Annotated in this window: 404 protein-coding genes, 3 tRNA genes, 3 rRNA genes and 8 pseudogenes (2 of these 418 only partly in view); 176 read left to right on the top strand and 242 right to left on the bottom strand. The window is 71.1% G+C overall.

The features are described from left to right. From mfd to OG338_RS10815, 3 genes are all read right to left on the bottom strand, one after another. Nucleotides 1-698, bottom strand: the 5' portion of a protein-coding gene (gene mfd / locus OG338_RS10805; protein ID WP_405937112.1) for a transcription-repair coupling factor. The gene continues 2833 nt to the left of window position 1, outside the view; 698 of the gene's 3531 nt are visible here — the first part of the coding sequence; it begins with the start codon at nt 696-698; its stop codon lies off the left edge, out of view. A 313-nt stretch (nt 699-1011) separates the two neighbouring features. Continuing rightward, on the bottom strand, nt 1012-3591 hold the full coding sequence (locus OG338_RS10810) for an ABC transporter permease (protein WP_405937113.1): 2580 nt from the start codon (nt 3589-3591) through the stop codon (nt 1012-1014). Beyond that, entirely contained in the window at nt 3588-4376 is a 789-nt protein-coding gene (locus OG338_RS10815) for an ABC transporter ATP-binding protein (RefSeq protein WP_405937114.1), read from the bottom strand. The genes OG338_RS10810 and OG338_RS10815 overlap by 4 nt, the downstream gene beginning before the upstream one ends. A gap of 470 nt (nt 4377-4846) precedes the next feature. On the opposite strand from OG338_RS10815, the gene OG338_RS10820 reads away from it, so the two are divergent. Further along, entirely contained in the window at nt 4847-5503 is a 657-nt protein-coding gene (locus tag OG338_RS10820; RefSeq protein ID WP_405937115.1) for a DUF433 domain-containing protein, read from the top strand. Beyond that, entirely contained in the window at nt 5493-5879 is a 387-nt protein-coding gene (locus OG338_RS10825; RefSeq protein WP_405937116.1) for a toxin-antitoxin system, toxin component, PIN family protein, read from the top strand. Before OG338_RS10820 ends, OG338_RS10825 begins: the two co-directional genes overlap by 11 nt. A gap of 71 nt (nt 5880-5950) precedes the next feature. Here the strand turns inward: OG338_RS10825 and OG338_RS10830 are convergent, their stop codons facing one another. Then, the gene (locus OG338_RS10830) at nt 5951-7408 is read right to left on the bottom strand and encodes an MFS transporter (protein WP_405937117.1); all 1458 of its coding nucleotides are present in this window, start codon (nt 7406-7408) and stop codon (nt 5951-5953) included. Between the two features lie 150 nt (nt 7409-7558). Between OG338_RS10830 and OG338_RS10835 the strand changes: the two genes are divergently transcribed. Continuing rightward, nucleotides 7559-8014 carry a MarR family winged helix-turn-helix transcriptional regulator gene (locus OG338_RS10835; protein WP_405937118.1) on the top strand — a complete coding sequence of 152 codons (456 nt, stop codon included), beginning with the start codon at nt 7559-7561 and terminating at the stop codon, nt 8012-8014. Between the two features lie 7 nt (nt 8015-8021). Here the strand turns inward: OG338_RS10835 and OG338_RS10840 are convergent, their stop codons facing one another. The 3 genes from OG338_RS10840 to OG338_RS10850 all read right to left on the bottom strand — a co-directional run bounded on the left by OG338_RS10840 (nt 8022) and on the right by OG338_RS10850 (nt 12620). Next, nucleotides 8022-8957: a cellulose-binding protein gene (locus tag OG338_RS10840; RefSeq protein WP_405937119.1), complete on the bottom strand. Its 936-nt coding sequence runs from the start codon at nt 8955-8957 to the stop codon at nt 8022-8024. Nucleotides 8958-9153: 196 nt separating this feature from the next. Then, nucleotides 9154-11637 carry an SUKH-4 family immunity protein gene (locus OG338_RS10845; protein ID WP_405937120.1) on the bottom strand — a complete coding sequence of 828 codons (2484 nt, stop codon included), beginning with the start codon at nt 11635-11637 and terminating at the stop codon, nt 9154-9156. A gap of 5 nt (nt 11638-11642) precedes the next feature. Then, complete coding sequence (locus OG338_RS10850) at nt 11643-12620, bottom strand: SMI1/KNR4 family protein (protein ID WP_405937121.1); 978 nt, start codon at nt 12618-12620, stop codon at nt 11643-11645. Nucleotides 12621-12924: 304 nt separating this feature from the next. On the opposite strand from OG338_RS10850, the gene OG338_RS10855 reads away from it, so the two are divergent. Both OG338_RS10855 and OG338_RS10860 read left to right on the top strand, forming a co-directional pair. Then, nucleotides 12925-13458: a YwqJ-related putative deaminase gene (locus tag OG338_RS10855; protein ID WP_405937122.1), complete on the top strand. Its 534-nt coding sequence runs from the start codon at nt 12925-12927 to the stop codon at nt 13456-13458. Nucleotides 13459-13466: 8 nt separating this feature from the next. Continuing rightward, the gene (locus tag OG338_RS10860) at nt 13467-13991 is read left to right on the top strand and encodes an SUKH-3 domain-containing protein (RefSeq protein WP_405937123.1); all 525 of its coding nucleotides are present in this window, start codon (nt 13467-13469) and stop codon (nt 13989-13991) included. A gap of 89 nt (nt 13992-14080) precedes the next feature. On the opposite strand, the gene OG338_RS10865 is transcribed toward OG338_RS10860, so the two are convergent. Continuing rightward, entirely contained in the window at nt 14081-15382 is a 1302-nt protein-coding gene (locus OG338_RS10865; RefSeq protein WP_405937124.1) for a sensor histidine kinase, read from the bottom strand. Between the two features lie 169 nt (nt 15383-15551). On the opposite strand from OG338_RS10865, the gene OG338_RS10870 reads away from it, so the two are divergent. The 6 genes from OG338_RS10870 to OG338_RS10895 all read left to right on the top strand — a co-directional run bounded on the left by OG338_RS10870 (nt 15552) and on the right by OG338_RS10895 (nt 20299). Then, nucleotides 15552-15623, top strand: a tRNA-Gln gene (locus OG338_RS10870). A gap of 109 nt (nt 15624-15732) precedes the next feature. Further along, complete coding sequence (glmU, locus tag OG338_RS10875) at nt 15733-17181, top strand: bifunctional UDP-N-acetylglucosamine diphosphorylase/glucosamine-1-phosphate N-acetyltransferase GlmU (protein ID WP_405937125.1); 1449 nt, start codon at nt 15733-15735, stop codon at nt 17179-17181. Nucleotides 17182-17301: 120 nt separating this feature from the next. Further along, nucleotides 17302-18276: a ribose-phosphate diphosphokinase gene (locus OG338_RS10880; RefSeq protein ID WP_073968578.1), complete on the top strand. Its 975-nt coding sequence runs from the start codon at nt 17302-17304 to the stop codon at nt 18274-18276. Between the two features lie 191 nt (nt 18277-18467). Beyond that, a complete protein-coding gene (locus OG338_RS10885) occupies nt 18468-19055 on the top strand; it encodes a 50S ribosomal protein L25/general stress protein Ctc (protein WP_405937126.1) in 588 nt (195 codons plus the stop codon). A gap of 125 nt (nt 19056-19180) precedes the next feature. After that, nucleotides 19181-19774, top strand: coding sequence for an aminoacyl-tRNA hydrolase (gene pth, locus OG338_RS10890; protein WP_405937127.1), 594 nt, complete (start codon nt 19181-19183; stop codon nt 19772-19774). A gap of 54 nt (nt 19775-19828) precedes the next feature. Continuing rightward, entirely contained in the window at nt 19829-20299 is a 471-nt protein-coding gene (locus OG338_RS10895) for a hypothetical protein (protein ID WP_405937128.1), read from the top strand. Between the two features lie 69 nt (nt 20300-20368). Here OG338_RS10895 and ppc read toward each other — a convergent pair whose 3' ends face one another. Then, entirely contained in the window at nt 20369-23098 is a 2730-nt protein-coding gene (ppc, locus tag OG338_RS10900) for a phosphoenolpyruvate carboxylase (protein ID WP_405937129.1), read from the bottom strand. Nucleotides 23099-23432: 334 nt separating this feature from the next. On the opposite strand from ppc, the gene OG338_RS10905 reads away from it, so the two are divergent. The 3 genes from OG338_RS10905 to OG338_RS10915 all read left to right on the top strand — a co-directional run bounded on the left by OG338_RS10905 (nt 23433) and on the right by OG338_RS10915 (nt 27072). Continuing rightward, nucleotides 23433-24413, top strand: coding sequence for an acyl-CoA desaturase (locus OG338_RS10905; RefSeq protein ID WP_405937130.1), 981 nt, complete (start codon nt 23433-23435; stop codon nt 24411-24413). Next, nucleotides 24410-25096 carry a TetR/AcrR family transcriptional regulator gene (locus tag OG338_RS10910; protein ID WP_018104118.1) on the top strand — a complete coding sequence of 229 codons (687 nt, stop codon included), beginning with the start codon at nt 24410-24412 and terminating at the stop codon, nt 25094-25096. The genes OG338_RS10905 and OG338_RS10910 overlap by 4 nt, the downstream gene beginning before the upstream one ends. 215 nt (nt 25097-25311) lie before the next feature. After that, a complete protein-coding gene (locus tag OG338_RS10915) occupies nt 25312-27072 on the top strand; it encodes an FG-GAP repeat domain-containing protein (RefSeq protein WP_405940382.1) in 1761 nt (586 codons plus the stop codon). A gap of 83 nt (nt 27073-27155) precedes the next feature. Here OG338_RS10915 and OG338_RS10920 read toward each other — a convergent pair whose 3' ends face one another. Further along, entirely contained in the window at nt 27156-27956 is an 801-nt protein-coding gene (locus tag OG338_RS10920; RefSeq protein ID WP_405937131.1) for a trans-aconitate 2-methyltransferase, read from the bottom strand. An 88-nt stretch (nt 27957-28044) separates the two neighbouring features. Between OG338_RS10920 and OG338_RS10925 the strand changes: the two genes are divergently transcribed. Next, nucleotides 28045-28542 carry a MarR family winged helix-turn-helix transcriptional regulator gene (locus tag OG338_RS10925; protein WP_405898191.1) on the top strand — a complete coding sequence of 166 codons (498 nt, stop codon included), beginning with the start codon at nt 28045-28047 and terminating at the stop codon, nt 28540-28542. On the opposite strand, the gene OG338_RS10930 is transcribed toward OG338_RS10925, so the two are convergent. Continuing rightward, complete coding sequence (locus OG338_RS10930; protein ID WP_405937132.1) at nt 28501-29286, bottom strand: LuxR C-terminal-related transcriptional regulator; 786 nt, start codon at nt 29284-29286, stop codon at nt 28501-28503. The genes OG338_RS10925 and OG338_RS10930 overlap by 42 nt on opposite strands. 122 nt (nt 29287-29408) lie before the next feature. Here OG338_RS10930 and OG338_RS10935 point away from each other — a divergent pair, with 122 nt between their 5' ends. Further along, on the top strand, nt 29409-29852 hold the full coding sequence (locus tag OG338_RS10935; protein ID WP_405937133.1) for a GNAT family N-acetyltransferase: 444 nt from the start codon (nt 29409-29411) through the stop codon (nt 29850-29852). 22 nt (nt 29853-29874) lie between these two features. On the opposite strand, the gene galK is transcribed toward OG338_RS10935, so the two are convergent. From galK to galT, 3 genes are read right to left on the bottom strand one after another with little or no spacing between them, the layout of a single operon-like run. Further along, complete coding sequence (gene galK / locus OG338_RS10940; RefSeq protein ID WP_405937134.1) at nt 29875-31044, bottom strand: galactokinase; 1170 nt, start codon at nt 31042-31044, stop codon at nt 29875-29877. Beyond that, nucleotides 31041-32021, bottom strand: coding sequence for a UDP-glucose 4-epimerase GalE (gene galE / locus OG338_RS10945; RefSeq protein WP_405937135.1), 981 nt, complete (start codon nt 32019-32021; stop codon nt 31041-31043). Before galE ends, galK begins: the two co-directional genes overlap by 4 nt. Continuing rightward, the gene (gene galT / locus OG338_RS10950; RefSeq protein ID WP_405937136.1) at nt 32018-33061 is read right to left on the bottom strand and encodes a galactose-1-phosphate uridylyltransferase; all 1044 of its coding nucleotides are present in this window, start codon (nt 33059-33061) and stop codon (nt 32018-32020) included. The genes galE and galT overlap by 4 nt, the downstream gene beginning before the upstream one ends. A gap of 59 nt (nt 33062-33120) precedes the next feature. Between galT and OG338_RS10955 the strand changes: the two are divergent. The 6 genes and pseudogenes from OG338_RS10955 to OG338_RS10980 all read left to right on the top strand — a co-directional run. Further along, nucleotides 33121-33327 (top strand): annotated as a pseudogene (locus tag OG338_RS10955) (hypothetical protein); the annotation flags it as partial. 303 nt (nt 33328-33630) lie between these two features. Then, entirely contained in the window at nt 33631-34611 is a 981-nt protein-coding gene (gene sbnA / locus OG338_RS10960) for a 2,3-diaminopropionate biosynthesis protein SbnA (protein WP_405937137.1), read from the top strand. An 8-nt stretch (nt 34612-34619) separates the two neighbouring features. Continuing rightward, on the top strand, nt 34620-35621 hold the full coding sequence (gene sbnB / locus OG338_RS10965; protein WP_405937138.1) for a 2,3-diaminopropionate biosynthesis protein SbnB: 1002 nt from the start codon (nt 34620-34622) through the stop codon (nt 35619-35621). Continuing rightward, on the top strand, nt 35615-37582 hold the full coding sequence (locus OG338_RS10970; protein WP_405937139.1) for an FAD/NAD(P)-binding protein: 1968 nt from the start codon (nt 35615-35617) through the stop codon (nt 37580-37582). Before sbnB (OG338_RS10965) ends, OG338_RS10970 begins: the two co-directional genes overlap by 7 nt. Continuing rightward, a complete protein-coding gene (locus OG338_RS10975) occupies nt 37579-38781 on the top strand; it encodes a trans-sulfuration enzyme family protein (RefSeq protein WP_405937140.1) in 1203 nt (400 codons plus the stop codon). The genes OG338_RS10970 and OG338_RS10975 overlap by 4 nt, the downstream gene beginning before the upstream one ends. Beyond that, nucleotides 38778-40037, top strand: a complete 1260-nt coding sequence (locus OG338_RS10980; protein WP_405937141.1) for a benzoate/H(+) symporter BenE family transporter — start codon at nt 38778-38780, stop codon at nt 40035-40037. Before OG338_RS10975 ends, OG338_RS10980 begins: the two co-directional genes overlap by 4 nt. A gap of 46 nt (nt 40038-40083) precedes the next feature. Here OG338_RS10980 and OG338_RS10985 read toward each other — a convergent pair whose 3' ends face one another. The 5 genes from OG338_RS10985 to OG338_RS11005 all read right to left on the bottom strand — a co-directional run bounded on the left by OG338_RS10985 (nt 40084) and on the right by OG338_RS11005 (nt 48402). After that, nucleotides 40084-40776 carry a LuxR C-terminal-related transcriptional regulator gene (locus tag OG338_RS10985; protein WP_405937142.1) on the bottom strand — a complete coding sequence of 231 codons (693 nt, stop codon included), beginning with the start codon at nt 40774-40776 and terminating at the stop codon, nt 40084-40086. Nucleotides 40777-40897: 121 nt separating this feature from the next. Then, the gene (locus OG338_RS10990; protein ID WP_405937143.1) at nt 40898-42757 is read right to left on the bottom strand and encodes a PQQ-binding-like beta-propeller repeat protein; all 1860 of its coding nucleotides are present in this window, start codon (nt 42755-42757) and stop codon (nt 40898-40900) included. A gap of 58 nt (nt 42758-42815) precedes the next feature. Next, nucleotides 42816-44690, bottom strand: coding sequence for a PQQ-binding-like beta-propeller repeat protein (locus OG338_RS10995; protein WP_405937144.1), 1875 nt, complete (start codon nt 44688-44690; stop codon nt 42816-42818). Nucleotides 44691-44931: 241 nt separating this feature from the next. Beyond that, a complete protein-coding gene (locus OG338_RS11000; protein WP_405937145.1) occupies nt 44932-46500 on the bottom strand; it encodes a PQQ-binding-like beta-propeller repeat protein in 1569 nt (522 codons plus the stop codon). Nucleotides 46501-46590: 90 nt separating this feature from the next. Further along, complete coding sequence (locus OG338_RS11005) at nt 46591-48402, bottom strand: ABC-F family ATP-binding cassette domain-containing protein (protein WP_405937146.1); 1812 nt, start codon at nt 48400-48402, stop codon at nt 46591-46593. Nucleotides 48403-48526: 124 nt separating this feature from the next. On the opposite strand from OG338_RS11005, the gene OG338_RS11010 reads away from it, so the two are divergent. Next, entirely contained in the window at nt 48527-49159 is a 633-nt protein-coding gene (locus OG338_RS11010; RefSeq protein ID WP_405937147.1) for a lipoprotein, read from the top strand. A gap of 4 nt (nt 49160-49163) precedes the next feature. On the opposite strand, the gene OG338_RS11015 is transcribed toward OG338_RS11010, so the two are convergent. From OG338_RS11015 to rsmI, 5 genes are all read right to left on the bottom strand, one after another. After that, the gene (locus OG338_RS11015; protein WP_405937148.1) at nt 49164-50057 is read right to left on the bottom strand and encodes a 4-(cytidine 5'-diphospho)-2-C-methyl-D-erythritol kinase; all 894 of its coding nucleotides are present in this window, start codon (nt 50055-50057) and stop codon (nt 49164-49166) included. Beyond that, the gene (gene rsmA / locus OG338_RS11020; RefSeq protein WP_405937149.1) at nt 50054-51028 is read right to left on the bottom strand and encodes a 16S rRNA (adenine(1518)-N(6)/adenine(1519)-N(6))-dimethyltransferase RsmA; all 975 of its coding nucleotides are present in this window, start codon (nt 51026-51028) and stop codon (nt 50054-50056) included. The genes OG338_RS11015 and rsmA overlap by 4 nt, the downstream gene beginning before the upstream one ends. A 36-nt stretch (nt 51029-51064) precedes the next feature. Continuing rightward, nucleotides 51065-51931, bottom strand: a complete 867-nt coding sequence (locus OG338_RS11025) for a TatD family hydrolase (RefSeq protein WP_405937150.1) — start codon at nt 51929-51931, stop codon at nt 51065-51067. A gap of 34 nt (nt 51932-51965) precedes the next feature. After that, complete coding sequence (locus tag OG338_RS11030; protein ID WP_405937151.1) at nt 51966-52355, bottom strand: hypothetical protein; 390 nt, start codon at nt 52353-52355, stop codon at nt 51966-51968. A 160-nt stretch (nt 52356-52515) separates the two neighbouring features. Further along, nucleotides 52516-53412 (bottom strand): 16S rRNA (cytidine(1402)-2'-O)-methyltransferase, encoded by an 897-nt coding sequence (gene rsmI, locus OG338_RS11035; RefSeq protein WP_405937152.1) that lies wholly within the window; start codon nt 53410-53412, stop codon nt 52516-52518. A gap of 52 nt (nt 53413-53464) precedes the next feature. Between rsmI and OG338_RS11040 the strand changes: the two genes are divergently transcribed. Then, on the top strand, nt 53465-55243 hold the full coding sequence (locus OG338_RS11040) for a dolichyl-phosphate-mannose--protein mannosyltransferase (protein ID WP_405937153.1): 1779 nt from the start codon (nt 53465-53467) through the stop codon (nt 55241-55243). 145 nt (nt 55244-55388) lie between these two features. Beyond that, on the top strand, nt 55389-57041 hold the full coding sequence (locus tag OG338_RS11045; RefSeq protein WP_405940383.1) for a penicillin-binding transpeptidase domain-containing protein: 1653 nt from the start codon (nt 55389-55391) through the stop codon (nt 57039-57041). A gap of 109 nt (nt 57042-57150) precedes the next feature. On the opposite strand, the gene OG338_RS11050 is transcribed toward OG338_RS11045, so the two are convergent. Both OG338_RS11050 and OG338_RS11055 read right to left on the bottom strand, forming a co-directional pair. Next, the gene (locus tag OG338_RS11050; protein WP_405937154.1) at nt 57151-57783 is read right to left on the bottom strand and encodes an NAD(P)-dependent oxidoreductase; all 633 of its coding nucleotides are present in this window, start codon (nt 57781-57783) and stop codon (nt 57151-57153) included. Then, nucleotides 57780-58697: an EamA family transporter gene (locus tag OG338_RS11055; RefSeq protein ID WP_405937155.1), complete on the bottom strand. Its 918-nt coding sequence runs from the start codon at nt 58695-58697 to the stop codon at nt 57780-57782. The genes OG338_RS11050 and OG338_RS11055 overlap by 4 nt, the downstream gene beginning before the upstream one ends. A gap of 91 nt (nt 58698-58788) precedes the next feature. Here OG338_RS11055 and OG338_RS11060 point away from each other — a divergent pair, with 91 nt between their 5' ends. From OG338_RS11060 to OG338_RS11075, 4 genes and pseudogenes are all read left to right on the top strand, one after another. Next, complete coding sequence (locus tag OG338_RS11060; RefSeq protein ID WP_405940384.1) at nt 58789-59679, top strand: LysR family transcriptional regulator; 891 nt, start codon at nt 58789-58791, stop codon at nt 59677-59679. 154 nt (nt 59680-59833) lie between these two features. Further along, nucleotides 59834-60934 carry a DUF1996 domain-containing protein gene (locus tag OG338_RS11065; protein WP_405937156.1) on the top strand — a complete coding sequence of 367 codons (1101 nt, stop codon included), beginning with the start codon at nt 59834-59836 and terminating at the stop codon, nt 60932-60934. A gap of 147 nt (nt 60935-61081) precedes the next feature. Further along, entirely contained in the window at nt 61082-62848 is a 1767-nt protein-coding gene (locus tag OG338_RS11070) for a discoidin domain-containing protein (protein ID WP_405937157.1), read from the top strand. A gap of 57 nt (nt 62849-62905) precedes the next feature. Continuing rightward, nucleotides 62906-63013, top strand: a pseudogene (locus OG338_RS11075) (DoxX family protein); the annotation flags it as partial. 424 nt (nt 63014-63437) lie between these two features. Here the strand turns inward: OG338_RS11075 and OG338_RS11080 are convergent. Then, complete coding sequence (locus OG338_RS11080; RefSeq protein ID WP_405937158.1) at nt 63438-63971, bottom strand: NUDIX hydrolase; 534 nt, start codon at nt 63969-63971, stop codon at nt 63438-63440. Between the two features lie 138 nt (nt 63972-64109). Here OG338_RS11080 and OG338_RS11085 point away from each other — a divergent pair, with 138 nt between their 5' ends. After that, the gene (locus OG338_RS11085; protein WP_405937159.1) at nt 64110-64919 is read left to right on the top strand and encodes a class I SAM-dependent methyltransferase; all 810 of its coding nucleotides are present in this window, start codon (nt 64110-64112) and stop codon (nt 64917-64919) included. Between the two features lie 2 nt (nt 64920-64921). On the opposite strand, the pseudogene OG338_RS11090 reads toward OG338_RS11085, so the two are convergent. The 4 genes and pseudogenes from OG338_RS11090 to OG338_RS11105 form a co-directional block, all read right to left on the bottom strand. Then, nucleotides 64922-65032, bottom strand: a pseudogene (locus tag OG338_RS11090) (NUDIX hydrolase); the annotation flags it as partial. 45 nt (nt 65033-65077) lie between these two features. Beyond that, nucleotides 65078-65503, bottom strand: a complete 426-nt coding sequence (locus OG338_RS11095) for a VOC family protein (protein ID WP_405937160.1) — start codon at nt 65501-65503, stop codon at nt 65078-65080. Between the two features lie 62 nt (nt 65504-65565). Then, nucleotides 65566-66300, bottom strand: coding sequence for a dienelactone hydrolase family protein (locus tag OG338_RS11100; protein ID WP_405937161.1), 735 nt, complete (start codon nt 66298-66300; stop codon nt 65566-65568). Nucleotides 66301-66580: 280 nt separating this feature from the next. Continuing rightward, a complete protein-coding gene (locus tag OG338_RS11105; RefSeq protein WP_405937162.1) occupies nt 66581-67429 on the bottom strand; it encodes a LysR family transcriptional regulator in 849 nt (282 codons plus the stop codon). 104 nt (nt 67430-67533) lie between these two features. Here OG338_RS11105 and OG338_RS11110 point away from each other — a divergent pair, with 104 nt between their 5' ends. Further along, complete coding sequence (locus OG338_RS11110; protein WP_405937163.1) at nt 67534-68277, top strand: SDR family oxidoreductase; 744 nt, start codon at nt 67534-67536, stop codon at nt 68275-68277. A gap of 28 nt (nt 68278-68305) precedes the next feature. On the opposite strand, the gene OG338_RS11115 is transcribed toward OG338_RS11110, so the two are convergent. The 5 genes from OG338_RS11115 to OG338_RS11135 all read right to left on the bottom strand — a co-directional run bounded on the left by OG338_RS11115 (nt 68306) and on the right by OG338_RS11135 (nt 72976). Further along, nucleotides 68306-69082, bottom strand: coding sequence for an SDR family NAD(P)-dependent oxidoreductase (locus tag OG338_RS11115; RefSeq protein ID WP_405937164.1), 777 nt, complete (start codon nt 69080-69082; stop codon nt 68306-68308). A gap of 75 nt (nt 69083-69157) precedes the next feature. Beyond that, nucleotides 69158-70318 (bottom strand): serine hydrolase domain-containing protein, encoded by a 1161-nt coding sequence (locus OG338_RS11120; RefSeq protein ID WP_405940385.1) that lies wholly within the window; start codon nt 70316-70318, stop codon nt 69158-69160. A 66-nt stretch (nt 70319-70384) separates the two neighbouring features. Beyond that, the gene (locus OG338_RS11125) at nt 70385-71158 is read right to left on the bottom strand and encodes an energy-coupling factor ABC transporter ATP-binding protein (RefSeq protein ID WP_405937165.1); all 774 of its coding nucleotides are present in this window, start codon (nt 71156-71158) and stop codon (nt 70385-70387) included. Further along, nucleotides 71155-71916 (bottom strand): cobalt ECF transporter T component CbiQ, encoded by a 762-nt coding sequence (gene cbiQ, locus OG338_RS11130; RefSeq protein WP_405937166.1) that lies wholly within the window; start codon nt 71914-71916, stop codon nt 71155-71157. The genes OG338_RS11125 and cbiQ overlap by 4 nt, the downstream gene beginning before the upstream one ends. Nucleotide 71917: 1 nt before the next feature. Next, nucleotides 71918-72976: an energy-coupling factor ABC transporter permease gene (locus OG338_RS11135; protein ID WP_405937167.1), complete on the bottom strand. Its 1059-nt coding sequence runs from the start codon at nt 72974-72976 to the stop codon at nt 71918-71920. Between the two features lie 199 nt (nt 72977-73175). Here OG338_RS11135 and OG338_RS11140 point away from each other — a divergent pair, with 199 nt between their 5' ends. Continuing rightward, nucleotides 73176-73562, top strand: a complete 387-nt coding sequence (locus tag OG338_RS11140) for an SsgA family sporulation/cell division regulator (RefSeq protein ID WP_405937168.1) — start codon at nt 73176-73178, stop codon at nt 73560-73562. 131 nt (nt 73563-73693) lie between these two features. Here the strand turns inward: OG338_RS11140 and OG338_RS11145 are convergent, their stop codons facing one another. Further along, nucleotides 73694-75922 carry an MMPL family transporter gene (locus OG338_RS11145; RefSeq protein ID WP_405937169.1) on the bottom strand — a complete coding sequence of 743 codons (2229 nt, stop codon included), beginning with the start codon at nt 75920-75922 and terminating at the stop codon, nt 73694-73696. Nucleotides 75923-76046: 124 nt separating this feature from the next. Then, nucleotides 76047-76619, bottom strand: a complete 573-nt coding sequence (locus OG338_RS11150; protein WP_405937170.1) for a TetR/AcrR family transcriptional regulator — start codon at nt 76617-76619, stop codon at nt 76047-76049. A gap of 169 nt (nt 76620-76788) precedes the next feature. Here OG338_RS11150 and OG338_RS11155 point away from each other — a divergent pair, with 169 nt between their 5' ends. Next, nucleotides 76789-80073, top strand: a complete 3285-nt coding sequence (locus OG338_RS11155) for a S41 family peptidase (protein WP_405937171.1) — start codon at nt 76789-76791, stop codon at nt 80071-80073. Between the two features lie 25 nt (nt 80074-80098). Here the strand turns inward: OG338_RS11155 and OG338_RS11160 are convergent, their stop codons facing one another. Then, a complete protein-coding gene (locus OG338_RS11160; protein ID WP_405937172.1) occupies nt 80099-80275 on the bottom strand; it encodes a hypothetical protein in 177 nt (58 codons plus the stop codon). An 89-nt stretch (nt 80276-80364) separates the two neighbouring features. Between OG338_RS11160 and OG338_RS11165 the strand changes: the two genes are divergently transcribed. The 3 genes from OG338_RS11165 (at nt 80365) to OG338_RS11175 (ending at nt 82547) form a co-directional block, all read left to right on the top strand. Next, a complete protein-coding gene (locus OG338_RS11165) occupies nt 80365-80937 on the top strand; it encodes a dihydrofolate reductase family protein (RefSeq protein WP_405937173.1) in 573 nt (190 codons plus the stop codon). Nucleotides 80938-80981: 44 nt separating this feature from the next. Beyond that, complete coding sequence (locus OG338_RS11170; RefSeq protein ID WP_405937174.1) at nt 80982-81587, top strand: dihydrofolate reductase family protein; 606 nt, start codon at nt 80982-80984, stop codon at nt 81585-81587. A 177-nt stretch (nt 81588-81764) separates the two neighbouring features. Then, entirely contained in the window at nt 81765-82547 is a 783-nt protein-coding gene (locus OG338_RS11175) for a polysaccharide deacetylase family protein (RefSeq protein WP_405937175.1), read from the top strand. Nucleotides 82548-82652: 105 nt separating this feature from the next. Here OG338_RS11175 and OG338_RS11180 read toward each other — a convergent pair. The 11 genes and pseudogenes from OG338_RS11180 to OG338_RS11230 form a co-directional block, all read right to left on the bottom strand. Next, a pseudogene (locus tag OG338_RS11180) lies at nt 82653-83048 on the bottom strand (GNAT family N-acetyltransferase; N-acetyltransferase); the annotation flags it as partial. Further along, nucleotides 83042-83926 carry a protein kinase domain-containing protein gene (locus tag OG338_RS11185; RefSeq protein WP_405937176.1) on the bottom strand — a complete coding sequence of 295 codons (885 nt, stop codon included), beginning with the start codon at nt 83924-83926 and terminating at the stop codon, nt 83042-83044. The gene OG338_RS11185 and the pseudogene OG338_RS11180, both read right to left, overlap by 7 nt. Then, the gene (locus OG338_RS11190) at nt 83842-84537 is read right to left on the bottom strand and encodes a DUF6875 domain-containing protein (protein ID WP_405937177.1); all 696 of its coding nucleotides are present in this window, start codon (nt 84535-84537) and stop codon (nt 83842-83844) included. The genes OG338_RS11185 and OG338_RS11190 overlap by 85 nt, the downstream gene beginning before the upstream one ends. Further along, complete coding sequence (locus OG338_RS11195) at nt 84534-84935, bottom strand: hypothetical protein (protein ID WP_405937178.1); 402 nt, start codon at nt 84933-84935, stop codon at nt 84534-84536. The genes OG338_RS11190 and OG338_RS11195 overlap by 4 nt, the downstream gene beginning before the upstream one ends. 107 nt (nt 84936-85042) lie before the next feature. Beyond that, nucleotides 85043-85891, bottom strand: a complete 849-nt coding sequence (locus OG338_RS11200; RefSeq protein ID WP_405937179.1) for a helix-turn-helix domain-containing protein — start codon at nt 85889-85891, stop codon at nt 85043-85045. An 8-nt stretch (nt 85892-85899) separates the two neighbouring features. Next, nucleotides 85900-86454, bottom strand: a complete 555-nt coding sequence (locus tag OG338_RS11205) for a DUF6879 family protein (RefSeq protein WP_405937180.1) — start codon at nt 86452-86454, stop codon at nt 85900-85902. Beyond that, complete coding sequence (locus OG338_RS11210) at nt 86411-86689, bottom strand: hypothetical protein (protein WP_405940386.1); 279 nt, start codon at nt 86687-86689, stop codon at nt 86411-86413. Before OG338_RS11210 ends, OG338_RS11205 begins: the two co-directional genes overlap by 44 nt. A gap of 224 nt (nt 86690-86913) precedes the next feature. Next, complete coding sequence (locus OG338_RS11215) at nt 86914-87282, bottom strand: helix-turn-helix domain-containing protein (protein ID WP_405937181.1); 369 nt, start codon at nt 87280-87282, stop codon at nt 86914-86916. Further along, a complete protein-coding gene (locus OG338_RS11220; RefSeq protein WP_405940387.1) occupies nt 87279-87605 on the bottom strand; it encodes a type II toxin-antitoxin system RelE/ParE family toxin in 327 nt (108 codons plus the stop codon). Before OG338_RS11220 ends, OG338_RS11215 begins: the two co-directional genes overlap by 4 nt. Further along, a complete protein-coding gene (locus tag OG338_RS11225; protein WP_405937182.1) occupies nt 87568-88002 on the bottom strand; it encodes an ATP-binding protein in 435 nt (144 codons plus the stop codon). Before OG338_RS11225 ends, OG338_RS11220 begins: the two co-directional genes overlap by 38 nt. Next, nucleotides 87999-88205 carry a hypothetical protein gene (locus tag OG338_RS11230; protein ID WP_405937183.1) on the bottom strand — a complete coding sequence of 69 codons (207 nt, stop codon included), beginning with the start codon at nt 88203-88205 and terminating at the stop codon, nt 87999-88001. The genes OG338_RS11225 and OG338_RS11230 overlap by 4 nt, the downstream gene beginning before the upstream one ends. 117 nt (nt 88206-88322) lie before the next feature. Here OG338_RS11230 and OG338_RS11235 point away from each other — a divergent pair, with 117 nt between their 5' ends. Further along, nucleotides 88323-89165 carry a DUF5753 domain-containing protein gene (locus OG338_RS11235; protein ID WP_405937184.1) on the top strand — a complete coding sequence of 281 codons (843 nt, stop codon included), beginning with the start codon at nt 88323-88325 and terminating at the stop codon, nt 89163-89165. Beyond that, nucleotides 89146-89418 (top strand): DUF397 domain-containing protein, encoded by a 273-nt coding sequence (locus OG338_RS11240; RefSeq protein ID WP_405937185.1) that lies wholly within the window; start codon nt 89146-89148, stop codon nt 89416-89418. The genes OG338_RS11235 and OG338_RS11240 overlap by 20 nt, the downstream gene beginning before the upstream one ends. 91 nt (nt 89419-89509) lie before the next feature. On the opposite strand, the gene OG338_RS11245 is transcribed toward OG338_RS11240, so the two are convergent. The 5 genes from OG338_RS11245 to OG338_RS11265 form a co-directional block, all read right to left on the bottom strand. Further along, nucleotides 89510-91126 carry a DUF4157 domain-containing protein gene (locus OG338_RS11245; RefSeq protein ID WP_405937186.1) on the bottom strand — a complete coding sequence of 539 codons (1617 nt, stop codon included), beginning with the start codon at nt 91124-91126 and terminating at the stop codon, nt 89510-89512. A gap of 241 nt (nt 91127-91367) precedes the next feature. Further along, a complete protein-coding gene (locus OG338_RS11250) occupies nt 91368-91559 on the bottom strand; it encodes a hypothetical protein (RefSeq protein ID WP_405937187.1) in 192 nt (63 codons plus the stop codon). An 86-nt stretch (nt 91560-91645) separates the two neighbouring features. Continuing rightward, nucleotides 91646-92539, bottom strand: a complete 894-nt coding sequence (locus OG338_RS11255; protein ID WP_405937188.1) for an SDR family oxidoreductase — start codon at nt 92537-92539, stop codon at nt 91646-91648. Beyond that, nucleotides 92536-93495 (bottom strand): alpha/beta fold hydrolase, encoded by a 960-nt coding sequence (locus OG338_RS11260; RefSeq protein ID WP_405937189.1) that lies wholly within the window; start codon nt 93493-93495, stop codon nt 92536-92538. Before OG338_RS11260 ends, OG338_RS11255 begins: the two co-directional genes overlap by 4 nt. Beyond that, nucleotides 93492-95033: a flavin-containing monooxygenase gene (locus tag OG338_RS11265; RefSeq protein ID WP_405937190.1), complete on the bottom strand. Its 1542-nt coding sequence runs from the start codon at nt 95031-95033 to the stop codon at nt 93492-93494. Before OG338_RS11265 ends, OG338_RS11260 begins: the two co-directional genes overlap by 4 nt. A gap of 205 nt (nt 95034-95238) precedes the next feature. Between OG338_RS11265 and OG338_RS11270 the strand changes: the two genes are divergently transcribed. Then, complete coding sequence (locus OG338_RS11270; protein ID WP_405940388.1) at nt 95239-95883, top strand: MerR family transcriptional regulator; 645 nt, start codon at nt 95239-95241, stop codon at nt 95881-95883. A 178-nt stretch (nt 95884-96061) separates the two neighbouring features. Beyond that, nucleotides 96062-96631, top strand: a complete 570-nt coding sequence (locus tag OG338_RS11275; RefSeq protein WP_405937191.1) for a hypothetical protein — start codon at nt 96062-96064, stop codon at nt 96629-96631. Nucleotides 96632-96659: 28 nt separating this feature from the next. Here OG338_RS11275 and OG338_RS11280 read toward each other — a convergent pair whose 3' ends face one another. After that, nucleotides 96660-97475 carry an exodeoxyribonuclease III gene (locus OG338_RS11280; protein ID WP_405937192.1) on the bottom strand — a complete coding sequence of 272 codons (816 nt, stop codon included), beginning with the start codon at nt 97473-97475 and terminating at the stop codon, nt 96660-96662. Between the two features lie 49 nt (nt 97476-97524). On the opposite strand from OG338_RS11280, the gene OG338_RS11285 reads away from it, so the two are divergent. The 4 genes and pseudogenes from OG338_RS11285 to OG338_RS11300 all read left to right on the top strand — a co-directional run bounded on the left by OG338_RS11285 (nt 97525) and on the right by OG338_RS11300 (nt 99555). Beyond that, nucleotides 97525-98019, top strand: a complete 495-nt coding sequence (locus tag OG338_RS11285; protein ID WP_405937193.1) for a GNAT family N-acetyltransferase — start codon at nt 97525-97527, stop codon at nt 98017-98019. 125 nt (nt 98020-98144) lie between these two features. After that, nucleotides 98145-98471, top strand: a complete 327-nt coding sequence (locus OG338_RS11290; RefSeq protein ID WP_405937194.1) for a hypothetical protein — start codon at nt 98145-98147, stop codon at nt 98469-98471. Between the two features lie 153 nt (nt 98472-98624). Further along, nucleotides 98625-98808, top strand: a pseudogene (locus OG338_RS11295) (DNA-binding response regulator); the annotation flags it as partial. Between the two features lie 462 nt (nt 98809-99270). Continuing rightward, nucleotides 99271-99555 carry a hypothetical protein gene (locus OG338_RS11300; RefSeq protein ID WP_405937195.1) on the top strand — a complete coding sequence of 95 codons (285 nt, stop codon included), beginning with the start codon at nt 99271-99273 and terminating at the stop codon, nt 99553-99555. An 82-nt stretch (nt 99556-99637) separates the two neighbouring features. On the opposite strand, the gene OG338_RS11305 is transcribed toward OG338_RS11300, so the two are convergent. After that, a complete protein-coding gene (locus OG338_RS11305) occupies nt 99638-103594 on the bottom strand; it encodes an SGNH/GDSL hydrolase family protein (RefSeq protein ID WP_405937196.1) in 3957 nt (1318 codons plus the stop codon). Nucleotides 103595-103627: 33 nt separating this feature from the next. Beyond that, nucleotides 103628-104197 carry a hypothetical protein gene (locus tag OG338_RS11310; protein WP_405937197.1) on the bottom strand — a complete coding sequence of 190 codons (570 nt, stop codon included), beginning with the start codon at nt 104195-104197 and terminating at the stop codon, nt 103628-103630. A gap of 537 nt (nt 104198-104734) precedes the next feature. Here OG338_RS11310 and OG338_RS11315 point away from each other — a divergent pair. Continuing rightward, complete coding sequence (locus OG338_RS11315) at nt 104735-105241, top strand: hypothetical protein (RefSeq protein WP_405937198.1); 507 nt, start codon at nt 104735-104737, stop codon at nt 105239-105241. Continuing rightward, nucleotides 105241-106200, top strand: coding sequence for a hypothetical protein (locus OG338_RS11320; protein WP_405937199.1), 960 nt, complete (start codon nt 105241-105243; stop codon nt 106198-106200). Before OG338_RS11315 ends, OG338_RS11320 begins: the two co-directional genes overlap by 1 nt. 92 nt (nt 106201-106292) lie before the next feature. Here the strand turns inward: OG338_RS11320 and OG338_RS11325 are convergent, their stop codons facing one another. Further along, nucleotides 106293-106910: a hypothetical protein gene (locus OG338_RS11325; RefSeq protein WP_405937200.1), complete on the bottom strand. Its 618-nt coding sequence runs from the start codon at nt 106908-106910 to the stop codon at nt 106293-106295. A gap of 277 nt (nt 106911-107187) precedes the next feature. On the opposite strand from OG338_RS11325, the gene OG338_RS11330 reads away from it, so the two are divergent. Continuing rightward, the gene (locus OG338_RS11330) at nt 107188-108327 is read left to right on the top strand and encodes a PP2C family protein-serine/threonine phosphatase (protein ID WP_405937201.1); all 1140 of its coding nucleotides are present in this window, start codon (nt 107188-107190) and stop codon (nt 108325-108327) included. A 193-nt stretch (nt 108328-108520) separates the two neighbouring features. Here the strand turns inward: OG338_RS11330 and OG338_RS11335 are convergent, their stop codons facing one another. Further along, nucleotides 108521-109282 carry a phosphotransferase gene (locus OG338_RS11335; RefSeq protein WP_405937202.1) on the bottom strand — a complete coding sequence of 254 codons (762 nt, stop codon included), beginning with the start codon at nt 109280-109282 and terminating at the stop codon, nt 108521-108523. A 337-nt stretch (nt 109283-109619) separates the two neighbouring features. Beyond that, nucleotides 109620-110207 carry a hypothetical protein gene (locus tag OG338_RS11340; RefSeq protein ID WP_405937203.1) on the bottom strand — a complete coding sequence of 196 codons (588 nt, stop codon included), beginning with the start codon at nt 110205-110207 and terminating at the stop codon, nt 109620-109622. Between the two features lie 140 nt (nt 110208-110347). Here OG338_RS11340 and OG338_RS11345 point away from each other — a divergent pair, with 140 nt between their 5' ends. The 3 genes from OG338_RS11345 to OG338_RS11355 are packed head-to-tail and all read left to right on the top strand — an operon-like array spanning nt 110348 to nt 112349. Beyond that, complete coding sequence (locus OG338_RS11345) at nt 110348-110944, top strand: TetR/AcrR family transcriptional regulator (RefSeq protein WP_405937204.1); 597 nt, start codon at nt 110348-110350, stop codon at nt 110942-110944. Between the two features lie 59 nt (nt 110945-111003). Further along, entirely contained in the window at nt 111004-111675 is a 672-nt protein-coding gene (locus OG338_RS11350) for a hypothetical protein (RefSeq protein WP_405937205.1), read from the top strand. Next, nucleotides 111672-112349 (top strand): Fic family protein, encoded by a 678-nt coding sequence (locus OG338_RS11355; RefSeq protein ID WP_405937206.1) that lies wholly within the window; start codon nt 111672-111674, stop codon nt 112347-112349. Before OG338_RS11350 ends, OG338_RS11355 begins: the two co-directional genes overlap by 4 nt. 19 nt (nt 112350-112368) lie before the next feature. Here OG338_RS11355 and OG338_RS11360 read toward each other — a convergent pair. The 7 genes from OG338_RS11360 to galU all read right to left on the bottom strand — a co-directional run bounded on the left by OG338_RS11360 (nt 112369) and on the right by galU (nt 117798). Beyond that, a tRNA-Ala gene (locus OG338_RS11360) sits at nt 112369-112442 on the bottom strand. Between the two features lie 97 nt (nt 112443-112539). Next, on the bottom strand, nt 112540-113670 hold the full coding sequence (glpR, locus tag OG338_RS11365) for a gephyrin-like molybdotransferase receptor GlpR (RefSeq protein WP_405937207.1): 1131 nt from the start codon (nt 113668-113670) through the stop codon (nt 112540-112542). 135 nt (nt 113671-113805) lie between these two features. Beyond that, complete coding sequence (locus tag OG338_RS11370) at nt 113806-114429, bottom strand: GNAT family N-acetyltransferase (RefSeq protein WP_405937208.1); 624 nt, start codon at nt 114427-114429, stop codon at nt 113806-113808. Nucleotides 114430-114446: 17 nt separating this feature from the next. After that, on the bottom strand, nt 114447-114962 hold the full coding sequence (locus OG338_RS11375) for a molybdenum cofactor biosynthesis protein B (RefSeq protein ID WP_405937209.1): 516 nt from the start codon (nt 114960-114962) through the stop codon (nt 114447-114449). Further along, nucleotides 114959-115459 (bottom strand): cyclic pyranopterin monophosphate synthase MoaC, encoded by a 501-nt coding sequence (gene moaC / locus OG338_RS11380; protein ID WP_405937210.1) that lies wholly within the window; start codon nt 115457-115459, stop codon nt 114959-114961. Before moaC ends, OG338_RS11375 begins: the two co-directional genes overlap by 4 nt. Nucleotides 115460-115580: 121 nt before the next feature. Next, nucleotides 115581-116891, bottom strand: a complete 1311-nt coding sequence (glp, locus tag OG338_RS11385; protein WP_405937211.1) for a gephyrin-like molybdotransferase Glp — start codon at nt 116889-116891, stop codon at nt 115581-115583. 4 nt (nt 116892-116895) lie between these two features. Next, nucleotides 116896-117798 (bottom strand): UTP--glucose-1-phosphate uridylyltransferase GalU, encoded by a 903-nt coding sequence (gene galU, locus OG338_RS11390; protein ID WP_405937212.1) that lies wholly within the window; start codon nt 117796-117798, stop codon nt 116896-116898. Nucleotides 117799-117904: 106 nt separating this feature from the next. On the opposite strand from galU, the gene OG338_RS11395 reads away from it, so the two are divergent. Then, the gene (locus tag OG338_RS11395) at nt 117905-118489 is read left to right on the top strand and encodes a 5-formyltetrahydrofolate cyclo-ligase (RefSeq protein ID WP_405937213.1); all 585 of its coding nucleotides are present in this window, start codon (nt 117905-117907) and stop codon (nt 118487-118489) included. A gap of 47 nt (nt 118490-118536) precedes the next feature. Here OG338_RS11395 and OG338_RS11400 read toward each other — a convergent pair whose 3' ends face one another. Continuing rightward, a complete protein-coding gene (locus OG338_RS11400; RefSeq protein WP_405937214.1) occupies nt 118537-121287 on the bottom strand; it encodes a penicillin acylase family protein in 2751 nt (916 codons plus the stop codon). A 242-nt stretch (nt 121288-121529) separates the two neighbouring features. On the opposite strand from OG338_RS11400, the gene OG338_RS11405 reads away from it, so the two are divergent. The 5 genes from OG338_RS11405 to OG338_RS11425 all read left to right on the top strand — a co-directional run bounded on the left by OG338_RS11405 (nt 121530) and on the right by OG338_RS11425 (nt 126866). Beyond that, complete coding sequence (locus tag OG338_RS11405; protein ID WP_405940389.1) at nt 121530-123113, top strand: potassium/proton antiporter; 1584 nt, start codon at nt 121530-121532, stop codon at nt 123111-123113. Nucleotides 123114-123428: 315 nt separating this feature from the next. Continuing rightward, entirely contained in the window at nt 123429-124712 is a 1284-nt protein-coding gene (locus OG338_RS11410; protein WP_405937215.1) for an MFS transporter, read from the top strand. A gap of 67 nt (nt 124713-124779) precedes the next feature. After that, nucleotides 124780-125136: an FmdB family zinc ribbon protein gene (locus tag OG338_RS11415; RefSeq protein ID WP_405937216.1), complete on the top strand. Its 357-nt coding sequence runs from the start codon at nt 124780-124782 to the stop codon at nt 125134-125136. Between the two features lie 109 nt (nt 125137-125245). Further along, nucleotides 125246-126079, top strand: a complete 834-nt coding sequence (locus tag OG338_RS11420) for an S-methyl-5'-thioadenosine phosphorylase (RefSeq protein WP_405937217.1) — start codon at nt 125246-125248, stop codon at nt 126077-126079. A gap of 334 nt (nt 126080-126413) precedes the next feature. Then, on the top strand, nt 126414-126866 hold the full coding sequence (locus tag OG338_RS11425) for a hypothetical protein (protein ID WP_405937218.1): 453 nt from the start codon (nt 126414-126416) through the stop codon (nt 126864-126866). Nucleotides 126867-126921: 55 nt separating this feature from the next. Here OG338_RS11425 and OG338_RS11430 read toward each other — a convergent pair whose 3' ends face one another. The 6 genes from OG338_RS11430 to OG338_RS11455 are packed head-to-tail and all read right to left on the bottom strand — an operon-like array spanning nt 126922 to nt 132488. Further along, a complete protein-coding gene (locus tag OG338_RS11430) occupies nt 126922-127125 on the bottom strand; it encodes a hypothetical protein (protein WP_405937219.1) in 204 nt (67 codons plus the stop codon). Between the two features lie 37 nt (nt 127126-127162). Continuing rightward, on the bottom strand, nt 127163-127603 hold the full coding sequence (locus OG338_RS11435) for a hypothetical protein (RefSeq protein WP_405937220.1): 441 nt from the start codon (nt 127601-127603) through the stop codon (nt 127163-127165). Then, on the bottom strand, nt 127600-128409 hold the full coding sequence (locus tag OG338_RS11440; RefSeq protein ID WP_405937221.1) for a ubiquinol-cytochrome c reductase iron-sulfur subunit: 810 nt from the start codon (nt 128407-128409) through the stop codon (nt 127600-127602). Before OG338_RS11440 ends, OG338_RS11435 begins: the two co-directional genes overlap by 4 nt. Next, complete coding sequence (locus OG338_RS11445) at nt 128406-129008, bottom strand: 4Fe-4S dicluster domain-containing protein (RefSeq protein WP_018104243.1); 603 nt, start codon at nt 129006-129008, stop codon at nt 128406-128408. The genes OG338_RS11440 and OG338_RS11445 overlap by 4 nt, the downstream gene beginning before the upstream one ends. A 7-nt stretch (nt 129009-129015) precedes the next feature. Then, nucleotides 129016-131340 carry a molybdopterin oxidoreductase family protein gene (locus tag OG338_RS11450; RefSeq protein WP_405937222.1) on the bottom strand — a complete coding sequence of 775 codons (2325 nt, stop codon included), beginning with the start codon at nt 131338-131340 and terminating at the stop codon, nt 129016-129018. Next, the gene (locus OG338_RS11455; RefSeq protein WP_405937223.1) at nt 131337-132488 is read right to left on the bottom strand and encodes an MFS transporter; all 1152 of its coding nucleotides are present in this window, start codon (nt 132486-132488) and stop codon (nt 131337-131339) included. The genes OG338_RS11450 and OG338_RS11455 overlap by 4 nt, the downstream gene beginning before the upstream one ends. 239 nt (nt 132489-132727) lie before the next feature. On the opposite strand from OG338_RS11455, the pseudogene OG338_RS11460 reads away from it, so the two are divergent. Both OG338_RS11460 and OG338_RS11465 read left to right on the top strand, forming a co-directional pair. After that, a pseudogene (locus OG338_RS11460) lies at nt 132728-133767 on the top strand (P1 family peptidase). Between the two features lie 159 nt (nt 133768-133926). After that, a complete protein-coding gene (locus OG338_RS11465; RefSeq protein WP_405937224.1) occupies nt 133927-134682 on the top strand; it encodes a DUF6227 family protein in 756 nt (251 codons plus the stop codon). An 87-nt stretch (nt 134683-134769) separates the two neighbouring features. Here OG338_RS11465 and OG338_RS11470 read toward each other — a convergent pair whose 3' ends face one another. Continuing rightward, complete coding sequence (locus OG338_RS11470) at nt 134770-136290, bottom strand: MFS transporter (protein ID WP_405937225.1); 1521 nt, start codon at nt 136288-136290, stop codon at nt 134770-134772. A 62-nt stretch (nt 136291-136352) separates the two neighbouring features. Here OG338_RS11470 and OG338_RS11475 point away from each other — a divergent pair, with 62 nt between their 5' ends. Beyond that, nucleotides 136353-137321 (top strand): helix-turn-helix transcriptional regulator, encoded by a 969-nt coding sequence (locus tag OG338_RS11475; RefSeq protein ID WP_405937226.1) that lies wholly within the window; start codon nt 136353-136355, stop codon nt 137319-137321. 110 nt (nt 137322-137431) lie between these two features. Here OG338_RS11475 and OG338_RS11480 read toward each other — a convergent pair whose 3' ends face one another. Next, on the bottom strand, nt 137432-138430 hold the full coding sequence (locus OG338_RS11480; protein WP_405937227.1) for an RNA polymerase sigma factor RpoD/SigA: 999 nt from the start codon (nt 138428-138430) through the stop codon (nt 137432-137434). Between the two features lie 378 nt (nt 138431-138808). Between OG338_RS11480 and OG338_RS11485 the strand changes: the two genes are divergently transcribed. Then, entirely contained in the window at nt 138809-139855 is a 1047-nt protein-coding gene (locus OG338_RS11485) for a questin oxidase family protein (protein ID WP_405937228.1), read from the top strand. Nucleotides 139856-139881: 26 nt separating this feature from the next. Here the strand turns inward: OG338_RS11485 and OG338_RS11490 are convergent, their stop codons facing one another. Next, on the bottom strand, nt 139882-140664 hold the full coding sequence (locus OG338_RS11490) for a dioxygenase (protein ID WP_405937229.1): 783 nt from the start codon (nt 140662-140664) through the stop codon (nt 139882-139884). Between the two features lie 135 nt (nt 140665-140799). Between OG338_RS11490 and OG338_RS11495 the strand changes: the two genes are divergently transcribed. Then, nucleotides 140800-141312 carry a MarR family transcriptional regulator gene (locus OG338_RS11495; protein WP_328900676.1) on the top strand — a complete coding sequence of 171 codons (513 nt, stop codon included), beginning with the start codon at nt 140800-140802 and terminating at the stop codon, nt 141310-141312. 99 nt (nt 141313-141411) lie between these two features. On the opposite strand, the gene OG338_RS11500 is transcribed toward OG338_RS11495, so the two are convergent. Together OG338_RS11500 and OG338_RS11505 are read right to left on the bottom strand one after the other, a co-directional pair. Then, on the bottom strand, nt 141412-142962 hold the full coding sequence (locus OG338_RS11500) for an MFS transporter (RefSeq protein ID WP_405937230.1): 1551 nt from the start codon (nt 142960-142962) through the stop codon (nt 141412-141414). A 143-nt stretch (nt 142963-143105) separates the two neighbouring features. Continuing rightward, the gene (locus tag OG338_RS11505; RefSeq protein ID WP_405937231.1) at nt 143106-143753 is read right to left on the bottom strand and encodes a TetR/AcrR family transcriptional regulator; all 648 of its coding nucleotides are present in this window, start codon (nt 143751-143753) and stop codon (nt 143106-143108) included. 343 nt (nt 143754-144096) lie between these two features. Between OG338_RS11505 and OG338_RS11510 the strand changes: the two genes are divergently transcribed. Next, a complete protein-coding gene (locus OG338_RS11510; protein ID WP_405937232.1) occupies nt 144097-145377 on the top strand; it encodes a M6 family metalloprotease domain-containing protein in 1281 nt (426 codons plus the stop codon). Here OG338_RS11510 and OG338_RS11515 read toward each other — a convergent pair. The 6 genes from OG338_RS11515 to OG338_RS11540 all read right to left on the bottom strand — a co-directional run bounded on the left by OG338_RS11515 (nt 145374) and on the right by OG338_RS11540 (nt 150705). Then, the gene (locus OG338_RS11515; RefSeq protein ID WP_405937233.1) at nt 145374-146066 is read right to left on the bottom strand and encodes a 4'-phosphopantetheinyl transferase family protein; all 693 of its coding nucleotides are present in this window, start codon (nt 146064-146066) and stop codon (nt 145374-145376) included. The genes OG338_RS11510 and OG338_RS11515 overlap by 4 nt on opposite strands. Beyond that, nucleotides 146056-146880, bottom strand: coding sequence for a hypothetical protein (locus tag OG338_RS11520; RefSeq protein ID WP_405937234.1), 825 nt, complete (start codon nt 146878-146880; stop codon nt 146056-146058). The genes OG338_RS11515 and OG338_RS11520 overlap by 11 nt, the downstream gene beginning before the upstream one ends. Beyond that, nucleotides 146877-147827 (bottom strand): SRPBCC family protein, encoded by a 951-nt coding sequence (locus OG338_RS11525; protein ID WP_405937235.1) that lies wholly within the window; start codon nt 147825-147827, stop codon nt 146877-146879. The genes OG338_RS11520 and OG338_RS11525 overlap by 4 nt, the downstream gene beginning before the upstream one ends. A gap of 87 nt (nt 147828-147914) precedes the next feature. Continuing rightward, a complete protein-coding gene (locus OG338_RS11530) occupies nt 147915-148172 on the bottom strand; it encodes an acyl carrier protein (protein ID WP_405937236.1) in 258 nt (85 codons plus the stop codon). Nucleotides 148173-148207: 35 nt separating this feature from the next. After that, nucleotides 148208-149440: a ketosynthase chain-length factor gene (locus OG338_RS11535; protein ID WP_405937237.1), complete on the bottom strand. Its 1233-nt coding sequence runs from the start codon at nt 149438-149440 to the stop codon at nt 148208-148210. Beyond that, on the bottom strand, nt 149437-150705 hold the full coding sequence (locus tag OG338_RS11540) for a beta-ketoacyl-[acyl-carrier-protein] synthase family protein (protein ID WP_405937238.1): 1269 nt from the start codon (nt 150703-150705) through the stop codon (nt 149437-149439). The genes OG338_RS11535 and OG338_RS11540 overlap by 4 nt, the downstream gene beginning before the upstream one ends. A 245-nt stretch (nt 150706-150950) precedes the next feature. Between OG338_RS11540 and OG338_RS11545 the strand changes: the two genes are divergently transcribed. The 15 genes and pseudogenes from OG338_RS11545 to OG338_RS11615 all read left to right on the top strand — a co-directional run bounded on the left by OG338_RS11545 (nt 150951) and on the right by OG338_RS11615 (nt 164909). Beyond that, complete coding sequence (locus tag OG338_RS11545) at nt 150951-151715, top strand: siderophore-interacting protein (protein ID WP_405937239.1); 765 nt, start codon at nt 150951-150953, stop codon at nt 151713-151715. Nucleotides 151716-152269: 554 nt separating this feature from the next. Beyond that, the gene (locus OG338_RS11550) at nt 152270-152929 is read left to right on the top strand and encodes a BTAD domain-containing putative transcriptional regulator (protein WP_405937240.1); all 660 of its coding nucleotides are present in this window, start codon (nt 152270-152272) and stop codon (nt 152927-152929) included. 100 nt (nt 152930-153029) lie between these two features. Further along, on the top strand, nt 153030-153638 hold the full coding sequence (locus OG338_RS11555; protein WP_405937241.1) for a malonic semialdehyde reductase: 609 nt from the start codon (nt 153030-153032) through the stop codon (nt 153636-153638). 121 nt (nt 153639-153759) lie between these two features. Further along, nucleotides 153760-153978, top strand: a pseudogene (locus OG338_RS11560) (acyl-CoA dehydrogenase family protein); the annotation flags it as partial. Between the two features lie 30 nt (nt 153979-154008). Beyond that, entirely contained in the window at nt 154009-154878 is an 870-nt protein-coding gene (locus OG338_RS11565; RefSeq protein WP_405940390.1) for an acyl-CoA dehydrogenase family protein, read from the top strand. Then, nucleotides 154862-156451, top strand: coding sequence for an FAD-dependent monooxygenase (locus OG338_RS11570; RefSeq protein ID WP_405937242.1), 1590 nt, complete (start codon nt 154862-154864; stop codon nt 156449-156451). Before OG338_RS11565 ends, OG338_RS11570 begins: the two co-directional genes overlap by 17 nt. 17 nt (nt 156452-156468) lie before the next feature. Then, complete coding sequence (locus OG338_RS11575) at nt 156469-157107, top strand: NAD(P)-dependent oxidoreductase (RefSeq protein ID WP_405937243.1); 639 nt, start codon at nt 156469-156471, stop codon at nt 157105-157107. Between the two features lie 39 nt (nt 157108-157146). Beyond that, the gene (locus tag OG338_RS11580; protein WP_405937244.1) at nt 157147-157917 is read left to right on the top strand and encodes an SDR family oxidoreductase; all 771 of its coding nucleotides are present in this window, start codon (nt 157147-157149) and stop codon (nt 157915-157917) included. A 36-nt stretch (nt 157918-157953) separates the two neighbouring features. Next, on the top strand, nt 157954-158793 hold the full coding sequence (locus OG338_RS11585; protein WP_405937245.1) for an aromatase/cyclase: 840 nt from the start codon (nt 157954-157956) through the stop codon (nt 158791-158793). Next, a complete protein-coding gene (locus tag OG338_RS11590; RefSeq protein WP_405937246.1) occupies nt 158790-159542 on the top strand; it encodes a cyclase family protein in 753 nt (250 codons plus the stop codon). Before OG338_RS11585 ends, OG338_RS11590 begins: the two co-directional genes overlap by 4 nt. Continuing rightward, nucleotides 159532-159912, top strand: a complete 381-nt coding sequence (locus tag OG338_RS11595; RefSeq protein ID WP_405937247.1) for a lipocalin-like domain-containing protein — start codon at nt 159532-159534, stop codon at nt 159910-159912. The genes OG338_RS11590 and OG338_RS11595 overlap by 11 nt, the downstream gene beginning before the upstream one ends. 277 nt (nt 159913-160189) lie before the next feature. Continuing rightward, a complete protein-coding gene (locus OG338_RS11600) occupies nt 160190-161707 on the top strand; it encodes an MFS transporter (protein ID WP_405940391.1) in 1518 nt (505 codons plus the stop codon). Nucleotides 161708-161779: 72 nt separating this feature from the next. Continuing rightward, entirely contained in the window at nt 161780-162685 is a 906-nt protein-coding gene (locus OG338_RS11605) for a PmoA family protein (protein WP_405937248.1), read from the top strand. Between the two features lie 127 nt (nt 162686-162812). Beyond that, entirely contained in the window at nt 162813-163307 is a 495-nt protein-coding gene (locus OG338_RS11610; protein ID WP_405937249.1) for a nuclear transport factor 2 family protein, read from the top strand. A gap of 30 nt (nt 163308-163337) precedes the next feature. Beyond that, on the top strand, nt 163338-164909 hold the full coding sequence (locus OG338_RS11615; RefSeq protein ID WP_405937250.1) for an FAD-dependent monooxygenase: 1572 nt from the start codon (nt 163338-163340) through the stop codon (nt 164907-164909). Between the two features lie 81 nt (nt 164910-164990). Here OG338_RS11615 and OG338_RS11620 read toward each other — a convergent pair whose 3' ends face one another. After that, nucleotides 164991-165650, bottom strand: coding sequence for a YitT family protein (locus OG338_RS11620; protein WP_405937251.1), 660 nt, complete (start codon nt 165648-165650; stop codon nt 164991-164993). A gap of 190 nt (nt 165651-165840) precedes the next feature. On the opposite strand from OG338_RS11620, the gene OG338_RS11625 reads away from it, so the two are divergent. Further along, entirely contained in the window at nt 165841-166821 is a 981-nt protein-coding gene (locus tag OG338_RS11625) for an Lrp/AsnC family transcriptional regulator (RefSeq protein WP_405937252.1), read from the top strand. 67 nt (nt 166822-166888) lie between these two features. Here the strand turns inward: OG338_RS11625 and OG338_RS11630 are convergent, their stop codons facing one another. From OG338_RS11630 to OG338_RS11660, 7 genes are all read right to left on the bottom strand, one after another. Next, nucleotides 166889-167347 (bottom strand): MarR family winged helix-turn-helix transcriptional regulator, encoded by a 459-nt coding sequence (locus OG338_RS11630; RefSeq protein WP_405937253.1) that lies wholly within the window; start codon nt 167345-167347, stop codon nt 166889-166891. Nucleotides 167348-167545: 198 nt separating this feature from the next. Then, a complete protein-coding gene (locus tag OG338_RS11635) occupies nt 167546-168580 on the bottom strand; it encodes an aldo/keto reductase (protein WP_405937254.1) in 1035 nt (344 codons plus the stop codon). An 84-nt stretch (nt 168581-168664) separates the two neighbouring features. After that, entirely contained in the window at nt 168665-168805 is a 141-nt protein-coding gene (locus OG338_RS11640) for a hypothetical protein (protein ID WP_405937255.1), read from the bottom strand. A gap of 78 nt (nt 168806-168883) precedes the next feature. Then, entirely contained in the window at nt 168884-169921 is a 1038-nt protein-coding gene (locus OG338_RS11645; protein ID WP_405937256.1) for a 3-oxoacyl-ACP synthase III family protein, read from the bottom strand. A gap of 85 nt (nt 169922-170006) precedes the next feature. Next, nucleotides 170007-170729: an HAD family hydrolase gene (locus OG338_RS11650; RefSeq protein ID WP_405937257.1), complete on the bottom strand. Its 723-nt coding sequence runs from the start codon at nt 170727-170729 to the stop codon at nt 170007-170009. Beyond that, nucleotides 170726-171784, bottom strand: a complete 1059-nt coding sequence (locus tag OG338_RS11655) for a ScbA/BarX family gamma-butyrolactone biosynthesis protein (RefSeq protein ID WP_405937258.1) — start codon at nt 171782-171784, stop codon at nt 170726-170728. The genes OG338_RS11650 and OG338_RS11655 overlap by 4 nt, the downstream gene beginning before the upstream one ends. Nucleotides 171785-171941: 157 nt before the next feature. Beyond that, a complete protein-coding gene (locus tag OG338_RS11660) occupies nt 171942-173009 on the bottom strand; it encodes an aldo/keto reductase (RefSeq protein WP_405937259.1) in 1068 nt (355 codons plus the stop codon). A 412-nt stretch (nt 173010-173421) separates the two neighbouring features. Between OG338_RS11660 and OG338_RS11665 the strand changes: the two genes are divergently transcribed. Further along, entirely contained in the window at nt 173422-174969 is a 1548-nt protein-coding gene (locus OG338_RS11665) for an FAD-dependent monooxygenase (RefSeq protein WP_405937260.1), read from the top strand. 52 nt (nt 174970-175021) lie between these two features. Here the strand turns inward: OG338_RS11665 and OG338_RS11670 are convergent, their stop codons facing one another. Together OG338_RS11670 and OG338_RS11675 are read right to left on the bottom strand one after the other, a co-directional pair. Then, entirely contained in the window at nt 175022-175852 is an 831-nt protein-coding gene (locus OG338_RS11670) for an alcohol dehydrogenase (protein WP_405937261.1), read from the bottom strand. 52 nt (nt 175853-175904) lie between these two features. Continuing rightward, complete coding sequence (locus OG338_RS11675) at nt 175905-177029, bottom strand: hypothetical protein (RefSeq protein ID WP_405937262.1); 1125 nt, start codon at nt 177027-177029, stop codon at nt 175905-175907. A gap of 512 nt (nt 177030-177541) precedes the next feature. Between OG338_RS11675 and OG338_RS11680 the strand changes: the two genes are divergently transcribed. From OG338_RS11680 to OG338_RS11735, 12 genes are all read left to right on the top strand, one after another. After that, on the top strand, nt 177542-181438 hold the full coding sequence (locus tag OG338_RS11680) for a type I polyketide synthase (protein WP_405937263.1): 3897 nt from the start codon (nt 177542-177544) through the stop codon (nt 181436-181438). Between the two features lie 198 nt (nt 181439-181636). Then, nucleotides 181637-182266, top strand: coding sequence for a TetR/AcrR family transcriptional regulator (locus tag OG338_RS11685; RefSeq protein WP_405937264.1), 630 nt, complete (start codon nt 181637-181639; stop codon nt 182264-182266). Between the two features lie 264 nt (nt 182267-182530). Then, on the top strand, nt 182531-183730 hold the full coding sequence (locus OG338_RS11690; protein ID WP_405937265.1) for an MFS transporter: 1200 nt from the start codon (nt 182531-182533) through the stop codon (nt 183728-183730). 28 nt (nt 183731-183758) lie between these two features. Further along, nucleotides 183759-184064 carry a putative quinol monooxygenase gene (locus tag OG338_RS11695; protein WP_405937266.1) on the top strand — a complete coding sequence of 102 codons (306 nt, stop codon included), beginning with the start codon at nt 183759-183761 and terminating at the stop codon, nt 184062-184064. A gap of 108 nt (nt 184065-184172) precedes the next feature. Next, nucleotides 184173-185000, top strand: coding sequence for a cyclase family protein (locus OG338_RS11700; protein ID WP_405937267.1), 828 nt, complete (start codon nt 184173-184175; stop codon nt 184998-185000). A gap of 117 nt (nt 185001-185117) precedes the next feature. Next, complete coding sequence (locus tag OG338_RS11705) at nt 185118-186158, top strand: hydrolase (protein WP_405937268.1); 1041 nt, start codon at nt 185118-185120, stop codon at nt 186156-186158. After that, entirely contained in the window at nt 186151-186876 is a 726-nt protein-coding gene (locus OG338_RS11710) for an SDR family oxidoreductase (RefSeq protein ID WP_405937269.1), read from the top strand. The genes OG338_RS11705 and OG338_RS11710 overlap by 8 nt, the downstream gene beginning before the upstream one ends. Then, on the top strand, nt 186873-187688 hold the full coding sequence (locus tag OG338_RS11715) for a class I SAM-dependent methyltransferase (RefSeq protein ID WP_405937270.1): 816 nt from the start codon (nt 186873-186875) through the stop codon (nt 187686-187688). The genes OG338_RS11710 and OG338_RS11715 overlap by 4 nt, the downstream gene beginning before the upstream one ends. Next, nucleotides 187685-188551 carry a menaquinone biosynthetic enzyme MqnA/MqnD family protein gene (locus OG338_RS11720; RefSeq protein WP_405937271.1) on the top strand — a complete coding sequence of 289 codons (867 nt, stop codon included), beginning with the start codon at nt 187685-187687 and terminating at the stop codon, nt 188549-188551. The genes OG338_RS11715 and OG338_RS11720 overlap by 4 nt, the downstream gene beginning before the upstream one ends. Before the next feature lie 200 nt (nt 188552-188751). Beyond that, nucleotides 188752-190455 carry a CoA transferase gene (locus OG338_RS11725; RefSeq protein WP_405937272.1) on the top strand — a complete coding sequence of 568 codons (1704 nt, stop codon included), beginning with the start codon at nt 188752-188754 and terminating at the stop codon, nt 190453-190455. Beyond that, the gene (locus OG338_RS11730; RefSeq protein ID WP_405937273.1) at nt 190452-192116 is read left to right on the top strand and encodes a class I adenylate-forming enzyme family protein; all 1665 of its coding nucleotides are present in this window, start codon (nt 190452-190454) and stop codon (nt 192114-192116) included. The genes OG338_RS11725 and OG338_RS11730 overlap by 4 nt, the downstream gene beginning before the upstream one ends. Next, on the top strand, nt 192100-193182 hold the full coding sequence (locus OG338_RS11735) for an NADH:flavin oxidoreductase/NADH oxidase (RefSeq protein ID WP_405937274.1): 1083 nt from the start codon (nt 192100-192102) through the stop codon (nt 193180-193182). The genes OG338_RS11730 and OG338_RS11735 overlap by 17 nt, the downstream gene beginning before the upstream one ends. A 1152-nt stretch (nt 193183-194334) precedes the next feature. Here the strand turns inward: OG338_RS11735 and OG338_RS11740 are convergent. Beyond that, nucleotides 194335-194736: a hypothetical protein gene (locus tag OG338_RS11740; protein ID WP_405937275.1), complete on the bottom strand. Its 402-nt coding sequence runs from the start codon at nt 194734-194736 to the stop codon at nt 194335-194337. Between the two features lie 284 nt (nt 194737-195020). Next, entirely contained in the window at nt 195021-195815 is a 795-nt protein-coding gene (gene dprA, locus OG338_RS11745; protein ID WP_405937276.1) for a DNA-processing protein DprA, read from the bottom strand. 1050 nt (nt 195816-196865) lie between these two features. On the opposite strand from dprA, the gene OG338_RS11750 reads away from it, so the two are divergent. From OG338_RS11750 to OG338_RS11760, 3 genes are read left to right on the top strand one after another with little or no spacing between them, the layout of a single operon-like run. Then, nucleotides 196866-197474 (top strand): hypothetical protein, encoded by a 609-nt coding sequence (locus OG338_RS11750; RefSeq protein WP_405937277.1) that lies wholly within the window; start codon nt 196866-196868, stop codon nt 197472-197474. Between the two features lie 7 nt (nt 197475-197481). After that, a complete protein-coding gene (locus tag OG338_RS11755) occupies nt 197482-198768 on the top strand; it encodes an MAB_1171c family putative transporter (RefSeq protein WP_405937278.1) in 1287 nt (428 codons plus the stop codon). Between the two features lie 23 nt (nt 198769-198791). After that, nucleotides 198792-199241, top strand: a complete 450-nt coding sequence (locus tag OG338_RS11760) for an NUDIX domain-containing protein (protein WP_405937279.1) — start codon at nt 198792-198794, stop codon at nt 199239-199241. Nucleotides 199242-199269: 28 nt separating this feature from the next. Here OG338_RS11760 and OG338_RS11765 read toward each other — a convergent pair whose 3' ends face one another. The 3 genes from OG338_RS11765 to OG338_RS11775 all read right to left on the bottom strand — a co-directional run bounded on the left by OG338_RS11765 (nt 199270) and on the right by OG338_RS11775 (nt 202514). Further along, entirely contained in the window at nt 199270-200145 is an 876-nt protein-coding gene (locus OG338_RS11765; protein WP_405937280.1) for a helix-turn-helix domain-containing protein, read from the bottom strand. A 465-nt stretch (nt 200146-200610) separates the two neighbouring features. Continuing rightward, nucleotides 200611-201243, bottom strand: coding sequence for a response regulator (locus tag OG338_RS11770; protein WP_405937281.1), 633 nt, complete (start codon nt 201241-201243; stop codon nt 200611-200613). Further along, nucleotides 201243-202514 (bottom strand): sensor histidine kinase, encoded by a 1272-nt coding sequence (locus tag OG338_RS11775; protein WP_405940392.1) that lies wholly within the window; start codon nt 202512-202514, stop codon nt 201243-201245. Before OG338_RS11775 ends, OG338_RS11770 begins: the two co-directional genes overlap by 1 nt. 297 nt (nt 202515-202811) lie before the next feature. On the opposite strand from OG338_RS11775, the gene OG338_RS11780 reads away from it, so the two are divergent. The 4 genes from OG338_RS11780 (at nt 202812) to OG338_RS11795 (ending at nt 208699) form a co-directional block, all read left to right on the top strand. Further along, a complete protein-coding gene (locus tag OG338_RS11780) occupies nt 202812-204659 on the top strand; it encodes a BTAD domain-containing putative transcriptional regulator (protein WP_405937282.1) in 1848 nt (615 codons plus the stop codon). Between the two features lie 172 nt (nt 204660-204831). Next, nucleotides 204832-205347 carry a DedA family protein gene (locus OG338_RS11785; protein WP_405937283.1) on the top strand — a complete coding sequence of 172 codons (516 nt, stop codon included), beginning with the start codon at nt 204832-204834 and terminating at the stop codon, nt 205345-205347. Nucleotides 205348-205511: 164 nt separating this feature from the next. Next, nucleotides 205512-206249 carry an ABC transporter ATP-binding protein gene (locus OG338_RS11790; protein WP_405937284.1) on the top strand — a complete coding sequence of 246 codons (738 nt, stop codon included), beginning with the start codon at nt 205512-205514 and terminating at the stop codon, nt 206247-206249. After that, nucleotides 206243-208699: an ABC transporter permease gene (locus OG338_RS11795; protein WP_405937285.1), complete on the top strand. Its 2457-nt coding sequence runs from the start codon at nt 206243-206245 to the stop codon at nt 208697-208699. The genes OG338_RS11790 and OG338_RS11795 overlap by 7 nt, the downstream gene beginning before the upstream one ends. 616 nt (nt 208700-209315) lie before the next feature. Here OG338_RS11795 and OG338_RS11800 read toward each other — a convergent pair. The 31 genes from OG338_RS11800 to OG338_RS11950 all read right to left on the bottom strand — a co-directional run bounded on the left by OG338_RS11800 (nt 209316) and on the right by OG338_RS11950 (nt 255046). Then, on the bottom strand, nt 209316-210239 hold the full coding sequence (locus OG338_RS11800; protein ID WP_405937286.1) for a TauD/TfdA family dioxygenase: 924 nt from the start codon (nt 210237-210239) through the stop codon (nt 209316-209318). Then, nucleotides 210236-211003 (bottom strand): 4'-phosphopantetheinyl transferase family protein, encoded by a 768-nt coding sequence (locus tag OG338_RS11805; RefSeq protein WP_405937287.1) that lies wholly within the window; start codon nt 211001-211003, stop codon nt 210236-210238. Before OG338_RS11805 ends, OG338_RS11800 begins: the two co-directional genes overlap by 4 nt. Nucleotides 211004-211051: 48 nt before the next feature. Continuing rightward, nucleotides 211052-211990 carry a TauD/TfdA family dioxygenase gene (locus tag OG338_RS11810; RefSeq protein WP_405937288.1) on the bottom strand — a complete coding sequence of 313 codons (939 nt, stop codon included), beginning with the start codon at nt 211988-211990 and terminating at the stop codon, nt 211052-211054. A gap of 4 nt (nt 211991-211994) precedes the next feature. Beyond that, the gene (locus tag OG338_RS11815) at nt 211995-212795 is read right to left on the bottom strand and encodes a thioesterase II family protein (RefSeq protein WP_405937289.1); all 801 of its coding nucleotides are present in this window, start codon (nt 212793-212795) and stop codon (nt 211995-211997) included. Beyond that, nucleotides 212752-214071, bottom strand: coding sequence for an MFS transporter (locus OG338_RS11820; RefSeq protein ID WP_405937290.1), 1320 nt, complete (start codon nt 214069-214071; stop codon nt 212752-212754). Before OG338_RS11820 ends, OG338_RS11815 begins: the two co-directional genes overlap by 44 nt. After that, the gene (locus tag OG338_RS11825) at nt 214068-214991 is read right to left on the bottom strand and encodes an ornithine carbamoyltransferase (RefSeq protein WP_405937291.1); all 924 of its coding nucleotides are present in this window, start codon (nt 214989-214991) and stop codon (nt 214068-214070) included. Before OG338_RS11825 ends, OG338_RS11820 begins: the two co-directional genes overlap by 4 nt. 85 nt (nt 214992-215076) lie before the next feature. After that, nucleotides 215077-225909, bottom strand: coding sequence for an amino acid adenylation domain-containing protein (locus OG338_RS11830; protein ID WP_405937292.1), 10833 nt, complete (start codon nt 225907-225909; stop codon nt 215077-215079). After that, nucleotides 225906-231017, bottom strand: coding sequence for an amino acid adenylation domain-containing protein (locus OG338_RS11835; protein ID WP_405937293.1), 5112 nt, complete (start codon nt 231015-231017; stop codon nt 225906-225908). Before OG338_RS11835 ends, OG338_RS11830 begins: the two co-directional genes overlap by 4 nt. Nucleotides 231018-231059: 42 nt before the next feature. Further along, nucleotides 231060-231278, bottom strand: coding sequence for an MbtH family protein (locus OG338_RS11840; RefSeq protein WP_405937294.1), 219 nt, complete (start codon nt 231276-231278; stop codon nt 231060-231062). Between the two features lie 77 nt (nt 231279-231355). Further along, the gene (gene sbnB / locus OG338_RS11845) at nt 231356-232354 is read right to left on the bottom strand and encodes a 2,3-diaminopropionate biosynthesis protein SbnB (protein WP_405937295.1); all 999 of its coding nucleotides are present in this window, start codon (nt 232352-232354) and stop codon (nt 231356-231358) included. Between the two features lie 166 nt (nt 232355-232520). After that, nucleotides 232521-233144, bottom strand: a complete 624-nt coding sequence (locus OG338_RS11850) for an FkbM family methyltransferase (RefSeq protein WP_405937296.1) — start codon at nt 233142-233144, stop codon at nt 232521-232523. A gap of 204 nt (nt 233145-233348) precedes the next feature. Further along, nucleotides 233349-234701, bottom strand: a complete 1353-nt coding sequence (locus OG338_RS11855; protein WP_405937297.1) for a condensation domain-containing protein — start codon at nt 234699-234701, stop codon at nt 233349-233351. A gap of 6 nt (nt 234702-234707) precedes the next feature. Further along, the gene (sbnA, locus tag OG338_RS11860) at nt 234708-235691 is read right to left on the bottom strand and encodes a 2,3-diaminopropionate biosynthesis protein SbnA (protein WP_405937298.1); all 984 of its coding nucleotides are present in this window, start codon (nt 235689-235691) and stop codon (nt 234708-234710) included. Nucleotides 235692-235928: 237 nt separating this feature from the next. Then, on the bottom strand, nt 235929-236234 hold the full coding sequence (locus tag OG338_RS11865) for an acyl carrier protein (RefSeq protein ID WP_405937299.1): 306 nt from the start codon (nt 236232-236234) through the stop codon (nt 235929-235931). Then, a complete protein-coding gene (locus tag OG338_RS11870) occupies nt 236231-238054 on the bottom strand; it encodes an acyl-CoA dehydrogenase (RefSeq protein WP_405937300.1) in 1824 nt (607 codons plus the stop codon). The genes OG338_RS11865 and OG338_RS11870 overlap by 4 nt, the downstream gene beginning before the upstream one ends. Continuing rightward, a complete protein-coding gene (locus OG338_RS11875) occupies nt 238051-241641 on the bottom strand; it encodes an AMP-binding protein (RefSeq protein WP_405937301.1) in 3591 nt (1196 codons plus the stop codon). The genes OG338_RS11870 and OG338_RS11875 overlap by 4 nt, the downstream gene beginning before the upstream one ends. A gap of 209 nt (nt 241642-241850) precedes the next feature. After that, complete coding sequence (locus OG338_RS11880; protein WP_405937302.1) at nt 241851-242585, bottom strand: 2-hydroxychromene-2-carboxylate isomerase; 735 nt, start codon at nt 242583-242585, stop codon at nt 241851-241853. Beyond that, the gene (gene fabG / locus OG338_RS11885) at nt 242582-243340 is read right to left on the bottom strand and encodes a 3-oxoacyl-[acyl-carrier-protein] reductase (RefSeq protein WP_405937303.1); all 759 of its coding nucleotides are present in this window, start codon (nt 243338-243340) and stop codon (nt 242582-242584) included. Before fabG ends, OG338_RS11880 begins: the two co-directional genes overlap by 4 nt. Nucleotides 243341-243352: 12 nt before the next feature. Continuing rightward, a complete protein-coding gene (locus OG338_RS11890; RefSeq protein ID WP_405937304.1) occupies nt 243353-243856 on the bottom strand; it encodes a 3-hydroxyacyl-ACP dehydratase FabZ family protein in 504 nt (167 codons plus the stop codon). Further along, a complete protein-coding gene (locus OG338_RS11895) occupies nt 243853-244287 on the bottom strand; it encodes a hypothetical protein (protein WP_405937305.1) in 435 nt (144 codons plus the stop codon). Before OG338_RS11895 ends, OG338_RS11890 begins: the two co-directional genes overlap by 4 nt. After that, nucleotides 244284-244550, bottom strand: a complete 267-nt coding sequence (locus OG338_RS11900) for an acyl carrier protein (protein WP_405937306.1) — start codon at nt 244548-244550, stop codon at nt 244284-244286. The genes OG338_RS11895 and OG338_RS11900 overlap by 4 nt, the downstream gene beginning before the upstream one ends. A gap of 143 nt (nt 244551-244693) precedes the next feature. Beyond that, nucleotides 244694-245812 (bottom strand): beta-ketoacyl synthase N-terminal-like domain-containing protein, encoded by a 1119-nt coding sequence (locus OG338_RS11905; RefSeq protein ID WP_405937307.1) that lies wholly within the window; start codon nt 245810-245812, stop codon nt 244694-244696. 61 nt (nt 245813-245873) lie between these two features. Then, nucleotides 245874-246689, bottom strand: a complete 816-nt coding sequence (locus OG338_RS11910; protein WP_405937308.1) for an SDR family NAD(P)-dependent oxidoreductase — start codon at nt 246687-246689, stop codon at nt 245874-245876. Next, nucleotides 246673-247782 carry a beta-ketoacyl synthase N-terminal-like domain-containing protein gene (locus tag OG338_RS11915; protein ID WP_405937309.1) on the bottom strand — a complete coding sequence of 370 codons (1110 nt, stop codon included), beginning with the start codon at nt 247780-247782 and terminating at the stop codon, nt 246673-246675. The genes OG338_RS11910 and OG338_RS11915 overlap by 17 nt, the downstream gene beginning before the upstream one ends. Beyond that, entirely contained in the window at nt 247779-248999 is a 1221-nt protein-coding gene (locus tag OG338_RS11920; RefSeq protein WP_405937310.1) for a beta-ketoacyl-[acyl-carrier-protein] synthase family protein, read from the bottom strand. Before OG338_RS11920 ends, OG338_RS11915 begins: the two co-directional genes overlap by 4 nt. Then, on the bottom strand, nt 248996-249976 hold the full coding sequence (locus OG338_RS11925) for a hypothetical protein (protein WP_405937311.1): 981 nt from the start codon (nt 249974-249976) through the stop codon (nt 248996-248998). Before OG338_RS11925 ends, OG338_RS11920 begins: the two co-directional genes overlap by 4 nt. Then, a complete protein-coding gene (locus OG338_RS11930; RefSeq protein ID WP_405937312.1) occupies nt 249973-250971 on the bottom strand; it encodes an alpha/beta fold hydrolase in 999 nt (332 codons plus the stop codon). The genes OG338_RS11925 and OG338_RS11930 overlap by 4 nt, the downstream gene beginning before the upstream one ends. Nucleotides 250972-251105: 134 nt before the next feature. Further along, complete coding sequence (locus OG338_RS11935) at nt 251106-252239, bottom strand: beta-ketoacyl synthase N-terminal-like domain-containing protein (RefSeq protein WP_405937313.1); 1134 nt, start codon at nt 252237-252239, stop codon at nt 251106-251108. Beyond that, complete coding sequence (locus OG338_RS11940; RefSeq protein ID WP_405937314.1) at nt 252236-253432, bottom strand: beta-ketoacyl synthase N-terminal-like domain-containing protein; 1197 nt, start codon at nt 253430-253432, stop codon at nt 252236-252238. The genes OG338_RS11935 and OG338_RS11940 overlap by 4 nt, the downstream gene beginning before the upstream one ends. Next, nucleotides 253429-254742: a beta-ketoacyl-[acyl-carrier-protein] synthase family protein gene (locus OG338_RS11945; protein WP_405937315.1), complete on the bottom strand. Its 1314-nt coding sequence runs from the start codon at nt 254740-254742 to the stop codon at nt 253429-253431. Before OG338_RS11945 ends, OG338_RS11940 begins: the two co-directional genes overlap by 4 nt. A gap of 34 nt (nt 254743-254776) precedes the next feature. Continuing rightward, nucleotides 254777-255046 carry an acyl carrier protein gene (locus OG338_RS11950; RefSeq protein WP_405937316.1) on the bottom strand — a complete coding sequence of 90 codons (270 nt, stop codon included), beginning with the start codon at nt 255044-255046 and terminating at the stop codon, nt 254777-254779. A gap of 732 nt (nt 255047-255778) precedes the next feature. On the opposite strand from OG338_RS11950, the gene OG338_RS11955 reads away from it, so the two are divergent. Continuing rightward, nucleotides 255779-255851, top strand: a tRNA-Arg gene (locus OG338_RS11955). Between the two features lie 148 nt (nt 255852-255999). Here OG338_RS11955 and OG338_RS11960 read toward each other — a convergent pair. Further along, complete coding sequence (locus OG338_RS11960; RefSeq protein ID WP_405937317.1) at nt 256000-256434, bottom strand: arsenate reductase ArsC; 435 nt, start codon at nt 256432-256434, stop codon at nt 256000-256002. 91 nt (nt 256435-256525) lie between these two features. On the opposite strand from OG338_RS11960, the gene OG338_RS11965 reads away from it, so the two are divergent. From OG338_RS11965 to OG338_RS11975, 3 genes are read left to right on the top strand one after another with little or no spacing between them, the layout of a single operon-like run. Beyond that, on the top strand, nt 256526-256834 hold the full coding sequence (locus OG338_RS11965) for an ArsR/SmtB family transcription factor (RefSeq protein ID WP_405937318.1): 309 nt from the start codon (nt 256526-256528) through the stop codon (nt 256832-256834). Further along, entirely contained in the window at nt 256831-257937 is a 1107-nt protein-coding gene (gene arsB / locus OG338_RS11970; protein WP_405937319.1) for an ACR3 family arsenite efflux transporter, read from the top strand. The genes OG338_RS11965 and arsB overlap by 4 nt, the downstream gene beginning before the upstream one ends. Beyond that, nucleotides 257934-258992, top strand: a complete 1059-nt coding sequence (locus OG338_RS11975) for an ArsO family NAD(P)H-dependent flavin-containing monooxygenase (protein ID WP_405937320.1) — start codon at nt 257934-257936, stop codon at nt 258990-258992. The genes arsB and OG338_RS11975 overlap by 4 nt, the downstream gene beginning before the upstream one ends. Nucleotides 258993-258996: 4 nt before the next feature. Here OG338_RS11975 and OG338_RS11980 read toward each other — a convergent pair whose 3' ends face one another. Continuing rightward, on the bottom strand, nt 258997-259500 hold the full coding sequence (locus OG338_RS11980; RefSeq protein ID WP_405937321.1) for a GNAT family N-acetyltransferase: 504 nt from the start codon (nt 259498-259500) through the stop codon (nt 258997-258999). Nucleotides 259501-259526: 26 nt separating this feature from the next. After that, nucleotides 259527-259898, bottom strand: coding sequence for an ArsR/SmtB family transcription factor (locus OG338_RS11985; RefSeq protein ID WP_405937322.1), 372 nt, complete (start codon nt 259896-259898; stop codon nt 259527-259529). 377 nt (nt 259899-260275) lie between these two features. On the opposite strand from OG338_RS11985, the gene OG338_RS11990 reads away from it, so the two are divergent. The 3 genes from OG338_RS11990 (at nt 260276) to OG338_RS12000 (ending at nt 265272) form a co-directional block, all read left to right on the top strand. After that, nucleotides 260276-261589, top strand: a complete 1314-nt coding sequence (locus OG338_RS11990; protein ID WP_405937323.1) for an NAD(P)-binding domain-containing protein — start codon at nt 260276-260278, stop codon at nt 261587-261589. A 471-nt stretch (nt 261590-262060) separates the two neighbouring features. Further along, a complete protein-coding gene (locus OG338_RS11995; protein WP_405937324.1) occupies nt 262061-262876 on the top strand; it encodes an SAM-dependent methyltransferase in 816 nt (271 codons plus the stop codon). 305 nt (nt 262877-263181) lie between these two features. Further along, nucleotides 263182-265272: a restriction endonuclease gene (locus OG338_RS12000; protein ID WP_405937325.1), complete on the top strand. Its 2091-nt coding sequence runs from the start codon at nt 263182-263184 to the stop codon at nt 265270-265272. Between the two features lie 216 nt (nt 265273-265488). On the opposite strand, the gene OG338_RS12005 is transcribed toward OG338_RS12000, so the two are convergent. Together OG338_RS12005 and OG338_RS12010 are read right to left on the bottom strand one after the other, a co-directional pair. Next, nucleotides 265489-267315: an MFS transporter gene (locus OG338_RS12005; RefSeq protein ID WP_405937326.1), complete on the bottom strand. Its 1827-nt coding sequence runs from the start codon at nt 267313-267315 to the stop codon at nt 265489-265491. A gap of 181 nt (nt 267316-267496) precedes the next feature. Next, the gene (locus OG338_RS12010) at nt 267497-269815 is read right to left on the bottom strand and encodes a D-alanyl-D-alanine carboxypeptidase (protein WP_405940393.1); all 2319 of its coding nucleotides are present in this window, start codon (nt 269813-269815) and stop codon (nt 267497-267499) included. Nucleotides 269816-270009: 194 nt separating this feature from the next. On the opposite strand from OG338_RS12010, the gene OG338_RS12015 reads away from it, so the two are divergent. From OG338_RS12015 to OG338_RS12030, 4 genes are all read left to right on the top strand, one after another. After that, nucleotides 270010-270732 (top strand): GPP34 family phosphoprotein, encoded by a 723-nt coding sequence (locus OG338_RS12015; RefSeq protein WP_405937327.1) that lies wholly within the window; start codon nt 270010-270012, stop codon nt 270730-270732. Nucleotides 270733-270946: 214 nt separating this feature from the next. Next, nucleotides 270947-271804 (top strand): helix-turn-helix domain-containing protein, encoded by an 858-nt coding sequence (locus OG338_RS12020; protein ID WP_405937328.1) that lies wholly within the window; start codon nt 270947-270949, stop codon nt 271802-271804. Nucleotides 271805-272012: 208 nt separating this feature from the next. Next, nucleotides 272013-272219, top strand: coding sequence for a DUF397 domain-containing protein (locus OG338_RS12025; RefSeq protein WP_405937329.1), 207 nt, complete (start codon nt 272013-272015; stop codon nt 272217-272219). A 460-nt stretch (nt 272220-272679) separates the two neighbouring features. Beyond that, the gene (locus OG338_RS12030; RefSeq protein WP_405937330.1) at nt 272680-274248 is read left to right on the top strand and encodes a sodium:solute symporter family protein; all 1569 of its coding nucleotides are present in this window, start codon (nt 272680-272682) and stop codon (nt 274246-274248) included. Here OG338_RS12030 and OG338_RS12035 read toward each other — a convergent pair. From OG338_RS12035 to OG338_RS12050, 4 genes are all read right to left on the bottom strand, one after another. After that, the gene (locus OG338_RS12035; protein WP_405937331.1) at nt 274236-275273 is read right to left on the bottom strand and encodes an ADP-ribosylglycohydrolase family protein; all 1038 of its coding nucleotides are present in this window, start codon (nt 275271-275273) and stop codon (nt 274236-274238) included. The two genes, OG338_RS12030 and OG338_RS12035, sit on opposite strands and share 13 nt — an antisense overlap. A 174-nt stretch (nt 275274-275447) precedes the next feature. Continuing rightward, a complete protein-coding gene (locus tag OG338_RS12040; protein ID WP_405937332.1) occupies nt 275448-276731 on the bottom strand; it encodes a S8 family serine peptidase in 1284 nt (427 codons plus the stop codon). A 5-nt stretch (nt 276732-276736) separates the two neighbouring features. Beyond that, on the bottom strand, nt 276737-279319 hold the full coding sequence (locus OG338_RS12045; RefSeq protein WP_405937333.1) for a bifunctional FO biosynthesis protein CofGH: 2583 nt from the start codon (nt 279317-279319) through the stop codon (nt 276737-276739). A gap of 36 nt (nt 279320-279355) precedes the next feature. Further along, the gene (locus tag OG338_RS12050; RefSeq protein ID WP_405937334.1) at nt 279356-280699 is read right to left on the bottom strand and encodes a protein kinase domain-containing protein; all 1344 of its coding nucleotides are present in this window, start codon (nt 280697-280699) and stop codon (nt 279356-279358) included. Between the two features lie 259 nt (nt 280700-280958). Between OG338_RS12050 and helR the strand changes: the two genes are divergently transcribed. Beyond that, complete coding sequence (gene helR / locus OG338_RS12055; protein WP_405940394.1) at nt 280959-283124, top strand: RNA polymerase recycling motor ATPase HelR; 2166 nt, start codon at nt 280959-280961, stop codon at nt 283122-283124. A 128-nt stretch (nt 283125-283252) separates the two neighbouring features. Beyond that, nucleotides 283253-284677 carry an ATP-binding protein gene (locus tag OG338_RS12060; protein WP_405937335.1) on the top strand — a complete coding sequence of 475 codons (1425 nt, stop codon included), beginning with the start codon at nt 283253-283255 and terminating at the stop codon, nt 284675-284677. Here the strand turns inward: OG338_RS12060 and OG338_RS12065 are convergent. Then, nucleotides 284674-285093, bottom strand: coding sequence for an ATP-binding protein (locus OG338_RS12065; RefSeq protein WP_405937336.1), 420 nt, complete (start codon nt 285091-285093; stop codon nt 284674-284676). The two genes, OG338_RS12060 and OG338_RS12065, sit on opposite strands and share 4 nt — an antisense overlap. A gap of 133 nt (nt 285094-285226) precedes the next feature. On the opposite strand from OG338_RS12065, the gene OG338_RS12070 reads away from it, so the two are divergent. Both OG338_RS12070 and OG338_RS12075 read left to right on the top strand, forming a co-directional pair. Continuing rightward, nucleotides 285227-286093, top strand: coding sequence for a Scr1 family TA system antitoxin-like transcriptional regulator (locus OG338_RS12070; RefSeq protein ID WP_405937337.1), 867 nt, complete (start codon nt 285227-285229; stop codon nt 286091-286093). Beyond that, nucleotides 286090-286335, top strand: coding sequence for a DUF397 domain-containing protein (locus tag OG338_RS12075; RefSeq protein WP_405937338.1), 246 nt, complete (start codon nt 286090-286092; stop codon nt 286333-286335). The genes OG338_RS12070 and OG338_RS12075 overlap by 4 nt, the downstream gene beginning before the upstream one ends. A gap of 147 nt (nt 286336-286482) precedes the next feature. Here OG338_RS12075 and OG338_RS12080 read toward each other — a convergent pair whose 3' ends face one another. Continuing rightward, nucleotides 286483-287106: a DUF4333 domain-containing protein gene (locus tag OG338_RS12080; RefSeq protein WP_405940395.1), complete on the bottom strand. Its 624-nt coding sequence runs from the start codon at nt 287104-287106 to the stop codon at nt 286483-286485. A gap of 179 nt (nt 287107-287285) precedes the next feature. Next, nucleotides 287286-287744, bottom strand: coding sequence for a hypothetical protein (locus tag OG338_RS12085; RefSeq protein WP_405937339.1), 459 nt, complete (start codon nt 287742-287744; stop codon nt 287286-287288). A 201-nt stretch (nt 287745-287945) separates the two neighbouring features. Between OG338_RS12085 and OG338_RS12090 the strand changes: the two genes are divergently transcribed. Beyond that, nucleotides 287946-288425, top strand: coding sequence for a hypothetical protein (locus OG338_RS12090; RefSeq protein WP_405937340.1), 480 nt, complete (start codon nt 287946-287948; stop codon nt 288423-288425). Nucleotides 288426-288449: 24 nt separating this feature from the next. On the opposite strand, the gene OG338_RS12095 is transcribed toward OG338_RS12090, so the two are convergent. The 4 genes from OG338_RS12095 to tgmA form a co-directional block, all read right to left on the bottom strand. After that, nucleotides 288450-289046, bottom strand: coding sequence for a hypothetical protein (locus OG338_RS12095; protein ID WP_405937341.1), 597 nt, complete (start codon nt 289044-289046; stop codon nt 288450-288452). An 87-nt stretch (nt 289047-289133) separates the two neighbouring features. After that, entirely contained in the window at nt 289134-290336 is a 1203-nt protein-coding gene (gene tgmC, locus OG338_RS12100) for an ATP-grasp peptide maturase system methyltransferase (RefSeq protein ID WP_405937342.1), read from the bottom strand. Further along, nucleotides 290317-291291 (bottom strand): ATP-grasp ribosomal peptide maturase, encoded by a 975-nt coding sequence (tgmB, locus tag OG338_RS12105; protein ID WP_405937343.1) that lies wholly within the window; start codon nt 291289-291291, stop codon nt 290317-290319. The genes tgmC and tgmB overlap by 20 nt, the downstream gene beginning before the upstream one ends. A 3-nt stretch (nt 291292-291294) precedes the next feature. Then, entirely contained in the window at nt 291295-291549 is a 255-nt protein-coding gene (gene tgmA, locus OG338_RS12110) for a putative ATP-grasp-modified RiPP (protein WP_405937344.1), read from the bottom strand. Between the two features lie 218 nt (nt 291550-291767). On the opposite strand from tgmA, the gene OG338_RS12115 reads away from it, so the two are divergent. Next, nucleotides 291768-292766 carry an XRE family transcriptional regulator gene (locus OG338_RS12115; RefSeq protein WP_405937345.1) on the top strand — a complete coding sequence of 333 codons (999 nt, stop codon included), beginning with the start codon at nt 291768-291770 and terminating at the stop codon, nt 292764-292766. A 20-nt stretch (nt 292767-292786) separates the two neighbouring features. Next, nucleotides 292787-293374 carry an HD family hydrolase gene (locus tag OG338_RS12120; protein ID WP_405937346.1) on the top strand — a complete coding sequence of 196 codons (588 nt, stop codon included), beginning with the start codon at nt 292787-292789 and terminating at the stop codon, nt 293372-293374. 114 nt (nt 293375-293488) lie between these two features. Here the strand turns inward: OG338_RS12120 and OG338_RS12125 are convergent, their stop codons facing one another. After that, nucleotides 293489-294319, bottom strand: coding sequence for a TIGR03619 family F420-dependent LLM class oxidoreductase (locus tag OG338_RS12125; RefSeq protein ID WP_405937347.1), 831 nt, complete (start codon nt 294317-294319; stop codon nt 293489-293491). A gap of 157 nt (nt 294320-294476) precedes the next feature. On the opposite strand from OG338_RS12125, the gene OG338_RS12130 reads away from it, so the two are divergent. Then, nucleotides 294477-295208: a siderophore-interacting protein gene (locus tag OG338_RS12130; RefSeq protein WP_405937348.1), complete on the top strand. Its 732-nt coding sequence runs from the start codon at nt 294477-294479 to the stop codon at nt 295206-295208. A gap of 3 nt (nt 295209-295211) precedes the next feature. On the opposite strand, the gene OG338_RS12135 is transcribed toward OG338_RS12130, so the two are convergent. Further along, a complete protein-coding gene (locus tag OG338_RS12135) occupies nt 295212-296042 on the bottom strand; it encodes a hypothetical protein (RefSeq protein WP_405937349.1) in 831 nt (276 codons plus the stop codon). A 115-nt stretch (nt 296043-296157) separates the two neighbouring features. Beyond that, nucleotides 296158-297357, bottom strand: a complete 1200-nt coding sequence (locus OG338_RS12140) for an MFS transporter (RefSeq protein ID WP_405937350.1) — start codon at nt 297355-297357, stop codon at nt 296158-296160. Nucleotides 297358-297629: 272 nt separating this feature from the next. Between OG338_RS12140 and OG338_RS12145 the strand changes: the two genes are divergently transcribed. The 3 genes from OG338_RS12145 (at nt 297630) to OG338_RS12155 (ending at nt 299114) form a co-directional block, all read left to right on the top strand. Continuing rightward, complete coding sequence (locus tag OG338_RS12145; protein ID WP_405937351.1) at nt 297630-298133, top strand: DUF3995 domain-containing protein; 504 nt, start codon at nt 297630-297632, stop codon at nt 298131-298133. 61 nt (nt 298134-298194) lie between these two features. Then, entirely contained in the window at nt 298195-298635 is a 441-nt protein-coding gene (locus OG338_RS12150) for an RNA polymerase sigma factor (RefSeq protein ID WP_405940396.1), read from the top strand. Then, a complete protein-coding gene (locus OG338_RS12155) occupies nt 298632-299114 on the top strand; it encodes a hypothetical protein (protein WP_405937352.1) in 483 nt (160 codons plus the stop codon). The genes OG338_RS12150 and OG338_RS12155 overlap by 4 nt, the downstream gene beginning before the upstream one ends. A gap of 81 nt (nt 299115-299195) precedes the next feature. On the opposite strand, the gene OG338_RS12160 is transcribed toward OG338_RS12155, so the two are convergent. Continuing rightward, nucleotides 299196-301109, bottom strand: coding sequence for an AMP-dependent synthetase/ligase (locus OG338_RS12160; RefSeq protein WP_405937353.1), 1914 nt, complete (start codon nt 301107-301109; stop codon nt 299196-299198). A 48-nt stretch (nt 301110-301157) separates the two neighbouring features. Beyond that, complete coding sequence (locus tag OG338_RS12165) at nt 301158-302435, bottom strand: acetyl-CoA C-acetyltransferase (RefSeq protein WP_405937354.1); 1278 nt, start codon at nt 302433-302435, stop codon at nt 301158-301160. Nucleotides 302436-302511: 76 nt separating this feature from the next. On the opposite strand from OG338_RS12165, the gene OG338_RS12170 reads away from it, so the two are divergent. Next, nucleotides 302512-303831: a 3-oxoacyl-ACP reductase gene (locus tag OG338_RS12170; protein ID WP_405937355.1), complete on the top strand. Its 1320-nt coding sequence runs from the start codon at nt 302512-302514 to the stop codon at nt 303829-303831. Between the two features lie 4 nt (nt 303832-303835). Next, nucleotides 303836-304660: a MaoC family dehydratase gene (locus OG338_RS12175; protein ID WP_405937356.1), complete on the top strand. Its 825-nt coding sequence runs from the start codon at nt 303836-303838 to the stop codon at nt 304658-304660. Here the strand turns inward: OG338_RS12175 and OG338_RS12180 are convergent. The 6 genes from OG338_RS12180 to OG338_RS12205 form a co-directional block, all read right to left on the bottom strand. Next, complete coding sequence (locus OG338_RS12180; RefSeq protein ID WP_405940397.1) at nt 304650-305270, bottom strand: TetR/AcrR family transcriptional regulator; 621 nt, start codon at nt 305268-305270, stop codon at nt 304650-304652. The two genes, OG338_RS12175 and OG338_RS12180, sit on opposite strands and share 11 nt — an antisense overlap. A gap of 157 nt (nt 305271-305427) precedes the next feature. Further along, entirely contained in the window at nt 305428-306774 is a 1347-nt protein-coding gene (locus OG338_RS12185; protein ID WP_405937357.1) for a dicarboxylate/amino acid:cation symporter, read from the bottom strand. Between the two features lie 431 nt (nt 306775-307205). Next, nucleotides 307206-307460: a DUF4229 domain-containing protein gene (locus tag OG338_RS12190; RefSeq protein ID WP_405937358.1), complete on the bottom strand. Its 255-nt coding sequence runs from the start codon at nt 307458-307460 to the stop codon at nt 307206-307208. 132 nt (nt 307461-307592) lie between these two features. Then, entirely contained in the window at nt 307593-308117 is a 525-nt protein-coding gene (locus OG338_RS12195) for a GNAT family N-acetyltransferase (protein WP_405937359.1), read from the bottom strand. 121 nt (nt 308118-308238) lie between these two features. Further along, the gene (gene mqnE, locus OG338_RS12200; RefSeq protein ID WP_018104321.1) at nt 308239-309402 is read right to left on the bottom strand and encodes an aminofutalosine synthase MqnE; all 1164 of its coding nucleotides are present in this window, start codon (nt 309400-309402) and stop codon (nt 308239-308241) included. Between the two features lie 46 nt (nt 309403-309448). Then, entirely contained in the window at nt 309449-309904 is a 456-nt protein-coding gene (locus tag OG338_RS12205) for an Lrp/AsnC family transcriptional regulator (RefSeq protein ID WP_405937360.1), read from the bottom strand. A gap of 133 nt (nt 309905-310037) precedes the next feature. On the opposite strand from OG338_RS12205, the gene OG338_RS12210 reads away from it, so the two are divergent. Then, nucleotides 310038-310175: a hypothetical protein gene (locus OG338_RS12210; protein ID WP_199879188.1), complete on the top strand. Its 138-nt coding sequence runs from the start codon at nt 310038-310040 to the stop codon at nt 310173-310175. A gap of 17 nt (nt 310176-310192) precedes the next feature. On the opposite strand, the gene OG338_RS12215 is transcribed toward OG338_RS12210, so the two are convergent. Further along, nucleotides 310193-310840: a UbiX family flavin prenyltransferase gene (locus tag OG338_RS12215; RefSeq protein WP_405937361.1), complete on the bottom strand. Its 648-nt coding sequence runs from the start codon at nt 310838-310840 to the stop codon at nt 310193-310195. A gap of 68 nt (nt 310841-310908) precedes the next feature. Between OG338_RS12215 and OG338_RS12220 the strand changes: the two are divergent. Next, a pseudogene (locus tag OG338_RS12220) lies at nt 310909-311239 on the top strand (rhomboid family intramembrane serine protease); the annotation flags it as partial. Here the strand turns inward: OG338_RS12220 and mqnP are convergent. The 3 genes from mqnP to OG338_RS12235 form a co-directional block, all read right to left on the bottom strand. Further along, a complete protein-coding gene (gene mqnP, locus OG338_RS12225) occupies nt 311229-312146 on the bottom strand; it encodes a menaquinone biosynthesis prenyltransferase MqnP (protein ID WP_405937362.1) in 918 nt (305 codons plus the stop codon). The pseudogene OG338_RS12220 and the gene mqnP overlap by 11 nt on opposite strands. Next, nucleotides 312143-313600, bottom strand: coding sequence for a menaquinone biosynthesis decarboxylase (locus tag OG338_RS12230; RefSeq protein ID WP_405937363.1), 1458 nt, complete (start codon nt 313598-313600; stop codon nt 312143-312145). The genes mqnP and OG338_RS12230 overlap by 4 nt, the downstream gene beginning before the upstream one ends. 77 nt (nt 313601-313677) lie before the next feature. Further along, nucleotides 313678-314442 carry an MHYT domain-containing protein gene (locus OG338_RS12235; RefSeq protein WP_405937364.1) on the bottom strand — a complete coding sequence of 255 codons (765 nt, stop codon included), beginning with the start codon at nt 314440-314442 and terminating at the stop codon, nt 313678-313680. A gap of 255 nt (nt 314443-314697) precedes the next feature. Between OG338_RS12235 and OG338_RS12240 the strand changes: the two genes are divergently transcribed. Then, complete coding sequence (locus OG338_RS12240; protein WP_405937365.1) at nt 314698-315084, top strand: PLD nuclease N-terminal domain-containing protein; 387 nt, start codon at nt 314698-314700, stop codon at nt 315082-315084. On the opposite strand, the gene OG338_RS12245 is transcribed toward OG338_RS12240, so the two are convergent. From OG338_RS12245 to hemL, 8 genes are all read right to left on the bottom strand, one after another. Further along, on the bottom strand, nt 315081-315983 hold the full coding sequence (locus tag OG338_RS12245; RefSeq protein ID WP_405937366.1) for an aminoglycoside phosphotransferase family protein: 903 nt from the start codon (nt 315981-315983) through the stop codon (nt 315081-315083). The two genes, OG338_RS12240 and OG338_RS12245, sit on opposite strands and share 4 nt — an antisense overlap. A gap of 91 nt (nt 315984-316074) precedes the next feature. Further along, nucleotides 316075-317157, bottom strand: a complete 1083-nt coding sequence (ccsB, locus tag OG338_RS12250) for a c-type cytochrome biogenesis protein CcsB (protein ID WP_405937367.1) — start codon at nt 317155-317157, stop codon at nt 316075-316077. Beyond that, nucleotides 317154-318875 carry a cytochrome c biogenesis protein ResB gene (locus OG338_RS12255; protein ID WP_405937368.1) on the bottom strand — a complete coding sequence of 574 codons (1722 nt, stop codon included), beginning with the start codon at nt 318873-318875 and terminating at the stop codon, nt 317154-317156. The genes ccsB and OG338_RS12255 overlap by 4 nt, the downstream gene beginning before the upstream one ends. Before the next feature lie 6 nt (nt 318876-318881). Then, on the bottom strand, nt 318882-319622 hold the full coding sequence (locus OG338_RS12260) for a cytochrome c biogenesis CcdA family protein (RefSeq protein ID WP_405940398.1): 741 nt from the start codon (nt 319620-319622) through the stop codon (nt 318882-318884). Between the two features lie 22 nt (nt 319623-319644). Beyond that, nucleotides 319645-320253: a TlpA family protein disulfide reductase gene (locus tag OG338_RS12265; protein WP_405937369.1), complete on the bottom strand. Its 609-nt coding sequence runs from the start codon at nt 320251-320253 to the stop codon at nt 319645-319647. A 67-nt stretch (nt 320254-320320) separates the two neighbouring features. Next, nucleotides 320321-321592, bottom strand: a complete 1272-nt coding sequence (locus OG338_RS12270; RefSeq protein WP_405937370.1) for a hypothetical protein — start codon at nt 321590-321592, stop codon at nt 320321-320323. A 163-nt stretch (nt 321593-321755) separates the two neighbouring features. Next, nucleotides 321756-322451 (bottom strand): histidine phosphatase family protein, encoded by a 696-nt coding sequence (locus tag OG338_RS12275; protein ID WP_405937371.1) that lies wholly within the window; start codon nt 322449-322451, stop codon nt 321756-321758. Then, nucleotides 322448-323764, bottom strand: coding sequence for a glutamate-1-semialdehyde 2,1-aminomutase (gene hemL / locus OG338_RS12280; protein WP_405937372.1), 1317 nt, complete (start codon nt 323762-323764; stop codon nt 322448-322450). Before hemL ends, OG338_RS12275 begins: the two co-directional genes overlap by 4 nt. 130 nt (nt 323765-323894) lie before the next feature. On the opposite strand from hemL, the gene OG338_RS12285 reads away from it, so the two are divergent. From OG338_RS12285 to OG338_RS12315, 7 genes are all read left to right on the top strand, one after another. Continuing rightward, nucleotides 323895-324491: a hypothetical protein gene (locus tag OG338_RS12285; protein ID WP_405937373.1), complete on the top strand. Its 597-nt coding sequence runs from the start codon at nt 323895-323897 to the stop codon at nt 324489-324491. Nucleotides 324492-324583: 92 nt separating this feature from the next. Further along, entirely contained in the window at nt 324584-329695 is a 5112-nt protein-coding gene (locus OG338_RS12290; RefSeq protein ID WP_405937374.1) for a caspase family protein, read from the top strand. Next, nucleotides 329692-330033 carry a hypothetical protein gene (locus OG338_RS12295; RefSeq protein ID WP_405937375.1) on the top strand — a complete coding sequence of 114 codons (342 nt, stop codon included), beginning with the start codon at nt 329692-329694 and terminating at the stop codon, nt 330031-330033. Before OG338_RS12290 ends, OG338_RS12295 begins: the two co-directional genes overlap by 4 nt. Continuing rightward, the gene (locus tag OG338_RS12300) at nt 330030-330683 is read left to right on the top strand and encodes a hypothetical protein (protein WP_405937376.1); all 654 of its coding nucleotides are present in this window, start codon (nt 330030-330032) and stop codon (nt 330681-330683) included. Before OG338_RS12295 ends, OG338_RS12300 begins: the two co-directional genes overlap by 4 nt. Before the next feature lie 157 nt (nt 330684-330840). Further along, the gene (locus OG338_RS12305) at nt 330841-331005 is read left to right on the top strand and encodes a hypothetical protein (RefSeq protein ID WP_405937377.1); all 165 of its coding nucleotides are present in this window, start codon (nt 330841-330843) and stop codon (nt 331003-331005) included. Nucleotides 331006-331065: 60 nt separating this feature from the next. Further along, complete coding sequence (locus tag OG338_RS12310) at nt 331066-331605, top strand: GNAT family N-acetyltransferase (protein WP_405937378.1); 540 nt, start codon at nt 331066-331068, stop codon at nt 331603-331605. 98 nt (nt 331606-331703) lie between these two features. Continuing rightward, the gene (locus OG338_RS12315; RefSeq protein ID WP_405937379.1) at nt 331704-332543 is read left to right on the top strand and encodes an NAD(P)H-binding protein; all 840 of its coding nucleotides are present in this window, start codon (nt 331704-331706) and stop codon (nt 332541-332543) included. A gap of 93 nt (nt 332544-332636) precedes the next feature. Here the strand turns inward: OG338_RS12315 and OG338_RS12320 are convergent, their stop codons facing one another. Further along, nucleotides 332637-333119, bottom strand: a complete 483-nt coding sequence (locus OG338_RS12320) for a MarR family winged helix-turn-helix transcriptional regulator (protein ID WP_405937380.1) — start codon at nt 333117-333119, stop codon at nt 332637-332639. Nucleotides 333120-333150: 31 nt separating this feature from the next. Next, nucleotides 333151-333660 (bottom strand): hypothetical protein, encoded by a 510-nt coding sequence (locus tag OG338_RS12325; protein WP_405937381.1) that lies wholly within the window; start codon nt 333658-333660, stop codon nt 333151-333153. Nucleotides 333661-333750: 90 nt separating this feature from the next. Between OG338_RS12325 and OG338_RS12330 the strand changes: the two genes are divergently transcribed. From OG338_RS12330 to OG338_RS12340, 3 genes are all read left to right on the top strand, one after another. Further along, the gene (locus OG338_RS12330) at nt 333751-334086 is read left to right on the top strand and encodes a YnfA family protein (protein WP_405937382.1); all 336 of its coding nucleotides are present in this window, start codon (nt 333751-333753) and stop codon (nt 334084-334086) included. A gap of 69 nt (nt 334087-334155) precedes the next feature. Then, nucleotides 334156-334914 carry an SDR family NAD(P)-dependent oxidoreductase gene (locus OG338_RS12335; RefSeq protein ID WP_405937383.1) on the top strand — a complete coding sequence of 253 codons (759 nt, stop codon included), beginning with the start codon at nt 334156-334158 and terminating at the stop codon, nt 334912-334914. A 160-nt stretch (nt 334915-335074) separates the two neighbouring features. Further along, entirely contained in the window at nt 335075-335935 is an 861-nt protein-coding gene (locus OG338_RS12340) for a hypothetical protein (protein ID WP_405937384.1), read from the top strand. A gap of 40 nt (nt 335936-335975) precedes the next feature. On the opposite strand, the gene OG338_RS12345 is transcribed toward OG338_RS12340, so the two are convergent. Continuing rightward, nucleotides 335976-337169, bottom strand: a complete 1194-nt coding sequence (locus OG338_RS12345; protein ID WP_405937385.1) for an RtcB family protein — start codon at nt 337167-337169, stop codon at nt 335976-335978. A 171-nt stretch (nt 337170-337340) separates the two neighbouring features. Here OG338_RS12345 and OG338_RS12350 point away from each other — a divergent pair, with 171 nt between their 5' ends. The 4 genes from OG338_RS12350 (at nt 337341) to OG338_RS12365 (ending at nt 342023) form a co-directional block, all read left to right on the top strand. Continuing rightward, nucleotides 337341-338204, top strand: coding sequence for a DUF3558 domain-containing protein (locus tag OG338_RS12350; RefSeq protein WP_405937386.1), 864 nt, complete (start codon nt 337341-337343; stop codon nt 338202-338204). A 144-nt stretch (nt 338205-338348) separates the two neighbouring features. Beyond that, entirely contained in the window at nt 338349-339203 is an 855-nt protein-coding gene (locus tag OG338_RS12355; RefSeq protein WP_405937387.1) for a DUF3558 domain-containing protein, read from the top strand. Nucleotides 339204-339340: 137 nt separating this feature from the next. Beyond that, nucleotides 339341-340705 carry a DUF2637 domain-containing protein gene (locus OG338_RS12360; RefSeq protein ID WP_405940399.1) on the top strand — a complete coding sequence of 455 codons (1365 nt, stop codon included), beginning with the start codon at nt 339341-339343 and terminating at the stop codon, nt 340703-340705. Nucleotides 340706-340871: 166 nt separating this feature from the next. Next, nucleotides 340872-342023: a serine hydrolase domain-containing protein gene (locus OG338_RS12365; protein WP_405937388.1), complete on the top strand. Its 1152-nt coding sequence runs from the start codon at nt 340872-340874 to the stop codon at nt 342021-342023. 92 nt (nt 342024-342115) lie between these two features. On the opposite strand, the gene lysS is transcribed toward OG338_RS12365, so the two are convergent. Continuing rightward, nucleotides 342116-343876, bottom strand: coding sequence for a lysine--tRNA ligase (gene lysS, locus OG338_RS12370; protein WP_405937389.1), 1761 nt, complete (start codon nt 343874-343876; stop codon nt 342116-342118). 133 nt (nt 343877-344009) lie between these two features. Between lysS and argS the strand changes: the two genes are divergently transcribed. The 3 genes from argS to OG338_RS12385 all read left to right on the top strand — a co-directional run bounded on the left by argS (nt 344010) and on the right by OG338_RS12385 (nt 348928). Further along, nucleotides 344010-345788 (top strand): arginine--tRNA ligase, encoded by a 1779-nt coding sequence (argS, locus tag OG338_RS12375; protein ID WP_405937390.1) that lies wholly within the window; start codon nt 344010-344012, stop codon nt 345786-345788. A gap of 227 nt (nt 345789-346015) precedes the next feature. Beyond that, nucleotides 346016-347545: a hypothetical protein gene (locus tag OG338_RS12380; protein ID WP_405937391.1), complete on the top strand. Its 1530-nt coding sequence runs from the start codon at nt 346016-346018 to the stop codon at nt 347543-347545. A gap of 120 nt (nt 347546-347665) precedes the next feature. Continuing rightward, nucleotides 347666-348928 (top strand): choice-of-anchor A family protein, encoded by a 1263-nt coding sequence (locus tag OG338_RS12385; protein WP_405937392.1) that lies wholly within the window; start codon nt 347666-347668, stop codon nt 348926-348928. Between the two features lie 45 nt (nt 348929-348973). Here OG338_RS12385 and OG338_RS12390 read toward each other — a convergent pair whose 3' ends face one another. Next, nucleotides 348974-350305: a helix-turn-helix domain-containing protein gene (locus OG338_RS12390; protein WP_405937393.1), complete on the bottom strand. Its 1332-nt coding sequence runs from the start codon at nt 350303-350305 to the stop codon at nt 348974-348976. 381 nt (nt 350306-350686) lie between these two features. Here OG338_RS12390 and OG338_RS12395 point away from each other — a divergent pair, with 381 nt between their 5' ends. Next, nucleotides 350687-351409: a DUF4232 domain-containing protein gene (locus OG338_RS12395; protein WP_405937394.1), complete on the top strand. Its 723-nt coding sequence runs from the start codon at nt 350687-350689 to the stop codon at nt 351407-351409. Here OG338_RS12395 and OG338_RS12400 read toward each other — a convergent pair. After that, nucleotides 351403-351816: a DUF3224 domain-containing protein gene (locus OG338_RS12400; protein ID WP_405937395.1), complete on the bottom strand. Its 414-nt coding sequence runs from the start codon at nt 351814-351816 to the stop codon at nt 351403-351405. The genes OG338_RS12395 and OG338_RS12400 overlap by 7 nt on opposite strands. 89 nt (nt 351817-351905) lie before the next feature. On the opposite strand from OG338_RS12400, the gene OG338_RS12405 reads away from it, so the two are divergent. Further along, nucleotides 351906-352253, top strand: a complete 348-nt coding sequence (locus OG338_RS12405; protein WP_405937396.1) for a hypothetical protein — start codon at nt 351906-351908, stop codon at nt 352251-352253. 8 nt (nt 352254-352261) lie between these two features. Here the strand turns inward: OG338_RS12405 and hemB are convergent, their stop codons facing one another. The 6 genes from hemB to OG338_RS12435 form a co-directional block, all read right to left on the bottom strand. Further along, entirely contained in the window at nt 352262-353257 is a 996-nt protein-coding gene (gene hemB, locus OG338_RS12410) for a porphobilinogen synthase (RefSeq protein ID WP_405937397.1), read from the bottom strand. Nucleotides 353258-353380: 123 nt separating this feature from the next. Then, nucleotides 353381-355048 carry a uroporphyrinogen-III synthase gene (locus tag OG338_RS12415; protein WP_405937398.1) on the bottom strand — a complete coding sequence of 556 codons (1668 nt, stop codon included), beginning with the start codon at nt 355046-355048 and terminating at the stop codon, nt 353381-353383. Next, entirely contained in the window at nt 355045-356007 is a 963-nt protein-coding gene (gene hemC / locus OG338_RS12420; RefSeq protein ID WP_405937399.1) for a hydroxymethylbilane synthase, read from the bottom strand. The genes OG338_RS12415 and hemC overlap by 4 nt, the downstream gene beginning before the upstream one ends. Next, entirely contained in the window at nt 356004-357398 is a 1395-nt protein-coding gene (locus tag OG338_RS12425; protein WP_405937400.1) for a glutamyl-tRNA reductase, read from the bottom strand. Before OG338_RS12425 ends, hemC begins: the two co-directional genes overlap by 4 nt. Further along, nucleotides 357395-358162 (bottom strand): redox-sensing transcriptional repressor Rex, encoded by a 768-nt coding sequence (locus tag OG338_RS12430; RefSeq protein ID WP_073968765.1) that lies wholly within the window; start codon nt 358160-358162, stop codon nt 357395-357397. Before OG338_RS12430 ends, OG338_RS12425 begins: the two co-directional genes overlap by 4 nt. 272 nt (nt 358163-358434) lie before the next feature. Beyond that, complete coding sequence (locus tag OG338_RS12435; protein WP_405937401.1) at nt 358435-358713, bottom strand: glutaredoxin family protein; 279 nt, start codon at nt 358711-358713, stop codon at nt 358435-358437. Between the two features lie 106 nt (nt 358714-358819). On the opposite strand from OG338_RS12435, the gene OG338_RS12440 reads away from it, so the two are divergent. The 3 genes from OG338_RS12440 to OG338_RS12450 all read left to right on the top strand — a co-directional run bounded on the left by OG338_RS12440 (nt 358820) and on the right by OG338_RS12450 (nt 362289). Continuing rightward, nucleotides 358820-359776, top strand: a complete 957-nt coding sequence (locus tag OG338_RS12440) for an HAD family hydrolase (protein WP_405937402.1) — start codon at nt 358820-358822, stop codon at nt 359774-359776. A 308-nt stretch (nt 359777-360084) separates the two neighbouring features. Further along, the gene (locus OG338_RS12445) at nt 360085-360864 is read left to right on the top strand and encodes an ECF subfamily RNA polymerase sigma factor, BldN family (RefSeq protein ID WP_405937403.1); all 780 of its coding nucleotides are present in this window, start codon (nt 360085-360087) and stop codon (nt 360862-360864) included. A 225-nt stretch (nt 360865-361089) separates the two neighbouring features. Beyond that, nucleotides 361090-362289 (top strand): DUF5667 domain-containing protein, encoded by a 1200-nt coding sequence (locus OG338_RS12450; RefSeq protein ID WP_405937404.1) that lies wholly within the window; start codon nt 361090-361092, stop codon nt 362287-362289. Nucleotides 362290-362317: 28 nt separating this feature from the next. Here the strand turns inward: OG338_RS12450 and OG338_RS12455 are convergent, their stop codons facing one another. The 12 genes from OG338_RS12455 to OG338_RS12510 all read right to left on the bottom strand — a co-directional run bounded on the left by OG338_RS12455 (nt 362318) and on the right by OG338_RS12510 (nt 376031). Then, on the bottom strand, nt 362318-363343 hold the full coding sequence (locus OG338_RS12455; protein ID WP_405937405.1) for a lysophospholipid acyltransferase family protein: 1026 nt from the start codon (nt 363341-363343) through the stop codon (nt 362318-362320). Nucleotides 363344-363358: 15 nt separating this feature from the next. Beyond that, nucleotides 363359-364477 carry an NAD-dependent epimerase/dehydratase family protein gene (locus tag OG338_RS12460; protein ID WP_405937406.1) on the bottom strand — a complete coding sequence of 373 codons (1119 nt, stop codon included), beginning with the start codon at nt 364475-364477 and terminating at the stop codon, nt 363359-363361. A 136-nt stretch (nt 364478-364613) separates the two neighbouring features. Beyond that, entirely contained in the window at nt 364614-364712 is a 99-nt protein-coding gene (locus tag OG338_RS12465) for a 30S ribosomal protein bS22 (protein WP_003948845.1), read from the bottom strand. Between the two features lie 109 nt (nt 364713-364821). Beyond that, nucleotides 364822-365034, bottom strand: a complete 213-nt coding sequence (locus tag OG338_RS12470; protein ID WP_018104376.1) for a helix-turn-helix domain-containing protein — start codon at nt 365032-365034, stop codon at nt 364822-364824. A gap of 127 nt (nt 365035-365161) precedes the next feature. Further along, a complete protein-coding gene (locus OG338_RS12475; protein ID WP_405937407.1) occupies nt 365162-365977 on the bottom strand; it encodes a phosphatase in 816 nt (271 codons plus the stop codon). 132 nt (nt 365978-366109) lie between these two features. Beyond that, nucleotides 366110-367282, bottom strand: a complete 1173-nt coding sequence (locus tag OG338_RS12480; RefSeq protein ID WP_405937408.1) for an acetoin utilization protein AcuC — start codon at nt 367280-367282, stop codon at nt 366110-366112. Next, on the bottom strand, nt 367251-368453 hold the full coding sequence (locus OG338_RS12485; protein ID WP_405937409.1) for an MFS transporter: 1203 nt from the start codon (nt 368451-368453) through the stop codon (nt 367251-367253). Before OG338_RS12485 ends, OG338_RS12480 begins: the two co-directional genes overlap by 32 nt. Before the next feature lie 42 nt (nt 368454-368495). Next, on the bottom strand, nt 368496-369140 hold the full coding sequence (locus tag OG338_RS12490) for an HAD family hydrolase (protein WP_405937410.1): 645 nt from the start codon (nt 369138-369140) through the stop codon (nt 368496-368498). 71 nt (nt 369141-369211) lie between these two features. Further along, nucleotides 369212-369328: ribosomal RNA gene (rrf, locus tag OG338_RS12495) — 5S ribosomal RNA — on the bottom strand. 77 nt (nt 369329-369405) lie between these two features. Next, nucleotides 369406-372530, bottom strand: a 23S ribosomal RNA gene (locus OG338_RS12500). Between the two features lie 305 nt (nt 372531-372835). After that, a 16S ribosomal RNA gene (locus OG338_RS12505) occupies nt 372836-374361 on the bottom strand. Together the 16S, 23S and 5S rRNA genes form the textbook arrangement of a ribosomal RNA operon. A gap of 647 nt (nt 374362-375008) precedes the next feature. Next, nucleotides 375009-376031 carry a GlxA family transcriptional regulator gene (locus tag OG338_RS12510; RefSeq protein ID WP_405937411.1) on the bottom strand — a complete coding sequence of 341 codons (1023 nt, stop codon included), beginning with the start codon at nt 376029-376031 and terminating at the stop codon, nt 375009-375011. A gap of 74 nt (nt 376032-376105) precedes the next feature. On the opposite strand from OG338_RS12510, the gene OG338_RS12515 reads away from it, so the two are divergent. Then, nucleotides 376106-376690 (top strand): cysteine hydrolase family protein, encoded by a 585-nt coding sequence (locus OG338_RS12515; RefSeq protein WP_405937412.1) that lies wholly within the window; start codon nt 376106-376108, stop codon nt 376688-376690. Between the two features lies 1 nt (nt 376691). Here the strand turns inward: OG338_RS12515 and proC are convergent, their stop codons facing one another. The 9 genes from proC to OG338_RS12560 all read right to left on the bottom strand — a co-directional run bounded on the left by proC (nt 376692) and on the right by OG338_RS12560 (nt 385164). After that, the gene (proC, locus tag OG338_RS12520; RefSeq protein ID WP_405937413.1) at nt 376692-377501 is read right to left on the bottom strand and encodes a pyrroline-5-carboxylate reductase; all 810 of its coding nucleotides are present in this window, start codon (nt 377499-377501) and stop codon (nt 376692-376694) included. 74 nt (nt 377502-377575) lie between these two features. Continuing rightward, the gene (locus OG338_RS12525; protein WP_405937414.1) at nt 377576-378352 is read right to left on the bottom strand and encodes an ABC transporter permease; all 777 of its coding nucleotides are present in this window, start codon (nt 378350-378352) and stop codon (nt 377576-377578) included. Continuing rightward, nucleotides 378349-379116 (bottom strand): ABC transporter ATP-binding protein, encoded by a 768-nt coding sequence (locus tag OG338_RS12530; RefSeq protein ID WP_405937415.1) that lies wholly within the window; start codon nt 379114-379116, stop codon nt 378349-378351. Before OG338_RS12530 ends, OG338_RS12525 begins: the two co-directional genes overlap by 4 nt. A gap of 61 nt (nt 379117-379177) precedes the next feature. Continuing rightward, nucleotides 379178-379969 (bottom strand): class I SAM-dependent methyltransferase, encoded by a 792-nt coding sequence (locus OG338_RS12535; protein WP_405937416.1) that lies wholly within the window; start codon nt 379967-379969, stop codon nt 379178-379180. A 30-nt stretch (nt 379970-379999) separates the two neighbouring features. Then, nucleotides 380000-380536, bottom strand: a complete 537-nt coding sequence (locus OG338_RS12540) for a hypothetical protein (RefSeq protein WP_405937417.1) — start codon at nt 380534-380536, stop codon at nt 380000-380002. Between the two features lie 184 nt (nt 380537-380720). After that, nucleotides 380721-382574 carry a dihydroxy-acid dehydratase gene (ilvD, locus tag OG338_RS12545; protein WP_405937418.1) on the bottom strand — a complete coding sequence of 618 codons (1854 nt, stop codon included), beginning with the start codon at nt 382572-382574 and terminating at the stop codon, nt 380721-380723. Nucleotides 382575-382692: 118 nt separating this feature from the next. After that, on the bottom strand, nt 382693-383316 hold the full coding sequence (locus OG338_RS12550; RefSeq protein WP_405937419.1) for a TetR family transcriptional regulator: 624 nt from the start codon (nt 383314-383316) through the stop codon (nt 382693-382695). Then, nucleotides 383313-384128, bottom strand: a complete 816-nt coding sequence (locus OG338_RS12555) for a sugar phosphate isomerase/epimerase family protein (RefSeq protein WP_405940400.1) — start codon at nt 384126-384128, stop codon at nt 383313-383315. The genes OG338_RS12550 and OG338_RS12555 overlap by 4 nt, the downstream gene beginning before the upstream one ends. Before the next feature lie 85 nt (nt 384129-384213). Next, the gene (locus tag OG338_RS12560; protein ID WP_405937420.1) at nt 384214-385164 is read right to left on the bottom strand and encodes a Ppx/GppA family phosphatase; all 951 of its coding nucleotides are present in this window, start codon (nt 385162-385164) and stop codon (nt 384214-384216) included. 41 nt (nt 385165-385205) lie between these two features. Here OG338_RS12560 and OG338_RS12565 point away from each other — a divergent pair, with 41 nt between their 5' ends. Next, the gene (locus OG338_RS12565) at nt 385206-386075 is read left to right on the top strand and encodes a hypothetical protein (RefSeq protein ID WP_405937421.1); all 870 of its coding nucleotides are present in this window, start codon (nt 385206-385208) and stop codon (nt 386073-386075) included. A gap of 14 nt (nt 386076-386089) precedes the next feature. Here OG338_RS12565 and OG338_RS12570 read toward each other — a convergent pair whose 3' ends face one another. Beyond that, a complete protein-coding gene (locus OG338_RS12570) occupies nt 386090-387988 on the bottom strand; it encodes a hypothetical protein (protein WP_405937422.1) in 1899 nt (632 codons plus the stop codon). 134 nt (nt 387989-388122) lie between these two features. Here OG338_RS12570 and radA point away from each other — a divergent pair, with 134 nt between their 5' ends. Continuing rightward, nucleotides 388123-389535, top strand: coding sequence for a DNA repair protein RadA (gene radA, locus OG338_RS12575; protein WP_405937423.1), 1413 nt, complete (start codon nt 388123-388125; stop codon nt 389533-389535). 146 nt (nt 389536-389681) lie between these two features. Further along, the gene (gene disA / locus OG338_RS12580) at nt 389682-390806 is read left to right on the top strand and encodes a DNA integrity scanning diadenylate cyclase DisA (protein WP_026171409.1); all 1125 of its coding nucleotides are present in this window, start codon (nt 389682-389684) and stop codon (nt 390804-390806) included. A gap of 51 nt (nt 390807-390857) precedes the next feature. On the opposite strand, the gene OG338_RS12585 is transcribed toward disA, so the two are convergent. Next, a complete protein-coding gene (locus tag OG338_RS12585; protein ID WP_405940401.1) occupies nt 390858-391625 on the bottom strand; it encodes a hypothetical protein in 768 nt (255 codons plus the stop codon). A 332-nt stretch (nt 391626-391957) separates the two neighbouring features. Here OG338_RS12585 and OG338_RS12590 point away from each other — a divergent pair, with 332 nt between their 5' ends. The 5 genes from OG338_RS12590 to cseC all read left to right on the top strand — a co-directional run bounded on the left by OG338_RS12590 (nt 391958) and on the right by cseC (nt 396531). Further along, nucleotides 391958-392860, top strand: a complete 903-nt coding sequence (locus tag OG338_RS12590; protein WP_405937424.1) for an A/G-specific adenine glycosylase — start codon at nt 391958-391960, stop codon at nt 392858-392860. 342 nt (nt 392861-393202) lie between these two features. After that, on the top strand, nt 393203-393751 hold the full coding sequence (locus OG338_RS12595; RefSeq protein ID WP_405940402.1) for a SigE family RNA polymerase sigma factor: 549 nt from the start codon (nt 393203-393205) through the stop codon (nt 393749-393751). After that, nucleotides 393739-394464, top strand: a complete 726-nt coding sequence (locus OG338_RS12600) for a hypothetical protein (RefSeq protein ID WP_405937425.1) — start codon at nt 393739-393741, stop codon at nt 394462-394464. The genes OG338_RS12595 and OG338_RS12600 overlap by 13 nt, the downstream gene beginning before the upstream one ends. A 10-nt stretch (nt 394465-394474) precedes the next feature. Next, nucleotides 394475-395179: a two-component system response regulator CseB gene (gene cseB / locus OG338_RS12605; protein ID WP_405937426.1), complete on the top strand. Its 705-nt coding sequence runs from the start codon at nt 394475-394477 to the stop codon at nt 395177-395179. Next, the gene (gene cseC, locus OG338_RS12610; protein WP_405937427.1) at nt 395176-396531 is read left to right on the top strand and encodes a two-component system sensor histidine kinase CseC; all 1356 of its coding nucleotides are present in this window, start codon (nt 395176-395178) and stop codon (nt 396529-396531) included. Before cseB ends, cseC begins: the two co-directional genes overlap by 4 nt. Nucleotides 396532-396610: 79 nt before the next feature. On the opposite strand, the gene OG338_RS12615 is transcribed toward cseC, so the two are convergent. Then, nucleotides 396611-398194: an MDR family MFS transporter gene (locus OG338_RS12615; protein ID WP_405937428.1), complete on the bottom strand. Its 1584-nt coding sequence runs from the start codon at nt 398192-398194 to the stop codon at nt 396611-396613. Nucleotides 398195-398318: 124 nt separating this feature from the next. Between OG338_RS12615 and OG338_RS12620 the strand changes: the two genes are divergently transcribed. Further along, nucleotides 398319-398903, top strand: coding sequence for a TetR/AcrR family transcriptional regulator (locus OG338_RS12620; protein ID WP_405937429.1), 585 nt, complete (start codon nt 398319-398321; stop codon nt 398901-398903). Nucleotides 398904-398948: 45 nt separating this feature from the next. Here the strand turns inward: OG338_RS12620 and OG338_RS12625 are convergent, their stop codons facing one another. The 3 genes from OG338_RS12625 to OG338_RS12635 form a co-directional block, all read right to left on the bottom strand. Continuing rightward, nucleotides 398949-399674, bottom strand: coding sequence for a M23 family metallopeptidase (locus tag OG338_RS12625; RefSeq protein WP_405937430.1), 726 nt, complete (start codon nt 399672-399674; stop codon nt 398949-398951). 420 nt (nt 399675-400094) lie between these two features. Beyond that, the gene (locus tag OG338_RS12630) at nt 400095-401339 is read right to left on the bottom strand and encodes a PQQ-binding-like beta-propeller repeat protein (RefSeq protein WP_405937431.1); all 1245 of its coding nucleotides are present in this window, start codon (nt 401337-401339) and stop codon (nt 400095-400097) included. Between the two features lie 232 nt (nt 401340-401571). Beyond that, nucleotides 401572-404097, bottom strand: a complete 2526-nt coding sequence (locus tag OG338_RS12635) for an ATP-dependent Clp protease ATP-binding subunit (RefSeq protein WP_405937432.1) — start codon at nt 404095-404097, stop codon at nt 401572-401574. Nucleotides 404098-404538: 441 nt separating this feature from the next. Between OG338_RS12635 and OG338_RS12640 the strand changes: the two genes are divergently transcribed. After that, nucleotides 404539-405159, top strand: coding sequence for an SCO3374 family protein (locus tag OG338_RS12640; RefSeq protein WP_405937433.1), 621 nt, complete (start codon nt 404539-404541; stop codon nt 405157-405159). On the opposite strand, the gene OG338_RS12645 is transcribed toward OG338_RS12640, so the two are convergent. The 10 genes from OG338_RS12645 to OG338_RS12690 all read right to left on the bottom strand — a co-directional run bounded on the left by OG338_RS12645 (nt 405138) and on the right by OG338_RS12690 (nt 413227). Then, nucleotides 405138-405473 carry an Lsr2 family protein gene (locus OG338_RS12645; protein ID WP_018102272.1) on the bottom strand — a complete coding sequence of 112 codons (336 nt, stop codon included), beginning with the start codon at nt 405471-405473 and terminating at the stop codon, nt 405138-405140. The two genes, OG338_RS12640 and OG338_RS12645, sit on opposite strands and share 22 nt — an antisense overlap. 155 nt (nt 405474-405628) lie before the next feature. Continuing rightward, nucleotides 405629-406186 carry an amino-acid N-acetyltransferase gene (locus OG338_RS12650; protein WP_405937434.1) on the bottom strand — a complete coding sequence of 186 codons (558 nt, stop codon included), beginning with the start codon at nt 406184-406186 and terminating at the stop codon, nt 405629-405631. A gap of 9 nt (nt 406187-406195) precedes the next feature. After that, nucleotides 406196-406648, bottom strand: coding sequence for a BlaI/MecI/CopY family transcriptional regulator (locus OG338_RS12655; protein WP_405937435.1), 453 nt, complete (start codon nt 406646-406648; stop codon nt 406196-406198). A gap of 121 nt (nt 406649-406769) precedes the next feature. Beyond that, entirely contained in the window at nt 406770-406949 is a 180-nt protein-coding gene (locus tag OG338_RS12660) for a hypothetical protein (protein WP_328900838.1), read from the bottom strand. A 43-nt stretch (nt 406950-406992) separates the two neighbouring features. Beyond that, the gene (locus OG338_RS12665) at nt 406993-407565 is read right to left on the bottom strand and encodes a hypothetical protein (protein ID WP_405940403.1); all 573 of its coding nucleotides are present in this window, start codon (nt 407563-407565) and stop codon (nt 406993-406995) included. 137 nt (nt 407566-407702) lie between these two features. Continuing rightward, entirely contained in the window at nt 407703-408500 is a 798-nt protein-coding gene (locus OG338_RS12670; RefSeq protein ID WP_405937436.1) for a type III pantothenate kinase, read from the bottom strand. Further along, complete coding sequence (nadC, locus tag OG338_RS12675) at nt 408500-409531, bottom strand: carboxylating nicotinate-nucleotide diphosphorylase (RefSeq protein ID WP_405937437.1); 1032 nt, start codon at nt 409529-409531, stop codon at nt 408500-408502. The genes OG338_RS12670 and nadC overlap by 1 nt, the downstream gene beginning before the upstream one ends. 2 nt (nt 409532-409533) lie before the next feature. Next, the gene (locus tag OG338_RS12680; protein WP_405937438.1) at nt 409534-411279 is read right to left on the bottom strand and encodes an L-aspartate oxidase; all 1746 of its coding nucleotides are present in this window, start codon (nt 411277-411279) and stop codon (nt 409534-409536) included. Next, on the bottom strand, nt 411276-412289 hold the full coding sequence (panC, locus tag OG338_RS12685; protein ID WP_405937439.1) for a pantoate--beta-alanine ligase: 1014 nt from the start codon (nt 412287-412289) through the stop codon (nt 411276-411278). The genes OG338_RS12680 and panC overlap by 4 nt, the downstream gene beginning before the upstream one ends. Next, complete coding sequence (locus tag OG338_RS12690; RefSeq protein WP_405937440.1) at nt 412286-413227, bottom strand: Rossmann-like and DUF2520 domain-containing protein; 942 nt, start codon at nt 413225-413227, stop codon at nt 412286-412288. Before OG338_RS12690 ends, panC begins: the two co-directional genes overlap by 4 nt. 166 nt (nt 413228-413393) lie before the next feature. On the opposite strand from OG338_RS12690, the gene OG338_RS12695 reads away from it, so the two are divergent. Together OG338_RS12695 and OG338_RS12700 are read left to right on the top strand one after the other, a co-directional pair. Beyond that, nucleotides 413394-414590 carry a threonine aldolase family protein gene (locus tag OG338_RS12695; protein WP_405937441.1) on the top strand — a complete coding sequence of 399 codons (1197 nt, stop codon included), beginning with the start codon at nt 413394-413396 and terminating at the stop codon, nt 414588-414590. Further along, complete coding sequence (locus tag OG338_RS12700; RefSeq protein ID WP_405937442.1) at nt 414587-415705, top strand: DUF5937 family protein; 1119 nt, start codon at nt 414587-414589, stop codon at nt 415703-415705. The genes OG338_RS12695 and OG338_RS12700 overlap by 4 nt, the downstream gene beginning before the upstream one ends. 21 nt (nt 415706-415726) lie before the next feature. Here the strand turns inward: OG338_RS12700 and OG338_RS12705 are convergent, their stop codons facing one another. Together OG338_RS12705 and OG338_RS12710 are read right to left on the bottom strand one after the other, a co-directional pair. Beyond that, a complete protein-coding gene (locus OG338_RS12705; RefSeq protein WP_405937443.1) occupies nt 415727-416401 on the bottom strand; it encodes a response regulator in 675 nt (224 codons plus the stop codon). Nucleotides 416402-416425: 24 nt separating this feature from the next. Continuing rightward, nucleotides 416426-417643, bottom strand: coding sequence for a sensor histidine kinase (locus tag OG338_RS12710; RefSeq protein ID WP_405937444.1), 1218 nt, complete (start codon nt 417641-417643; stop codon nt 416426-416428). Between the two features lie 94 nt (nt 417644-417737). Between OG338_RS12710 and OG338_RS12715 the strand changes: the two genes are divergently transcribed. Next, nucleotides 417738-418721, top strand: coding sequence for an SAM-dependent methyltransferase (locus tag OG338_RS12715; protein WP_405937445.1), 984 nt, complete (start codon nt 417738-417740; stop codon nt 418719-418721). 56 nt (nt 418722-418777) lie between these two features. Further along, nucleotides 418778-419920, top strand: a complete 1143-nt coding sequence (locus OG338_RS12720; protein ID WP_405937446.1) for an NADH-quinone oxidoreductase subunit D — start codon at nt 418778-418780, stop codon at nt 419918-419920. 43 nt (nt 419921-419963) lie between these two features. Here the strand turns inward: OG338_RS12720 and OG338_RS12725 are convergent, their stop codons facing one another. The 4 genes from OG338_RS12725 to OG338_RS12740 form a co-directional block, all read right to left on the bottom strand. Next, on the bottom strand, nt 419964-420938 hold the full coding sequence (locus OG338_RS12725) for a hypothetical protein (RefSeq protein WP_405937447.1): 975 nt from the start codon (nt 420936-420938) through the stop codon (nt 419964-419966). A 114-nt stretch (nt 420939-421052) separates the two neighbouring features. After that, nucleotides 421053-422030 (bottom strand): ABC transporter substrate-binding protein, encoded by a 978-nt coding sequence (locus OG338_RS12730; RefSeq protein ID WP_405937448.1) that lies wholly within the window; start codon nt 422028-422030, stop codon nt 421053-421055. Between the two features lie 83 nt (nt 422031-422113). Beyond that, entirely contained in the window at nt 422114-422788 is a 675-nt protein-coding gene (locus OG338_RS12735) for an ABC transporter permease (protein WP_405937449.1), read from the bottom strand. Between the two features lies 1 nt (nt 422789). After that, nucleotides 422790-423494: an ABC transporter permease gene (locus OG338_RS12740; protein ID WP_405937450.1), complete on the bottom strand. Its 705-nt coding sequence runs from the start codon at nt 423492-423494 to the stop codon at nt 422790-422792. A 131-nt stretch (nt 423495-423625) separates the two neighbouring features. Here OG338_RS12740 and OG338_RS12745 point away from each other — a divergent pair, with 131 nt between their 5' ends. Continuing rightward, the gene (locus OG338_RS12745; protein ID WP_405937451.1) at nt 423626-424804 is read left to right on the top strand and encodes a betaine/proline/choline family ABC transporter ATP-binding protein; all 1179 of its coding nucleotides are present in this window, start codon (nt 423626-423628) and stop codon (nt 424802-424804) included. A 19-nt stretch (nt 424805-424823) separates the two neighbouring features. On the opposite strand, the gene OG338_RS12750 is transcribed toward OG338_RS12745, so the two are convergent. Further along, entirely contained in the window at nt 424824-425945 is a 1122-nt protein-coding gene (locus OG338_RS12750; RefSeq protein ID WP_405937452.1) for an alpha/beta hydrolase, read from the bottom strand. Between the two features lie 139 nt (nt 425946-426084). Here OG338_RS12750 and OG338_RS12755 point away from each other — a divergent pair, with 139 nt between their 5' ends. From OG338_RS12755 to OG338_RS12780, 6 genes are all read left to right on the top strand, one after another. Beyond that, nucleotides 426085-427914, top strand: coding sequence for a phosphatidylglycerol lysyltransferase domain-containing protein (locus OG338_RS12755; RefSeq protein ID WP_405937453.1), 1830 nt, complete (start codon nt 426085-426087; stop codon nt 427912-427914). An 87-nt stretch (nt 427915-428001) separates the two neighbouring features. Beyond that, complete coding sequence (gene folP / locus OG338_RS12760) at nt 428002-428799, top strand: dihydropteroate synthase (RefSeq protein WP_405940404.1); 798 nt, start codon at nt 428002-428004, stop codon at nt 428797-428799. Between the two features lie 17 nt (nt 428800-428816). Next, nucleotides 428817-429320 (top strand): nuclear transport factor 2 family protein, encoded by a 504-nt coding sequence (locus tag OG338_RS12765; RefSeq protein ID WP_405940405.1) that lies wholly within the window; start codon nt 428817-428819, stop codon nt 429318-429320. Nucleotides 429321-429530: 210 nt separating this feature from the next. Continuing rightward, the gene (gene folB, locus OG338_RS12770; protein WP_405937454.1) at nt 429531-429890 is read left to right on the top strand and encodes a dihydroneopterin aldolase; all 360 of its coding nucleotides are present in this window, start codon (nt 429531-429533) and stop codon (nt 429888-429890) included. Continuing rightward, nucleotides 429887-430498: a 2-amino-4-hydroxy-6-hydroxymethyldihydropteridine diphosphokinase gene (gene folK / locus OG338_RS12775; RefSeq protein WP_405937455.1), complete on the top strand. Its 612-nt coding sequence runs from the start codon at nt 429887-429889 to the stop codon at nt 430496-430498. Before folB ends, folK begins: the two co-directional genes overlap by 4 nt. Before the next feature lie 58 nt (nt 430499-430556). Next, entirely contained in the window at nt 430557-431042 is a 486-nt protein-coding gene (locus OG338_RS12780) for a DUF3180 domain-containing protein (RefSeq protein WP_405937456.1), read from the top strand. A 42-nt stretch (nt 431043-431084) separates the two neighbouring features. Here OG338_RS12780 and folE read toward each other — a convergent pair whose 3' ends face one another. The 6 genes from folE to dacB all read right to left on the bottom strand — a co-directional run bounded on the left by folE (nt 431085) and on the right by dacB (nt 438644). Further along, nucleotides 431085-431690: a GTP cyclohydrolase I FolE gene (folE, locus tag OG338_RS12785; protein ID WP_405937457.1), complete on the bottom strand. Its 606-nt coding sequence runs from the start codon at nt 431688-431690 to the stop codon at nt 431085-431087. Nucleotides 431691-431840: 150 nt separating this feature from the next. Next, the gene (gene ftsH, locus OG338_RS12790; protein WP_405937458.1) at nt 431841-433865 is read right to left on the bottom strand and encodes an ATP-dependent zinc metalloprotease FtsH; all 2025 of its coding nucleotides are present in this window, start codon (nt 433863-433865) and stop codon (nt 431841-431843) included. A 193-nt stretch (nt 433866-434058) separates the two neighbouring features. Next, on the bottom strand, nt 434059-434598 hold the full coding sequence (gene hpt, locus OG338_RS12795; protein WP_037777945.1) for a hypoxanthine phosphoribosyltransferase: 540 nt from the start codon (nt 434596-434598) through the stop codon (nt 434059-434061). Nucleotides 434599-434698: 100 nt separating this feature from the next. After that, a complete protein-coding gene (gene tilS, locus OG338_RS12800) occupies nt 434699-435781 on the bottom strand; it encodes a tRNA lysidine(34) synthetase TilS (protein ID WP_405937459.1) in 1083 nt (360 codons plus the stop codon). Between the two features lie 189 nt (nt 435782-435970). Next, nucleotides 435971-437104: a zinc-dependent metalloprotease gene (locus OG338_RS12805; RefSeq protein ID WP_405937460.1), complete on the bottom strand. Its 1134-nt coding sequence runs from the start codon at nt 437102-437104 to the stop codon at nt 435971-435973. Nucleotides 437105-437153: 49 nt separating this feature from the next. Beyond that, nucleotides 437154-438644 carry a D-alanyl-D-alanine carboxypeptidase/D-alanyl-D-alanine-endopeptidase gene (gene dacB / locus OG338_RS12810; RefSeq protein WP_405937461.1) on the bottom strand — a complete coding sequence of 497 codons (1491 nt, stop codon included), beginning with the start codon at nt 438642-438644 and terminating at the stop codon, nt 437154-437156. An 86-nt stretch (nt 438645-438730) separates the two neighbouring features. Between dacB and OG338_RS12815 the strand changes: the two genes are divergently transcribed. Continuing rightward, entirely contained in the window at nt 438731-439225 is a 495-nt protein-coding gene (locus tag OG338_RS12815; RefSeq protein WP_405940406.1) for an inorganic diphosphatase, read from the top strand. A gap of 143 nt (nt 439226-439368) precedes the next feature. Then, nucleotides 439369-441066, top strand: coding sequence for a threonine/serine exporter family protein (locus OG338_RS12820; RefSeq protein ID WP_405937462.1), 1698 nt, complete (start codon nt 439369-439371; stop codon nt 441064-441066). Nucleotides 441067-441124: 58 nt separating this feature from the next. Here OG338_RS12820 and OG338_RS12825 read toward each other — a convergent pair whose 3' ends face one another. Together OG338_RS12825 and OG338_RS12830 are read right to left on the bottom strand one after the other, a co-directional pair. Beyond that, a complete protein-coding gene (locus OG338_RS12825) occupies nt 441125-441838 on the bottom strand; it encodes a DedA family protein (protein ID WP_405937463.1) in 714 nt (237 codons plus the stop codon). Nucleotides 441839-441938: 100 nt separating this feature from the next. Further along, nucleotides 441939-442697: a MerR family transcriptional regulator gene (locus OG338_RS12830; RefSeq protein ID WP_405937464.1), complete on the bottom strand. Its 759-nt coding sequence runs from the start codon at nt 442695-442697 to the stop codon at nt 441939-441941. Between the two features lie 129 nt (nt 442698-442826). Here OG338_RS12830 and OG338_RS12835 point away from each other — a divergent pair, with 129 nt between their 5' ends. Next, nucleotides 442827-444101, top strand: coding sequence for an ion channel protein (locus OG338_RS12835; protein ID WP_405937465.1), 1275 nt, complete (start codon nt 442827-442829; stop codon nt 444099-444101). A 97-nt stretch (nt 444102-444198) separates the two neighbouring features. After that, nucleotides 444199-445623, top strand: coding sequence for a glutamate decarboxylase (locus tag OG338_RS12840; RefSeq protein WP_405937466.1), 1425 nt, complete (start codon nt 444199-444201; stop codon nt 445621-445623). A gap of 1 nt (nt 445624) precedes the next feature. On the opposite strand, the gene OG338_RS12845 is transcribed toward OG338_RS12840, so the two are convergent. Genes OG338_RS12845 through OG338_RS12855 form a run of 3 tightly spaced genes read right to left on the bottom strand, consistent with a single transcriptional unit; the run spans nt 445625 to nt 448692 of the window. Beyond that, the gene (locus OG338_RS12845; protein WP_405940407.1) at nt 445625-446242 is read right to left on the bottom strand and encodes a PadR family transcriptional regulator; all 618 of its coding nucleotides are present in this window, start codon (nt 446240-446242) and stop codon (nt 445625-445627) included. A gap of 56 nt (nt 446243-446298) precedes the next feature. Beyond that, nucleotides 446299-447756, bottom strand: coding sequence for an aldehyde dehydrogenase family protein (locus OG338_RS12850; RefSeq protein WP_405937467.1), 1458 nt, complete (start codon nt 447754-447756; stop codon nt 446299-446301). Between the two features lie 54 nt (nt 447757-447810). Beyond that, the gene (locus tag OG338_RS12855) at nt 447811-448692 is read right to left on the bottom strand and encodes a helix-turn-helix domain-containing protein (RefSeq protein ID WP_405937468.1); all 882 of its coding nucleotides are present in this window, start codon (nt 448690-448692) and stop codon (nt 447811-447813) included. 328 nt (nt 448693-449020) lie between these two features. On the opposite strand from OG338_RS12855, the gene OG338_RS12860 reads away from it, so the two are divergent. After that, a complete protein-coding gene (locus OG338_RS12860; protein WP_405937469.1) occupies nt 449021-449521 on the top strand; it encodes an ATP-binding protein in 501 nt (166 codons plus the stop codon). Between the two features lie 103 nt (nt 449522-449624). Here the strand turns inward: OG338_RS12860 and OG338_RS12865 are convergent, their stop codons facing one another. Next, the gene (locus OG338_RS12865) at nt 449625-449861 is read right to left on the bottom strand and encodes a DUF397 domain-containing protein (protein WP_018102227.1); all 237 of its coding nucleotides are present in this window, start codon (nt 449859-449861) and stop codon (nt 449625-449627) included. Between the two features lie 249 nt (nt 449862-450110). Here OG338_RS12865 and OG338_RS12870 point away from each other — a divergent pair, with 249 nt between their 5' ends. Further along, nucleotides 450111-450635, top strand: a complete 525-nt coding sequence (locus tag OG338_RS12870; protein ID WP_405937470.1) for a hypothetical protein — start codon at nt 450111-450113, stop codon at nt 450633-450635. A 34-nt stretch (nt 450636-450669) separates the two neighbouring features. Here the strand turns inward: OG338_RS12870 and OG338_RS12875 are convergent, their stop codons facing one another. Together OG338_RS12875 and OG338_RS12880 are read right to left on the bottom strand one after the other, a co-directional pair. Further along, nucleotides 450670-452808 (bottom strand): FUSC family protein, encoded by a 2139-nt coding sequence (locus tag OG338_RS12875; RefSeq protein WP_405937471.1) that lies wholly within the window; start codon nt 452806-452808, stop codon nt 450670-450672. Nucleotides 452809-452871: 63 nt separating this feature from the next. Further along, nucleotides 452872-454071 (bottom strand): DUF2786 domain-containing protein, encoded by a 1200-nt coding sequence (locus OG338_RS12880; RefSeq protein WP_405937472.1) that lies wholly within the window; start codon nt 454069-454071, stop codon nt 452872-452874. 117 nt (nt 454072-454188) lie between these two features. On the opposite strand from OG338_RS12880, the gene OG338_RS12885 reads away from it, so the two are divergent. Then, on the top strand, nt 454189-455874 hold the full coding sequence (locus tag OG338_RS12885) for a bifunctional 3'-5' exonuclease/DNA polymerase (protein WP_405937473.1): 1686 nt from the start codon (nt 454189-454191) through the stop codon (nt 455872-455874). A 117-nt stretch (nt 455875-455991) separates the two neighbouring features. Here the strand turns inward: OG338_RS12885 and OG338_RS12890 are convergent, their stop codons facing one another. Continuing rightward, a protein-coding gene (locus OG338_RS12890) for a carbohydrate-binding protein (RefSeq protein ID WP_405937474.1) crosses the window boundary here: on the bottom strand, nt 455992-456683 show its 3' portion. 175 nt of this gene lie beyond the right edge of the window; only the last 692 of its 867 coding nucleotides appear in the window; the start codon falls outside the window, past its right edge; its stop codon occupies nt 455992-455994.

The raw sequence follows: 456683 nt of genomic DNA on the forward strand, positions 1-456683 counted from the left end.
GCCCACAGGCCGTGCTCGGCGACCTCCAGGGACCGCTGGTCGGCGATCTTGAAGTAGCGGATCTCCTCGACATCGTCGCCCCAGAACTCCACCCGGAGCGGGTGCTCCTCGGTGGGCGGGAACACATCGAGGATGCCGCCGCGCACCGCGAACTCGCCGCGCTTCTCGACCAGTTCGACCCGGGCGTACGCGGCTGCCGCCAGCGCCTCCACGGTCTCGCCGAGGTCGGCGCTCTGCCCGGTGCGCAGGGAGACGGGCTCCAGGTCCGCGAGCCCCTTGACCTGCGGCTGGAGCACGGACCGGATCGGCGCGACGACGACCGAGACCGGCCCGGTCTCCGGGTCGTCGGCGCGCGGATGCGCGAGGCGCCGCAGCACGGCGAGCCGGCGGCCCACGGTGTCGGAGCGGGGCGACAGGCGCTCGTGCGGCAGGGTCTCCCAGGACGGGAACTCCGCGATCGTGTCCGCCGGCAGCATGGTGCGCAGCGCCGCCGCCAGGTCCTCCGCCTCCCGGCCCGTCGCGGTGACCGCGAGGACGGTCCGCCCGGCGTCCCGGGCCAGCGCGGCCACGGCGAAGGGCCGGGAGGCGGGCGGGCCCACCAGGTCGATGTGCATCCGGTGACCGTCACCGGCGGCCTTCACCGCTTCGTCGAGCGCCGGATCACGTACGACGACATCCAGCAGACCGTTCAGGCTCATGAAGGGCTTCCGTCCGGGTGAGAAGAAGGGCCGCTGACAGCCGGCTGCCGCCAGGGCACGCTGCCCCGGGGGCAACGCGAAGGGCCCGACACGTGCCGGGGGTGGTCCCTGGGCCGGGCCGGATCAGGGGGCACCCCCCGGAGGGCCGGGGGTTACTAGCGTACGACCCGGGGAAGGGCGCTGCTGCGCGACGGGGGCTCGCAAGCCACACGCGTACCGCGTACGAAGGGTCCGTAAACCCGCACGCGTACCGCACACGACCGGCCCCGGCCCGCTCCGAGGAGCGGGCCGGGGCCGGTCGTGTCAGTGACTCTCACCCGTCCGTGGCGATCGCGTTCAGGACGTTCATCCGGCCCGCCCGGAAGGCCGGGACCAGAGCGGCGAACAGTCCGACGAAGGCGGAGGCGACGAACACCGTGATGATGGTCGGCCACGGGATCTCCAGGACACCCATGCCCTCCAGGGCCAGCAGTTGCTGGGCCGAGGTGCCCCAGCCCATGCCCAGGCCGAGGCCGAGCAGCGCGCCGAAGAGGGCGATGACGACGGACTCCAGCCGGATCATGCGGCGCAGCTGGCGGCGGGAGAGGCCGATGGCGCGCATCAGGCCGATCTCGCGGGTCCGCTCGACCACCGACAGGGCCAGGGTGTTCACCACACCGAGCACCGCGACGATGATCGCCAGGGCGAGCAGGCCGTACACGACGTTCAGAAGCTGGCCGATCTGGTCCTTCAGGGCCTCCTTGAAGTCGGCCTGATTCCGCACCTTGTACTGGGGGTACTTCGCGACCGAGCTCTTCAGCGCCGCGTACGCCGAGTCCTCCTGGCCGTCCTTCGCCTTGGCGAACATGATCATGTTCTGGGGCATCTTGTCGGCGGGGACGTACCGCTGGGCGGTCGAGGTGTTCAGGTACATCGCGCCCTGGTCGAGGCTGGTGTCGTCCGAGGTGATCGCGGCGACCTTGAGCTTCGCCTGTCCGCCCGCCTCGAACGCGACGGTGATCGTGTCACCGACCTTGATGTGGTGCGCGGTGGCGTAGTCCTCGCCGACCGACATGGCGTCCTTGCCGTACGCCTTGTCCAGGTCGCCGGACAGGACCTCGCGGCGCACGTCCTGCGCGTAGGTCGGGTCGGCCGCCGTCAGGTGCTCGTCCTTCGTCGTGCCGTCCGGGTTGGTCAGCTTCGCGCCGAGGACCTTGTAGTGCGTGAGGTGCTCGATGCCCTCGGCGGAGGCCAGCGCCTCGGCGGCCTGCGGGACGATCAGCTGGCCGTTGCCCGACTGCACGATGAAGTCCGCGCCCACCGACTTGTCCAGCTCGTCGGTGGCCGAGGCGACCATGGACGAGCCGACCACGGAGAGGCAGGCCACCAGGGCGAGGCCGATCATCAGGGCCGCGCCGGTGGCGCCGGTGCGGCGCGGGTTGCGCAGCGCGTTGCGCTCGGCGAGCCGGCCGACGGGTCCGAAGAACCTCAGCAGGACGGCGCTCAGCGCCCGTACGACGACTCCGGCGAGCAGCGGGCCGATCACGATGAAGCCGACGAGGGTGAGCAGGACGCCCAGGCCGAGGAGGCCGGAGCCGTCGCTCGCCTTGTCCGCCCGCGTCGTCGCCCACAGGGCGGCGGCGCCGGCGCCGGTGACGACGAGGCCGAGGCCCGCCCGGATCCAGCCGGACTTGGCGTCCGCCGGGGTGCCGGCGTCGCGCAGGGCGGCCATCGGGGAGACCTTGCCGGCCCGGCGGGCCGGGATGTAGGCGGCGAGGACGGTGACGATGATGCCGAGCGCGAGCCCGGTGACCGGGGTCGTCCAGGCGATGGTCAGGTCCTCGGTGGACAGCTCCATGCCGATGGCGCCCATGACCTTCATCAGCCCGACGGCGAGTCCGACGCCGGCGCCGACGCCGAGGACGGAGCCGACGATGCCCAGGAGCACCGCCTCCAGCAGCACCGAGCGGTTGACCTGCTCGCGGCTGGAACCGATGGCCCGCATCAGGCCGATCTCGCGGGTGCGCTGGGCGACCAGCATCGAGAAGGTGTTGACGATGAGGAAGATGCCGACGAGGAAGGCGATCCCGGCGAAGCCGAGCATCGCGTACTTCATGACGTCGAGGAACGACCCCATGGAGTCCTTGTTCTCGGCGGCGGCCTCGTCCTGCGTCTGGATCTTGTACGCGCCGGAGCCGGCGAGCGCCTGGGCCACGTTCCGCTTCAGCCGGCTGTCGCTGACGCCCTGTTCGGCGGTGATGGAGAGGTGCGAGAAGACGTCGGGGGCGCCGAGCAGCGTGCGCTGGGCGGTGGCGGTGTCGAGGTAGACGATGGCCGCGCCCGGGTTGGTCACCTTGAAGGCGACGATGCCGGTGATCTTCCCCTTGAGGTCGCCGGTGGCCGCGATGGTGCGCAGCTCGTCGCCGATCTTCAGGTGGTGCTTGTCGGCGGTGTCGGCGTCGACCATGATCTCGGTCGGGCCGCGCGGGGCGTGGCCGGAGGTGATCTCCATGGACCGCAGGTCGTTCCGGGTCCAGTTGGCGGCGATGGTGGGGGCGCCGGTCTCGGAGCCCATGTTCTTGTCGTGGCTGTCGACCACGGTGACGGAGGAGCTGGAGACGCCGCCCTCGGCCTTCTTCACCCCGTCGGCCTTGGCGGCCTTGGCGAGGACGGAGGCGGGCAGCGACTCCGGCTTCCCGTTCTCCGGGATGTCGTCCACCTTCGCCTTCTTCGGGCTGACGGTGACGTCGGCGGAGGTGGCGGCGAAGAGCTTGTCGAACGTGGTGTTCATGGTGTCGGTGAAGACGAGCGTCCCGCAGACGAACGCCACCGAGAGCAGGACGGCGACGGCGGAGAGCGCCATGCGTCCCTTGTGCGCGAAGAAGTTGCGCATCGAGGTCTTCCAGACGGTCATGACGTCCGCCCGCGCGCGTCGAAGTCCTTCATGCGGTCCAGCACCTGGTCGGCGGTGGGGTTGTGCATCTCGTCGACGATGCGCCCGTCGGCGAGGTAGAGCACCCGGTCCGCGTAGGAGGCGGCGACCGGGTCGTGGGTGACCATGACGATGGTCTGGCCCAGCTCGTCCACGGACCTGCGCAGGAAGCTCAGGACCTCGGCGCCGGCCCGGGAGTCCAGATTTCCGGTCGGCTCGTCGCCGAAGATGATCTCCGGCTTGGCGGCGAGGGCCCGCGCCACGGCGACGCGCTGCTGCTGGCCGCCGGAGAGCTGGGTCGGCCGGTGCTTGAGCCGGCCGGCCAGGCCGACGGTCTCCACGACCTGGTTGAGCCAGGCGGTGTCGGGCTTGCGGCCCGCGATGTCCATCGGCAGCGTGATGTTCTCCAGCGCGTTCAGCGTCGGCAGCAGGTTGAACGCCTGGAAGATGAACCCGATGCGGTCGCGCCGGAGCTGGGTGAGCTTCTTGTCCTTGAGCCCGGTGATCTCGGTGTCGGCGACGTGGATCTGACCCGACGTCACGGTGTCGAGCCCGGCCAGGCAGTGCATCAGCGTCGACTTGCCGGAGCCGGACGGGCCCATGATCGCGGTGAACTGCCCGCGGGCGATGTCCACGTCGACGTGGTCGAGCGCGACGACCCGGGTCTCTCCGGTCCCGTACGCCTTGACGACCTGCCGCGCCCGCGCAGCCACGGCCGTACGCCCTCCAGTGCCCCCGTGCCTGGGAATGGTTACAGCCGTTGCCACGGTTTTCTCCTATGTCGGTCGGCGACGCGTCGTCCCCGTCTGCTGTGAAGTCTGCTGCGGGGAGGGGGTCCGGCGCGCTGGTGCCCAGCGCAGTCTTCCGGTGGGGTTTTCCCCACCCCACTCCCTGCGGCCCGCCCTTTCGGCGGTGCGTGTTCCGGTACGTCTTCGGTGCGCGTTCCGGAACGTCCGCGGTACGACAACCACGCTACGGAGAGACCCCGCCCCCGCACGTCCTCCACCGGGAGGAACGACCCCTGGCCCGCAGTAAGGAGCTCCCCCTAGGGGGCTGGACCCCCGGGTGGACCCGAGTCTCAGGGACTGCACCCAGGGGTCCACGCCCCGGGGCGGAGGTCGCCATACGCCCGGGTCGTCTGCGGTACGTTTCCCACGCACAACCCAGCCGGTATGCCTGGGCTCAAAAACGGGAAGGCATCTGTGCCCATTCAAGCCGGGGCAGGGAGAGGTGACTTATGGTCGACAGATTCACGGACGGGATTCTGACGCCCACCGAGGCGTCCTCCCACTTGCAGATCCCGCACTCGACCCTCACCGACTGGCTGAACCACAAGGCGGCCGGAGCACCACTGGTGCATGCGGTCGCTCCTGGGCACAAGGGCCAGCCCACGGTGCCGTTCATCGCGGTGGCGGAAGCCCACGTCCTGCGGTCGCTCCGCACACTCGGGTTCCGGATGAGCGAGATCAGGGATGCGGCGGCCGCCGTACGACGAGCCTTCGAGACCCCGTACGGCCTGGTTTCGAAGCGCATCGCGACGGACGGCGTGGACATCTTCGTCGAGCACGGTCTCGGCGACCTCCGCCGAGCGAAGGACGGTCAGGCGCCGATTCACGAGGTGGTGGCCGACTACCTCCGCTACTTCACCTGGGGCACGGACGACGAATTCCCCTGGAGTCTCCGGCTCAGGCAGTACGGCGACGCCGTCCCGGTCGTGATCGACCCCCGCTTCGGACACGGCCTACCCGTAGTGGAAGCGAACCACGTCTCCGTCAAGGCCATCACCGACCTGTGGGACGCCGGCGATTCGTTCGAGGACATCGCCTACGACTTCGACATGACCCCGGAGCAGGTGCACACCCTCTGCGAGGCCGTGGTGCACCTTGCGGCCTGAATTCTTTCTCGACAGGAATTTCGGGCGTCGTGTCGCCGAGGAGCTACAGGTCCGGGGGTGGGTCGTCCACCGGATCGCGGATGTCTTCCCCGAGGACGGACAGCGCATCCCGGACGAGGAGTGGATCAGCCACGGGCTGGACCGTCTGTGGGTCCCGTTGACGAAGGACGGCCGTATCAAGACACGTGACCGGGAGATCCGGCCCGTTCTGCAACGGGCAGCCGTCCTCTTCTACCTGGACAACCAGCAACTGCGAAGCAGCGAGATGGTGCAACGCCTGGACAGTCATCGCTCCGCCATCTACGAAGCCGTCGAGAAGGGCGGGCCCGCCGCTTACGCGGTCCGGCAGCACGGCGTGGAGAAGACCTGGCCGTAACCGGCCCCGGACAGGCCGAATGGCACGGGGCGGCCGCTTCGCAGCCGGCCGCCCCATGGATGTGACCCTGTTCAGCTCTTGGCCGCAGCCGTCTCCGGGGCGGCCGGGGTGTCCGGCTTGTCCGGGGACGTGGCGGAGGCCCGTACCGCCGGGATGAAGGCGGAGATCGCGACCGCGATCAGGGCGACTCCGCAGCCGAAGATCAGGCCCGTGCGGAAGCCGGACTCGGAGGTGAAGGTGTAGCCGCCGGCCTCGGTGGTCATCTGGGCGAGGACGGCGCCGATCACGGCGGCGCCGACCGAGGTGCCGAGGGCGCGCATGAGGGTGTTGAAGCCGTTGGCGGCGGCGGTCTCGGAGGCCGGGACGGCGCTCATGATGAGGGCGGGCATCGCCCCGTACGCGAGGCCGACGCCGCTGCTGCTGACCATGAGGAACAGCATGAGGCCCCAGGCGGAGCCCATCAGCAGGATGCCCAGGCCGTAGGCGGCGGCGATGACGAGGACGCCGCAGATCAGGGTGAACTTGGGGCCGCGGGCGTCGGTGAGCTTTCCGCCGAACGGGGAGACGATCATCATCATGATGCCGCCGGGGGCCATCCACAGGCCGGCCTGGAGCATCGTCTGGCCGAGCCCGTAGCCGGTGGCCTCGGGGAACTGGAGCAGCTGAGGCGCGATCAGCATCCCGGCGTACATGCCGAAGCCGACGAAGAGCGACGCGACGTTGGTGATGAGCACCCGGGGGCGGGCGGTGGTACGCAGGTCCACCAGCGGGTCCGTGGTGCGCAGCTCCCAGAGGCCCCAGGCGAGGAGGATCACCACGGCGGCGGCGAACAGGCCGACCGTCGTCGTGGAGGCCCAGCCCCAGTCCGCGCCCTTCGAGACCGCGAGGAGCAGGCAGACCAGGCCGGCTGCCAGGCCCAGCGCGCCGGGCACGTCGAAGCGCTGCCCCTTGGCGCCCGCCGGGACGTCCGGGATCAGGGCCCAGATCAGCGCGCAGATCGCGGCGGCCAGCACGGCCGAGCCCCAGAACAGCACGCGCCAGCTGGCGTACTGCGCGACCGCCGAGGCGATCGGCAGGCCGAGCGCGCCGCCGATCCCGAGCGAGGCGCTGACCAGCGCGATGGACGAGCTCATCTTCTCCGGCGGCACCACGTCGCGCAGCAGCGCGATCCCGAGCGGGACCATGCCCATGCCCATGCCCTGGAGCCCGCGCCCGACGATCATCGGGACGACGGAGGACGAGAGCGCGCAGACCACCGAGCCGGCGATCAGCGGCACCGAACAGGCGAGCAGCATCCGCCGCTTGCCGAGCAGGTCGCCGAGCCGGCCGGACACCGGCACGCACACCGCGGAGACCAGCAGGGTCACGGTGATGACCCAGGCCGCGTTGGAGGACGAGGTGTCCAGGATCTTGGGCAGTTCCGCGATGAGGGGCGTGACCAGCGTCTGCATGACCGCTGCCACGGTGCCGGCGAAGGCCAGGGTGGCGACGACCGCGCCTGTCCGTGCCGACGGCTGGGGGGCATCCATGAGGGGGACTCCTAGGGGCATGGTCCCGCCTGCCGGGACAGCGACATGCATCGTACATGCCCAATGTGTCATACACATTATGTGCCACGTACACACTGCATGCGAGAATGGGCCGCAGCTCACCAGCAGCAGAAGCAGGAGGCCGTCGCCATGCCCAGGCCCACGGAAGAGGTGGAGTACGAGCAGATGCTGCTCGGCCGCCACAGCCTCGCCGACCACCGCGGCGGACGCCACAAGTACGCCCTGCTCGACCGGAGCGCGTACATCCTGCTGAGCCGGCTCCGCGTCCAGGGCCCCATGTCCAACGGCGAACTCAGCGACGCCTTCGGCCTCGACGCCTCCACCCTCAACCGTCAGACCGCCGCCGTCGCCCGCGCCGGGCTCGCCGAACGCATCCCGGACCCCGCCGGCGGCATGGCCCGCAAATTCCGCATCACCGACGAGGGCACCCGGCTCCTGGACGCGGAACGCGAACGCGTCGTGCGCTCCCTCGACCAGGTCATGCACGACTGGCCCGACGAGGACATCGCGGCCTTCGCCGGCTACCTCAAACGCTTCAACAGCAGCATCGAAGAGCTCTCACGCCGCCCCTGGCCCCGGCCCTGAGCAACCGTCAGCCCCGGGCCCGCTCCCGCGAGGGCTCCGGCGCGCGCTCCGGCTCCGCCGCCGGGGACCCCCGCCCCGTCAGCGCCGCGAGCGAACTGCGTACGTGCGCCATATGGGCCTGGACCTCCTCGCGCCCCTCCTCGTGCTCCCGCAGGACGCGCTCGGTCTCGCGCACCACCCGCTCCTCGCGCACCCGCGCCCGCGCGATCAGCTCGGCCGCCCGCGCCTCCGCGTCCTCCCGGCCGTGCCGCGCGGCCTCCTCCGCCTCCGCCCGGGCCCGGCGCGCGGCAGCCAGCCCCGCCTCCGCGCCCTCCATCAGCCCGGCGTGCTCCGCCGCCTGCGCCGCCTCGGCGTCCGCGAGCTCCCGGTCCGCCGCCTTCCGCCGCTCGGCGTGCTCCTGCTCCTGGTGCGCCAGCACACTCGCGGTACGGCTACGGGTCGCGGTCATCGCGGACTCCGCCTCCTCGCGCAGCCCCGCCGCCTCCGCGCGCGCCGCCTCCAGCACCTCACCGGCCGCCGAATCCGCCGCCCCCACCAGCTCACCGGCCGCGCTCTCCGCCGCCGCCCGGACCGCCGCCGCCTCCGTGCGCGCCGCGTCCCGCAGGGCCCGGGCCGCCGCATCCGCCTCGTCCCGGACCGCCCGCACCTCCTCCCGCGCCGCACCCAGAAGCGCCCCGGCCTCCTCCTCCGCCAGCGCCAGAATCCGCTGCGCCCGCTCCCCCAGCGGCCCGTAGTCCGGCGGGGCCAGCCGCGCCACGGCCTCGTCGAGCCGGGCCGACTCCGCCGCCAGCTCCTCCGCGCGCTCCGTCAGCCGGGCCACCCGCGCCACGGCCTCGTCACGCTCCGCGGACAGGGCCGCCACCGTACGGTCCACCTGCTCCGGGCGGTACCCACGGCCCCGTACACCGACGAACCCGTACGCGGACCCCGGTGCAGAACTCATCCCTGACGCCTCTTTCCGATCATCCCGGCTGCGCTGCTCCGGCCATCGAGCATTACGTCAAGGATGCGGCAATTGGCCGGGAAGTCTGAATCGATGCGGCGCTTTCCGGACGGAAGCGACCGGCATCACATACGGGAAAGGCGTGATGCCCGGCCCCACAAAGGGACCGGGCACCACGCCTCCGCCTGCGGAACGGTCAGATCAGCCCGTCCCACATCTGTTCCAGCAGCACCGACCACCAGCTCTCCGGCGACGCCAGCGCCGCCGCGTCCAGCGCCACCAGCTGCGCCTGGAAGTCCACCGTCCAGCGGCCCGCCTGCTCCGGATTCAGCCCGTACCGCAGCCGCCACATCCGGCCCAGCAGCGCCATGCACCGCACGAACTCCGGCAGCCCCGTGTTCACGAACTGCGGCGGCACCGGCGCACCACCCGGACCCGCCTCCACCGGCACCGCCACGATGTGCGCGGTGCCGTACTGGACGCAGACCGCCCGGCCGAAGTCCGAACCCATCACCAGATACGACCCCGCGTCCGACGCGGGCTGCACCTGCCGCTGGGCCGCCAGCTCCGCCAGCGTCGGCACCACCGGCTGACCCGGCTGCGCCCAGAAGAACGGCCCGAAGTCGGCGGGCAGCCCCGCCCACACCAGCGTCCGCGCCACGACCTCCGGCACGCCCTGACGGGACACCGCGCGCTGGTCGAAGCGGAGGACACCCTGCGGACCGAAGGTCTGCATCATCTCCTCGGCCAGCGCCTCCGGCGGCACCGGCGGCGCGGGCTGCATCTGCGGCAGCGGCGCCCGCACCGGCGCGGGCCGCGCGGGCCCGTCCGCCACCTGGTGCAGCTCACCCTGGTGCGTCAGCAGATGCTGCATGCCCTGCTGCCGGCTCGCATGGTCCGTGCCGTACGGGGCGACGGAGGTGATCCGCACCTGCGGCCAGGTCTCCCGGATCATCCGGGCGCAGTAGCCGCCGGGCAGCTCACAGGACTCAAGCTCCGTGTGCAGCTCGATGACCTGCTGCGGCGGTACGTTCATCGCCCGCAGCTCGTGCAGCATCTGCCACTCCGGGTGCGGCGTGCCCGGCGCCGAGCGGCGGATCAGCTGCTGCTCACTGCCGTCCGGCGCCCGGAAGCGCAGCACCGCCTGATAGCCCGGACCCACGGTCGGCTGACCGGCCGGCGCCTGCGGATAGCCGTACGCGGGCGGCGCACCCACCGGCGCACCGGGCGGACCCGGCGGCTGCGGCGCGCCCGGACCGGCCTGCGCCGGCCCCGCGAGCATCGTCGCCGCGTGATGCACCCCGCCCGGACCGGGCGGCGGCGTCGCCCCCGGCGGCGGAGGCGGCTGCTGCCCACCGGGCGCACCCGGGACTCCGGGCGGACCGGGCGGCTGCGGCGCACCCGGCACACCCGGCGGGCCGGGCGGCTGCGGGACGCCCGCGCCGGCCGACGCGTTCGGGTCGGCGAACATCGTGGCCGCCTGGTGCACCCCGCCACCGGCGGACGGCGGCGTCGGCGGACCGGGCGGCTGCGGGGCGCCGGGCGGACCCAGCTGGGAGACCAGCTGCGTCGGCACATAGCCGCCCGCGGGCGCGCCGGGCGCACCCGGGCCCGAGGGCGGCGGCACCGGGGCACCCGGCCGGGCACCCGGGGTGCCGGGGGCACCGGGCGGCGGCGGAGGCGTGCTCCCGCGCGGGGTGCGCGGCGCGATGGCCGCCTTGCTCGTCGCGGCGTCGGCGATGTCCCCGGGCCCGCCGGGCGGACCGGGCGGCGGGGTGCGCTGAGCGGGGGGCGGCGGCGTGTGCTGGGCCGGCGGAGGCGTGTGCTGGACCGGGGGCGGCGTGTGCTGACCCGGGGGCGGCGGACCGGGCACGGCGGTCCCCGGCACGGGCGGACCCGGCACCGGCGGACCCACCGGCGGGCGCTCGCCGCCCAGGCTCGGCGCGATCGCGGTCTTCGGCAGCGCGCTGCCACCCGACATCAGCGCCGTCGGCGCGTCCGCCGGAACGACCGGAGGCAGCTCCTCCTCGTCGTCGGCACCCGACAGCGGCGGCGCGAACACCGTCGCCGGAAGCGCCACCTCCGCATCGTCCGAGTCCGCGTTCACATCGGTACCCGCCCACGGCGTGGCCCCCACGGGCGGCTGGAGCGAGGACGCCGGTACGCCGTCCGAAGCGGTCGGCTCGTACGCCACCGAACCGCCCTGCGAAGGCGCCGAGGGCGACGGGATCGGGGCCGGCGGCGGAAAGGACGACGGGGCCCGGGGCGCGGGCGGCGGGGTCTCGTCCCGCTCCGCACGCCGGTCCGGGATGCCCAGCTTGTCCGCCGCCTCCTGGAGCCATTCCGGCGGACTCAGCAGGAACGACGTCTGATTCAGGTCCACCCGCTCGGGCGGCGCCGGAGCGGCCGGCTCCTCCTCCTGCGAGCCGTACTCCTCCTCGTACCGCCGGATCACCTCACCGACCGGCAGCCCGGGCCACAGCGTCGCCTCCCCGCTGTCCCGCGCGATCACCAGCCGCTGCCGGCCGCCGTCGGAGACCGGTCCGTCCGGACGGTCCTCGGCCCACACCACGAATCCGAGTTCGAATTCACGTACACGCACCTCACGATGCTGGTACGCCGGAACGTCGCCGTTCACCCACTCCTCGGCGCGTTCCTGCGCCTGAGCGAAGGTCACCATCGCGCTCACCCCTCCACCGGGACGGCCTGCGCGAAGCCACCGTCCACCATCAGGTTCGCCACCGTCTCCAGCTCCGGCGGATTGCCCGCCAGCCGCTGGAGGAACGCGTCGAAGTCCTCACCGCACGGCAGCAGCAGCCGGTCCACCCGCTCCTGCACCGTCCAGCCGTCACGGTCCCGGGCATCGTCGTACGCGCAGAACCACACCGAACCCAGAGCCTCGCCGCGCACCTTCACCGCGAGCAGACCGCCCTGCACGAAGGCCACCCCGAGGTAGTCCTTCGTCAGGTGATCGCGCAAGCACTTGTTCACGTACACCAGGTCGTTCACGGCGGCCTCCTCGCGCACCGTGAAGAATGGCTGATCGATCAGGAGCCCCAGCTCCGCGTCGAGCGCCGTGCCCACCGGGGCCGAGCCGCCCGCCGCCTTCAGGAACGAACGGTACGCACCCGGCAGCCGGTAACCGAGGTCCTCCTCGACACCCAGGATCTGCTGCTCGGTCACCGCCACGGCGCCCTTCGGCAGCCGGAAGTGCGCGGGGCGCGTCTCCTGGAGCGGGCGCGTGCCCCGCTTCTCCTGGTCGACCTCCGTGGCCGCCAGCCCGCCGTGATGGCGCAGCAGCGCCTTCACCTCCACCGGGATCAGCTCCATCCGGCGGCCGCCCGGCACGTGGTGCCAGGTCCAGCCGTGCGGCGTCGCGACCGGCGGGATCGTGTCCCACAGCTCGTGCCCGGCCTCGGCCAGCGCCGCGTTCGCGGACACGTAGTCCGTGAGCCGCAGCTCGTCCACACCGAAACCCTGCGGAGGCTCCGCGATCTCCGCCGCGGCACGCGCGTACGGCGAGAAGTCCGGGCTGCCGTCCTCGTCCATCCGCACCCCTCTGGGGTGCCGGGACGCCCGGACCGGGTCCGGGAAATGCACGAGCTGCCCGGCGTAGGCCGCGTTCGGTGGCGCGGCTTGCTGCCCGAGCCGACCTGTCGTCATGGCGGTTGCCCCCTGCTGCGTCTGGCTGATGAGGACCGACCTGCCCAGGAGGCGGTCCAGGCACAGCCTAAGCGGTGTCACCCGTACGGGGACCGGCCCCGCCATCCCCAGGGGGCAACCGTCACCAAACGTCACAACCGCGTGACGGACGAGCGACGGGAGCGCCACCGAACCGCGACACGCAGACACGTTTCCGCGACCCAGCTTTCACAGGACCCGACACATTTGGCAGGCTGTCACCCGCATACACGGGGGCGTGCACACCAAGCAGCGGCCGCTGCGGGCACGGGAGGGACACAGCACCATGCACACCGCACACTCTGCACAGACCGTCACCACCGGGGACCCACGACTCAGCTGGAGCAGCGCCGAGAAGGGCCCCGCGCCCCGGCTCGGCCAGCGCCGCGACGGCATCCTGCCCGCCGTCGCCGCCGCCCTGTCCGTACGGGGCGAAACACTCACCTGCACCGCCGGCAAGGGCGACCAGCCACCGGTCCTGCACCACCTCGTCCAGGACTTCCTGGACACCCTCCCCAGCGCGCAGCGCGAACGGTTCACCGGCCGCTGCCCCGAGGCCATACTCCTCTCCCGGCACCTCACCGCCGCCGAGGCCGGGCGCTCCAAGCGCGCCCAGCGCAAGCCCCTCACCAACGGCGAGGCCCGCCGCGCCCTCAAGCACGCCCGGCTCACCGCCCGCCGCATCCGCGAGGACGGCGACCCGCTGCACGGCAGTTACGCGGCACCCTGCCGCTCCTGCGCCGTCATGCTCGCCCACTTCGGCGTACGCCCGGTCGACCTCACCGCGAGCGGCGCGGCCACCACCGCAGAGAAGAGCTGACCGCGTCCATGCACGACCGAACCGACCTGCCCCGGCAGACCGGCCCCGACCGCCAGTCCGCCACCCGCTTCCCCGTCGCCGTCGACGCCGCCCTGCGGTCCGCCGGCTGGGCGCCCGGCCGCTGGGACATCCGCCAGGCCGAGGAATGGGCCGACGCCCTGCGCTCGCACGCCTCGCCCGCCGGACATCAGCACGCCGTCTTCCCGGCGGCGGTCGAGGCATGGGCCGAATTCGGCGGCCTGCGCATCACCGCGACCGCGCCGGGCCGCCAGATCGCGCCGCCCGCCGTCCGCATCGACCCGCTGAGCGGGCTGCATCTCGCCCGCACCCTGGGCGACCTCGGCCGCGCACTGGCGACCGAGGTCGCACCGCTCGGCGAGGAGGGGGACGGCCAGGCCGTCCTGGCGATCGACCTGGCCGGGCGGGTGTACTCCATCGACCACACCGGGGACTGGTATCTCGGCCAGGACATCGACACGGCCCTGGCGACGCTGGTGACGGGCTTGCAGCCGGAACGGCTCGTTTCGGGCTGAGCCGGGGGCCCTCGGGCGCGCGGGCTCCGTCCTCAAACGCCGGACGGGCTTGAAATGCCCCCACCGGCGAGCTGGGAAGCGCCGGGGGTTCAGGCGCCGTTCTCGTCCGGCAGGACCGCCGACACGCGGAAGCCGCCCGCGTCCGTCGGGCCCGAGACGAAGACGCCGCCCAGGGCGAGGACGCGTTCCCGCATGCCGACCAGGCCGTTGCCGCCACTGGGCAGACCCGCGTCCGCCGTCGACGCGTCCGTCGGACCGTTCTCGACCTGCATGGCGACCTCGGCGCCCCGGTGCGCCAGCCGCACCCACGTCTTCGCACCCGCCGCGTGCTTGTGGACGTTGGTCAGGGCCTCCTGCACCACGCGGTACGCGGTCTGCTCGACCTCGGGCGCGTACGCGCGGGCGGAGCCCTCGACCGACAGCTCGACGGTCATGCCGGCGGCGCGCGACTGGCCGACCAGGGCCTCCATCTCGTCCAGCCGGGGTCCGTCCTCCGCCGCGGCCTGGGCCGCCCGGCCCACGGAGGCCAGCGGCACCTGCTCGACCCGGGCGGGCGCCGGATCACCGGTGCGCAGCACACCCAGCATCTCGCGCAGCTCGGTGAGCGCCTGGCGCCCCATGTCGCCGACGAGGGCCGCGTTGCGCACGGCCTTCGCCGGGTCCTTGGGCGCCACGGCCTGGAGCGCCGCCGCGTGCACGACCATCAGGCTCACCCGGTGGGCGACCACGTCGTGCATCTCGCGGGCGATCCGGGTCCGCTCCTCCGTACGGGCCCACTCGGCCCGCTCCTCGGCCCGGTCCGCGAGCAGCGACAGCTCCCGCTCCAGGGAGTCCGCGCGCTCCCGCAGGCTCTCCATCAGCCGGCGCCGGGCCCCTATGTACAGCCCGAACAGGACCGGCGGGGCGGTCAGCCCGACGGCCATGAAGAGGGACAGCATGGGCACGTACGCGTCGCCGGGCCCGAAGTCGGCGTTCTCGTTCACGCCCTGGCGGAGCCGTACGTACGTCACGATGAACGTCCCCACCAGGGACATGCTCATCAGCACCGCGGTGATCCGCCGGGGCACCTCGGACGCGGCCAGTGTGTACAGCCCGACGAGGCCCATCAGGAAGCCCATCTCGGCGGGCGTCGTCGCGATCGAGACCAGCACCACGGCGATCGGCCACCGCCGCCGCACCAGCAGCACGGCCCCCGCGATCAGCCCGAACACCACCCCGAAGGGCACCGGAAGCCCGGAGTCCCCCGCGAAGTCCACCCCTTCCAGCCCGCACTCCAGCGCCGAAACGAGCGCGAGCCCCACATCCAGCGCGACACTCCGCCGCCGCTCCCACCACCAGTAGCCACGGGTGGTCGGACCCGCCGCTTCCCGGTCTTCCCCCGTTGCGGTCATGGCATCCAGCGTACGGGCGCCCGCATCCCATTTTCGGGTGGCCTGCACAGCACGTCGTACGTTCCACCGCGGGCAACCGCATCCTCGTCGCATACAAGGGGCTTGGTACGGCATAGTGTTGGGTGCCGATCCGGCGATCCGGACCAATGTCCGTTTGGCTCGGGTTTGTTCCCCCGTGGTGTAATTGGCAGCACTGTGGCTTTTGGTGCCATCTGTCCGGGTTCGAGTCCTGGCGGGGGAGCCTGGCTTCGCGGGCCCCGACCACTCCGGTCGGGGCCCGCGCCCATGTCCGGTCCGGCACCCCCCGGTATCCTGCGGATGTCCACCACCCGAAGCCGAAGGGCATATCCGTGAGCTCCGTACGCCCGGCAGCCGTCGTCGTCCTCGCAGCGGGTGAGGGCACCCGCATGAAGTCGAAGACTCCCAAGGTTCTGCACGAGATCTCCGGGCGCTCGCTCGTCGGTCATGTCGTCGCCGCCTCCCGTGAGCTGGACCCCCAGCACCTCGTCGTGGTCGTGGGCCACGCGCACGAGCAGGTGACCGCCCACCTCAGCGGGGCGGACGCGCAGGTGCGTACCGCGTACCAGGCCGAGCAGAAGGGCACCGGGAACGCGGTGCGGGTCGCGCTGGACGAGCTGGGCGGGGGCGTCGAGGGCACCGTCGTCGTCGTGTGCGGGGACACCCCGCTGCTGGCCGGTGAGACGCTGGCGGCGCTCGCCGCGACGCACACCGCCGACGGGAACGCGGTCACCGTGCTCAGCGCCGAGGTGCCCGACTCCACCGGCTACGGGCGGATCGTGCGCGACGCGGCGAGCGGTGCGGTCACCGAGATCGTGGAGCACAAGGACGCGAGCGACGAGCAGCGGGCGATCCGGGAGATCAACTCCGGGGTGTTCGCGTTCGACGGGAAGCTCCTCGCCGAGGCGCTCGGGCAGGTGCGGACGGACAACAGCCAGGGCGAGGAGTACCTCACCGACGTGCTGTCGATCCTGCGCGAGGCCGGGCACCGGGTCGGCGCCTGCGTGGCGGGCGACCACCGGGAGATCCTGGGCATCAACAACCGCGTCCAGCTGGCGGAGGCCCGCCGGCTGCTGAACCAGCGGCTGCTTGAGCGTGCCATGACGGCCGGTGTGACCGTGGTCGACCCCGGCTCGACGCTGATCGACTGCACGGTGACCTTCGAGCGGGACGCGATCGTGCACCCGGGGACCCAGCTGCTGGGCGCCACGCACCTCGCGGAGGACGCCGAGGTCGGCCCGAACTCGCGGCTGACGGACACCGTCGTGCACGCGGGCGCGCGGGTGGACAACACGGTGGCGGACGGCGCCGAGGTGGGCCCGGGCGCGCTGGTGGGCCCGTACGCCTATCTGCGGCCGGGCACCAGGCTGGGGCCGAAGGCCAAGGCGGGGACGTACGTCGAGATGAAGAACGCGACGATCGGCGAGGGGACCAAGGTCCCGCACCTGTCGTACGTGGGCGACGCGACGATCGGCGACCACACCAACATCGGTGCCGCGAGCGTGTTCGTGAACTACGACGGGGTGGCCAAGCACCACACGACGATCGGGTCGCACTGCCGTACCGGGTCGGACAATATGTTTGTGGCGCCTGTCACGGTCGGGGACGGGGTTTACACCGCCGCCGGTTCGGTCATCACGAAGGACGTGCCGTCCGGTTCGCTGGCCGTGGCCCGGGGCCAGCAAAGGAATATCGAGGGTTGGGTGGCGCGCAAGCGTCCCGGGAGCGCCGCCGCGCAGGCGGCTCAGGCGGCGGAGGAGAGGCCGGCCGGCGAAAGCTGACCGGAAACAGGTGCGTCGCGCACCGCGTACCGTGATAGATGCTCACCCCATTTCGGCTGGCTCGTTGCACATCGGGACATCTGCGTGCGGCGCCAGGAACACGTCTGAGGAGACTGTGCTGTGACCGGGATCAAGACGACCGGCGAGAAGAAACTGATGCTCTTCTCCGGCCGCGCCCACCCCGAGCTGGCCGAGGAGGTCGCGCACCAGCTCGGTGTCGGCCTCGTGCCGACGAAGGCTTTCGATTTCGCCAACGGTGAGATCTACGTCCGCTTCCAGGAGTCGGCGCGTGGCGCGGACTGCTTCCTGATCCAGAGCCACACGGCTCCGATCAACAAGTGGATCATGGAGCAGCTGATCATGATCGACGCGCTGAAGCGCGCGTCGGCCCGTTCGATCACGGTGATCGTGCCGTTCTACGGCTACGCCCGCCAGGACAAGAAGCACCGCGGCCGGGAGCCGATCTCGGCCCGTCTGATCGCGGACCTGATGAAGACGGCGGGTGCGGACCGCATCCTCACCGTCGACCTGCACACGGACCAGATCCAGGGCTTCTTCGACGGCCCGGTGGACCACCTGTTCGCGCTGCCGATCCTGGCGGACTACGTGGGCGCCAAGGTGGACCGTTCCAAGCTGACGATCGTCTCGCCGGACGCCGGCCGGGTGCGCGTCGCCGACCGCTGGTGCGACCGGCTCGACGCCCCGCTGGCGATCGTGCACAAGCGCCGTGACAAGGACGTCGCCAACCAGGTGACCGTCCACGAGGTCGTCGGCAATGTGAAGGGCCGGGTCTGTGTCCTGGTCGACGACATGATCGACACCGGCGGCACGATCTGCGCCGCCGCCGACGCCCTGTTCGCGCACGGCGCCGAGGACGTCATAGTGACGGCGACGCACGGTGTGCTCTCGGGCCCCGCGGCGGACCGGCTGAAGAACTCGAAGGTCAGCGAGTTCGTGTTCACGGACACCCTGCCGACGCCGGGTGAGCTGGAGCTGGACAAGATCAAGGTGCTCTCGATCGCCCCGACGATCGCCCGCGCGGTGCGCGAGGTCTTCGAGGACGGCTCGGTCACGAGCCTGTTCGAGGAGCAGTAGGAGCCTGCGGCGACCTCGTCGCCGCTGATCCACTTTGGGGTGTGGCCTCCCCGCCGGGTAGACTCAGCGAGTTGCTCGGCGAGGGAGGCCGTACTCATGTACGGGGCTCCGTTATCGGCGCGCTCTTCGTAGCAGGCCAGTTCTTGGCCGGGTGACCGTTCGTTTTCCGTCACCTCACGAGGAGTGCCACCATGGCCGAGATCAAGCTCGCCGCCCAGGTCCGTACCGAGTTCGGCAAGGGTGCCGCCCGTCGCGCGCGCCGTGCCCAGCAGGTCCCCGCGGTCGTCTACGGCCACGGCGCCGAGTCCGTCCACATCACGCTTCCGGCGCACGAGCTCCAGCTGGCGCTCCGTACCGCCAACGTCCTGATCGGCCTGGAGCTCGACGGCAAGGACGCCCTGGTCATCCCGAAGGCCGTGCAGCGCAACCCGCTCAAGGGCGACATCGAGCACGTCGACCTGCTGACCGTGAAGCGCGGCGAGAAGGTCAACGTCGAGGTCGCGGTGCAGGTCGAGGGCGACCTGGCCCCGGGCGGCAACCTGCTCGAGTACGTGCAGAACACCCTCCTGGTCGAGGCCGAGGCCACCCACATCCCCGAGTCCGTCACGGTCTCCGTGCAGGGTCTGGACGCCGGTGCGTCGATCCTCGCCAAGGACATCCCGCTGCCCAAGGGCTCCGTGCTCGCCGGTGACGAGGACGCCGTCGTGCTCCAGGTCGTCGCCGCGCAGGCCGAGGAGCCGTCGGCCGAGGCCGCCGAGGGTGAGGGCGAGGAGGGCTGAGTCCCGTCCCGCCTGCTTGACTGACGGGGCGGTGGTCTCCCTTTCCGGGAGCGCCACCGCCCCGTTTTCCTGTCCGCTTCCTGTCCACGCCCGCTGTACGCGTACGAACGAGGAGACTTCGCGCGATGTCCGACGCCACCGACCCCTGGCTGATCGTGGGGCTGGGCAATCCCGGCCCCGAGTACGCGGCGAACCGGCACAACGTCGGTTTCATGGTCGCCGACCTGCTCGCCGAGCGGATCGGCGGGAAGTTCAAGCGTGCCCCGAAGGCGCAGGCGCAGGTGCTGGAGGGGCGGATCGGTCCGCCGGGTCCGCTGAGCCGCCGGGTGGTGGTCGCGAAGCCGATGTCGTACATGAATCTGTCCGGGGGCCCGGTGGCGGCGCTGCGGGACTTCTACAAGGTGCCGCTGGACCATGTGGTGGCGGTCCACGACGAGCTGGACATCGATTACGGGACGCTGCGGCTGAAGCTGGGCGGTGGGGACAACGGGCACAACGGGCTGAAGTCGATGACGAAGGCGATGGGGCCGGACTATCACCGGGTGCGGTTCGGGATCGGCCGGCCGCCGGGGCGGATGCAGGTGGCGGACTTCGTGCTGAAGGACTTCTCGGCGGCGGAGCGCAAGGAGCTGGCGCTGGAGGTGGACCGGGCGGCGGACGCGGTGGAGTGTCTGCTGGCGGAGGGGCTGGAGCGGGCCCAGTCGGCGTACAACACCTGAGGGGTACGGGTCCGGCTTGACCGGTCGTGCGGCTCTGGCCAAGGATCTGGGCCCATGAAGCGGAATCCCTCCCACCGTGCCCTGTTGTACGGCCGCAGTGCGGCGCTCGGCCTTGTCGTCGTGGTGCTGCTGGTGGCGGGTGTGCTGGCGTCGTGGGACGCGGCGCACCACATCGTGCTGGCGAAGGGCCGGGAGCACGGGACGATGACGGTGACGGGGTGCGGTGACGACGTGTGTACGGGGTCGTTCGCGCCGGCGGACGGGGCGGCGGCGCGGTCGCGGGTGTCGGTGGACAGCTCGGTGGCGGCGCGGAAGGGCGACCGTTTCCCGGTGGTGGTGAAGCCGGGGACGGACGAGGTGGTGCGGACGGGGGCGCCGGGGTTCCTGCATGCGTGGGTGCCACTGGGCGGGGCGCTGGTGCTGGCGGCCCTGGTGATCGGCGGGGGTCTGCGGCTGACGCGTACGGCCTGGGGCGCCGGGATCGCGGGCGGGGTGCTGCTGATGGCGGCGTTCATCGCGCTGTGAGGCGGCGGCCGGGTGTGCGACGGGGCGCGGGGAGGAGTTCCCCGCGCCCCGTCGTCGTGCGGTGTCCGGTCAGCCGGTGTTGCGGAGGCCCGCGGCGACACCGTTGACGGTGAGCAGCAGGGCGCGGGCGAGGAGCGGGTCCTCCTCCTCGCCGGCTTCGGCGGCCTGGCGCTGGCGGGCGAGCAGGGAGACCTGGAGGTAGGAGATCGGGTCCAGGTAGGCGTCGCGGATGGCGAAGGTCTGCTGGAGCACCGGGTTGGTGTCGAGCAGCTTCTCGCCGCCGGTGACGCGCAGGACTTCCTGGACGGTGAGGGCGTGTTCGGCCTCGATGGCGTCGAAGACGTGCTTGAGCTCGTCGGGGACGAGGGTGTCGACGTAGTGCCGGGCGATGCGCAGGTCGGTCTTGGCGAGGGTCATCTCGACGTTGGAGAGGAAGTTGCGGAAGAAGTGCCACTGTTCGTGCATCTCTTCCAGGACCGTGTCGAGGCCGGCCTCGCGCAGGGCCTTGAGGCCGGAGCCGACGCCGTACCAGCCGGGGATGATCTGGCGGGACTGGGTCCAGCCGAAGACCCACGGGATGGCGCGCAGTCCGTCGAGCGAGACGCCGGAGCCGGGGCGGCGGGAGGGCCGCGAGCCCAGGTGCAGGTTGCCGAGCTGGTCCACGGGGGTGGAGGCGAGGAAGTACGAGGGCAGGTCGGGGTCCTCGACCAGCTTGCGGTAGGCGGCGTGGGCGGCGTCGGAGACGGTGTCCATGGCCGCGTCCCAGCGGGCCAGGGCCTCGTCGGACTGGCGGGGTGCGGTGTGCAGGGCGGATGCCTGGAGGGTGGCCGCGACGGTCAGTTCCAGGTTTTCCCGGGCGAGGGCGGGGATGAGGTACTTGTCGGAGATGACCTCGCCCTGCTCGGTGACCTTGATCTCGCCCTCCAGGGTGCCCCAGGGCTGGGCGAGGATCGCGTCGTGCGAGGGGCCGCCGCCGCGGCCGACGGTGCCGCCGCGGCCGTGGAAGAGGCGCAGGCGTACGCCGTAGCGGTGGGCGACGTCGCGCAGCCGGCGCTGGGCGCGGTGGATCTCCCACTGGGAGGTGGTGATGCCGCCGAACTTGGAGGAGTCGGAGTAGCCGAGCATGACCTCCTGAACGTCGCCGCGCAGGGAGACGAGGCGGCGGTAGGAGGGGTCGGCGAGCATCTCGTCGAGGATGACGTCGGCGGCGCGGAGCTCGTCGGTGGTCTCCAGGAGCGGGACGATGCCGATCTCGGCCCAGCCGGCGTGGAGGTCGAGGAGACCGGCCTCGCGGGCGAGGACGGCGGCGGCGAAGACGTCGTCGGCGCCCTGGCACATCGAGATGATGTAGGACTCGATGACTTCGGGGCCGAAGCGCTGGAAGGCTTCCTTGATGGTGTGGAAGACGCCGAGGGTCTTCTCGCCGGCGGCGTCGAGCGGGGCCGGGGTGGGGGCGAGGGGGCGGCGGGAGCGGAGTTCCTTGGCGAGGAGCTTCTGCCGGTAGTCGCGGGGCATGTCGGCGTAGCGCCAGGATTCCTCGCCGAGCCGGTCGAAGAGCTGGCCGAGGGCGTGGTGGTGGGCGTCGGCGTGTTCGCGGACGTCCATGGTGGCGAGCTGGAGGCCGAACGCGGAGAGCGTGCGGATGGTGCGGTCCATGCGGCCGTCGGCGACGATGCCGGCCTTGTGGCGGCGCAGCGAGTCCTGGACGAGGGCGAGGTCGCTGATGAGTTCGGCGGTGCCGAGGTAGTCGCAGCCGGGGCGGTGGGGGCGGCCGGAGGCCAGGCGCTCGCGGGTGTTGACGAGCTTCTGGCGGATGCAGGTGGCCTTGAGGCGGTAGGGCTCCTCGGCGTTCAGCCGCTTGTAGCGGGGGCTGATCTCGGGGAGGGCGTCCAGGTCGGCCTGGAGGGAGGCGAGGAGTTCGTCGGTGGCGCCGGTGTAGCGGATGGAGTTGGAGAGCAGTCCGCGCAGCTGGTCGACGAGTTCGAGGGCGTCGGTGATGCCGTGTTCGTGCTGGAGGATGAGGACGTCCCAGGTGACGGCGGGGGTCACGTTGGGGTTGCCGTCGCGGTCGCCGCCGATCCAGGTGCCGAAGGTGAGGGGGCGGGTGCCGGCGGGGAGCTCGACGCCGACGCGCTCCAGTTCGGCGGCCAGGTCCTCCAGGACGTCGCCGACGGCGTTGGCGTGCAGCTCGTCCAGGTAGTAGATGGCGTTCCGGGCCTCGTCGGTGGGCTCGGGGCGTACGACGCGGAGCTCGTCGGTCTGCCAGATGAGGTCGATGTTCTCGGCGAGCCGGAGGTCCTGGCGGCGGCGGTCGGCCTCGATGACCGGGGTCTCCAGGAGGGCGGCGATGCGGCGGAGCTTGTTGAGGACGGAGCGCCGGGCGGCCTCGGTGGGGTGCGCGGTGAAGACGGGGCGCACGTTGAGGTTCTTGACGGTGGCGCGCAGGTGCTCGGGGTCGGCGTCCTTGAGCCGGTCGGCGGTGCGGGCGAGGAGGCCGCCCTCGGCGGACCGGCGGTCGCGCATCTCGTGGGCGCGGTGGACCTGCTCGGTCACGTTGGCCAGGTGGAAGTAGGTGGAGAAGGCGCGGACGAGCTTGGCGGCGGTCTCCAGGCCGGTGTCGCCGAGGAGCTCGGCCGCGGCCTCGCCGTCGGTGCGGGTCAGGGCGCGGACGCGCTCGACGAGGTCGAGGAGTTCCTGGCCCTCCTGGCGTACCAGGGTTTCGCCCAGCAGGTCGCCGAGGCGGCGGATGTCGGCGCGCAGCTCGGGGCTGGCGGCGGGGGTCTGGTCGGCACTGCTCACAGTGTGCGGCTCCTTGCAGTGGTGGTGCACGGGACCCGGGACCGCGGTCGGCGGATGCCGACGCCACCCCGGAAAGCAGGGTGCGGACCGCGCTGTCCGACCTCTCCAGGATAGGTGTCCGTGCTTTCGGTGCTGTTCGCGCCCCGGGCGGCCGTCCGTGCCGGGCGGGGGTCCGGCCGGGGTGCGCGGTGTGTGTCTACCCGGTATTCGCGCGTCTGTGCGCGGTGTTTCGCCCTCTCGTGGGCGGGCCTTCGCGCTGCCATACTTACGAGGCCGTAGGTTACGGGTGCGTAACCCGGCTGTCCGTCCCGTTCTCACCCCCAGGGGACTCCCCATGAAGACCAGCCCCGATGTGATCGAGGCCGCCGCCCCGGCCGGTGATCCGGCTCTCCCCTCCGCCACGCTCGGCGGGGACAACAAGCGGTCGATCGAGCAGATCGCGCTCCTGCTGTTCATCGTCCTGCCGTTCGTGGCCCTGGTGGCGGCGGTGCCGCTGGCCTGGGGCCGTGGTGTGAGCTGGCTCGATCTGGGTCTGCTGGTGGCGATGTACTTCATCGGCTGCCACGGCATCACGATCGGCTTCCACCGGTATTTCACGCATGGTTCGTTCAAGGCGCGGCGTCCGCTGCGGATCGCGCTCGCGGTGGCCGGTTCGCTGGCGGTGGAGGGGCCGCTGGTGCGCTGGGTGGCCGATCACCGCAAGCACCACCGGTTCTCGGACGCGGACGGTGACCCGCATTCGCCGTGGCGGTTCGGCGAGACGCTGCCGGCGCTGCTGAAGGGCCTTTGGTGGGCCCACATCGCATGGATGTTCGACGAAGAGCAGACGCCGCAGCAGAAGTACGCGCCGGACCTGATCAAGGACCCGGCGATCCGCCGGATCTCGCGCCACTTCATGACCTTCACGATCATCTCGCTGGCCATTCCCCCGCTGGTCGGCGGGCTGGTGACGATGTCCTGGTGGGGCGCGGCGACCGCGTTCTTCTGGGGCTCGCTGGTACGGGTGGCGCTGCTGCACCATGTGACGTGGTCGATCAACTCGATCTGCCACGCGGTCGGCAAGCGCCCCTTCAAGTCCCGCGACAAGTCCGGGAACGTGTGGTGGCTGGCGGTGCTGTCCTGCGGGGAGTCCTGGCACAACCTGCATCACGCGGACCCGACGAGCGCGCGGCACGGCGTGATGCGCGGTCAGATCGATTCGAGCGCGCGTCTGATCCGCTGGTTCGAGCGGGCCGGCTGGGCCTACGACGTGCGCTGGCCGGACGAGGCCCGTATCGAGTCCCGGCGCAACCGCGCGGCGGCCGACGCGGCATGATGGACGATGTGGCGACCGACTCCAGCGCAGGCAGCGAGAACACCCGTGCACCCTCGTCCCGGCGGGCCCGCCGGGTGCGGATGACGGGGAAGGAACGCCGCGAGCAGCTGCTGGACATCGGTCGCACCTTGTTCGCGGACAAGGGCTTCGAGGGCACGTCGGTCGAGGAGATCGCGGCCCGCGCGGGCGTGTCGAAGCCGGTCGTCTACGAGCACTTCGGGGGCAAGGAGGGGTTGTACGCGGTCGTGGTGGACCGGGAGATGCGCCAGCTCCTGGACATGGTGACGAGCGCCCTGACCGCGGGGCATCCCCGGGAACTCCTGGAGCAGGCGGCGTTCGCGCTCCTGGACTACATCGAGACGTACACCGACGGGTTCCGCATCCTGGTCCGGGATTCGCCGGTCGCCCAGTCGACGGGCACCTTCGCCTCGTTGATCAGCGATATCGCGACCCAGGTCGAGGACATCCTGGGCCTGGAGTTCAAGGCCCGGGGGTTCGATCCGAAGCTGGCCCCGCTGTATGCGCAGGCGCTGGTGGGCATGGTGGCGCTGACCGGCCAGTGGTGGGTGAACGCGCGCAAGCCGAAGAAGGCGGAGGTCGCGGCCCATCTGGTGAATCTGGCCTGGCACGGGCTGGAGAACCTGGAGTCGAAGCCGCGGCTGATAGGGCACCGGAAGAGCTGAGGGCCCGTCGAGGGGGGCGGGCCGATACGGCGGCCGGTGTGGCGGGCCGGTGTGGCCAAGCCGCAACCTTGATCCATCGCTAAACCACTTCAGTCCCGGTGTGCGCAGTTGTAGAGTCTGTGAACATCCCGGGAATGCTTCACCCTGCACGCGCTGTGCCCGTGAACGCGTTTCTCCCGGTTTCACCACTTACCCCTGGGGGGGCTTTGACTTCAGTGGAAACCGGTCGTTCCGCCGTGCGCTCGAAGCGCGCGAGCCGGATCGCGGCCTGCACCGCACTCGTTCTCTCCGCCGGCATGCTGCTGGCGGCTCCGGCCTCGGCCGATGACTCGGCGCCCGCCCCGCGCGGCGCCACCGCGCACTCCACCCCCGAGCTGGGCGGTCAGCCCACGCTCAGCCTGCCGGAGCGCGCGGCGAAGAAGAAGTCCGGCGCCTCGGGCGCGGCGGGCAAGCAGTCGCCGTCCTCGGCCGTCCCGGCCAAGCCGCGCTCGGACCTGAACAACGACGGCTTCAGCGACATGCTGTACCGGGGTCTGGACGGCAATCTGTGGGCCGCCTTCGACTCCTCGGGCTCGCAGCGGTTCGACATCGACAACGGCGACTCGGCCGAGATGTTCAAGGACGTCATCACGCCGGGCGACCTGGACGGCGACGGCCTGAGCGACCTCGTGACGCTCTCGGCCTCGGGCACGCTCACGGTCTACCCCGGCTGGACCTCCGCGAGCACCCGGACCGCTTCCTGGTCGGGCGTCGGCTGGCAGCGGTACAACAAGGTCTCCGCCCCCGGTGACCTGGACGGCGACGGCCGCGGCGACCTGATCGCGCGTACGCCCTCCGGCGACATCTACGTCTACATCTCCACCGGCAGCACCTCCAGCGCCCCCTTCAAGGCCGGCGTCAAGGTGGGCTACGGCTGGAACATCTACGACCAGATCGTCGGCGCCAACGATGTCAACGGCGACGGCCTGGGCGATGTGATCGCCCGTACGCCCGCCGGTGACGTGTACTTCTACGCCGGTACCGGCGACGCGTCGAAGCCCTTCAAGGCACGCGTCAAGGTGGGCTACGGCTGGGACATCTACAACCAGCTGATCAGCTTCGACGACCTGGACGGCGACGGCCTGGGCGACATCGTCACCCGTAAGCCGGGCGGCGCGCTGTACACGTACCTCTCCAACGGCGACGGCACCTTCGCCGCGCGCGTCGAGGGCGGCACGGGCTGGAACGCGGCGGCGCTGTTCGCCGGCGCGGGCGGCAACCCGGCCTTCGGGAAGCAGGAGCTGGAGGCGCGTACCAAGGGCGGCAGCCTGTACTGGTACCAGAGCCGGAACAACGAGAAGTTCTTCCCGCGCTACCTGGACAGCTCGGACACCGGCTGGAACGAGGTGAGCCTGTCGCTGGCGTCCTCGCTGGACAACGACGGCTGGGGCGACCTCCTCCAGGTCTACAAGGGCACCCTCTGGGTCGGCGCCGAGCAGATCGGCACCGGCTGGCAGGTCTACAACAGCCTGACCGGTCCGGGCGACCTGACCGGTGACGGCAAGGGTGACCTGCTGGCCCGCGACACCAAGGGCAACCTGTACCTGTACAAGGGCAACGGGCTCGGTACGAAGTTCGCGGCCAAGGTAAAGGTCGGCTACGGCTACAACACGTACAACAAGATCGTCGGCGCCGGTGACCTCAGCGGCGACGGCATCGCGGACGTCGTGGCCCGTGACACCAAGGGCGACCTGTACCTGTACAAGGGCACGGGCAACGCCGCCAAGCCGCTCTCGGCCCGCGTCAAGATCGGCTACGGCTACAACACGTACAAGCAGTTCGCGGCCCCGGGCGACCTGGACGGCGACGGCTTCGCGGACCTGGTCGGCGTCGACGGCAAGGGCGATGTGTACCGCTACTCGTCCACCGGCACCGGCAAGATCGAGAAGCGTGCCAAGATCGGCTACGGCTGGGACATCTACAACGGCCTGTACTAGGCCCGCGTGACCCCGGAGCGTGACCCCGGCGCCCCGTTCCCGCATCGCGGGGGCGGGGCGCCGCCGTGTGCGGGCCCAGCCGGTCACCGGTTCCCCCGGTGGGCTACGACGAAGATGCGGCGGAACGGGAAGACCGTGCCGTGCGGGCCCTTCGGGTAGGCCGTGCGCAGGAGGTCGCGGTACTCGGTGAGGAAGGCGTCCCGGGCCTCCTCGTCGTCGGCGAGGGCGGTGAGGACGGGGCGCAGTCCGGTGCCCTTGACCCAGTCCAGGACGGGGTCCTCGCCGGGGAGCAGGTGGAGGTAGGTGGTCTCCCAGACGTCGGCGGTGGTGCCGGGGCCGGTCAGCGCGTCCAGGTAGCCGGCGGGGCTCAGCACGGCGTCCGCGTGGCGCAGCAGGCCGCCGAGGCGGGGGCGCCAGCGCGGGGAGTCCGTGAGTTCGCGCATCAGGACGTGCGAGGGCTGGTCGAAGTTGCCGGGGACCTGGAGGGCGAGGGTGCCGCCGGGGAGCAGGGCCTCCAGCCAGTCCGGCAGGCGGGCGGCGTGGCCGGGGACCCATTGGAGCAGGGCGTTGGAGACGATCAGGCCGTACGGCTCCGAGGGCGCCCAGGTGGCCGCGTCGGCCTCCGCGAAGTCCAGCAGGTCTGTGGTGTGGGCGCGGGCCCGGTCCAGCATCTGCGGGGAGTTGTCGTAGCCGGTGATCCGGGCGTGCGGCCAGCGCCGGGCGAGCAGGGCGGTGACGTTGCCGGCGCCGCAGCCGAGGTCGGCGATGCGGGGTGCGGGCGTGCCGGGCGGGTCCGGGACGCGGGCCAGGAGGTCGTGGAAGGGGCGGGTGCGGTGGTCCGCGTGTCGCAGGTACTGCTGCGGGTCCCAGAGGGGTGCGGTCATGGGTCCCAGGATCGATCCCAAGTATCTTGATGTCAAGACACTCGAATTCAAGAGACTTCATGTCGACAGACCCTCTACACTGATCCACATGGAGGACGAGGTCGACCGTCTGGTCGCTGCATGGCGCCGCGAGCGCCCCGACCTCGACGTGGAACCGCTCGAGGTCCTCAGCCGCGTCTCCCGCCTGGCCCGGCACCTCGACCGGGCCCGCCGCATCGCCTTCGCCGAGCACCAGCTCGAACCGTGGGAGTTCGACGTCCTCACGTCGCTGCGCCGGGCCGGCGCCCCGTATCAGCTCTCCCCCGGCCAGCTGCTCACCCAGACCCTGGTCACCTCGGGCACGATGACCAACCGCATCGACCGCCTCACCAAGAAGAACCTGGTCGAGCGGCTGCCCGACCCCAGCGACCGGCGCGGCGTGCTGGTCCGGCTCACCGCCGAGGGCCGCGACAAGGCCGACCAGTCCCTGGCGGGCCTGCTCGCCCAGGAGCGCGCCATCCTCGGCGAGCTCTCCCGCCAGCAGCGCGGCGAACTGGCCGGGCTGCTACGCCGGCTGACCGCCCCGTTCGACAACATCCCCGGGTAGCTCCGGCCCCCGGTCCAGGTCGGCGGGGCCGACGCCCGCGCGCCGGGCCAGCGCCACGGCGGCCAGCGTCGAGTGGACGCCCAGCTTCCCCAGCACGTTCTGCATATGCGTGCGCACGGTGTGCGGGGAGAGGAACAGCCGCTCCGCGACCGCCTTGCGGCCCAGGCCCGCCACCATGCACCGCAGCACCTCGCGCTCGCGCGGGGTCAGCGACTCGACCAGCTTCTCGCTCTCGGTACGGTGCTTGCGGTCGGCCAGCAGCTCCCGCAGCACCCCCGTCAGCAGGGCGGCGGGCAGATGCGTCTCGTCGCGCAGCACACCCCGGATCACCGTGAGCAGCCGTTGCAGCGAGCTGTCCTTGGCGACCCAGCCGCAGGCCCCGGCCTGGAGGGCGAGCGCGGCCCTGGCCGGGTCGTCCTTCTCGGCGAGCACCACCGTACGCACCGAGGGACGCGCCACCCGGACCGCGCCGACCAGGGCGATCCCGTCGACCGGACCGGCCTGCCCGGGAGCGGGTCGCGGCGCGGGCACCGGGAGGGCGCCCAGCTCCGCGTCGGCCAGCAGCACGTCGTATCCCCGGCCCTCGGCCGCCGCGCGCTCCAGACAGCGCAGCGCCGCCGGACCGCTGCCGGCCGCGGCCACCTCGACATCCGGCTCGGCCGCGAGCGCGGCGGCGAGTGATTCGGCGAAGATCCGGTGATCGTCCACCACGAGAACCCGGATACGGGCCACTGGCACCCCCATGCTGTGTGTCGGGCACGCCCGACGCAGGCCCCCCGCCCCGCTGGACATCAGCGTACGGGCGGGGGCCTGGGGGGAAGGGAAAATGGCGGAACTTGTCCGGGGACGCGCCTAGGGTGAGGCGCATGTTTCGTCTTGAGACAGAAGTGGACAAGGAACGGCGTGCGCTCCTGCACCGGGCGCTGCGGGACGACAACACCACGCGCTCCCCGCACATGAGTGCCCTGCGTGGCACCCCGGACGCGCGGGAGGAGCCGTTGCACGTCTGGGCGCTGGATGCGGAGGGGCGCATCGCGGGCGGTCTCGCGGCCCGGACCTGGGCGAGCTGGCTCCATCTGGAGCTGCTGTGGGTGGACACCGCGCACCGGGGTTCCGGGCTCGGCGCGCGGCTGCTCGCCGAGGCGGAGCGGGTGGCGCGGGCGGACCGGTCCTGCACCCGTTCCCGGGTGGAGACCTGGGACTTCCAGGCACCCGGCTTCTACCGGAAGCAGGGGTACGAGGTACGCGGACGGGTCGAGGACTTCCCGCCGGGCGTCACGGAGTTCACCCTCACGAAGGAGCTCCGCTGACGCCCGGCGGCGGTCCGCGCGGTCAGACCAGCCGGCGGGCGCCGGCCGACGGCACCGCCGGGAAGACTCCCGGGCTGCCGTAGCCGGCCGCGGTGAACGCCTCCAGGACGGACTTGGTGACCGCGTCCGCCCGCGCCTCCTCGACCAGCACGATCGCCGAGCCGCCGAAGCCGCCCCCGGTCATCCGCGCCCCGAGCGCCCCGGCCGCGTTGGCCGTCTCGACCACCAGGTCGAGCTCCGGGCAGGAGACCCGCAGGTCGTCGCGGAGCGACACGTGCCCCGCCGTGAGGACCGGGCCGGCCGCGCGCACGTCGCCCGCGTCGAGCAGCGCGATGACCCGCTCGACGCGCTGGTTGTCGCCGGCCACATGGCGTACGTACCGCACGACGGACTCGTCCGCGCCCAGCTCCGCGAGCCGGTCCAGGGCGGCGCCCAGCTCCTCGTACGGCAGATCGCGCAGGGTGGGTATGCCGAGCAGGCGGGCGCCCTCCTCGCAGCCGGCCCGGCGCTCCGCGTAGGCCCCGTCGCCGAGCGCGTGCTTGACGCGGGTGTCGACCACCAGGAGCCGCAGCCCGTGCGCGGCCAGGTCGAAGGGGACCTGGCGGCGGCCGAGGTCCCGGGTGTCCAGGTGCAGGGCGTGGCCCTCGGTGCAGCAGGCGGACGCCATCTGGTCCATGACCCCGCAGGGGACGCCGACGAAGGCGTTCTCCGCGCGCTGGGCGAGGACCGCGAGCTCCGCCGCGTCGAGCCCGAGGCCGAAGAGGTCGTCGAGGGCGAGGGCGGTGACCACTTCGAGGGCGGCGGACGAGGAGAGCCCGGCGCCCGTGGGGACGGTGGAGGTCAGCTGGATGTCGGCGCCGGTGATCTCGTGGCCCGCCTCGCGCAGTGCCCAGACGACACCGGCCGGGTAGGCGGCCCAGCCGTGGCCCTCGTGCGGGGCCAGCCCGTCCACCCGGAGCCGGACGACGCCGCCGGGCACATCGGTGGAGTGCAGCCGCAGTTCGCCGTCGGTGCGGCGGGCGACGGCGGCCCGGGCGGTGTGCGGGAGGGCGAGCGGCATGACGAAGCCGTCGTTGAAGTCGGTGTACTCACCGATCAGGTTGACCCGGCCGGGGGCGGCCCAGATCCCCTCGGGCTCGCTTCCGTACAGCGCGGTGAAGGAGGCGGTGAGCTCTGCGTGGTCCTCGGTCATGGTGCGGTGGGCTCCTCTCGGCGGGCGAACGTCCAGGCGTCGGAGACGATTCCGGCCAGGTCGGCGCGGGACGGCCGCCAGCCGAGCCGGTCCCTGGCGGTGGCGGCGGAGGCGACGAGGACGGCCGGGTCGCCGGCGCGGCGCGGGGCCGCGGTCTCGGGGACGGGGTGGCCGGTGACCTCGCGGACCGTCTCGATGACCTCACGGACCGAGAAGCCGTTGCCGTTGCCGAGGTTGCAGATCAGGTGCTCGCCGGGGGCGGCGGCGGCGAGGGCGAGGAGGTGCGCCTCGGCCAGGTCCGCGACGTGGATGTAGTCGCGGACGCAGGTGCCGTCCGGGGTCGGGTAGTCGTCGCCGTAGACGGAGATCGACTCGCGCTGCCCGAGGGCGACCTGGAGGACCAGCGGGATGAGGTGGGACTCGGGGCTGTGGCGTTCGCCGCAGCCGCCGTACGCCCCGGCCACGTTGAAGTAGCGCAGCGAGACGGCGGCCAGGCCGTGGGCCGCGGCCTCCCCGGTGATCATGTGGTCGACGGCGAGCTTGGTCGCGCCGTACGGGCTGGTCGGGGCGGTGGGGTCGGTCTCCGTGATGGGGCTGGAGACCGGCTCGCCGTAGGTGGCCGCGGTGGAGGAGAAAACCAGGGTGCGCACGCCCGCGTCGCGCATCGCGGCGAGCAGGGCGGTGGAGCCGCCGACGTTGTTGAGCCAGTATTTCTCGGGGTCGGTGACGGACTCGCCGACCTGGGAGTACGCGGCGAAGTGGAGCACCCCGTCGTAGGAGGAGTCGAGCCACTTCGCGGCGTCCTGGACGCGGCCCTCGATGAAGTCGGCGCCGGCCGGGACGCCCTCGCGGAAGCCGGTGGAGAGGTCGTCCAGGACGGTGACGGCGTGGCCGGCCTCGATCAGGTGCTGGGCGACGACACTGCCCACGTAACCGGCACCACCGGTGACCAGGTACTTCTTCGGGGTCTTGCTCACTGGGTCGCTACCTCTCGCAGTCGCTGGGCCGCGGTCTCCGGCGGCACGTCGTTGATGAACACGCTCATGCCGGATTCGGAACCCGCGAGGAACTTCAGCTTGCCGGAGGTCCGTCGGATGGTGAAAAGCTCAAGGTGGAGCCCGAAGTCCTCACGTCCGGGGACCCCGAACGGCGCCTGGTGCCAGGCGGAGATGTACGGGGTCGGCGGCTCTCCGGGTCCGAAGATCCGGTCGAATCGCCTCAACAGTTCCAGATAGACCTGTGGGAACTCCGTGCGCGCCTCCTCGTCCAGCTCCCGCAGGTCGGCGACGCGGCGGCGCGGGTGGAGGTGCACCTCGTACGGCCAGTGGGCGGCGTAAGGGACGAAGGCGATCCAGTGCTCGGTGGCGAGCACGATCCGGGAGCCGTCCTCCTCCTCGCGGGCGACCACGTCGTCGAAGAGGTTGCGGCCGGTCTTCGCGTGGTGGGCGGCCATCGAGCGCAGCATCAGCCCGGTGCGCGGGGTGATGAAGGGGTAGCCGTAGATCTGGCCGTGCGGGTGGCCGAGCGTGACGCCGATCTCGGCGCCCCGGTTCTCGAAGCAGAACACCTGCTTGACCTGCGGGAGCCGGGCCAGGGCCGCGGTGCGGTCGGTCCAGGCGGCCAGGACCAGGCCGGCCTGCTCCTCGGTGAGGTCCGCGAAGGAGGCGTCGTGGTCGGAGGTGAAGCAGACGACCTCGCAGCGGCCTGAGTCGCCGGCGAGCGAGGGGAAGCGGTTCTCGAAGACGGCGACGTCGTAGTCGGGCTCCGGGATCTCGCTCTGCCGGCCCTCGCGCGAGGGGCACAGCGGGCACTCGTCGGCGGGCGGGTGGTAGATCCGGCCCTGGCGGTGCGAGGCGATGGCCACGCTGTCGCCGAGCAGCGGATCGCGCCGGATCTCGGACGAGGTGGAGACGGCGTCGAGGGGGCGCGTGTCGACGGCCTCGCGCACGAGGTCGTCGCGGCTGTCGTAGTAGATCAGCTCCCGGCCGTCGGCGAGCGTCGTAACCGTCTTCTTCACCAGACTCCTCTCACCAAACATAAGCCAACACAATGAACCACAAGTCAACAGATGCGTCAATGAGCCGCCAGGGGTGGGCAGGCGGGCGATGCACGAGGGATCACAGGCGGGGGCTCGACTACACGATCCTGGCGATCTACTTCGTCGTGGTGCTCGGCATCGGCTTCGCCGCCCGGGCGAGTGTCAAGACCAGCCTCGACTTCTTCCTCTCCGGACGGTCACTGCCCGCATGGGTGACCGGCCTCGCCATGCTGGCGCTCGGCCTGTTCTTCCTGGCCTGGATGAAGCTGCGCCCGGCCCAGGCCCCGGAGCACACGCCGGAGGGCACCCCGGGCAGCTAGTACGCCGTTACGCGGCAGGGGCCGGACACCGTCAGCCGACGGGGTCCGGCCCCTGCCGCGTTCCCCCGGCCCGGCCGCACCGGAATTGTGAATTCCCTTTCAGTGGCGAATTTCATTCACGAATCAACCTTTTTCACATACTGGAATATGGATTGATCGAGCCGTCTTTTCGTGCCAGTATCCAAGACGGCCGGGCAGCGACGGGGGTCCCTCGGCCAGGGGGAGTACATGTTGATAGCGGAAGAAGTTTACGACCTGGTGCTGGACGATGTCTTCGTCCGGCTCGACCAATTAGTTCCCGAAAGCAGCCTCTACCTCAAGCTGGAAGGTCTCAATCCAGCGGGATCGGTCAAGCTCAAGACCGCGGTCGCCCTGGTCCGTGACGCGGAGGAGCAGGCCGAGAAGTCGCGGCGCCCCTTCCTGCGGACCCGGCTGATCGAATCGACGTCCGGAAACCTCGGCGTCGCCCTGGCCATGGTGTGCGCGGCCAAGGGATACGCGCTCACCTGCGTCACGGACCCGAATGCCAACCGCCAGTCGGTGCAGCTGATGCGGGCGCTCGGCGCGGAGGTCGTCGTCATCGACGCCCCCGACGCCAACGGCGGCTTCCTGCAATCACGGATCAACTACATCCGGCGGCGGCTGCGCCGTGAGCCGCACACCCACTGGCTGAACCAGTACGCCAACGCCGCGGGCCCCGCCGCACACCGGGACCGCACCGGGCGGGCCATCGTCGAGCACATCGGCCACCCGGACTACGTCTTCGTCGGTGCGGGCACCACGGGGACGCTGATGGGCTGCGGGGCCTACCTGCGCGCGCACAGCCCGCAGACCCGCATCGTCGCCGTCGACACCGTGGGCTCCGTCACCTTCGGCACCCCGGCGGGGCCGCGCCACATCCCGGGCCTGGGCACCAGCCGGAGGCCCGAGATCCTCGACCCGGCGCTGGTGGACGACCTCGTCCTGATTCCCGAGTCGGAGGCCGTCGCCATGTGCCGCGCCCTCGCCAGGGAACGCGGCCTGCTCCTCGGCGGCTCGACGGGGACGGTGCTCGCCGCCGTACGGAAAGCGGCAAAAGATATTCCGGCGGGGAGCACGGTGGTGGCCGTCTCACCCGATTTCGGCGACCGCTATCTCGACACCCTTTACGACGACCAGTGGGTGGCGGAGCGGTGGCCCGGCACGAACGGCAAAGCGGAGAAACACTAGGGGGAGAAATGTTCGACTTCGATATTGTCACCGGTAAGGCCGTCCAGGAGATCCTGCGGAATTCCCGGACCTCGGTGCTCGACATCGTGGAACGCGCCTATCTGGCGCACGAACGGGGTGACTCGGTCAACCCCGACAGCTATTTCCTGCGCTTCCCCGACAAGCCCGACTCGCGGATCATCGCGCTGCCGGCCTTCCTCGGCGACGACGTGCGGCTCGCCGGGATCAAGTGGATCGCCAGCTTCCCCCGGAACACCGCCTCCGGTCTGCCCCGGGCGGCGGCCGTCCTCGTGCTCAACGACTACGAGACCGGCTACCCGGTCGCCTGCATGGAGGCCGCCGGGATCAGCGCGGCACGGACCGCCGCGTCGGCCGCCGTCGCCGCCCGCACCCTGCGGCCCGGCGGGCACCGGGGCACCACGGTCGCCGTGGTCGGCGGCGGGGTCATCGCCCGCAACATCTGCGACTACCTGCACGCCGCGGGATGCGACCCGGAGGCGTATCTGGTGCACGACCTCCACGAGCCGTCCGGGCAGGCGCTCGCCGACCACATCCGCACCACGCAGGGCCGCACCGCGTCCTTCACCCCGGACCTCGACACCGCGCTGGCGGCGGACACCGTCGTGTTCGCCACGACGGCGCTCGAACCGTATGTCACCCGGCCGTTCGCAGCGGGTCAGGTGGTCCTCAACATCTCCCTGCGCGACCTGGCACCCGAGGTGGTCCTGGGAGCGGAGAACGTCCTGGACGACGTCGAGCACTGCCTGAAGGCCAACACATCGCCGCATCTGGCCGAACAGCTCTCCGGTTCCCGCTCCTTCGTCACCGGGACCCTCGCGGCCGTGCTGAACGGCGAGGTCGCGCCGGACCCCGGCCGGCCGGTGATCTTCTCGCCCTTCGGGCTCGGGGTCCTCGACCTCGCGGTCGGCACCCATGTCCTCACCCGGGCCCGCGCCGACGGCACGGCACTCGCGGTGCCGGACTTCTTCGGGGAGACCAGCCGATGGTGACGACCGCGCGGGAACCCGCCACCGCACAGGACGCCTCCACCGCACCGGCGTCGGCCGTGATCATAGGGCTCGGCCCGCGCGGGCTCGGCGTCCTGGAACGGCTGACCGCCCACGCCCTCGCCACCCCGTCCCCCCTCGTCGTGCACCTGGTGGACCCGGGCGTCGAAGGCCCCGGATTCCACCGGCCCGACGAGCCCGACCATCTGCTGCTCAACACCGTCTGCGCCCAGTTGACGGCGTTCCCGGACGCGGACATGGTGGCCGGTCCCGTGCCCCTGACCGGGCCCTCGCTGCACGACTGGTGCCGCCGGCGCGATCTGCGGCTGGGCGAGGACGGCTTCACGGTGCGGGCGGGGAGCGGCCGGGAGATCAGGCCCAACGACTTCCTGCCGCGCAGGCTGTTGAGCGAGTACCTGACGTGGGCGGCGCGCCGGATCATGGACGCCGTCCCCGGCCATGTGACGCTCGTACGGCACACGACGACCGCGGTCGGCATAGTCGCCGCACCGGAGCACCGCGAAACCGCGCCGGAGCACCGCGAGACGGTCGTCCTCGCCGACGGCGCCCGCATCGCCGCCGACGCCGTCTTCGTCACCGTCGGGCACCACTCCCTCCACCTGCCCCCGCCGCCCGCCGAGGCCCCCCGCTCGGTCGGCCGCCCGTATCCCCTGCCCGGGGCGCTCGACGCCATCGCCCCCGGGGACCGGGTCGCCGTGCTGGGCACGGGCCTGACGGCGATGGACGTGATCGCCACCCTCACCGTGGGGCGCGGCGGCCGGCACGTCCGCGACGGGGAACGGCTGCGTTACGAACGCGGCGGGCGCGAACCGCTGATCGTGCTGGCCAACCGTTCCGGGCTGCCCGCCCGGAGCCGGCCGCATCTCCACCCCGGCCGGGTCCGCCCCGCCCCGCTCGCGCTGACCGGGGAACGCCTGTCCGCGCTGCGCGCGCGGCGGCCGGACGGCCGGCTGTCCTTCACCGAGGACGTCCGGCCCCTCGTCGCCGCCGAGATGGAGCTCGCCTGGTACCGCACCCTGCTCGCCCGCGACCTGGGCGGCCGGACCCCGGACACGGCCCGGGCCGCCGCCCGGCTCGCCGACGAGGCGCGCGTGTCGGGGTACGGGGAAGTCCTCGCCGGCTTACGGGAGCGATTCGGCCCGGCTCCGGTCGCCGGCCTGCTGGACGGCGCACCGGCCGCCTCCGACGACCGCGGTTCCACGCCCGCGCCCACCTGGCCGGACCGGCGCGCGTACACCGCGTACTTCACCGCCGAGGTGGAGAACGACCTCGGCGAGGCACGCGCGGGGCTCGGCGTCAGCCCGCTGAAGGAGGCCCTGGAGGTCCTGCGCGACCACCGCGACGCGCTCCGCGCCGTCGTGGACGCCCCGGGCCTGGACGACGAGTCGTCCGCGTACTTCTTCGGCACCTTCGCCCCGCTGGTCAACCGTCTGGTGATCGGCCCCCAGCTCGACCGCTCCGCGGAACTGCTCGCGCTGCTCGACGCGGGGGTGCTGCGCATGGGGCCCGGCCCCGGGCCCAAGGTCGTGCCGCCCCTCGGCGGCGGCGGCCCCTGGCAGCTGGAGTCGACCCAGCTCGACGAACACACCGTCGTGGACGTCGACCACGTGGTGCACGCGCATGTGAGCGAGCCCGTGGCGGAGCGGGTCACCGGCTCGCTGCTGAGCGGCCTGATCCGGTCCGGCCGGGCCAGGACCCGTACCGCCGGCGGGACCCCGCTGCCCGGTCTGGACGTCAACCGGCGCGGCCAGGGCATCGACCGGGCGGGCGCGGTCCAGTCCCGGCTGTTCTTCCTGGGGCCCCACACGGAGGGCTCCAGCTACTACAACCACTACGTCCCCTCGCCCGGCACCCCCTCGCGTGCGCTGCTGGACGCGGAGCTGGCCCTCACCACCGCCCTGCCGCAGCTGCGGGGCGTACCGTCCGACGAGAGGAACCGATGAACAGCCGCGAGAAGTACACCCCCTGGACGCACACGTACCACGTGGAGACCCGGGCCGCGCAGGGCGACGGCTGGCGCTCCCCCACCACCGGGGCCGTGCCGCCCGCCATCAGCATGGGCGCCACCTACGCCAGGGACGGCGAATACCGCACGCCCGCCGGCCTGGCCTACCTGCGCGATCAGGGGGCTCCCGGCTACGAGCAGGTCGAGGACGTGGTGGCCGGCCTGGAGGGCGGTTCGCGCGGTCTGCTGTTCGCGTCCGGGATGGCCGCCGCGACCGCCGTCTTCCAGGTGCTGCCCGCCGGCTCCCGGGTCGTGGTGCCCCGGACGATGTATTTCGGGCTCACCAAGTGGCTCCTGGAGTTCGGTACGGAGCAGGGCCTCGAAGTGGTCCAGGTACCCATGGACGACCTGGACGCGGTCGCGGCCGCGGTGGCCGCGGCGCCGACCCGCCTGGTGTGGGCGGAGTCCCCCGCGAACCCCACCTGGACGGTGACCGACCTCGCCGCGGTGGGCGCGGTGGCGCGCGAGGCCGGAGCCCTGTTCGGCGTGGACAACACGGTGCCCACGCCCGTGCACACCCGCCCGTTCGAGCACGGTGCCGACATCGTCATGCACTCCGGGACCAAGTACCTCAACGGCCACACCGACGTGGTGGCCGGTCTGCTGGTGCTGGCCCCGGACCCGGGCGAGCGGGCGGCGGCCCTGTGGGAGCGGCTGGAACTGCACCGCAGGCTGACCGGGCCCATGCTCGGGCCGCTGGAGACCTATCTGCTGATGCGCGGCATCCGCACGCTGTTCCCGCGGATGCGTCAGATCTCGGCCACCGCGATGGCGCTCGCCGAGCACTTCGCCGGCCATCCGCTGATCCGCAAGGTCGCCTACCCGGGGCTGCCCGACGACCCGGGCCACGCCATCGCCGCACGTCAGATGGGTGCCGGCTTCAGCGGCATGCTCTCCCTGCACGTGGCCGGGGAGTGGCGGCGCTCCCTGCGCACCGCCCAGAACTGCGAGTTGTTCATTCGGGCCACTTCTCTCGGCGGAGTGGAGAGCCTGATCGAACACCGCTATACCTTCGAGGGCCCGGGCAGCACATCCCCCAAGGACATGCTGCGCGTCTCGGTCGGCCTGGAGAACCCCGCGGACCTCGTCGCCGACCTCGAACAGGCCCTGGAGCGGGCCGCGAAGGAAGACCGTTGAGCTCTGAGACCCACACCCCCCACCCTCCGGCGGCCGGCGAGGCGCCCCCGGCGGAGGATTCCGCCGGACACCGGCCCGGCCTCTGGCGGGACGCGTCCCTCTCCGCCGTGCTCGCCGGGTTCATCGCCGTCGTGGTCTCCTACTCCGGGCCGCTGGTCATCGTGCTGGCGGCCGCGTCGGCCGGCCGTCTGACCACCGGCCAGACCAGCTCCTGGGTCTGGGCCATCTCCATCGGCTCCGGCCTGACCTGCATCGGGCTCAGTCTGCGGACCCGGATGCCGGTCATCACCGCCTGGTCGACGCCCGGCGCCGCCCTGCTGGTCACCAGCCTCGGCGCGTATTCGTACGGGGAGGCGATCGGCGCGTTCCTGGTCACCGGTGTGGTGCTCACCCTGGTCGGGCTGACCGGGGTCTTCGGGCGGCTGATGCGCCATGTGCCGTCGGCGGTGGTCTCCGCGATGCTCGCGGGCATCCTGTTCTCCTTCGGGACCGGGGTGTTCACCTCGCTCACCTCCGCGCCGTACATCGGCGGGGCGGTGCTCGTGGCCTATCTGCTCGGCAAGCGGATGTTCCCCCGGTACGCCGTGCTGGCCGCGCTGGCGGCCGGTGTGGTGGCCGCCGCGGCCACCTCCCGTCTGCATGTGCACCTCGACGGGGTCGGCCTGGCCACCCCGGTCCTGACCACCCCGCACTTCTCGGTGGCCTCCCTGATCGGCATCGCCGTACCGCTGACCCTGGCGACGCTCGGCTCGCAGAACGCGCCCGGGATCGGGGTGCTCACGGCCGCCGGATACCGCCCGGACGACCGGCTGCTCATCGGGTCCACCGGACTGGTCTCGACCCTCCTGGCGCCGTTCGGCTCGCACGCGATCAACCTGGCCGCCATCACGGCCGCGATCTGCACCGGCCCGGAGGCCCACCAGGACACCCGGCGCCGGTATGTCGCCGGTGTCTCCTGCGGGGCGTTCTACCTGCTGATCGGGCTGTTCGGGTCCACGCTCGTGGTGCTGTTCGCCGGGCTGCCCAAGGAGCTGATCGCGGCGACGGCGGGCGTCGCCCTCTTCGGCGCGCTGGCGGGCGGGCTGACCGGGGCCATGACCGAGGAGAAGGACCGCGAGGCCGCGCTGATCACCTTCCTCGCCACCGCGTCCGGGATCACCCTGCACGGGATCGGCTCGGCGTTCTGGGGCCTGCTGTTCGGCATGATCACGCACCTGGTCCTGACCCGCCTGCGCCGCCCCGCCCCGGCGGCCTGACCGGCGCGCCGGAACGCGTAAGCCCGCCTCAAGGGGCCGGACCCCGTCAGCCGGCGGGGTCCGGCCCCTGGCGTGTCACCGCCGCCCGGTCCAGCAGCCCGGTCCGGGCGGCCAGTGCGGCGGCCTCAAGCCGGGAGCCGACGCCGAGCTTCATCAGGACGCGCTGGACGTGCGTACGCGCGGTGCTCGGCGCGATCCGCATCCCGGCCGCGATCAGCCGGGTGTCCTCGCCCTCCGCGACCCGGACCAGCACCTCGACCTCGCGCGGGGTGAGCAGCCGCAGCAGCCTGCGGCCCTCGTCGTCCGGCTGCTCCACCGGGTCGAGCAGTTCGGCGAAGGCGCCCTGGAGGAGCTGGGGCGCGATGGCCGCCTCCCCGGCCCTGGCCTTGGCCATGGCGCGTTCGACGCCCTCGATCCGCTCGTCGTGCCGGACGTACCCGGCGGCCCCGGCCGCGAAGGCGGCGGCGATCCCGCGCGGGCTGGGGACCGGGCCGAGCACGACCACCGCGGTCTGCGGGCGCTCGCGGCGGATGCGGACGACGGGGTCGAAGGTGCCGGGCACGGCGGGCGACGCGGTGCCGAACAGGCAGACCTCCGGGGCCCGTCCGACGACGAGGTCGGCCGCCCCGGTGGTGGGCGCGGCGGCGGCCAGCACCCGGTGGCCGCGCAGTTTCAGTGCCGAGGCCAGCGCCTCGGCGAGCAGTCGGTGGTCGTCCACCACCATCAGCCGGACCCCCATCGCCCCATCCCCCCGTCACACCGGCCACGGCCCCCCGGCCCTCCAGGGCCTGCAAGTTACACGTCCGGGTACGCGTGTGGGGGTGGAACCGGCCGGTTCCACCCCCACCTGTGATGCGGGATCAGCTGGTCTTGAAGGACACCACCAGGTATTCCTTCTCGTCCAGCGAGCTCTTGCGCGGGGCGCTGATCATCGTCTCGGAGATGAAGAACCGCCCCTGTTCGTAGCGGAATTCCGCGTAGTCCGCGGAGAAGCTGGTCTCCGCGTCCCGGACGGCTTTGTCGGACGGGTTGCGCATCAGGACGGTCTGCTTGAAGGTGCTGCCGTCGATGGAGACGATCTCACCGCCCTTGTCGTACGGGGGTTCCCGGTACGCGATGATGTTGGTGCCGTCCATGCGCAGCGGGAACATCGTGAACTTCTCGCCCGCGTCGGCCCGGTCGCCGGTCTGCTTGCCGGTGGTGAGGTCGAAGGAGACGATCTCGTTGGTCCGGCTGAAGCTCTCGCCGGTGCCCTCGTGCTCCTCGGTCGGCAGGTAGATGCGGTTGTTGCCGACGGCGAGGTGCTGGCACTGCTCGACCTCGGTGGAGCCGCACCGGGCCGCGTACTTCTCGGCGTCCGCGGAGATGCGGATCTTCAGCTTGCCGGTGGTCTCGTCGATCGAGAAGAAGTCCGAGATGCTGCTGCCGTCACCGGCGGTGTCGCCGACGTCGGCGGCGACGACGAGCGGCTTGGTGGAGACGATGCTCGCGTAGTCGACGCCGGCCGGCATCTTGTACGAGGAGAGCGGGGCGCCCGTCGTCGGGTTCAGCGCCTGGATGATGAGCTGCGGGTCGTCGTACGTACCGCACTTGCGGACGACGGCCAGGGCCTCGCCGCCGCCGTACCCCATGTCGTAGCAGCCGTCGGTGCTGACCTTGGGCTTCCAGAGCTCGGCGCCGTCGTCCAGCTTGAAGGCGGCGCCGCCCTTGGTGCCGCCGGCGGCGACCGTGGTGCCGCTGAGGGTGACCTCGTCGAAGCGGATGGGTTCGTCACCACCGGTGGCGGCGGTGATCGACTTGCTCCACAGCAGCTTGCCGGTGGCCAGGTCGAGGGCGCCGACCTTGGTGCACTGCTGGTACTTCTTGGCCTTCGTGCGCTTGCCCTCCTCGAAGAGGATGGCGGTCTTGTAGTCCTCGCTCATGTGCCGGGACGCGGCGCACACCTGGCCGTCCAGCGGGATCGACCAGAGCTTGGTGCCCTTGTCCAGGTCGTAGCCGACGACCTCGTTGACGCCCGACTTCACATACGCCTTGTCGGTGACCCAGGAGCCGTCGACGGTGGTGACGTCGGTGACCTTGGGCTGCGGGAGCTGGAAGCCGACGGACGAGCCGACCTCGGCCGGGGCCTTCTCCTTGCCGCCGGTGGAGCCCCCCGTCCCGCCGTCGTCGTCGCCCTTGCCGCCCTTGTTCTCGCCGGAGGTGCCGGCGGAGGTGCCCGCCTCGTCCTTCTTGCCGTCCCCGTCACCGGAGGCGTACCAGATGCCGCCGCCGACGATCAGGGCGACGGCGACCACGGCCGCGACGATGATCTGGGCCTGGGTGGAGAACTTCTTCCCGCCCCCGCCCTGCGGCGGTGTCGGGTAGGCCGGCTGCATCGGGGCGGTCGGATAGCCGTACGGCTGCTGCTGGCCCTGCTGCGGGAAGCCGTAGCCGGGCTGGGTGGGCGGCTGCTGGACGGGCGGCTGCTGGTTCGGCTGGCCCTGCGGGAAGCCGTAGCCCGGCTGCGTGGGCGGCTGGGCGGGCGGCGGGCCCTGCGGGTAGCCGTAGCCCGGCTGCTGCTGGGGCGGGCCGGAGGGCGGCGGCGGGGTCGGGGTCGGGGCGCCGAAGCCACCGGAGGGCGGGCCCTGCGGGGCACCGAAACCGCCGGGCGGCGGGTCCTGCGGCGCGCCGAAGCCGCCCTGGGGCGGGTCGTTGGGCGGCTGCTGGGGCGGCTGGGTCATGACGTTGCGTACCTCGGGGAAGGGGGTCGGTCGGGTTCGTCCGGGCGGGGGTGAGCCGTCAGTTGCCGAAGGCCATCATGGTCTTCGTCTCCAGCTCTTCCTTGTCGTTGCTCGCGCTGACCCGCCCGCTCGTGATGAACGAACGCCCGTCCGCGTACCGGATCTTCGGGTTGTAGAAGGAGCGCTCGATCGCCGAGGTGGAGTCCGGGTGCTTGAGGACCGTCTTCGGGGTGCCGCCGGCCGGGGAGAGGGTCGCGATGCCGCCGCCCTTGCCGTAGCCGCTGTCGAGGTAGAGCAGGACGTCGCCGCCCTCCATGCCGAGCGGCTGCATGGTCTGCTCGGCGGGGGAGTCCGCCTTCCACTTCGTCTTGCCGGTGTTCAGGTTGAACGCGACGATCCTGTTGGTGCGGGCGGAGCCGCTGGTGTCGTCCGCGGTGGCCATGTAGAAGGTGTTGGCGTCGGCCGCGACGCCGGTGCAGTCCTGGAGCTGCTGGCCGAAGATGGAGAAGCCGCCGCCGCACTGCGGGGCGAACTTGTCGCCCTTGTCGCTCTTCATCTGGGAGCGCAGGGTGCCGTTCTCGCGGAGCGCGAGGATGCTCCACTTCTTGTCGTCGCTGTCGCCCTTGGTGAGGGAGACGATGAGCGGGGACACCGAGTAGACCTTGTCGACCTCCCAGCCGCGGGCCGGCTTGTAGGTCCACTTCGCCTTGCCGGTGGCGGGGTCGAGCTCCTCGATCTCCTGCTGCGGGTTCTCGACGTCGCCGGTGCGGCAGTTGACCGCGGCGATGAGCTTGGCGCCGCCGGCGAAGGCGAACGGCTCGCAGTTGCCGCCGCGCTTGCCGAAGACCTCCTTGCCGTCGCTGACCCGGAAGGCGTTGGACGCGCCGGTGCGGCCGGCCGTGACGGTGTCGCCGCTGATGGCCATGGAGAGGTCGGACATCATGTCGAAGAGGCCGCTCTTCTTGACCTCCTTCTTCCAGCCGGCCTTGCCCGTGTTGAGGTCGATCTGCTGGAGGGCGGAGCAGTCGGCCTTGTCCGTGGTGCCGTTCTTGATCGCGATGACGATCTTGCCGTCGGTGGTGGTCTGCTGGGGCGCGGAGCAGATGTCGGCGGGCAGCTTGAGCGTCCACGCCTGCTTGCCGTCGGCGACCGAGTAGCCGGAGACCGTGCGGTACATGCCCTTGACGATGGTGTCGCCGACGATCCAGGGGCCGTAGACGGTCGCGCCGTTGCGCGGGAGGTCGACGTCGTTCTTCTGGAGCCAGAGGACCTTGGCCTCGCCGTCCTTGCGGCCGCTGTTGAGGTCGTCGTCCTCCTCCCGGCCGGTGCCGTTGCCGTCGCCCTTGTCGACGGTGGGCGAGGCGGTCGGCTTCTTCACCTGCTCGGTCTCCTTGGCGACCGGCTTGTCGTCGTCGCCGTCGCCGCCGCTCGTCGCGAAGTACACGCCGCCGCCGATGACCAGGAGCGCGGCGACCGCGGCCCCGATGATCACGGCCGGCTTGCCCTTGAACGGGTTGCCGCCACCGGGGCCGTTCGGTCCGGGCGGCACGGGGGCGCCGGGGTGCTGCTGCGGCGGGAAGCCGTAACCGGCCTGCGGCTGCTGTCCGTACGGACCCGGCTGCTGGGGCTGCCCGTAGGGGCCGGGCTGCTGGGCGTACGGGCCGGGCTGCGGCTGCCCGTAGGGACCGGGCTGCTGGGGCTGGCCATAGGGGCCCGGCTGCTGCGGCTTGTCGTACGGGCCGGGCTGTTGCGGGTAGCCGTAGCCCGGCTGGGCGGGCGGCGGGGTCGGCGGCGCGGCGGGGGCCTGGGGCGGCTGGGCGGGCGGCGGCGGGGTCTGCGGCGGGCCCTGGGGCGGCTGCGGTACCCCGTGCGGCGGCTCCTGCGGAGCGCCGAAGCCTCCCTGCGGCGGTTGCTGTCCGGGCGGCTGGGTCATCAGCGCGTCCCCCTTCGTGCGGTCCGGTGCCCGTTCCGGACTCCCCCGCGATCCCGCCGAAGCCGGGGGCAAGACCCCCTGGACCGCGACGGAATGGAGCGAATCGGGCATGGATCCCGCAGTGTCACGTCAGTCGAGCGGGACTTCTTTGTACCACCCACCCGGGGACGCCTTCCGGTTCGGTCCGCCCCTGTTCCCAAGGGAGGACCGGGCCGTGATGCCGCTGTGATGCTTCGGACCGTCAGCCGCCGAAGACCGCCATGGAGCGCATGTCGACCTCGTCGTCGCCGGTGATGCCGCTGATGCGGGTCTGCGTCAGCAGGGTGCGTCCGCCGGTGTACGTGATCCGGGGCTCGATGAAGTCGCGCTCCAGGCCGATGCCCGACACCGGGTGGTGCAGCACGAACTGCGGGGTGCCGCCGGTCGCGGGCAGGGTGGCGATCCCGCCGCCCTTGCCCTTCATGGCCTCCACGTACATCAGCAGCTTCCCGCCCTCCATGCGCAGCGGGACGGCGGTCTGCCCGTCCGGCCCGTCGGCGGACCAGCGGAACTTGCCGGTGGTGAGGTCGAAGGCGACGATCTTGTTGCCGTGGCCGGCGACCGCGTCGGTCCCGGTGCTCATGCAGAAGGTGTGCGCGTCGGCGGCCACGCCCACGCAGCCGTCCAGGTTCCGGCTGAGGGACGTCAGGTCCCCATCGCACTTGACCTGGTAGCCGCCCGGTCCGCCGGAGAGCTGGGTGCGGTAGGTGCCGTCGGAGTTGAGGACGAGGATGGCCCATTTGTCGGGGTCCTCCAGCTGCTTCAGCGAGACGACGAGCGGGCTGACCGAGTAGATCTGCCCGACCTCCCACTTCTTCTTGAGCTTGTACGTCCACAGCGCCTTGCCGGTGACCGGGTCGATCCGCTGGACCTGCTGGTCCTTGTACTGGTCGTCGGCGGTGTGGCAGCTGACGGCGGCGATGGCCACCGGGCCGCTGGCGACGCCGAACGGCTGGCACTTGCCGGTCCGTTCACCGAAGAGCCGCTTGCCGTCGCTGATCCGGAAGCCCTCGGTCCGGCTGGTCCGGCCGACGGTCACGGTGTCTCCGTTGGTGGACATCACGAGGTCGGAGAGCCCGTCCCAGAGGCCCTTGCGGACATACGACTTGCGCCAGCCGGCCTTGCCGGTCCTCAGGTCGACCATCTGGAGCGTGTCGCAGTCGGCGTCGTCCGCGGTGTCGTGCCTGACCCCGAGGACGATCTTGCCGTCGGCGGTGGGCTGCGAGGGGGCCGCACACATCTGGGTGGACAGCCGGAGGTTCCACCGGACGCTGCCGTCGGAGAGCGAGTAGCCCGAGACCGTGTAGAACATCGCCTTGGCGACGGTGTCCCCGGCGAACCAGGGGCCGAACACGTCCGAGCCGTTACGCGGCAGGTCGACGCCGCCCTTCTGAATCCAGGCGACCTTCGCCTCGCCCGGCTCGACCCCGGCGTTGATGGTCCGGACCTGCTCCTCCGGACTGGCCACCGGGTCCCCGGTGGCCCCGCCCTTGGTGGGTGAGGGCTTCACCGTGGGCTTCGCGGAGTGGGTCGGCCCGGCGAGCGGCTTGCCGTCGTCCCCGCCGCCGCTGGTGGCGAACCAGATCCCGCCGCCCGCGAGGAGCGCCACGGCGAGCACGGCCCCGACGGTCTTCCCGGTCCGGCCCCGGAACCGCCCGCCCGGGCCCCGCGGACCGCCGGGCCCGGGGGCCGCGTACTGCTGCTGGGTGAGCACCCGGCCGGTCGCCGGATCGTACGGCGCCCCGAACTCGCCCTGCGGCGGCTGACTCATCGGACCGGTCCCCCTGTGGTGAAAGCGGCACGGTCATGGCCCGCACCGGGCAAGGGTTCTTTGTACCACCCGCCCCACATGTGACGACGGTCAGGCGTCCTCGGCCAGTTCCAGCCAGCGCATCTCCAGCACATCGCGCTCCGCGACCAGTTCGCGCAGCTCAGCGTCGAGCTTCGCCACCTTCTCGAAGTCCGTGGCGTTCTCGGCGATCTGCGCGTGCAGGGTCGTCTCGCGGGACGACATCTTCTCCAGCTGCCGTTCGACCTTCTGGAGCTCCTTCTTGGCCGCGCGGGCCGCCTGCGCGGAGACCGCGGGCGCCGGGGCGGCGGCCTGCGCGGCGGCCGGGGCGGCGGGGGTGGCCGTCTCGGCCTGGCGCTGCCTGCGCTCCAGGTACTCGTCGATGCCGCGCGGCAGCATCCGCAGCGCCCGGTCTCCGAGCAGGGCCATGACCCGGTCCGTGGTGCGCTCGATGAAGAACCGGTCGTGAGAGATCACGATCATGGAGCCGGGCCAGCCGTCGAGCAGGTCCTCCAGCTGGGTCAGGGTCTCGATGTCGAGGTCGTTGGTCGGCTCGTCCAGGAAGAGGACGTTGGGCTCGTCCATCAGCAGGCGCAGGATCTGGAGCCGGCGCCGCTCACCGCCGGAGAGGTCGCCGACGGGCGTCCACTGCTTCTCCTTGGCGAAGCCGAACTGCTCGCAGAGCTGTCCGGCGGTCATCTCCCGCCCCTTGCCGAGGTCCACCCGGTCCCGCACCTGCTGGACGGCTTCCAGGACCCGCAGGTTCGGGTTCAGCTCGTGGACCTCCTGGGAGAGGTAGGCGAGCCGGACGGTCTTGCCGACGACGACCTTCCCGGCGGCCGGCTGGACCTCGCCCTCGCTGCGGGCGGCCTCGGCGAGCGCCCGCAGCAGCGAGGTCTTTCCGGCGCCGTTGACCCCGACCAGGCCGATGCGGTCGCCGGGGCCGAGCTGCCAGGTGAGGTGCTGGAGCAGGGTCTTGGGGCCGGCCTGGACGGTGACGTCCTCCAGGTCGAAGACGGTCTTGCCGAGCCGGGCGTTGGCGAACTTCATCAGCTCGCTGGTGTCGCGCGGCGGCGGCACGTCCGCGATCAGCTCGTTGGCGGCCTCGATGCGGTAGCGGGGCTTGGCGGTGCGGGCGGGGGCGCCGCGCCGCAGCCAGGCCAGCTCCTTGCGCATCAGGTTCTGCCGCTTGGCCTCCTCGGTCGCGGCGATCCGCTCCCGTTCGGCGCGGGCGAACACGTAGTCGCTGTAGCCGCCCTCGTACTCGTGGACCGTGCCGCGCTGCACGTCCCACATGCGGGTGCAGACCTGGTCCAGGAACCAGCGGTCGTGGGTGACGCAGACCAGGGCGGAGCGGCGGGCGCGCAGATGGCCGGCGAGCCAGGAGATGCCCTCGACGTCGAGGTGGTTGGTCGGCTCGTCCAGGACGATCAGGTCCTGCTCGGCGATGAGCAGCTTGGCGAGCGCGATGCGGCGCCGCTCGCCGCCGGAGAGCGGGGCGATGACCGTGTCCAGGCCGTTCTGGAAGCCCGGCAGGTCGAGCCCGCCGAAGAGCCCGGTCAGCACGTCGCGGATCTTGGCGCTGCCCGCCCACTCGTGGTCGGCGAGGTCGCCGATGACCTCGTGGCGGATGGTCGCCCCGGGGTCGAGCGAGTCGTGCTGGGTGAGCACGCCGAGGCGCAGCCCGCCGCTGTGCGTGACGCGGCCGGTGTCGGCCTCCTCCAGCCGGGCGAGCATCCGGATCAGGGTCGTCTTGCCGTCGCCGTTGCGGCCGACGACGCCGATCCTGTCCCCCTCCGAGACGCCGAGGGAGACACCGTCGAGCAGGGCACGGGTGCCGTACACCTTGCTGACCTGCTCGACATTGATGAGGTTGACGGCCACGAACGCTCCAGCTGCGAGGAAGACTCCGGCCTTCCAGCGTAGTCGCCGCCGCACGGACCTCCGTACGAGTGCCCGTACGGGCCGGGGTAGGTTGCGCGCAAACGATCAAGGGGTGGGGACTGTCATGACACGTCGTACGGTTCGCGGGCTGGTGCCCGTACTGCTGGCCGCGGCCGCGCTGACCGGCTGCTCGTCGGACGCGGATGCGGGCGGGGACGCGAAGGCGGGGAAGTCCGCGGCGCCCGCCGCGAAGACCGCGGCCGAGGGCAGCTCGGTCGGGGGCCCCGGCTCCGGCTGCGAGCTGCCGGTGACCTTCGGCCTGGCGGAGGACTGGAAGCCGGCGGCCGTTGTGCCGGCCGATCCCGATTCGGAGCTGGGCGCCCTCTTCACGCAGGGCCCGGTCGACCTGGTCTGCGAGATCGACGCCAAGCCGGCCGGGCACATCGGGTTCCTGCGGGTCTGGCGGGGGAAGAGCAAGGACGCCTCGCCGCGCGCCACGCTGGAGGGGTTCGTCAAGGCGGAGGAGAACACCTCCGAGGTCACGTACACGCAGTTCACGGCGGGCGGTCAGGCCGCGACCGAGGTGACCTACACCTTCCGCAGCCCGATCATGGACGGACCGCGCCTCACCCACGCCTTCGCCCTCGCCACCCCCGAGGGCCCGGTCGTGGTCCACCTGGGCGGCCTGGACTCGGACGAGCACGAGGAGATGCTCCCGGCGTACGAGCTGGCGAAGACGTCCGTACGGGTGGGCTGACCGCCTACACGACCGTCGCCCCCGGGGCCGGGGACACCGCCGTCCGCGCCGTGCGGCAGGTTCCCGAGGCGGTGAGGGCGGCGGCCACCCGGTCGGCCGTCGCCTCGTCCTCCGTGAGGAACGCGGTCGTCGGGCCCGAGCCGGAGACCAGGGCCGCCAGCGCCCCCGCCGCCGTGCCCGCCGCCAGGGTCGCGGAGAGGGACGGGCGCAGGGAGAGCGCGGGGGCCTGGAGGTCGTTGCCCAGGGTGGCGGCCAGGGCCTTCGGGTCGCCCGTCCGCAGCGCGTCCAGGAGGGCGTCCGACGCGACGGGTTCCGGGACGCGGGTGCCCGCCGTGAGGCGGTCGAACTCGCGGTAGACCGCCGGGGTGGAGAGCCCGCCGTCGGCCACCGCGAACACCCAGTGGAAGGTGCCGCCGGCCTCGACCGGGGTCAGCCGCTCGCCCCGGCCGGTCCCGAGCGCGGCGCCGCCGACCAGGCTGAACGGCACATCGCTGCCCAGCTCCGCGCAGAGGGCGAGCAGGTCCTCGCGCGGCGTATCGGTCCCCCACAGCGCGTCGCAGGCCAGCAGGGCGCCGGCGCCGTCCGCGCTGCCCCCGGCCATGCCGCCGGCGACCGGGATGTCCTTGTCGATGTGGATGTGCACATCGGGCGCGATGCCGTGGCGCGCGGCCAGCGCGGCCGCCGCCCGGGCCGCGAGGTTCGACGCGTCCAGCGGGACCTGGGCCGCGTCGGGCCCGGCGCAGGTGATGCGCAGGCTGTCGGCGGGGGTGACGGTGACCTCGTCGTACAGGCCGACGGCGAGGAAGACGTTGGCCAGGTCGTGGAAGCCGTCGGGGCGCGCGGCGCCGACCGCGAGCTGGACGTTGACCTTGGCGGGGACCCGCACGGTGACACTCACTGGGCACTCCCGGTCTCGTCGGCGGACCTGCTCCCGGCGGCCGGCTCGTCCTCCGCGGCCATCCCGTTCCCGGCGGACGGCTTGTTCTCCGCGGCCATCCCGTTCCCGGCGGACGGCTTGTTCTCCGCGACCGCCGCGAACTCCTCGATCGTCAGGGACTCCCCGCGCGCCTGCGGCGAGATGCCGGCCGCGACCAGGGCGGCCTCGGCGGCCGGTGCGGAGCCGGCCCAGCCCGCGAGGGCCGCGCGCAGCGTCTTGCGGCGCTGGGCGAACGCGGCGTCGACCACCGCGAAGACCTCCGCCTTGCTCGCGGTCGTCGCCACGGGCTCCGCGCGGCGGACCAGCGAGACGAGCCCGGAGTCCACGTTCGGCGCGGGCCAGAAGACCTTGCGGCCGATGGACCCGGCGCGCTTGACGTCCGTATACCAGTTGGCCTTCACGGACGGCACGCCGTAGACCTTGTTGCCGGGCCGGGCGGCCAGCCGGTCCGCGACCTCCGCCTGCACCATGACGAGCGTGCGCTCGATGCTGGGGAAGCGGTCGAGGACGGTGAGCAGCACCGGCACGGCGACGTTGTACGGGAGGTTGGCGACCAGCGCCGTGGGCGGCGGGCCGGGCAGTTCGCGTACGAGCATGGCGTCCGAGTGCACCAGCGCGAAGCGGTCGGCGCGGGCGGGCATCCGGGCGGCGACGGTGGCGGGCAGGGCCGCCGCGAGTACGTCGTCGATCTCGACGGCGACGACCCGGTCGGCGACCTCAAGGAGCGCGAGGGTCAGCGAGCCGAGGCCCGGGCCGATCTCGACCACCACGTCGTCCGGCCGGACCTCCGCCGTGCGCACGATCCGGCGGACCGTGTTGGCGTCGATGACGAAGTTCTGCCCGCGCTGCTTGGTGGGGCGTACGCCGAGGGTGTCGGCCAGTTCGCGGATGTCTGCGGGACCCAGAAGGGCGTCGGGCTCAGTGGTACTCACCTGTAAAGCGTAAGGCGCCCCGCGGGGCGCCCCCGCTCAGTAGTCGAACGCCCGCGCCGTGTTGTCCGCGATCGCCTCGGCCAGGGTGTCCTCGTCCAGGCCCTTCACCGCCGCCATCGCCCGCAGCGTGACCGGGATCAGATACGGGGCGTTGGGCCGCCCCCGGTACGGCGCCGGGGTCAGGAACGGGGCGTCCGTCTCGACCAGGACCAGTTCCAGCGGGGCGGCCGCGAGTGCGTCGCGCAGCGGCTGGGCGTTCTTGAAGGTCATGTTCCCGGCGAACGACATGAAGTAGCCGGCGTCCGCGCAGACCCGGGCCATGTCCGCGTCGCCGGAGTAGCAGTGGAAGACGGTCCGCTCGGGTGCCCCCGCGTCCGCGAGGACGCGCAGGACGTCCGCGTGCGCGTCGCGGTCGTGGATGACGAGGGCCTTGCCGTGCCGCTTGGCGATCTCGATGTGCGCCCGGAAGGACTCCTCCTGGGCGGCCATGCCCTCGGGGCCGGTCCGGAAGTAGTCGAGGCCGGTCTCGCCGACGCCGCGTACGTGCGGCAGGGCGGCCAGCGCGTCGATCTCCGCGAGGGCTTCGTGCAGCGCGGCGCTGCCGCCCCCTTCGCGCGCCCCTTGCCGCGACCAGCCATCGGGATCACCGTGCACGATGCGCGGCGCCTCGTTGGGGTGGAGGGCCACCGCCGCGTGCACGTTGGCGTGTGCGGCGGCGGTCTCGGCGGCCCAGCGGGAACCCTTCACGTCGCAGCCCACCTGGACCACGGTCGTCACGTTGACCGCGGCGGCCCTGGCCAGGCCCTCCTCGACGGTGCCGTCCTGCATGTCCAGGTGGGTGTGTGAATCGGCGACCGGCACCCGGAGGGGTTCCGGCAGCGGCGGGGCTTCGGTGCGGCTCATGGCCACGATCGTACGAGGACCGCGGCGGTCCGCCCTACTTGCGGAACGGATGCAGCAGGTCGGACAGGTGCCAGTGGTGACCGGCGGACGGGGCGGCGGTGGCGGCCACCGGCTCCTCGGCCTGCTCCCCGGGGACCAGCGGCCCGGCCGCGGGCTGGGAACGGTTCTGGCTGTACAGGAACCGCTGGATGTTGGAGACCCGGCCGGCCCGCATGATCCGCACGACGTGCCCGCCGCAGTTGGCGCAGGTCGGCGTGGACAGGGGCGAGGGCACCCGTTCGCCGTCCGCCTTGTAGACCACGTAGGCGTGCCCCGACGCGTCGGCGTGGTGCTCTATCTCGTACGCCTGCTCCCACCCGTGTCCGCACCTCATGCAGGCGAAGGCGTATGCCTCGTGTGCGGTGGCTGCTGTGGTGTCGCTCATGCCTGCTCCTCTTGTCCGTCGGACAAGCACTCCGGGGAATGCGCCCTGCCATCCAGTGGACGCCTTCACCGGCGGGAGCGCACCGGGCCCTGTCGAGTGTTGGAGCGGTTTTGGCCTTCTCGTGGTCAAAGGGGCCGGTACGCGGCTCTCGCTTTGCTTTTCACGATAGTCCTTTACCGTTCGCGTGGCCGGTCCGAGCAGCATTCTTTGCCGCGACGACGGCGTCGAACACCTCGCGCTTGGGCAGGCCCGCGTCGGCGGCCACGGCGGCGATCGCCTCCTTGCGCCGCTCCCCCGCCTCCTCGCGCACCCGCACCCTGCGCACCAGCTCCTCGGCGTCCATTTCCTCGCCCGTGGAGCCCGCGCCCTCCACGACGACGGTGATCTCACCGCGTACCTGCTCGGCGGCCGACCAGGCGGCAAGATCGCCCAGCGGACCGCGCTTGACCTCCTCGTACGTCTTGGTCAGCTCGCGGCACACCGCGCCCCGCCGCTCGGCGCCGAAGACCTCGGCCATCGCGGCGAGGGTGTCGTCCAGGCGGTGCGGAGCCTCGAAGAAGACCATCGTGCGGGGCTCACGGGCGACCTCGCGGAGCTTGGAGAGGCGTTCGCCGCCCTTGCGCGGGAGAAAGCCCTCGAAGCAGAACCGGTCCACCGGCAGCGCGGACAGGGCGAGCGCGGTGAGCACGGCGGACGGGCCGGGCACTGCGGTGACCCGGATGTCCTGCTCCACGGCTGCGGCGACGAGCCGGTAGCCGGGGTCGGACACGGACGGCATCCCGGCGTCCGTGACCAGCAGCACCCGGGCCCCGCCGGCCAGTGCCTCGACGAGTTCCGGCGTACGGGCGGTCTCGTTGCCCTCGAAGTACGAGACGACGCGTCCCGTGGTGTGGACGCCGAGCCCCTGGGTCAGCCGGCGCAGCCTGCGGGTGTCCTCGGCGGCGATGATGTCGGCCGCCTCCAGCTCGGCGGCGAGGCGCGGCGGGGCGTCCGCCAGATCGCCGATGGGGGTCCCTGCGAGCACGAGCGTTCCAGTCGTTCCAGTCACAAGCCCCATCCTCCCGCACGGGGAACACCTCTCCCACAGACGCGTTCCCTACGATGGCGCGGTGACGAGTACTGCGCCCGAAGCCCGGCAGGGCCAAGACGCCGGGGAACAGCACGGCCCGGAGCCGACTTCCTGGCAGCGGCGGCTGCGCCGCTTCGGCCATGCCCCGCGCCCCGACACCGGGCTGCGGGAGCGGCTGATCCCGCCGTACACCCGGCCCGGGAAGCAGCTGTGGGCGGTGCTCGGCGTGCCGCCGCTGCTCGCGGACCGGCTGGTGCGCTGGTCGGCGTGGGGCGGTCCGCTGCTGGTCGCGGCGGTCGCGGGGGTGCTGCGCTTCTGGAAGCTGGGCAGCCCGCACGCGGTGATATTCGACGAGACGTACTACGCGAAGGACTCCTGGGCGCTGATCAACCAGGGGTACGAGGGCTCGTGGCCCAAGGACGTCGACAAGCTGATCCTGAACGACCCCTCGCAGGTGCCGGTGCCCACCGACCCCGGCTATGTGGTGCACCCGCCCGTGGGCAAGTGGATCATCGGGCTCGGCGAGCAGCTGTTCGGGTTCACGCCGTTCGGCTGGCGGTTCATGGTCGCCGTGCTCGGCACGCTGTCGGTGCTGATGCTGTGCCGGATCGGCCGCCGGCTGTTCCGCTCGACGTTCCTCGGCTGTCTGGCGGGCGCGCTGCTGACGGTGGACGGGCTGCACTTCGTGATGAGCCGCACCGCGCTGCTCGACCTGGTGCTGATGTTCTTCGTGCTGGCCGCGTTCGGCTGTCTGCTCATCGACCGCGACTGGGCCAGGCGCCGGCTCGCGGCGGCGCTGCCGGTGGACGAGGACGGTGTGCTGCGCCCGGACGCCGGGATCGCGGAGCGTCTGCGTCTGGGGTGGCGGCCCTGGCGGATCGCCGCCGGTGTCTCGCTGGGCCTGGCCGCCGCCACGAAGTGGAACGGCCTGTACATCATGGTCGCGTTCGGCCTGATGACGGTGTTGTGGGACGCGGGGGCGCGCCGCACCGCCGGGGCCGTGCGCCCGTATCTCGCGGTGCTGCTGCGGGACGTGCTTCCGGCGTTCGTCTCGGTGGTCCCGGTCGCGCTGGCCACGTATCTCGCGTCCTGGACGGGCTGGATCGTCCGGAACTCACCGGACCGGCACGGCTACTTCCGGGACTGGGCCGCGACGGACGGCAGGGGCGGCAACTGGACCTGGCTGCCGGACTGGGTGCGCAGCCTGTGGCACTACGAGCACCAGGTGTACGACTTCCATGTGCACCTCACGTCCGGGCACACCTACCAGTCCAACCCGTGGAGCTGGATCGTGCTGGGCCGGCCCGTCTCGTACTTCTACGAGGAGCAGAACGGCTGCGCCGAGTCGGTGACCGGGAAGTGCTCCCGCGAGGTGCTGGCGATCGGGACGCCGCTGCTGTGGTGGGCGGCCTGCTTCGCCCTGGTGTACGTGCTGTGGCGCTGGATCTTCCGCCGCGACTGGCGGGCGGGCGCGATCGCCTGCGGGGTGGCCGCGGGGTGGGTGCCGTGGTTCCTGTACCAGGAGCGCACGATCTTCCTGTTCTACGCGGTCGTGTTCGTGCCGTTCCTGTGTCTGGCGGTGTCGATGATGATCGGCGCGATGCTGGGGCCCGCGGCGGAGACGGGACCACGGTACGAACTCGGGCTCGCGAAGCCCGATCCCTCCGGGGAGCGGCGGCGGACCCTGGGGGCGGTGGCGGCCGGTGTGCTGGTGCTGCTGATCATCTGGAACTTCATCTACTTCTGGCCGCTGTTCACCGGAACGCCCATTCCGGAGGACGCGTGGCGGGACCGGATGTGGCTGGACACCTGGATCTGAGCGGCCGCATCCCGCCATTCCCGGCATGTCCGCGTCGCATTCCGATAACAACCGGTACTCCTGTCACTACGGTCCCGTAGGGTGCCCCGTACAGCCTTCTTGAACGTGTTCAAGAAGCATGCTCCGGGGGATGGGGACAGCGGTAATGCGCAGTGGGGCGAAGGTAGGCATAGTCGGCGGGGTGTTCGCGCTCGTGCTGGGCGGGGTGGGGTACGGGGCGTACAACATCCTGGACGGCCTCGGGGACAGCGGTGTCGGCGGCGGTACGAGCACGGCCGCCGACTCCACCGAGGTGAGGTCGGGCCCGGTCACCAAGGAGGAGATCGCCGACACCTCGAAGGACTTCCTGGCCGCGTGGGCGGAGGGCGACGCGGCGGTCGCGGCGGCGCTCACCAACAACAAGGCCGACGCGGAGACGGCGCTGACGGGCTACAGCGACACGGTCCACGTCACCAAGGCCGTGATCACCCCGGGCAAGGCGACGGGCTCGACCGTCCCGTACACCGTGAAGGCGACGGTTTCGTACAAGGGCGCGACGAAGTCCTGGTCGTACGCCTCGAAGCTCACCGTCGTACGCGGACTGACCACGGGTCGTCCGCTGGTCGACTGGGAGCCTTCAGTCATCCATCCGGACCTCGCCAAGGGCGAGTCGCTGGAGACCGGCGAGTCCTCCACCGCGTCGATCGAGGCGGTGGACCGCAACGGGCAGGTGCTCACCAAGGAGAAGTACCCGTCGCTCGGCGGCATCCTGGACGAGCTGCGCAAGAAGTACGGCGCGAAGGCCGGCGGCACGACGGGGATCGAGACCTGGATCAACAGCGCGAACGCCGACGGGATCAACAAGACGCTGCTGACCCTGGTCAAGGGCAAGCCGGGCAAGTTGCAGACGACGCTGGACGCGAAGATCCAGGCGGCGGCCGAGCGGGGCGTGAAGAAGTTCGCGGAGGCGTCGGTCGCGGCGGTCGAGCCGTCCACGGGCGCGATCCGGGCCATCGCGAACAACCGGGCCGACGGCTTCGACGCGGCCCGGAAGGGCAAGGTCGCCCCCGGCTCGACGATGAAGATCATCACCGCCGCGATGATCATTCAGAACGGCCTGGGCAGCGCGAACGCGCCCGTCCAGTGCCCCGCGACCGTGCCCTGGGTGGGGGTCGTCTTCCACAACCTGAACGACTTCTCGATGCCGAGCGCCACACTGAAGACGGCGTTCGCCCGGTCCTGCAACACCGCTTTCATCAAGCCGGTGCTGCCCCTGGGCAACAAGCGCGACACCGCGCTGGGCAACGAGGCCAGCCAGTACTTCGGGCTCGGCGGCGACAACTGGCAGACCGGGATCGTGACCACGGACGGCAGCGTTCCCGAGTCCCGGGACGCCGAGACCGCCGCCTCGTTCATCGGCCAGGGCAAGGTCCAGATGAACCCGCTCAACATGGCCTCGGTGACCGCGACCGCCGTCAACGGCCGCTTCCGGCAGCCGTTCATCGTGCCGCAGTCCCTGGACAACCGGACCTTCGCCACCGCGACCCCGCTGCCGCCCGGCGTCTCCGGTCAGCTCAAGGAGATGCTGCGCTACACGGCGACCGCCCCCGAGGGCACCGCGACGCAGGCCATGGCGAGCGTCGGCCCTGACAAGGGCGCCAAGACGGGCTCGGCGGAGATCGACGGCCACGCCACGTCCGACAGCTGGTTCACCGGTTTCAGCAACGACCTGGCGGCCGCCGCCCTGGTCCAGTCCGGCGGCCACGGCGGCGACGCGGCGGGCCCGGTCGTCGCGGAGGTCCTGCGGGCGGGGCCGTGAGCCCGGCGGGCCACGACCCCGGGGATCTGGACCGGCTCAAGGAGAACCGCGACCCCGCCGACTTCCTGATCCACGACAGGATCGCCGCCGCGCTGCGGGCCGCCGGGCCTCAGTAGCCCACCGTGAAGTGCCGTTCCCCTCGCGGCCGTTCCAGCTCGTCCAGCACCGCCACCGCCAGGTCCTCCGCCGCGATGCGGGACGCGCCGTCGTCCGTGGTGAGCAGGGTCGTCGTGCCCCGGCGGTACGCACCCGTGCGGCGGCCCGGCTCCAGGACGGCGGGCGGGCTGAGGTAGGTCCAGTCGGCCTCGTGCGCCCGGCAGGCGGCGAGCTGGGCGGAGCTGGCGGCGGCGACCGTGCGCCACTGCGGCGGTACGTACGCGGGGTCGTCCACCACCAGCCGCCCGGGGTGCCCGGGGACCTCCAGCGGGCCCGCGCCGCCGATCACCAGGACGCGCGTCCCGGTCTTCGCGGCCGCGTCGAGCAGCGCGGTCGTCGTCGCCGCGATGGTGTGCTCGCGCCCCACGGGCGGGCGGGTCGCGGCCACCACCGCGTCGGCCCCGTCGAACAGGGCGCACATCGCGTCGGTGTCGTCCGCGTCGCCCGCCACCGGGGTGACCCCGGGCGGCAGGGTGTCCGGGCGGGTGGAGCGGTACACCGCGAGGAGCGCGTGGCCCCGGTGCGCGGCTTCGGTGACGACACGGGAGCCGGCCATGCCTGCGGCTCCGAGAACGGCGATCCTCATCGAGGGGTCCTTTCCGGTACGGGAGTTGTGGGGACGAGAGACTTACGGGCGGCGCGCCCCGGAAGCTGGCCCCCGACGATCGAGGCGAGGGCGAGCGCGAAGCCCGCCAGCTGGACCGGGCCGAGCGTCTGGTCCAGGACGAGCGCGCCCAGCCCGGCCGCGACGAGCGGCGAGAGCAGTCCGAGGACGGCCACCGAGGTCACCGGCAGCGCGCCGATGCCCCGGAACCACAGGGCGTACGTCAGCAGCCCGCCGACCAGGCCCAGCCAGAGGTAGCCGAGCGCGGCGCGGCCGTCGATCGCGGGCGGGGCGCCCTCGGCGAGGAAGGTGACCGGCGCCAGGAAGAGGCCCCCGGCGGTGAGCTGCCAGCCGGTGAAGGCGAGCGGCCCGACGCCCTCGGGCCGCCCCCACCGCTTGGTGAGCGTCACGCCGAGCCCCATCGTGGCCGCCCCGGCGAGGCCCGCCGCCACCCCGGCCGCGTCCAGCTCCGCCCCGGGCCCGATGACCACCAGGCCGACGCCCAGCACCCCCGTAACACCCCACAACAGGGGCCGGGCCGCCAGGGGCTGGCGGAGGACGGCGACCGCGAGGACGGCGACGACGAGCGGTTGGGCGGCGCCCAGGGTGGCGGCGACACCGCCCGGCAGCCGCTCCGCCGTGATGAACAGCAGCGGCAGGAAGAGCCCGATGTTGAGCACCCCGAGCACCGCCGCCTTCCCCCACCAGGCGCCGCGCGGCAGCGTGCGGGTGACGGCGAGGGCGATCAGCCCGGCGGGCAGGGCGCGCAGGAAGCCGGCGAACAGCGGGTGCCCGGCCGGCAGGAACTCGGTGGTGACGAGGTAGGTCGTGCCCCACACCGCCGGGGCGAGCGCGGTCAGGGCGGTACGGGGCAGCGCCCCGGGTCGACTGGTCATGGTTCGAAGTCTCGGCCCGGACCCATTGATGAGTCCAACACATGTCCGTCACCGCATTGATCTCTATCCACGATGGATGGACGATGCACCCATGGAGCTCCAGCAGATGCGTTACGTGATCGCCGTGGCCGAAACCGGCAGCTTCACCCGGGCCGCCGAACGGTGCCTGGTGGTGCAGTCGGCGCTGAGTCACCAGATCGCCCGCCTGGAACGGGAGCTGGGCGGGCGGCTCTTCGAGCGGACCACCCGCCGGGTGCGGCTGACCCCGGCCGGCGAGGCGTTCCTGCCGGCTGCCCGCCAGTGCCTGGAGGCCGCCGAGCGCGCCGCCGCCGAGGTCGCGGCGGCCGTCGGCGAGGTGCGCGGCCGGCTCGCGGTGGGCCTGATCCCGACGGTCACCGCGGTCGACATCCCGGCCGCCCTGGGCGACTTCCGCCGGCGCCACCCCCAGGTGCGTGTCAGCCTGCGCGTGGGCGCCAGCGACGAGCTGGCCGAGCAGGTCCGCGAAGGGGCCCTCGACGTGGCTTTCCTCGGGCTGCCCGCGACCGCCGCGCCCCGGGGCGTCGGCCGCCACGAACTGGCCCGCGACCGGCTCGTCGCGGTGGTCGCCCCGGACCATCCGCTGGCCGGGGCGCCCTCCGTGGACCTGCGGAGACTCGCATCGGAGGTCTTCGCGGACTTCCCGGCGGGCACGGCCGGACGCGCCCAGACCGACCAGGCGTTCGCCGCCGCCGGACTCACCCGCGATGTCGCCTTCGAGGTCACCACCGCGGACTACATCGCGAGCCTCGTCAGCCCCGGCCTGGCGGTGGCCATGCTGCCGCCCGCGTACGCCGTCCGACTGGCCGGCATCGTCGCGATCGAGGTCTCCGACGCACCGGTCCGCGTCCAGCACGTCGTCTGGAGCCGGTCCGGCCGCACCCCGGCCGCGACGGCGTTCCTCGGGGCGCTCGGCATCCCCGTAACGGACGGGGAGGACTCATGAAGTGATGACACGAAGTATTGACACGCTCTTGTCAGGAGCGGAACACTCCACAGCGGGAGAGCGCTCTCCAAGAATGACCGCAGTGCTTCCGTACCTCCCCGGCCGGGCGCCCTCCCTCACCCCACGCTCCCCCACGACGCAGCAGGAGGTCTCCATGCCACGGAGGTCCAGAACGCTCACCGGACTGCTCTTGTTCACCTCACTGAGCCTGACCACGGCCGGGATCGCCGGGATCGCCGCGACGGCGAACGCGGCCCCCGGGACGGGCACCGCCGCGCACACCGAGCACGCGGCCTACTCGATGCCGGGCATGCCCGGCATGCCGGCGTCCACCCAGGCGTCCGGCGACGACCCGGACGGGGACGGCTACATCATGGCCGACCCGCCGGTCACCGGGGTCACCCCCTCGATGGACGTCCCGCCGACGGCGTACTTCCACGAGTTCCAGGCCAAGTGCGCCCCCACGCACACCGCGCCGGACGACCCGATCGTCTACCCGGGCCAGCCCGGCAAGTCCCACGACCACACGTTCATGGGCAACACCACGACGGACGCGTACACCACCGCCGCCTCACTGGAGTCCGGCGACACCACGTGTCTGGCGCCCGGCGACAAGTCGGGCTACTGGATGCCGAGCCTGTTCAACGGGGACACCAAGGTGCTCCCGGACGGCGTCCAGACCATCTACTACAAGTCGGGTGTCACCGACTACCGCAGCGTGCGCCCCTTCCCCAAGGGCCTGCGTTACGTGGTCGGCAGCCCGATGCAGAGCGAGGAGGAGTTCAAGAACCTGAAGGGCACCGTCGAGGGCTGGGAGTGCGGTGACTCCTTCAAGAACTACAACTTCCCGGCCAGTTGCCCCGACCGCCGGGACGTGCAGCTCAACCTCCGCCTCCAGGCGCCCAGTTGCTGGGACGGCATCCACCTGGACACGCCGGACCACAAGAGCCACATGGCGTACCCGGTCGCGGGCGGAGCCAACTACAACTCCTGCCCGGCGGACCACCCGGTCGCGCTGCCGATGATCGAGTTCAAGATGGCGTGGCCGGTCAACGGCGACATGTCCCAGGTGAAGCTGGCGAGCGGGGCGGGCTTCTCGTTCCACTACGACTTCATGAACGGCTGGGACACCGCCACGCTGGACGCCATGGTCACCCACTGCATCAAGGGCGGCCTCCAGTGCGACCCGCACGGCTACGACGAGAACCACCCCGAGCAGGGTGCGGTGCTCGACGGGAACTACGAGCTGCCGTAACCGCGGCCGCGCACACCCCCACAGGTCCGGGGCCTTTTTTCGGCCCACACCGGAGAGCGCTCTCCAAGATCGCGGAGGCCCCGGACCATGCGCGTACGGACCACTCCTCATCCCCCCAACTCCCCCCACCCGCAAGGAGAGAGCCACATGCACCATCCCCCCACCCGTACGACCCGCACCACCCGCCGCCTGCTCGCGCCCGTCGCGGCGGCCGCCCTGCTCGGCGGCGGACTGCTCACCCTTCAGGCACCCGCCGCGCAGGCGGCCGGAAACGTCGTGAAGGTCACCGGTTCGCAGGGCAACTGGCAGCTCACCGTGGACGGTTCGCCGTATACGGTCAAGGGCCTCACCTGGGGCCCCTCGGTAGCGGATGCCGGTAAGTATCTGCCGGACCTGGCCTCGATGGGCGTCAACACGATCCGCACCTGGGGCACGGACGCCACCAGCGAGCCGCTGTTCGACACGGCGGCGGCCAACGGCGTCAAGGTGATCGCCGGCTTCTGGCTCCAGCCCGGCGGCGGCCCCGGCAGCGGCGGTTGCGTCAACTACCTGACGGACACGCAGTACAAGAACGACATGCTCGCCGAGTTCCCGAAGTGGGTCGACACCTACAAGGACAACCCCGGCGTACTGATGTGGAACGTGGGCAACGAGTCCACGCTCGGCCTTCAGAACTGCTACGGCGGCGATGAACTGGAGGCCCAGCGCAACGCGTACACCTCCTTCGTCAACGACATCGCGAAGAAGATCCACGAGGTCGACCCGAACCACCCGGTCACCTCCACGGACGCCTGGACCGGCGCCTGGCCGTACTACAAGAAGAACGCCCCGGACCTGGACCTCTACGCGGTCAACGCCTACGACGCGGTCTGCGACGTCAAGTCGGACTGGGAGCAGGGCGGTTACGACAAGCCCTACATCGTTACGGAGACGGGCCCGGCCGGTGAGTGGGAGGTGGACGACGACGCCAACGGCGTACCGGAGGAGCCCACCGACGCGGCGAAGGCCGAGGGTTACGCCAAGGCGTGGGACTGCGTCATGGGGCACACGGGGGTGGCCCTGGGCGCCACGATGTTCCACTACGGCACCGAGGACGACTTCGGCGGTGTGTGGTTCAACCTGCTGCCGGGCGGCGAGAAGCGGCTCTCGTACTACGCGGTGAAGAAGGCGTACGGCGCGGACACCTCCGGGGACAACACCCCGCCGGTGATCTCCGGCATGACCGTCGACAACGCCACCGAGGGCGTCCCCACCGGCTCCGACGTGCGCGTCGGCACGCACACCACGGACCCGGACGGCGACGCGATCACGTACCAGGTCCTCTTCAGCAGCAACTACATCGACGAGAACAAGGCGCTGATCCCCGCCGAGACCACGGACAACGGCGACGGCACCCTGACCGCGAAGGCCCCGAGCAGGACGGGCGTCTACAAGGTGTACGTGAAGGCCAGGGACGGCCACGGCAACGTGGGCATCGAGACCAAGTCCCTCAAGGTGATCCCGCCGAAGGTGGACGGCACCAACGTCTCCCAGGGCAAGCCCGCCACGGTCTCCTCCTTCCAGACGGACCCGACCGGCGGCTGCCCGTGCGGCGCGGACAACGCGGTGGACGGCAAGTTCGACACCCGCTGGGCGAGCGACTGGAGCGACCCGCAGTGGCTCCAGGTCGACCTGGGCGCGTCCACGGCCATCAAGCACGTGCAGCTCGCCTGGGACCCGGCGTACGCCAAGTCCTACGAGATCCAGACGTCCGAGGACGGCCAGAACTGGACCACGGTCAAGTCCGTGACCGACGGCAACGGTGACATAGACGACCTCGACGTCACCGGCACGGGCCGCTACGTCCGCGTCAACGGCACGGAGCGCGGCTCGGGTTACGGCTACTCGCTCTACGAGTTCGGCGTCTACAGCTGACGGGAGACCGGCGCTCATGATGACCACTCACCACCTGGACCGCGCCCGGCCCGGGGCCTCCCGGCGGGCACCTGGCCCGGCTGGTACGCGGCCGTCATCCAGCTCGCCACCGGCCTCCTGGTAACCCTCGGCCTCACCACCCGCCCGGGCGCCTTCGCGGCAACCCGCACCAGGCACCCCGCGCCCCAGCAGCGGAAACCCCACCTCGGCGTCCCCGTTTGAGGGAACGGCCACGCCGCGCCCGGCCCCCTGGGACTGTCCCCGGGGGGCCGGGCGGCGTTGGGGGGCATGGCCAGGTGCTAACGGGTTTTCACCCAAGGGGACGCCGGGCAGGATGGGATGCTTGTCACCGTAGGCGGGTCACATGCCATCTGAGGCAAACAACCAAGGGGCTCTTATGAGCGTTGTCCACGTACGCATCGGAGACTACCGGTCCAGCTACCACACTGACGTTGGCTGCCCGTCACTGAACGGAAAGCAAGCCACCTACGTGGGCCAGACGTCGATGCCTGAGGACGAGGCCAAGGAGCAGGGACTCACTGCTTGCAAGCACTGCAAGCAGTAACTGGGCCCGGAGAACGGGGAGACCTCAGCGGGTCGCCTCGTCCATGAGTACGTAGAGCAGCCCGACCAGCGAGCCGCTGCTGACGATCTCGCGCCGGTCGATCATGCCCCGCACATCGGCCAGCGGGATCCACTCGATCCGGTCCGACTCGTTCTTCTCGGTCGGAGGGCCCTCGTACGTTGCTCCGTCGGCACGGAAGATGTGGTGCTGCGAGTCGGTGATGCCGTTGGCCGGCTCGGCGTAAATGAGCGGCTTCAGTACGTCGGGGCGCCAACCGGTCTCCTCCCGTACCTCACGGGCCGCCGCCTCGGCCGGGGTCTCGCCCTCCTCGATCAGACCCATGGGCAGCTCCCACGCCCAGGCGTCCGTGATGAAGCGGTGGCGCCACATCATCAGGATCTCGCGCCGCTCGTTGACGACGGCTGCTACCGCCAAGTGCCGGAGTTTGACGACGTGGTGCTCCCAGCGGTTGCCGTCCGGCGTCTCGACGTCGGTGAGCCACAGGTTCACCCAGCTGTTCTCGTAGATCGGACGCTCACCGTGGATCTTCCACTGCATCGCCGCGGCCCCTTTCGATCGACTTCAGGAGACGAAACCCGGACGCCCCAGCCCATGGCCGCTTTCAGCCCCAGGACAGCCCGCATTGTGAGTCACCCAGCAGTCGGCGGTCGATGCCGCCTACCCTACGGAGCCCCGATGACCTCCCAGCCCACGCATGAACATCTGGTGACCGATCGCAGCCTTCTTGCCGGCAAGGCGTACGGCACGGGTGAGCATTTGGCCGCCCGTCAGTCCCTCTACCAATGGCAGACCCCGCGTCATGACCTTCCGGGCATCGTCGTTGACGAACTAGCAGATGTACGCGGTGCGGTCGCCGATGTGGGTTGTGGCAACGGGAAGTTCGTTGCCCGGGTGCGGGGCGACCGGCCCGATCTGAGCGTGCTGCCCATGGACATCTCCCCCGGCATCCTCGGTGCCGTCCCCGGAGCGGTCGTTGCGGACGTCCAGCAGTTGCCCGTTGCAGATGGAAGCCTGGGGGCGGTTCTTGCGCTGCACATGCTGTATCACGTCGCGGACCAGGCCCAGGCTGTATGGGAGTTGGGGCGCGTGCTGGCGCCCGGTGGCGTCGCGATCGTCTCCACGAACAGCCGGACCGACAAGCGGGAGCTGGAACAGCTTTGGCGTCAGGCCGCAGGTGACGTGCTGGGTGTCCGGGAAGGACCGGCCCGCGTGCAGTTGTCCGGCCGCTTCACGCTGGAGGACGCGCCGACGGTCCTCGCGCCCGTCTTCGGGGAGATCCGCGCGATCCCCCTCCCCGGGGTGATCGAGGTGACCGACGCCGCACCGGTTGTCGCGCACCTGGCCTCGTACGAAGCCTGGGCGGACGAGATGGGCGTTCCCTTCCGGGAGACGATCGAGCGTGCGCGGGATCGGGTCAGCGAGGTCATTCGGGCGGAGGGCGTCTTCCGTGTCACCTGCCTGGGCGGCATGCTCGTCTGCCGGTGAGGTCAGCGGATCGCCTCGTCCATGAGTACGTGGAGCAGCCCGACCAGCGAGCCGCTGCTGACGATCATGCGCCGCACGTCTGGCAGCGGGATCCGCTCGATCCGGTCCGACTGCTCCTGGGGCCGGGGTGCGTGGGAGCCCGGGGGGGGCACCAACCGCTACGAGCCGAAGGGCCAGTCGCGCTCGGGCCAGACCGGGCCCTGGTCGGTCCAGATGACGCCCTTGTTGCGGCACAGGCAGAAGGGGTGGCCGATCGGGTCGGTGTAGACCTGCCAGCCGTAGCCGTTGGGGCCGATGAAGTCCTGCCTCAGTGTCGCGCCGAGGTCGAGCACGCGGCGCTGCTCCGACTCGATGTCGTCCACTTCGAAGTCGAGGTGGAACTGCTTGGGGTGTGCGCTGTCGGGCCACTGCGGAGCGCGGTAGTCGGCCACCCGGATGAAGGCCAGCTCGATCTCGCCGAACTGGATGCCTGCCCAGTCCTCGGAGCTGCCCTCCTTCACCGGACGGCCCGTGACCTCGGAGTAGAAGGCCGCCGGCTTCATCGTGTCCGGGCAGTCGATGATGAAATCGGTGAGTCGCAGCATCCCGTGATCTTGGCACAAGCTCACACCCGTCTTCGAGGCCCCCTTGGACTCCGGTCGGAGACTCAGCGGTTGGCCAGGGCGCGGTCGAGAAGCGGGATCAGGCGGTCCCAGTGGCGCTGCAACGCGGCGGGGTCGAAGGCGTCGGTGTCGGACATGGCGAAGCCGTGGACGGTGCCGGGGTAGATCTCGGAGGTGTAGCGGACCCCCGCGGCGTCCAGGGCCTGGTTGAGCTCGCCGAGGGCCTCGGGCGTCAGATCGCTCTCGGCATGGCCGAAGTGGGTCTCGGCGGTGAGCCTGGCCAGGCTGTCGGGCCCGTCGGCGCCAACGGGGCCGTGGAACGCGGCGAGGGCGGCCACCTGGCCGGGGTGAGCTGCGGCGGTGCGCGTCGCCAGGAGGCCGCCGATGCAGTAGCCGGTCACCGCGACCGGGCCGGCGCCGACCTCGGGCTGAGCGGTGAGGAACCCGAGGTAGGCGTCGGCGTCGCTCAGGACGCGTTCGGCGGTGTGCGCCTCGATCAAGGGCATCAGCTGAGCGAAGACCGCGTCCCGGGCCTCTTCTCCGATGTGCTCGGGAAGTTCGATCACCGGTGCGGGGCCGTGCCGGTAGAAGAGATTGGGGACGAGCACGTAGTACCCGTGCCCGGCCAGCTCGTTGGCCATTTCCCGCAGTACGGGCCGGATGCCGAAACCGTCCGCGTACATCAGCACACCTGGGTGCTGCTCGCCATGGTCCGGGAAGGCGGCGAACGCGTCGGCCCGGCCGTCCGCGGTGGGAATGTGCAGCGTCTTGATGGGCATGAATTCTCCTGTCGTGGTTGATGTGTGGAGCTTGTGATCAACACGACGGAGGCGGAGCCCGCGCACCAGCGCAGGATCCTCGGTCGAACAGCGGGCCCTCGCCGGCCCGTACGGCGCTCAGGAGAGCACCGGGTCACCAATCCGTGTGTGGCGCAATGCCGTCCCGGTAGTCATCGCCGCGCAGCATAGCCCACCGGACAAAGGCCGCCGCCGGCACGCAGAAACCCCGGGCTCGCGAAACAGCTCGACACCTTGACCGGCCCGGGCTCACCGCCGCCGGTCACAGCGCCATGGCCGCGCGGACCAGCCCCGCGACCGCCGTTGAGCGGCTGTGCGGGGGCCAGGCGATGACCGTGGTGACGTGGGGGCTGTCGGGTACGGGGACGGCGGTCAGGCCCTCGGGGAGGCTGGGGCGGATGGTTTCCGGGACGATTGCGCAGGCGCGGCCCAGGGCGATGAGCTGGGTGAGTTGGGTGTGGTCGCGCACCTTGGGGCCGGGGCCGTCCGGGAACGTGCCGTCGGGACGGGGCCAGCGGGGGAGGGGGAGGTCGGGGAGGTCGGTGACCTCGGCGAGACGGAGGTGGGGGCGGAGGCTGAGGGGGTGGCCGGCCGGGAGGACCGCGACCTGGCCCTCCGTGTGCAGGTCCTCGGTGTCGAAGCCGGCCAGGTCGTCGAACGGGCGGTGCAGCAGGGCCACGTCGGCCCGGCCGTCGCGCAGCACGCCCGCCTGCTCGCCCGGCCCGCACAGCAGGACGTCCACGGCGACGGCGCCGGGCTCGGCCGCGTAGGCGTCCAGGAGCTTGGCCAGCAGTTCGCCGGAGGCGCCCGCCTTCGCGGCGAGGATCACGGTGGGGTGGCCGGCCTCGGTGAGCGCGGCCCGGCGGGTGCGGCGCTCGGCGGCCTCGACGGCGTCCAGCGCCGCCCGCGCCTCCCGCAGCAGCACCGCTCCGGGCCCGGTCAGGGTGACGCCCCGGCTGCCGCGCTCCAGGAGGGGCGTGCCCAGCCGCCGCTCCAGCGCGCCGATCGCCCGCGACAGCGGGGGCTGGGCGATCCCGAGCCGCCCCGCGGCCCGGCCGAAGTGCAGCTCCTCGGCGACCGCGACGAAGTACCGCAGTTCACGTGTCTCCACACCCCCAGCGTAACGGGCCTCACCAGGAGCGATACCCGGGCGGTATCGCCGCCCACCCGGTCGGTCTTGGACGCCCCGCCCGGTCCGGGAGAAGGATCGAAGGCATGACCGAGACAAAGACTGTGAACCACCCCAAGGTCGCGCTGGTGACCGGGGCCAACAAGGGCATCGGCTACGAGATCGCCGCCGGGCTCGGCGCGCTCGGCTGGTCGGTCGGCGTCGGCGCGCGGGACGAGGAGCGGCGCGCGGCCGCCGTGGAGAAGCTGCGCGCGGCCGGGGCCGACGCCTTCGGCGTACCGCTGGACGTGACCGACGACGCGAGCGTGACCGCGGCGGCCCGGCTGCTGGAGGAGCGGGGCGGGCGGCTCGACGCGCTCGTCAACAACGCGGCGATCACCGGCGGCCACCCCCAGGAGCCCACCACGGTCGACGTGGACCGGGTGCGGGAGGCCGTGGAGACCAACGTGATCGGCGTCATCCGCGTCACCAACGCCCTGCTCCCGCTGCTGCGCCGCTCCCCGTCACCGCGCATCGTGAACGTGTCCAGCAGCGTCGGCTCCCTCACGCTCCAGACCACCCCGGGCGCCGAGACCGGCCCGATCTCCATCGCCTACGCGCCGTCCAAATCCTTCCTCAACGCCGTCACCGTGCAGTACGCGAAGGAGCTGGCCGACACGTCCATCCTGATCAACGCCGTCTGCCCCGGCTTCACCGCGACCGACCTCAACGGCTTCCGCGGGACGCGCACCCCGCAGCAGGGCGCGGTCGCCGCGATCCGGCTGGCCACCGTGGCGGACGACGGACCGACCGGCCGCTTCTTCAGCGACGAGGGCGAGATCCCCTGGTAGCGCGCAGCCGTACGCGCGCACGCCGCCCCTACTCCGAAACCGCCGCCCGGAACCCCGTGTTGACCGCCGTCAGCCCCCCGTCCACGCACAACGACGTGCCCGTGATCCACTCCGCGTCCGACGACGCGAGGAACGCGACCGCCTTCGCGATGTCCTCCGGTTCGCCGACGCGGCCCAGCGGGTACAGCGCGGTGACCCGGTCCAGCTCCGCCTCGCGGCCCGCCCAGGCATCGGTGCGGATCGTGCCGGGAACGACGAGGTTGGCGCGGACGCCGCGCGGGCCCGCGTGGCCGGCGAGGGTGCGGGTGAGGCTGGCCAGGCCCGCCTTCGCGGCGCTGTAGGCGTGGTTGCCGAAGTCCTGCATGCCGTTGACGGAGCCGATGGAGACGATCGCGCCGCGCCCGGACGCGGCGAGGTGCGGCATCGCGGCGCGGGCGCAGCGGTAGGCGCCGCCCAGCGAGATGTCGAGGTCGCGGTGCCAGGTCTCGTCCGGCTCGTCCTCGAAGAGCGTGCTGTCCAGGCTGCACGCGTACGCGTTGTTGACGAGGACGTCGAGACCGCCGAAGGTCTCCACTGCGTAGGCCACCGCCGCCTCGACCGCCGCCCGGTCCGCCACGTCGCAGACCAGCGGCTCGGCCACGCGCCCGTCCGCCCGGATCTCCGCCGCGACGGTCTCCGCCCGGGCGGCGTCCAGGTCGGTGACGAGGACGCGGGCGCCCTCGGCGGCCAGCAGGCGGGCGGTGGCGGCGCCGATGCCCCGGCCCGCACCGGTGATGAGGACGGCGTATCCGTCGAAGCGAGTCATAGCGCCGACCGTACCGCGCGGATCAGGACCTGGGCCCGGGGCGGCCGGCGGCAACTCCCCCGAAGCGCACAGCGGTCACAGCGCCGACCTCACCGCCCGCACCAACGCCTGCGCCCTGGGGTCCGCCGTAACCCCCTTCTGGAGGCCGTTCGTCACGTACCCGAAGGCGATCCCCGACTCCGGGTCCGCGAAGCCCAGCGAGCCGCCCCGGCCGGGGTGCCCGAAGGAGCCGGGCGCGAGCAGCGGGCTCGCCGGGCCGTGGAGCATGTAGCCCAGGCCGAAGCGGGTGTTGACGACGAGCACCCGGTCCGGGCCCGCCGACTCCTCGGTGCGGGCGAGCGTCAGGGTCGCCGGTGCGAACAGCCGCTGGCCGTCGACCGGGCCGATCATCGCGGCATAGCAGCGGGCCAGGCCGCGCGCGGTCGCGGTGCCGTTGGAGGCGGGGAGTTCGGCGGCCCGGTAGCCGGGGTCGTTCTCGTCGGGCAGCGGGTCGATCGCGCCGAACGCCCGCCGGGTCAGCGACTCCGGGTCGCGGTAGGCGTCCGCCACCGACCGCTTCGGGCGCATCCGCAGCGCCCCGGTGTCCGCGTCGGCCGGCGGCTCGGCGGGCCCGATCCGGCCGACCCGGTGGGCCTCGTCCCCGGGGATGCCGAACCAGAAGTCGAGGCCGAGCGGGCGGGCGATCTCCTCGGCGACCCAGCGGCCGACGGTGCGCCCGGTGACGCGGCGCACGAGTTCGCCGATGAGCCAGCTGTAGGTCTGCGCGTGGTAGCCGTGCGCGGTGCCGGGCTCCCAGGCCGGGGCCTGGGCGGCGACGGCGTGCGCCCCGCTCATCCCGTCCGCGGCCTCCGCCGGGGTCAGCGGCCGGTCCAGGGCCGGGACGCCGGCCCGGTGGGCGAGGAGGTGGCGGACGAAGACGCGTTCCTTGCCGTTCGCCTTGAATTCCGGCCAGTACGTGGAGACCGGGGCGTGCAGGTCGATCTGGCCGCGCTGGTGGAGCAGCAGCGGGACGGCGGCGGCGATGCCCTTGCCGGCGGAGCGGACGATCTGGACGGTGTCGACGGCCCAGGGTTCGGTGCCGTCCACGTCTCTGGTGCCGGCCCACAGGTCGACCACCTTGCGCCCGTGCCGGTAGACGGCGACCGCCGCGCCCCGGTCGCCGCGCTGCTCGAAGTTACGGACGAACGCGTCCCGGACCGCTTCGAATCCGGGCGCCGCCGTGCCTCGTACGTCCACGCCTGCTGCCGCACTCCCGCTCATCCCCCCATGGTGCACGGCACCGCAGGTGGGAGGTGGGGCGGGTCACCCGGAATTCACCGTCACGGAACGCGGGTCGAAGCCGAAGGGGAGTTCCAGGCGGTGGGCGCGCATCAGGGGCTCGTCGCACAGGAGGTCCTGGGTGCGGTCGTCGGCGGCGATGACCCCGTCGCTGAGGATCACCGCGCGGGCGCACAGCTCCAGCGCGTACGGCAGGTCGTGCGTGACCATCAGGACGGTGACGTCCAGGGAGCGCAGGATGTCGGCGAGTTCGCGCCGGGACGCCGGGTCCAGATTGGACGAGGGCTCGTCCAGGACCAGGATCTCCGGCCGCATGGCGAGGACGGTGGCGACGGCGACGCGGCGGCGCTGCCCGAAGGAGAGGTGGTGCGGCGGCCTGCCCGCGTAATCCTCCATGCCGACCTGTTTCAGCGCCTCCATGACCCGCTCCTCCAGCTCCGTGCCGCGCAGTCCCCCGGCGGCGGGTCCGAAGGCGACGTCCTCGCGGACGGTGGGCATGAAGAGCTGGTCGTCGGGGTCCTGGAAGACGATGCCGACGCGGCGCCTGATCTCGGCCATGTTCCGCTTGCCGACCGGCATCCCGGCCACGCGCACCGATCCGGCGCCCGCCTCCAGGATGCCGTTGAGGTGGAGGACGAGGGTCGTCTTGCCGGCGCCGTTCGGGCCGAGCAGCGCGACGCGTTCGCCGCGTCCGACGGTCAGGTCGACGCCGAACAGCGCCTGATGGCCGTCGGGGTACGCGTACGCGAGGCCGCTGACCTCCAGGGACGGCGGTACGGGGGCGGGGTCGGTGCTCATACGGTCCATCCCACCAGACACACGGCGAGGGCGAGCAGCGGGAGGGCGGCGGCGTACGCCCACTGGGTGCGGGATGCGGTCACCTGGTCGATCACCGGCATGGAGCCCCGGTAGCCGCGGCTGACCATCGCGAGGTGGACGCGTTCGCCGCGCTCGTACGAGCGGATGAACAGGGCGCCGGCCGACTTGGCGAGGACGCCCCAGTGCCGCAGGCCGCGGGCCTCGAAGCCGCGGGAGCGGCGGGCGATGGACATGCGGCGCATCTCGTCGGTGATCACATCGCCGTAGCGGATCATGAAGGAGGCGATCTGGACGAGCAGCGGCGGCAGCTTGAGGCGCTGGAGGCCGAGCAGCAGTTCACGCAGTTCGGTGGTGGAGGCGAGGAGCACCGAGGCGGCGACCCCGAGCGTGCCCTTGGCCAGCACGTTCCAGGCGCCCCAGAGGCCGGGGACGCTGACGGAGAGGCCGAGGACGTGGGTCTGCTCGCCGGGCACGACGAACGGCATGAGCAGCGCGAACGCGACGAACGGCACCTCGATCAGCAGCCGCTTGAGCAGGAAGCCGGCCGGGACGCGGGCGAGCGCGGTGACGCCCGCGATGAGCAGCGCGTAGAGCCCGAAGGCCCAGACGGCCTCGCGCGGGGTGCAGACGACGACCACGACGAAGCAGAAGACGGCGGCGAGCTTGCAGTGCGGCGGCAGGCCGTGGACCGGTGAGTGCCCGTGCCGGTAGAGCTTGTGCGCGTGGCCGGCGCCCATGTCAGACCTTCTCGTCGTTACGCGAGTGCTCCTCGCCCTGCGTACGGCGGCGGCGGGAGACCACGTAGAAGGCGCCGCTGCCCGCGACGAGGGTGGCGCCGACGCCGATGATCCCGGCGAGGCCGCCGGAGAGCCGGGTGTTGGAGACGTCCTTGACGCCGTAGTCGGCGAGCGGGGAGTCCTTGGCGGCGTGCTCCTTGGCCTTCTTGTCGATGCCCTGGTCGGTGGCGACCTTCTCCAGACCGTCCGGGTTGGCGGAGGCGTAGAAGGAGACGAATCCGGCGAGCACGAGGGCGGTGACCAGGCCGGTGGCCCAGAGGCCGCGGGTCGGGCGGTGCGCGGCGGGGGCGGGCTCGCGGACCGGGGCCGGGGCGTCGACCAGTTCGCCGTCGACGCGGAGCTTGAGCGGGGCGGTGAGGCCCTTCGCGCCGTGGACCAGGTCGGGGCGGACGGCGAGGACGGCGCCGACGGTGAGCGCGGTGATCACGGCCTCGCCGATGCCGATGAGGACGTGCACGCCGACCATGGCCGTGAAGACCTTGCCGATCGGGATGTCGGTGGTCCCGCCGATCCAGTACAGGAGGGTGAAGACACAGGCGGCGGCCGGTACGGAGACCAGCGCGGCGACGAAGGAGGCGGCGGTCATCGAGCGGCGGGTGCGCGGCAGCACGCTTACCAGGCCGCGGAAGAGCGCGTACGCGACGACCGTGGTCGTGATGCCCATGTCGAGGACGTTGACGCCGAGCGCGGTGAGGCCGCCGTCGGCGAAGAGGATGCCCTGCATCAGCAGGACGACGGATATACAGAGCACGCCCGTATACGGTCCGACGAGTATCGCGGCGAGCGCCCCGCCGAGCAGATGGCCGCTGGTGCCTGCGGCGACGGGGAAGTTCAGCATCTGCACGGCGAAGATGAAGGCGGCGACCAGACCGGCCAGCGGCGCGGTGCGCTCGTCGAGCTCGCGCCGGGCCCCCTTCAGACTGACGGCCACGGCACCGGCGGCGACGACGCCCGCGACGGCGGAGACGGGTGCGTTGATGAATCCGTCGGGTACATGCATGGGGGAGGCTCCGCTTCCTGCGTTCTCGCATGGGCGCGCCGGGTGCGCGGGGTCGTGAACCTCTCAATGATAGGACCTTGTTGCGAAGCGTTCGCAAGAGCGCGTTCAGCACAACTGCACAGGACTCTCGTAGTGCCCTTTACATAAAATATGGGACATTAGATAACAAAGTTGCAGAAGCAGGATGGAGAGTCGGCCCATGTCCTCCGCGATGCCCACGTCCCCCGTGATCCATGACCATGCCCGTGCCCGGCTCGTCACCGATGCCCGCGATCTGCCCGTCGTCCCGGTCGAGCTGCGGTTCGACGGCGCGGACTCCCCCGCGCGGGTCCGCATCGCCTATCCGGGCGGCACGGAGTGGGCCGTCGACCGCGAGCTGCTGGAGCGCGGGCTGCGCTATCCGGTCGAGCAGGACGGCTGGCGGATATGGCCGTGCGGCAGGGTCCAGGTGGTCGTGGAGCGGCACGACTCGGCCGGCGTGGACGTCGTCCAGTTCGACTGCGCCCCGCTGGTCCGCTTCCTGCGGCGTACGCATCAGGAGGCGCCGCGCCAGGAGGCGCCGAAGCCCGAAGCCGCCCGGGCCTGAACACGGCGAGAGCCCCCGTGCACACCGTGCACGGGGGCTCTCGCCGCCCCGGCCCCCCGTCCCCACAGGTAACCCGGGCTCCCGGGGCCGCGCACCGCTCGGACGCGGCCCCGGAGATCAGTCCGCGCGGCTCACACGCGGATCAGCTCACGCTCCCCGCCGGACTCGGGGCCCGCGTCGCCGGACGACGGCTCGTCCAGGTCCTTGCGCAGGCCCTCGCCCTCGACGTCCACGTTGGGCAGCGCGCGGTCCAGCCAGCGCGGCAGCCACCAGGCGCGCCGGCCGAGCAGCGCCAGGACGGCGGGCACGATCGCCATGCGCACGATGAACGCGTCGAAGAAGACGGCGATGGCGAGCGAGAAGCCGATCATCTTGATCATCTGCTCGCTGGAGCCGATGAAGCCGGAGAAGACCGCGATCATGATCACCGCGGCGGCCGTGACGACCCGCGCCCCGTGCTTGAAGCCGGTGACGATGGCCTGGCCGGGCTTCTCGCCGTGGACGTACGCCTCACGCATCCGCGTGACGAGGAAGACCTCGTAGTCCATCGCGAGCCCGAAGACCACGCCCACCATGAAGATCGGCATCATCGACATGATCGGACCGGTCTGCTCGACCCCGAAGAGCGAGCCGAGCCAGCCCCACTGGAAGACCGCGACGACCGCGCCCAGGGCCGCGACGACCGAGAGCAGGAAGCCGAGCGCCGCCTTCAGCGGCACCAGGACCGACCGGAAGACCACCATCAGCAGCAGGAAGGCGAGGCCGACCACGAGCGCCAGGTAGGGCAGCAGCGCGTCGTTCATCTTCTGCGAGAAGTCGATGTTCATCGCGGTGGAGCCGGTGACCAGCACCTCGGCGCCGGTGTCCGACTTGATGTCCTTGCCCGCGTCCCGGATCGCGTGGACCACGTTCTCCGTCTCGACGGAGCTGGGGCGGTCCTTCGGGACGACGGTGATCATCGCCGCGTCGCCGGCCTTGTTGAACGTGGCCGGGGTGACGGCGACGACGCCCTTCATGCCGGCGATCCGGTCGCCGACCTGCTTGGCCGCGGCCTTGCCGTCCGCGCTGTCCTCGGTGTCCACGACGACGAGCAGCGGCCCGTTGAAGCCGGGGCCGAAGCCGTCGGAGAGCAGGTCGTAGGCGCGGCGCTGGGTGGTGCTGGTGGGCTGGGAGCCGTCGTCCGGCAGGCCCATCTCCAGCGACGCGGCCGGTACGGCGAAGGCGCCGAGGCCGAGGACGCCGACGAGCAGCACCCAGACCGGCTTGCGCAGCACGAACCGGGCCCAGCGGGTGCCCACGTTCGGCTTCGCCTCGGGCCTGTCCCCCGCCTCGGCGGCCCGGCGCGCCTTGCGGCCGACGACGCGCTTGCCCACGAAGCCCAGCATGGCCGGGACGAGGGTGAGGGCGATGAGCACCGCGATGGCGACCGTGCCGGCCGCGGCGAAGCCCATCTTGGAGAGCATCGGGATGTTGACGACGGCCAGGCCGACGAGGGCGATGACCACGGTGAGCCCGGCGAAGACGACCGCGGACCCGGCCGTGCCGACCGCCCGGCCGGCCGCCTCCTCGCGTTCCCGGCCCTCGGCCAGCTCGGCCCGGTAGCGGGAGACGATGAACAGCGCGTAGTCGATGCCGACGGCGAGGCCGATCATCATCGCGAGCGTGGAGGTGGTGGAGCCCAGGTCGAGCACGTTGGCCAGGGCGGTGATCGTGGAGACGCCGATGCCGACCCCGATCAGGGCGGTGAGCAGCGGCAGCCCGGCCGCGATGAGCGAGCCGAAGGTGATGACGAGGACCACGGCGGCCAGTGCGATGCCGATGACCTCGGTGGCGCCGGTCTCCGGCATCACCTGGAGCGCGTCGCCGCCGATCTCGACGGTCATGCCGCTCTTCTGGGCGTGGGTGCCGGCCTCCTCCAGCGCGTCCCGGGTGTCATCGGTCAGCTCCATCGAGTTGACCTTGTACGACACCGAGATGTACGCGGTGGAGCCGTTCTTGGAGACGGCGTCGCCGGTGTACGGGTCGGTGACGGAGGCGATCTGGTCGGAGCCGTCCTTCAGCTCCCGGGTGATCTTGTTCACCTCGGCCTTGTTGGCCGCGTCCGTCATCTTCTCGTGCTCGGGGGCCTTGAAGACGATGCGCGCGGTGGCGCCGTCGGCACTGGATGACGGGAAGCGCTGTTCCAGCAGGTCGAAAGCCTTCTGGGCCTCCGTACCGGGGATGGAGAAGGAGCTGGAGGTGGCGGTGGCCGCGGTGGACGCGCCGAAGACGGCGAGTCCCAGCAGTGCCACCCACATCAGGGCGACATAGCCGCGGCGCCGGAAGGCGAGCCGGCCGAGCTTGTAGAGGAATGTGGCCACGAGGGCGTACTCCCGGTCAGGTCGTGGAGTGGAAATGGGCGTGAGGAACCAGCCCGACGACGAGAGCGGCGTGTCAGGTGGGGCTTGGGGAGGGGGCCGTACGGGAAAGCGCGGGGACCTGAGGTCAGACGCCGAGAGCGGGGAGGATCACGGAGTCGACGTAGTCGAGAAGGAATGCCTTGTCGACGGGGCGGTCCTCGACAAGCTGCCGGGTGGCGAGCGCGCCGACCAGCATGTGCGGTACGTATCCGAGCGCCGGGTTGTCCGGGCTCACCTCTCCCCGGTCCACGGCTCTGCGCAGGAGCAGGTCGAGACCCGTCATCTCGGGCTCGATCAGCAGTTCCCGCAGGGCCTGGAGGAGATCGGGGTTGTTGTGGACGGCATGGCTCAGACCCCGCATCAGCGCGGCGTCCTTCTCCATCTGACAGTCGTCACCGCGACTGAGCACGGCGTGGAAGTCACCGCGCAGCGAGCCGGTGTCGACATCGCCGAGGGTGCCGGGTTTGTTGTGGCGCAGGGCCGTGACGACGAGCGCCGGCTTGCTCCCCCACTGGCGGTAGAGGGTGGCCTTGCTGGAATGCGTACGGGCGGCGACGGCGTCCATCGTGAGGGCGTCGTAGCCGACTTCGCGGAGCAGGTCGAGCACGGCGGCGTACAGCTCGCTCTCACGCTCGGGCGTGAGCCGTGTGCGTGCCATGGTTCGACCTCCTGTCCGATTCCGATGAAGCATCGAACGAAACCGTTTCGTACAGCAGAACGGTACCCCGCCCGCCGAGCGAAACGAAACGGTTTCGTTTGTGGCTCGCACCACAAAAAGCGGGCCTCTCTGAGTTGCCGGGCCCCCTTCGCGCGGAAAGCATTGGGGGGTGAGTGACGACGTCTCGTATCTCCGGTTCCCGCACGTCCACGAGGATCTGCTCTGCTTCGCGGCGGAGGACGACCTGTGGGTCGCCCCGCTCGCCGCCGAGGGCGAGCGGGGCGGCCGGGCCTGGCGGGTCACCGTCGACCGCACCAGAGTCGGGCACCCCCGCTTCTCGCCGGACGGGACCCGGATCGCGTACACGTCATGGCGCAGCCTGGACCCGGAGATCCATCTCGCCCCCGTCGCCGGCGGACCGTCCCGCCGGCTCACCCACTGGGGCTCCACCGACACCCGGGTCTGCGGCTGGACGCCCGACCCGGGCGACGCGGCGCAGATCCTCGCCGTCTCCTCGCACAACCAGCCGTTCTCCTACTTCTCCTGGGCCTACAGCGTCCCCACCGACGGCAGCCCCGGCGGCAAGCTGCCCTGGGGCCCGGTCTCCGACATCGCGGTCGCCGACACCGACGGCGAGCGCCGCACCCTGCTGCTCACCGGCACCCCGCCGCACGAACCGGCGGCCTGGAAGCGCTACCGGGGCGGGGCCATGGGCCGCCTGTGGCTGCACGGCGAGCGGCTGCTCCCGGACATCGGCGGGCACCTCGACACCCCGATGTTCGTCGGCGGCCGGATCGCGTTCCTCTCCGACCACGAGGGCGTCGGCAACCTCTACTCCTGCCGCCCCGACGGCACGGACCTGCGCCGGCACACCGACCACGACGCGTTCTACGCCCGGCACGCGGCGAGCGACGGGCGCCGGGTCGTCTACCAGTGCGCGGGCGAGCTGTGGCTGGTGGACGACCTGGAGACGCCGGACGCAGCGCCCCGGAAGCTGGAGGTCCGGCTGGGCGGCCCGCGCGCCGGGCGCCGTACGTACCAGGTCCCGGCTTCGAGCCATGTGGACGCGGTGTCCGTGGACGAGACGGGCCGGGCGAGTGCCGTGTCGGTACGCGGCAGCCTGTACTGGCTCACGCACCGCGACGGGCCCGCCCGCACCATCGCGGACACGCCGGGGGTACGGGTGCGGCTGCCGGAGATGCTGGGCAGCGGGGGCGAGGTCGCGTACGTCACCGACGCGGAGGGCGAGGACGCGGTCGAGATCGCCCCGCTGCCGCGCGCCAGCGGCGACCGCCCGGTCCGCCGCCTCGCCTCGGGCCTGATCGGCCGGGTCCAGGAGCTGGTGTCCGACCCGGACGGCGAACGCCTCGCCATCGCCGCGCACGACGGCCGCCTGCTGCTCCTGGACACCGACGAGGAGACGTCCACCGGCGAGCCGGTCGAGCTGATCCGGTCCGTGAACGGGCCCGTGCGCGATCTGGCGTTCTCGCCGGACGGCGCCTGGCTGACCTGGTCGCACCCGGGCATCGGCCGCTCACTGCGCAAGATCAAGCTGGCCCGGATCAGCGGCCCCGGCGCGCCCGCGATCGTGGACGTCACCAACGGCCGCTTCGAGGACGAGAACCCGGTCTTCACCGGCGACGGCCGCTATCTGGCGTTCCTGTCCTGGCGCGGCTTCGACCCGGTGTACGACGTCCACACCGGCGACCTGTCCTTTCCGCTCGGCTGCCGCCCCTATCTGGTGCCGCTGTCCTCGGCGACCCCGTCCCCCTTCGCCCTGCTGCCCGACGGCCGGCCCGCGGCGGGCGGCCTGGACCCGGTCGACACGGCCGAGGCGGGGCTGACGGAGGGGTCCACGGTCACCGTCGAGTTCGAGGGCCTGGAGAGCCGGGTCACGCCGTTCCCGGTCTCCGCGTCGAAGTACTCCGCGCTGGCGCCCGTGTCCGGCGGCGGTCTGGTGTGGCTGCGCTGGCCGATCTCCGGGGCGCTCGGCGAGACCTTCGCCAACCCGGCGGACATGTCGGGCCGGCCGACCCTGGAGCACTTCAGCATCGCCAAGGCGAAGAAGACCGAACTCGTGGGCCACCTCGACTCGTTCGAGGTCAGCGGCGACGCCTCCCGGCTGGTCGTGATGGACGACGGCGAGCTGCGCGCGGTGCCCGCGACGGAGCCCGGCGACAACGACTCGACCGTCTATCTGGACCTGCGCCGCATCCTGCACGAGGTGGACCCGGCGGCGGAGTGGCGCGGGGCGTACGGCGAGGCGGGCCGCATCATCCGCTCGTACTTCTGGGAGCCGGACATGTGCGGCATCGACTGGCCGGCGGTCCTGGACCAGTACCGCCCCCTGGTCGAACGCGTCGCCACACCCGACGAGTTCGCGGACCTGCTGCGCGAGGTGCTGGGCGAGCTGGGCACCTCGCACGCGTACGTGTCGCCCGCGCGCCGCAACGAGGGCCCGCCGCACTACCAGCGCGCGATCGGCCTGCTCGGCGCCAACTTCGCGTGCCGGGACGGGGACTGGACCCTGCTGCGCATCCTGCCCGGCGACTCCTCGGACTCCAAGGCGCGGTCCCCGCTGGCCGGTACGGGCATCCGCGAGGGGGCGGTGCTGACCCATGTGGACGGGCGGCCGGTGGACCCGGTCGCCGGGCCGTATCCGCTGCTGGCGGCGGCGGGCGGCACGACGGTCGAACTGACCTTCCGCCCGGCGGAGGGCGAGGGGCGGCCGCGCCGCATCGCGATCGTGCCCCTGGTCGACGAACGCCCCCTGCGCTATCAGGACTGGGTCGCCAAGCGCCGCGAGGTGGTCCGGGAGCTGAGCGGGGGGCGGTGCGGCTATCTCCACATCCCCGACATGGGCGGTTCCGGCTGGGCCCAGTTCAACCGCGACCTGCGGATGGAGGTGTCCCGCCCCGCGCTGATCGTGGACGTACGCGGCAACGCCGGCGGCCACATCAGCGAGCTGGTGGTGGAGAAGCTCACCCGTACGATCCTGGGCTGGGACCTGACCCGCAACGCCCAGCCGGTCTCGTACGCCTCCAACGCCCCCCGGGGCCCCGTCGTCGCCCTGGCCGACGAGGCGACCTCCTCCGACGGCGACATGATCACCGCCGCGTTCCGCCTGCTGAAGCTGGGCCCGGTCGTCGGCCAGCGCACCTGGGGCGGCGTCGTCGGCATGACCGGCCGCCACCGCCTCGGCGACGGCACGGTGATCACGGTGCCGATGAACGCCGCCTGGTTCGACACGTACGGCTGGTCCGTCGAGAACCACGGCGTCGAACCGGACCTGGAGGCGCTGCGCACCCCCCTGGACTGGGCGGAGGGCCGCTACGCGGTCCTGGACGACGCGGTCCGCACCGCCCTGGACCTCCTGGCCGCCCATCCCCCGGCGACCCCACCCACGTACGACACGGCCCCGGACCGCCGACGCCCGCCCCTGCCACCGAGGTAACCGCCGGGCCCCGGCGCCTGCGGCTTCACACCTCATGCGCCCCGGCCACGACCGCCACCGTCCACGCGGTCGCCCCGCCCCGCACCCGCATACGGAGCGCCTGCGCCTCCACCTCGCTGTAGACCCGGCCCACGGTGACGACCCCGTCGCAGGCGATGCGCCGTGGGTCGGCCTCGGGCCGGTCGGCATCGACCAGCGTCACCCGGCCCTTGCCACGCCGAACCGATGACTTTTGCCGCGCCGCGCAGTCTGAACCCATGTAAAGCCCGCCGCCCGTACCCCGAGGACATCATGCGCACACTCATCAGCACCGCCTTCGTCTCCCTCGACGGTGTGGTCGAGGCCCCGGGCGGCGAGCCCGGTTACCGGAACTCCGGCTGGACCTTCAAGGGCGTCGACTTCCTGCCCGAGGCGTACGAGATCAAGACCCGGGAACAGGAGGAGGCCGGGGCGCTCATGATGGGGCGGCTCAGCTACGAGGCGTTCAGCCCCGTGTGGCCGGGCATGGCGGAGTTCGCCGGCTACAAGGCGATGCCCAAGTACGTCGTGTCCACGACGCTCACCGAGGACGGCCTCGTGGACGGCTGGGGCGAGACGCACATCCTCCGCTCCCTGGACGACGTCGCCGCCCTCAAGGCGACCGACGGCGCCCCGGTCATCGTGCACGGCAGCGCCACCCTCAACCGCGCGCTCTCCGACGCCGGCCTGATCGACCGCTATCACCTCCTCGTCTTCCCGCTGCTCCTCGGCGCCGGCAAGCGCCTGTTCAGCACGGCCGACAAGGACACCCGGCACCTGAAGCTCGTGGAGCACGAGGCGTTCCCCAACGGCATTCAGAAAAACGTCTTCGACGTCATCCGCTGAGCCCGCCGCCGGACGCCCGTACCCCACAACGAGAGGAACACACCATGCGCAAGATCATCGTCTCCACGTTCCTGACCCTCGACGGCGTCATGCAGGCCCCCGGCGGCCCCGACGAGGACCCCGAGAGCAACTTCACGCACGGTGGCTGGCAGAAGCCCCTGTACGACGAGGGCGCCGGCGAGGCCATCGCCGGCTGGTACGAGGACACCGACGCGATGCTCCTCGGCCGCAAGACGTACGACATCTTCGCCTCGTACTGGCCGACCGCCGACCCGGACATGCCGTTCACGGAGCGCATGAACTCCATGCACAAGTACGTGGCCTCCCGCACCCTGACCTCCGTCGACTGGCAGAACTCCAGCCTCCTGGAGGGCGACACCGCCGACGCCGTACGCCGCCTCAAGCAGACCGAGGGCCGCAACATCAACGTCGTCGGCAGCGGCGACCTGGCCCAGACCCTGATGCGCGAGGACCTGGTGGACGAATACCGCCTCACCATCCACCCGGTCATCCTCGGCACCGGCAAACGCCTCTTCGCCGACGGCGCGATCCCGACGGCCCTGGAGCCGGTCACGGTCACCGGCACGAAGGGCGGCACGGTCCTCGCCGTCTACCGCCCGACGGGCAGGCCCACGTACGACAGCTTCTAGGCACCGCGGGGCAGCGGATCGAGCCGCTCCCGGCCCCGTTTGTCGCCGCTCTCCCGCAGATTTGTCCGCGCTCCGTAACAGAGGCATCCCCAGGGGCCCCTTCCTCTGTCCTGCTGGGGGCAGTGCAGGCACGGTACGGACATCACAGCGGCGGCGGACAAAGGGGCGGGGCGGACGATGGCGAAGCACAGAGAGAGGACGTGGCACAGCCGGCTCATCGCGGCGGCTCTCGGGGTCACGGCGCTGGCCGCGGCCACCTCGGTGTGGACCGCGCAGGCCGGCACCACCGACGGGAAGCGGCCGGCGGCGGTCGCGTCGCCGTCCGCCTCGCACCATGACCGGCCCGTGGCCGAGAAGGTCGCGGAGGACATCGCCCACGCGTCGGACAAGGGCCCCCAGGGCGTCAACATCACCATCGACGACGGCCCGGACCCCACCTGGACGCCCCAGGTGCTGCGGCTCCTGAAGGAGAACGGGGTCAAGGCCACGTTCTGCATGGTGGGCACGCAGGCCCAGGCATACCCCGACCTGGTCAAGGACGTCGTGGCCGCCGGTCACCGCCTGTGCGATCACACCGTCTCGCACGACGTCACCATGAACAAGAAGTCCGAGGCGTACCAGGCCAAGGAGATCCTGGACGCCGAGCGGATGATCACCAAGGCGTCGGGCGGCGTCCACCCGCAGTACTACCGCGCCCCGGGCGGCGCGTTCACCCCGTACAGCCGGAAGCTCGCCGCCTCGCACGGGATGCGGCCGCTGGGCTGGAACGTCGACACCAAGGACTTCGAACACCCCGGCGTGGACACCATCGTCGCGACCGTCAAGAGCGAGATCGCCAACGGCCCGACCGTCCTCTTCCACGACGCGGGCGGCGACCGCTCCCAGACCCTGGCCGCACTGGGCCAGGTCCTGCCGTGGCTGCGGGAGCAGGGGTACGCGTACGGCTTCCCGGTGCGGTGAGTCCGGGGGGCGTCTTCGCCGATGAGTCAGGGCGTACAGCTCGTAGGGGACGGTTCCGTTGTCGGTCTGCCGGCCGGATGTGCCGATGCGGGTGAACCCGGATTTGGCCAGGACTCGGCCGGAGGCGGGGTTGTCGGGGTGGTGCATGGCCTCCAGCCGGTTGAGGCCAGCGGTGGTGAAGGCCACGGAGACGACCTGGTGCACGGCCTGGGTGGCGTAGCCGTGGCCCCAGGTGTCCTCGCGAAGGATGTAACTGATGGTGCCCATGGACGGGGTGCGTCGTCGTAGAGAGATCAGGCCGATCATCTCGTCGTCGGGGAAGATGCCCCAGCTCCACTGTGCGCGCGGGGTTTCGTCGGCTCGGTCGAGGGCTGCGCGGATCTTCTCGTGTGCCTGGTCGAGCGTAAGGGGCCTGCCTGTGGTGTGCCGGATGGAGGCGCCGCTGTAGACGCGGGTGAGGGCACGCGCGTCGTCGGGGCGCAGGGCGCGCAGAGTCACCATGCGGTGGTCAGCTCCTTCGCGGTGGGCCGATCGGAGGGGTCGGGGGCCAGGCACGCGGTGATGGTGTCCTCGAACGCGGGGAACGGCCACGGGCGGACATCGCCCAGCGCGGTGGTGGTGCCCTTGGCGATGGCGGCCAACTTCTCCGGCCGGGCGGTGGTGTCGTCGTAGGGGACGGGTCGGTGGCCGGTCCAGCACCAGAACAGGGAGGCGCCCAGGCCCCAGATGTCGGCGGCCGGGTGTGCCTGGATGTGGGTGTCGTCGGGGGTGGCGAGGATCGCGGTGGCGGTCTCCGGTGCGGTGGTGTGGGTGAGGGCTCCCCGGTACGGAACGCGGCGGCGGTCGTCGGGGCCGCAAGCGAGGGCGTAGTCGATGACCGCCGCCCGGTTGCCGCTCGTAACGAGGGTGTTGGTGGGCTGGACGTCGGCGTGAGCCCATCCAGTGGCGTGCATCCGGGCGAGGTGCTCCGTCCAACTGCGGGCGATGCCTGTGAGCCAGGACCGGACAGCGGCGCGGTCTCCTTCCGGGCTGCGGGCTGGGGCGAGCGCCCGCCACAGGGGTGCACCGTCAATCCAGCTGACGGCCAGCCACCGGCCACCCGCCCACGTCCCGGCACCCACCCGGTAGTCGGGGCTGAGGGCCCCCGCGGCCGTGAGGCGAAGAAGGTGGTCGTCCTCCTGGGCCATCTCCGCGGCCTTCTCGTGTGCGTTGTCGCCGTCGGGGTCGTTGGCCTTCAAGACGACCGCTCCTCCGGGGCCCTGGACCTTCCAGACCCTGGAACCGCGCCGGTCGCTCAGGAGCTGGATCGTGGTCGGTTCGCCGGTGCGTCTGGTGAGGAGGGCAACGGCTTCGGCGGGAGGAGGTGGTTCCTGGCCCATGTCCGGATGTCCTTCCACTGGGTGGGGATGTGCGCGAACACGTCGCGGCCGTCGTCGTCGGCCCCGGCGAGCGCGGCGGCCAGGTCGGGTGTCGCGCCCAGGAAACGTGGGTCGCGGCGACGGACAGCGGCCCGCACGGGGAGGAACGAGGCGGGGGCGGCGGGGATGCGGTGTCCGGCTGCGGTGACTTCCTCTTCTCCCGCGTAGAACTTGCCGAACATCACCCCGACGGGCCCGTAGAGGTTCTTCAGCACCCAGTGCGGCCACGCCAGCAGGTCACGGTGCCCTGTCCCGGCCACCTCACCCAGCAAGACGATGTTCTCGCACCGCAGAAGGCCGTGGGGCCGGTTCAGCAAGGACCGTAGCCGCTCCGCTGCTTGGGCGCCCACGTGGAATAGCTCCGCCTGGACGGCTTCGGCGTCGCCGTCGGCGCGGTAGACCGTCCAGGTCGTCAGGCCCTGCTGGAGGGAGGGGGCGAGGTAGGGGCAGTGGGCGGCCATTTGGCGTGCGTAGGCGCCCATGTCCACGGAGCCGGGCCGGGTGGTGCCTGCCTCAACGAGGCGTAGCGCCCCGGCGGTGGACCGGGACGCTGCGCTGTGGCTGGTGGTCACTGGCGGGCGGCATCCGGCTGGTCGGGCACCATGTCGCCGTCACCACCGGCGGGACCGCAGTCCCATTCGGCAACCACAACGCCACTCTCCCGGTAGCGGGCGATGGCGGCCTGGTCGACGTTGCCGTCGGCATCGGTGAACCAGATCTCCGGCAGCGGTCCGTATGCCTCTTCGTAGGCGGTGACCCAGGCGATCGGGCCGTGGCCGTTGTTCACGACGTGACGGATCGGCTGCCCGGCGCTCTCCAGGCACAGGGCCTCGTAGGCCGGGGTGCCGAGCAGATCGTGCCACGCCTTGTCCACAGCTGGGGAGAACATCTCGGGTGCGGACTGGCCGCTCTCGAAGCGTCGGCCGGTGATGGTCAGGAACCGGCGCAGCTCGGTCGTTGCGGTGCTCATGGTGGTGCCCCTCTCGCTGTCGAGTGGTGCTCGCTCCATCCGGATGGGTTCGACGCTACGGATGCCACCGGTCCAGCCCCAACGAGATTGCGGGTAATTGCGGAACTTCACTCCAGGGCGTCGATCGCGGCCCGGATCAGATCGCGGGCTGCGTCGCCGTAGACGGCCATCTTCGTCAGACCGGTGAACGCCTTGGCGTAATCCGCGAGTTCGCGCGGCTGCTTGATCTTGATCTCCGCCGTCAGAGTCTCCACCACGGCAGTGGTGTCGTCGTGGAGGTAGAACGCCTCCAGCGGCCACACGGTGCGCTGCGCGGTGAACGGGATAACGCCCAGCGAGACCGAGGCGAGCGGCATCACCGCCAGGAGGTGACTCAGCTGCCCGCGCATCGCCTCGGCGTCGGCGGTGCGGAACCGCAGGACGGACTCCTCCATGAGGACGACGTAGCGGTGTCCGCCCTCGTAGAGGAACCGGGAGCGCGCGACCCGGGTGGCGACCGCTTCGGAGACGTCGTTCGGCGTGCCCTGAAACGTAGTGATCTGCTCCATGAGGGCGGTAGCGAAGCCGGGAGTCTGAAAGAAGCCCGGAAACACGTTGGAGACGTAGACCCGGCAGACGCGGGTCCGTTCGTGCAGGGTGTTCCAGTCCTGCTGGACCTTGCGCATCCCGTCCTTGTGGAGGCGGCGCCACTCCAGGTACATGGAGTCGACGGCGCGGGCGGTGGCGATGAGGTCGTCGGCCTGGTCGTCCGCGTCGCACGCCGCGCACCAGGCGCGAATGTCCGCGTCGGAGGGTGGCGCGTCGCCCTTCTGGATGCGGGTGGTCTTCGCGGGGTGCCAGCCGCACCGGGCGGAGAGGTCCCTCCCGGTGAGGCCGGCGTCCTTGCGCAGGTGCTGCAAGCGCACCGCCAGCGCCTCACGGGCCGCCTGTGCACTGGACGACGGGGATGCGGTCACGGGGCTGCTCAGGGGGCCTGAACGGTGTACTTCTCGTGCGGGATGGCACGCTTCCAGACCGTCTCGAAGGCGGCTTGGCACAGCGCGACGGCGGCCGGGTCGGTGGTGCGCTCCTTGCCGTCCGATGCCCAGTCACCGGCGCCGGTGAAGTGGTGGAACTGCACGAGCCGGCCGTCCAGGAGCCAGAAGTCGTTACCGGGCAGCGCGATGTCGCTCGCGCCGCGGCGGGGCAGCCAGCGCACGTCCTCCCCGGCCTGGAGGTTGAGCGGGGTGATGGCGTGCTCGTAGCGGATGTAGTCGGTGACCGGCTCGGAGACGATCCGCGCACGGCGCATGACCACGCCGCGGGCGACCGCGTCCTTCACGAGCGGCATCCACTGGGGCCAGAACGAGCGGTCCGGGTCGAGGTTCGGGACGCCGGTACGCAGGAAGGCGGCGTAGTCGTCCGCCTCGTCGCCGACGGCGTACAGGTCGCGCATCTCCAGGTGGGCTGCCGTGTGGCGGGCGTCGGCGAGCAGCTCAGCGAACGTCGCGGTGTTCAGCTGCTGCGCGTTCAGCGGCATCGCACGCCTCCCTCAGAATCGGCACCATACGGAACGGAAGCCGGATCACCCGCTCATGCGCCGGAATCCCCGTCTTGTGGTCCGCCACCCACTCGGTGGAACCGACCAGGGCCTTGAGAAGGGCATCGGCTTCCTCGCCCTGGAGGACCAGGTCCGCGCTCTCCTCTTCCACCCACACCGTCGGTGATCCCTCGCCGCCAGTGTTCGGGTCGATCCCGACGAACCGTAACGTCATCACATACTCCCGTTCAGTCGGTTGCGCGTAGTTGCGCAGACGGTCCCGCAGACCGGGACCCGCGTCAAGGGTGCGTCCCGGAACAGACACGGGCTGAGGATTCGCACGAATTCGCCGGAATGCGCGAGCCCGGCGACGCCTCGGAGCCGGTCACGGTCGCGGGCTACAAAGGCGCCACGGTCCTGGCCTCTACCGACAGCTCCGGCAGGCGCCGGAGCGGTCCCTCATGCCGCAGATCCCCGCTCGCTTCCGCGCCCCGCTTCCGGCTCGTGGCTTCCGTGCGGCGTGAAGGTGAAGGCCGAGGTGTCGTGGTCGAGGTCGATCGTCAGGGACGCGTCCAGGGCCCGGGCCAGGCGGGTGAGCAACGGGAGGGTCGGCACCGAGTCCCCACCCTCGATGTTGGAAATCTGCGGCTGGGTCACCTCGGCACGACGTGCCAGTTCCGTCTGTGACATGCCGAGTGCCTTGCGCCGGTCGTAAACGGCCTGGCCGAGGGCGAAGGCATACCCGGCTTCGGTGTAGGCGGACGACTCCTCGACCGTCTCCCCCAGGAGCTTCCTGGTCCTGCGGGTCCTCCACTCGGAGTGTTTCATCGGCTCTCCTCACCGGTCCGCTCGTAGCTGTGCTCAGCGGGGCCATGACTGGCCTCACAGTCCCTCTGAGCCCGCTGGGCCCGCTCGACCTCGGCGCTCTCGCGCTGTCTGGTCTTGCGGAAGACCGTCAGCAGCACGATGCGCCGTTCGGGGGCGAGCCAGTACGTGATCCGTACCGCGTTACCGTCCATGGTGAAGCGCAGCTCCCGCACCTTGCCGCCGAGGTGGCGGGTGTACGGCTCGCCCAGCATGGTCGGCCGGTCCACAAGCATGTCAACAGCGCGTTCAGCGTTGAGGCGACAGTGCGGCCCCTGCCCTGTCAGGCCGAAGGCCCGCCCGCCGTTTCGGGGCCCTCAGCTCGCACCAGACCGTCTTGCGGTACGGGGCCTGCTCCACGCCCCAGCGGAGGGCCAGCGCGTCCAGGAGTTGGAGGCCGCGGCCCGACGTGCCCTCCGGGTCGGGTTCGCGGAGGACGGGCCAGACCGCCGCTGCGGGGTCGCTCACTGATACCCGTACGCGCCCCGAGGGCGTCGCGGTCAGGCGTAACGACACCGGCGTGCGCTCCCCCACGTGGGTGATCACGTTGGCCAGCAACTCGCTGACGCACAGGACGAGATCGCCCGCGTCCTCGCCGTCGAACCGGTCCCGCAGTATCTGCCGGATCTCCGGCACGGCCTGTGGGACGGCCAGGAACTCCCATGTCAGGGGCAGCCCGTTCATCCCCCGGCCGCCCTCTGGAACACCTCGGCCAGCTGACGGGCCGTCTCCGTGTTGCAGTTACCGAGCGCGACGAGCGGCTGCCGGCCCGTCCAGGCGAGCGTCAGCGGGTCAACTCCCAATGACGGCAGCGTGATGCCGTTGGCCTTGAGCGCCGCGCGCAGTGCGTCGATCTCCGGGCCGATGTCGTACGGGGCGTGGTCCATGAGGGCCGTCCACCTTTCGGTTGCTTGCTGTGACGAACACCTCACACGCTGCCGTATGGACCTCTACCGTGGAAGCCAATTCCGCTCCACAGAGCGAAGTGTGAAAGGGGGTCGGCGATGGCCAAGGAGATCGACGGTTCGGCGGGAGTGCCGCAGTTCTACGGGAAGGAGCTGCGGTACCAGAGGGAGGCGGCGGGCCTGACCATGGAGAAGCTGCTGCGCGGCAGCTACTACGGAATCGCCATGCTCAGCGCGGTCGAGCACGGCGATCGCCGCATGCCGCGCCCCCTCGCCGCGCATGTGGACCACAAGCTGAGCACGGACTTTTTCACTCGGCGTTGTGAAGACGTTCAGGAGGCCCAAAGCAAGGGGCACGCCGCGTTCTTCGCGAACATCGCGGAAGCGGAGGTTCGCGCACGGACCATCAACGAGTGGTCGGGCAATCTGATCCCTGGACTCCTCCAGACTCCCGCGTACGCGCGAGCCGTCATCCAGGCGACGCATCCGCTGGACACTCCCGAGGAGGTGCAGGCCAAGATCGACGCCCGGCAGAAGCGGGCCAAGCTGTTCGCCGACCCCAAGAAGCCCGAGTACTGGGTGGTCCTGGACGAGTCGGTGCTCCGTCGCCCGCTGCTGGAACCGGCAGAGATGGCGGAACAGTTGGAGCACATTGCCGCCCTGGTGCAAAGCCGCCGGGTCGTTCTACAGATCCTTCCGTGGAACGCGGCCACCCGCCCCATCAGCGAGATGCCACTGCTCATCCTGGACTTCGACGACGAGCCGCCGCTGCTCTACACCGAGGGCGCCTACCACGGGCAGACCATCGATGATCCGGGGCTCGTTAAGCAGTACCGCAACGCATACGATCGCCTCAGGGCCGCCGCGCTGCCGCCAGAGGTGTCCCTCGCCCTGCTGAAGAAGGCGGCTGAGGAGTTCCGGAATGGCCAGCACCACCCTTGATCTGAGCACCACCCGCTGGCGCAAGAGCAGCTACAGCAACGGCTCTGGCGGGAACTGCCTCGAAGTCGCGGAGGGGTACGCCCTGTGGCGTAAGAGCAGCTACAGCAACGGCAGCGGCGGGGACTGCCTCGAAGTCGCCGACGGCCACCCCGGGCTCGTCCCCGTCCGCGACTCAAAGCGGCCCAACGGGCCCGCGCTCGTCGTCAACGCCGCCGCATGGGCGCCGTTCATCGCGTCCGTCAAGGCCGCTTGACGCAGCAGCCACGCAGACAGAGCGCGCCCGGTCCGACCGGGCGCGCTCTTCTTGGGTCCATCCGGCGTCGGCCGGTGCACTGCCTGGGCCCCTACCCAGCCATCTCGACGTCGGACTTCTCGGACTCCTCGGAGTCCGATCCGTACTGCTGGCTCCCGTCCGGGCCGGTGCGGTGAGCAGTAGCCGGCTTGTACTTCTGGATCAGCGCGTCGAGCTCCTTCTCGTCCTTGACCCCTGCCGCGTTGGCGATCTTCGTGAGTCCGGCGTTCGCGGTGGCCCAGTAGCCGCCGGGCTTCGTCTGGAAGGTCAGCTGGGGAAGCTTCTTGTCCTTCGCGATCGACAAGGAGAGGAAGCACGAGGTGCACGGCCTCTTCTTGCCGGCGATCATCGCCGCACCGGTCGAGCCGGACTGAAGCAGGGCCAGCACCAGCTTCTGCTCCGCGTGAAGTTCTTCGAAGCCGGAACGGATGAAGACGATCTTCCCATCCATCTGCCCGGCCCCGATCGTCGCTGCGGCCTCCGTCGCCGTCTGAGCCGCCAGTACGCCGTCCTGCACGGCCATGGCAGTGGCCATGAAGGCGTTGACCGAGCCGTCCTTGCCGTTCCCCTCACCGAGGTTGGTCATATAGTCCGCCGACCTCTGGGCTCTTGCGTCGCCACCCGACCCGTGCGAGTCCCGCATGACATCGGCGAGCGTTCTCGCCACGAGGGTGCTCAGGATCTTGGCAGCGGTGTTGTTGTCGTTGCAGGCGACAAGAATCCCGCCGCCGACCCACATGACCTGGGTCTCCTGGTTCCCGTCGTCCTCGATGTAGGCCCTTCCGCTGTTGAAGAACTGCCGCGCAACGTGGCGCAGAGCCTGCTCATCGGTCTCCATACGGCGCTTGGCGCTGTTCTCGACGGTGTCGGGCCATTTCCCCCCGGCATAGGGCGTCTGCGTCCAGTCCGACGTCATCTTGCCCATGGACCGCTTTGTCGCCGCGGCCGGCACTTCCTTCGTCTTGGCTCGTTGCAGGTGGGGCCGGCCGTGCACCGGGGACGCGTCCTGCGCGGACGTCGACGGCATGTTTTCGGGGGCGTGGACCGGAGGCGTCCCGGCAAGGGCGCGCTTCGCGTTGGCTTCCGCCTCGCGCTCGAAGCGGTCCGCCGGGTCGGAGACCCTGAGTCCGCTGCCGTTGTCCGTGCCGGCGACGGGCCCCCGGCGTTGCTGGATGACGTGGGTCAACTCGTGGGCGAGGGTGTGCCTGTCGGCGCCGCCCGCGCCGATGACGACATGGTTGCCGGACGTGTAGGCGCGGGCACCGACCTCGGCCGCCGAGGCCGCGGCAGCGGAGCCGTCGTGGATGCGCACGTCCGAGAAGTCCGCGCCCAGCCGGGCTTCCATGTCGGTGCGGGTCGCGTCGTCCATCGTCCTGCCGGGGGCTCGGAGCACCTCGTGAACGGTGGACCGCTGCACAGGCGCCGTGCCAGTGGCCCCGGCCTGCCCAGCGGCCTGGTGGCCGCAGCCCGGACCGTGTCGGTGCCGCTCGGGCGGCGGCTGGGCCCAAGGGTGGCCGGCCTCTCGGAGCATCTGGACGACGGCGGCGTTCCCGTGCATGGCCTGGAGGGCCCGCAGCCCCTCGTGCCGCGCCTGCGGCGCCCCCGTCTGCTGCGCGGCCGGTGCCCGGTGGGGGCCGGTGGACTTCTTCAGATTCTCGTGATCACTCAAGGCCCGCTCCACAGCAACTGAGAATGGCGACTCTTCATGGATACATGGCCGGTGGAGCGGGATTCCAGGCCCGCGAGGGCAATACAGGGTGACCCGCGAGGGGTTCGCAGGGTGACCGGCCGTCTCCGGCCGAGGTTGAGGCGAGGGCGGCCGTCGGGGCCCCGCCGGGCGGCCCCCGGGCAGCCGGAAGGGGCGCACCCGGATGAATCCGGGTGCGCCCCTCGGCGTCACCGCACGGCCGTTACCGGTCGAAGCGCTCGCCGGCCTCGTCCTGGGCGCGCTGGGCGGCGTCCTTCGCGCGGTCGCGGCCCTGCTGGCCGGCGTCCTTGGCGCGGTCGCGGCCCTGGCCCTGGCGCTGACGGTCCTGCGCCTGGTCCTGCGCCTGGCCCGCGAGGTCCTTGGCCTTGTCCTTGAACTGGTCGGCGATGCCCATGCTGTTCACTCCTATGTGGTGCGTGGGGGTCGGCCCCGGTGGGGCCTCGACCAGATTCACACGGGCCGCCACGCGCCGCATGTCGATCAATCACGCTCCGTACGCGAGGCGCGTTCCTGCTGGTCAGCGGCGCCTCCGGCGCCTACGAGGCCCTTGCTCATGCCGTCCGTGCGGGAGGCGACCCGGCGCATCTCGCGCTGGCCGCCGATGCCGATGACGGTCGGCAGGCAGCCGCGTACGGACTGCATGCCGCGCAGCCACCACTGGGCGTAGACGTGGGCGGAGCGGCGCTCGATGCCGGCGACGATGCGGTCGACGGCGGGGCCGAGGGGGTACGTACGGTTCATGGGCCACGGGAGGCGCTGGCGCAGGTCCCGCATGACGTCGTCCTCGTCGGCGCCGCGCACCATGTCGGTGTCGGTCCAGGAGAGGTAGCCGACGCCGACCTTCACGCCCTTGTAGCCGACTTCGGCGCGCAGGCTGTGGGCGAACGCCTCGACGCCCGACTTGGAGGCGCAGTAGGCGCTCATCATGGGGGCCGGGGTCATCGCGGCGAGGGACGCGATCTGGAGGAAGTAGCCCCGGCTCTCCATCAGCACGGGCAGGAACGCGCGCGCCGTCACCGCGCCGCCGATGAGGTTGACCTCGATGACGCGGCGCCAGGCGACGGGGTCGGAGTCGACCAGGGGGCCGCCGGTGGCGACACCCGCGTTGGCGACGACGATGTCGACCTTGCCGAAGCGCGCCTTCACGTCCTTCGCGACCCGGGCCATCGCCTCGTGGTCGGTGACGTCGGCGTGCCAGTGGTCGCTTTCACCGTGGAGGCGGGCCGAAACCTTTTTCAGCTCGTCGGGTTCGAGGCCGACGAGGGCGAGGATCGCACCCCGGGCGGAGAGCTTGCGGGCGAGTAGTTCGCCGACGCCGCGCGCCGCGCCGGTGACGACGACGACCTGTCCTTCGAGACTTCCCGTGCCGCTCATGCGACCTCCTCCTTGCCCTCGATGTCTGTAGTACCCCGCGCGTCCCGGTCCGGTCCGGACGCAAGGTGGGCGGTCACCAGTTCCCGTATTTTCGCCGTGACGAGCTCCGGCGCCTCGACGGGTGTCATGTGCCCCATGCCCGTCAGCTCGGTGAGGCCGAGGCAGTCGGGCAGGGCCGCCGCGATGGCGCGGGCGTGGACGGGCGGGGTGAGCCGGTCCTCCGTACCCGCGATGATCGCGGTGGGCACCCGCAGCTCCCGTACACCCTCGTCCAGGTCGAGCTCCGCGAGGACGTTCCCCCATGCGACCCGGGGTATGCGGGGGCAGGCGTGCACGATGCGGGCGCAGGTGTCGACCCGGTCCGGGGCCGAACCGGCGCCCATCGTCCCGTACTTCAGTATCCGCCGGGAGACGGGCGTGACCGGTCCGAGCGGGGCGCGCGCGCCGAGGACCGCGCGGGTGAGGCGGGTGCGTACGGCTCCGGCGCGCATCGGCACGACCAGCGACTCGGCGAGCAGCCGGGAGCTGCCGGTGCTGCACAGCAGGACGGCGGCGGCGTGCTCGCGCAGCTTGGGGCGGCGGGAGGCGGACATGATGGTCATGCCGCCCATGGAGTGCCCGGCGATGACGGCCTTCTCGCCGGGGGCGAGGGTCGCGGCGAGGACCGCTTCGAGGTCGTCGGCGAGGGCTTCGGTGCTGTAGCCGCCGGGGGCGGCGGCGGGCGAAGTGCCGTGGCCGCGCTGGTCGTAGGCGATGACGCGGTGGTCGACGGCCAGGTCGCGTATCTGCGCGTCCCAGAAGCTGGTGTTGCAGGTCCAGCCGTGGGAAAGGACGACGGCGGGCGCGCCCTCCTGGCCGTGGATCTCGACGTGTACCCGGGAGCCGTCGGCCGAAACGGCGAGGAGTTCGCGGGCGGCCACGGGGCGGCGGCCAGCGACGGGCAGGGGGCGGCTCATCGGACGGCCTCCTCGGAGACGGTGCCGCCGGAGACGGTGCCGCCGGACGTGCGCTGGGCGGGGACGGACGGGCGCAGGACCTGGTATTCGGACAGGTCGACAGTCCGGGTGGCCTTGCGGAACTCGGAGGTGGTGCCGGGCCAGACGGTGGTGTTGCGGCCGTTCGCGTCCAGGTACCAGCTGTTGCAGCCGCCGGTGTTCCAGACGGTGCGCTTCATGCGCTCCTGGACGCGGCGGTTCCAGGTGTTGACGGCGGAAGGGCGGGCATCGAGCGCCGCCTTGCCGCCGAGGAGGTCCAGCTGGCGCAGATAGTCGGCCATGTAGTTCAGCTGGGACTCGATCATGAGGATCATCGAGGAGTTCCCGAGCCCGGTGTTGGGGCCGATGATCGTCATCCAGTTGGGGAAGCCGGCCGCGCTGGCGCCGCGCAGCGCCTGCATGCCGTCCTTCCAGGACTCGGTGAGCGTGATCCCGTCGGCGCCGACGACGCGTTCGGCGATCGGCATGTCGGTGACGTGGAAGCCGGTGCCGAAGATGATCGCGTCGACCTCGGCCTCCGTACCGTCCGACGCGACGACCGTGTTGCCGCGGATCTCGGCGAGGCCGGAGGCGACGACATCGACATTGGGCCGGGCGAGGGCGGGGTAGTACGTGCTCGACAGCAGAATGCGCTTGCAGCCGATGCGGTACGAGGGGGTCAGCTTGGCGCGCAGGGCGGGGTCCTTGATGGCGCGGGCCATGTTGGACTTGGCTATCCGCTCGACCAGGCCGAGCTGGTCGGGGTGCTTGGTGAAGGCGCTGACCTGCAATTCCCGGATGCCCCAGAGGAGTCCGCGACGGGCGGTGCCGGTGGCGGGCAGGGTGCGGTGGAGCTTGCGCTCCAGGCCGCTGATCTTCCGGTCCATGCGGGGCATGACCCAGGGCGGGGTGCGCTGGAAGAGCGTCAGCCTGCCGACCTTGGGCTGGATCGCGGGCACGATCTGGATGGCGGAGGCGCCGGTGCCGATCATCGCGACGCGCTTGCCGGTGAGGTCGGCGTCGTGGTCCCAGCGGGCGGAGTGGAAGACCTTGCCGGGGAAGTCGGCGAGCCCCGGGATGTCGGGCATCTTCGGGTCGGACAGCGGCCCGGTCGCGGAGACGACGACATCCGCGACGATCGTGTTGCCGTTCGCGCTGTCGATGACCCAGTGCAGCTCGTCGTTGTCCCAGCGCATCTGCTTCACCTCGTGATCGAGGCGCAGATGGGCGCGGAGCCCGAAGGTGTCGGCGACGTGCTCCAGGTAGGCGCGGATGTGCTCCTGCCCGGAGAAGGTGCGCGGCCACTCGGGGTTGGGGGCGAACGAGAAGGAGTACAGGTGGGACGGTACGTCGCAGGCGCAGCCGGGGTAGCTGTTGTCGCGCCAGGTGCCGCCGACGGAACCGGCGCGCTCCAGGATCACGAAATCGGTGATGCCTTCGCGGCGCAGCCGGACCGCGGCGCCGAGGCCCCCGAATCCGCTGCCGATCACCGCCACGCGTACATGCTCGTGCTGGGCCATGCTGCCGCCTCCCGCGGTACGTCACACGACTCTGCCAGCAATCACTGGCATGGTTGGGAGGGTAGAGCAGCGGAGTACCGATGGGTAGGGGGCGGACGAAGGAAAGTTACCGGCGGTACAACTTGCGGCTCGCACGCGTTTTCGCCGCCGGGGAGGCGGATAGGGTGCGGGGGTGGCAGAAGGACCCGAGCACCGCGAGTACCGCATGGAGGAGCTGGCCAAGGAGGCCGGCATCCCTGTGCGGACCGTGCGCTTCTACCGTGAGCGCGGCCTGATCTCGCCGCCCCGCCGCGAGGGCCGCATCGCCTGGTACGACGACCACCACCTGGCCCGCCTGCGCACGATCACGGGCCTCCTGGAACGCGGCCACACCCTCACCGGCATCGCCGATCTCGCCCGTACGTTCGAGAGCGGCCGCGATGTCGCGGAGGTGCTGGGCCTGGGCGAACCGTCCGAGGAGACCCCGGTCCGCCTGACGCCCGAGCAGCTGGCGGACTACTTCGAGGGCGAGTCCACGCCGGAGAACCTGGCGCTGGCGATGGAGCTGGGCTACCTGGGGACGGACGGCTCGGAGATCGTCCACATCAGCCGCCGCCTGCTGGACGTTTCGGCCGAGCTGGTACGGGAAGGGGTGCCGCTCTCCGCGGTGCTGTCGACCGGCCGCCAGGTCCGCCGCCACGCGGAGGCCCTGGCGGACCTCTTCGTATCGGTGCTCCAGGAGTACGGCGTGGACACGGACCCGGAGCCTCCGCAACTGCGGCCCCTGGCGCGGGCGGTGGTGGACGCGGAGCTGTCGATGGCGCTGGACCGGCGGCTGCGGCGGAAGCCTGAGCCGGAGGAGCCCGGGTAGGTTGCCGGGCCGACGGACATCACCCCCGCCACTCCGGCGCGACGGCGGGCGCCCTGCTCACCACCCAGTTCCTGACCACATCGCTCGGCACCGCGCTGTACGCCCCCTTCAGCGGCCCACCGTGGTGGGCCGCACTGTGCATGCTCATGGCGGCGGGGACGTACTACAGTCCCCGCTCGTGACCGATGCCGCGCACCGCACCGCCGTGGACGACGACGCGCTTCTGGAGCGGCTGCGGGCCCTCGCGTGGGGTACGCGGAATGCGCGCCCCGCTGCCCGCTGTCTTCCCGATCGGCCCTTCCCGCCCCTCACGGGGACGGAAGTGAACCTCACCGAACGCGCACTCGGGCACCCCTTGCCGGAACTGCTCCGGCGCGTCTACACCGAGGTGGGCGACGGCGGATTCGGCCCGGAAGGCGGCCTCGCCTCGCTGACGCCACGACGCGTTCCGAACTGGCCGGTCCCGGACTGGCCCTGCGCGACGACCCTCCACGCCGGACGGACGGAGCGGGGGGCGCCGGCCTCGTGGCTCTACCTGACGGCCGGCGGCTGCACCATGGAGTGGTACGTCTCGCTCACCGCCGTCGGCCACCCGGTCCTGCTCTGGGACGCCGACGGCTGGGAGCCGGACCGGGGCCAGAGCCCCCACGACGGACTGCGGTACGCGGCATCGTCGTTGAGGCAGTGGCTCTGGACCTGGGCGGACGGCGGCAACGTCTGGGACGACGTACTGACCCACACCGAGTAGGGCGCGGCGCCCTCGCCCTACCCCGCCCCTACTGCTCGTACACCACCGTCACCGGCGCATGGTCGCTCCACCGTTCGCCGTGTGTGGCGGCCCGTTCGACCCATGCCTTCACGGCGCGGGCGGCGAGGCCGGGGGTCGTGATCTGGTAGTCGATGCGCCAGCCGGTGTCGTTGTCGAAGGCGCGGCCCCGGTAGGACCACCAGGAGTACGGGCCCTCGACGTCCGGGTGCAGGGCGCGTACGACGTCGACGTACGCGGCCTCCGTGAAGACGCGGGTCAGCCAGGCACGCTCCTCGGGGAGGAAGCCGGAGCTCTTGCGGTTGGCGCGCCAGTTCTTGAGGTCGGCCTCCTGGTGGGCGATGTTCCAGTCGCCGCAGACGACGACCTCACGGCCCTCGGCGGCGGCGCGCGCCTTCAGGCCGACGAGGTAGGGCAGGAAGGCGGCCATGAAGCGCTCCTTCTCGTCCTGCCGCTCGGTGCCGACCTCGCCGGAGGGCAGGTAGAGGCTGGCGACGGTGACGCCGGGCAGGTCGATCTCGACGTACCGCCCGCTCGTGTCGAACTCCTCGCACCCGGCGTGCCCGTACCCGCCGAAACCGATCTGCACACGCTCGGGAGCGCGCCGCGAGTAGAGGGAGACCCCGGCCCGGCCCTTGGCGGCGGCCGGCGCGTGGACGGTGTGCCAGCCCTCGGGGTCGCGTACGTCAGCGGGCAGCTGCTCGGGCTCGGCGCGCACCTCCTGGAGGCAGATCACGTCGGCGTCGGTCTGCGCCAGCCACTCGACGAAGCCCTTCTTGGCGGCGGCGCGGAGTCCGTTTACATTCACGGAGGTCACAGTGAGCATTCCGGCACGATACCGACCAATGACGCCGCATACATGTACGATACTTCGCATGAATATCCACATCCGGGCCTTCGACCACCCCGACGCCGTCAAACTCAACGATCTCGTGCAGCTCGAATACGTCGAGCGCTACGGCGATGGGGGCGATGCCACACCGCTGGACGCCACGATGTTCGACCCGCCCCACGGCCTGTACCTGATCGCGTACGACGCGTCGGACCAGCCGGTCGCCACGGGCGGCTGGCGCTCCCAGGAGCGCAACGACGAGGGCTACTCGGACGGCGACGCCGAGCTGAAGCGGATGTACGTCATACCGGAGGGCCGCGGCCTGGGCCTCGCCCGCCGCATCCTGGCCGCCCTGGAGGCCGACGCCCGCGCCGCGGGCCGCACCCGCATGGTCCTGGAGACCGGCGACCGCCAGCCGGAGGCCATCGCCCTGTACCTCTCCAGCGGCTACACCCCGTGCGAGAAGTTCGGCCACTACCGCACGTACGAAAGCAGCCGCTGCTTCGCGAAGCCGCTGCGGGGGAACGGCGGGCTCTGACGCCCACTCAGGCCGCTTCCCCGCGCCCGGGCCACTCAACCGCGGACGAGCGGACCGATCCGCGGGAGCGTAGCGTTGGCTGTTAGCCACACCCTCGGGGGCCGTGCCCGAGGAGGCGTCTGACGATGACTACCGGACCCACCCCTGCCTGGGGTCCTCCCGGCGAGGTACCGCCGCCGGCTTCCGGCCCCGCCCGAAAGCACCACCGGATCTTCCTCTGGGTGTTCCTGGCGGTGCAGGCGCTGTTCCTGGCCGGGGTGATCTCAGGCGCCGGCAGCAACGACCACGCGTCCTGCAAGGGAATGGTGGGCGACGCCCTCAAGACCTGCCAGGACGCCGGTGACGCCGGCACTGTGATCGGAGTGGGACTCCTCATCGGCCTGTGGGTGGCGGTGGACCTCATCCTCGGCATCACGTACGGCGTCTACCGGCTGGCCCGTAAGCGCGCCTGAGACCCGTCACCGTTCCCGTCAGCCCGCCTTCGCAAACGCCGCCCTCAGGGCCGTGATCCGGGTGAGGAACGCCACCCGGATCACCGGCAGCAGGACCGCGCGAACCCACATGAAGGTGTTCACCGTGTGACCGGTGGCGGCCACCGCGACGACCGCGCCGAGACGCCGGGGCTGCCCGTCCTGATCCTGTCCCAGTACGTGGAGCAGCTGTACGCCCGCGAGTTGCCGGCCGACGGGTCGGGCGGCGTCGGCTACTTCCTGAAGGAGAGCGTTCGACGCGGACCAGTTCATCGACGCGCTGGAACGGGTCGCGGCCGGCGGCACGGCCATGGACCCGGTCCTCTGGGCATCACGGACGACGGCTCGACGAACCGCCGCGTACTGGCGGTGCCGGCGTACCTGAACAACCCCTGCCGAATCCCGTCAAGGCGAGAACCAGCCGCTTTTCGGAAACCTGCACCCTTTCAGACTCCGATTTCCTCATGACTGAGCCGCCGCACCAGGCGTTTTCGAGCCAAAGAAAAGGAAGACGGACCGCCCGCACTCCCATAATTGACTTCACCCCACCCCGTTCCACGAAATCTCCCAACCATCAGAAAATCCTGAAGGAGATAACTGCATGCGAACCGACCTTCGGCCGCGCACCAAGCGTGTGCGGCAAGGCATCGTGTCCGTCGCGGCTGCCGTGGCGGTAATAGGTGGCATCAATTTGGCCTTGGCCCCCAGCGCCTCAGCCAGCGGGTACGGCTGTTCCGGATCGGTGGTTTACTCGAAGAACCTCATGGGGGAGAGTGGAGTCTTGTCCACGGCCTATCTCTACTACTCCTCAGCCAACGGCGGCACCAACTGCGCTGTCCTGGTGGCGAAGAAGTGGGCAGGCACTCGGCACTTCATGCACATCTCGATCCAGTTGTCCGGCGTGAGCTCCGGGCTGAAGGAGGACGAGGGACGGTTCACGTCCTACGCCGGCCCCGTCACTCTGACGCACACGAATGGCCACTGCATCTCCGGCACCATGTGGGAAAATTCGCCGGACGACAACCACCAGGCGGGCGCTGCCATCAACAAGGTCGCCTGCGGATAGCTTCCGAAGGCCCGCACCGCATAGCCCTCCGGGGGCGTACCACAAAGTGGAACGCCCCCGGAGGGTTTTTCGGCAACGCGTGCTAACCGGCGAGGGTTTCCTCGAATGCCTTCGCGTAGTGGACGGTTCCCGAGACCTTCGGGTGCATCGACTTCATCGACGGCTCCGGCGGGTCTTTGTCCGCCTTCGAGCGGCCCGTCATGACGAGGCCGTTAATCGTTTCGGGATCACCGCAGATCGCCTCTCCGTCGAATTCGTCCCGCGGGTCGGAGAAGACCGCGTACGTCCCGGCGTCGGCGACCGCCCCCCGCATTTCGTCGGCGAGCATGTCGGCTACCCCGTTGATCCAGTTCGCTTCTTCCATACTCAGGCCCATGAGGCACGAACCGATGTGTTCCAGAAGCCTTGGATAGCCCATGAGCACGATCTTCGCGTTCGGTGCCGCGGCGTGAATCGCGGCCAGTGTCTTCACGAGCCGGGGGCGCACCGTCTCATGTGCCCAGACCGGCGCCCAGTCCTCCAGAGGAGGCGTCGCGACACCCGTCTTGTCCCCGGTGTCCGGGTTGCGCGCGTCAATGGTTTCCCCCATGCACGCGCCGTCCAGGGATGTGAGGCACGCATTGAAGATATCGGAGAATCCCATGTCGTTGCCGCCGACCGAAATCGGTACCAGGGTGGTGTTCTGGTCCAGGTATCCCTGTTCGATCTGCGGTAGTTCACCACTTTGGGAACGATTGAGGATGCTGTAGTGACGGGCACCGGAGCAGGCGATGAAGTGGTAGTCGAGACCTGACCACCAGGATTCCTCAAGATCCGCCGTCGTCGAGGTCTCGCCGGGAAGAACCGCTCGCCGGGACCAGGCGTACTTCGAGCGATGGCACTTGTCCGTCGAATCACCGCTTCCGGCGTAGTCCGTCTCCGCGAAGTAGTCGTCGCCGCCGTTTTCCGAGGCTCCTTCACCCGAGGAATACGAGTCGCCCATGGCAACTTCAACGACGCTCGGTTTACCCTGAAGCGGCTGGAAGGCGACCGCATCCCAGGCCACATCCTCGTCCGCGGTCCCGTCCTCGGTCGCATTCGTCAGTGTGACCGTCGGTGTTCCCGTGAAGTGGAACGCTCCGAGGCTCACCCATCGGTTGGAACGCTGCACCACGACTCTCTTGGGACTCTGACTGTCAGAGCCGCCGACCTGGTAGGAAGCCTGCCTTGTATGGGCACCCGTATCCGGCAGATGAACCATGACACGCGCCCACGTGAGGCTGTCGTCCAGCGTCCACGTTCCCTTGATCGTCATCGGCCCGTTCGCGCCACCGAGGTGAGCGGCATTGCGCGTGTGGGCATACCAGAAGTGCCCTTCGTTGCCACCACCGATCTGATACAGGTCGGATTTCGCCTCGTAGCGGCCGTCCGCGTCCGGTTGGAAGTCGAAGGAGAAGTGGCCCCAGTTCTTGGCCGTCTCTCCACACGGCCCATAGCTATTAGTATTTCCGGGGAACGATTCGACGACAAGGGCTGTCAACGGCAGACCCTGGTTGTCGCAGCGCGGCTCTCCGTTCTTCAGACGGGTGCCGCGCCCTGGTTCGGAGACCAGGGATTCGTATTTGATGTTCTCGTGGCCGCAGGTGAGACACTTGGCCTTCCAGGTCGCATTCGGCTCGTGCCACCAGTACTGCGTGTAGCAGTCGGCGTCGGGGCAGTCCGGAGGGTTGGCCGCGTCGCATCCGTTGTGCGTATTGCAGAACGTGTCCAGCGGAGGCTTGACATCGCGGCGCTCGGCGTCGTTCGTCCACCAGGCCGGCCGGAATCCGGCCGTCGCGTATCCCGACTCCCCCGGCCAGTCCTGCCGGCCGGAAGTGGCGTAGGAGTAGCCGGTGTCGATGGACCAGGCGGACCAGCCCATCACCTTCTCCTCGTACGGCCAGTACTGAGGGTGCGCCGCGTCCCAGGGCCAGTTGAGCGGATCGGCCGTCATGTCCATGAACGGATCACGGTCCGGCGGGTAAATCGGGTTGGCCGGGTTGTTGTACCAGCCCAGACCCCAGTTGCCGTTTTTCCCCTCGTCCGAGCGGGGGTTGAAGCCGAGGTTGTAGTTCCACAGCGCGGCGAACCAGTTCTCCACGCGAGAGGGGTCGTCATTGTTGATGGTGACGGTCTGCCCGACCTGGTGGAGCTCGTTCCACTTGTCGGCGAGGATGTAGAGGGAGGCGGCGACGTTCACGGTGTAGTCCAGAGCGACCGCGCGCTGGACGTCGGGGTCGAGGAGCTTCTCGTCCTTCTTCCCGTGACCCGCGATCCGCATACCGTCGGTGACCTGGCCGACGCCGTAGCCGCAGTCGGAATCCTCCCAGTGGATCTTCCAGTAGTCGGCCGGATCGGACCCCTTGTGTCCGTAGAAGCCGGCGTAGGAGGCGAGCGGGTTCCCCATCTGACCGGGGATGGAACCGGGCTCCGCTTGCCAGAGGTTGGACTCCTGCGCCATCACACCCAGCAGCACGTTCGCCGGTATGCGTCCGCCGCCGATGAGATCGGGGCGAGGGAAGAGCCCTTGCGGGTCCACGGTTCCGAGGCCCAGCTGGTTCCGCCAGTCGCCCTGCTCGACGCGCCCCGAACGGAGCTCGTTACGCACGGCCATATCGACGGCCCACTCGACCTGGTTGGGCGTGGGCTGCAGCGCCAGGGACTTGACGTCGTTCCGGGGTACGGAACACCAGCGATCAGTGTCCACCGGATCGTGCGAGACCCCGGCAGCCGCCTTGGCCGTCGGCGCCGAGCCGGAGGTCAGTGCGGGCGAGAGGGACGCGTTGCCCATGCCGGAGCCCGAGTCCGGGACGGTCTGCTCGATCGCCTTCCCGGTGGCGGCGGCGGTGGAGGTGACGGTGACCGGCTCGGCCGGATCGACCGTGTCCGGGGCGCCCGCCGTCTGCTGCGGGGTAACGGTCGCGGTGGCCTCGGCCGCGTCGAATCCCTTGCCGGCGTCCTTGATCCGGGCCAGTCCGTGGCGGACGCCGGGGGTGATCACAGGATTGACGGCCAGCCGCCCCAGGGTGGACACGTCCGTGTCGGCCGGGACGTCGAGCCGGGTGACATCGGCGGCCGGGTCCGGCCGGCTGCTGGGCTTCCCGGTGAGGAAGACCCGTCCCCGGCCACCCTGGCGCAGGTCGATGTCGCCCAGCTTCCCAACCGCCAGCACGGAGGGCTTGCCGCTGCCCCGGAACAGCTTGGCGCGTGCGGTGTCCTTTCCGGACCGTTCGACGTAGGCGACGTTCCCCCGGGCTGTCGGGCGGATGTCGAAGGGGGTGGTGTCGCCGGTGACCAGGGGGGTCACCCTGCCACCCTGGCCGATCCGTACCAGCTGGTTGCCGCGCCCGGCGACGACGCCGCCCCGCACGGGAACCGCGCTGGTGACCTCTCCCGAAGTCGCGTACGAAGCCGTGGTCTTCCCCGATGTGTCGACGGTAACCACGCGCGTCCGGGTCTTGCCCGGGTCGTTCATGTCCCGGAACGCCGTGAACGCGGCCGTGTGCGTGACCGTGTTGCACGAGGGGTCGAAGTAGGCGAGCGACGCGGTGAAGGCCAGCTTGACGACCTTGCCGGTGGTGGTGTTGACGATGGCGGCGAACGCACCGCCCTGCATCAGGTCGGGCTTGTTGGTGAAAGTGCGCGGCGCGTATACAGCGGCGACATGGTCGGCGTCCATCACGCACTCGTTACCGATCCAGCTGTCCGCCGGCACACCGGGCTCGGCCAGGATGGCCGCCGTCTTCCACTCGTACGCCTTGCTCGAATCGGCGACAAGGATCTGTAAGCCCTTGGTGTCGGCCGCCGAGGTGAAGGCCCTGTCCTTCGTCGTGTTCCAGCCCTGGCCGAGCTTCTTGCCCGGTTCCTCGACCTTGACCGGCGGAACCCTTGAGGTGGACCGCTTGTCAGGTGGCTTCGGCTGTGTGTCCGCCGAGGCCGGCAGGGTCTGCACGACGGTGGCCACAATGGCCGTCGCAGCACAGGCGGCCATGGCGGCATGGGCCCGTCTGGGCACCCGCATGACAATTCCTCTCTTTGATGTAAACGTGACAATTCACCGCGAGCGGTCCACGGTGAAGTAGACGTCGCCGGAATCCGGGCCCAGAACATCGAAGACCAGGACGGTTCCGTAGCGCGCCCGCGCCGCTGTCAGGCTCATGTGGGCAGCGGGGACGACCTCGCATCGCTGATAGATCCGGCCGGTCCCGCCCGAAGGGCACGGCGCGGGCTTCTCAACCTCGTACGGGAGTGGCATACCGGGCCGGTCCCAGTCGATCCGAAGCCCCGGGGACTCAAGCCTGGGGCCGGGCATCAGCGTGCCGTCGGGGTACTTCCCGCGGTCACGGTGGTAGCGGAGCGCGTAGGCCACCGTGCCGCCCGCACCCGGCACGTCCTGCCCCGTCTCGGTCTGAGGGCCCCAGGAGGCGATGTGTGCCGCCCGGATACGGGGCAGCACATCGGTGATGTTCCCGCTGACGCCGAAGTGGACGGTGGCCTGAATGCCGCATTCGAGGGCATGTGGATCCGCAGGCTCCAACAGATCGCCATCCGCGGGAGTGACGCAGCGATCGAGGAACCGGGTGCGAAGGTGCACCAGTCCGTCGACAGCGGTCAGGCCCGCCACCAGCTCCTGGACTCTGCGCTCCTCGGCCGAACGGCGTGCGGACGCCACCGACGACCGGGCCTCCTTCCTCAACTCCTTCTCCGAAGGCCCGCCTCCGTCGGAGCACCCCGCGGTCGACCCGACCAGCACAAGAGCCAGCAGGACCCCTCCCACCTGGTGGACCGGGCGCCGGCCTCGATGCGTCCAGGGCACGTTCATCTCGGTATTCACACCCCCCACCCTCCGCCGAACGCCCGGATCGGTGCATGAGTAGGAGCACCTGGAACCGGGACCCAGCCGATGCCCGCCGGAGCCCACAGCCCGGGTCGGACCCAACCCAGGCTTCAAAAACGATGCATCTGCAAGTAGACCAACGGAGACAATCACCCGACCGGCCGGAAGTAAAGACCATCGAGGGCCGTTGACGCAAATACGTCAACTCACTTTTTCTGAAACGGACTTGACGGCTAAGGCCCTAGGCTGAAGCATGCCCGACGGAGCATCGAATAGCTGACTGACAGTGAAAAGTTCCACGCACTCGAAGAGAAAGGGGTCAGCATGAAGAGAACACGCATAGCCGGTTGCCTCGTAAGCGCCGCCGCAGCGGTGGGAACTCTATTGGTAGCCGCTTCACCCGCGAACGCCTACACGACCTACACCGATGATGAATGCAGTTCGTCCACCCGGTGCTTTGCGATCTTCTTCAACTCCAGACAGAAGATCGGCATCTTCTCCAGCGCCTGCTTCATCACGAACAGGACAGAGAATTCACACTTGGGCTACGACTATCTCACATCCTCGGGGATGCAGCAGGTGCGTTACATGTTCAATGAGGGATACGGGTTCAGCAGCCTGCCGAACGGAAGTGTCTGCCGGGGAACCGATCCGGGTTCGGGGTGGAGCGTAAAGAACAATGCGGCCGGTGCATCGAACGGTGACACCCGGTCGCACCGCGTCTACTACAACAGCAACCTGATGGGCACGTCCCAGACCATCGAGTCCGGAGCCAACGACAATCTCGTGGCCGCGCTGAAGAACAACAACGCCAGCAGTAAGAGGCTGTGATGAACTTGCGACGCTCCCTCCAGGCCAGTGCCGCGGCCCTCTGCCTGTCAGCGCTGGTCGCCGGCTGCGGACAGTCGGTCAATGGCAGCAGCACGATCGACACAAAGAACGTTTCGGCTACCAGTCCGGAATCCCCAGGACCTCGCGTCTTCCATGAGAAATGGCCGGAGAAGGTTCCCTCGCGGGGACTCGCCAAGGGGCTCGCTCTGCCCCTCGAAGAGTTCATGACCTCCTACGCGGACGAAATCGCCGTCCAGGAGGCGCGGGACGCCGCGGAGACCGCGTGCATGCGCCGATACGGCTTCACGGACTGGCGCACCGAGGATCTCGGGGTATCGCCGCCGGTGTCGGACAATGCCTCAAACATGCCTCGGCGCTACGGCTTGAGCATCCTCGCCGAGGCCAAGGAGTACGGATACCACGTTCCGAGCACGGGAACCGAGAGCACGCCCCCGCCCGAGCAGGAGGCTGCCGGGGCCGCAACCGTTCTGCGGGGTACGGACGGGTCCGAGAAAGTCATGTCGTTCAAGGGGAACGCACTCCCCGAAGGCGGCTGCACCGGTGAGGTCAACCGCAAGGTCGGAACGCTGGAGCCACATGTGGTCGAAGAGCTGAGCAGCGAGAGCTTCCTCCAGTCGCAGAAGGAACCCGCCGTTGAGAAGGCCATGGCCGCGTGGTCCGGGTGCATGAAGGACCGGGGCTACGACGCGCCCACTGTCTGGGACACTGACAAGCTGGTGGGAGTGCAGAGCCAGACTCCGACGGACAAGGAAATCGCGATTGCCGTCGCGGACGTCGAATGCAAGCAGGAGACCGATCTGATCAAGATCTGGTTCGATCAGGAGTCGGCCATCCAGCGACAGCTGATCAAGAAGAACCAGGCGTCGCTCAGTGGCGCGCGGCAGAAGGCGGAGAAGACGCTGGACGTCGCTTCCGGCGTGACCGCATCCCTTCGCTGAACGCGAGGGGCGTCCAGCCCGCCCGCGAAACACCCGTACGTCGATGGCCCGGCCGTGTGCGCGGCCGGGCCATCGACGTACGGCGGCTCTTTCTACCGGTAAACGTCCACGACCAGACGGTCGGGCTGGGTCAGAGTGAAGATGTTGTAGCCAGTGGAGGGACCGAGCGAAATCCCGAACTCGGAGATGCCCGCGTGGTAGCTCGTCAGCTGGGCGCCCTTGATCGTAGGCAGTCCCATTTCCTGAACAGCCGGGTCCTCGTAACCCGCGCTCAGGTTAGCCGGCTCCATCCTGACGAAAAGATAGGAATCACCGACGGCGTCGAGGTGCTCGGTTTTCCCGCTCATCGGAGTGTACTCACCCGTCGTGTTCGTCCATGTCGTGTATTGCGTCTCGTTGGTGAGATCGAACACGAGGCGGTCATATCCCGTGTGCGTCGCGGCACGAATTCCTTGGAGGCACGTAGTCGGGCACGCGGTGATGGTTCCGGCGTTCGTCACGGTTCCCGGGCCGGTCGCGGCGGTCGCGGCGGTCGCCGCCGGCAGCATGAGCGCCGGGACGGTGGCGAGCAGCACAGCAAAGCGAACCCGTATGTTCTGAGCATTGCGCATATCCAGCTGACCCTTTGCGTAGAAAAATATGGAATGCATGACACAAAACCCGTCCCGGGTGACGGGTTTTGCATTCGCGGGATCTTCGCTGGATAACATAACACCTCTGCCCGCTTACGTGAAGGTAAACCCGGAAACCAGGTACAGCTAAATGAGAGGAACGTCGCCGAGAAAATTTTGCACGCTACCCCATGGGCAGGGACATAAACATTCCCTTTCGCAATGTGAGCAAGTCCCGCCGGGCCTCCGCCCGCCACTCGCCGCCCCGCCCGTCCGCGAGCGGGATGTCCCGGGCTGCCCAACAATGGCTGTGTCACGTGAGCACAGGCAAGGGAGGCGTCGCGGATGCGTGCCGGGCGCGGTGAGAGGAGCGTCCGTGGCGGACGGTGACGGGCGGGACGGGGAGGAGCCGGCCGCGACGGGCCGGGGTCCCAAGGCGGCGGTGCTGGGCACCGCACTCGTCCTGTGCGTCCTGGTGGTGGTGCTGCAACTGAGCACCCCGCCCTCCGCGCACATCGCCGCGGTGCTGGTCGCGGTGCCCGCCGTCATCTCGTTCGGGTTCGGGCCGCCGGTGATCATCGGTTCGGCGGTGGTGGCGGCGGGAATCCGCTGGCTGCTCCTGCCCGCCGAGCCGCAGCGGATCGGCTCCGTGATCGGCACCACCGTGGTGATCTGCGTCATCGCCGCGCTGAGCTGCTTCGTGGTCCGGCGCGGCGAGCGGGAGTCCGCCCGGCTGCGGAAGGTGGTGTCCGTCGCCGAGACCGTGCAGCGGGCTGTGCTGCGCCCGCCGCCCGAGACCCTGGGCCATTTCCGTACCGCCGCGAGCTATCTGGCCGCCGCGCAGTACGCGCGCATCGGGGGCGACCTCTACGCCGTGGCGGACAGCGATTTCGGTGTGCGCGCGCTTATCGGGGACGTACGGGGGAAAGGGCTCGACGCCGTGTCCACCGCATCGGCCGTCCTCGGCTCGTTTCACGAGGCGGCGTACGAGGAAGAGACGCTGGGCCGCCTGGCCGGGCGCCTCGACGCCGGCCTGAACCGCTTCCTGCGCGACGACGAGGCGTTCGTCACCGCCCTCCTGATCCAGATCGCGCCCGACGGCCGCACGGAGGCGTACTCCTGCGGCCACCCGCCCGCCCTCGTACTGCGCGACGGCGCGGTCCGGGAACTCCCGGCCGGCACCGGCCTCCCCCTGGGGCTGCGCGCCCTCACGAGCGCCCCCGCGGACGCGGACGGCCCCCGGCCCACCGGAACGTTTCTGCGCCCCGGCGACACGGTCCTGCTGTACACCGACGGCATCGCGGAGACCCGCAACGAGACCGGGGCCTTCTACCCGCTCGCCGACCGCCTGACGGCCTACCAGCGCGCCCATTCCCCGCCCGTCGCCCCGCAACACCTGCTCACCTGGCTGCTCGACGACGCCCAGGACTACAGCTGCGCCGACACCTACGACGACGCGGCCCTCCTGGCCCTCGCCTGGCCACCCGGCCGGGGCGACGGGCCGGGCGGCGGCTGACCCGTACGCCTCAGGAGGACCGGCTTCACTCCGGTGATGCCCCCGGGGACGGGGAGACCCCGGGACGGGCCGTATGGCAGCCGACCGCCCCGGCAGATCCGCACGCTCTGGGCCGAGCCGCCGGCCGCCCCGGCCGCCCCGGAACACCCCGCAACGCTCGAAGGCTCCGGCCGATGAGCCACGAGCCGCCCGCTCACTCCCCGCCGAGCAGCGCCCCGCGGTTCGCCCGGAGCCAGTCGCCCTCCTCGCGCATCTCGTCCGCGTCGCCCCGGGCCAGGAATCCGGCCCACGGTTCGATTCCCCGCGCACCCAGCCGCCGGATGCGCCCGGCCTCGCGTGCCTGGAGCTCCGCCAGGGCGTCCAGCACCGCCGCCGGCCGCTCCCCGTAGGCGGAACAGAGCACCGCGAGTCGGGTACGCGCCTCGGCATCGGGCTCCCGGCCGGCGGCGGCGGGGCGCAACGGCACGGCGTACCAGGCGAGTTGGGCCAGGTCGTCGACGGCGTGTCCGGGAGCCGCGAAATCCCAGTCGATGAATCCGGTCAGGCGGTCGCCGTCCCAGATGGAGTTCCACGGGCCCAGGTCGCCGTGCCGGATCACCATGCCCGACTGGCATTCCCCGTCGTACCCCCGCCAGCGGGCGTCCGGCGCGGGCCGGAAGTCACGCACGGCCCCGTGATAGTCGCGAAGCCAGTGCCCGAGTTCCACCAGTCCGTCCGCGGAGCGCAGACAGGGGGGCCACGGTTTGAGGGCGGGGTCCCCATGGAGCAGGGACAGCACCTCTTCCCCGCCGTCCACGCCGAGCGCACGGGGAGCCCGGTCGAAGCCGGCCGTTTCCAGGTGCCCCAGCAGTGCGTGCACCGCCGGCGTCCACTCCCCCACGGGCCGGCGGATGGTGTCGCCGACCCTCCGGACCGTGGTCACGCTGCCCTGGTCGCTCGCCCCGTCCTCGATCATCCGGCGATGATAACGGCCCTTTCCCCCGTACCGATTTCCCTGGGGAGACCACCATGACCCGTCTCGCCGACTGCCCCGACCTGCGCGCGCGTCGGCCATCCAGATCGCGACCGCCCCGGACGGCCTTCGGTATTTCGCGAGTTCGAGTTCCACGTTCGCCCAGCTGTAACCGATCAGGTCGTCAAGATCGACCAGATCCGCGCCCCAGCGTGAACGCGGTGAAGAAGACCCCGCGCTCCTCGGTCTCCCGGTAGAAATCCTCCGGGCCCGGCGCCGCTGGCCGGAACCGGGAGATGTCAGAACGTGCCACCGAGCCTCACCCGGTCGGGGCGAACCGTCACGACGACGACGTGACCCGCTCGCGCGGGCCCTCCTTGCCGGAGCGCCCCAGGCGCAGGGCCGAGACGAGGAAGAAGACGCCGCCGGGAACGGCGTAGCCGATCGCGCTGGTGAGGGTGGGGTCGTCGGCGCCCGCCGACCCGACGAACGACGCCCCGGCCAGGACCGAGATGCCGCCGCTGAGGATCATCGGCCACTGGCCGCCCATCCGGCGCCGCGGAACGGCCACGATCAGCTGCACCACGCCCGCGACGACCGCCCACGCCCCCCACACCCGCAGCACCGCGGGAATCCCGGAGGCGGCGGCGATCCCGACCCCGGCCGCCGCGGCGAGGCTGACCGCCATGTTGACGTGGAGCAGCACCGGCGGGCGGGTGGCCCGGGACGCGTTGGCATCCACGACGGCGGCGCCCACGTCGAACAGCGGATAGAGCACGAGCAGCGCGGCCACGACCGGGCTGATCTCGTCGGCCGTCGCGAACATCACGAGGGCCCAGAGGATGGCGAACGCGGCGCGGACGAAGTACAGCCGCCGCAGTGCGGAAGCCGTGTGCGTGATGTCCGACGGGGCGGCGACAGTGCTCATGACGAACCTTTCGACGGGAGTACGGGGCGCGGCGGACCGCCACGTCACACAAGAACGAACGTTCTGTTCACCAGACTGGCAAGGTCGCATCGCTCTGTCAAGACCGAACGTTCTCCCTAGCGTCGAAGTAGGCTGGCGTCATGGCGCACAACGAATCCGAAGGCCGCCCGTCAGAAGCCCGGGACCGGCTCCTCAGCACGGCGACCCGGGTGTTCTACGCGGAAGGCATCCACTCCGTCGGCGTGGACCGCATCGTCAAGGAAGCCCAGGTGACACGGGCGACCTTCTACCGCCACTTCCCCAGCAAGGAGACCCTGGTCCTCGCCTACCTGACCGAGGCGGACCGCGCCCTGCGCGGCCAGACCGAAGCGGCCGTCGCCGCCGGGCTCCCCGCACCCGACACGCTGCGCGCCATCGGCGCGGCCATCGCCCACTCCATCCAGTCCCCCGGCTTCCGGGGCTGCGCCTTCCTCAACGCCGTCGCCGAGTACCCCGACCCCGCGGACCCGGTCCACCAGGCCGTCCTCACGCACCGTCAGTGGTTCCTGGACACGCTCACCGGCCTCCTGCGCACGATCCGCGAGGAACCCGCCGCCCGCGCGGCCCGCCACTTCGTCATGCTGCGCGACGGCGCGATGGCGGCCGGCTGCCTCTTCGACCCGGAGCTGGTGTCCGAGACCTTCCTCAACGGAGTGGAGGGCCTTCTCAAGGCCCAGGCATCGGCGTCGTTCACCTGAGGAAACAGCCACTCGATATCGAGTGGAGTCAAGGCGACCACGCAAGGCAGAGTGGGACGGTGAGTGAACTGTTGCCACGCGCTCTGACGTGGGCAGACGTGGATCCGGCCCGGCATCCGTTCGAGATGGACGACACCGCGGCGGAGGATTTGGCGGACCTTGTGGCACCCCTGCTGCCCAGCACTGAAGCCGCTCGCGAGGATCGCTGGCGTTCGCTGGATCTCGTCACCGAGCTCCTGGTGGGGCGGTACGGCCGATGGGCCTGCGGATGGAACTGGTCGGTCGGCGAGGGTGACTTCGACGGAGGCGTCGTCGGTGTCTGGTGCTGTGAATCCCATTCCATGACGACCCCGGATGCGACTGCCCCATTGGTCGTTGAGGCCCTTCGGGAATGGCGTGACTGGCTGGAGGACCTGGCAGAGCGATTCGCCGCCCTGTCCCCACCGGAGAACACCGCGACCCCCTCGACGGACCCCTGGTACTGGGAGCGGGCGTGCACGCGCCTGGTCACCGTGGTCGCCGACCGCACACAGGCCGAGAGCGGCTGGTACGAGCACTGCCTGCAAGTCCTCCGCTGGTTTCTCGCCCGCAACGGCATCGACGAGGGCCGGGCCGAGAAGACCGTCGAGAACGCGGTCGGCGGCCGGTTCGACAGCTGGACCGCACCGGACGTTCTGGTGGTCGACGCGGTGAGTTCGCGGTTCGCCGGAGGCGTGGGCGGCCTCGGATGACCCCCGGGCCCGGCCGGCCCAAGGACGGCCTTGCCGACTGGCTGCTCATCCGCCCCGAGATCCCCTGGCCGTCCTGGCGCGGCGCCCGCCTCACATCGGCGGCGCCGGCCCGCGACGGTTTCCGGAACTTCTTCCTCGTGACGCGAGGCGGACGTGACAGCGAGGGAACCTCACGAGTCCTGAACGCCCTTGAGACGGCCTTCGTCGACGCCGAGCAGGGCAGACCGCTGACCTTCGCCCTCATGGCGAAATGGCAGCGGGCTGTGCTGGGCCGCGACCTGGCCGGTTTCCGCACGACGCCGGCCTTCGCGAAGGGCGGACGGGAGCGCTACGGGCTGGCGCCCGATACCCCGGCACAATTCGAACACTGCCTGTCCGAGAGCGCCCAACCCGATCCGCCCCTCCCGTCCCGTGCCGCCCGGGCCTACCTGGACACCCTCTTCTTCCATCCGTTCACGGACGGCAACGCACGCGCGGCCGTCCTGGCGTTGGCCTTCGTCCTGGCCCGCGAAGGCGTCCCCCTCGACCAGCTGCACCCACTGCAAACCACCCGCTGGGCCAACGACGCGGAAGGCGCGGCCGATCTGGCGGTGCTCCTCGGAATCCTGATCACCGCCGCGGAGCGCTGGGGCCGACAAGCCGAAACGACGAAATCCCGCCCAGCCAAAGGCTGAGCGGGATTTCTTTGTGCAGTGGACCTGTGGGGATTTGAACCCCAGACCCCCTCGATGCGAACGAGGTGCGCTACCAGACTGCGCCACAGGCCCTTGCGACGTGTGAAACTCTAGCACCCTCCGAGGGGTGCTCGGAAATCCGTTCCGCGCTGGTCAGCCGTGGCGTGGCTCACGGCCGTCCGACGCGGGGTCACTCGTTGGCCGCGCGGGGGCGGTCGCCGTCCTCGTACTGGTCGAAGAGCGGGGTGCGGCCCCGGTCGCGGGAGCGGCGGGACTGCGGGGAGCGCTGGCGCGGGGCCGGGTCCACCGGGGGTGTCGCGGGGTCCGGGTGCGCGGGCTCGGCGGTGCTGGAGCGGGCCGCGCTCCAGGTCTCCGGGTTGCCGACCTCGACCCCGCCCGTGGCGCGCGGGGCGACCGGGGCGGTGACATAGGTGGGCAGGGGCACCGGGACCGGCTCCCAGCTGTCGCCCTGGACCCGGCCGCGCTCGCGCTGCTGGTCCACCCACTCCGCGTGGTCCGTCTGCTCGACCAGGGCGCGGCGCCCGGCCTCCTGCGGGGAGACCGTGGGCGTCGGCTCGGGGGCCGGGTGGCGCGGCTCGGAGTCCTCGTCGGCCTCGGCCGACGCCGTGGTGGCGGGCTGGTGGCGGCGGGGGCGGTTCTCGCGGAGCCGCTGGGCCGCCACCTCGGCGCGCCGCTGGTCCATGGTGAAGGCGAACCGCCGCCGCTCGTGCGACCTCAGGTGCGCGATGTACGCGCTGAGGAGCACGGCCGGGACCGCGGGCGCCCACAGGAAGCGGAGCCCGCCCACGGCCGCGACGATCGCGCCGAGCGTGAAGGCGAGGAAGAGGATCACGGTGGTGCGCCGGCGGCGCGCGAGGACCTGGAGGCGCTGTGCGCGCCGGGCGCGTTCCGCGTCGATGCCGCCGGGGCGCGCACGCCGGGCGGGAGCGGGGTCGGGGGCGGCGGGCTCGGCGCCACGCCGCTTGCGGGGGGCGCGCTCCGGCGTACCGGCCGGGTCGTGCACCCGGGCCTCGGTGTGTGCCGGGGGCGCGGCGAAGGCCCGGACGTCGACGGAGTCCATTCGGTCCGTGCCCGCGTCCGGGTCGGCGTCGGGTGCCGCCTCGTCCTCGGTGCACTCCTGGAGCCCCTTGGCATAACGGCGCTCCATCGCCGCCCGGCCGGAAAGCAGCCGGATGGCGGTGCTGAAACGCTCCGTCGGACGCTCTTCGTTCAGCTCGTCCTGCCTGCGGAGCCACATCGGCACCAAGTAGGCGGCCCAGGCCCCGACGATGACTGCGTAGATGAGGCCGCTGCTGCTCACATCTCACACCGTAGAGGGGTTTGCGCGGAGGGATCCGCCAATTGGCGCGGTGTGTCGCACGATCCGGCCGATATCGCGGACTTTTTCATGAGGGCGCGGATCAGCCGATCGTGAGCAATTCGAACAAACTTTTTATTATGTGGGAGGCTCCGGCTGATCCGTACGGGGAACGGGCCGTGAGCGGTGCCATCTCCGCAGCAGCCCGTCCGGCACTTCGTCCGCGGTGAGCGCGTAGATCAGATGGTCGCGCCACGCCCCGTCGATGTGCAGATAACGCGGGCGCACCCCCTCCTCGCGGAATCCGAGTTTCTCCACGACCCGCCGGCTCGGCCCGTTCTCGGGCCGAATGCACACCTCGATGCGATGGAGCCCCACCACCTGGAAGCAGTGGTCGACGGCGAGCGCGACGGCGGTCGGCATCACCCCGCGCCCGGCCACCTCGCGGTCCACCCAGTAGCCGACGTGCCCCGAGCACATCGAGCCCCAGGTGATCCCGGCGACGGTCAGCTGCCCGACCAGCCGGCCCCGGTACTCGATGGCGAACGGCAGCATCCGGCCCGCGTTCGCCTCGGCGCGCAGATGGCGGATCATCTGGCGGTACGTGGGCCGCTGGGCGACCGGTCCGCCGGGCGCGGGCGGCGGGACCGTCGCCTCCCAGGGGCGCAGCCAGTCCCGGTTGCGCCGGTTGACCTCGCGCCAGTCGCGCTGGTCGCGCAGCTTGATGGGCCGGAGGGCGACATCGCCGTCCGCCAGGGTCACCGGCCAGGTCGCGACGTTCAGCTCGGGCTCCCGGGTCGGGGGTGGTCGCCGCCGCGCAGCTGGTCCACCGCGTGCACCAGGAGCCGTCCGAGGACGGCGAGCCCGTCGCGCACTCCGCCGGTCGAGCCCGGGAGGTTGACGATCAGGGTGCGGCCGGCCACGCCCGCCAGACCGCGCGAGAGCGCCGCGGTGGGGACCTTGTCGCGGCCCTCGGCCCGGATCGCCTCGGGGATGCCGGGCACCTCGTGGTCGAGGACGCGGCGGGTGGCCTCGGGGGTGCGGTCGGTGGGCGAGATGCCCGTACCGCCGGTGGTGACGACCACGTCGTACGCGGCTGCCACCGCGGTCCGCAGCGCCTGCTCGACCGGGTCGCCGTCGGGCACGACCTCCGGGCCGTCGACGGTGAAGCCGAGCTCCGTCAGCGCCTCGGCGATCAGCGGCCCGCCCTTGTCCGCGTAGACCCCGGCGGACGCGCGGTTCGACGCGGTCACGACGAGGGCGCGGTACGGGGCCGGGGCGCCGGTGGCGCTCACGCGTCGGTCCCGGGGGCCTGGGCGCGTACGTAGTCGCCGGACTTGCCGCCCGACTTCGCCTCGACCCGGATGTCCGTGATGACCGCGGCCTTGTCGACCGCCTTGACCATGTCCACGACGGTGAGCGCGGCCACCGACACCGCGGTCAGGGCCTCCATCTCGACGCCCGTGCGGTCGGCGGTCTTCACCGTGGCGGTGATCTCCACGGCGTCGTCGGCCACGCTCAGCTCGACGCCGACGCCGGAGACGGCCAGCGGGTGGCAGAGGGGGATCAGGTCCGGGGTGCGCTTGGCACCCATGATCCCGGCGATCCGCGCGGTGGCGAGGGCGTCGCCCTTGGGGACCCCCTCGCCCCGGAGCAGTTCGACCACACGCGGCGACACGAGGACCCGGCCACTGGCGCGGGCGACGCGCGCGGTGACGTCCTTCCCGGAGACGTCGACCATCCGGGCGGCCCCCGCCTCGTCGATGTGCGTCAGCCTGTTCTGCGTACTCAACTCACTCCGCCTAGCGGTAGGGCGCCGGATTCCCCGGGCCGCACCGGGGCGCGGGTCCGGGGGCCGGGGGGTGTCCCCCGGACGGCACAGCGCCAGATACCGTACCGCCACCGGGGCGCGGTCAGCGGAGCAGGACCACCTCGGTGTCGGAGCCCGGTTCGGCGGAGGTGACGTCCTCGCGGAGCACGATCAGGGCGTCCGCCCGGGCGAGCGCGCCGATCAGATGCGAGCCGGAGCCGCCGACGGGGGTGACGGTGCCGGCCTCGGCGTCGTACGTCCCGCGCAGGAACTGGCGCTTCCCGGCCGGCGAGGACAGCGCCTTGTCCGCGGCGAGCACGGCCTTCACCGTCGGGCGGTCGGCCGCGGGCAGACCCATCAGGGTGCGGATCGCGGGGCGTACGAACAGCTCGAAGGAGACGTAGCTGGAGACCGGGTTCCCGGGGAGGGCGAGCAGCGGGGTGTGTTCGGGGCCGATGGAGCCGAAGCCCTGCGGTTTGCCCGGCTGCATGGCGAGCTTCCGGAAGTCCACGCCGCCGCCCGGCTCGTCCTCGTCACCGACGGAGGACAGGGCCTCCTTCACCACGTCGTACGCGCCGACGCTGACGCCGCCCGTGGTGACGAGGAGGTCGGCGCGGATGAGCTGGTCCTCGATGGTGGCGCGCAGGGTCTCGGCGTCGTCGGCGACGGCACCGACGCGGTAGGCGATGGCCCCGGCGTCCCGGGCGGCGGCGGTGAGGGCGAAGCTGTTGGAGTCGTAGATCTGCCCGCCGGTCAGCTCGCCGCCGGGCTGCACGAGTTCGCTGCCGGTGGACAGGACGACGACGCGAGGGCGCGGCCGCACCTTGACGGTGGAGCGGCCGATCGCGGCGAGCAGGCCGATCTGGGGCGGTCCGATCACCGTGCCCGCCTTGAGCGCGAGGTCGCCGGGGCGCACATCGCTGCCCCGCGCCCGGACATGGGCGCGGGCCTCGGCGGGGCGGTGGACGCGGACCTCGCCGCCGGCGCCCTCCGGGGCGTCCCTGTGGGCGCGCATCGCGGTGGCGGGGCCCTCCCCCGTACCGCCGTCGGTCCATTCGACGGGGACGACGGCCTCGGCGCCCTCCGGGAGCGGGGCGCCGGTCATGATGCGGGCGGCCTCGCCCGCGCCGACGCGCCGGCCGGGGCCGAGGCCGTCGTCGCCGGCGGCGACGTCGCCGATGACGGTGAGGACGGCGGGGAACTCCTCGGTGGCGCCCTCGACATCGGCGACGCGGACCGCGTAACCGTCCATCGAGCTGTTGTCGAAGGGCGGCAGGGCGACTTCCACCACGACGTCCTCGACCAGGACGCAGCCCTGGGCCTCGGGCAGTTGCAGCTCGATGGGTTCGAGCGGCTTCACCGCGGCGAGGATGTCTTCCAGGTGCTCGTCCACCGACCAGATCGTGCTGCTCAACGTGCTACATCTCCTCGGTGACGTACCGGCGGAGCCAACTGCGGAACTCCGGCCCCAGATCATCACGTTCGCACGCGAGTCTGACAATGGCACGCAGATAGTCGCTGCGGTCGCCGGTGTCGTAGCGGCGGCCCTTGAAGACGACGCCGTGCACGGGGCCGCCGGCCTTCTCGTCCTCGGCGAGCAGTTGCAGGGCGTCGGTCAGCTGGATCTCGTTGCCCCGGCCCGGCTTGGTCCGGCGCAGTATCCCGAACACGGCGGGGTCCAGGACGTAGCGGCCGATGATCGCGAGATTGCTGGGCGCGTCGGCGGGTTCCGGCTTCTCGACCAGGCCGGTGACGCGTACGACGTCCGCCTCGGCGGTGGGCTCCACGGCCGCGCAGCCGTACTGGTGGATCATCGCGGGCGGAACCTCCATGAGCGCGATGACGCTGCCGCCCTCGCGCTCCTGGATCCCGGTCATCCGGGTCAGCAGCGGGTCGCGCGGGTCGATGAGGTCGTCGCCGAGAAGCACCGCGAACGGCTCGTCGCCGACGTGCGGGGCGGCGCACAGGACGGCGTGGCCCAGGCCCCTGGGGTCGCCCTGGCGGACGTAGTGCATGGTGGCGAGGTCGGTGGACTCGCGGACCTTGCGCAGCCGGTCGGCGTCGCCCTTGCGGGTCAGGGCGCCCTCCAGCTCGTAGTTGCGGTCGAAGTGGTCTTCCAGGGGACGCTTGTTGCGTCCGGTGACCATGAGTACGTCGTGCAGTCCGGCGGCCACCGCTTCCTCGACGACGTACTGGATGGCAGGCTTGTCGACAACAGGCAGCATCTCCTTGGGGGTGGCCTTGGTGGCCGGCAGGAAGCGGGTCCCGAGGCCCGCCGCCGGGATGACGGCCTTGCTGATCCTGGGGTTCGACTGGGTCATGCACTGAACCCTAACGGGGCCACATGGGCGGAAGATGAGGCTCCGGTTAACTTTGTCCTTATATAGCCGTGTACGAGAGGCCGGCGGGTGCCCGTTGAACACCGACATGTCCGCAAAGGACGTACTGCGGCGTGAACTGCTGGCCGCGCGCCGCCTCCTGACGGATCAGGACGCGGAACGGGCCGCCTCGGCTCTCGCCGGTCACGCGCTCGGACTGCCGGAGCTGAGCGGGGCCCGTACCGTCGCCGCGTACGTTTCGGTGGGACGCGAACCGGGAACCCGCGCGCTGCTGGACGCACTGCGCGCACGGGGCGTACGGGTGCTGCTGCCGGTGCTCCTCGCCGACAACGACCTGGACTGGGCACCGTACGAGGGCACGGAAGGGCTCGCGAAGGCGGGGCGCGGGCTGCTGGAACCCACCGGCGAGCGGCTGGGCCCGGACGCCGTGCTGGAGGCGGACGCGGTGCTGCTGCCCGGCCTCGCGGTGGACGCGCGCGGTATGCGCCTGGGGCGCGGCGGCGGCAGCTACGACCGGGTGCTGGCGCGCCTGACGGCCGCCGGGGCCACGCCCGCGCTGATCGTCCTGCTGTACGCGAACGAGGTGGCCGCGCACGTCCCGGCGGAGCCACACGACTTCCCCGTGGACGCGGTGGTCACACCCGAAGGCCCCCGGCGCTTCAGCGCGAGCTGAGGCACCGGGGGCCCTGCGGGGCGCTCACGCGCTCACGGCTCACCCGCTCACGGTTTCAGGGTCAGCGTGTCCGTCGTCGTCCCGGCCACGGCGTTCGTGCCGTAGGCCCAGGGCAGCAGTTCACCGTTGACCCACTTGTCGGTCTGGTCGGTGTAGTGCGCGCTGAACGCGTGCCCGGAGGCGCCGGTGAGGTTGATCCAGCGGGACTTGTCCCAGTCCCCCACGTTGACGACCATCCGCATCGACGGCACCCAGACGACCTCGTAGCCGCCGGCCGCGTTCCAGCCGGTGGCGTCCACCGCGGCCTCGCCGCCGCCGAGGTTCCAGGGGCCCCGGTTGAGGAGCCGCTGGAGGAGGCCGGGACCCTCGGTGCCCAGGGTCTGGTTCTTCAGGGTCAGCTGGTGCAGCCGGCCCCAGTTCCAGGTGGTGATGTCCTTGCCCAGCTTGGCCGTCAGCTCCCAGCGCGCGTCCTCCATGGCGCGGGCGAACAGCTGGTCGCGGGTCTCGGTCGCGTTGTCCTTGCGGTTCCTGGGCGACTTCCACCACTTGCTGTCCGGCTTGTCCATGAGGCCGGCGACGACCTGGTACCAGCGGTCACCGCCGTCCGGCTGCGCGGAGTCCGGGGAACGCTGACCGCATTCGCGTACCAGCCGGTCCTGCTCGTCGGCCGGGCCCGAGTTCTTCGCCGGGGGCACGTTCAGGCACTCGCCCTCGACGCGCATCTCCTTGGGCAGCTTGTCGCCGAAGGCGAGCTTGAGGATGTTGCGCCAGACGCCGTTGAAGTACGCGGCGGCGGCCGAGTCGGCCTCCTGGGTGTAGTCCCAGCCCTCCAGCAGCTTCTGCGCCTGGCGGACGTCCTTGTCGGAGATGTTGATCTTCAGCAGTTCGGGCACCAGCAGCGCGGCGATCTCGCTGGTGTTGTCCATCTGCATCTTCTGCATGTCTTCGGTCGAGATCTTGCCGCCGCCCTTGATCTTCGACTGGATGAGGTCGTTGATCCGCTGGCTGCGGCTGCCGTAGCCCCAGTCCTTGGTGAGCAGGTAGGGGTACTTGTCCTCGTCGATCACGGCCTGGTTGGCGGTGACGATGTAGCCGCGCTCCGGGTTGTACTCGTAGGGCAGCTCGGCGAACGGGATCGGATCCTTCTTCCAGCCGTACGCCGAGGTCCAGCCGGGGCTGGGCGTGGTGCCGTCGCCCTGCTTGCGCTGCGGGATCCTGCCGGGGGCCTGGTAGCCGATGTTGCCCTTGGTGTCGGCGTAGATGAGGTTCTGCGAGGGAACCTCGAAGTGCTCGGACGCCTTGCGGAAGCTCGTGAAGTCCTTGGCGCGGTTCAGCTCGAACACGGCGTCCATGGAGTGGCCGGGCTCCAGCGCGGTCCACTTCAGAGCGACGGCGTAACCGTCGGCGCGGTCCGGCGCGGAGTTGGTGACGGGGGCCTTCTGGCCGACCTTCTCCAGCTCGCTGCTGCGGTCGGAGACCAGCGGGCCGTTGTTGGTCTCGCGAACGGTGATGTGCCGGTCCTTGCCGCCCGCGACCTTGATGGTCTCCTCGCGGGTGGTGAAGGGCTTGGTCCTGCCGTCGTACAGGTAGCCGTCGTCGGTGACCTTCTCCAGGAAGAGGTCGGTGACGTCGGCGCCGAGGTTGGTGAAGCCCCAGGCGATGTCCTGGTTGTGGCCGATGATCACACCGGGCATGCCGGAGAAGGTGTAGCCGGCGGTGTCGTACTTGCAGGTTTCGGAGACCTGCCGGCAGTGAAGGCCCATCTGGTACCAGAGGGACGGCAGCATCGGCGCGAGGTGCGGATCGTTGGCGAGCAGCGGCTTGTTGGTCGTCGTGTACTTGCCGGAGACCACCCAGGAGTTCGAGCCGATGCCGGTGCCGTTCGGGCCGAGCAGCGCGGGGATCTCGTCCAGGGTGTCGGAGAGCGCGCCGAGCTGCGTGTTCAGGCCCTGGGTCGCGTCCGCCACGGTGTTCGCGCCGCTCGCGCCGGTGTCGGTCGCCTTCGGATCGAACGCGCCGGTGACCGAGGAGATGGCGCCCTCGGTGACGATCGGCTCGTGCTTGTCGTACGGGTAGTCGGGGTAGAGCTGCTTGATCTCGTCGGCGTCGAGCCGGCTCGTCATCAGCGAGCGGTCGATCTCGTCCTGCATGTTGCCGCGCAGGTCCCAGGCCATGGCCTTCAGCCAGGCGACCGAGTCGACCGGGGTCCACTGGGACGGCTTGTAGTCGTTGGTGAAGCCGAGCGCGGCGTACTCGACGGAGATGTCCTTGCCGTCGCGCCCCTTGAGGTAGGCGTTCACGCCGTCCGCGTACGCCTGGAGGTTCTTCTTGGTCTCGTCGGACAGGACGGTGTCGTACTCCTCCTGCGCGACCTTGCGCCAGCCCAGCGTCCGCAGGAAGGAGTCCGTCTCGACCTGGCCGGAACCGAACATCTCGGAGAGCCGGCCGGCGGTCAGGTGGCGGCGTACGTCCATCTCCCAGAAGCGGTCCTGTGCCTGTACGAAGCCCTGGGCGCGGAACAGGTCGGCGTCCGAGTCCGCGTAGATCTGCGGGATGCCGTAGCCGTCGCGCTTGACGTCGACGTTGCCGGAGAGGCCGTCCATGTGGATGGTCCCGCTGGTCTGCGGGTAGGAGGCGCGCACGGTGGACACGGACCAGTACGTTCCGTAACCGATGCCCGCGATGAGCGCCAGCGCCAGGACGATCACGAGCAGGCGGGCGCGGCGGCCCTTCTTCTTGCGCGGCCCGCCACCGGCGGTACCGGTGGATCCGGAAGAGGCGGTTGTTGTGGCGGGCATCGCTGTCCTTCGAGGGCAGGGCGGTCCTGGGAGTGCTGGAGCAACCATAGGCGCAGCGCGTAACCCACTCGGACGCGGTATCAGGATGGCTCGAATTGCGTAGCGATCGTACGAATACTCGAACGCATCAAGAAAGCGTTAAAGATTAGGTAAGGTAACGAAGTACCGGCCGCCGGAAGAGATCCGGCAGGCGTACGCAGGGAAAGGACCGGCCACTGACTGTCCACACGCTCAACGAACTCCTGCTCGTCTGCTCACTCGTCCTGCTCGTCGCCGTCGCGGCGGTACGCATCTCGTCCCGCAGCGGGCTCCCCAGCCTGCTCCTGTACCTCGGCATCGGTATCGCCCTGGGACAGGACGGCTTCTTCGACGTCAAGTTCGACAACGCGGAACTGACGCAGGTCATCGGCTACGCGGCGCTCGTCGTGATCCTCGCCGAGGGCGGACTCGGCACGAAGTGGAAAGAGATCAGACCGGCGCTCCCGGCGGCCGTGCTGCTGTCGCTCGTCGGCGTCGGCATCAGCGTGGGCGTAACCGCGGCCGGCGCCCACTACCTGGTCGGCCTGGAGTGGCGGCAGGCGCTCATCATCGGCGCGGTCGTCTCCTCCACGGACGCCGCCGCGGTCTTCTCCGTGCTGCGCAAGGTCCCGCTGCCCGCCCGCGTCACCGGAGTCCTGGAGGCCGAGTCCGGCTTCAACGACGCCCCCGTGGTGATCCTGGTGGTCGCCTTCTCGACCATCGGCGAGGTCGACAGCTGGTATGTGCTGATCGGCGAGATAGCCCTGGAGCTGGCCATCGGCGCCGCCGTCGGCATCGCCGTGGGCTGGCTCGGCTCGTACGGGCTGCGCCATGTGGCGCTCCCCGCATCCGGCCTCTACCCGATCGCCGTCATGGCCATCGCCGTCTCCGCGTACGCGGCCGGCGCCATGCTCCACGGCAGCGGCTTCCTGGCCGTCTACCTGGCCGCGATGATCCTCGGCAACGCCAAGCTGCCGCACTGGCCGGCGACCCGGGGCTTCGCGGACGGACTCGGCTGGCTCGCCCAGATCGGCATGTTCGTCCTGCTCGGCCTGCTGGTCACCCCACACGACCTGCTGGACGACTTCTGGCCCGCCGTCGTCGTCGGCCTGGTGCTGACCGTGGTGGCCCGGCCGCTGGAAGTCTTCATCTCACTGCTGCCGTTCCGATTGCCCTGGCAGGAGAAGGCCCTCATGTCATGGGCCGGGCTGCGCGGCGCCGTACCCATCATTCTGGCGACCATTCCCATGGTGTCCGGAATCGACGGCTCCACCCGGGTCTTCAACATCGTCTTCGTCCTGGTCATCGTCTACACCCTCATCCAGGGCCCGACCCTCCCCTGGCTCGCCAAGGCCCTCAACATCAAGGACGACCCGTCCGAAGCGTCCGACCTGGGCATCGAATCGGCACCCCTGGAACGGCTGCGCGGACACCTGCTGTCGGTGGCCGTCCCCGCGAAGTCGAAGATGCACGGCGTCGAGGTCGGCGAGCTCCGCATGCCCGCGGGCGCCGCGGTCACCCTCGTGGTGCGCGACGACAAGAGCTTCGTACCCGCCCCGTCGACGGTGCTCAGGCGCGGCGACGAACTGCTCGTCGTGGCCACCGACCCGGTGCGCGACGCGGCCGAGGCACGGCTGCGCGCCGTCGCCGAGGGCGGCAAGCTGGCCGGCTGGCTCGGAACACCCGGCGGGCAGCCCGCCGCGATGGAGTCCCCGGTGCCCCAGGTGGCCGGAGCGCTCAGAGCGGTGAAGAAGCTCGGCGGCAGGGCCGACGAGGGCAAGAAACGCAACGCGAAGGCACATCACTGAGCACACACAGTGTTCACAGGCGGCGAGGGGCGGGGCGCACACAATCGCAGGCCCTCCGCCCTTCCTGCCTGTAGCATGAAGGAAACCCAGAACCACCGATTGATCGACCAACTCTGCCTGACGCAGAGCTGGCGCGACCGTATGGCGGTCGTGGCGTCCTCCGTACCGGCTGTGCCCCGCACACCGGCCGCGAACGCCCGGCATCTACCGCAGTTCCGCGCGAAGAGGACAGCTCTCGGCAGCCCCGCCCGGGCCCGCACTCCAGTGCCGGCCGCCCCGGGGGCACGGCCACCAGGCGGCAGAAAGGCAAGGACCGTGGCGTCCACGGTCTCCGAACGCCCCGGATACGGGCAGCTGCTGCGCACCCCCGGGGCGTGGACCTTCCTCCTTCCCGGCTTCGCCGCACGGCAACCCTTCGCGATGCTGACCATCGGCATCGTGCTGCTGGTCCAGCACACCACCGGCTCGTACGGGAGTGCCGGCGCCGTCGCGGCCTTCACCGGGGTCTCCATGGCCCTGTTCGCCCCGCAGACCGGCAAGCTCGCCGACCGCTTCGGCCAGCGGGCCGTGCTGCTGCCGGGCGTCCTGACGCACGCCGCCTCCGTCTCGCTCCTGGTGGCGCTCGCCCTGGCGGACGCTCCCCTGTGGGCCCTGTTCGCCGCGGCCGTCCCGACCGGTGCTTCGGTCCCGCAGATCGGCCCCATGGTGCGGGCCCGCTGGGCGGCGACGCTCGGTGCGGCGCCGGGCCGCGAGGCGTCCCCGCTGCTGGCGACGGCCGCCGCGTTCGAGTCGGTGACGGACGAGTTCACCTTCGTCATCGGCCCGGTCATCGCCACCGCGCTCTGCACGGGCGTGCACCCGGCGGCCGGCCTGATCGCGGAGGCCGCGCTGACCCTGGTCGGCGGCCTGCTCTTCGCCGCACGGCGCGCCACACAGCCACCGGTCCGCGACCGCGCCCTGCCCGGCGCCGAGCGGCACGCCTCCGCCCTGTCCATCCCCGGCGTGCGCGTGCTGGCGGTCGCCTTCCTCGGCATCGGCTCGGTCTTCGGCGGCATGCAGGTCTCGCTGACCGCGTTCGCCGAGGAGATCGGCAACCCGGGCGCCAACGGTGTGCTGTACGGGATCTTCGCCGCCGGCAACATGCTCGCCGGGATCGCCTGCGGGGCCGTCGCCTGGAAGTCCGGCCCCCGCCGCCGCCTGCTCGTCGGCTACACGGCGCTGGCACTGACCACGTCGGGCCTGTGGGCGGTGCACTCCGCGCCGCTGCTCGCCGGGCTCGGCCTGCTGGTCGGGCTCTGTATCGCGCCGGCCCTGATCAGCGGCTACACGCTGGTCGAGGCGCTGGTGCCGGGCTCGGCACGGACCGAGGCGTTCACCTGGCTGACGGGCGCGGTCGCGCTGGGCCAGGCGGCCGCGGTGACGGTGGCCGGCCGGCTCGCGGACGGGCACGGCGCGAGCGCCGGTTTCCTGGTCCCGCTGGTGGGTACGGCGCTGGCCCTGGCGACGCTGCTGACGCTGCGTTCGAGGCTCCTGCCTGCCGGTGTGGGGCGGACCGTGGCGCGTGGTATCGGTCACCGCGGGCCGGTCACGGTGGACTGATCCAGCGGAATACGTCACTATGGAGCGTCGTTAGCACTCATCGAGTCAGAGTGCCAGGAGGAACAAAGTGCCGACCTACCAGTACCAGTGCACCGAGTGTGGCGAGGGCCTCGAAGCGGTGCAGAAGTTCACCGATGACGCCCTGACGGTGTGCCCGAACTGCGACGGACGCCTGAAGAAGGTGTTCTCGGCGGTCGGCATCGTCTTCAAGGGTTCCGGTTTCTACCGGAACGACAGCCGCGGCTCCTCTTCGAGCAGCACGCCGGCTTCCTCGGCCTCGAAGACGTCCGGTTCCGGATCGTCGTCCTCCGCCTCTTCGGCGTCGTCGGACACGAAGTCCTCGGCCGCCCCGGCGTCCACGCCGTCCGCCGCGTCGTCGTCTTCCTCGTCCTCTTCCTCGACGAGCGGTTCGTCGGCCGCCTGAGCGACCGGCTCCACAGCTTTCCCGAAGACCCCGCCGGGCTGCCCGGCGGGGTCTTCACGCGCCCGCGCCCGCCGGACGGGGCTTCACGGACACGGCCTAGGGTGACGGCATGGCGAACGCAGAGATCGGTGTGATCGGCGGCTCGGGGCTGTACTCCTTCCTGGAGGACGTCACCGAGGTCCGCGTGGAAACCCCTTACGGAGACCCCAGCGACTCCGTCTTCATCGGTGAGACCGGCGGCCGCCGGGTCGCCTTCCTCCCCCGGCACGGCCGGGGCCACCACGTGCCCCCGCACCGCATCAACTACCGCGCCAATCTGTGGGCGCTGCGCTCGGTCGGTGTACGCCAGGTGCTGGGCCCGTGCGCGGTGGGCGGCCTGCGCCCGGAGTACGGGCCGGGCACCCTGATCGTGCCGGACCAGCTGGTGGACCGGACGAAGACCCGGGTGCAGACCTATTACGACGGTGAGACCCGCGCCGACGGGGCCCAGCCGAACGTGGTGCACCTGGGCTTCGCCGACCCGTACTGCCCCGAGGGCCGCAAGGTGGCGCTGGCGGCCGCGCGGGGGCGGGACTGGGAGGCGGTGGACGGCGGCACGCTGGTGGTGGTCGAGGGCCCGCGCTTCTCGACCCGCGCCGAATCGCGCTGGCACGCGGCGATGGGCTGGTCCGTCGTCGGCATGACCGGGCACCCGGAGGCGGTGCTCGCCCGCGAACTGGGCCTCTGCTACACCACGATGACCCTGGTCACGGACCTGGACGCGGGCGCGGAGGCTGGCGAGGGCGTCTCCCACGAGGAGGTGCTGAAGGTCTTCGCCGCCAATGTGGACCGGCTGCGCTCGGTCCTCTTCGACGCGGTGGCGGCGATGCCGGCGGCGGAGGACCGGGGCTGCGCGTGCGGGCATGCGCTGGACGGTATCGAGACGGGACTCGTGCTGCCGTAGGGGCGGTTTCCGTGAAGGTTTCCATGAGGGTCCCGTGAGGGTTCCCGCCTGTGGGTGACGGAGTTTTCCACATGTGGTGGGCGGTCCACAGGCTCCGGCGGGGATCGGGGAGCGGGTGCATCGTGGGGGTTGTCCGGCGGCCGGGACCTCGGGGTTCCGGTGGCCGGGCGTGACCCATCAGCCCCTGACGCAGGCGGTGTTCGCGATGCGCTCGTCCGGTTCTCCCTCCTTCCCTCAGCTCCCTTCCCCCGCTGCGTACGCGGGCGGGCCACCGGGACCGTTGCCCGCTCCCCCGCCGTGCGGGGTGCCCGCGTTCCCGCCGCTGCGGGTTCGGGTGGGTGCCGGTCAGCGGCTGCGCCGTGCGATGTGGCGGCAGCGCCGGTCGATGGCGGCGGGCCTGGCGCTGACGGCGGCCGCGCTGGCCGTCTCCGGACTGGCCGGGGGCGGTGCGGGCGGGCCGGGCGGTGATACGGCGCGGGCGGGGTCCCGGGACCGGGCTTCGCCTCCGGTACGCCTGGTGTCGGCGCCGGTACGGATCGCGGACGCGGAGACCGTGCGGCTGCTGCGCCCGGGCGACCGGGTGGACGTGGTCGCGTCGGGGGGTCCCGGGGCGGCGGAGGCCCGGGTGGTGGCGCGGGGTGCGCGCGTGGAGCGGGTGCCGCCGGCGGCGGACGGCGGGGGCCCGTCGGGCGAGGGGGCGCTGATCGTGCTGGCGGTGCCCAGGGCGACGGCGGCCGGTCTGGCGGGGGCGGGGATCTCCGGCGGCTTCGCGGTGGTCCTGTGCTGAGGCGCGCGGCCCGGGTGGTACGGAGATGGGTCACCGCCCCGGTCGGGCCCGGGCGTCAGATGTGGTGCGGGGGCTTCTCGTCGAGGAAGCGTGCCAGGTCCGCGGCGCTGCCGGCGGACGGGGCCCGCTCGCCCCACCCCTGGTCCGTATCGTCCGCGGACTGCTGGTCCAGCGGATCGTCGAAGATCAGCGCCGGCCTGGGGCGGTCCGGCGTGGTGGGCTCCGCGTCGCGCGGTCCGGGTGCGGGGGCGGTACTCATGTCCCCAGGGTACGGCGGCCCCGCCCCGGCCGGCCGGTCAGCGGTCCTTGGGGTCGAGCAGCCAGAGCCCGAGGACCACGAGGAACGACAGGCAGAGGAAGCCGGCGCCCCACCACGCGGTGCCGGAGTTGCCTTCCATCCACTCGTCCACGATGACCGTCAGGCCCCACAGCTGCCCGATGACGACGGACATGGCCAGCACCAGGCGGGCGGTGAGCCTGGAGGACCGCTCGGGCTCCTGGTCGGTGCCGGCGCCGGGCCCGGGCCCGGTGTGGCGGACGCGGGGGTCGCCGTAGCCGCTGGTGGGCCGGATCTGCGGGTAGCGCTCGTGGACGGGCCGGTTGAGCTCGGCCCGCGCGCTGCCGGGGTGGTACTCGGGATAGTGCGGGCCGGGGCGGAGCGGGGGGCCGGGGGTCTGCGGGTCGGGGGCGGGCTGCGGGCCCGGGGGGCCGGGGGGCCGGCGGTCGTCGTCGGTCATGACGGGCTCCCGGGGGTGTCGGACGCGCCGGCTCCGGTGCGCGTACGGGACGGGCCGGGGGCCACCGGGCCGGGGGCCACCGGGCGGGCGGTTCCGCCGGGGGCGGCGGGTGCCTCGGCGCCGTCGCGGACGCCGGGGCAGCCGAGGCGGGAGGCCAGGTCGGGGCGTTCCTCGCCGAACTGGCGGCACAGCCCGTGCTCGATGCTCTCGCCGGAGCGGGTGGTGCCGACGGCCCAGACGCTGCCGTCGGTCTCCTCGGTGAGCACGACCTTGGGCAGTCCCCGGGGCGGTGGGCCGGCGGTGACCTCGCCGCTGCGGGCGTCGAAGACGCCTTCGTGACAGGGGCAGTACAGCTCGCCCTCGGTGCCCCGGTCCTTGCGCCAGAGCACCCCGCAGGCGAGGTGGGTGCAGATGGCCGAGTAGCCGACGAGCGTGCCGTCGTTGAGCCGGACGGCGACCGCGCGGTCCTCCTCGTCGGGGTAGTCGAAGGCGATGGACTCGCCGGGGAGGAGCTGGGCGGCGATCTTCTTGGGGGCGGGGGCCTTGCTGTCGTCGGGGTCGCCGTGGCGGGGCAGGATGCCGCCGGCGACGCCGAGACCGCCGATGGCGAGCCCGCCGGACACGGTGGCGACGATGCGCAGGTAGTCGCGCCGGGTGGCGAGGGAGTCGGCGGCGATCCGGTCGTGCAGGGCCTCGCGCGGGTCGCCGGAGGCGGGCTGTCCGGGGGCGCCGGGCGGGGTGCTGCCGGGGTCGCGGGGCGGGGGCTGGGCCGGGTCGCCGGGGGGCGGGTAGTCGGTCTCGGTCACCGTCGGACGTCCTTCCCGTTGATCTCCACGACGGGCAGGCCGCCGGGGACCGGCCACTGGACCCGGTCGGCGGGCACGACCATCGCGACGCCGGTGCGGACCTCGCTCTCGCCGAAGACGAAGGAGTCGGCGACCTGGACGCCGGGGCGTTCGGCCTGGAGTTCCTCGGCGGTGCCGTAGAAGAGCGCTCCGGTCGGGCAGACGGTGGCGCACATGGGGGCGAGGCCGTAGGCGGTGCGGTCGTAGCAGAGGTTGCACTTCATTTGCAGCTTCGCCTGGAGGTCGATCTTCGGTACGCCGAAGGGGCAGGCGTTGACGCAGTTGGCGCAGCCGATGCAGCGGGTGGTGTCGGCCTGCTGCACGACGCCGTCGGCGGTCACCAGGATCGCGTCGGCGGGGCACACCTCGGCGCACGGGGCGACGGGGTCCTCGCAGTGCATGCAGACGGTGGGAAGGGAGGCTACGGACTGGCCCTCGTCGGTGTAGTCGAGGTGGATCATGGACTTGCCGCGGTGCGAGTCGCATTCGCGGCAGGCGGAGACACACGCCTGACAGCCGATGCAGCGGCCCGGGTCGATGAAGATCGTTCGTCCCATCATGCGGGCATCAGCTCCTCTCCGAGGTGCCGCGGCCCTGCGAGGAGGTGGGCGGCAGCGGGTCGGTGCGGGAGACCTGGGCCTCCGGGTAGGCGACCTGGCCGGGGGCGACCGGGGGTGCGGGGACCTCGTCGATCCGCTCGGCGTGCTCGATGCGGCAGGCGCACACCTTGTACTCGGGGATCTTGGAGCGGGGGTCGAGGGCGTCGATGGTGAGCGCGTTGGCGGCGGTGGGGACCGGCCAGTGGTACGGGATGAAGACGGTGTCGGGGCGGATCGCCTCGGTGACCAGGGCGGGGAAGACCTCGCTGCCGCGCCGGGTGACGACGCGGACCGGTTCACCGTTGCGGAAGCCGTGGGAGGGGTGGACCTCGGCCCAGGGGCGGGGGGTCTGCTCGACCAGGCCGCCGAGTCTGCGGGTCTGGTTGCCGGAGAGGAAGTGGGCGACGGTGCGTCCGGTGGTGAGCGTCATGGGGTGCTCGTCGTCGTACGGGTCCGTCGGCGGGTGCCACTCGACCACTTGGAGGTGGATCCTGCCGTCGGGGTGGTAGGTCCTGCCGTCCTCGAAGAGCCGGGGCGTTCCGGGGTGGTCGGTGGACGGGCAGGGCCAGGCGATGCCGCCGGTCTCCTCCAGCCGTTCGTAGGTGATGCCGTAGTAGTCGTTGACGGTGCCGGCGGAGGCGATCCGCAGCTCGTCGAAGACCTGGCGGGAGTTATCGAAGGCGAACTTGTCGCCGGCGCCGAGCCGGCGGGCGAGTTCACACATGACCCAGGTGTCCGTCCGGACGCCCGGGGGCGGGTCCTGGGCCTTGTTGTGCTTGACCACCCGGGCTTCGGCGTTGGCCATGACGCCGTCGTCCTCGGCCCAGGTGGTGACGGGGAAGACGACGTGCGCGTTGGCGGCGGTCTCGGAAAGGAAGAAGTCGAATTGAGCGTGGAACTCTGTGGCGTCGTACCCCTCCTTGACCACCTTGTAGTTGGGCAGGGAGACGAAGGGGTTGTTGCAGATGCCGATCAGGCCGCGGATCTCGCGGCGTTGCATCTGCCAGACCATTTCCATCATCGAGGTTCCGGCGGGCGGGAGTTCGGACTCCTCGATGCCCCAGATCTCGCAGATCTGCCGGCGGTGCTCGTCGTTGTTGATGGAGCGTCCGCCGGGAAGGAGGTCGGATTTCTGGCCGTGTTCGCGGCCGCCCTGTCCGTTGCCCTGGCCGGTGATGGTGCCGTAGCCGGCGCCGGGTTTGCCGATGTGGCCGGTGGCGGTGCAGAGGTTGATCACGGTGAGGCAGTTCTCGACGCCCTGCGAGTGGTGTTCGATGCCCCGGGCGTGCCAGGCCATGGCCTTGGGGGCGCGGGCGAAGGTGCGGGCGACCTGGACGATCTGTTCGGCGGGGATGCCGCAGATCTCGGCGGCGCGGGTCGGCGGGTATTCGGCGGTCTTGGCCTTGACCTCCTCCCAGCCGGTGGCGTGGGCGGCGAGATACGCCTCGTCGGTGAGGCCCTCCGCGATGACGACGTTCAGCACGGAGTTGAAGAACGCCGAGTCGGTGCCGGGCTTCAGGGCGACGTGGATGTCGGCGGTCCGGGCGATGGCCGTCTCGCGGGGGTCGACCACGATGAGGCTGGCGCCGCGGTCCCGGGCTCCCCACACGTACTGGGTCATGACGGGGAAGCACTCGCCGACGTTGGAGCCGGCGATGAGCAGGCAGTCGGTGAGGAGGATGTCGGAGAAGGGGTTGCCGGCCCGGTCGATGTTGAAGGCGAGCTTGTTGGCACCGGCCGCGCTGACCATGCAGAGCCGGCCGTTGTAGTCGACGTGCCGGGTCTTGAGGGCGACCCGGGCGAACTTGCCGACCAGATAGGTCTTCTCGGAGAACAGGCTCGCTCCGCCGAGCAGCCCGAAGGCGTCGTTCCCGTGGGTCTGCTGGATGCGCCGGATCTCGGCGACGGTGAAGTCGAGCGCCTCGTCCCAGGAGACCTCGCGGAAGTCCTCGTCGCGGGAGCGGCGCATCAGGGGGGCGGTGAGCCGGTCGGGGTGGTTGATCTGCTGGTAGGCGTTGATGCCCTTGGGGCACAGGCGCATGCGGTTGATGTCGTGGTTGCGGGGTTCGACGCCGAAGACCTTGCCGCCGCGGTCGACGCGCAGATACATGCCGCACTGGACGCCGCAGAAGCAGCAGTGGGTGGGGACGAGGGTCTCGCCGTTCTGGTCGGCGTGCCACCGGTCGGCGGGGATGCCGCCCGCGTCGCGGAAGGCGCGGGTGCCGGGTGGGGCGAGGGAGGGATCGATGGGAACGACCGCATGCGGTTCGGGCGTTCGCGAGTCCGCGGTCAATTGAAGCCCTTCTTCACCTGGGAGAGATAGGCGCTGCCTCGCAGCACCCGTTTGCAGCGCGGGCAGTATTCGGCCCACTCGTCGAAGCCGAGGCTCAGGTCGCGCATGGTGCCGCGGAGGTTGTCGACGTACGGGGTGGTGTCGATGGGTTCCTCGCAGCGGCGGCAGGCGAAGACCTCTTCGTCCTGCCGGCCGGTGTACTTGAACAGCTGCATGCCGACGGCGGCGGGGCGCTGGACGATGTGGAAGAACTTCCCGAACGGGATGTAGATGAGAGTGAAGACCACCGCGACCATGTGGAGGATCGCCAGGAACTCGTAGCCGCCGCCGTGCAGGAAGATCGAGGAGAAGGTGAGCAGCAGCCCGGTCACCGAGATGACGATGAGCGCGATCAGCGGCACCAGGTCGTAGGCGAACCGCTGGCCGGTGATGGCGGCCCGGTCCTTCATCCGCCGCCACAGGAAGTAGGAGGCGCCGGGGATGACGAGGACGGCGGCGATGTCCAGGCCGTGGAACATCAGCCAGCCGAGGAAGTCGAGGGAGTCGAACCCGAGGATCTTGAAGCCCCAGATACGCATCTCGTAGCCGGGTCCGGAGCCGGTGCCCGAGGTGAAGGTGAACCAGCCCCAGGTCAGCGGGAAGGTGATCAGCGCGGCGAGGATGCAGCCCCAGAAGATCAGCTGGTGAGCGGCCCAGCGGGCGTGCGAGCGGGCACCGAGGAACTTCTGGAAGCCGAGGTAGGTGGCGATCATCTTCGGCAGCGCGGTGGGGGCGCGGCGGAAGTTGGCCATCGAGAAGAGGCTCCCCCAGCCCTTCTTGAAGAGCCGCTCGGCGCCGGGGGCGGAGACCCACACGGTGTACCGGTACGCGACGCCGAAGGCCAGGAACACGGTGGCCACGGCGTACGGCAGCAGTGCGGAGTCGAAGTGCTCCAGGAACCGGCTGCCGAGCACGATGGCCACGACGAGCAGAAGGGAGACGATGACACCCGCCGCGGTCGCCCGCGCGGTGACGGACCGGGGAACGAGCCCCCCGGCCCGCCCGGACCCGCCCGACGCCGGCGCACCGCCGCCCCCGTCGACGGCTCCGGTACGACCCCCGGGGGCGGGCTGCGCGGCTGCGCCTGCGGCTTCAGGTGGCTCGGTCACGGTGCCACGGTAGGGCGATGTGGAGTGGTTGGTCCTGTTTTATGGGGCCAGAGGGTGAGCGCGTCGCGGGGGTGAGCGCGTGGGGGGGCGGGTGGAGGTGGGGAGGGAGGGGTGGGGGCTGGGGGGCGGGGGGGGAAGCCCCCCAGGCGTAAGGCCCCTTCGGCGGTACGTTGGCCGTCCGTCCGTCCCTCCACCCCGCCCGCCCCGCCCCCGCCCCGCCCCGCCCCAAGGAGCCCCCGATGCCCCGTCAGGACGCGCTCACCGACGTTCACGGCCTGCGGGTCGGTCACGCTCACGTACCCGGGAAGGGCGCGCTCAGCGGGACCACCGTGGTGCTCGCGCCCGAGGGCGGGGTCGTCGCCGCTGTCGATGTGCGTGGGGGCGGGCCGGGGACGCGGGAGACGGACGCCCTGGATCCGCGCAATCTGGTCCAGCGGATCGACGCGGTCGTGCTCACCGGGGGCAGTGCGTACGGGCTCGACGCGGCGTCCGGGGTGATGGCCTGGCTGGAGGAGCGGGGGCGCGGGGTGCGGGTGGGGGCCGGTCCGGGGCAGGTGGTCCCCGTGGTCCCGGCGGCCTGTGTGTTCGATCTGGGGCGGGGCGGCGACTGGCGGGCCAGGCCGGACGCGGCGACGGGCCGGGCGGCCGTGGCGGACGCCGCCCGGGCGGCGGAGGGTGCGGCGGTCGCCGAGGGGTGTGTCGGCGCGGGCACGGGGTGGCCGGGCAGCTCAAGGGCGGGGTGGGGACCGCGAGCGTGCTGCTGCCGTCCGGGGTCACCGTCGGCGCGCTCGTCGTGGTCAACGCGGCGGGCTCGGTGCTCGATCCCCGTACGGGGGTGCTGTTCGGGGAGTACGGCGGCGAGGAACCGGCCGTCGCCCCGCCGGCCGAGATCCACGAGGCGGCGCGACGGCGCCTGGCGCGGGCGCACGGCACGGATGCGCGCCCCCCGCTCAACACCACGCTCACCGTCGTCGCCACCGACGCCGCCCTCACCCGGGCCCAGGCGCAGAAGCTGGCGGGCACCGCGCACGACGGGCTGGCCCGCGCCATCCGGCCGGTGCACCTGATGACGGACGGGGACACCGTGTTCGCGCTCGCCACCGGCCGGCGGGACCTGGACGCGGCGGACCCGGTCGTGTTCAACCCGGTGCTCGCGGCGGGTGCGGAGGTGGTGGCCCGGGCCATCGTGAAGGCAGTCCGGGCGGCGAAGGGCGTCCGGGGCCGCGACGGCGGGGGCGCCTTCCCCTCGTACAGCGACCTCTACGGGCCACTCGCGTAACAGGGAAGAGGTCCCCGCCCGCGTGCGGAAGTCCGGGGCACGCGTGCGGAACCTTCCGTGCGCCCCGTGCGTTTTTCTGAACCCCGGTCCGATGTCAGCCCCAGGGGCTACGTTATGCACGCACCAAGTCACACGCGGCGACGGCCTGGAGACAGCACCTTGAGCGATCCGTACGAGACGACCGAGCGGCACGTCGAGCGAATCCTGCGTCGGGCCCTCAATTCGTTCGACCTCCCCGACAGCACGGTGGAGCGGCTGGGCTCCGCGCTGGCCCACAGCAGCACCCTGTACTCGTCGCACCACAGCGCCACCCTGCACCGCGAGACCTGCCGGCATACGTATCTGCTGAGCGACGGCTCCGCGCTGACCCTGTGGGAGCTGGTGCACAGCGGTCCGCGCGGGGACGGCCACCCCGACACCCGGCAGCACGAGCTGTACGACGACGAGGCCGACGCCCATATCGCCGCCGCCCGGCTGACCGGCAGCCTGTGGGACGTCCCCGACTTCCGCGACGACGAGGGCACCCAGGCCGACCTGGAGCTCATGTCGGCGCTGCTGGCCGCGCCCCCGGCCCCGCTCCCCCGGATGTACGCGCCGGACAATTCCGCGGACCACGCCCGCCGTGTGCTGCGCCGCGCGGAGAACGGCGACGTGCCCGGCGAGGAGACCGCCCGGCTGCTGCGGGCCGCCTTCGCGCACCACATCACGCAGGTCTTCGGCCGCCAGTGCCGCGTGGACGGCCGGGACGCCGGCTTCACGCTGTACGAGCACGCGTTCCTGCTCCTCGACGGCAGCGAAACGAGCCTGTGGGAGGTCGAGCACACGGCGACCCCGGACGGCCGCCACATGTGCGAGGTGTACGGCGACGAGGCCACGGCGCGCTGCGCGATGGAAGCCCGTACGCGCATCTGCTGACGGGCCGCCCACCGCGCACGAAGCCGCGGTGCCCGCGTCCCTCAGGGGGACGCGGGCACCGGTGACTCCGCTTCGTACGCCTTCGGCTCAGTGCGTGAGCACCGGCTCCCCGGCGGGCGCCTCCGCCGCCGGCTCGTCCTCCGCCGCGCCCTCGACGTGCTGCTTCGGCCTGGCCGGCAGGGCGAACATCACCACGAAGATCAGCAGCAGCACTCCGGCCACCCACCACAGCGACTGCTCGAAGGCGTCCGCGAAGGCCGGGCCCACCTGCTCGGGGGTGAGCCGGTCGCCGATCGCCCCGTAGAAGACGACCGAGACCAGTCCGAGGCCCAGCGCGTTGCCCATCTGCTGGACGGTGTTGAACAGGCCGGAGGCGGACCCGGAGTGCTCCTTGGGGACCTCGGACAGCACCGCGTCGGCCAGCGGGGCCACGATCAAGCCCATGCCGACGCCCATGACGACCAGGGGCAGCGCCATCTGCCAGGACGTGATGTCCATGCCGTAGTGGTGCGACTCCCCGATGTAGAGCAGCAGCCCGGCGGCCATGAGCAGGGCGCCCGTCTGGAGGACCTTGCGGCCGAAGCGGGGCACCAGCTTCTGTACGGAGAGGCCGGCGGCCACCGAGACGGAGATGGAGAACGGGACACCGGTCAGGCCGGCCCGCAGCGCGCTCCAGCCGAGGCCCATCTGCATGTACAGCGTCCAGACCAGGAAGAAGATGCCGAGCCCGATGCCGAAGGTCAGCTGCACGGCGATCCCGGCGGCGAAGCTCCGTACCCGGAACAGCGACAGTTCGATCAGCGGCGACCCGTCCCGGCCGGCCTTGGCGCGCTCGAACAGCACGAGGACGAGGAAGACGAGGACGCTCCCGGCCATCGACAGGTATCCCCACAGCGGCCAGCCCAGCTCGCGGCCCCGGGTCAGCGGGTAGATCAGCATCAGCATGCCGAGCGTGACGAGCACGACGCCGACCAGGTCGAGACGGAGTGCCTTGGGCGACTTGGACTCGGTGATGAACTTGCTGCCCAGGACCAGGCCGAGGATGCCGACGGGCAGGTTGATCAGGAAGATCGGGCGCCATTCGAGACCGGCGATGTTCCACTCGGTCAGCAGCGCGCCCAGCAGCGGCCCGGAGACCGCGCCGAGGCCGACGATCGCGCCGAACAGGCCGAAGACCTTGCCACGCTCGTGGGCGGGGAAGGTGGCGTGCACGATCGACAGCACCTGCGGCACCATCAGGGCCGCCGTGGCGCCCTGGAGGAAGCGGGAGGCGACCAGCATCTCCGGGTTCGCGGCGAATCCGCAGAGCGCGGAGGCGAGGGTGAAGCCTCCTATGCCGACGAGGAAGAGCCGCTTGCGGCCGTAGATGTCACCGAGCCGGCCGCCGGTGATGAGCCCGGCGGCGAAGGCCAGGGCGTAGCCGGCGACGATCCACTGGATCGAGCTGAACGAGGCGCCGGTGTCCTGCTTGATGCTGGGAATGGCGATGTTGACGATCGTGACGTCGACCAGGTCCATGAAGGCGGCGGTCATCACGATGGCCAGGGCGAACCACCGGCGGCGGTCCGAGGGTGCCGTGGGAGACGGCAGTGGTGCGGAGGAAGTCATGGAAAGAACTTAAACAGCCAATAGGCCAGATCATGACCCAATGGGCGCGCATCCTGGGTGGCATGACCGATACCCCGGCACGACTGCTGAATCTGCTGTCACTGCTCCAGACGCCGCGCGAGTGGCCGGGCAGCGAGCTCGCCGAGCGGCTCGATGTCAGCCCGCGCACGATCCGCCGCGACATCGACCGCCTGCGTGACCTCGGCTATCCGGTCGAGGCTTCGCGCGGTTCGGTCGGCGGCTACCGCCTCGTCGCGGGCACCGCCATGCCGCCGCTGCTGCTTGACGACGAGGAGGCGGTGGCCATCGCGGTGGGCCTGCGGGCCGGTGCCGGCCACGCCATCGAGGGCGTGGACGAGGCGTCCGTACGGGCGCTGGCCAAGCTGGAGCAGGTGCTGCCGTCCCGGCTGCGGCACCGGGTGTCCACCCTCCAGAACGCGACGGTCCCGCTGGCCCGGGGCGACGGTTCGACCATCGATCCGCAGACCCTGACCGTGATGGCGTCGGCGGTCACCGGCCGGGAGCGGCTGCGCTTCGCGTACCGGGCGGGTGACGGCGCGGAGACCCGGCGCCAGGTGGAGCCGTACCGGCTGGTGAGCACCGGGTGGCGCTGGTATCTGGTGGCGTACGACCTGGGGCGCGAGGCGTGGCGCACCTTCCGGGTCGACCGGGTCAGCGAGCCGTTCGCGACCGGGGCCCGGTTCACGCCGAGGGAGCTGCCGGAGGGGGACGCGGCGGAGTTCCTGTCCAGCTCGATGGCGCGCCGGCAGCCGGAGATCGAGGTGGAGGTGAGCTTCGCGGCGCCGCCGGAGTTCGTGGCGTCGCGGCTGCACGGGCGGATGGGGCCGCTGGAGCCGGAGGGCGAGGGCGGCTGCCGGCTGCGGGCGGTGCTGCGGGACCAGCTGGAGTGGGTGGCGGTGCGGCTGGCGATGGTGGACTGCGAGTTCACCGTGCACGGGCCGCCGCGGCTGGTGGCGTATGTGGCGGAGCTGGGCGGCCGGCTCAGCCGCGCGGGGTCCGGCGGGGCGTAGGGAAGCCACGCGCGAAAGAATGAGCCCCGGCGCCAGGGGGGGGTGGGCGCCGGGACTCAGCTCAGGGGGCCTGGTGAAGCGGCCCAATTCGGAGGTTACTGGACTCGGGCTCAGGCCGCAGCGTCAAAGCCCGTGTCGTGAGCCATTCGCTTCAATTCGAGGAGCGCGTGCTTCTCGATCTGGCGGATGCGCTCGCGGGTGAGGCCGTGCTGCTTGCCGACCTCGGTGAGGGTGCGCTCGCGGCCGTCCTCGATTCCGTACCGCATGCGGATGATCGACGCGGTGCGGTTGTCGAGCTTGCCGATCAGCTCCTCCAGCTCCTCGCTGCGCAGCAGTGTGAGGACGGACTGCTCGGGCGAGATGGCGGAGGTGTCCTCCAGGAGGTCGCCGAACTGGGTGTCGCCCTCGTCGTCCACGGACATGTTGAGGCTGACCGGGTCGCGGGCCCAGTCCAGGACGTCGCCGACGCGCTCCGGGGTGGAGCCCAGCTCGGCGGCTATCTCGGCGTGCTCCGGGTCGCGGCCGTTCTCCCGGTTGAACTCGCGCTGCACCCGGCGGATGCGGCCCAGCTCCTCCACCAGGTGGACGGGGAGCCGGATCGTGCGCGACTGGTCGGCTATGGAACGGGTGATGGCCTGGCGGATCCACCACGTGGCGTACGTGGAGAACTTGAAGCCCTTGGCGTAGTCGAACTTCTCGACCGCGCGCACCAGGCCCGCGTTGCCCTCCTGGATCAGGTCGAGCAGGGGGAGTCCGGCACGCGGATAGCGGCGGGCGACGGCGACGACGAGACGGAGGTTGGAGCGGATGAACACATCCTTGGCGCGCTCGCCCTCGGCGACCAGCGCCTCCAGCTCCTCGCGCGAGGCGCCGCCCGCGTCGCTCTCCACCTGGCCTTCGAGGATCTGGTGTGCGTAGACACCGGCCTCGACCGCCTGGGAGAGGTCGACCTCCTTGGCGGCGTCGAGCAGCGGTGTACGCGCTATCTCGTCCAGATACATGCCGACCAGGTCGCGATCGGCGATCTCTCCGCCCACGGCGCGAACACTGCTCGCCCGGTTGGTCCCGCCGGTGGCGGACGAACGACGGGCGACGGCACGGGTTGCCATGCGTGCTCCCTTACTGAGTAGGTCGCGACACCCTCTCGGGTGCCCTGCATCCGATGGAAACAACGACTGGAATCCGGACAGAATTCCCATGCCTGGCATTCAATTTCGAGATCATGCAGTACCCTGTCCCGCCACCGGGGCGGGCGCATGCCGTTGCCGGGCACGTCCGCGCAGGTCAGGCCGGGTACCCAGGTCGTTGCGGGGCCCCTCGCCGCCCCCGTACCCCGGAAGACGCCGGCTACGGGCCGCCGGTTGCCCGGACCCGCGTCCCGGTCCCGGGTGCCCGGACCCCCCGGTCCGGGGTCCTAGGACCCATGCCCGGGACCTTGGGACCGCAGTCCGTTACCGGGCGCGCACCGGGTGCATAGCGTCGCTGACATGAACGAGACGACGCACCGCACCGCCCCCGACACCACCGGCACCCTCGACGAGGCCCTGGAGCGGCTGCACTCCTCCGGCCCCGAGCGCGACGGCTGGCTGTCCAATCACGCGCCGATGGCCGTGGAGGCCCTGGTCCGCAACGGCCAGGCGGCCACCGTGCACCGCTGGCTCGACCACTACCGGGCGAAACTGGAGGACATGCCGGACCGTTTCGCCGAGGTCACCCCGGGGAACTGGCGGGAGGCCCTGGGCGACCCCCGCCGCATCGCCGACTGGGCGGTGTACTTCGAGCGGGAGACCGCCGACCGCCCCTGGCGCGACGTGCTCGCCGAGTGGTGGCCCCGGCTGCTCCCGGGCATCGCGGGCGGCTCCACGCACCCGGTGATCCGGGTCGGCCACGGTGTGCGCACCCTGTTGACGACCGAGGAGACCGGGCCCCGGGTCAAGGAGCTGGCCCACGCGCTCGGCTACTGGGCGGCCCGCCACCAGCCGCTGCCCCCGCTGGCCCCGCTCGCCCCGGTCCGGACCGCGGGCGAGGCGCTGGCCGCCGTGGACCGGGTGCCCGACCAGAGCGGCGGCATCCGGGGGCGGCTGGCGCAGCTCACGGGGTTCCCGCAGTGGCAGGGCGCGGCCGTGACCGGTGCGGACGAGGCGCGGGCCGGTCTTGAGGAGCTGGTGGGGGCGGCCGTCCACCGCTACGCGGAGTACGGGCACGGTTCGCCGGTGATGCTGGTGCACGCGGCGACGGCGCCCAACGCCATACTGCGGGCGCTGCCGGCGCTGCCGCGTGAGCTGTGGGCGCCGAGCGTGGGGGCCGCGTGGGCGGCGAGCGCGGCGGTGACCGCCGCCTACTCCCCCGCCGAGGCCGCCGGGCTCCCGGCCGGGTACGGGGCGTCGCTCACGGCCGACGAGGTGTTCGAGCGGGCGGCGGCGCACGGCGACGACCACACCATCAAGTTCACGGACACCGCGCTGGATGTGGGCGACGCGCCGGCCCTGGCGGCGGCGCTGCGCTCGGTGGAGCTGAACCCGCCGGTGCTGTAGCGGCGCCCTTCCCCGTAACAGCATTCCTATCCGTACTGCACCGAGCGCTTCGCAAGCCCCATCCAGAAGCCGTCGATCACGCTGCGCCCCTGGCCGAGCTCCTGTTCGGCGGCGCCGAGGGTGACGAAGAGCGGGGCGAAGTGTTCGGTGCGCGGGTGTGCCAGGCGGCCTGCCGGGGACTTGTGCTCGAAGTCCAGGAGCGCGTCGATGTCCTGCGCCTGGAGTGCGCGGTGTCCCCAGTCGTCGAACTCCGCCGACCAGCCGGGGACGCCGCCGCCGGTGTGGCGCAGGGCGGCGAGGTTGTGCGTGAAGAAGCCGCTGCCGATGATCAGGACGCCCTCGTCGCGCAGCGGCGCCAGCTTGCGCCCGATGTCCATCAGTTTCTGCGGGTCGAGTGTCGGCAGGGAGATCTGGAGTACGGGGATGTCGGCGGCCGGGAACATCTCGACGAGCGGGACGTACGCGCCGTGGTCGAGGCCGCGGTCCGGGGTGTCCTGGACCGGCGTACCGGCGCCGCGCAGCAGTTTGCGGACGCTCTCGGCGAGCTGAGGGGCGCCCGGGGCGGCGTATGTGACCTGGTAGTAGTGCTCGGGGAAGCCCCAGAAGTCGTACACCAGCGGCAGTGTCTCGGTGGCGCCGAGCGCGAGCGGGGCCTCCTCCCAGTGCGCGGACACCATGAGGACGGCGGTGGGGCGCGGGAGCTCGGCCGACCAGGCGGCGAGTTCGCCGGGCCAGACGGGGTCGTCGGCGAGCGGCGGGGCTCCGTGGGAGAGGTAGAGGGCGGGCATGCGCTCCGAGGTGATGGTCATGACACTCCCCAACTGCTGCTACTCAAGGTAATTCTTCTGTAGAGGGCTTCGACAGGAAGGATTCTTTAATCTTCAAGCTCCTACCTTCAGAGACCTTAGCTCTATCTAGTTCAACTTTCAAGAAAAGGTCGTACAGTGGAGTACATGACCACGGCATCAACCGGTGCGCCGCTCTGGCTCACCGACGAAGAACAATGCGTCTGGCGCGCGTATCTGCACGCCACCACGCTTCTGGAGGATCACCTCGACCGCCAGTTGCAGGCCGATGCCGGCATGCCGCACATCTACTACGGCCTGCTCGTCCAGCTCTCCCAGGCGCCCCGGCACCGCATGCGGATGACCGAACTGGCCAGGAACGCCAAGATCACCCGCTCCCGCCTCTCGCACGCCGTCGCCCGGCTGGAGAAGAACGGCTGGGTGCGCCGCGAGGACTGCCCCTCCGACAAGCGCGGCCAGAACGCCGTCCTGACCGACGAGGGCCACGCGATGCTGCGCCGCTCGGCCCCCGGCCATGTGAAGGCCGTCCGCCAGGCGATGTTCGACCGCCTCACGCCCGAGCAGGTGCGCTCGCTGGGCGAGATCATGCAGGTCCTGGCCGCCGGACTCCAGCCGGAGGGCGCGGACGCCGACCTCCCCTGGCTGCGCTGAACCCCGCCGTCACGCACCTCTGCCCCGGTTCCTCCGTACGAGGGAACCGGGGCAGAGACGTATCCGCGCGGGGCGGCCGGGGTCAGCGGCGGCGACGGGTCAGTGGGCGACGACCGAGACCCGGATCTCGTCCTCGGCGCCCTCCGCACCCTCCGCGTCACCGGAAGCGGAGCCTCCGGTGCCCGCCGGGGCCGGACGGCCCGCGTTGACGAAGGTCAGCGCGATCGCGGCAGCCACCACCAGGATGCCGACGGCCCACCAGATGGCACCGGTGAAGCCGTGCACCATCGACTGAAGCTTCAGCAGCTCCGGGTTCTTCGCGCCGAGCGCGGCGTGCGAGGTGGCGTACGCCGTGGCGGCCGAGGCGGCGATCGTGTTCAGCAGGGCCGTGCCGATCGCACCGCCGACCTGCTGCGAGGTGTTGACCATCGCCGAGGCGACACCCGCGTCACGCGGCTCGACACCGTGCGTGGCCAGCGACATGGCCGGCATGAACGCCGTGCCCATGCCCAGACCCAGCAGCAGCTGGCCGGGCAGGATGACGGCCGCGTACGAGGAGTCGATGTCCAGCTGGGTCAGCAGCAGCATGCCGGCCGCGGCGGTCAGGAAGCCGGGGCCCATCAGCTTGCGGGCCGGGACCCGGGTCATCAGCCGGGCGCCGATCTGCGTGGAGCCGGTGATCATGCCCGCGATCATCGGCATGAAGGCGAAGCCGGTCTTGATCGGCGAGTAGCCCTGGACGACCTGGAGGTAGTACGTGAGGAAGAGGAACAGGCCGAACATCGCGATGACGGCCAGGCCCAGCGAGAGGTAGACGCCGCCGCGGTTGCGGTCCATCACGACGCGCAGCGGGAGCAGCGGCGACTTGACCTTCGCCTCGGTGAGGACGAAGGACAGCAGCAGGACGCCGGCGGCGACGAACGAGCCGACGGTCAGCGCGTCCGACCAGCCCGCGGACTCGGCGCGGGTGAACCCGTACACCAGCGAGACCAGACCCAGCGCGGACAGGACCACGCCCGGTATGTCGAGCGGCGAGCGGTTGCGGCTGCCGGCCGGCTCGCGGATGACGAAGTACGCACCGGCCGCGGCGACGACCGCGAACGGGATGTTGACGAAGAACGTCCAGCGCCAGTTCAGCGTCTGGGTCAGGAAACCGCCGAGGATCAGGCCGACGGCGCCACCGCCACCGGCGATCGCCCCGTAGATGCCGAACGCCTTGGCGCGCTCCTTGGCGTCGGTGAACATCACCGCGAGCAGCGAGAGCGCGGCCGGCGCGAGCAGCGCGCCGAAGACGCCCTGGAGGGCGCGGGAGCCGAACAGCATGCCCTGGTTCTGCGCCGCGCCGCCGAGCGCGGAGGCCAGCGCGAAGCCGATCAGGCCGACCACGAAGGTGCGCTTGCGGCCCCAGAGGTCGGCGATGCGCCCGCCGAAGAGCAGCAGCCCGCCGAAGGCGAGGGCGTAGGCGGTGATGACCCACTGCTTGTTGGCGTCTGTGATGCCGAGCGCGGTCTGTGCGTGCGGCAGCGCGATGTTCACGATCGTGGCGTCGAGCACCACCATCAGCTGAGCCAGCGCGATGAAGGCCAGGGCCTTCCAGCGGCTGGGGTCGGGAAGTCGGAGATCGGGTGTTTTCGACAGGGAATCTGGCATGGGAGTGGCCACCTAGGGGCGCGCGAGGGCGCGGGAGATCGCGAACCGTGCGTTCCACTGGCGCGGGCACGGCTGAGGGCACGTATGCGGACGGGAGGAGGGTCGGGGTTCAGGTCACAGAGGCCGGGCGGGCGCGGATCACGTCAGGTGCGGCGCCGCAGGTCCTCCAAGGTCGCCGGCGTTCCCGGCAGTACGGACCGGGCCGGGGCCTCCAGTCCGTCCAGGAACAGCTGGATGTGGCGGTGGGTGAACCGGTCGATGTTCGGGCAGGCGATGCCCGGCAGCGGCCGGGTGAGCTGGGAGAGGGCGACCAGTACGTCACCGACGGCGATGTCGGTGCGCAGGCGCCCCGCGGACATGGCGCGCGCGACGAGCCCTTCGACGGCCTCTTCGAGGCGCCGGCGCTCGGCGAGCAGTTCGGGGTGGTCCTTGTCGAAGCCGCCGGAGAGCATCGGGCACAGCGCCCCGATGCGCTCGTCGGCGGCCGCGTGGACGAAGCGGGTGAGCGCGTCGAAGGGGTCCGCTTCTTCGGCGGCGGCCTCCTCGGCGCGGTCGGTGGTGCGGGAGGTGACCGCGAGCACGACCTCGTGAATGAGGGCGGCCCGGTCGGGGAAGTTCCGGTAGAGCGTCGCGTTGCCGACGCCGGCGCGGCGGGCGACCTCGTCCAGGGGCACGTCGGGCCCGAATTCCACGAACATCTCGCGCGCGGCCGTCACGATCCGCTCCCGGTTGCGCAGCGCGTCGGCCCTCGGCCTGGGCGTACGGGGCTGCGCGGGTGCGGTGGTGGCCACGGCGGTGCTCCTTGTCCTCTCGGGCTTACGTCGCGGTCCCGGCCGGGGAAACAACCGGGGACCGCTTCCCCGTTTCGCGGGGACACGAGTGCAAACGGGGAAACCATCCCCGGTTATTTCCCCGGGATTTGTGACCCGCGTCACGCACGACTTCGCGACCCGCGTCACGCACGACTTCGCGACCCGCGTCACGGGCAACTTTGTGACCCGCGTCACGCACACCGCCGTCGCCGGAAAACCAGCCGAACGGCGCACCCAGCGAGCGGCCCGCGATCACCCGGCAGAGGCTGACGGCAGAGCGCAGCCGGGGTCGGCCGACTGCCGCGGACCGGAAGGCGCCTCGATGGAGCAGCCCCGCCACCGGATACGCAAGCACCGCCGCCCGGTCGCCCTCGGCGCTGCAACGGCCCTGGTCATCGCGGCCCTGGCGACCGCCAGCAGCACCCTGCCGCTCCAGAGCCCCGCGTCGGCCGGACCCGCCGCGACCGCCCCACTGGCCACCGGGCTCGGCCCCTGCCGGATCGCCTCGGCCATGGGCGTACAGATGTCGGAGGGCATGCCGACGCGGCCCGGCTACGCGCGCTCCACCGGCCGTGTCCACGCGCTGAACCTGATGATCGACTTCCCGGACGCGGAGGGCACCGGGCCCGCCATGGACCGGCTGGCGGAATTCTTCCCGCAGACCACGGACTGGTTCCGGACGAGCTCGTACGGGCGGCTCACCTACATACCGGAGGCACCGATCCGCTCGTGGCTGCGGATGCCGCTGCCCTTCGAGGAGTACGGAATCGAGCGGGGCTCGCCGTACGAGCCGGGCTACCGCCACCTGGTGCAGGACATCGTGGCGGCCGCGGACCCGAAGGTGGACTTCGGCCAGTACGACCTGGTCAACATCCTGGTCACGCCGAACGCCGGGCCGTCCGCCCTGGACACCGTGCTCTCGGTGACCTTCTCGGGGAACGACGACGCCCCGGTCGCGGACGGGGTGCCGCTGTCCAACACCTCATTCGTCTACAGCCGCCAGGACGACGGCTCCGGCTCGTACGCCCAGACCGGCTACCGGGTCCTCCCCCACGAGAACGGCCACGTCTTCGGGCTGCCCGACCTCTACACCCTGGAGGGCGGCGGCTCGGTCGGGCACTGGGACATCATGTCCGAGGACTGGGGCGCCAACAACGACCTGCTCGGCTGGCACAAGTGGAAGCTGGGCTGGCTGGACAACGACCAGGTGAGCTGCGCCGCCCGCCCCGGCACCACGGACCACGTCCTGGAACCCCTGGCCACGCGCGGCGGCCTGAAGCTGGCCTTCGTCCCGCTGACCGCGGAGTCCGGCTACGCGGTGGAGGTCCGCACCCAGGCGGGCAACGACCAGGCGGTCTGCCGCCCCGGCGTCCTCATCTACAAGGTCAGCTCCGACGTGGACACGGGTCAGGGCCCGGTCTCGGTCTCCGACAGCACGAAGAACAGCCCCGGCTGCACCCGCCTCCCCAACGTCCACGCCGAACTGTCGGACGCCCCGTACCAACCGGGCGACACCTTCACGGACCGGGCCAACGGGATACGGATCTCGGTGCTGGAGAAGGACGCGAAGGGGGATTACCGGGTGCAGGTGACCCGGCCTTAGGGCGAAAGGCCCGAGTCTCCCGGCCGCGTTCCCCGTACCGCCCAGCTCACCACGTGCCCCGGCACGCAGTCGTCGGGGACGCTCAGCTCCCACCGCTCCTGTTCGGCGGGCTCGGCAGGGGTGCCGTCGGCTCCGTGCAGGGCGGGACGGGAGCGGCCGCCACCGCCCCGGAGGCCGTGGAACCCGAAGGCCGTGAACGGTAGGCGGGTCCCCACACCGAGCGCCTTGGCGTATGCCTCCTTGAGCGTCCACAGGCGTACCAGACAGGCGTTGCCCGCGGCTGGGGACAGCGGCAGCAGCGCGGTGCGCTCGCGCCGGGTCGTCATGGCATCGACGATCGGGCCGCCGTACAGCTTCCGTGCCCGCCCCTCCACGTCCACACCGATCCGGCCGTACGTGCTCAGCGCGGCCACGACGACGTGCCTGGTGTGACTCAGGCTGATGTCGGGTGCGGCGGGCGCACGCACATAAGGCCGTCCGCCCGGCGAGCGGCCCAGGCCGACGGCCTCCGGATCGATACCGAGCACCGCCCCGACCGTGCGGGCGAGCACATGCCGGCCGGGGCGCGTGCCGGGCCTCGCCCACTCCGCGACCGGGCCCGCGACGACCACCACTCCGCGCCGGCGAAGCCGCTCGCCGACCGGCTCCCAGGGGCCGCCGGGCAGCACCGGGATGACCTCAGGCAGCACGGGTCAGCAGATGCCGTACGGGCCGGGGCCGCGGGTCCTGGGGGGTGTGCGCCGCGAGCACCGCGTCGAAAGCCGGCCGGTTCCATTCCCTGCCCGGGACCCTCACGGGCAGGCAGAGGCCCGCCGCGATCCTGGACAGGGCGCCGATCAGGCAGGCTCGGCTGCCGGCACCGCGCCGGCGGGGCCCGGCCGGCCCACGCCATTCGTCGAGGCAGGCCGCGGCGGCCGTGAGCAGGGCGTACCGGTCGGCGAGCCCCCATGACTCCGCTCTGCGCGACCCGGCTTCCGCCTCGTCCGGTGTCGCGAGGTCGATGGCGCGGAGCGCGACCGCACGCCGTTCCTCCTCCAGCGCCTGCACCAGCGTGCCGAGAGGCGGGGCCAGCGCGCTCGTACGCACCGATGTGAGGGGGGCGGCCAGCCGGTCGTCGCAGGCCGCGAGGAAGGGAAGCCGTGCGGCCACCGCGTTCATCCGGCCCGCCGCTCCCGGCGCTCCCGTCAGGGCGGCGAGCACGCGCACATGGTGCCGGTACTCCGCGGCGGACTCGTCGGGGCTGAGGAGGAGCGGCCCCAGGGCGGGGGTGAGGCCGTCCACCGCGTCGAGCAGCAGCCTCGGTACGAGGTAGGGGGCGACCGCGGCGGCCTCGGGGGCGTGCTCCGCGGCGTCGCTCAGGCGGTCGCAGGCCCACAGATCCGCCTGGGCGCCCGCGATGGCGGCCCTGGCCCGGTCCGACGTGCCTCCGGCGACCACGGCCCGGACCGCCGCGTGCATGGCCGCCCGGGCCACGGCGCCGGGCGCGGGCTGGGCCGGCGTCACCGCGCACCGGCTTCCGGGCGGGCGCTGTAGATCGCCGCGTGCGTCATGGTGGCGGCGTTGCTCCGGCCGAGCGACTGCTGGAGGTCGGCCCGTATGCCGGCGAGGGTCACACCGTCGCCGAACGCCTCCGCCGCCGCGGCCGGGTCCAGGGAGAGGGTGTGCCGCGAGGTCACCACCGGACCGGCCGGCCCGTCCTCGAACGTCCACACCCCGCTGTGCCCGATCAGCAGGGCGTGGGGGGACAGCTGCTTGTACGCGATCCACTCGGGAGCACGGCAGACGCGGACCGATCCGGAGCGGTGGGTGACACCGTCCGGCGCGACGATCCGGAGCTCCAGCAGCTGGGCGTCGGGGGCGATCTCGGTGACCGTGCTGCGGGAGGTGTGCGGCAGCCGCTGTTCCCACAGGTCGGCCCGGTGCATGAAGTCGTAGGCGGCCCCGGCGCCGCCGTCCCACTCGAACGACTCCTTGAACGAGAAGACGACCTCATCGACCGGGTGCCGGATCTCGGCGAGCCGGGCCAGCTCCGCGAGCCGGGCCCGGCAGTCGGCGTCCAGGACGCGGCGCAGCCTCTCCGCCGCGTCGGAATCGCGGTCCCGGGCGCGGAAACGGTGACGCAGTACGGCCTCGGTACGGCCGTCACGCAGTGCGCGGAAGTGCCAGGCGCCCCGCAGCGAGGTGACCGGGAGCGGGCTGTGGTCGTGGGTGAAGCCGATGTGGAGCCGGTAGGGATCGAGGGTGCGGTGGGACGACCAGAAGTCCACGGCCGTGCTGGAACCCGTCCACATCTCCACGTGCTCGCCGCGTCCGGCAGCGCCTGTCGTACGGGCGTGCACGCAGGAGCCGAAGATGGCCGGCCAGCGGTGGACATCGGCGACGAGGCCGTAGACGGCACGGGGCGGGGCATCGATGACACGGGTGTGTTCGGTGCTGTGGGACGGCGTCACGGGAAGATCTCCTGCGAGGGTCGGGGAAAGGCGCGGGGCCCGCACCAGGGGATGTGTGCGGGCCCCGCCGGGGGTGCGGCCGCCGGTTCAGGCGGCCGCGGGGACGGAGTGGTTGACGGCGGCCAGCAGTGCGCGCGGCGTCTCGACCTCGGCGACGTCGTCGTCGGACAGGTCGATGCCGTACTCCTGCTTGATGCGGGCGGCGCTCTCCATGAGCGCGAGCGAGTCGTAGCCGAGGTCCTCGAAGGTGACGTCGAGGATGTCGCCGCTGAGGTCGATGCCGTCGTCCTCCCCCGCGCAGGCGATGAGAATGCGGCGCAGGTCGTCAATGGTCAGCTGAGTCATGGATGTGTCTCCTGAGAGTGCGGATTGATGCGCCGTCAGCGCTGTGGGGCGCCGACGACGACTGCGGAGTTGAAGCCCCAGCGGCCACGGGCCAGGACCAGCGCATGGGTCATGGCCCGTTCCCGGGGTTCGCCGATGACCAGGTCGAGTCCGTAGTCGTCGGGGACGTCGGAGGTGCCGGGTGTGCCCGGGATGACCTGGTCGCGCAGGGCGAGCAGCGCCATGATCACGTCGGCCGGACCGCCGCCCGCGTACATCCGCCCGGTCAGGGCCTTGGGTGCGGTGACCGGGACCCGGCCGCGGCCGAAGAGTCCGGTGACGGCCTCGGCCTCGGCCCGGTCGAGGTCGGGGATTCCGGCGGCGTCGGCGAAGACGACGTCGATGCCGGCCGGCGTCAGCCCCGCCTCCTCAAGGGCGAGTTCGGCCGCGCGGCGCAGGCCGGGCGGCCGGCCCGAGCCCGGCCTGGGGTCGAAGGTCGCGGCGTAGCCGAGGACCTCTCCGTGCACCCGTGCCACCCCGCGCTCGTGCGCGGACTCGGCGTCCTCGACGATGAGGATGGCGCCGCCCTCGCCCGGCACGTACCCGGCTGCCTCGCGGTCGAAGGGGAGGTAGGCGCGGGCCGGGTCGTCACTGGTCGACACGCGTCCACCGGCGAGTTGCGCGGCCCAGCCCCAGGGGTCGAGCGCGGAGTCGACGCCGCCGCTGAGTACCAGCCTGGTGCCCCGTCGGACGGTGCGCCGGGCATGGCCGATCGCGTCCAGGCCGCCGGCCTGTTCGGCGACCAGGGCGGCGCTGGGGCCCCGCATGGCGTTGCGGATCGAGATCTGGCCCGTATTGACCGCGTAGAACCAGGCGAACGACTCGTACACGGAGACGAACTCGGGTCCCTGCGACCAGAGTTTGCGGAACTCGTGGTGGGTGAACTCGAAGCCGCCCAGGGCGTTCGACGTCACGACGCCCATGTCGTAGTCGGGCAGCGTGCCGGCCGCCACCTCGGCATCGGCGAGCGCCCGGTCCGCGGCGACCAGCGCGTAACGCGTGGAGACGTCCGTCTGCGGCAGCAGCCTGCTGGGCAGGTGGTCGCGGGCCTCGAAGTCGAGAATCTGGCCGGCGAGGCGGGACGGATACCCGGAGGCGTCGAACCGTGCCAGCTCCGAGATGCCGTTGGCGCCGGTGAGAGCGGCCTTCCAGAACTCCTCGGTGCCCAGGCCGATGGGGGTGACGGCCGCCATCCCCGTGATCACCGTGCGCGTGTGCGTCGTACTCATCGTTCGGCCACCTCCGGCCGGTGCAGGACCATCGCGCTCTGGAATCCGCCGAATCCGCTGCCCACCGAGAGGACGGTGTCGACGCGCTGCCCGCGCGCGGTGAGCGGCACGTAGTCCAGGTCGCATTCGGGGTCGGGGGTGTGCAGATTGGCCGTCGGCGGTACGACGTTGTGCTCGATGGCGAGCGCCGACGCCGCGATCTCGATGGAGCCGATGGCGCCGAGCGAGTGCCCGACCATCGACTTGATGGAGCTGACCGGGACGTCGTAGGCGTGCTGCCCGAGGCTTCGCTTGAAGGCCGCGGTCTCATGGCGGTCGTTCTGCTTGGTCCCGGAGCCGTGCGCGTTGATGTAGTCGATGACGGTGCGGTCGAGGCGGGCCTCGTCCAGCGCCGCCCGGATGGCCTCCGCCATCTCACGGCCGTCCTTCTTCAGACCGGTCATGTGGTACGCGTTGCAGCGTGTGGCGTAGCCGCCGACCTCCGCGTAGATGTGTGCGCCGCGCTTCTTCGCGGCCTCGTACTCCTCCAGTACGAACATGGCGGCGCCCTCGGCGAGTACGAACCCGTTGCGGGAGCCGTCGAAGGGGCGGGAGGCGTGCGCCGGGTCGTCGTTGCGCGGCGTGGTCGCCTTGATGGCGTCGAAGCAGGCGACGACGATCGGCGAGATGGGGGTGTCGGCGGCGCCCGCGACGACCGTGTCGACGGTGCCTTCGCGGATGAGCTGGACTCCGTGGCTGACGGCGTCCAGGCCCGAGGTGCAGCCGTCGGACACCATGGTGACGGGGCCTTCGGCGCCCACGGTCCATGCCACCTCGGCGGGCATCACGCCGGGGCTGAGGTAGTCGAACATGTGCGGGGAGAGATAGCCGGGATCAACCGTCCACTGCTTTCCCGCGTCCGACATGACGAGGTACTCGTTCTCCAGGCTGGTGGCCGAGGCCACGGCGCTGCCGAGGCTCACACCGACCCGGTGCGGCGCCGGCCCGCCCGCGGCCAGGCCGCTGTCGGACAGCGCCTCACGAGCACAGACGACAGCGAACTGGGTGGCCCGGTCCATGCGCCGGATCTCCCGGGGGCTGAGCCCTTCGGCCTCGGCGTCGAAGTCGGCCTCGCCCGCGATACGGGAACGGAAGGGGGACGCGTCGAAGAAGGAGATGTTCCTTGTCGCGGTGCGCCCCGCGGACAGCAGATCCCAGAACTCCTTCGTTCCTGCGCCGCCGGGGGTGCGCACTCCGATCCCGGTGATGACGACGCGGCGGGTCACCGTAGGCGTCCTGTCGTGCTGTACATGTCTGCGTGTTCCTTTCACCTGAGCGGCGGGACACACGCAGCCTCTGGGGCGGGGCTTGAGGAAGGGCTGAGAAGGGACAGCGTTCGGAACAAGCCACTGGCCACGGGGTTGTTGACACGGCGACCCGGGCCTTCGGGCTCCACGGATGTAGTCTGCGTCCGTGGAGCCGGCGCCGCTGCTCATGTCAGCGGACTGTTACTGACCTGGAGGTCAGCGTCATGCCCACTCCCCTTCGCAGCGCACTCAACGTGGTCAGGGACCGCATGTTCCTCACCGGGACGGTGCGGTCGGTCGAGCACCTGACCCCGACCATGCGGCACGTCACGATCGAGGGCCGCCAGCTCGTCGGACTCGACCACACCCCGGGCCGGCAGGTCCGGGTGCATGTGAACGACCTGTTCACGCCTTCCACCTGGACGCGGCTCGGGGACGCGCTGCGGACCTATTCGGTATGGGCCTACGACAGGCCCGCCGGCCGCCTCGAACTCGCGGTCTTCGACCACGGAGGCGACAGCCCCGGCACGGTGTGGGCGCGCGGGCTCACGGCCGGGGCGCAGGTGACCTTCGGCAAGCCCGAGGGTGATCTGGTCGCACGTGAGGACGCGGCCTTCCACGTGTTCGCCGCGGAGGAGACCGGCGCGGTGGCGTGTGCGGCGATGCTGGCCGGTCTGCCGGTGAACAGTCGCGTGCACGGGGTCTTCGAAGCCGCGACCCCCGATGACCAGGTGCCCATGGCGCGCGAGGACGACCTGGTGCGGGTGCACCGGCACGGCTCGTCCGCCGCCGACTCCGCCCTCCTCGTGAAGGCCGTCGCGGATCTCGACCTGCCCACCGGGCCCGACCACGGGGGTGTGGCCTACTTGCCGGGAGAGGCCCGCACCATTCAAGCCATCCGACGCCATCTCGTCGCCGAACTCGGCTGGAATCGGCGCTCGGTGCTGACCAAGCCGTTCTGGACTCCGGGCAAGCGGGGCATGGAGTAGGGAAGAAACACTCAATCGTCCACTCATCCATGTCGGATCTGCGCACCGGGGGCACCATCGAGGTCGACTTTACGCCAAGTCACAAAAAGAAGACGACGCGGGGTGGCGAGATCCGACACTCTGTTGACGCGGCCCCGGACTCCACACCCGCCCGCAGCAGAACAATCACCAATGACGGCATCCGGAGATCCGATTCGGTCTCCGGATGCCGCATGCGCACAGCGCCGAGAGAAAATCCGCATTGCCTCACGGACACAGAGGCAGAATACTTACCGCTCCATGACCGAGGGGATTTCTGAAAGGTTCCTGACAATTCAACATGGAGAAGTCTTTACTTGACCGAGATCAGCCTTTGAAGGCAGGATCGCTGCATGGTCTTGAAAACCATGGGATCCATTGACCCGGATTCCGCTCCAGATCGGGGGAGTTGGATGCAGATATCAATACTCGGATCTCTGAACATAAAGGCAGACGGAAGGGAAATCTCTTCACCTCCTCGAAAGATCAGACAACTTCTGGCACTCCTTCTCCTCAACGAATCCAGCGCCATTCCCATGACGTCCTTCGTCTATGAACTCTGGGAATCCGAACCGCCACGACGTGCCGTCACCACGGTCCAGACGTATGTGGTGCACCTCCGCAAGCTCCTGGTCGAAGCGTCCGGGGCCACCACGCCCGACATCGGCAAGGAGCTGTTGCAGACCAACGGTGCGAGCTACCGGCTCACTCTGCCCGGCGGCTCGCTGGACCTGCACGAGTTCCGCCGGCTGCTGGCCGCGGCGGACGGAGCGGTCAGCATGGGGCGGGACCGGGAGGCAGTCAGCTTCTGGCAGCAGGCCGACGCCTTGTGGCACGGGGACGTACTCGCCGACGTGGAACACGGCCCGCTGCTGCGCGCGGAGACCGCGTCGCTGCGGCAGTCACGGCTTTCGGCGGCCGACCGGCGTATCGAGGCCCAGCTCCGCCTCGGGCTGCACCAGGACACGCTCAGCGAACTCGCCGGGCTCGTCCAGCTGAATCCCCTCGATGAAGGGTTTCACGCGAAGTTCATGCTCGCGCTCCATCGCAGCGGATATCGCGCCAGAGCTCTCCAGGTGTATTACGACCTGCGCAGGGCCATGTCCGGCGAGCTCGGAATCGAACCGTCACGCCCCATTCAGCAGCTGCTTCAGGACATTCTGTCCAGCGATTCCTCCATCGAAGCGGCCTGCTGAGAACACTGTCAGCCGAATGACAGCCCAGACTTGATCCGGTCCCAAGGCCGGCGGCGGAGGATCTACCAGGACGGCACAACACACGACCGAAAGCGTTGTGATGACCGATATCCTGGAAGACCGGCTCACCCTTTCCCGCGAGGCGAGGGATCTCCTGTTCCTCGAAGCAAGGACGGCGAATTCCTTCGCCGATACCGCGGTGAGTGATGAACAGGTGCGCGCCATCTACGACCTGGTGAAGTACGCGCCGACATCGATGAATCAACAGCCCCTGCGGATCGTACTTCTGCGTTCCGCGGGGGCTCGTGGCCGGCTCATATCGCATCTGGCGAGGGCGAACAGGCAGAAGAGCGAGGAAGCTCCCCTTGTCGCCCTGCTCGCGGCGGACCTGAACTTTCACGACCGGCTGCCCGAAGTCTTCCCGCACGTACCGGCCGCCAGGGACATGTACCGCGACACCGCGCTGCGCAAGCAGTCCGCGCAGTTCAACGCGACCCTGCAACTCGCCTACTTCATCATCGGCGTACGCGCGGCAGGGCTCTGCGCCGGTCCCATCGTGGGTTACGACGAGGCCGGCATCAACCACGACTTCTTCCCCGAAGGCGACCGCTGCGTCCTGGCCGTCGTCAACATCGGCCTGCCCGGGGCCGATCCCTGGCACCCGAGGCTGCCCCGGCTGAGCTACGAGGACGTAGTCACCGTCGCATAGAGATCGCAGCCGGGCGTTAGCCAGGGCTCAAGCGGAGCCGCGCAGGATCGGAAATCACAGACACGATCGGCGCACACCGGCGGATCGGCGATGTCCGGGCCGCGTGGCAGCAGGGGCGGAAATGCTTTCAGAACTCCACGATCTCAACGTGGTGGCAGAGAAATACTCGACAGAGGCGGAGAGCCTGCGAAGGCTTCGCCCGGAAGTGGTCGAGCAGATTCTTGACGCGGGTTTCGCCAGGCATTTCGTGCCCGGCCAATACGGTGGACACCAGGGAAGCTATACGGAACTCGTCCAGGCCCTGCGGTCGGCGGCGGCAGGCTGCGCCGCGACCGCCTGGTGCTGCCTCATCTACGCCACCTCGGGGCGCATGGCTGCGTTTCTTCCTCAAGCCGGCCAGTCCGAGGTATGGCGTACGGGGGCCGATCAGCCGATCGCCGCCGCGCTGATGCCGTCCGGCACCGCGGAGCCGGTCCCGGGCGGCTGGCTGCTGACCGGCGAGTGGCAGTTCCTGAGCGGAGTCGACTACGCCACCTGGGCACTCCTCTGTGTCCCCGGTCCCGCGGCCGGCGGGAAGCCGCGCTTCATGGCCGTCCCCCGGAGCGAACTCTCCGTACGCGACACATGGTTCAGCATCGGCATGCGCGGCACCGGCAGCAACTCGGTCGTCCTGGAAACGGTGTTCGTACCCGAGCACCGGTCCTTCAGCCGCGAGGCCCTGGCCACGGGCACCCCGGGCGAAGCCGCGGCCACGTGCTACCGCGTTCCGCTGCTCGCCGTCGCCGGCCTCCCCTTCGCCGCGCTGTCGGCCGGTCTGGCGCAGAGCACGCTGAGCCGCTGGTCGGAGTGGACGGGGACGCGGACCGCGGGGCCGAGGCCCATGCGGGAGAGCGAGTCCGTCCGGCTGGAGTTCGCACGGAGCGCGGTCGAGAACGACGCGGCACAGCTCCTGGTCGAGAGAGCGGCAGCCGTGGCCGACGACCTCGGGCTCGCCCGGCGTCACGCCGCGCGCAGCGCACGCGACGCGGCCCACGCCGCCTCGATGAGCAGGCAGACCGTGGAGCGCCTGTTCGTCAGCACCGGCACCCGGACACAGCGCGACGGCGACGTCATCCAACGGGCCTGGCGCGATGTGCACGCGGCCGCGTCCCACGCCGCGCTGCGCTTCGACATCCACGGCAGCGCATACGCACAACAGGAATGGTCCACGAAGGGAGACTCCGATGAACAAGCCGGCTGAGACCGTCCACGATGTGGCGGTCGTCGGAGCCGGACCGGTGGGCATGGCACTCGCCTGTCTACTGGCGTCCTCCGGCGTACACCCGGTCGTACTGGAACGGCTGACCGGGCCGAGCGGCGTCACCAAGGTCGGCAGCATCGGCCCGCAGGCCGTGGAGGCGCTGGCTAAGTGCGGCGTGTACGACGACCTGGCCGACGCGGAACGACAGACCCTGCTCGGCTACGCCGCCATGGCCGGCGGCGGCCGGCGGACCGCGAGCGGGTCCGGTGGCGGGGCCCGGCAGGTGCGCGGTGAGCACTTCGCGGGCATGGGCGGGATCGACTCCTCGGCCTACGTCACGGACCGGCGGCGGCGCATGCTGATCGAGCAGCCCGTCATCGTGTCCATCCTGCTCAAGCGCGCCGCCGAGCACGGGGTCCAGCCCCGATGGGACCACGAGGTCACCGGCCTGACCCAGCACGAGGACCATGTGGCCGTCACGGTGACGGCCGGTGGCGCCGAACGCACGGTCCGGGCCCGGTATGTGATCGGGGCGGACGGCCCGCACAGCACCGTACGCAAACTCGCCGGATTCGAATTCCCCGGCACACCCGGCTCCTTGACGGCGCGTCAGGCACTGGTGGAGCTGGACCGGGACGGGGCCGTTCCGCCCGCCGGCTTCATCGCCGCGCCCGGCGGCATGCTCGCCTACGGGACCGCGGTCAACAGCCTGGGCACCTTCGAGTTCGACGGGCCGCCCAGCGACGACGGGCCCATGACCCGCGAGGAACTCCAGGCCAGCGTCGACCGGGTCCACGGCGAAGGCGTCAGGATCACCTCGGTCTCCGAAGGCAGCCGGTACACCGACACGTCCCGCCAGGCGGCGACGTATCGCAGCGGCCGGGTCTTCCTCGCCGGGGACTCGGCACATATTCATCCGCCGATCGGAGCACAGGGCCTGACGCTGGGGCTCGGGGACGCCCTGAACCTCGCCTGGAAGCTCGCCGTCGAGCTGCGGGGCGACGCTCCGGCCGGGCTGCTCGACACCTACACGACCGAGCGGCACCCCGTGGCGGCGGAGCTGCTGTCGCTCATCCGGGCCCAGACCGCGCTGATGCGGCCCGATGCGCACAGCAGGGCGTTGCGCGGCCTCTTCGCCAGGCTGATGGTCCTGCCCCAGGTCAACGACTGGCTGGCCCGGACCAGCGGCTTCTTCGACGTGCGCCATGACATGGGCCCGGGCCAGGACGTGGACGACGCGCTCACCGGCACCTTCTGCTCCGGCCTGGACCAGTACGCCCTGGACCCCGACTCGCCGCAGGACGCGCCCGTACCGCTCGCGGACCTGTACGACGGCCGGCGCGGGCTGCTCGTCGTCTTCCCCGCCGGCGACGCGGACCGGGAGGAGCTGCGCCGGTCCGTCTCCGGGCGGGTCCGCGTCGTGCGGTCCGAAACGCCCTGGCAGGACGAGGTGCGGGCTGTACTCCTGCGCCCGGACGGGTGCGTCGCCTGGGCGGCCCGTACCGGGGAGCCGTGGGATCCCGAAGCGCTGTGTGCCGCCGAGGAGCGCTGGCTCGGCGCGGAAACGACATGAAGAGAGGTGGAGCACCCATGCGGATCGCCGTGTTCGGAGGCACCGGACGACTCGGTCTCCGGATCGCCGGGGAGGGCCTGCGCAGAGGACACACCGTGACGGTGGTCTCCCGGAACGGGACACCCACCGAAGGCCCGGAGGCGGCCCCGCGCCACCTGCGGGCGGACGCCACGGACATCGGCTCGGTCCGCCGGATCACCGCGGAGCACGACGTACTCGTCTCGGTCATCAAGCCGGAGCCGACCGGGGCGTCCAGCACCGTGGTCCAGGCCGCGCAGGTCTTCCTGAAGGTCCTCGGGGAGACGCCCGGGACCCGGCTGATCGCCGTGGGCGGCGCGGGAACGCTGAAGGACCGGGACGGGCGACGGCTGATCGACGACCCCGAGTTCCCCGAGCTGTTCAAGCCCTACGCCCGGGCCCATGCGGACGCCCTCGATCTGTACCGGGCCGACCGCACCGCCGACTGGGTCTGCCTGAGCCCGGCCGACGACCTGGACCCCGGCGAGCGGACCGGCACCTACCGCCTGGGCAAGGACCACCTGGTGTACGACGCCGAGGGCAACTCCCGGATCTCGATGGAGGACATGGCGGTCGCCGTCCTGGACGAGGCGGAGGACCGCAGGCACCACCGGGAACGCTTCACCGTCGGCTACTGACCCGCACGTTCTCCGTATGGAATCTGTCGAGGAATGACCATGGATCTCTTTGACCTCTCAGGAAAGGCCGCCGTCGTCACCGGCGGCACCCGGGGCATCGGCAAGATGATCGCGCGCGGCCTCCTGCAGGCCGGTGCCCGCGTTCACGTCGTATCCCGGTCCAAGGACAACTGCGCCGCGGCGGAACGGGAGTTGTCCGCCTTCGGGGACGTCCGCTCACTCGCCGAGGACGTCTCCACCGAGAGCGGTGCGCTCACCGTGGCCGCGGCCCTCGCGGACCAGGAGGCACGGGTCGACGTTCTGGTGAACAACGCGGGCGCCCACCACATGGCGCCGTTCGAAGAGCACCGCGCGGAGGAGTGGGAGCGGGTGCTGGGGCTGAACGTCGCCGCGCCCTTCCACCTGACCCGGGCCCTCATGGGGCTCCTGGAGGAGTCGGCGGACGAGGACGATCCGGCGCGCGTGATCAACGTGGGCAGCATCGCCGGCCTGCACGTCCCGCGGGGGCTGCCGACGTACGCCTACTCCACCAGCAAGGCGGCCATTCACCACCTCACCCGGGTGCTGGCCTGGGAACTCGCGCCGCGCAACATCACCGTCAACGCCATCGCACCCGGCGTGTACCCCTCCGAGATGACCAGAACGACCATGGAGGCGTACCGCACCGGCAAGCGGAAGATGGCCCCGCTGGGACGGGTGGGGCGCCCCGACGACATGGGCGGTGCGGCCGTCTATCTCGCCTCCCGCGCCGGCGCCTATGTGACCGGGACGGTGCTCCCGGTCGACGGCGGTCTCGCCACCACGGTCTGAAACATCAGCCGCATCGCCCCCTCAGGAAGGTGCTCCGTGATCATCCACACCCTTGTCTACAAGTTCGCCGACTCGGTGAGCGAGGAACAACGCGAGCGGTTCTTCACCGAGTTGAAGGACCTCGCACTCGGCACCGGGCTCGTCACCCACTTCGGGTACGGCCCGCACCACTGGCTCCCGGTGGACGACGCGGCCAAGGGCATGACCGCGAACGCCGTCGCCCAGTTCGCCCTCGCCGACTTCGACGCCCTGCGCACGTTCTCCGGCCTGCCGCACGTACACGAGTTCATCTCCCGCTGGCGCTCGGAGATCGAGTACGAGGCGGCCTACGCCAACCACGACGAACTGCTCGGCCTCACCACCACCCAAGGAGACAGGACCATGCACCACACCGAACACACCGTCACCGTCAACGCCCCGCTGAGCACCGTCTGGGACATCCTGGTCGACGTGGAGGGGTACGCGCGGATCTTCCCGCCCACCGAGGAAGTGGTGATGCTTGAGGAGTCCCCGAAGCACCAGATAGCCCGGCTCACCGTCGACGTGAACGGCGCCGTCCAGTCCTGGGTGTCCCGTCGCGACATCGACGTGGACCGTCGGGTCATCTCGTACCGCCAGCTCGAAAACGCCCCGATGATGGGGCACATGGGCGGCGACTGGCGCGCGCTCCCCATCGACGCGCACACCACTCAGCTCGTCCTCACCCACGACTTCAGGCCGAGCGAGCCCGTGGACGGCAAGGTCGCCGGCACGTACACGTACGAAGAGGCCGACGAGATGATCAAGGCGGCGGTCGAGCGCAACAGCGTGGCCGACCTGGGCGCCGTCAAGGACCAGGCGGAGCTGCTCACGGCCTCGGCGAAGGCCGCCGCGTGACCCGCGTCATCGACCTGAGCGTCGTCACCCGGGACACCCCCAGCGAGGCGACTCCCGTCACCGTCGAACTGCTGGACCACCGCACCGGCGCGACCGTCCTCGGCCTCTCCCCCGAGGACTTCCCGGACGGGATGGCCATCTCCAACGAGACGGTCACCCTGACCACGCACACCGGCACCCATATGGACGCCCCGCTGCACTACGGACCGCTCAGCGGCGGCCGGCCGGCCAAGAGCATCGACCAGGTGCCCCTGGAGTGGTGTTACGGGCCGGGCGTCCGGCTCGATGTCCGGCACGTCCCGCCGGGCGACGGCATCACGGTGCGGCACCTGCGGGACGCGCTCGCCGCCGAGCGGCACGAGCTGAGCCCCGGCGACATCGTGCTGCTGTGGACCGGCGCCGACGAACTGTGGGGCAGTGCCGACTACCTGACCAAGTATCCCGGCCTCACCGGCGAGGGCACCCGGTTCCTGGTCGAGTCCGGCGTCAAGGTCATCGGCATCGACGCCTGGGGCCTCGACCGGCCCATGCAGTCGATGATCGAGGAGTACCGGCGTACCGGCGACAGCGCGGTGCTGTGGCCCGCCCATATCTACGGGCGCACCCGGGAATACCTCCAGCTGGAGAAGATCGCGAACCTCGGCGCCCTGGCGGCGGGCACCGGCTTCCGGGTGGCCTGTTTCCCGGTGGCGGTGGGCGGTGCGGGCGCCGGCTGGACGCGGGTGGTGGCGCTCACCGATGAGGCGTGAGGATCTCGTCGGGGTGTGGCGGCTGGTCGCGTTCCATGAACTGGACGATGCCGACGGCCGCGGTGAAGGGCCGTTGGGCGAAGCCCCCCGGGGCCGGCTGGTCTACACGGAGAACGGCCATGTGTCCGTGAACATGATGCGTACGGCCGGCGAGGCCGGCGGCACCCGCTACATGGGGTACGCCGGCACCTGGCGGCTCACCGGCGGCCAGGTCGTCCACCGCATCGAGGTGACACCCCGCCCGGACTGGGTCGGCACCGAACAGTCCCGGGACGCGGTACTCGAAGGGAACCGGCTGACGCTGCGTGCCGACACCCTTCTGCAAGGTGTCCAGCACCGTCGTGTGCTGGTCTGGGAGCGGCTCGGCTGAGCCCGCTCCTCCCCTCACCAGGGCCGTGACCGTCCCCTTCGGTCACGGCCCTGTTCCATGCGCGAAACGCTCCCGTTCATGCGCGAAACGCTCCCGCCCCGTTGGAGAGAAACGTAGATCGAATCCCGATTCGTGTCGGGAATGCGCTGCGAATGGCGGTGGAGCGACGGGGGTGCCACAGGGTGCGCAAGCATCCGAATCACCGGGGCGCTGGCAATCCGCCACGCCGTTCGACTACGACACTTCGGAGTTGGCTGTGAGGAAATGGTGGGCCTTGGTGGCCATCTGCCTCGGCACGTTTCTGCTGTTGGTGGACGCGACCATCGTCAACATCGCGCTCCCCGACATCGCGCGGAGCCTTGATTCGTCGTTCACCGCCTTCCAGTGGGTGGTGAACATCTACGCGCTGCCGCTCGTGGCCTTCCTGCTGGTCGGCGGCGCACTCGCCGACCGCTACGGGCGGCGGGCGCTGTTCCTGTCCGCGCTCGTGGTCTTCGCCACCGCCTCGCTGATCTGCGGTTTCGCGGCGTCCACCGAAATGCTCATCGTGGGCCGCGCGGTGCAGGGAGTCGGCGGCGCCGTCATGTTCGCCACGAGCACGGCGCTCATCGTCACCTGCTACAAGGGCCGTGACATCGGCGTCGCCTTCGGCGTCTGGGCGGCCGTGAACGGGGCCTCGGCCGCGCTCGGCCCGATCCTGGGCGGCCTGCTCACCGAGTACGTGACCTGGCGGGCCATCTTCCTGATCAATGTGCCGGTCGCGCTGCTCGCCATCGTCCTCGCCGTGAAGTTCATCCCCGAGTCGCGCAACCCGGAAGCCCGTAAGTTCGACATCCCGGGCATGGTCACCTTCACGCTGGCCATCGCCTGTGTGACGTACGCCCTCACGCGCAGCAGTCAGGCCGGCTGGTCCGACACGGGGACGTACGGAACGCTGGCGCTCGGCGCCGTGTCCCTGATCGCCTTCATCGCGTTCGAACTGCGCAGCCACCAGCCAATGCTGGACCTGCGGCTGTTCCGCAGCGCGTCGTTCTTCGCCCTGATGGCCGGGGTCACGATCATGCAGGCCGTCGCCTTCTCGCGCCTCCCGTACACGACGGTGTGGCTGGAGTCGGCCCTGGGGCTCGGCCCGGTCGAGGCGGGCCTCGTGGGCAGTGTCCCGATGAGCGCGGCGGTGCTCGTGGTGGCCGTGTTCACCGGGAAGTTCCTCCAGAAGGTGGCCGCCCGGGTGTCCATCGGCGTGGGGCTCGCTCTCGTCGCCGCCGGGCTGTTCCTCCAGATCGGGCTCACCGCGGAATCGACCGGCAGCTCGCTGATCGCGGGTCTCGTCGTCACCGGTATGGGCGTCGGCATGATCAACCCCGTGCTCACCGCGGCCGCGGTCTCGGCGCTGCCCCCGCAGCAGGCCGGAACCGCCGGCGGCGTGGTCAACACCTTCCGGCAGCTCGGGTTCGCCGTGGGGACCGCCCTGTTCGGCACGGTCTTCGCCTCCAACACCACCAGCAGCCTCACCGGTTCGGGGCTCTTCGACAGCGCCGACGCCTCCGCCGTGCTCGAAGGCGGTTCCACCCAGGAGGTGATCGGCGCGGCGGCGGCCGATGAGCGCGCCGGGATCGAGCACGCCATCCGCGAGGCGTTCGCCAGCGGCGTCAACCACGTCCATCTCATCGGCGCCATCGCGGCGATCGCCTCCGCCGTGATCGTCCTGCTCCTTGTACGGAGTCCGCGCAAGGAGACATCCCCTGCGGCGCGTCCGGCCAAGGCCGGAGCAGCTGCCGCGGACGCGGCCCAGTAGCGCCCCGTCCCCGTCCCCGTTCCCACCAGTCGGTTCCGGCACCGCCGGTACCCGTACACCAGGAGGACCCGCATGTCCGTCACCATCACCGAGAACGCCGATCAGCTCGACTTCGCCTACGAGGGCAGGCCCCTGCTGTCGTACGTACGCACGCCTCCGGCCGGCAACTCGCCCATGATGACCGCGAACTACCCCTACATCCACCCGCTGCGGACCCTGGCCGGTCATGAGGTCACCGAGATCAAGCCGGCCACGCACCCCTACCTGCACGGTCTGTTCCTCGGTGCGCAGAACGTCGCGGAGTCGAACTTCTGGGGCCCCGCGACCTGGCTCCCCGGCCAGGGCTACGTCATGCGGGCGGACCGCGGTGACATCCGCGCGCAGAAGTACGAGTCGTACAGCCTGGCGGACCAGCACGGCATCACGGAAAAGCTCTTCTGGGAGACGGGCAACTCGACGGTCCTCCTCGAAGAGGACCGCACCATCGAGGTGGAGCGCGTCGAGCCCGCCGAATCGGCCTGGGTGCTGCGCTTCTCGTACACCCTGACGAACGTCACGGAGGAGTGGATCCACTTCGCCACCCCGGGCAGCGACGGGCGCAAGGACGACACCGGGCGGCCCGGCTGGGGCTACAGCGGCCTGTTCTGGCGTGGGCCCGCGTCGATGCAGAACGGTTCCATCACCGGCCCCGAGACCAGTGGCGAGCAGCAGCTCGACGGTGACAGCACCGCCTGGCTCGCCTTCACGGGCCGGGTGGCCGGCGGTGCCCAGAGCACCCTGATCTTCGTCGACGACCCGGAGAACCACACCTCCTGGTACGCCAACAGCTCGGAGTACCCCGGCGTGGGCTTCGGCATCGCCACCCGCCAGCGCCGCTATCTGGCGCCGGGCGCGTCCCTGACGCGCCACCACCGGATCGTGGTCGCCGACGGTGCCTGGGACCGCAGCAAGATCCGTTTCCACCTCGCCCGGGTCTGATCCCTCCGGCCGGTCACAGCCCGCCGCCAGGCGCGGCTTGAGCCGTCCGGCAGAGAGTTGACCCATCTCCCTGGGGCGTCGGCCGCTTGTGGCCGACGCCCCTCTCTGCTTCCGGAAGGAGCCCTCCGTGACGGCCGCCAAGGAATCAGCCGACACCCTCCGCGTCATCAAGGACAAGATCGACATCGCCGAGGTCACCTCGGAGTTCGGGCTCGTCATCGACACCCACGACTGGGACCGGCTGAAGACGATCCTCGCCGCGAAGGTGGTCATCGACTACTCCCTGCTGCACGGCAAGGACCCGGTACGCACGGACCCGCAGGGCGTGGTCGACATGTGGGCGCATGTGCTGGAGGCGCTGAAGTCCACCCAGCACCTGATCGCCGGGCATCTCGTCACCGTCGACGGCGACACCGCGAAGTGCGTCACCAACCTCGTCGCCGAGCACTACCTGCCGAACGAGTCCGGGAGCCCCAACTGGACGCTCGGCGGACGCTACGCATTCGGCCTGGTCCGCACGGACGGGACCTGGCTCATCAGCGAGGTGGTGCTCATTCCCACCTGGTCGACCGGCAACCGCACGATCATGCAGCTCGCCGGCTCCCGTAACTCCACGAAGTGACGCGACGGTACGTGAGAGGAAGAGCGCGACATGGGCAACAGGGAATCTGAGGGCCGGCTTCCGGTCCTCGTCGCGGGGGCCGGTCCGGTCGGGCTGATGGCCGCGTGCGAGCTGGCATCGGCCGGCGTCGCGGTCACGGTCCTGGAGGAGCGGACCGAGCCCGACCGGGTGCTCAAGGCGGGCTCCGTGGGCCCGCTCGCGATCGAGGCGCTTGAGCGGCTGGGCCTGCACGACGAGCTCGTCACGGCGGAGCAGGCCACCATGGCCGGCTACGCGCAGATGGCCGAGGAGCTGACCGCGGCGGGGCGCCCCGAGGAGGCGAGCGCCCTGGACAAGGCGCAGCGCGAGCACTTCGCCGGCCTGGAGAAGATCGACGCCTCGCGCAGGTCCGATCCGGGGCGGCGCCGGATGCGGGTGCCGCAGCCGGTTCTGGTGCAGATCCTTCTGCGCAAGGCCGGACAGCTGGGCGTGCGCGTGCTGTCGGGGCATGCCGTGGAGGGGCTGACGCAGGATGCCGAGGGCGTCACCGTGGACGTGCGCACCGGTGAGGGCGCCGTGCGCTTCGAGGCCGCGTACCTCCTCGGCTGCGACGGCAGGGACAGCGCGGTGCGCTCCGCGGCCGGCTTCGCGTTCCCCGGCACCGCGCCGACCATGCTGGGGCGGCAGGGGGTGGTGAGCCTCGCGGACCCCACCCAGATCCCGCCGGGCATCCACGCGGTCGAGGGCGGCGTGGTCGTGTGGGGCCTGGGGGTCGACCGGGTCGCGGCGCTGGAGTTCATCGAGCCGCCCGCCGGCCTGGGCCCGCTGACGCTGGACGAGCTGCACGCGGCCGTGCGGCGGGTCAGCGGCATCGATCTCGACATCATCGAGATGAAGGCGGGCGGACGCTTCACCGACGAGGCGCGGCACGTTCCGGAGTACCGGAAGGGCCGGGTCCTGCTGGCCGGCGACGCCGCGCACATCCATGCGCCGGTCGGCGGGCAGGGCCTCAACTACGGCCTCATCGACGCGGTGAACGTCGCCTGGAAGCTGGCCGCCCGTCTGCACGGCTGGGCCGGGGACGAGCTGCTGGACACCTACAGCGCCGAGCGGCACCCGCAGGCGGAGCAGCTGCTGGACAACACGCGTGCGCAGACGGCCCTGATGCGGCCGGACTCGCACAGCCGTGCGCTACGGACCCTGTTCGAGCGGCTTCTGGAACTGGACGACGCCCACCGGTTCATCGGCGACATGATGGCGGCCCTGGACACGCGGTACGAGCTCGGGGACGAGGACCCGTTGGTCGGCACGTTGTGCCCGGACGTCAAGCTGGCCGTGCCCGACGATTCGGCGGACGTCGCGGTGCGGCGGCTGGCCGAACTCCCCCACGACGGCCAGGGCGTGCTGCTGACGTTCGACGCCGGGCCGTTGCCGGTGCGGGTGGCCGACGGGTGGACGGGACGCGTGCGCGTGGTCCCCGCGGTGGCCGAGCGGGACGAGGTACGCGCGATGCTGCTGCGCCCCGACGGCTGCGTCGCCTGGGTGCTCCGGCCGGGGGCGGACCCGACCGACGACTCACTGGCCGCGGCGCTGTGCCGGTGGTTCGGGCAGCCCGCCCACTGACACCGGCGGCGGCTCGGGGCATGCCACAGGGCGGGGAAATGAGGCTCATCTCCCCGCCCTGGAGGTGTTCCGGGTGGCCGGTCAGACATTTACCGGCTCTGGAGTACGCCGCTCGGGAAGGCCGTGATTGACGAGCCCGAGCATCCTGTTGTTGAGCATCACCAGCGGCTGGATCAACAGGTCCACGCCGACGAGAAAAGCGACGGTTCCGACTCCCGCGGGACCGCCGAGAACAAATCCGGTGACCAGGAGAGAAAGTTCGATCATCCCCTTGCCGGCCCAGAACGGCCAACGCCACTGCGTGGTGGCCTCGATCGCGACCAGGTCAATTGCGCGAATCCCGAATCCGCTCATGATGATCAGCGCCGATCCATAGGCGCAGAAGAGGGTGGCGGCGATCAGGATCAGTATCGATGGAGCGTGAATATGGCTCATCCAGTCGATCTTCCGCTCCACATCGATCACGCTTCCGCAGAGGAAGAACGTGAGGAGCGGGGAGAGCGGTGGTCGGCGGCGGCCCCACAGGGCGACGACGGCCAGGCACACCACGGCGACCGAGGTCTGCACGACCCCGACCGTCAGCGGGAGATGCTTCAGCACGCCGAGCGCGAAGGTGTCCAGTGGATCGGTGCCCATGTCCGAGTGGATGAAGAGATAGGCACCGGCCGAGAAAAACAGGCAGCCGGACCCGTATTTGGCGGCCTTCGCCGAACTTCCCGCGGGCATGACGGACTTCCCCACGATTCCTCCAGTTGTGCGCCTGAATGACTGACCTCGCATTCAGATTCTGAACCGGACGGGATCGCCTTCGTTGCGCCCGGACGCACTCTTTCCGGAACTCGACACTTGAGGGAAGCGAGAGGCGGGTAAGACCTCGGAAAGGGCGTCCTGTTGATGGAATCTGCCACACGCCGCGGCTATGCTGATCACCGTGTCTCACATCACTTTGGATCCTCTGGAACTCCAGATACTCAGCGCCCTCCAGATCGACGGCCGAGTGCCGTTCAGCCGGCTGGCGAAGATTCTCGGAGTGTCCGACCAGACCGTCTCGCGCCGCTACCGCAAACTCCAGGCCGAAGTGACCATGCAGGTGGTCGCCCGGCTGAACCCGCGGCTGCTGGGGCAGTCCGAGTGGTTCGTACGGCTGGAGAGCACGCCCGACGCCGCGGACCGGGTGGCGGCCGCGCTCGCCCGGCGCCAGGACACCTCGTGGGTCAGCCTGATGTCGGGCGGTACCGAGGTGGTCTGCCTGGTCCGGTCGCAGGTCGCGGACGCCGAACAGCAGACCCTGTTGAAGAAGCTGGCGAGCACACCGCGGGTCGGCTCGGTCACCGCGCACAACATCCTGCACCGCTTCGCGGGAGGGCCGGTCCACTGGCCGGGCATGTCAAGCGAGCTGGCGCCCGAACAGGTGCGTCAGCTGTCCCAGGAGCTGCCCGCGCCGGTCGATGTCCAACGGCTGTCGCTCAGCGACGGAGACATGACGCTGATCGCGGTGCTGAGCGACGACGGCCGCATGTCCATCCAGCAACTGGCCGCCGTCACGGGCTGGGCGGAGAACACCGTACGGCGCCGGCTCGAATTCCTCCGCGGCTCCGGCGTCCTCTTCTTCGACCTGGACATCGACTACCGCCTGCTGGGTTTCGACGTCCCGGCACTGCTGTGGCTGTCGGTACGCCCCCAGCATCTGGTCCAGGTCGCCGAGGACGTGGCACGTCATACGGAGGTGTCGTTCGCCGCGGCGACGACCGGGCGGACGAACCTTCTGGGCTCGGTCATCTGCCGGGACAGCGACCATCTCTTCCGCTATCTCACCGAACGCATCGGCCCGATGAGCGGCATCCGCCAGATCGAGACGGCCCCGATCACCCGCATCGTCAAACGCGCCATCACCATCACACCCCCCGCTTGAAGAGGAGGGCCTTGCATTTCATGTCCGGAAGTACTGCGGAAATCCCGATCAATCCGGAGGAGAATGCCTATTTCTCGGCCTTTTTCGAGGCCGACCAGTCCGACAGCGCCCTGGAGCAGCGGTCGAGCTGAGCGAGGAAACTGCCGGCCTCCGCCTCGCCCAGGCGGCTCGCCAGGAGGTCCTCGATCTCTCCGATGACATCGTCGGCACGTCGTACCAATGCGTGCCCCGACCGTGTCAGCCGGGCTTCAAGGATGTGCTGGTGGATCGGGTGGGGCTGACGCGCGACGAGACCTCGCCCCTCCAGGGTCGACAGCACGGATGACATCGTCTGCGGGGTCACCATGCTGCGCCGTGCCAGCGCCGCGCCGGACAGTCCGGGCTCCTGTTGCAGGGCACGCAGCACGGTGTACTGGGGGACATTGATTTTAAGAGGCCGCAAGGCAGCGTGCTTGGTGGACGTGACCTCCTGTTCAACCCGCTTGATGTGATCCCCGATTCGACTTTCCATAGCTGATGACACCATGCCTTGGAGGGTACCTGCACACCTCTTAGGAGTGTACGGCTCCTGCGACCCATTCCGGAACGAAGAGATATCGTGCTCGGCGCCCGGGCTTCCATGGCGGCCCGCCCCGCGCACGCCTCCGGCTCCGCGAACGCGCCGCAGGCCGGCGGCCCGGCGGGCAGCCGTACGCGGCCCGCCCGCCGGGCACCCGGCCTCCATTCAGCACCGGCTGCGCCGCCGCAGAGAGGCGTCGGCGAGGGCCGGTGGAATGTAATCCGCGTCGGACGGATTCAGATCCATGCCCGGAGGGACGATCTCGTCGATGCGGTCCAGAATCGCCTCGTCCAGTTCGATCGAGTCGGCCGCAAGCAGGTCCGTAAGCTGTTCCCGGGTTCGCGGGCCGATGATGGCGCTGTTCACGGCAGGGTGATTGAGCACGAATGCCAGCGCCAGCCGGGTGATCGGGATACCGGACTCCGCAGCCAGCTTGAGCAGCTCTTCGATCACCTGGAACTTGCGAACGTTTCCGGGCAGATTCAGATCGAACTTATGAGGAATGAGGTTGCTTCGGAAGTCGTTGAGTTCCAGTGGAGCGTCGCCTCGGTACCTGCCCGTGAGCCACCCGCTGGCCAGTGGGCTCCAGGTGAGCACCCCCACCCCATAGCGCTGGGAAGTGGGCAATACGGCACGCTCGACGCCCCGCATGAAAATCGAGTACGGCGGCTGTTCGGTATGGAAAGGCGTGTGGCCACGGCGATCTGCCACCCAACGGGACTCGACTATCTGTTCCGCCGGGAAGTCCGAACTTCCGATCGCCATGACCTTGCCCTCGCGCACCAGATCGGAGAGGACCGAGAGCGTCTCGTCGAGATCGGTGTCGGGATCGGGCCGATGGATCTGATACAGGTCGATGCGATCGGTATTCAGGCGCCGCAGGCTCTCCTCCACGGCGCGACGGATCCACATGCGGGAGTTTCCACGCATGTTGAGGCCGTCGCCCATGGGGAAGTGGACCTTGGTCGCCAGGACGACCTCGTCCCGCCGCCCGCTGAGCGCCTTTCCCACGATGCGTTCGGACTCGCCATTCGAGTACATGTCGGCGGTGTCGATGAGATTGACCCCGGCATCCAGGGCCTCATGGATCAGACGTTCCGCTTCCGAGTGACTGCGCTGCCCCCACGCCCCCAGCATCATCGTGCCGAGGGCGATGCGGCTCACCTTGATTCCGGTACGCCCGAGAGTGGTTGTGCGCACGGCTCCTCCGTTCTTCGGTCTTTTCTTCATGAACAGCGGTGGCCCGGGCAGGCGCGCGGCGGAGTACCGCGCGCCTGCCCGGACTCACAGTTCCTCGCCCGTACCTTGAGGTGGTTCCGCGTACCGCCCTTCGGATTCCGCCGGACCGAAGTCGCTGCCCATGAGCCGGTGGCCCAGGGAGTTCTCCATGGCCTGCCGCAGGCCGTCTCGTCTCAGACGCTCCATGTGCCGGAGGACAAGTGTGCGGACCTCCGGGATGGCCAGCGCGGAATCAAGGGCTGTGGTGAGGGACGGGGCCATGGCTCAGCCGACCGTGACCGTGGCGTGTTGCGTACGGGCCCGGGCGAACGCGGTCGGCGCCCACTGCGTCAGGATCGCTCCCACGGTCATCCCACCGCCGAAGCCGGCCATCAGGACGGTCTCGCCCTCCGCGAACTCCCCGCCGCGATGGGCGACATCCAGGGTGATCGGCACCGAGGCCGACCCGGTGTTGCCGTACTTCTCAAGAGCGAGGTGCATCGTCGCCCGGGAGAACCCCAGCTCGGGCCACACCTCGCCCAGCATCACTCCGTTGGCCTGATGGGGGACGAAATGCCGTACTTGGTCGCAGTCCGCTCCGGCCCGCTCAAGGAGCTCGTGCAGGGCGCCGGGGAGGTTGTCCTGTACGAAGGAGCGCACCCCGCGGCCGTCCATGCGGAAGAAATGCGCGCCTTCCCCGAGGGTGCGGTTACTCGCCGGCATGCGGCTGCCACCCGCGGGAACGCTGATCAGGCGGTACTGATCACCGCGGGTCAGCAGGCTGGTCTCCTGGATTCCCCGGCCCTGGGGCACCGTGCCGAGCAGAACGGCACCCGCGCCGTCCCCGAAGAGAATGGCGGTCTTCCGGTCCGAGTAGTCGAGTATGCGTGAGTAGATGTCCGCGCCGATGACCAGCGCGTAACGTCCCTCACCCGCCCCCCGCAGCAGCCGTTCGGCCACGGCGGTCGCGTATACGAAGCCACTGCATACCGCGTTGATGTCGAAAGCCGCCGCGTTCACCGCACCGAGCAGATGCTGCACGATGCTTGCCGTGGCGGGCTGTGGATGGTCGGGCGTCGAAGTCGCGAGGACGATGTAGGCCACGTCCTCCGGGGCGACGTCGGCCTGCTCCAGTGCCGCCCGGGCGGCTCTCGCCGCGAGATCCGAGGTGGCGTCACGGTCGTCGGCTCGTCGCCTCTCCCTGATTCCGGTCTTGCGCACGATCCATTCGTCGGTCACCCCCGCCACCCGTGCGACCTCTTCGTTGCTGACCACCGTGTCCGGCACATACGAACCGGTGGCCACTATTCCCACTTGAGGCACGACTACTCCCCTCGGTCAGGGGCGGGGAGCCCGATGCCCCCGCCCGTACTGCCGGGCCGGCGTTCACTGCGCAGGCCCCCGTACGTCATCGCCTTGCCATGCCGGTGAGCAGTCGGCCCCATCCGGCGCTCCGGGCATGGGCCAGGAGTTCGGGGTGGTCACCGACGACGACCGGCCGGCCGACCTCCTGGAGCATCGCGAGGTCGCTGATGTGATCGCCGTAGGCCGCGCTGCGGGCGAGGTCGAATCCGCCCAGCAGGCCGCTGAGCCGTACGGCTCGCCCCTTCGCCGGACCGATCATCGGCGCGAGCACCTCGCCGGTGAGTTCACCGCGGCGGATCACCGGGCGGGTGGACAGCACCCGGTCGGCCCCGATGTCCGAGGCGATCGGGTCGAGGCAGGCGAAGAACGACCCGGAAACCAGCGCGACTTCGTGACCGAGCTTGCGATGCCCGGTGAGGGCGTCCTCGACCTCGGGTACGTACAGCCCGTCGGGCGACTCGTTCCACTCCGCGAAGAACCAGGCGCGTCCGGCATCCGACAGACGTCGGGCGCTTTCGCCTCGCAGCAGCCGGTAGTAGCCGCGGTTGATCTCGCTGCGGGACGCCCCCTGCCGCGCGGACTTCCGCAGGCCGGCGACGAGGCGTTCATACGTGGCGGTGGGCTCACCGCGCTGTTCCAGGTAGAACTCCAGAAACCGGAACATGCTCTTGACGCGGATCAGAGTCTCGTCCACGTCCGAGAACACACCGATGCGCGGCGTCGTCGGAGGCATCGAGCGCGCTCCCTCGAAGGTTGTGGAGGTCATGCCGGCACCCGGGCGAGAACGAGGTCGAACGAGCACAGCGACTCGCCCTTCTGGGTCGCCTCGACATGCACGGGGAGCGGCGCGTCCACGCCCCCGAGCGGGTCCAGGACACCGCCCAGCGTGTAGTCGGTGACCTCTTCGGACCCGGTCGGCGCGGCCTGCGGCACGGTCGCGCTCAGTACGGTGTCGTCCTCCAGCTCACCGAACCGGCTGAAGCGCACGTCCAGTTCGGTGATCAGCGTCTTCGAAGGAGCGAGCCCCCGGATGTCGAGCGCGGCGAACAGCGCGAGCTGCCGGGCGCCTTCGGCTATGACCATGCCGGGCAGGTGATCCTGCGGGTGGTCGAAAAGACTGGCGTGATGGGCCGGTATGCGCAGGAGGGCCTGAGCGCTGTCGCCGACCACGACCGCGTCCAGCAGGACCACGTTGTCCGGGTTGGCCCGGCCGACGAGGTGCGGAGTGAGGGGCGCCCCGGGGGTGGCCGCGGGATAGCTGGCGGATGAAGGCAGAGCCATGCCGTCACGGTTGTTGAGGCGCAGCGTGAGGTAGCCGTTCGGGTTCTTGAAGCGGAGCCCGATGGCGGCGGCTCCGATCAGCGAACTTCCGGCGTACAGCTCGATCTCGTAGTCGAGTCCTGTGACCCGCCTCTCCCGTTCCTTGCGGCTCGCGATCCGTATTCGCATGGACAGGAGGAACGGTGAGGTGCCGACGTAGGTCAGATGGGGCTGGTCCAGCCGCAGCCGCAGGTGCGTGAGGATGAACTTGTTGTCGGCGGGGACCGCGAAGAAGCGGTGGGCGCCCGCGAGCGCGGCCTGTCGGCATGCTTCCAGGATCAACAGCGGATCGTGGCAGTTGGGCCGCAGCAGATGGTCCCCGTAGTAGGCATGCGATCGGGGAAGTTGGGCCCCTGCGGCATAACTGGTGCCGTCGATGGCTTTCAGGTCCGTCAGGAACACCTCGCCCAGGGCGTCCCGATGGACAAGCAGCCGGTCGACGGTTCGGGTGTAGTCCAGTGCCGGGAGCACTGGGGATACGACTTCAGGTGCTGTGGTCATGGGTGGCCTGGCTTTCTGTTTTGTGGTGGTGGGTTCCCTGCTCTGAGAATGCGGAGGTGAACGCTTCGGTCACGGCGTGCGAGAGGTGGAGGGACGACACGGCGGATCGCCCCTCCACGGCACCGTCACCGCCCGTGCGTCGGGCCGGACGGAGAACTCAGGCCGGATAGACGTCGCCGGGCAGCTTGCGGTCGGACCCCTCGCGGCCGATGTGCCAGTAGGGGTAGGGGGCGGTGGTCTCGCTCACCTTGTCGAGCCGGGCGAGCTCGTCCTCGGTCAGGGTCCACTCCATGGCCTGAAGGTTGTCGGCGAGCTGGTGCGGCTTGGTGGCGCCGACCACGGCGGAGGTGATGCCCGGCTTGGCGAGAACCCAGTTCAGTGCCACCTGCGCGACGGTCGCTTCGTGGTCGGCGGCGATCTTCGCCATCTCGTCGACGATGTCGTACGCCTGGTCCTCATCGGTCAGCGGCGTGGTCTCGGACGGTGTGCGCTGGGCGAGGCGGCTGCCCTCGGGGCGGCCTTCGCCGCGCGGGTACTTGCCCGTCAGGAAGCCTCCGGCCAGCGGCGACCAGGCCGTGATGCCGACGTTCTGGTCGACGGCCAGGGGGATGATCTCCCGCTCCAGGTCGCGGGCGCCGATGTTGTAGTACCCCTGGTAGCAGATGAAGCGGTTGAGGTTGCGGCGCTCGGACACCGAGAGGGCCTTCATCAGCTGCCAGCCCGCGAAGTTGGACACTCCGATGTACCGGATCTTGCCGGACCGGATCAGGTCGTCCAGGGCGCGCAGCGTCTCGTCCAGCGAGGTGCGCGGGTCGAATCCGTGGATGTGGTACAGGTCGATGTAGTCGGTGTTCAGCCGTCGCAGGCTGTTCTCGACCGCCGCGTACAGGTGGTGGCGGGTGGCGCCGAGGTCGTTGGGGTCGTCGGTGATGCGCCACCGCCCCTTGGTCCCGATGATCACGCGGTCGCGGACCTTGCCGAGGGTCCGGCCGAAGAACTCCTCGCCCTTGCCGTTCTTGTACACGTCGGCGGTGTCGAAGAAGTTGATGCCAGCGTCGAGCGCCTGGTCCATCATCCGGGCCACGTTGGCGTCCTCGACGGTGCCGAACTCGGACCAGTTGCGGTCGGAGGCGCCCAGGAAGGTCGCCCCGCCGCCGAAGGTCATGGCGCCGAAGCACAGTTCGGAGACGGACAGGCCGGTGTCTCCCAGGTAGCGGTATCGCATCTTCGCCTGCTTTCGGTTGGTGTGCGCATTCGTTGTCCGTGGCTGGGGAGGGCGGGGCGCGAACAACGCTGTTCGCGCCCCGCCCGGTGGCCCGCAGAGGAACGAGGGGGCGGGCCTTGCGAGACGGGGATCCCATGGGGCGAAGGGAGTGCCCGGGACGGGGGATACCAGGCACTCCCGGCTCTGGGTGCGTACATCGTCAGCCGGTGGTCCAGGAGCCCGGGGCGTGCTCCTGAACGGATCCCCTTTCTCGCGGCTTTGGCTCGCCGAATCCCGGCGACCGGATGTACGATCTCATAGGACCGTAAGACATCTGATGGCATTCGTCAATGAGAGGCAGGACCGCCCCATGCCGAGTTCTTCAGCACCGCGACCGCAGGCCGCGGCTCCCGACACACACGAGGTTCTGATCGTGGGCGCCGGGCCGAGCGGCATGGTGGCCGCCTGCGAGTTGCTGCGCCGCGGTGTGCGTGTGCGCATCATCGACCTGGCGCCGGCTCCGTCCCCCTTCCCGAAGGCCCTGCTGGTGTGGCCCCGCAGCATCGACCTCTTCGAAGACCTCGGCGTCCTCGGGGAGCTGCGTGAAGCGGGAACCCAGATCAACGCCTTCAGCTACTTCTCCGAACGCCGGCTCCTGGCCAGCTTCGACTTCCCGCAGCACCTCAGTCCCGTATGCCTTCCTCAGAACGAGACCGAGCGGATACTCCGCGAGCGGATGGAGGGCCTCGGCACCAAGGTGGAGCGAGGGGTGCGGCTGCTCACACTGGAGGGGCTGGACTTCTCCGGGCGTATAGAGGGGGCCGGGGATGTCACCGCGGTGCTCGAACACGAGGACGGACGTATCGAGCGCACCCGCTCCCGCTTCGTGATAGGCGCCGACGGTGCGGGAAGCGCGGTCCGGGGTCTGCTCGGAGGCGGCTTCGCCGGCAATACGTACGAGAGTTCCTTCGCCCTGGTCGACACTCACATCAAGGGTTTCCTGCCGCCGGACCAGGCCCTCTACTACCAGTCTCCCGCCGGGGCACTGGTGGTGGTGGCGCTGCCCAACGGAGTGTTCAGGTTCTTCTGCAGCCTGCCGGCCGGTGAGCGGGTCACCGTGGAGCGCATGCAGCAGATCGTGGACGAACGCGGCCCGAGCGGGGTCACCTTGACGGACCCCGTCTGGGTCTCGGACTTCCGCATCCATGCCCGTCACGCCGACGAGTTCCAGCTCGGTCGCGTGTTCATCGTCGGTGACGCGGCACATGTGCACAGCCCTGCCGGCGGCCAGGGGCTCAACACCGGGATCCAGGACGCCCACAACCTCGCGTGGAAGATCGCGGCCGTCCTGCAAGGCAAGGCTCCCTCCGATGTGCTGCGCACCTATGGGCCCGAGCGCGCCGCGGTGGCCCGGCGCGTGGTGCGGGACACCGATATCCAGACGCGGGGCTGGCTGGTCAAGCGCCCGACGGCGGTGGTGGCCCGGGACGCCGCCTTCCGGGTCGCCGAACGCACCGGGCTGTTCCGGCTCTACGCGCCGGTCATGGCGGGGCGCCGGCTCGCCTACCCGGCCGCGCGGGAGACGCAGCTGCCGACCGGGCGGACCTCGTGCCACCTCCGTTCGCGACTGCCCGGCGGCCTGACCGTCGGCGGGGTCTTTCCCCGTTCCCTGGCCGTTCCCGGCGGTTTCATGGGGACCGGCGACCGCCCTGCCGGCTGGACTCTGGTGGTGACCTGCCGGGGAGAGGCGGCGGCCTGGCGTGAGCAGGCGCGAGCGCTCATCTCCGCCTGGCCTCAGGTGCGGGCCGTCGATCTGTCGGCCAGGTCCGCGCGTACGGAGACGGGATGCCGCCATCAGGGCTATTACCTCGTACGCCCTGACGGGCACATCGCGGCGCACGGGCACGCGGCCGACCTGGACCGCCTGCGCGTGGAACTGACCCAGTGGCTGGGGCCGGTGGACATGAGCGCCACTGCCTGAGCACACGTGAAGGGGGGTGCGGCTTCACAGCCGCACCCCCCTTCACGTGTGCTCAGGCAGTGGTCTTCGTGTTGTCGTGGGGCGATCCGAACGACAGCTCGCCCGTGGTCATCAGGTCGAGGAGCTGCGCGAGGCCACGGTCTTCCGGAGTTGCCGTACGGAAGACGAAATGCCGCAGCCCGGCCTGCTCCGGGCCACCGAAGAACCGGAAGAAGCCGATGTCCTCCGGGTGGGCGGCGAAGCTCTCGTAGAGATAGACGGCGCCGCCGTCCGCCATGATGCCCCTCTCCGCTGCCGCGAAGACGCCTTCGGCCGCCTCGTAGACGATGTCGAAGGAGCCCGCGACGGCGGCGGTGTCCGTCATGGCTCGCGCCGCTCCCAGCCCGACGGCCTGCTCGGCTTGCTCGTGGTCGGTGACCACGGCAGTGACCTCGGCGTTCAGCGCGGACAGAAGCTCTACGAGGAGCCGGCCGATCCCCACCCCGGCGCCCGTGACCAGCACCCGCCGGTCGCGGATGACTCCCGCGTTGCGGACCAGGCGCAGAGCCGTGAGCACGGCGACGCGCAAGGCCGCCGCCTGCTCGAAGCTCACGTAGTCGGGCAGCACCGTGGCGTACTCCGTGGGCAGCGCCATGCACGAGGCCCACTGCGTTCCGGTCGCGACACCGACGACACGGTCACCCGGCTGAGGGCTGAAACCCTCGGGCGCGGCCCGCATGACCACTCCCGCCACATCCCAGCCGGCGATCCACCCCTCCGGCAGCGGCTCGGCCTTGATCATCTCGTCGGGTTCAGGAGCCACCGCACGCACCGCGACGAGTATCTCGTCCTCGGCCTGCGCCGTGATCGCATCCTTCATGGTGCTGCTGAGCTGGTCGGACATGGTTTTTCCTCTCGTGCGTACGGTGTCTTTCACTGATGACGCGTCCGGCACTTCAGAACTCCCCGATGGCCAGGGGGAACGCGCCGACTGATTCGTCCACTGAGACGACCTCGAAGGACTCCGGATGCTCGGCGACACAGTCGGCGAGCACGAGATGGTGTCCGAGAACCTGGAACCTGACCCAGGCCAGGCTGTGCTGGTCGTCGACGGCATCCGGGACCAGACGGGCCCGCAGCTGGATGCACTGCTCCGGAGTGACGGTCACCTGAGCCTCCGCGACCTCCTCGCATGCCGTCGCCAGAGCGACCAGCTCCCGGGCGTCGATGGTGCGTCCGTGGAAGCGGAAGCAGGGCGGGGTGGGACCGAGCACCCGGAGGGCGGGGCCGCCGCGATCACAGGAGCAGCGCCCGACCTCGGCGCGTTCCCGGGTCTCGTACCGGATCAGCGGAGGGGTCCGCGCGGAGCTGAGCGTGGTGAGCAGCACCCGGCCGTCGACCACCTCGACCAGTTGGTGCGGCAACGGATGGTAGACGCCCGCCAGGCACTGCGGACCGTGCTGGCCGATCACCCATGATGTCGGCGTGCCGTACAGGCGCCAGACGTCGGTGTAGGGGAAGTGCTCGGCCAGAAGGGCCTCGGGCGTGCTGTCGTGGGTCGCCCCTCCCAGAAGCAGCGTGCGCAGCCAGGGGATCGGCCTCCCCGCCGCAACGCCGCTGAGCAGGCGCGCCAAGGTCTGAGGCGGCACCGCCAGTGCGGTCACCCCTTGTCTGGCGAGAAAGGTCAGCCACTCGTCGGCATCACCCTCCGGCAGATCACCAATGGGGAGCACGGTGGCCCCCGCCAGTCCGGCGAAGCGGTTGAAGAAGTAGTGGTCCGGGCGAAGCCGGCCGGACGGATGGAGGTTGGCCACGACGTCCTGAGGGCCGAGCGGATTCCAGGCGGAATGGATCTCGGAGGCGAACATTCCCTCCGGTAAGAGGCTCAGGCCGGGCGTCTCCAGTGTCCCGCCGTGCGCCCAGAGCAGGCCCGGATCCCCACGAAGGGCGATCGCGTCCTGGGTCGCCGTCGCCAACTCCTCCTGGGTCAGCACGGGCAGGTCCTGCAACGCGTATGCCCCACGCGAGGTGAAGCGCTCGTACTTCGCCGCCAACGAGGGCAGCCGGCCGGCACGTCGCACCAGGTCTTCCAGTGGAGACGCCGGAGAGCGCGCTCCTTGCGACCCCATGGCGCCGGCGCGCTCCCGGGATATGGGAGTGCTGCTCAACAGGGGCATTGGGCGGGCTGTGCGCGAAACCATCGGGGCTCACCCTCCTCGCTCGAACAGCCGAACCGCAACGAGGTGCCACGACTCGAGCATATGTTGACTCTAGCGCACCTTACGACCGCAGTCGGTAGTTAGTCTAGAGTATTAGTTTTCACCGCGAGACAACTTCCCTCGCGCACGCCACTTCACCTCGCGTGCACACCGTTTCCCTCGCATGCGCACCGTGACGCGCGATTGCGCCATGTGGCTGATTTAGAGTCAATCATTGCATTGGAAACTAATACTAGCTCGCAGTCTAGTTTTGAACTACGCTCCCCTTGCTGGCGCTGCCGGGGCGGCACCGCCTGCGTGTTCTTCTCCAACACCCGGAATCCGTGAGGGGCTTTGACGTGGGCGTAGGCAGAGAAGGTACGACCATCGCCGTAGTGGGGATCGGATGCCGGTTCCCCCAAGCCGAGAGCGTTGAGGAGTACTGGTCCAACCTTGTCGGGAACAAGGACTGCATCACGCCCATCCCGCCCGAGCGCTTCGACGTCGAGGCCGTCTACGCGCCTCAACCGGGGACGCCCGGACGGACGGTGAGCCGGTACGGCGGCTTCCTGAACGACCCCTTCGCCTTCGACCCGGGGTTCTTCGGAATCTCTCCGGCCGAAGCGGCCAGCATGGATCCCCAGCACCGGCTCCTGCTCCCGGTGGTGCGAGAGGCCCTCGAAGGTGCGGGCATCCGCCCGAGTGCGCTCGCGGGAACGACCGCGGGCGTGTACATAGGCCAGGCCACGGCCGACTACGCGCACGAAAGCCGCGTCGAGACCCATGACCTGCGCGAAGCCACCGGAAGCCACATCCGGGCCATGGGCTCCGGGCGCGTCTCCTACGACCTGGATCTCCGTGGGCCCAGCCTGACGGTCGACACCGCCTGCTCCTCCTCGCTGGTAGCCGTGCACATGGCACGACAGGGGCTGCTCGCGGGGGAAACCGATCTCGCCATCGCCGGTGGCGTCAATCTCATCCTGTCGCCGCTCGACGCGGTGGCCTACTCACAGGCCGCGATGCTCTCGCCGGAGGGACGCTGCAAGTTCGGGGACAGCGCCGCCAACGGCTTCGTGCGCAGCGAGGGCATCGGCGTAGTGGTCCTGGCCCGGCTGGCCGATGCCGAGAGGGCCGGATATCCGGTCCTGGCGCTGCTCAAGGGAAGCGCGGTCACCAATGACGGGCGCGACAGCGGGTCCCTGATCAAGCCCGCGGAGTCGGGCCAGGTCACCTTGGTGGAGAGGGCGTGCAGGGCCGCGGGCGTCACCCCGGAGGAGCTCGACTACATCGAGGCCCATGGCACGGGGACGCCGGTCGGTGACGCGGTGGAGCTGCGCGCTCTGGCCACCATCGCCCGGAGGCGCGGCCCACAGCACGGCCCGCTCAGGACGGGGTCGGTGAAGTCCAACATCGGACACACCGAAGCGGCCGCCGGAATAGCCGGGTTGATCAAGGCGGTCCTGATCGCCCACCACGGGGTCATTCCCGGCTCGCTGCACTTCCGGGACCCTCAGCCCGCGGTGGCCGACGCGGGCGGCGCGGTACAGGTCGTGGCTCACAACGAGGCGCCGGCCGCCGGAGGCAAGCGCGCTCTCGTCGGAGTCAGTTCCTTCGGGCTGTCCGGAACCAACGCCCATGTCGTCGTCGCCGCGGCCGCGCCCGGGGAAGCGGGCATGCCGCACGACCGCACGGAACTCCCCCCGGACAGGCCCACGCATCTGCTCGTGCTCAGCGCACGGTCCCGCGCGGCGCTCCTTCGCCTGGCGGGCGACTACGCCGCCCATCTCTCGCCGGGCGGTCCCGGCAACGAGCTGCCGTTGTGGGACGTCTGCGCGACGGCCGCGCTCCATCGCGACGCGCACCCGTACCGGCTGTGGGCCACGGGCGCCGATCACGACGAGATGGCACAGGCCCTCCGGACGTTGGCCCAGGACGGGGACACCGACCGGGCGGGCCTGGGCGAAGCGGGTTTCGGATCCGGCAAACGCACGGTGTTCGTGTTCCCCGGGCAGGGATCGCAATGGGCCGGCATGGGGCAGTCCCTGTTGAGCTCCACCCCGGCGTTCAAGGCGGCGATCGCCGCATGCGACGCGATCGTCCGGGCCGAGACGGGCCTTTCGGTGACGAAGTCGCTCACCGACGGGACCATCGGTGACGACATCGCCGAGGTCCAGCCGATCCTGTGGGCCATGGAAGTGGCGCTTGCCGCCACATGGCAGGACATGGGCGTCGATCCGGCGGTGTGCGTCGGCCACAGCATGGGAGAGGTGGCGGCTGCGGCCGTGACCGGTGCGCTGTCACCGGCGGACGCCGCCGCGGTCATCTGCCGGCGGAGCACGCTGATGCGTCGCACCGTGGGGCAGGGAGCGATGATGTCGGTGGAGGTGTCCGCCGAGCAGGCCCGGGACTTCATCGACGCCGAGAAGGACGTATGCGTCGCGGCCGAGAACGCGCCGTCGTCCACGATCCTGGCCGGCGATGCCGCGGCCCTGCGCCGCATCGGCCGGCGCCTGGACGAGGTCGGTGTCTTCCACCGGATCGTCCGCGTCAATGTGGCGTCCCACTCGCCCGCCATGGATCCGCTCCGCGACGACCTGCTCGCCGCGCTGGCGGGACTCAGGCCCGGTGACGGTGCGGTTCCGCTCTACTCCACCGCCCGCGACGCCCTGCTCGCGGGGGCCGAGCTGAACGCCGGGTACTGGATGGAGAATCTGCGGCAGCCCGTACGGTTCCTCGACGGCATCCGGCGCCTGGTGAAGGAGGGGGACAACGCCTTCGTCGAGGTCAGTCCCCATGCCGTTCTCCAGATGGCGATCGATGACATCGCGCGGGAGGCGGGTGCCGCATCCTGTGCCGTCGCCTCCACCACGCGTGAATCGCGGGACGAGTCTCTTGCCCTGGCCCGGTCCCTGGGCGCCTTCTTCGCCATGGGCGGGAAGGTCGACTGGGAACGCTGGTTCAGGGGGAAGGCGCGGCAGGTGGCTCTGCCGCGGTACGCGTGGGACCGCGAAGTCCTCCGTCGTGAAGCAGCCGCCCCCCGCACTCCGGACGAAGCCGGCAGCCGGATCACCGACATCACCATGGACCTCACGGACGCGACGGTGGCCCTGCACGGCCTCGAAGCCATTCCCCCGGTGGTTCATCTCGCCGCACTTCACGAAGCGGTGAGCACCACGGCCGGCGCGGGCACGGTCACGCTGGAACGGGCGGAGGTCAAGGAGGTGGTCGGACCGTCCGGGGAGGGCGAAACGACCCTGCGGGTCCGGGTGAGGACCACAGGCAGCAGGATGACGGCCACGGTTCACCCGGCGCATGACGCCGGGCGGACGGCCCTGGCTGCCGACGTCCACGTCGAGGACGGACAAGCCCCCGACCAGCAGCAGTCGTTACGGCAGCTGGATGCCGCCCTCGCCCGGTGCCAGACTCCGCGCACATCGGCGCAGTTCGCGGAAGACCTCGTCGGTCGTGGGTACACCATCGGTTCCCGGGTGCAGACCCTGCAACGCCTGTGGCGCCGGGACGGCGAGGCCGTCGCCCTCGTCCGAAGCCCCCACGGCTCACCGCACGCCGCATGGGAGAGCTGCCTGCTGGTGCTCCTCTCCTGCACGGCGAACGACGCGTACGTCGTCGCCTCCTTCGGGCGCGTCCGGTTCCATCGCCCTCTCACGGGTGAGGTCTGGGTACGCGCGCTGGTGACCACCAAGGACTCCGGCCGGACTGCCGTGGGCCATGTGTCGGTGCTCGATTCGCAGGGCCGGCGGGTGGCCGACTTCGCAGGCGTCGAGCTGCGCCGCGTCGAACCCGTACCCCTTGGGGGAGCCCTCAGCAGAGACGTTTTTTCAAACACGGTCCGCAGGTCTGTCCGACGACTGGTGTCGTCCGCTCGTACGTTGCGGAGGCCGCACCCCGTACGACCACGCCGCCCGCGAGCGGTGGCCGGGTTCACCGCACCGGCGACCCGCTCCGCGGGAATGCCGGAGAGCGGGCCGACCGGTTCGCTGGGCGCGATTCCCGCCCAGCGCGCCAACGACGAGCCGCTGCCGGCCAGTGCGCCCGGGGACACGGGCGCCCTGTTCCTGACCCAGGCTTCGCAGGTGCTGGGGGTCCCCTCCGAACGGCTGGACCTGCGCCGGTCCCTCCGGGACTACGGGATCGACTCCCTGAGCGCGGCGAAACTGCGCATCAGCTTCCGGAGCGCCACCGATCGAGACATCTCGCTCTCCCGCCTGTTGAGCGACAGCGCCCTGAGAGACCTGGTCTCAGAGGTGAACTCCCTCCAGCCCACTCCCTGAGTTCGAATCACCCCAGGTGACGAGGCATGAGCGCATCCCTCCTTGGTAAACTCTAGAACAAAGCTGCACTGCTCGTCATTCATGGATCGTGATACAAGTGAGCATGCTGTACGTGCACGGTCCGGCTGCCCCGCGACACCGCGACCCGCGGTAGCCGGACCCGCGCACCCCGCCCCCCGCGCGCTACTGGAGTTCAAGATGGTCGAGACGATTTCTCCCGCTACGGCGCAACCGCAGGGGCGCCGGGAACGCAACAAGATGCGCGTCAAGAACGGCATCTACGAAGCCGCCCTGGAGCTGTTCACCCAGCAGGGCTACGACCAGACCACGGTCGAAGAGATCACCGAACGGGCCGACGTGGCGCGCGGTACCTTCTTCAACCACTTCCAGCGCAAGGAAGACATCATCGGCGAGTGGAGCGAGCGACGGCGCGTCCGGTTGCGCGAGGGCCTGACCTCCGAAGGGCTTGAGAACCGCGAGGGCGTCGACGTCCGCCACACCCTGTTGCGCTGTATGAGCATCCTCGCGCAGATCACACTTGCCAGCTCGGCCCAGACCAGAGCCCTGCTGACGGCCTGGGTGCGCTCGGGAGCGCCCTTGCACGAAGAGCCGCACACCGCGCACATGTTCAGCCACTTCATCAAGGAGGGCCAGAAGGGCGGCGAGATCCCGCAGAGCATCGACACCCAGCTGGCGGGCCAGCTGCTGCGGGACATCTACCTCGGCACCCTGTTCCGCTGGGCCCACAAGCCCGCCGACCAGGGCGACCTGGAAGCCGAGCTGAAGGCCGCCTGCAACGTGCTGATAAGCGGACTCCTCTCCGACTGAGCCGGCGCGCTCCGCGCGACCTCCGGAGCCCCGGGCGACGTAAACGTCACCCGGGGCTCCGTGGTTCCCGCCCCCTTTCCCAGCACTCGGATGGGGGTAAGTTCTCAGCCAACCCACTGTCCATTGCGGTCCATAGATTGACTGCGGTACATAAGACATCTTACAGTCCTCAGGGAGCGTTCAACCGATCGAATCCATACACCTCAGACAAGGAGGAGCTCCGTGTCCGACCACCGTTCAGGCGCCCGTCCGAGCGCAGTGGCCATGACTGTGGGGCTGACCCTGCTGGCCCTCAACCTGCGGCCCGCCATCGGCAGCGTTTCCCCCCTACTCGACGACATTCAGGAGTCCGTTGGGCTGTCCGACTCGGCGGTGAGCGTGCTCACCACACTGCCGGTCGTGTGCCTGGGCATCTTCGCCGCGGTGTCTCCCGCTCTGTCCCGCCGCATGGGCACCCCCCGCGCCCTGGTGCTGGGCTTCCTCTTCCTGATCGCCGGGATTCTCGTCCGGCTCGACGAGGCCGCCTGGGCACTGTTCCTCGGCACCACTCTGGCCGGCGCCGGACTCGCCATCGGCAACGTGCTGATGCCGGCCGTCATCAAGAGCGTCTTCCCCGACCGCGTGCGCCTGTACACCGGCATCGGCACCGCGGTGCTCAGCGCGGGCGCCGCACTGGCGGCGGGCGTGGCCGTCCCGCTTCGCAACGCCACCGACAGCTGGAGCGGCTCCCTCGCCCTGTGGGTCATCCCCGCCGCGCTCGGCCTCATCGTGTGGCTTCCCCTCGCGCGCCGCAGCGAACGCCCCGCTCCCGCCACCGGTTCCACGGCCGGCGGGTCCCTGCTGGGCGACGCCATGGCATGGCAGGTCACCGGCTACCTGGCGCTGCGCGCACTGGCCTACTTCACGGCGCTGGGGTGGCTGCCCACGATCCTCGCCGACCTGGGATACAGCAACGCCACCTCCGGTGCGCTGCTGTCCGTGGCCATGCTGGTGAGCGTGCCGGGAGCGCTCTTCGCCCCGATCCTCGTCGGGCGCAAGGGAACCGCCCCCATCGTCACCGTCATCGCCGTCGCCGGCGCGGTCAGCCTGCTGGGTCTGCTCTGGCTGCCGGGTATCGCCGCCCTGTGGGTCGCGATCCTGGGCATCACCCTGGGGGCCGGACACGCCATGGCCCTCACCCTGATCGGGCTTCGGTCGCCCAGTCCTCAGGTCGCGGCCCAGCTCTCGGGCATGGTGCAGACCATCGGCTACCTCGTCGGCGGTATCGCGGGGCCGCTTCTGCTGGGCCTGCTGCACGGCGCCACCGACGGCTGGACGGTCTCGCTCGTCCTGCTGGCCGCCTTCACGCTGCCCGAACTGGTCCTCGGCCTGCGCTCCAGCCGCGACAAGGCCGTGCGCCCGCGTTCCCGTCAGACCAGTACCCCGAGCCGGCAGACGACCCAGCCGCCCGCGCTCGTCGACTGATCACTCCTCCCCTCTCAAGGAGAAACTCATGTATCACGTTGCCGTTGCCTTCGATGTACAGGCCGACCGGCGCGACGAGTTCATCGCCGCCTGTCACGCGGACGCACGGGACTCCGCGGTGGACGAGCCGTTCACCCAGCGGTTCGAGCTGGTGGTGGACGAGAACGACCCCAACCGCTTCTACCTGGACGAGGTGTACGACGACGCGGCCGCCTTCGACAAGCACGCGGCCGGTCCGCACTTCGCCAAGTTCTTCGAGCGGATCGGGCACATCGCCGAGGGCCCCACATGGCTGATCCGCGGCACCCGGATCGTGGACCCCACCGCGTCCTGACCCGCTCGGCATCGGCGGTCGGCCGAAGCCGAAGGCGCCACGAAGCCTTTCGCTCCGGCCGGCCGCCGCCCCTCTATCCGCCCCTCACTTCCCAAGGAGACGCTTGTTATGTGCAGCCCCAAGGTCATGGAGCAGGTGTACGGAGAAGCCGGCCACAGCTGCTCCGATCACTCCGCCGACTCCCAGGACCAGCAGCAGACGGGCGGACGGACCAGCAGCGCCACTCCCCTCATCAGGGGGAGCCGGGTCAGCGATCTCACGCACACCTTCGGCAACGACTTCCCCGTTCTGGAGCCGATCGTCCTCAAGCCGAACATCGACCACTTCGCGGATGTCGCCGGCGAGGGCTTCAACGCCAACAAGCTGGAGATCGACGAGCACACCGGCACCCATGTGGACGGCCCCGCGCACCTCGAAGACGGGCCGATGTACACCGATGAGATCCCGATCGACCGCTTCATCGCCCCGCTCTGCGTCATCCGTATAGCGGACCGCGTCGCGAAGGATCACGACGCCACGCTCACCGCGGACGACATCCTCAAGTGGGAGAGCCGGTACGGCCGGATTCCCCAGGGCGCCCTGGTCGTCATGGACTCGGGATGGTGCGACCGGATCAACACCCCCGGTGCCTACATCAACCGGGACTCCGCAGGCGTGCCGCACTTCCCCGGCCTGGGTTTCGACGCGGCGGAGATGCTGGTCGCCGAGCGTTCGATCGTCGCCGCCGGCACCGACACCCCCAGCCTCGACGCCTCGAAGAACCTCCAGGTGGACGACCCGGGAGCACACCGCATCATCCTGGGAGACATGCGCTACGGGGTGGAGAACATCGCGAACCTGGCCACCGTTCCCGAGCTCGGCGCCACCGCTGTCGTCGGACTCATCAAACACCGCAAGGGCTTTGCCGGGCCCTGCCGTGTGTTCGGCATCCACTAAAACCGCTGACAGGCCCCCGCGACCATGTGCCCGAGTACTGAACTGCACCACGCTCTTTCAGCCGCCGCCCAAGGGGCGGATGCCGCGGACCTCAACGGCCGGCTCGCGCCGGAGACCGTGGCGGCACTGACGGACGCCGGCTTCCCCCAGCTCTTCACGCCACCCGGATGGGGTGGTGCCGGCGGGACCTTCTCCACCCTGGTCACCGCGGTCGCGGCCGTTGGTGAAGGCTGCACGTCCGCCGCATGGGTCGCGGCGGTCTTCGCCAACTTCGGCCGGCTCGCCGGGTTCCTGCCCCACGCAGGGCAACGGAGAATCTGGGGCCACCGCGCGGACGTCCGTCTGGTCGGCGCGGTGGCCCCCACCGGACGAGCCCTGCCGGCACCAGGAGGCTGGATTCTCTCCGGGAGCTGGCAGTACGTCAGCGGGGCCTCCTTCTCCCACTGGGCACTGCTCGCCGCGCAGGTGACCGGGGACGGCACCGGACACACGAGGTTCTTCGCTGTTCCCCGGCACCAGTACGAACTCACCGGCACCTGGTCGGCCCCGGGTATGCGGGGTACGGGCAGTGACACGGTCGGGACCAACGAGGTCTTCGTACCGGAGGAGCTGTCCTTCCCCCAGCTGACGGCCGGCACCGGTACGGCCTCGGAACACCCCTGGCTGGCCGCACCGTCCAGAGCGGTGACCCCCCTGTGTTTCGTGGCACCGGCGCTGGGAGCCGCGACCGCGGCCCTGTCGGCCTGGGCGGACCGGGTCCGGAAGGCGGAGACCGCCGGAAGGACAGCCACGGACGCCACGCGCATCGCGCTCGCCCGGTCCCTGGGCGAAGTGGATGCCGCGCGGCTGCTCATGGACCGGGCGGCCGCTGTCGCCGACAGCGGTTGCGCCGGCCGCTTCGACGTCGTACGCAACGCCCGGGACGCGGCCTTGGCGACCGACCTGATCTCCGCATCCGTGGGCCGCCTGTACAGGCTGATCGGCACCAGCGGACAGGCGGAACCCCGCTTTCAGCGCCCATGGCGCGACATCACCACCGCGGCCGGGCACGCACTCCTCGGCTTCGAAGCCGCCGGCCGCTCCTACACAGACGAGTTGATCAAACCCCCGAGGGCGCCGCACGGCGTCCGTCGAGACGCAAGGAGCCATTGTGAGTGACACAGAGCGGACCTATGCACTGGTCACGGGAGCCAACAAGGGGCTGGGCCGCGAAGTGGCACGCCGGCTGGGGCTCCGGGGCATGACCGTGCTCGCAAGCGCCCGTGACCGTTCCCGGGGTACGCAGACCGTGGAGGAGCTGCGGCAGTCCGGTATCGACGCCCACTTCGTTCAGCTCGACGTCACCGACGAGGCATCCGTCTCAGCGGCCGCCGAGCACGTAGCACGCGAATTCGGCCGGCTCGACGTGCTCGTCAACAACGCGGGCGTCGTCGAGGACGACATCGCTCCGAGCGCGACGACGTCCGCTCTCGCCGAGCGGATCTACCGCACCAACGTGTTCGGCGTCATCTCCACCACCCATGCCATGCTGCCTCTCCTGCGTGCGTCGGACGCCGGCCGGGTGGTCAACCTCTCCAGCCGGCTAGGCTCACTGGCCAAGGCGGCGGACCTCACGATCCCGCACCGCGCGCTGCTCGCGTACAACTCCTCGAAAGCGGCCCTCAACTCGCTGACGTTGCACTACGCCCGCGAATTCGCCGGAACTCCCCTGAAGGTCAACTCCGCGACACCCGGCTACGTGGCGACCGACCTGAACGACCACCAGGGCACCCGCACCGTCGAGGAGGGTGCGCGCGTGGTCGTGACCCTGGCCACGCTGGACAAGGACGGACCGACCGGCGGATTCTTCGACGAGGACGGACCGGTGGCCTGGTGAGCGGCGCGCCGAACGCCGCCCCTGCGGCCGGAACTCCGAGGGAACTCTACGGTGAGACCCTCTTCGTCCGGGACACGCCGGAGCGTCAGAGGCTGAGGCTGCTGGGGGAGGTCTTCGACCCCTACTCCACCAAGGCGTTGACGGAGATCGGCGTGCACCCGGGCACACGGTGTCTCGAAATCGGGGCCGGGGGCGGCTCCATGGCGCGCTGGCTGTGCGGACAGGCCACCTCGTCAGTGGTCGTGGCCACCGATCTCGACGTCTCAGCGCTCGAAGCCGGCCGGCGGGCCAATCTCCTGCCCATGGTCCACGACGTCACACGGGACACCTTCCCGGACGAGTCCTTCGACCTCGTGCACGCACGGTTCGTGCTCAACCACCTCCCCGAGCGGGACCAGGTGCTGAAGCGCGTCGTCAGGTGGCTGCGTCCGGGCGGTGTGCTGATGGTCGAGTCGTTCTCGTGGTTCCCCCTCGACAGTTCCCCGAACGCCGCATACCGCAAGGCCATGCTCCGGTGGGGCGACCTGGTGCGGGACACCATCGGTACGGACAGCAGGTGGGCCCGCAACTACCCCGCCAGCCTCGGCCCTTACGGTTTGCGGGGGCTCGGCGCGAAGACGTTCACCCAGCACATCCGCGGCGGTTCCGAGCTCGCCCGCTTCTGGCGGCTCACCGTGGACATGTCGAAACAGCAGCTCCTGGACAAGGGATACCTGTCCGCAGCGGAGTACGAGGACTTCACCAAGTCGACGGAGGATCCGGACTTCTGGGACTTGGCACCCGCCCTCACCCAGGCGTGGGGCCGGAAATGACCGCCGTCCGGCCCCGCCTCGGTCACATCTCGTTCCTGAACAGCTACCCGCTCCTGTGGTCACTGCGCAGGACGGGAATTCTTCCCGGCGTCGCACTGCACATCGACACACCGGACAGGCTGAGCGACGATCTCGTGGCGGGCCGGCTCGACATGGGCCCGATCACCGTGGCCGAATATCTCCGGCACAGCGAAGACCTGCTCCTGCTCCCCGGACTCGCCATCGGCTGCGACGGACCGGTGCTCTCCTGCAACATCGTCAGCAAGGTGCCGTTGCGGGACCTGCACGAGCGCCCGGTGGGCCTGGGCACGACAAGCCGGACCACGGTGCTCCTGGCCCAGCTGCTGCTGGAGGAGCGCCTGGGAGTACGCCCCCGCTACACCTCGTGCGCCCCGACACTGCCCGCCATGATGCGCCATGCCGATGCCGGTGTACTCATCGGCGATGTGGCCCTGCGTACGTATCTGGACGGACCCCGCCTCGGCCTCGACGTCCATGACACCGGTGCGCTGTGGAAGGAGTGGACCGGGCACCCCATGGTGTTCGCGGTCTGGGCGGTGCGCCGGGAGTACGCCGAGCGCCGTCCCGGCGCGGTCGACGAACTGGCCCGGGGCCTCCGACTCGCACGCGCCCACAGCGAAGCCCACCTCGACGCCGTCGCAAGGGATGCCACCATGCTCGGCACCACCGTCGCACCACACCAGGCAGCCGATTACTTCCGGCACCTGTCGTTCAACCTGACGGCACGCCACCTGGACGGCATGCGCGCGTTCGCCCGGCTCGTCGGCGAACGGGGCGCGGTCCCCGTGCACCAGCCGTTCTCGTTCCTGGAGGCCGCCCGACCGGTAGGGAGCGACGTATGAGCACGGCACCTGCCGTCGACCCGGGCACCCGGCCCACGCGGGCTCGTGACCCGCTCGGCCCCCCACTGGCCGGTGTCACGGTCACCGGCACGGCCGCGGGGCAGGCGGGGGCGGTCGCTCTCCGCCACCTCGCCGCACTGGGCGCCCGGTGCCTCCCGGGAACCCGGGGGCTGACGCGGCCGACGCGGGAACACCTCACCGTGGTTCCCCAGGACGGTCTGCCTCCCCTGGTGTGCGAAGTGCTTCCGTTCCCGGACGCGCCGGAATCCCGGCTCGGCGAGACGGCGTTCCAGGCCATGGCCGGCCTGATGGCGGTGAACGGCCGCCAATGGCACGAACCGCGCCGGATACCACTCGATTACGTCGCCACCTGCGCCGGCGTCCTCGCGGTGCAGGGTGTGCTCGCGGCCATGATCGCCAGGCTGCGCGGGGCCCGTACGGCAAGGGTCCGCACGGCCCAGTCGAGTGCGGCGCTGCTGAGCGTCTCGCAATACCTGGCGGCCGCGACCGCTGTGGAAGGGGCGGCAGCGGACGGACCGGAAGCCCGCCCGGACACCAGCGGGACCGGCCCGCCGTTCCTCAGCCGTGACGGGGTCTGGTTCGAACTGGAAACGCTGGACAGCGCCCCGTGGCGCGATTTCTGGGCCGGACTCGGGCTTCGGGGCCGAGAGGTCTCACTCGGCTGGCGGTCCTTCGTCAACCGGTATGCGGCAGCGGTCGCACCGCTGCCCCCGGTCCTGCACCGGACGCTCGGTTCGCACGACTTCACGGACATCGCCGTTGCCGGGGCCCGGACGGGCCTCAGCGTCTGCCGTATTCGTACGACAGCGGAGCGGTACGAAGACGAACAGCCACTCGCGGCGCCATGGCAGCTGCGTCCGATGGGCAGCGGGCGTGCCATCCCGCGCCAGGTCGACGTGCTTCCCACGGCCGGGCAGCCGCTGCGAGGTATCACCGTCGTGGAAGCGACGCGCCGCGTTCAGGGCCCGATGGCCGGGCACATCCTGCACCTGCTCGGCGCACATGTCATACACATAGAGCCCCCGGGCGGCGATCCACAGCGCGGCTCCGAGCCGGTGGTGGGTGACTGTTCCGCCCGGTTCCTCGCCCTGAACGAGGGCAAGAGCGTCGTCGAGGCGGACCTCAAGACCGCTGAGGGGCAGCGCACGGTCCGGGAACTGGCCGCGGACGCCGATGTGTTCCTGCACAACTGGGCGCCGGGCAAGGCGGAGGAGTTCGGGCTCGATGCCGAGGCACTCTGTGCGGCCAACCCGGCCCTGGTTTACGCCCACGCGTCGGGCTGGGGCGCCTCTTCGGCTCCGGATCTCTTTCCCGGTACGGATTTCATGGTCCAGGCCCGGTCCGGTCTGGCCTGGGAGATGGCGGAGGGCGAGGACAAGCCCAGGCCGACACTGATGACGGTGCTCGACGTCCTGGGCGGGCTGGTATCGGCCGAGGGCGTTCTCGGCGGCCTTCTGGCACGCGAACTCGGCGGAGGGCCACAGCGAGTGGACAGTTCCCTGCTGTCCGCGGCATCGGTTCTCCAGCACCGGAAGGCGGTCGACGGATCGCCCGCTCGTGCCGATACCGCATGGGAAGGCCCCTATCGCACGGCGACGGGCCATATCGCCCTGGCGCTGCCGGCCGCCGATGGGCCGAAGCTGTTGGGCGAGGCACTGGACATTCCCGTCACCGTGCCCGGACTGCCGCCGCGTCGCGCCGTCGCCGCCCGCCTGAGGTCCCGTCCGGCGCGGAGCTGGATCGCGGACCTCGGCGGGAACGGGATCGAAGTGGTTCTCGTGCCGGAAGAAGTCGCATCCGTCGCCCGGGAGCCGAAGCTCCGGGCGGATATCCGTCCCGGCCCGTGCGCGTTGGTGGCACCCCCTTGGAGATTTCAGTCATGACCGTGCGGTTTCCCGACCTGGTCCCTTCCGAACTGCGCCGGCGCTGGACGGCCGAGGGTGTCTACCCCGGGCGCCCGCTGTTCGACCTCTTCCTCGCCCATGCGCGTAAACACCCCGGAACACCGGCGGTGGTGGAACCGGACAGCACCACCACTTACGCCGAACTCCTGCGCACAGCACTGGCCTTGGCAGCCGAGCTGAGCGAGCGGGGCATCCGCCCGGGTGACGTGGTCGCGGTCAACCTGGCCAATGGATGGAGAGCACTCGCCGCCGACCTCGCCATCGCGGCGGTAGGTGCCGTCTCCCTTCCCTACCCCCTCGGCCGCAGACGCCAGGACACCATGGCCGTCCTGGGAAAGTCCCGTGCGACCGCGGCACTCATCACCCGTACGGTCGGTGAACAGGACTACGCCCGAACGGTCGACGCGCTTCGGACGGAACTTCCGGAGCTGCGGCACGTCTACGTCGACGGGCGGCCGCTGCCCGGCATGCGGGAGCTGGAGCCGGTGTGGCACCGCCCGGCCCTTCCGTACGACCGCTTCCGGCCGGCAGCACTCGACCCCGACTCGGCGGTGCGCATCGTCGTGTCGTCCGGGACCGAGGCCACTCCCAAACTCGTGGCCTACTCCCACAACGCGCTCGCCGCCAGCCGCGGACGTCTGCTGCGGAACCTGCGTGCCGGCGGTGAAGAGCCTTTCCGGCTTCTCTGCATGGTCCCGCTGGCGTCCGCCTTCGGCTCGGTCGGACTTGCCACACTGTGTGCTCTGGGAGCCACCGTGCTCGTCACTCCACGGTTCGATTCCTCGGTCACGCTGCGCATGGTGGCCGAGCAGCGGCCGACCCATCTCGTGGGCGTGCCCACCATGTATCAGGAGATCCTCACCGACCCGGCTCTTCCGGACACGGACGTGTCCTCGCTGCGTTGTGCCGTCAGCGGTGGCGCCCCGCTCCAGCCGGAGACCGCGGCGCGGATGCGGCGCACCCTGTGTCCCACAGTCACTACCGTGTACGGGTCGGCGGACGGGGTCAACACCCATACGCGGCCCGGGGATCCTGTGGAGGTCGTGGACACCACGGCGGGCCGGCCGGACCCCGCCATCGTGGAACTCAGAATCGTCGACGAGCACGGCGCCGAGGTGCCCGCGGACCACACCGGGGAGATATGGGCACGCGGCCCCATCACACCGCTCTGCTACGTGAACGACCCCGGCCTCAATCACAGATACCGCGCGCCGGGTGGCTGGGTACGCACCGGGGACCTGGGGGCCATGTCCCCCGACGGAAGGCTCCGGCTCACCGGCCGCAAAAAGGACATCGTGATCAGGGCCGGCCTCAATATCAGCCCGGCGGAAGTCGAACTTCACGTCTCGTCCCACCCTGGAGTGGCCGGCGCTGTCTGCCGGGGCGTACCGGACGCACTGCTCGGCGAACGCCTTGCGGTCTTCGTGGTCCCGATGCCGGGGACAAAACCGCTGAGCCTGCCCGCGCTTCACCGCTTTCTCCTCACGGAGCGGGGGCTGGAGCGGGCAAAGCTGCCCGAGATTCTGCGCGTGCTCCCGCGGTTCCCCTTCAACCCGTCAGGAAAGGTGGACCGCAAGCAGCTCGACACCATGGCACTTGACGGCGACAAGAAGGCAGGGCCGCATGAGTTCGCTGTTTGAACCCCTCGGCATACGCTCCCTGGAGATACCCAACCGGGTGTGGATGGCGCCCATGTGCCAGTATTCCGCGCCATCCGCCGGAGAAGACGTCGGAGTCCCGGGCGACTGGCACTTCACCCACCTTTCGACACGAGCGGTGGGCGGTGCGGGGCTGATCATGACCGAAGGCACAGCCGTGTCGGCGGCCGGCCGGATCACCCCGGCGGATCTCGGCCTGTGGAACAACCGCCAACAGGCCGGCTTCCAGCGCATCACACGCTTCCTCCGCGACCTCGGCGCGGTGCCCGGAATCCAACTGACACACGCAGGACGCAAGGCTTCGACGGCCCGCCCCTGGGACGGCGGCCACCCCCTGGATTCGGAGCACGGCGGGTGGCACTCGGTGAGCCCGAGTCCGCTCCCCTACGGAACGGGATATCCCGAACCCGGCGAGCTCACGGTCCACGAGATCCGTAAAGTAGTCGATGAATTCGCCCAGGCGGCACAACGCGCCCTGGCATCCGGTTTTCAAGTGGCCGAGGTGCACGGCGCGCATGGGTACCTGCTCCACCAGTTCCTTTCACCTTTCACCAATCACCGGCAGGACCAGTACGGCGGATCGTTCACAAACAGAATCCGATTCGCATTGGAAGTGGTCGACGCCGTGCGCTCCGTCTGGCCGGACAGTCTTCCCGTGTTCTTCCGCGCGTCTGCCACCGACTGGCTGGATTGCGGCTGGACGGAAGACGACACCGTACAACTCGCTTCCGAACTCCTGGATCATGGCGTGGACCTGCTCGACATTTCCTCCGGAGGAATCGCCCCGGGAATCAGGAAGCCGGTGGCACCGGGCTATCAAGTCCCCTTCTCCACGGCCGTTCGGAACAAAAGCGGCGCACCGGTTTCCGCAGTCGGACTGATCACCGATGCACACCAGGCGGAACACATTGTCGCAACGGGTCGGGCCGATGCGGTGATGCTGGGGAGAGAACTTCTCCGCAACCCGTACTGGCCCCTCCAGGCGGCCGGCGAACTGCGCGAAAATCATAATTGCCCGAAGCCTTATGAAATGGCCCATAAACGATAGTGAACCTCTTTCCCCCCTGAACCCGGATCATCCACCGGCTCCCGCCCGCCATCCGCACCCCCGGCAGCGAACGGGGCTCACCCGCTACACTGGCGCCGGTGCGCTGGCGGATTCCTTAACGTATTCTGCGCGTTTTCGCAGTCGAGAGCACGTGTTGCACCCGGTTCCGACATCACCTGCCACCTGTGCAGGCGGCAGGACAGCTGGCCAGGCCCGAATGCGGCGTAGAACTGCACGTCTTTCACCCGTTGAGCGACGCACCAGTTGCTACTCGAGTACCAGGCGGGCAGCCTCGCAGCATGGACACTCTGCAGACCCCGCAGAAGGCCCCGACCCGTCTGGCCTAGCTGGCCATCCTCGACGACCTCAAGCGCGTCATACTGTGTGCGGCGTGCTGCGGCGGCTGGACCATGCCGCGGGTTCGCGTGAACAATGGCGCCGATTTCCAAGAGACGGCCACAGGGTTCCTAGCCGAACACTTCGGAATTTACCGTCCCAGGTACGGAGACACCTACGGGGTTCACCGCTCCCAAAGTCAAGAGAGCTGGGAGTACGACAATCCTACCGACTCTTACGCCTTCGTAGTGAGAATCAGCCCGCCGCGTACGACGCCATTCAACGCATCTCCCCGGCTCACACGCACTGGAGAATCGGGGAACTCAAAGAGCGTCGTCACAAAATCTACCCGGAGGGCATCGTTTTGCTCGCCTTCGGCTACGTGGAGGGGCGGCTTCCCGATGGCCCGGTCCCGTTCGAGTAGACGAGAATCGCGGTTATCGTCTCGGCCAAGAATATGAATCAGGCCCTCTAAATGGCCTGGCAGAGGCTGGAACAATGCCTTTCGACCGACGTCCTATACACCCTCCTCCCGGGGGAAGGATGGACTGATCCGCATGAGCATCCCATTATCCCCTGAAGCACAAGAACGAATCCAGATGTGGTCCGCAGCAGCAGGGCAGAGTCCTGGAGAATTCCTGAGCGATGCGACCTCAGAGGCCCTGGCACGTAGCCCACCCACAGGAAAGCCCATCATCGCACGAATGCGTACTTCGCTCACTTCTTCGTTCCGCTCAGGAATGAGACCAGTCCTTCAACGGGCAGACGTCCCAGGAGAATCGGCGCAGCCGGGCCCGGGCTACGTGGTCGCTGGTGTCACGGTACGAGGGGTTGAGGTGGCGGCCGAGCACGACGACGGCCACGCAGCGTGCGCCCGCGGCCTTCAGTGCGGCGACCGCGGACTGGACGTTGGTTGCCGGTGGTCCAGGTGTCTTCGATGAGGAGGACGTTGTCGCCCCACAGCCCGGTGGATTCGTAGCGGGTGGCTGAGGCGGCACGGCCGAGATCGGCGGCCTGCGGGGTCGGGGTGAGGAGGTACTGGTAGCGGTCCCGGGTCACGCCGACCATGCTTGCGGCCATCGTGCGCAGGGGGTGGTCGGTCCGGCCGCTGGTGCTGGGCACCGTAGTAACGGTGTCGAGGCGGGGGACGGCGGAGTGCGCGGCGATGCACGGTTCGTGGTCGGCGAGGAATCGCCACAGGACCGCGGCCAGGCCCATGAGAAGTACTGGCGCTGCGGTCCGTGGGTGTTCTTGTAGCGCCACAGCTCATTCGCGTACTGCTCGCTCTTGAGTGCCAGGCTGATGGGGACCACGGTGTCGGCGGTCCTCTCACCAAGGACGTCTCCGGCCTGGTGGCACGGGAAGCAGGTGGGGTAGCCGGGATTCGTCACCGGGCCGCGGCAGATCCGGCAGATGCCAGGTCCTGGCAGCAGTGGGTGGACGAGGAAGTTGGCGTAGCGGGCGGACAGCCCGACGACGGATGTCACCCGCCCCGCTCCCAGCTAAGCCCAGGTGAGCTCGCCCGTGGCGGGGACGAGGGAGTCGAGTTCGGCGAAGACGTCGTCGGGGCCGTCGATGACGGTGGTGTTGGGGCGCGTGGAGTACTCCCGCGCCCACTCATGGACCATGAGCGAGCGCATCAGGAAGACCCGACGGCCGTGTTCGAGGGCGAGGCGGGCCTGCATGCGGGCGCCGCTTCGGTAAGCGGCCTCGACCACGACGGTGGCCAGGCTGTAGCCGCTCATTACGGCGTTGCGCATGGGGAACGACGTCTTGGAGGGTGCCGCATCCGGCCAGAACTGGGAGATCAGCAAGCCGCGTTCGGCGATCTTCTGCTGGAGGCGGGCGTTCTGCTCGGGGTAGGACCGGCGCAGCCCCGTGCCGATGACGGCGACCGTGCGGCCGCCTACGGCCAGGGCCGTGTCGTGCGCGGCGGTGTCGATTCCGGCGGCCAGGCCACTCACGACGGTGACACCGCGCTCGGCAAGGCCACCGGCGATGGCCCGGGCATGCGCGACGCCTTCCGGGGTCGGCTGGCGGGTGCCAACGACGGCGACGCGCAGATCGTCCTCGGCTGGGGTGCCGCGCAGGAACAGGAGGGGCGGGCGCTGGTGGACGAGCCGCAGATACAGGGGGTAGTCGTCATCGAGGATGGTGACCAGCCGCATCCCTTCGCGCTCCCACACGGCGATCTCGGCGGCGATCGCCTCCAGGTCCGCTGGTGGCGCGGTGTCGAAGAGGGCTCCCTGCCCGGATGTATCGAGGGCGTCCTCGAGGACGGTTCGGGCGCTGCCCACCGCTTCGACCTGGTCTGTCAGCTCGGGCCACGCACGAGACGCTGGCTACTCGCCCCGCTGCGCCAGTGGCGCACCCTTCGCCTCATACGCCGGCACGGCCCCTCCCTCGACTATGCCACGGCCTGGGCCCTCGTCACCCTGTCCCGCAGTCCCGATGAATTCGCGTTCGTGCGACAGGCCACACACGAGGCAGGTCCGCTCGGGGATGTGGGACTTCACTACGACGACGGGAACAGCCTCACCGCCCGCGAGCACGCCCGCAGACAGCGATGGCTCGAGCGACACGGCAGCACCCCGATACAGCAACTGAATCTTGATGAACTGCAGATGGTGAACGTCGGACTACGGGTGGTCGACTGGGGCCCCGAGGTGGCCACACGACTGCGGCAGGCCGCCCGCACTCGGCAGCCGGAGGACGCAGACGAGTTCGACTAATGGGCCGCGCTGCACTCGGTGGGCGCCTCCGCCTGTGACTGGGCCCCGTCACGCCGAGGGCCTCGGCGTGACGCTGATGTCAGGATCCGGTCCATGTCCACCCAGCGGACGAGGGGAGGCTCGGTGAAACGGCCGCCAGTCGACCCCACCCACGACGGCGAGCGCCGCCACGGCCGGGGCCCAAGCGGATGCGGCAGATAATCACGTTACGACAGATCGACTCGAATACGCCATCGATAGGGGTCATTCTCGCCAATCTTGTTGCTGGCGATCATGCCGGCTCTCAGACGGTGCTTGAGTCAGCTGCGATCAACGAGCCAACGATAGATCACCTCTACGCCCAAGTGGCCGACTAGCAATGGGGGGCGAGGCACGAATGGATACACCTATATCGGGCGGCGTGAAGTGCTGCCCGGATAACCCCAGATCTCCGCACTTTGTTTCTCACGAGAACATCCGTTGAGTTGACCGTTGGAGGATTCTTCCGCTTCGCCACGGAACTGTCTGGCGTGATATCGAGCTCGAAGACGCTTGTTGCGCTGCCGTTCATCGTTAGTTGGTCGGCTGTCGGCTGCGCGCTCTGCTTCTATTCGGGTATGAGGCCAAGGAGGGGGCGTGCGTGATGACGTGGATGAGGTGGCACCCCGGATCAGGCTCATGAACGGTGCCCTCGATCAGTTGCGAGACCGGCGCAGACGCCGTCTTTTGCGGCATGAGACCGAGCGACTGGTGGCCTCCATGCCGATCCCCCGGCCCTTCGATCTCGATCGGTTTGTTGCGAATATCGAGCAGGCTCGCGGTCGACGTATTGTCCTGAAGCCGATGCCTGTCCGCCTCGCCAACCTCACTGGCTTCTGCGGCCTCTGGATCAAACACGACGTCCGGCCGCTCGACCTGATCCTTCATCTCAAGGGTGGCTCGCCGTCGCACGAGCGGCAGATCAAAGTGCACGAGCTCGTCCACCTCTGGGCGGAGGACTCCACGGGCGTCGTCGGCACCGACGAGGTCTTGCGAGACCTCTCACCGGCGCGAGTCGAGCAACTGGTAGCTGCAAGCCAAGCCGCCGGACGGCGCCGCTACGACACCGCCATCGAGCAGCGCACCGAGGACGCGGCCACCCTCATCAGCCAGCTGGCCACCGGCTCCGACCTCATCAAGGACTCCGTAGCCCGACGCCTCGCCGAAGACTTCGCCCACCCGTTCAGTCACGATACCGCCCTGTAAGGAAGCCATGACTGTGACCGACGCGTTCGCTTACGCGATCGCAGGCCTTCTGATCATCCAGGCCGTCCTGAGGGCCAAGTCCGTATTGAACGGGCTCCGTCGCAAGCGCTCGCTGTGGGGTGCTTTTGCCGCGCTTGCGGTGAGCTGGTTGTGCCGGACATCGACCGTCAACGATCTTCTGGACGCGACAGGCATTCTCGATCTCGGCTTCCTGGTCAAGCACGTCACGGCGATCGTCGGAATTTGCGTGCTGCTCCGCTACGTCACTGCGGTCTATGCGGACGCGGACGCCGACGTGCGACGCAGCGCGCGCATATCCGCCGTCGTCCACCGGATCGCTGCGCGTGCCTCGGTCGGCACCATCGCCGTGATGGCGGCCACCTTCTTCTTCCTGCTGGACCCGCCGGACACCAGCACCCTGTTCTTCCTGGAGCGCCACGAGGGAGACCTGGGCCTGCCGATCTACATGGGCCTGTTCTACCTCTACATGGGTGCGGCCGCCGCGGTCTGTGCTATCCAGTGGGGCGGCGCAGCCCGCGCGACTCCGGTTCGGTCGGTCCGTATCGGGATGCTCCTCATGTCTTGTGCGATGCTCCTGGCCGTGCTGTACGTGCTGATGCGCACCACTTTCGTGGTGACGATCACCGTGACACCAGTCTCCGACAGCACCAGCCGGACCCAGGAGGCACTCACCGACTCCCTGCTCTACCTGTTTTCGCTGCTCTGGGGTATCGGCGCCGTAGCGCCCGTCAGCCGAGCGGCCTCCGAGCGGTACCGGGCGGTCCGCAGTCTTCTCTCACTGCACTGGCTCTGGAGGGAGTTGGCGATGGCCGCACCTGACGTCGTCCGCTACAGGCCCAGCCGGCTCTTCGTGCGTCTGCCGTTCGTCGGCCAGGCCCTCGATACTTTCCGCGACGTGTTCGCGAGCCCTGACGCGTCCTTGCTCGTGCGCCTCAATCGCTACACGGTCGACATCCGCGACGTGATCTTCGAACTGCGGCGACGAGCCCCAGCAGACCTTGTCGAGCGGGCCCGCGACCATGCGCAGAGTATGCCGGATGACCTCCACGGCGCCGAGATCCGGGCCGAGGCACTGTGGATCCGCTCTGCTCTGCTGTGCGAAGGATCTGCGGTTCCCGACAAGCAGGCTTCTCTGGCACCGTACCCTTTCGACCCAGGTACCGACCCGCGGCACGAAGTGCCGCACTTGCTGGCTGTGGCCGCAGCGTGCAGCCGCGTCCTCAAGTACGAAGCCCGCGCCCTGCTGGCAGGGATCACTGCCAACTACGCCTGATCTTCAGGGACAGGGAGCCACTGATGAACGTCAGCCCCGCTCGACCGACCATGTCGGCTGCGGCCGTCCTGGCCAATGGCGATGGCGAGTACCTCATCGTCAAGCCCGGATACAAAGAAGGCTGGAATCTGCCAGGGGGCGGAGTCGACGAGGGCGAGACGCCCAGACAGGCATGCCGACGTGAGCTCAAGGAGGAACTGGGCATCGATCAGATCCCCGGGCGCCTTCTGCTGTCCGCCTACGTGCACGCTGCGGACGGTGGGCACATCTACTGGGTGTTCGACGGCGGAACGCTCACCACTGAGCAGCAGCACGCGATCGTGCTGCAGGAAAGCGAGCTCACAGCCTTCCGCTTCAGCGCACCTGGTGAGATCTCCCCGGACGAGATCCCGCCGTCACGCAGGCCCCTGTGGGATGCGGCGCTCGGCGCGCTCACGGACGACAGTACCGTCCACCTGGAGGTCGTGGGCTAGGAGAGGATACCGACGGTGTGGGTATCTGCTACGTCGGCGCGTCGTCCGCATCGGAGCCGAGGATCTCCGCCATGGTGTCGTTGATGAAGTCCCGGAGTTGGTCCTGCACCTCCTGCGGAATCTTCTGCTCTCCGCCACGCGCGGCCATGACCGTGAACTGGCTGCGCACGGCGCGCGTTGAGACGACCAGGCGGCCGATCTCCGGATCGCTGCTGCGGAAGAACACCAGAGGGACGTCGAAAGCCAGAGCCAGGGCCTCGAGAACGTCGTCCGGGGCGGTGGGCAGTCTACCCACGCGCAAGTCCCTTACCAGGTCTTCCGTCAGGAGAGACCGGCCACTCTTACGGTTGCCGGACGAGGCAAGGTCCGCGTCTGAGGGCACAGCCCCGTCGTAGACCTCCGCCTGCAAGTACTTGATCTTCCCTGCGATTGTGCTGACGACCTGTGGTGACGACGTCGTCTTCTCCGGCCTTACGGCTGGGACGTCGTGACCGAAGGATCGCCTCTGCGCGGCCAGCAGTTCCGCGCGGGTGACGTTGTAGGCGGCTGCCAGCGCCGTCACCGCCTCATCGGACAGTGCTCGCCTTCCCTGCTCGGCCGCGCGGATCGGCATCGGCGACGCGGTGTTGGTGTAGCGCGTGGTGTCCGACTGCCTCATGCCGGCGTCGCAGCGCAGATCGGCGAGGTTGGGTGGCCCCGGCCGCGGAAAGAGCTCGTCGAGTTCGGCCTCGACCATCGCGGCGATCGCCGGCAGGCGTTCCTGCGGCGGCGTGGCCAATTGGTTCTCCCAGCGATAAACGGCGTTTGTCTTCACGTTCAATCCTGCGGCCAGGTCGGCCTGCGACAGACGCTTGGCCAGGCGGCGATCGCGCAGCTTGCTGCCGTCGAAGACGCGGTCGGGCATACAGGTTCTCCATGGGGCTCACGTAGGCACTCTGACCACTTGATCGGATCACCAGAAGGAGATAGCTTCACCTTCTGGTGATTGGAGGCGGGCGACCTGTGGCTCAACTACCCAATTCGATCACTGTAGAACGATCCGCTTCTCGCTGGAAGCAGATCGTCCTAGGCCGCAGCGGGCCAAGGTCGCGTGCCGGGAGGGACCGGACAGACGCCGTGCCGAAGGGGATGTCGACTGCACCGGCGCCGCCACCCATGCACATCCATCCACGCAAAGGTATCGCCGGCACGGGTCGCCTCAGCCACGGCCAGGACTGCATCAGGGCTCCACACATGTCGGTACAGCTCAGTCAACGGGGGTGTCGCATTGGAGAACGAAGGGCCGGACACGAGATCGGTCCTCATCTCAGTGAGAGCCACGGACTGCTCTCAGCGGCCGTACGGTGACCTGGTACGCCCAAGCCATCGGTCAGGCCCGCAGATAGGTGAGGACGGCCAGCACCCTGCGGTGGGTCTCATCCGTCGGAGGCAGGTCCAGCTTGGTGAGGATGCTGCTGATGTGCTTGCCGATCGCGGCCTCGGAAACCACCAGTTCCTTTGCGATGGCGCCGTTGGACTTGCCCTCCGCGATGAGCGCCAGCACCTCTCGCTCGCGCGGAGTGAGCCGCTCCAGCGGATCGCGGCGGCGGCGCAGCAACTGGCGCACCACCTCGGGGTCGACCACCGTCCCGCCGTCCGCGACCTCGTGCAGTGCGTCGACGAACTCCTCGACCTGGCCGACACGGTCCTTCAGCAGGTAGCCGACCCCCGAGCCGTCACCGGAGTCCAAGAGCTCGGAGGCGTAAGTCCGCTGCACGTACTGACTGAGGACCAGGACCGGCAGAGTGGGCCGCTTCTCACGCAGCCGCACCGCCGCATGCAGCCCTTCGTCCTGGAAACCGGGCGGCATGCGTACATCCGTCACCACGATGTCGGGGGCGCGCTCCTCGACCGCAGCGAACAGCGCCTCCGCGTCCCCCACTGCCGCCACCACCTCGTTTCCACAGCGGCTGAGCAGACCGATGAGCCCCTCCCGCAGCAGCACGCTGTCCTCGGCCAGCACTACACGGAGCGGTCGGCCGCTTTGGTCAACTCGCAAGGAAACTCCACAAGTAACAGGGTCGGTCCACCCGGCGGACTGGACAGGGCAAGTCTGCCATCGAGAACCCCTACCCGGTCCGCTAGGCCGGTGAGTCCGCTGCCCACCGAAGGGTCCGCGCCGCCTCGGCCGTCGTCACGCACCTGGAGGAACAGGCGGCCGTCGCGATGACCGCCGCTCACCTGCGCGCGGTCGGCCCCGCTGTGCTTGGCAACGTTGGCGAGTGCCTCGCAGACCACGAAGTACGCCGCGGACTCGACCCCCTGGGGCAGCCGACCCGGCAGTTGGAGGTCGATGTCGACGGGGACCACGGAGCGGTCCGCCGCGTCGGCAATGGCAGCCTCCAGGCCGTAATCCGCGAGGATCTTGGGATGGATGCCGTGGATGAGCTCGCGCAGCTCCGCGAGCGCCTTGCCCGCTTCCTCGTGGGCCTTGGTGAGTTGGTCGGCGAGCGGGCCGGCCGGTGCGTCCAGCCGGGCCAGACCGAGGGTCATTGTCAGGGCCACCAGCCGCTGTTGCGCACCGTCGTGCAGATCGCGCTCGATGCGGCGCCGCTCCGCCTCGAAGGCGTCGACCAAACGCATGCGGGAGCGGGCCAGTTCGACCACCTTGGCGTCGAGCTCACCCTCGCGGGAGGCGATCAGCAGCCGCGTCAGCTCGGCGCGGGCGCCCGCCGCGATGGCGAGCACATAGCAGCACAAGCCCATGAGGAGCACACCGAGCACGGCAACACCGAATGCGGTCGGCCATGTGGTGATCGTCCACTGTTTGAGCACCTTCGTCTCGTGGCCGTCGCCGACCGTGGCCATCATCAACGGGGCGGCGACCATGGACAGCGGGAAGAGCAGGGCGACTGTGACCACCAGGGCGTCGACCGGCCACAGCAGCCCGGCGAACAGCAGCGCGTGTCCGAGTTCCCGCCAGGTCGCCTGCTCGCGCAGCCGTGTGGTCAGCCAGGCCCACAAGCCCGGTGCGGCCGGCTCCTGACGTTGGCCGGCTGCCGGATCGCAGTCGATCAGGCGCAGTCTGTGCCGCTCCACCCAGGCCACCGGGATCCCGCTGAGGGCGACCACGACGAGCAGGGGCAGCCCCACCAGGACGATGGCGAGCGCCCCGCAGACAGCCGCCACCGACACGATCGCCACCAGGACGGTGGCGCCGGTCACCGCGCCGGTGAGCAGATACGCGACGGAGCGCCAAGGCCAGGCGGACAGCAGGAAGCCCGACCGGGACATGGCCTGCCACACATTCCGAGGGTGCATGGGAACCACCGTAGGCGGGGGAACCTGGCCGGTGCCATCGGTCCAGGACGCGAATCGGAGGTAGGGCCAGCCCTACCCCCGGACCGGAGCCGGAAGCTACGGGGTGGGGGTTGCAGGGGCCCGCCACAGGCTGACGCCTAGAAGAAACCGCAGCTCAGCTGCCTTGTGGCGCAAGCAATGGTCGCAAGAGACGTTCCGGTGTTCTGGTGTTCTCATCCGGCTGTGGCCGCTTCAGCTCGGCTGCCGTCAAACAACGTGGGGGGAGTTTAGGTGGAATTCCGGCTTCTTGGTCCGGTCGACGCGAGAGACGGGGCGCGTCGCATCACGCTGTCGGGCTCGAAGATGCACACGGTTCTGGCCGTGCTGCTGCTCGCCCGTGGCCGAGTAGTGAGTGACGGGAGGTTAAGCGAACTGCTGTGGGGGTGGGACCCGCCAGCCACGTGGAACGCTCAGATCTACACCTACGTATCGAGGCTGCGGAAACTCCTCGGACCCGAGGTCGACCTGGTCCGCCGCCAGCCCGGCTATCAGCTGATCGCTGACGGGGCGCGAGTCGACGTCGTCGAGTTCGAGCGGCTGGAGCGGCTCGGGCGACAGGCGATGGAGGAGCAGCGGTTCGCGCAGGCCGCCGAAACGCTTCGGCGAGCACTCGACCTGTGGCAGGGACCGGCGCTGGCCAATGTCACGCCGCACCTCGCGGAGGCGGAGTTGCCGCAGCTGGAGGAGGCCCGAACAAGCGCCCTGGAGCACCGGATCGAGGCGGACCTCGCGCTCGGCAGGCACGGGATGCTCACCTCCGAACTCACCAGGCTCGTCGGCGAGTTCCCGGTCCGGGAGCGACTGCGTGCGCAGCTGATGGCCGCGCTGTACCGGTGCGGGCGGCAGGCCGAGGCGCTGCGTGCCTATCACGAGGGGCGCGAGGTGCTCGCCGAGGAACTGGGCGTGGACCCCGGGCCTGATCTCGCTGCCGCCTATCAGTCCTTGCTGAGCGGAGAACTGGACACCCTCCCGCAGCCCGCGCCGAGCCTGACGTCTGCTGTGCCGACGGTGAGTGCGCCGCCTGTCATGATTCCGCCGGCGCCGTTGGACTTCACCGGTCGGGAGCGGGAGTTCGACGTATTGTGCAGGCGGTTGACGCCGACGGAGGCGAGCGGGCGTGCCGCGTTTCAGCCACGCCGACTGCTGATCAGCGGGATGCCGGGGGTCGGCAAGACCGCGCTCGCCGTACGGGTCGCTCACGCCGTGGCCGACCAGTTCCCGGACGGCTTGCTGTATGCCCGGCTGCGTGCGGACGACGGCACCGCCGTGGACTGCGGCGAGGTCCTGGTCACGCTGCTGCGGGTGCTCGGCGAGAACTCCGCGAACGTGCTGGACCCGAACGGCGAGCCCGCCCGGACGGAGGAGCTGGCCCACAGGTACCGGACCCGGACGGCGGGCCGTAAGCTGCTGATCCTGTTGGACGACGCGGCGAACGAGTTACAGCTGGACCCGTTGCTGCCGGGCACGACCGAATCCGCCGTCCTGGTGACAAGCCGCAACCGGCTCTCCACGGTGCCTGGTTCGTGGACCGTGGCGCTGAACCCCATGAAGACCGGTGAGTCGCTGGACCTGCTCTCCGTGATCGCCGGGGACGACCGGATCTCCGCGGAGCCCGAGGCGGCCCACGCCGTCGTCGAGGCATGCGGAAAGCTGCCGCTCGCACTGCGGGCCGCCGCCGCCCGGCTCGCCGCCCGGCCACACTGGCCGATGACACGGCTCGCGCGTCGCCTGACTGATCCGGCCTCCCTCATCGAGGAGTTACGAGTGGGCACGCTCGACGTAAGGCAGATACTGTCCGAAGCCTTACGACAACGTCCGCTTTCTGAGCGCGAGTTGATTTACCGCCTCGCCGCGTGCGCTGGTGGCGAGTTCACTGCGATGGCGGCTGCCGTGCTGCTCAGGCTGCCCGAGAACGCGGCCGAGGAGTTCCTGGAACGGCTGGTCGAGGCGTCGCTTCTGGAGGCATGTGGCATCGACGCTACGGGCGCGCCTTGTTACTGCTTCCACCCCTTGCTCCGTCTCACCGCGGCGAGCCTGGAGGACTTCCCTGCGGAGGGCGAGTGGCTGCGGGCGGGCTGAGTTGTGCCGCCTCCCACCGGGGGCGGCACCGGTGGCTGCGGCCGGGGTGAGCCGAGCCCGACGCCGGGGGGTAGGTTTGGCACTACCCCAAGTCTCACCCCTGCCACAGTGCGTCGCGAGGGTTCCCCGCGGTTTCGTGGAGGCAACACGGAGACGAGGGAGGCGGCGCCCCATGACGGCATGGCTGGCTGAGCAGATGCTGGTGTATGGCAGCTTCGGCATCCTCGCCGCAGTGCTGCTGCTGCCCGCTCTGGAGGCGGCACTCCCGGTCGTCGGCGCGTTGCTGCCCGGTCAGACCGCAGTGGTGCTGAGCGGGATGCTTGCCTGGCACGGGCACGTCACGGTCGAGGCGGCACTGTTGACCGCGCTCGTCGGCGCGGTGCTGGGCAACCTGGCCGGGTACGCCATCGGAAGCCGCTGGAAGGAGCGGCTGATGGCCCGGATGACGAGCCGCTCCCGTCACCGCCTGTTCACCGAGCGCGCCCTGGGGCTGATCGAGCGTCGGGGCGGTGGCGCGGTGTTCGTGGGCCGTTTCACCGCCGTTCTGCGCACCCTCGTACCGACCCTGTGCGGGGCGACCAGGATGCCGCTGCGCCGCTATCTGCTCTGGTCCGTGCTCAGCAGCGCGGTCTGGTCACCTGCCTTCGTCCTGATCGGTTACGTCATGGGCCCGGCCGGGCCCGGGTGACCGGTCACCCGGGCCCGGGCTCAGGGTCCGCGTACACCTGTCATCCGCCACCGCGGCACGGGTGCCCGGGCCGCCCCGATAACGGCCACTACCTGCGCCGTTCCCCGAAGTTTCCGTCCCGCCCAGGTGCGCGGGAGGACCGACACCGACACGAGTTGGAACACATGAGTAACGACGCGATCCGATTGCGCTCCGTAACCCGACAGTACGGCTCGGGTGGCACGTCCGTCACCGCCCTCGACCAGGTATCCCTCGCCTTCCCGAGGGGGACCTTCACCGCCGTGATGGGCCCCTCCGGGTCCGGCAAGTCGACCCTGCTGCAGTGCGCCGCGGGCCTGGACCGGCCGACGTCGGGCTCGGTCACCGTGAGCGACACGGAGCTGACCAGCCTGAGCGAGACCAAGCTGACCCTGCTGCGCCGCGAGCGCATCGGCTTCGTGTTCCAGGCGTTCAATCTGCTGCCTTCACTGACCGCCGAACAGAACGTGGCCCTGCCACTGCGGCTGGCCGGCCGCCGCCCGAAGAACGTCCAGGTGCGCGAGGTGCTCGAACAGGTCGGACTCGGCGACCGGGCTCGGCACCGGCCGACGGAGATGTCCGGCGGGCAGCAGCAGCGGGTCGCCCTGGCCCGCGCCCTGATCACCCGCCCCGAAGTGCTGTTCGGCGACGAGCCGACCGGCGCGCTCGACTCGCAGACCGGCCGCGAGGTGCTGACCCTGCTGCGCGGCATGGTCGACCGGGACGGCCAGACAATCATCATGGTCACCCATGACCCTGTTGCCGCCTCCTACTCCGACCGCGTCGTCTTTCTCGTCGACGGCCGTGTCAACGGTGAGCTGATCGGCGCCTCCGCCGAGGACATCGCGGCGCGCATGACCAAGCTCGAGGCGGCGCCGTGCTGAGCACCACGCTGCGCACCCTGCGCACCCGCTGGGTCACCTTCGTCGGCAGTTTCGTCGCCCTCTCTCTGGGCGTGGCACTGATCGCCATCATGGGGCTGGCTCTAGCGTCCTCGCTGGACGCACCCGCCCGGGGGCCGGAGCGGTTCGCCGCCGCCCCAGTCGTCGTCAAGGGCCAGGACACCCTCGAGGTGCCCACCTCGGTCGGCGACCGCACCCAGAAGCTCGCGCAGCCGCGTGCCGTGCCCGACGACGCGGTCGCGAAGCTGCGGGATCTCGGGACCGTGATCGAGGACCGGTCGTTCGCCGTGCGGGCGAAGGGCGGCCCCGCCGATCTGGTGGGCCACCCCTGGTCTACGGCGGCCTTCGCGCCGTACGACCTAGACGCGGGACGCGCGCCCGAGACCTCGGACGAGGTCGTCGTCAGCGGTGACTGGGCCCCTCCGGGCACCCGGATGCGGACTGACCACGGCACGGTGCGCGTCGTCGGCACCGTGGCCGGGCTCGGCTTCGAGAACGCCGTGTTCTACACCGACGCCCGTGCCGCCGAACTGTCGCCGCGCAGTCTCCAGCTCGTGGTCGACGCCGATGCGGCGGCCGTGCGCGAGGGGGTGCGCGGCAGTGAAGGCGTCCAGGTCCTCACCGGGGACGCGCGCCGGTACGCCGACGCCGACCCCGACCGGGACAGCGAGGCCCTCACCGCGATGAACGCCATGTTCGGCACGGCCGGCGGCGTCACCGGGTTCGTCTCGGTGTTCGTGGTGGCCTCGACTTTCGCGTTCGCGGTGGCCCAGCGGCGCCGCGAGTTCGGGCTGCTGCGCACCGCCGGGGCGACCCCGGGCCAGATCCGCCGCATGGTCGTCTCCGAGGCGCTCGCGGTCGGTGTGCTTGCCTCGGCCGCCGGCTGTGTGCTCGGTTCCTACGGGGCTCCCGTGCTCGCCGAGTGGGCGGTCGACGAGAGCCTCGCGCCCCGCTGGTTCACCATCGGCGATTACACCTGGCCCTACCACATGGCGTTCTGGACGGGCCTGTTCGTGGCCCTGTGCGGCGTGCTGGCCGCGTCCTGGCGGGCGGGGCGCACCGGTCCCACCGAGGCGCTGCGCGAGGCGTCCGTGGACACCCGACCGATGACATGGGGCCGCTGGCTGTTCGGTGCGGCCCTGCTGATCACCGCCGCGGTGACGCTGGCTCTTGCCCTGGTGACGAACCCGGGCGATCTGCTGCAGCGCAAGACCTATGTGAGCCGGCCCATGCTGCTGATCACCGCGGTCGCGCTGCTCGCGCCGGTGCTGGTGCGGCCACTGGCCCGACTGATCGCCTGGCTGCCGGCCCAACTGCCTGGCGCCGTCGGGATGCTGGTGCGGGAGAACGCCGCCGCCGGGGTGCGCCGCACCGCCGCCGTCGCGGCGCCCGTGCTGGTCACGGTCGCGCTCGCGGGCTCGCTGCTGGGCGCCACCGCCACCCTCAACGAGGCGAAGGCCACCGAGGTGCGCGAGCAGACGGCCGCCGACTTCGTGGTCACTCCGGCGGGCGACACCGGCTTCGATGAGGCGACGCTGAAGCGGCTTCAGGCCGTGTCCGGCGCCGAGGTCTCCGCGAGCTCGTCGAGCGCCGTGTACGTCCTGGAGGACGACGTGGCGCTCATCAGATCCGATGCCAGGGCCGTCGAGCCGGAACCGCTCGCGGCAACAGCCCGTCTCCCGCTCGCCGCGGGGAAGGTGAGTGATCTGGACGACGGCTCGATCATCGTCAACGAGGAGTGGGAGAAGCATTCCGTGGGCGAGCGGGTGGACGTGTGGCTCGGCGACGGCACGAGGAAGTCCCTGATGATCGCCGCGGTCATGACCATCGGCACCGGCAACAACGGTGCCTATGTCACCCCGCGCAACGCCCCCGCGGCGCCCGTCGACCGGGTCGACGTACGCCTCGCGGACGGTGCCGACGCGGCCACCGTGGCCGCTGGTCTGCGTCAGGCGGTGCGGGCGTCGGGCGGGGAGGTGCTCACCGGGGACGCCTGGGTGCGGGCGACGTACCCCGAGACCAACCGGACGACCCGGATGGGCTTCTTCCTGGTCCTCGGGATCGCCCTCCTCTACACCGGCATCTCGCTGGCCAACACGATGGTCATGGCGACCTCCGACCGGGTCCGCGAGCTGGCTGTGCTGCGGCTGGCCGGCGCCACCAAATGGCAGGTGCTGCGGCTGGTGGGCGCCGAGGCGCTGATGGTGGTCATGGTCGGCGGACTGCTGGGAGCGCTGGCCGGGGGCCTCAACCTGGTGGGCATGTGGAGCGCGCTGGGCCTGCTCTCGGTGTGGACGTCCATCGAGATCCCGTGGGCGACGCTCGCGGCGGCCCTGGGTACCTGCACGGTGCTCGCTGTGATCTCGGCGGTCGTTCCGGCCGGCCTCTCCCTGCGCCGCAGGGCGGTGGAGTTGGCAGGCACACGGGAGTGACCTGCTGCGCCGGCGCCGTGCGGGTTATTCTCCCCCGTTCCGTCCGGCGCCGCCTCCGCGTCGCGCGACACCTTCCTGGCCACGGCGCGGACGACCGATGGTGGGGACACCCTGGGAGGCGTCCCCACCATCGGTCTTGCCCGGGTGAGGGGACGCGAGCGCTCTTTGCGGGCAGTGGGGTGGCGGGGGTCCGGTGTGGCCACCCAGGGTGCGTCGGGGCCGGTTGCTTCGTTGGGCTGCAGTCGGAGCTGAGGTTCCGCCATCGTCACCGACGTCTCCCGGGGCCGGTGACCGGTGCGTGGCGAGCATGTTGTCGACGATGAGGACGTTGTCGCGCTGCCAGCTGCGGTGGTGGAGCCGCCGATCGCCTGATCCGGTCCGCTCCGGTCTTGCAGAGGCTACAGACCAGCAGCACGACCCCGGCTTGGATGCCGCTCCGTGCCCATTGCTCTTGACAGGGACTCGGGTGCGCTCTGATACACGGCAATGTGCAGATGATGTCCGTGTGCGAGAGGACGGTCACGACCGTCCGCAGACACCGCGGGCCCGGCACTCCGCTGAGTGCCGGGCCCGCCTCGTATGTCAGTGGCCGGGTGTGAGGGCCGCAGTGCGGCTGTCACCCGTCCCATGGTTCGGCCATGGCGACAGCTACCTTGCGGGGGCCGGTGAACGGTTCGCGGCCGTGCGCTGCCAGCATGTTGTCGACGACGAGCACGTCGTCGCGCTGCCAGTCGAAGCGGGTGAGTGCGGCCCGGTAAGCAGCCCGCAGATGGTCCATGACCTCGTCGGGGATGCGGCCACCGTCGCCGTAGTACGTGTTGGTGGGCAGGTCCTCCTCGGCGTAGATCTCCCGCAGGCCCTCCTGCACCTCCGGGGCGAGCGTCGTCACGTGGAAGAACGTCGCATGGTTGAACCAGACGCGGCTGCCGCTCGCGGGGTGAGTGTGCACGGCCCGGCGTACGACGGTCGTACGCAGTCCGCCGTCCGGCCGCCAGTAGGGTTCGATGCCCTTGCCGCGGCAGTACTCCTCGACGGCGGCCGGGTCCTGCGTTCCGAACGCCTCCTGCCACGGCACGCCGAACTCGGCGTGGAAGTTGCGGACGACCTGCCAGCCCCTGCGCTCGAACTCTTCTCGGACCCCGGGGTCGATGCGCCGATAGACCTCGCGGATGTCGGCGAGCGGGGTGGCGCCGAGTGTGTGGGCGGGCTCGATGCAGTAGAAGTACAGGGTGTTCGGCCAAGTCGCCTGATACGAGTTCTCGTTGTGCAGGAAGATCTCCTCATTGGCCGGGTAGTCCGTCGACGTGTACACCTGTCCCTTGATGGTGGAGCGCGGCGAGGAACGCTCGGCGTAGCGCAGCGGGGCGCTGCCGGAGAAGGCGCGCACCACGCCTTCGAACCCGTCGACGCCTCCGACCTGGAAGCCGCGCAGCAGGATCGCCCCGGTCTCGCCGAGGACCGCCCGCAGCTTCTCGCGGTGAGCGGCGATGTACTCGTGCACCGGGGTGCCCGGCTCTGCGGTGAATTCGATCGCGGTCATGCGACCAGCACTCCTGTCTCCATGCTGGGAACCAGCTCCTCGTACCGATGGATCTCGAGGGGACCGGCGGGGCCGGCCTCCCGGGCCAGCGCCGCGAAGAGCCCGTCGGCCACCGGCAGGTCCTGCACCAGCCACGTCTCGGGGCTGTTCGGGTCGGTGCGGCCGACCAGCACAGGGCCGTCCTGGCAGGGCTGTACGTCGACTGCTCTCAGGTCCGTGATGATGCCGATGCCGATCGCCTTCACCACCGCTTCCTTCCGGGTCCAGCAGCGGAGGAAGGCGCGGGTGCGCGCGCGCTCATCGGGCCGGGAACGGACGTGTGCCAGCTCCGGGGCGCTCATGACGAGCCCGGACACGCCGTCGACGTCCAGGCTGCGGTCGCCTTCCAGGTCGACGCCGACTTGATGGCCGGCGACCACGGCGAGCAGCCAGTGCGGTCCGCAGCGCGAGAGGTTGAACTCGAGGTCGGTGGGCGGCCACTCGATCCGGGGCCGACCGTGCCGCGGGTGGGCACAGCGCGGGCATGGACGTCTGCCGAGGACCACCTCGCCCGGCGGCACGGCGAGGTAGTGGGAGAGCACCCGGCGCAGCGCCGCGTGCGCGGCCGTGTAGCGCACCGCGGCCGGGTCCGGCAGACGGCGGACCTTTTGCCGTTCTTCCTCCGACAGCAGGTCGGTGTCGCCCGGCGCGAGCGCGTCGGGGGCCCGGCCCTGCCAGATGTGGACCGCGTTGCGGTCCCTGAGCCGTTCGTATGCGGTGGTCATCGCCTCAGTCCGTTCATCGGTGGGTCGGGCGGGGGCGGAGCGGGACGGTCAGTCCGACATCGCGACCAGGACCCGGCGCTCGCCGGTGAAGGGGCGGCGGCCATGGGCCAGCAGGACGTTGTCGATCACCAGCAGGTCCCCGGTGCGCCAGTCGACGTCGACTGCGTGCTCCAGGCCGCGGTCGCGGATCTGCTCGACGTACGCGGCCGGGATGGGGCTGCCGTCGGCGAAGGTGACGTTCTGCGGCAGGTCGTCCTCGGGCATGATCTGCACCAGGGCGGCCGCGGTGTCGTCGCCGAGGCCGGCCGGGTGCCACTGGTCGGACTGGTTGAACCACACCTCCGTGTCAGTGACCGGATGGCGGGTGGTGGCCGGGCGCACCGAGGAGACGCGCAGCCCGCCGTCGGCCCGCCACTCCCAAGTGGCGCCGGTCGGGTCGAGGAACGCCTCCACGTCCACGCGGCTGGTCGTCTCGAAGGTGTCCTGCCAGCTCTTGCCCAGGCCGTAGCCGTCGTGCAGGTTCTGCACATAGCGCACGCCGCCCGCGAAAGCCTCGCGCACCTCGGCGTCCAGGGAGTTCAGCCACAGTGCCGCGTCCACCACCGGGGTGGCGCCGCCGCTGCCCGGCTGGATCTGGCAGTAGAAAGCGAGACGGGACGGCCAGGCGTGGGCGTAGCTCATCTCGTTGTGCATCGAGATGGTGAACTCCTGCGGGTACTCGGTGGAGGTGTAGACGTTGCTGCCGACCTTGGTGCGCGGCGAGTTGCCGTGCACATAGGCGAGTCGGTTGGGCAGCAGCAGGTCCAGCACCTCATCCAGGTGGTCGGGGGTTACCCCGAAGCCGCGGAAGACCAGGCCCTTCTCCTCCGTCAGCAGCCGGGTCAGCTCCTGCGGCCCCATGTCCTTGAGACGGGCGACGATTTCACCGGCGTCACCGCCGAACTCGGCCTCGATCTCCAGCGGGGTCCAGATGTCGGTCTGTGTCATCGGTTCATGCCTCCAGATCCTTGGTGATGTCGGCGACCAGCTCCGCCTCACGGGGGGCGAGGTAGAAGTGGTCGCCCGGGTAGGTACGCAGGGCGAAGTCATCGGCCCGGGTCAGCTCGGACCAGGCCAGTACGGAGTCGGGGTCGCAGCCGGGGTCCTGGAGCCCGAGACACGCGGTGATCGGGGCCTGCGTCGGCACGGGTGGTGACGCGGGGCGGTAGTTCTCGACAAGCCGGTAGTCGGCGCGCAGCGCGGGCAGCAGCAGTTCGCGCAGCTCGGGGATGTCGTACGCCTCGGAGCCCAGCGAGCCCAGCCGGCGTACCCCGGCGAGCAGTTCGTCGTCGCCGCGCAGGTACAGGCCGGTGCGGCGGATCCGGTGGGGCGCCGAGCGGGCCGAGACGATCAGCCGACGCGGCACGACCCCGTGCCGGGACTCCAGCCGCAGGGTGGTCTCGTAGGCGACGGTCGAGCCCATGCTGTGCCCGAACAGGGCGAGCGGGCGGTCGAGGCGGGGCAGCAGTGCGGCGGTGACGGCGTCGGCGAGCTCGGCCATGTCCTCGGCAAACGGCTCGGACAGACGCTCCTGACGGCCGGGGTAGCGGACTGCGAGCAGTTCCACGTCCTTGGGCAGCCGTGCCGCCCAGCCGTGGAAGAGCTGAGCGGTTCCGCCCGCGTGCGGGAAGCACACCAGCCGAATCCGGGGCGGCCGCCCGGACGCGGCCGGGTAGGTCCTGAGCCACGGGTCCTCCCACCCGAGCCGGTCAGCCGCGCGTGGCGCTGCCGGTGCCCGTGTCGGTCCCGTCATCCGTGACCTCTCCCTTCAAATCCGGTGCCAGGACGGCGAACAGGGCCAGTACGGCCATGGCGGCGGCGATCGTGTGGATGGTGGTCTCGGCGCCCCAGGCCGCGAGAAGCATGCCTGCCGCGAACGAGCCGAGTGCGTTGGTCCCGGAACCGATGAGTCCCGCCGTGGCGGCGACCCGGCCCTGGAGCGCATCGGGGGTGGTGCGGACCTGGTAGACGGACGCGCCGACGTTGAACACCGCGCCGACGAACCCGGTGCCGGCGTACAGCGCGCCCAGCAGCACCGGTTCGCTGGTGAAGCCCATGGCGCCGATCAGGAGCGTCCAGGACACGGCCCCGCCGATGAGCAGCGTGCGCTGGCGCATCCGACGCTGGATCCGGCCGCCCCCGAGCGCTCCGCACAGGCCGCCGACGCCGCCGATGCCCACCACGACGGCGAGCGTCGCCGAGGGCAGCCCTGCCTCCTTGATCCGCAGGATCAGGGCGAGCGCCAGCATCTGGAACAGCACGTTGGTGCCGGCGACGTACCCGAGGGCGGCGCGCAGGAACCGCTGCCGCCACACCCAGCGTATCCCCTCCGCGACCTCCGTCGTCATACGGCGCCGACCGGTGCGGTCGGCGCTTTCCTGCTGGAAGACCTTGTGGATCAGCAGTAGGGAGAGGGCCGAGACCAGATAACCGAACACGCCGAAGGCGAACGGCAGCCAGCGGGCCGCCGCCTGCAGCAGCACACCGCCGGGCTGGCCGAGCAGCCCGGCCGCCCGGCCGCGCGCCTCGTTCTGCGCGAGAGCGGTGGGCAGGTGCGCCGGATGCACGAGGTTGCGTACGGCTCCCCGTTCGGCGAGCCGGTAGAACACCGCGAGGGACGCCTCGACGAAGGCCGAGGCCGCCAGGTGCGCCACCGTAATCCGGCCCGCCGCGAGGGCGAGCGCGACGCTGCCGACCGTGGCGAGCCGGCCCGCCTCGCACACCAGCATCAGCCGCCGCCGGTCCCAGCGGTCCACCATCGCGCCGGCCGGCAACTGCACCAGCAGCAGCGGCAGCAGGGCCGCCGTGGACACCACGGACATGGCCAGCGGGGAGCCGGTGTGCCACAGCACGATCAGCGGGTAGGCGACCGCCGTGACCCGGGCGGCCAGAAAGGACAGGCTCGCCCCCGACCACAGCAGCAGGAAGTCCCGGTTGCGGCGCAGTGGACAGTCCGGTCCCGCCTCCTCGGCCGTCGTGGCGCCGGCGGCGGGTCCGCCGCCGGTCTCGGCGTCCTCCACGGGTGTCATGCCCGGCACCACTCCAGGACCGCCATCGCACTGTGCATCTTGTTCTCGGCCTGCGCGAAGGCGATGCTCGCGGGGCTGTCGAGGACCTCGGCAGTGACCTCGTCACCCCGATGCGCGGGCAGGTCGTGCATGAACACGGCCTTGGGGCTGGTCTCCCACAGCGCCTCGGTCACCTGGAACGGGGCGAAGACCGCGCGCCAGTCCGGGTCGGGTTTGCTGGTGCCGGTGGTCTGCCAGCGCGTGGTGTAGACGACGTCTAGGTCGGCGGGCAGCGCGTCCATGTGGTGGCACTCGCGGAACACCGCACCGTACCGTGCGGCCTGCTCGGCCGCGCGCTCGCGGTAGGACGGGGCCAGGCCGTAGCCGGGCGGAGTGCGCAGTTCGAACTCGACGCCGGGAAAGCGGGTCAGGGCGAGGGATAGCGCGGAGGCGGTGTTGTTGCCCTCGCCCACGTAGAACACACGCAAGCCCTCGACCCGGCCGAAGTGCCGGCGCATCGTGGTCAGGTCGGTCAGTGCCTGGGTGGGGTGCTCGTCGGCGCTCATCGCATTGATCACGGCCATCCGGTCCTGGGCGGCCCAAGCCCGCATCTCCGCGGGGTCGCCCGCGGTGCGGGCGACGAGGACATCGAGCATGCGGGACAACACCCGCCCGGTGTCCTCGCTTGTCTCACCGGTGTTGAGCTGAAGGTCGCCCGGGCCGTACGCGATGATCTGCGCGCCCAGACGCAGTGCGCCACTGGAGAAGGCGGTGCGGGTACGGGTGGAGGTCTTGCTGAAGTAGACGCCCATGACATCCCCGACGAGCGGAGTCGACCGGCCGGCGGTGCCGGCCGAGAACTCCGCCCCCCGGGCGACCAGAGCCTGCAGATCCACGTCGTCAAGGTCGTCGATGGATATCAGGTGCCGTACGGGTGCCACGGATTGCTCCTCTTTCCTTCAGGGGTGCGGGCCGGCCGATGGGTGGCGGGCGGGGCTGTGCGCTCCCCGTGCGGGGAGCGCGGGGTCATGCCCCTTCCTCCTCGGTGACGACGGGGGCGAGAACCGCCGGGAGCCCGTCGCCGCCCTCGGCCGTGCGCCAGTCGGAGGCCAGGCGGCCGCTGCCGAAACCGGCATGCGTGCGGCCCAGTTCGGTGGTCAGCTGTCGGACGACGGACTTGCCGGAGTCGGCATTGGTCAGGGCGACGAATCCGGTGCCGCCGTGCAGATGGCTGATCGCCATGTTCCAGTAGCCCGAGGGCTCGCCGCCGTGCCCGAACTCCAGGTCGTCGCCGCTGTCGTCGACGATGGTCCCGAGCCCGTAGAACGTGCCGGTCTCGCCCGCCAGCAGCTCCCGGGCCAGAGCCTGAGGGATCAGTGCGTCCGGGGCGCCGAGAAGAGCGTCCCGCACCGCGACCACGAACCGGGCCGTGTCCGCCGCCGTCGTCCACAGCCCCGCGGCGGCGAGGTGGGCGCGGGTGCGCCAGCCGCCCTTGAGCGGGGCGCCGTGAACGTCGTGGCCGAGGGCCACGGGCAGGCCGGCGGTGTGCGGGTGATCCTGGTCGAAGCTGCTGTCGGTGAGACCGAGCGGGTCTAGCACGAGACCCCGCATCAGTGGCTCGAACGGCTCGCCCGTGACGTCCTCCAGCACCTGCTGGACCACCCAGTAGTGCGTGCTGCTCTTACGGAACACCTCCCCCGGCGGCAGCTCGCGGCGCACCCGCGGGGTGGTGGCAGGTGGCCTGCCCTCCAACAGCTCGAGCAGGCTCGGTACCGGCTCGCCGGGGCGGCGCCCGGGACCGCGGTGCCGGGCGAGCCCGGCACGGTGTCCGAGCAGCATCCGCAGGCTGATGCGTCCCGGAGCATCCGCTGCCTCATCGAGGTGCCAGGAGGTGAGGTAGTCATCGATGTCCGCGTCCAGCTCGACGATTCCCCGGTCCACCAGACACAGCACACCCAGCGCGGTGACGTGCTTGCTGATGGAGCCGACCTGGAACAACGTGCGATCCGTCACCGGCGCGTCGCTGCCGGCCGCCAGCACGCCGTGGCCCTCGACGGCCGCAACCACGCCGTCTCGGATGACAGCTAGGGCGACACCGGGCACGTGATGCTCGGTCATGACGGTGTCGATGCCCTCGGCGAGTCCGCCCGGCGTGACGGGGGCCCGGTCCCGCGGCGCGGCGGAGAGCAGCACGGCGGCCCGCGTCACCGCCTCGCTCGTCTGCTCAGCGCCTTCCCCGCCGACCTGCCGGAGCAACTGCGCCAGCAATTCGGCCGGCACCTCGACGGTGCCTGAGGCCGCGGCTTGCAGCCGGGTGGCGTCCGCGTCCGCCGGGCTCGCGTCCCGGGACGCGGCCGGGGCCGCACCGTGCCCACCCTCCGCGGCGGCCGCGTCCGCGTCCACCGCCGCCGCCAGGTCGATCAAGGTGTCGTGCTGGTACATGCGGTAGATCGAGACCACGAGGCCGGCGGCGCGGGCCGCGGCCAGCACCTTGATCATCAGCAGCGAGTGGCCGCCGAGGTCGAAGAAGCGGTCGTGGATGCCGATCTGCTCGACGCCGAGGACCTCGGACCAGATGGCGGCCAGCGCCTTCTCCGTCGGCGTGCGCGGTGGCACGTGCTCCGTGCCGGTGCGCAGCGCACCCCGGTCGGGCACCGGCAGGGCGCGCCGGTCGACCTTGCCGTTGGCGTTCAGCGGCAGGGTGTCCAGGGCCACGAAGGCCGCGGGCAGCATGTACTCGGGCAGGCGCACCGCGCAGTGCTCGGCCAGGACCTCGGGCGCCGGGGCCGCCTCGCCCGCCGCCGTCCAGTACGCCACCGGGCGGCGGTCGCCGGGCACCAGCTCGTGGACGGTGAGGAACGCCTCGCGGACCGCGGGGTGTGTGGTGAGAACGGCCTGGATCTCGCCCAGCTCGACGCGGTAGCCGCGGATCTTGACCTGGTCGTCGATGCGGCCGAGGAACTCGACGACACCGTCGGCAAGCTGACGGACCAGGTCACCGGTGCGGTACAGACGGGCACCCGGCACCTCCCCGTACGGATCGGGCACGAAGCGCTCCGCGGTCAGGTCGGGGCGGCCCGCGTACCCACGCGCCACGCCCGTGCCACCGACATACAGCTCGCCCGGCACACCCACCGGCACCGGATACATCGCCGAATCCAGCACGTACGTCCGCGTGTTCGGCAGCGGACGCCCGATCGGGACCACCTCGCGGCCGGCCGGCTCCGTCACCGGGAAGACCGTGGAACCGACGGACGCCTCGGTCGGACCGTACTCGTTGATCAGACGACCCGGGCCGAGGATGTCCAGTGACCGGTCCGCCGTGGTGCCGGGCAGCGCCTCACCCGCCACCACCACCGCCGCCGCCAGCTCTTCCGCCTGCTCGGTGGTGAGCTGCTCCGCGAGCAGCTCCAGGTGGCCCGGGGTCAGCTTGACGAAGCTGTACGGCGCCTCGGCCAGCAGCGCGGGGCCGAGGCGCCCCGGCTCGGTGTCCTGCGGTACCGCGAACACCCGCTGCCCGGTCACGAGCGGTGCCCACAGGTTGGGGACGACCAGGTCGAAGGCGACCGAGGAGAACAGCGGGGCGCCCCCCGTGCCGCGCACGGCGAGTTCGCGGGCCGCCCAGGCCACGTGGTTGACCAAGCCCCGGTGGGTGACCTCGACGCCCTTGGGCGTACCGGTGGAACCGGAGGTGAAGATGACATAGGCCAGCCGGTCCAGATCGTCCACCCGCACCGGCGCGGTCGCAGGCAGCCCGGCGAGGTCCGCGTCGGCGAGCAGCACCTCAAGGGAGCCGAAACGGCCGGCGAACGCCTCGGAGGTGAGCGCCACCCGGGCACCCGAGGTCGCCACGATGGAGGCGACGCGCCCCGCCGGGTAGGACGGGTCGATCGGCACGTACGTGCCACCCGCCTTCCACACCGCGAGCAGCGCCGCGATCAGGGAGGGCCCCCGGTCCATCTGGACAGCGACGCGCGCTTCGGCGTCGACGCCGCGCTCCCGCAGGGCGTGCGCCAGCCGATTCGCCTGGGCATCCAGTCCGGCGTACGTCACCGTTTCCGTCCCGAGGGTCACCGCCGGGGCGTCGGGGACACGGGCGGCCTGCGCCTCGAACATCTGCAGCACGGTGGCGGTCTCCGCCTCGTGCGCGGTGTCGTTCCAGGTCACGAGCTGCCGCTCCAGCTCCTCGGACGGCAGCGGCACCATGCGGGCGTCGCCGGTCGGATCGGCAGCCATGGCGGCCAGAACCGACGCGTACAGCGCGGTGAGCCGGTCGGCGTTCTCGCGGGACAGTGCGTGGGTGTGCGTGGCCATGAGCAGGTAGCCGGAGACCGCCGAAACCGCCAGGTCGAACTCGGTCGCGCCCTCGCCGGAGCTGTCGGCCAGGTCGACGCGCTCGGTGTCGACGTGGTCGAAGTCCTGGTAGCTGAAGCGGACGTCGAGCAGGCGCTCCACTCCCGCGTCGTGCTGGATCGCCGGCATCGGGTGCCGACGGTGCTCCCACATGCCCGCCTCGTGCGCGAAGACCTCGCGGACCAACTCCTCCCAGGTGCGGTCGCTGTCTGCGTCGAAGGCGAACGGCAGGGTGTTGAGGTACATGCCGTACACCCGGTCGGCGCCCGGTGCCTCGGGGCGGGCGCTGAACACCAGGCCCGAGTGGAACCGGCTCTCCTCGGTGAGCAGGCTGAGCACCTTCAGGTGCGCGGCCAGCAGCACGCTCTTGACCGAGACGCGGGCCCGGGCGGCCAACGCGCGCAGCCCCGACTCGTACGGGCCGAGCTCCACGGCGACCCTGTAGCGTTCCCGTTCGGCGGTGCGGTCGCCGGCCCAGGCCGACGGCAGGGAGAAGCGCGCGTAGCCGCTCGTGACCTGCCGCCAGTACGCCCGGTCCTGCTCCGACTCCAGCGAACGCAGTTCGGCGGCGACGAAATCGGCGTAGCGCACAGGCGGCGCGGGCGCCTCGGACGGCTCCCCGCCGTCGCGCACCCGACGGTACTCGTCAAGCAGCTCCATCAGCAGTGCCCGGTGGCTCCAGCCCTCGGTGATGGCGTGGCAGACGGTCAGGCCGAGCCGCCAGCCGTCGTCCTCGACATGGGCGGTCATCCGCAGCAGCGGTGCCCGTTCCAGGTCGAACAGATCGGCGCGCTCGCGGCTGACGAACTCCTTGACGGCTACGCGCCGTTGTGTCTCGTCCAGCTCCCTCAGGTCGTGCACGGCCACTGGGACGGCGGCCTCGGCGCGCACCACCTGGAGCGTCTGTGAGTAGCCGTCGAGGTGGAAGGAGGTGCGCAGCATCTCATGGCGGACTGCGACCACGGCGGCGGCGACCCGCAGCGCCCGCTCCGAGAACGGCTCCGGCTCGCTGATCCGGAACGAGGAGACGTTGTGGTAGGCGTGCCCGGTGTCGTCCGCCAGCATCTCCAGGACCATCCCGAGCTGCACCTGCGTCAGCGGGTAGGCGTCCACGGCGTCGCGCGGGAGCGCCTGCCGGTCCTCAGCTCCGATCAGCGCAAACCGCTCGACGGGCGCGTCCACCTCCGTACACGCGGGGCGGCCGGTGAGGAACTCGCTCAGCTCGGCGACCGTGCGGTGCTCGAAGACGTCCCTGATCCCGATGTCGAACCCGGCCGAACGGAGCGCGCCGACAAGCGCGACGGCACGGATGGAGTGGCCGCCGATCTCGAAGAAACCGTCCTCCACACCGACCCGTTCCCGGCCCAGCACCTCGGCCCAAATGCCGGCGATCCGCTCCTCGATCGCCGTGCGCGGCGCGACATATCCGTCGTCCACAGCCGCGACGGAGTCCGGGGCGGGCAGGGCGCGCCGGTCGACCTTGCCGTTGGCGTTCAGCGGCAGGGTGTCCAGGGCCACGAAGGCCGCGGGCAGCATGTACTCGGGCAGCCGGTCGGCCAGATGGGCCCGTACGGAGTCGGCGGCCGCGTCGGCCGGCGCGTAGTACGCCGTCAGCGCATCCTCGTGGACGGTGAGGAACGCCTCGCGGACCGCGGGGTGTGTGGTGAGAACGGCCTGGATCTCGCCCAGCTCGACGCGGTAGCCGCGGATCTTGACCTGGTCGTCGATGCGGCCGAGGAACTCGACGACACCGTCGGCAAGCTGACGGACCAGGTCACCGGTGCGGTACAAACGGGCACCCGGCACCTCCCCGTACGGATCGGGCACGAAGCGCTCCGCGGTCAGGTCGGGGCGGCCCGCGTACCCACGCGCCACGCCCGTGCCACCGACATACAGCTCGCCCGGCACACCCACCGGCACCGGATACATCGCCGAATCCAGCACGTACGTCCGCGTGTTCGGCAGCGGACGCCCGATCGGGACCACCTCGCGGCCGGCCGGCTCCGTCACCGGGAAGACCGTGGAACCGACGGACGCCTCGGTCGGACCGTACTCGTTGATCAGTTCGGTGTCCGGGGCGAGTGCCCTCCAGCGCTCCAGCGTGGCGCGGGTGAATGCCTCGCCGGCCACCACCAGCACCGGCGCCAGCGCGGCCGCCTGTTCGGTGGTGAGCTGCTGGGCCAGGATGTCGAGGTGCCCCGGGGTGAGCTTGACGAAGCTGTACGGTCCTGAGGCGAGCAGGTGTTCGCCCAGGTCGGCCAGGGTGACGTGCTGCCCCACCGTGTGTACGGCCTGCCCGGTCACGAGCGGTGCCCACAGGTTGGGGACGACCAGGTCGAAGGCGACCGAGGAGAACAGCGGGGCGCCCCCCGTGCCGCGCACGGCGAGTTCGCGGGCCGCCCAGGCCACGTGGTTGACCAAGCCCCGGTGGGTGACCTCGACGCCCTTGGGCGTACCGGTGGAACCGGAGGTGAAGATGACATAGGCCAGCCGGTCCAGATCGTCCACCCGCACCGGCGCGGTCGCAGGCAGCCCGGCGAGGTCCGGCAGCTCACTGAGCGTCACCACGGCTGCGGACGCCTCCCGCACGGCGGTGACCCGGGCCGCCGGGTAGGACGGGTCGGCCGGAACGTAGGCGCCGCCCGCCTTCCATACCGCGAGCAGGGCGGTCAGCAGATCGGGGCCGCGGTCCAGCCGGACCAGCACCCGAGACTCGGCTGTGACGCCGAGGCCGCGCAGGTGGTGGGCGAGTCGGTTGGCATCGGTGTCGAGGTCGGCGTAGGAGACGGTGGCACCCGCGTGCTCGACGGCGACCGCGTCCGGGGTGCGCGCGGCCTGCGCCTCGAACATCTGGAGCACAGAGGCGGTCTCGGCCTCGTGCGCGGTGTCGTTCCACTCCGTCGTCTGCCGCTCCCGCTCGCCCTCGGGCAGAAAGGTGACCTGGGCGTCGCCCTCGGGGTCCGCGGCCATCGCCTCCAGGACCTGGCGCAACATCTGTGCGAGCCGGTCCGTGGCACTGCGGCTCAGGGCGCGCGGGGAGGCGGTGAGGACGAGGTGGCCGATGCGGGCCGAGACGCCGAGCGAGAACTCCGTGGGGCTGTCGTCGATGCTCGCCAGGTAGTCGACCTGGTCGTGGTCGACCTGGTCGAAGTCGTGATAGCTGAACCGCATCTCGACCAGCCGCTCGGTGTCGGCGAGCTCCCGCTGGATGACCGGCATCGGGTAGGTGCGGTGCGACCAGAGTTCGACCTCGCGGGCGAAGACGGCGGCGACCAGCTCGCGCCAGGTTGCCGCGGAACGGTCGTACGCGAACGGCAGCGTGTTCAGGTGCATGCCGTAGACCCGGTCGGCGCCGAGCACCTCGGGCCGTGCGTTGCACACCAGGCCGGTGAGAAAGCGCTCCTCCTGCGTGAGCATGCTGAGCGTCTTCAGGTGGGCCGCGTACAGCACGCTCTTGAGCGAGGCCCCCGCCCGGGAGGCCAGTGCGCGCAGCCTGTCCTCCAGGTCGTGGAAGGGCACGGGGACGCGCCGGGGGGCACCGGCATCGTCCGGGTCACCGCGCCACGCGGCGGGCACGGTCAGCGGCGGGTAGCCGTCGACGACGGACTGCCAGTAGGCACGGGACTCCTCCGAGCCCAGGGCGTCCAGTTCCGCGGCGATGAAGTCGGCGAACCGGACAGCCGGGGCGCGGGACCCGGCGGGCTCCCGGCTGTCGCGGATGCGGCCGTACTCCTCCAGGATCTCCATCAGCAGCGAGTGGTGGCTCCACCCGTCCAGGATCGCGTGGCACTCGGTGTTGGTGATCCACCAGCTCCCGTTACCGGCCACGTGCGCGTGCAGGCGCAGCAGCGGCGGCGTCGCGAGATCGAACAGGGCAGCGCGTTCCTGTCGGACGAACTCCCGCAGTTCCGCGAGGAGCTGGCCCTCGGACAGGTGGGAGACGTCACGCACGCCGACCGGCAGTTCCGCGGTCGCGTGCACCATCTGCATCGGTACGGAGCAGCCGGTCAGATCGAAGGAGGTACGCAGGACGTCATGGCGGGCGGCGACCACGTCGGCGGCCGCACGCAGCGCCTGCGCGGAGAACGGCTTCTCGTCGCGGATCCGGAACGACGTGGCGTTGTGGTACGGGTGCCTGCCGTCGTCGGTCAGCATTTCCACGACCATGCCGAGCTGCACCTGAGACAGCGGGTACGCGTCGACGACGCCCTCCGGGAGGCGGGCCACGTCCTCAGCCGTGATCAGTGCGAATGGTTCCACCGTGCGTCCGGCGCCGGTCGGCGCCGGACGGCCGGTGACCAGTTCGGCGATGCGGGCGACGGTGCGGTGCTCGAAGACGTCGCGCACCGCGAGGTCGTAGCCGATGGCCCGCAGCCGGCCCACGAGGGCGACGGCACGGATGGAATGCCCGCCCACGTCGAAGAAGCTGTCCTCGACGCCGACCTGTTCCAGGCCCAGGACATCCGCCCACACGGCGGCGATGCGCTCCTCGGCAACCGTGCGTGGGGCGACGGACCCCGTCGGCCCCAGGGCCTCCCGGCCGGGCGCGGGCAACGCCCGCTTGTCGAGCTTGCCGTTGGTCGTCAACGGCAGCGCGTCCAGGGCGACGAACGCCGCCGGGACCATGTAGGCGGGTAGTCGGCTCGCCAGGTGGGAGCGAAGGGCAGCCGGCACCGGCGCGACCCCGTCGGCCGGGGTCACGTACGCGACCAGCCGCTTGTCGCCGGGAGTGTCCTCGCGCACCAGCACGACCGCGTCCCGCACGTCCGGGTGGGCGGCCAGCGAGGTCTCGATCTCGCCTGGTTCTATGCGGAAACCGCGGATCTTGACCTGGTCGTCGATGCGGCCGACGAACTCCAGCCGCCCGTCCGAGAGCCGGCGGGCCAGGTCACCGCTCCGGTACAGGCGGGACCCGGGCGGCCCGTACGGGTCGGGCACGAACCGCTCCGCGGTCAACCGCGGCCGGTTGAGGTAGCCACGCGCCACACCGGCGCCGCCCACGCAGATCTCGCCGGGTACGCCCACCGGCACGGGTCGGCCGTCCGCGTCCAGCAGACACACGCTCAGGTCCGCCAGCGGACGGCCGACCGGACTGGCCCCCGGCGAGTCGAGGTCCTGCCCGGTCACGCGGTGGTAGGTGGTGTGGACCGTGGTCTCGGTGATCCCGTACATGTTGGCCAGGGCGACCCGCTCCAGACCGAACCGCTCGGCCCACGGCCGTAGATCGGAGACCTCCAGCTTCTCGCCTCCGAAGACCACCGCACGCAGGGCCGGCCCGGCGTCGGTGCCGACCAGGGCGCGGAACGCGGTTGGCGTCTGGTTCAGGAAGGTGACCCGTTCGCGCGCCAGGAGGTCGAGGAAGTCCTCCGGGGAGCGCACGACGGAGTCCGGGACCACGACGAGGTGACCGCCGTAGAGCAGTGCTCCCCACATCTCCCACACCGAGAAGTCGAAGGCGTAGCTGTGGAACAGTGTCCACACGTCCGTCTCGGCGAAGGCGAAGTGCTCGTGGCCGCGGTCCATGAGGCGGACCACGTTGCTGTGGGTGAGCGCGACTCCCTTGGGCCTGCCGGTCGAACCCGAGGTGTAGATCGTGTAGATCAGGTTCTCCGGGCTGCCGGCGACGGCCGGGGCGGTGTCCGGCTGGGCCGCGATGAGTTCCGCGTCCCCGTCGAGCAGCAGCAGCTCCCCGGTGAACAGCCCGGCGTGGGCTCGCGTGGTGACGACGACGGAGGCCCGGGCATCGTCCACGATGTAGGCGATCCGGTCCGCAGGGTTGGCCGGGTCCAGCGGCAGGTACGCGGCACCGGACTTCAGGATGCCGAGCAGTGCCGGCATCAGCTCGATGCCGCGCTCCAGGCTGAGACCGACCAGGGTCTCCGGGCCCGCCCCCTTGGCGATCAAGGCGTGGGCGATGCGGTTGGCGCGGGCGCTGAGTTCGGCATACGTCAGAGCGGTCCCCGCGAAGGAGACGGCGACGCGGTTCGGGGTGCGCGTGGCCTGTTCCTCGAACAGCTCGTGCACGCGGCGGGTCACCGGACGCGGCTGTTCGGCCGGGCTGATCAGCATGGCCCGCTCCTCGTCCCCGATGATCTCCAGCACGGACAGTCGCGCTCCGGGGGCAGCGGCGACGCCGGCGAGCAGGCGCAGCAGATGGCCGCGGAACCGCTCCACGGTCGTACGGTCGAACAGCGCCGTCGCGTACTCCAGGTGCCCGCCGAGCGACCCGTCCCCGCCCTCGCGCAACTGCAGGTCCAGGTCGAACTTGGCGAACCGGCCCGAGCCCTCGAAGGGCGACACCTCGATGCCGGGCAGCTCGAACGCGGCGTCCCGGTCGCCGTGCAGGGTGAACGCGACCTGGAACAGCGGGGTGCGCGACAGGTCGCGCTCCGGCCCGATCGCCTCGACGACCCGGGCGAAGGCCAACTCCTGGTGATCGTATGCGTCCAGCACCGTGGCGCGGGTGCGGGCGAGCAGCTCGGTGAACGCCGGGTCGCCGGACAGGTCGCCGCGCATCACCAGGGTGTTGATGCCGTAACCGATCAACTGCTGCAGCTCCGGGCGGCCCCGACCGGAGACCACGGTGCCGACCGCGATGTCGGTGCGGCCCGTGTAGCGGGCCAGCAGGGTCTGGTAGGCGGCGAGAAACAGCATGAACAGTGTGCTGTCCTGGGCGGCCGCCAGCTCGCGTAGCTGGGCCGCGAGCGGTTCCGGCACCTCGAACGGCACCGCGGCTCCCGCACCGTCCCGCACCGCCGGACGCGACCGATCCGCGGGCAGATCGAGCGGGGCGAGGTCCGCCAGCCGCTCTTTCCAGTTATCGATATGACGTGTCATCACGTCTTGAGTGAGCTGCTCGCGCTGCCAGGCCGCGTAGTCGGCGTACTGCACGGCGAGCGGGGCCGGGGCCGCACCGTTGTACAGCTCGCTCAATTCCTGGCCGAAGACCTGGGTGGACCACGCGTCGCAGGCGATGTGGTGGAAGACCACCGCGAGCACGTGCTCGTCGGCTGACATCCGGATCAGCCGGCCCCGCACCGGCCAGTCGCGGCCCAGATCGAAGGTGCGGGACAGGTCCGCCTCGACCAGGGCCTGCGCCGCCTCGTCGTCCGCGGCCTGAGAACGTGCCAGCGGCAGCGGACCGGGGGCGTCGACGACCTGGACCGGCTCGTCGTCCCGCAGGACGTAGCGGGTGCGGAGGATCTCGTGCCGCTCCACCACCCCCTGCCAGGCCCGGTCCAGGGCATCGGCGTCGAGCGGGCCGCGCAGCCGCAACACCAGCGGCACCAGGTACTCCGGGCTGTCGGGCTCCAGCCGGCTGAGGAACCACATCTGCTGCTGCCCGTACGACAGCGGCAGCGAGGCACTGCGTTCGGCGCGCGGAATCCCCGTACGGCGCGGTGCGGCGGCACGGCCGCCGGCGAGGCGGCGGCGCAGCAGCTCAGCACGGAGCGCGTCGGCATCGGTGCCCGAAACGACGGGTGTGTCCATGTTCCCGGTGCTCATGCCAGGTGCTCCTTGCTCCGCGATGTGGTGTCAGCGGTGGGAAGGGTGCCGACGGCGTTCAGCAGTTCGGCGTCGGACAGCGCGGCCACCTCTGCGGCGACGAGCTCCTCGACGGCGGCCGCGAGCTGGGCGACCGTCGGGCCCTCGAAGACCGTGCGGACGGCGAAGTCGATCCCGTACTCCTGCTGGATCCGGGAGATGAGGCGGATCGCGAGAATCGAATTGCCACCGAGGTGGAAGAAGTTGTCGTGCGCCCCGGCCTGGACACCGAGTAGCTCGGCCCAGATCTCCGCGACGGCCTCCTCCACCGGGCCACGCGGCGGGACGTGCGCGTCGCCGTCGGGCAGCCCGGGTGCGGGCAGCGCCCTGCGGTCCACCTTGCCGTTGGCGTTGACCGGGACGGCCTCCAGCGCGGTGAAGGTCGCCGGGATCATGTACTCCGGCAGCCGTGGCGCACAGTGCGCGGCGAGGTCGGGCAGTTCGGTGCCGGGCTCGGCGGGCACCGCATAGCAGGCCAGCGCGGGCTCGCCGCCCTCCGGCCGGTGGACGACGACCACGGCCTCGCGCACGGCGGAGTGCGCTGCCACCACGGCCTGGATCTCGCCGAGCTCGACGCGGTAGCCGCGGATCTTGACCTGGTCGTCCAGTCGGCCCAGGAAGGACACGGTGCCGTCGGGCAGGCGGCGGACCAGGTCCCCGGTGCGGTAGAGGCGGGCACCGGGCTCGGCGGCGTACGGGTCGGGCACGAACCGCTCGGCGGTCAGCCCGGGCCGGCCCGCGTAACCCCGGGCGACGCCCGTGCCGCCCACGTACAGCTCCCCGGCCACGCCGACCGGGACCGGCCGCATCGCCGCGTCCAGCACGTACATCGTCATGTTGGGCAGCGGCCGCCCGATCGGCAGGATGTCCGGAACCGGCCCGGCGTCCTCGGGGGGCACTGGGTGGACGGAGGTTCCGACGGACGCCTCGGTCGGCCCGTACTCGTTGATCAGCGTCATGTCCGGTGCCAAATCCCGCCAGCGCGCGAGCGTGTCACTGGTGAACGGCTCGCCCGCCACCACCATGACCGGGGCGAGTGCGCCCGCCTGGGCGGGGGTGAGCTGGTGGGCGAGGATGTCCAGATGCCCCGGCGTCAGCTTCAGGAAACTGAAGGGGGCGGCCTCCGCGAGGCACTTGCCCAGCTCGGACATGTCCGTGTCCTGCGGCAGCAGGAACAGCCGCTGACCGCTGACCAGGGGCGCCCACAGGTTCGGCACCACGAGGTCGAAGGCGACCGAGGAGAACAGCGCCGCGCCGCCGAAGTCATGGGCCGCCAGCTCCCGCGCGGCCCAGGCCACATGATTGGTCAGCCCCCGGTGGGTGACCTCGACGCCCTTGGGCGTGCCGGTCGAGCCCGAGGTGAAGACGGTGTACGCCAGCCGGTCCAGGTCCCTGGTGCGTGCGGGCGCGTCGGCAGGCCGTACGGCGATCTCGGCCGCGTCGGCATCGACCCGCAGCACCCGCAGCCCGGGCACGGTGAACCGGTTCTCGTACGCCGAGGAGGTCACCACGGCCCGTACCCCGGCCGCCTCGCACATCGTGGCGATGCGCTCCGCCGGGTACGACGGGTCGACCGGCACGTAGGCGCTGTCGGCCTTCCACACCGCAAGCAGCGCGGTCACCAGCTCCGGGCCCCGGTCGAGCAGGACCGCGACACGGGACTCGGCGCCGTCGCACAGAGTGCGCAACTGGTGGGCGAGCCGGTTGGCGGCGGTGTCCAGCTCTCCGTACCGGACGGTTCGGGCGCCGAAGGCCAGGGCTGTGCGCTCGGGGGCGGTGCGGGCCTGCTCCTCGAAACGCTCGACGACGGTGCGCTCGTCGTACCCGCACGCGGTGTCGTTCCACTCGGCGACCAGCAGACGGCGCTCCTCGTCGCCGAGCAGCTCCAGCTCGCCGAGGGGCGTTTCGGGGTGCTGCGCGACACGGTCGAGCAGCGTGAGGAAGTGGCCGGCCATCCGCTCGGCGGTGGCCCGCTCGAACAGCGAGGTCGCGTACTCCAGGACACCGTCCAGCGCACCCTCGGCGGTCCGCCGCATGAACAGCGACAGGTCGGTCTTCGCAACCTGCCATGCCTCGGTGAACGCTGTCAGGTCCGCGGCGCCGGTGCCGACGGACGTCACGCCCTCGCTGTGCAGGTCGAAGGCAGCCTGGTAGAGCGGTGTGCGGGACAGGTCGCGCTCGGGCTGGAGCTCGTCCACGAGCCGCTCGAAGGGCAGCTCCTGATGGACGAAGGCCATGCGGGCGGCGTCCCGGACCCGTCGCAGGGCCTCGGCGAAGGTCAGTTCGGTGGACAGCGCGCAGCGCACCACCAGGGAGTTGAGGAAGAAACCGACCATGTTCTCGGTCTCGAACCGGGTGCGGCCGGCCACCGGGGTGCCGACGGGCACGTCCCACTGGCCGCTGTAGCGAGCCAGGAGCGTGGCGTACGCCGTCAGCAGCGCCATGAACGGGGTCGCACCGTGCGCCCGCCCCAGCTCGGCCAGACCGGCGGCCGTCTCGGCCGGGACCCGGAAGGGGACCATCGCGCCGCGCGGGTCGCGGACCGCGGGCCGGGGCCGGTCGGCCGGCAGGTCGAGCGGGCCGATGTCGTCGAGGGCGGTCCGCCAGTGGGCCAGCTCGCGCTCGACGGCCCCCTCGGTGAGCCGGGCGTGCTGCCAGGCTCCGTAGTCGGCGTACTGCACGGTCAGAGCGGGCAGCACGGGTTCGCGGCCGTCCTGGTACGCGGCGCACAGCTCGCGCAGCTCGCGGTCCAGGACCACCGTCGACCAGCCGTCGCAGGTGATGTGGTGCAGCGTCAACAACAACAAGTGGTCCTCGCCGGGCAGCCGCACCAGCAGCGCCCGCCACAGCGGTCCCTCGGCCAGGTCGAAGCCGCGCGCGAACTGCTCGCCGAACAGCTCGGGCACCTCCGCGCGCCCGGCGTCCTCGACGCGCAGATCGATCCGGGCGGTGCCCGGGGCGTCGATGATCTGACGGGGCTCGCCGACCTCGGCGCGGTACCGGGTGCGCAGCGGCTCGTGCCGGGCGGCCAGCGCGTCCAGGGCGCGGCCCACCGTCTCCGGCTCCAAGCCGGCAGGCAGCCTCAGAAACAGCGGGGCCACCCACTCGGGGCTGCCGGGGTGCATCCGGTCCAGGAACCACAGGCGACGCTGACCGGAGGAGAGCGGAAGCTCACCGGAGCGCGGCACGGGGAGGATGTCGGGCTTGTCGTCGGCCAGGGCACCCGCCCCAGCGGTGGTCAGGGCGTCGACCGCGGTGCCTGTTGGGGTCGTGGTCGTGGCGGTGACCGTCTGGCCGGACTGAGTCCCTGCCGGGGGCACGGCGAGCAGCTTGGCCTGGGCCTCGACCGTCGTAGCCGCGAAGAGACCCCGCAGCGAGACCTTCTCGCTGGTCGCGGCCCGCAGTCGCGCCGCCAGCCGGGTGAGCTGCAGCGAGGTGCCGCCCAGGGCGAAGAAGTCGTCGAACGCGCCAATTCGTTCCTTTCCGAGCAGTTCGGACCAGACGCCGGCCACCATCTCCTCAGCGGCGTCGCGCGGGGCGGTGTGCTCCGGCTCCCGGGCGGCGGCAGTCTCCTCGGCGCTGGGCAGCGCGGCGCGGTTCACCTTCCCGTTGGGCAACTGCGGGAAGGTGTCGAGCGTGTGGAAGAAGGAGGGCACATGGCTGTCGGGCAGTCGCTCGGCCAGGAACACGCGCAGCTCGCCGGCGTCCACTGCGGCGCTCACCGTGAGATGCGCGGCCAGCCGCTTGCCGCCGTCCTCCGCCGGATACGCGATGACGACCGCGCCGGTGACCGACGGGTGGGCGGCGAGCGCGGCCTCGATCTCGCCCGGCTCGATGCGCACCCCGTTGACCTTCACCTGGTCGTCGAGGCGGCCCCTGTACTCCAGGGTGTGGTCGGCACGCCAGCGCACCTGGTCGCCGGTGCGGTACAGACGGGCGCCGGGCTCGGTGGCGTACGGGTCGGGCACGAACCGCTCGGCGGTCAGCCCGGGCCGGCCCGCGTAACCGCGCGCGACCTGCGGGCCGCCGACGTACAGCTCGCCGGGAACGCCCACCGGGACCGGCGTGCCGTTCACGTCGAGGACGAGTAGCTTGGTGCCGGGCAGCGGGCGGCCGATGGGCACCGCGCCAGTGGTGACGGACGGGTCGGCCCGCTGCGCGGTGACGTCGATGGAACACTCGGTCGGACCGTAGGTGTTCCACACCTCGACGTCCTCGCCGACCTTCTCCCGCACCCGGGCGACCAGTTCGGCGTGCAGGGGTTCACCGGCCGAGAACAGCAGCCGCAGCGCGCCGCAGTGCTCCCAGCCGTCCTCCGCCATCAGCAACCGCAGCACGGACGGCACCACCTGCAGCACGGTCACCCCGAAGTCGCCGACCGCACGCAGCAGTGCCGCCGGATCGTGCTCGGCACCCGCCGGGGCCAGCACCACTGTGCCGCCACAGACCAGCGGGGCGAAGATCTCCCAGCCGGCCGCGTCGAAGCCGACGGTCGTCTTCTGCAGCACCCGCTCGCCGGGACCGAACCCGTGCCGCTCCACGGCCCAACCCACACGACGGGCAATGCCCGCGTGGGTGACGACCACGGCCTTGGGGCGGCCGGTGGAGCCGGAGGTGAAGATGGCGTACGCGACGTTGTCGGCCCCCGCGGCGACACCGTCCTCGGGGGCGTCGCCGGCCTCGGGAATCTCCTGTGGGTCGACGCGGCGGGCGCCGGCCTCGCGCACGACGGCGTCCAGTTGTGGCGCGGCCAGCACCAGGCCCGCACCGGAGTCGCGGATCAGACTCGACAGCCGCGCCGGGGGCTGGGCGGGGTCGAGCGGGACGTAGCCCGCGCCGGCCCGCCACACACCGAGCAGCGCGGCCACCAGGTCGAGCCCGCGGGGCAGGCTCACCCCGACGAGCGTCTCGGGCCCTGCACCCAGGTCCCGGAGGCAGCGGGCCACGCGTGCGGACGCACGGTCCAGCTCCTCGTATGTCACCACCCGGTCGCCGTCGACGACGGCGACGGCGTGCGGCGTACGGAACGCCTGCTCGGCGAAACGTTCCGGAAGCAGTTCGGCGTTCACGGCAACTCCTGTCACATACCTGGGTGTCGGGCAGCGGCGGACTCAGGCCGCGGAGGACTCGTCCATGCGGCGGCGCAGGCTCAGCGGGCGCATGTCGGTCCACACCTCTGCGATCCGGGCCAGGCACTCCTCCCGGGAGCCCTCGGTGCCCTCGACGTGCCAGCCTGCGGGCAGCTCCCGCCCGACGGGCCACAACGAGTACTGCTCCTCGTCGTTGAACACCACGCGCTGGCGGGTGCCTTCGGTCTGCTCGGTGGTCATGGGAACTCCTTCAGGCATACGAGTGGACGGGTGGGGTCGGCAGGTGGGCAGAGGCGGGCGAGCGCAGGGCGTCACGCTCAGGCCGGCAGGAAGTTGTCGACACGAACGCCCAGCCCGCGCCGTTCGGCCTCCTCGCGCACGTACTCGGCCAGCGCGATGTCGAGCACTCCGAGGCCGAACGGGGAGTAGACGACGGGCCGTTCCGGTACTCGGTGCAGGGTCGCGGTGCCGCGCAGCAGCGCGCCGATCTCGGCGGCGACGAAGCCCCGGTTCCCGGCGGCCTGTTGGGCCAGGTCGAGGGAGGTGCGCTCACGGCAGACGTGGTCCGTGTCGTCGACCACGTTGACCGCGTCACGGATCGCCCCGGCCGTCAGGTCGCGCAGCGAGACGTGCAGCACGGTGGTGTCCGGGCCGCATGCGGTCAGGTCCATGTGCGGGGCGGCCGCGGTGGTGGCCAGCGACACCAGCCGGTGCTCGCCGAGGGCCGCCGCCAGGTCGGTCACCGGGCGGGCCTTCACCTCGGGCGCGGCCTCGGCGCAGCGGTCGGCGAACGCTTCGGCACGGGCCGGGTCGGTGTCGTACAGGGCGGCCTCGCGCAGCCCGGGCAGGGCGGCGGCCAGGAAGCGCAGGATCTCCAGGTTGATCACGCCGCAGCCGATCAGCAGCACGGAGGCCGGGGGCCGCTCGACGGTGAGCTCCGCAGCGGCGAGCGCGGCGCTCGCGGCGGTGCGTTTGGCCGAGATCACGGCGCCCTCGACGAACGCGACCGGGCGGCCGTGGTGGAGGGAGTTGAGCACGATGGCGGCACTGGCGCGCTCGGTGCCGGCAGAGACGTTGCCCGGGAAGGAGGCGATCCACTTCATCCCGGCCGCCGGACGCTCGCCGCCGCGGTAGGCCGGCAGGCCGATGATCCGGTCGCCGCGGTGGTGCTCTTCGGGGAAGCGCAGGAACGTCGAGTGCGGCAGGGACGTCTGCCCGGCGTCGTGCAACCGGTAGGTGTCGGCGACGAGGCGGATGATCTCCGTCTCCCGACCGGACAGCACATCCGCCACATCGGTGCGCCGGAGGACCAGCATGGGGTTTCCTTCTCTGCGGGACGGGCGAGGACAGGAACCAGGGACGATGGCGAGAAATGGCCGGAGGCGGTGAGGACACAGCCTGCAGCGATGCAGCGATGGTGGGCTCCGGCGCTATATGCGCCCTATACGTCCCTCCCGCTGTGCCGGGCCCCGCGCAGCGGGGTCATCGCCGCCGTACGGCCTCCAGCTCGTACAGGCTCGTGCCCGCCAGGAGGGGATCCTGACGGACCTCGAGCGTGAAACCGTGGCGGTGCAGCAGGTCCTGGACGGCGGTGAGGCGGCCGGCCTCGTCGTGGACCTCGGCCACCACCATGTGGATCAGGGGCCAGTGGCAGTCCTCGATGCCGCGCAGAACGTCCAGTTCCGCGCGTTCGACATCGACCTTGAGAAGGTCGACGCGGGGGACGGCGTGGCGGCGCAGCAGGTGGGAGACGGTCACGGCGGGGACGGTGGACTCGACGCCCTCGTGCAGGCCTTCGACCAGTTCAGCGGCGTCCTCGGGACCCACCCCGCTGTTGCGCAGGAAGGTCAGGGTGATCTCGTCGTCGGCGGCCCGGTCGGCGTGGAGTCCGGAGTTGCCGGGGGCCTCGGGGTAGTACGTGAAGCGCAGTCGGCCGGGCTGCTCCGCGACGGCCGCACACTCCGCCGCCCAGCCCGGCGCCGCGTGCTCGGTGAGATTGCGCACCAGACAGGCATGCAGTTCGGCCGCCGGCTCGGCCGCGATGACGCGGACGTGCGCCCGGGTGCGCGCGCAGAGAACCGACAACAGTCCGATGTTGGCGCCCACGTCGATGACCGTGCTCCCGTCCCACAACCCCCGTGCCGCCCGGTCGTACGCCCCCGGGGCAGCATCTCCCTCCACATGGCCACCGCCGCGGGGCCGTTGGTGCACCACACGGCGGGACCGTCCGGCAACTGCTGCCGCAGGGGGCACCGGGACGGGGAACGGTCGCTTTCGTCCCGTTCCCTGGGCTGGTTCCTCCTGAGGCGCTCATGCCGCCCCCGACCCGAGTGCGAGCAGGAAGGCCAGGTCGTCGTGGGCGACGAGGGGGACATCGGACACGCGGGCGCCGGGCGCATCGAGGGAGGTGTCGAGCAGGCGGCGCCAGGTGTCCCCGAACCGTTCGATCGTGGCCGCGTCGAACAGGTCGGTGTTGTAGCGCAGCACCGCCCGGAAGCCGTCGGCGCCATGGAGCACCTCCACGGTCAGATCGAGCTGCCCCTCCTGCTGCGGCACGTCGCACAGTTCGGCCCGCAGCCCGCCGAGCCGCACCGGCCCCTCGTACAGCCCGGGCACCGGCAGCCGGTCCGCGGCCACCAGCGTGCAGGAGATGCGGAACAGCAGCCCGCGCGAGGGTCCGCTGTCCAGCAGCTCGACGGGATGGCGGGCGTGTGCCATCCCGGTATGAAGCTGCCGCCGCGCCGACTCGACGACCTCCAGCAGCGTCGTCGCGGACGTGAACCGCCCCACGAGCGGCAGCGCGTTGACGTAGTAGCCGACCGCCTCCCGGGTGCCGGGCGTGAACCGTGTGGTGGCCGGGCAGCCGATGACGAAGTCGTTGCCGGCGCCCGAACGATGCAGGGCGGACTCGAAGGTGCCGAGCAGCCAGGCAAACGGAGTGAGGCCCCGGTCCGCGGCCGCTCTGCGCAGTCGTCGCGCCATTGCCGCGTCCAGCCTCACCTCGTGGGTGGCACCGTTGAGAGTGCGCTGCGCCGGCCGCGGCCGGTCGGTGGGCAGCTCCGCCGCGCGGACCCCGGCGCACACGTCCCGCCAGTACACCGCGGCCCGCTGCCCACGCGGCGATGCGACGAAGTCCCGCTCGGCACGCACCTGTTCGTCCCAGGGCGTGACGGCAGCGGGCGGGGCTGCGAGTGCGCCCCGCCCGCTGCGGGCGCCGTACTCGGCGAACAGGTCGCGCACCAGCAGCCACTGTGAGGTGGCGTCGCTGACCAGATGGTGGGTGGCAGTGACCAGCACCGCGTCGTCGGGCGCCCGGCGCAGCAGCACTGCGCGGAAGGCCCCGGACTCCATGATGCGGAACGGCTCCTCGCCCGCCTGCTGGGCGAGCCGGAACAGCCTCTCCTCATCGGCGTCCGGCACCTCCCGTACGTCCAGCCGCACCGCCTCGGGCGCCATGAGCAGCCGTACGGGCCCCTCGTCAGTGGCGGGGAAGCGGGAGCGCAGCAGTTCGTGCCGTTCGACGAGCGCGGTCAGCGCCCGCTGCAGGACTTCGGTGTCGACGCGGTCACGCAGCCGTACCGCGAGGACGACGTTGTAGGCGGAGCTGTCCGGGTCGATCCGGTGGGCGAGCCAGAGCGCCTCCTGGCCGGTGGACATGAGCATCGGCGTTCAGTCCTTCCACAGATGTGAGACGTCGCCGAAGTTCCCGCGAACCCAGGAGTCCGAATAGATGGTGTCGAGATAGCGGTCGCCGCCGTCGGGGAAGACGAGGACGCAGTTCGAGCCCTCGGGTATCCGGTGCTTGATCTTCCACAGAGCCGCCACGGTGGCACCGGACGAGCCGCCCGCGAGCACCGCCTCCCGGTCGATGAGCCGACGGCAGGCGGTGACGCACTCCAGGTCGGAGATGTGCACCACCTCGTCGGCGGCCGAGGCGTCCATCAGCGGCGGCACCACGGAGGCGCCGTGCCCCGGGATCAGGCGCTGGGTGGATTCCAGGCCGAAGATCGCGCTGCCCATCGCGTCGACGGCGACGATCGTGGTGTCCAGACCACGCGTCCTGATGTGGTCCCGGCAGCCACGCAGGGTGCCGAAGGTACTGACCGAGCAGAAGAGAAAGTCGACCTTGCCATCCAGGGCCTCCTCGATCTCCCGCATGGTCGTCTCGTGGGCCTTGGGGTTAAGCAGGCTGGTGTACTGGTTGGGCCAGTACGCGTCCGGTATCCGATCGACCAACTCGCGCACCCGGCTGAGCCGGACCGGCAGAAACTCGCCGGTCAACTCGTCGCATTCGGTCACCACCTCTACCTCGGCGCCGAAGGCATTGAGGATGGCGAGGTTCTGCCCGGTGGTCTTGCCGTCCACCACACAGATGAAGCGCAGCCCGAAGTACCGACATATCTGGGCGAGTCCGACGGCGAGATTGCCGGAGCTGGACTCGACGATCACCGAACGGCCCGGCTCCACGGCGCCGCCGCGGATGGCCGCGAGGAGCATGCCGAGCGCGGAACGGTCCTTAATGCTGCCCCCCGGATTGAATCTCTCGATCTTCCCGAACACGCGGGAGCCCAAGTCCGGCAGCAGTTTTTCGAATGCGACAAGAGGGGTGTTTCCTACGGTCGACAGAATGCCAGGGAACGTTTTCTCGGGCATGGCTGTTCGCCCCTTCCCGGAGAAGCGGTGCGGAAATGGCGCGCGTCCGACGTGTCGCGGGGCGCGGAAACAAGGCGGGCCAGGGCCCGGAGGAGGGCGACGACGCGGTGGGGCCCCCGGCGCGAACGCAGTCGAGTGCGGGGGAGCCGGCAACCGACGACAAGGCCGCCGGGGGTTCCCCCTCTGGGGGAGGGCGTGCCGGGCCCCGCGTCTCCGGCATGATCCGCCGCACAGGCCCTAACGGGCCAGCTCAGCGGCGAGGTGGTCGGTGATCGCGTCGATGGTCGGGTGGTCCCAGGCCATGGTGGGCTCCACGACGAGGCCGAAACGGTCTTCGACATCACCGCACAGGGTCAAGGCGTACACGGAGTCCAGGCCCAGCTCGGCGAGTTCTGCGCCCGCGTCGATGTCGGCCGGGGTGAGTTCGAGGTAGTAGGCGACCCGGTCGACGAGCCATTCGCGGATGGTCTGCGTCGAGGTGGCGGGGTCCTGGCCGGCTGATGCGGCGCCGGCCGCGACGTCGGTGACGGAGGCTTCGGTCATGGGGCAACTCCCTTGACGGGTACGGCCCGCTGGGCGAGCCGGGTGCGGAACAGGTCGAAGGTGCGGGCGTCGTCATGGCGAGCGGACAACTCGTCGAAGAGCGCCCCGGCGGCGGCCTGTGACAGCGCCCCGCGGCGCGGGCCGAGCCGCCCGGCGAGCCGGTGCAGCGCCGCCGTGACCCACAGCGGGTCGGCGAGGAAACCGTCGGAGCGCTCGGCCGTCCGCCAGACGCCCAGGCAGGCGGCGGCCGCGAGCAGCAGCACGTATCGCTCGGCCAGCAGGAAAGAACGGCGCCCGGCGACCGGGGTCCGCTCCAATGCCGGCAGGGCGGCGCTGCGGCGCGCCAGATCCGCGAGCGCGTCACTGAACTCGGCTGCCAGAGCCGCAAGTCCGGCCAGCTCGGGACGGGTGACCGCCTGCCTGGCCAGGTCCCGGGCGAACAGCGGGAGCCGGCCGGCCAGGCCGTCGGCCCCGCGCGTGGTGAGCTCCAGTCCGCCGAAGTCGAGCGGGGGCAGCGGGGCGTGCAGGCGGAACAGCGCGTCGTCGCCGTCCGGCCCGGTGGTGCGGACGTCCAGCGCGGGCTGCCAGGCGCGCTCGGCGAGCCGGGGCAGTTGCGGAACGATGTTCGCCAGGCACACCGCGCCGCTGGCGTGGGCCAGTGCCACCACGGGCAGGTCGCGCGCCGCCTTCTGGAACGCCGCATACGGCCCCTCGCGTACGTAGCTGCGGGCGCCCAGCACTGCGCCGAGCCGGTAGGAATTCTCCTGGAGCAACTTGGGCACGAGGTACTTCACCGCCGCCGAGCGCACGCTCGCCTCGGCGGGCCGCAGGTGCAGGGTGCGGGCGGCGACCATGGACAGCGCGTCACAGATCAGCAGGTCCACGAAGGCGTCGGTGAGCACCGAGCGGGGCAGCGGCAGCGTGCTCACCGGGGCCCCGTACAGCCGACGTTCCCCGGCGAAGGCGAGGACCGTACGCAGCTGGCTGTCACCGACGCCGACGACCATGCCGGGCAGCACACAGCGGGTCACCTGGAAGACCTTCAGCACGGTCTCCATGGCGCCGCCCTTCTCGCCGAGCAGGGCGGCGGCCGGGACGGGACAGGAGTCGAAACGTGCGCCCCCCAGCAGGCAGCCGCGGACCCCGGAGGTGGGGTAGCGGGCGGTGCGGTCGACATGCCCCGCAGGCAGGGCGTCGAGGTCGACCAGCAGATGCGAGTGGCCCCGGCTGCCGGGCCGTTCACCGGTGCGTGCGAAGAGCACGGCGGCCTCGGCCCGGCCGACGTTGTTGATCAAATGCTTGGCGCCGTCGAGGAGGTAGCCGCCGTCGGCCGCAGGGCGCGCGGCGAGCGAGATCCGGGCGAAGTCGCTGCCGTGGTCCAACTCGGTGTAGGCGGCGACGATCCGGCCGCCGCCGCACAGCAGATCGGCCGCCCACCGCTGTTGTTCGGCGCTCCCGTCCGACCAGATCGGCAGCCCCGCGATGAAGCTGGTGACGCCGTGGCCGATGCCCAGGGCACAGTCCCGGCGGAAGATCGCCCGCATCAGCAGCGCGAACCGGTCGGAACGCTCGAAGCGGCCGCCGAGCGCGGCCGGCGCGAACTCGGCTCCCAGCCCGTACGCGGCCAGCGCGCTCTCGCCGTCCGCGGGCAGTTCGCCCCGCTCGTCGGCTTCGAGGACGGCAGCCGAGCCGAGCGGATTGGCGGGGTGGTACGGGTCGCCAAGCAGGGTCTCCAGGCGGTCGAGACGCTCCAGGGCGGTGTCAGGCCGGGCGCCGTCCGCGCGGGCCTCCGTGGCGCTCGTGGTCGACAGGTGCATCATGCCGCGTCCTTGGGTGAGGCGGTGGGGGTCGGCCGGTCGGTGGCCGCGCCGCTCGGGGCGCTGGTGGCCTCGGCCAGCGGGCAGTGCAGCAGGGAGAACAGCAGCCCCCGCTCGTGTTGGGTGTGCAGTGCGGGCAGCAGGGTGTCCAGGGCCGGTCCATCCGCGTCGTCCAGGTCGGGCATGCCGGTCAGGCGGTGCAGCAGCCGGGCGAGTACGGCGTCCAGCCAGGCCGCGTCGTTCCACAGCGGGCTGTCGGCCACGGCACCGACCCGGTTCTCCAGCCAGAGGTGGAGGCTCGCGGCGCCGGCGTACACGAGGGCGTACCGGCCGGCGGAGGCGAACGCCGCCTCCGGGACGGCACGCGCGCTGTGCCGGTGCGCGGCGAGTTCCTCGTGCACCTCGTCCGCGAGCGCAAGCAGCTGCACGGCCCGCTCGGCCACGGCGGGTGGGGCCAGCACCCTGACACGGCGCACCGCCTCCGGCAGGGACTGCACGACGCTCGAACCCGAGCGGGCGTACAGCGTGAGCCGGTCGTGGTCCAGCTCCGGCGGCGGGCCGTCGAGGCGGGCGGCGGCCGTGACCCCGTCTCGGTCGGCGAGGCCCTTACTGTAGCCGCGGGCGAGCACCGGGAACTGGTTGATCAACGAGTTGAGGTTGACGGCCGTACTGCCGTCGAAGATGCCCACGATCCGGTGATCGCGCTCCAGCTTCTGGAAGGCGCCGTCGGCGAAGTCCTCGACCAACATGGCGCGGGCCCCGAGCAGTCCGCGCAGCGCGCCGATGACCTCGTCGCCGAGGGTGGGCACGAGGTACTTCACCACCGCGGAGGTCGTGCTCAGCTCGTCGGTCAGCGTATGCACGGAGCGGGTCGCGACGAGGCTCACGGCCTCCATGGCCAGCAGGTCGGCGTAGACCTCGGCGAGGGTACGCGCGGCGTGCGGCAGGTGGGCCAGGGGACGGCCGTAGAGCCGGTGCGTGCGGGCGAAGCCGGTGGCGATGCGCAGGGCGTGGTCGGCCATGCCGAGGGACATCGCCGAGCACAGGGCGCGGGTGATCTGGAATCCCTTGAGGATGATCTCCAGGCCCGCCCCTTCGGCGCCGACCAGCGCGTCGGCGGGGAGTTCGGCGCCGTCGAAGGCGATGCCGCTGATGTCGGCGCCGCGCACGCCATGGGTGGGGACGCGCGGGAGGGACTGCCAGGTGCCGGGAACCAGCCGCGCCTTCTCGACGAGGAACAGGCTGAAGCCCCGGCTGCCGCCGTCGGGCTTGATGCGAGCCAGGACGCACACGAACCCAGCCCGTCCGGCGTTGTTGATCAGCCACTTCTCGCCGTCCAGCCGCCACCCGTCGGCGGTGCGCTCGGCGCGCAGCTCACCGGCGAGCAGATCGCTGCCGTGGGCCCGCTCGGTGAGCGCGAGAGAGACGACGGCTCCCTCGCATACCCGTGACGCGAGAGCTTCGGCCTGTTCGGGTCGCCCTGCCAGCCAGACCGACACGGCGCCGAGATAGGTCTTTGCGTGGCCGAGCGCGGCGGTGAAGTCCCGCCGGGCCAGGATCCGGATGAGCTGCGACAGTTCCTCGGCGCTGCGCAGTTCGCCACCGAACCGGGCGGGCACGAACCACCGGGGCAGCCCCAGCACGTCCAGTTCCCGGCACACGTCCGCCGGGAACGCCTCCGCCCGGTCGGCCTGCGCACTGCCCCGGTGGGAGAACGCCCGCCGCCCGTCCCCGGGATCCCCGAGCCGCACCTCCAGCTCCCGGCCGAGCGCATACGGATCCCATGCCTCGCCCTCGGCCACTGGCGGCACCCGCAGCTCATCCGCGTCCCGGCCGACGCCGCGGAACGCAGCGCGCAACTGCGCCGACAACTCCTCGCGCAGGGTGCTCAGTCCGCCCTCTTCGAACAGGGTGCGCATCAGCGTGCGCCGGATCTTGCCGCTCGTGGTGCGCTGGATGCGGCCGGGTTTGACGAGGACCACGCCGCCGACCCGGACGCCCAGGCGCTGGGCCAGGCGGGCGCGGGCGGTGCGGGCCAGGGTGGCGAGGGTCTCGGCTGGAACGCCGCGGCTGTGGACCTCCTGGACGGCGACGATCTCTTCCGCGACGGAGCCGCCGGGTCGGGAGGCGAAGACCGCGGCGGGCAGGTCGCCGAAGGCCGGGTCGACATCGCGCAGTTCGCGCTCGATGTCGTGCGGATACAGGTTCCGGCCGTGCACGATGATCATTTCCTTCAGGCGGCCGGTCACATACAGGTGGCCGTCGCGCAGTGCCCCCAGGTCCCCGGTGCGCAGAAACGGCCCGGCACCGTCGGCCGTCACCGCGCGGAACGTCCGCTCGGTCTCGGCCGGCCGGTTCCAGTAGCCGAGTGCCACGCTGTCGCCGCGGATCCAGATCTCGCCGATCCGGCCGTCGGGCAGCACCGTACCCGTGTCGGCAGCGACGACACGCACGTCCAACCCGCGTACGACCCCACTGCTCGCCAGCTCCCGCACCGCACCGCCGGACCGGCCCTCCGCCTCCGTCACCAGGCCGCCGGCCAGCGCCTCCGCGTCCGCGCGCAGCACCGCCGGCGGCTCGTCCACGGGCGTGCCGGAGACGTAGAGCGTGGACTCGGCAAGGCCGTAGCCGGGCAGCAGGGAGTGCGCCGAGAAGGCCGCGCCCGCAAACCGCTCCGCGAAGCGGGCGAGGGTCGCCGCGTCGACGGGCTCGGCGCCGTTGCAGGCGTAGCGCCAGTGGGACAGGTCCAGCCCGGTGGTCTGCTCCTCGGTGAGGCGGCTCGCGCACAGGTCGTACGCGAAGTTCGGCGCACAACTGATGTCGGCCTTGTGCCGGGCGATGAGCCGCAGCCAGGAGACCGGCCGTTTGAGGAACTCGGTCGCCGACATCAGCACCGCGGTCCCGCCCAGATACAGCGGGGCGAGCATCATCGCGATCAGGCCCATGTCGTGGTAAGCGGGCAGCCAACTGCACCAGGTCATGCCGCCGTGCCAGCCGTGGCTGTCGCGCATCAGCCGCAGGTTGTGCAGCAGCGCGCCGTGCGAAACCATCACGCCCTTCGGATCGCCGGTCGACCCGGAGGTGTACTGCAAGAAACACAATTCCCCCGGCTCCACGACGTGTTCGGCCCAGGCCGTCGCGTCTCCGGCGTGCTCCGCGGACTCCACCGCGGCGGCTGTGATCCCGGCGAGCGCCGTCCGCTCACCCCCCAGCCAGCGCTCCACGGCGGGCAGACCCGCCACGTCGGTGAGCACCAGCCGAGCGCCGGTGTCCGCGGCGATCGCCGTCGTACGGGCCTCCTGGCGCCCGAAGCCACCGGGCAGCGGCACCGGGACGGGTACGGCGCCCGCGTAGAGGCAGCCGAGGAAGGCCCGCACGAACGTGGTGCCGGGACCGCAGGACACCAGCACCCGGTCGCCGATCGCCACCCGCCCGCGCAGCCACTGGGCCGCAGACCGTGCGGCCCGGTCGAGTTCCGCGTAGGTCAGGCTCTCCTCGGCCGGACCGGTGCTGAACCGGACGGCGCTGTGAGCGGGCTTTCGTGCGGCCCTGCGGCGCAGCGCGCTGATGAAGCTCTCGAAGTCGGTCACCCCAACTACTCACCCTCTGCGGCTGGTGGTGCCGCGGTCGCACAGCAGCGGTATGTCGTTCACCCAACCGGCGCCCGCTATGCGGCACCTATATGCAGCCATCCGGGCACGGGGAGGGGCGGATCGGCGGGAAACGGCGACGGCCGCCGTAAGGCGCCGGCGGGACGGTGCCGTACGGCGGTCCGGAATGGCTCGGCCGGAAGGGCGGCTCAGCCGCATCCGCCCGCGTGGCCGTCGTCGACGGACCGCTCGGGCTCGAAGGGCGCGGCCTCCGGGCCGGCCAGGGGTTCCACGAGTCCGGGAGAGCGGCCGGTGAGCACCGCCACGAAGGCGGGCAGCCGGTCGACGCCCCAGTACTTGTCGTAGTGGTCGACGAAGAACGGCACCCCGAAGACGCCGTCGCGCTGGATCTCCAGCAGTATCCGCACGCCCTCGGCACGCAACTCGGGATCATCCGACGCCGACGCCAACGCCTCCGCGTCGAGACCGAGTCGCGCGCTGAAGCCACCGATCACCGACCGGTCGCAGATGTCCTGCCCGAGCTCCCAGCGGGCCCGGGCGGCAAGCGCGATGTACTCGGGGCCCATGCCCTGCCGGGCCGCGGCCAGATAGCCGAGGTGCGGCACCTCCCACACCGGCTCGCGGTCCACGGGCCAGCTCAGCGACAGCCCCCGCTCGGCGGCCAGGCGCCGCACGTCCTGAAGGATGTAGCGGTGCTTCTCCGGGCTCATCGGGGTGTAGGGGAAGGACCCGCCGGCCTCGCCGAGCAGCTTGCGGCTCAGCTCGTCCGGCTCGAAGAACGGTACCCACTCCAGGGCGGCCGCCAGCCGCGGATGGTGGGCCGTCAGGTCCTGGTAGGCGAGCCAGGAGTAGGGACTGCGCAGCGAGAAGTAGAAGCGCGGGGGCCGCCGGGCGCGGCGGCCCCCACCCGCCGTGCCGCTCACAGCGCGATGCCGCCGTCGACCTGGAAGACCTGGCCCGTGACGTACGACGCCTCGGGCGAAACGAGGAAGGAGACCAGCGCGGCGACGTCCTCCGGGCGACCGAACCGTTTCAGTGGAATGCGGCCCAGCATCTCCTTCGACACCTTCGGCGGCAGCACCGAGGTCATGTCGGTGTCGATGAAGCCGGGCGCCACCGTGTTGGCCCGGATACCGTGCCGGCCGCCCTCCTTCGCCAGGGACCGGGTGAAGCCCATGATCCCCGCTTTGGACGCCGAGTAGTTGGTCTGGCCCGCGTTGCCCGCGACCCCGGCCACCGAGGAGAGCGTGACGACGGCACCGCCGCCCCGCTTGATCATCGAGAAGGCCACCGCACGGCAGAGGTTGTAGGTGCCGTCCAGGTTGGTGCGCAGCACCGCGTCCCAGTCCTCGTCCGGCATCAGCACCAGCGGGTTGTCGCGGGTGATGCCGGCCGAGGTGACCGCGGCAGACGCCGGGCCCAGCTCATCCTCCGCCGCGGTGACGAAGTCCCGCACCTGGGCGCGGTCGGTCACGTCCACCCGCCGGGAGAGCACCCGGCGGCCCAGCTCGCGCGCCTCCTTCTCCACCAGGGCGGCGGCCTGGGCGTCGGAGCGGTAGCAGAAGCCGACGTCGTAACCGTCGCGGGCCAGCCGTTCGACGACCGCGCGGCCGATACCGCGAGACCCTCCGGTGACCAGAGCGACCTTGTCGCCGTGGGTGTCACTCGCTACGGACATCGCGTCGTCTCCTCATACCTTCGGCAGGGCGCGTTCGGGCGCCTGCAGCAGTTCCGAAACATCACGCAGCGCCACCACGAACGAGCCGACGCGCAGTACCTGACGGTCAGCGGCGTACGTCTCGCCCGCGAGGACCGCCGTCTCGTCGACGGACTTCACCAGGTGCACCCGGTGCTCCAGAACGTCCCCCGGGTGGACGCGCACGCCGAAGACCACCTCGTTGATGGCGCCGGCGAGTTCGACCTTCCCGGCCAGCACGTCGGGGTTGGGGTTCTCCCACACGGACAGCAGCACCGCGGACTGAGCCCAGGACTCGATCACCAGGGAGGTCGGGTAGGCGTAGTCGGCGGCTGCGGCGTCCTGGCCGAGAGGCGCGTAGCAGGGCTCGTTGCCGGACACCGCCTTGAGCGCGGTCAGGCTCTCGCCCGGCGTCACCTGTGTGACGCGGTCGACCAGGAGGATCTCCCCGCGGTGCGGAATGGTGTTCTTGATGCGGTCGATGCCGTACGCGGTCATGAGGTGCCCTTCTCCTGGTCCCAGCCGTCCCGGACCCGGTAGCGCAGCCGGATGTCGGCGACCTTGCCGCGGTTGGTGGCGATGACCGCCTTGAACAGCAGCCCGGCCGCGTTGTCCGTGACCACGACGTCGGCCAGCACCCGGTCGCCCGGAAAGACCGGCCGGTGGAAGCGGCACCGGTCCATGGCGACCAGCTCCACCTCGCCGGTGTGGGCGCCTTCGCCGGACGGCTCGGCGACGGGGTTGTCATTGACCCAATGACGGACCGTGAGGTCGGCGGCCTCGATGAGGAACACCCCCGGCAGCACGGGGAATCCGGGATAGTGACCGGCCATGACCGGACCGTCCTCCAGCGCGTCGAAGGCCCCGAGCGCGCCCGTCGGGCCGGTGCGGATCAGCTCGAGGTCGCCCAGCGGTGACGCAGCGCTCACCGGATCTCCCGCAGCTTGCCGTCGAGCAGTTCGTAGGTGCCCTGCAGGGAGGTGATTGATGCCAGCTCGGCTTCGGCGAGCTTGACGCCGTACTCCTTCTCCAGACGCACGGTGATCTCCAGCGCCATCAGCGAGTCGACGTCCAGGTCCTCCGTGAAGTGCGCCTCGTCGGTGACCTCGGCGACGTCCAGGTCAAGGACGTCGGCCACCAGGTCACGCAGTTGTTCCTTGTCGAGCAAGGGTGTGCTGGTGATGTCGGACATGGGGTAGATGCGTCCTTCCGAAGGATGGTTGGCGTACGAGAAGTGCAGGAGCGGGCGGCCCCGCGTGCCGCGAGGCCGCGGTCAGATGAGTACCGAGATCCGCGTGACGCCCGGGTAGCCCCGCGCCAAGGGCACCCGCCGCGTCACCTCACACCGGTGCGCAGGACGACCGCCCCGGTCTGGCCGTCGGGGTCGACCGAGGTGACGAGCACGGGGCGATCCGCTTCCGTCGCGGTGACGGCAGCCGCCAGTTGGAGGGAGGCGGAGGCGGCGCCCAGGTCGCCGATCAGGTGGCGCAGGCGCAACCGGGGCGGCCGGTGCTCGCCGAAGATCGAAGCAAGCGCCGCGTCCTCCCGGCCGCCGAGCGGGCCACCGCAGTCGGACGGCACAAGCAGGGCGACCTCGTCGGGCCGTACGTCGCCCTCCTTGAGGGCCTCGGTGACCGCACGCACCACCGCGTTGCGGGCACGCTCCGGGGCGTGGAAGGCGACGAAGCGGCTGCCGAGCAGCATGGCGAGCGCGGGGCGGCCGTGGGCGCGGGCCCGGCCGAGCGGCTCCAGCAGGAAGAGCGCGCAGCCTTCGCCCAGCGGCCCGGCCGGCTGCTGGTGAGGGCCAGAGGTGCGGGCCCGGTACTCGAGCCAGGCACGCTCGGTGGAGAATTCCTCGACGGCACCGCACAGGACGGCCTCGCAGTGGCCCCGGCGCAGCAGCCGGACCGCGTAGTTGAGGGCGAGCAGGCCGGTCAGGGCGCCGCCCGCGACCGTGGTGTTGGGGCCGCGCAGGGTGTGCCAGATCGCGCTCTGACCGGCGGCCCGGTTCATCACGGTGTTGGGGAACAGGGCCGGGTCGACGTGGAAGGGCTTCTCACCGGTCAGGGAGTCCCGGGTGAAGTCCATGATGCTCTGCACGCTGCCGTGCCCGGTGCCGAGGACCATGCCCACGGCCTCCGGGTCGTCCTGTGCCAGCCCGCCGCCGGCCTGCTCCAGGAGCATCCCGGCGGTAGCGACGGCGAGCGCGGTGGCCCGGTCCATCGACCGGGTGCCCTTGCGGCCCAGCACCGCCCTGATGTCGAAACCCGGGACGTGCCCGGACCGTTCGTAGGGGCCGAGGTCGAAGGCGTCGTCCGCGGCGCGCACGCCGTCGCGGCCCTCCCGCACCCCCTCGGCGAAGGTCTCGGCACCGAGCCCGTACGGCGAGGCGGCCGACCAGCCGGATACGACCAGGGTGTCCGGGTCCGCCCCGGTGGCAAGACTGACACTCATCGCTGTCTGCTCCTGTCGGTGAAGGTCGGGAGGTCGTTGAGGTCATGGAGGTCGTGGTCGGTCAGCCCCAGGCACCGGCGGCGGCGTGGAGTTCCGCACCGTCGACGCCGATGGTGTTGCCGGTCAGCCAGGAGGACTCGGTGCGCGACAGCAGCGCCACGGCGTCCGCGACGTCCTCGGGCCGGGTCAGCCGGCCGTGGGGGTTGTTCTCGGCGGCGCGCTCGACGTAGGCGGCGTGTTCCGGGATGCGCCGCAGGGCCGGGGTAACGGTGGTGCCGGCGCGCAGCGCGTTCACGGCGATGCCCCGGGGGGCCAGTTCGCATGCCAACTGCCGGACATGGGCCTCCAAGGCGGACTTGGCCGCCGAGACCGCGCCGTAGCTGGGCAGCGCCTGGGAGGTGCCGGCGCTCGTCATCGCGTAGACCTTCGAGCCGTCGCGCAGCAGGCCCGCCGCGAGCAGGTCCTGTGTCCAGTACACGAGGCTGTGCGCCATTACATCAAGGGTCATCTCCATCTGGCGGGCGGTGATCTGCTTGTCCCAGCCAGCCCGCAGCAGGAACGGCACGAGGGTGCCGAAGGCGAGCGAGTGGACCAGGACTCGGACGCCGCCGGTGGAGCCGGTCAGCTCGGCCAGCCGGGGAACGATCTCCTGCCGGGTGCTCCGGGAGGCGGCGTTGGCGTTGAAGAAGTGCGCCTCGACGCCCTTGCCCCGGATCTCCCCGACGAGTTCCTTGACCTCCTCGGCACGCGACGCCGTGTCGAAGTGCACGCCGACGACATGGACGCCCTCCTCAGCGAGCCCCAGGGCGATGGCTCGCCCGATCCCACTGGAAACCCCGAGGACCAGGCACCAGCTCCCCTCAAGCGACTTCAGCATGCTCTGACTCCTGTGTGCGATGGGGCGGTTCGGCAGACGCGGGAGGTGTGGACGGCACAGTTACGGGGGAGATACGCACGAGCGCCACATGCCCGGCACCGGTCGCGCAGACGATCAGCCGGCTGCCCCCGTCCCGCGCGGTGACGGCGTGGGCCACGGCCAGTGCAGGGCCCAGACACCCGATCCGCGGTGCCGCATCCACCGCCGGGCCGAGGCCAGGATGTTCCGGGGTGTCGGTCAGGGGAGCGCCTCCCGGCGGGATCGGGCGGCGGGCGGCCACCGCGGACACGACCGCCTCGGCGACCGGGGAACCGTCCAGGTCAAGGTGGAGCCCGACGGGGCGGTCCCCCGGAGCGGTCAGCTCCGCAAGCTTCGTGGTGAGGGCGAGGGCGGCGCGGGCCCGTCCCGCCCGGTCGGCCAGTGCGGCAGGCGGTACGAACAGGGAGCGGACCCGTACTGTCGCGCGTACCGCCGAGCCGCGTGATCGCGCCCCGGCCGGGGTCTCCAGCGTGAGTACCACGGCGCCCTGCTCGCCCCCGCCGCCCCGGCTCTCCGGGACGGGGTCCTCGGTTGCCGCCAGCACCAGCGTGTCGACGCGGCCCGACGTCAGCACCACAGCCGCGGTGGACAGCGCGTCCAGCGCCGCCGTGCGGGCCGTGGCGACGGTCAGCGCGAAGCCGTTGAGGGCAAGCTCGCCGGCCAGCCGATTGCCGAGGACGTTCACCGCGAAGTACGGGGCCGAGGCGGGGGAGATACCCGTCGCACCCGACTCGGCGACAGTGGCGTCCATGACGTCGAAGAGTCCGGCGAGCCCGGCGTTGGTGGCGAGCAGAAGCCCGCGCCGGTCGGCCGGGACCACGTCGGGCCGGCCCCCGTCGGCGAGGGCGCCCCGCGCCGCGGCGAGTGCGTACTGAGCGGCCGCCGGAAGGTACTTGTAGCCGCGCGGCCCGAGCCGGTCCCGATAGTCGAACCAGCCGCCGGCATCCGCCATCGGCATCCCGCCCGCCGCTGCGGCCGCCTCCGGCGAGTCGCCCCACGGCGTGACCACACCCGCACCGGTGACGACGAGTTCGTCCGCGGACACATCCGTCATACCGGCACTCCCCCCTCCCCCTCGGCTGCTCCGGTCCCCACCGCGTCCGCGCCCCCCGCCAGCACCACCGACGCGTTGTTCCCACCGAACCCGTAGGCGTTGACCAGCACACGCCGCGCCCCGGCGGGCAACGGCACCGGCTCGCCCTGCGGCAGCAGCACCGCACACTCGGGGTCCTGCTCCTTCAGCGGCACGTTCGGCGGCACCGTGCCGTGGCGCAGGATCAGCGCCGCGGCCACGGCGGCCAGCGCGGCGGACGCCCCGCCCGCGTGGCCGAGGAGTGTCTTGAGGCTGTACAGCGGCACGCTCGCGGTACGCGATCCGAGGACGCGGTGCAGGGCCCGGCTCTCCAGGACGTCGTTGAGCCGGGTGCCGGTGCCGTGCGGCACCACGCAGCCGATGTCGTCGGCCGCGCCACCCACGGCCTCGCGCATGGCCCGCACGATCTGCGCGCCGTCGGCACGCGGCGCCGTCGGATGGTCCGCGTCGCAGCTCCACGCGACGGCGGAGAGCCGCAGCACGCCACGGCCGTCACCAGTCGTCCGCACACCCCGCGCCCAGGCGTGCGTCGCCGACTCCACAACGAGAATCCCCGCGCCCTCGGCGAACACCGTGCCGTCGCGGTCGGCCTCGAAGGGTCGGCAGCGCTCCGGGTCGACGGCACCGAGCCGGTTGAAGCAGCCGAGTGCCACCCGCGAGTACGCGTCGGAGCCGCCCGCGATCACCACGTCCGCCACACCCGCGCGCACCAGATCCGCCGCGATGCCGAGCGCGTACGCCCCGGCCGCGCAGGCGTTCCCGATGTCGTGGACCGCGCCGAACACCCCGAGCTCGGCAGCCAGCGCGCCGGCCAGGCGGAACGGCGGCGTCCAGGCATCGTCGTTCCCCCGGCCGCGTTCGTTGGCGCCCGGTTCGCCCATACAACTGCCCAGCACGACGGCCGTGCGGGCCGTGGCGAGCGCCGTCGCGTCCAGTCCTGCGTCGGCCAGCGCCTCAGCGGTGGCGAGCGACGCGAACCGCGTCGCCCGGTCGGCCGCCAGGTCGGGGTCGGGCACCAGGCCGATGAGCGGCAGGTCCATCCGGGCGAGCGGGTCCGCCGGCCGGTCCGGCAGACGGGTGCCGGCCGCCGTCATGGCCCGCCACAGAGTGTCGGCGCCCGCACCGTGACAAGTGACGGCGCCGACCCCGGTGACCACGACCTCGACCTCGCGGTTCATGCCGCCCGGCCATCCAGGGCTGCGTTCATACGGTCGTCGAAGGTCACCAGGGACCAGTCGCGGCGGTTCTCGATCACCGCGTAACCGTGGGTGATCCGGCCGGTCGCCGTCTGCACCAGCTTCCCGTCGCGCACCACATAGGTGTCCATGCGCGAGTCGTACGTGAAGCCCTTGAAGATGCTCTCCACGGTGAGGACGACGTACATGTCCTCCTCCATGTGGGCCTCGTCGAGGACGGTGATCCGCGAGTGCGGCACCACCGGGATCCAGTTCTGCTCGTCCAGCAGTGTCTTGATGGACACCCCGCGGTCGGCGACCAGCCGGTCCTTGGCCTCCTCCATCAGCCGGAGATAGCCGGACATCTGCTGACGCTCGGTGAAGTGGCAGTACCAGTAGGGGATGCGGAACTTCCACGCGTACGCGTTGCGCCCGGCCGTCAGCTCCTTGACCAGGTCGTCGGCGGTCAGGTCGACCTCGACGAGCTCCGGCGTCCAGCCGGGCGTCGCGGCGAGCCGGTCGACCGCGAACGGCGCGAGCGCGGCCGGCAGCGGCTGTTCGCCGCCGCCACGCGGGTCGAGGCGCAGTTGGACGCGGACGGTGGAGGTCACCGCCTTGAGCAGGGTGTCGCGCCGTACGTGCAGGGTGACCGCGAACAGCAGCTCGTCGTCCTTGGCCTGGCGATGGGGCCCGACCTCGGCGATGGCCGTGTCGTCGATGTGGAAGGCGTGCAGGATACGGGTGTCGATGTCCACGATGTCCGTGCACAGGCCGTACACCTCGTAGATCTCGCCCGGCGCGACACCCGCCTGCCTGAGGTGGTTCAGTACGGCTTCCTCGACCAGGTAATTGACATGCTTGAACCCGATCCAGGTGCAGATGTTGGAGCCCTCGTAGCGAGGACGGATCTCCAGGGAGCTGGGCTCCCTCAGGGCGAGGACCGCAGCGTCGATATCAGCGGTGTGGGCGGTCGTGGTCACGTCGACTCCGGTGCGTAGGTATGGAGTTGCGGAAAAGGGTGAACTGCGGGTGGGACTGGGGGCCGCGGTACGGCCGTACCCTCCGCCAGGCGGTCGGGGAATGCCTCGCTCAGCAAGGCATGCACCGCGTCCGCGAACCGCTGCGGCTGCTCCGCCATGGCGAAGTGGCCGCATTCCTCGAAGAGTTCGAACCGGCCGTCGGGCAGCGCCCCGGCCAGCGTGCGGGCGTCGTCGGGCGGGGCGGCGAAGTCCTCCGTGCCGGCCACCACGAGCACCGGCAGGCGCAGCGCGGCGACATCGAGGTGGGGGCTGCGCAGGTACGCCCCAAAGAACTGCTGCCATCCGTAGGGCCCGATCCGGTCTCGCACCCGCATCGCCATGGCGGCGCGCAGCGCAGGCTTGACGCGATCGCCCGTGCCGATCCGCAGCCCCTCTTCGAGGATGCGGTGGAAGCCGCTCAGGTAGTACAGGGCGTCGTCCCAGGTGAAGTTCCCCGGACTGCGTCGGTGGAAGGGTGCAACGACCACGGCGGCCCGAGGCCCGCGGCAGGCTGTCCGTCGGGCCAGCACCTCCAGGGCCGGTCCCGCGGTGAAGGAGTGCACGATGACCGCGTCGACCCCACCGGGCACCGCGTCGAGCGCCCGCTCCACGTGCTCCGCCGGGTCGTCGTGCACGCTCCACTCGGGATCGCCCTCGGCTCCCCACGGCAGCACGCCCTCCCAGATCTCGACGCCGTCCAGAGCCAGTTCCTCGTAGGACCGCCACACGGAGGTGGCCCCGGCCAGCCCGTGCAACAACAACACCCGTACCGGCACGGAGCCGCCCCGGGCCGCCCGCCGCAACCGCACGGTGGCCGTCCGCTGCCCATGGAAACCCAGCAGCCCGGTCGTCATGCCACCGCTGGACGGCCGGCCTGCCGGTTCGCCGGGACGGCGCGGCCCGGCCTGGCCCATCAGTGCTCCGGACGGCGGCCGGTCCCGCGACTCGGCTGCCATGCCGTCGGCGTCCGCTTCGTCCGAGCCGCGCTGTCCTCCCTGACCCGTCCGCACCGCGCAGGGCGGTTCACCCGGCGCGCGGGGCGTCACAGCCGAAGGCGCGTCGGCCGACGGCCACGGTCCCTCGTCGGTACTCATCGTGTGTCGCCCACGGGCTGCGCCACCGGCACCGCTCCCGGCACGGCTTCGCTCCTGGGCCGGGCTGTTCCGGGCGCCGCCGGCAACGCTCCTGGGCCGGTCAGCAGGAGGGCCGCGCTCGCGTCGTCCCAGCCCGCGTCGCCGGTGCCCGTGCTGGCCAGCACCGCCTCGGAGTCATCGACACGGTCACCGGCCCGGCCGCCCAGCCAGACGGCTGCTGCCACGCACTGCAGTACGCCGAGCGCACCCGAGGCGGGTCCGTACAAGGCGGACAGGTCGTGGACGGGCGCGCTGCCCGCCCCAGTGCCCAGCCCCGCCGCTGGAGCCGTCACCCCCTCCGGGTGTTCCGGCACGCACCACAGCCCGATCCGCCCGGCATGCCGGGACCGCACCGCGGCGACCGCCTCGGCGTGATCGCCCCGGCGGGCGTAGGGCCCCACAGCGGCCAGGTGCCGTGCGCCCCGGGCGCGAGCCGACGCGTCCGACTCCACCACCAGCGCGACCGCCCCGTCGAACAGTTCGGGAACCGCAGTCGGATTTTCCGCGACCGTCGCCTCGGGAGTGCCCGTGACGTGCCGAACGGCAGCGTTGTCCGGCTCTACGCCCAGGACCAGGACCCGTTCGACCCGGCCGGCCGCGATCAGCAGCCGGGCCCAGTTGACGGCGTCCAGGCCGGACGTCGGCCCGTTGCACAGCGTCAGGTTGGCGCCGCGCAGCCCGTGCGTGATGGCCACCCAGGAGGCCACGACGTTGCTGGAGGTGGCGGGCAGCATCATGGGGCTGGTCGCCAGATAGGTGGAGTCGGCGATGGTCCGCACGACCTCGCAGACCGTGTCAGCGTTGCCATAGTTCGTACTGGCCACGACGCCCACGCTCTCGCCGGGGACGGTGAGGGCCCCGTTGTCGTCGGTGAGCCCGGCCGCGCGCAGGGCGTCCGCAGCCGCGGCCATGCCGAGCCTGGTGGCGCGGTCCTTGTAGCGCAGCCCACGTCCCTTGAGCCGGGAGACGGGGTCGGCCGCGTCCCGGTAGCCGGCGGGCAGCGGCCCGAGCAGGTCTCGCGGCCCGGTCAGCCCGCGTACGGCGGTGCCGAGCCCGGTGATCACGGCGTACGCCGTGCGTTCGGTACTCACTGGCCTCCTCCTTCGAGACCGGTCGAGTGCGGCACGGCTTCGTCGTCGACACGCTCCACGACCGCGACCGCGTTGAGCCCGCCGAACCCGAACGAGTCGATCTGCGCCAGCCGCAGCGGCTCCTCCGGGCGAACGGCGCCGCCCCGCACCAGGCGGAAGCCGGCCACGGCCTCCACCGGGTCGTCGAGATACACCGTCGGCGGGATGGTGCCGGTGCGCATCACGTCGACCGCCGCGACCAGGCTGTGTAGCCCGGAGGCACCCGCGGTGTGCCCGGTCATCGACTTGATCGCCGTCATGTAGGGGGAGAGAGCCAGGCCCGCGAACACCGTGCCGAGCGCGCTCGACTCGGCCTCGTCGTTCAGCGGGGTGCCGGTGCCGTGCAGCATGACCAGGTCGATGTCCTCGGGCCGCACCCCGGCCCTGCGGTGCGCTTCCTGGACGGCGGCGGTGATGCTTTTCGCGTCCGGTGCCGATGGATGGTAGGCATCGCAGTTGACGGCGACCCCCCGCACCCGTGCGTGCACCCGGGAGCCCGGCCCGGGCCCGTCCGCCTCTCGGCGAAGCACCAACGCCACCGCGCCCTCGCCCTGGAGCATCCCGCGCCGCTCCTGGTCGAACGGGCGGACACGGTCGGGGGCTTCGGGGTAGCAGCGGTCTAGCAACCCGTAGGTGCTCTCGGTGATGGTGTCGACCCCGGCCACGACGACGGTGTCCGCCGCGTCCAGGTCGAGCAGGTCGGCGCCCAACGCCAGCGTGTACAGCGACGCCGAGCAGGCGTTGGCGATGGTGTGGGTGTCAGCGGCGCCGAACCGGCGCCGCAACATGGTCCCGAAGTGCAGGTCGGCCGCGTCGAACGGGATCCCGTCCCGCCACGCGAGCTCCACCGAGCGCAGCTCGCGCAGGGTGGTGCCCACCAGCATCGGCACCTCCGACAGGTCGTCGCCGAGCCCGGCGTCCGCCGCGGCCTGCGCCACCGCACTTTCGAGCCAGCGGGTGGCCCTCAGCGGCACGTCCACGCCTGGCGCCGGACGGTCGTCGATCTCGTACGCCACCTGTGCGCGGAACTTCTCCCGGTCGTAGCCGCGCAGCGGTCCGAGCCCGCTGCGGCCGGCGATCAGCGAGTCGAAGATCTCCTCGACGTCGGCACCGATGCTGGCGACGGCGCCCATTCCGGTGACGATCCAGCTCATGCCGTGCTCCCCACGGGATCCGTACACTGCGCGTCGCGGTACGCCCCAAGGATCAGCACCGCGTTGTTGCCGCCGAACGCGAGCGCGTTGTTCTGCACGACGTTCAGCTCCGCCGCGACGGCCCGGTTGGGCACGCAGTCGACGCCGCACTCCGGGTCGGTCTCACGGTGGTTGACGGTCGGCGGGATGAATCTCTCGGTGATCGCCAGAGCGCAGGCCGCCGCGGCGACCGCGCTGGCCGCCCCCATGCTGTGGCCGATCATCGATTTGATGGAGATCGTGCGAGGCATGGACCCCTCACCGAACACCTGGCGGATCGCACCCGCCTCCGTGATGTCGTTGGCCTTGGTGCCGGTGCCGTGCGCGGAGACGAAGTCGACCTGATCTGGCGTCACCCCGGCGTTGTGGTGGGCGATCCGAATCGTCCGCGCGATGCTGTCCCGGTCCGGGGCGACCGGGTGCAGTGCGTCGCATGCGAGCCCGTACCCGAGCACCTCGGCGTAGATGCGGGCCCTGCGGGCGAGCGCGGAGTCGAGGCTCTCCATCAGGAGGATGCCCGCTCCCTCGCCGGTGAGGATGCCCTCGCGGTCCTTGTCGAAGGGCCGGCATACCTCAGGGGCGATGGTGCCGAGCCGGTAGAAGCCGGTGAACGTCTTGCGGCACGCGGCGTCGGCGCCACCGCACAGGGCGATGTCGACATCACCGCTGCGCAGGGCGTCGTAGCCGTAGCCGACCGCATAGTTGCCCGCTGCGCACGCGGTCGGGATCGTCACGGCCTCCACGTCCTCCAGCTCCAGCTCGCGCACGATGCCGGCCGACAGACGCCCGGCCGGGACGCGCTGGGCGACGGCCGGGTCGTACACGCCGGGGCCGCCGCCGAGGCTCGCGGCGGCGAGCTGGTCGAGGTCGCGGGACTCGCCGTCCGTGGTGCCCACCGACACCAGGGAGCGGCGGGAGCGCACGCCCGCCACGGTCAGGCCGGCATCCTCGACCGCCATCCGCGCGGCGGCCACAGAGAACTGGCTCGCCCGGCCCAGCTCCTCGGGATCCTGCCGCGTGATCCAGCGTTCCGGCGCGAAGTCGGTGACCTCGCAGCCGTTGGCGTGGGCGAATCCGGTCGTGTCGAACGCGGTGATCGGCTTGACGCCGCTGCGTCCCTCACGGAGCCCGACGGTGAAGGCCTCGACACCGATGCCGATGCTGGTGACCACACCGAGTCCGGTGATGACCACCCGGCGGCCTGCGGTCTCGGGGTGCGAGCGCCGGGGCCCGCCGTGACCTCGCTCGTCCGTGCTGATCGAAGCATTCATCGAAGCTCACCCATCTGGCGGTCGGGACGACGGATCAGCTTCGAGCGGCCTCGGCCACCACCGCGTACACGCCCTCCAGGTTGACCATGCGGCTGAGCTCGCTCTGGTCGATCGTCACCTTCTGGGTCCGCTCCAGAGCAGCGAGGATCTCGATCGCGCGCAGCGAGTCCGCGTCGTGCTCCTCCTTGAAGAGGCTGGTTTCGGTGACCTCGTCCTCGTCGATCTCGAGAATGTCGCAGACGACTTCCTTGATCTCCTGCTTGCGGGCAGCGTCAAGGCCGTTCGTCAGGCTCACGTTGGTCATCTCGACTCCCATGCGGATCGGTATCGGAGTCCGGTGACTCCGCCCGTGTGATGAGTCGAGGGTGGAAGCGGTCGCTATACGATGCCTATACAGTCTGGCCCACCAGCCAGCCCGGCTGCGCGGCGCTCAGTCCCGTCAATCAGCCCAACCAGCCAGGTCCAGGACCACAAGGGGTCGGGTCCTCTACTCGACAGGCTCGTCGGGGTCCAGCGTGATGGGGCCGTCCGGGATCCAGCCCTTGGTGTAACCGGTCATCAGGATCCCGAGCTCCCTGGGGAAGACGTCACGCGACCGAGTTCCGCGATGGGCATCCAGAGTCCGTAGGGCGAGAACATCTCCGACGCCTCTTCACGAGACAGCTTGAGGATCACCACCAGACAGTCGCGGCGCCCGCCTGCGGTCACGGTTCTCAGCCGCCCGCTCACCGGACGGCCGCGCCGGTACAACCCCGCCTTACTCCATCGCCCGCGCCTTCGGCCGCCACAAGCCCTGACCGCCACCGACCCGGGGTAACCGAGGAGGACCGCCCCGGTCCCAGCCTGCCGCTGCCTGCCCCTGATGCCAGCTCACGCCGGCCCTGCCAAGGGGTGCCGCCCTCAGAACCGTCACCCGCTACACTGTCCGCGGTAACGCAGACCTTCGCGCCTGCCCACCACGGAGCTGCCGGGGAACCGAAATCCTGGATCCGCCCATTTCAGGGAGGGTTTCAGACACGTTTTCCGACAGATCCCTGCCTTCGTAGCTCAGGGGATAGAGCACCGCTCTCCTAAAGCGGGTGTCGCAGGTTCGAATCCTGCCGGGGGCACAGAGAAACACCAGGTCAGAGGCCCTTCCGCCCGTCGGGCGGGAGGGCCTTCGTACTCGTGGTGTGCGAAGGGTGGGCCGAGACCTCACGGTCCCCGGTGACGACAGCGGCCTGGCGGAGCCAGCGAGGATGGCATTGCGCAGTCGGCTCACACCGTCGCCTCCGGCTCGGCCGGGGCGATCTCGGCGATCAGGCCCTCCACCAGGGCCTTGATCTCGTCGCGGATCGGGCGGACCTCTTCGACGCCTTGACCGGCCGGGTCGTCGAGCTTCCAGTCCAGGTAGCGCTTGCCGGGGAAGACCGGGCAGGTGTCGCCGCAGCCCATGGTGACGCACACGTCGGACTCCTCCACCGCGTCCACGGTGAGGATCTTCGGGACCTCGGCGGAGATGTCGATACCGACCTCGGCCATCGCCGCGACGGCGGCCGGGTTGACCTGGCCGCCCGGTTCGGAGCCGGCGGAGCGGACCTCGACGCGGTCCCCGGCCAGGTGGGTCAGCCAGGCGGCGGCCATCTGGGAGCGGCCGGCGTTGTGGACGCAGACGAACAGGACGGACGGCTTCGCGCCGGTGCTCTCGGGCATGAGGGGCTCTCTCGTCTCGCGGTGGCTGGGCGTGACCCATGACATCAGCATTCGCTGACATCAGTGAACGGTGATGTGAGAGTATCAGCGCATGCTGACTTCAGCCGATCCTGATGTGATCCGGGCGCTGGGCGATCCGCTCCGGCTGCGGATCGTGACCCTGCTGGCGCGCGAGACGCTGTGCACCACGCACCTGGTGGAGGAGACCGGGGCCAAGCAGACCAACCTGTCCAACCACATGAGGGTGCTGCGCGAGGCCGGGCTGGTGGAGACCGAGCCGTGTGGCCGCTTCACCTACTACAAGCTCAAGCCCGAGGTCCTGGCCGGGCTGTCCGGGCAGTTCGCCGAGCTCGCCGAATCCGCCCGCACCGCCGCCGAGAACAAGAGGGCCTGCCCGTGACCTCCAGCGCCCACGCCCAGAGCGCCGAGGCGGCCGGGGACGACTCGATCGTCAGGAAGCTCTCGACCCTCGACCGCTACCTCGCGGTGTGGATCATGCTCGCCATGGCCGTCGGCCTCGGGCTCGGCCGGCTCATCCCAGGGCTGAACGACGCGCTCGCGAAGGTGGAGATCGGCGGAGTTTCCCTGCCGATCGCGCTCGGTCTGCTGATCATGATGTATCCCGTGCTGGCGAAGGTCCGCTATGACCGGCTCGACGCCGTCACCGGCGACCGCAAGCTGATGGTCACCTCGCTGGTCATCAACTGGGTCCTCGGACCCGCGGTGATGTTCGCGCTGGCCTGGATCTTCTTGCCGGACCTGCCCGAGTACCGCACCGGCCTGATCATCGTCGGCCTGGCCCGCTGCATCGCCATGGTCATCATCTGGAACGACCTCGCCTGCGGCGACCGCGAAGCCGCTGCCGTTCTGGTCGCCCTCAACTCCGTCTTCCAGGTCCTCGCGTTCGGCCTGCTCGGCTGGTTCTACCTCGACCTGCTGCCCGGCTGGTTGGGCCTGGGCGACGGCGAGCACCTCGACATCTCCATGTGGAAGATCGCGCTGAATGTGGTCATCTTCCTGGGCATCCCGCTCGCCGCCGGCTTCCTCACCCGCCGCCTGGGCGAGAAGAAGATGGGCCGCGCCGACTACGAGCAGCGGTTTCTGCCGCAGATCGGCCCGTGGGCGCTGTACGGGCTGCTGTTCACGGTCGTCGTCCTCTTCGCCCTCCAGGGGAAGACCATCACGTCGCAGCCGCTGGACGTCGCCCGGATCGCGCTGCCGCTGCTGGTGTACTTCGCCGTCATGTTCTTCGGCACGTTCCTGCTCGGCAAGGGCCTGGGCCTGGCCTACGACCGCACCGCGACCCTCGCCTTCACCGCGGCGGGCAACAACTTCGAGCTGGCCATCGCGGTCGCCATCGCCACCTTCGGTGTCACCTCCGGCCAGGCCCTGTCCGGCGTCGTCGGCCCGCTCATCGAAGTCCCGGTGCTGATCGGCCTGGTCCACGTCGCGCTCGCCTGGCGAAGGAAGTTCGCCCCGGACGCGGTGACGACATCACCATGACGGAGCGCACCGATGTGGTGGTGGTCGGCGGTGGCCAGGCAGGGCTCGCCGCCGGCTACCACCTGCGCCGCCGAGGTCTCGACTTCGTGATCCTGGACGCCGGTGCGGAGCCGGGCGGGTCGTGGCAGCACATGTGGGACTCCCTGCACCTGTTCTCCCCGGCCGAGCACTCCTCCCTGCCCGGCCGCCTCATGCCCGCCCAGGCGGGCGAGACCTACCCGGGCGCCGCGCACGTGGTGGACTACCTCGCCGACTACGAGCACCGCTACGACCTGCCCGTCCAGCACGGCACCCGCGTGGACGCCGTACGCCGCGACGCGGACCGGCTCCGGGTCGAGGCGGACGCCGGGATCTGGCGGGCGAAGGCAGTCATCAGTGCCACCGGCACCTGGTCGCGACCATTTCTGCCGGCCGTCCCTGGCCGTCCGGATTTCGCCGGGCGACAGCTGCACACGGTGAACTACGAGAGCCCGGCCGACTTCGCCGGGCAGCGTGTCGTCGTGGTGGGCGGCGGGAACTCCGGGGCCCAGATCGCCGCCGATCTCGCCCTGGACGGCGATGTCGAGGTGACGTGGGTGACCCAGCGCCCGCCACGGTTCCTGCCGGACGACATCGACGGCCGGGCCCTGTTCGAAGTCGCCACCGCCCGCCGCCGCGCCCTGGACGCCGGCCGCCGCGACACCGGTGGGGTGGCCTCACTCGGCGACATCGTGGCCGTACCGCCCGTCCGCACCGCCCGCGACGCCGGACTCCTCGCCGCGAAGCCGATGTTCGCCCAGCTCACGCCAACCGGTGTCCGGTGGGCCGACGGCAGCCGGAGCGACGCGGAAGCGGTGATCTGGTGCACCGGCTTCCGCCCGGCCCTGGCCCACCTCGCCCCGCTGAACCTGCGCGGCCCGCGCGGGCGCATCCTCACCGACGGCACACGCGCCCTCGGCGAGCCACGGGTGCACCTGCTCGGCTACGGCGACTGGACCGGCCCGGCCTCCGCCACCCTCATCGGCGTAGGCCGCACCGCCCGCGACGCCGCCCACGCGATCGCTCAACTGCCTTGACCGGTCAGGTGATGGCGGGGCTGCGGCGCTCCACGAGGACGACGTCGCGCCAGACGCCGTGGTGGCGCCCGATCCGCTCCCGCGTGCCGATGACACGGAACCCGGCCCGCCGGTGCACGGCGAGGCTGGCGGTGTTCTCGGGGAAAATCCCCGACTGGATCGTCCAGATCCCGGCCTGTTCCGTGGACTCGATCAGCGCCTTCAGCAGGGCGGAGGCGACCCCACGGCCACGGGCGGCCGGGTGGACGTAGACGGAGTGCTCCACCACGCCCGCGTACGCGCACCGGTCGGAAACCCGGCTCGCGGCCACCCAGCCCAGCACCGCCCCGTCGGCGTCTACGGCGGCGAAGCGGTGCTCGGGCAACTTCGTCGCGTCGAACGCCTCCCAGACCGGCGCGACGGTCTCGAAGGTGGCGTTCCCCTCGTCGACCCCCGCCTGGTAGATGGCCAGCACCTGCTCCGCGTACTCCGGAGTCAGCGGCACGATCGCCGCACTCGCAGGTCCCATCCCCACGGCGCTCCCCCTCGTCCCGGTCAGGCTGCGGTCGGCAGGGTCAGCAGCCGGCCCATGGCCGCCAGCACGGACGGCTCGACCCGGTAGTAGACCCAGGTGCCGCGCCGCTCGGAGGTGAGCAGTCCGGCCTCCTTGAGCTTCTTCAGGTGGTGGGACACCGTGGGCTGGGAGACGCCGACGTCGGAGATGTCGCAGACGCACGCCTCGCCGCCCTCGTGGGAGGCCACGGCCGAGAAGAGACGGAGGCGGACCGGGTCACCGAGGGCCTTGAACATCCGCGCGGCGGTCTCGGCCTCCTCGGCGGTCATCGGGCGCTCGGCCAGCGGGGGGCAGCACGGCACCACGCCCTGACCGTCGGGTTCGAGCAGCGGCAGCACCTTCACATTCGACATGCATCTATGTTGACACATGTCGAACCAGCGCGGGGAGAGACATCACCGGGCGCGCAAGGTAGCGGCCATCATCGAGGACGCGCCGGCCGGCCCCGGCAAGCCCGATGGCCATCCGCGCTACAGGATTCCCCGCCCCGGCCACCACCACACGGCGGCCGGCGAAGGGGGCGGGACAGCGATAGTCGGCGGCCCACAGCAACCGCCGGCCGGTCGGACGCCTCCAGCACCACCGGCCGCAATCCGTGCCACAGCAGCATCTGGATGGCGGCGAGCCCGGCCCTTATTTCGATGAATGCCTATGTTGACGCTCATCGATACAGATGTCATGCTGGGCCACGCAAGCCATCGACAGACGTCGAAACACGCAAGGAGTCGCCGTGAACGCGCCCGCCACCACCGAGCTGCCCGTCGTCGTGATCGGGGCCGGCCCCGCCGGTCTGGCTGCCGCCGCCCACCTGGTCGACCAGGGCATCGAGCCCTTGGTCCTGGAGGCCGGGCCCGCTGCCGGCGCCGCGGTGCGCGAGTGGTCGCACGTACGCCTGTTCTCCACCTGGGGCGAGGTCGTCGACCCGGCCGCCGAGAAACTGCTGGCCCCGACCGGCTGGACCCGCCCCGACTCGGCCACCTACCCCTCCGGCGGCGACTGGGCCGAGTCCTACCTGCTGCCGCTCGCCGACGCCCTCGGGGACCGCGTCCGCACCGGCGCCACCGTCACCGGTGTCTCGCGCACCGGCCGGGACCGGATCGTGGACGCCGACCGCGAGCAGCAGCCTTTCGTCGTGCACGTCACCCACGCCGACGGCCGTGAGGAGCGCCTCTTCGCGCGCGCGGTCATCGACGCCTCCGGCACCTGGGCCACTCCGTCCCCGGCAGGCGGCAGCGGACTGCCCGCACTCGGCGAAAAGGCCGCCGCAGACCGGATCACCTACCGCGTCCCGGACCTGAAAGACCAGGCGACCCGGGCCCGTTACGCGGGCAAGCGCACCGCTGTGATCGGCTCGGGTGCCTCCGCGTTCACCGCTCTCGCCTACCTCGCCGACCTCGCCAAGTCCGACGACGGCACGGGAACGAAGGGTGTGTGGATTCTGCGCCGGGGCCTCTCGGGCTCGACCTTCGGCGGCGGCACCGCCGACCAGCTCCCGGCGCGCGGCGCCCTGGGCCTGGCGGCGAAGGCCGCCGTGGACGAGGGCCACGCGGACGCGGTCACCGGCTTTCGCACCGAGGCGATCGAGCGCGACGCCGACGGGCGCCTGGTCCTGGTCGGCGAGGACGGCCGCCGCCTGGACCCGGTCGACGAGGCCATCGTCCTGACCGGCTTCCGCCCCGACCTGTCCTTCCTGGACGAGCTGCGCCTGCGCCTGGACGAACGCCTCCAGGCGCCGGTCGAGCTGGCTCCGCTGATCGACCCCAACCAGCACTCCTGCGGCACCGTCTACCCGCACGGCCACCGCGAGCTCTCCCACCCGGAACAGGGCGTGTACCTGGTCGGGATGAAGTCCTACGGCCGCGCCCCGACGTTCCTCGCCATGACCGGCTACGAGCAGGTCCGCTCCGTGACCGCCGCGATCGCCGGCGACCTCGACGCGGCCGACCGAGTCGAACTGACCCTGCCCGAAACCGGGGTGTGCGGCGGCGCCGGCCTCTTCGCCGCCCCCGAGGCCGACCAGGGTGGCGGATGCTGCGGCTCGTGACCGCCCCGCCAGTCGCATGCCGACGCGGAACGGATTCCGCACAGCGGAACGGATTCCGCACACATGAGGGCGAGAATCGCCGCGAACACGTGAGAACTACGGAGAGGTGTTTTCGCAGGTCAGGCACCCCGGCGCGACCGCACTGCAAGCCCTGCTGCTGGAAGGAGAAGAGACTCGATACCGCCGAGTCCTGAACCGGAGTTCCGCGCGCTCCGCCGATGCGCTTCCAGCACCTGTTCGGCTTCGCCGGTGGTCAGGCCCCAGGCCGGCTTCGCGGCGGTCCGGTCGACCGGATGGGTGCAGGTCGCCCTGGGTACTGGCCGTGATGGCAGGCGCCGCCCCTACAACGTACTGGGGCAGACCGAAGTGGCCCGAGAGCACGGGTGGGTTCGCACTGCGCGGTATGTTCAAATGGCTCTGGCCAGAGCGTTGTTGCGTGAACCGAATGTGCCATCGCGCGAAGGAGGTCGTGTGTCCCCCAACGGGTCGTTCGAGCAGGGAAAGCCGCACCCGGCGCGCGTCTACGACAGCCTCCTCGGTGGCAAGGACAACTACCCGGTGGACCAAGCCGTCGCGGAGGGCATCGCCCAGCGCTGGCCGGAAATCCAGCGCAGCGCGCAGCAGAACCGGGCATGGATGGCGCGCGCCGTACGGCACATGGTGAAAGAAGGGGGCGTCACACAGTTCCTGGACATCGGCACCGGCATCCCCACCCGGCCCAACCTGCACGAGATCGCCCAAGGCATGGTGCCCTCGGCTCGGATCGTCTATGTGGACAACGACCCCGTGGTGCTGCGGCACGCCGAGGCGCTGCTCACCCCGATATCGCCCGAAGGCCGATCGACCTACCTGCAGGCCGACCTGCGTGACCCGCGCGCGGTACTGGAATCGCCCGAGGTGGCCGAGACACTCGACATGACGCGTCCGGTGGGCCTGGTCCTGGCCGCGATCCTGCACTTCCTCGACGAGGACGAGGACCCGGCGGGCGTCCTGCGGGTCCTCGTGGACGCCCTTCCAGCCGGCTCGTACGTCGCGTTGTCCCATGCCTGCGGTGACGCGGATCCCGTCAGGGCAGCGGAGGCATCGGCCTTCTACCGGCAGAACAAAGTCTCCAAGCCCGTGGTGCTGCGCACACAGAAGCAGATCGAGGAATTCTTCACGGGACTGGAACTGCTGGAACCGGGCGTAGTAACCGTCGACCGCTGGCACCCGGACGCATCGGTGCCCGAGGGGCCTGACGACATGGGGTTCCGTGGCGGCCTGGGCCTCAAGCACGGAACTGCCTGAGGGCGAAAGGCGTCGCCGACCGATTCCGTGGCTCCTGGCGCGTTGTTGCGGACAGACCCGGGAACGCGGCTCGGCTCTCGGCGGTGAGGCGGGAGCGGGTCGGGGTGAGCGCTTCCACGCGGAAAGTCAGGATGTACGGGGTCGTCCTCGCACCTTCGACTTCCCCAACTTCCCCCCAAACCCTGCCGACTCCATGGGCCCCGGGTTCGTCACGGACTAAAGTTGTTCCATCACTGCTGGTTGAGGGGCCGGGGCGCGCCGTGCGTACGTACGTGTGCCGTCCCGGTGGGGAGGGCCTGGGCGGGATGAGTCGTCGCTCCAATGGGTTGGTCGCCGTATGGGCCGAAGCGCAGCGGCAGCAGCAGCGGCAGCAGGAGGCGCAAGCCCGGTATCAGCGGGATCAGGAGCGGGCGCAGCGGGCGTATCAGCGCGAGGTCGCCCGGAGTCAGCGCGAGCAGAAGGCCGCCTACCGGGAACAGCGTGAGGCCGAGGCCCGGCGGCGCACCCGGGAGCTGGATGCCCGGGTCGAGGCGTTGCAGGGGCTGCTGGCGGCCGGGTGCCGGGCGCCGGCGTTCCGGGCCTCGGCGCTGACCCGGGCGGAGGAGGTCGAGCCGTTCGCGCCGGGGCCGCTGGCGCAGCCCGTACCGATGCCCGACCCCGCGCGTTACGAGGCACAGGGCGGCGGCTGGACCGCCGGGCGGCGGGCCCAGGCGCAGGCCGAGGCGCGGGCCCGGTTCGAGCGGGACTGGCAGGCGGCGCAGGCGGCCGAGGCACAGCGGCAGGCGCAGTTCGCGGGCTACCAGCGGCAGTACCGGCAGTGGGCGGACGCCCGGCTGGCGGAGATCCGGAGTCACAACGCCGGGATCGCGGAGATGACCGCCGGGCTGCGCGCCGGGGACGCCGAGGCGGCCGTGGCGTATTTCTCCGCCGCGCTCTACGCCTCCACCGGCTGGCCCGACGAGCTGCCCCGGCAGGTGGCGGCGGCCTACGACTCGGGCGCCCGGCAGCTGGTGCTGAACTGGGAGCTGCCCCGGTACGACGTGGTTCCCGAGGCGAAGTCCGTGCGGTACATGATCAACGCGGACCAGGAGAAGGAGTCGCCCCGGCCGGTCACGCAGCGCCGGGCGCTGTACCGGGACGTGCTCGCCCAGTGTCTGCTGCTCGTGCTGCGCGATCTCTTCGCCGCCGACGAGTTCGGGGCCCTGGAGTCCGTCGCGCTGAACGGTTTCGTGGACGACCACGACCCGGCGACCGGGCGGCGGATGCCGATGTTCCTCGGCACGGTCATGGCGACCCGGGCGGACTTCGCCGGGCTGCACCTGGAGCAGGTGAACGCGGTGAACTGCCTGGTGGACGGGTTGCGCGGGCAGCTGTCCACGCGCCCCGACCAGTACGCCGCGGTGCGGCCGGGCCGGGTCCCCGAGGATGTCGGCAACGGGGTCGTGACGCACGGCGGCGACGAGGAGCCGGACCTGTACGAGATGGACCCGCTCGCCTTCGAGGCGCTGGTCGCCGAGCTGTTCCGGGCGATGGGCATGCAGGCCGTCACCACGCAGCGTTCCAACGACGGCGGCGTCGACGTCGACGCGCTGGACCCGGCGCCGATACGCGGCGGCAAGATCGTCGTCCAGGTGAAGCGCTACCGCAACACCGTGCCGCCGACGGCGGTCCGCGATCTGTACGGGACGGTCCAGGACGCCGGTGCCAACAAGGGCGTGCTGGTCACCACGTCCAAGTTCGGCCCCGGCTCGCACACCTTCGCCAACGGCAAGCCGCTGGAGCTGGTGCCGGGCTCCGAGCTGGTCGACCTGCTGCACCGGCACGGGCTGCGGGGGCGGCTGGGCGGCGGCGAGCCACCGGTCCCGGCCCAGCGGACCGCGCCGGAGGACGATAGCGCCGACACCCGGGACGCCGATCACAACGTGCTCGGCATGTCCTGGTCCGGCTCCGTCGCCCTGGACGTCTGTGCGCTCGTCTGCCGGGGCAGCCGCGTCCTGGACGACGATCACTTCGTGTTCTTCAATAACCCGCGCACCCCGGACGGTTCGGTCCGCGCCCTGATCCCCGTGGCACCCGACAAGGCCGCGATCCAGGTCGCCTTCGACGCGCTCCCGGCGCGCGCGGACCGGCTGGTGATCATCGCCTCGATCGACCCCGTCGCCAACCCCGACGCCGACCTGTCCGGCTTCACCGACGCCGGAATCCGGCTGCTCGACGCCGAGCGCACCCCGCTCGACCGGCTGGACGTCTCGGACGGCCGGCCGGGCGAGACCGCGCTCGTCCTGGGCTCGTTCCGCCGACGGGCCAACGGGGACTGGGAGTTCGTCACGGGCGGCAAGGGATACCGGGGCGGGCTTGAGGAGTTGGTGACGGAGTACGGGATCGACGTCGAGTAGGAGGCCGAAAAGGACAGGCGCTCCCCCCACTGATCCCCACCCCCCTCACGCCCGGGGAGGCCGCTTCACTGGCCGCGCGGTGGTACGCGGATTTCGTACGGGCCATCGGCGGGACCGGCCACCGGGGCAGGGGCCTGGGCCGACGCGCGCATTCAAGCCTGTCCGGCGTTTGAGGACGGAAGCCTCGGCCCCGGCCCGTGGAAGACGCCGCCCGCGTCACCGCAGCTCATCCGGGCAAGGTGTCCCCGGCGGGAGCTGGTACGGGGCTCCCAGGCGGTACGTGCCGGGGCGTGGGGCGAGGAGTTCTGTCCATTCGTCGCCGTCCTCGTCCTCGTCCACCTTGATGAGGCAGCCGTGTTCGTTGACGAAGGTGCGCGGGGTGTCCTCGTCCGCGCGCTGCTTGGACGCCTCGGTCTCCTGGGGGCGTTCCACGCCCTTGCCGTCCTCGTCCAGGACGGCGAGCCAGCGTGAGTAGGGGACGCGGATCAGGACCCGGCCCGCCTTCTTGACGTGGATCGTCAGCTCGCCCTCGCCGGCGCGCTCCACCGTGGCGGGCGGGTCGGCCAGCGGGACGGGGCTGTCCACCTCGAAGAGGCGCCAGTCCGTGTTGGACCAGATCAGCTTCAGGTAGGAGAGGCCCTTGCCGACGAGTTCGGCCTCCTTGCGGGCGCCGCTGTAGTCGGGGTCGCCCTGCGGCAGCACCACGTAATGCACCGCCCAGCGGTCGAGCCACTGGCGGTAGTTGATGGGGTCCAGGGTGTCGTCGTAGAAGAGCGGGTTCCGCTTCATGTCGGCCTGGCGGTTCCAGCCCCGGGCCAGGTTGACGGAGCGCGGCAGCGCGGACGCCTCGCGGTGGCTGCTCGGCGGGACGACCTCGACCCGGCCGCGTTCGGCGCCGACCTTCTGGAGCTGGTTGACCAGGGGGGCCAGCGAGCGGGTCCAGGACGCGGTGGGGGCGGTCCTGACGATGTCGTCCACGCCCTTGAAGCCGATCCAGACGTTCAGCGAGACGAACGCGATGACCAGCGCGTACCACCGCCGCGAGCGGGGCGCGGTGTACGGGAGGGCGGCCAGCAGGACGACGCCCGCGTACAGCATCGCCATCCGCGAGACGTTGGAGCCGATCTGCGAGTCGATGATGTACGTGAGCAGCGTCCCGACCCCGTACACGGCCGAGGCCGTGCGGACCGTCTTCCAGTCGGACGGTACGAGGAAGAAGACGAGCCACGCGAAGATGAACGGCCCGGAGAGCGTCGCGACCGACATCGGCTGGGTGCCGGAGAACGGGAACAGCCAGGCGGACAGCGCGACCACCGCGACGGGCGCGAGGCCCAGTGCGTACGCGCCGGGGCGCCGCTTGTTCAGGAACAGCGCGGCCGCGACGACGCCGAGGAAGAGGCCGGCCACCGGGCTGCCGGCCGTCGCGAGCCCGGCGAGCGGCGCGGCGACGGCCGCCTTCGCCCACCGCTTGTAGCGCCACCGGTACGGCCAGCAGAACACGGCGGCCGCCGCGCCGACGGCGAACATCATGCCGAGCCCGAACGTCACCCGGCCGGACAGCGCGTTGCACAGATACGCGAAGACGCCCGCCATCGAGCAGGCCAGGGGGTTACGGACCGCCTTGACGCGGTAGAGGATCAGCGAGGTGAGCCCGGCCGAGACCGTGCCGGCGATCATCATCGTCGTACGCACGCCGAGCAGGGACATCAGATACGGCGAGACGACGCTGTACGAGACGGGGTGCATGCCCCCGTACCAGGCGAGGTTGTACGCGGTGCCGGGGTGCCGGCCGACGAATTCGGCCCAGGCGTCCTGGGCGGCGATGTCGCCGCCGCTGTTGGCGAAGAAGAGGAACCACAGGATGTGGGCGACCGCGGCGACCGCGGTCGTCAGCAGGACCGGGTGGCGCAGACAGCGCCGCTTCAGGCCGTCGAACCGGCCGGGCGTCCGAGGGGTGTCCTCGCCGCCGCTCCGGCGCTCCGCCTGCGCGGGGTCCGTACCGGTGGTGCCGGCATCCGCCCGTGTCGGCTCGGCAGTGGTCACTGCTCTCTCCCCGTCCCTTCCCGGACGCGTGGTCTCGGCCGGCTCTCCTGCTCGGGTCTCATGGGCCGGAAGACGCGCTCCGGGGTCCGCGCGTTGCCCCCGGGACGCTAACACGCGGTCTCGCACGCTGCCCCGGAATAAGCCCCTGCGCTGCGCAGGGGCTTATTCCGGGGGTGACCGGTCAGCCGATGCGGGTCAGCTTCTGGCCGAAGGTCGGGTCGGTCAGGTCCTGCTTGAGCGCGACGGGCGCGCTGACCTTGCCGGTGCCGGTGCCGACGGTCACCACGCCCACCTCGGTGCCCGCCTTCATACCGCGCGAGATCGCCTTGCCGTTGCCCTCGACGGAGAGGTCCACCTTGAGACCCGGCCAGCCCTTCGCCTTCAGGTCGGCGGTGGCGACCAGCGGCGTACGGCCGCCGAATCCGTCGTCCACATAGCCGACGACGTCTCCCTTGTGAACCACCTTGGCGGAGGTCACCGCCTTCTGGGCGCCCTCGATCAGCTTGAGGCTGTTGTCGATCGCCATCACCAGGCTGTCGTACGGCTGGCCGGTGCCGGCCTGCTGGCCCATGACCGCGCCGTATATCCACAGCTTCTTGCCGTCCACCACGGTGTTGGCGGACCAGACCAGATTGCCGCCGGCCGGCGTGGACGAACCGGTCTTGATGCCGCTCACCCCGGGCTTCAGCAGAAGGGTGTTGTTGTTGTAGATCATCGTGTCGATGCCGTCGATCTTGATCTGCGGGGTGTCCACGATCTCGCGGAACACCTCGTTCTGCATGACGGCGTGCGCCAGCTTGAGCTGGTCGGCGGCGGTGGAGACGGTCGTCTTCTTCAGACCGCTCGGGTCCGTGTACGTGGTGTCCGTCATGCCGAGCTTCTTCGCCTCGTCGTTCATCTTCTCGACGAAGGCGGCCTCGGAGGAGGAGTCCCAGCGCGCGAACAGCCGGGCCGCGTTGTTGCCCGACGGGATCATCAGCAGTTGCAGCATCTGCTTCTCGGTGAACTGCTGCCCCTCGCTGATCGGCGCCGTGGACTCGTCCTCGGCCTTGGACTCGTCCTCGGCCTGCTGGTCCACGGTGATCTTCTCCCCTTCATCCTTCCCGGTGAGCGGGTGACCCTGAAGGATGACGTACGCCGTCATGATCTTGGCGACGCTGGCGATCGGCGCGGGCTTCCGGGTCCCGGACGAGCCGAGCGAGCCGACACCGTCCACGGCGACCGCGGACTGCCCCTGCGACGGCCAGTCGAGCTTCAGCTCGCCGCCGCCGAAGGTGTACGTGTCCTGCGCGGTCATCTTCAGCGCCGGGTCCGGGAGCGGGCGCACCATCTGTACGATCGCAAACACAAGGAGCAGCAGGAGGACCAGCGGGGTCCAGATCTTGACCCTGCGCACCGCGTTGCGGACCGGGGTCTCCGGTGGCGGCGGGGTGTTCGTCAGCTCGGCGAGCAGGTCGAGCGGCGGCTTCGGCGGCATCGGCTGCTGCCGGGTCCGCTCGGCCCCGCTGAGGGCCGCGGGCGGCCCGGCGACGGGGCTCTCCGGCGCGCGCGGCGCGGGCGCCTGGCGTACGTCGTCGGAGCGCAGCGGTACGAACCGGCTGGTGCGGTCGGTGAGCGATGCCGCCTCGGCGGCGAGCGGCTGCCCCGACGCGGACCTGGTGATCTTCAGCGCGGTGGTCGGCTGATCGACCTTCGGCAGCCGGGGGGCCTTGAAGACGGCGGTGGGCTGATCAACGGGCGCGGGCGCCTCGGCGGCGGGCGCCTTCCGGTCCGGGGTGCCGCCGTCGTCGGGCGTCTTCTCCGCCTGGGCGGCGGGCTCGGGCTTCTCCTCGTCCGGGCCGCCCTCGTCGTCGGCCGGCTTCTCCGCCTCGGCGGCGGGTTCGGGCTTCTCCTCCGCCTCCGCGGCGGGCTGGGCCTCCGGCTTCGCGTCCGGCTCGGCGGCCGGGGCCGCCTCCTCGCGGGAAGCGGTTACGCGGGGCTCCTCCGAGGCGTCGGCCTCGCCGGTGTCCTCGGTGCCGTCATCGGCCGTCGAGACCCAGGCGGCGACGGCCGCCCGGAGGCGCGCGTCGCCCTCCCCGGCCTCCGGCTCACCGCCCTCCGCGTCCTCAGCGGTCCCGGGGGCGTCCGAAGCCGCCTCCGGCTCCTCAGCGGTCCCCAGAGCGCTCTCAGCGCCCTCGGAGGCCGTACCGGCGCCCTCGCCGGGGCCTTCCGCCGCGCTCGCACCGCTCCCGGCGGCCTCCGGGGCCGCCCCCGCGTCCGCGTCCGGCGCATCGCCGGGCTCCCCGGCGGCGTCCCGGGACGCCGGCGCGTCCTCCGGATCGGCCGAGCCGGACCCCGTAACGGCGGAGCCGGAAACCTCATCGGCGGAGCCGGACCCCGTACCGGCGGAGCCGGGCCCCGGTTCAGGCTCGCGGAAGACGTCGAGACGCGGATCGCGTTCCTTGCGAGTCGTTCCCGACGACTGCTGCTGCTCCGACTTGTCGGGGGACTCGCCCGCCACCGATGCCTCCTCCATGCGGCGCGGGGAACCGCCCGCGCTGTCCGAACCATCTACCAGTGTCCCGTGTGAACCCTTGGCCGGGCTGCTAGACGAGAACGACATACCTACTGGTTCCAGTACAAAGCCACCAGGCACCCTCGACAGGAAGATGTGAGAGGGGTCACCCTGTCATTCATCCACGCGGGGAGGCATGGATGGGCAGGAGCCGCAGAACAATTCCGGAGGAGCTTCTGCTGCTCGCTCTGGACCCGACCACGGGTACCACAGCGCAGCCGCAGTCGCTCGACCTCGGCCTCGCCGGAGCTCAGCTAGTGGAGCTGGCCCTGGCAGGACGGATAGCCCCAGACGGGGATCGTATCGCCGTGGTGATGCCACGGCCGACAGGAGATCCGACCCTGGACTCCGCACTGGAACTGCTGCGCAGGCGCGGCAGCCCGGTACGGGCGGTCCACTGGATCGGCGGACCCCGGCTGGGGCTCCGCCAGATTTACCTCGCTCATCTGGAGCGCTGCGGCATGGTGCATGCCGTCGAGGGCCAGATGTGCGGAGTGCTGCCGACGACTCGCTACCAGGCGACGGACACGGCGATCAGCCGGGACATCAGGGCCAGGCTGGACAGTGCGATCCGCACCGGCGTACCGCCGGACCCGCGGACCGCGGCGCTCGCCGCACTGGCCCACGCGGTCGGACTCGGCAAGCACCTGTATCCCGGGAACGAGGGGCGTTCATCGCGCTCCCGGCTCCGGGACCTGATCAGGCACGACCCGATGGGCGGCCTCGTGGCACATGCCGTGATGGACGTACAGAACGGGGCGGTCGCACAGCCGCGCCGCGCTCAGGCGGCCGGCGTCCCGTTGCAACCGCAAGTGCCGCCGCCGTCACGGCGCGGCAGCATGGCGCACACCGCGGCCCACTAGGTACGCGTCCGCACCACGCACGTCAACAACCGAACACCGCCGAACCGTCGTCGTCCAGACCCGGTCCGGGAGCCGCACCGAGGCGCGGGGCAGTCGATATCACCGGCTGCCCCGCGCCGCTGTGTGTGGCCGTTTCCCAGCGCGGCCGGGCCCGAGGGTGGCAATCTGCTCAGCAGTAGATACGCACAGCTACATAGCCGGAGGTGCCGTTTCCGTGCCGTCCAACGTCAATCCCACCGTCAGGCGACGCCGGTTGGGTCAGGAATTGCGCCGACTGCGCGAAGTCAAAGGGATGACCGCCGAGGAGGTGGCGGAGCGGCTGCTGGTCTCGCAGTCGAAGATCAGCCGCCTGGAGAACGGCCGCCGTTCCATCAGCCAGCGCGACGTCCGCGATCTCTGCGGGGTGTACGAGGTCGAGGACCGCCGCATGGTCGACTCGCTGATGCAGATGGCCAAGGACTCCCGCCAGCAAGGCTGGTGGCACGCGTTCGGTGACATCCCGTACAGCGTGTACATCGGTCTGGAGACCGACGCCGCGTCCCTGCGGGTGTACGAGTCGCTGATCGTCCCGGGCCTGTTGCAGACGCGGGAGTACGCGCAGGCCGCGATCGAGGGGATGTGGCCGGAGGCCACGCCCGCCGAGATCGACAAGCGCATCCAGATCCGCCTCAAGCGCCAGGACCGGCTGACCGATCCGGTCGAACCGCTGCGGTTCTGGGCCGTGATCGACGAGGCCGTGCTGCGCCGCGTCGTGGGCGACCCGCAGATCATGGCGGACCAGTTGAGGCACCTGGCGGAGCTGAGCCAGCTGCCCCACGTGACGCTCCAGGTCCTGCCGTACACCGTCGGGGCGCACCCGGGGATGTACGGGAGCTACACGATCCTCGAATTCCAGGAGGACATGGACGCGAGCGTCGTCTATCTCGAAGGGATCACCAGCGACCTGTATCTGGAAAAGGCGCCGGACGTGCAGAGTTATGCCGTGATGTACGAACATCTGCGCGCGAAGGCGCTCAGCGCGGAGCAGTCCCGGGCGTACATCCTCCAGGCAGCGGAGAACTGCGGAGCGTGACGATTTCCGTGTCCGCCACGGGCGCTCCCGGGGCGGCGCGGAAGGTACACCTCCGCCAGGTTGTGCCGGAAGTCAGCCGAGGCGTAATTCATCCGAACGAGTGAACACCACTCACGGCCGATGATGTTGCGGCGTAGCGTCCTCACCAGTCGCTGGGCGCAGCGGCTGGGCGCACCGCCCAACGACCGGCACAACCATCGGAGTCATTATGGTGATTCGGCAGAACACGCAGAACACACTGACTGAGTGGACCAAGTCCTCCTATTCCGCGAATGGGAACTGTGTGGAGGTCAAGGCGGCGGAGGGTCACGCGCTGCTGGTCCGCGACTCGAAGAGCGTGAGCAGCGGGGTGCTCGACTTCTCCGCGAAGACCTGGTCGGCGTTCGTCCTGGACGTCTCGCAGACCACCGTCTGAGACCGCGCGACCCCGGCCGCGCGTTCGCGCCGCGGCCCGCACCAGGCCCTCTCGACCGGCCCGCCGTCCTGGCCGAGAGGGCTTTCGCCGTTTCCGGACCGGATTCCCGGGCTTCTCCGGCTTCTCTGGCTTCTCCGGCAGTTCCCCTCCTCACCCGACCGCACGGGACCCGCATCCCGTGCGGTCTTCTTCGTGCTTTCCTGCGCTCACAGCCTGGCGAAGCGCCCGCTCATCGTGCGGCCACCGTCATGTGCGCAACAACGCTCCCGTGGGTCAAGAACGAGTAAAATCGTTCCTCTTGCTGATCTGTGTTCACATCTATGACCGGAAGAGTCCTTGACCGGGGCACCGCACAGGCGGTTCAATCCCCGAAGTCCCCGCTCCCGCACGGGGCGCCGCTGAGCGGCCGTACTGGCGAAGTGCGCATCCCGTTCACAAGGCGGACCCCGGGAGGGGACATATGAACAGTCTCGACTGGGTCGTGCTCATCGGCTACTTCGGCGTGATGATCGCGATCGGGCTCTGGTCCCACAAGCGTGTCGACAACGTCAGCGACTTCTTCACGGCGGGCGGCCGGATGCCCTGGTGGCTGTCCGGCATCTCGCACCACATGTCGGGGTACAGCGCCGTGATGTTCACGGGCTACGCCGGCATCGCGTACCAGTACGGCGTCACGTCCTTCGTGACCTGGTCGCTGCCGATCGCGATCGGTATCGGCATCGGTGCGAAGCTGTTCGCGCCCCGGCTCAACCGGCTGCGCTCACGGCTGTACGTGGCGTCCCCGCTGGAATACCTCAAGAACCGCTACAACGTGCCCACCCAGCAGGCGCTCGCCTGGTCCGGGCTGTTGCTGAAGATCGTGGACGTGGGCGCCAAGTGGGCGGCCATCGCGACCCTGTTGTCCGTGTTCACCGGGATCACCCTCACCCAGGGCATCTTCATCACCGGCATCATCACGGCCGTCTACTGCACGGTCGGCGGCCTGTGGGCCGACGCGCTCACCGAACTGGGCCAGTTCGTCATCCAGTTGCTGGCCGGGCTCGCGATGCTCGTCACCGCGATGCACGAGCTGGACGGCTTCAGCACCCTGTGGACGGTCTGGGACAAGCTGCCCGAGGGCCACGCGGACCCGACGGCCGGACCGTACACCGTGACGTTCCTGCTGGCGTACCTGTTCATCAAGACCTTCGAGTACAACGGCGGCATGTGGAATCAGGCCCAGCGCTACATGGCCACCGACTCCGCCGCATCCGCGACCCGTTCGGCGCGGCTCTCCGCCATCCTGTGGCTGGTGTGGCCGACGGTCCTGTTCTTCCCGATGTGGTGCGCCCCGCTGCTGGTGCACGCCGAGAAGCCGGACGCCTCCGACAGCTATGCGCTGATGACCGAACAGCTGCTGCCGCACGGGCTGCTGGGCCTGGTCGTCGTCGGGTTCTTCTCGCACACGATGGCCATGTGCTCCTCCGACGCCAACGCGATCTCCGCCGTCTTCACCCGGGACATCGCCCCGGTCTTCTCCAAAGCCGCCCGCGAGTGGAGCGGCCGGGCCGGACTGCTGGCCGCGCGGCTGTCCACGCTGGGCTTCCTCGCGCTGTCCATGGCGCTGGCGACGCAGATCAACTCGCCGACGTTCAAGGACATCATCTCCGTCGTCATCAAGTGGGTCGCCGGGCTGATGGGCCCGATCGCGATCCCGTTCATGCTGGGGCTGCTGCGCCGCTTCCGTAAGTCGGGGCCGACGGCGGCGCTCGTCAGCTGGGCGGCGGGGCTGCTGGCGTTCTACTTCACCAACTACGACCTGGACGGCTCGGTGAAGGAAGGGGTCGCGCTCCAGTACCAGGTGGCGCTGCCGCTGGCGGTCTCGCTGGTGCTGTACGTGGTGATCGGCCTCGTACGCCCGGAGGACACCCCGGAACGCGATGCGCTGATCGAGCGGATCAACACGGACGGCGACGGGCCCGGACTGCCCGCCCAGGCCGGCCCGGCCCAGGCCGCCGCCGAGGGCGCGCCCACGGATCAGCGCGGGTAGCGGGCCAGCCAGCCCGGGGCCGCGGTGGCCGGGCTGTGCAGGGCAGGCCCCTGGGTCATCTCCATGGCGAAGTCGTCGGCGATTTCGAGGAGGGTGGCCCGCCCCTCCAGCCCGGCCAGCCGGTCCGGGGGCAGCGCGGTCTCCCCGTGCATCGCGCCCAGCAGCGCCCCGCACAGCGCCCCGGTCGCGGCGCCCGGGCCCCCGTGGTCCACCGCGAGCCGCAGCCCGTGCCGCACGTCCTCCCCGACGAGCGCGCAGTACACCGCGACCGCCAGCACCTCGTCGGCGGAGTCCGTGACGCCCAGGGACTCGATGAGCGCCGGCCCCGGAACGCCCTGGCGCACGGCACCGAGGGCCCGGCTCAGCGCCTCGCTGACGGGTTCGTGGCCCGGCCGGTCCGCGAGCAGCCCCAGCGCGTGCCGCACGGAGCCGTCCAGGGTCTCGCCGCGCGCCAGCCCGTGCACGACGACCGCGAACGCGCCGGTGGCGAGCAGCGCGACGGGGTGCCCGTGGGTGTGCGCCGCGCACTCCACGGCGAGCTGGAACACCAACTGCGGCTCCCAGCCCACGAGCAGCCCGAACGGCGCGGACCGCGTGACGGCGGCGGCGTCCCGCGCGGCCGGGTGCTTGGGCCGGTCCAGGGTCCCCATGATGTCGTCGCCGAGGCCGTTCAGACATTCCCGGGTGGGTTCGCGGCGCTCGTAAAGCCATTCCTGCCCGGCGAGCCAGCCGTTGTCCTCGCGCCGCTCGTCGGGCCCCCAGTCGCGCTGTGTCGCCGCCCAGCGCAGATGGGCGCGGTGCACGTCGGTGGGCGGGTGCCAGGCGCCGGTGTCGCGGCGGACCTGGGCGCGGATCAGCCCGTCGACGGTGAACAGGGTGAGCTGGGTGGCGGCGGTGACCGTCCCGGACGCGCCCCGCGCCCCGAGCGCGTCCCCGATGGCCCCGCCGAGGAGCGTGCCACGTACCCGGCTGCGGAAGTCCTGCTGCTCGGCCCGCCCCCAGACGGCCACGATCCCTGTACTCACCGCGCCACTCCCGTATGCCGTGTCTTCGATCCCCTGTGCGACTGTGCGGTAACTGCGCAGCACTGTAATCGAACGGGTGCGGGCCGCTGAGGGACAGAGCGTTTTGTACGGCTCCGAGGCGCGAGGAATCCCGCTGCGGCGCACGGACCCCGGGGCGATGATCGCCGCGCCCGGCTAACGCTCTCTCGTGTAGTCGACGCCGTATTCGGTGATCCGGGCCGGGCGCTTTCTCCGGCGGGCGAGGAGGACCGCTCCGAGGGCCACCGCGGCGGCCGCGACCGTTCCGGTGACGATCCGGACGGCTGTGTTCCCGGGGCCCTGACCGGCGTCCTCCACCGGTATCGGGGTGGCATCCGGAAACGACCGTCCCGACGGGTTCGCGGACGGGGTGGGGGCGGACGGGGACGGGGACACGGACGGGGTGGTGGCCTCGTGGGCCGCGATGAGGGGGTTCACGTCGGCCGGGCCCGGGTCACCGGGGTCTTCGAGGACGGCGAGGCGGGGGCGGACCGTGCCGTAGCCGAGGTAGCGGCTGGGGACGGTGCCCGTGCTGGGGCGGGCCGCCGTGTTCATCAGGACCCGCAGCACCTGGTTGCCGGTCCAGTCGGGGTGCAGGGACCAGATGAGCGCGGCGGACGCGGAGGCGATGGCGGCGGCCTGGCCGGTGCCCTGGCCGCGGCAGTAGCCCGGCTTGCCCTCCAGGCAGCGGATCGGGATGTCGGCGCCCGGAGCGGCCAGAGCCACCTGGGGCCCGTACGCGGAGAACTTCGTCACCGTGCCGGTCTTGTCGACGGCGCCCACGCCCACGACGCCGGGGATCGCGGCGGGGTAGGTGACGTCGTTTCCGTCCTCGGCCGTGTCGCCGGTGTCCGTCAGGAGCAGCTTTCCGCGCCCGATGGCGTAGTCCACGGCCTCCTTGAGCGAGTCCCGCTCGTCGTCGTCGATGTAGGTGGGGAAGGACACCCTTATGTCGATGATCCGGGCTTCGCTGTCGGCGGCGTACCGAAGGGCGTCGACCAGCGCGTCGACGCGCCTGAAGCCCGCCTCCTTGGTCGTGCCCCAGACGGTCAGCGGAAGAATCCGCGCGTCGGGGGCGAGGCCCTTCACGCCCTGGCCGTTCGCTCCGTTGCCCGCGATCAGCATGGCCATCGCGGTGCCGTGCCCGTTCGCGTCCTTGTCCGCGCCGCGCTCGGGCTCCATGAAGTTCTTGCCCTTGAGCACCTTCCCCGTCAGTTCCGGGACGGTCGGGATCACTCCGGTGTCGAGCAGGGCGACGGTGATCCCCTTGCCGGTGCTGAGCTTCCACATCGCCGGGGCCCGCATCCGGTCCAGATACCACTCGCGCTCGCGCATGGTCTCCGCCGTCGCGGCCGGGGCGACGGCGCCGCCGAGGAGGAGCAGGGCCCCCAGCGCCGCCACGACCGCCGGCACCCGTCCCCGCCGTCCCGCTATGCCCACGCCCCTCACTCCCCCAGCACCGGCAGCAGCTCCGGCAGCTGCCCGTCCGAAGCGCCCGCCGCCGCCACGCGTTCCGCCGGGACCTCCCCGTAGAGCGTCGTACGCGGCTTCGCCGGGCGGCCGGCGAGTTCCGCGATGGCCTCCAGGTCGCGGACCGAGCGGTAGGAACCATAACTCGACCCGGCCATACGGGAGATGGTCTCCTCCATCAGCGTGCCGCCCAGGTCGTTCGCGCCGGAGCGGAGCATTTCCGCGGCGCCCTCCGTGCCGAGCTTGACCCAGCTGGTCTGGATGTTGGTGATGTGGGGGTGCAGGAGGAGGCGGGCCATCGCGGTGACGGCCCTGTTGTCGCGGTCGGTGGGGCCGGGGCGGGCGATTCCGGCGAGGTAGACCGGGGCGTTGGTGTGGATGAAGGGCAGCGTCACGAACTCCGTGAAGCCGCCGGTCTCCCGCTGGAGCGCGGCCAGGGTGCGCAGGTGGCCCAGCCAGTGGCGGGGCTGGTCGACATGGCCGTACATCATGGTCGAGGAGGAGCGCAGGCCCACCTCGTGGGCGGTCCTGATGACCTCCAGCCAGGTCGCCGTGGGCAGCTTGCCCTTGGTGAGGACCCAGCGGACCTCGTCGTCCAGGATCTCGGCGGCGGTGCCCGGGATCGAGCCGAGCCCGGCCTCCTTCGCGGCGGTCAGCCAGTCCCGGATGGACATCCCCGTACGGGTCGCCCCGTTGACGACCTCCATCGGCGAGAACGCGTGGACGTGGATGCCGGGGACGCGTTCCTTCACGGCCCGGGCGATGTCGAAGTAGGCCGTGCCGGGCAGGTCCGGGTGGATGCCGCCCTGCATGCAGACCTCGACCGCGCCCACGTCCCACGCCTGCGCGGCCCGGTCCGCGACCTGGCCGAGCGAGAGGGTGTACGCGTCGGCGTCGGTGCGGCGCTGGGCGAAGGCGCAGAAGCGGCAGCCGGTGTAGCAGACGTTGGTGAAGTTGATGTTGCGCGTGACGATGTACGTGACGTCGTCGCCGACCACGTCCCGCCGCAGCGCGTCCGCGATCCGGCACAGCTCGTCCAGGGCCGGGCCGTCCGCGTGCAGCAGGGCGAGCGCCTGGTCGTCGGTGAGCTTCGTCGGGTCGTCGGCGGCCCGGCTCAGCGCCGCGCGCACGTCCCCGTCGATCCGGGAGGGCACCAGCCCGGGCGCCGCCGCCTCGCGCAGCGCCTCCCAGTCCCCGTACACCACGTCGAAGTCGTCGCGGCGGTCGCCGGTGCGGCCCTCCGTGTCGATGGTGCGGTGCAGGTCGGTGCGGCCGGAGGCGTTGAACCCCTCGTCCGGCTCCTGCCAGGGCAGCCCCTCGGGCATCGCGCCCTCCCGGGCGAGCCCGGTCTCCGGGTCGGCCAGAGCCCGGACGTGCGGCAGCAGGCGCGGGTCCAGCCAGGGTTCGCCGCGCTGGATGAACTCCGGGTAGATGGTGAGGCGTTCACGCAGCTGGAAGCCCGACTCGGCGGTGCGGGCGGCGAGTTCGTCGATGTGCGGCCACGGGCGCTCGGGGTTCACATGGTCGGGGGTCAGCGGAGACACCCCGCCCCAGTCGTCGATGCCCGCGCCGATGAGGAGCGCGTACTCCGCGTCGGCCAGATTCGGCGGGGCCTGGATGCGGGCGGACGGACCGAGGAGGTGCCGGGCGACGGCGATCGCGGCAGCCAGCTCCTCCAGCTCGGCGTCCGGCATCCCGCGCATCGCGGTGTCCGGCTTGGCCCGGAAGTTCTGGACGATGACCTCCTGGATGCCGTGATAGGCCCGGGCGGTCCGGCGCAGCTCGAAGAGGGAGTCCGCGCGCTCCTCGTACGACTCGCCGATGCCGATCAGGATGCCCGTGGTGAACGGCACGTTGGACCGGCCCGCGTCCTCCAACACCCGCAGCCGCACGGCCGGTTCCTTGTCCGGGGAGCCGTAATGCGGGCCGCCGGGCTCGGACCACAGGCGGGTCGCGGTCGTCTCCAGCATCATGCCCATGGACGGCGCGACGGGCTTCAGCCGCTGAAGGTCCGTCCAGCTCATCACCCCCGGGTTGAGGTGCGGCAGCAAGCCCGTCTCCTCAAGGACCCGGATCGCCATGGCACGTACGTACGCGAGCGTGTCGTCGTACCCCTCCGCCGCCAGCCACTCGCGCGCCTCCGGCCAGCGGTCCTCCGGCCGGTCCCCGAGCGTGAACAGCGCCTCCTTGCAGCCCGTCGCGGCCCCCTCGCGGGCGATGGCCAGCACCTCGTCGGGCGACAGGAACATGCCGTGCCCGGCCCGGCGGAGCTTCCCCGGCACGGTGACGAACGTGCAGTAGTGGCACTTGTCGCGGCACAGCCGGGTCAGCGGGATGAACACCTTGCGGGAGTACGTGATCACCCCCGGCCGCCCCGCCGCCGCGAGGCCCGCGTCCCGCACCCGGGCGGCCGAGGCCGCGAGATCCGTCAGGTCGTCGCCGCGCGCTTGAAGCAGCACGGCGGCCTCCGCCCGGTCGAGTGCCACTCCGTCCCGCGCCCGCTTGAGCGCGCGCCGCGTCGAGTTGGTGGTGGGGGGTCCGCTCTGGGCATCGGTCATGCCTCCGAGCATACGAGCGGGTAGCCGGCGCCCCCGTTACGCGTAGTACTCCAGGATCAGCGGCAGATCCTGCGTCCAATGCCGCAGGCGGGACCGGTTGCGGGCGGCCAGCGTCCAGGTGTGCACGGCCCCCGCGCGCAGCCGCACGGTGACCACGAGCAGCTTGGGCCCCCGCACCGCGTATTCGATCCGCCCGATCTCGGCCCACCCGAATTGCAGCTCAAGGCCGTTGTCCGCCTGGAACTCGATCCCGAGTGCGTCGATCACCAGCGAGCTGTCGGTGCCCACCCCGACGAACCCGATGTCGGTGACGGGCTCGGCGGGCGCCTGCCGCCACGCCCCGCCCGCGGCCGGCCCCTGCGCGTAGGGGTTGTTGGGGATCGCGGCGGCGGGCGGATAGGGCGAGGGGGTGTACGGGGACGGGCCGTAGGGGGAGGCGGCGACCGGGGGGTACGGGGACGGGGAGTTCGGCGGGTAGGCGGGGGGCGCGGGCTGAAGGGGGTGCTGCGCCGGCGTCGCATCGGCCGGACGGCCGGGCTGCCGCGCCGGCACCGGCATGGTCGGCACGTACGCCGGGCCCCCCGGCGCGAACAGGTCCAGCAGCGCCTCCGGCGCGGGCCGCTCGCCCGGCTCCTTCGCCAGGCAGGCCGCCACCACGTCCCGTACCCCTGCCGGCACCGCGCCCAGGTCGGGCGCCTCGTGCACCGAGCGGTACATCATCCCCATGGGCGTCCCGGCGCCGAACGCGCTGCCGCCCGCCGCCGCGACGAGCACGGCGCCGAGGGCGAAGACGTCGGCGGGGGCGCCGACTTCGAGGCCCTGGGCCTGTTCGGGGGCGAGGAAGCCGGGCGTGCCGAAGGCCATTCCGGTCGCGGTGAGCCGGGTCGATTCCAGGGCCCGGGCGATGCCGAAGTCGAGGACGCGGGGGCCGTCCGCCGCCATGATGATGTTGCCCGGCTTGAGGTCGCGGTGGACGAGCCCGCAGCGGTGGATGGCGGCCAGCGCCTCGGCGAGCGCGGCGCCCAGCTGCCGTAGCCGTGCCTCGCCCATCGGGCCCTCCGCCTCCACGAGGGCGGAGAGCGTGGGGCCGGGGATGTAGGCCGTCGCCAGCCAGGGCGCGGCCGCGTCGGGGTCCGCGTCGACCACCGGCGCCGTGTGGAAGCCGCCGACGCTCCGGGCCGCCTCGACCTCGGCCCGGAACCGCTCGCGGAAGTGCGCGTCGGTGGCGAGCTCGGACCGTGCGACCTTCACGGCGACGGCGCGCCCGCCCCGGGACCGCGCCAGATAGACGACGCCCATGCCACCGGCGCCGAGCTCCCGCTCCACGGCGTATCCGCCGATCTTCTCGGGCAGCTCCGCCCCGTCCGTTCCGTACGCCATCCGCTCGGCGCTCCCCCCGGTGATCCGGCGGCCCAGTATGCCGTGTGCCTGCCAATACACGGCACGGCGGGCGGGGTGGGGCGGGATGAGAGGGGTGCCGGGGTGTTCACCGGCCGGCCAGGAAAGGACTGCCACCTCCGGCCACTCTCAACGTATAGCGCAAGGGGGGCCTTGCCGCAAGGCCCCCCTCGTCCCGCACAATCGCTGATCTGAACCAGCCACCTGCGGCATTTGGGAGTTTTGCGCAGTGCCCGAACCGATGCACGCCACGAGCGCCTTCGCGCTGACCGGCGACCGCGCCGAGGCCAAGGCGGACCCGGACCTGATCGCCGGGGACGAGCGCCACTTCGCGGCGATCGCACGCTGCCTGGAGGAGACCGTAGCCGAACTGGCCGCCGCCCTCGACGCCGCCCGCCGCGCCCCTGGCGGGCTGGGCCGGCAGGGCCTGGACCGGGACGCCGAGATCCACCGGCTGACCGCCCGGCTGCGCACCCTGCGCCGCTTCGGCCTGGACCTGTGCCTCGGCCACATGGCCGGTGCGGACGGCTCCGAGCCGGTGTACGTGGGACGGCTCGGTCTCACGGACCGCGACGGCCGCCGGCTGCTGACGGACTGGCGCTCCCCGGCCGCCGAGCCGTTCTTCGGGGCGACGCACGGCAATCCGATGGGCCTGGCGAGCCGCCGCCGCTACCGGTGGACGGGCGGCCGGGTCGGCGACTACTGGGACGAGGTGTTCGCCCCGGACGCCTTCGCCGGACACGCCGCGCTGGACGACCAGTCGGCGTTCATCGCGAGCCTGGGCACCAACAGGTCGGCCCGGATGCGGGACGTGCTGGGCACCATCCAGGCGGACCAGGACGCGATCGTCCGGGCCGGTTCGCGCGGCGCGCTGGTCGTGGACGGCGGCCCGGGCACCGGCAAGACGGTCGTGGCCCTGCACCGCGCCGCGTACCTGCTGTACGCGGACCCGCGGCTCGGGCACCGGCGCGGCGGCGTCCTCTTCGTCGGCCCGCACCAGCCGTATCTGGGGTACGTCGCCGATGTGCTGCCGGGCCTCGGCGAGGACGGGGTGCGTACGTGCACGCTGCGCGACCTCGTCCCGGAGGGCGCGGCGGCCGGGCCCGAGGCCGATCCGGAGGCCGCCCGGCTGAAGGCGTCGGCGGAGCTGGTGCGGGCGGTCGAGGCGGCCGTGGCGTTCTACGAGGAGCCGCCGTCCGAGGGCCTGACCGTGACGACGCCCTGGGCGGACGTCCGGCTGACCGCCGCCGAGTGGGCCGTGGCCTTCGAGTCGGCGCCGGGCGTCCCGCACAACGAGGCGCGCGACGCGGTCCTGGAGGAGATCCTGACGATCCTGGCCGACAAGCACGCGGACCGGCAGGACGAGGAGGTCCCGGAGCACCTGGTCCGCCGGGCGCTGTCGCGCGACCGCGAGCTGCTGGCGGCCTTCGACCGGGCGTGGCCCCTGCTGGACGCGGCGGACCTGGTCGGCGACCTGTGGTCCGTACCGGCGTATCTGCGGACGTGCGCGCCCTGGCTCACGCGGGAGGAGGCGGCCCGGCTCCAGCGGTCCGAGCCCCGGGCCTGGACGGTGTCCGACCTGCCGGTCCTGGACGCGGCCCGGCTGCGGCTCGGGGACCCGGACGCGGCGCGCCGCAGGCGCCGTGACGAGGCGACGGCCGCCGCCGAGCGGGCCCGCCGGGCCGAGGCGATCGACAGCCTCCTGGAGAACGCGGAGATCGACGAGAGCCAGGGCGCGGTGGGGATGCTGCGCGGCCGGGACCTCCAGGACACGCTGCTCGACCCGGACGCGCTGTCCGCCGCCGAACCGGACGCGTTGGCGGGCCCGTTCGCCCATGTGGTGGTGGACGAGGCGCAGGAGCTGACCGACGCGGAGTGGCAGATGCTGATCCAGCGCTGCCCCTCGCGCAGCTTCACAATCGTCGGGGACCGCGCGCAGGCCCGGAACGGCTTCCTGGAGTCGTGGCGGGACCGCCTGGAACGGGTCGGCCTGGACCGGATCACGCTCTCCGCGCTGACCGTCAACTACCGCACCCCGGAGGAGATCATGGCCGCCGCCGAGCCGGTGATCCGGGCCGCCCTGCCGAACGCCAACGTCCCGGTCTCCATCCGCAGCAGCGGCATCCCGGTGCGCCGGGGCCCGCTCACGGACCTCCCCACGGTCCTCGACACCTGGCTGACCACCCACCCCGAGGGCACGGCGTGCGTCATCGGCGCCCCCTCGTCCTTCCGCCCGCCGTCGCCCCGCGTCCGCGCCCTGACCCCGGCCCTGTCGAAGGGCCTGGAGTTCGACCTCGTGGTCCTGGTCGATCCGGAGCACTTCGGGTCGGGGGCCGGCGGGGCGGTGGACCGGTATGTGGCGATGACCCGGGCCACGCGGGAGCTGGTGGTGCTGGCGGGGGTGTGAGGGGGCGCGCTCCGGCGCCTCGGTGTTCACCCTTGGACTCGGCCACTCTCCGCATCCGGCCGATACTTGCATTCATGAGAGTATCTTGAATGCAAGTATCAGGGCGCATGCCATGGAGGTGGACTGCCGTGAACGGATTCATCGGACGCCGCACCGAACTCAGCCTTCTGGAAGACCTGCTGCGTCCCGTCAAGGACGGCGGGCGCAGCGGGCGTCCGGGGCGGGCCGTTCTGATCCGCGGGCGCCGCCGGGTGGGGAAGTCGCGCCTGGTGGAGGAGTTCCTGGAGCAGGCGGGCCTGCCGCATGTGTTCTTCACAGCTGTCGGTGGCTCCCGCGAGGAGGACCTGGCAGGTTTCGCCGCCGAGGTGGCCGCTTCCCCGCTTCCTGACGTGGCGCGGTTCAGCGATTTCGCCGCCCCTCTCACCTGGGACGCCGCACTGACCATGCTCGCCTCCGCGCTGCCCACCGACTCGCCCAGCGTGGTGGTCCTCGATGAGATGCCCTACCTCGTGCGCGAGGACCCGAGCTTCGAGGGAGCGCTCCAGAAGGCGTTCGACCGGACGCTGTCGAAACTGCCCGTGCTGCTCGTCCTCATCGGCTCCGACATCGCGATGATGGAACAGCTCAACACCTACGGACGGCCCTTCTACCAGCGTGGGACCGAAATGGTCGTACCGCCGTTGAATCCCGCCGAAGTCGCCTCGATGCTCGATCTGCCGCCTGCCGACGCCTTCGACGCCTATCTGGTGTCCGGCGGCCTCCCGCTCATCCTGGAGGAGTGGCCACAGGGCGCCGGGCTGTGGGAGTACCTCGAACTGGCCCTGCGCAGACCGACGTCCGCCCTGCTGGTCAGCGGCGAGCGGTCGCTGGCGGCCGAGTTCCCCGTCGAGGCGCAGGCGCGCACCGTCCTGGGCGCCATCGGTCACGGCGAGCGCACCTTCACCCTGATCGGCAGAGCCGCCGGGGCCCTCAACCCGAGCTCGGTGTCCCGCTCGCTTGAGCTTCTCTCCTCTCGCGGCATGGTCGCCGCAGAGCTCCCGCTCTCCACCAAACCCAGCCGGGAGACCCGCTATCGCATCGACGACCCTTACCTGCGCTTCTGGCTCTCCTTCATCGGCCCGGGCATCCCCGCGATCGAACGCGGCCGGGGCGACCGCGTCCTCGACACCATCCGCACCAACTGGACGTCCTGGCGGGGCAGGGCCATCGAGCCCGTCATCCGCGAAGCGCTGTGGCGCATCGGCTCCGACGGCGGGCAGCTGCCCGCCGGCACCGATGCCATCGGCGGCTACTGGACCCGCACCAACGACCCGGAGATCGACATCGTCGGCGCCGACCGCGCCCCCATCGCCAAGAAGGTCACCCTCGTGGGTTCGGTCAAGTGGCTGGAGAAGAAGCCGTTCGACAACCGCGACCTCGCCCGCCTCGTCACCCACCGCTCCCAGCTGCCGGGCGCCGACGACACCACCCCCTTGCTCGCCGTCACCCGCAGCGGCTGCACCGCCGACGTCCCCGCGCTCACGCCCGTGGACCTCCACGACGCCTGGACCTAGGTCCCCGGAGTCACCCGCGCCCACACCGTCTTGCCGACGATCCGCTCCGCGACGCCCCACTCCGCCGCCAGCGCCTCGACCAGGCGCAGCCCGTGCCCGCCCTCGGCGGCCGGTCCGCCCGTGCGCAGCTCCGGGCGTCGCTCGCCCCGTGCGTCCGAGACCTCGACGCGGATGCCGTCCGCCTCGGGGAGCATCCGCAGCTCGAAGTCCCGGCCGGTGACGTGCCCGTGCAGCACCGCGTTGGCGGCCAGCTCGGCCACGACGACCGCCACGTCGTCGGACAACTGACTCCCGTACGCCACGCCCCAGTCGTGGAGTTGCTGCACGGCGAGCCGTCGGGCGAGGCGGGCGCCGCGCCGGGTGGCGCTGAGGCGCTGGACGAAGTCGTTACCCACAAGGGTGATTTCGGCGTTCATGCAACCCAGCGTGTCCGTCTCCTCCTACGCTGACCAGGAGTGACCACACGACTCCACAAAGCTGTACGGGCCTGCCCGACCGGCTGTACGGGGCGTCGGCCGTGACCGGACGAGCGAAGGCGGTACGGGGCAGATGACGAACACGCAACGTGAGGAACGGCCGGAGCGCCCGGCCGAATCGGACGGCACCGCGCACCTGTTCAGGGCGCTGGGCCGCCAGCTGAAGTTCCTGCGCGAACGCGCGGGGATGAGCCAGAAGGAGCTTGCGTCGCTGGTCCATTGCGGCGAGGACCTGGTCTCCGCGATCGAACGGGGCGTTCGCACCCCACAGGTGGAGTTCCTGGCCCTGGCGGACCGGGCGTTGAATACGGGGGGATTCCTGTCGGCAGCGGCGGAGGAGGTGCGGGAGGCGCTGGCGCGGGCGCGGACACGGCACCCGGGGTGGTTCCGGGACTATGCGCGCATGGAAGCGGAGGCTGTAGCCCTCCACGACTACAGCAACCAGGCAGTTCCCGGGCTGCTCCAGACCGAGGGGTACGCGCGAGCGCTGTTCGCACGGCGGCGCCCGTTGCTGGACGAGGAGACGATCGAGAAGCGCGTTACCGACCGCATGGCGCGCCAGCACATCTTCGAACAGTGGCCCCTGCCAACGTTCAGCTTCGTGCTCGAAGAGGTCGTACTGCAGCGGCCGATCGGCGGCCCCACCGTCCACACCGACCAGCTGAAGAAGCTCCTGGACATTGGCCGCATGCGCAACGTGGAACTCCAGGTGCTGCCCACCGCGACCGAGGAACACCCGAACCTGGACGGGGCGTTCATCCTGCTGACACCCAAGGGCCGCAAGGAAGTTGCGTACACCGAAGTGCAGGGGCACGCACGCCTCATCACCGACCCTGACGAAGTCCGCGTGGTGAGCGAACGCCATGGGATCATGCGGGCGCAGGCACTCACCCCGAGGGAGTCCCTGACCTTGATCGAAAAAATGTGGAGAGACCGATGAGCACTGAGCAACTGCACTGGTTCAAGAGCAGCTACAGCGGCGGCGAGGGCGGCGCATGCATCGAGGTCGCCTACGACTGGCGCAAGTCCAGCTACAGCGGCGGCGAAGGCGGCAACTGCATTGAGGTCGCGACCTGCGCGTCCGCGATCCACGTCCGCGACTCGAAGAACGCCCCCGGCCCCCACTTCGACGTCGCCCCCACGGCCTGGTCCACGTTCGTCACGTACGCACGGCAGGGCTGAAAAGCCGGACGGCGAGCCCCACCCGGGCGCTCGCCGTCCGCCCGGCGCCTCGGGCTGGCACACTTCGCGCATGAGCGACGGCCAGCAGGAACACATCGCTCCGGAGGAGGCCCGGGCTCTCACCGACTACCGGGCCCGCCCGGCCCCTCAGCCGCCCGGCGTCTCGTCCACCTTGAAGTCCATGTTGACCTTGCCGCCGACAACCGACTTCGCGGTGACCGTCACTCCGTACTGCGTACCGCCGTCGGCCAGTTGGCAGCGGATCGTGGCGCCGGCCTTCGCGGGCAGGTCCTCGGGGCAGGAGAAGGCGTCGGGCTGCTTGCCGACCTGGGCGGCGAGGGCGGCCTTGCCCTGGCGGGCGACCTCGGCCCTGGGCACGGAGCCGGAGGCGCCGTCGGCGCCCGCCGCGTCGGACGGCTGGGCGGAGTCGCTGGGCTGGGGGTCGGCCGAGGCACCGCTGCCGGCACCGGCGGACTCGTCCACCTTGTAGTCCATGTTCACGTCGTCGCCGTCGACGGACCGCACGGTGACGGTCATGCCGAGCTTCTTGCCGCCGTCGGTGAGGGTGCAGCGGACGGACTCGCCGACCTTGGCCTTCAGGTCGTCCTCGCAGGTCACGTCCTCGGGGGCGCGACCGACCTCCTTCTTCAGCCCGGCGGACGCCTGCTTGGCGACCTCGTCCTTCTTGACGACCTTGTCGCCGCCGATGCTGAACGAACAGCCCGACGCGAAGAGCATGACGAGCGTCCCGGCCGCCGCTCCGGCCACCATCCGACTCCGTACGGACTGCTTCATGGGGTCCCCCAAGCCTCGATGTACACGGCAACAATCGGCCGCCAAGCTACCACCGGGGTCCGAACACCCGCCCGAGCCGACCAGCCCCCGGACGATCAGCCCGCGTCGGAGCCGCTGACGTCATCCACGCCCCGGGGCCGGGTGGCGCCCACCCCTCAGGCGTACGACCAACGCCACGCGTTCCCGCTGTAGGCGCACTTGATGCGCGTCCCCGACGCGTTCGTGGTCACGGCCCCGTGGTCGCTGTTCCGGCAGAACTGCCCGGCGCTGTAGCAGTTCCCGGCGTTGGAACGGATGGAGCAGGTGCTCGTGGTCCTGGTGCCCCCGCTGGACGACCCGCCGCCGGACCCGGAGGAGGCGGCCTTGGTGACCGTCGTCGTGACGGTCGGCCCGGGCACCTTCACGGTCTTCGTCTCGGTCACCGTGGGCGCCGGCTCGGGCTTCGCGGTCTCGGTCGCCGTGGCCGTGACGGTCACGGTGACCGTGGGCGCGGGCTTGACGCTCGCCGCCGCGTCGCCGCCCTTCCCGGAATCCGAACAGCCAACCGCCCCAAAGGCGATCAGGGCTATCCCACCGACCCACATCTGCGTGCGCCGGCTCAGCACCTTGGGCATGGAGTCCCCCATATGTCTCGTCGAGTGGGGTGACCGTATTCCTTTCAACAAGATGTGGGGAACTTGCGAAGAACTAGTGATCACATCGTGATCAACGCTCGACCGTCCGGGCCGCGAGTACGTCTGCGTAGCGCGCAGACCGTAAGGCCGGCGCAGACCCCGTCCGTACGATGAACTCACCAACGGGACGGGGGAAACAGCATGCGGTGGGATCGCAGAAGTACCACCGGAATCGCGCTCGTCGTGAGCGGGCTGGTCGTCGGGGCGGTGGGCGTCGGCATCATCGCCGTCGGAACGGGGGCCTTCGGGGTGGCGACGGAGACCTTCGGCGCGATCGACTGCGACTCCGTCTCCGTCAAGGGCGGAACCGTATGGCACTGCCGCGGCGAGACCCCGGCCCAGTCCGCCGCCAACGAGGCCGCCCGCCGCAAGGCGGAACTGGACGGACTGCGCGGGGTGGACGACCTGAGCGGTCCGACACGGCCACAGCGCACGGAGCTGATGTTCGTCCACCACGACGGCCACCACGACCCAGCCCGGGTGACGGCCTCGCACTCCCCCATCGGCAACCGCTGGATCGCCCACTCGGGCAGCGTCGTGGCCACGGGCGTGAGCGGGGTGATCATCGGCGGCGCGGGGGTCGGCTGGGGGGTGTACCGGGGGCGGACGCGGCGGGGATGAACCGAGCCCCCGGCTAGGCCCCCCTCACCCCAGCCCGCGCGCGCCCCGCTCCGCCTCCGTCAGGGCCCTCATCAGCTTCTCCGGGTCCACCACGTACTCGCCGTCCTCCAGCGCGTCGTAGTCCGCCGTGCTCAACGGCAGCCCCAGCGCGGCCAGTTCGGCGGCCAGCTGCCCGAATGCCACGCGCTCGTCCGGCTCGTCCTGATACGCGGACTGCTCGAAGGCGACGGCCTCCGTCAGGGTGGACCCGGTCATCGGCCAGAGCGTGAACTCCGTGTCCAGCTCGACCGGCCGCCAGCCCGGCTCATCCGGATGCGCCCAGTACCCGACCCAACCCTTACCTCCCTTGGCGACGAGCTTCACGTACTCCACCATCCGCGCGGCCCCCGCGTTGACGGCCTGCATCTCCGGGTCCGCCAGCTCCTCGGCGCTCAGATATCCGGTGTCGAGAAACGGATGCAGCTCCCCCGGCTCGAAGAATTCGAGCCCGAGCAGATCGGCGAAGTCCTCCCGCCCTTCCCACTCCGCCACCAACAACACCCGCAGATCATCCGGCACCGCCCGCCCGTCCAGCCGCTCCCGGCCAAACGCGACGAGCCGTTCTTCGTAGGTGGTGTCCACGGGCTCTCCAAGGTCGAAGCCAGATCCTCGTGTCAACGTAACAGCGGGGTCGGACACTCCAAGGAACCGGCCGAGCCCGCCCCCGCCTCAGGCGTGCGCCCGCAGACCTTGCGTGCCGGCTGACAGGAGGCGGTGCCGCCAGCGAAGCTCCGGGTGTCCGTCGATCCAGTAGGTGTGGGCCTCCCGCGTGACGCGGAGCCGCACCTCCGTGATGCCGGGGCAGTCCGCGTCCCACCATGTGGCGAGGGCGTGCTCGACCGCGTCCCACAGGGCCACGGGACCACCCTGGCGCACCGTCCAGGTGCCCTCGCGCTCGGTGAACGAGGCAAAGGACTCCCGGTCGGGGTCGAAGAGGTACAGCAGCCGGTCGCCCTCCGGTGTCGTGGCACGGGTGAAGCGCGCGCCCGGCGCGGCGAGTTGGGCCAGGAAGGCCGGCATCCACTTTTCGAGCAGCAGCGGGGACACCTCGGTCTCGCGCTCGCTGTCGGGGTAGGCCGTCCGGGCGGACAGGTCTCCGTCGACGGGTACCTCCGCCTGGGAACGGGCCTGCATGAACGAGCTGCGGCCGATGATCCCGCCTTCGGCGGTACCGTCGCCGGCGACCACGACCTTCGCCAGCCCCGTCCCGTAGTGCCATGCCCCGCCGACCGTCGCGAGGACGATGCCGCCCGGCTTGGTCTGCCTGATCCAGGTGTACGGAATGCGCCGCACCGCGCAGGTGGCGATGACGCGATCGTACGGGGCGCGGCGCGGGTGGCCGAGGAGTCCGTCACCGGTGACGGTCCAGGTCGAGTACCCGGCAGACTCCAGGGCGGCGTCGGCGCGGGCCGCGACGTCCGGGTCCACCTCCACGGTGGTGACGTTGTCCTCCCCGAGGCGGAAACACATGAGGGCGGACGAGTACCCGGTCCCCGTACCGATCTCCAGCACCTGATGTCCGTCCTCCACCTCCAGCTTCTCCAGCATGTCCACCACGGTGAACGGGGTGGTGGACGAGGAGGTCGGGGAGCCGGACACGAGGCCGCAGGCCCGGTCGGCGGTGAGGTGCCCGTCCAGCTGGGTGGTCAGGGACTCGTCGCGGCAGGCGATCCGCGCCCACTCCGCCGGGTCGCAGCCCACCGACGTCACGGGGAGCCATCGGGCGCCCTCCACCGGCAGGAACACACCGGGTTCCAGGAACAGTTCGCGTGGCACGGCCTCCACAGCCGCCCGCCAGCGCGGGCTGAAGAGGACACCGGCCTTCGCCAGCCGGGCAGCGAGGGCGCGGCGCTCATCGGCGGTGTCGGTCATGGGTGACTCCTTGCCTCAGCAGTTCAGCGAATGCGACGGACATCGCGAGCCCGGTGGGTTCCTCCAGCCAGCCCCACTGTCCGTTGGGGTTCAGCTCCAGCCACCAGGGATCGCCGGCCTTGTCCACGGCGATGTCGAAGCTCCCCGAGACCAGTCCGAAGTGATCCAGGCAGGTGAGGAGCGCCTTCTCCAGACGGTCGGGCAGGTCCACCACCCGGTAGGACAGGGCGGAGTAGTCCTTGCGCCAGTCCAGCATCCCGGAGTCGATCCGTACGGCGAACACCGCACGTCCCACGATCAGGACGCGGAGGTCGGCCACCTTGTCCACCACTGCCTGGAACAGGTGCGGCGCCACGACCACACTCTCGTCGATCTCCGTTTCCGTCACCAGGTCGGCCCACCCGGTGACGGAAACGCTGTCCCGCCTGTAGGGCGTCCACCGGAGCGTTTTGAAGAGCACCTGTTCGTGGCCCCTGATGAAGGCCCTCGCCTCGTCCGGATCGTTCGTGATCAGGGTCGGGGGCACTCTGAGCCCGAGGCGCTGGGCGATGCCGAGCTGGGCGGGCTTGTAGTCGGCCGCCGCGTTGCGCAGCGGGTGATTGACCCAGAGCGGCCCGTCGAGCGCGTACAGGGTTCCGCCGAGCCCGTAGCGGACCTGGGCGGCAGCGAACCGCGCGTCGTCGTCGGCCAGCCGCTCGAAGGAGGGCCACACCGGGCGGCGCCAGTACACCGACCGGACCTGGGCCAGGTCGACGGTCCGCGACGGGGTACGAAGCTCCCCGGCCACCGGGGCCGGGGAGCTTCCGAACCGCGCGGAGACCGTCAGGTCCGCCCCTATGTCGCTGGGGTTGAACCTGGTCACCGGCACGTCTCGCCGGTTCAGCTCGGTGATCACCATGTCGGCGGTGAGATCGTCCGTCTCGGTGACCACGAGCACCGGCCTCTCGTCGGTCACCCGTCAGTCCTGCTGGGAGTCTTGGTCGTGGCCCTGGTCGTTCTGGGAGTCACTGTTCGTGACCGTGTTCGTCTCGGTGCCCTTGCTGGTGCCGTGCTTGCCCATCTCGATCACGGTGCCGACGTGGTCGGTGTAGACGCCGAGTTGGGTACCCGGGTCGAGCACGACCGACGCATGGGGGCGGTGCGTGGCGGTCGGATAGGGGGCAAGCCGGCCGGCCCCCCAGGGGCGCACGCCGATCTCAACTGCGGTGGACATCCTGACCTCCTCATCACGGTGGCTCTTGCCGAATCAGAAGCTACGGGCGCCGTGTATGGAGTAGGACTGACTGCGGGTACGGGTTTGATGACCGGCGGCACGGGGAGGGCGGCATGGCCGTGGCAGGCGCTGCACGCGGACGAGCGACAGCGGGCATGATCGCCGGCTTCGTTCTGCGTCTGGCCCGGGAGGGCACGCCCGTCCGCACACAGACGGGCATGGCCGAAGCGATGGGCGTCGATCTGACCACCTGGCAGGGGTGGGAAACGGGACGACGACCGCTCGCCAACATGAAGGCCGGAGCGCTTCTTGAGATCCGACGCCGATTACTCGCGCTGGGCGCCGAGCCTCACGTCCTGCATCTCCTCGACCCCGCGATGGACGCGGACCGCGTCGTCGCCGCGACGATCCGCCCGGCGGCCGACGCCCACCACCCGCTCGCGAGCTGGGTGCACACCCGCGACACGGCCCACATGATCGCCTGGGCGCTGAACGGAACCGTTCCGCCCTCCCTCGCGGACGGTGCGGCGAGGGAGCGCCGGGGTCCTGTCGTCAAGGCCCCGCTCCTGCCCGTTCCCGACCGCAGTGCGTTCTTCGCCCGCCTCCGGGAAACCGCCGAATCCGCATTGCGCGCAGGAGACGACGGGCTGCTGCTCCACCGCCAGGCCCTCTACCTCTGCTCCTACGACCGAACACCCGAGGCGACATCGTGGATGGCGCACGCTCTGCACAGCCGCCGCGATCTGACCTCCGCCCGCGGCTGGTCACCACGCTGGGCGACCGCACGGTCGACAGCCGCCGCACTGGTGAGGCTCGGCGATCGTCAGCCGCTGCTCGACTTCATCGAGAGGGGCCTGGCGGGCGACGACTCCGCCGAGGCCGCCAACCTCAACTACTGGGCCTACTGGCTCGGTGCGATCCGGGAGCCCCAGCCGGACGACGGCTTCATGCGGCACGGCGCCACCAACCGGGAGCCGGTGCGGCTCCTGCGCGGGCTCGCCACCGGCCTCCACCAGGCTCCGGCGTACATGGACCTGTACGTCCATTCGCTGTGGGCCCTTCTGGTCACCAGCCCCTGGTTACCCCTGGCAGACACCGCCCTGGCGGAAAGCCTGACCGCACACACCGCCCGGCTCCTCGATCACAACGGGATCTCCCCGCGAGCGAGGCGGGAGCTCAGTTCAGTGCATTACGTTCTACGCGAGAACCGCACGTGACACATCGGAGGGCGCACTTCATGGCGGACACGGAGCAGGAGCAGGAGCAGGCAAAGGGCACCGCAGGTTTTCTGCTGGAGATGGGGATGCTCAAGCGCGCCAAGCGCTCCGGCTGGTGGATCGCCGGGGTGAAGGACCCGGAGACCATCGCGGAGCACAGCTTCCGGGTCGCGCTCATCGGGTCCGTGCTCGCCATGATGGAGGGTGCCGACCCGGCGAAGACGGCCCTCCTCGGGCTGTGGCACGACACGCAGGAAACCCGCGTCAGCGACATCCCGCACATCGGCCGTCGCTACCTCGAAGCCGCCGGCAACGAGAAGGTCACCGCCGATCAGCTCTCCGCAGCGCACCCTGCCGTGAAGAGCGGCGCGCAGCGGATCGTCGAGGAGTACGAGAACGGCGATTCCCTCGAAGTCGTCTGCGCACACGACGCCGACAAGCTCGAATGCCTGATCCAGGCCGTCGAGTACCGCGAACAGGGCTGCTCGAACGTTCAGCCCTGGATCGACAGCAGCATCGCCAAGCTCAAGACCGCCTCCGCCCAGACCCTCGCCGAAGCCGCGCTCACGATGACATCGATCGAGTGGCAGCAGACGTACATCCGCTGAGTTCCACCGCGCGCGACAGCGTCCACGTACTACTGCGGCCGAGTTCGACCGCCTCCACCAGTCCGACGACGAGGCCGGGCAACGGCCGGGGCGGCGCTGCCCGGAAGGGCTGAGTCAGAGGTACGCCGCATACGCGTCCAGCGTCCGCAGGACCTCCGGTTCCGGGGCCGGGGGGAGTTGGAGGACGATCTCCTCGATGCCCAGGTCCGCGAAGCGGGTCAGTTTGCCGGGGGACGGGAGGATCGCGTACGGGACCACGTGGAGGGCCTTCGGGTCGCGGCCGGCGGCGGCCCACGCGGTGCGGAGGCGGGGCAGGGACTCGGTGAGGCCGCTGCCGCCGATGGGGAGCCAGCCGTCGGCGAACTCCGCGATGTGGGCGAAGAGCCTGGGGCCGGCGGCGCCGCCGATCAGGGTGCGGGGGCCCTGTGGGCGGTGCGGCTTGGGGTACGCGTGGCTGGCGCGTACCGAGCCGAACTCGCCCTCGTACGGCGTGGGTTCCGGCGCCCACAGCGCCTGCATCAGGGCCAGCCGTTCGCGGCCGAGACGGCGGCGGACCGGCCAGTCGACACCGTGGTCGGCGGCCTCCTCGACGTTCCAGCCGTAGCCGATGCCCAGGGTGAAGCGGCCGGCGGAGAGGTGGTCCAGGGTGGCGATCCGCTTGGCCAGGTCGATGGGGTCGTGCTGGGCGATCAGGGTGATGCCGGTGCCCAGGGCCAGCCGCTCGGTCACCGCCGCGGCCTGGGCGAGGGCGACGAAGGGGTCCAGGGTGCGCCCGTACTCGCGGGGCAGCTCGCCGCCCGCCGGGTAGGGGGTGTCCCGGCTCACCGGGATGTGGGTGTGCTCGGGCAGATACAGCCCGGCGAACCCGCGCTGTTCGAGCTGGCGCGCCAGCCGCACCGGAGTGATCGTCTCGTCGGTGAGGAAGATCGTGGTGGCGATCCGCATACGAAGGCACCCTCCGTCGTTGTCCCGTGACGCTGTCGTCCCGTGCCCTCCAACGTATGCGGTCGGGGGTGCGAAGGGGCGGCTCCGGCCTCCCCAAACCCCGTCCACTTAGGTTAGGCTCACCTAAATTACGCTACGAACGCAGGGGAGCGGAATCATGGGGCACGGCTGGGAGGGCGTCGTCCTCAAGCTCATGCGCGGGCGCGACTTCACCTTCACCGTCACCGCGGTCGAGGAACCCGCCGACGGCTTCCGGCGCGTCGCGGTCACCGACGGCGGGCTGCTCGCCGCGACCGGCGGGGCGCACCCCACGATGTGGGTCAGGCTCTGGTTCGACCGGTCCGGCAAACCGCATCAGCGCGCGTACACCCTGGTCGACCCGGACCCCGAAGCCGGCTCGTTCACGCTGGAGTTCGCGCTGCACGAGGGCCCGGCCACCGACTGGGCCCTGGCCGCCCGGCCCGGTGACACGATCGACGCCACCCTCCAGGGCACCGGCTTCTCGCTCCCCGAACCGGCCCCCAGCCGGCTCGTCGTGATCGGCGACCCGGCGTCCCTGCCCGCGATGAACTCCCTGCTGGACGCGCTGCCGGGCACCCCCGCGACCCTCTGGTACGAGGAGGCGCCCGGCACGGCCGACACGCCGCCGCTGCGCCTGGACGCCGACCGCCACACGCTGCACCGGGTCGCCCGCCACGACCGGGGCGCGGCGCTCATCGACGCGGTGAAGTCCGGGCTGCCGGGCGTGCTCGGCGAGGACGCCTCGGGCGCGTACGTCTGGATCGCCTGCGACACGGCGACGACCAGGGCCTTGTCGGCGTACGTGCGCAAGGACCTGGCCGTCCCCAAGGAGCGGGTGCACGCCCTGGGTTACTGGCGTGCGGGCTGAGCGTCAGCCCCGCGTGGCCGCGTGCATGATGTACGGGCCGCTCATCGTCGCCGGGCCCAGCGACACGGCCGCACCGGCCGAGGCGATCTGCGCGGTGGTGGACGTGCCGGGGTAGAACCAGCGCCAGCTGCCCGAACCGCTCGCGGTCACGGTCGCGGAAAGCCGGCCCGAGCCGTTCGTGCTGACCGTCTTCACGGTCTTGTACGCGCTCGCGCCCGCCTTCCGGAACTGGAGCTGGACGCGCTGACCGGCGTACCCCCGGTACTTCAGCGCCTCCCAGTCGGCCCGGCTCAGCGTGCCGGTGACCTTGACCTGCTTGCTCCCGCCGAGCGGGCCGGGGCCGGCCGCGGCCGCCGTCAGGGTCGCGGCGCGCTTGAGGTGGAACGGGGCGACGCAGTCGAAGATCCAGTAGTCGTCGTCACGCGCGTTCGCGATGCCGTAGGCGCACCAGCCGCCGGCCGCGTCGTTCGCGTTCCTGTCGCTGTAGTCGGGGAAGTACGCCGGTACGAGTCTCATCATCGCCGTGCACTCCGACGTGGTGGCGCTCAGCTTCCTGCACGTCGTGCTGTCCCTCTCCACCGGCGCGTTCGCGGTGGAAGTCGCGTTGCCGACGTCGATCCGGCTCAGGCCCTCGACCCCCGAGTCGTCCTTGAGCGTCACCCTGACCGGGAACGTCACCGTTTTACTGATCCCGACGATCACGTTCTTGCCATTGTTGGTCACCCCCTTGGTGACCCGGATGTCCCCCCGCCCCTCGGCGTTGGCCGCCGTCGTGCCGAGCACGGTCATGGCCGCCATCGCGGCCACCGTGCTCCACAGCACGTGTCTTCGCATGTCCCCTCCTCATCGCACCCCGCCCCGGCTGCCGGGGCGGGCGCGTCGGCACAGCGTAGAGCCGGGGCGCGGGGCGCCCGCCGGAGGGGCCCGCGACGGGGGCGCGCGCCTGCGGTCAGGCCGCCCCGGCCACCGGCTCCGGCGCCCTCATCGCGCCCAACCGGCGTTCGCAGCCCCGTCGTTGCCACACCGCGACCCCCGCCACCGCCACGCCGAGTGCCAGCCAGCCCGCCGGGCCCGCGGCCATGACCAGGCCCGTGAGCAGCGGGGGGCCCGCGGACTTCTGGATGGACTGGGACATGCCGGCCACGCCGAGGTACGCGGCCCGTTCGTCCGGCGGGGCGAGCAGGACGGCCAGTTCCCAGGAGCTGACCGAGCGCATCAGCTCCGCCATCGTGACCAGGACCGCCGCCGCGAGGAGGACTCCGGCCGCCGTCCAGGTGCCGCAGCCGGTGGACGCCGCCAGCAGGGCGCAGGTGGCGAAGAGCAGCACCCCGTACAGCACCACCGCGCGCACCGCCCTGCGCGGGCCCTCCGTCCTTCGGGACACGGCGAGTTGGAGCAGGACGACCAGCACGGTGTTGATGACCAGGAAGGCCGGGACGAGGGCGTGCGGGGCGGAGGTGCGGTTGACGAGCCAGAGCGGGAGGCCGACGGCGAGCACCGAGTCGTCCAGGTTCATCGGGATGTCGAGGAGCACGAAGCGGAGGTAACCCCGGTCCCGCCAGGGGTTCCCGGCGCGCGGCCGGCCCGGCCCGGAGCGCGCCGCGCTCACCGTCCCGCCCGGCTGCTCCCCCGTACGCCACACCAGCGCGGCGGCGACGAGGAAGGAGAGCGCGTTGCCGAGGATCAGCGCGCGGTACGCGTCCGCCGTGCCGGCCGCCAGGCCGATCGCGGCGAGTCCGGCGCCCAGCCCGTAGCCCGCGTTGGCGGCGCTGCGGGACAACGCCTGGTAGGCGGCGCGCCGTTCGCCCGCCGCGCGGGTGGCGAACAGCATCTCCAGGGTCTTGGCCGCCCGGTCCCCCAGATAGGTCACGGCGACCACGACGAGCAGCGCCTCGAACCGCGTGCAGAGCAGCACCAGCGTGAGCGTCACGAGGCGCAGCAGATGACAGCCGATCAGCAGCGGGCGCACCGGGAAGCGGGTCGCGAGGCGTCCGGCGAGGGGTGAGCCCGCGATGCCGGCGACGCCCGCCGTGCCGAGCAGGGCGCCGATCTGCTGGGCGCTGAGGTGGGTGACGAAGGTGAGGTAGAGGACCGATGAGGCGGCCCACAGGCCGGTGCCGGTGCGGTCGACGGCCAGCGCGCGCAGCATGATCCGGGCGTCTCTGCCGCCCGGCGGGTTACGCAACTGGGCCGGCAGGCCCGCCTGTCGGCTTCCGTCCCGGACGCGACCCACCCGTACCCCCAAGTATCTCGACATCAAGAGACCTATCGACCCGCGGAAGCCTGCCCGGATACTCTCTTGATGTCAAGATGCTTGATAACGAGATAGATGGAGTCGGGCGGGCCGGGGAACGAATCCGCGTCCCGCCTCCTCTGTGGGGTGATCCGGGCGCCCTGCCGCCCCCTGACCGAGGAGTCGCCATGTCCCTCACCACCCGCGCCGCCGCCCTCACCGTCGCCGGCGTCCTCACCGCCGACGGGCTGCTGCACGTGCTCTGGTCCACCGGGAGCACCTGGCCCGCCGGGGACGCGCAAGCCCTCTCGTACGCGGTGCTCGGCATCGACGCCCCGTTCACCCCGCCCGTCGTACTCCCCCTCGCCGCCGCCCTGTTCGGCGGCGCGGCCCTGGTCACCGCCCACGCGCGGCTGGGGCGCACCCACCGGTTCGGGCGCCTGCTCCAGGCCGGTACGCTCGCCGTCGCCTGCGGCACCGCACTGCGCGGGCTGGCCGGCATCGGCTGGGCGGTGGGGCTGCGGGCCGGGCTCGACGCGGCCTCCGGGGACACCTTCCAGCTGCTCAACCGGGTCGTGTACACACCGCTCTGCCTGCTGCTCGCCGCCGCCGCGCTGCGGGTGGCGGCCGGGAAGGAAGCCGCCGCGCCCCGTACGACGCCCGGGAAGGAGGCCGCCGTCCGTGCCCGATGACGCCGCACGCGACCGTGCGATACGCCTGGTGGCCGCCGCCCGGCGCGGCGACACGCTCGCCATGAACGAGCTGCTGGACATCCTCACCCCGTACGCCGGCCGCATCTGTGCCCCGATCGCGCTCGCCGACGGGCCGGACGCCGTCCAGGAGACCCTGGTCGCCGTGTTCCGCGGCCTGCGCACGCTGAAGGAGCCGGCGGCGCTGTACGGGTGGGTGCGGGCGATCGCCTGCCGGGAGGCGGTCCGGGTCGCCCGGCGCGGGGCCCGGTCCGTGCCGGCCGACCTCGCGACGCTGCCCCAGCGCGGCGACCCCCAACTGGCCGCCGACATCGGCGATGTGCTGGCCCGGCTGAGCCCGGAGCACCGCGCCGTGCTCGTGCTGCGAGACGTCGAGGGGCTGGACGAGCGGGCCGCCGCCGCCCTGCTCGGTCTCCGCGTCGGCACCGTCAAGTCCCGTCTGTCCCGCGCCCGGGACTCCTTCCGGAAGGCATGGACGTCATGACCGAAACCCCGCGGTGGCCCGCCGCCGCCCCCCTGGACCCGGTCCGCCGCCTCCGCGTCCTCGCGGCCGGGGTGCCCGGCGCCCGCGTCACCACCCGTGAGATCGCCGCGCCGTGCGCCGAGGTGGAGCCCCTGCTCGCCGACATCGACGGCGAACTCGCGCTCCTGGTCCCCGATATGCGCCGGCTGCGGCTGACCCGCGCCGACGGGGACCGGGTCGAGGCGGTGGCCCGCAGCCGGTTCGGGATGCACGCCCGCTTCCACGGGGTGCGGCGGCCCGGCTGGCTGTGGCTCCAGAGCCGCTTCGTGCTCATCGGCATCGCGGCCACGCCGTCGGCCGCCCGCCCCGGGCACACCCTGGTCGCCTTCACGGGCGGGGTACGGGTGCCGGGCCGGGCGGCCCTGGTGCCGGTGGGCGTGCGGCGGGCGGGCCACAGGGTGCTGGCCCGGCTGGACGCCCGCGTCGGGCGGCGGGGGTGAGGTGCGGGGGCGGCCGGGGCGCCGACCAGGCCCGCACCCTGCTCCACCCGAAGGCCCCGGACACCCCGGCCTGACGGGGGCTCATTTCCGGTACAGCTCCTCGATCTCCTCCGCGAAGTCCCGCGCGATGGCGTCCCGTTTCAGCTTCAGGGACGGCGTCAGATGGCCGCTCTCCTCCGTGAAGTCCACCGGCAGTACGGTGAACTTGCGGATCGACTCGGCGCGGGAGACCAGGCGGTTGGCCTCGTCCACGGCGCGCTGAAGTGCGGTGCGCAGCTCCTCGTCGTGGACGAGTTCGCGCAGGGGCACGTTCTGCTTCTTGCGCATCCGGCACCAGTGCGCGAGCCCGTCCGCCTCCAGCGTGATCAGGGCCGTGATGAAGGAGCGGTTGTCGCCGACGACCATGCACTGGCCGACCAGCGGATGGGCGCGCAGCCAGTCCTCCAGCGGGGCGGGGGTGACGTTCTTGCCGCCCGACGTGATGATGATGTCCTTCTTGCGGCCGGTGATCGTGAGGTAGCCGTCCGCGTCGAGCGCGCCCAGGTCGCCGGTGGCGAACCAGCCGCCGTCCAGCGCGGGGACCGCCTCGCCGCGCTCCGCGTCCCAGTACCCCTGGAACACCTGCCCGCCGCTGAGCAGCACCTCGCCGTCCTCGGCTATGCGTACGGCGGTGCCGGGCATCGGCCAGCCGACCGTGCCCAGGCGGGGCTTGAGCGGTGGGGTGACCGTGGCGGCGGCGGTCGTCTCGGTCAGACCGTAGCCCTCGAAGATCTCGATGCCGGCGCCCGCGTAGAACGCCGCGAGCCGCCGCCCCAGCGGGGAGCCGCCGCAGATCGCGTACCGGACGTGCCCGCCGAGCGCCGCCCGGATGCGGCGGTAGACCAGCGGGTCGTACAGCGCCCGGGCGGCGCGCAGCCCGAGGCCGGGGCCGGGGCCCGTGCCGTGTTCGGCGGCCTCGACGGCCTGGCCGTAGCGCTGGGCGATCCGGGCGGCCCGGTCGAAGGAGGAGACGCGGCCCATCTTCTCGGCGGTGGCCCGGCCCGTGTTGTAGACCTTCTCCAGGACGTACGGGATCGCCAGCAGGAACGACGGCTTGAAACCGGCCATGTCGGCGAGCAGGTCGTCCGTCTGGATCGACGGCGCGTGGCCGAGCCGGACCCGGGCGCGCAGACAGCCGATCGCGACCATCCGGCCGAAGACGTGGGACAGCGGCAGGAACAGCAGGGTCGACGCGGGGTACTTGCTGACCGACTTGAAGACCGGGTGCAGCAGCTCGATGGCGTTGTCGACCTCGGCGAAGAAGTTGCCGTGCGTCAGCACGCACCCCTTCGGCCGGCCCGTCGTCCCGGAGGTGTAGATCAGGGTCGCCGGAGTCTCCGGCTCCAGGGTCGCGCGGCGCTCGGCGACGGCGTCGTCCGGCAGATGCCGCCCGAGCTTCTTCAGCCGGCCGAGCGCCCCCGTGTCGAACTGCCACAGGTGCGCGAGCCCGGCCAGCTGCTTGCGTTCCTGGCTGATGATCCGCCCCTGGTCCGCCGTCTCGACCGCGCAGGCCACCGCCCCGGAGTCCTGGAGAATCCAGCGGGCCTGAAAGGCGGACGAGGTCGGGTAGATCGGCACGGTGACCAGACCGGCCGCCCAGGCCGCGAAGTCGAGCAGCGTCCACTCGTACGTCGTACGCGCCATGATCGCGATCCGGTCGCCGGCCCGCAGCCCCTCCGCGATCAGTCCCTTCGCGACGGCCAGCACCTCGGCGGCGAACTCGTCCGCCGACACGTCCTGCCAGCTCCCGTCCGCCTGCTTCCGGCTCAGCACGGCGTCGGCAGGCGCCTCCCGCGCGTTGTCGAACGGAATCTCAGCGAGCGACCCCCGCCGAACGGCCGGCGCGAACGCCGGTACGGAGACCTGCCGGACGGTCCCGTAGGCATCCCGATCCAGTGTCGGCTCGACCAGGGCGGGGACGGCGGATGCGGGGGAAGGTGCGGGTGGCGTGGACACGTGCGGCTCCTCGGCAAGGGGGACGGGCGGGTTCACTGCTTGGCGTACTCACACGCGTTCAAGAATCGCCGTGACCCCCTGGCCGCCCGCCGCGCAGATCGAGATCAGCCCGCGGCCCGGGGCGTCCCGCTCCGCGAGGAGCTTCGCGAGGGTGGCGACGATGCGGGCGCCCGTCGCGGCGAAGGGGTGTCCGGTGGCGAGCGAGGAGCCCGCGACGTTCAGCCGGTCGCGGTCGACGGGCGCGAGCCCCTGCTTCTCCCAGGCGGCCAGCGTGGCCAGCACCTGGGAGGCGAACGCCTCGTGGATCTCGAAGAGGTCGAAGTCCTCGATGCCGAGCCCGGCCCGCTCCAGCAGCCGGGGCACGGCGTACGCGGGCGCCATCAGCAGCCCGTCCTCGCCGTTCACGTAGTCCACCGCGGCGGTCTCGTACAGCGAGAGGTACGCCTGAGGTTCGAGGCCGTGCGCCTCCGCCCACTCCTCGCTCGCCAGGAGCACGGTCGCGGCACCGTCCGTGAGCGGTGTCGAATTGCCCGCGGTCATCGTCGCGTCGGGGTGGTCCGCGCCGAACACCGGCTTCAGCGTGGCGAGTTTCTCCACCGTGGAGCCGGGGCGCAGGTTCTGGTCGCGTTCCAGGCCCTGGTACGGGACGACGAGGTCGTCCAGGAAGCCCCGTTCGTACGCGGCGGCGAGCCGCTGGTGGCTGGTGGCGGCCAGGGCGTCCTGCTCGGCGCGGCCGATGTCCCACTGCCGGGCGGTGAGCGCCGCGTGGTCGCCCATCGAAAGCCCGGTGCGGGGTTCGGCGTTGCGCGGGATGTCCGGGACGAGGTGCCGGGGGCGTACCCCCGTGAGGGTCTTCGCACGGGCGCCCGCCGACTTGGCGCGCCGGACGGAGAGCAGCAGCCGGCGCAGCTCGTCGTTGACGCCGAGCGGGGCGTCGCTGGTGGTGTCCGTGCCGCCCGCGACGGCCGAGTCGATGGCCCCGAGCATGATCTTGTCGGCGGCCGCGATCACCGCCTGGAGGCCCGTGCCGCACGCCTGCTGGACGTCGTACGCGGGCGTGCGCGGGTCGAGCCGCGAGCCGAGCACCGTCTCGCGGGCCAGGTTGAAGTCGCGGCTGTGCTTGAGGACCGCGCCCGCCACGAACTCGCCGACGCGCTCGCCCTGGAGCCCGAAGCGCTCGACCAGGCCGTCGAGCGCGGCGGTCAGCATCTGCTGGTTGGAGACCTGCGCGTAGGGCCCGTCGGACCGGGCGAACGGGATACGGCTGCCGCCGATGACCGCGACCCGGCGGGGCTGCGGGAGTGCGAGGGGAATCAACTCGACCAACTCATCTCGACCAGCTCCTGACTCTTGAGTAACCTTACTCTGGAGTAAATCTACGACCGAGCAGGGAGTCTGGACAATGGCCGACCGCTATCTGCATCTGACCGGCACGGCACCCGGCAAGTTCCTCACCCGCAAACTCGGTCTCCCGCAGCCCGCCCGGCTGCGCCGCTGGACCCTGGAGACGCCGACGCTCACCGGCCCGGTGCTCCACCTCACCGCGGGCGGGTCCACGATCACCGCGGAGCTGGCCGCGGTCCTCACCGCGACCGGCCTGGAGGTCACCGCCCGCGCGGACCGGCCCGCCGCGCTCGTGCTCGACGCGACCGCCGTGGACACCGCCGCCGGGCTGGGCGCCGTGCACGCCGCCCTCCACCCGGTCGTCCGCTCGCTCGCCCCCGGCGGCCGGGTCGTCGTCCTCGGGGTGCGGCCCTCACCGGAGGACCACCACCAGGCCGCCGCCCAGCAGGCCCTGGAGGGCTTCACGCGCTCGCTCGGCAAGGAGATCGGCAAGGGCGCCACCGTGCAGCTGGTCCGCATCGCGCCGGCCGCCGTCGCCTCCGCCGAGTCCACCCTGCGCTTCCTGCTCTCGCCCCGCTCCGCGTACGTCAGCGGCCAGGTCGTCGAGGTGACCGACGCCGCCCCCGACGAGGTCGCCGACTGGGCCGCCCCGCTGGCCGGCCGGACCGCCCTGGTCACCGGCGCCGCCCGGGGCATCGGGGCCTCCGTCGCCTCGGTGCTGGCCCGCGACGGGGCCCGGGTCGTCTGCCTGGACGTACCCCAGGCCCAGGAGGACCTGGTGCGCACCGCCGACCGCCTCGGCGCCACCGCGCTCCCCCTCGACATCACGGCCGAGGACGCCGCCGAACGCATCGCGGCCGCCGCCCCGGACGGGCTCGACATCCTCGTCCACAACGCCGGCATCACCCGCGACCGGCGGCTCGCCAACATGGCCGCCGACCGCTGGGCCCAGGTCATCGACGTCAACCTGGACAGCGTCCTGCGCACCACCGACGCGCTGCTGAAGGCGGGCACGGTCAACCGGGGCGGCCGGATCGTCACCACCGCCTCCATCGCGGGCATCGCCGGCAACAACGGCCAGACCAACTACGCGGCCAGCAAGGCCGGCATCATCGGCCTGGTCCGCTCACTGGCCCCGCGCGCCGCCGCCGACCACGGCGTCACGGTCAACGCGGTCGCGCCCGGCTTCATCGAGACGAAGATGACCGCGGCCGTCCCGCTGTTCATCCGCGAGGCGGGCCGCCGGATGAACTCCCTCGCACAGGGCGGCCTCCCGGTCGACGTCGCCGAAACCACCGCCTGGTTCGCCCAGCCCGCGTCCGCCGCCGTCAACGGCCAGGTCGTCCGGGTCTGCGGCCAGAGCCTGCTGGGGGCGTGACCCGATGAGCCTGACCCTCTCGCTGGCCCGGGGCGCCGTCACCTCGCCCTTCAAGCGCCCCGGCCGCCCCGGCGCCACCCTCCCCGCCGGCCGCCTCCGCCTGCCCGCCGCGCCCCTCGTGCCCGGACGCCTGGCCGCGTACCGCACGATCTGCGGCTTCCCGGCGACCGGGCCGCTGCCGGTGACGTACCCGCACGTCCTGGCGTTCCCCCTCGCGATGCGGCTGATGACCCGCCGCGACTTCCCGCTCCCGGTGACCGGCCTCGTCCACACCTGGATCGAGATCACCGCCCACCGCACCCTCCGCCCGGAGGATCTGCTCGAACTCGCGGTGTACGCGGAGGAGTTGAGCCCGCACCGGCGCGGCACCGAGGTCACCGTGGCGACCGAGGCGCGGCTCGCGGGCGAGCTGGTGTGGGAGTCCCGCAGCGGCTATCTGTCCCGGCACTCGACGCGTACGGAGACGGCGGCACCCTCCGCCGCGCCCCCGGAATCCGCCCCCGCGCTCCCCGCCCTCGCCGACTGGCGGCTCCCCGGCGACCTCGGACGGCGGTACGCGGCGGCCTCCGGCGACCGCAACCCGATCCACCTCCACCCCCTGACCGCCCGCCTCTTCGGCTTCCCCCGCGCCATCGCCCACGGCATGTGGACCGTCGCCCGCTGCCTCGCCGAAACCCCCGGCCCGGCCACGCTCCGCACCGTACGCGCGGACTTCCGCGCCCCGGTCCTGCTGCCCGGCACGGTGACGTACGCCTCCGACGGCACGACGTTCGAGCTACGCGGCGGCGAGCACGGCGAACGGCTGCACCTCACCGGCACTACGGGGTAGGCGCCTGCCACGGGCGGCCGTTCATCAGGTTCTCCAGGCCCGCCCAGGAGAAGTTCATCATCGTGGCCGCCGCCTCCCGGGCCGAGACGCCCGGGGTCTCGTTGGCCCAGCCGGCCAGCGCCTCCGCCGCGCCCACCAGGGCCTGGGCGAGGCCCGCCACGTCCCGGTCCGGGAGCGCCGGGTCGTGGTGCGCCTCGCGGGCGGCGGCGCCGATCAGGCCGGTCACGAACGCGACGATCTCCTCGCGCATCACGTTGACCTCGGTGGCGAACGGCTCCCCGTGCGTCCGCGCCTGCCGGTGGAGCACCGCCCAGCCGTCCGGGTTCTCCGCGGTGTGCGTGAAGAACGCCCGCAGCCCCTCCCAGAGTTGCCGGTCCGCCGGAAGGCCGGGCTCCACACCCCCCTGCACGGCGGCCAGCAGCGCCTGCGCCTCGCGCCGGATGCACGCGGTGAACAGCTCGTCCTTCGAATTCAGGTACAGATAGACCAGGGGCTTCGACACCCCGGCCAGCTCGGCGATCTCGTCCATCGAGGCGGCCCGGTACCCCCGCTGCCCGAACGTCTGCACCGCGGCGTCCATCATCTGCCGCTCCCGCACGGCGCGCGGCATCCGCTTGTTCCGCACAGCACCCACGTCGACTCCTCCCGCCCCCGTGCACTACTCCTCGGTAAGCGTACGGGGCGCGCGGCCCCCGTCGTACGCCGTCATGCCGAGGGCCCCTCCTCCGCGTGGGAGAAGGGGCCCTCGGGTGATGCGGGTGAAGCGATCAGGCGGCGACCGGGACGCGCTCCGGCTCGGTGGCGCGGATGTCCTCGTCCTGGTCCACCGGGGAGGCCGAGGCCGAGTTGTAGGCGTCGTGGTCCAGGATCTTCTCGCGGGCCGCGACGATCACCGGGACGAGCGCCTGGCCGGCCACGTTGGTGGCGGTGCGCATCATGTCCAGGATCGGGTCGATGGCCATCAGCAGGCCGACGCCCTCCAGCGGCAGGCCCAGGGTCGACAGGGTCAGCGTCAGCATGACCGTCGCACCGGTCAGACCGGCGGTGGCCGCCGAGCCGATGACCGAGACGAACGCGATCAGGATGTAGTCACCGACACCCAGCTGCACGTCGAAGATCTGCGCGATGAAGATCGCGGCGAGCGCCGGGTAGATCGCGGCGCAGCCGTCCATCTTGGTGGTGGCGCCGAACGGGACGGAGAAGGAGGCGTACTCCTTCGGGACGCCCAGGCGCTCGGTGACCTTCTGGGTGACCGGCATGGTGCCGACCGAGGAGCGCGAGACGAACGCCAGCTGGATCGCGGGCCAGGCGCCCTTGAAGAACTGGAGCGGGCTGACCTTGGCGACGGTGGCGAGCAGCAGCGGGTAGACGCCGAACAGCACCAGCGCGCAGCCGATGTAGACGTCGGCGGTGAACGTCGCGTACTTGCCGATCAGGTCCCAGCCGTAGTCCGCGATCGCGTAGCCGATGAGGCCGACGGTGCCGATCGGGGCGAGGCGGATGACCCACCACAGGGCCTTCTGGAGGAGTTCCAGGACGGCTTCGCTGAGGGTGAGGATCGGCTGCGCCTTCTCACCGAGCTTGAGGGCGGCGATGCCGGCGACGGCGGCCATGAAGACGATCTGGAGGACGTTCAGCTCGGCGAACGGCGTGATGACGTTGTCCGGGATGATGCCGGTCAGGAAGTCCAGCCAGGAGCCGGCGTGCTCGGGGAGCTTGCCGTCCTTCGGGGTGAGGCCGGTGCCGGAGCCCGGGTTGGTGATCAGGCCGATCGCGAGGCCGATGGCCACGGCGATCAGCGAGGTGATCATGAACCAGAGCAGGGTGCGGGTGGCCAGCCGGGCGGCGTTGTTGACCTTGCGCAGGTTGGTGATCGACACCAGGATCGCGAAGAAGACGAGGGGCGCGACGGCCAGCTTCAGCAGCTGGACGAAGATGTGGCCGACCTTGTCGAGCGTGGTGTACAGCCAGTCGATGTCCTGGCTGCGGGCGAGCCAGCCGAGCAGGACGCCGAGGACCAGACCGGCGACGATCTGGGCCCAGAACGGGACCTTCGGTATGCGGAAGCCGGAGCCCGCGGGCTTCTCGGCGGTGGACGCGGGGTTCGCGGACACGGACACACTCCAGATGTGACGCATCGGGACGCACGGGGACGCCGTGCGGGGGACGGGGGTGCGGCGCCCGCGTCAGGGGCGGCGCCGCTGCATGGTGCCGGTATCAGACGTTGCGGCAACAGACCGCGGACATACAGCGGCAGAGATCGACATGACGGCGCTCCACGAGCGGGACGCTCGTGGCAGATCGCAGGCGCACATCAGTCTTCATGCCGAACACGTTAACACTTGAACTTTGAGACCCTCAAAGGTCTTCTTTGGTGGGAGAGAGCGCCCCGCGCCCGTCCCGCACCCGCCCCGCGCCCGTACCCGGCCGACCGGAATCCCCAACTCCGCCTGGGAACACGAAAAACCCCGGCACAGGAGCGACCGCTCCCACGCCGGGGTTCGACGGGAAAAAAGCGAGTGGTGTGAGGAAGCTTACGTTCCTCTTACTGCGTGACGCCGTCCTCGCGCGTGCGGTTGGCCTCCAGGCGGGCCTTGGCGCGGTCGACGGAGGAGACGATCTGCTCGGACATCTCGTCGCGCTGCTTGCGCAGCAGGACGAAGCTGAGCGGCGCGGACAGCACCAGGGCGAGCAGGATGACCCAGACGACGTTGGACCCCCCGGCCCCGGACGGCACCACTCCGAAGTTGACGGCGATGGCGGCGACGACGAAGCAGCCGACGAAGATGCTGAGACGCATCGCGGTGTACCGGATCGTTGCGCTCGGCTTGGCAGCGGACACAGCTGGCCTTCTCTCTACGTACGACAGTCCTGCCCGACCAGTGAAGCATGCCCCGCAATCGATCGATTCGCTGGGCCGCGCCCCGCGCGCTCAGCCCAGCGGCAGCAGCATGGAGACGTCGTCCCGGTCGTCGCCCTCGGTCACCCGGATCGCGTCGGGGACGCGCCCGACCTCCTTGTAGCCGCAGGCGGCGTAGAAGCGGTCGGCGCCGGTGCCGCCCCGGCAGGTCAGCCGGATCGCCTCGATGCCCTCGGTCGCGCGCGCCGTGTCCGCGACCACGGTCATCAGGTCGCGGCCGTACCCCTTGCCCTGGTGGCGGGGGTGGACCATCACGGTGTACGCCCACAGCCAGTGCCGCATCAGCCGGTGCGAGTTGAGCGTCAGGAACGCGGTGGCGGCGACGCGCCCCTCCTCGTCGCGGCCGACGATCAGCCGGGCCCGCCCCTCGGTCAGCGCGATCTGGTGCTTGAGCAGGTCCGGCCGGATGTCCTCCTCCGACACCGGCGGTACGAAGCCCACCGCGCCGCCCGCGTTGGAGACGTCGGCCCAGAGCGTGACGATGCCGTCCCGCAGGGGCCGGTCGTAGGTCGGGTCCACCTCGAACGTAAGAGCCATAGGGGAAGGTTAACCATTACAGGGCGGGTGCTCAACCACCGACCCGGACACGAGAAAGCTCCGGCCGGGGACGGTGGCCGGAGCTTTCGTACGTGCGGCGTCGCGCGCGGCGCGCGCCGGGTCAGACCCGCATCGGCTGCGGCGACTCGCGCCGCTCCGCGTCCGGGCCCGGGTACTCGCGGATGATCTCGTACCGGGTGTTGCGCTCGACGGGCCGGAAGCCCGCGTCCCGGATCAGGTCGAGCAGATCCTCACGGGTCAGCTTGTTCGGGGTGCCGTAGTTGTCCGCGTCGTGCGTGATCTTGTACTCGACGACCGAGCCGTCCATGTCGTCCGCGCCGTGCTGGAGCGCGAGCTGTGCGGTCTGCACGCCGTGCATCACCCAGAACACCTTGACGTGCGGCACGTTGTCGAACAGCAGCCGGGAGACGGCGAAGGTCTTCAGCGCCTCGGCGCCGGTCGCCATCGTGGTCCGCGCCTGGAGCTTGTTGCGGACCTTGCCGTCCTTCATGTCGACGAAGTCGTGCTGGTAGCGCAGCGGGATGAAGACCTGGAAGCCACCGGTCTCGTCCTGGAGCTCGCGCAGCCGCAGCACGTGGTCGACGCGGTGCCGGGGCTCCTCGATGTGCCCGTACAGCATGGTCGCCGGCGTCTTCAGCCCCTTCTCGTGGGCGAGCCGGTGGATGCGCGACCAGTCCTCCCAGTGGGTGTTGTGGTCCACGATGTGCTGCCGGACCTCCCAGTCGAAGATTTCCGCGCCGCCACCGGTCAGCGATTCGAGACCGGCCTCGATCAGCTCGTCCAGGATCTCCGAGGCGGAGAGCTTGGAGATGGTCTCGAAGTGGTGGATCTCGGTGGCGGTGAACGCCTTCAGGGAGACCTGCGGCAGCGCCTCCTTGAGCGCGCTGAGCGAGCGCGGGTAGTAGCGCCACGGCAAGGAGGGGTGCAGCCCGTTGACGATGTGCAGCTCGGTGAGGTTCTCGCCCTCCATCGCCTTGGCGAGCTTCACCGCCTCCTCGATGCGCATGGTGTACGCGTCCTTCTCGCCCGGCTTGCGCTGGAAGGAGCAGTACGCGCACGAGGCGGTGCACACGTTGGTCATGTTGAGGTGACGGTTGACGTTGAAGTGGACGACGTCGCCGTTCTTGCGCGTACGCACCTGGTGGGCCAGCCCGCCGAGCCAGGCCAGGTCGTCGGACTCGTAGAGCGCGATCCCGTCCTCGCGGCTCAGCCGCTCACCGGCTTCGACCTTCTGCTCCAGCTCGCGCTTGAGTCCCGCGTCCACCAGTGCTCCTCAAATTCTCGCCGTACCGAACTCCGCCACCGTACGCCTAGCCCTCCTCGGGGAGGTCTCCGACCCGGTTCTCCCACTTGGTGGAGAGCACGATGGTGGTACGGGTACGGGAGACGCCCTTGGTGCCGCTGAGGCGGCGGATCGTCCTCTCCAGGCCGTCCACGTCGCCCACCCGGACCTTGAGCATGTACGAGTCGTCGCCCGCGATGAACCAGGCGTCCTCGATCTCCGCGAGGTCCTTCAGACGGTGCGCCACGTCCTCGTGGTCGGCGGCGTCGGAGAGCGAGATGCCGATGAGGGCCGTCACGCCGAGGCCGAGCGAGGCCGCGTCGACGGTGGCGCGGTAACCCGTGATGACACCGGCGGATTCCAGCCGGTTGATGCGGTCCGTGACGCTGGGCCCGGAGAGCCCGACGAGCCGTCCGAGCTCGGCGTACGAGGCCCTGCCGTTCTCCCGGAGGGCCTGGATGAGCTGCCTGTCCACCGCGTCCATATGACTGAAACCTTCCATTGTTCAGCAGTACCGCAAGTCTACGTGTAGAATCTAAGGCGTGCAGGCATTGACGCCTGCAAATCTTCCCACCACAACCAAAAATCGCTTACGAATCTTCAGGAGTGACGACACCGTGTACACGATCGAGATGGCCTACGCCCGAATGCGCGAGCTTCAGGACCTGGCCAACCGCTCGCGTGCCCACCACCCCGCCGCCGCCCTCCGGGTCGACCGCACCCGCGGCCCCCGGCGCGCGCCCAAGAAGCGCTGACCCTCCAGAAGGCCCGGTCAGCCCGGGGAGCCGCCACCCAGCTCCCCCTCCCAGCGGCGGTACAGCCGGTGCGGCACACCCGCCGCGTCCAGCACCCGCCCCGCGACGAAGTCCACCAGATCCTGGATGTGCGTCGCGCCCGCGTAGAAGCCCGGCGAGGCGGGCAGCACGACCGCGCCCGCCTCGTCCAGGGCCACCAGCTGCTTCAGCGTCTGCCCGCTCAACGGCGTCTCCCGGACCGCGACCACCAGCTTCCGCCGCTCCTTGAGCGTCACGCTCGCCGCCCGCTGCAACAGGTCCTTCGACAGCCCGAGCGCCACCCCCGCCACGCACGCCGTCGAGGCCGGGACGATCAGCATCCCCTTGGCCGGATACGACCCCGAGGACGGCCCCGCGGCCAGATCACCGGCCGCCCAGTGCCGTACCCCCGACACGTCCACATCGAAGGTCTCCGGCTTGCCGTCCGCCCCCCGGGCCAGCCAGGCCGCCAGGTCCTCGCGCCAGTGCGCGTCGCGGTAGGCGATCCCGGTCTCGTCCAGGAGCGTCAGCCGCGAGGCCCGGCTCACGACCAGGTCCACGCTCTCCCCCGCCGCCAGCAGCCCACGCAGCACCGCGGCGGCGAAAGGCGTGCCCGAAGCACCGGAAACCCCGACAATCCAAGGCATGCGCCGCTGCTGACTCACTGAAGACCGGGAATCCACACCCCCGAGCCTATCCGGCACAGCACACCCGGATTCTGGAGGCCGTCGACCTCGCCACCGGCCACGGTCTGGACGGCCATGGCATCTCCCCCCGCGAGCCCGGCGAACTGCTCGACATCGTGCCCGCCGCGTTCCTCCACGACGGCTGGGGCCATGTCGCGTCCAACAGCGTCCCGCTGCTGGTCCTCGGCTTCATAGCCGCCCTCGGCGGGCTCCGCCGCTTCGCCGGCGCCGTGCTCACCGTGATCCTGATCAGCGGCCTCGGGCGTCAGCTGGCAGGGCCACCTCTTCGGGCTGACAGGCGGGGTGGTGGCGGCCTTCGCGCTGCGCCGCCCCACCGCCCCGCGCGCGCTCACACCGTGAGCCCGCGCACCACCAGATCCAGCAGCGCGCACACGAAGAGCGCGATCCCGATGAAGCCGTTGACCGAGAAGAACGCCCGGTTCAGCCTCGACAGATCGTGCGGCCGCACCACCCGGTGCTCGTACACGAAGGCGGCCGAGACGATCACCATGCCGATCCAGTAGAAGACCCCCGCGTCCGTGGCGAGGCCGAACCAGACCAGCAGCCCCGTCGTCACCACGTGGCACACCCGCGCGCCCCACAGCGCGGCCGGGATGCCGAAGCGCGCCGGGAAGGACAGCACGCCGTGCGCCCGGTCGGCCTGCACGTCCTGGCAGGCGAAGATCAGGTCGAAGCCGCCGATCCAGATGCCGACGGCGAGCCCCAGGATGACCGCGTCCCACGACCAGCCCCCGGTCACCGCGAGCCAGGCCCCCACCGGGCCCATCGCCTGGGCGAGCCCCAGGATGGCGTGCGGGAAGTTCGTGAACCGCTTGCCGTACGGGTAGACGACCATCGGGATCACCGCGACCGGCGCCAGCGCCAGACAGAGCGGGTTCAGCAGGGCGGCGGCCCCGAGGAACACGACGACCGCGACGAGCGCCCCCGTCCACGCCGACTTCACCGACACCGCACCGGTCACCAGCTCACGGCCCGCGGTGCGCGGATTGCGGGCGTCGATCTCGCGGTCGATGATCCGGTTCGCGGCCATCGCGAACGTCCGCAGCCCGACCATCGCGACGGTCACCAGCAGCAGCGTGCCCCAGTGGACGCTGCCGTCCGCCAGGAACATCGCGGTCAGGGCGGCGATGTACGCGAAGGGCAGCGCGAAGACGGAGTGCTCGATCATCACGAGCCGCAGAAAGGCTTTGACCTTGCTGCTCGGTTGCGCGGGCCCCGGTCCCAGGGTCGCTTCGGCGGCGCTCACAGTCCGTATTCCTTCCACCGGCGGTCCACCAGGGCCGCCGTCTCCGGGTCCGACTCGACCATGTCCGGCCAGCCCCCGTCCCGCGTGTACCCCTCCTCGGGCCACTTCCGCGTCGCGTCGATGCCCGCCTTGCCGCCCCAGAACTGCTGGTACGAGGCGTGGTCGAGGTGGTCGACGGGGCCCTCGGTGACCACCAGGTCACGCGCGTAGTCCGTGTTGCCGAGGGCCCGCCAGGACACCTCGTGCAGATCGTGGACGTCGCAGTCCGAGTCCACGACGACGATCAGCTTCGTCAGCGACATCATGTGCGCGCCCCAGATCGCGCTCATCACCTTCTGCGCGTGCTTCGGGTACTTCTTGTCGATCGAGACGATCGCGCAGTTGTGGAAGCCGCCGGACTCCGGCAGGTGGTAGTCCACGATGTCCGGGACGATGATCTTGAGGAGCGGCAGGAAGAACCGCTCGGTGGCCCGCCCGAGCGGCCCGTCCTCGGTCGGCGGCCGGCCGACCACGATGGACTGGAGCAGCGGCCGCTTCCGCATGGTCACGCAGTCGACCGTCAGCGCGGGGAACGGTTCCTGCGGGGTGTAGAACCCGGTGTGGTCGCCGAACGGCCCCTCGGGGAGCGTCCTGCCCGGCTCCAGCCAGCCTTCGATGACGACCTCGGCGTTGGCCGGCACCTGGAGCGGCACGGTCTTGCAGTCGACCATCTCGATCCGCTTGCCCTGGAGGAACCCGGCGAACATGTACTCGTCGATGTCCTCGGGCAGCGGCGCCGTGGAGGCGTACGTGACGGCGGGCGGCGCCCCGAACGCGATCGCGACGGGCAGCCGCTCCCCACGCCGGGCGGCGACCTGGTAGTGGTTGCGGCTGTCCTTGTGGATCTGCCAGTGCATCCCGATGGTGCGCCGGTCGTGCCGCTGGAGCCGGTAGAGCCCGAGGTTGCGGATGCCGGTCTCGGGGTGCTTGGTGTGGGTCAGCCCCAGGTTGAAGAACGAGCCGCCGTCCTTGGGCCAGGTGAACAGCGCGGGCAGCTGGTCCAGGTCCACGTCGTCCCCGGTCAGGACGACCTCCTGGACCGGCGCGTTCTCGCCCTTCACCTTCTTCGGCGGCACATGCACCATCGACCCGAGCTTCCCGAAGGCTTCCCGCACCCCGACGAACCCGTGCGGCAGCTCGGGCCTGAGCAGCCCGCCGATCTTCTCGCCGATCTCGGCGTAGGACTTCAGCCCTAGCGCCTTGAGCAGCCGTTTGTCGGTCCCGAAGACATTCATGGCCAGGGGCATCGAGGACCCCTTGACGTTCTCGAAGAGCAGCGCGGGCCCACCGGCCTTGTTCACCCGGTCGACGATCTCACCGACCTCCAGACAGGGGTCGACCTCGGCCTTGATGCGCTTGAGCTCGCCCTCGCGCTCCAGAGCCCGGAGGAGGGATCGAAGATCGTCGTAAGCCATGCCGTCCAGTCTGACATCCCCTCGAACGCCGGTGGCCGGGGCTCCCCGCGTCGGTGGCAGCCCGCGCCGGTACGGGGTCAGCGGGACGCGGGCGACGGCTCGTCGCCGAGCACCAGATCGGGGTCGAACATGACGACGGTCGCCGCGACCACGAGCATGACCACCGGCCCGGCGACCATGGTGAGCAGGAACGAGAGCTGGTCGATCGAGGACTGGGCGTGCGTGGCCGCCGCGTGGTCGACGTCGACGCTCACGGCGGCCATGCCCGTGTAGTGCATGCCGGTGACGGCGACCCCCATGACGAGGCTGGCGCCGATGCTCGACCACAGGCCCCGGATGGTGATCGCCGCCCACAGGGCCGCGGTGGCGGCGGCCACGGCGATCAGCACGGACAGGGACACGGTCACCGTGTCGTAGTGCATACGGCCGTGTATCCGCAGGGCGGCCATGCCGATGTAGTGCATGGCCGCGACTCCGAGGCCCATAAACACCCCGGCCGCGGCCAGGACCTTCACGCTCGCGCCCAGATGCCCGACGAGGAAGACGCCGATCGCGGTGACGACGATGGCGACGGCGAGGCTCAGCAGCGTCAGCCGGGTGTCGTACGAGATGTCGGTGCCGTCGGCGCGGAAACCCATCATCGCGATGAAGTGCATGGTCCAGATGCCGCAGCCCAGGGACACCGCGGCCAGGGAGAGCCAGCCGTTCTTCCTGCCGCGCGGCCCCCTGCGCACGGACCGCACCGTGCAGCGCAGGCCGAGTGCCGAGCCCAGGGCGGCCATCAGATAGGCGGCGAGGGGAGTCACCGCGCCGTAGTGGAAATCGGTCACCGTGGCAGCCACGACGCAAACCCTTCGCATGCCCTGACGGACTCGGACACCTCGCGGGAAACGGCGAGGTGGAACGGCCCACGGAGAGCGGGCCGTCGGCGCCCAATCAACCATGCACAGTCGGATATTCAGTAATTCAGACCATATGGCCATTATCACGGTGCTTATCCGTCACACCGGCCGTGCCCGGGGCCACCAGCTACTCTGGGCCCGTCACCTGGGCGGGGCAAACGCCCCGCCGACTCTCCTCGGGGGGACCTTTCCACCATGCTCCGGGCCCTGATCTACCTTCTGCCGCTGGCGCTGACGATCTTCGCGTTCATCGACTGCCTGAACACCCCGGAGGACGAGGCCAAGCACCTGCCGAAGATCGCCTGGGTCTTCATCATCCTGCTGTTCTGGATCGTCGGCCCGATCGTCTGGCTCGCCGCGGGCAAGGTCCGCCAGGGGCCCGCCGGAGGCCGTACGCCCTCCGAGTGGCACCGCAACCACCGTCAGCAGTGGGTGGCGCCGGACGACAATCCGGACTTCCTGAAGTCGCTGAAGGAGGAGGACAGGAACGACGAGGCGCTGCTCAAGGACTGGGAGGCGGACCTGCGCCGCCGCGAGGAGGACCTGAAGCGCCGCGAGAACGGCACCGAGGAAGCCTCCTAGGCGGCACCCGCCGGGTCCAGGAGCCGGGTCAGTGTGCGGCGGCCCAGGGCGCTCATCGGCGGGTTGCTCTCCGCGTAGTACCAGACCAGGCCCATCGCCTGCTCGAAGGCCCACGCCCGGCCGCGCTCCCACTCCAGGTCGTCGCAGCCCAGTGCCTGCCGGAACACCGCGCGCGGGCCCGGGCCCAGCAGGTGCCAGGCGGCCACCAGGTCGAGCGCCGGGTCGGCCGGGCCGAAGCCCCCGGTGTCGAGCACGCCGCCGAGGCGGCCGTCCAGGACCAGGACGTTGCCGGGGATCAGGTCGCCGTGGCTCATCACGTCCGGGCTCGTACGCGGCAGCTCCCGGAAGCCGGCCCACAGCGCGCGCAGCGGGGCCAGGTCGAGCAGGCCCTCGCTCCCCTCGAAGCACGTGGCCATCCAGCCGTCGTGGTCGGCGATCACCCCGCCGCGCCCCCGGCCTCCGAAGGTCCGCCCGTGTGTGCCGGCGTCCCGGAGGCCGGTGACGAAGTCCGCGAGGTCCCGGGCGAAGGCGTCGGAGCCGGCCGGGTCGGCGTCGAAGGCGTTGGTCCCCGGCAGCCAGGTCTGGACGGCCCAGGGCATGGGGCAGCCGGCGCCGGGTGCGCCCAGGGCGACCGGTTCCGGGGCGGGGAAGCGGGAGACGCGTGCCAGCTCCGCGGCGGCCCGGGCCTCGCGTTCCAGGGTCGCCAGCGCCTCGGCGGGGTCGGCCCGGCGCAGCGGGAAGCGCGCGGAGAGGCGGTCGCCGATGCGGAAGATGGCGTTCACCGTGCCGGTGGAGGCGAGGGGGCGGACGGTTTCGCCGGCCCACTGCGGGAACTGGTCGCGGATCAGCGCCGCGACGGTCTCGGTGGTCACGTCCACCTGGTCGTCGTGCATGGTCATGCGGTGTCCCTCCCTTGCGCGGCCCTCCCCCGGGGAAAGACCGCTGCCCGCCCCGGCGGACCGGTGGCGGGCAGCGTCGTCGTGAGGTGCGTCAGACCTCGGCGTACGAGTGCTTGCCGACGACGAAGATGTTGACGCCGTAGTAGTTGAACAGCCAGCAGCCGAAGGCGACCAGGGCCAGGTAGGCGGCCTTGCGGCCCTTCCAGCCGGCGGTGGCGCGGGCGTGCAGGTAGGCGGCGTACGCGACCCAGGTGATGAAGGACCAGACCTCCTTGGGGTCCCAGCCCCAGTAGCGGCCCCAGGCGTCGCCGGCCCAGATCGCGCCCGCGATGATCGTGAACGTCCACAGCGGGAAGACGGCGGCGTTGATGCGGTACGCGAACTTGTCGAGGGTCGACGCGGACGGCAGCCGGGAGAGCACCGACTGTGCGAAGGAGCCGGGCTCCTGGCCGTTCGCGAGCTTGTTCTCGTAGTTGTCGCGGAAGAGGTAGAGCAGGGTGCCGACCGCGCCGATGTAGAAGACGGCGCCGCAGATGATGGCGGTGGAGACGTGGATCCACAGCCAGTACGAGTGGAGCGCGGGCACCAGCTGGTCGCTGGAGGTGTAGAGCACCGTGGTCGCGATGCCCAGGTCCAGCAGGACGGTGGTGACGAGCAGCAGCCCCATCCAGCGGACGTTTTTCCTCAGCGCGAGCAGGATCAGGTACGCGCCGACCGCCACCGTGGAGAAGGTGATGGAGAACTCGTACATGTTGCCCCAGGGCGCGCGCTGCACGGACAGCGCGCGGGCGACGACACCGCCGGCCTCGACCAGGAACGCGAGGACGGTCAGCGAGACCGCCATCCGTCCGTAGAGGTCGCCCTTGAAGGTGCCGCCGGCGGCGCCGGGCCCGTCCGGGACGTCCCGCGAACCGGTCGCGGACCGGGTGATGACCTTGGGCTTCTCCAGGACGGCGGTGCCGCCGCCCTGGGTCGCGACCTGGACCTTCACCGTACCGGCGGAGCCCTGCCCGGCGGTCAGCTCGGCGGCGGTGCGGCCGACCTTGCTGCGGCTGCCGAACACCCACTCCGCGATGTGCGCGAAGAAGGCCAGGGTGTAGACGGCCATCGACGAATAGATCAGCACATTGCTGGTGTGTGCCAGATTCTCGTTGGTTGCGGCGGCGAGATTCACTTCTCAGCCCCTTCGGCGGGTTCTACGGAGGACGCCTCGGCGACGTCGCTGTCGGTGCCGGGCGCGGTGGGCGCCTCGGCGTTGAGCGTGACCGCGAGGTCGGCCAGCTCCTCGGGAAGCTTCGCGGACTCGCTGCGGCCGAGCCCGGCCATCTCGACCACGGTGACGCCGTCGGCGCCGCGTACGGCCCGGATCCAGACGCGTCGGCGCTGGATGAACAGGGAGCCGGCGAGTCCGGCGATGGCGGCGACGGCGCCGGTGAGCGCCCAGCCGCTGGCGGGCTGCTCGGAGATCTGGAAGCTCGCCCACTCCTGAAGGCCCTCGAAGGTGATGGAGCCGGCCCCGTCGGGCAGCTTCATCGTCTCGCCGACGAGGAGGCGCTGCTTGAGCTGCTTGCCGTCGGCGTCCTTGAACTCCTTCATCTTGCTGGTGTCCAGCTGGTACACGTTCTGCGCGATGCCGGAGTCGACGCCGATGGAGCCGTGGTAGCCGTTGAGCGCGAGGACGGGGAGGTCGGCGGCGGGGAACTGGGACCACATGGTGCCCTTGCCCTTGCCCGCGAAGGTCGGCACGAAGAACGCCTGGAAGCCCAGTTGCTCGGTCTTGCCGTTCTTGTTCCGGTAGCCGTCGAGCACCTTGATGGCGCCGCTCGACGTGACGTTGTTGTCGATGGGCAGCAGCGGGACGGGGGCGTGGAAGATCTGCTTGCCCCGGCCGTCCTTGACGGAGATGACGGGGGCGTAGCCGTGGGCGTTGAGGTAGACCTTGGTGCCGTGGACGACGAGGGGTTCGTTGACCTTGATGACCTTCTTCTCCGGCTTGCCGTACGCGCCGTCGGAGAAGGTCACGCGCGCCTCGTACGTACGCGGGGTGCCGATCTGCGGCCCCTTGCGCTCGTACGTGCCGATGAAGTCGTCCAGGGTGAAGCTGAACGGGGTCAGCGAGTCGTCGTCGTACAGCGAGCCGGACTTGAAGTTGTCGTACTGGATGATCGTGTTGGAGAAGCCGTCGCCCTCGACGACCAGCTTGGCGCCCTCGTACTTGAAGAGCTGGCCCCAGGCGAAGGCGACGAGCATCACGATGAGCGCGACGTGGAAGATCAGGTTGCCGGCCTCGCGGAGGTAGCCCTTCTCGGCGGCGACGGCGTCCCCGGCGAGGTGGGCCCGGTAGCGGCGTTTGCGGACGAGCGCGAGCGCGGCCTCGTGGACCTTCTCGGGGTCGGCCTCGGTGCGCCAGGTGGTGTACGCGGGCAGCCGGGTGAGGCGCTTGGGGGCGCCCGGTGGGCGGCTGCGGAGCTGGCCGACGAAGGTGACGGTGCGCGGGACGATGCAGCCGATGAGCGAGACGAACAGCAGGATGTAGATCGCGGAGAACCACACCGAGCTGTAGACGTCGAAGAACTGGAGCTTCTCGTAGATCGGCGTGACGAAGGTGTGCGCGTCCTTGAACGTCTGCACCTTCAGCTCGTCCACGCTGTTCTGCGGGATCAGCGAGCCGGGGATGGCGCCGAGCGAGAGCAGGAAGAGCAGGATCAGCGCGACCCGCATGGAGGTCAGCTGGCGCCAGAACCAGCGGATCCAGCCGATGGCGCCCATGGCGGGGAGGTTCGCCAGGGTCTCCTCGCGGGGGGCGGTGGAGAGCTGGGAGCCTGCGGCGCCGAGCTCAGCCGTGTTGTCCTGGTCCCGCTCCTGGGAGGGGTTGGAGGTGGTGTTGCTCATTGGTACTCAGATCCCCACCTGGAAGCCGGCCGACCAGCCCTGTAGTTCCTGCATCATGCTGCCCCACGCTCCGGTGAGCAGGAGCAGCCCGGTCACGATCATCATTCCGCCGCCGATGCGCATGACCCAGACGTAGTGCCGCTTGACCCAGCCGAACGCGCCGAGCGCCTTGCGGAAGGCGACGGCGGCGAGCACGAAGGGGATGCCCAGGCCCATGCAGTAGGCGACGGTCAGTATGGCGCCGCGTCCGGCGGTGCCCTGGTCCATCGCGAGGATGGACACCGAGCTGAGCGTGGGCCCGAGGCACGGGGTCCAGCCGATGCCGAAGAGGGCACCGAGCAGCGGGGCTCCGACCAGGCCGGTCACGGGCTTCTTGTGGATACGGAACTCGCGCTGCGTCATCCACGGCATGAGGCCCATGAAGAAGACGCCCATGAGGATCATCAGCACCCCGAGCACCTTGGTGAGGGGGCCGCTGTTGGCCTGGAGGGTGTCGCCGAAGTAGCCGAAGAGGGCGCCGCCGGAGACGAAGACGGCGGTGAAGCCGGCGACGAACAGCGAGGCGCCCGCGACCATCCGGCCGCGCCGGGCCTCGGCCAGGTCGGCGCCGCTGACCCCGGTGACGTAGCTGAGGTAGCCGGGGACGAGCGGCAGGACGCAGGGCGAGAAGAAGGAGACGAGCCCGCCGAGCAGGGCGATGGGCAGGGCGACGAGCAGGGCGCCGTTCATGACGGTGCCGTTCTGCATGGCGGCGAGGGTGCTCACCTGATCACTTCTCCGCGATCAGCGGGTCGAGCATCTTGTGCAGATCGGTGTCGTCCATCGGGCCCACGAAGCGGGCGGCGAGCTTGCCGTCCCGGTCGATGACGACGGTGGACGGGATGGACTGGAGCCGGAAGGTGCCCTTGGGGAAGCGCAGCAGGAGCTTCCCGGTCCGGTCGTAGAAGCTGGGGTACGGGGTCTGGTGGCTCTCTTCGAACTGCACGGCGTTGCTCTTGGAGTTGTCGCGGGTGTTGATGCCCACGAACTGCACACCCTTGTCCTTCGTGTCCTCGGCGACCTGCTTGAAGTACTTGGCTTCGAGCCGGCAGGGCGCGCACCAGGAGCCCCAGGCGTTGAGGACGATGATCTTGCCCTTGTAGTCGGCCAGATCGAGCTGTTCGCCGTCCACGGTCTCGCCGTCGAGCTCCGGTGCGTCGACGCGCTCGCCCTTGGGCGCGGTGGCGATTCCGCCGCTGGCCGTGACGAAGTTGGTGTCGCCGCCGCCGCTGGTCTTGGTGCCGGAGTCGCACGCGGTCAGCGTGACGGCGAGGGCGGCGGCCGCCAGGGGGGCGGCGAGCAGTGTGAAGCGGCGTCGGGGTGCGCGGCCATGGCTCATGTGAAAAGTTTCGCATGGCCGTTCCGGGGATCTTGGGCACCCCCCTCGGTGCCCGTAAAGCCCGTTGTCAGGCTCGTTTAAAGAAGGTGTTCCAGCCGCCCGCGGGTGCTTGGCCGACCTGGAGTGTACGGAGCTTGTCGAGGACCGCCGGGTCCTGGACGTCGAGCCAGTCGACGAACTGCCGGAAGGAGACGAGGCGCACATCCGGCTTTCCGGCGATCTGCTTGAGCGCTTCTTCGACGGCGTCCATATAGATGCCGCCGTTCCACTCCTCGAAGTGGTTTCCGATGTAGAAGGGCGCGCGGTTCGTCTCGTAGGCGCGCTTGAATCCGCCGAGGTAGGACTGTGTGGCCTGTTCGCGCCAGCCGGGATAGCGGGACGGCATTCCCTTGGTCGAGTTCTGCGACTGGTTGGCGAGGATGTTGTAGTCCATGGAGAGGACTTCGAAGGTGTGCCCGGGGAAGGGAATGCCCTGGAGCGGCAGGTCCCAGACGCCCTGGCGTTTGACGGGCCAGACCTGGGTGCCGCCGGGCGAGCTGGCGTCGTAGCGCCAGCCGAGCTTTTTGGCGGTGGGCAGCAGGTTGTCCTGGCCGAGGAGGCAGGGGGTGCGGCCGCCGACGAGTTCCTTTCGGTAATCGAAGGGGAGTGATTCCTCGTCGTCCCAGCCGGTGTTGGTGCGCCATTGGGTGACGAAGGAGATCGCCTGGTCGATTTCGCTCTGCCACTGGGCGGGGGTCCAGTTTCCGACCGATCCGGAGCCGGCGCAGAAGTGCCCGTTGAAGTGGGTGCCGATTTCGTGGCCGTCGAGCCATGCCCGCCGGACGTTCTTCAGCGTCGCCTTGAGGTGGGCGTCGGTGAGATAGCCGATGTCGGAGGCGCCGACGGGGTTGTTCGGCGGGCGGTAGAGCGTCTTCTTCGATTCCGGCAGGAGATAGAGGCCGGAGAGGAAGAAGGTCATCGACGCGTCGTGTTCCCGGGCGAGTTCGAGAAAGCGCGGGAAGAGTCCGTTGCCGACCTCGCCGGCCCCGTCCCAGGAAAAGATCACGAACTGCGGCGGCTTCTGGCCCGGTTCCAGGGGCACGGGGGCCTGCGGCTGCTTCGGCTGTTTTCCGGTGAAGGCGGTGGAACCGTCGCCGATGGCGCGGACGTCCTTCTTGTTTCCGGTGCCCTTCGAGGTTCCGCCGGCCGCCTTCTGGCCGGCGGCGCCCTTGTCGGGGCTCGGGCTTCCGTCTCCGGTGCCGGGGCCGGAGGAGTGGGTGGCGCCGCACCCCGCCATTCCGGCGGCGGCCGCGGCACCCAGCCCGGCTCCGATCAATCCCCTTCGGCTGATCTCACGCATGCGGCTTCCCATCTGCGGTCGTTTTGCCTTAAGTCCATACAAACTGGCAATCGCTTAGATGGGAGGAGGCACACGGAGGTTCCCCCGGATAGCACAAAATTCTTTACGAAACCAGCCCCAGACGTTTACCGAACAGAGGTACTAACTCCGGCCCGCAGGGCCGCTACGCGCCGAACCCCTTCGACGCGCCCTTGACCGGCTTCGCACCGGCCCGCAGGTGCGCCGGGACCAGGTCGCGGGCCGGCTCCGAGTAACCGACGGACACGATCTTGTCGCCCCGGTACGTGAAGCTGGTCAGCGAGGCGAGGGTGCACTGCCGCTTGCGCGGGTCGTGCCAGAGCCGCCGCCGCTCCACGAAGCTGCGGACGATCCAGATCGGCAGCTGGTGGCTGACGCAGACCGCCTCGTGCCCCCGGGCCGCGTCCCGCGCCGCGTCGAGCGCGCCCATCATGCGGACGACCTGCTCGATGTACGGCTCGCCCCAGGACGGGCGGAACGGGTTCGTCAGGTGCTTCCAGTTGTCCGGCTTGCGCAGCGCGCCGTCGCCGACGCCGAAGGTCTTGCCCTCGAAGACGTTGGCGGCCTCGATGAGCCGTTCGTCCGTGGCGAGGTCCAGGCCGTGCGCCTTGGCGATCGGGGTCGCGGTCTCCTGGGCGCGCTCCAGCGGGGAGGCGACGGCGTACGTGATGTCGCGCTTCTCCAGGTGCTCGGCGACCCGGTCCGCCATCTGCCGGCCCAGCTCGGAGAGGTGGTACCCGGGCCGGCGCCCGTACAGCACGCCCTCCGGGTTGTGCACCTCGCCGTGGCGCATCAGGTGGACCACGGTGATGTCGTCGGTGGTGGCGGGCTTCTCGCTCATGCGGTGGCCTCCGAGGCGGCGCGGGCGGCGGCGGGCAGGGCGGCGGCGATGCGCTCGACGGCCTGCGTGTCGTGGGCGGTGGACACGAACCACGACTCGAACGCGGACGGCGGGAGGTAGACACCCTGCGCCAGCATCGAGTGGAAGAACGGGGTGAAGCGGAAGGCTTCCTGCCGCTTGGCGTCCTCGTAGTCGCGGACGGGTCCGTCCGTGAAGAAGACGGAGAACATGTTGCTCGCCGCCTGCACGGTGTGCGCGACGCCCTCCTTGTCCAGGGCGGCGCTCACCAGACCCCGGATCTCGGCGGAGACCGCGTCCACCTTCGCGTACGCCGCGTCGTCGAGGAGCCGCAGCTGCGCGAGCCCGGCGGCGGTGGCGACCGGGTTCCCGGACAGCGTGCCCGCCTGGTAGACCGGGCCGGCCGGGGCCAGGTGCGCCATCACGTCGGCGCGCCCGCCGAACGCCGCGGCCGGGAAGCCGCCGCCCATGACCTTGCCGAAGGTCATCAGGTCCGGGCGGACCCCGTCGACGCCGTACCAGCCGGCCTTCGACGTACGGAATCCGGTCATCACCTCGTCGGAGATGTACAGCGCACCGTTGGCGGCGCACAGCTCCTTGAGCCCCGCGTTGAACCCGTCCAGCGGCGGGACGACGCCCATGTTGCCGGGCGACGCCTCGGTGATCACGCACGCGATCTCGCCGGGCCGCGCGGCGAACGCGGCGCGCACCGCGTCCAGGTCGTTGTACGGCAGCACGATCGTGTCGCCCGCCTGCGCGCCGGTGACCCCGGGGGTGTCCGGCAGCCCGAAGGTCGCGACGCCGGACCCGGCCGCGGCGAGCAGGGCGTCCACATGGCCGTGGTAGCAGCCGGCGAACTTCACGACCTTGGCCCGCCCGGTGAACCCGCGGGCCAGGCGGATCGCGGACATCGTCGCCTCGGTCCCCGACGACACCAGCCGCACCTGCTCGACCGGCTCGACGCGCGCGACGATCTCCTCGGCGAGCGCGACCTCGCCCTCGCCGGGCGTACCGAACGAGGTGCCGCGGGCGACGGCCTCCTGGACTGCGGCGATCACCTCGGGGTGGGAATGGCCGAGGATCATCGGCCCCCACGAGCACACGAGGTCGACGTACTCCCGCCCGTCGGCGTCGGTCAGGTACGGACCGGTACCGGACACCATGAACCGGGGCGTACCGCCCACGGCCCGGAAGGCACGGACGGGAGAGTTCACGCCGCCGGGCGTCACGAGGGACGCGCGGTCGAAAAGCGTCTGCGAAACTGGGGCGTCATAGGGAAAGCTCACACATGCCATGGTGTCAGAGCCACGGACGGTCTTTGCGGACAGGTGTTTCACCGCACGCCCGTGGGGGAGGTCACTGACACGATGATCGGGTTGCACGGCGGGGGCTGTGCCTCCTAGTGAGTAGTCGGGTGGATGAGATATGCATCGCGGTGGCGGAGTGGGCGAAGGGACCGACGGCCCGGGGCCCGAGCCTGCCCGGCGTGGCCGGCACCGGCGGCGCGAGACCGAGCACACACAGGGCATACAGGCCGGTGAGGCGCGGACAGGCGGCGGAGCCGGGAGCGGGAGTGGTGGCCGAGTGGGGGTGACCTACAAATATTTCGGTGCTCCCGACGGAGCCACCGCGGCACGCGTGCCCATCTCCATGCGCCCCGAGGAGCTCGGCGGCGACGAGCTCGGCATGGGCGGCATGTTCACCAAGATCAAGCCGGAGACGGTGGCCGCGATGGTCCTCACCGGCATACAGGGCATACCGCTGCACAAGGTCCCCCCGCTGGAACTGGTCGTGCTGCACCCCGACTACGCGGTGGTCAAGCTCCCCATGACCGTGGTCGACCCGCTGCGCGGCGTCGGCGAGGAGTCGGTGGGCGCCGCCGCCTTCATCTGGTCCACGGTCCCGGACCGCGGCGGCCCGAGCGACGCGTTCAACGTCTACCAGCTGCTCCACGAGTGGCAGGACTTCTCGCACCGGCTGCACGACGCGGGGCATCAGGCGTATTGCCTGGTCTGGCCCTGACGAAGGGTGTCCGGGCCGTACTGTTGCGCTGACGACAGTGCGGCGCCAGGGGGCCGGTGCTCCTTGGCCCAGGGGGAGGAGACCGCTCCGTCATGGGCGTATCACGGGCCTTGCTGATCGCGGCCCCTCAGCCGGACCTGGAATTCGTCCGGCAGGACCTGACCCGCGTCCGGGACGCCCTGACCGGGTCCGGTTACCCGGACGCGGCGATCACGGTCCTGGACCCGGAGCAGGCGACCGGCGACGGCATCACCCTGGCCCTCAACGCCTTCCTCGCCGAGTGCGGGGACGACGACTTCGCCCTCGTCTACTTCACCGGCCACGGGGTGCGCCGGGCCGACGCGGACTATCTGGTGCCCGTCAACGGGCATCCGGAGCTGCTGCGCAGCCTGATCAAGGTGGCGCCCAACGAGCTGCTGGACGCCTTGCGCTCCGCCGCCACCGTGATGCTCTGCCTCGATGCCTGCCGGGACGAGGCCGATCCGGACATCGGGACCCCGCCCCCACCCCAGGTGGCGCCCGAGCGCGGCAATGTCGTGCTGGTCCAGGCGTGCGTGGCGGGCGAGCGGGCCATGGGCACCGGGGACGGCAGCTTCATGGGCCGGGCACTGGCCGAGGCGCTGGCCCCGGACACCCCGTGGCGCACGGTCTCCGAGGTGCTCACCCAGGTGAAGCGCCGGACCGAGGAGATCGCCCGGGACAACGGGAGCCGGCACCCGGTGGAGGTGACCTGGCTGGGCAGTGCGCTGGGCGACGCGCCGGCCGGGCCCGCCCGGCGGGAGATCTGCGCCTCCGGCCGGGGCGCCGGCGGCTGGACCGCGGCCATGCACGATTCGCCGCTGTGGACCCGGGTCACCAGCGACGAGGTGGTGACCGGCCGGCTGAAGGACCGCCTCAGCCTCCTGATCGACCGGGTCCTGCTTATCCGGCACGACGCCGGCCGGGTGCGCAAGGCGGGCCCGGACCGCTGGGAGGACCCCCAGTTCCCCGAGCGCGTGCTCGTCCAGCTCGACCGGCTCGTCCCGGACGGCCCGGACGGTCGGCTGAGCCCCCTTGAGGTGGTCGTCCTGCTGGCCGCCCCGTTCGTCCGCGAGGCCGCCGTGGCGTGCAGCCGCCGGGCCCTGGCGGAGCTGTACCCGCCGGCCGGGCCGGGCGGGGACGAGGCGGGCGGGCCGGGCGCCGGGGACACGTACCGGGACCACCTCGGCCATGACATGGAGGACGTCCGGCGCGCCTACCGGCAGATCGACGCCAAGCGCCGGCGGCTGCACGCCGCCGGGGCGACCGACACGGCGGTGGCCGCCGAGCAGTGGCTGAGGCACCGGCTCCCCGCCGACTGGGACCAGCTCTGGTGCCCGCCGGAGGACGGGGGCGAGGTGATCGGCGCCCTGGCGAGCATGGCGGACGTCCTCGGGCTGGTGACGGACGCCGCCGCGTACGCCGCGTTCCTGGAGGTCACGTCGAAGCCCACCCGGCGCAACCGGCTGCGCGACGCGCTCCTCCAGGTGGTCTCCCAGATGCACACCCGGCCCGGGACGAAGGCCCCGGACGGCAGGGCCTGGCACAAGGAGCTGGCCGAGAGCCTGGCGCTCGCCGACACGACGACCTGGCGCCCCGCCCAGCTGGCCGGTCTGCTGCACATGGCCGAGCTGCTCGCGATCGACCCCCGGATGCTGGACGGGATCGTCGTGGACCACCTCGGCGACGGCGTGACCGACCCGGCGACGCTCGTGGCCGGCCTGGACGACGGCGGCTTCGCCCCGACCGGCGGCCACGACTGGGGCCTGGTCTTCGAGTGCCCCGGACCCGCGCTGCACGTGGCGCTCGACCGCCAGGCGCAGTCGGCGGCCGCCGCCGCGCAGGAACTCCGCGACGCCCACCGCGGGCATCCGCTCTACGCCCGGCTCCCCCGGCACATCGGCACCGGCGGCCTGGAGCCCCGGGACGAGAGCTACAAGTCCCCGCCGCCCCGCTTCCAGCTCGCGGAGGACGGCGTCAAGCCGCTCATCATGGGCACGCAGCTGTACGGCGACCACATGCTGGCCCTCCGCGAGCTGTACCAGAACGCGCTGGACGCCTGCCGCCGCCGGCACGCCCGCCAGAGCTACGCGGCCGCCGTCCCGCAGGAGAGCGGTCTGCGCGCCGGCACGCCCGTCAAGGAGCTTTCCGCGTACGAGATCACCTTCGTCCTCGGCCGCAGCGAGGACGGGCGGGTCTATCTGGACTGCGCGGACAACGGCATCGGCATGACCGAGGACGAGCTCGACAAGCTGTTCTCGCGGGCCGGCCGCCGCTTCGAGCAGTCGCCGCAGCATGTACGCGAACTGCGCCGCTGGCGCCGCAAGGGGGTGCGGCCGGAGCTGAACAGCCGCTTCGGCATCGGCGTCTTCAGCTACTTCATGCTCGCCGAGACGATCGAGGTGACCACCCGGCCCGCGAACGGGAGCGGATTCGGCAGCGGCGAGACGGGCCACCATGTGCATGTGACGTCGGACTCCGGCCTGATGCGCACGTCCCGGGACGGTTCCATGGAGGGGGCCGGCACCTGCGTCCGCCTGTATCTGCGGCCCGAGTTCGCCGAGTCGCCGCCCTCGGTCGTACGGATCATGCGGGAGCAGGTGTGGCACACACCGGTACGGCTGACCGTGGAGGACAACCTCACCACTCCGCACGACTCCGACAGCTGGGAGCCGGGCGTACTGAAGTCGATCAACCCCGTGGTACCCGCGAAGTCGTCCGAGGGCCCGTGGTGGGTCCAGGGCCGGGGCGCCCGGCTGGTGGACGGAATCTTCGTGGGGAACGACGAGAAACCGCACGGCTACGTGGTCAATCTGCGCCGCCGGCACGACCCGGAGCTCAGCGTCGACCGCAACCGGCTTCAGGGCTTCGCGGCCGAGTTGGTCCGGAAGGAACTGGCCGAGGCCGTTGACGCGCTGAAGCTCTGGGATCCCCTCCCGCTCGGCTGGCTGTGGCAACTCGTCAAGGACGACGCCCGCACCGGCGAGATCGTCGTGCGGCGTCTGCTGGCCGACGGGGCGCGGGTCACGTTGGACGAGTGGAACGCCAGGCCCGTGAGAGCCCCGGACAACGTCATACCCCTGGCCTCGCTCGGCTGTTTCCCCTCCGACGAGGAGAACTCCGATATCTCGCCCACCGATACCGCCGATTTGGCCTCCCGAACCTACTTCTACCGCTGGTGGCGGTCCCAGATCGTGGCCGCATCCGACCGGGGGCGCGGGCCCACGGCCGATCGCACCCGTATCGGCCACCCGCCCGGGTTCCCGGCCCCGGCGCCCCTCGACACCCTGTTGTTCCGTGAGATGCCAAGCGTCGACTGGAACCCCATGAGCGCGGCGCTCAAGGCGGCTGCGGACGGTGGTCACGATCTGCGGACCGTGGTACGCGCACTCCGGCGCTGGGCCGTCGCAGGGGTACCGGTCCCCGAAGTACCGAGCATCCCCGAGCTGGCCGGCCTCAAGACCAGCCGCCGGCTGGCCGAGGCGTACGAGCTGTACACGCACTCTTACAAACCGCCCGCGGAGAGTTTGACACCGCCGGCCTGCACCCCCCTTCTCCTCATCGCGGGTTACGCAGGCATCACACTCCAGGAAGCCGCCGAACTGGTCCGGCCGCTTCGCACACTCAACCCCGACATCCCCGAACCACCCGCGCTCGGGGACCTCGCCCGGCACATCCCCGACACACACGATTGCGTGGTTCTCAGCGCCGAGACGTTCTCGGAACTCGGTCCGCTCCCCGCAGCCGTAACAGCCAACGTCGCTGTCTGGTGGGCCAGGGCGCTGCACATGGAACCTGCCGCCGTGGTGGCCATCGCCCGGCGGTACGAGCGAATCGGCTTCAGGGTGAGCGAGGACGTGGGAGACCTCCGGTCCCTGGAAGACGATGACCTGACGATGGGTCTCTTCCCGAGCCGCGAGATGCCGCACGAATCGCCGGCGGGGTCACCCATCAGCATGCTGTCGGTCGTCCGGATGTCGGCCTTGCGCGGTGACCCGACCGTCGGAACCACGGTTCTTTCCGCCCAGGAGACCGCCGAGCGACTTTCCCTGCCTGCGGACGGCCTCTCGCCCGGCCCGCTCGCCTCGGTCACCGCTCCGTCGTGGTGGGCCGACCTCACGGCAGGGAACCGGTCGGCGGACACCCCGCTGAGCACCTGGACCGTGCTGCGCGCCCTGTGGGAGAAGCCGCAGCCCCCGTCGGTGGAGGACGACGTCGCAGCGGTCGCCGCTCTGGCCGCCGCGGGGCTGGTGAACACCGATGCCCCCGAAGCGGTGCGCCGGTGGTGGCTCACTCCGCCCCACGAGCGCCCGGCCGAGTTGTGCGAGGTCGGCAGATCGCTGCGGTTCCGTGACAGCACCTGGGATTTCTCGGTCTCCTGCGACCCCACGTCCAACCGCGTCGGTGCCCACTTCCTCGTGGTCCTGGCGGCTGACCACCGCGCCACAGTCGGTGACACAGCCGACAAAGTGCGCCAGGCGGCCGAGCCCTACGGCATCGGCGTCGTGCACGTGCCCGAAGAGGCGCGGTCCCTGAGGCCGCATCTGGGGACGCTCCGCGCGCTGTGCCCGCCCTGGACAGACATGTGGAAGGCCGAGCTCACCCGCCGGGACGTCGTCACCTACGCCCACGACTGCGGAATCGACCTGGCAACGGCGGTGTCCGAACTCCGCGCCTACGCGGTCCTCGGCGCCCCCGCGCTCCCCGCCGCCCAGGAACCACCGGACGGCCAGGAGCCGGACCAGGAACCGGACCCCACCGTCCGGGCCAGACTGGAGGAACTGTTCCGGTTCCACCCCCTGAGCCAGGGCGCCGTCACCCCCCTCACCCTCACCATCACCGCCGTACGCCTCGGCCTCGGCCTCAACGCCACCCACCGCGCCCTCGCCTCGTACCCGGAACTCGGGCTGTTCGCGGACCGCCTCGCGCCCGGGAACCCCGCCCCGGACGACGACCACGCCCCCGACTGCCTGGACGTCGTCCTGCTCACCCGGCACCTCACCGGCAGCGAACCGGCCCTCGTCGGAGACGTCACGCACGAGCACATCGAGCTGGCCGCCGAGGAGACCGAGCTGGACGTCCCCGAGGTCCGCCGCCGGCTGGCCCACTACGCGCCGTGGTTCGGCCTCCGCGTACCCGCCGAACAGGCGCCCCGTACCGAGGGCGCGGAGAAGGAGTCCGCATGACGCCGCATCAGGAAGTGCCGTACCGCGAGCAGCAGGTCGCACCGCCCACCGATCTGAGGGAGGGCGTCAGCGAAGAGGTGGGCGAGACCGAGTTCACCGCCACCTGTCCGGTCTGCCACGGCGCGAACGTGATGGCGCTGCCCCGGCTCTCGCCCGGTGCCGTGCCCAAGGGCCGGCCCTGGAAGCGGAACGGCGGTTCCGCCGCGCCGGCCGCCGAGTCGCACCGTATGCACTGCGAATGCCGGTACACACACCCCCACGACCCCCTGGAACGGGAGGGCTGCGGCGCGTGGTGGAAGGTCGTTCCGGCACCGGCCGCGGCGCGGGGCGCCCGATGACCGGCCTGCCCCGGCTGTCCGCCCGGGTACTCCGCCTCCAGGCCCGCGAGCGCCTGTACGACATGGTCCAGGCGCAGCTGGCCATCGCCCGCCAGCAGGCCGAGGGCTGGCGCAACTTCCTCGCCACCGCGACCGCGCTGCTGGCGGCCGTCCTGGTGCTGAAGGGGCGCGAGAACGTCGCCGAGCTGGAACCCGGCTACCGGTGGAGCGTCGTGGCCGCCATCGCGGTCGGCCTGCTGGCCCTGCTGTCGTCGGCCTTCGCCGCGGCCTCGGCCGCGCACGGGCGGCCGAAGGACGCGCTGGCGTACGCGGACGAGACGGCGCTCATCCGTTGGGAGAAGAGGGAGTGCGCGCGCATCGCCGTGCTGGTCAACCGCGCGCGCTGGCTCGCCGTCGCCGGGGTGCTGGCCACCGCGGCCGGGGTGCTGGCGACCTGGGTGGCGCCCGCGAGCGGGCAGGACGCCACGACGGTCACCGTCCACACCCGCGAAGGAACGGTCTGCGGTGAACTGGTGTCCCTCGGCCCCTCCGGCGTCACCGTCCGCGTCAAGGCGCCCGCCGCCGCGTCGGGCGACGGCCCCAAGGACACCCTGCGCACCCTCACCTGGGGCACGCGGGCCCTGAGCGCTGCACCCGCGTCCGGCTGCTGACGGCGCGTCGCGCACTGGCGCCCCCACCTGCGGTCATGTGCTCGACGGACAGATTTAGGCAGGCCCGATCCGGCCATTCAATGGCCGAAGAGTGATCTTCAGCCGACCCGTCCGCCCTGCCGATGCAGGAGGCACCGCCCTCCCGAAGGAGGCTGCCATGGGCGACACACTCCTGACCCTGTCCATCCCCGCGCTGCTCCTCGCCAGCGGCCTCTACACGGCCGCGAGCACCTGGTGGCGGCGCAGGCATCCCGCGCCGCCGTCCCCGTACACCCAGCAGGCCGCCCGGCTGACCGAGAGCCGGGACCGGGACCGGGCCTAGGATGCCGCGGACCGGTCTCGGCGAGACCCCGCTGTCAGTGCCGCGTCCTACAGTGCGGTCATGGCCGATGTGAAGCGCCCCGCAGCCTCGCCCGTACGGATCGAGCCCTGGTCGGACGACGACCTGGACCTGCTCCGCCGCGCCAACGCGCCGGAGCTGATGGCCCATCTGGGCGGGCCCGAGACGGAGTCGCAGCTCATAGCGCGCCATGCCCGTTACGTGGCGCTCAGCGCCGACCGGACGGGCCGGGGCCGGATGTTCCGCGTCGCCCTGGCCGGTGAGGCGGAGGCCGTGGGCACCATCGGCTTCTGGGAACGGCCCTGGCGGGACCAGGAGGTGTACGAGACGGGCTGGACGGTCCTGCCGGAGTTCCAGGGCCGGGGCATCGCGTCGGCCGCGACGCTCGCGGTGGCCGACGCGGCGCGCGCCGAGCACAAGCACCGCTATCTGCACGCCTACCCGTCCGTGGCGAACGGCCCGTCGAACGGCGTCTGCCGCAAGGCCGGCTTCACCCTGCTCGGCGAGTGCGAGATCGAGTACCCGCCCGGCCACCCACTCCTCACCCACGACTGGCGGCTGGACCTGCACCCGGACGCCTGACGCCGGGGCGGTCTTAAGCGTTTGACGGGTGCTGCCGCCTCCTGGATATTTACCTGCGTCACGCAACCTATGCGTGACGCACTCACCTGAGGAGACCCATGCTCACGCTCGTCACCGGATGCCGCGGCCGCGTCGGCGCCGCGCTCACCGCCCTGCTGCACCAGGGCGGCCACCCCGTCCGCGCCGCCTCGCGCAACGCCGCCGAGCTGACCCCGCCACCCGGCGTCCCCGCCGTGACCTGCGACCTCGGCGACCCCGGCACGTTCCCCGCCGCCCTGGAGGGCGTCGACTCCGTCTTCCTGTACGCGGAACCGGCGCACATCGACGCCTTCCTCACCGCCGCCCGGGCCGCCGGAGTACGCCACATCGTGCTGCTGTCCTCCAGCTCGGTCCTGGTCCCCGACCCGGCGGCCAACCCGATCGCCGCCGCACACCACGCGGTGGAGCGGGCGCTGCTCGCCTCCCCGCTCACCGCGACCCTGCTGCGCCCCGGCGCCTTCGCCACCAACGCCTATGGCTGGTCGGGGGCCTTCCGCGCCGGGCGCCCCGTCGACCTGCCGTTCCCCCGCAGCGAGGGCAGCCCGATCCACGAGACGGACATCGCCGAGGCCGCCCTCGCCGCGCTCACCGACCCGGCCCGCCAGGGCGCCGCCCACCACCTCACTGGACCCGCGTCCCTCAGCGCCGCCGAGCAGGTCCGCGTCCTGGCCGACGCCGCCGGCGTCCCGGCCGCCGTCAACGAGGTGACGCCGGCCGCCTGGAAGGAGTCCATGGCGTCCTTCATGCCCGCCGAGGTCGCCGACGGGCTGCTCGGCTACTGGGCGGCCACCGACGGCAGCCCCGCCGAGGTGGCCGACGGGGTGGAGCGGCTGACCGGCCGCCCGGCCCGCACCTTCGCCGCCTGGGCCGCCGAGCACGCCGCCGCCTTCCGCCCCTGAATCCGCAGGCGGCGGGCCCGCCTCCCGCATCCCGGCCGCCGGCGAGCCGGTCGAGGTCCGCCCCGGCGCTCGCCCCGTGGACCCGGCGCCCCGTCAGGCGTCGCCCTCCCGCAGCCGCGCGATCTGCGTCGTACTCAGCTCCACCGTCCGCCGCATGTGGCCGAGCAGCAGGGCCACCTCGTCATCGTCGTACGCGTCGAACAGCGCGTCCCAGCCGCCGTTCAGCCGCTTCCACACCGCGCCGAACTCCGCCATGCGCTCGGGCACCGTCGCCACGAGCACCCGCCGCCGGTCCGCGGTGTCCCGCGCCCGGGTCACGTAACCCGCCCGCACGAGGCGGTCCACCAGCCGGGTCGCCGACCCGGTGGTGAGCCCGGTCAGCTCGGCGACGCGCCCCGTGGTGACGGGCGCCGCCTCCAGACCGAGCAGGTTCAGGCACTGGAGGTCGGTCGGGTGCAGTCCCAGCCGGTCGGCGACAGCCTGGTTGAACAGCGCGTACGCGGCCATGTAGCGCCGCGACACGACGGACATCTCGGCCAGCAGGGCGCTGCGACGGGGGGACGGCTTCGGCGGCATGCGGAGAGTGTACGAATCCGGCGGGGGCGGCTCAGAACACGTACGCGTCCCCGGTCGCCAGGGCCAGCACCTCGTGCTCGTTGTTGCCGGCGTCCCGGTCCGTCGTCCCGCCGTTGTACGCGGTGCCGACCCGGACGACGACCTCGTCGGGCCGCCCGGCCAGCCGGAGGCCGAGCGCGATCCGCCGCTGGTGGCGGCCGTCGGCGCGCAGGGGCCCCGTCCGGCACAGCACGGTCTGCGGGTCCGCCCGGAGACAGTCGCCGGGCAGCTCCTGCCGGCCGGCCAGCGGCACGGAGACCCGCAGCCGCACGGTCGCGTCGGCCACGTCCGAGGGCCCCCGGTTCTGGCTGTGCAGCCGGATCGTGAGCAGGTCGCCCCGGAGCACGACGTGCCCGTGGTGCGACACATCCGCCTCCGGCTCGATACCCCGGACCACGGGCGCGCCGTGCGCCGAGGCCGTACCACCCGCGAGCGGCACCGCGGCCGCCACCATCGCCGCCGCAGCGGACACCCCCAGCAGAGCCCTGCGCGTCAGAAACATGAACCGAAGATACCGATTACCCCGAATTGCACATATTTACCGACCGGTTCGGCGCGTCTCGCGGCGCGCCGCCCATGACACCCTGCTCCCATGTCCGTGCTCCGCTCCATCGCCCTGTTCGTCCTGGCCGCGCTCTTCGAGATCGGCGGCGCCTGGCTCGTCTGGCAGGGCGTACGCGAGCACCGGGGGTGGGCCTGGATCGGCGCGGGGATCATCGCGCTGGGCACATACGGCTTCGTGGCGACGCTTCAGCCGGACGGCGAGTTCGGGCGGGTGCTCGCGGCGTACGGCGGGGTGTTCGTGGTGGGCTCGATCGCCTGGGGCATGGCCGCCGACGGCTACCGGCCGGACCGCTGGGACGTCACCGGCGCGCTGATCTGCCTGGCCGGGATGGCCGTGATCATGTACGCCCCCCGCAACCACTGACGCCGGTCCGACCTGCCTATCCTGGCCCCGTCCGACCGTACCGTTCAGCCGTCCGAGGAGAGCCCGACCATGGCCGCAACCCCCATCGCCGTCGTCACCGGAGCGAGCAGCGGCATCGGCGCCGCGACCGCCCGGCAGCTGGCGGCCTCCGGCTACCGCGTCGTGCTCACCGCCCGCCGCAAGGACCGCATCGAGGCCCTGGCCGCCGAGCTCACCGAGGCCGGCCACCAGGCGACGGCCTATGCGCTGGACGTCACCGACCGCGCGGCGGTGGACGAGTTCGCCACCGCGTTCCGCAGCCTGGCCGTCCTCGTCAACAACGCGGGCGGCGCGCTCGGGGCCGACCCGGTCGCCACGGGTGACCCGCAGGACTGGCGGCAGATGTACGAGACGAACGTCATCGGCACGCTCAACGTGACCCAGGCCCTGCTCCCCGCCCTCACCGCGAGCGGCGACGGCACGGTGGTCATCCTCTCCTCGACGGCCGGCCTCTCCACCTACGAGGGCGGCGGCGGTTACGTGGCCGCCAAGCACGGCGAACACGTCCTGGCCGAGACCCTGCGCCTGGAAATCGTCGGCACCCCGGTCCGCGTCATCGAGATCGCCCCCGGCATGGTCAGGACCGAGGAGTTCGCCACCACCCGCTTCCGCGGCGACACGGACAAGGCCGCCAAGGTCTACGCGGGCGTCGAGGCCCCCCTCACCGCCGACGACGTGGCCGACACGATCAACTGGGCGGTCACCCGCCCCAGCCACGTCAACATCGACCTCCTGGTGGTCCGCCCCCGAGCCCAGGCATCCAACTCGAAGGTGCACCGCACCAGCTGACCTCTCCGAGGTCCGTCACCCGTCCGAGGGAAAGCTCCCCCGATCGCCGGAAACAGCGCAGGTCACCGGCGTACGGTCGGTCACAACTTCATACAGAACGGCTCTCGGCCCGGATTGCAGCCCGGCCGAGAGCCTGACCACCAAGGAAGTGGAGCTTCCCGTGGCCGAGCACGACCCTAACGCCCTCGCGCTTTTCGACGCAGACCTTCTGGCGCCCCGCACAGGCGGGTTCATGGATCTCACCGATCCCGATTACAGCTACATGTTCGGCTTCATCCAGGCCGACGGCCACCTCGCTGCCGGAACCGGCAGAAAAGGCCGCCTCACCGTCGAACTCAATGTGCGGGACATCGCCATCCTGCGCGAGTTCCAGCAGCTCACCCCGTACAGCTCCAGCATCAAGGAGCGGGTACGAGCCACCAACTTCTCCGCCCGCCACCATTCGGCGACCTGGAGCCTCTGCTCCCTCGAAGCACGGACCGTGCTCAACGAACTGGGCCTTCCCTATGGCCCCAAGTCGCGGCGCATCAAGCCGCCTCGCGTCGACTTCTCCTCCCGCGACTACCTTCGGGGCGTGATCGACGCCGACGGTTCGCTGGGCTACACCGGCCAGGGCTTCCCGTTCGTGTCACTCACCACGGCCAGCACGGCCGTGGGCGCGTACCTCTGCTTCTACGCGAAGAAGGTCACCGGCACCCGGCGCTCGATCGCGCGCAACAGCCGGGACGGCGTCTACAACATCCTCTACACGATGGAGGCCGCCGTGACGCTGGCCGAGCACTTCTACTATCCGGGATGCCTCGCGCTACCTCGTAAACAGGCGTCTGCCACGTCTCTCTCCGGCTGGCAGCGCCCGTCAGAACTCAAGCCCCGCGCGAAAAACCGGCGCTGGAGGCCCTGGGAGGACGAACTGCTCCTGCGATCGGGAGACGTGGCGGCCGCAGCGGTGGAACTCGACCGCACCAAGGCAAGCTGTTCGGTCCGGCTGTGGCGGCTGAGATCGGGGCAGATCCAGGGCTGAACCGGTGAGCGAAGGCGGGCGGGCCCGGGCCCGCCCGCCTTCAGCCCTTCACACAGATGACCTGCTTCACCTTGGCGACGACCTCCACCAGGTCCCGCTGCTGCTCCATGACCTGCTCGATCGGCTTGTACGCGGCGGGGATCTCGTCCACGACACCGGAGTCCTTGCGGCACTCCACGCCCTGCGTCTGCGCCGCCAGGTCCTTCGTGGAGAACCGCTTCTTCGCCGCGTTCCGGCTCATCCGGCGACCGGCACCGTGCGAGGCCGAGTTGAACGCCTTCTCGTTGCCGAGACCCTTCACGATGTACGTGGCCGTGCCCATCGACCCCGGGATGATCCCCAGCTCCCCCGCACCGGCCCGGATGGCGCCCTTGCGGGTCACCAGCAGGTCCATGCCCTCGTAGCGCTCTTCCGCGACGTAGTTGTGGTGGCAGCTGACCTCCTGCTCGAAGGTCACCTTCGCCTTCTTGAACTCCTTGCGGATCACGTTCTTCAGGAGCGCCATCATGGCGGCGCGGTTGTACTTCGCGTACTCCTGCGCCCAGAAGAGGTCGTTGCGGTACGCGCGCATCGGTTCCGTGTCCGCGAGGAAGACCGCGAGGTCACGGTCGACCAGGCCCTGGTTGTGCGCCAGTCCCTGCGCCCGGCCGATGTGGAAGTCGGCCAGTTCCTTGCCGATGGCACGCGAGCCGGAGTGCAGCGTGAGCCACACCGCGCCCGACTCATCCAGCGATACCTCGATGTGGTGGTTACCCCCGCCGAGCGTTCCCATCTGCTTCGTGGCGCGTTCCTGGCGGAATTTGACCGCTTCGGCCACCCCGTCGAACCGTGACCAGAAGTCGTCCCAGCCGCCGGCCGCCAGGCCGTGCAGGGCGGACGGGTCGACCGGGTCGTCGTGCATGCCGCGGCCGACCGGGATCGCCTGCTCGATCTTCGAGCGGAGGCGGGAGAGGTCGCCGGGGAGGTCGTTCGCGGTCAGGGAGGTCTTGACCGCGGACATGCCGCAGCCGATGTCCACGCCGACCGCCGCCGGGCAGACCGCGCCGTGCATCGCGATCACCGAGCCGACCGTGGCGCCCTTGCCGAAGTGGACGTCGGGCATGACGGCCAGGCCCTTGATCCAGGGCAGCGTGGCGACGTTGCGCAGCTGCTGCATCGCCACGTCCTCGACCGACGCCGGGTCGGTCCACATCCGGATGGGAACCTTCGCACCCGGTACTTCTACATACGACATAGCCCCTCGATTCCCCCGAAAAAGTCTGAAAGCGCAAAACCGGCGCCAAGATCGACGAAAAGACGGTCCGACCGGCGTTCACAGCGGCGCGTGCGATACACATTGTGTCCATCGGCCGCCATCGGGCGGCAACCGTTTTTCGCACGAAGGGAGCCCAGGACCGTGCGACGAATGGCGTACGCGACCGGCGCCGTGCTCATCGCGGCGCTCGCCGCCGGCTGCACCGGCGGCACCGGAAGCGGCGGTTCCGACCCCGACGGCAAGCCGGGCACCCCGACCGTCTCCGCTGCTCCCCCGGGCAAGTACCTCACCCTCCCCGACGCCTGCCGGGCCATCCCGCGCGCCACCCTCAAGGACCTCCTGCCCGGCACCGCCGACATGCCGGAGGCCCGGCAGGACAAGGTGTTCGAGGGCACCGCCACGGTCACGTACGACACCGACCGGCGGATCGGCTGCCGCTGGAAGTCCGACGTCCCCGAGGGCACCCGCAGCATCCACCTGGACTTCGAGCGCGTCGTCTCCTACGACACCGCCGTGAGCGACGACGACCGCGCCCGCGAGGTGTACGCGAAGAAGGAGACCGCCGCCGACCTGCCCGACACCGCCCTGCCGCCGGAGACCCCCGACGCGTCCGACGACGCGTCCCCGTCCGGCTCCGGCGGCCCGGACGCGAGCACGGACCCGGGCACGGACGGCAGCGAAAGCGCGGACGGCACCGAGGGCGCGGACGGCAAGGGCGCGACCGGCGACGACAAGGGGGCCGGTGACACCACCGCCGGCAGCCCCGCCGACAGCCTCCAGCCCCGGCTGCTCGACAAGCTGGGCGACAGCGCGTTCCTGGACGACACGCTCAGCCGGGCCGGCGCCCCCGCCCGCCACCGCACCGTGAGCGTGGTGTTCCGCACATCCAACGTCATCGTGACCGTCGAGTACACCGCCCAGCCGGCCATGCCCTCCGAGGTCCCCGACAGCAAGGAACTCCAGGAGAAGGCCCAGGCACTGGCCCGTCAGCTGGTCGATTCGTTCAACGACTGACACCACCGCCCGGCCCGCCCCGGCCCCCGAGCACCGCTCCCCGCGCCCGCTGGCGAAGGCGGCATCCGGGCGCCGTCCGTCGTACCGTGGCCCTCCGGAGCCACCACCGTCCCCCGACCGCCGCGCCATCCGAGTGAAGGAACCATGCACCGATCAGCCCCGCGACTCACCCGCATACTCGCCTGCGCCGCCGTCCCGGTGATGCTCGTCGTCGCCGGCTGCTCGTCGGACTCCGGCGACAAGAAGGAAACGGCCTCCGCCACGCCGGACGCGACGAAGTCGGAACCGGCCGTCGAGGCGGCGAAGTTCGCCGAGCTGCCCGACCCCTGCGCGTCCGTCGAGGCGAAGACCGTCAAGTCCCTGGTCCCCTCGGCCAAGAGCAAGAAGGGCACCCGCAGCAAGTCCAGCGATGCCTCCGTCCGCGGCGGCTGCTCCTGGAACGGGCTGGCCGACAAGGGCGTCAAGGGCTCCCAGTACCGCTGGCTGGACGTCGGCTTCACCCGCTTCGCCTCGGACCAGACCCTGGGCAGCGGGGCCGACCGCGCGGGCGAGGAGTTCGACAAGCAGGTCAAGAAGACCGAGGCGACCGACGACGCGAAGAACATCGCGACCGGGTCCGTCAGCGGCATCGGCGACCAGGCGACGAAGATCACGTACGACCAGTCCAAGACGGACGAGGACTTCCGGTTCACCACGATCGTCGCCCGCACCGGGAACGTCGTCGTGGTCGTCAACTACAACGGAGCGGGTTACGCCGGTTCGAAGACGCCGTCCGCCGAGACCATCCTGAAGGGCGCCACGATGGCCGCCAAGGACGCGGTCGCCGCCGTCACCGACGCGAACGCGAAGACCGCCGCGTCCCCGAAGGCGTCGGACAAGGCGTCGGACAAGGACACCGGCAAGGCGGCTGACAAGTCGGCTGACAAGGCGTCCGGCGGCTCTTCCAAGAAGCCGTCCGAGAAGCCCAGTTCGTCGGCTGGGTCGAAGTCCTCGGACTGACGCGGAAGGCCGCCCCCGCCCCTCCCCCCGCGACACCTCTCGCACACATGTGCCAGGCTGTGCCCGCCGGAAACAAGCCATCGGCGACGAGCACGGACGAGGACAAGGGAACAGGGAGGGGATGGGGGGTGGCTGCGATGCAGCTGACGCGTACGCATCGGGTGCTGATCGGTCTGGTCGTGGCCGGTGCGGTGCTGATCGCCGCGATCGGCTTCGCCGGTTCGTACGCCGCGGTGCGCGAGCTGGCCCTGAGCAAGGGGTTCGGGGACTTCTCACTGGTCTTCCCGATCGGCATCGACGCGGGCATCTGCGTCCTGCTGGCCCTGGACCTGCTGCTGACCTGGCTGCGCATCCCGTTCCCGCTGCTGCGGCAGACCGCCTGGCTGCTGACGGCCGCGACGATCGCGTTCAACGGCGCCGCCGCCTGGCCCGACCCGCTCGGCGTCGGCATGCACGCGGTCATCCCCGTCCTCTTCGTCGTCTCCGTCGAGGCCGCCCGCCACGCCGTGGGCCGGATCGCGGACATCACCGCCGACAAGCACATGGAGGGCGTCCGCCTCACCCGGTGGCTGCTCTCGCCCATCCCCACCTTCCGGCTCTGGCGCCGCATGAAGCTGTGGGAGCTCCGCAGCTACGAGCAGGTCATCAAGCTGGAACAGGACCGGCTCATCTACCAGGCCCGCCTCCAGGCCCGCTACGGCCGCAACTGGCGCCGCCGCGCCCCCGTCGAGTCCCTGATGCCGCTGCGCCTCGCGAAGTACGGCGTCCCGCTCGCCGACACCGGCCCCGCGGGCCTCGCCGCCGCGGGCATCGAACCCGCACTCCTGCCCCCGAATCCGGCCCTGGAGATGGCCGCCGCCTCCGGGACGGCGACCCAGGACCAGGCCGCCCAGGACCAGGCGGTCCCGGCCGCCGTCGAGACCGCCCAGCAGCACCCCGAACTGCCCCACACCGCGACCCCGGACGCCCCCGCCGGCGTACCGGAGGAATGGCAGCAGCCCCAGGAGCACTCCCAGGCCCCCGGCCGGCCCGCCACCGACGAGAACGACAACCCCTGGTTCCCGTCCCAGGCGACCGCCAAGGTGTACGAGGGCGGGTACGACCCGGAATTCGAGGTCGAGGGCCCGGTGCCGCACCAGGTTCCCTCGGGTCCGGGCGGCCGCACCCGCCCGCTGGGCAATGTGGGCACGGTCGGCAGCACCGTCCCCGGCGGGCAGCCCGAGCAGCCCCCCGTACCGGAGCCCATGCCCGTACAGGACCCCGTCCAGGCGCCCGCACAGCAGTGGACGCAGGAGGACGAGGAGTTCGCCGAGATCGCGTACGAGGTGTTCTCGGCGTTCATCGCCGAGAACAACGACTACCCGAGCGTCGCGGTGCTCGACATACACCTCTCGGACGGGCACAACGTCCGCCACCCGCGCGGCGAGGCGCTGATCCGGCAGCTGATGCCGGAGTTCAAGCGGCGCTTCCACGCGGAGCTGGAAGCCGACCACATCGCGTAATCCCCGCACGGAGACCCGGCCGGGACACCGAGCCGGTGCCGGAGAAGGGCCGTTATCCGCGCAATGGCCGAAAGTGGCTCAACCGTCCCGTAGCGGCTCAACCCGGAATCAGCCACGCAGGTCCCTCCCCGCGACCGCACCGGAACATTGCACGCTTGGGGAAGAAATGCGCATACGTACGACACTGGTGGGCGCCACCGCCCTGCTCCTCACGGCGGCGCTCGCGGCCCCCGCCGTCGCCGCCGGCCGGACCGGAAACGTTGCCGGGAACGGCCACTCCGCCACCCGGAAGGCGATCGAGGCGCAGGTCAAGGCCGGGGTTCCCGGCGTGACGGCCACCGTGCGGGACGCCCGTGGCACCTGGTCCACGACGGCCGGCGTGGGCGACCTGCGCACGCACCGGCCGCGCTCCACCGCCGACCGGTACCGCATCGGCAGCATCACCAAGACCTTCGTCTCCACCGTCATGCTCCAGCTGGAGGCCGAGGGCCGGCTGTCCCTGGACGACACGGTCGACAGGTGGCTGCCCGGAGTGGTCGACGGCCACGGCAACGACGGCAGCCGGATCACTTTGCGCCAACTGCTCAACCACACCAGCGGTATCTACGACTACATCGCCGACCCCGGCTTCGACGCCGACTACTTCCAGAAGGACGGCTTCTTCGAGCACCGTTACGACCACGTCGCCCCGGAGCACCTGGTGGCGGTCGCCATGCGGCACGCGCCGCTGTTCGAGCCGGGCGCGAGGTGGGAGTACTCCAACACCAACTACGTCCTGGCCGCGCTGGTCATCAAGAAGGCGACGGGACACTCCTACGGCACCGAGGTCACCCGCCGTATCATCCGCCCGCTGCACCTGCGTGCGACCTCCGTCCCCGGTGACCGGGTCACTCTTCCGTCCCCGAGCAGCCGCAGCTACTCCAAGCTCGGTCCGTCCGCGGAGGGACCGGCGTACGACGTCACGGTCCGCAACCCCTCCTTCGCCTATTCGGCGGGCGAGATGATCTCCGACTCCGCCGACCTCGACCGCTTCTTCGGCGCCCTCCTGAGCGGCCGGCTGCTTCCGGCGAAGCAGCTGAAGGAGATGAAGACGACCGTGAGGATCGACGGCGTCCCCAACGTCCGATACGGCCTCGCGCTGATGGATACCACCCTGTCCTGCGGGGTTCACGTCTGGGGGCACACCGGCGGTATTCCCGGCTCCGTCTCCACCGCGATGACCACCGAGGACGGCCGGCACTCCCTGGCCCTCAACTTCAACGGGGAGTGGACGGGCGACCTGAACGCGGTGAGCGAGGCGGAGTACTGCGGCGGGTGAGCCCTCTCCCGGCGTCTCCGCCGGGATCGTCCTGAACACGGGCACGGCGCGCCCGAACGCGGGGACCCCGCCCGGGGTCCCCGCACCCCCGCCTACCCGCCCAGCAGCCGGCGCACCCGCTCCGCCCCCACCGCGAGCAGCAGTGTGGGCAGGCGCGGACCCGTGTCGCGGCTGACGAGCAGCCGGTAGAGCAGGGCGAAGAAGGACCGCTGAGCGGTCTTCAGCTCGGGCGTCGGCTTGGCGTCGGGCGCCAGGCCCGCGAGGACCTTGGGCACTCCGTAGACCAGGGTGGTCAGGCCGTCGAGGGACCAGTGCGTGTCCAGGCCCTCCAGGAGGAGGCGCAGGGACTCGCGGCCCTGCTCGTCCAGCGAGCCGAGCAGCTCCTTGTCCGGCTCGTCGCGGACGACGGTGCGGGCCTCGGCCGGGACCTGGGTGGTGATCCAGCTCTCCGCGCGGTCGAGGCGCGGGCGGGCCTCGTCCAGCGAGGTGAGCGGGTTCGCCGGGTCCAGCTCGCTGAGGATGCGCAGCGTCTGGTCCTCGGCGCCAGCGGTGATGTCGGCGACGGAGGCCAGCGTGCGGTACGGCAGCGGGCGCGGGGTGCTCGGCAGCTCACCGGCGGCCGTGCGGACGGCGCGGGCGTACGCGGCGGCGTCGGCCGGGAGGACCGTGCCGTCGGCGACCTTGCGGCCCAGCGAGTCCCACTCGTCGTAGAGCCGCTGGATCTCCTGGTCGAAGGCGATCTTGAAGGACTGGTTGGGCCTGCGGCGGGCGTAGAGCCAGCGCAGCAGCGGGGCCTCCATGATCTTCAGGGCGTCGGCCGGGGTGGGCACGCCGCCCTTGGAGGAGGACATCTTGGCCATGCCGGAGATCCCGACGAAGGCGTACATCGGTCCGATCGGCTGGACGCCGTCGAAGATCTCGCGGACGATCTGGCCGCCGACGACGAACGAGGAGCCGGGCGAGGAGTGGTCGACGCCGCTGGGCTCGAAGATCACACCCTCGTACGCCCAGCGCATGGGCCAGTCGACCTTCCAGACCAGCTTGCCCCGGTTGAACTCGCTGAGCCGGACCGTCTCGGCGAAGCCGCAGGCGGTGCAGGTGTAGTTCAGCTCGGTGGTGTCGTCGTCGTACGAGGTGACGGTGGTGAGGTCCTTCTCGCAGTTGCCGCAGTAGGGCTTGTACGGGAAGTAGCCGGCGGAGCCGCCGGAGCCGTCGTCCTCGCCGGCCGCGCCGGAGCCGGCCTCGGCCTCCAGCTCGGCCTCGTCGACCTTCTTCTGCTGCGGCTTCCTGCCGCCCTTGCCCGCCGCCGCCGGGTCCTTCTTGGTGCGGTAGCGGTCGAGGACGGCGTCGATGTCCGCGCGGTGGCGCATGGCGTGCAGGATCTGCTCGCGGTAGGTGCCCGCGAGGTACTGCTCCGTCTGGCTGATGGGGTCGTACTCGACGCCCAGCTCGTCCAGGGACGCGGTCATGGCGGCCTTGAAGTGCTCGGCCCAGTTCGGGTACGCGGACCCGGCCGGGGCGGGCACCGAGGTCAGCGGCTTGCCGATGTGCTCGGCCCAGGACGCGTCGACGCCGGGGACGCCGTTCGGCACCTTGCGGTAGCGGTCGTAGTCGTCCCAGGAGATCAGGTGCCGCACGGTGTGGCCGCGGCGGCGGATCTCGTCGGCGACCAGGTGCGGGGTCATGACCTCGCGGAGGTTGCCCAGGTGGATCGGGCCGGACGGGGAGAGGCCGGAGGCGACGACGACCGGTTTGCCAGGCGCACGACGCTCCGATTCGGCGATGACCTCGTCCGCGAAGCGGGAGACCCAGTCGGTCTCGGTGCTGCTCTGACTCTGAGCCACGGTCGGCACGTCCTTCTCTCGGGTAGGACTCGTAGGGGCACCGGCCATTCTCCCAGGTGCGGGCCGCAGCACGAAAACGGCTTTACTCCCCGTGGGATACTGGAGTGATCCTTTGTCCTCTACCGAAACGGCAGCCCGTCCCATGCCTGAGCACGGCTCGGTCACTTCCCTCGCTTCCACGCTCCAGCAGCAGCTGGCGGACGCCCTGACGGCAGCACTGCCGGATGCGGGCACCGCCGATCCGCTGCTGCGCCGAAGCGACCGGGCCGATTTCCAGGCCAACGGCATCCTGGCGCTCGCCAAGAAGCTCAAGGGCAATCCGCGCGAGCTGGCCGCCAGGGTCACCGACGCGCTCCCGGCCTCGGAGCTGATCAAGGACATCGAGGTCTCGGGCCCCGGCTTCCTGAACGTCACGCTGACCGACCGGGCGATCACCGCGACGCTGGCCGCGCGCGCCGCCGACGGCGACCGGCTGGGCGTCCCGGCGAACGAGGCGGCGGGCACCACGGTCGTCGACTACGCCCAGCCCAACGTGGCCAAGGAGATGCACGTCGGCCACCTGCGGTCCGCGGTGATCGGTGACGCGATGGTGCGCATCCTGGAGTTCACCGGCGAGTCCGTGGTCCGTCGCCACCACATCGGCGACTGGGGCACGCAGTTCGGCATGCTCATCCAGTACCTGGTGGAGCATCCGCACGAGCTGGACCACGAGGGCGGCAAGGAGGACGGCGAGGCCGCGATGTCCTCGCTGAACCGGCTCTACAAGGCGTCGCGGGCCCTGTTCGACTCGGACGAGGAGTTCAAGGCGCGCTCCCGGGACCGGGTCGTCGCGCTCCAGGCGGGCGACGCGGAGACGCTGGCCATGTGGCAGCGGTTCGTGGACGAGTCGAAGATCTACTTCTACTCGGTCTTCGACAAGCTCGACATGGAGATCAGCGACCCCGACATCGTCGGCGAGTCCGGGTACAACGACATGCTGGAGGAGACCTGCCGCATCCTGGAGGAGACGGGCGTCGCGGTCCGCTCCGAGGGTGCGCTGTGCGTCTTCTTCGACGACGTGCTGGGCCCCGACGGCAACAAGGTCCCGCTGATCGTCAAGAAGACGAACGGCGGTTACGGCTACGCGGCGACGGACCTGTCCGCGATCCGCGACCGGGTCCAGGGCCTCAAGGCGGACACCCTGCTGTACGTGGTGGACGCACGGCAGTCCCTGCACTTCAAGATGGTCTTCGAGACGGCCCGCCGGGCGGGCTGGCTGAACGACGACGTGAAGGCGCACCAGCTCGCGTTCGGCACGGTGCTCGGCAAGGACGGCAAGCCGTTCAAGACCCGTGAGGGCGTCACGGTCCGGCTCCAGGACCTGCTGGACGAGGCCGTCGAGCGGGCGACCGCCGTGGTCCGCGGGAAGGCGGAGAAGGTCGGCCTGTCCGAGCGGGAGATCGTGGAGAACGGCCGGTACGTGGGCGTGGGCGCCGTGAAGTACGCGGACCTGTCGACCTCCGCCGTCCGGGACTACAAGTTCGACCTGGACCAGATGGTGTCGCTGAACGGCGACACGTCGGTGTACCTCCAGTACGCGTACGCGCGTATCCAGTCGATCCTGCGCAAGGCGGGCGACGCGAAGCCGGTCGCCCACCCGGAGCTGGAGCTGGCCCCGGCCGAGCGGACGCTGGGCCTGCATCTGGACCAGTTCGGCGAGGTGCTGGCCGAGGTGGCCGCGCAGTACGAGCCGCACAAGCTGGCCGCGTATCTCTACCAGCTCGCGTCGCTCTACACGACGTTCTACGACCAGTGCCACGTACTGAGCGAGGACAATCCGGCCGAGCTGGTCGAGAACCGGCTGTTCCTCTGCGACCTCACGGCCCGCACCCTGCACCGGGGCATGGCGCTGCTCGGCATCCGGACGCCCGAGCGGCTCTGAGTACGGCTTTTACGGGGCGGGGCCCGGTGGCTTCGGCCGGCCGCCGGTCCAGCGCCTGGCCAGAAGGGTCACGGTCCGGAGCCGCCCCGGCCGGAGAAAGGTCATCGTGGCCGCCCTAACGCGCTGACCTGCGCAATCGTCATCCAAACGGCGTTGACCCGCGCCCCGGCCACCCGCGATAGTGACGCGTCCGGCCGTCGTCGGTCATGGCAAGGGGTGGGGATCTCATGGAGGACACCGGGCACACGGACACGCCCGAAAGAGCGCGGCCGGAGGGGCAGGACGCGGAGCCGGAGCGCGGGGCGGAGTCCGAGCGGCGGTCGCCGGAGGCCGCCGCCGCGGTGCGGGCCGTACGGGACGCGCTCGCGGCGGGGCGCCGGCGCGAGGGACGGGAGCGGGCCGTCGCCGCGCTGGAGGAGTACGGCCCCGACCGGGAGTTGTACGCCCTGCTGGGCCAGGCGCATGCGGCCGAGGACGAGGACGACCACGACGACGAGGCCGAGCGCGTCTACCGCCGGGGCCTCGACGCCTTCCCCGACGACCTGCCCCTGCTCGCCGCGTACGCCGAGCTCTGCCGGGCCGCCGACGCGCTGGACCGCCCCGGCCGCGCCGCCCGCGCCGCGAAGCTCGTGGCCCGGGTCGAGGAACTGGGCCCCGACTCGCCGGAGGCCCGGCGGCTCCGCGACCCGGTTCCGCTCTGGGCGGCGCAGAGCCCGGCGCCCCAGCTCTCCCTCGCCCACACCCAGCGCCACGACGTCCGCCAGGCCCTGGCCGCCGCCCCCGGCCTGGCCGAGGCGGTCCGCCTCGCCGAGGAGGAGGCGGGGCGGCACCCGTACAGCCTGCGCCTGGCCATCCGCGCCGAGACGCTGACCGCGTTCACCCGGCCCGGCCGCCCGCTGCTCCTGTGGCTGGTCCGGGCACCGTATCCGAGCGTCCTCGCCGTCCTGGCGGTGGGCGCACCGGCGCTCTTCGCGGACGCGGCGGCGCCCTGGGCGGTGTGGGCGGGTGTCAGCGCCGTGCTGGCCCTCGTCCCGTACCGGCTGCTCGCCGTCCTGGAGAGCGGCGCCCGCACCCGCGCCATGGACCGCGTCCCGCCGCTCCCGGAGGGCGCACCGGAACCGGCGAGTCCGCTGCCTCCGCCGCCCCCGCCGGGGCTGCGCGACTTCGCGGTGCTGGGCACGGCGCTCACCCTCGCGGTGTTCGCGGTGTTCTCGCCGCTGGCGCTCAAGGTCCCGCCGCCGAAACCCGAGGACTACCCGCACTACGAGGTCGCGCCGCCGCTGGAGTTCCGGGGCGCGCCGCTGACCTCCGCCGTGCCGGTGGTGGACGAGGTCGACTCCGCCGTCGCGTCGCTGTGGACGCAGACCATGGATGTGCGGGGCGCGTTCGCCTACGTCTACGGCGATGCGGCGGCCCTGGGCGACGAGGGCGGCCCGGCGGCGCTCATCTTCGGTGCGGTGGGGGACTTCCGGGCCATGCCCGACACGGTCCTGAAGGGATACGAGACGGGGTTGTCCCAGTCGGATTCGACCATCGACGAGATCTGGCAGCCGGACGCCGGCCCGGCCGGGGGCCGGCTCCGCTGCGTCTCGTACGCGGACGACTCGGAGGCTCCCGGCTCACACGTGGCGTGCAGCTGGGCGGACAACGGGAGTTACGGCGCGGTCGTCATGAACGAACCCCTCGGCCACGAGGCCGCGGCACAGGCCGCCCGCGCGGGACGGGACGCGGTGCTGCACGGCGGCGTACACGTGTAGCGGGCAGCGGGGTTCACAGCGAATCCCCCCATTGGTCTTGACCAATTTCCCTAAGTATGAGAATCATGACCGGAGTCGCCACAGAACCTTCATATCTGCTCCGCAGGAGACCCACGCACCATGCGCATACCGACCTCCGCCGCCCTCGCGGCGCTCGGCGGTGCCCTCGTTCTCGGGCTCACCGTCGCTCCGGCCGCCCAGGCCGCCCCCGCCTCGGCGGACTGCACGACCGACGCCTTCGGGATCGCCGGTAAGTACGGCGAGTTCGTCCTCGGGGACGACGTCCACTCCCCCGACGCCGAAGGCGCCGTGGCGGTCGGTGGCAACGCCGACTTCAAGGGCGGGTTCAGCGTCGGCAACGAGCTGACGGCCGCCCAGGTCGACGCGCTGCCCGGCCGGGCGTCGCTCGTCGTGCGCGGCGACCTGCTCAACGGCGGTTCCGCCACTGTTGTCATGAAGGGCAACGCCGTCGTCGGCGGCGAGGTCAAGGACCGCGCGGTCGAGATGCACAACGGCACCTTCAGCAAGAAGGCCGATCTGATCGACTTCGACGGCGAGTTCGCGAAGCTCCGGTCGTACTCCGACGCGCTGGCCGAGGAGCCGGCGACCTCCGGCGCCACGGCGAACCTCGACGGCAACCGGCTGACGCTGACCGGCACGGACACCGGCCGGAACGTGTTCTCGGTCGAGGCGTCGCAGCTGGAGAAGGCGAAGGAGGTCTTCATCAAGGTCCCGGCCGGGGCGACGACGATCGTCAACGTCACCGGGCAGACGTACGACATGCAGACCGCCGGCACGACGGGCTTCTTCCTCTCCGGCGGTCAGGACTTCGTCCTGGACGACAAGCTCCAGAGCGCGGCGGACGGCGCGGTCCGCGCCAAGCTGCTGTGGAACTTCCCGGACGCCAGGAACATCGTCAAGAACAGCCAGGCCGCCTGGCCGGGCAGCGTGCTCGCCCCGTACGCGCATCTGGAGCTGGGCACCGCCGCCCCGGTCAACGGCTCGGTGTGGGTGGCCTCGCTGCACGGTTCGGGCGGCGCGGAGACGCACCACTTCCCGTTCACCGGCTGCCTGCCCGAGGTGCCCGGCACCCCGGAGCCCGGCACGACCCCGAGCGGCACGCCCACCACGACGCCCCCGGCGACCGCGACCGCCACCCCGTCGGCCTCGGTCCCGCCGTCCGGCAGCGCGACGCCGTCCGCCACCCCGTCGGGCACGACGACCCCGGGTGCCCCGGTCCCGTCGCCCAGCCCCTCGCAGCCCGAGGGCGACCTGGCGACGACCGGTAGCGGCAACATGATCCCGATCACCGTCGGAGGCGCCGTGGTCGTCGCCGCCGGTGCGGGCCTCGTGGTCATGGCCCGCCGCCGCAAGCGCGCCTGACCCACCCCCTGAGCGGCACGCGGCCCTTCCCGGGCCGCGTGCCGCTCAGCGCTTCTCCCAGACCGAGGTGTCGTAGCGGTAGTAGTACTCCGGGCGCCCCGCGATGCTGCTCGTCCGGAACGGCTTGCCGCCCTCGTCCACGCGCAGGGTGCCCGTACGGCCGCCGCTGGACCAGTCCAGCTCCAGGTACCAGCTGACGTCGTGGCCCTCCACATGCGCGTCGAGGTCGAAGACCTCCACATCGCTGGACGACACCCGGAACGGGAAGTCCTTGGCGGGCACCGTCTCGTCGCCCTGCTTCCCGGCGACCGGCCGGAGCGCCGGGCGGCTGTCGTCCAGGTCGACGTCGAAGGACTGGGGCTCGATGCCGCTGCCGCACCCCTCGCCCATCGAGAACGCCGGCTGCTGCACGGGCGCCCGCTGGCTCAGCACCTTCACCCGGAGCCCGGTCAGCACGACGGCCTGCGCGGAGGTGCCCTGCACGGTCAGCTCCAGCTTCATGGCGCCCCCGTCCACCCCGCCGAGCGCCCGCGCCCAGCCCCGGGTGCTGTTGGGCGGCGGCGGGGGCGGCACGGTCGCCGGGTCCTGCCCCAGCAGGTAGTACTGCCCGCAGGGCTCCTCCCAGTTGTACGAGCTGATGGTCACCGTGGGCGCGCGCCCGGGCCCGCCCCCGGGCGCGCCGGTGGTGCGCGAGGCGGACGGCGACGTCCGTACGGAGGGACTGGCCGAGCCCGTGGTGGCGGAGGCGCTGGGCCGCGTCGACGCGCCGGCCGAGGGCGAGGGGCTGTCCGGGGGCGCGGCGACGGCGTCCTCCCCCGCCGTCGTGCCGCTCACGCCCGGGGCGCCCCCGGCCGCGTCGGAACCGGTCTGCTTGAGCTGGCCGATGACGACGGCGGTGGGCACGGTGAGCGCGACGACGGCCGCGGCGGCGAGAAGCACCCGCGTACGGGCGGAGGCCCGGCGCCGGCGGGAGGGGGCGGGGGGTTCGCGTACGGGATCGGGGGCTGCGGGCGCGGGCTCCGGCTTTACGGCCTCCGGCTCGACGGGCGCGGGCTCGGGCTCGGGCTCGGCAGGCTCGGGCTTCACGGGCTCGGGTGCTGCCGGCACCACCGCCTCCGCCTTCCCCCGCCCCCGCGCCGCGTCCGCGAGAATCCACCGGCGGTGGACCTCCACCAGCTCGTCGCCGGTCGCCCCGCAGAGGCGCGCGAACCGCTCCACGGGCGCGAACTCGCCCGGGACGGCGTCCCCGTTGCAGTACCGGTGGAGCGTCGACGTACTGACGTGCAAGCGGCCCGCGAGCACCCCGTAGCTGCGCCCCGAACGGTCCTTCAGTTTCTTCAGCAGGCCCGCTAGTTCCTCGGCCTCCGGCGTCGCCACTGCGGCGTTCCCCCTCCTGGTCCGTCCCGGATCAGCGTTCCAGGGACGTGGAATCTGCCCAGGTCACAGTACGCGCAGCCGTTCCAGCATCCCCAATGGTGCGGCGGGCGTTGCGGCCGGAACCGGTCGTGCCACAAGCTCGGACCAGACCACAGCGACCACGGGGGCCGACCAGTGCGAACCCTCTTCCGCATCGAGCTGACCGATGCGCTGGCGATCGGGGTGCTGATCGTGACGACCGCGATCGTCCTGCTCCTGATCTGCCGGAACTGACCACACGGAACGACCGAACACCCTTCACGACCGAACAGCTTTCACGACCGAACAGCTTTCACGACCGAACAGCTTTCACGACCGGACACACTCACGGGGAGTACCACCATGCGCAGCAACCGCATCCGCACCACCGTCCTCGCGGCGACCGCCGTGCTCGCCGCGCTCTCGCTCACGGCGTGCGGCGGGGACGACGGCACCGACGCGAAGACGCCGGCCGCGTCCGTCCAGGCCACCGACGACACGTCGACGGCCACGCCGGACAAGGACTCGACGGCCCCCACGGACGCCGAACCGGCCTCCGACACCACCAAGCCCGCCGAGAAGCACGCCACCAAGCCGGCCGAGAAGCCCGCGGAGTCCGCCGGACAGCCGGCCGCCAGGCCGAAGCCGCAGCCCAAGCCCAAGTCCCCGGTCACCTGCACCGGCGCGAACACGAAGGTCACCGTCACCAAGGTGACCCGCCCGGTCAACCACCTGCTGCTCACGGTCACCAATACGGGCGACCGCACCTGCTACGCGTACCACGCGCCGATGCTCCGCTTCGACGGCGCGCAGGCGGTGTTCCGGGTACTCCAGGACAGCAAGCCGCAGGCCGTGGTGACGCTCGACCCCGGCGAGTCCGCGTACGCCGGGATCGGCCTGACGGGCGAGCCGAACGGCCGGAAGCCGTACCCGAGCAAGCACCTCGGCGTCACCTTCGCCGACCGTAACGACGGGCCCATCAACTCCGCGTCGACCGAACTGACGCTGCCCGCCGGGACCTACTGGGACGACAACGGCTTCGTCACCTACTGGCAGAGCGAGATGTCCGACGCGCTCGTCTACTGACCGCCCAGCTCGAAGTCGAACCAGATCCGATGCGTGCCGTCCTCGTCGACGGCGAGCCCGCCGCCCCCGCTGATCCCGGCGAGGGCGGCGGTCCCGCTCCCCGGCGCGATCGAGAAGAACTCGTTCGCCCGGTCGCTGCCGCTGGTCGCGGCCGAGTGCACGAAGTTGAACGTCCCCGCGTGCCCGGCGAGCGCGCCCTCGAAGGACTCCATGGCGACATACGTACCGACCCCCGACGCCTGGTCGAAGGCGGCGGTGAACACCGTCGTGGACCGCCCCGCCACCTCCCCCTCGAAGGTCTTCACGATGGTCGCCACGCCGACGGGCAGCGCGGTGGCCACCTCGGGCTCGGGCTTCAGCTCGGACGGGACGAAGGAGTCGACGGTGAAGGTTCCGGAAGCTCTCATGCGCCCGAGCCTAGGGGCGGGGTACGACAGTCGGGGTCTAGGTAGAACAGCTCATGCGCGCCCGTCACACACCTGGTGGAATCGCACGCATGTCGCACCCCGTCGTCGCGGACAACCGCCTCCGGCACGCCTGGATCGCCTCGCTCCTCTCCACGATCGTGACGCTGCCGCTCGTATACGTGGCCCTGCTGTACAGCATGCTGGCGCCGATGGCCTGTGACTCCTGCTCGGACGCGGATGCCGACCGCATGGAAGCCACTTTCGGGCCGGCCTTCACGGTGTCCTGCTGCGGCCTGCTCCTGGCTCTGATCACCGTGGTCGCGAGCTGGGCACACGCCAAACGCAGGCCGTCGGCCGCGATCGTCCTCGCCGTGGCCGCCCCCTCGGTCGTGGGCCTCACCTGGGCGGCGTTCATGACCATCATCGACTGGCCGTAGGCCGGCGCTCAGCCCCGCAGCCGCTGCGCGACCTCCGTCGCCCAGTACGTCAGGATCAGCTGGGCGCCCGCGCGGCGGATGCCCGTCAGGCTCTCCATGATCGCCGCGTCCCGGTCGATCCAGCCCTTCTCGGCGGCGGCCTCGATCATGGAGTACTCGCCGCTGATCTGGTACGCGGCCACCGGCACGTCCGACGCCTCCGCGACCTTGGCCAGGATGTCCAGGTAGGGGCCGGCGGGCTTGACCATGACCATGTCCGCGCCCTCTTCGAGGTCGAGCGCCAGCTCGCGCAGCGACTCGCGGATGTTGGCCGGGTCCTGCTGGTACGTCTTGCGGTCGCCCTTGAGCGAGGAGCCGACGGCCTCGCGGAACGGGCCGTAGAACGCCGAGGAGTACTTCGCGGTGTACGCGAGGATCGACACGTCCTCGTGGCCCGTCTGGTCGAGCGCGTCGCGGATGACCCCGACCTGCCCGTCCATCATCCCGCTGGGGCCCACCACATGGGCGCCCGCGTCGGCCTGGACCTGGGCCATCTCCGCGTACCGCTCAAGCGTGGCGTCGTTGTCGACGCGGCCGTCCTCGGTCAGCACCCCGCAGTGGCCGTGGTCGGTGAACTCGTCCAGGCACAGGTCCGACATGACGATGAGGTCGTCGCCGACCTCCTCGCGGACCGCGCGCAGCGCGACCTGGAGGATGCCGTCCGGGTCGGTGCCCGCCGTCCCCCGGCCGTCCTTCTTCCCGTCCAGCGGGACGCCGAACAGCATGATCCCCGAGACCCCCGCCGAGACCGCCTCGACGGCCGCCTTCCGCAGGGTGTCCAGGGTGTGCTGCTGCACGCCGGGCATGGCCGAGATCGCGACCGGGGCTTCGATGCCCTCGCGGACGAACGCGGGCAGGATCAGGTTGGCCGGATCGAGCCGTGTCTCGGCGACCATCCGCCGCATCGCGGGGGTCGTCCGCAGCCGACGGGGCCGCGAGCCGGGGAAGTTTCCGTACACAGTCATCCTTCGAGCGTAGACCCGCGCGCCCCACGCTCTTACCGACACCGGTGCCGGGAAATCCCCCGGGAACGCGGCGGGGCCCGCCCGTCCCACGAAGAGACGGACGGGCCCGGAGACCGCGGGGAATCAGGTCGTCGTACGCCGTCTGCGCGCGCCCGGGCGCCGCTCGCTCGGCCGGGTCACCGGGTCACCGGCCTCCCGTGCCGCGTCCCGGCGGCGCGCGCCGAACTCCGCCAGCGCCTCGGCCAGCTTGTGCACCGAGGGCTCCGGGGACAGGACGTCGACGCGCAGCCCGTGCTCCTCGGCGGTCTTCGCCGTGGCAGGGCCGATGCAGGCGATGACCGTCACGTTGTGCGGCTTGCCCGCGATGCCGACCAGGTTGCGCACGGTCGAGGACGAGGTGAAGAGCACCGCGTCGAAGCCGCCGCCCTTGATCGCCTCGCGGGTCTCGGCGGGCGGCGGCGAGGCGCGGACCGTGCGGTACGCGGTGACGTCGTCCACCTCCCAGCCGAGCTCGATCAGCCCGGCCACCAGGGTCTCGGTGGCGATGTCCGCGCGCGGCAGGAAGACGCGGTCGATCGGGTCGAAGACCGGGTCGTAGGGCGGCCAGTCCTCCAGGAGCCCGGCGGCGGACTGCTCGCCCGACGGCACCAGGTCCGGCTTCACGCCGAAGTCGATCAGCGCGGCGGCGGTCTGCTCGCCGACCGCGGCGACCTTGATCCCCGCGAAGGCCCGGGCGTCGAGCCCGTACTCCTCGAACTTCTCCCGGACGGCCTTCACGGCGTTGACGCTGGTGAAGGCGATCCACTCGTACCGGCCGGTGACCAGGCCCTTGACCGCCCGCTCCATCTGCTGGGGCGTACGCGGCGGCTCGACGGCGATCGTCGGCACCTCGTGCGGCACGGCACCGTAGGACCGCAGCTGGTCGGAGAGCGAGGCCGCCTGCTCCTTCGTACGCGGTACGAGGACCTTCCAGCCGAACATCGGCTTGGACTCGAACCACGCGAGCTGGTCGCGCTGGGCGGCGGAGCTGCGCTCCCCGACCACGGCTATGACCGGCTGGTGCCCCTCCGGCGAAGGGAGCACCTTGCCCTGCTTGAAGACCTGGGCGATCGTCCCGAGGGTCGCCGTCCAGGTGCGCTGGCGGGTCGTCGTGCCGCCGGCCGTCACGGTCAGCGGGGTGTCGGGCTTGCGGCCCGCCGCGACCAGCTCACCGGCGGCGGCCGCCACCGCGTCGAGCGACGTCGAGATGACGCACGTGGCGTCGCTCGCGCCGACCTCGCTCCAGCAGCGGTCGGTGGCCGTACGGGCGTCGACGAACCGTACGTCCGCGCCCTGCGCGTCCCGCAGCGGCACCCCGGCGTACGCGGGCACCCCGACGGCGTTCGCGACGCCCGGGACGACCTCGAAGGGGATGCCGGCGGAGGCGCAGGCCAGCATCTCGGCGGCGGCGTTCCCGTCGAGGCCGGGGTCTCCGGCCACGGCACGGACGACCCGCCTGCCGCCCTTCGCGGCCTCCATGACAAGATTGGCCGCATCCCTGAGAACGGGCACCCCGGCGGCTGTTGACTGCGCGTCAACAACCGCCAGCTCAGGGGTGCTTACCCCTGCCCGCGCATGGCAGCGGACGACGCCGAGAACATCCGGTTCGGCGACAAGGACGTCCGCGCTCGCAAGCGCCTCGACGGCGCGCAGGGTCAGCAGTCCCGGGTCGCCGGGACCGGCGCCGAGGAAGGTGACGTGCCCTGCGGAGTGGACCGGGAAATCGGATGCGGCGGGGCCGGTGGGGCTCAAAGTGCTCGCTCCCCCATAAGACCGGCCGCACCCTTGGCAAGCATGTCGGCCGCGAGTTCGCGACCGAGCGCCGCCGCGTCGTCGTGCGACGTGGGAACGGGACCGGTGATGGACATCTGCACCAGCGAGGCACCGTCGGTGGAACCGACGACACCGCGCAGGCGCAGTTCGTTGACAGCCTGACCGTCGGCCAGGAGGTCGGCCAGCGCACCCACGGGTGCGGAGCAGCCGGCCTCCAGGGCGGCGAGCAGGGCACGCTCGGCGGTCACGGCGGCCCGGGTGTACGGGTCGTCGAGCTCGGCGAGCGCGGCGGCGAGGTCGGCGCTGCTCGCAGCGCACTCGATCGCCAGTGCTCCCTGGCCGGGAGCGGGCAGCACGGTGTCGACCGACAGGAAGTCGGTCACCTCACCGCTGCGGCCGAGGCGGCTGAGCCCGGCCGCGGCGAGAACCACCGCGTCCAGCTCGCCGCTGCGTACGAACCCGATCCGGGTGTCGACGTTGCCGCGGATCGGAACGGTCTCGATGTCGAGGCCGTGGCTTCGGGCGTACGCGTTGAGCTGGGCCATGCGGCGCGGTGAGCCGGTGCCGACGCGGGCGCCGGACGGCAGCTCCGCGAAGGTCAGCCCGTCCCGCGCGATCAGCACGTCCCGGGGGTCCTCGCGCACCGGCACCGCGGCCAGCACCAGGCCCTCGGGCTGCGCGGTCGGCAGGTCCTTGAGCGAGTGGACGGCGAAGTCCACCTCGCCGCGCAGCAGCGCGTCGCGCAGCGCGGCGACGAAGACGCCGGTCCCGCCGATCTGCGCCAGGTGCTCCCGGGAGGTGTCCCCGTACGTGGTGATCTCCACGAGTTCGACGGCGCGCCCGGTCACCTCGCTGACCGCATCGGCGACGTGGCCGGACTGGGCCATGGCGAGCTTGCTGCGCCTGGTCCCCAGTCGCAGGGGTGAGTTGTCGGTCATGACCGCCCTCGATTCGGGTCGTTCAGGTCTGCCCGGGAGACGGCGGCGACCGTCTGCGGGTCGAGGTCGAAGAGTTCACGCAGCGCGTCCGCGTACCCGGCGCCGCCGGGCTCGCTGGCGAGCTGTTTGACCCGCACGGTGGGCGCGTGCAGGAGCTTGTCGACCACGCGGCGCACGGTCTGCGTGATCTCGGCGCGCTGCTTCTCGTCCAGGTCGGGGAGGCGTCCGTCCAGCCGGGCGACCTCGTCCGCGACCACGCCGGCGGCCATCGTGCGCAGGGCGACGACGGTCGGGGTGATGTGGGCGGCGCGCTGGGCGGCCCCGAAGGCGGCGACCTCGTCGGCGACGATGGTGCGCACCTGGTCCACATCGGCGGCCATCGGGGCATCGGCCGACGCCTCCGCGAGCGACTCGATGTCGACGAGGCGCACACCGTCGAGGCGGCCGGCCGCCATGTCGATGTCACGCGGCATGGCGAGGTCCAGCAGCGCCAGGCGCTCGGGTCCGGTGGACTGCGCCGGGATCAGGCCGCTCGCCGGATCGGGCACATGGTCCAGGCCGATCGCGCCGGCGACGGTCTCGGCGGTGAGCACGAGTCCGGTGGCGCCGGTGCAGGAGACGGCGATGTCGGCACGTGTCAGTTCGCCGGTGACCTCGGCCATCTCCACGGCCCTGGCGCGCACCCCCGTGCCGCCGGGCTGGTTCAGGATCTCGACCAGGCGGTCGGCGCGGGCCCGGGTGCGGTTGGCCACGGCGATCTCGGCCACGCCGGAACGGGCCAGCGTCGCGGCGGCCAGCGAGGACATGGAGCCCGCGCCGATGACGAGGGCGCGCTTGCCCCTGGCCCAGGCGGCGGTGTCGGGGCCGTCGGCGAGCTGTTCCAGGCCGAAGGTGACGAGCGACTGCCCGGCCCGGTCGATCCCGGTCTCGCTGTGGGCGCGCTTGCCGACCCGCAGGGCCTGCTGGAAGAGGTCGTTGAGCAGCCGGCCCGCGGTGTGCAGCTCCTGGCCGAGGGCGAGCGCGTCCTTGATCTGGCCGAGGATCTGGCCCTCGCCGACGACCATCGAGTCGAGCCCGCAGGCCACCGAGAACAGGTGGTGAACGGCCCGGTCCTCGTAGTGCACATAGAGATACGGAGTCAGCTCGTCCAGACCGACGCCGCTGTGCTGGGCGAGGAGCGTGGACAGCTCGGCGACGCCCGCGTGGAACTTGTCCACATCGGCGTACAGCTCGATGCGGTTGCAGGTGGCGAGGACGGCGGCCTCGGCGGCGGGCTCGGCCGCCAGGGTGTCCTGGAGCAGCTTGGCCTGGGTGTCGGCGGCCAGCGAGGCGCGTTCCAGTACGGAGACGGGGGCGCTGCGGTGGCTCAGACCCACGAGGAGCAGGCTCATGCCGGCATCACGGCGGGCATGTCCCCGTCGGGTCCCTTCCGGCCGGTGGTGGTGGCGCGCACGGGCGGCGCGGCCGGGTCGGGCGCGGTGTCGACGCCCTCCTCACCGGCCTTGCGCTGCTCGTGGAAGGCGAGGATCTGGAGCTCGATGGAGAGGTCCACCTTGCGCACGTCGACGCCCTCGGGCACGGAGAGGACGGTCGGCGCGAAGTTCAGGATCGAGGTGACACCGGCGGCGACGAGCCGGTCGCACACCTGCTGGGCGGCGCCGGGCGGGGTGGTGATCACGCCGATGGAGACGCCGTTCTCGCTGATGATGCGGTCGAGGTCGTCGGCGTGCTGGACGGGGATGCCCGCGACGGGCGTACCGGCCATCGCCGGGTCGGCGTCGATGAGCGCGGCGACGCGGAAGCCGCGGGAGGCGAAGCCGCCGTAGTTGGCGAGGGCCGCGCCGAGGTTTCCGATGCCGACGATGGCGACCGGCCAGTCCTGGGTGAGGCCGAGCTCACGCGAGATCTGGTAGACGAGATACTCGACGTCGTAGCCGACGCCGCGCGTCCCGTACGAGCCGAGATAGCTGAAGTCCTTGCGCAGCTTCGCGGAGTTGACCCCCGCCGCCGCGGCGAGCTCCTCGGAGGAGACCGTGGGGACCGAGCGCTCGGAGAGCGCGGTCAGCGCGCGGAGATACAGCGGAAGTCGGGCGACGGTGGCCTCGGGAATTCCTCGGCTACGGGTCGCCGGTCGGTGATTTCGGCCAGTTGCCACGGTGCTCCTGCGGGATGAGCGGGGCTTTAGGCGGCCGTATGTCCCAAGACCGCCCCGTCGAATGCAGGCTATGTCTTTGTGAACGCGTGCACAAAGATTGTGTCCGGTTTGTCCGGTCAAAGTGACCGGGGTCACGCACATCCGTCGCGCGATCCAGGAACCATGGATCGCATCAGCCCGTTGCAGGCCCGAAGGGGGCAAAGCAACACACACTCCTCACAGCCACGCCCCCGAGACCACTCAAAACGCCCACGATGGTAACCGGGTTTCGCTCAGGAAAGCAGCGCGCTGCGCAGCCTCGCCGGGTCGACCCGCCAGAACGTGTGCTGTTCGTCATCCACCAGCACGACGGGGATCTGCTCCCAGTACTCCCGGTACAGCTCCTCGTCCCGGGTGATGTCCTTCTCCTCCCAGGACGCACCGGTCTCCTCGCAGACCGCCCGGACCACCGCGCGGGCGTCGTCACAGAGGTGACAGCCGGGCTTCCCCACCAGGGTCACCACGCGCTCGGCGGGACTCTTCTTCCTGTTACGACGCAGCAAGGCACTCATACCTCTCATTCTCGGCCCCGTCCGGAAGCCCCCGGACACCAGGAGTTCACACCACCGCATCACGATGGGACCGGAACGGCCGGGCCGACTGGCTATGCTCGACCGCATGGCCGCTCTTGGATGGCTCACCCCCCGCAGGCGTTCCGCCACGGCTCGCAGCGTGCTGGCGGGCGAGGCGGCGGCGGAGGCCGCGCGGAAGTCCTCGCTCGAAGCCGAATCCGCCGCTGAATCCGCCGCCGAGGCCGAACCGGCGCACGCCGAGCCGGAGGAGCCCGAGTTCCCCGTCGTCGGCGATGAACGGGCCGCCGCCTTCTTCGATCTCGACAACACCGTGATGCAGGGCGCCGCGCTCTTCCACTTCGGCCGCGGCCTGTACAAGCGGAAGTTCTTCGAGCGCCGCGAGCTGACCCGGTTCGCCTGGCAGCAGGCGTGGTTCCGGCTGGCCGGCGTCGAAGATCCGGAACACATGCAGGACGCCCGCGACAGCGCGCTGTCCATCGTCAGGGGCCACCGCGTCTCCGAGCTGATGTCCATCGGCGAGGAGATCTACGACGAGTACATGGCCGACCGCATCTGGCCCGGCACCCGCGCCCTTGCCCAGGCCCATCTGGACGCCGGCCAGCGGGTCTGGCTGGTCACCGCCGCCCCGGTGGAGACCGCCACGATCATCGCCCGCCGGCTCGGCCTGACCGGGGCGCTCGGCACGGTCGCCGAATCCGTCGACGGGATCTACACCGGACGCCTGGTCGGCGAACCCCTGCACGGCCCCGCGAAGGCCGAGGCGGTCCGCGCCCTGGCGGCGGCGGAGGGCCTGGACCTGGCGCGCTGCGCCGCGTACAGCGATTCGCACAACGACATCCCGATGCTGTCGCTGGTGGGCCACCCGTACGCGATCAACCCGGACACCAAGCTCCGCAAGCACGCCCGCGCCCGCGACTGGCGGCTGCGCGACTACCGCACCGGCCGCAAGGCGGCCAAGGTCGGCATCCCGGCCGCCGCCGGGGTCGGCGCCCTCGCGGGCGGCACGGCCGCGGCCGTCGCCCTGCACCGCCGCCGGCGCTGATCCCGGCGGCGTATCCGCCACCCCTCCGCGTCCGCGTACGTCAACACGGCACACCCTTTTCACCGGCCACAACCCGTCGCCCCCGCAGACAGATTCCGAAGCAATTCGATCAACAACCGATCACGACCCATGGCTTGTTGCGTCGAAAAGTTGCCACGGAACCGACGCAATCGGTGATTTGCGCAACTGGGCGTAATGCGGCCTGTACGAAGCGTTATTCTCCTCAGACGCATTCCGGACCCGCCACTCACTACGACGAGTGATGGTTTCGCACTGCTCGTGATGGAAGCTCTGCCTCTGGGAGTCCCGTGTACCCACACGTCGGGGTTGACGCCTCGGGCCTGGCTACGCTGCGCGCATCAGTAGCCGAACGCATGCGCGGCTTCGTCCCCACCGCGTACGCCGTACCCGCATTCGCCGCCCCTGCACCTGCCGGCCCCTGCTATGCCCTGGCCGAACGCGCCGCGGCGGTGGGAAGACGCGGCACCCGCGGTGCGGCGACCACCGCCGCCCCGGTGCGGCGGCCCGCCGCCGACAGCGACAGCGCGCGCATGATGGAGCTCGTCGAGCGTGCCCAGGCCGGCGAGGCCGACGCCTTCGGACGCCTCTACGACCAGTACAGCGACACGGTCTACCGCTACATCTACTACCGCGTGGGCAGCAAGGCGACGGCGGAGGACCTCACCAGCGAGACCTTCCTGCGCGCCCTGCGCCGCATCTCCACCTTCACCTGGCAGGGCCGCGACTTCGGCGCCTGGCTGGTCACGATCGCGCGCAACCTGGTCGCCGACCACTTCAAATCCAGTCGGTTCCGGCTGGAAGTGACCACCGGCGAAATGCTCGACGCCAACGAGGTCGCCCGCAGCCCCGAGGACTCCGTCCTGGAATCCCTCTCCAACGAGGCGCTCCTCCAGGCCGTGCGCCGCCTCAACCCCCAGCAGCAGGAGTGCGTGACCCTGCGCTTCCTGCAAGGGCTCTCGGTCGCCGAGACCGCCCGCGTCATGGGCAAGAACGAGGGCGCGATCAAGACCCTCCAGTACCGCGCCGTCCGCACCCTCGCCCGGCTCCTCCCGGACGATGCCCGCTGACGGCTCCCCCCGCCGGGCCAGTCCCGGCGTCGCCTTCCTCACACACCGATCCGATCATCTTTCGCGCGTAACCCAAGTGCCGCGCCACTCGTTGTGCCGGTTGCAGGCCCCCTGTCGTCACACCATGTCCGCAGCCGCTCACTCGTTCGTGTGGAAGCGCTCAAGGTGTGCAACCTTCCGGATCTCCAGGGGAGTCGACCGTCATGACGAGAGGAGGTGCCGCCAGTGATCGCAAACGTCTCGGCACACCGGCGGGCGAACGCCTTCGCCCAGGCCCTGGAGGAGCAGTCGCTCCGCGGTGCGGCGGCCGTACAGCCCGAGGACCCGGCCGAACAGGCCGACCGAGGACCGCTGTTGGCCCTGGCGAACGGCCTCGGTGAACTGCCCAGGCCGCAGTTGGACCCCGAGGTCAAAGTGGTGCAGCGAGCCCAGCTCGTCGCCGCCATGGAAGCCATGTTCGCCGAGGGAGGCGCATCCGCGGACCCTACGGTGCCCTCGCAACGGAGCAGGGGCAGCCACCGCGCGTCCCCGCTCCGCAAACTGCGCCCCAGATCCCGCTGGACCAAGGGTCTCGCCGCCGGCGGGCTCACCGTCGGGGTGGCCGCCGGCGCCTTCGGCGGAGTGGCCGCCGCCAGCTCCGACGCCCTCCCCGGTGACTCGCTCTACGGCCTGAAGCGCGGCATGGAGGACATCCACCTCGGCCTCACCCGCGACGGCACCGACCGCGGCGAGATCTACCTCGACCAGGCGTCCACCCGCCTCGGCGAGGCCCGCCGCCTCATGGAGCGCGCCCGCGCGGGCGCCCTCGACCACGAACAGCTCGCCGAGATCAGGCGCACCCTCAACGGCATGTCGCACGACGCCACCGAGGGCCACCGCCTCCTCCACGCCGCGTACGAACGGGACGGCGCCCTCGGTCCGATCCAGACCCTGGACTCCTTCTCCCGCTCCCACCGCGACGCCTGGAGCAGCCTCCGCGACCGCCTCCCCGTCCAGCTGACCGACGTGGGCGACCAGGTCAGCTCGGTCTTCGACGCCATAGACGAAGAGGTCGCGCCGCTCCAGTCGCTGTTCCCGCGCGCCCCGGAGAAGGGCCCCGAGTCCCGCCGCTCCGACTCCACGGGCACCGTCGCGGACCCGTCCACCGACGCGCGCACCCCGTCGCCCTCGTCCTCCCCCGCCCGGCACGAGGACGGCGGTACGGGCTCCAGCACCTCGCCGCGGCCCTCGGACGCCGGCTCCAGCCCGGCCGGCGGCCTGATCGGCGGGGGCACGGACGGCCTCTTCGACCCGCCGTCCCCGGACACGACCGGGCCTTCCGACGCGGCTCCGAGCTCCACGCCGACGCCGGACATCACCATCCCGCCGCTGCTCCCGGGCCTCATCGGCGGCCTCGGCATCGACGCGGAGAACGAGAAGGGCTGACCCGGGCCCCACGGTGCGGCGGCGGCCGTCAGAAGAAGACCGACCGCCGCTGCACCAGCAGCTTGTACAGCGTGTGCTGGATCTGCTCCCGCACCTGGTCCGTGAGGTTGAACATCAGCATCGGGTCCTCCGCCGCCTCCAGCGGATAGCCGTCCGTCGGGATCGGCTCACCGAACTGGATCGTCCACTTCGTCGGCAGCGGCACCGCCCCGAGCGGCCCCAGCCAGGGGAACGTCGGCGTGATCGGGAAGTACGGGAAACCCAGCAGCCGCGCCAGCGTCTTCGCGTTCCCGATCATCGGGTAGATCTCCTCCGCGCCCACGATCGAGCACGGCACGATCGGCACCCCGGCCCGCAGCGCCGTCGACACGAAGCCGCCCCGCCCGAAGCGCTGGAGCTTGTACCGCTCGCCGAACGGCTTGCCGATCCCCTTGAAGCCCTCCGGCATCACCCCGACGACCTCGCCCTGCCTCAGCAGCCGCTCCGCGTCCTCCGCGCACGCCAGCGTGTGCCCGGCCTTCCGGGCCAGCTCGTTGACCACGGGCAGCATGAAGACCAGGTCCGCCGCGAGCAGCCGCAGATGCCGGTCCGCCGGGTGGTGGTCGTGCACCGCGACCTGAAGCATCAGCCCGTCCAGCGGCAGCGTCCCGGAGTGGTTGGACACGATGAGCGCCCCGCCCTCGGCCGGGATGTTCTCGATGCCCTTCACCTCGACCCGGAAGTACTTCTCGTACACCGGCCGCAGCAGCGACATCAGGACCTGGTCGGTCAGCTCCTCGTCGTAACCGAACTCGTCCACGTCGTACTCACCGGTGACCCGCCGCCGCAGGAAGGCCAGCCCGCCCGCGATCCGGCGGTCCCAGGCGCCCCGACCGGACACGGCACCCTCACGCCGCTCCCCCGGTTCCGGTGCGGCGTCCGGGGAGCCGGAGGCCCCCGGCAGGGCGCTCACCGCCCCCGTGCCGCGTACCGGAGACCGCCGGCGCGCGGCGCGCGGCACGCCTCCCGACCGCGAACGGTCGTCGTCGAACGGAATGACCTTGGCATCCGCCATCGTCGCTGCGCTCCTCTACCTGGCGCTCGGGGTCGGGTGGGTGTCGCCTCCGGAGCCGCCGGAGCCGCTGGAGCTATCGGAGCCATCGGAGCCGCCGGGCCCGGTGATCCGGGGCACGGCCTCGGCCACGCGGTCCACGGCCCGGCCCACCGCGCGGGGCGGCAGCAGCCCCGGCGCCCGGCTGCGCGCGAAGGCCGCGAACGTCTCGCCCGTCGTGTACTCGGGCGCGAAGCCCAGCGTCTCGCGCATCTGGACCGTGGAGACCACCCTGCCATGCGTGAGCAGCCGGATCTGCTCCGGCGAGAAGTCCGTCATGCCGACCGTCCGCAGCGCCTGCCCGACCCAGGTGACCGCGGGCAGCAGCATCGGCACCGTCGGCCGCCCGAGCCGCCGCGCGCACTGGGAGAGCAGCAGCACCCCGTCGCCCGCGATGTTGAACGTGCCGCTGTTCAGCGTCCCGCGCCGGGGCTCGCTCGCCGCGATGGACAGGACGTCCAGCACATCGTCCTCGTGGACGAACTGGAGCCGGGGGTCGTAGCCGAAGACGGTCGGCAGCACCGGCAGCGACAGATAGTCGGCGAGCGGCGAGTCCGCGTCGGGCCCCAGGATGTTCGCGAACCGCAGCACGCACACGGCCACGTCCGGCCGGCGGCGGGCGAAGCCCCGTACGTACCCCTCGACCTCGGCCGCGTCCTTCGCGAAGCCGCCGCCGGGCAGCGACTTGGGCGGGGTGTTCTCGTGGAACACCGCCGGATCGCGGGGCGCCGAGCCGTACACCCCGGTGCTGGACTTCACCACGAGCCGCTGCACCGCCGGGGCCTTCTGGCAGGCGCCGAGCAGCTGCATGGTGCCGATGACGTTGGTCTCCTTGACCGCCGTACGCCCCTGGGCGCCGAGCGCGAAACCGCTGACGTCCAGGTGGACGACGGTGTCCACGCCGTGCTCGGCGAGCACTCGGGCGACGGCGGGCCCGCGGATGTCCGCCCGTACGAAGACGGCGTCGCCCAGCTCGTGTTCCGGTTCGGCCGCGTCGAGGGCGATCACCCGCTCCACGTCCGGATCACGCTGGACGCGCCGGACGAAACGGGCGCCCAGCTGCCGGGCCGCTCCCGTGACGAGCACGACCTTCCCCAAGATCAGCGCCTTCCGTCGGTCTCCCGTGTTCGGTCGGTCAGGACGTCACCGTAACCGGTGGACACCCCGGCATACAGCACCGCAGCCCTCCCGCCGGGAACGGCGGGAGGGCTGCGGTTTCACGAACTGCGTTCGCCTACTTCTTGTTGCGACGCTGAACGCGCGTGCGCTTGAGCAGCTTGCGGTGCTTCTTCTTGGCCATCCGCTTACGCCGCTTCTTGATAACAGAGCCCACGACTACCCTCGCTCACTTCTTCTTCACTGGTGCGGGGCGTCTGGGCCCACACGACCTACGTCGGCCTAGCCTACCCGCCACCGCGTGAGGGACGTAATCGAGGGGAATGTCAGGCCGATGCCACCCCCACGAAGGACTCGCGCAGATACTCGTGAACCGCTTGCTCCGGCACCCGGAAGGACCTGCCCACCCGGATCGCCGGCAGATGACCGCTGTGCACCAGGCGGTACACGGTCATCTTCGACACCCTCATGACCGAGGCGACTTCCGCCACGGTCAGAAACTTGACCTCGCTCAGAGGACTCTCGCTGTCAGCAGCCATGACTCACCTGTACCTTCCGCACGAGACGCGCACCGGCTTCCCCTCCGGTGACTCTTCGTCGTTGTGCGCTCACTCCCCAGGTTAGGGGCGGGTGGTGCGAGTGGGGAAGAGGAGAGACGATCGGCCGCTACTGTGACAGACACGCCCGATTGAGTACATAGCGCGTGAGCGGGAGGTAGTACGCGGACCGCACCGCGTCATCCAGCGGAACGGCCACCGCCACCCGCCCCTCGGCCTCCCCGACGAACAGCGCGGGATCGTCCGTATCGGCCAGACCGATCGCCTCGATGCCCAGCTGACCTGCCCCGCAGACCCATCCGTGGTCCCCGACGACCAACTCCGGAACGGGCCCGCGCCCGGCCGCGGCAGCCTCCAGCGCGACCCGTACGGGCAGCGGCGAATGGGAGTGTGCGCCGGTGCCACCACCGGCCGCCCCCGCGCCGGGTTCACGCACCAGCGCGACACCTTGTACGTAGTCCAGGTGGTACGTACGTACGCCAAACCGAGTCGTTATGTCGATACATCGCCCCTGCGCCGGGGTGAGGACGGGGCAGCCCGCCGACGACAAAGCGTCTGCCAGCGCCGCGTAGAAACCGATCAGCCGATGCGGATGCCCGGTCCCGAACAGCACCGGCACCCGCCGGGCCGCCGCCTCCGCCAGCCGTACGGCGAAGGCGTCGAGCCCCGCCACCGTCCGCTCCGGATCGATGACATCCGGCCCGGACACATGCGCGGGATCGTCCGAGACCCCGCACCTGTCCGCCATCAGCTCAAGCAACTCGCGCTCGCCCCAGCCCCGTTCGGGATCGAGCCCGAGCGTCACCCGGGGGTCCCTGGCCGCGAACAGCCGATAACTCCGCAGGCTCACCTCACGCGAGGTGGCCACGGGCCCGGCCAGGCGGGCCGCCAGCAGATGCGCACGCAGCGCTCCGGTGCTCAACACCCCACCGATGCTGCCCGAACCGGCCCGCCCAGGGGCCAAAAGCCCGATTACGCCCCACAGTCGGCGTAAACCGTACTCAACCCCGTAACCCCGCGAGCACTCCGTGCCCGGATCAGGCCCTCCGTGCCCGGGTCAGGTCAGCAGCCCGCGCAGCGGGAACGCCGCCCGCCGCGTCGCGAGCACCGCCTGGTCCAGCCGGTCCGCCGGGTCGTACCCGTCCTCCCAGGCCGACCACGACGGCGTCCGCCCGTCCGTCATCCGCGCCGGCCCCAACTGCCGCGTCCGCGCGTACACCTCGTCCCGCCACGAGGACGGGATCACCGACTCCGGGTCCACCGGGGCGTGAGCGGCGATGCCCACGAGGTGCGTCCAGGACCTGGGCACCACGTCCACCACCGCGTAACCCCCGCCGCCGAGCGCCACCCAGCGCCCGTCGTCGGCGTACGTGTGCGCCAGGTCGTGGCACGCGGCCATCACCGAGCGCTGCGCGTCGAGCGAGACCGCCAGATGCGCCAGGGGGTCCTCGAAGTGCGTGTCCGCCCCGTGCTGGGTCACCAGGACCTGCGGCCGGAAGTCCGCCAGCAGCTCGGGGACCACCGCGTGGAACGCCCGCAGCCACCCCGCGTCCCCGGTCCCGGCGGGCAGCGCCACATTGACGGCCCCGCCCTCGCCGGGCCCGGCCCCGGTCTCCTCCGGCCAGCCGGTCTGCGGGAACAGGGTGCGCGGGTGCTCGTGCAGGGAGACCGTCAGGACGCGGGGGTCCTCCCAGAAGGCCGCCTGCACTCCGTCGCCGTGGTGCACGTCGACGTCGACGTACGCGACGCGCTCGGCGCCCAGCTCCAGGAGCCGGGCGATGGCGAGCGCCGGGTCGTTGTAGACGCAGAAGCCGGCCGCGCCGCCGGGCATCGCGTGGTGCAGCCCGCCGGTGAAGTTCACCGCGTGCCGGGTCTCGCCGCGCCAGACCGCCTCGGCGGCGGCCACGGACTGCCCGGCGATCAGCGCGGACACCTCGTGCATCCCGGCGAACGCCGGATCGTCCTCGGTCCCGATGCCGTACTTCTGGTCGGCCGAGCGGGGGTCGGCGGACGCGGCCCTCACCGCCGCCACGTAGTCCGGGCGGTGCACGAGCCGCAGCGTGGAGTCCCCGGCCGGCTTGGCCGCGACCACGTCGACCGCGCGGTCCAGGCCGAACGCCCGCACCAGGCCCATCGTCAGGGCGAGCCTGACGGGGTCCATCGGGTGGCTCTCCCCGAAGTCGTAGCCCGTTACTGCGTCATCCCACATCAGCTGTGCGCGGCCGCTCATGCCCGCCACCGTATCGGGCGGGTTCCGCCCCGAACGACTTGGCGTACAGCAGCGTGGCCAGCACCAGCACCATCGGTACGAGCATGGCGCCCCGGTAGCTCCAGGCGTCCCCGAGCGCCCCGACGAGCGGGGAGCCGACGAGGAAGCCCACGTAGTTGAAGATGTTCAGCCGGGCGATCGCGGTGTCGCTCGCCCCGGGGAACATCCGCCCGGCCGCCGCGAAGGTCTGCGGCACGATCACGCACAGCCCGAGCCCCAGCAGGGTGAACCCGAGCATCCCGGTCCACGCCCCGCCGGCCAGGGCCACCACCCCGAACCCGCCGGCCGCGAGCACGGTCCCGCCCCGCACCACGGCCACCGCCCCGAACCGCCGCACCCCGAGGTCCCCGACGGCCCGCCCCAGCAGGGTGGTCACCATGTAGACGTTGTACGGGACGGTGGACAGCTGCTCCGAACTGCCCAGGACGTCCTGGAGATACTTCGCGCTCCAGTTGGAGACCGTCGAGTCGCCGATGTACGCGAACGCCATGACCAGGCACAGCGGAAGCAGCAGCCGGAAGGAGACCGCCGCGGCCGCCCCCTTGTCCGCCGCGGATTCCGGCGTCCCGTCCGCGCCCTCCACGTACCACCGGCTCCCGATGAACGCCGCGGGCAGCAGCACCACGACCGCCGGAAGGTACGAGACCAGCAACGACAGGTCCCAGTGCGCCCCGGCCCAGGCCATCGAGGCCCCCGCGATCCCGCCCAGGCTGTACGCGGCGTGGAACCCGAGCATGATGGAGCGCCCGTACGCCCGCTGGAGGCTGACGCCCATCATGTTCATGGACGCGTCCAGCGCGCCGACGGCGAGGCCGAACACCCCGAGCGCGAGGGCGGCCTGCCAGAGCTCGCTGCCGGCGCCGACGCCGAGGAGCGCGAGGAGGACGACGGGCTGCGTCCAGCGCAGGACGACCCGGGGCCGGACCCGGGCGACGATCTTCTCGGTGAGCACACTGCCCACCCCGGCCAGGATCGGGACGGCGGCGAGGAACACGGGCAGCAGGCCGTCGGATATCCCGTACCGGTCCTGGATGGCGGGAATCCGCGTCACCAGAAGGGCGAAGGTGGCCCCCTGCACGAAGAAGCTCAACGCGAGGGACGCCCTGCCGTGCCGCAACCGTGCATCTGTCATGGCGGCGAGCGTAGAGCCAGTTTCTACCCGTGGGTAGACGCGTCAGGCAAGCAATTCCGGCAGCTGGCTCATGTCCGAGAAATACCCGGTCACACCGGTCAGCCGGTCCGCGGGCATCATCGACGTGAACCCGTAGACGTCCATGCCGGCTGCCCGGGCCGCCTCGACCCCGAGCGGGCTGTCCTCGATGACCACACACCGCTCGGGCGCGACGCCCATGCGCTCGGCGGCGAGGAAGAAGAGGTCGGGCGCCGGCTTGCCCCGGCCGACGTCCTCGGCACTGAAGATCCACTCCTCCTCGAACCACTGGTCGAGCCCGGTCTTCCGGTGGCTGACCCGGATGCGCTGGTGGCTGCTGGAGGAGGCGACACAGTACGGGACGCCGTCGGCGACCAGCTTGCCCAGCAGGTCGTCCACGCCGGGGACGGGCTCCAGCTCCTCTTCGAACGCGGCGAAGATCCGCGAGTGCAGGGTGACGTCGAAGTCCTCGGGCAGCTTGGTCCCGGTCCGCTCCTGGACGAGGTCGTGGACGCGGTGCACGGCGGACCCCATGTAGTCCCGCAGGGATTCCTCGTACGAGGTGGGGTGGCCCAGCTCCGTGAGGTAGCCGGCCAGGATGGTGTTGGAGATCGGCTCGCTGTCGACGAGCACACCGTCGTTGTCGAAGATGACAAGTTCGTAGCGCATGGCACGACTTTAAAGGGTCAGAACGCGAAAAAGCCCCGTGCCACAAGGGCACGGGGCTCTTCCTAAAAGGAGTTCGGCGGCGTCCTACTCTCCCACAGGGTCCCCCCTGCAGTACCATCGGCGCTGAAAGGCTTAGCTTCCGGGTTCGGAATGTAACCGGGCGTTTCCCTAACGCAATGACCACCGAAACACTATGAAATTTGAACACCGGACAACAACACGGCCGTTCGTTATTTCAGAACAAACACAGTGGACGCGAGCAACTGAGGACAAGCCCTCGGCCTATTAGTACCAGTCAGCTCCACCCGTTACCAGGCTTCCACATCTGGCCTATCAACCCAGTCGTCTACTGGGAGCCTTAACCCCTCAAGAGGGTGGGAATACTCATCTCGAAGCAGGCTTCCCGCTTAGATGCTTTCAGCGGTTATCCTTTCCGAACGTAGCCAACCAGCCATGCCCTTGGCAGAACAACTGGCACACCAGAGGTTCGTCCGTCCCGGTCCTCTCGTACTAGGGACAGCCCTTCTCAATATTCCTACGCGCACAGCGGATAGGGACCGAACTGTCTCACGACGTTCTAAACCCAGCTCGCGTACCGCTTTAATGGGCGAACAGCCCAACCCTTGGGACCGACTCCAGCCCCAGGATGCGACGAGCCGACATCGAGGTGCCAAACCATCCCGTCGATATGGACTCTTGGGGAAGATCAGCCTGTTATCCCCGGGGTACCTTTTATCCGTTGAGCGACAGCGCTTCCACAAGCCACTGCCGGATCACTAGTCCCGACTTTCGTCCCTGCTCGACCCGTCGGTCTCACAGTCAAGCTCCCTTGTGCACTTACACTCAACACCTGATTGCCAACCAGGCTGAGGGAACCTTTGGGCGCCTCCGTTACCCTTTAGGAGGCAACCGCCCCAGTTAAACTACCCATCAGACACTGTCCCTGATCCGGATCACGGACCCAGGTTAGACATCCAGCACGACCAGAGTGGTATTTCAACGACGACTCCACAACCACTGGCGTGGCCGCTTCAAAGTCTCCCACCTATCCTACACAAGCCGAACCGAACACCAATATCAAACTATAGTAAAGGTCCCGGGGTCTTTCCGTCCTGCTGCGCGAAACGAGCATCTTTACTCGTAGTGCAATTTCACCGGGCCTATGGTTGAGACAGTCGAGAAGTCGTTACGCCATTCGTGCAGGTCGGAACTTACCCGACAAGGAATTTCGCTACCTTAGGATGGTTATAGTTACCACCGCCGTTTACTGGCGCTTAAGTTCTCAGCTTCGCCACCCCGAAGAGCAGCTAACCGGTCCCCTTAACGTTCCAGCACCGGGCAGGCGTCAGTCCGTATACATCGCCTTACGGCTTCGCACGGACCTGTGTTTTTAGTAAACAGTCGCTTCTCGCTGGTCTCTGCGGCCACCCCCAGCTCAAGCAGCAAGTGCTATCACCAAAGATGGCCCCCCTTCTCCCGAAGTTACGGGGGCATTTTGCCGAGTTCCTTAACCATAGTTCACCCGAACGCCTCGGTATTCTCTACCTGACCACCTGAGTCGGTTTAGGGTACGGGCCGCCATGAAACTCGCTAGAGGCTTTTCTCGACAGCATAGGATCATCCACTTCACCACAATCGGCTCGGCATCAGGTCTCAGCCTTAACGTGTGACGGATTTACCTACCACACGGCCTACACCCTTACCCCGGGACAACCACCGCCCGGGCTGGACTACCTTCCTGCGTCACCCCATCGCTTACCTACTACCACCTTGGTTCATCGGCTCCACCACTACCCTCAACTCCGAAGAGATCAGGCCGGCTTCACGGACTTAGCATTAATGGGCTCAGTACTGGGCGTTTCAAAGCGGGTACCGGAATATCAACCGGTTGTCCATCGACTACGCCTGTCGGCCTCGCCTTAGGTCCCGACTTACCCTGGGCAGATCAGCTTGACCCAGGAACCCTTAGTCAATCGGCGCACACGTTTCTCACGTGTGTATCGCTACTCATGCCTGCATTCTCACTCGTGAACCGTCCACAACTACCTTCCGGTGCTGCTTCACCCGGCACACGACGCTCCCCTACCCATCCCAGCCCCCGTTGGGGGTTCATGCTGGAATGACACGACTTCGGCGGTACGCTTGAGCCCCGCTACATTGTCGGCGCGGAATCACTTGACCAGTGAGCTATTACGCACTCTTTCAAGGGTGGCTGCTTCTAAGCCAACCTCCTGGTTGTCTCTGCGACTCCACATCCTTTCCCACTTAGCGTACGCTTAGGGGCCTTAGTCGATGCTCTGGGCTGTTTCCCTCTCGACCATGGAGCTTATCCCCCACAGTCTCACTGCCGCGCTCTCACTTACCGGCATTCGGAGTTTGGCTAAGGTCAGTAACCCGGTAGGGCCCATCGCCTATCCAGTGCTCTACCTCCGGCAAGAAACACACGACGCTGCACCTAAATGCATTTCGGGGAGAACCAGCTATCACGGAGTTTGATTGGCCTTTCACCCCTAACCACAGGTCATCCCCCAGGTTTTCAACCCTGGTGGGTTCGGTCCTCCACGAAGTCTTACCTCCGCTTCAACCTGCCCATGGCTAGATCACTCCGCTTCGGGTCTAGAGCGTGCAACTCAAACGCCCTATTCGGACTCGCTTTCGCTACGGCTTCCCCACACGGGTTAACCTCGCTACACACCGCTAACTCGCAGGCTCATTCTTCAAAAGGCACGCAGTCACGACGCACCGAGCAAGCTCGATGCGCGACGCTCCCACGGCTTGTAGGCACACGGTTTCAGGTACTATTTCACTCCGCTCCCGCGGTACTTTTCACCATTCCCTCACGGTACTATCCGCTATCGGTCACCAGGGAATATTTAGGCTTAACGGGTGGTCCCGCCAGATTCACACGGGATTTCTCGGGCCCCGTGCTACTTGGGTGTCTCTCAAACGAGCCGTCAATGTTTCAGCTACGGGGGTCTTACCCTCTACGCCGGACCTTTCGCATGTCCTTCGCCTACATCAACGGTTTCTGACTCGTCTCACGGCCGGCAGACCATGAAAGAGAGATCCCACAACCCCGCATACGCAACCCCTGCCGGGTATCACACGCATACGGTTTGGCCTCATCCAGTTTCGCTCGCCACTACTCCCGGAATCACGGTTGTTTTCTCTTCCTGAGGGTACTGAGATGTTTCACTTCCCCTCGTTCCCTCCACACTGCCTATGTGTTCAGCAGCGGGTGACAGCCCATGACGACTGCCGGGTTTCCCCATTCGGACACCCCCGGATCAAAGCTCGGTTGACAGCTCCCCGGGGCCTATCGTGGCCTCCCACGTCCTTCATCGGTTCCTGGTGCCAAGGCATCCACCGTGCGCCCTTAAAAACTTGGCCACAGATGCTCGCGTCCACTGTGCAGTTCTCAAACAACGACCAGCCACCCACCACCCTGCTCCGAAGAACAAGTTCACTGGGGCCGGCAACCGAAGGACGACCATCACGGCCGTACCTTCAGATACCCAACAGCGTGCCCGACCCGACCAGTCCCCGACCACGTTCCACGCTCCGAAGAGCAGTACTAACGGTCAACAACTTGCCGTGCCGAGTAGTCAACGTTCCACCCATGAGCTACCAGCACCGGACATTCGCCGGTGTTCTGGCCTCTGACCAAGCAAGGCTTGGTAAGAAGTGCTCCTTAGAAAGGAGGTGATCCAGCCGCACCTTCCGGTACGGCTACCTTGTTACGACTTCGTCCCAATCGCCAGTCCCACCTTCGACAGCTCCCTCCCACAAGGGGTTGGGCCACCGGCTTCGGGTGTTACCGACTTTCGTGACGTGACGGGCGGTGTGTACAAGGCCCGGGAACGTATTCACCGCAGCAATGCTGATCTGCGATTACTAGCAACTCCGACTTCATGGGGTCGAGTTGCAGACCCCAATCCGAACTGAGACCGGCTTTTTGAGATTCGCTCCGCCTCACGGCATCGCAGCTCATTGTACCGGCCATTGTAGCACGTGTGCAGCCCAAGACATAAGGGGCATGATGACTTGACGTCGTCCCCACCTTCCTCCGAGTTGACCCCGGCAGTCTCCTGTGAGTCCCCATCACCCCGAAGGGCATGCTGGCAACACAGAACAAGGGTTGCGCTCGTTGCGGGACTTAACCCAACATCTCACGACACGAGCTGACGACAGCCATGCACCACCTGTACACCGACCACAAGGGGGGCACCATCTCTGATGCTTTCCGGTGTATGTCAAGCCTTGGTAAGGTTCTTCGCGTTGCGTCGAATTAAGCCACATGCTCCGCTGCTTGTGCGGGCCCCCGTCAATTCCTTTGAGTTTTAGCCTTGCGGCCGTACTCCCCAGGCGGGGAACTTAATGCGTTAGCTGCGGCACCGACGACGTGGAATGTCGCCAACACCTAGTTCCCAACGTTTACGGCGTGGACTACCAGGGTATCTAATCCTGTTCGCTCCCCACGCTTTCGCTCCTCAGCGTCAGTAATGGCCCAGAGATCCGCCTTCGCCACCGGTGTTCCTCCTGATATCTGCGCATTTCACCGCTACACCAGGAATTCCGATCTCCCCTACCACACTCTAGCCTGCCCGTATCGACTGCAGACCCGGGGTTAAGCCCCGGGCTTTCACAACCGACGTGACAAGCCGCCTACGAGCTCTTTACGCCCAATAATTCCGGACAACGCTTGCGCCCTACGTATTACCGCGGCTGCTGGCACGTAGTTAGCCGGCGCTTCTTCTGCAGGTACCGTCACTTTCGCTTCTTCCCTGCTGAAAGAGGTTTACAACCCGAAGGCCGTCATCCCTCACGCGGCGTCGCTGCATCAGGCTTTCGCCCATTGTGCAATATTCCCCACTGCTGCCTCCCGTAGGAGTCTGGGCCGTGTCTCAGTCCCAGTGTGGCCGGTCGCCCTCTCAGGCCGGCTACCCGTCGTCGCCTTGGTAGGCCATTACCCCACCAACTAGCTGATAGGCCGCGGGCTCATCCTTCACCGCCGGAGCTTTCAACCTTCTCCCAGGAGGAAGAAAGTATTATCCGGTATTAGACCCCGTTTCCAGGGCTTGTCCCAGAGTGAAGGGCAGATTGCCCACGTGTTACTCACCCGTTCGCCACTAATCCACCCCGAAGGGCTTCATCGTTCGACTTGCATGTGTTAAGCACGCCGCCAGCGTTCGTCCTGAGCCAGGATCAAACTCTCCGTGAATGTTTTCCCGTAATCGGGTAACACATCACGAGAGCGGAACAACAAGGCCGGAATATGACCTGTCGTCCACTGCGTCCTCGCTGTGTTTTGCCTACCCGACCCGCAAAGGCGGGACCGGTAGGGCTTTCAAAGGAACCTCCAACCTGCCGAAGCAGGCCGGGGTATCAACATATCTGGCGTTGACTTTTGGCACGCTGTTGAGTTCTCAAGGAACGGACGCTTCCTTTGTACTCACCCTCTCGGGCTTTCCTCCGGGCGCTTCCCTTCGGTCTTGCGTTTCCGACTCTATCAGACTCTTTCGTGTCCGATTCCCGGTCGAAGCGGGTCAAGCGATTTTCGCTTTCCAGTTCTTCGCTTTCGCGTTTCCCTTTCCGGCGAGTCCGACTCTATCAGATCCTTTCGGGCCTGATTCCCAGTCAGCGGGGCTTGTCCTCCGGGCTGTTGGGCCGTTCCGACGAGTGAGACATTAGCGGATTCCCGGGCCCCGACGCTAATCGGGGTCGCGCTCCTTCGAACGCGGATTCCTCATTTCGCATAAGCGCACACCAAGACATGCGACAGCTGTCGCGTGCTCGTTGTGTTTCTTGCGGAATGGTTGTCCGGGGACCGACCGGGGTCGGCGCTCACGTCGGACAACTCGGAGCACACTACGGATGCTGGGAGGCCGTGTCAACCTCCGACCTCGGCGCACTGCGGCGGAAGGCGAGGCGGTAGTCGCGCGGGCTGGTGGCTAGGTGGGTCGCGAAGTGCTGGCGCATGGTGACCTCGCTGCCGAAGCCGGTGCGCCGGGCGATCTCGGGCAGGGCCAGGTCCGTGCGCTCCAGCAGCTTCTGAGCTGCGGCGACGCGCTGGGTGATCAGCCAGCGCACCGGGGTCGTGCCGGTCGTCGCCTGGAAGTGGCGGGCGAAGGACCGCGGGGACATGCCGGCCAGCGCGGCCAGCTCCGCGACGGTGTGCGGCTGGTCCAGACGGGCCAGGGCGTGGGCGCGTACGGCGGCGAGGGTGTCGGCGTCGCGGTCGGTCTGCGGGGTGGGGTGCTCGATGAACTGCGCCTGGGTGCCCGTACGGAAAGGGGCGGTCACCATCGAACGGGCGATCGTTGCCGCGGCCTCCGCGCCCTGGCTCGTACGTACGAGATGGAGGCACAGGTCGATGCCGGCCGCGGTGCCCGCCGAGGTCCAGAGGTTGCCGTCATGGACGAAGAGCGCGTCCGGGACGACGGTCACGCCGGGGTGGCGGGTGCGCAGGTGACGGGTGAGGTTCCAGTGGGTGACGGCGCGGCGGCCGTCGAGGAGGCCGGCCTGCGCGAGCGTGAAGGCTCCGCCGCAGAGGGCCGCGATCGGGGTCCCCCGGTCATGGGCCCGGCGCAGCGCTTCGAGGACCGGCTCCGGGGCCGGCGTCACCTGGTCGTCGAGGCCCGGGACCACGAGGAGATCGGCGCGGGCGAGCCAGCTCAGGGTGCGGTCGGGGGTCAGGGCGAGTCCGCCGCGCAGCGGAATCGGGGCGTCGGTCGCCGCCGTGCGGCGCAGGACGAAGGGCGGGACGCCCCGGTCCGTACGGTCCACACCCCAGACCTCCGTGATGACCGAGACGTCGAAGGCCCGGATGCCGGGGAACGCGACGAGGGCGACGCGGAAGGGATCGGTGCGGGGCTGTCCGGGCGGGGCCATGGTGGCAGTAAACCATCGGTCGATGGCTTTGTGACCTCTGGGGCGGCGGGCTCCCGAGCGGCAGGATCGTGGTCATGGAGATCGCGGAGAACGCAGCACTGGTCGTGGTGGACGTACAGCGGGGGTTCGAGGAGGAGGAGTTCTGGGGGCCGCGGAACAATCCGGAGGCCGACGAGAACATCGCCGGGCTGATCGACGCCTGGCAGGCGAGCGGGCGCCCGGTCGTCTTCGTACGGCATGACTCGCCGAAGCCCGGTTCGCCGTTGCGGGCGGGGTACGAGGGCAACGACTTCAAGGCGTACGTGGAGGAGCGGCGCGGGAAGGGTGGTGGGCCCGAGCTGTTGCTGACGAAGAGCGTGAACTCGGCGTTCTACGGGACGCCGGATCTGGGGGCCTGGCTGGACGCGGCGGGGGTGCGGCAGATCGTGGTCGCCGGCATCCAGACCAATATGTGCGTCGAGACGACGGCGCGGATGGCGGGGAATCTGGGGTACGAGGTGTTCGTGCCGCTCGACGCGACGCACACCTTCGACCTGGCCGGGCCGTGGGGCTTGGCGCTGACGGCGGACGAGCTGGCGCGGGCCACCGCCGTGTCGTTGCACGGCGGTGGCTTCGCGAAGGTGGTGCGGAGCGCCGAGGTGATCGCCGCGGCGGGCTGAGTCAGCCGTTGCCGGAGGCCAGCTGGCGGCTGCGGTCGCGGGCCGCTTCGAGTGCGGCGATGAGGGCCGCGCGTACGCCGTGGTTCTCCAGCTCGCGGATGGCGCTGATGGTGGTGCCGGCCGGGCTGGTGACGGCCTCGCGGAGCTTGACCGGGTGCTCGCCGCTGTCCCGGAGCATCACGGCGGCGCCGATCGCGGCCTGGACGATGAGGTCATGGGCCTGGGCGCGCGGCAGGCCGAGCAGGATGCCGGCGTCCGTCATGGCCTCGACCAGGAAGTAGAAGTACGCCGGGCCCGAGCCGGACAGGGCGGTGGCAGCGTCCTGCTGGGACTCCGGGACGCGCAGGGTCTTGCCGACGCCCTTGAAGATGGCGTCCGTCGAGGCGAGGTGGTCCCCCGTGGCGTGGCTGCCCCCGGAGATGACCGACATGCCCTCGTCCACCAGGACGGGGGTGTTCGGCATGACGCGGACGACGGGTGTGCCGGCGGTGAGGCGGTCCTCGATGAACGCGGTGGTGATGCCGGCCGCCGCGCTGATGACCAGGCGGTCCGCCGCGAGGTGCGGGGCCAGCTCGTCCAGGAGGCGGCCCATGTCCTGGGGCTTGACCGCGAGGATGAGGATGTCGGCCCGCTCGGCGGCCTCGGCGTTGGTGACGGCGTCCACGCCGTAGCGGTCGCGCAGTTCGGCGGCCCGGTCCGCGCGGCGGGTGGTGACCAGCAGGTTCGACGGGCGCCAGCCGGCCCGGATCATCCCGCTGAGCAGGGCCTCGCCGATCTTGCCGGTACCGAGGACTGCAACTGTCTGGGTCATGCCGTTCACCCTCCGGGCGGTGCTCGATGTGCGCGGTGCTCAGTGCTCGTCGGCGCCATCTTCGCACCGCCCGGTCAGGCGGTGCGGCGGCGGAGGGTGGCCGCGCCGAGGGCCAGGACGAGCAGGGCGCAGCCGGCCACGACGAGGACGTCACGGACGAAGTCCCCGGTGATCTCGGTGTGGTGGAGCACCTCGTTCATGCCGTCCACGGCGTACGACATCGGCAGCACGTCCGAGACGGCCTCCAGGGCCGGTGCCATCTGGTCGCGCGGGATGAAGAGGCCGCAGAGGAGCAGTTGCGGGAAGATCACCGCGGGCATGAACTGCACGGCCTGGAATTCGGAGGCCGCGAACGCCGAGACGAACAGCCCGAGCGCCGTGCCGAGCAGCGCGTCGAGCAGGGCGACCAGGAGCAGCAGCCACGGCGAGCCCATGACGTCCAGGCCGAGGGCCCATACCGACAGGGCGGTGGCCAGGAGCGACTGGAGGATGGCGACGGCGCCGAAGGCGAGGGCGTAACCCGCGATGAGGTCGCCCTTGCCGAGGGGCATCGAGAGCAGGCGTTCCAGGGTGCCGGAGGTGCGTTCGCGCAGGGTGGCGATCGAGGTGACCAGGAACATCGTGATCAGCGGGAAGATCCCGAGCAGGGAGGCGCCGGTCGAGTCGAAGGTCTGCGGGCTGCCGTCGAAGACGTAGCGCAGCAGTGTGATCAGGACGACCGGGATCAGCAGGAGCAGCGCGACCGTACGCGGGTCGTGGGCGAGCTGGCGCAGGACGCGGGCGGCGGTGGCGAGGGTGCGGGCCGGGCTCAGAGGTGCGGTGCCGGTGGTGGTGGGGGCCGGGGTGCTCATCGGGCGTTCTCCTTGCGGGTGGCGGCCGCGTCGACCAGGTGGAGGAAGGCCGCTTCGACGGTGTCGGTGCCGGCGGCGGTGCGCAGGGCGTCCGGGGAGTTGTCGGCGAGGATCTCGCCCTCGCGCATGAGGAGGAGGCGGTGGCAGCGCTCGGCCTCGTCCATGACGTGGGAGGAGATGAGGAGCGCGGTGCCGCGTTCGGCGGCGAGGGTGTGGAAGAGCTGCCAGAGGTCGCGGCGCAGGACCGGGTCGAGGCCGACGGTCGGTTCGTCCAGGACGAGCAGGCCGGGGGTGCCGAGGAGGGCGGCGGCGAGCGAGACGCGGGTGCGCTGGCCGCCGGAGAGGTTGCCGGCGAGGTCGTCCTCGTGGCTGGTCAGGTCGACTTCGGTGAGCGCGCGGGTGACGGCCTCGTGGCGGGTGGCACGGTGGGCACGGCCGGGCTGGAGGATCGCCGCGAAGTAGTCGAGGTTCTGGCGGACGGTGAGGTCGGTGTAGACGGAGGGCGCCTGGGTGACGTACCCGACGCGGGGGCGGAGGGAGGGGTGTCCGGCGGGGCTGCCGAGGACCTGGAGGGTGCCGGTGACCTTGGCCTGGGTACCCACGACGGCGCGCATGAGGGTGGATTTGCCGCAGCCGGAGGGGCCGAGGAGGCCGGTGATCCTGCCGGGTTCGACGGTGAAGTCGAGGCCCTTGAGGACCGTGCGGCTGCCTCGTTGGACGGTGAGGCCACGGGCCTCGACGGCGACGCCCGAAGAATTCATCATGTGATGAATATTGGCTCCGAGGGGCCTCGCCGTCAAGGGACCGGGCGGGTGCGGCCCCGGCTCAGCGCACGGCCGCGTACAGCTCCACGACGTATGCCTCCTCCACCGTGCCGTCCGGGAACTCCGCCAGGATCAGGTCCCGCTCCTCGGCGAGGAAGCCGCGGGCCGCCTCGTCGTCGGTGGTCAGGAACGCGGAGTGGCTGCCGAGGTTGTCGAGGTGGGTGGCGAGGGGGACGCGCCGGGTCCACGGGACGCGGCGGTAGGTGAAGTCGAGCTCCGGCGGCAGGTCGCGGCCCTGGGTGGCCGAGCCGTGGGCGATGCCGCGGCCCGGTCCGCCCGGCTCGACGCCGAAGAACCGGACGAGCCGTTCCTCCTGAGCGCCGAGCCACGGGACGGTGCTGTCCGCGACGTTCCACCAGAGGGCGAGCGTGCCGGTCGGGCGCAGGACGCGGCGGGCCTCGGCGGCCGCGCGGGCGGGGTCGGTCCAGTGCCAGGACTGGGCGTACGTGATCAGGTCGGCCGTGGCCGTCGCGAACGGGAGCCGGTTGCCGTCGGCCCGTACCAGCGGGGTGTCCGGGAGGTCCCGGCGGAGCTGGGCGGCCATGCCGGGGCCGGGTTCGACGGCGGTGACATGGGCACCCCGGTCGCGGAGGCGGCGGGTCGCGATGCCGGTGCCGGCGCCGACGTCCAGGGCGCGGGCACCGCGCAGGGGGCGGCCGGACAGGGTCTCGACGGCGTCGAACAGGGCGTCCGGGTAGCCGGGGCGGGCTGCGGCGTACTGGGCGGCGGCGCGGTCGAAGGAGAGGGCGCGCGAGGGGCCCGGGGCGGCGTCCGGTGAGTGTGTCGTGGTCATGCGGTCATCGTGCCCGCATGACCGGGCGTGTCAGCCTCGGCGGCCCTTCTTCTTGCGGGCGGCCGGGTTGCCGGTGCGGGAGGCGCGGCGCTTCGCGTACCGGGCGACGGCCTCCTCGTACTCCGTACGCCGCAGCTTCTCGCCGGGCGCCTCGGTGAACGTACGGAAGAAGTACGCGAGCAGCGAGCCGACGAAGCCAATGGCCTTCAGGCCGCGCAGATTCTCCTCGCGGGCCGGGTCGGCCGGGCGGCTGCCGAAGCCCTCCCAGGTCTTGCGGAAGGCGATCGCGCTGCAGATGGCGAACATCGCGACCACCAGCACGCCGACGAAGCCGCCGACGTCGGCGATCTCCAGGCCCTGGTACGCGAAGCGCAGGACGAGGCAGGCGGCGGCCGCCGCAAGGAGGGAGCCGGCGGCGGCTCCGGCGCGGCGCAGTCCGTAGTGGCCGTCGTGGGCGACCCAGGTGGTGCCGAAGAAGCGGAGGGGTTCGGGCTGCGGGCCCTGCGGGGTCGCGGGCTCGGACGGGCCGGGGGCCGCGCCTTCGGGGGTCTCGCTGTTCTCGCTCACGAGGTCGATTATCCCGCAGGGCCGACTGCGTCGGCGGTGCGGGCGCGGGGCGCGGGGGCGGGGCCGCCGCGCGGGCCTCTGCCGTGGCGCGTTGGGCGCCGCATACGGGGGCCGGGTCCGGCGGGGTGTGGGGCGGGCCCCGGGCGGGTCGTGCGGCCCCCGGGGCGGGGGCCGCACGACCGCGTCAGCCCAGCTTCGAGACGTCGCGGACGGCGCCGCGGTCGGCGCTCGTCGCCATCGCGGCGTACGCGCGGAGGGCGGCCGAGACCTTGCGGTCGCGGTTCTTCGGCGCGTACACGCCGTTCAGGGCCTCGCGGCGGGCGGCCAGCTCCTCGTCGGGGACCAGGAGGTCGATCGAGCGGTTCGGGATGTCGATCCGGATGCGGTCGCCGTCCGCGACCAGCGCGATCGTGCCGCCGGACGCCGCCTCGGGCGAGGCGTGGCCGATGGACAGGCCCGAGGTGCCGCCGGAGAACCGGCCGTCCGTGATCAGGGCGCAGGTCTTGCCGAGGCCGCGGCCCTTCAGATACGAGGTCGGGTAGAGCATCTCCTGCATGCCGGGGCCGCCCTTGGGGCCCTCGTAGCGGATGACGACGACGTCGCCCTCGCTGACCTGCTGGGTGAGGATCTTCTGGACGGCCTCCTCCTGCGACTCGCAGACGACGGCCGGGCCCTCGAAGGTCCAGATGGACTCGTCGACACCCGCCGTCTTCACGACGCAGCCGTCCACGGCCAGATTGCCGCGCAGGACCGCGAGGCCGCCGTCCTTGGAGTAGGCGTGCTCCACGGAGCGGATGCAGCCGCCCTCGGCGTCCTGGTCCAGGGTGTCCCAGCGCTCGGACTGGGAGAACGCCTCCGCCGAGCGCACGCAGCCGGGAGCGGCGTGCCACAGCTCGACCGCCTCCGGGGCCGGGGAGCCGCCGCGCACGTCCCAGGTCTTCAGCCAGTCGGCCAGCGACGGGCTGTGCACGGAGTGCACGTCCTCGTTGAGCAGGCCCGCGCGGTGCAGTTCGCCGAGGAGGGCCGGGATGCCGCCGGCGCGGTGCACGTCCTCCATGTAGTACGTGCGGTTCTTGCCGACGTTGGGGGCGACCTTGGCCAGGCATGGGACGCGGCGCGACAGGGCGTCCATCTCGGTCAGGCCGTAGGGGACGCCCGCCTCCTGGGCGGCGGCCAGGAGGTGCAGGATCGTGTTGGTGGAGCCGCCCATCGCGATGTCGAGCGCCATGGCGTTCCCGAAGGCGGCGGCTGTGGCGATGTTGCGGGGCAGGACCGATTCGTCGTCCTGCTCGTAGTAGCGGCGGGTCAGGTCCAGCACCGTGCGGGCGGCGTCCTCGTAGAGCGCCTTGCGTGCGGTGTGGGTGGCCAGGACCGATCCGTTGCCGGGGAGGGAGAGGCCGATGGCCTCGGTCAGGCAGTTCATCGAGTTGGCGGTGAACATGCCGGAACAGGAACCGCAGGTGGGGCAGGCGTTCTCCTCGATGCGGAGGATGTCCTCGTCGGAGATCTTGTCGTTGACCGCCTCCGACATCGCGTCGACCAGGTCGAGCGTGCGCACCGTGCCGTCGACCAGCGTGGCGCGGCCCGACTCCATCGGGCCGCCGGAGACGAAGACGGTCGGGATGTTCAGGCGCAGGGCGGCGTTGAGCATGCCCGGGGTGATCTTGTCGCAGTTGGAGATGCAGATCAGGGCGTCGGCGCAGTGCGCCTCGACCATGTACTCCACGCTGTCCGCGATGAGGTCGCGGGAGGGGAGGCTGTAGAGCATGCCGCCGTGGCCCATGGCGATGCCGTCGTCCACGGCGATCGTGTTGAACTCGCGCGGGATGCCTCCGGCGGCGACGACCGCCTCGCTGACGATCCGGCCGACGGGGGCCAGGTGCGTGTGGCCCGGCACGAACTCCGTGAAGCTGTTGGCGACGGCGATGACCGGCTTCCGGCCGATGTCCGCGCCGGGTACCCCGGAAGCGCGCATAAGGGCGCGGGCGCCCGCCATGTTGCGGCCGTGGGTGACTGTGCGGGACCTCAGCGTGGGCATCGTCTTTGCGCTCCTTCTGCGTTGAAGACTGCTCTTGAGCGTACGCCGTCGGTGCCAGGATGTGGACCGGGTGTCCGGTATGCGGAATGTTTTTGCGGGGCGGGGCTATGAGTAAGGCTTACGCGGACGGCTCCGCCAGATACCGCTGGAGCGTCGGGGCCACCATCGCCACGATCTTCTCCGGCGGTGCGGACGCCAGCGGCTCGGCGCGCAACACGTACCGCACGATCGCGATCCCCACCATGTGCGACGCCGCCAGCTCCGCCCGGAACGTCGCGTCCGGGATGTCCAGGCCCGCGGCCACGCGTTCCAGCAGGCGGCGCAGTACGAAGCTTCGGAGGACCTTCGCGGCGGCCTCGTGGGTGAGGGCGGAGCGGAGGACGGCCAGGAGGGGGGCCCGGGTCGCCGGGTTCTCCCAGATGCCGATGAAGGCGCGCGCCAGGCGTTCACCCACGTCGGCGGTGTCGCCTTCGAGAACGGCCGGGACGAGCAGGGCGGGCTCGAAGGACAGCTCGATCGCGGCGGCGAAGACCTCGTCCTTCGTACCGAAGTAGTGGTGGACCAGCGCGGAGTCGACGCCGGCCGCGCGGGCGATGCCCCGGACCGAGGTCTTGTCGTACCCGCGCTCGGCGAACTCCGTGCGGGCGGCCTCCAGGATGCGGGTGCGGGCGTCCGGGCCGGTGTCCGACGCGGTGCGGGCGGGGCGGCCCCGGCGCTTGGGGGCCGGTGCGTCCGGGGTCATGGGCGCGGGGCACGCTCGGTGGAGGCGGCGAGGTGGAGCCGGGTGAAGGCGAGCGCCTCGGCGAGGTCGGCCTCGCGTTCGGCGGAGGACATCGCGCGGCGGGTGTTGACCTCGATGACCACGTGTCCGTCGAAGCCGGAGCCGGCCAGCCGCTCAAGGAGTTCCGCGCAGGGCTGGTCGCCCCGGCCGGGCACCAGGTGCTCGTCCTTGTTGGAGCCCTTGCCGTCGGCCAGGTGGACGTGGGCCAGCCGGTCGCCCATCCGGTCCACCATGGCCAGGCCGTCCGTGCGCGCGGTGGCGGTGTGCGACAGGTCTACCGTGAAGTGCCGGTAGTCGTCGTTGGTGACGTCCCAGTCGGGGGCGTACGCGAGCATCTCGCGGTCCCGGTAGCGCCACGGGTACATGTTCTCGACGGCGAACCGGACGTCCGTCTCGTCGGCCATCCGCCAGATTCCGCTGACGAAGTCGCGGGCGTAATTGCGCTGCCACCGGAACGGGGGGTGCACGACGACCGTCGACGCGCCCAGCTTCTCGGCGGCGGCGCGGGCCCGCTGGAGCTTGACCCACGGATCGGTCGACCAGACCCGCTGGGTGATCAGCAGACACGGCGCGTGCACGGCGAGTATCGGCACCTGGTGGTAGTCGGAGAGCCGGCGCAGCGCCTCGATGTCCTGGCTGACCGGGTCGGTCCAGACCATGACCTCGACGCCGTCGTAGCCGAGGCGCGCGGCGATCTCGAAGGCCGTCGCCGTCGACTCCGGATAGACCGAGGCCGTCGACAGGGCGACCTTCGCATCCGGGACGCGCACCACTGGTTCTGCCACGCAGACAGCGTACGGGCAGGGCCGCGCCCCGCCGAGGGAGAGCGACGGAAAGTGAGAAGGGCCGCACGCCCCCTCAGTCCAGCGCCGGCTCCCCGGCCGACGGCAGGTGGTCCAGGCGGCGCAGGATCACGCCCTCGCGCAGTGCCCACGGGCAGATTTCCAGCTCGTCCACGTCGAGCAGGTCCATCGCGCCCTCCGCGACCAGCGCCCCGGCCAGCAGTTGCGCGGCCCGGCCCTCGGACACGCCGGGCAGGGTGCCGCGCTCCTCGGCGGTCATCGCGGCCAGCTTCGGCACCCACTCCTCCACCGCCTTGCGGCTGAGGGTGCGCGGCACGTACTGGCCCTCGGCGGAGCGGGCCGCGCCCGCGATCCTGGCCAGCTGCTTGAACGTCTTGGAGGTGGCCACCACATGGTCCGGGCGGCCGATGCGGGTGAAGTCGCCGACGCTGCGGGCGATGCGCGCCCGTACGTGCCGGCGCAGCGCCTTGACCTCGGCCGGGTCCGGCGGGTCGCCCGGCAGCCAGCCGGCGGTGAGGCGCCCGGCGCCCAGCGGCAGCGAGACCGCGGCGGCCGGTTCCTCGTCCATGCCGTACGCGATCTCCAGGGAGCCGCCGCCGATGTCGAGGACCAGCAGCTTGCCGGCGGACCAGCCGTACCAGCGGCGGGCGGCGAGGAAGGTGAGCCGGGCCTCCTCCGTACCGCTGAGGACCGCGAGGTCGACGCCCGTCTCCTCCCGTACCCGCTCCAGCACCTGGTCGGCGTTGCTCGCGTCGCGTACCGCGGAGGTGGCGAAGGCGAGGACGTCCTCGCAGCCCTTGTCCTCGGCGGCTTCGAGCGCGTCCGCGATCGTCCCGACCAGCCGGTCGACGCCGAGCGGGCCGATCGCGCCGTCCTCGTCGAGGAGTTCGGCGAGGCGCAGTTCGGCCTTGTGCGAGTGCGCGGGCAGCGGGCGGGCGCCGGGGTGCGCGTCGACCACCAGCAGATGAACCGTGTTCGACCCCACGTCGAGGACTCCGAGTCTCATACCGCGAACGCTACTGCGGGTGGCGGACTTACTCTGGGCGCGTGCCAAAGACGAAAAAGGCGAAGCCGGGCAAAGCCACGAAGAAGCGGGACGCCGAGGCGGAGATCCCGCAGGACATCAAGCACGTGGAGAAGGTGGAGATGCACAGGCCGGCGGCGCCGGACCCCTCCGACGAGACGGAGCTGGACTTCGCGCGCGCCTGGGTGGAATTCCCCGATCCCGCCGACGACGAGCAGGTCTTCCGCTGCGATCTGACCTGGCTGACGTCCCGGTGGACGTGCATCTTCGGCAGCGGCTGCCAGGGCATCCAGGCGGGCCGGGCCGACGACGGCTGCTGCACGCTGGGCGCGCATTTCTCGGACGAGGACGACGAGAAGCGGGTGGCCGGTCATGTCGCGCGCCTCACTCCGGAGCTGTGGCAGTTCCACGACGTGGGTACGGAGACGGGCTGGACCCAGACCGACGAGGACGGGGACCGCCAGACGCGTCGCTGGCAGGGCTCGTGCATCTTCCAGAACCGGCCGGGCTTCCCCGCCGGGGCGGGCTGCTCGCTGCACATCCTGGCGCTGCGGGAGGGCCGGGAGCCGCTGGAGACCAAGCCGGACGTGTGCTGGCAGCTGCCCGTACGGCGTACGTACGAGTGGATCGACCGGCCCGACGACACGCGGGTGCTCCAGGTGTCGATCGGTGAGTACGACCGGCGGGGCTGGGGCCCGGGCGGCCACGACCTGCACTGGTGGTGCACGTCGGCGACCTCGGCGCACGGGGCCGGTGAGCCGGTGTACGTGTCGTACCGGCCGGAGCTCATCGAGATGATGGGCAAGGAGGCGTACGCCGCGCTGTCCGAGCTGTGCGAGCGGCGGCTCGCCTCGCTGCTGCCGATGGCCCCGCACCCGGCGGACCCGGCGTAGCTCCCCCGGCACGGTCAGTCCGCGCGGGGCGGGGTGCTCGGCCCCTTCGGCGGGGCGGGCGGTCCGGAGGAGGAACCGGTCGGGTCCGGGCTGGTGCTCGGCTCGGGGTCCGTGGGCGTGGGCGTCGGGCCGGTCGGGTCCGGCGTCGGGGTGGAGGGGTCCGGGGCCGGGGTGGAAGGGTCCGGATCCGGTGGGCCGGGCCTCGGCGGGAGCGGGCGCGGGTGGAGTACGCGTGGCCGGTCGCGGGGCGCGGGCGCCTTGGCCCCGTAGCCGTGCAGCGCGACGACCGCGCCCGAGGGGGCGACGGTGAGGTGGGCGGTCCAGGGTCCTTCGGGCTGCCGGGCGTGGTCCACGAGGGCGCGGATCGTGACGCTCCCGCCGGCCGGGAGCTTCCCGGAGCCACGGCTCAGGCTCACCCAGGACCGGTCGGTGGCGGCGGACCAGGAGACCGGGCCGGCCTTCGAGGCGGTGAGGGTGATCAGGGTCGCGGAGCTGGCGGTGCGGGTCCGCACGGTGAGCCGGCCCTCGCCGTGCGCGGCCGGGTCGCGGGAGGGGTCGGCGCCCTTGCTGATGATCTCCGCGGAGACCTCCGGCAGGGAGTCCTTGCCGGTGAACCGGGAACCGGCGTCCGGGCGGGCGTTGCCGGCGTTCTCGTAGGGGGCGTACGGGGTCTCGGCGCCGCCGGTCTCCTTGTCGGCCGCGCTGACCGCCGAACCGTCGCGGCCCTCGCCGGTGAGGGGCGCGCCCCGGTAGGCGGACCACAGGGCGATGACCGGGGCGGCGACGACCGTGGCGACGACCGTCGTCGTCATGACCCGGGAGCGCAGCCGGCCGCGGCGCGCGGCGTGGTCCTTGGGGTCCATGGGGAAGCCGGTGCGGTCGAAGCGGGGTGTGGCGGACCGATTCTTCTGGTGCTTCTGCGCGTGCAGCATGGCCACGTACGCGGATGGCCTCGGGGCCTCCACGACCGGCAGCGCGGCCGCCGGGGCGACCGTCTTCCCGGGCCACGGCCCGTCCGCCCCGGCGCGCTCGGCGGCACGCCGGCAGCGCGGGCAGTCGTCGACGTGCCGGACGAGCTCGCGGCGGAGGGCGGGCGAGAGCAGCGCGCGGTGGTCGCCGGTGAGCCGGCCGGCCGTGGGGCAGTTGGCCGTCTCCACGACAGCGAGGGCGGCCCGGGTGCGCTCCACCTCGCAGGCGGCACCGGCCAGCAGCTCCCTGGCCGCCGTGGGGGCGAGGCCGAGCACCGCCGCGACGGCACGCGGGGTCAGCCCGTGCCGGACGGCGAGCTCAAGGGCCTCGCGCTGCTCCGGCGTGGTGCCTGCGGCCTCCGGCCAGGCCAGCTGAGCGAGCTCCCGCCGGTGCGCTTCGGCGGCGGGGCCTTCGGGTGGGGCGGGTGCGGCCGGGTGGGCGGCGGGTGCGGGGGCGGTGGGTGCGGCAGTCGTGTGGGCGGTGTGCGGGGCCGACGCCGGCCCGGCGGTCGTGGCGGACGACGGCCCGGCGTTGCACGAAGCCGGCTGCGGCGCGGAGCGCGACGCGTGCCGGTCCTCGTCGGGGGGTCTGCCGTGCGGGGGGTGGGCGGGGCGGCGGTGGGCGTGGCGGCCGCTTTTCCGGGCGGTGAGCCGGCGCAGGCAGGTCCACCTGGCCAGGGCGTACAGCCAGGTTTTACGTTCCTCCTCGTCGGCCGGGCAGCGGGAGCCCTGCCGTTCGGCCAGGGCGAGGACGCCGCCCAGCGCCTCGGTGGCGGCGTCGTGGTCGCAGAGGACGGAGAGGCAGTAGGTGAAGAGGCCGTCGAGATGCGGCTCGTAACGGGCGGGCGGCTTCTTCGGGGCGGCGGGCGAGGAGTGGGGCGCGCGATGCTGTCCCCTGTGCGCGCCGGGGGTGTTCGTCGGAGTCTCCAGCCTGCTGCTCGTCACCTTGCGACCGTAGGCGCGGCGCCTCACCCGCTCGCGCCGCTTGCGTGGATTTAACCCTTACGGGTGAACGTATGGCGCGATAAGGGGCGGGCGTTCCCGGCCGCGCTGTCAGACCCCACCGATACGGTGGCGCCATGGCTGCCCGTACGAAATCCGCGAAGGACCGGCCGTCCTACCGCTGCACCGAATGCGGCTGGACCACCGCGAAGTGGCTCGGCCGCTGCCCCGAGTGCCAGGCGTGGGGGACGGTCGAGGAGTTCGGCGGCGCCCCCGCCGTCCGGACCACGGCCGCGGGGCGGGTCTCCACCGCCGCGCTGCCCATCGGCCAGGTGGACAGCCGGCAGGCCACCGCCCGGCCGACCGGGGTGAGCGAGCTGGACCGGGTGCTGGGCGGCGGTCTGGTGCCCGGGGCCGTGGTGCTGCTCGCGGGCGAGCCGGGCGTCGGGAAGTCCACGCTGCTGCTGGACGTCGCGGCGAAGGCGGCGACCGACGAGCACCGCACGCTGTATGTGACGGGCGAGGAGTCCGCCTCCCAGGTCCGGATGCGGGCCGACCGCATCCATGCGATCAGCGACCATCTGTATCTGGCGGCGGAGACCGATCTGTCGGCGGTGCTCGCCCATCTCGACGCGGTGAAGCCCTCGCTGCTGATCCTGGACTCGGTGCAGACCGTGGCCTCGCCGGAGATCGAGGGCGCGCCGGGCGGGATGGCGCAGGTCCGCGAGGTGGCCGGGGCGCTGATCCGGGCCTCCAAGGAGCGCGGGATGTCGACGCTGCTCGTGGGCCATGTCACCAAGGAGGGCGCGATCGCCGGGCCCCGGCTCCTGGAGCACCTGGTGGACGTGGTGCTGTCGTTCGAGGGCGACCGCCATGCCCGGCTGCGCCTGGTGCGCGGCGTCAAGAACCGGTACGGGGCGACCGACGAGGTCGGCTGCTTCGAGCTGCACGACGAGGGGATCACCGGGCTCGCCGATCCGTCCGGCCTGTTCCTCACCCGGCGCGACGAGCCGGTGCCGGGCACCTGCCTGACCGTGACCCTGGAGGGCAAGCGGCCGCTGGTCGCGGAGGTGCAGGCGCTGACGGTGGACTCGCAGATCCCGTCCCCCCGGCGGACCACGTCGGGTCTGGAGACCTCCCGGGTTTCGATGATGCTCGCGGTCCTGGAGCAGCGCGGCCGGATCAGCTCGCTGGGCAAGCGGGACATCTACAGCGCGACGGTGGGCGGGGTGAAGCTGTCCGAGCCGGCCGCCGACCTGGCGATCGCGCTGGCGCTGGCGAGCGCGGCGAGCGACACACCGCTGCCGAAGAACCTGGTGGCGATCGGCGAGGTGGGCCTCGCGGGCGAGGTCAGACGGGTCACGGGGGTGCAGCGCCGGCTGGCCGAGGCGCACCGCCTGGGGTTCACGCACGCCCTGGTCCCGACCGATCCGGGCAAGGTCCCGGCCGGTATGAAGGTGACGGAGGTGGCCGACATGGGCGACGCGCTCAGGGCGCTCCCGCGCCGGACCCGCGCACAGGCCCCCCGGGAGGACGACGCACGCCGGTAGACTTTGCCCTGGTCTCGCCCGTCCGTACGAACGGTACGAGGGACCACGGGGTGCGTCAGACACCCCCTGGGTCCTTCGATTGAATTGGGCCTGCTCCATAGCGACAGGCCACGAGGGCACCGCAAACCTGTGACCGGAGGAGTGCAGTGGCAGCCAGCGACCGGGCAGCATCGCCCGGAAAGTCCGGCCAAACCACGGGCAACGAGGCGCTGATGCGCGCCTCGTTGAGCGCCGTCGCGCCCGGAATGGCCCTGCGGGACGGCCTGGAGCGCATCCTCCGCGGCAACACCGGGGGTCTGATCGTGCTCGGCATGGACAAGACCGTCGAGTCGATGTGCACCGGCGGCTTCGTGCTGGACGTGGAGTTCACCGCGACCCGGCTGCGGGAGCTGGCCAAGCTGGACGGCGCCCTGATCCTCGACAAGGACATGACGAAGATCCTGCGCGCCGGGGTGCAGCTGGTCCCGGACGCGTCGATCCCCACCGAGGAGACCGGCACCCGGCACCGCACGGCGGACCGGGTCTCCAAGCAGTGCAATTTCCCGGTCGTCTCGGTCTCCCAGTCGATGCGCCTGATCGCGCTGTACGTGAACGGGGAGCGGCGGGTCCTGGAGGAGTCGGCGGCGATCCTGTCCCGCGCCAACCAGGCCCTCGCCACCCTGGAGCGGTACAAGCTGCGGCTGGACGAGGTCGCCGGGACGCTCTCCGCGCTGGAGATCGAGGACCTGGTGACCGTCCGGGACGTGACGGCGGTGGCCCAGCGCCTGGAGATGGTGCGCCGGATCGCGACGGAGATCGCGGAGTACGTGGTGGAGCTCGGCACCGACGGGCGGCTGCTGTCGCTCCAGCTGGACGAGCTGATCGCGGGCGTGGAGCCGGAGCGCGAGCTGGTCGTGCGGGACTATGTGCCGGAGCCGACCGCGAAGCGTTCGCGCACGGTGGCGGAGGCGCTGACCGAGCTGGACTCGCTGACCCACACCGAGCTGCTCGAACTCCCGGTGGTGGCGCGGGCGCTGGGCTACAGCGGCTCGCCCGAGACGCTGGACTCCGCGGTGTCGCCGCGCGGTTTCCGGCTGCTGGCGAAGGTGCCGCGGCTGCCCGGCGCGATCATCGACCGGCTCGTGGAGCACTTCGGCGGACTTCAGAAGCTGCTCGCGGCGAGCGTGGACGACCTCCAGACGGTCGACGGGGTCGGCGAGGCCCGGGCGCGCAGCGTGCGCGAGGGCCTGTCCCGGCTGGCCGAGTCGTCCATCCTCGAACGGTACGTGTAAGCCCCCGGCACTCCCCCGGCACTCCCCCCGGGGCGGGCCGCCCGCCCGCGCTCAGTCCTTCGCGAGGACGAACGAGGCGCGCTGCACGGGCTGCCCCGGCGCCTTGGCCTCCACCAGGTACGTGCCCGGCCCGGCCTTGCCCGAGGGCGGCGTCGCGCACTTGGGGGCGCTGCGGTCGCGGTCCCACTCCACGGTGTGCACGACGGTCTTCCCGGCGGGCACCTCGATCAGGACGGGCTTCGGGTTGCGCGGGCAGTCCTTGGACGACCACACCTCGTCGTCGTCCCCGCCCGCCTCGGTGACGGTGAGCACCGCGCTCTTCGGCCCGAAGTCGGCCTTGCAGGCGGTGGACGAGTTGTTCGTGACGAACAGCCGGAACTTCGGCTTCTCGTCGGGGGCGTAGCTGAGTTCGGTCTTCAGACCGATCCGGATCGCGCCCGCGGCGCAGTCGGCGAGCGAGGAGCCGGCCGGGACCGGGCGCGCGGCCTGCGCCCCTTCGCCCGTACCGGAGCTGGTGGAACCGGAAGCGGAACCCGAACCGGTGTCCTGGCCGCCGCCGTTGGCGTCCGAGGAACCCGAGCTGCCGCCCGTACCGGCGGAGCCGCCGCCCGAACTGCCGTCCTGGTCACCGCTGCTGCCACCGGAGCCGCCCGAATCACCGCCCCCGCCGGGCTGTTCGGTGATCGCGGGGCCGGAACCGGAGGGTCCGGGTGTGATCGAGCCCGCAGGGCCGGAGCCGGGTGGCTTGGAGTCGTCGTGGTGATCCCCGTTGCCGCCACCGGAGGTGACGGCCCATGCGATCAGGAGCGCGATCAGCACGATCAGGGCCGCCGCGACCGCCCTCCGTCGCCAGTAGATGGTGGAGGGTAGCGGACCGATCGGATTGCGCAGAGATCCCACGGCGCAAACTGTACGAGAGATCCGGCCCAACTCCCGCCCCACCCGCCGCCTTGATCCCCAAGTTTTGCGGATCATCATCCTGCGAGGGGCAGTTCGAGCATCGGAGGCGCCTGGTTTCACGCTGAGCGACGAAACGTTTACGCATCGCACGTGTGCCGGGGCGGCCGGGAAACGGCCCATCGGCCAGTTGCCGCAACGGCTCGCGGGGCGTGGGCCTCATACCGGAACGCCGTGTCAGGATCGATGGTGCGATGACTGCCACGACTGCGACACAGACGCCCCCCGCCGCCCTCCACACCCCCGTGATCGGCTGGTTCGACCAGCACGCCCGCGATCTGCCCTGGCGCCGCCCCGAAGCGGGTGCCTGGGGCGTGATGGTGAGCGAGTTCATGCTCCAGCAGACCCCCGTCAGCCGGGTCCTCCCGGTGTACGAGCAGTGGCTCGCCCGCTGGCCGCGCCCCGCCGACCTGGCGGCCGAGCCGCCCGGCGAGGCGGTCCGCGCCTGGGGCCGGCTCGGCTACCCGCGCCGGGCGCTGCGCCTGCACGGGGCCGCGCAGGCGATAACGGAACGCCATGGCGGAGACGTACCGAGTGAGCATGCCCAGCTCCTCGCCCTGCCCGGCATCGGCGAGTACACGGCGGCGGCCGTGGCCTCGTTCGCGTACCGGCAGCGTCACGCCGTCCTCGACACGAACGTCCGCCGGGTCTTCGCACGGGCCGCGACCGGCATCCAGTACCCGCCGAACGCGACGACCGCCGCCGAACGCCGGCTCGCCCGGGAGCTGCTGCCCGACGAGGACGAGCGGGCGGCCCGCTGGGCGGCGGCCACGATGGAGCTGGGCGCCCTCGTCTGCACCGCGAAGAACGAGGACTGCTCGCGCTGCCCGATCGCGGAGCAGTGCGCCTGGCGGCTGGCCGGGAAGCCCGCGCACCAGGGGCCGCCGCGCCGGGGCCAGACCTACGCCGGCACGGACCGGCAGGTGCGCGGCAGGCTCCTCGCGGTGCTGCGGGACGCGGTCGGTCCGGTGCCTCAGGCGGCGCTCGACGCGGTGTGGGACGAGCCGGTGCAGCGGGCCAGGTCGCTGGACGGGCTGGTCGCCGACGGGCTGGTCGAGCCGCTGGCCGGCGGCCGCTACCGGCTGCCGCTGACCTGACGGACCGGGCCGGGCCGCCCCATCCGCGTAACCCCGCCGGACCGGGCCGTCCCATCCGCGTAACAGCGGCCGTCCGTCTTCGTAACAACGGTGGGCAGGGCCCGTCCGTCCCGTGACAATGACGGGGCGGGCGGGCCCTTCGCGCGTCCGGCGCGGGGGTCTTTGTCCGGTCTCCTCCCCGCGCTGTTACACAACCGATGGACAGCCGTGCGTCCGCGTACGGCTGCCCCGCACAGCCTCGTGACAACCGCTCCGTAGCGTCTTCGACGTCAGCCGGAACGACCACCGGCGGACAGCGGTTCGAGCGGTCCACGGGGATTCACGGGGATGGAGGCGGTTGTGATGGCGCAGGGCGAGGTGCTCGGCTTCGAGGAGTACGTACGGACCCGGCAGGAGGCGCTGCTGCGCAGTGCGCGCCGGCTCGTCCCGGACCCGGTGGACGCACAGGACCTGCTCCAGACCGCGCTGGCCCGGACCTACGGCCGCTGGGACCGCATCGAGGACAAGTCCCTCGCCGACGCCTATCTGCGCCGCGTCATGATCAACACCCGCACCGAGTGGTGGCGGGCGCGCAAGCTGGACGAGGTGCCCACCGAGCAGCTGCCCGACGCCAGCGTCGAGGACGGCACCGAGCAGCGCGCCGACCGCGCCCTGCTGATGGACATCCTCGGGGTGCTCGCTCCCAAGCAGCGCAGTGTCGTCGTCCTGCGACACTGGGAGCAGATGAGCACGGAGGAGACGGCCGCGGCGCTCGGCATGTCGGCCGGTACGGTGAAGAGCACGCTGCACCGTGCGCTGGCACGACTGCGCCAGGAGCTGGAGAACAGGGAAGCGGCGAGCCGGGAGGCCCGGGTCGCCGAGGAGCGGGGGCGGGAGCGGTGCGCGGCCTGACAGGCAGCGGTGACGACGACACGGTCACCGGCACGACGGGCGGGGAGCGGGCGGGCGTCAGCAGACGCCTGCTGACCGGCTGGGCGGCGAGCAGTGCGGCACTGGCCGGGCTCGCCGCCTTCGGGCTGTTCGCCGTCAGCTGCTCGACCGGCGGCACGGGCACCCGGGACGAGGGCCCGGCGGGCGCCGAGCCGGTCGTCCAGGTCACCCCGAGCACACCGGCCGCCGCCACCGCGCAGCCCGCGCCCCGGGTGGACGCGGTGGCGCTGCTGAAGGCGGACCCGAAGGTGAGCGGGCGGGTCCGGATGGACCTGAAGGCGTGCAGCGGCGATGAGTATCCGGTGGACACCTCGTACGGCAAAATCACCGGCGGCCCGTCCGCCGACGTCGTGGTCAACGTGATGACCTGCGGCGACTCGGTGGGCGTCGGCACCTATGTGTACCGGCCGCGCGCCAACGGCACGTACGAGAACGTCTTCGCCGTCGAGCAGCCCGCCGTCTACGGCACCATCGACCGGGGCGACCTGGTCGTGACGACCCAGGTGTACGAGAAGAAGGACTCGGTCGCCTATCCCTCGGGCGACGAGGTGATCACGTACCACTGGGCGAACGGCCGGTTCAACGAGGAGGACCGGGTGCGCAACGACTTCAACCGAGCCGTGGGCGCGGGCGACGGGGAGCTGCCCGAGCCCTCGGAACCGCCCAGGAACTGAGAGCTTTCCGATGGCCGAGACCCATGTGCTGTTCGTCGAGGACGACGACGTCATCCGCGAGGCCACCCAGCTCGCGCTGGAGCGGGACGGCTTCGCGGTCACCGCGGTGCCCGACGGGCTGACCGGCCTCGAAGCCTTCCGGGCGGACCGGCCCGACATCGCGCTGCTCGACGTCATGGTCCCCGGTCTGGACGGCGTCAGCCTGTGCCGCCGCATCCGGGACGAGTCGACGGTCCCGGTGATCATGCTGTCGGCGCGGGCCGACTCGATCGACGTGGTCCTCGGCCTGGAGGCGGGCGCGGACGACTACGTCACCAAGCCGTTCGACGGGGCGGTCCTGGTGGCCCGGATCAGGGCGGTGCTGCGCCGCTTCGGCCATGCGTCGGGCGGCCTGGCCGGCGGCGGGCAGCCGGAGCCGGAGGCCGTCGGCGGGGTGCTGGTCTTCGGGGACCTGGAGGTCGACACCGAGGGCATGGAGGTCCGCAGGGGCGGGGCGCAGGTGGGTCTGACGCCGACCGAGATGCGGCTGCTCCTGGAATTCTCCTCGGCGCCCGGCACCGTGCTCTCCCGCGACAAGCTGCTCGAACGGGTCTGGGACTACGGCTGGGGCGGGGACACCCGGGTCGTGGACGTCCATGTGCAGCGGCTGCGCACCAAGATCGGCCAGGACCGGATCGAGACGGTCCGCGGCTTCGGCTACAAGCTCCGGGCATGAAGCGGCCCGCCCTGCGGACGGGCGTCCGCTGGAAGATCAGCATCGCGATCGCGGCGGTCGGCGCGCTGATCGCGATCGCGCTGAGCCTGGTGGTGCACAACGCGGCCCGTGTCTCGATGCTGGAGAACGCCCGCGAGGTGCAGCTGGAGCGGCTGACCTACGCGCAGCTGCTGTACGAGGCGAAGAAGACGAAGAAGGCCGATCCCCGGTTCGGGGCGAAGCTCAACGATCCGACGATGCCGCAGAGCCTGCGCGAGGAGGTCCGGCGCAACCGCCGCGCCACGCATGTGGACGACTCCGGCGGGGTGCCCGACGTCTGGGCGGCCGTCCCGGTGGGCAACGGGAACGTGCTGTCGCTGCACACCCGGTTCGCGGACCGCTCGACCACGATCATGGGCGATCTGGACCGGGCCCTGATCATCGGTTCGGTCTCGGTGGTCCTCGGCGGCTCCGCGCTGGGCGTGCTGATCGGCGGCCAGCTCTCGCGCCGGCTGCGCAAGGCGGCCACCGCGGCCGGGAAGGTCGCCCAGGGCAATACGGACGTCCGGGTCAGGGACGCGGTCGGCGGTGTCGTGCGCGACGAGACGGACGAGCTGGCCGGTGCGGTGGACGCGCTGACGGACGCGCTGAACGGGCGGATCGAGGCGGAGCGCCGGGTCACCGCGGACATCGCGCACGAGCTGCGTACGCCGGTGACCGGGCTGCTGACGGCGGCCGAGCTGCTGCCGCCGGGCCGCCCGACGGAGCTGGTACGCGACCGGGCCCAGGCGATGCGCACGCTGGTCGAGGACGTGCTTGAGGTGGCCCGGCTGGACAGCGCGTCGGAGCGGGCCGAGCTCCAGGAGATCGCGCTCGGCGAATTCGTCGGCCGGCGGGTGGCGCTGCTGGACCCGGAGGTCCGGGTGCAGGTCGTCCACGACTCCTGGGTCAACACGGACCCGCGCCGCCTGGAGCGCATCCTCGGCAATCTGCTGGGCAACGCGGCCAAGCACGGGTCGACCCCGGTGCAGGTCACGGTCGAGGGCCGGGTGGTCCGGGTCCGCGACCACGGGCCCGGTTTCCCGGCGGCGCTGCTGCGGGAGGGGCCGAGCCGGTTCCGTACCGGGTCGACCGACCGGGCCGGGCACGGGCACGGGCTCGGGCTGACGATCGCGGCGGGCCAGGCCCGGGTGCTCGGGGCCCGGCTGACCTTCCGGAACGCGGCGCCGGAGGGTGCGGCGGAGGGCAGCGGCGGGGCGGTCGCGGTGCTGTGGCTGCCGGAGCACGCGCCGACGGCCACGGGCAGCTATCCGATGCTCCAGTTCGCGGAGCAGCGGGGTCCGGCGGAGCCGGAGAGCGGGAAGCGGGTCTGAAAAAACGGGCGAGGGCCCCGGGACGTGTGTCCCGGGGCCCTCTGCGTACAGCCGTGTCCGGCCGGATCTCCGTGTCCGGTCAGATCTCCGCGACCGCCGGGGCGGGCTTGGCCTCGGGGCCCGCGCCCCTCAGCGGGACCTCCTTGACGAACAGGGAGGCGACGACCGCGACCAGGCCGACGGACGCGCCGACGAGGAAGGCGATGTGGGTGCCGGACGACACCGCGAACTCGTACGCCTCGCGTACCTGCGCCGGCAGCTTGGCCAGGCTCGCCGCGTCCAGCTGAGCGGAGTGCGCGGTGGCCGCGCCGCCGCCGTGGGCCGCCATCTCGTCCTGGACCTTGCCGGTGAACAGCGCGCCCATGATGGCGACGCCGAAGGAGCTGCCGAGCGTACGGAACAGGGTGGTCGAGGAGGAGGCGACGCCCATGTCCTTCAGCTCGACGCTGTTCTGCGCGACGAGCATGGTGATCTGCATCAGGAAGCCCATGCCGGCGCCGAGCACCGCCATGTAGACCCCGGAGGTGAAGCGGCTGGTGCCGGTGTCCATCTGCGCGAGCAGGAAGAGGCCGACGACCATGAGGACCGAGCCCACGATGGGGAAGACCTTGTACTTGCCGGTGCTGGTGGTGACCCGGCCCGCGATGAGCGAGACGACCATCATGGACAGCAGCATCGGCAGGAGCAGCAGCCCCGAGTTGGTCGCGGAGGCGTGCTGCACGGACTGCTGGTAGAGCGGCAGGAACAGCACCGCGCCGAACATCACGAACCCGGCCATGAAGCCGACCACGGACATGAGCGTGAAGTTGCGGTTGCGGAAGATGTGGAGCGGGATCATCGGCTCGGCGGCCTTCGTCTCCACGAAGAGGAAGCCGGCCAGCGCGGCGACGCCGATCGCGATGAGCTCCATGATGACCGCGGAGTTCCAGTCGTACTCGGAACCGCCCCAGGTGGTGACCAGCACGATCACGGTGATGCCGGTGGTGAGCAGCGCGGCGCCGAGGTAGTCGACGTTCCGCTTGGTCCGCTCCCGCTGGGGCAGGTGCAGCACCGCGGTGATCATGATCAGTGCGACGGCGCCGAGCGGCAGGTTGATGTAGAAGCTCCAGCGCCAGCCGAGGTGGTCGGTGATGGTGCCGCCGACCAGCGGTCCGCCGATCATGGCGATGGCCATCACGCCGGCCATCATGCCCTGGTACTTGCCGCGCTCGCGGGGCGGCACGAGGTCGCCGATGATCGCCATGACGCCGACCATCAGACCGCCGGCGCCGAGGCCCTGGACGGCCCGGAAGCCGATGAGCTGGCCCATGTCCTGGGCCATGCCGCTGAGGACCGAGCCGATCAGGAAGATCACGATGGACGTGAGGAAGATGCCCTTGCGTCCGTACATGTCGCCGAGCTTGCCCCAGATGGGCGTGGAGGCGGCGGTGGCCAGGGTGTAGGCCGTGACGACCCACGAGAGGTGTGCGAGGCCGCCGAGGTCGCCGACGATCGTCGGCATCGCGGTGCCGACGATCAGGTTGTCGAGCATCGCGAGGAGCATGGCGATCATCAGGGCGAGCACCACCACCCGGACGCTGCGCTGCGGCGGAGCCGGTGGCTCCGCCTTGGTGGCCGGTGGGCCGTCCGCCTTCCCGTCCGCCGTCTTGATCAGATCCGCCATCTTCCCCAACTCCCCGGTCACCCTGCCACCGGGCCCTTACTTGCCGCCCGGCTAGTTGCTTACACTGGAGGAAGGTAGACCCGTAACTAGCCGGGCGTCAAGTAAGTTTATTTGGGAGAGCACCATGGGCAGCACGCCGCAGCCGCGCCGGGGCAATACGCGCCAGCGCATCCAGGACGTCGCCCTGGAGCTCTTCGCCGAGCAGGGGTACGAGAAGACCTCGCTCCGGGAGATCGCCGAGAAGCTGGACGTCACCAAGGCGGCGCTCTACTACCACTTCAAGACGAAGGAAGACATCCTCGTCAGCATCTTCGACGACCTGAACCGGCCGATCGAGGAGCTGATCGCCTGGGGCGAGGAGCAGCCGCGCACCCTGGAGACGAAGACGGAGATCCTGCACCGCTACAGCGACGCGATGGCGCATGCGGCCCCGCTCTTCCGCTTCATGCAGGAGAACCAGGCGACGGTACGCGATCTGAGCATCGGCGAGACCATCAAGCACCGGGTCCTGGGCCTGGTCGACCTGATCAAGGAGCCCGACGCCCCGCTCACCGACCAGGTGCGGTGCTTCAGCGCGCTCTTCACCCTGCACGCCGGGATGCTCGCCCTCAAGGACGTCGAAGGCGACCCCGAGGAGAAGCGCAAGGCCGCCCTCGAAGTCGCCGTCGAGCTGGTCACCCGGGCCCACGAACCGGAAACCCCCCGGTAGCCCTGCTCGGGGGCAGGGGCCGGGGGGCCGGGGGCACGGGGCGGATCAGACGGTGATGCCGTGCTTGTGCAGGAAGTTGACCGGGTTGACCGCCGAACCGTAGTTCGGGGTGGTCCGGATCTCGAAGTGCAGGTGCGGGCCGCTGGAGTTGCCGGTGTTGCCGGACAGGGCGATCTTCTCGCCCTTCTTCACGTGCTGGCCGATGTGCACGTCGATCTTGGACAGGTGCGCGTACTGCGAGTACACACCGTTGCCGTGCGAGATCACGATGGCGTTGCCGTACGCGGGGCCGTCGCCGCCGCCGTTCGGGCCGGCCTTCACGATCGTGCCGCTGTGGGCGGCCTCGACCTTGGTGCCGATCGGCACGGCGAAGTCCTGGCCGGAGTGCTTGTGCGCCCAGCGGCTGCCGTCGTTGCCGAAGCTCGCGCTCAGCTCGTACTTGCTGACCGGGGCCTCCCACGGAAGCTTGGCGATGGCCTTCTTCTTGGCCGCGGCCTTCTTCTTCGCGGCCTCCTTCTTCTTCGCCGCGTCGGCCTTCTTCTCGGCCGCGTGCTTGGCCGCGGCCTTGCCCTGCGCGGTCGCCTGCTGGGCGACCGAGTCGGCGGTGGCCGAGGAGACCAGGGCCGGGGCCTGGGGGGCGTCCGCAGTGCCGGCCGCGAACGCAGCACCCGCACCGAGAACCATCGACGTCCCCAGGCCGGCTGCCACCACGGCGCCACGGACACGGGACACGGACGGGCGGCGGGACTGGAACGTAACGCGCTTCGACATAAGCGGAAATCCTCCGGAGATGACTGGACCCGGCGGTGTGCCGGGCTGGCCATACCTTGGTAACCCGCACCCCCGCCGGTGCTCAAACACCCCATCTACGATCAAAAGCCGTAGAAAGCACCCTGGGAATTCGCCCGGCGGACCCCCGCCCGGCCCCCTCCGGAAGACCCTCGGACGGCCTCCCCGGAACAGGTTTAGGCCCAGTTCCAAACCGCTCTAACCGGACATACGCCCTCTGTGCGGGCATACGCCTCCGCATACGCCGAGGGCCCGTCCGCCGCAGGGCCGAAAGGCCCCCGACGGATCGGGCCCGTTGCTCCTAAGGCGGCTAGTAGGCCCGGAACGGCCTGTGCGCCTTGTCACCGGCGGTGGGACCGAAGGCCGTCCGTTTCGGGACCTTCGGCCCGGTGCCGCTCGCTGTCACACGGGCAGCGCGGTCACCTTCTTGGCATGCACGGCGACCAGCCGCTCGGCGCCCGCGGCCAGATACCAGCGGTCGAGGTCGCCGGAGCCGTCGTTGTACGTCCAGAGCAGCTTGCCGTCGGCCGGGTCGAAGGCGTGGATGCCGCCCTTCTTGTCGAACTGGGTGGCCCCGTAGAGGACGCCGCCCACCTTGGCGAACTGCCAGGGGGCGTCGATGTCCAGGCTCTCCGGGTTGTGCCAGTGGCGCTTCCCGGTCGCCGGATCGACCGCCCACAGGGCGTGGACGGTGTCCGAGGCGTAGAGGACGCCGTCCAGCACGGCCGGGTCGTTGAACCGGCTGTACTTCTCCGTCGCGAAGGACCAGCGCTCGGCGCCCGTCTCCAGGTCGAAGGCGCGCATCCGCTCACCGGTCGCGATGATGACCAGGCCCTCGTGGACCTCGAAGCCGCGGTTGCTGCTGCGGCCGATCTTCTTCGTCCAGACCTGGTGGCCGGTCGCGGTGTCGCGGACCGTGAGGTTCTCGCGGAAGTCGGTGTAGACGAGGCGCTTGCCGGAGACCCGCGCGGTGAGGCCGTTGGCCTCGGTGCCGTGGTCGCGCTGCTCGCGCCAGACGACCTTGCCCGAGGAGGTGTCGATCGCGGCGATCACGTTGTCCGGAGTGCGGAAGTCCTTGTCCAGGATTCCGGCGACGACATAGACATGGCCGGCGTCGGCGGCGATGACCCGGGGCTGGGAGTACTCCTTGTCGCCGAGCCGGCTGCGCCAGGTGTCCTTGCCGGTCCTGGGGTCGAGCCCGATGATGTTGCCGTCGTAGTGGGCGCTGGCCAGATAGAGCGTCCCGTTCCCGATCAGCATGCTCGCGCCCGGGGTCGTCACCTCGGCGCGCGACCAGATCTCCTTGCCGGTGGCCAGGTCGCGGGCCACCAACGGGTCGCCGGAGACCAGCACCACGTCGTCGACCACGGCGACCGCGGATATCCAGGCCAGCCCGTCGTACGTGGTGGTGTGCTGCCAGGCCGGCTTCGGCTTCCCGCCCGGCCGGGCGACATCGCCCCCGGGCTTGCCGGACTCCCCCGGCTCCGGCGAACCGGAGCCGCCGCCCTCGGCCGGCTCCTCGACCGGGCCGCAGGCCGCGGTCCCGGCACCCAGCAGGGCCAGCCCCGCCCCGGCTCCGGCCAGCTTGAACATCCGCCTGCGCGACACATCGGCTCTGCCCATGGCGTGCCCGTCCCCCTCGTTCATTACGCGATTCCGGGCCCTCGTTCGCAATCGAAAAGCCCCACCCGGGCCGATCACCCGAGGCGGGGACAGACTAACCAGCGGTTTTCCGTCCACGCGCGTAGCGAACGCGACCGGAACGCTCCTGTGACGCCGCTGTCACCGTGTCCGGGACGCGAAAAGGGGCGGCCCCGGCCGGTCGAAACCGGTCGGGGCCGCCCCTTCGGACGCTACTGCCAAAGGCAGCGGGTGTCCGTCACGCTTCCTTCGTCATGTTCGGGCCGCCGCCCGCCGCCTGCTCGATCGGCGGGACGTCGGGCAGCGCCGACTTCTCCTCGCCGCGGAAGGTGAACTTCTCTTCGTCGCCCTCGCCCTCGCTGCCGACGACCACGATGTGGCCGGGGCGCAGCTCGCCGAAGAGGATCTTCTCCGAGAGGACGTCCTCGATCTCGCGCTGGATCGTCCGGCGCAGCGGCCGGGCGCCCATCACGGGGTCGTAGCCCTTCTTGGCGAGCAGCTTCTTGGCCTCCGTGCTGAGCTCGATGCCCATGTCACGGTCCTTGAGCCGCTCGTCCACCTTCGCGATCATCAGGTCGACGATCTCGATGATGTCTTCCTGGCTGAGCTGGTGGAAGACGACGGTGTCGTCGACACGGTTGAGGAACTCGGGCCGGAAGTGCTGCTTGAGCTCTTCGTTGACCTTGACCTTCATCCGCTCGTAGTTCGTCTTGACGTCGCCCTGGGCGGCGAAGCCCAGGTTGAAGCCCTTGGAGATGTCCCGGGTCCCGAGGTTGGTCGTCATGATGATGACCGTGTTCTTGAAGTCCACGACCCGGCCCTGGGAGTCGGTCAGCCGACCGTCCTCCAGGATCTGGAGCAGGGAGTTGAAGATGTCGGGGTGAGCCTTCTCGACCTCGTCGAAGAGGACGACGGAGAACGGCTTGCGGCGCACCTTCTCGGTGAGCTGGCCACCCTCCTCGTAACCCACGTAACCGGGGGGCGAACCGAAGAGCCGCGAGACCGTGTGCTTCTCGCTGAACTCCGACATGTCGAGGGAGATCAGCGCGTCCTCGTCGCCGAACAGGAACTCGGCGAGCGTCTTGGACAGCTCGGTCTTACCGACACCGGACGGGCCGGCGAAGATGAACGAGCCACCGGGGCGCTTCGGGTCCTTCAGACCGGCCCGCGTACGGCGGATGGCCTGCGAGAGCGCCTTGATGGCGTCCTTCTGCCCGATGACGCGCTTGTGGAGCTCGTCCTCCATGCGCAGCAGCCGGGAGGACTCCTCCTCGGTCAGCTTGAAGACCGGGATGCCGGTGGCGGTGGCGAGGACCTCGGCGATGAGCTCGCCGTCGACCTCGGCCACGACGTCCATGTCGCCGGCCTTCCACTCCTTCTCGCGCTTGGCCTTCGCCGCCAGCAGCTGCTTCTCCTTGTCGCGGAGAGAGGCCGCCTTCTCGAAGTCCTGGGAGTCGATGGCCGACTCCTTGTCGCGGCGGACGCCCGCGATCTTCTCGTCGAACTCGCGGAGGTCCGGCGGCGCGGTCATCCGGCGGATGCGCATCCGGGAACCGGCCTCGTCGATCAGGTCGATCGCCTTGTCCGGCAGGAAGCGGTCCGAGATGTACCGGTCGGCCAGCGTCGCGGCCTGGACCAGCGCCTCGTCCGTGATGGACACGCGGTGGTGGGCCTCGTAGCGGTCGCGCAGACCCTTGAGGATCTCGATCGTGTGCGGCAGCGACGGCTCCGCGACCTGGATCGGCTGGAAGCGGCGCTCCAGCGCGGCGTCCTTCTCCAGGTGCTTGCGGTACTCGTCCAGGGTGGTCGCGCCGATGGTCTGGAGCTCGCCTCGCGCCAGCATGGGCTTGAGGATGCTCGCGGCGTCGATCGCGCCCTCGGCGGCGCCCGCACCCACCAGGGTGTGGAGCTCGTCGATGAACAGGATGATGTCGCCGCGGGTGCGGATCTCCTTCAGGACCTTCTTCAGGCGCTCCTCGAAGTCACCGCGGTAGCGGGAGCCGGCGACCAGGGCGCCGAGGTCGAGGGTGTAGAGGTGCTTGTCCTTGAGGGTCTCGGGCACCTCGCCCTTGACGATGGCCTGGGCCAGGCCCTCGACCACCGCGGTCTTGCCGACGCCGGGCTCACCGATGAGCACCGGGTTGTTCTTCGTGCGGCGGGAGAGCACCTGCATGACCCGCTCGATCTCCTTCTCGCGCCCGATGACCGGGTCGAGCTTGGATTCGCGGGCGGCCTGCGTGAGGTTGCGGCCGAACTGGTCGAGCACCAGCGACGTGGAGGGCGTGCCCTCCGCGGGGCCGCCCGCGGTGGCCGCCTCCTTGCCGCCGGAGTACCCGGACAGCAGCTGGATGACCTGCTGACGCACCCGGTTCAGGTCGGCGCCGAGCTTCACGAGGACCTGGGCGGCGACGCCCTCGCCCTCGCGGATCAGGCCGAGCAGGATGTGCTCCGTGCCGATGTAGTTGTGGCCGAGCTGGAGGGCCTCGCGGAGCGACAGCTCCAGGACCTTCTTGGCTCGGGGCGTGAAGGGGATGTGGCCGGACGGGGCCTGCTGGCCCTGGCCGATGATCTCCTCCACCTGCTGGCGGACCGCCTCGAGCGAAATCCCGAGGCTCTCCAGGGCCTTAGCGGCGACACCCTCACCCTCGTGGATCAGGCCCAGGAGGATGTGCTCGGTGCCGATGTAGTTGTGGTTGAGCATCCGGGCTTCTTCCTGAGCCAGGACGACAACCCGCCGCGCGCGGTCGGTGAACCTCTCGAACATCGTTAATCGCTCCTCAGAGCGGTCAGGCAGTAAGGGGTCGGTCCCCTCCCTGTCCTTCCGCAGCTTAGTCCCGCAAGCGGGGACCGCTCATTTCAACTGCCGACACCCGGCCCTGCTTCCCGGGGGATCGCCCGCCCCGAACGCCGACAACTGCTCCAACCCGATGGTGCGAGACGATGTTCCCGCAGGCCAGGCCAATACCCCAGTCGCCAGTACGCCGATGGCGAACGTGAGACGTGGATGGCTTGCGTGTCGCCCCTCCCCACTAGGGATGTCTTACCCGCAATTACAGACAGTCCATGCGGCGTACGCGGGTTCCCTCCGCTACGGGCGAACATCTTCGTACTCCTGAATGCGCCCGTACGCCCCCAACCCGGACACCCTACGCGGTCGCGCGTACGCGCTACGTAACCTGGGAGGCCGGTCGGGGGTTGTTCCGTCATGACCCTCACCGTCCCGCCGCCCCGTGTCCCGCCCGTCGTCGAGCTGGGCGGTGCTGCCCGGGGCGAGCCGTGGGACGGCTGGGCCGGGTGGTACGAGCGGGAGTTGGGCTGGGCCACCGCGGGCGGTGCGCCGGTGCGGCTGCTGACCGGGCTGCGGTTCGACGCTCTCGTCGTCCCCGCCGTGGCCGGACACGCGGCGCTGCGGCGGGTGGGCCCGACGGGGCCGGTGGCGCTCATGGGGCTGCGGATGAGCCTGCTGGTGGCGCCGGGGAGCGCGGAGGAGCTGCCGGGGCTGCTCGACTGGCTGGAGTGGGGCGGGGTCGCGCTGTCGCTGACCGGTCTCGGCGCGGGCGGGCGGATCACCGCTCCGCCGCCGCCGGGGCGTCCGGCGGAGCCGGGGGCCGCCTCCTGGCTGCGGCCCCCCAGGCCGTCACGGGAACAGGACGAAGCGCCGGTTCTCCCGGCTTTCTCCGGCTTCGGGAGCAGGCATGCCGATGCTCCCGACCTCGTCCGGCTCGTGGACGCCGTGGCGACGGAATGCCACCGGGCGCGACTGGCGCGTGCCCGGGCGGGCTTGTTCCACGATGAGCCCGTGACTCAGCCGTTGGCCTTCTCGTAAGCCTCACGGATCTCGGCCGGGACGCGGCCGCGGTCATTCACATTGTGGCCGTTCTCGCGGGCCCACTTACGGATCTCGGCGGTGTCCTTGTTGCCACCGGAGACGGCGCGGCCCTTGCCACGGCCCGACGCCGCACGGCCGCCGGTACGCCGGCCGTTCTTCGCGTAGGGCTCAAGAAGGGAACGCAGCTTGTCCGCGTTGCTGGTGGTGAGGTCGATCTCGTACGTCTTGCCATCCAGCGCGAACGTCACCGTCTCGTCCGCCTCGCCACCGTCGAGGTCGTCAACAAGAAGGACCTGAACCTTCTGTGCCACCGGATTTCCTTTCATCGAAAATGGAGTACGCGGAAAGGAAACCGCTTTTCCTCGGAAAACACAAACCCCCGGGAGAGGTTCAGGAGCTCAAGGAGACGGGAAACATGCGCGATTCGGACATAGGGGCGCGGCCCCTCTTCCGGCTCTTCGCGCGGTCACAGGTGCAGAAGCATCCGGCTGTTGCCCAAGGTGTTCGGCTTCACTCGTTCGAGACCGAGGAACTCCGCGACTCCCTCGTCATAGGAACGCAGCAGCTCGCTGTAGACATCTCCGTCGACGGGCGTCTCTCCGATCTCCACGAAGCCGTGCTTCGCGAAGAAGTCGACTTCGAAGGTGAGACAGAAAACCCGGCGGACGCCCAGCCAGCGGGCGGTCCGCAGCAGCTTGTCGAGGACCTGGTGGCCCACTCCGGCGCCCTTGAGGCCGTGGTCGACGGCGAGCGTGCGGACTTCGGCGAGGTCTTCCCACATGACGTGCAGCGCACCGCAGCCGACGACCGAGGCGTCCTCGTCGCGTTCGGCGATCCAGAACTCCTGGATGTCCTCGTAAAGCGTCACCGTCGCTTTGTCGAGGAGGATGCCTTCGCGCACGTAGCCGTCGAGGAGACGGCGGACGGCGGGCACATCGCTCGTCCGTGCGCGCCGGACGGTGATGGCCGCGTTTATAACCGACGGTTCGGTCTGGGAATCGGTTTGCGGAAGCTCTGAGGACATACGCAGACGCTATCGCCCGGTCTCCGGCTCCGCGTCATCGGCCGCTTCAGCGGCTTCGGCATCCCCGGCCTCGTCCGCGGCGGCCGCGCCGTCCTCGGGAAGAGCGGGCAGAACGATCCGCATCGCGTCGCGCAGGGCCTCGCGCTGCTCGGCCGACATCATCCCGAAGAACGCGACGAGCGCGGCCGCCGGGTTGTCGCTCTGCGACCAGGCTTCGTTCATCAGGGCGGCGGCGTATGCGGCGCGGGTGGAGACGGCCGTATATCGATATGCGCGGCCCTCCACTTCGCGGCGGACCCAGCCCTTCTGATGGAGATTGTCCATTACCGTCATGACGGTGGTGTAGGCGATGGACCGCTCCTGCTGAAGGTCCTCCAGGACTTCCCGCACGGTGACCGGACGATTCCATTCCCAGACCCGTGTCATCACGGCGTCTTCGAGCTCTCCCAATTGACGGGGCACAGCGTCACCTTAGTGCCAGATGTCTGGAATGCGTAGCTATTCACACAGCAAAAGGGCGTACGACTCCTCGGGAGTCGTACGCCCTTTCGTATACGGGAGTGCCCGGCGCACCCCGGAGGGGTCAGGCCCCTTCGGTGCGCGGGGTCTGCTGAACCGACTCGGCGCGGCCGATCGCCGCGTCCACGGCCGCGTCCTCCTTGGCCTTGTTGGGGCCGCCCTGGCTCTTGACGATCGTCACGACCAGGCCGATGAAGAAGGCGGCCATCACCACGGGGGGCACGAGCGCGGATACGTAGTCCATGCCCTCCAGAGTAGCGAGCCGCCTCCCGGCCCCCGGAGAGGCCCTACCCCGCGCGGCGCTGCGGCGGCTGGGGGACCGGGCGGCGCGGCGGGAAGACCTCGGAGGGCTTCGGGGCCGGGCGTTCGGACGGCGGTACGGGGCGGGCCGGGGCCGGCGGCGTCTTCGGCTTATCCGGCTCGGCGGCGCGCCCGCCGGGCAGCGCGAGCAGTCTGCTGCGGGGCGCCGGGGCGGTCGCGGGCACGGCCCGTCCGGCGAGCCGGGCGCGCACCGAGCGCTCCGCGATCATCTGGCAGCGCTCCAGGAGGGCCGCGGCGAGCGGGCCGCCGCGCAGGGCGCGCAGCGCGGCCAGGTCCTCGGGAAGCGGGTCGTATCCGGCGGCCAGGGCGTCCTGGAGGAGTTCCAGATAGCCGGTGAGGGAGCCGGGGAGGGCTTCGCGGTAGCGGACGAGGTCGGCGAGGAGGAAGGCGCGCAGCCGTCCGGCCTCGGCGACGGCCTCGTCCACGCCGCCCGCCAGCCGCAGGCAGTCCTGGACATCCTCGTCGGGCAGGGGCGCGGGGTGCAGCGCGAAGGCGAGGGCGCGTCGGAGCACTCGCAGCTCGTCCGCGCTGAAGGCCATACCGCCGCGTGATCCGTAGGGCGTGGGCATGACGCGACAATACGTGCTAAAGGGACAAAATCGGCTTAACTGGTCGTCGGTGGCGCGGCGGCCCCGGAGCGCCGTCGCGCCCGGAGCCGCCGGTCAGAGGCTTGCGCCTACAGCCGCGACACGTTGCGCTCGTACACCAGGCGGAGCCCGATGAGGGTCAGCCAGGGCTCGTGCTCGTCGATGACGGAGGACTCGCCCAGCACCATCGGAGCAAGGCCGCCGGTCGCGATGACGGTGACGTCGTCCGGGTCGGCCGCCAGCTCCTTCTTCATCCGCTCCACGACCCCGTCGACCTGGCCGGCGAAGCCGTAGATGATGCCCGCCTGCATGGCCTCGACGGTGTTCTTGCCGATGACGCTGCGCGGCCGGGCCAGCTCGATCTTGCGGAGCTGGGCACCCTTGACGCCCAGCGCCTCGACGGAGATCTCGATGCCGGGCGCGATGACACCGCCGGTGTACTCGCCCCGGACCGAGACCGCGTCGAAGGTGGTGGCCGTGCCGAAGTCGACCACGATCGCCGGGCCGCCGTACAGGTCGACGGCGGCGACCGCGTTGATGATGCGGTCCGCGCCGACCTCCTTCGGGTTGTCCATCAGGATCGGCACCCCGGTCTTGATGCCCGGCTCCACGAGCACGGCGGGGACGTCTCCGTAATAGCGGCGGGTCACCTCGCGCAGCTCGTGCAGCACGGCCGGGACCGTGGAGCAGATCGCGATGCCCTCGATGCCGTCGCCCAGCTCCATGCCGAGCAGCGGGTGCATGCCCATGAGGCCCTGGAGCAGCACGGCGAGCTCGTCGGCGGTGCGGCGTGAGTCCGTGGAGATCCGCCAGTGCTCGACGATCTCCTCGCCGTCGAACAGGCCGAGGACGGTGTGGGTGTTCCCGACGTCGATGGTGAGCAGCATCAGGCGCCGGCTCCGTCGGTGTCGCGGAAGTCCAGGCCGATGTCCAGGATCGGCGAGGAGTGGGTCAGCGCGCCCACGGCCAGATAGTCGACCCCGGCCTCCGCGTAGGCGCGGGCCGAGCCGAGGGTGAGCCGGCCGGAGGACTCCAGGAAGGCGCGCCCGCCGGTCAGGGCGACCGCCTCCGCGGTCTCGGCCGGGGTGAAGTTGTCCAGCAGGATCAGGTCGGCGCCCGCCGCCAGGACCTCGGTGAGCTGGGCCGGGGTGTCCACCTCGACCTCGATCGGGACGTCCGGGAACTCCTCCCTGACCCGCTTGAACGCCTCGGCGACCCCGCCCGCCGCGATGACGTGGTTGTCCTTGACCAGCGCGGCGTCGGACAGCGAGAACCGGTGGTTGACGCCGCCGCCGCAGCGCACCGCGTACTTCTCCAGGGCGCGCAGCCCCGGCGTCGTCTTGCGGGTGTCCCGGACCTCGGCCTTGGTGCCCTCCAGCACATCGGCCCAGGCGCGGGTGGCGGTGGCGATGCCGGAGAGCCGGCAGAGCAGGTTGAGGGCGCTGCGCTCGCCGGTGAGGAGGTCGCGGGTGCGGGTGGTGACGGTCAGCAGCTTCTGGCCGAGGGCGACGCGGTCGCCGTCCTCGACATGCCGCTCGACCTCGAACTCGGAGGTGCAGACGATCGACAGGACCGCCTCCGCCACGCGCAGCCCGGCCACCACACCGGCCTCGCGGGCGGTGAAGTCACCGGTGGCCATGGCGTCCTCGGCGACGGTGGCGAAGGTCGTGACGTCCACCCCGCCGTCCAGGTCCTCGGCGATGGCGAGGTGCGCGATGTCCTCGACCTGGATCGGGTCCAGACCGGATTCGGCGAGGAGCTGGGCGAGCGCGGGGTCGAGCCCGCACTCCTCGTACTCCTCGTCGCCGCCGCAGCCGCAGCCGTCCCCGCAGCCGCCCGCGGCGGGGGCGGGCGCGCCGACCCGGATCAGCGGTACGTCCACGGGAGTGGGGCGCGGATTCTCTTCGGGCGTGCTCACGGTTACGGCTCCTCGGGAGTGGGGTGGGTGGTGCTCGTCGCTGCGCAGTCTGGTGCCCCGGGCGCGTCCACGGGCCCGAATGCCTCGGTATCCGTCCGACGGAGGACGAGGCTCCGGTCGGAATCGAGGCGTACGACGAGGTGGCGGCGCCCGTGCGCGTCATCGCGCTCGGGCCGGTCCTCGCGCCAGTGGCAGCCGCGGGTCTCCTCGCGGGCGCGGGCGGCGGCGACCAGGACCCGGGAGACCAGCAGCAGGTTCGTGGCCTCCCACGCCTCGACGCCGGGCACCGCGGGCTTGGCCTCCGCCGCGGGTCCGGCCTCCGCCGCGCCCTCGCGGGTGCCGGGGCGCAGGGCCTCCAGCTCGTCCGCCGCGCCGGCCAGGCTGTCGGCGGAGCGCAGCACCCCGGCGCCCCGGGTCATGGCGCGCTGGACCGTGAGCCGGGTCTCGGGGGCGAGGAGCGGGACGGGCGTCCCGGCGGGCCCGACGGCCTCGCCGGAGCGGGGGCGGTCGGTGATGATGTCGGCGGCGATGCGCTCGGCGAAGACGAGTCCTTCGAGCAGCGAGTTGGACGCCAGCCGGTTCGCGCCGTGCACCCCGGTGCAGGCGACCTCGCCGCAGGCGTACAGGCCGGGGACGGTCGTACGGCCCCGCAGGTCGGTGCGAACGCCGCCGGACGCGTAGTGCGCGGCGGGGGCTACGGGGATGGGCTCGGTGACCGGGTCGATGCCGTGGGACCGGCAGGCGGCCAGGATGGTCGGGAAGCGGTTCTCCCACATCTCGGCGCCGAAGTGCCGGCCGTCGAGATACATGTGGTCGGTGCCCTTGAGCTGCATCTGGCGGGTGATGCCCTTGGCGACGATGTCGCGCGGGGCCAGCTCCGCCAGCTCGTGCTGCCCGAGCATGAAGCGCGTACCGGAGGCGTCGACCAGGTGGGCGCCCTCGCCGCGTACCGCTTCGGAGACCAGCGGCTGCTGGCCCTCGGAGCCGGCGCCGAGGAACAGGACGGTGGGGTGGAACTGGACGAACTCCAGGTCCGAGACCTCCGCGCCGGCCCGCAGCGCGAGCGCCACGCCGTCGGCGGTGGAGACCGAGGGGTTGGTGGTGGCGGAGAAGACCTGGCCCATGCCGCCGGTGGCCAGGACCACGGCCGGGGCGTTGACCGCGCCGACGCCGTCGTGCTGGCCCTCGCCCATGACGTGCAGGGTGACCCCGGCGGTACGGCCTTCGGCGTCGGTGAGGAGGTCGAGCACGAGGGCGTTCTCGATGGTGTGCAGGGCGGCCGCGCGGACCGCCTCCACCAGGGCGCGGGAGACCTCGGCGCCGGTCGCGTCGCCGCCCGCGTGGACGATGCGGCGGCGGTGGTGGCCGCCCTCGCGGGTGAGGGCGACGGAGCCGTCCTCGGCGGTGTCGAAGCGGGCGCCGGTCTCCATCAGCCGGCGCACCGCGCCCGGGCCGTCGGTGACCAGGGCGCGCACCGCGGACACGTCGCAGAGGCCGACGCCGGCGACCAGGGTGTCGTCCAGGTGCTGTTCGGGGGTGTCGCCCTCGCCGAGGGCCGCCGCGATGCCGCCCTGGGCCCAGCGGGTGGAGCCGGCGTCCAGGCGGGCCTTGGTCACCACGACGGTGGCGAGGCCCGCGGCGGCGCAGCGCAGGGCGGTGGTGAGCCCGGCCACGCCGGAGCCGACGACCACGACGTCGGCGTCGATGGACCAGCCGGGTGCGGGGGCTGTCAGCCGTATTCCGGTCACGGGGTCACTCCGAAGGTGAGGGGGATGTTGTCGATGAGACGGGTGGCGCCGACCCGGGCGGCGACGGCGAGGATCGCCGCACCGGCCGCGCGGTCGTCGGGGATCTCGGTGAAGTCGGCCGGGTCCACGAGCGCCACGTAGTCCAGGGCGAGCGGCGGGCTCGCGGCCGCCGCCTCCTCCAGGACCGTGCGGGCGGCCGCGCGCACGGCGGCGGGTCCGGCGTCCGGGCGGGCCCGGGCGACCGCCTGGGCGTCGGCCGCGAGGCGGGCCTCGCCGAGCCGGTTGAGCCCGGCGGCCCGGTCCTCGGTGGCACCGGTGGCCTGCGCGCGGGCGTGCAGGGCGGCCTGGGCGGCGAGCCGGTCGCGGGCCGCGAACAGGGCCCGGGACAGGGCGAGCGCGGTGCGCCGCTCGTGCGGATCGAGGAAGCGGTTGCGGCTGGACAGCGCGAGGCCGTCCGGCTCCCGGACCGTCTCGACGCCGCTGATCTCCACCGGGAAGTTCAGGTCGCGCACCATGCGCCGGATCAGGGCGAGCTGCTGGGCGTCCTTCTGGCCGAAGAACGCGATGTCCGGGCGGGTGAGGTGGAGCAGCTTGGCGACGACGGTGAGCATGCCGTCGAAGTGGCCGGGGCGCGAGGCCCCCTCAAGCCGCTCACCCATCGGGCCCGCCGAGATCCGGACCTGTGGCTCGCCGCCCGGGTAGACCTCGTCCACGGCCGGGGCGAAGACCACGTCGGCGCCGGCCGCGCCGGCCACCGCGAGGTCGGCGCCGAGCGTGCGCGGGTAGCGGTCGAGGTCGGCGGCCTCGCCGAACTGGAGCGGGTTGACGAAGACGGTGACGACGACCTGCCCGGCGGGGCCCGCGTGGGCGCGGGCGGCGCGGACGAGCGAGGCGTGGCCCTCGTGCAGGGCGCCCATCGTCATGACGACGGCCCGCCGCCCCTCGGGGGCGTACGCCTGAAGCTCGGCGGCGGTGTGCAGCAGGGCCGGGGTGGATGTGGTGGCGGTCATCGGGACTCCTCCGGTCCGCTGCCGGTGCCGCCGTCCGCCAGGGCGTCGAGCAGGTCCTCGGCCAGCTCCGGCTTGAGCAGGCCGTGGGCGAGGGCGCGGTCCGCCGTGGCGCGGGCCATCGCCACGTAACCGGCGACCGTCTGCGGGGCGTGGGCGCGCAGCTCGCCGAGGTGCGCGGTGACGGTGCCGGCGTCGCCGCGGGCGACCGGGCCGGTGAGCGCCGCGTCGCCGGAGCGCAGGGCGTTGTCCAGGGCGGCGCCGAGCAGCGGGCCGAGCATCCGGTCGGGGGCGGTGACCCCGGCGGTGCGCAGCAGCTCCATCGACTGGGCGACCAGGGTGACCAGGTGGTTCGCGCCGAGCGCGAGGGCCGCGTGGTAGAGCGGACGGGACTCCTCCGCGATCCACTCCGGTTCGCCGCCCATCTCGATGACCAGCGCCTCGGCGGCGAGCCGCAGTTCGTCGGGCGCGGTGACCCCGAAGGAGCAGCCGGCCAGCCGCTGGACGTCCACGGAGGTGCCGGTGAACGTCATCGCGGGGTGCAGCGCGAGCGGCAGGGCGCCGGCCCGGCGCGCGGGGTCCAGCACCTTCGTCCCGTACCGCCCGGAGGTGTGGACGAGGAGCTGTCCGGGGCGGACCGCCCCGGTCTCGGCCAGGCCCTCGACCAGCCCGGGGAGGGCGTCGTCGGGGACGGTCAGCAGGACGAGCTCGGCGCGCGCGAAGACGTCGGCGGGCGGCACCAGCGGCACGTCGGGCAGGAGGTCCGCGGCGCGCCGCCGGGAGGCGTCGGAGACCCCGGAGACGGCGACCGGGCGGTGGCCCGCGAGGGCGAGGGAGGCGGCCAGGGCGGGGCCGACACGGCCCGCCCCCACCACGCCGACGGTGAGCCGGGCGGGGCGGTCCCTGGCGTCGAGCGGGTCCATGGGAGCTGTTGCGTTCACACTGCGGGCCTTCCGTTCCAGTCCGCGGGGGGTACCGGACGATTCCCTTGCATGCTACGCCAGCGGCCGCCCGCCCTCCCGACTTGTCCACAGGCTGTGGATACCGCTCCGGGCGGGCCCCGGAAACGCGGTGGGCAGGTCCGGCGTTCTGCGTGATGATCGTCCCATGGCAGACATGAACACGCAGGTGACGGACGAGACGGCGGAGCCGGACGGCGAGGAGGCGGGGCGGCTGCGCCGGCTCACCGCCTGGCGGACGGCCGGGCGCGCCCTGTCCCGTCTCCCGCAGGACCGCACGCTCGGCGAGCAGCTGGCCGCCCTGGCGGCGGACGCCGGGACCGTCACCGACCCGGACCTCCCGGCGGACATCTACGGGGACGGTGTCGTCGGTGAGCTGGAGCGGCGGGTCGCCGGGCTGCTGGGCACGGAGGCCGCCGTGTTCTTCCCGACCGGGACGATGGCGCAGCAGGTCGCGCTGCGCTGCTGGGCCGCCCGCACCGGCAACCCCGTCGTCGCCCTGCACCCGCTGGCCCACCCGGAGGTGCACGAGAGCGGCGCCCTGGGGGCGGTGAGCGGGCTGCGCACGGTCCACCCGACGACCGATCCGAGGCTGCCCACCGCCGAGGAGGTCCGCGACTGCCCGGAGCCGTTCGGCACTCTGATGCTGGAGCTGCCGCTGCGGGACGCCGGTTTCCTGCTGCCCACCTGGGAGGAGCTGGAGGACGTGGTGGCCGCCGCCCGGGACCGGGACGCCGTCGTCCACTTCGACGGGGCCCGGCTGTGGGAGTGCGCCACGCGCTTCGGGCGCGGGCTGCCGGAGATCGCCGCGCTCGCGGACAGCGTGTACGTGTCGTTCTACAAGTCCCTGGGCGGGATCTCGGGGGCCGTGCTCGCCGGTTCCGCCTCGCTGACCGAGGAGGCCCGCCTCTGGCGGCACCGGTACGGCGGTCAGCTCTTCCAGCAGTTCCCGGCGGCGGTCGCGGCCCTGGCCGGGCTCGACCGGGAACTGCCGAAGCTGCCGTCGTACGTGGCGCACGCGAAGGTGGTCGCCGGGGCGCTGGCCGAGGGCTTCGAGGCGGCCGGCGCGGGCTGGTTCCGGGTGCATCCGGAGGTGCCGCACACCCACCAGTTCCAGGTGTGGCTGCCGTACGACGCGGACGTGCTGACGGAGGCGTCGGTGCGGCAGGCGGAGGAGACGGGCACGGTGCTCTTCCGCCGCTGGTTCACCCCGGACGCGGGCGCGCCGGGGGTGGCGTTCACGGAGGTCACGGTGACGGAGGCCGGGCTGGAGTGGAGCGCGGACGACGTACGGGACGCGGTGGCCGCGTTCCTGGAGCGGCTGGAAGGCACCATGGACCGGTGAGCGTCACCATCGGCATCGCGGGACTCGCCCCCGAGCGCATCGTCTTCCGGACCTCCCCGCTCGTGGAGCTGGGCGTCGCCCTGCACGCCCTCTCCGAGCCGGGCCACCACCCGGGGCTGCACGGCTGGGCGACGGCCACCGCCACGGCCCTGGAGCCCGATCTCGCCGACCGGCTGCACGAGGCGGAGTTCCTGTGGCGGAACACCTTCTCGGACATCTTCATGCCGTTCGCCGGGGTCGTCGGCGGGGACGGCACGACGGGCGACAGCCTGGCCGCCGATCTGGACATCCTGGACCGTCTGGACGACGACCGGTTCGTCTCCGCCGCCCTGGAGTTCACCTGCGCCGCTTTTCACGGGACCGGCGCGGCCTCCCCACTGCGGAACGCCGAGGCGCGGGCCCGGGCGCTGGACATGGCGGCGGCGCGCGGCCCGCGCCAGGTGGAGTTCACCAAGCGGCTGCTGGCCGGCCTCGCTCCCGTACGCCGCTGGCTGCGCCGCCTGTTCGAGGACTGCGAGCAGGCGTTCTTCGCGGACACCTGGGAGCGGGTGCGGGTCCAGCTGGTGGCGGACGCCCGGCACAAGACGGACCTGCTGCGGCACAAGGGGCTCGCCGAGGCGATACGGGCGGTCTCGCCCGCGCTCACGCTCGACGCGGACGGCGGCCGGATCAGCGTGGACAAGCTGGCCGAGGGGGCGGCCGACGCCACGGACCCCGCCGTCGGCCCCGGGCTCACCCTGATCCCGACCGTCTTCGGCCGGCCGCATCTGATGGTGCTGCACGCCCCGGGCTGGCGGCCGGTCATCCACTACCCGGTCCACCGGCCGGAGCTGCCCGCGCCCGCCTCGGTGGAGCTGCTCCAGCTGCGGCTGGAGGCGCTGGCGCACCCGATGCGGATGCGGCTGTGCCGGAACATCGCGCGTTCCCCGTACACCACCGGTGAACTCGCCGACACGAACGGGATCACCCCGCCCGAGGTCTCCCGCCATCTCGCGGTACTCAAGAAGGCCGGTCTGGTCACGACCCGGCGCCGGGGCCGGTACGTGCTGCACCAGCTGGACCTGACCGCGGTGGCCCGGCTCGGCAGCGACTTCCTGGAAGGAATCCTGCGCTAGGTCGCGCCCGGGGCCGGGTGCTCAGCCCGTGCCGCCGCCGGCGCGGACCAGGCCCGTCTCGTACGCGAGGACTACGACCTGTACCCGGTCGCGCAGGGACAGCTTGGTCAGGATGCGGCCGACGTGTGTCTTCACGGTCGCCTCGGAGAGCACCAGGCGGCCCGCGATCTCGCCGTTCGACAGGCCCTGCGCGACGAGCAGCATCACCTCGCGCTCGCGTTCGGTGAGCTTGGCGATGTCCTTGTGCTGCGGCTCCGGGGTGCCGCTGGGCAGCATCGGCGAGAACCGGTCGAGCAGCCGGCGGGTGGTGGACGGGGCGACGACCGCGTCCCCGCTGTGCACGGAGCGGATCGCGGCGAGCAGTTCGCCCGGCGGGACGTCCTTCAGCATGAAGCCGCTGGCCCCGGCCTTCAGCCCGGAGAACGCGTACTCGTCCAGGTCGAACGTGGTCAGGATCAGCACCTTCGGCGGCTCGGACTGCGCGCAGATGCGGCGGGTGGCCTCGACGCCGTCCAGCTTCGGCATGCGGACGTCCATCAGCACCACGTCCACGGCGGTGGCGCGCAGGATGTCGATCGCCTCCGCGCCGTCACCGGCCTCGGCGACCACCTCCATGTCGGGCTGGGCGGCGAGCACCATCCGGAAGCCGGTGCGCAGCAGCACCTGGTCGTCGACGAGCATCACGCGGATCGCCATGGGGGCTGTTCTCTCCTCGTTCGTTCAGCGGTCGGCGGCCTTGAGGGGCAGCAGCGCGCTGATCCGGAATCCTCCGCCGGGGCGCGGCCCGGCGTCCAGTGTGCCGCCGACCATGCCGACCCGCTCCCGCATGCCGATCATGCCGTGGCCGGCGCCGTCGGCGCCGCCGTCCTCGTACAGCTCGTGCGCGGCGCCCCGCCCGTCGTCCTCGACCAGCAGGCCGAGCCCGTCGTCGAAGTAGACCAGCCGCACACTGGCCCCGGCGTGCGGGCCGCCGTGCTTGCGGGTGTTGGTCAGGGCCTCCTGCACGATCCGGTACGCGGTCAGCTCGACGCCGCTGGGCAGCGGGCGGGCGGTCCCCTCGACCTTGAAGTCCACCGCCAGGCCGGCCTTGCGGACCTGGTCGATCAGCTCCTCGATCTGCTCGACGTCGGGCTGCGGGACATACTCCCCGCTCTCCCGCGTATCGCCCGTGCGCAGCACCCCGAGCAGCCGCCGCATCTCCGCGAGCGCCTGGCGGCCGGTGCTGGAGATGGTCTCCAGCGCCTGCCGGGCCTGGTCGGGAGCCGCGTCCATAACATAGGCGGCGCCGTCGGCCTGCACCACCATCACGGAGACGTTGTGCGCGACGACGTCGTGCAGTTCGCGGGCGATACGGGCCCGCTCGGCGGCCACCGCGACCTTCGACTGGGCCTCGCGCTCCCGCTCCAGGCGGGCCGCCCGCTCCTCCAGCTGGTCGAAGTAGGCCCGCCGGGTCCGCATCGAGTCGCCGAGCACCCAGGCGAGCACGAACGGGACCGTGAGCACGACGACGACGAAGACCGTCTGCGCCCAGCTGCGCGGGGTGCCCTCCTCGTTGGGCCAGCGGAGCTGGGACATCGTGGCCGCGGTCAGGCTGCACGCCAGGGCGAGCCGGGATGCCCAGCGCTCACCGACGGTCGCCACGGTGAAGGTGATGACGAGCATCGCGAAATTCGCGACGGTCGGCCGGACCCCGCAGATCAGCTGGACCACGCCCATCGCGATGGCGAGCAGCAGCATCTTCTCCGGCGCGCGGCGACGCAGCGCCACGACGAGGCAGAGGCCGAGCACGACCGGCACCACCGCGACCCGTTCGAGAGCCCCGCCGTGCCCGACGTCGCCCACCACGATGGTCATGCCGGAGAGCCCGAGGAGGAAGACAGCCCAGAAGCTGTCGACGCCCGTCGGGTGTCTGCGGATGAAATCGTAGAGGCGTTGCACGTAACCCAGCGTAAAGAAGACCGGGGGCCGACGGGTCAACCGGAGGGGCGATCCGGGTCCCCGGACCGTACTCCCCAAGGTGGAGACTGAGCCCGTGACGGATGAGTGGCGTGGGTGGCAGGAGGCGGCGGAGACCGCTCTCTACGGCGACGAGGGTTTCTACCGGCGCCCCGAGGGCCCCGCGGGCCACTTCCGTACCTCTGTGCACGCCTCTCCCCTCTTCGCGGCCGCCGTCGCCCGGCTCCTGGTCCGCACGGCGGCGGACCTCGGCACCGCGCGGGTGGACCTGGTCGACATGGGTGCCGGGCGCGGGGAACTCGTCACCGGTGTCCTCGCCGCGCTCCCGGCCGAGGGCGGGGCGGGCCTCGCGGTGCGTGCGTACGCGGTGGAGCTCGCCGCCCGCCCCGAGGGCCTGGACCCCCGGGTGCGGTGGTGCGCCGAGCCGCCGTCCGGAGCGCGCGGGCTGCTCTTCGCCAACGAGTGGCTGGACAATGTGCCGCTGCCCGTCGCGGAGACCGATGCCGAGGGCGTCGAACGGTACGTCGAAGTGCGCACCCGGGACGGCGCGGAGCGGCTGGGCGCCCCGGTGACCGGGGCGGACGCGGAGTGGCTGCGCCGCTGGTGGCCGTCGGCGGGCCCGGGCAGCCGGGCGGAGATCGGCCGCCCGCGCGACGAGGCGTGGGCGGCGGCCGTGTCCACGCTGTCCGCCGGGCTCGCGGTGGCGGTGGATTACGCGCACGTACGCGGGGAACGCCCGCCCTTCGGCACCCTCACCGGCTTCCGCGCGGGCCACGAGGTCCGGCCGGTGCCGGACGGGAGCCGCGACCTGACGGCCCATGTGGCCCTGGACGCGTGCGCGGCGGCGGCCGGCCCCCCGGCGCACCTGCGTACCCAGCGCGAGGCCCTGGCAACCCTGGGCATCACGGGCGAACGCCCACCCCTGACCCTGGCGTCGGCCGACCCGTCCGCGTACGTCCGCGCACTGTCCACGGCGGGGGAGGCGGCGGAACTGACGGCGAGGGGCGGCCTGGGCGACTTCGGGTGGCTGGAACACGTGGTAAGCCCCTCCGGCGTTTGAGGAGCGGGGTCCGGGGCAGAGCCCCGAGCAACGGCGCGGCACGCAATAATCGCCCCATGACGGAGACGACCATCGGCATCGGCGGCGCAGCCGAAAGCACCGACATGGTGCTGAACATCGGCCCCCAGCACCCCTCCACCCACGGCGTGCTCCGCCTCCGCATCGTCCTGGACGGCGAACGCATCGCACACGCCGAACCGGTCGTCGGCTACATGCACCGCGGCGCGGAGAAGCTGTTCGAGGCCCGCGACTACCGCCAGATCATCATGCTCGCCAACCGTCACGACTGGCTCTCCGCGTTCTCCAACGAGCTGGGCGTCGTGATGGCCGTCGAGCGGATGCTCGGCATGGAGGTCCCCGAGCGCGCGGTCTGGACCCGCACCCTGCTCGCCGAGCTGAACCGGGTCCTCAACCACCTGATGTTCCTCGGCTCGTACCCGCTGGAACTCGGCGGGATCACCCCCGTGTTCCACGCGTTCCGGGAGCGCGAGGAGCTTCAGGCGGTGATGGAGGAGGTCTCCGGCGGCCGTATGCACTACATGTTCAACCGGGTCGGCGGCCTCAAGGAGGATCTGCCGGCGGGCTGGCTCGGCCGCGCCCGGGACGCCGTCGCCTCGGTCCGCTCCCGGATGGACGTGTACGACGGACTGGTCCTCGGGAACGAGATCTTCCGGGGCCGCACCCGGGGCGTCGGCGTGCTGTCGGCCGATGCGGTGCACGCGTACGGGGTGTCCGGGCCGATCGCCCGCGCCTCGGGCGTCGACTTCGATCTGCGGCGCGACGAGCCGTATCTGGCGTACGGGGAGCTGCGGGACACCCTGAAGGTCGTCACCCGGACCGAGGGCGACTGCCTGGCCCGGTTCGAATGCCTGCTGGAGCAGACCCACAACGCCCTGGACCTCGCGGACGCCTGCCTGGACCGGATGGCGGACCTCGCGCCGGGGCCCGTCAACCAGCGGCTGCCGAAGGTCCTCAAGGCCCCCGAGGGCCACACGTACGCCTGGACCGAGAACCCGCTCGGCGTCAACGGCTACTACCTGGTGTCCAAGGGCGAGAAGACCCCGTACCGGCTGAAGCTGCGCTCGGCGTCGTTCAACAACATCCAGGCGCTCACCGAGCTGCTGCCGGGCACGCTGGTCGCCGACATGGTCGCGATCCTGGGCTCGCTGTTCTTCGTCGTCGGCGACATCGACAAGTAGGGCGCCACCGCCACGTACCTGGCGCCCCCGGGCTCCCCCCGCGTTACGAGATCGCGCTGCGCAGCTCCGCGACGTCCAGCTGCTCCGTCTCGTCGTGCGCGGTGAGGTCGATGACCTTGCCGACGGCGCGGTCCCGCGGCGCGTCCGGGCGGTGCGCGGCCAGGACCTCCTCGCCGACCACGTCGGCCAGGTCCTCGTTCTGCACGGATTCGATGGCGGCGCGCTCGGCCGCGGCGGGCACGGCCTTCTGCGTACCGAAGAAGTCGAAGCTGCCCTGCGGCACCGGGTGGCGGCGGGGGCCCGCGTACGGGACGACCGCGCTGGCGGCCGGCACCGGGCGCATGGCGGGCGGCTCGACGGCGGGCCGGGTGGCGGGCAGGGCGGCCTGCGCCTGCTTCTCCTCCCGGGCGCGCTCCGCGAGGTCCCGCTTCGCCTGATCGGCGATCCGGCGGGCCTTCTGGAGCGCCGCGTTGCGCGGGAGGTCGGCCAGTGCGCGGGCGGCGCGGACGTAGGAGTCCGGGGTGGGGGTGGAGCGGGCCGGGGGCAGTGCGCGGGCGGGCGCGGACGCCTCGATCGCGAGCTGCCGCCGGCTCTCCAGGACGCTGGCGCGCTCGGTCTCCGCGTTCGCGTACCGCCGCAGCAGCGCGGCGTGTTCGCCCCGCAGCCCGGCCAGCTCGACGCGCTTGCGGCGCAGCTTCGTCTCCAGGCGGGCGCGGATCTCCCGCGCCTCCTCCAGGTCCGCTTCGAGCTCCGCCGCGCGCTCCTCGGCGCGCCATTCGTCGCTCGCGCGGGCGCGCGTCAGTTCGGCGACGCGACGGCCCGCCTCGCGGTCCCAGCCGCGCATGAGGACGGCGCCGGTGACGGCGGCCGCAGCCGCGGCCGCGACCAGCGCGCGCAGGACCATGGTTTCGGTCAGCAGCCAGGCCCCCGCTCCACAGGCCACCGCCGCTCCGGCGACGGCCGAAGGCGGAAGGATTCTGTGCAGTGGCGGTGAATGGCGATGGCGTCCACGGGGCATGGCCCGAAATTTACCGTGTACGCGGCGTACTTGGGGAGCCGCCCGGCAATCTGTGCCCGGCAAGTTACCCGGCGGCTCCCTAGGCCCGTTCTCCGGGCGCCTTCGCGAGGGGCCCTACTTCTTGGTCAGTCCCTTCGACCGGAGATATTCGCGGGCCACATCGGCCGGCTTGGCGCGCTCCGCGTCGACCTTGCGGTTCAGTTGTGCGAGGTCGTCGGTGGTGAGTGCGCCGGTGAGCTTGCCGAGGGCGTCGGCTATCTCCTGGTCGCCCGCGTCCTTCGCGTTCAGGACGGGCAGTACGTTGTCCGCGTTCTGGAGCTTCTTGTCGTCTTCCAGGAACACCAGGTCGTAGGTGTCGAGCACGGCATCGGTGGTGGTGGTCAGGACGAGCTGGTCCTTGCCGTCCTTCACCGCCTGCTTGGACTGCGGAGTGCCGACGCCCTTGGGGTCGATTCCGGTCACGTCGATGCCGTACGTCTTCTTGAGCCCGGGTGCGCAGAAGGGCCGCACCTCGCACTCGTCGCCCGCCGCGACCTTGACGCCGATCTCCGCGGCGCCGAGATCGGAAAGGGTCTTCAGCTTGTGCTTGTCGGCGAATTCCTTGGTCACCGCGAACGCGTTCTGGTCGATGGCCTTCCCCGCCGGAAGGATCTTCAGTCCGCGCGGCTCGGCGAGCTTCTTCAGGGCGGCGACGGTGGCCGCGGTGTCGCCCGAGGCGACCGGCTTCGACTCGGCGGCCTTCGCCCCGTTCACCTTCGCGTTGAGGAATTCCGCGATCGTCGCCGCGTATTCCGGTACGACGTCGATCTCGCCCTTCTCCAGGGAGGGTTCGTACAGTTCGCGGTTCTTCACGGTGGTGACCGAGGTGCTGTATCCGGCGTCCGCGAGGATCTGCGCGTACAGCTCGGCGAGCACCTTGGACTCGGTGAAGGCGGCGGCTCCGACGACCAGTGAGCCCTTCTTGCCGGAGTCCTGGCCTGCGGCCGGGGCGCCCTTGTCCTTCTCCAGGCTGTCCCCGCCGCACGCGGCGAGCGAGCCCGCCAGCGCGAGGATGCCGATGACGGCGCCGGCCACGCGTGAGGTCCTGGTCATGTTCTTCTCCGTCCACGGCGGCGAGGCCGTATGCGACAAGTGGTGGATGTGCGGCATGCGTTACGGATATGGGGCCGGGGCGCTCAGGCCGGCCGGCGGCGGCGCAGCGGGGACAGCAGGCGGTCGGCGGCCACCAGGACCGCCTCCACGAGCAGGGCGAGCACGGCGACCAGCAGGGCGCCCGCCACCACCTGCGCGGTGTCGTACGTGTTGAATCCGGCGGTGATGATGCGGCCGAGGCCGCCCTGGCCGACCATGGCCGCGATGGTCGCCGTGGCCACGACCTGGACGGCGGCGGACCGCAGCCCGGTCATGATCAGCGGGTAGGCCAGGGGCAGCTCGACGCGCAGGAAGAGCTGGCCGCCCGACATGCCCATCCCGCGCGCCGCCTCCGCCACCGAGCGGTCCACCTCGGTCATGCCCACGTAGGCGTTGGTCAGCAGCGGCGGCACGGCGAACAGCACCAGGGCGATGATCGTCGGTATGTACCCCTCGTTGCGCAGGGGCGAGACCATGAAGAGGGCCAGCACCGCGAAGACGGGCACCGCGCGCCCCACGTTGGCCAGGTTGACCGCGAGGGCGCCGCCCTTCCCGATGTGGCCCAGGTACAGCGCGAGGGGCAGGGCGAGGGCGCAGGCCAGGGCGAGGGCGACCCCGCTGACGTACAGATGCTCGCTCAGCCGGTGGGCGGCCCCGCTCTCCCCGGACCAGTTGGCACCGGTGGTGAGCCAGGTCCAGGCGTCCCCGAGGACTCCCATGTCAGACCGCCTCCGTCCGGGCCGGGCCGGGTGCGGCGGCACGTATGCGCGTCCAGGGCGTCAGCAGCCGCTGCACACCGAGCAGCAGCAGGTCCGCGACGACCGCGAGCAGCACGCAGAGCACCGAGGCGGCCAGCACCTGGGCCTTGAAGAAGCTCGGCAGCGCGTCCTCGATGAGATTGCCCAGGCCGCCCCGGCCGACGATGGAGCCGACCGTGGTCAGCGCGATCGTGGACACCGTGGCGATCCGTATCCCCGCCATCAGTGCGGGCAGCGCGAGCGGCAGCTCCACCTCCCACAGCAGGCGGAGCGGCCCGTAACCCATGCCGTGCGCGGCCTCCTTCGCCTCCTCGGGCACCGCTTCCAGGCCCGCCAGGATGTTGCGTACGAGGATGGTCAGCGAATACAGCACGAGCCCGGTCACCACCAGGGCGGCGGAGAGCCCGAACAGGGGCAGCAGCAGCGAGAACATCGCGAGCGACGGCACGGTGTAGAGCACCGTCGTCAGCCCGAGGACCGGTCCGGCGAAGCCGCGGCCCCGGCGGGCGAGCAGCGCCAGCGGGAAGGCGACGGCCACCCCGATCGCGACCGAGACGGCGGTGAGCCAGATGTGCTGGACGGTGGCGTCCGTCAACTCCTGGCTCCGGGAACGGAGATACTCCCCGCAGATCCAGTCGTTCGTCACCAGGCAGTTCTGTCCGGCCATCCGTCCCCCCACCTCCCGTTCGCCTTCTCGTACTGATGTCCGGCGAGCCTATCCTCGACCACTGACAATCGCCGGAGCCGTTGTGTTCCAGCAACATGTCCTTCACAGAACACCCGCGACAATGGGGAACCATGATCCGTTTCGAGCACGTCACCAAGCGGTATGCGGACGGCACCACCGCCGTCGACGGCCTTTCCTTCGAGGTCGCCGAGGGTGAACTGGTCACGCTCGTCGGACCGTCGGGATGCGGCAAGACGACCACCATGAAGATGGTGAACCGGCTGACCGAACCGACCGAGGGCCGGATATTCCTCGACGGGGACGACATATCCGCCATCGACCCCGTCCAACTGCGCCGCCGCATCGGCTATGTGATCCAGCAAGTGGGCCTCTTCCCGCACAAGACGGTCCTGGAGAACACCGCCACCGTTCCCCATCTCCTCGGCTGGAAACGCCAAAAGGGCCGCGCTCGTGCCGCGGAACTCCTCGACCTGGTCGGACTCGATCCTTCCGTTTATGGCGACCGCTATCCCGAACAGCTCTCCGGCGGACAGCGCCAACGCGTCGGGGTGGCCCGGGCACTGGCCGCCGACCCACCGGTCCTGCTGATGGACGAACCGTTCGGCGCGGTCGACCCGGTGGTCCGCGAGCACCTTCAGAACGAATTCCTGAAGCTTCAGGAACAGGTCCGCAAAACCGTCCTGTTCGTCACCCACGACATCGAGGAAGCGGTCCGGCTCGGCGACCGCATCGCCGTTTACGGACAGGGCTCGATCGAGCAGTTCGACACTCCGGCCACCGTGCTCGGCGCCCCCGCCAACGCCTATGTCGCCGACTTCGTGGGCGCCGACCGGGGCCTCAAGCGGCTCTCGGTCACCCCCGTCGAGGAGAGCGACCTCGACCGCCCGCCCGTCGTCCACCTGGACGACCCGCTGTCCACCGCGACCGAACGCCTCCGCGCGGAGGGCGCCCGCTGGGCCGTCGTCCTGGACGGCGACGAGCACCTGCACGGCTGGATACCCGCCGACGACGCCCGCACCGCCGCCAAGGGCACCGTCCGCGACCACGCCCGCCGCATGGAGGCGTGGCTTCCCCTCGGTGCCCCGCTCAAACAGGCATTCGCCACCATGCTCCAGCACGACGCCGGCTGGATCGCCGTCATCGACGAGGCGGGCGAGGGCCGCTTCCTGGGCGTGCTCACCCCGGCCCGCCTGCACGAGGCGCTGCGCCGCTCGGTCGGCGCGGACGGCCGCGCGGTGCCGCGCGCGGAGGTCGAGGTCGAGAGCGTGGCGGGCGCGGCCGGGCTGTGAGAAGGCGGGGCCCGTACGCTCAGCTCTCGCTCAGCCGGCTGCTCAGCCACTCCAGCGCCGCCGGGATCTCCCGGCGCCACGTGTTGAAGTTGTGCCCGCCGCTGTCCAGCACGATCGAGGAGACCTGCGCCGGCTGCTTCACCTTGGCCACGAACTTCTGCGTGCCGGCGTAGTTCGCCTCACCGTGGCGCGAGGTCGTCACCAGGAACGAGGAGTCCGGCTGCGGCCGGTTGTCCAGCGACCACAGCAGGTCCGCCCGGTGCCGCGCCCCCTCGTCGCCGTGGAAGAGGTCGCCCGTCGTCGGGTCCTCGGCCGCCTTGTAGTACGCGGAGAGCCCCGCGCTCGCCGCGTACCGGCCCGGATGGTGCAGCCCGATCTTCAACGCGCAGTAGCCGCCCGTCGAGTTGCCGATGATGCCCCAGTTGCGGGCGCGCTTACCCACCCGGTAGCCGGCCGACACCGCCCGGGGCACGTCGTCCGCGAAGAACGTCTCCGTCTTCGGACCGCCCTTTATGTCCACGCACTCGGTGTCCCGGGGCGGCGCCACGGTCGGACGCAGCATCACCAGGACCATCGGCTGCGCCCGTCCGGCCCTCACCCGTTCGTGTGCCGTACGCGGATAGCGCAGCCCCTTGAGCAGGTTCTCCGCGGTCCCCGGATAGCCGGTCAGCACCACCACCGCCGGGAACTTCCGCCGGGCGAACGCCGGCTGGAAGTACTCCGGCGGCAGATACACGTAAGCCGCGCTCTCGATGCCCGACCGGTGCCCCGCGATCACGACCTTGTCGATCCGGCCGGCCACCCTCGGCAGCGCCCCGCCCGGCACGTCCGGCCGCTGCGAGCCCACCCGGACGATGTTCTTCGCGGCCAGCGTCCCGGCGGCATGGTCGGTGACCACGCCCAGCTCCTGCTTGCGGCCGAACAGGTCGGCCCAGGAGCCGTAGAAGAGGAAGCTGTTGTTGGCCAGCAGGCCGACCGTGACGAACACCGCCACCTGGGTCGCGAGCAGCATGCCCACCCGGCCGAGCACCGAGGGCGCACCGCGCCGGGCGAGCCTCGGCCAGCACCAGACGGTGACGGTGAACAGCACGACGGCCAGCGCGATCGCGAGGATCAGCAGCGGCTTGCCCGTAAGGCCCATGACCGGTGAACTTTCTGTCAGGAAATTTCCGGGCAGCGGTGAACCCGTGGTCCGGAAGGATCGTCCTAGAGGTCGCACATCGTCCGCGGGGCTCCGGCCGCCGGACTCCAGGAAATCTCTCGCGGAACCACGGGAAGCGATGTCTGTCACGCTAGATGGGGATAAATCAGGATCGGTTCCGGTTCGCGTACGGGCGTTCGTGCGCGGTCCCCGGCCGGAGGCCGTGCCCGCGCTCGTCGGCACGGCGTGCACCGCCGTCGGGCTGATCGACGTCGCCGCCGGGGTCTTCCCGCGCTTCCGGCACAGCCGCGTGCACAGCCTCGCCGAGGTCCTTCCCGGGGCCCTCGGCCCGTTCGCCGCCGCGCTCTCGCTCAGCGCCGGCGTCCTGCTGCTGCTCCTGGCCCACGGCCTCAAACGGCACAAGCGCCGGGCCTGGCGGGCCGCGGTCGTGCTCCTCCCGGCGGGCGCGCTGGCCCAGTTCACCTACCGGCACTCGATCCTGGGCGCCCTGGTCTCGCTGACGCTGTGTTACCTGCTGGTACGCCACCGGAGCGAGTTCGCCGCCCTGCCCGACCCGCGCAGCCGCTGGCGGGCCCTGGCCAACTTCGTGCTGCTCGGCGCCGGTTCGCTCGGCCTCGGCCTGGTCATCGTCAGCGCCCACCCGCACCGCCTGGTCGGCAGCCCCAGCATCGCCGACCGGCTCCAGCACGTGCTGTACGGCCTGGTCGGCTTCGAGGGGCCCGTCGACTACGCCGGGGACACCTCCTGGACCGTCGGCTGCTCGCTCGGCGCCCTCGGCCTGCTGACCGCCGTCACCACCATCTACCTGGCCTTCCGCCCCGAACACCCGGCCGCCCGGCTCACCGAGGACGACGAGGCCCGGCTGCGCGCCCTGCTGGAACGGCACGGCGGACGCGACTCGCTCGGCCACTTCGCGCTCCGCCGCGACAAGGCCGTCGTCTTCTCGCCCAGCGGCAAGGCGGCCGTCTGCTACCGCGTGGTCTCCGGCGTGATGCTCGCCAGCGGCGACCCGATCGGTGACGTGGAGGCGTGGCCCGGCGCCATCGAACGCTTCATGGACGAGGCCCGGGCGCACTCCTGGGCCCCCGCCGTCATGGGCTGCGGCGAGACCGGCGGCGAGGTCTGGACCCGCGAGACCGGACTCACCGCCCTGGAGCTGGGCGACGAGGCGGTGGTCGACGTCGCGGATTTCTCCCTCGCCGGGCGCGCGATGCGCAACGTACGCCAGATGGTGAAGCGCATTGAGCGCAACGGCTACGAGACCCGCGTCCGGCGCGTGGCCGACATCGGCGAGACCGAACTCGCCCGCATCCGCCGGGCCGCCGCCGACTGGCGCGGCACCGACACCGAACGCGGCTTCTCCATGGCCCTCGGCCGCATCGGCGACGCCTCCGACCAGGACTGCTTCGTCGCCACCGCCCACAAGGCGGACGAGCACGGCGACAGCTCCCCGTACGGCGACCTGAAGGCCGTGCTCCACTTCGTACCCTGGGGCACCGACGGCATGTCCCTCGACCTCATGCGCCGCGACCGCTCCGCCGACCCCGGCATGAACGAGCTGCTGATCGTCGCGTCCCTCCAGGCCGCGCCCCGGCTCGGCATCAGCCGGGTCTCGCTGAACTTCGCGATGTTCCGCTCCGCCCTCGCCCGGGGCGAGAAGCTGGGCGCGGGGCCCGTTCTGCGGGTCTGGCGCGGGCTGCTGATCTTCCTCTCGCGCTGGTTCCAGATCGAGTCGCTGTACAAGTTCAACGCCAAGTTCCGGCCGCGCTGGGAGCCCCGCTTCGTGGTCTACCGCACCGCCCGCGACCTGCCCCGCATCTCCTTCGCCGCGATGCAGGCCGAGGGCTTCGTCCACCTGGCCCTCCCCCGCCCCCTCCGCCTCGCCCCGCGCCGCCCCTGCGCCCACGCACGGCCCCGGCCGGGCGAGCAGGACGCCCGTACGGCGTAGACCTACCCCGTACGGGCCTAGGCTGGTCATATGAGTACGTTGCGCGGAACGGTCCAGGGGCTGCCGGAGTGGGACCGCTGCGCGGTCATGGGCGTCGTCAACGTGACGCCCGACTCCTTCTCCGACGGGGGCCGCTGGTTCGACACCACGAGGGCCGTCAAGCACGGCCTCGACCTGGTCGCCGAGGGCGCCGACCTCGTGGACGTCGGCGGCGAGTCCACCCGCCCCGGCGCCAGCCGGGTGGACGAGTCCGAGGAGCTGCGCCGGGTGATCCCGGTCGTCCGGGGCCTGGTCTCCGAGGGCGTCACGGTCTCCGTCGACACCATGCGCGCCCGCGTCGCCGAGCAGGCGATCGGCGCCGGGGCGGTCCTCGTCAACGACGTCAGCGGCGGCCAGGCCGACCCGGACATGGTCCCCGTGGTCGCCGCCGCCGGCGCGCCATTCGTCGTCATGCACTGGCGCGGCTTCAGCGAGTCGATGAACAGCCGGGCGGTGTACGGGGACGTGGTCGGCGAGGTCACCGACGAGCTGCGCGCCCGGATGGACGCGGTGGTGGCCGGCGGCATCGCCCCGGAACGCCTGGTGATCGACCCCGGGCTCGGCTTCGCCAAGGACGCCCCGCACGACCTGGCGCTGCTGGCCGGGCTGGACGCGCTGCACGCCCTCGGCCGCCCCCTGCTGGTCGCCGCGTCCCGCAAGCGGTTCCTGGGCCATGTGCTGGCCCGCGAGGGCGCCGCGCCGCCGCCCGCCCGCGAGCGCGACGCCGCCACCGCCGCAGTCTCCGCCCTCTCCGCCCGGGCCGGCGCCTGGGCGGTCCGGGTCCACGAGGTCCGGGCCACCGCCGACGCCGTCCGGGTCGCCCGCGCCATCGAGGGAGCCGCGTGACCGGGCCGGGTGACGAGGTGACGGGACCGGGCGACGAGGTGACCGGCCCCGCGGACGAGCACGCGGACGCCGCCGCCGACATCGCGGCCGTCGAGCGGGCCAACACCGCGTACTACGAGGCGGTGGAGCGCGGCGACCTGGACGCGCTGACGTCCGCCTGGCTGCCGGACGAGGAGCTGACGGTCTCCTGCATCCACCCCGGGTGGCCGGTGCTCAGCGGGCGGCGCGAGGTGCTGCGCAGTTACGCGCTGATCATGGCGAACACCGAGTACATCCAGTTCTTCCTGACCGACGTCGGCGTCTCCATGACCGCCGACACCGCGCTGGTGACCTGCACCGAGAACATCCTCAGCGGCGGCCCCGCCGAGGAGGGCGCCTCGCTCGGCCCGCTCGTCGGGCAGCTCGTCGTCGCCACGAATGTGTTCCGCCGCACTCCGGACGGCTGGAAGCTCTGGTCGCACCACGGTTCGCCCGTACTGGCCGAAACCGGCGAGGAAGAGGACGAAGACCCCGCGCCCTGAGCCGGTCCGGCCCACTTTCGGGCACGAAAGCCGGGCCGGGGTGATTGGACCCCGCCGCATCGGGGTATCAGCGGCTATCTGTTCCGTACCCACAGGCCCGGCCCCCGCGGGGAAGGGCTGTCGGTGCTCGCAGGTAGATTCGAAATCGGGCACCCGGCCGCCCGCACGCGGCCCCGTGCCCTACGACCAACGACAGCAGGAGTGATTCGCGTGGATCGTGTCGCGCTGCGCGGCCTCAAGGCCCGCGGGCACCATGGCGTCTTCCCCCGGGAACGGGAAGAGGGGCAGACGTTCATCGTGGACCTGGTGCTCGGCCTCGACACCCGCCCCGCGGCAGCCACCGACGACCTGACGAGGACCGTGCACTACGGCGTGGTCGCGGAGGAGGTCGTCGCGGTGGTCCAGGGCGAGCCGGTCGACCTGATCGAGACGCTCGCCGAGCGCATCGCCCAGCAGTGCCTCAAGCACGACGGCGTCGAGGAGGTGGAGGTCGTGGTGCACAAGCCGGACGCGCCCATCACCGTCCCGTTCGACGACGTCACCATCACCATCACCCGGAGCCGAGCATGACTGCATTTTCCACCGAAGGGCAGAGCGACCCGACCGTACAGCCGGTGCCCGCCTCCGTGGTCGAGCAGGTGGACGCGGCGGACATCACCCTGTCCAACCCCAAAATGGCCGTGCTCTCGCTCGGCGCCAACCTGGGCAACCGCCTGGAGACGATCCAGGGCGCCATCGACGCCCTGGAGGACACGCCCGGCCTCCGGGTCAAGGCCGTCTCCCCGGTGTACGAAACGGAGCCCTGGGGCGTCGCCCCGGGCTCCCAGCCCTCGTACTTCAACGCGGTGATCGTCGTGAAGACGACGCTGCCCCCGTCCTCGCTCCTGGAGCGCGGCCAGGCCATCGAGGAAGCCTTCGAACGGGTCCGCGAGGAGCGCTGGGGTCCGCGCACGATCGACGTCGACATCGTCTCGTACGCGGATGTCGTCTCCGACGACCCGGTGCTCACCCTCCCCCACCCCCGGGCCCGCGAGCGCGCCTTCGTCCTCGCCCCCTGGCACGACGTGGACCCCGAGGCCCAGCTGCCCGGCGCGGGCGCGGTCGCCGATCTGCTGACCGGTGTCGGGCGCGACGGCGTGCTCCCCCGGACCGACCTGGAACTCCGGCTGCCCGAGTAGTCGTTAGGCTCACAGGACACAGCACGACGGACACAGGCGGCGAAGGGCGGCGCACGGGGTGAAGCAACTACGGCTCGGAGTCCTGGCCGGCCTCTTCGCCGCCGCCGGAGTCCTGTCCTGGGGCGCCGCCCGCCTCTGGGACTCCCTGGGCACGCTGCCGAGCGTCCCGCTCTTCGCCCCCATCGTCCTCGCGCTGATCGCCGTCGTCCTGCTGGCCACGGCCCTGTCCGTCCGCGCCCGCCTGCGCGCCCAGCGCGAACGCCGTCCCGGCGCCAAGGGCGTCGAGCCCCTGATGGCCGCCCGCGCCCTGGTCTTCGCCCAGGCGAGCGCCCTGGTCGTCGCCCTGGTCTCCGGCATGTACGCCGGCACGGCCGTCTTCCTGCTCGGCTCCCTGGACAACCCGCCCCGCCGCGACCAGGCCATCTACGCCGCCTTCGCGGTCCTGGCCGGCCTCGCGGTCATCGCCGCCGCCCTCTTCCTGGAACACGTCTGCAAGCTCCCGGACGACAAGGACGACAACAAGCCGGACGCGGCGGCGGCGTAGGACCGGCGCCGGGTCCGGCTCGGGGACGGGCGGGGAGCGGGGTCAGCGCGCCATGATGAGGCTCATGGCCTCGGCGCGCGTCGCGGGGTCGCGCAGCTGCCCGCGGACCGCCGAGGTCAGCGTCTTTGCCCCGGGCTTGCGGATGCCGCGCATCGACATGCACATGTGCTCGCACTCGATGACGACGATGACGCCGCGCGGCTCCAGGATCTCCATCAGGGACTCGGCGATCTGCGTGGTCAGCCGCTCCTGCACCTGCGGCCGGCGGGCGTAGACGTCCACCAGCCGGGCCAGCTTCGACAGGCCGGTGATCTTCCCGCTGGTGGCCGGGATGTACCCGACGTGCGCCACTCCGCGGAACGGGACCAGGTGGTGTTCACACGTGCTGAACACCTCGATGTCCTTGACGAGCACCATCTCGTCGTGGCCCAGGTCGAACGTGGTCGTCAGGACGTCCTCGGGCTGCTGGTACAGGCCGGCGAATATCTCCTTGTACGCCCGCGCCACCCGCGCCGGCGTCTCCCGCAGGCCCTCGCGGTCGGGGTCCTCGCCCACGGCCAGCAGGAGCTCGCGGACGGCGGCCTCGGCACGTTTCTCGTCGAACTCGCCGATCGGGCCCTGGGGGTCCAGCGTCACCGGGTCGGTCATGTGTGCCTCGTTCCTTGAGCTGTCGCTGCGGGGGCATCCGCGCAGGTGTACGGAAAAGCCGCGCCCCCAACAGGCTAGAACCTGGGGGGCGCGGCATCCATTCCGGGCCTGGTGGGAGCCCCGTGATGGGGGACACACCGGGTCGGGTGACTAGCTCTCGGGGCGCTCCTCGGGAAGGGCCTCCGTGGCCGGGACGGTGTCCGTGACCGGGGCGGCGGCCGTGCTCGCGCCGTTGGTGAGGGCGAGCTCCTTCGGGGAGAGGACCGGCGGGCGGGTGGACGGGGTGCGCCGGGCGGAGCCGGTCCACGCGGGGCGGGCCGGGCGCTTGACGATGGGGGCGAAGATCTCGGCGATCTCCTCCTTGCCCAGGGTCTCCTTCTCCAGGAGGCGGAGGACCAGGGTGTCCAGCACGTCGCGATTCTCTACGAGGATCTCCCACGCGTCGTTGTGCGCGGTCTCGATGAGCTTCTTGACCTCTTCGTCCACCAGCGCGGCGACCTCTTCCGAGTAGTCGCGCTGGTGGCCCATCTCGCGGCCGACGAACGGTTCGGTGTTGTCGCCGCCGAACTTGATCGCGCCGAGCCGCTCGGTCATGCCGTACTGGGTGACCATCGCGCGGGCCGTCGCCGTGGCCTTCTCGATGTCGTTCGCGGCGCCGGTGGTCGGGTCGTGGAAGACCAGCTCCTCGGCCGCGCGCCCGCCCAGCATGTACGCCAGCTGGTCGAGCATCTCGTTGCGCGTCGTGGAGTACTTGTCCTCCTCCGGGAGCACCATCGTGTAACCGAGGGCGCGGCCGCGGGAGAGGATCGTGATCTTGTGGACCGGGTCCGACTGGGGGGAGGCCGCCGCGACCAGGGCGTGTCCGCCCTCGTGGTACGCGGTGATCTTCTTCTCCTTCTCGGACATGATCCGGGTCCGCTTCTGCGGGCCCGCCACGACGCGGTCGATGGCCTCGTCCAGCATCGCGTTGTCGATGAGCTTCTGGTTGCTGCGCGCCGTCAGGAGCGCGGCCTCGTTCAGCACGTTCGACAGGTCGGCACCGGTGAAGCCGGGCGTGCGGCGGGCGACGGCGCCGAGGTCGACGTCCGGGGCGACCGGCTTGCCCTTCTGGTGGACCTTCAGGATCTCCAGGCGGCCCTGCATGTCCGGCCGGTCGACCGCGATCTGCCGGTCGAAGCGGCCCGGGCGCAGCAGCGCCGGGTCGAGGATGTCCGGGCGGTTCGTGGCGGCGATCAGGATGACGCCACCCTTCACGTCGAAGCCGTCCATCTCCACGAGCAGCTGGTTGAGGGTCTGCTCGCGCTCGTCGTGACCGCCGCCCATGCCGGCGCCGCGGTGGCGGCCGACGGCGTCGATCTCGTCGACGAAGACGATCGCCGGGGCGTTCGCCTTGGCCTGCTCGAAGAGGTCGCGGACGCGGGAGGCGCCGACACCGACGAACATCTCCACGAAGTCGGAGCCGGAGATCGAGTAGAACGGGACGCCCGCCTCGCCCGCGACGGCGCGCGCGAGCAGGGTCTTGCCCGTACCGGGAGGCCCGTAGAGCAGGACGCCCTTGGGAATCTTGGCGCCGACGGCCTGGAACTTGGCCGGCTCCTGGAGGAACTCCTTGATCTCGTGGAGCTCCTCGACGGCCTCGTCCGAGCCCGCCACGTCGGCGAACGTCGTCTTCGGGGTGTCCTTGGTGATCAGCTTGGCCTTGGACTTGCCGAACTGCATGACCTTGGAGCCGCCACCCTGCATCTGGTTCATCAGGAAGAGGAAGACGACCACGATGAGGACGAACGGCAGCAGCGAGAAGAGGATCGAGACGAACGGGGACTGCTTCGAGGGCGAAACGGTGTACCCGTTCTTGATGTCGCCGCTCTCGTACTTCTTCTGGAGCATGTCGGCGAGCTGGACGCCCTGGTTGCCGATGTAGCTCGCCTGGAACTTGCTGCCGGACTCGCCGGACAGCTTCTGACCGTCCTTCAGTTCGATCTTGATGATGTGATCGTCACCGGTGGTGAGCTTGGCCTGGTCCACCTGGTTCTTGCTGATCGCCTGGATCACCTGGCCGGTGTCCACCGTCTTGTGGCCGCCGCCCGAGCCGACGACATTCATCAACACGACCACGGCGAGGACGGCCAGCACGATCCACATGACCGGCCCACGGAAGTATCGCTTCACGTCCATCCATACGAGGCGAAGACGCCCCGTCCCTCCTGCCCGTAGGTAAATGCTGCTGTGAGTAAAGACTGTTCTTCGGACGGTACCCCAGCATGGTCACCGGCGTCCGCCTCGGACGTCCGGCAATCGCGCCTCGAAGGCTCAACGGCGGGCGGCCCGTGAGGGTTCCCGGCGGGCCCTGCGGCGGGCCCGCGGGGCCTCAGCCTCCGTATACGTGCGGGGCGAGGGTCCCGACGAAGGGGAGGTTGCGGTACTTCTCGGCGTAGTCGAGGCCGTAGCCGACGACGAACTCGTTGGGAATGTCGAAGCCGACCCACTTGCAGTCGAGCGCGACCTTGGCCGCGTCCGGCTTGCGCAGCAGGGTGCAGATCTCCAGCGAGGCGGGCTCGCGCGAGCCCAGGTTCGACATCAGCCAGGACAGGGTCAGGCCGGAGTCGATGATGTCCTCGACGATCAGGACGTGCTTGCCCTTGATGTCGGTGTCCAGGTCCTTGAGGATCCGGACGACACCGGAGGACTGGGTGCCCGCGCCGTACGAGGAGACGGCCATCCAGTCCATGGTGACGGGGGTGGACAGCGCGCGCGCCAGGTCCGCCATGACCATGACGGCGCCCTTGAGGACCCCGACGAGGAGCAGGTCCTTCCCGGCGTACTCCGCGTCGATCTTCGCGGCCAGCTCCACGAGCTTCGCGTCGATCTCTTCCTTGGTGAGGAGCACCGACTGGAGGTCGGTGCCCATGTCCTTCTCGTTCACCCGCGTCTCTTTCTGTGCCTGCCGGTCCGGGGGTGGAGTCCCGGGCCCGCGCGGCCGCTCGCCCTGCGTGTCAGCCGCTCGTGCGTCAGCTCTGCCGGATGACCAGTCTGCCACCCTGCCGCAGGGCTTCGACGCGGCCGGGGAGGTTGATGGCCTGCTGGCCGCGCCAGCCGGTGACCAGCCGGTCGACTTCCTCGATGTGCCGGGCGAACAGCGAACCGGCCGGGGAACCCGCCTCTATGGCGGCCCGGCGCAGCACCCGGCGGCGTACGGCGGGGGGCAGCGCGTACAGCTTGGCGCACTCCAGGCGGCCGGCGTCGTCGCGTACGTCACGGTCGGCGGCGGCGGCCCAGGTGTCGAGGGCGTCCGCGTCGTCGCGGGAGAGCTGGGCCGTACGGGCGAGGGCTTCGACCACGCCCTTGCCGAGGGCCTTCTCCAGGGCGGGCAGGCCCTCGTGGCGCAGCCGGGAGCGGGTGTAGGCGGGGTCGATGTTGTGGGGGTCGTCCCAGACGGGCAGGGACTGGGCGAGGCAGGCGGTGCGGGCGGTCTGCCGGTCGAGCTGGAGGAAGGGGCGGCGGTAGCGGCCGGCCGGGCCGGAGGCGGCGGCCATGCCGGACAGGGAGCGGATGCCGGAGCCGCGGGCGAGGCCGAGCAGGACGGTCTCGGCCTGGTCGTCGCGGGTGTGGCCGAGGAGGACGGCGGCGGCGCCGTGGCGTTCGGCGGCGGCGTCGAGCGCGGCGTAGCGGGCGTCGCGGGCGGCGGCCTCGGGTCCGCCTTCGCGGCCGACGTGGACGGCGACGGCCTCGGCGGGGCCGAGGTCCATGGCGGCGAGCCGGGCGGCGACCTCGGTGGCGCGGAGGTCGGAGCCGTCCTGGAGGCCGTGGTCGACGGTGATGCCGCCGGCCCGGACGGGGAGTTTGCGGGCCTCGAAGGCGAGGGCGGAGGCGAGCGCCATGGAGTCGGCGCCGCCGGAGCAGGCCACGAGCACCAGGGGGGTGTCGGGGCGGTCGGGGAGGGTGCCGGGGCGGCTGCCCGCGCCGGCCCGGGCGAGCTCGGGGTGCGGGGCGTGCCCGGCGCGTTCGGTCTGTTCGGCGTGTTCGGCGATGACGTCGTGGAGTACGCGGCGGACCGCCAGGCGTATCGCCGCGACCGCAGGATGGGGACCCATGTCCGGTGCCCTTCGTGAGGATCTTGAGGGGTGTCTCGGAGTGCCGGGACGGGAAGGAGTGCCGTCACTCAGAGTGCGTCGATGGTGACAGAGCAATGCCGTTCATCGAGCATTGCACGCCTTCCCATGCCCCTACGGTCCCTCGGATGGGTGATTACCGGCGCGTTGCCTTCGTACCGGGGACCTTGATCACGACTCTGCCTTACGGTGCACCCTCGCGATCCAGTCGGCGGGGCGGGCGATCTCCGCCTTGGTGGGGAGGGTGTTGGGCGAGGTCCACACCCGGTTGAAGCCGTCCATGCCGACCTCGTCCACGACGGCGCGCACGAAGCGTTCGCCGTCGCGGTACTGGCGCAGTTTGGCGTCGAGGCCGAGGAGCTTGCGCAGGGCCTGGTCGAGGCGGCTCGCGCCGCGGGCGCGGCGCTGCTGGAACTTCTCGCGGATCTCGGCGACGGAGGACACCACCTCGGGGCCGACGCCGTCCATCACGTAGTCGGCGTGTCCTTCCAGGAGGGACATCACGGCGGTGAGGCGGCCGAGGATCTCGCGCTGGGCGGGGGTCTGGACGAGCTCGACCAGGCTGCGGCCGCCGTCCTCGCCGGACTCGCCTTCGGGCCGGCCGCCGGCGAGGGACTGGGCGGCCTCGCGCAGCCGCTCCAGGAAGGTCATCGGGTCGACGTCGGTCTCGTCCAGGAACGACTGGATCTCGCCCTGGAGGTGGTCGCGGAGCCAGGGCACCGCGGTGAACTGGGTGCGGTGGGTCTCCTCGTGGAGGGCGACCCAGAGCCGGAAGTCGTGCGGGTCGGCCTCCAGCTCGCGTTCGACGTGGACGATGTTGGGCGCGACGAGCAGGAGGCGGCCGCCGCCGTCGGCGGAGGCGGGGAGTTCGCGGGTGGCGGGGGCGAAGGTCTCGTACTGGCCGAGGACGCGGGAGGCGAGGAAGGACAGCAGCATGCCGACCTCGACGCCGGTGACCTTGGAGCCGACGGCGCCGAGCACGGCGCCGCCCGCGCCGCCGGAGCGCCGTCCCTCCATCTTGTCGAGGAGGGGGCGGAGCAGTTCGCGGAAGCCGGCGACGTTGGCCTTGATCCAGCCGGCCCGGTCCACGACGAGGACGGGGGTGTCCTCCGGCTCGGTGCCCTCGGGGATCATCCGGGTGAAGGCCCGGACGTGCTCCTCCGCCGCCTTCGCGTGCCTGCGCAGCTCCGCGACGACCTCGCGGGCCTCCTCGCGGCTGATCTCGGGACCCGGCCGCACAAGCCGGGTCGCGGTCGCGACCGCGAGGTTCCAGTCGACCATCCCTGCACCACCGATGCTCGTCATGCGTCAACCGTACGTGCTCAGCCCTTGATGCGGTGCGGTGTTGACGCGCTCAGCGCTTGCCGGCGCCGAGCGCGGTGGCGAGTTTGTCGAGGGCTTTCTGGGCCTCGGTGGGGGCGGTGGTGCCGGAGGCGAGGAAGGCGAAGGAGAGCAGTCGTCCCTGGGTGTCCACGACGGTGCCGGCGAGGGTGTTGACGCCGGTGAGGGTGCCGGTCTTGGCGCGGATGAAGCCGGTGCCGCCGGCCTTGCTGGTGTAGCGGCTGCTGAGCGTGCCGCTGAAGCCTGCCACGGGGAGGCCGGTGAGGACGGGGCGCAGTTCGGGGTGGGCGGGGTCGGCCGCCCGGGCGAGGAGGCCGGCGAGCAGGGCGGCGGTCACCTTGTCCTCACGGTTGAGCCCGCTGCCGTCGGCGATGTTCACGCCCTTGAGGGGCAGGCCGAGCTTCTTCAGGCCGGCGGTGACGGCTCGTCGGCCGCCCTTGAAGTCGGCGGGCTGCCCGGCGGCGATGGCGGTCTGCCGGGCCAGCGCCTCGGCGATGTCGTTGTCGCTGTTGGTCAGGGCGCGTTCGACCAGGCCGGAGAGGGGGGCGGAGAGGTGGGTGGCGACCGTACGGGAGGTCTTGGCGGGGCGGCCGGGGGCGGGTGCGCCCTTGATGGTGACGCCGGCCTTGTCGAGGTAGCCGGCGAAGGCGCGGGCGGCGTCGCCCGCCGGGTCCTCGGTGCGTGCGGCGGGGCCCTTGGCCGAGTCGTCCTGGCGGCCCTCGTTCAGCATCAGGGCGCTCATGGGCGCGATGTTCTCGTTGGGGCCGATCGGGTGGTGCGTGGGCCCGGAGTAGGCGGAGGTGTCGTAGCGCAGCCGTACGGAGGGGGCCTTGCCGGTCTTGAGGGCGCGGGCGGTCTCGGTGGCGAGGGTGCGCAGGGCGGCCTTGTCGAGGGTGGGGTCGCCGCCGCCGACGAGGGTGACGGTGTGCGCGTCGTCGGATGCGCGCACGGTGGTGGCGATGCGGTGGGCGGGGCCGAGGGCGCCGAGAGCGGCGACGGTGGTGGCGATCTTGACGGTGGAGGCGGGTGTCATGGGGGCGTCGGCGCCCTTGCCGTAGAGCCGTTTCCCGGTGGCGGTGTCGATGACGACGGCGGCGCGCCGGGTGCCCAGCGCGTCGTTCTCCAGCAGCGGGTCCAGGACGGCGCGCAGGTCGCGGACGGCGCCGGCCGGGGCGTCCTTCGGGCCGGTGCCGGGGGCGGACAGGGCGGCGAGGACGGCGGGGGCGCTGGGGGCGGGGGCGGGGCCCTCGGGATCGCCGGCTTCGTGATGTGCGCCACCTGTGCGTTCGGCGGCGGCCGCCCGGTCCCGCTCGGCCTTACGCTGACCCGAGTCCCAGGGTCCGGCGGCGAGGACGGCGCCGGCCGCGAGGGCCAGTCCGACGACGGCGGACACGGCCGTGAACTGCCAGTCGTTCACTCCGCCGCGTACGCCCAGGCGGGCCGCGATACCGCCGCCCGGCGTGCCGGGCGGTTCCGTCGACGGTCTTTCCACCGGCTCGGCCACCGTTGACCAGCCCCTTTCGCGAGCACACATCTGCGTGAGGGACACTTAACCACCAGTCGTATGTGTTGATCATGGAGGAGCCACCCGTGGAGTTCGACGTCGTTATCGAGATCCCGAAGGGTTCGCGCAACAAGTACGAGGTGGATCACGAGACCGGCCGGATTCGTCTGGACCGTCGGCTCTTCACCTCGACCAGCTACCCGGCGGACTACGGTTTCATCGAGGACACCCTCGGTGAGGACGGCGACCCGCTGGACGCGCTGGTGATCCTGGACGAGCCGACGTTCCCGGGCTGTCTCATCAAGTGCCGCGCGATCGGCATGTTCCGGATGACCGACGAGGCCGGCGGCGACGACAAGCTGCTGTGCGTCCCGGCGTCCGACCCCCGGGTGGAGCACCTTCAGGACATCCAGCACGTGTCGGAGTTCGACCGGCTGGAGATCCAGCACTTCTTCGAGGTCTACAAGGACCTGGAGCCGGGCAAGTCCGTCGAGGGCGCCGACTGGGTCGGCCGCGCCGAGGCCGAGGCCGAGATCGTCAACTCCCGCAAGCGCCTTGAGGCGCAGGGCGGCGCGCACTGACGTTCCGCTTCATGTGAGCGGGCCGGAGAACGGGCGGTACACCCAGGCGGGTGTGCCGCCCGTTCCGTGTGCCCTCCCTTGGGCGTGGCCATACTGGGCAGGAGTGCGCCCGAGGACGCGCAGCCGAGGAGGAGCGAGGTCGAGTGGTGGCGGAACCGGACGGGCCCGATGACGAGAAGCCCCAGTCCGACGAGGCGCACAGCGCCTTCTCGTGGCCGGCCGGGACCGAACCGGCGGCGCCGCCCGAGGAGGACCACCCGACGTCGGAGTTCGCCCTTCCGGAGGGTGTGACGCCGGAGCAGCCGGCCCCTGGTTCCGCTTCCGGTACGGGTTCCGCTTCCGGGTCCGAGACGACCGGTTCGGCGTTCGCCATGCCGAGCACGTACAGCGTCCGGGACTCCCCGCCGGCGTTCACCCCGGCGTACGGGGTGCCGATGGTCCGGCTGGCCAAGGAGGTGCCGTGGCAGGACCGGATGCGCACGATGCTGCGGATGCCGGTCGCCGAGCGCCCGGCCACGGAGCCGGTCCAGCGGCACGACGAGGAGGCGGGGCCTCCGGTCCCGCGCGTGCTCGACCTGACGCTGCGTATCGGGGAGCTGCTGCTCGCGGGCGGTGAGGGCGCCGAGGACGTCGAGGCGGCGATGTTCGCGGTGATGCGGAGCTACGGGCTCGACCGCTGCGAGCCGACCGTGACGTTCACCCTGCTGTCGATCTCGCACCAGCCGTCGCTGGTGGACGACCCGGTGACGGCGAGCCGTACGGTACGCCGCCGGGGCACCGACTACACGCGGCTCGCGGCGGTGTTCCGGCTGATCGACGACATCACGACTGCCGACGACGAGGTGTCGCTGGAGGAGGCGTACCGGCGGCTCGCGGAGATCCGGCGCAACCGGCACCCGTATCCCGGCTGGGTGCTCACGCTGGCCGCCGGCGGGCTGGCCGGGGCGGCGTCGGTGCTGGTCGGCGGTGGTCCGCTGGTGTTCGTGGTCGCGGCGCTCGGGGCGATGCTCGGTGACCGGCTGGCCTGGCTGTGTGCGGGGCGGGGGCTGCCGGAGTTCTACCAGTTCGTGGTGGCGGCGATGCCGCCCGCCGCGATGGGCGTGGCGCTGACGCTGACGCACTGGTCGGACGTACGGCCTTCGGCGGTGATCACCGGTGGGCTGTTCGCGCTGCTGCCGGGGCGGGCGCTGGTGGCGGGCGTGCAGGACGGTCTGACCGGGTACTACATCACGGCCTCGGCGCGGCTCCTGGAGGTCATGTACTTCTTCATCGCGATCGTCACCGGGGTACTGCTGGCCCTGTACGGGGGGCTTCAGCTGGGCGCGAAGCTGGACCCGGACGCGCGGCTCATCACCCACGACCGGCCGGTGACCCAGATCCTCGCGTCGATGGTGCTGACCCTGTCCTTCGCGATCCTGCTCCAGCAGGAGCGGGCGACGGTGCTCGCGGTGACCCTGAATGGCGGCGTGGCCTGGATCGTCTTCGGGGCGATGGCCCGGACGGGCCATCTGTCGGCGGTGGCCGCGACGGCCGCCGCGGCCGGGCTCGTCGGGCTGTTCGGGCAGCTGTTCTCGCGGTACCGCTACACGTCGTCGCTGCCGTACATCACGGCGGCGATCGGGCCGCTGCTGCCCGGCTCCGCGACGTATTTCGGCCTGCTGGGCATCGCGCAGAACGAGCTGGACCGGGGCCTGGCCTCGCTGTCCACGGCGGTGGCGACGGCGCTGGCCATCGCCATCGGGGTGAATCTGGGGAGCGAGATCTCCCGGCTGTTCATGCGGGTGCCGGGCGCGGTCGGCGGCGCGAACCGCCGCGCGGCCAAGCGGACGCGCGGCTTCTGAACGGGAGCGCGCCTCGGGGGCGTACGGCTTACGGGATACGGCTTACGGGATACGGCGCTCAGCGCTTGGCGTGGCGGCCGCGACGGCCGGCCGCCGGGTCCTGCGGGGGCAGCGCCTCTCCGCTGCCGGCGGCGGGGCCCTCGCCCTCCTTCTTGGCCTTGCTCCGGGCACGCAGGAACTCGATGGCGATCGGGATGACCGAGATCAGCACGATCAGGACGAGCATCGCCTCGATGTTCTTGTGGACGAACTCGACGTTGCCGAGGGCGGCGCCGAGCAGGGTCACGCCGACGCCCCAGAGGACGCCGCCGATCACGTTGAACACGATGAACGAGCGGTAGTTCATCCGGCTGACGCCCGCGATGATCGGGGTGAAGGTCCGCACGATCGGCACGAAGCGGGCCAGGATCAGCGACTTCGGGCCGTGCTTCTCGAAGAACTCGTGGGCCTTCTCGACGTTCTCCTGCTTGAAGAGGCGGGAGTCGGGCCGGCTGAAGAGCGAGGGGCCGACCTTTCGGCCGAAGAGATAACCCACCTGGTCGCCGATGACCGCGGCGAGCGCGACCAGGACGCAGACCAGCCAGAGCGGGGTGTGCAGCTTGTCGGTCGTGACCAGCAGGCCCGTGGTGAACAGCAGCGAGTCACCGGGCAGGAAGAAGCCGATGAGCAGCCCGGACTCGGCGAAGACGATGACCAGCACGCCGGCCAGGCCGAACTGTCCGATGAGATGGTCCGGGTCCAGCCAGCTCGGTCCGAGCGCAAGCGTATTCAAGGGTCCGGGCTCCAGGATGAGGTCGATGGGCGGCTGCGTGGCCGCCCCAAGCTATCAACGCCTCGGGACGGCCCCGGGTTCCACCCGCCTCGGTGAGCGATTACGCCCGGCGGCGCGCGTTCGCCTCGATCGCGTCGCGCAGATGCTCGGCGAGGCCCGGCCGCATGGCGTCGTAGAACGCCTTGAACCGGGGATCGGCGACGTACATCCCGCCGAGGCACCGGTGGATCTCGTGGTCGCACTCGTAGAACCAGGCACAGATATGGAGCCGGTGCTCCTCCGCGAGGTCCATGGCGCGTTCGCCGTCGGCGGGCTCACCTGCCGCCGCCAGCGCCGTGTAGCGCTCGCCCCAGGCCGCGGCCTCGGCCTTCATCCGCTGCCAGTCCTCCTTGGTGTAGCGGGCGGTCCGGCGCCGCGACTCGGCGTAGGCGTCGGTGTTGCCCCAGCGGCGCTCGGTCTCCTCGGCGTACTGGTCGGGGTCCCTGTCGCCGAAGACCTCGAACTTCTCCTCCGGGGTGAGGTTGATGCCCATCCTGCGTGCCTCCATCGCTGTCTCTACGGCGGCGGCCATCCGCTGGAGCTCCGCGATCCGGTGCGACAGCAGCGCGTGCTGGCGGCGCAGGTGCTCCCGCGGGTCCGCGGCCGGGTCGTCGAGCAGGTCCGCGATCTCGTCCAGCGGGAAGCCGAGCTCCCGGTAGAAGAGGATCTGCTGCAACCGGTCCAGGTCGGCGTCGTCGTAGCGCCGGTGGCCCGCGTGGCTGCGCCCGCCCGGTGAGAGCAGGCCGATGGTGTCGTAGTGGTGCAGGGTGCGCACCGTGACTCCGGCGAAGCCGGCGACCTGTCCCACGGAGTGCTCCATGGCTCCCCGCTCCTTCCTGTGTGGGTACGGGGACGAGCCTCGGCCCTCACGCCGCGTGAGGTGCAAGTCCCGCCTGCCGCCCGCCCCTTTTGAGCTGTTTTACGGCTTTCGCGTCGCTATGGTGTGCCGATGCCGACCGATTCCGCCGTCGCCGCCGAGCCCGCCCCCGCCCGCCGGCTCCTGGTGCTCATCGTGCCCGCCCTGGCCGTGGGCGTGGCCTCGGCCCTGGTGCTGCTCGGGGTCAGCCTGCTGGCGGAGAAGCTTCAGGACGTGCTGTGGGAGACGCTGCCCGACGCGCTGTCGGTCGGCCGGTACTCCTCGCTGTGGATGATCGTGATGCTCACGGCCATGGGCCTGGTGACCGGCCTGGCGCTGCGCGCCGTACCCGGCCGGGGCGGCCCGGACCCGGCGACCATGGGCCTGGTCGACCCTCCGCTGCCGCCGTACGTGGTGCCCGGTCTGCTCGCGGTCACCGTCCTGGCCCTGGCGGGCGGCGTCAGCCTCGGCCCGGAGAACCCGATCACCGCGGCCAACATCGCCCTGGCCGCCTGGGCCGGACGCCGGTTCGCCCCGGGCGCGCCCGGTGAGCTGTGGCTCGCGCTCGCCGCCGCGGGCACCATCGGCGCGCTCTTCGGCACCCCGGTCGCCGCCGCCCTGATCCTCACCGAGACGCTGGCCGCCGCGCCCGCGCCCGGTGCGCTCTGGGACAAGCTGTTCGGGCCGCTCGCGGCCGGGGCCGCCGGGTCGCTCACCATGACGCTGGCCGCCCACCCCAGCTTCGACCTGTCGCTGCCCCCGTACACGCACGCGCACTGGGGCGATCTGCTCGCCGCCCTCGTGATCGCGTCGGCCGGGGCGGTCCTCGGCCTCGCGGCGGTGTACGCGTTCCCCCTGGTCCACCGGTTCTTCCGGGCCCTGCCGCATCCGGTGCTCGCACTGACCCTGGGCGGCCTGGCGCTCGGCCTGCTCGGGGCGCTCGGCGGGCACCTGACGCTGTTCAAGGGGCTGGACGAGGTGAAGACGCTCGCCGCCGATCCGGACGGCTGGTCGGCCGCCGGGTTCGGGACGATGGCGGTGGTGAAGACGGCGGCCCTGGTGATCGCCGCGACCTGCGGCTTCCGGGGCGGCCGGATCTTCCCGGCGGTGTTCTCGGGCGTCGCGCTCGGACTGTGCGCCCATGCACTCGTGGACGGGGTGCCGGTGGCCCTGGCGGTGACCTGCGGGGTGCTGGGCGTCCTGCTGGCGGTCACCCGGCAGGGCTGGCTGAGCCTGTTCACGGCGGCGGTGCTGGCCTCCGACACGGCCCTGCTGCCGGTGCTGTGCGTGGCCTCGCTGCCCGCCTGGCTGCTGGTCACCGGCCGGCCGCTGATGCAGCTGCGCGAGGACGGCACTCCGCTGCGCTGAGCCGGACGGACCAGCACCGGGCGCCGCACGCGCAAGCGGTCCGTACCGTCGGATTCGTCCGGTCTCGCGGGCGCGAGCCGAGAAGGGCAGGTCCGTGATGCCGCTCCACCGGGGCTCCGCGCACGACGGCGAACCGTCGGCCAAGCAGCGCAAACTGGCGCTCAATCCGTTCTACGCGGTCGCCGACCCGGTCGCCGGGATGGAGGCGGCCCCGCCCCGGCACCGGATGCCGGACGGACCGCTGCCGCCCCACACCGCGTACGGGCTCGTCCACGACGAGCTGATGCTGGACGGCAATTCGCGGCTCAATCTCGCCACCTTCGTCACCACCTGGATGGAGCCCCAGGCCGGGGTGCTGATGGGCGAGTGCCGTGACAAGAACATGATCGACAAGGACGAGTACCCGCGCACCGCCGAGCTGGAGCGGCGCTGTGTGTCGATGCTCGCCGACCTCTGGCACGCGCCCGACCCCTCGGCGGCCGTCGGCTGTTCCACGACCGGGTCGAGCGAGGCGTGCATGCTCTCCGCGATGGCGCTCAAACGCCGCTGGATGGCCAAGAACGCCGACCGCTACCCGGCGAGCGCCAAGCCCAATCTCGTGATGGGGGTGAACGTGCAGGTGTGCTGGGAGAAGTTCTGCACGTTCTGGGAGGTCGAGCCGCGCCTCGTCCCCATGGAGGGCGACCGCTTCCACCTCGACCCGCGGGCGGCCGTGGAGCTGTGCGACGAGAACACCATCGGTGTCGTCGGCATCCTCGGCTCCACCTTCGACGGCAGCTACGAACCGGTCGCGGAGCTGTGCGCGGCCCTGGACGATCTCCAGGAGCGCACCGGTCTCGACATCCCGGTCCATGTCGACGGGGCCTCCGGCGGCATGGTCGCGCCGTTCCTCGACCCGGACCTGGTGTGGGACTTCCGGCTTCCCCGGGTCTCCTCGATCAACACCTCCGGCCACAAATACGGCCTGGTCTATCCGGGCGTCGGCTGGGCGCTGTGGCGCTCGTCCGCCGAGCTGCCCGAGGAGCTGGTCTTCCGGGTGAACTACCTGGGCGGCGACATGCCCACCTTCGCGCTGAACTTCTCCCGGCCCGGCGCCCAGGTCGTCGCGCAGTACTACACCTTCCTGCGGCTGGGCCGGGACGGCTACCGGGCCGTGCAGCAGGCGGCCCGGGACGTGGCAACCGGGCTGGCCGCAAAAATCGAGGAGCTGGGCGACTTCCGGCTGCTCACCCGGGGCGACCAGCTGCCCGTGTTCGCGCTCACCACCAAGCCGGAGGTGACGGCGTACGACGTCTTCGACGTGTCACGGCGGCTGCGCGAACGCGGCTGGCTGGTGCCCGCGTACACCTTCCCCGCGAACCGGGAAGACCTCTCCGTGCTCCGGATCGTGTGCCGCAACGGCTTCTCCTCGGACCTGGCGGAGCTGCTCCTGGAGGACCTGCGCCTCCTGATGCCCGAACTCCGCGCCCAGCCGCACCCGCTGACTCGGGACCAGAACTCGGCCACGTCCTTCCACCACTGAGCTACCCCGTCGCGTACGGGTTCTCCTCGCCCTCCGCGAGTACGCCGACGAAGGCGTCGCCCTCGCCCGCGAAGACGTAGGCGCCGGCCTCGATCCGGGCGATCAGGCCGCGCGTCCACGCGGCGCCCGCGTCCGCCGAGTGGACCCAGAAGTTCATGACCTCGCCGATGTGGCCCAGCTGCTCCGGGCCGCCCTCGGGGAGGTAGTGCCCGGTGACAGCGGAGCGCCAGGACGCGAGGTTCTTCAGGCGCTCCCGGAGCAGGGCGACCGCCTCGGCGCGTTCCAGGTCGACGATGAAGCCGATGCCCGCCGAGAGGACGTCCATCTTCTGGTCGTACGAGGTGAGCGAGGCACGCAGCAGGGCGAAATACTCCTCGGTGCCGCGCCCCGTGATCTCGTACTCGATGCGCGGCGGGCCGCCCGCGGTGCTCGGGGCCACCTCGTGGGCGAGGAGCATGTCCTGTTTCGCGAGCTGTTTCAGCGCGTGGTAGACGGAGCCGGGCTTGGCGTTGGACCACTCGTGGGCGCCCCAGTACTCCAGGTCGTTGCGGACCTGGTAGCCGTGGGCCCGGCCGTGCTGGCGTACGGCGCCGAGGACCAGCAGCCGGATCGCGGACATGCCCTCCACCTCTCTGGTCAACACGACCAGCGTAGCGAAACGCGTGTCCGGCGAGGTCAGAAGGGGAAGACGCTGCGGCCGTGCTGAACGGAGATCCACTTCTGCGTGGTGAACGCGTCCACCGCCGCGTCCCCGTTCATCCGGCCCAGACCGGAGTCCTTCTCGCCGCCGAACGCGATGCCCGGGTCGTCGTGCACGGTGGAGTCGTTGACGTGGAACATGCCGCTGCGGATGCGCTGGGCGAAGCGGATGCCCCGGCCGGTGCGCGCGGTGTGCACGGCGCCGCTGAGGCCGTACGGGCTGTCGTTGACGATCCGCACGGCCTCGTCCTCGCCGTCGAAGGCCACCAGCAGCGCGACCGGGCCGAAGATCTCCTGGTGCAGCAGCGGGGAGTCCTCGGGCAGTCCGGTGAGCACGGTCGGTTCGACCAGATTGCCGCGCACCCGGCCGCGCACCGGGGCCTCGGCGCCCTCGGCGATCGCCTGGTCGACCAGGGCGGCCAGCGAGTCGGCGTGGAAGGTGTTGATGACCGGGCCGATGCCGGTGTCCGGCTCGCGCGGGTCGCCGGTCTTCAGGGCGGCGACCCGGGCGCAGAACTTCTCCGTGAACTCGGCGGCCACCGCGCGGTCCACCAGGATGCGGTTGGCGGCCATGCAGACCTGGCCGGAGTAGAGGAAACGGCTGAAGACGGCGGCGTCGACCGCGTAGTCGATGTCGGCGTCGTCCAGCACCACCAGGGCGCTGTTGCCGCTGAGTTCGAGGATGGTCCGCTTGAAGAGGGCGCCCGCGGTGGCGGCGACATGGCGGCCGACCCGGTCGGAGCCGACGAAGGAGATCACCTGGGGCACGGGGTGCTCGATGAACGCGTCGCCGATCTCGGCTATGTCGGTGACGACCACGTTGAGCAGTCCGGCCGGCAGCCCGGCTTCCTCGAAGATCCTGGCGATCAGCCCGCCACCGACCACGGGCGAGTTCTGGTTGGCCTTGACGACGACCGCGTTGCCGAGGGCGAGGGCCGGTGCGACCGACTTCATCGTCACCAGCAGGGGGAAGTTGAACGGGCCGACGACGCCGATGACCCCGACGGGCAGCCGGTAGAGAAGGTTCTCCTTGCCGTCGGTGGTGGACGGCATGATGCGCCCCTCCGGGGCGAGCGTCTGGCGGGCGGCCTCGCGCAGGAACTCCTGGACGAGGCCCAGCTCGTGCTCGGCCTTGGAACGGATGCTGCCCAGCTCGTCGATGATCGCGTCGGTGATCTCGCCGGCCAGCTCCTCGGTGACCCGGAGCGCACGCTCCAGGACGTCCCGGCGGCGGTACGGGCTCGCGGCCGCCCACTCGCCCTGTGCGCGCTCGGCGGCGCGGTAGGCGCTGTCCACCTCGGCGGCGGTGGCGATGGTGATCGCGGCCAGCTTCTCGCCGTTGTAGGGATTGAAATCGATGATGTCCCAGGAGCCGGTGCCCGTACGCCATTCACCGTCGATGTACTGGCCGGCCAGCTCTTGGAAGAAGGACATGCGATCCCTTAACTCAGGTGCAGACTCCTGTAGGAGTGTCATCGTACTGAAAATTCAGGAGGGTTGGAGAAGTCCTCGGAGCAGGTCACGACTCTCCTCCGGGTCCGGGCACTCCTCGTGGAGCCGCGTCATCGCCTTTTCGTACTGGGCGACTTCCTCGTCCTTGTCCAGATAGAGCGCGCTTGTCAGCTGCTCCAAATACACGATGTCCGACAGATCGGATTCCGGGAATCGCAGCATGGTGAACGATCCGCTCTCGCCGGAGTGCCCGCCGAAGCTGAACGGCATCACCTGAAGCGTGATGTTCGGCTGTTCCGACATATCGATCAGATGCCGCAATTGCGCCCGCATCACTTCGCGTCCGCCGTACGGGCGGCGCAGCGCCGCCTCGTCCAGGACGGCGTGGAAGCGGGGCGCCCGTTCGGAGACCAGGACCTTCTGCCGTTCGAGGCGCAGGGCGACGCGGCGCTCGATCTCGGCGGGCGGCGCGCCGCGCATGCCCCGGGAGACGACCGCGTGCGCGTAGTCCTCGGTCTGGAGCAGTCCGTGCACGAACTGGACCTCGTAGATCCTGATGAGCGAGGCCGCTCCCTCCAGACCGACGTACGTCTGGAACCAGCCGGGCAGCACATCCCCGTAACTGTGCCACCAGCCCGCCACATTGGCCTCACGGGCCAGGGCGAGCAGGGAGTCGCGCTCCGCCTCGTCCGTGACGCCGTAGAGCGTGAGCAGATCCTCGACGTCCCTGGCCTTGAAGCTCACCCGTCCCAACTCCATGCGGCTGATCTTCGATTCGGAGGCCCGGATCGAGTAGCCGGCCGCCTCGCGGGTGATGCCTCGCGAGTCACGCAGTCTCCTGAGCTGAGAGCCCAGCAGGATGCGCCGCACCACGGACCCACTCGACTCGCCTGCCGCCACTGGTCCAACCCTCCCCATCGCTTCCTGGCATCGGGGCTCCCCCTGAACCCCAAGAGCCGGATTCTGCCATCAAAACGCTTCGCCCCGTACTCATTCGATTACGGAAATGGGAAGAGCTTGGGAAGAGGCCGAAACCGGGGCCGGGAAGAAATGACCAAGAACCGGACGGGGCCGGACAGGTCAGGCGCGTGCACGTGCATCTGCCCTTGCATCTGCTGTGCGCATTCGGAACCATGGAGCCCGCGCACCTGCGTTCTCGTTCGTGTTGTACCGCTGTCGCCGGTACGCAGTACCGGTCCAGCCGCGATTCCCGGGAGTGCCTCGCATGAGGACGAATGGATCGACGATGCTCGAGCCGTTACGGCAGGGGCTTCCCCCCATCGATCCCTCGGCCGTCTCCGGGTCGGCCACCTGCACCCTGCCACCGCATTACGAGGCGGTCGGCGGCGCGCGGCGGTTCACCCGGTCGACGCTGGGGGGGTGGGGGCTGAGCGAGCGCTTCGACGATGTCGCGCTCGTCGTCTCCGAGCTGGTCACCAACGCCCTGCGGCACGCCCTGCCGGCCGACGCCCCGCGCGAGTGCCAGGAGCCGCCCGTACGGCTGCACCTGATGCGCTGGACCTCGCGGCTGGTGTGCGCGGTGCGCGATCCGAGCCAGGCGAGCCCGGTCGCCTCCGAGGCGGCGGACTCCGCCGAGTCGGGGCGGGGGCTGTTCCTGGTGGAGTCCTTCAGCGACTGCTGGGGCTGGCACCCCTCCCCCATGCTGGCCGCCGAGAGCGCGCCGGGCGCGGCGGCTTCCCGAGGCAAGGTCGTCTGGGCTCTGTTCAGACTGACCGACCCGGTGTGACGGGGGGCGGTGCGACCGGCCGGCGCACCGCACAGCACACCGCACGAGGGCTGAACACCGCTGGTTTCCAGCAGTGTTCAGCCCTTTGTGGTGTACGGGGACCTCAGCCCACCAGGTGGTCGAACTCGCCGTCCTTGACGCCGAGGAGCAGCGCCTCTATCTCGGCCGGTGTGTAGACCAGCGCCGGCCCGTCCGGGTGGCGCGAATTGCGCATCGCCACATCTCCGTCGGGCAGTTTCGCGAACTCCACGCAGGACCCCTGGGAGTTGCTGTGTCTGCTCTTCTGCCAGACGACTCCGCGAAGCTCTGTGGCCGCCATGCCGTTGTACACGTGGTGCACAGGACGCTCCCCGAGTTGCAAGGTGCAAGTGTCAACTGTCCCGGATCATAGCTGTGTTCAATTCCTGGTGCATGAGCGGATGCACGAGCGGATGCACGTGCACGCGGGGTGGCGCCGTGATTACAGCTTCCGCCTATAGAGACGTATGAACGGCCTCTCCGGCTCCCGATTCAGGGAGTTGACTTCTCGGCGCCCCTTGCGACCCACTGGTAGCTTGGACGGCCATTCGTCTTCCAGGGGGAATTCCACATGCACAAAATCGCACGTACCGGCGCAGTCCTCGCGACCGGTCTGCTGACCGCGCTCGCCCTCACCGGTTGCGGAAGCGACGGCGGCAAGGACGACTCGGGCAAGGACTCCGGGGCCAGCGCGAGCCCGACGGGCGGAAGCAGCGACGCGCCGTCCGGCACGGACGGCGGCACCGGCGGCGGCTCGGCCGGTGACGCGAAGGCGCTGGAGGGCGCCTGGTCGGGCCAGACCGACGGCAAGCCGGTGGTGCTGTCCGTGGCCGCCGGGGTGGCCGCCGTGGTCGCCGAGTCCCATGTCTGCTCGGGCACCGTCTCGGGCGAGGGCAAGCCGGCCCTGGAGCTGAAGTGCGCCGACGGGGACACCACCCGGATCACCGGGGAGGTCGAGTCCAACGACGGCAAGACCGTGGTGATCGTGTGGGGCAGCGGGACCAAGGACACGCTGGAGAAGACCGAATCGGACGCGCTGGAGGGCATCCCCGACATCCCCGATCTCCCCGGCATGTCGGACCTGCCGACGCCGTGAGGTCGTGACGCGGTGACGCCGTGAGGTCCCGGCGCTACGAGGTCAGGCCCCGGGAGAAGTCCTCCAGCGCGTCGAGGAGCAGGGCCACGTTGTCGCGTACGAGTCCGGCCCCGGCGGAGGGCGGCGCACCGCCCTCCGCCGCCTCCTCCTCGCGCACCCGGCACTCCGCGTCCCAGCGCTCCAGCGCCTCCCGCACCGGCGTCCAGTCCGGCACCCGCCGCTCCCGCACCGCCTTGGCGCCCCGGTCCGTGGCCCGGCGCAGCGCGTCGGCCAGCGCGGCGGCCCCCGGCACGGGCTCGGCCCCGCGGCGCGGGATGTGGGCCTCCAGGAGCATCGCGACCCGGCCGAACTGGGCCAGCGAGTGCTGGGTGGCGTCGGCCGCGGCGTGCGACAGGCCCCGGTGGCGCACCGGTTCGTGCCGGGCCGTCGCCACCGCCTCCTGCCAGTCGACCCGGGCCTCGCGGGTGGCGAGCAGGGCTTGCCGCACATCGCCCCGGGCCCGGTCGGCCGGGTCCGCGTACTGGTCCACGACCGCCGCCGCGTACCGGCCGTCCGCCTTCAGCCAGTCGCCGAGCCGGGTCCGCAGGCGCGGGGTCTCCCAGGCCGGGTAGACGGCGTACGAGATCATCGCCAGGAGCCCGCCGGCCAGGGTGAGCAGCACCCGCTCGAACACGGTCTGGCCCAGGTCGTCGCCGGCCATGCCGAGCAGGAAGACGACATACGCGCCGACGCACGCCTGGGCGACCGCGTAGCCGGTCCGCATCAGCAGATACATCAGCAGGGCGCAGACCACGGCGAGGACGGCGAGCGGTCCGGTGCCCGGGTGCCCGGCCTCCACGATCGTGGAGGCGAGGAAGACGCCGACGAGGGTGCCGCCGAACCGGGCGACCGCGCGGGAGTAGGTCTGCGAGAACTCCGGCCGCATCACCATCACCGCCGCCAGCGGCGCCCAGTAGCCGTGGCCGAGCGGCAGCAGGCGGCCCAGGAGATAGCCGACCGCGGCGACGGCGGCGAGCCGGACCGCGTGCCGCAGGATCGGGGAGCCGTGGTGGGCTTCGCGGCGCATCGCCCCGGCGACGACCGGGGCGAGCTTCAGCAGTCCGGGGCGCCGGTGGTGCTCGACGGGCAGCCGGCTCTTCTTGATGGCGTCGGCGGCCTCCTCGGCGCCGGCCCGCTCCTCCTTGGTGCCGTCGCCCTCGGCGGCCTCGATGACGTCGGAGAGCAGGGCGGCGAGCCGGTCGGCGGCGCGCAGCGGCGGGCCGGTGAGCAGGGCCCCGGTGTCGGGGGTCTTCAGCACGGCGACGGCCGGGGCGGGCAGCTTGACCGGGTCGCCGTGGCGGATCGCCCGGGCGGCCGCGTCGAGCAGCGATCCGGCGGCGGCCAGCAGCTCGCGGACCCGGTCGCGCTCGGGGCCCTCGGCGGGCACGCCCATGGCCGGGTCGGCGAGCGAGGCCAGGACCGGCCTGATGCGTTCGGCGACCCCGCGTGAGCCGTGCAGTTCGGCGGGGCGGCGGCGGGCCTCGCGGGCGGTGACGGCGGCGGCCCGGCGCGCGAGCATCAGGGGCTCCGGGTCGAAGTGGGCGACCGGGTCGTGGCGCAGCCGGCGGGCGTAGTCGGCCTCGGCGGCCAGCGCGTCGGCGAGCGCGTCGCGCTGGGCGCCCCATCTGCGGATCGGGAAGAGCACGATCAGCGCCGCCTGGACCACCCCGCCGAACATGATCATCGCGCCGTGCAGGGCCGCCTGGGCGACGGAGGCCGGCAGGGTGATGGTGACGAGCATGATCGCGACGTTGGACGCGGCGATGATCCCGCCGGTCGGGCCCGCCGCCCAGGCGAGCCCGGCGAGGAAGGTCCAGACGATCAGCAGGACCACGAAGAGCAGGAGACGGGTGCCGGTCACATAGCCCACGAAGGTGGACAGGCCGAGGCTGAATCCGGAGACCAGGGCGAGCACGGGGCGGGGGCGCCAGCTGCGCTGGAAGGTGGCGATGGCGGCCTGGAACGCGCCGAACGCGGAGCTGGCGGCGACCACCGGACCGAACAGCGCCAGGCTCACCCCGATGACCAGGGCGAGCCCGGCCGCGCCACGCACCGCGACCAGGGGTTCGAGGCGCCGCCGCTCGATCTTCAAGCCGGTGCGGGCGGTCTCCTTCAGCGCCCGGAGCCAGCTCATGTGCCGAGCCTAACCGGAATCGCCGTTTTGCCCGAGTTGTGAATTCTTACGGCCGTGGGGCGCTCAGCGCCCGATGCCCCGCGCCTCGCCGCCCATCCGCGTCTCCCCGCCCATCCGCGCCCGGTCCGCCGCCGCCGTGCCGTGCGTCCAGCCGTCCAGGTCCGTCGCGCCCCGGACCCGGGTGGTCGTGGTGCGGGGGAACATCTGCTCGGCGGCCTCGGTGACCGCGAGATCGCGGGCGGCGAGGACGGGGAGCAGCCCGGCGCCGCCCGGCGCACCGCCGCCCGTACCGCTCTCCGTGTCGTTCTCCGCCTCGGCCGTGGCGCGGGCGGTGCCGTCCGCGAGGCGACTGCCCAGGCGCTGGACGTAGGCCATCAGGAAGGACTGCCGGAACGTCTTGGTCCGCTTGCGTCCGCCGGCCCGCTGGCCCGCCTCCGCGCGGGTCATCGCGGCCGTGCCCTGGACGAGCAGCGAGGTGTGGAGCAGTTCGACGGCCTCCAGGTCCGCCTCGAAGCCGATGACCGTGGCGAAGCCCAGGTCGCTGTTCCAGACGGCCTGGCAGCGGTTGGCCGAGGCCACCGCGTCCAGCAGGATCGCCTTGGCCGTCTCGTAGGGGGCGTCCACGCCGATCCGGCAGGCGCCGGGGGTGCGGTCGCCGTGCGTACGGGCGGCGAGCAGGGCGTCGTCGATGCTGTGCCGGGCCATCAGCTCCTGCGCCTTGGTGGTCAGCGCCTCCGCCTCCTCCGGATAGCCGGTCGCCTCCGCCTTCGCGAGCAGGGCGCGGATGCGGGTGAGCATGCGGGGCTCCCCGGCGGCGGGCGGCCGGGTCAGGACCTCGCGCGCCGCGCCCGGCGGAGGCCCGACAGGCTCGATGGCCGGGAGGGCGAGCAGCAGCCGGTGGAGGGCGAGGAGCGCGGAGGCGTACGAGAAGCGGTCGGGCCGGCCCGGGGGCGGCGCGGCGGGCAGCCCGGCCAGCTGGGTCCGCCAGCGCGGCGGCAGCTCGTCGTAGCGGCGGAGCTCGGCGGCGATGAGCCCGGCGGCCAGGCCCGCCGCGTGTTCGTCCAGCTCGCGGCGGACGAGGCGGACGACGTCGGCGGGGAGCCAGCCGCGCCGCCAGGCCCGGCGGACGAACTCCTCGCCCCGGCGCGCCAGCTCCGCGTCGGCCTGCGGGGCGGCGGCGAGCAGCGAGGCGCCGGTGTCGAGACCGGCGTCGTCCTCCGAGTAGAGGGCGGCCGCGAACGCCTGGTCGATCACCGATTCCATGAGATCAGCGTAAGCAGGCGCCACCCACAGCCGTCGTCCACAGCCTGTGGATATCGAACGCGCGCACGAAGCGCCGGCTCCGGGGCGTTGTCAGTGCCGGGTGCCAGACTCGGCCGTATGACCGAACGCTGGGCGCTGGCCGTCACGGAGGGCGGGGGCGCGCGCCTCGCCCCGCTGGACCGTGCCGGACGGCCGGCGGGCCCGGTGCTGACCGAGCCGGATCTCGCGGCGGCGGTCCGCTCCCGGCCGGACGTCACCCGCTGGGTGTGGCGCTCGACGGCCGAGGTCTATCCCCGGCTGCTGGCCGCCGGGGTGCGGGTCGAGCGGGCCTATGACGTGGAGGCCGCCGAATCCCTGCTGCTCGGACACGAGGGACGGCTCGGCGAGCCCCGGTCGGCCGCCGCCGCGCTCGCCCGGCTGCGCGGCGGCCCGGTGCCGCCCGATCCGCCGCCCCGGTCCGCGGAGCCGGGCTCCCAGTCGTCGCTGTTCGAGCCGCCCGCAGGCCCGGAGCTGCCGTTCGACGCGCTCACCGAGGTGTACGCGGCGCAGCTGGCGCGTCACGAGGCGACGGACCGGCCGGACCGGATGCGGCTGCTGACGGCCGCCGAGTCGGCGGGGATGCTGGTCGCCGCCGAGATGAACCGGACGGGCCTGCCCTGGCGGGCCGACGTGCACCGCGAGGTGCTGCGCGAACTGCTCGGCGAGCGGTATGCGGGCGGCGGCGAGCCGCGCCGGCTCGCCGAGCTGGCCGACGAGGTGTCCGCCGCCTTCGGCCGCCGGGTGCGCCCGGATCTGCCGGCCGATGTGGTGAAGGCGTTCGCGCAGGCCGGGATCAAGGTCCGCTCGACGCGCCGCTGGGAGCTGGAGGCCCTGGACCATCCGGCGGTCGCGCCGCTCGTCCAGTACAAGAAGCTGTACCGGATCTGGACCGCGCACGGCTGGAGCTGGCTCCAGGACTGGGTACGCGACGGCCGATTCCGCCCCGAGTACCAGCCGGGCGGCACGGTCTCCGGGCGCTGGACGACCAACGGCGGCGGGGCGCTCCAGATCCCCAAGGTGATCCGGCGGGCCGTCGTCGCGGACGAGGGATGGCGCCTGGTCGTCGCGGACGCCGCCCAGATGGAGCCCAGGGTGCTGGCCGCGATCTCCCGCGACCCGGGCCTGATGGAGGTCGCGGGCCATGAGGGCGACCTCTACACCGCGCTGTCCGACCGCGCCTTCCACGGCGACCGCGACCACGCGAAGATCGCGCTGCTCGGTGCCGTCTACGGGCAGACCTCCGGGGACGGCCTGAAGAATCTGGCGGCCCTGCGCCGCAGGTTCCCGCGCGCGGTGGCCTATGTGGACGACGCCGCGAAGGCGGGCGAGGAGGGCCGTCTCGTACGCACCTGGCTCGGCCGGACCAGTCCGCCGGCGGCCGGGCACGGGGAGGACGGGGAGGCGGGCATCCCGCAGGAGGAGGACGAGGGGCGCTCGGACTTCACGCCCGGTTACGCCTCGTCGGACGCGCGGGCCCGCGGCCGGTTCACGCGGAACTTCGTGGTCCAGGGCAGTGCGGCGGAGTGGGCGCTGCTGCTTCTGGCGGCGCTGCGCCGGGCGGTCGCCGCCGCCGGGCTCCGGGCGGAGCTGGTCTTCTTCCAGCACGACGAGGTGATCGTGCACTGCCCGCTCGCGGAGACGGAGGCGGTCGTGGCGGCGCTCCGGGAGGCCGCGGGGGTGGCCGGCCGGACGGCCTTCGGCGAGACACCGGTGCGCTTCCCGTTCACCACGGCGGTGGTGGAGCGCTATTCGGACGCGAAATGACCGGCAACGGCCCGAGCCGAACCCCCTCCGGCCCGGGCCGTGCGCCCGTACGCGCCCCGGGGAGAGAGCCCGGGGCGCGTGGGCTCGGCGGTTACAGCCGCTTCGCCGGTCTACCGTCTACCCGCGTTCCCACAACGCGGGGACATTCGGCGGCTCCCAGCCGGTCAGGGCGGTGTGAGCCTGTAGACAGCGGTAGGCGACTCCGCCGTATGTGACGCGGTCTCCCGCGGTGTAGGCCGTCCCGGCCGCCCAGGTGCCACCGGGTTCGGTCGGCGGGTCGGTCGGGTCGGTGGGCGGATCGGTCGGGTCCGTGGGGTCCTGGGCGACATCGAGGACGAAGTCGAAGGTGCCCTCCTTGCCGGAGCCGACGGTCCGGACGTTCATCAGGAGCGCCGCGTCGTACAGCATGTCGGTGCTGTTGCGCGGCTCGCCCGGGAAGTAGAGCTGGGTGGTGAGGATGCCCGAGCCGGGGGCCTGGGCCTTCACATGGATGTGCCGGGTGCGGCCGGGGTAGAGGCCGGGCACGATCGTGGTGAGCGTGAACGCGCCGTTCTGGTCGGTGAACTGGTGGCCGCGGAAGTTGAATCCGCTCATGTCGTACTCGCCGTTGGTGTCGGCCTGCCAGAAGTCGAGCAGCACGCCCGGGATGGGGCGGCACTCGCGCCCGAAGACGTAGCCGCTGACGGTGAGCGGGACGCCGGGCGTGGACGAGGTCACCAGGCTGGTGCGGAGCGGGGAGTTGGGCTTGAAGTACGGGCCCTCGATCTGGTCGTGCGTCGGCTCGTCGCCGTCGTCGCAGTCCGGGGTCG

The sequence above is a fragment of the Streptomyces sp. NBC_00726 genome (assembly GCF_045161735.1).
GTDB lineage: Bacteria > Actinomycetota > Actinomycetes > Streptomycetales > Streptomycetaceae > Streptomyces.

Coding starts and splice junctions, on each gene's coding strand:
- OG338_RS12615 (WP_405937428.1), bottom strand. CDS start 398,194: ATGGCGGATCTGATCAAGACGGCGGACGGGAAGGCGGACGGCCCACCG.
- OG338_RS11870 (WP_405937300.1), bottom strand. CDS start 238,054: ATGATGCACCTGTCGACCACGAGCGCCACGGAGGCCCGCGCGGACGGC.
- OG338_RS11800 (WP_405937286.1), bottom strand. CDS start 210,239: ATGACCGCGATCGAATTCACCGCAGAGCCGGGCACCCCGGTGCACGAG.
- fabG (WP_405937303.1), bottom strand. CDS start 243,340: ATGTCCGTAGCGAGTGACACCCACGGCGACAAGGTCGCTCTGGTCACC.
- pth (WP_405937127.1), top strand. CDS start 19,181: ATGTCCGACGCCACCGACCCCTGGCTGATCGTGGGGCTGGGCAATCCC.
- OG338_RS12755 (WP_405937453.1), top strand. CDS start 426,085: ATGTCTGTCACGCTAGATGGGGATAAATCAGGATCGGTTCCGGTTCGC.
- cseC (WP_405937427.1), top strand. CDS start 395,176: ATGAAGCGGCCCGCCCTGCGGACGGGCGTCCGCTGGAAGATCAGCATC.
- OG338_RS12510 (WP_405937411.1), bottom strand. CDS start 376,031: ATGGCCCCGCCCGGACAGCCCCGCACCGATCCCTTCCGCGTCGCCCTC.
- OG338_RS12365 (WP_405937388.1), top strand. CDS start 340,872: ATGCGCATACGTACGACACTGGTGGGCGCCACCGCCCTGCTCCTCACG.
- OG338_RS11640 (WP_405937255.1), bottom strand. CDS start 168,805: ATGGAGCGTCTGAGACGAGACGGCCTGCGGCAGGCCATGGAGAACTCC.
- OG338_RS10850 (WP_405937121.1), bottom strand. CDS start 12,620: ATGACGACAGGTCGGCTCGGGCAGCAAGCCGCGCCACCGAACGCGGCC.
- OG338_RS11695 (WP_405937266.1), top strand. CDS start 183,759: ATGTATCACGTTGCCGTTGCCTTCGATGTACAGGCCGACCGGCGCGAC.
- sbnA (WP_405937298.1), bottom strand. CDS start 235,691: ATGCCCGAGAAAACGTTCCCTGGCATTCTGTCGACCGTAGGAAACACC.
- OG338_RS11960 (WP_405937317.1), bottom strand. CDS start 256,434: ATGCCCGAGAGCACCGGCGCGAAGCCGTCCGTCCTGTTCGTCTGCGTC.
- OG338_RS11255 (WP_405937188.1), bottom strand. CDS start 92,539: ATGAGCGGCACGGGAAGTCTCGAAGGACAGGTCGTCGTCGTCACCGGC.
- OG338_RS12205 (WP_405937360.1), bottom strand. CDS start 309,904: ATGGACGCGGTGGACAGGCAGCTCATCCAGGCCCTCCGGGAGAACGGC.
- OG338_RS11315 (WP_405937198.1), top strand. CDS start 104,735: ATGAAGAGAACACGCATAGCCGGTTGCCTCGTAAGCGCCGCCGCAGCG.
- OG338_RS11595 (WP_405937247.1), top strand. CDS start 159,532: ATGAGGCGTGAGGATCTCGTCGGGGTGTGGCGGCTGGTCGCGTTCCAT.
- OG338_RS11235 (WP_405937184.1), top strand. CDS start 88,323: ATGGCCAAGGAGATCGACGGTTCGGCGGGAGTGCCGCAGTTCTACGGG.
- OG338_RS12630 (WP_405937431.1), bottom strand. CDS start 401,339: ATGAACGAGGGGGACGGGCACGCCATGGGCAGAGCCGATGTGTCGCGC.
- OG338_RS12325 (WP_405937381.1), bottom strand. CDS start 333,660: ATGTTTCTGACGCGCAGGGCTCTGCTGGGGGTGTCCGCTGCGGCGGCG.
- OG338_RS11550 (WP_405937240.1), top strand. CDS start 152,270: ATGACGTCCTTCGTCTATGAACTCTGGGAATCCGAACCGCCACGACGT.
- OG338_RS11335 (WP_405937202.1), bottom strand. CDS start 109,282: ATGATCGAGGACGGGGCGAGCGACCAGGGCAGCGTGACCACGGTCCGG.
- OG338_RS11485 (WP_405937228.1), top strand. CDS start 138,809: ATGAACGAGACGACGCACCGCACCGCCCCCGACACCACCGGCACCCTC.
- OG338_RS12130 (WP_405937348.1), top strand. CDS start 294,477: ATGGGGCACGGCTGGGAGGGCGTCGTCCTCAAGCTCATGCGCGGGCGC.
- OG338_RS12735 (WP_405937449.1), bottom strand. CDS start 422,788: ATGGGAGTCCTCGGGGACGCCTGGACCTGGCTCACCACCGGTGCCAAC.
- OG338_RS10830 (WP_405937117.1), bottom strand. CDS start 7,408: ATGGATGCCCCCCAGCCGTCGGCACGGACAGGCGCGGTCGTCGCCACC.
- OG338_RS11250 (WP_405937187.1), bottom strand. CDS start 91,559: ATGGGCATCGCCGACCAGTTCAAGGACAAGGCCAAGGACCTCGCGGGC.
- galU (WP_405937212.1), bottom strand. CDS start 117,798: ATGACCCAGTCGAACCCCAGGATCAGCAAGGCCGTCATCCCGGCGGCG.
- OG338_RS11420 (WP_405937217.1), top strand. CDS start 125,246: ATGGCGAACGCAGAGATCGGTGTGATCGGCGGCTCGGGGCTGTACTCC.
- OG338_RS12065 (WP_405937336.1), bottom strand. CDS start 285,093: ATGAACGCCGAAATCACCCTTGTGGGTAACGACTTCGTCCAGCGCCTC.
- OG338_RS11215 (WP_405937181.1), bottom strand. CDS start 87,282: ATGAAACACTCCGAGTGGAGGACCCGCAGGACCAGGAAGCTCCTGGGG.
- OG338_RS10930 (WP_405937132.1), bottom strand. CDS start 29,286: ATGGGGGTGCCAGTGGCCCGTATCCGGGTTCTCGTGGTGGACGATCAC.
- OG338_RS11125 (WP_405937165.1), bottom strand. CDS start 71,158: ATGAGCACCGACCCCGCCCCCGTACCGCCGTCCCTGGAGGTCAGCGGC.
- OG338_RS11070 (WP_405937157.1), top strand. CDS start 61,082: ATGCACCATCCCCCCACCCGTACGACCCGCACCACCCGCCGCCTGCTC.
- OG338_RS11855 (WP_405937297.1), bottom strand. CDS start 234,701: ATGCTCATGTCCACCGGCCAGGAGGCGCTCTGGCTCGCCCACCGGATC.
- OG338_RS11285 (WP_405937193.1), top strand. CDS start 97,525: ATGAATATCCACATCCGGGCCTTCGACCACCCCGACGCCGTCAAACTC.
- OG338_RS12845 (WP_405940407.1), bottom strand. CDS start 446,242: ATGTCCGCGATCCGGCTGCTGGTCCTCGGCGCCGTACGCCAGCACGGC.
- OG338_RS12125 (WP_405937347.1), bottom strand. CDS start 294,319: ATGCGGATCGCCACCACGATCTTCCTCACCGACGAGACGATCACTCCG.
- OG338_RS11305 (WP_405937196.1), bottom strand. CDS start 103,594: ATGCGGGTGCCCAGACGGGCCCATGCCGCCATGGCCGCCTGTGCTGCG.
- OG338_RS12425 (WP_405937400.1), bottom strand. CDS start 357,398: ATGAGCCTGCTCCTCGTGGGTCTGAGCCACCGCAGCGCCCCCGTCTCC.
- OG338_RS11920 (WP_405937310.1), bottom strand. CDS start 248,999: ATGAACCGCGAGGTCGAGGTCGTGGTCACCGGGGTCGGCGCCGTCACT.
- OG338_RS12665 (WP_405940403.1), bottom strand. CDS start 407,565: ATGGCCTTCAGCGCGGACGAGCTGCGAGTGCTCCGACGCGCCCTCGCC.
- OG338_RS11210 (WP_405940386.1), bottom strand. CDS start 86,689: ATGACGTTACGGTTCGTCGGGATCGACCCGAACACTGGCGGCGAGGGA.
- OG338_RS12080 (WP_405940395.1), bottom strand. CDS start 287,106: ATGGTGGCCGGAGCGGCGGCCGGGACGCTCGTCATGCTCTTCGCGTCG.
- OG338_RS12305 (WP_405937377.1), top strand. CDS start 330,841: ATGGGCGACACACTCCTGACCCTGTCCATCCCCGCGCTGCTCCTCGCC.
- OG338_RS11840 (WP_405937294.1), bottom strand. CDS start 231,278: ATGACCACCGAGCAGACCGAAGGCACCCGCCAGCGCGTGGTGTTCAAC.
- OG338_RS11755 (WP_405937278.1), top strand. CDS start 197,482: ATGACTGTGACCGACGCGTTCGCTTACGCGATCGCAGGCCTTCTGATC.
- OG338_RS11910 (WP_405937308.1), bottom strand. CDS start 246,689: ATGCTGAAGTCGCTTGAGGGGAGCTGGTGCCTGGTCCTCGGGGTTTCC.
- OG338_RS11195 (WP_405937178.1), bottom strand. CDS start 84,935: ATGAGCACCGCAACGACCGAGCTGCGCCGGTTCCTGACCATCACCGGC.
- OG338_RS11805 (WP_405937287.1), bottom strand. CDS start 211,003: ATGACCACCGCATACGAACGGCTCAGGGACCGCAACGCGGTCCACATC.
- OG338_RS11185 (WP_405937176.1), bottom strand. CDS start 83,926: ATGGGCCAGGAACCACCTCCTCCCGCCGAAGCCGTTGCCCTCCTCACC.
- OG338_RS11940 (WP_405937314.1), bottom strand. CDS start 253,432: ATGAGCTGGATCGTCACCGGAATGGGCGCCGTCGCCAGCATCGGTGCC.
- OG338_RS11945 (WP_405937315.1), bottom strand. CDS start 254,742: ATGAATGCTTCGATCAGCACGGACGAGCGAGGTCACGGCGGGCCCCGG.
- OG338_RS11735 (WP_405937274.1), top strand. CDS start 192,100: ATGAGTTCGCTGTTTGAACCCCTCGGCATACGCTCCCTGGAGATACCC.
- OG338_RS10895 (WP_405937128.1), top strand. CDS start 19,829: ATGAAGCGGAATCCCTCCCACCGTGCCCTGTTGTACGGCCGCAGTGCG.
- OG338_RS10835 (WP_405937118.1), top strand. CDS start 7,559: ATGCCCAGGCCCACGGAAGAGGTGGAGTACGAGCAGATGCTGCTCGGC.
- OG338_RS11965 (WP_405937318.1), top strand. CDS start 256,526: ATGCTGACTTCAGCCGATCCTGATGTGATCCGGGCGCTGGGCGATCCG.
- OG338_RS11010 (WP_405937147.1), top strand. CDS start 48,527: ATGACACGTCGTACGGTTCGCGGGCTGGTGCCCGTACTGCTGGCCGCG.
- OG338_RS12535 (WP_405937416.1), bottom strand. CDS start 379,969: ATGACCACGACACACTCACCGGACGCCGCCCCGGGCCCCTCGCGCGCC.
- OG338_RS11055 (WP_405937155.1), bottom strand. CDS start 58,697: ATGACCAGTCGACCCGGGGCGCTGCCCCGTACCGCCCTGACCGCGCTC.
- galK (WP_405937134.1), bottom strand. CDS start 31,044: ATGACCGAGGACCACGCAGAGCTCACCGCCTCCTTCACCGCGCTGTAC.
- OG338_RS12030 (WP_405937330.1), top strand. CDS start 272,680: ATGAACAGTCTCGACTGGGTCGTGCTCATCGGCTACTTCGGCGTGATG.
- OG338_RS11050 (WP_405937154.1), bottom strand. CDS start 57,783: ATGAGGATCGCCGTTCTCGGAGCCGCAGGCATGGCCGGCTCCCGTGTC.
- OG338_RS12640 (WP_405937433.1), top strand. CDS start 404,539: ATGACCCTCACCGTCCCGCCGCCCCGTGTCCCGCCCGTCGTCGAGCTG.
- OG338_RS12625 (WP_405937430.1), bottom strand. CDS start 399,674: ATGTCGAAGCGCGTTACGTTCCAGTCCCGCCGCCCGTCCGTGTCCCGT.
- OG338_RS12050 (WP_405937334.1), bottom strand. CDS start 280,699: ATGGCGTACGGAACGGACGGGGCGGAGCTGCCCGAGAAGATCGGCGGA.
- OG338_RS12085 (WP_405937339.1), bottom strand. CDS start 287,744: ATGCCCAAGGTGCTGAGCCGGCGCACGCAGATGTGGGTCGGTGGGATA.
- hemL (WP_405937372.1), bottom strand. CDS start 323,764: ATGGCATGTGTGAGCTTTCCCTATGACGCCCCAGTTTCGCAGACGCTT.
- OG338_RS11150 (WP_405937170.1), bottom strand. CDS start 76,619: ATGGCACGCACACGGCTCACGCCCGAGCGTGAGAGCGAGCTGTACGCC.
- cseB (WP_405937426.1), top strand. CDS start 394,475: ATGGCCGAGACCCATGTGCTGTTCGTCGAGGACGACGACGTCATCCGC.
- OG338_RS10845 (WP_405937120.1), bottom strand. CDS start 11,637: ATGGTGACCTTCGCTCAGGCGCAGGAACGCGCCGAGGAGTGGGTGAAC.
- OG338_RS12695 (WP_405937441.1), top strand. CDS start 413,394: ATGGCAGACATGAACACGCAGGTGACGGACGAGACGGCGGAGCCGGAC.
- OG338_RS12705 (WP_405937443.1), bottom strand. CDS start 416,401: ATGGCGATCCGCGTGATGCTCGTCGACGACCAGGTGCTGCTGCGCACC.
- OG338_RS11905 (WP_405937307.1), bottom strand. CDS start 245,812: ATGAGTGTCAGTCTTGCCACCGGGGCGGACCCGGACACCCTGGTCGTA.
- tilS (WP_405937459.1), bottom strand. CDS start 435,781: ATGGGTCCCCATCCTGCGGTCGCGGCGATACGCCTGGCGGTCCGCCGC.
- OG338_RS12265 (WP_405937369.1), bottom strand. CDS start 320,253: ATGAGCCATGGCCGCGCACCCCGACGCCGCTTCACACTGCTCGCCGCC.
- OG338_RS11700 (WP_405937267.1), top strand. CDS start 184,173: ATGTGCAGCCCCAAGGTCATGGAGCAGGTGTACGGAGAAGCCGGCCAC.
- OG338_RS11790 (WP_405937284.1), top strand. CDS start 205,512: ATGAGTAACGACGCGATCCGATTGCGCTCCGTAACCCGACAGTACGGC.
- cbiQ (WP_405937166.1), bottom strand. CDS start 71,916: ATGGGCGCCGGCCACGCGCACAAGCTCTACCGGCACGGGCACTCACCG.
- OG338_RS12345 (WP_405937385.1), bottom strand. CDS start 337,169: ATGTCGTATGTAGAAGTACCGGGTGCGAAGGTTCCCATCCGGATGTGG.
- OG338_RS10905 (WP_405937130.1), top strand. CDS start 23,433: ATGAAGACCAGCCCCGATGTGATCGAGGCCGCCGCCCCGGCCGGTGAT.
- OG338_RS12525 (WP_405937414.1), bottom strand. CDS start 378,352: ATGAGCACCCCGGCCCCCACCACCACCGGCACCGCACCTCTGAGCCCG.
- OG338_RS11930 (WP_405937312.1), bottom strand. CDS start 250,971: ATGGCAGCCGAGTCGCGGGACCGGCCGCCGTCCGGAGCACTGATGGGC.
- hemB (WP_405937397.1), bottom strand. CDS start 353,257: ATGACTGTGTACGGAAACTTCCCCGGCTCGCGGCCCCGTCGGCTGCGG.
- OG338_RS11280 (WP_405937192.1), bottom strand. CDS start 97,475: ATGCTCACTGTGACCTCCGTGAATGTAAACGGACTCCGCGCCGCCGCC.
- OG338_RS12245 (WP_405937366.1), bottom strand. CDS start 315,983: ATGACCATGCACGACGACCAGGTGGACGTGACCACCGAGACCGTCGCG.
- OG338_RS12405 (WP_405937396.1), top strand. CDS start 351,906: ATGTCGCACCCCGTCGTCGCGGACAACCGCCTCCGGCACGCCTGGATC.
- OG338_RS12015 (WP_405937327.1), top strand. CDS start 270,010: ATGGGCAGGAGCCGCAGAACAATTCCGGAGGAGCTTCTGCTGCTCGCT.
- OG338_RS11400 (WP_405937214.1), bottom strand. CDS start 121,287: ATGCCCGCCACAACAACCGCCTCTTCCGGATCCACCGGTACCGCCGGT.
- OG338_RS12875 (WP_405937471.1), bottom strand. CDS start 452,808: ATGAGCTGGCTCCGGGCGCTGAAGGAGACCGCCCGCACCGGCTTGAAG.
- OG338_RS11555 (WP_405937241.1), top strand. CDS start 153,030: ATGACCGATATCCTGGAAGACCGGCTCACCCTTTCCCGCGAGGCGAGG.
- OG338_RS11480 (WP_405937227.1), bottom strand. CDS start 138,430: ATGGCAACCCGTGCCGTCGCCCGTCGTTCGTCCGCCACCGGCGGGACC.
- OG338_RS10840 (WP_405937119.1), bottom strand. CDS start 8,957: ATGAGTTCTGCACCGGGGTCCGCGTACGGGTTCGTCGGTGTACGGGGC.
- OG338_RS11095 (WP_405937160.1), bottom strand. CDS start 65,503: ATGCTGCGACTCACCGATTTCATCATCGACTGCCCGGACACGATGAAG.
- OG338_RS12435 (WP_405937401.1), bottom strand. CDS start 358,713: ATGAGTGCCTTGCTGCGTCGTAACAGGAAGAAGAGTCCCGCCGAGCGC.
- OG338_RS11345 (WP_405937204.1), top strand. CDS start 110,348: ATGGCGCACAACGAATCCGAAGGCCGCCCGTCAGAAGCCCGGGACCGG.
- OG338_RS12335 (WP_405937383.1), top strand. CDS start 334,156: ATGGCCGCAACCCCCATCGCCGTCGTCACCGGAGCGAGCAGCGGCATC.
- OG338_RS12190 (WP_405937358.1), bottom strand. CDS start 307,460: ATGCGTCTCAGCATCTTCGTCGGCTGCTTCGTCGTCGCCGCCATCGCC.
- OG338_RS12745 (WP_405937451.1), top strand. CDS start 423,626: ATGATCCGTTTCGAGCACGTCACCAAGCGGTATGCGGACGGCACCACC.
- OG338_RS11775 (WP_405940392.1), bottom strand. CDS start 202,514: ATGTCCCGGTCGGGCTTCCTGCTGTCCGCCTGGCCTTGGCGCTCCGTC.
- OG338_RS12480 (WP_405937408.1), bottom strand. CDS start 367,282: ATGAGCGGCCGCGCACAGCTGATGTGGGATGACGCAGTAACGGGCTAC.
- OG338_RS12115 (WP_405937345.1), top strand. CDS start 291,768: ATGGCCGAAGCGATGGGCGTCGATCTGACCACCTGGCAGGGGTGGGAA.
- OG338_RS12740 (WP_405937450.1), bottom strand. CDS start 423,494: ATGGCCGGACAGAACTGCCTGGTGACGAACGACTGGATCTGCGGGGAG.
- OG338_RS10865 (WP_405937124.1), bottom strand. CDS start 15,382: ATGACCGCAACGGGGGAAGACCGGGAAGCGGCGGGTCCGACCACCCGT.
- OG338_RS10910 (WP_018104118.1), top strand. CDS start 24,410: ATGATGGACGATGTGGCGACCGACTCCAGCGCAGGCAGCGAGAACACC.
- OG338_RS11225 (WP_405937182.1), bottom strand. CDS start 88,002: ATGAACGGGCTGCCCCTGACATGGGAGTTCCTGGCCGTCCCACAGGCC.
- OG338_RS10990 (WP_405937143.1), bottom strand. CDS start 42,757: ATGACCCAGCCGCCCCAGCAGCCGCCCAACGACCCGCCCCAGGGCGGC.
- OG338_RS11445 (WP_018104243.1), bottom strand. CDS start 129,008: ATGATGGGACGAACGATCTTCATCGACCCGGGCCGCTGCATCGGCTGT.
- OG338_RS12195 (WP_405937359.1), bottom strand. CDS start 308,117: ATGGCTCTTACGTTCGAGGTGGACCCGACCTACGACCGGCCCCTGCGG.
- OG338_RS11470 (WP_405937225.1), bottom strand. CDS start 136,290: ATGACTTCCTCCGCACCACTGCCGTCTCCCACGGCACCCTCGGACCGC.
- helR (WP_405940394.1), top strand. CDS start 280,959: ATGCACGCCACGAGCGCCTTCGCGCTGACCGGCGACCGCGCCGAGGCC.
- OG338_RS12660 (WP_328900838.1), bottom strand. CDS start 406,949: ATGGACTACGTATCCGCGCTCGTGCCCCCCGTGGTGATGGCCGCCTTC.
- OG338_RS12395 (WP_405937394.1), top strand. CDS start 350,687: ATGCGCAGCAACCGCATCCGCACCACCGTCCTCGCGGCGACCGCCGTG.
- OG338_RS11030 (WP_405937151.1), bottom strand. CDS start 52,355: ATGAGCGACACCACAGCAGCCACCGCACACGAGGCATACGCCTTCGCC.
- folP (WP_405940404.1), top strand. CDS start 428,002: ATGGGCGTCGTCAACGTGACGCCCGACTCCTTCTCCGACGGGGGCCGC.
- OG338_RS11085 (WP_405937159.1), top strand. CDS start 64,110: ATGACCTCCCAGCCCACGCATGAACATCTGGTGACCGATCGCAGCCTT.
- OG338_RS12355 (WP_405937387.1), top strand. CDS start 338,349: ATGCACCGATCAGCCCCGCGACTCACCCGCATACTCGCCTGCGCCGCC.
- OG338_RS12515 (WP_405937412.1), top strand. CDS start 376,106: ATGGAGATCGCGGAGAACGCAGCACTGGTCGTGGTGGACGTACAGCGG.
- proC (WP_405937413.1), bottom strand. CDS start 377,501: ATGACCCAGACAGTTGCAGTCCTCGGTACCGGCAAGATCGGCGAGGCC.
- OG338_RS12135 (WP_405937349.1), bottom strand. CDS start 296,042: ATGCGAAGACACGTGCTGTGGAGCACGGTGGCCGCGATGGCGGCCATG.
- tgmA (WP_405937344.1), bottom strand. CDS start 291,549: ATGTCCACCGCAGTTGAGATCGGCGTGCGCCCCTGGGGGGCCGGCCGG.
- OG338_RS12155 (WP_405937352.1), top strand. CDS start 298,632: ATGACCGAAACCCCGCGGTGGCCCGCCGCCGCCCCCCTGGACCCGGTC.
- panC (WP_405937439.1), bottom strand. CDS start 412,289: ATGACCGCCACCACATCCACCCCGGCCCTGCTGCACACCGCCGCCGAG.
- OG338_RS11980 (WP_405937321.1), bottom strand. CDS start 259,500: ATGGGACCTGCGAGTGCGGCGATCGTGCCGCTGACTCCGGAGTACGCG.
- OG338_RS12885 (WP_405937473.1), top strand. CDS start 454,189: ATGACCGAACGCTGGGCGCTGGCCGTCACGGAGGGCGGGGGCGCGCGC.
- OG338_RS11115 (WP_405937164.1), bottom strand. CDS start 69,082: ATGACTCGCTTCGACGGATACGCCGTCCTCATCACCGGTGCGGGCCGG.
- OG338_RS11270 (WP_405940388.1), top strand. CDS start 95,239: ATGGAGGAGCTGGCCAAGGAGGCCGGCATCCCTGTGCGGACCGTGCGC.
- OG338_RS12175 (WP_405937356.1), top strand. CDS start 303,836: ATGAGCCTGACCCTCTCGCTGGCCCGGGGCGCCGTCACCTCGCCCTTC.
- OG338_RS12670 (WP_405937436.1), bottom strand. CDS start 408,500: ATGCTGCTCACCATCGACGTCGGGAACACCCACACCGTCCTCGGCCTG.
- OG338_RS12750 (WP_405937452.1), bottom strand. CDS start 425,945: ATGGGCCTTACGGGCAAGCCGCTGCTGATCCTCGCGATCGCGCTGGCC.
- OG338_RS11570 (WP_405937242.1), top strand. CDS start 154,862: ATGAACAAGCCGGCTGAGACCGTCCACGATGTGGCGGTCGTCGGAGCC.
- OG338_RS10810 (WP_405937113.1), bottom strand. CDS start 3,591: ATGACCGTCTGGAAGACCTCGATGCGCAACTTCTTCGCGCACAAGGGA.
- OG338_RS11810 (WP_405937288.1), bottom strand. CDS start 211,990: ATGACACAGACCGACATCTGGACCCCGCTGGAGATCGAGGCCGAGTTC.
- OG338_RS12045 (WP_405937333.1), bottom strand. CDS start 279,319: ATGACCGATGCCCAGAGCGGACCCCCCACCACCAACTCGACGCGGCGC.
- OG338_RS10820 (WP_405937115.1), top strand. CDS start 4,847: ATGGTCGACAGATTCACGGACGGGATTCTGACGCCCACCGAGGCGTCC.
- OG338_RS11110 (WP_405937163.1), top strand. CDS start 67,534: ATGACCGAGACAAAGACTGTGAACCACCCCAAGGTCGCGCTGGTGACC.
- OG338_RS11395 (WP_405937213.1), top strand. CDS start 117,905: ATGTCCGCAAAGGACGTACTGCGGCGTGAACTGCTGGCCGCGCGCCGC.
- OG338_RS11205 (WP_405937180.1), bottom strand. CDS start 86,454: ATGCCGCTGAACGCGCAGCAGCTGAACACCGCGACGTTCGCTGAGCTG.
- OG338_RS12730 (WP_405937448.1), bottom strand. CDS start 422,030: ATGACCAGGACCTCACGCGTGGCCGGCGCCGTCATCGGCATCCTCGCG.
- OG338_RS12120 (WP_405937346.1), top strand. CDS start 292,787: ATGGCGGACACGGAGCAGGAGCAGGAGCAGGCAAAGGGCACCGCAGGT.
- OG338_RS11730 (WP_405937273.1), top strand. CDS start 190,452: ATGACCGTGCGGTTTCCCGACCTGGTCCCTTCCGAACTGCGCCGGCGC.
- OG338_RS12830 (WP_405937464.1), bottom strand. CDS start 442,697: ATGGAGCACTCCGTGGGACAGGTCGCCGGCTTCGCCGGAGTCACGGTG.
- OG338_RS12530 (WP_405937415.1), bottom strand. CDS start 379,116: ATGATGAATTCTTCGGGCGTCGCCGTCGAGGCCCGTGGCCTCACCGTC.
- OG338_RS11660 (WP_405937259.1), bottom strand. CDS start 173,009: ATGCGATACCGCTACCTGGGAGACACCGGCCTGTCCGTCTCCGAACTG.
- sbnA (WP_405937137.1), top strand. CDS start 33,631: ATGTTGATAGCGGAAGAAGTTTACGACCTGGTGCTGGACGATGTCTTC.
- OG338_RS11890 (WP_405937304.1), bottom strand. CDS start 243,856: ATGACCGCGTACGGCATCGACCGCATCAAGAACACCATTCCGCACCGC.
- OG338_RS11140 (WP_405937168.1), top strand. CDS start 73,176: ATGTCCTCCGCGATGCCCACGTCCCCCGTGATCCATGACCATGCCCGT.
- OG338_RS11720 (WP_405937271.1), top strand. CDS start 187,685: ATGACCGCCGTCCGGCCCCGCCTCGGTCACATCTCGTTCCTGAACAGC.
- OG338_RS11510 (WP_405937232.1), top strand. CDS start 144,097: ATGGAGCAGCCCCGCCACCGGATACGCAAGCACCGCCGCCCGGTCGCC.
- OG338_RS12550 (WP_405937419.1), bottom strand. CDS start 383,316: ATGACCCCGGACGCACCGGCCCCCAAGCGCCGGGGCCGCCCCGCCCGC.
- OG338_RS11025 (WP_405937150.1), bottom strand. CDS start 51,931: ATGAGCCGCACCGAAGCCCCGCCGCTGCCGGAACCCCTCCGGGTGCCG.
- OG338_RS12855 (WP_405937468.1), bottom strand. CDS start 448,692: ATGGGGAGGGTTGGACCAGTGGCGGCAGGCGAGTCGAGTGGGTCCGTG.
- OG338_RS11535 (WP_405937237.1), bottom strand. CDS start 149,440: ATGAGTACGACGCACACGCGCACGGTGATCACGGGGATGGCGGCCGTC.
- OG338_RS12590 (WP_405937424.1), top strand. CDS start 391,958: ATGACTGCCACGACTGCGACACAGACGCCCCCCGCCGCCCTCCACACC.
- OG338_RS11430 (WP_405937219.1), bottom strand. CDS start 127,125: ATGAGTACCGCCCCCGCACCCGGACCGCGCGACGCGGAGCCCACCACG.
- OG338_RS11530 (WP_405937236.1), bottom strand. CDS start 148,172: ATGACTCAGCTGACCATTGACGACCTGCGCCGCATTCTCATCGCCTGC.
- OG338_RS11340 (WP_405937203.1), bottom strand. CDS start 110,207: ATGAGCACTGTCGCCGCCCCGTCGGACATCACGCACACGGCTTCCGCA.
- OG338_RS11655 (WP_405937258.1), bottom strand. CDS start 171,784: ATGACCACAGCACCTGAAGTCGTATCCCCAGTGCTCCCGGCACTGGAC.
- OG338_RS12870 (WP_405937470.1), top strand. CDS start 450,111: ATGCACAAAATCGCACGTACCGGCGCAGTCCTCGCGACCGGTCTGCTG.
- OG338_RS11170 (WP_405937174.1), top strand. CDS start 80,982: ATGCGCAAGATCATCGTCTCCACGTTCCTGACCCTCGACGGCGTCATG.
- OG338_RS12310 (WP_405937378.1), top strand. CDS start 331,066: ATGGCCGATGTGAAGCGCCCCGCAGCCTCGCCCGTACGGATCGAGCCC.
- folE (WP_405937457.1), bottom strand. CDS start 431,690: ATGACCGACCCGGTGACGCTGGACCCCCAGGGCCCGATCGGCGAGTTC.
- OG338_RS11740 (WP_405937275.1), bottom strand. CDS start 194,736: ATGGGCCTGGCCGCGGTCCTGTGGCGATTCCTCGCCGACCACGAACCG.
- OG338_RS12860 (WP_405937469.1), top strand. CDS start 449,021: ATGCTCGAGCCGTTACGGCAGGGGCTTCCCCCCATCGATCCCTCGGCC.
- rsmI (WP_405937152.1), bottom strand. CDS start 53,412: ATGGGGCTTGTGACTGGAACGACTGGAACGCTCGTGCTCGCAGGGACC.
- OG338_RS11565 (WP_405940390.1), top strand. CDS start 154,009: ATGGCTGCGTTTCTTCCTCAAGCCGGCCAGTCCGAGGTATGGCGTACG.
- OG338_RS12140 (WP_405937350.1), bottom strand. CDS start 297,357: ATGCTGCGCGCGCTGGCCGTCGACCGCACCGGCACCGGCCTGTGGGCC.
- OG338_RS12360 (WP_405940399.1), top strand. CDS start 339,341: ATGCAGCTGACGCGTACGCATCGGGTGCTGATCGGTCTGGTCGTGGCC.
- hpt (WP_037777945.1), bottom strand. CDS start 434,598: ATGGGCACCGACCTCCAGTCGGTGCTCCTCACCAAGGAAGAGATCGAC.
- OG338_RS11975 (WP_405937320.1), top strand. CDS start 257,934: ATGACGGAGCGCACCGATGTGGTGGTGGTCGGCGGTGGCCAGGCAGGG.
- radA (WP_405937423.1), top strand. CDS start 388,123: ATGGCTGCCCGTACGAAATCCGCGAAGGACCGGCCGTCCTACCGCTGC.
- OG338_RS11060 (WP_405940384.1), top strand. CDS start 58,789: ATGGAGCTCCAGCAGATGCGTTACGTGATCGCCGTGGCCGAAACCGGC.
- OG338_RS12275 (WP_405937371.1), bottom strand. CDS start 322,451: ATGAGCGAGAAGCCCGCCACCACCGACGACATCACCGTGGTCCACCTG.
- OG338_RS10995 (WP_405937144.1), bottom strand. CDS start 44,690: ATGACCCAGCCGCCCGGACAGCAACCGCCGCAGGGAGGCTTCGGCGCT.
- OG338_RS10855 (WP_405937122.1), top strand. CDS start 12,925: ATGCACACCGCACACTCTGCACAGACCGTCACCACCGGGGACCCACGA.
- OG338_RS12595 (WP_405940402.1), top strand. CDS start 393,203: ATGGCGCAGGGCGAGGTGCTCGGCTTCGAGGAGTACGTACGGACCCGG.
- OG338_RS12880 (WP_405937472.1), bottom strand. CDS start 454,071: ATGGAATCGGTGATCGACCAGGCGTTCGCGGCCGCCCTCTACTCGGAG.
- OG338_RS12270 (WP_405937370.1), bottom strand. CDS start 321,592: ATGCGTGAGATCAGCCGAAGGGGATTGATCGGAGCCGGGCTGGGTGCC.
- OG338_RS11900 (WP_405937306.1), bottom strand. CDS start 244,550: ATGTCCGACATCACCAGCACACCCTTGCTCGACAAGGAACAACTGCGT.
- OG338_RS12070 (WP_405937337.1), top strand. CDS start 285,227: ATGACGAACACGCAACGTGAGGAACGGCCGGAGCGCCCGGCCGAATCG.
- OG338_RS11915 (WP_405937309.1), bottom strand. CDS start 247,782: ATGACGGATGTGTCCGCGGACGAACTCGTCGTCACCGGTGCGGGTGTG.
- sbnB (WP_405937295.1), bottom strand. CDS start 232,354: ATGCTGGTCCTCCGGCGCACCGATGTGGCGGATGTGCTGTCCGGTCGG.
- OG338_RS12385 (WP_405937392.1), top strand. CDS start 347,666: ATGCGCATACCGACCTCCGCCGCCCTCGCGGCGCTCGGCGGTGCCCTC.
- OG338_RS12400 (WP_405937395.1), bottom strand. CDS start 351,816: ATGAGAGCTTCCGGAACCTTCACCGTCGACTCCTTCGTCCCGTCCGAG.
- OG338_RS11865 (WP_405937299.1), bottom strand. CDS start 236,234: ATGACCGAAGCCTCCGTCACCGACGTCGCGGCCGGCGCCGCATCAGCC.
- OG338_RS12805 (WP_405937460.1), bottom strand. CDS start 437,104: ATGACGAGCATCGGTGGTGCAGGGATGGTCGACTGGAACCTCGCGGTC.
- OG338_RS12260 (WP_405940398.1), bottom strand. CDS start 319,622: ATGCAGAACGGCACCGTCATGAACGGCGCCCTGCTCGTCGCCCTGCCC.
- OG338_RS12180 (WP_405940397.1), bottom strand. CDS start 305,270: ATGCCGCGCGCCGTGCGGGAGCGGCAGATGATGGACGCCGCGGTGCAG.
- OG338_RS11670 (WP_405937261.1), bottom strand. CDS start 175,852: ATGTCCGACCAGCTCAGCAGCACCATGAAGGATGCGATCACGGCGCAG.
- ftsH (WP_405937458.1), bottom strand. CDS start 433,865: ATGGACGTGAAGCGATACTTCCGTGGGCCGGTCATGTGGATCGTGCTG.
- OG338_RS12230 (WP_405937363.1), bottom strand. CDS start 313,600: ATGGCTTACGACGATCTTCGATCCCTCCTCCGGGCTCTGGAGCGCGAG.
- OG338_RS12290 (WP_405937374.1), top strand. CDS start 324,584: ATGGGCGTATCACGGGCCTTGCTGATCGCGGCCCCTCAGCCGGACCTG.
- OG338_RS12170 (WP_405937355.1), top strand. CDS start 302,512: ATGGCCGACCGCTATCTGCATCTGACCGGCACGGCACCCGGCAAGTTC.
- OG338_RS12440 (WP_405937402.1), top strand. CDS start 358,820: ATGGCCGCTCTTGGATGGCTCACCCCCCGCAGGCGTTCCGCCACGGCT.
- OG338_RS11685 (WP_405937264.1), top strand. CDS start 181,637: ATGGTCGAGACGATTTCTCCCGCTACGGCGCAACCGCAGGGGCGCCGG.
- OG338_RS11045 (WP_405940383.1), top strand. CDS start 55,389: ATGCGCAGTGGGGCGAAGGTAGGCATAGTCGGCGGGGTGTTCGCGCTC.
- OG338_RS11575 (WP_405937243.1), top strand. CDS start 156,469: ATGCGGATCGCCGTGTTCGGAGGCACCGGACGACTCGGTCTCCGGATC.
- OG338_RS12320 (WP_405937380.1), bottom strand. CDS start 333,119: ATGCCGCCGAAGCCGTCCCCCCGTCGCAGCGCCCTGCTGGCCGAGATG.
- OG338_RS11765 (WP_405937280.1), bottom strand. CDS start 200,145: ATGCCCGACCGCGTCTTCGACGGCAGCAAGCTGCGCGATCGCCGCCTG.
- OG338_RS11500 (WP_405937230.1), bottom strand. CDS start 142,962: ATGCCAGATTCCCTGTCGAAAACACCCGATCTCCGACTTCCCGACCCC.
- OG338_RS11175 (WP_405937175.1), top strand. CDS start 81,765: ATGGCGAAGCACAGAGAGAGGACGTGGCACAGCCGGCTCATCGCGGCG.
- OG338_RS12850 (WP_405937467.1), bottom strand. CDS start 447,756: ATGTCCTTCTTCCAAGAGCTGGCCGGCCAGTACATCGACGGTGAATGG.
- OG338_RS12090 (WP_405937340.1), top strand. CDS start 287,946: ATGCGGTGGGATCGCAGAAGTACCACCGGAATCGCGCTCGTCGTGAGC.
- OG338_RS12300 (WP_405937376.1), top strand. CDS start 330,030: ATGACCGGCCTGCCCCGGCTGTCCGCCCGGGTACTCCGCCTCCAGGCC.
- OG338_RS11260 (WP_405937189.1), bottom strand. CDS start 93,495: ATGAGCCGCCCCCTGCCCGTCGCTGGCCGCCGCCCCGTGGCCGCCCGC.
- OG338_RS12560 (WP_405937420.1), bottom strand. CDS start 385,164: ATGAGACTCGGAGTCCTCGACGTGGGGTCGAACACGGTTCATCTGCTG.
- OG338_RS11815 (WP_405937289.1), bottom strand. CDS start 212,795: ATGACGGGACCGACACGGGCACCGGCAGCGCCACGCGCGGCTGACCGG.
- OG338_RS12330 (WP_405937382.1), top strand. CDS start 333,751: ATGTCCGTGCTCCGCTCCATCGCCCTGTTCGTCCTGGCCGCGCTCTTC.
- OG338_RS12835 (WP_405937465.1), top strand. CDS start 442,827: ATGCCGACCGATTCCGCCGTCGCCGCCGAGCCCGCCCCCGCCCGCCGG.
- OG338_RS11580 (WP_405937244.1), top strand. CDS start 157,147: ATGGATCTCTTTGACCTCTCAGGAAAGGCCGCCGTCGTCACCGGCGGC.
- OG338_RS11065 (WP_405937156.1), top strand. CDS start 59,834: ATGCCACGGAGGTCCAGAACGCTCACCGGACTGCTCTTGTTCACCTCA.
- folK (WP_405937455.1), top strand. CDS start 429,887: ATGACTGCATTTTCCACCGAAGGGCAGAGCGACCCGACCGTACAGCCG.
- OG338_RS12150 (WP_405940396.1), top strand. CDS start 298,195: ATGAACGAGCTGCTGGACATCCTCACCCCGTACGCCGGCCGCATCTGT.
- OG338_RS11950 (WP_405937316.1), bottom strand. CDS start 255,046: ATGACCAACGTGAGCCTGACGAACGGCCTTGACGCTGCCCGCAAGCAG.
- OG338_RS12490 (WP_405937410.1), bottom strand. CDS start 369,140: ATGCGCTACGAACTTGTCATCTTCGACAACGACGGTGTGCTCGTCGAC.
- OG338_RS12720 (WP_405937446.1), top strand. CDS start 418,778: ATGACGGAGACGACCATCGGCATCGGCGGCGCAGCCGAAAGCACCGAC.
- OG338_RS11165 (WP_405937173.1), top strand. CDS start 80,365: ATGCGCACACTCATCAGCACCGCCTTCGTCTCCCTCGACGGTGTGGTC.
- OG338_RS12380 (WP_405937391.1), top strand. CDS start 346,016: ATGGAGGACACCGGGCACACGGACACGCCCGAAAGAGCGCGGCCGGAG.
- OG338_RS11290 (WP_405937194.1), top strand. CDS start 98,145: ATGACTACCGGACCCACCCCTGCCTGGGGTCCTCCCGGCGAGGTACCG.
- OG338_RS12470 (WP_018104376.1), bottom strand. CDS start 365,034: ATGGCTGCTGACAGCGAGAGTCCTCTGAGCGAGGTCAAGTTTCTGACC.
- OG338_RS12840 (WP_405937466.1), top strand. CDS start 444,199: ATGCCGCTCCACCGGGGCTCCGCGCACGACGGCGAACCGTCGGCCAAG.
- OG338_RS10935 (WP_405937133.1), top strand. CDS start 29,409: ATGTTTCGTCTTGAGACAGAAGTGGACAAGGAACGGCGTGCGCTCCTG.
- OG338_RS11650 (WP_405937257.1), bottom strand. CDS start 170,729: ATGACCTCCACAACCTTCGAGGGAGCGCGCTCGATGCCTCCGACGACG.
- OG338_RS12620 (WP_405937429.1), top strand. CDS start 398,319: ATGGGCAGCACGCCGCAGCCGCGCCGGGGCAATACGCGCCAGCGCATC.
- OG338_RS10920 (WP_405937131.1), bottom strand. CDS start 27,956: ATGACCGCACCCCTCTGGGACCCGCAGCAGTACCTGCGACACGCGGAC.
- OG338_RS11785 (WP_405937283.1), top strand. CDS start 204,832: ATGACGGCATGGCTGGCTGAGCAGATGCTGGTGTATGGCAGCTTCGGC.
- OG338_RS11080 (WP_405937158.1), bottom strand. CDS start 63,971: ATGCAGTGGAAGATCCACGGTGAGCGTCCGATCTACGAGAACAGCTGG.
- ilvD (WP_405937418.1), bottom strand. CDS start 382,574: ATGCCCACGCTGAGGTCCCGCACAGTCACCCACGGCCGCAACATGGCG.
- OG338_RS12725 (WP_405937447.1), bottom strand. CDS start 420,938: ATGCCCCGTGGACGCCATCGCCATTCACCGCCACTGCACAGAATCCTT.
- OG338_RS11240 (WP_405937185.1), top strand. CDS start 89,146: ATGGCCAGCACCACCCTTGATCTGAGCACCACCCGCTGGCGCAAGAGC.
- OG338_RS10925 (WP_405898191.1), top strand. CDS start 28,045: ATGGAGGACGAGGTCGACCGTCTGGTCGCTGCATGGCGCCGCGAGCGC.
- OG338_RS10975 (WP_405937140.1), top strand. CDS start 37,579: ATGAACAGCCGCGAGAAGTACACCCCCTGGACGCACACGTACCACGTG.
- OG338_RS11690 (WP_405937265.1), top strand. CDS start 182,531: ATGACTGTGGGGCTGACCCTGCTGGCCCTCAACCTGCGGCCCGCCATC.
- OG338_RS12295 (WP_405937375.1), top strand. CDS start 329,692: ATGACGCCGCATCAGGAAGTGCCGTACCGCGAGCAGCAGGTCGCACCG.
- OG338_RS10985 (WP_405937142.1), bottom strand. CDS start 40,776: ATGGGGGTCCGGCTGATGGTGGTGGACGACCACCGACTGCTCGCCGAG.
- OG338_RS11820 (WP_405937290.1), bottom strand. CDS start 214,071: ATGACACCCGTGGAGGACGCCGAGACCGGCGGCGGACCCGCCGCCGGC.
- OG338_RS12485 (WP_405937409.1), bottom strand. CDS start 368,453: ATGACAGATGCACGGTTGCGGCACGGCAGGGCGTCCCTCGCGTTGAGC.
- OG338_RS11325 (WP_405937200.1), bottom strand. CDS start 106,910: ATGTTATCCAGCGAAGATCCCGCGAATGCAAAACCCGTCACCCGGGAC.
- argS (WP_405937390.1), top strand. CDS start 344,010: ATGCCTGAGCACGGCTCGGTCACTTCCCTCGCTTCCACGCTCCAGCAG.
- OG338_RS11230 (WP_405937183.1), bottom strand. CDS start 88,205: ATGGACCACGCCCCGTACGACATCGGCCCGGAGATCGACGCACTGCGC.
- OG338_RS11490 (WP_405937229.1), bottom strand. CDS start 140,664: ATGACCATCACCTCGGAGCGCATGCCCGCCCTCTACCTCTCCCACGGA.
- OG338_RS11615 (WP_405937250.1), top strand. CDS start 163,338: ATGGGCAACAGGGAATCTGAGGGCCGGCTTCCGGTCCTCGTCGCGGGG.
- OG338_RS11100 (WP_405937161.1), bottom strand. CDS start 66,300: ATGCCCATCAAGACGCTGCACATTCCCACCGCGGACGGCCGGGCCGAC.
- OG338_RS11545 (WP_405937239.1), top strand. CDS start 150,951: ATGCCCACTCCCCTTCGCAGCGCACTCAACGTGGTCAGGGACCGCATG.
- OG338_RS11605 (WP_405937248.1), top strand. CDS start 161,780: ATGTCCGTCACCATCACCGAGAACGCCGATCAGCTCGACTTCGCCTAC.
- OG338_RS11355 (WP_405937206.1), top strand. CDS start 111,672: ATGACCCCCGGGCCCGGCCGGCCCAAGGACGGCCTTGCCGACTGGCTG.
- OG338_RS11135 (WP_405937167.1), bottom strand. CDS start 72,976: ATGCATGTACCCGACGGATTCATCAACGCACCCGTCTCCGCCGTCGCG.
- OG338_RS12350 (WP_405937386.1), top strand. CDS start 337,341: ATGGCGTACGCGACCGGCGCCGTGCTCATCGCGGCGCTCGCCGCCGGC.
- OG338_RS12635 (WP_405937432.1), bottom strand. CDS start 404,097: ATGTTCGAGAGGTTCACCGACCGCGCGCGGCGGGTTGTCGTCCTGGCT.
- OG338_RS12215 (WP_405937361.1), bottom strand. CDS start 310,840: ATGCCTTGGATTGTCGGGGTTTCCGGTGCTTCGGGCACGCCTTTCGCC.
- OG338_RS12000 (WP_405937325.1), top strand. CDS start 263,182: ATGAGTCGTCGCTCCAATGGGTTGGTCGCCGTATGGGCCGAAGCGCAG.
- OG338_RS12255 (WP_405937368.1), bottom strand. CDS start 318,875: ATGAGCAACACCACCTCCAACCCCTCCCAGGAGCGGGACCAGGACAAC.
- OG338_RS11830 (WP_405937292.1), bottom strand. CDS start 225,909: ATGAGCACCGGGAACATGGACACACCCGTCGTTTCGGGCACCGATGCC.
- sbnB (WP_405937138.1), top strand. CDS start 34,620: ATGTTCGACTTCGATATTGTCACCGGTAAGGCCGTCCAGGAGATCCTG.
- OG338_RS11760 (WP_405937279.1), top strand. CDS start 198,792: ATGAACGTCAGCCCCGCTCGACCGACCATGTCGGCTGCGGCCGTCCTG.
- OG338_RS11985 (WP_405937322.1), bottom strand. CDS start 259,898: ATGTCGAATGTGAAGGTGCTGCCGCTGCTCGAACCCGACGGTCAGGGC.
- tgmC (WP_405937342.1), bottom strand. CDS start 290,336: ATGACCGACACCGCCGATGAGCGCCGCGCCCTCGCTGCCCGGCTGGCG.
- hemC (WP_405937399.1), bottom strand. CDS start 356,007: ATGACCGACAACTCACCCCTGCGACTGGGGACCAGGCGCAGCAAGCTC.
- OG338_RS10885 (WP_405937126.1), top strand. CDS start 18,468: ATGGCCGAGATCAAGCTCGCCGCCCAGGTCCGTACCGAGTTCGGCAAG.
- OG338_RS12025 (WP_405937329.1), top strand. CDS start 272,013: ATGGTGATTCGGCAGAACACGCAGAACACACTGACTGAGTGGACCAAG.
- OG338_RS10860 (WP_405937123.1), top strand. CDS start 13,467: ATGCACGACCGAACCGACCTGCCCCGGCAGACCGGCCCCGACCGCCAG.
- OG338_RS11630 (WP_405937253.1), bottom strand. CDS start 167,347: ATGGTGTCATCAGCTATGGAAAGTCGAATCGGGGATCACATCAAGCGG.
- OG338_RS12075 (WP_405937338.1), top strand. CDS start 286,090: ATGAGCACTGAGCAACTGCACTGGTTCAAGAGCAGCTACAGCGGCGGC.
- OG338_RS11475 (WP_405937226.1), top strand. CDS start 136,353: ATGACCGATACCCCGGCACGACTGCTGAATCTGCTGTCACTGCTCCAG.
- OG338_RS12145 (WP_405937351.1), top strand. CDS start 297,630: ATGTCCCTCACCACCCGCGCCGCCGCCCTCACCGTCGCCGGCGTCCTC.
- OG338_RS12455 (WP_405937405.1), bottom strand. CDS start 363,343: ATGGCGGATGCCAAGGTCATTCCGTTCGACGACGACCGTTCGCGGTCG.
- OG338_RS11000 (WP_405937145.1), bottom strand. CDS start 46,500: ATGAGTCAGCCGCCGCAGGGCGAGTTCGGGGCGCCGTACGATCCGGCG.
- OG338_RS12285 (WP_405937373.1), top strand. CDS start 323,895: ATGCATCGCGGTGGCGGAGTGGGCGAAGGGACCGACGGCCCGGGGCCC.
- OG338_RS12240 (WP_405937365.1), top strand. CDS start 314,698: ATGCTCCGGGCCCTGATCTACCTTCTGCCGCTGGCGCTGACGATCTTC.
- OG338_RS11320 (WP_405937199.1), top strand. CDS start 105,241: ATGAACTTGCGACGCTCCCTCCAGGCCAGTGCCGCGGCCCTCTGCCTG.
- OG338_RS12650 (WP_405937434.1), bottom strand. CDS start 406,186: ATGTCCTCAGAGCTTCCGCAAACCGATTCCCAGACCGAACCGTCGGTT.
- OG338_RS11265 (WP_405937190.1), bottom strand. CDS start 95,033: ATGGCCCAGCACGAGCATGTACGCGTGGCGGTGATCGGCAGCGGATTC.
- OG338_RS10970 (WP_405937139.1), top strand. CDS start 35,615: ATGGTGACGACCGCGCGGGAACCCGCCACCGCACAGGACGCCTCCACC.
- OG338_RS11435 (WP_405937220.1), bottom strand. CDS start 127,603: ATGACCGACGACGACCGCCGGCCCCCCGGCCCCCCGGGCCCGCAGCCC.
- OG338_RS12315 (WP_405937379.1), top strand. CDS start 331,704: ATGCTCACGCTCGTCACCGGATGCCGCGGCCGCGTCGGCGCCGCGCTC.